General features: G+C 42.8%; 392 protein-coding genes, 7 tRNA genes, 1 other RNA gene and 7 pseudogenes (2 of these 407 cut by a window edge). 182 read left to right on the top strand and 225 right to left on the bottom strand.

Translation table 11 applies throughout. The features are described 5' to 3' along the window. The 3 genes in view from ACS8FA_RS24290 to ACS8FA_RS24300 are tightly spaced (at most 10 nt apart) and all read right to left on the bottom strand, a layout consistent with a single transcriptional unit that may run on beyond the window. Positions 1-627 carry the 5' portion of a TRAP transporter permease gene (locus ACS8FA_RS24290; RefSeq protein ID WP_238050775.1) on the bottom strand. Its footprint begins 1,377 nt before the window's first position, so the window shows 627 of its 2,004 coding nt (coding positions 1-627); the start codon lies at positions 625-627; the stop codon falls past the left edge of the window. Positions 628-637: 10 nt separating this feature from the next. Beyond that, positions 638-1,201 (bottom strand): DUF1850 domain-containing protein, encoded by a 564-nt coding sequence (locus ACS8FA_RS24295; protein WP_420229271.1) that lies wholly within the window; start codon positions 1,199-1,201, stop codon positions 638-640. Continuing rightward, entirely contained in the window at positions 1,179-2,198 is a 1,020-nt protein-coding gene (locus ACS8FA_RS24300) for a TAXI family TRAP transporter solute-binding subunit (protein WP_057760864.1), read from the bottom strand. Before ACS8FA_RS24300 ends, ACS8FA_RS24295 begins: the two co-directional genes overlap by 23 nt. 483 nt (positions 2,199-2,681) lie before the next feature. On the opposite strand from ACS8FA_RS24300, the gene mtnP reads away from it, so the two are divergent. Continuing rightward, entirely contained in the window at positions 2,682-3,575 is an 894-nt protein-coding gene (gene mtnP / locus ACS8FA_RS24305; protein WP_439264785.1) for an S-methyl-5'-thioadenosine phosphorylase, read from the top strand. A gap of 161 nt (positions 3,576-3,736) precedes the next feature. Here the strand turns inward: mtnP and ACS8FA_RS24310 are convergent, their stop codons facing one another. From ACS8FA_RS24310 to ACS8FA_RS24335, 6 genes are all read right to left on the bottom strand, one after another. Further along, on the bottom strand, positions 3,737-4,780 hold the full coding sequence (locus tag ACS8FA_RS24310; protein ID WP_439264783.1) for a methyltransferase domain-containing protein: 1,044 nt from the start codon (positions 4,778-4,780) through the stop codon (positions 3,737-3,739). Between the two features lie 108 nt (positions 4,781-4,888). Further along, positions 4,889-5,551 (bottom strand): TIGR04282 family arsenosugar biosynthesis glycosyltransferase, encoded by a 663-nt coding sequence (locus tag ACS8FA_RS24315; protein WP_439264781.1) that lies wholly within the window; start codon positions 5,549-5,551, stop codon positions 4,889-4,891. Positions 5,552-5,635: 84 nt separating this feature from the next. Then, positions 5,636-6,340 (bottom strand): TIGR04283 family arsenosugar biosynthesis glycosyltransferase, encoded by a 705-nt coding sequence (locus tag ACS8FA_RS24320; protein WP_439264779.1) that lies wholly within the window; start codon positions 6,338-6,340, stop codon positions 5,636-5,638. Between the two features lie 45 nt (positions 6,341-6,385). Continuing rightward, positions 6,386-7,207, bottom strand: coding sequence for a DUF547 domain-containing protein (locus tag ACS8FA_RS24325; RefSeq protein ID WP_439264777.1), 822 nt, complete (start codon positions 7,205-7,207; stop codon positions 6,386-6,388). 105 nt (positions 7,208-7,312) lie between these two features. After that, on the bottom strand, positions 7,313-8,305 hold the full coding sequence (gene arsS, locus ACS8FA_RS24330) for an arsenosugar biosynthesis radical SAM (seleno)protein ArsS (protein WP_439264775.1): 993 nt from the start codon (positions 8,303-8,305) through the stop codon (positions 7,313-7,315). A 231-nt stretch (positions 8,306-8,536) separates the two neighbouring features. Next, complete coding sequence (locus tag ACS8FA_RS24335) at positions 8,537-9,739, bottom strand: FAD-dependent oxidoreductase (RefSeq protein WP_439264773.1); 1,203 nt, start codon at positions 9,737-9,739, stop codon at positions 8,537-8,539. A 375-nt stretch (positions 9,740-10,114) separates the two neighbouring features. On the opposite strand from ACS8FA_RS24335, the gene ACS8FA_RS24340 reads away from it, so the two are divergent. The 6 genes from ACS8FA_RS24340 to ACS8FA_RS24365 all read left to right on the top strand — a co-directional run bounded on the left by ACS8FA_RS24340 (position 10,115) and on the right by ACS8FA_RS24365 (position 15,766). Further along, complete coding sequence (locus ACS8FA_RS24340) at positions 10,115-11,071, top strand: alpha/beta fold hydrolase (protein ID WP_439264771.1); 957 nt, start codon at positions 10,115-10,117, stop codon at positions 11,069-11,071. Positions 11,072-11,295: 224 nt separating this feature from the next. Further along, positions 11,296-12,117 (top strand): 2,3,4,5-tetrahydropyridine-2,6-dicarboxylate N-succinyltransferase, encoded by an 822-nt coding sequence (gene dapD / locus ACS8FA_RS24345; RefSeq protein ID WP_057760881.1) that lies wholly within the window; start codon positions 11,296-11,298, stop codon positions 12,115-12,117. Positions 12,118-12,342: 225 nt separating this feature from the next. Continuing rightward, the gene (gene queE / locus ACS8FA_RS24350) at positions 12,343-13,074 is read left to right on the top strand and encodes a 7-carboxy-7-deazaguanine synthase QueE (protein ID WP_439264769.1); all 732 of its coding nucleotides are present in this window, start codon (positions 12,343-12,345) and stop codon (positions 13,072-13,074) included. A 61-nt stretch (positions 13,075-13,135) separates the two neighbouring features. Then, positions 13,136-14,293, top strand: coding sequence for a multidrug resistance efflux transporter family protein (locus tag ACS8FA_RS24355; protein ID WP_439264767.1), 1,158 nt, complete (start codon positions 13,136-13,138; stop codon positions 14,291-14,293). A gap of 100 nt (positions 14,294-14,393) precedes the next feature. Continuing rightward, positions 14,394-15,029 (top strand): trimeric intracellular cation channel family protein, encoded by a 636-nt coding sequence (locus tag ACS8FA_RS24360; protein ID WP_439264765.1) that lies wholly within the window; start codon positions 14,394-14,396, stop codon positions 15,027-15,029. 71 nt (positions 15,030-15,100) lie between these two features. Continuing rightward, positions 15,101-15,766 carry a trimeric intracellular cation channel family protein gene (locus ACS8FA_RS24365; protein ID WP_057760888.1) on the top strand — a complete coding sequence of 222 codons (666 nt, stop codon included), beginning with the start codon at positions 15,101-15,103 and terminating at the stop codon, positions 15,764-15,766. Between the two features lie 82 nt (positions 15,767-15,848). Here ACS8FA_RS24365 and recJ read toward each other — a convergent pair whose 3' ends face one another. Further along, the gene (gene recJ / locus ACS8FA_RS24370; RefSeq protein WP_439264763.1) at positions 15,849-17,723 is read right to left on the bottom strand and encodes a single-stranded-DNA-specific exonuclease RecJ; all 1,875 of its coding nucleotides are present in this window, start codon (positions 17,721-17,723) and stop codon (positions 15,849-15,851) included. A 317-nt stretch (positions 17,724-18,040) separates the two neighbouring features. On the opposite strand from recJ, the gene ACS8FA_RS24375 reads away from it, so the two are divergent. From ACS8FA_RS24375 to ACS8FA_RS24385, 3 genes are all read left to right on the top strand, one after another. Beyond that, positions 18,041-18,556 carry a hypothetical protein gene (locus ACS8FA_RS24375; protein ID WP_057760892.1) on the top strand — a complete coding sequence of 172 codons (516 nt, stop codon included), beginning with the start codon at positions 18,041-18,043 and terminating at the stop codon, positions 18,554-18,556. Between the two features lie 184 nt (positions 18,557-18,740). Beyond that, positions 18,741-19,130, top strand: coding sequence for a hypothetical protein (locus tag ACS8FA_RS24380; protein WP_201569851.1), 390 nt, complete (start codon positions 18,741-18,743; stop codon positions 19,128-19,130). Between the two features lie 172 nt (positions 19,131-19,302). Next, positions 19,303-20,868 (top strand): alkaline phosphatase D family protein, encoded by a 1,566-nt coding sequence (locus tag ACS8FA_RS24385; RefSeq protein ID WP_439264760.1) that lies wholly within the window; start codon positions 19,303-19,305, stop codon positions 20,866-20,868. Between the two features lie 62 nt (positions 20,869-20,930). On the opposite strand, the gene ACS8FA_RS24390 is transcribed toward ACS8FA_RS24385, so the two are convergent. The 3 genes from ACS8FA_RS24390 to uvrB all read right to left on the bottom strand — a co-directional run bounded on the left by ACS8FA_RS24390 (position 20,931) and on the right by uvrB (position 25,084). After that, entirely contained in the window at positions 20,931-21,308 is a 378-nt protein-coding gene (locus ACS8FA_RS24390) for a hypothetical protein (RefSeq protein WP_057760896.1), read from the bottom strand. Positions 21,309-21,608: 300 nt separating this feature from the next. Beyond that, entirely contained in the window at positions 21,609-22,661 is a 1,053-nt protein-coding gene (locus ACS8FA_RS24395) for a pyridoxal phosphate-dependent aminotransferase (RefSeq protein ID WP_439264758.1), read from the bottom strand. A 311-nt stretch (positions 22,662-22,972) separates the two neighbouring features. Further along, positions 22,973-25,084, bottom strand: a complete 2,112-nt coding sequence (gene uvrB / locus ACS8FA_RS24400; RefSeq protein ID WP_101206411.1) for an excinuclease ABC subunit UvrB — start codon at positions 25,082-25,084, stop codon at positions 22,973-22,975. A gap of 482 nt (positions 25,085-25,566) precedes the next feature. On the opposite strand from uvrB, the gene dps reads away from it, so the two are divergent. Beyond that, positions 25,567-26,049, top strand: coding sequence for a DNA starvation/stationary phase protection protein Dps (gene dps, locus ACS8FA_RS24405; RefSeq protein WP_114700342.1), 483 nt, complete (start codon positions 25,567-25,569; stop codon positions 26,047-26,049). Positions 26,050-26,208: 159 nt separating this feature from the next. Here dps and ACS8FA_RS24410 read toward each other — a convergent pair whose 3' ends face one another. The 4 genes from ACS8FA_RS24410 to ACS8FA_RS24425 all read right to left on the bottom strand — a co-directional run bounded on the left by ACS8FA_RS24410 (position 26,209) and on the right by ACS8FA_RS24425 (position 29,572). Further along, entirely contained in the window at positions 26,209-27,297 is a 1,089-nt protein-coding gene (locus ACS8FA_RS24410) for a cation diffusion facilitator family transporter (protein WP_439264755.1), read from the bottom strand. A 207-nt stretch (positions 27,298-27,504) separates the two neighbouring features. Continuing rightward, positions 27,505-28,065 carry an acyl-CoA thioesterase gene (locus ACS8FA_RS24415; protein WP_439264753.1) on the bottom strand — a complete coding sequence of 187 codons (561 nt, stop codon included), beginning with the start codon at positions 28,063-28,065 and terminating at the stop codon, positions 27,505-27,507. A 151-nt stretch (positions 28,066-28,216) separates the two neighbouring features. After that, the gene (locus ACS8FA_RS24420) at positions 28,217-28,627 is read right to left on the bottom strand and encodes a DUF2177 family protein (RefSeq protein WP_057760908.1); all 411 of its coding nucleotides are present in this window, start codon (positions 28,625-28,627) and stop codon (positions 28,217-28,219) included. Positions 28,628-28,666: 39 nt separating this feature from the next. Beyond that, entirely contained in the window at positions 28,667-29,572 is a 906-nt protein-coding gene (locus ACS8FA_RS24425; RefSeq protein ID WP_520925331.1) for a LysR substrate-binding domain-containing protein, read from the bottom strand. A 105-nt stretch (positions 29,573-29,677) separates the two neighbouring features. Between ACS8FA_RS24425 and ACS8FA_RS24430 the strand changes: the two genes are divergently transcribed. Beyond that, entirely contained in the window at positions 29,678-30,850 is a 1,173-nt protein-coding gene (locus tag ACS8FA_RS24430; RefSeq protein WP_439264748.1) for an MFS transporter, read from the top strand. 116 nt (positions 30,851-30,966) lie between these two features. Here ACS8FA_RS24430 and ACS8FA_RS24435 read toward each other — a convergent pair whose 3' ends face one another. From ACS8FA_RS24435 to ACS8FA_RS24450, 4 genes are all read right to left on the bottom strand, one after another. Further along, a complete protein-coding gene (locus ACS8FA_RS24435) occupies positions 30,967-32,418 on the bottom strand; it encodes a class I SAM-dependent methyltransferase (protein WP_439264746.1) in 1,452 nt (483 codons plus the stop codon). A 130-nt stretch (positions 32,419-32,548) separates the two neighbouring features. After that, positions 32,549-33,559, bottom strand: a complete 1,011-nt coding sequence (locus ACS8FA_RS24440) for a DUF1365 domain-containing protein (RefSeq protein ID WP_439264744.1) — start codon at positions 33,557-33,559, stop codon at positions 32,549-32,551. An 84-nt stretch (positions 33,560-33,643) separates the two neighbouring features. Next, complete coding sequence (locus tag ACS8FA_RS24445) at positions 33,644-35,380, bottom strand: NAD(P)/FAD-dependent oxidoreductase (protein WP_439264742.1); 1,737 nt, start codon at positions 35,378-35,380, stop codon at positions 33,644-33,646. Between the two features lie 62 nt (positions 35,381-35,442). Beyond that, on the bottom strand, positions 35,443-36,180 hold the full coding sequence (locus tag ACS8FA_RS24450; protein ID WP_439264740.1) for an SDR family NAD(P)-dependent oxidoreductase: 738 nt from the start codon (positions 36,178-36,180) through the stop codon (positions 35,443-35,445). 542 nt (positions 36,181-36,722) lie between these two features. Between ACS8FA_RS24450 and ACS8FA_RS24455 the strand changes: the two genes are divergently transcribed. Further along, positions 36,723-37,925, top strand: coding sequence for a pyridoxal phosphate-dependent aminotransferase (locus ACS8FA_RS24455; protein WP_165596844.1), 1,203 nt, complete (start codon positions 36,723-36,725; stop codon positions 37,923-37,925). A 256-nt stretch (positions 37,926-38,181) separates the two neighbouring features. After that, positions 38,182-38,257: transfer RNA gene (locus ACS8FA_RS24460), tRNA-Asn, on the top strand. Between the two features lie 236 nt (positions 38,258-38,493). On the opposite strand, the gene arsB is transcribed toward ACS8FA_RS24460, so the two are convergent. The 7 genes and pseudogenes from arsB to ACS8FA_RS24495 all read right to left on the bottom strand — a co-directional run bounded on the left by arsB (position 38,494) and on the right by ACS8FA_RS24495 (position 42,882). Further along, positions 38,494-39,810 (bottom strand): arsenic transporter, encoded by a 1,317-nt coding sequence (arsB, locus tag ACS8FA_RS24465; RefSeq protein ID WP_439264738.1) that lies wholly within the window; start codon positions 39,808-39,810, stop codon positions 38,494-38,496. Between the two features lie 84 nt (positions 39,811-39,894). Then, positions 39,895-40,668, bottom strand: a complete 774-nt coding sequence (gene arsH / locus ACS8FA_RS24470; RefSeq protein ID WP_439264736.1) for an arsenical resistance protein ArsH — start codon at positions 40,666-40,668, stop codon at positions 39,895-39,897. Beyond that, the gene (arsC, locus tag ACS8FA_RS24475) at positions 40,655-41,062 is read right to left on the bottom strand and encodes an arsenate reductase (glutaredoxin) (RefSeq protein WP_101206398.1); all 408 of its coding nucleotides are present in this window, start codon (positions 41,060-41,062) and stop codon (positions 40,655-40,657) included. Before arsC ends, arsH begins: the two co-directional genes overlap by 14 nt. Positions 41,063-41,106: 44 nt before the next feature. Then, on the bottom strand, positions 41,107-41,469 hold the full coding sequence (locus ACS8FA_RS24480) for an ArsR/SmtB family transcription factor (RefSeq protein ID WP_439264733.1): 363 nt from the start codon (positions 41,467-41,469) through the stop codon (positions 41,107-41,109). A 201-nt stretch (positions 41,470-41,670) separates the two neighbouring features. Continuing rightward, positions 41,671-42,054, bottom strand: a pseudogene (locus ACS8FA_RS24485) (transposase family protein); the annotation flags it as partial. A gap of 8 nt (positions 42,055-42,062) precedes the next feature. After that, on the bottom strand, positions 42,063-42,503 hold the full coding sequence (locus ACS8FA_RS24490; RefSeq protein ID WP_522901981.1) for a transposase family protein: 441 nt from the start codon (positions 42,501-42,503) through the stop codon (positions 42,063-42,065). Positions 42,504-42,618: 115 nt separating this feature from the next. Next, on the bottom strand, positions 42,619-42,882 hold the full coding sequence (locus ACS8FA_RS24495; RefSeq protein WP_439268289.1) for a YrhK family protein: 264 nt from the start codon (positions 42,880-42,882) through the stop codon (positions 42,619-42,621). A gap of 78 nt (positions 42,883-42,960) precedes the next feature. On the opposite strand from ACS8FA_RS24495, the gene ACS8FA_RS24500 reads away from it, so the two are divergent. From ACS8FA_RS24500 to ACS8FA_RS24520, 5 genes are all read left to right on the top strand, one after another. After that, complete coding sequence (locus tag ACS8FA_RS24500) at positions 42,961-43,617, top strand: IS1595 family transposase (RefSeq protein WP_045455674.1); 657 nt, start codon at positions 42,961-42,963, stop codon at positions 43,615-43,617. A 1,136-nt stretch (positions 43,618-44,753) separates the two neighbouring features. Continuing rightward, the gene (locus ACS8FA_RS24505; RefSeq protein WP_439267463.1) at positions 44,754-45,917 is read left to right on the top strand and encodes an MBL fold metallo-hydrolase; all 1,164 of its coding nucleotides are present in this window, start codon (positions 44,754-44,756) and stop codon (positions 45,915-45,917) included. Between the two features lie 44 nt (positions 45,918-45,961). Beyond that, positions 45,962-46,300 carry an IS630 transposase-related protein gene (locus ACS8FA_RS24510; RefSeq protein WP_227673357.1) on the top strand — a complete coding sequence of 113 codons (339 nt, stop codon included), beginning with the start codon at positions 45,962-45,964 and terminating at the stop codon, positions 46,298-46,300. Further along, on the top strand, positions 46,284-46,805 hold the full coding sequence (locus tag ACS8FA_RS24515; RefSeq protein WP_227673356.1) for an IS630 family transposase: 522 nt from the start codon (positions 46,284-46,286) through the stop codon (positions 46,803-46,805). The genes ACS8FA_RS24510 and ACS8FA_RS24515 overlap by 17 nt, the downstream gene beginning before the upstream one ends. Further along, complete coding sequence (locus ACS8FA_RS24520) at positions 46,795-47,013, top strand: rhodanese-like domain-containing protein (protein WP_439267466.1); 219 nt, start codon at positions 46,795-46,797, stop codon at positions 47,011-47,013. Before ACS8FA_RS24515 ends, ACS8FA_RS24520 begins: the two co-directional genes overlap by 11 nt. Positions 47,014-47,373: 360 nt before the next feature. On the opposite strand, the gene ACS8FA_RS24525 is transcribed toward ACS8FA_RS24520, so the two are convergent. From ACS8FA_RS24525 to msrB, 4 genes are all read right to left on the bottom strand, one after another. Continuing rightward, positions 47,374-47,450: transfer RNA gene (locus ACS8FA_RS24525), tRNA-Asp, on the bottom strand. A 37-nt stretch (positions 47,451-47,487) separates the two neighbouring features. Then, positions 47,488-47,563, bottom strand: a tRNA-Val gene (locus ACS8FA_RS24530). 224 nt (positions 47,564-47,787) lie between these two features. Then, positions 47,788-48,273, bottom strand: coding sequence for a glutathione peroxidase (locus tag ACS8FA_RS24535; RefSeq protein WP_439267468.1), 486 nt, complete (start codon positions 48,271-48,273; stop codon positions 47,788-47,790). Between the two features lie 137 nt (positions 48,274-48,410). Beyond that, positions 48,411-48,836, bottom strand: coding sequence for a peptide-methionine (R)-S-oxide reductase MsrB (msrB, locus tag ACS8FA_RS24540; RefSeq protein WP_057760931.1), 426 nt, complete (start codon positions 48,834-48,836; stop codon positions 48,411-48,413). A gap of 330 nt (positions 48,837-49,166) precedes the next feature. Here msrB and ACS8FA_RS24545 point away from each other — a divergent pair, with 330 nt between their 5' ends. Both ACS8FA_RS24545 and ACS8FA_RS24550 read left to right on the top strand, forming a co-directional pair. Further along, positions 49,167-50,381, top strand: a complete 1,215-nt coding sequence (locus tag ACS8FA_RS24545; protein WP_522902000.1) for an IS256 family transposase — start codon at positions 49,167-49,169, stop codon at positions 50,379-50,381. Positions 50,382-50,590: 209 nt separating this feature from the next. Next, positions 50,591-52,243 (top strand): aminotransferase class I/II-fold pyridoxal phosphate-dependent enzyme, encoded by a 1,653-nt coding sequence (locus ACS8FA_RS24550; RefSeq protein ID WP_439265278.1) that lies wholly within the window; start codon positions 50,591-50,593, stop codon positions 52,241-52,243. 116 nt (positions 52,244-52,359) lie between these two features. Here the strand turns inward: ACS8FA_RS24550 and ACS8FA_RS24555 are convergent, their stop codons facing one another. Next, entirely contained in the window at positions 52,360-53,967 is a 1,608-nt protein-coding gene (locus ACS8FA_RS24555; protein WP_101206393.1) for an inorganic phosphate transporter, read from the bottom strand. Between the two features lie 569 nt (positions 53,968-54,536). Next, positions 54,537-56,240 carry an ATPase gene (locus ACS8FA_RS24560; protein ID WP_439265279.1) on the bottom strand — a complete coding sequence of 568 codons (1,704 nt, stop codon included), beginning with the start codon at positions 56,238-56,240 and terminating at the stop codon, positions 54,537-54,539. 318 nt (positions 56,241-56,558) lie between these two features. On the opposite strand from ACS8FA_RS24560, the gene ACS8FA_RS24565 reads away from it, so the two are divergent. From ACS8FA_RS24565 to ACS8FA_RS24580, 4 genes are all read left to right on the top strand, one after another. Then, entirely contained in the window at positions 56,559-57,272 is a 714-nt protein-coding gene (locus ACS8FA_RS24565) for an FFLEELY motif protein (RefSeq protein WP_439265281.1), read from the top strand. An 87-nt stretch (positions 57,273-57,359) separates the two neighbouring features. Beyond that, entirely contained in the window at positions 57,360-58,463 is a 1,104-nt protein-coding gene (ubiE, locus tag ACS8FA_RS24570; RefSeq protein WP_522902001.1) for a bifunctional demethylmenaquinone methyltransferase/2-methoxy-6-polyprenyl-1,4-benzoquinol methylase UbiE, read from the top strand. Positions 58,464-58,581: 118 nt separating this feature from the next. Further along, positions 58,582-59,286 (top strand): ubiquinone biosynthesis accessory factor UbiJ, encoded by a 705-nt coding sequence (locus ACS8FA_RS24575; RefSeq protein WP_439265285.1) that lies wholly within the window; start codon positions 58,582-58,584, stop codon positions 59,284-59,286. A gap of 102 nt (positions 59,287-59,388) precedes the next feature. After that, positions 59,389-61,050: an ABC1 kinase family protein gene (locus tag ACS8FA_RS24580; protein ID WP_439265287.1), complete on the top strand. Its 1,662-nt coding sequence runs from the start codon at positions 59,389-59,391 to the stop codon at positions 61,048-61,050. A gap of 120 nt (positions 61,051-61,170) precedes the next feature. Here the strand turns inward: ACS8FA_RS24580 and ruvB are convergent, their stop codons facing one another. From ruvB to ACS8FA_RS24605, 5 genes are all read right to left on the bottom strand, one after another. Next, the gene (gene ruvB, locus ACS8FA_RS24585) at positions 61,171-62,154 is read right to left on the bottom strand and encodes a Holliday junction branch migration DNA helicase RuvB (protein WP_439265289.1); all 984 of its coding nucleotides are present in this window, start codon (positions 62,152-62,154) and stop codon (positions 61,171-61,173) included. A 175-nt stretch (positions 62,155-62,329) separates the two neighbouring features. After that, positions 62,330-62,953 (bottom strand): Holliday junction branch migration protein RuvA, encoded by a 624-nt coding sequence (ruvA, locus tag ACS8FA_RS24590; protein ID WP_439265291.1) that lies wholly within the window; start codon positions 62,951-62,953, stop codon positions 62,330-62,332. Between the two features lie 78 nt (positions 62,954-63,031). Further along, positions 63,032-64,069, bottom strand: a complete 1,038-nt coding sequence (gene fba, locus ACS8FA_RS24595) for a class II fructose-bisphosphate aldolase (RefSeq protein ID WP_057760953.1) — start codon at positions 64,067-64,069, stop codon at positions 63,032-63,034. Between the two features lie 427 nt (positions 64,070-64,496). Then, positions 64,497-64,883, bottom strand: coding sequence for a hypothetical protein (locus ACS8FA_RS24600; RefSeq protein ID WP_439265293.1), 387 nt, complete (start codon positions 64,881-64,883; stop codon positions 64,497-64,499). A 257-nt stretch (positions 64,884-65,140) separates the two neighbouring features. Then, positions 65,141-66,355: a phosphoglycerate kinase gene (locus ACS8FA_RS24605; protein ID WP_439265295.1), complete on the bottom strand. Its 1,215-nt coding sequence runs from the start codon at positions 66,353-66,355 to the stop codon at positions 65,141-65,143. Between the two features lie 524 nt (positions 66,356-66,879). On the opposite strand from ACS8FA_RS24605, the gene ACS8FA_RS24610 reads away from it, so the two are divergent. Further along, positions 66,880-67,209 (top strand): TraR/DksA family transcriptional regulator, encoded by a 330-nt coding sequence (locus ACS8FA_RS24610; RefSeq protein ID WP_439265297.1) that lies wholly within the window; start codon positions 66,880-66,882, stop codon positions 67,207-67,209. Between the two features lie 65 nt (positions 67,210-67,274). Here ACS8FA_RS24610 and ACS8FA_RS24615 read toward each other — a convergent pair whose 3' ends face one another. Both ACS8FA_RS24615 and ACS8FA_RS24620 read right to left on the bottom strand, forming a co-directional pair. Continuing rightward, positions 67,275-67,943: a thiamine phosphate synthase gene (locus ACS8FA_RS24615; protein WP_439265299.1), complete on the bottom strand. Its 669-nt coding sequence runs from the start codon at positions 67,941-67,943 to the stop codon at positions 67,275-67,277. A gap of 87 nt (positions 67,944-68,030) precedes the next feature. Further along, on the bottom strand, positions 68,031-69,113 hold the full coding sequence (locus ACS8FA_RS24620) for a serine hydrolase (RefSeq protein ID WP_439265301.1): 1,083 nt from the start codon (positions 69,111-69,113) through the stop codon (positions 68,031-68,033). A gap of 417 nt (positions 69,114-69,530) precedes the next feature. Here ACS8FA_RS24620 and ACS8FA_RS24625 point away from each other — a divergent pair, with 417 nt between their 5' ends. The 3 genes from ACS8FA_RS24625 to ACS8FA_RS24635 all read left to right on the top strand — a co-directional run bounded on the left by ACS8FA_RS24625 (position 69,531) and on the right by ACS8FA_RS24635 (position 73,713). Continuing rightward, positions 69,531-70,166, top strand: coding sequence for a response regulator (locus ACS8FA_RS24625; protein WP_101206382.1), 636 nt, complete (start codon positions 69,531-69,533; stop codon positions 70,164-70,166). Positions 70,167-70,203: 37 nt separating this feature from the next. After that, on the top strand, positions 70,204-71,961 hold the full coding sequence (locus tag ACS8FA_RS24630; RefSeq protein ID WP_439265303.1) for a sensor histidine kinase: 1,758 nt from the start codon (positions 70,204-70,206) through the stop codon (positions 71,959-71,961). Positions 71,962-72,039: 78 nt separating this feature from the next. Next, entirely contained in the window at positions 72,040-73,713 is a 1,674-nt protein-coding gene (locus ACS8FA_RS24635; RefSeq protein ID WP_439265305.1) for a sigma-54-dependent transcriptional regulator, read from the top strand. Between the two features lie 74 nt (positions 73,714-73,787). On the opposite strand, the gene ACS8FA_RS24640 is transcribed toward ACS8FA_RS24635, so the two are convergent. Together ACS8FA_RS24640 and gpmI are read right to left on the bottom strand one after the other, a co-directional pair. Then, on the bottom strand, positions 73,788-75,257 hold the full coding sequence (locus ACS8FA_RS24640; protein WP_439265306.1) for a S41 family peptidase: 1,470 nt from the start codon (positions 75,255-75,257) through the stop codon (positions 73,788-73,790). Positions 75,258-75,491: 234 nt separating this feature from the next. Then, on the bottom strand, positions 75,492-77,150 hold the full coding sequence (gene gpmI / locus ACS8FA_RS24645; protein ID WP_165597015.1) for a 2,3-bisphosphoglycerate-independent phosphoglycerate mutase: 1,659 nt from the start codon (positions 77,148-77,150) through the stop codon (positions 75,492-75,494). Positions 77,151-77,397: 247 nt separating this feature from the next. Here gpmI and ssrS point away from each other — a divergent pair. Then, positions 77,398-77,593, top strand: a non-coding RNA gene (gene ssrS / locus ACS8FA_RS24650) — 6S RNA. A gap of 106 nt (positions 77,594-77,699) precedes the next feature. Here the strand turns inward: ssrS and ACS8FA_RS24655 are convergent. Then, positions 77,700-78,332 carry an FxsA family protein gene (locus ACS8FA_RS24655; RefSeq protein ID WP_057760971.1) on the bottom strand — a complete coding sequence of 211 codons (633 nt, stop codon included), beginning with the start codon at positions 78,330-78,332 and terminating at the stop codon, positions 77,700-77,702. 259 nt (positions 78,333-78,591) lie between these two features. Here ACS8FA_RS24655 and ruvC point away from each other — a divergent pair, with 259 nt between their 5' ends. Beyond that, a complete protein-coding gene (gene ruvC, locus ACS8FA_RS24660) occupies positions 78,592-79,176 on the top strand; it encodes a crossover junction endodeoxyribonuclease RuvC (protein ID WP_057760973.1) in 585 nt (194 codons plus the stop codon). A 146-nt stretch (positions 79,177-79,322) separates the two neighbouring features. Here ruvC and ACS8FA_RS24665 read toward each other — a convergent pair whose 3' ends face one another. From ACS8FA_RS24665 to ACS8FA_RS24685, 5 genes are all read right to left on the bottom strand, one after another. Then, positions 79,323-80,273 carry an META domain-containing protein gene (locus tag ACS8FA_RS24665; protein WP_439265308.1) on the bottom strand — a complete coding sequence of 317 codons (951 nt, stop codon included), beginning with the start codon at positions 80,271-80,273 and terminating at the stop codon, positions 79,323-79,325. A gap of 314 nt (positions 80,274-80,587) precedes the next feature. After that, positions 80,588-81,250: a glutathione S-transferase family protein gene (locus ACS8FA_RS24670; protein WP_439265310.1), complete on the bottom strand. Its 663-nt coding sequence runs from the start codon at positions 81,248-81,250 to the stop codon at positions 80,588-80,590. A gap of 257 nt (positions 81,251-81,507) precedes the next feature. After that, positions 81,508-82,146: a peroxiredoxin gene (locus ACS8FA_RS24675; protein ID WP_075107566.1), complete on the bottom strand. Its 639-nt coding sequence runs from the start codon at positions 82,144-82,146 to the stop codon at positions 81,508-81,510. Positions 82,147-82,350: 204 nt separating this feature from the next. Further along, complete coding sequence (locus tag ACS8FA_RS24680; protein WP_439265312.1) at positions 82,351-83,094, bottom strand: phospholipase D family protein; 744 nt, start codon at positions 83,092-83,094, stop codon at positions 82,351-82,353. 163 nt (positions 83,095-83,257) lie between these two features. Further along, complete coding sequence (locus tag ACS8FA_RS24685; RefSeq protein WP_439265314.1) at positions 83,258-84,997, bottom strand: glutamine--tRNA ligase/YqeY domain fusion protein; 1,740 nt, start codon at positions 84,995-84,997, stop codon at positions 83,258-83,260. A 312-nt stretch (positions 84,998-85,309) separates the two neighbouring features. Between ACS8FA_RS24685 and ACS8FA_RS24690 the strand changes: the two genes are divergently transcribed. Continuing rightward, entirely contained in the window at positions 85,310-85,825 is a 516-nt protein-coding gene (locus tag ACS8FA_RS24690; RefSeq protein ID WP_057760980.1) for a peptidylprolyl isomerase, read from the top strand. 123 nt (positions 85,826-85,948) lie between these two features. Next, positions 85,949-86,836, top strand: coding sequence for a UDP-2,3-diacylglucosamine diphosphatase (locus ACS8FA_RS24695; RefSeq protein ID WP_439265316.1), 888 nt, complete (start codon positions 85,949-85,951; stop codon positions 86,834-86,836). 145 nt (positions 86,837-86,981) lie between these two features. On the opposite strand, the gene orn is transcribed toward ACS8FA_RS24695, so the two are convergent. Next, the gene (orn, locus tag ACS8FA_RS24700) at positions 86,982-87,569 is read right to left on the bottom strand and encodes an oligoribonuclease (protein ID WP_201548866.1); all 588 of its coding nucleotides are present in this window, start codon (positions 87,567-87,569) and stop codon (positions 86,982-86,984) included. A gap of 230 nt (positions 87,570-87,799) precedes the next feature. Here orn and rsgA point away from each other — a divergent pair, with 230 nt between their 5' ends. The 4 genes from rsgA (at position 87,800) to secB (ending at position 90,848) form a co-directional block, all read left to right on the top strand. Further along, on the top strand, positions 87,800-88,903 hold the full coding sequence (gene rsgA, locus ACS8FA_RS24705) for a ribosome small subunit-dependent GTPase A (protein WP_261869670.1): 1,104 nt from the start codon (positions 87,800-87,802) through the stop codon (positions 88,901-88,903). Positions 88,904-89,124: 221 nt separating this feature from the next. Beyond that, the gene (locus ACS8FA_RS24710; protein ID WP_057760987.1) at positions 89,125-89,580 is read left to right on the top strand and encodes a rhodanese-like domain-containing protein; all 456 of its coding nucleotides are present in this window, start codon (positions 89,125-89,127) and stop codon (positions 89,578-89,580) included. Between the two features lie 359 nt (positions 89,581-89,939). Then, complete coding sequence (gene grxC / locus ACS8FA_RS24715; RefSeq protein WP_021813631.1) at positions 89,940-90,203, top strand: glutaredoxin 3; 264 nt, start codon at positions 89,940-89,942, stop codon at positions 90,201-90,203. A gap of 192 nt (positions 90,204-90,395) precedes the next feature. After that, entirely contained in the window at positions 90,396-90,848 is a 453-nt protein-coding gene (secB, locus tag ACS8FA_RS24720; RefSeq protein ID WP_057760989.1) for a protein-export chaperone SecB, read from the top strand. A gap of 192 nt (positions 90,849-91,040) precedes the next feature. Here secB and adk read toward each other — a convergent pair whose 3' ends face one another. The 6 genes from adk to ACS8FA_RS24750 form a co-directional block, all read right to left on the bottom strand. Continuing rightward, complete coding sequence (adk, locus tag ACS8FA_RS24725) at positions 91,041-91,694, bottom strand: adenylate kinase (RefSeq protein WP_179798483.1); 654 nt, start codon at positions 91,692-91,694, stop codon at positions 91,041-91,043. A 340-nt stretch (positions 91,695-92,034) separates the two neighbouring features. Beyond that, a complete protein-coding gene (gene ccmI / locus ACS8FA_RS24730; protein WP_439265320.1) occupies positions 92,035-93,315 on the bottom strand; it encodes a c-type cytochrome biogenesis protein CcmI in 1,281 nt (426 codons plus the stop codon). Beyond that, a complete protein-coding gene (locus tag ACS8FA_RS24735) occupies positions 93,312-93,869 on the bottom strand; it encodes a cytochrome c-type biogenesis protein (RefSeq protein ID WP_439265322.1) in 558 nt (185 codons plus the stop codon). The genes ccmI and ACS8FA_RS24735 overlap by 4 nt, the downstream gene beginning before the upstream one ends. Beyond that, positions 93,866-94,543: a DsbE family thiol:disulfide interchange protein gene (locus tag ACS8FA_RS24740; protein WP_439265324.1), complete on the bottom strand. Its 678-nt coding sequence runs from the start codon at positions 94,541-94,543 to the stop codon at positions 93,866-93,868. Before ACS8FA_RS24740 ends, ACS8FA_RS24735 begins: the two co-directional genes overlap by 4 nt. A gap of 1 nt (position 94,544) precedes the next feature. Next, positions 94,545-96,575: a heme lyase CcmF/NrfE family subunit gene (locus tag ACS8FA_RS24745; protein ID WP_439265326.1), complete on the bottom strand. Its 2,031-nt coding sequence runs from the start codon at positions 96,573-96,575 to the stop codon at positions 94,545-94,547. 280 nt (positions 96,576-96,855) lie between these two features. After that, on the bottom strand, positions 96,856-98,190 hold the full coding sequence (locus tag ACS8FA_RS24750) for a DUF445 domain-containing protein (RefSeq protein WP_101206367.1): 1,335 nt from the start codon (positions 98,188-98,190) through the stop codon (positions 96,856-96,858). A gap of 492 nt (positions 98,191-98,682) precedes the next feature. On the opposite strand from ACS8FA_RS24750, the gene mrdA reads away from it, so the two are divergent. From mrdA to scpB, 8 genes are all read left to right on the top strand, one after another. After that, positions 98,683-100,668 carry a penicillin-binding protein 2 gene (gene mrdA, locus ACS8FA_RS24755; RefSeq protein WP_439265328.1) on the top strand — a complete coding sequence of 662 codons (1,986 nt, stop codon included), beginning with the start codon at positions 98,683-98,685 and terminating at the stop codon, positions 100,666-100,668. Positions 100,669-100,767: 99 nt separating this feature from the next. Then, the gene (gene rsmD, locus ACS8FA_RS24760) at positions 100,768-101,454 is read left to right on the top strand and encodes a 16S rRNA (guanine(966)-N(2))-methyltransferase RsmD (protein WP_439265330.1); all 687 of its coding nucleotides are present in this window, start codon (positions 100,768-100,770) and stop codon (positions 101,452-101,454) included. Positions 101,455-101,664: 210 nt separating this feature from the next. Then, positions 101,665-102,093, top strand: coding sequence for a 50S ribosomal protein L13 (gene rplM, locus ACS8FA_RS24765; protein WP_057761004.1), 429 nt, complete (start codon positions 101,665-101,667; stop codon positions 102,091-102,093). A 10-nt stretch (positions 102,094-102,103) separates the two neighbouring features. Beyond that, complete coding sequence (gene rpsI, locus ACS8FA_RS24770; protein WP_021813618.1) at positions 102,104-102,490, top strand: 30S ribosomal protein S9; 387 nt, start codon at positions 102,104-102,106, stop codon at positions 102,488-102,490. Positions 102,491-102,822: 332 nt separating this feature from the next. Continuing rightward, positions 102,823-103,911: an LpxL/LpxP family acyltransferase gene (locus ACS8FA_RS24775; RefSeq protein WP_439265333.1), complete on the top strand. Its 1,089-nt coding sequence runs from the start codon at positions 102,823-102,825 to the stop codon at positions 103,909-103,911. A 108-nt stretch (positions 103,912-104,019) separates the two neighbouring features. Beyond that, positions 104,020-105,105: a tryptophan--tRNA ligase gene (locus ACS8FA_RS24780; protein WP_439265335.1), complete on the top strand. Its 1,086-nt coding sequence runs from the start codon at positions 104,020-104,022 to the stop codon at positions 105,103-105,105. Between the two features lie 138 nt (positions 105,106-105,243). Continuing rightward, on the top strand, positions 105,244-106,107 hold the full coding sequence (locus ACS8FA_RS24785) for a segregation and condensation protein A (protein ID WP_439265383.1): 864 nt from the start codon (positions 105,244-105,246) through the stop codon (positions 106,105-106,107). Positions 106,108-106,231: 124 nt separating this feature from the next. Continuing rightward, positions 106,232-106,792 (top strand): SMC-Scp complex subunit ScpB, encoded by a 561-nt coding sequence (gene scpB, locus ACS8FA_RS24790; RefSeq protein WP_439265385.1) that lies wholly within the window; start codon positions 106,232-106,234, stop codon positions 106,790-106,792. Between the two features lie 119 nt (positions 106,793-106,911). On the opposite strand, the gene lolA is transcribed toward scpB, so the two are convergent. From lolA to rplU, 3 genes are all read right to left on the bottom strand, one after another. Continuing rightward, the gene (gene lolA / locus ACS8FA_RS24795; RefSeq protein ID WP_185156619.1) at positions 106,912-107,595 is read right to left on the bottom strand and encodes an outer membrane lipoprotein periplasmic chaperone LolA; all 684 of its coding nucleotides are present in this window, start codon (positions 107,593-107,595) and stop codon (positions 106,912-106,914) included. A gap of 414 nt (positions 107,596-108,009) precedes the next feature. Then, complete coding sequence (rpmA, locus tag ACS8FA_RS24800; protein ID WP_021813611.1) at positions 108,010-108,267, bottom strand: 50S ribosomal protein L27; 258 nt, start codon at positions 108,265-108,267, stop codon at positions 108,010-108,012. A 91-nt stretch (positions 108,268-108,358) separates the two neighbouring features. Then, positions 108,359-108,670, bottom strand: coding sequence for a 50S ribosomal protein L21 (gene rplU, locus ACS8FA_RS24805; RefSeq protein ID WP_057761012.1), 312 nt, complete (start codon positions 108,668-108,670; stop codon positions 108,359-108,361). Between the two features lie 569 nt (positions 108,671-109,239). On the opposite strand from rplU, the gene ACS8FA_RS24810 reads away from it, so the two are divergent. The 5 genes from ACS8FA_RS24810 to hemB all read left to right on the top strand — a co-directional run bounded on the left by ACS8FA_RS24810 (position 109,240) and on the right by hemB (position 118,849). Beyond that, the gene (locus tag ACS8FA_RS24810) at positions 109,240-110,265 is read left to right on the top strand and encodes a polyprenyl synthetase family protein (RefSeq protein WP_439265338.1); all 1,026 of its coding nucleotides are present in this window, start codon (positions 109,240-109,242) and stop codon (positions 110,263-110,265) included. An 828-nt stretch (positions 110,266-111,093) separates the two neighbouring features. Continuing rightward, positions 111,094-112,497 carry an efflux RND transporter periplasmic adaptor subunit gene (locus tag ACS8FA_RS24815; protein WP_439265340.1) on the top strand — a complete coding sequence of 468 codons (1,404 nt, stop codon included), beginning with the start codon at positions 111,094-111,096 and terminating at the stop codon, positions 112,495-112,497. A gap of 34 nt (positions 112,498-112,531) precedes the next feature. Then, complete coding sequence (locus ACS8FA_RS24820; RefSeq protein ID WP_439265342.1) at positions 112,532-115,762, top strand: efflux RND transporter permease subunit; 3,231 nt, start codon at positions 112,532-112,534, stop codon at positions 115,760-115,762. After that, on the top strand, positions 115,759-117,573 hold the full coding sequence (locus ACS8FA_RS24825; protein WP_439265344.1) for an efflux transporter outer membrane subunit: 1,815 nt from the start codon (positions 115,759-115,761) through the stop codon (positions 117,571-117,573). Before ACS8FA_RS24820 ends, ACS8FA_RS24825 begins: the two co-directional genes overlap by 4 nt. A gap of 268 nt (positions 117,574-117,841) precedes the next feature. Beyond that, a complete protein-coding gene (hemB, locus tag ACS8FA_RS24830; protein ID WP_101206356.1) occupies positions 117,842-118,849 on the top strand; it encodes a porphobilinogen synthase in 1,008 nt (335 codons plus the stop codon). Between the two features lie 90 nt (positions 118,850-118,939). Here the strand turns inward: hemB and ACS8FA_RS24835 are convergent, their stop codons facing one another. Next, on the bottom strand, positions 118,940-119,917 hold the full coding sequence (locus ACS8FA_RS24835) for a glutathione S-transferase family protein (protein ID WP_439265346.1): 978 nt from the start codon (positions 119,915-119,917) through the stop codon (positions 118,940-118,942). A 310-nt stretch (positions 119,918-120,227) separates the two neighbouring features. On the opposite strand from ACS8FA_RS24835, the gene ACS8FA_RS24840 reads away from it, so the two are divergent. Beyond that, a tRNA-Val gene (locus ACS8FA_RS24840) sits at positions 120,228-120,304 on the top strand. 241 nt (positions 120,305-120,545) lie between these two features. On the opposite strand, the gene ACS8FA_RS24845 is transcribed toward ACS8FA_RS24840, so the two are convergent. Further along, positions 120,546-120,770: a helix-turn-helix domain-containing protein gene (locus ACS8FA_RS24845; protein ID WP_060491549.1), complete on the bottom strand. Its 225-nt coding sequence runs from the start codon at positions 120,768-120,770 to the stop codon at positions 120,546-120,548. Between the two features lie 150 nt (positions 120,771-120,920). On the opposite strand from ACS8FA_RS24845, the gene ACS8FA_RS24850 reads away from it, so the two are divergent. From ACS8FA_RS24850 to ACS8FA_RS24860, 3 genes and pseudogenes are all read left to right on the top strand, one after another. Continuing rightward, the gene (locus tag ACS8FA_RS24850; protein WP_439265348.1) at positions 120,921-121,136 is read left to right on the top strand and encodes a hypothetical protein; all 216 of its coding nucleotides are present in this window, start codon (positions 120,921-120,923) and stop codon (positions 121,134-121,136) included. 11 nt (positions 121,137-121,147) lie between these two features. After that, positions 121,148-121,429 carry an Arm DNA-binding domain-containing protein gene (locus ACS8FA_RS24855; RefSeq protein ID WP_439265350.1) on the top strand — a complete coding sequence of 94 codons (282 nt, stop codon included), beginning with the start codon at positions 121,148-121,150 and terminating at the stop codon, positions 121,427-121,429. A 62-nt stretch (positions 121,430-121,491) separates the two neighbouring features. After that, a pseudogene (locus ACS8FA_RS24860) lies at positions 121,492-121,792 on the top strand (transposase); the annotation flags it as partial. A 495-nt stretch (positions 121,793-122,287) separates the two neighbouring features. On the opposite strand, the gene ACS8FA_RS24865 reads toward ACS8FA_RS24860, so the two are convergent. From ACS8FA_RS24865 to ACS8FA_RS24880, 4 genes are all read right to left on the bottom strand, one after another. Next, complete coding sequence (locus ACS8FA_RS24865) at positions 122,288-123,130, bottom strand: ABC transporter ATP-binding protein (protein WP_439265352.1); 843 nt, start codon at positions 123,128-123,130, stop codon at positions 122,288-122,290. Positions 123,131-123,145: 15 nt separating this feature from the next. Further along, positions 123,146-124,132 carry a FecCD family ABC transporter permease gene (locus tag ACS8FA_RS24870; protein WP_439265354.1) on the bottom strand — a complete coding sequence of 329 codons (987 nt, stop codon included), beginning with the start codon at positions 124,130-124,132 and terminating at the stop codon, positions 123,146-123,148. A 53-nt stretch (positions 124,133-124,185) separates the two neighbouring features. Continuing rightward, a complete protein-coding gene (locus tag ACS8FA_RS24875; RefSeq protein ID WP_439265356.1) occupies positions 124,186-125,043 on the bottom strand; it encodes a heme/hemin ABC transporter substrate-binding protein in 858 nt (285 codons plus the stop codon). Positions 125,044-125,193: 150 nt separating this feature from the next. Then, entirely contained in the window at positions 125,194-126,327 is a 1,134-nt protein-coding gene (locus ACS8FA_RS24880; RefSeq protein ID WP_439265358.1) for a ChuX/HutX family heme-like substrate-binding protein, read from the bottom strand. A 480-nt stretch (positions 126,328-126,807) separates the two neighbouring features. On the opposite strand from ACS8FA_RS24880, the gene ACS8FA_RS24885 reads away from it, so the two are divergent. Together ACS8FA_RS24885 and ACS8FA_RS24890 are read left to right on the top strand one after the other, a co-directional pair. Beyond that, the gene (locus tag ACS8FA_RS24885) at positions 126,808-128,988 is read left to right on the top strand and encodes a TonB-dependent receptor plug domain-containing protein (protein WP_439265359.1); all 2,181 of its coding nucleotides are present in this window, start codon (positions 126,808-126,810) and stop codon (positions 128,986-128,988) included. A gap of 90 nt (positions 128,989-129,078) precedes the next feature. Beyond that, positions 129,079-130,344 (top strand): HmuY family protein, encoded by a 1,266-nt coding sequence (locus tag ACS8FA_RS24890; protein WP_439265361.1) that lies wholly within the window; start codon positions 129,079-129,081, stop codon positions 130,342-130,344. 458 nt (positions 130,345-130,802) lie between these two features. Here the strand turns inward: ACS8FA_RS24890 and ACS8FA_RS24895 are convergent. Further along, a pseudogene (locus tag ACS8FA_RS24895) lies at positions 130,803-131,192 on the bottom strand (NAD(P)H-dependent oxidoreductase); the annotation flags it as partial. Between the two features lie 66 nt (positions 131,193-131,258). Between ACS8FA_RS24895 and ACS8FA_RS24900 the strand changes: the two are divergent. Continuing rightward, positions 131,259-132,551: pseudogene (locus tag ACS8FA_RS24900) on the top strand (IS3 family transposase). A gap of 371 nt (positions 132,552-132,922) precedes the next feature. On the opposite strand, the gene ACS8FA_RS24905 reads toward ACS8FA_RS24900, so the two are convergent. The 3 genes from ACS8FA_RS24905 to ACS8FA_RS24915 form a co-directional block, all read right to left on the bottom strand. Beyond that, a complete protein-coding gene (locus tag ACS8FA_RS24905) occupies positions 132,923-133,876 on the bottom strand; it encodes a DMT family transporter (RefSeq protein WP_227522988.1) in 954 nt (317 codons plus the stop codon). Between the two features lie 223 nt (positions 133,877-134,099). After that, positions 134,100-135,563: a sodium:solute symporter family protein gene (locus tag ACS8FA_RS24910; RefSeq protein WP_102078426.1), complete on the bottom strand. Its 1,464-nt coding sequence runs from the start codon at positions 135,561-135,563 to the stop codon at positions 134,100-134,102. Between the two features lie 280 nt (positions 135,564-135,843). Beyond that, positions 135,844-137,100 (bottom strand): M24 family metallopeptidase, encoded by a 1,257-nt coding sequence (locus ACS8FA_RS24915; RefSeq protein WP_439265387.1) that lies wholly within the window; start codon positions 137,098-137,100, stop codon positions 135,844-135,846. Between the two features lie 226 nt (positions 137,101-137,326). Here ACS8FA_RS24915 and ACS8FA_RS24920 point away from each other — a divergent pair, with 226 nt between their 5' ends. Next, positions 137,327-138,307, top strand: coding sequence for a GlxA family transcriptional regulator (locus tag ACS8FA_RS24920; protein WP_179798464.1), 981 nt, complete (start codon positions 137,327-137,329; stop codon positions 138,305-138,307). A 227-nt stretch (positions 138,308-138,534) separates the two neighbouring features. Here ACS8FA_RS24920 and ACS8FA_RS24925 read toward each other — a convergent pair whose 3' ends face one another. Both ACS8FA_RS24925 and ACS8FA_RS24930 read right to left on the bottom strand, forming a co-directional pair. Next, positions 138,535-138,957 (bottom strand): DUF4172 domain-containing protein, encoded by a 423-nt coding sequence (locus ACS8FA_RS24925; protein WP_227522987.1) that lies wholly within the window; start codon positions 138,955-138,957, stop codon positions 138,535-138,537. Positions 138,958-139,582: 625 nt separating this feature from the next. Beyond that, the gene (locus ACS8FA_RS24930; RefSeq protein WP_439265364.1) at positions 139,583-141,775 is read right to left on the bottom strand and encodes a heavy metal translocating P-type ATPase; all 2,193 of its coding nucleotides are present in this window, start codon (positions 141,773-141,775) and stop codon (positions 139,583-139,585) included. Positions 141,776-141,963: 188 nt separating this feature from the next. Between ACS8FA_RS24930 and cadR the strand changes: the two genes are divergently transcribed. Beyond that, positions 141,964-142,395 (top strand): Cd(II)/Pb(II)-responsive transcriptional regulator, encoded by a 432-nt coding sequence (gene cadR, locus ACS8FA_RS24935; RefSeq protein ID WP_439265366.1) that lies wholly within the window; start codon positions 141,964-141,966, stop codon positions 142,393-142,395. A 124-nt stretch (positions 142,396-142,519) separates the two neighbouring features. On the opposite strand, the gene ACS8FA_RS24940 is transcribed toward cadR, so the two are convergent. Then, positions 142,520-143,323: a PaaX family transcriptional regulator gene (locus ACS8FA_RS24940; protein ID WP_439265368.1), complete on the bottom strand. Its 804-nt coding sequence runs from the start codon at positions 143,321-143,323 to the stop codon at positions 142,520-142,522. Positions 143,324-143,494: 171 nt separating this feature from the next. Here ACS8FA_RS24940 and ACS8FA_RS24945 point away from each other — a divergent pair, with 171 nt between their 5' ends. After that, complete coding sequence (locus ACS8FA_RS24945; RefSeq protein ID WP_439265370.1) at positions 143,495-145,153, top strand: isovaleryl-CoA dehydrogenase; 1,659 nt, start codon at positions 143,495-143,497, stop codon at positions 145,151-145,153. A gap of 188 nt (positions 145,154-145,341) precedes the next feature. On the opposite strand, the gene map is transcribed toward ACS8FA_RS24945, so the two are convergent. The 5 genes from map to ocd all read right to left on the bottom strand — a co-directional run bounded on the left by map (position 145,342) and on the right by ocd (position 150,172). Then, the gene (map, locus tag ACS8FA_RS24950; RefSeq protein WP_439265372.1) at positions 145,342-146,115 is read right to left on the bottom strand and encodes a type I methionyl aminopeptidase; all 774 of its coding nucleotides are present in this window, start codon (positions 146,113-146,115) and stop codon (positions 145,342-145,344) included. Beyond that, positions 146,108-146,314, bottom strand: a complete 207-nt coding sequence (locus ACS8FA_RS24955) for a ParD-like family protein (RefSeq protein WP_439265374.1) — start codon at positions 146,312-146,314, stop codon at positions 146,108-146,110. Before ACS8FA_RS24955 ends, map begins: the two co-directional genes overlap by 8 nt. Positions 146,315-146,530: 216 nt before the next feature. After that, entirely contained in the window at positions 146,531-147,934 is a 1,404-nt protein-coding gene (locus ACS8FA_RS24960; protein WP_439265376.1) for a YjiH family protein, read from the bottom strand. Between the two features lie 96 nt (positions 147,935-148,030). Continuing rightward, positions 148,031-149,047 carry an arginase gene (locus ACS8FA_RS24965; RefSeq protein ID WP_420229372.1) on the bottom strand — a complete coding sequence of 339 codons (1,017 nt, stop codon included), beginning with the start codon at positions 149,045-149,047 and terminating at the stop codon, positions 148,031-148,033. A 30-nt stretch (positions 149,048-149,077) separates the two neighbouring features. Next, a complete protein-coding gene (ocd, locus tag ACS8FA_RS24970; protein WP_439265378.1) occupies positions 149,078-150,172 on the bottom strand; it encodes an ornithine cyclodeaminase in 1,095 nt (364 codons plus the stop codon). Positions 150,173-150,340: 168 nt separating this feature from the next. On the opposite strand from ocd, the gene ACS8FA_RS24975 reads away from it, so the two are divergent. Continuing rightward, the gene (locus tag ACS8FA_RS24975) at positions 150,341-150,772 is read left to right on the top strand and encodes an Lrp/AsnC family transcriptional regulator (protein WP_057761040.1); all 432 of its coding nucleotides are present in this window, start codon (positions 150,341-150,343) and stop codon (positions 150,770-150,772) included. Between the two features lie 271 nt (positions 150,773-151,043). On the opposite strand, the gene ACS8FA_RS24980 is transcribed toward ACS8FA_RS24975, so the two are convergent. Continuing rightward, positions 151,044-151,769: a GntR family transcriptional regulator gene (locus tag ACS8FA_RS24980; protein WP_191113992.1), complete on the bottom strand. Its 726-nt coding sequence runs from the start codon at positions 151,767-151,769 to the stop codon at positions 151,044-151,046. A gap of 337 nt (positions 151,770-152,106) precedes the next feature. Between ACS8FA_RS24980 and ACS8FA_RS24985 the strand changes: the two genes are divergently transcribed. The 7 genes from ACS8FA_RS24985 (at position 152,107) to ACS8FA_RS25015 (ending at position 159,265) form a co-directional block, all read left to right on the top strand. Next, on the top strand, positions 152,107-153,396 hold the full coding sequence (locus tag ACS8FA_RS24985) for an SLC13 family permease (RefSeq protein WP_439265380.1): 1,290 nt from the start codon (positions 152,107-152,109) through the stop codon (positions 153,394-153,396). Between the two features lie 578 nt (positions 153,397-153,974). Beyond that, the gene (locus ACS8FA_RS24990) at positions 153,975-154,988 is read left to right on the top strand and encodes a Bug family tripartite tricarboxylate transporter substrate binding protein (protein WP_296211377.1); all 1,014 of its coding nucleotides are present in this window, start codon (positions 153,975-153,977) and stop codon (positions 154,986-154,988) included. Positions 154,989-155,104: 116 nt separating this feature from the next. Then, the gene (locus tag ACS8FA_RS24995) at positions 155,105-155,560 is read left to right on the top strand and encodes a tripartite tricarboxylate transporter TctB family protein (protein WP_102092303.1); all 456 of its coding nucleotides are present in this window, start codon (positions 155,105-155,107) and stop codon (positions 155,558-155,560) included. A gap of 5 nt (positions 155,561-155,565) precedes the next feature. Beyond that, entirely contained in the window at positions 155,566-157,071 is a 1,506-nt protein-coding gene (locus ACS8FA_RS25000) for a tripartite tricarboxylate transporter permease (protein WP_102092302.1), read from the top strand. Between the two features lie 186 nt (positions 157,072-157,257). Beyond that, positions 157,258-158,031, top strand: coding sequence for a sulfite exporter TauE/SafE family protein (locus tag ACS8FA_RS25005; protein ID WP_439265017.1), 774 nt, complete (start codon positions 157,258-157,260; stop codon positions 158,029-158,031). Positions 158,032-158,311: 280 nt separating this feature from the next. After that, positions 158,312-158,731: a TetR family transcriptional regulator C-terminal domain-containing protein gene (locus ACS8FA_RS25010; RefSeq protein ID WP_261871192.1), complete on the top strand. Its 420-nt coding sequence runs from the start codon at positions 158,312-158,314 to the stop codon at positions 158,729-158,731. Between the two features lie 255 nt (positions 158,732-158,986). Beyond that, positions 158,987-159,265 (top strand): peptidylprolyl isomerase, encoded by a 279-nt coding sequence (locus ACS8FA_RS25015; RefSeq protein ID WP_102078430.1) that lies wholly within the window; start codon positions 158,987-158,989, stop codon positions 159,263-159,265. Positions 159,266-159,489: 224 nt separating this feature from the next. On the opposite strand, the gene ACS8FA_RS25020 is transcribed toward ACS8FA_RS25015, so the two are convergent. Next, positions 159,490-159,999 carry a pirin-like C-terminal cupin domain-containing protein gene (locus tag ACS8FA_RS25020; protein ID WP_439265020.1) on the bottom strand — a complete coding sequence of 170 codons (510 nt, stop codon included), beginning with the start codon at positions 159,997-159,999 and terminating at the stop codon, positions 159,490-159,492. Between ACS8FA_RS25020 and truC the strand changes: the two genes are divergently transcribed. After that, entirely contained in the window at positions 159,889-160,662 is a 774-nt protein-coding gene (gene truC / locus ACS8FA_RS25025; protein WP_439265021.1) for a tRNA pseudouridine(65) synthase TruC, read from the top strand. The genes ACS8FA_RS25020 and truC overlap by 111 nt on opposite strands. A gap of 289 nt (positions 160,663-160,951) precedes the next feature. Next, the gene (locus ACS8FA_RS25030) at positions 160,952-161,770 is read left to right on the top strand and encodes a hypothetical protein (protein WP_439265023.1); all 819 of its coding nucleotides are present in this window, start codon (positions 160,952-160,954) and stop codon (positions 161,768-161,770) included. 527 nt (positions 161,771-162,297) lie between these two features. Here ACS8FA_RS25030 and ACS8FA_RS25035 read toward each other — a convergent pair. Then, complete coding sequence (locus tag ACS8FA_RS25035) at positions 162,298-163,170, bottom strand: alpha/beta fold hydrolase (protein ID WP_439265024.1); 873 nt, start codon at positions 163,168-163,170, stop codon at positions 162,298-162,300. A 7-nt stretch (positions 163,171-163,177) separates the two neighbouring features. Continuing rightward, positions 163,178-163,969 carry a class II aldolase/adducin family protein gene (locus tag ACS8FA_RS25040; protein WP_227673240.1) on the bottom strand — a complete coding sequence of 264 codons (792 nt, stop codon included), beginning with the start codon at positions 163,967-163,969 and terminating at the stop codon, positions 163,178-163,180. A gap of 85 nt (positions 163,970-164,054) precedes the next feature. On the opposite strand from ACS8FA_RS25040, the gene ACS8FA_RS25045 reads away from it, so the two are divergent. The 10 genes from ACS8FA_RS25045 (at position 164,055) to ACS8FA_RS25090 (ending at position 175,312) form a co-directional block, all read left to right on the top strand. After that, positions 164,055-164,744 (top strand): Crp/Fnr family transcriptional regulator, encoded by a 690-nt coding sequence (locus tag ACS8FA_RS25045; RefSeq protein ID WP_439265026.1) that lies wholly within the window; start codon positions 164,055-164,057, stop codon positions 164,742-164,744. 141 nt (positions 164,745-164,885) lie between these two features. Beyond that, complete coding sequence (locus ACS8FA_RS25050) at positions 164,886-166,604, top strand: phosphoethanolamine transferase (RefSeq protein WP_439265028.1); 1,719 nt, start codon at positions 164,886-164,888, stop codon at positions 166,602-166,604. A gap of 106 nt (positions 166,605-166,710) precedes the next feature. Then, positions 166,711-167,406 (top strand): response regulator transcription factor, encoded by a 696-nt coding sequence (locus tag ACS8FA_RS25055; RefSeq protein WP_439265030.1) that lies wholly within the window; start codon positions 166,711-166,713, stop codon positions 167,404-167,406. Between the two features lie 127 nt (positions 167,407-167,533). Then, on the top strand, positions 167,534-168,874 hold the full coding sequence (locus ACS8FA_RS25060) for a sensor histidine kinase (RefSeq protein ID WP_439265032.1): 1,341 nt from the start codon (positions 167,534-167,536) through the stop codon (positions 168,872-168,874). A 178-nt stretch (positions 168,875-169,052) separates the two neighbouring features. Next, complete coding sequence (locus tag ACS8FA_RS25065) at positions 169,053-169,526, top strand: diacylglycerol kinase (RefSeq protein WP_439265034.1); 474 nt, start codon at positions 169,053-169,055, stop codon at positions 169,524-169,526. Between the two features lie 138 nt (positions 169,527-169,664). Next, a complete protein-coding gene (locus ACS8FA_RS25070; RefSeq protein ID WP_439265036.1) occupies positions 169,665-170,459 on the top strand; it encodes a PAP2 family lipid A phosphatase in 795 nt (264 codons plus the stop codon). Between the two features lie 258 nt (positions 170,460-170,717). Then, positions 170,718-171,332: a YceI family protein gene (locus ACS8FA_RS25075; RefSeq protein WP_439265037.1), complete on the top strand. Its 615-nt coding sequence runs from the start codon at positions 170,718-170,720 to the stop codon at positions 171,330-171,332. A gap of 190 nt (positions 171,333-171,522) precedes the next feature. Then, a complete protein-coding gene (locus tag ACS8FA_RS25080; protein WP_439265118.1) occupies positions 171,523-172,839 on the top strand; it encodes a c-type cytochrome in 1,317 nt (438 codons plus the stop codon). Between the two features lie 94 nt (positions 172,840-172,933). Next, positions 172,934-174,535 (top strand): flavin monoamine oxidase family protein, encoded by a 1,602-nt coding sequence (locus ACS8FA_RS25085; RefSeq protein WP_439265039.1) that lies wholly within the window; start codon positions 172,934-172,936, stop codon positions 174,533-174,535. Between the two features lie 87 nt (positions 174,536-174,622). Next, positions 174,623-175,312, top strand: coding sequence for a c-type cytochrome (locus ACS8FA_RS25090; RefSeq protein WP_439265041.1), 690 nt, complete (start codon positions 174,623-174,625; stop codon positions 175,310-175,312). A 57-nt stretch (positions 175,313-175,369) separates the two neighbouring features. Here the strand turns inward: ACS8FA_RS25090 and ACS8FA_RS25095 are convergent, their stop codons facing one another. The 13 genes and pseudogenes from ACS8FA_RS25095 to ACS8FA_RS25155 form a co-directional block, all read right to left on the bottom strand. Next, positions 175,370-175,783 carry a PaaI family thioesterase gene (locus tag ACS8FA_RS25095; protein WP_101206341.1) on the bottom strand — a complete coding sequence of 138 codons (414 nt, stop codon included), beginning with the start codon at positions 175,781-175,783 and terminating at the stop codon, positions 175,370-175,372. 142 nt (positions 175,784-175,925) lie between these two features. Further along, positions 175,926-176,468 (bottom strand): DUF3124 domain-containing protein, encoded by a 543-nt coding sequence (locus ACS8FA_RS25100; RefSeq protein ID WP_439265043.1) that lies wholly within the window; start codon positions 176,466-176,468, stop codon positions 175,926-175,928. Between the two features lie 44 nt (positions 176,469-176,512). Next, a complete protein-coding gene (locus ACS8FA_RS25105) occupies positions 176,513-177,214 on the bottom strand; it encodes a potassium channel family protein (RefSeq protein ID WP_427621503.1) in 702 nt (233 codons plus the stop codon). A gap of 67 nt (positions 177,215-177,281) precedes the next feature. Next, positions 177,282-179,042, bottom strand: coding sequence for a TrkH family potassium uptake protein (locus ACS8FA_RS25110; RefSeq protein WP_101206340.1), 1,761 nt, complete (start codon positions 179,040-179,042; stop codon positions 177,282-177,284). 212 nt (positions 179,043-179,254) lie between these two features. Then, entirely contained in the window at positions 179,255-180,193 is a 939-nt protein-coding gene (locus ACS8FA_RS25115; RefSeq protein WP_439265045.1) for a DMT family transporter, read from the bottom strand. A gap of 76 nt (positions 180,194-180,269) precedes the next feature. Continuing rightward, complete coding sequence (locus ACS8FA_RS25120; protein WP_439265047.1) at positions 180,270-181,424, bottom strand: flavin monoamine oxidase family protein; 1,155 nt, start codon at positions 181,422-181,424, stop codon at positions 180,270-180,272. A gap of 131 nt (positions 181,425-181,555) precedes the next feature. After that, the gene (locus ACS8FA_RS25125; RefSeq protein ID WP_057761099.1) at positions 181,556-181,978 is read right to left on the bottom strand and encodes a hypothetical protein; all 423 of its coding nucleotides are present in this window, start codon (positions 181,976-181,978) and stop codon (positions 181,556-181,558) included. A 432-nt stretch (positions 181,979-182,410) separates the two neighbouring features. Then, positions 182,411-182,899 (bottom strand): M48 metallopeptidase family protein, encoded by a 489-nt coding sequence (locus ACS8FA_RS25130; protein ID WP_114700452.1) that lies wholly within the window; start codon positions 182,897-182,899, stop codon positions 182,411-182,413. A gap of 220 nt (positions 182,900-183,119) precedes the next feature. Beyond that, positions 183,120-185,165, bottom strand: a complete 2,046-nt coding sequence (locus tag ACS8FA_RS25135) for a choline BCCT transporter BetT (RefSeq protein ID WP_296208303.1) — start codon at positions 185,163-185,165, stop codon at positions 183,120-183,122. A 292-nt stretch (positions 185,166-185,457) separates the two neighbouring features. Then, positions 185,458-187,158, bottom strand: coding sequence for a choline dehydrogenase (betA, locus tag ACS8FA_RS25140; RefSeq protein ID WP_439265051.1), 1,701 nt, complete (start codon positions 187,156-187,158; stop codon positions 185,458-185,460). 118 nt (positions 187,159-187,276) lie between these two features. Next, complete coding sequence (gene betB, locus ACS8FA_RS25145; RefSeq protein WP_439265053.1) at positions 187,277-188,809, bottom strand: betaine-aldehyde dehydrogenase; 1,533 nt, start codon at positions 188,807-188,809, stop codon at positions 187,277-187,279. 141 nt (positions 188,810-188,950) lie between these two features. Further along, positions 188,951-189,517 carry a TetR/AcrR family transcriptional regulator gene (locus ACS8FA_RS25150; protein ID WP_227526607.1) on the bottom strand — a complete coding sequence of 189 codons (567 nt, stop codon included), beginning with the start codon at positions 189,515-189,517 and terminating at the stop codon, positions 188,951-188,953. A 1-nt stretch (position 189,518) separates the two neighbouring features. Then, positions 189,519-189,869: pseudogene (locus tag ACS8FA_RS25155) on the bottom strand (DMT family transporter); the annotation flags it as partial. A 480-nt stretch (positions 189,870-190,349) separates the two neighbouring features. Here ACS8FA_RS25155 and ACS8FA_RS25160 point away from each other — a divergent pair. The 3 genes from ACS8FA_RS25160 to ACS8FA_RS25170 all read left to right on the top strand — a co-directional run bounded on the left by ACS8FA_RS25160 (position 190,350) and on the right by ACS8FA_RS25170 (position 191,981). Further along, positions 190,350-190,425: transfer RNA gene (locus ACS8FA_RS25160), tRNA-Asn, on the top strand. A 190-nt stretch (positions 190,426-190,615) separates the two neighbouring features. After that, the gene (locus tag ACS8FA_RS25165) at positions 190,616-190,945 is read left to right on the top strand and encodes a hypothetical protein (RefSeq protein WP_057761113.1); all 330 of its coding nucleotides are present in this window, start codon (positions 190,616-190,618) and stop codon (positions 190,943-190,945) included. Positions 190,946-191,249: 304 nt separating this feature from the next. Beyond that, positions 191,250-191,981, top strand: a complete 732-nt coding sequence (locus tag ACS8FA_RS25170) for a hypothetical protein (RefSeq protein WP_439265056.1) — start codon at positions 191,250-191,252, stop codon at positions 191,979-191,981. A gap of 105 nt (positions 191,982-192,086) precedes the next feature. Here ACS8FA_RS25170 and ACS8FA_RS25175 read toward each other — a convergent pair. The 3 genes from ACS8FA_RS25175 to ACS8FA_RS25185 form a co-directional block, all read right to left on the bottom strand. Beyond that, a tRNA-Ser gene (locus ACS8FA_RS25175) sits at positions 192,087-192,177 on the bottom strand. A gap of 92 nt (positions 192,178-192,269) precedes the next feature. After that, positions 192,270-193,418, bottom strand: coding sequence for a type I glyceraldehyde-3-phosphate dehydrogenase (locus ACS8FA_RS25180; RefSeq protein WP_439265119.1), 1,149 nt, complete (start codon positions 193,416-193,418; stop codon positions 192,270-192,272). 164 nt (positions 193,419-193,582) lie between these two features. Further along, positions 193,583-195,520 carry a DEAD/DEAH box helicase gene (locus ACS8FA_RS25185; RefSeq protein WP_439265058.1) on the bottom strand — a complete coding sequence of 646 codons (1,938 nt, stop codon included), beginning with the start codon at positions 195,518-195,520 and terminating at the stop codon, positions 193,583-193,585. Positions 195,521-196,027: 507 nt separating this feature from the next. On the opposite strand from ACS8FA_RS25185, the gene exaC reads away from it, so the two are divergent. The 9 genes from exaC to ACS8FA_RS25230 all read left to right on the top strand — a co-directional run bounded on the left by exaC (position 196,028) and on the right by ACS8FA_RS25230 (position 207,563). Further along, complete coding sequence (gene exaC / locus ACS8FA_RS25190; RefSeq protein WP_102093685.1) at positions 196,028-197,554, top strand: acetaldehyde dehydrogenase ExaC; 1,527 nt, start codon at positions 196,028-196,030, stop codon at positions 197,552-197,554. 237 nt (positions 197,555-197,791) lie between these two features. Next, entirely contained in the window at positions 197,792-198,820 is a 1,029-nt protein-coding gene (gene adhP / locus ACS8FA_RS25195; protein WP_178379299.1) for an alcohol dehydrogenase AdhP, read from the top strand. Positions 198,821-199,020: 200 nt separating this feature from the next. Continuing rightward, positions 199,021-199,347 (top strand): DUF779 domain-containing protein, encoded by a 327-nt coding sequence (locus ACS8FA_RS25200; protein WP_439265060.1) that lies wholly within the window; start codon positions 199,021-199,023, stop codon positions 199,345-199,347. Positions 199,348-199,537: 190 nt separating this feature from the next. Further along, positions 199,538-201,166: a GMC family oxidoreductase gene (locus tag ACS8FA_RS25205; protein WP_439265062.1), complete on the top strand. Its 1,629-nt coding sequence runs from the start codon at positions 199,538-199,540 to the stop codon at positions 201,164-201,166. Positions 201,167-201,625: 459 nt separating this feature from the next. Continuing rightward, positions 201,626-203,266 carry an ABC transporter substrate-binding protein gene (locus ACS8FA_RS25210; RefSeq protein WP_201548897.1) on the top strand — a complete coding sequence of 547 codons (1,641 nt, stop codon included), beginning with the start codon at positions 201,626-201,628 and terminating at the stop codon, positions 203,264-203,266. A 195-nt stretch (positions 203,267-203,461) separates the two neighbouring features. Continuing rightward, complete coding sequence (locus ACS8FA_RS25215; RefSeq protein WP_057761126.1) at positions 203,462-204,478, top strand: ABC transporter permease; 1,017 nt, start codon at positions 203,462-203,464, stop codon at positions 204,476-204,478. A gap of 133 nt (positions 204,479-204,611) precedes the next feature. Further along, the gene (locus ACS8FA_RS25220) at positions 204,612-205,526 is read left to right on the top strand and encodes an ABC transporter permease (RefSeq protein ID WP_057761128.1); all 915 of its coding nucleotides are present in this window, start codon (positions 204,612-204,614) and stop codon (positions 205,524-205,526) included. Position 205,527: 1 nt separating this feature from the next. Then, the gene (locus ACS8FA_RS25225) at positions 205,528-206,595 is read left to right on the top strand and encodes an ABC transporter ATP-binding protein (protein ID WP_439265065.1); all 1,068 of its coding nucleotides are present in this window, start codon (positions 205,528-205,530) and stop codon (positions 206,593-206,595) included. Next, the gene (locus ACS8FA_RS25230) at positions 206,592-207,563 is read left to right on the top strand and encodes a peptide ABC transporter ATP-binding protein (protein ID WP_439265067.1); all 972 of its coding nucleotides are present in this window, start codon (positions 206,592-206,594) and stop codon (positions 207,561-207,563) included. The genes ACS8FA_RS25225 and ACS8FA_RS25230 overlap by 4 nt, the downstream gene beginning before the upstream one ends. Positions 207,564-207,590: 27 nt before the next feature. On the opposite strand, the gene ACS8FA_RS25235 is transcribed toward ACS8FA_RS25230, so the two are convergent. The 4 genes from ACS8FA_RS25235 to serS all read right to left on the bottom strand — a co-directional run bounded on the left by ACS8FA_RS25235 (position 207,591) and on the right by serS (position 213,090). Next, entirely contained in the window at positions 207,591-208,637 is a 1,047-nt protein-coding gene (locus ACS8FA_RS25235; protein ID WP_160022245.1) for an NERD domain-containing protein, read from the bottom strand. A 60-nt stretch (positions 208,638-208,697) separates the two neighbouring features. After that, positions 208,698-209,240 carry a hypothetical protein gene (locus ACS8FA_RS25240; RefSeq protein WP_427567451.1) on the bottom strand — a complete coding sequence of 181 codons (543 nt, stop codon included), beginning with the start codon at positions 209,238-209,240 and terminating at the stop codon, positions 208,698-208,700. Positions 209,241-209,510: 270 nt separating this feature from the next. Next, positions 209,511-211,508, bottom strand: a complete 1,998-nt coding sequence (gene tkt, locus ACS8FA_RS25245; RefSeq protein WP_439265070.1) for a transketolase — start codon at positions 211,506-211,508, stop codon at positions 209,511-209,513. Positions 211,509-211,803: 295 nt separating this feature from the next. Next, positions 211,804-213,090: a serine--tRNA ligase gene (serS, locus tag ACS8FA_RS25250; RefSeq protein WP_439265072.1), complete on the bottom strand. Its 1,287-nt coding sequence runs from the start codon at positions 213,088-213,090 to the stop codon at positions 211,804-211,806. A gap of 498 nt (positions 213,091-213,588) precedes the next feature. Here serS and ACS8FA_RS25255 point away from each other — a divergent pair, with 498 nt between their 5' ends. Together ACS8FA_RS25255 and ACS8FA_RS25260 are read left to right on the top strand one after the other, a co-directional pair. Continuing rightward, positions 213,589-214,248, top strand: a complete 660-nt coding sequence (locus ACS8FA_RS25255) for a YcxB family protein (protein WP_101206317.1) — start codon at positions 213,589-213,591, stop codon at positions 214,246-214,248. Positions 214,249-214,514: 266 nt separating this feature from the next. Next, entirely contained in the window at positions 214,515-215,000 is a 486-nt protein-coding gene (locus tag ACS8FA_RS25260; RefSeq protein ID WP_101206316.1) for a Dps family protein, read from the top strand. 118 nt (positions 215,001-215,118) lie between these two features. Here the strand turns inward: ACS8FA_RS25260 and ACS8FA_RS25265 are convergent, their stop codons facing one another. The 3 genes from ACS8FA_RS25265 to ACS8FA_RS25275 form a co-directional block, all read right to left on the bottom strand. Continuing rightward, positions 215,119-215,823 (bottom strand): DUF2057 family protein, encoded by a 705-nt coding sequence (locus tag ACS8FA_RS25265; protein WP_102093671.1) that lies wholly within the window; start codon positions 215,821-215,823, stop codon positions 215,119-215,121. 87 nt (positions 215,824-215,910) lie between these two features. Continuing rightward, entirely contained in the window at positions 215,911-216,714 is an 804-nt protein-coding gene (gene hda, locus ACS8FA_RS25270; RefSeq protein ID WP_101206314.1) for a DnaA regulatory inactivator Hda, read from the bottom strand. 328 nt (positions 216,715-217,042) lie between these two features. Then, positions 217,043-218,149, bottom strand: coding sequence for an AI-2E family transporter (locus ACS8FA_RS25275; RefSeq protein WP_057761151.1), 1,107 nt, complete (start codon positions 218,147-218,149; stop codon positions 217,043-217,045). 512 nt (positions 218,150-218,661) lie between these two features. Between ACS8FA_RS25275 and purM the strand changes: the two genes are divergently transcribed. After that, on the top strand, positions 218,662-219,723 hold the full coding sequence (purM, locus tag ACS8FA_RS25280) for a phosphoribosylformylglycinamidine cyclo-ligase (protein WP_439265076.1): 1,062 nt from the start codon (positions 218,662-218,664) through the stop codon (positions 219,721-219,723). Next, on the top strand, positions 219,723-220,415 hold the full coding sequence (gene purN / locus ACS8FA_RS25285) for a phosphoribosylglycinamide formyltransferase (protein WP_439265078.1): 693 nt from the start codon (positions 219,723-219,725) through the stop codon (positions 220,413-220,415). Before purM ends, purN begins: the two co-directional genes overlap by 1 nt. A gap of 171 nt (positions 220,416-220,586) precedes the next feature. Here the strand turns inward: purN and ACS8FA_RS25290 are convergent, their stop codons facing one another. Both ACS8FA_RS25290 and ACS8FA_RS25295 read right to left on the bottom strand, forming a co-directional pair. Continuing rightward, on the bottom strand, positions 220,587-221,960 hold the full coding sequence (locus ACS8FA_RS25290) for an NAD-dependent succinate-semialdehyde dehydrogenase (protein WP_114700474.1): 1,374 nt from the start codon (positions 221,958-221,960) through the stop codon (positions 220,587-220,589). A gap of 402 nt (positions 221,961-222,362) precedes the next feature. Then, on the bottom strand, positions 222,363-223,352 hold the full coding sequence (locus tag ACS8FA_RS25295) for a LysR family transcriptional regulator (protein WP_057761159.1): 990 nt from the start codon (positions 223,350-223,352) through the stop codon (positions 222,363-222,365). A 698-nt stretch (positions 223,353-224,050) separates the two neighbouring features. On the opposite strand from ACS8FA_RS25295, the gene ACS8FA_RS25300 reads away from it, so the two are divergent. After that, positions 224,051-225,637 carry an isocitrate lyase gene (locus tag ACS8FA_RS25300; protein WP_101206309.1) on the top strand — a complete coding sequence of 529 codons (1,587 nt, stop codon included), beginning with the start codon at positions 224,051-224,053 and terminating at the stop codon, positions 225,635-225,637. A gap of 153 nt (positions 225,638-225,790) precedes the next feature. Next, positions 225,791-227,389, top strand: coding sequence for a CYTH and CHAD domain-containing protein (locus tag ACS8FA_RS25305; protein ID WP_439265081.1), 1,599 nt, complete (start codon positions 225,791-225,793; stop codon positions 227,387-227,389). Between the two features lie 147 nt (positions 227,390-227,536). Here the strand turns inward: ACS8FA_RS25305 and ACS8FA_RS25310 are convergent, their stop codons facing one another. Next, positions 227,537-228,052: a L,D-transpeptidase gene (locus ACS8FA_RS25310; RefSeq protein WP_179799649.1), complete on the bottom strand. Its 516-nt coding sequence runs from the start codon at positions 228,050-228,052 to the stop codon at positions 227,537-227,539. Between the two features lie 140 nt (positions 228,053-228,192). On the opposite strand from ACS8FA_RS25310, the gene ACS8FA_RS25315 reads away from it, so the two are divergent. After that, entirely contained in the window at positions 228,193-229,461 is a 1,269-nt protein-coding gene (locus ACS8FA_RS25315; protein WP_439265083.1) for a hypothetical protein, read from the top strand. A 145-nt stretch (positions 229,462-229,606) separates the two neighbouring features. On the opposite strand, the gene ACS8FA_RS25320 is transcribed toward ACS8FA_RS25315, so the two are convergent. Continuing rightward, positions 229,607-230,845, bottom strand: a complete 1,239-nt coding sequence (locus tag ACS8FA_RS25320; RefSeq protein ID WP_057761167.1) for an argininosuccinate synthase — start codon at positions 230,843-230,845, stop codon at positions 229,607-229,609. 335 nt (positions 230,846-231,180) lie between these two features. On the opposite strand from ACS8FA_RS25320, the gene pyrC reads away from it, so the two are divergent. The 4 genes from pyrC to ACS8FA_RS25340 all read left to right on the top strand — a co-directional run bounded on the left by pyrC (position 231,181) and on the right by ACS8FA_RS25340 (position 233,808). Continuing rightward, positions 231,181-232,251, top strand: coding sequence for a dihydroorotase (pyrC, locus tag ACS8FA_RS25325; protein ID WP_439265085.1), 1,071 nt, complete (start codon positions 231,181-231,183; stop codon positions 232,249-232,251). A 291-nt stretch (positions 232,252-232,542) separates the two neighbouring features. Next, on the top strand, positions 232,543-233,202 hold the full coding sequence (gene rnt / locus ACS8FA_RS25330; RefSeq protein ID WP_102093081.1) for a ribonuclease T: 660 nt from the start codon (positions 232,543-232,545) through the stop codon (positions 233,200-233,202). A 280-nt stretch (positions 233,203-233,482) separates the two neighbouring features. Further along, positions 233,483-233,680 carry a hypothetical protein gene (locus ACS8FA_RS25335; protein WP_134292217.1) on the top strand — a complete coding sequence of 66 codons (198 nt, stop codon included), beginning with the start codon at positions 233,483-233,485 and terminating at the stop codon, positions 233,678-233,680. A gap of 52 nt (positions 233,681-233,732) precedes the next feature. Further along, positions 233,733-233,808 (top strand) — tRNA-Glu (locus ACS8FA_RS25340). 240 nt (positions 233,809-234,048) lie between these two features. On the opposite strand, the gene ACS8FA_RS25345 is transcribed toward ACS8FA_RS25340, so the two are convergent. Beyond that, on the bottom strand, positions 234,049-234,657 hold the full coding sequence (locus tag ACS8FA_RS25345) for a BLUF domain-containing protein (RefSeq protein ID WP_439265087.1): 609 nt from the start codon (positions 234,655-234,657) through the stop codon (positions 234,049-234,051). 380 nt (positions 234,658-235,037) lie between these two features. On the opposite strand from ACS8FA_RS25345, the gene ACS8FA_RS25350 reads away from it, so the two are divergent. Together ACS8FA_RS25350 and ACS8FA_RS25355 are read left to right on the top strand one after the other, a co-directional pair. Further along, the gene (locus ACS8FA_RS25350) at positions 235,038-235,385 is read left to right on the top strand and encodes an IS630 transposase-related protein (RefSeq protein ID WP_101204407.1); all 348 of its coding nucleotides are present in this window, start codon (positions 235,038-235,040) and stop codon (positions 235,383-235,385) included. Further along, positions 235,366-235,878 (top strand): IS630 family transposase, encoded by a 513-nt coding sequence (locus tag ACS8FA_RS25355; protein ID WP_240990771.1) that lies wholly within the window; start codon positions 235,366-235,368, stop codon positions 235,876-235,878. Before ACS8FA_RS25350 ends, ACS8FA_RS25355 begins: the two co-directional genes overlap by 20 nt. A 117-nt stretch (positions 235,879-235,995) precedes the next feature. On the opposite strand, the gene ispD is transcribed toward ACS8FA_RS25355, so the two are convergent. The 10 genes from ispD to ACS8FA_RS25405 all read right to left on the bottom strand — a co-directional run bounded on the left by ispD (position 235,996) and on the right by ACS8FA_RS25405 (position 249,144). Continuing rightward, positions 235,996-236,724, bottom strand: coding sequence for a 2-C-methyl-D-erythritol 4-phosphate cytidylyltransferase (gene ispD, locus ACS8FA_RS25360; RefSeq protein ID WP_240990998.1), 729 nt, complete (start codon positions 236,722-236,724; stop codon positions 235,996-235,998). 149 nt (positions 236,725-236,873) lie between these two features. Next, entirely contained in the window at positions 236,874-237,182 is a 309-nt protein-coding gene (locus ACS8FA_RS25365) for an FtsB family cell division protein (protein WP_057761172.1), read from the bottom strand. Between the two features lie 166 nt (positions 237,183-237,348). Continuing rightward, a complete protein-coding gene (gene eno, locus ACS8FA_RS25370) occupies positions 237,349-238,665 on the bottom strand; it encodes a phosphopyruvate hydratase (RefSeq protein WP_057761174.1) in 1,317 nt (438 codons plus the stop codon). A gap of 323 nt (positions 238,666-238,988) precedes the next feature. Further along, a complete protein-coding gene (locus ACS8FA_RS25375) occupies positions 238,989-241,349 on the bottom strand; it encodes a heavy metal translocating P-type ATPase (RefSeq protein ID WP_439265091.1) in 2,361 nt (786 codons plus the stop codon). A 236-nt stretch (positions 241,350-241,585) separates the two neighbouring features. Beyond that, entirely contained in the window at positions 241,586-241,810 is a 225-nt protein-coding gene (locus tag ACS8FA_RS25380) for a heavy-metal-associated domain-containing protein (RefSeq protein ID WP_057761178.1), read from the bottom strand. A 254-nt stretch (positions 241,811-242,064) separates the two neighbouring features. Next, positions 242,065-242,322, bottom strand: coding sequence for a heavy-metal-associated domain-containing protein (locus ACS8FA_RS25385; protein ID WP_165598099.1), 258 nt, complete (start codon positions 242,320-242,322; stop codon positions 242,065-242,067). A gap of 27 nt (positions 242,323-242,349) precedes the next feature. Beyond that, on the bottom strand, positions 242,350-243,225 hold the full coding sequence (kdsA, locus tag ACS8FA_RS25390; protein ID WP_439265094.1) for a 3-deoxy-8-phosphooctulonate synthase: 876 nt from the start codon (positions 243,223-243,225) through the stop codon (positions 242,350-242,352). Positions 243,226-243,438: 213 nt separating this feature from the next. Next, positions 243,439-245,073: a CTP synthase gene (gene pyrG, locus ACS8FA_RS25395; RefSeq protein WP_201568858.1), complete on the bottom strand. Its 1,635-nt coding sequence runs from the start codon at positions 245,071-245,073 to the stop codon at positions 243,439-243,441. Between the two features lie 197 nt (positions 245,074-245,270). Next, positions 245,271-246,335, bottom strand: coding sequence for a porin (locus ACS8FA_RS25400; RefSeq protein ID WP_439265096.1), 1,065 nt, complete (start codon positions 246,333-246,335; stop codon positions 245,271-245,273). A 610-nt stretch (positions 246,336-246,945) separates the two neighbouring features. After that, positions 246,946-249,144, bottom strand: coding sequence for a malate synthase G (locus ACS8FA_RS25405; protein ID WP_439265098.1), 2,199 nt, complete (start codon positions 249,142-249,144; stop codon positions 246,946-246,948). A 552-nt stretch (positions 249,145-249,696) separates the two neighbouring features. Between ACS8FA_RS25405 and ACS8FA_RS25410 the strand changes: the two genes are divergently transcribed. Beyond that, positions 249,697-250,494 carry a MiaE family protein gene (locus tag ACS8FA_RS25410; protein ID WP_439265100.1) on the top strand — a complete coding sequence of 266 codons (798 nt, stop codon included), beginning with the start codon at positions 249,697-249,699 and terminating at the stop codon, positions 250,492-250,494. A gap of 177 nt (positions 250,495-250,671) precedes the next feature. Here the strand turns inward: ACS8FA_RS25410 and ACS8FA_RS25415 are convergent, their stop codons facing one another. The 6 genes from ACS8FA_RS25415 to mtgA form a co-directional block, all read right to left on the bottom strand. Beyond that, positions 250,672-250,872 (bottom strand): hypothetical protein, encoded by a 201-nt coding sequence (locus tag ACS8FA_RS25415; RefSeq protein ID WP_427567238.1) that lies wholly within the window; start codon positions 250,870-250,872, stop codon positions 250,672-250,674. Positions 250,873-250,944: 72 nt separating this feature from the next. Beyond that, positions 250,945-251,271 carry a hypothetical protein gene (locus tag ACS8FA_RS25420; RefSeq protein WP_102092250.1) on the bottom strand — a complete coding sequence of 109 codons (327 nt, stop codon included), beginning with the start codon at positions 251,269-251,271 and terminating at the stop codon, positions 250,945-250,947. Positions 251,272-251,337: 66 nt separating this feature from the next. Next, on the bottom strand, positions 251,338-251,595 hold the full coding sequence (locus ACS8FA_RS25425; RefSeq protein ID WP_439265103.1) for a hypothetical protein: 258 nt from the start codon (positions 251,593-251,595) through the stop codon (positions 251,338-251,340). 53 nt (positions 251,596-251,648) lie between these two features. Beyond that, a complete protein-coding gene (locus tag ACS8FA_RS25430) occupies positions 251,649-251,819 on the bottom strand; it encodes a hypothetical protein (RefSeq protein WP_185156594.1) in 171 nt (56 codons plus the stop codon). A gap of 315 nt (positions 251,820-252,134) precedes the next feature. Further along, positions 252,135-254,333, bottom strand: coding sequence for a polyphosphate kinase 1 (ppk1, locus tag ACS8FA_RS25435; protein ID WP_439265121.1), 2,199 nt, complete (start codon positions 254,331-254,333; stop codon positions 252,135-252,137). A gap of 357 nt (positions 254,334-254,690) precedes the next feature. Then, positions 254,691-255,380, bottom strand: coding sequence for a monofunctional biosynthetic peptidoglycan transglycosylase (gene mtgA / locus ACS8FA_RS25440; protein ID WP_102093061.1), 690 nt, complete (start codon positions 255,378-255,380; stop codon positions 254,691-254,693). 298 nt (positions 255,381-255,678) lie between these two features. On the opposite strand from mtgA, the gene ACS8FA_RS25445 reads away from it, so the two are divergent. The 5 genes from ACS8FA_RS25445 (at position 255,679) to ACS8FA_RS25465 (ending at position 261,685) form a co-directional block, all read left to right on the top strand. Continuing rightward, positions 255,679-255,993 (top strand): glutaredoxin family protein, encoded by a 315-nt coding sequence (locus tag ACS8FA_RS25445; RefSeq protein WP_102093060.1) that lies wholly within the window; start codon positions 255,679-255,681, stop codon positions 255,991-255,993. A 488-nt stretch (positions 255,994-256,481) separates the two neighbouring features. Further along, complete coding sequence (locus ACS8FA_RS25450) at positions 256,482-258,254, top strand: L-lactate permease (RefSeq protein ID WP_093071257.1); 1,773 nt, start codon at positions 256,482-256,484, stop codon at positions 258,252-258,254. A 91-nt stretch (positions 258,255-258,345) separates the two neighbouring features. Further along, the gene (locus ACS8FA_RS25455) at positions 258,346-259,533 is read left to right on the top strand and encodes an alpha-hydroxy acid oxidase (RefSeq protein WP_414559237.1); all 1,188 of its coding nucleotides are present in this window, start codon (positions 258,346-258,348) and stop codon (positions 259,531-259,533) included. A gap of 106 nt (positions 259,534-259,639) precedes the next feature. Continuing rightward, the gene (locus ACS8FA_RS25460) at positions 259,640-260,725 is read left to right on the top strand and encodes a rhomboid family intramembrane serine protease (RefSeq protein WP_439265106.1); all 1,086 of its coding nucleotides are present in this window, start codon (positions 259,640-259,642) and stop codon (positions 260,723-260,725) included. 147 nt (positions 260,726-260,872) lie between these two features. Next, positions 260,873-261,685: a MipA/OmpV family protein gene (locus tag ACS8FA_RS25465; RefSeq protein WP_439265107.1), complete on the top strand. Its 813-nt coding sequence runs from the start codon at positions 260,873-260,875 to the stop codon at positions 261,683-261,685. A 112-nt stretch (positions 261,686-261,797) separates the two neighbouring features. Here the strand turns inward: ACS8FA_RS25465 and ACS8FA_RS25470 are convergent, their stop codons facing one another. Both ACS8FA_RS25470 and fumC read right to left on the bottom strand, forming a co-directional pair. Next, on the bottom strand, positions 261,798-262,325 hold the full coding sequence (locus ACS8FA_RS25470; RefSeq protein ID WP_439265109.1) for a peroxiredoxin: 528 nt from the start codon (positions 262,323-262,325) through the stop codon (positions 261,798-261,800). A gap of 312 nt (positions 262,326-262,637) precedes the next feature. Continuing rightward, on the bottom strand, positions 262,638-264,041 hold the full coding sequence (gene fumC / locus ACS8FA_RS25475) for a class II fumarate hydratase (RefSeq protein WP_439265111.1): 1,404 nt from the start codon (positions 264,039-264,041) through the stop codon (positions 262,638-262,640). Positions 264,042-264,251: 210 nt separating this feature from the next. Between fumC and ACS8FA_RS25480 the strand changes: the two genes are divergently transcribed. Then, the gene (locus tag ACS8FA_RS25480) at positions 264,252-264,917 is read left to right on the top strand and encodes a 5-formyltetrahydrofolate cyclo-ligase (protein ID WP_439265112.1); all 666 of its coding nucleotides are present in this window, start codon (positions 264,252-264,254) and stop codon (positions 264,915-264,917) included. Then, the gene (locus tag ACS8FA_RS25485; RefSeq protein WP_439265114.1) at positions 264,917-265,180 is read left to right on the top strand and encodes a hypothetical protein; all 264 of its coding nucleotides are present in this window, start codon (positions 264,917-264,919) and stop codon (positions 265,178-265,180) included. Before ACS8FA_RS25480 ends, ACS8FA_RS25485 begins: the two co-directional genes overlap by 1 nt. On the opposite strand, the gene ACS8FA_RS25490 is transcribed toward ACS8FA_RS25485, so the two are convergent. Further along, a complete protein-coding gene (locus tag ACS8FA_RS25490) occupies positions 265,177-265,833 on the bottom strand; it encodes an IS1595 family transposase (protein ID WP_522901982.1) in 657 nt (218 codons plus the stop codon). The two genes, ACS8FA_RS25485 and ACS8FA_RS25490, sit on opposite strands and share 4 nt — an antisense overlap. 160 nt (positions 265,834-265,993) lie before the next feature. Then, entirely contained in the window at positions 265,994-267,355 is a 1,362-nt protein-coding gene (locus ACS8FA_RS25495; protein WP_439266187.1) for a Na+/H+ antiporter family protein, read from the bottom strand. Positions 267,356-267,789: 434 nt separating this feature from the next. On the opposite strand from ACS8FA_RS25495, the gene lon reads away from it, so the two are divergent. Further along, the gene (gene lon / locus ACS8FA_RS25500) at positions 267,790-270,393 is read left to right on the top strand and encodes an endopeptidase La (RefSeq protein ID WP_439266189.1); all 2,604 of its coding nucleotides are present in this window, start codon (positions 267,790-267,792) and stop codon (positions 270,391-270,393) included. Positions 270,394-270,752: 359 nt separating this feature from the next. Continuing rightward, on the top strand, positions 270,753-271,310 hold the full coding sequence (locus tag ACS8FA_RS25505) for a superoxide dismutase family protein (RefSeq protein ID WP_102093052.1): 558 nt from the start codon (positions 270,753-270,755) through the stop codon (positions 271,308-271,310). Positions 271,311-271,535: 225 nt separating this feature from the next. On the opposite strand, the gene topA is transcribed toward ACS8FA_RS25505, so the two are convergent. Beyond that, entirely contained in the window at positions 271,536-274,202 is a 2,667-nt protein-coding gene (gene topA / locus ACS8FA_RS25510) for a type I DNA topoisomerase (RefSeq protein ID WP_439266191.1), read from the bottom strand. 283 nt (positions 274,203-274,485) lie between these two features. Then, positions 274,486-275,082: a hypothetical protein gene (locus ACS8FA_RS25515; RefSeq protein WP_165598520.1), complete on the bottom strand. Its 597-nt coding sequence runs from the start codon at positions 275,080-275,082 to the stop codon at positions 274,486-274,488. A gap of 356 nt (positions 275,083-275,438) precedes the next feature. On the opposite strand from ACS8FA_RS25515, the gene ACS8FA_RS25520 reads away from it, so the two are divergent. Beyond that, a complete protein-coding gene (locus ACS8FA_RS25520) occupies positions 275,439-275,978 on the top strand; it encodes a DUF2799 domain-containing protein (RefSeq protein WP_439266193.1) in 540 nt (179 codons plus the stop codon). Positions 275,979-276,203: 225 nt separating this feature from the next. Here ACS8FA_RS25520 and ACS8FA_RS25525 read toward each other — a convergent pair whose 3' ends face one another. The 3 genes from ACS8FA_RS25525 to ACS8FA_RS25535 all read right to left on the bottom strand — a co-directional run bounded on the left by ACS8FA_RS25525 (position 276,204) and on the right by ACS8FA_RS25535 (position 278,471). Continuing rightward, positions 276,204-276,602 (bottom strand): ExbD/TolR family protein, encoded by a 399-nt coding sequence (locus ACS8FA_RS25525; protein ID WP_439266194.1) that lies wholly within the window; start codon positions 276,600-276,602, stop codon positions 276,204-276,206. 111 nt (positions 276,603-276,713) lie between these two features. Next, positions 276,714-277,403 carry a MotA/TolQ/ExbB proton channel family protein gene (locus ACS8FA_RS25530; protein WP_439266196.1) on the bottom strand — a complete coding sequence of 230 codons (690 nt, stop codon included), beginning with the start codon at positions 277,401-277,403 and terminating at the stop codon, positions 276,714-276,716. A 108-nt stretch (positions 277,404-277,511) separates the two neighbouring features. Continuing rightward, positions 277,512-278,471, bottom strand: coding sequence for an energy transducer TonB (locus tag ACS8FA_RS25535; protein ID WP_439266198.1), 960 nt, complete (start codon positions 278,469-278,471; stop codon positions 277,512-277,514). A gap of 486 nt (positions 278,472-278,957) precedes the next feature. Between ACS8FA_RS25535 and ACS8FA_RS25540 the strand changes: the two genes are divergently transcribed. The 4 genes from ACS8FA_RS25540 (at position 278,958) to ACS8FA_RS25555 (ending at position 283,206) form a co-directional block, all read left to right on the top strand. After that, positions 278,958-280,010, top strand: a complete 1,053-nt coding sequence (locus tag ACS8FA_RS25540) for a siderophore ABC transporter substrate-binding protein (protein ID WP_439266200.1) — start codon at positions 278,958-278,960, stop codon at positions 280,008-280,010. 81 nt (positions 280,011-280,091) lie between these two features. Continuing rightward, positions 280,092-281,177 (top strand): ABC transporter permease, encoded by a 1,086-nt coding sequence (locus ACS8FA_RS25545; protein ID WP_413772503.1) that lies wholly within the window; start codon positions 280,092-280,094, stop codon positions 281,175-281,177. 95 nt (positions 281,178-281,272) lie between these two features. Then, positions 281,273-282,358: an iron chelate uptake ABC transporter family permease subunit gene (locus tag ACS8FA_RS25550; RefSeq protein ID WP_439266202.1), complete on the top strand. Its 1,086-nt coding sequence runs from the start codon at positions 281,273-281,275 to the stop codon at positions 282,356-282,358. A gap of 77 nt (positions 282,359-282,435) precedes the next feature. Continuing rightward, a complete protein-coding gene (locus tag ACS8FA_RS25555) occupies positions 282,436-283,206 on the top strand; it encodes an iron ABC transporter ATP-binding protein (RefSeq protein ID WP_057761234.1) in 771 nt (256 codons plus the stop codon). Between the two features lie 429 nt (positions 283,207-283,635). Here ACS8FA_RS25555 and ACS8FA_RS25560 read toward each other — a convergent pair whose 3' ends face one another. The 3 genes from ACS8FA_RS25560 to ACS8FA_RS25570 form a co-directional block, all read right to left on the bottom strand. Next, on the bottom strand, positions 283,636-284,910 hold the full coding sequence (locus ACS8FA_RS25560) for a PepSY-associated TM helix domain-containing protein (protein ID WP_439266205.1): 1,275 nt from the start codon (positions 284,908-284,910) through the stop codon (positions 283,636-283,638). Positions 284,911-285,130: 220 nt separating this feature from the next. Further along, the gene (locus ACS8FA_RS25565; protein ID WP_439266207.1) at positions 285,131-287,452 is read right to left on the bottom strand and encodes a FepA family TonB-dependent siderophore receptor; all 2,322 of its coding nucleotides are present in this window, start codon (positions 287,450-287,452) and stop codon (positions 285,131-285,133) included. Between the two features lie 888 nt (positions 287,453-288,340). Continuing rightward, positions 288,341-290,443, bottom strand: a complete 2,103-nt coding sequence (locus tag ACS8FA_RS25570) for a TonB-dependent receptor, heme/hemoglobin family (RefSeq protein ID WP_414559253.1) — start codon at positions 290,441-290,443, stop codon at positions 288,341-288,343. Positions 290,444-290,884: 441 nt separating this feature from the next. On the opposite strand from ACS8FA_RS25570, the gene ACS8FA_RS25575 reads away from it, so the two are divergent. The 5 genes from ACS8FA_RS25575 to ACS8FA_RS25595 all read left to right on the top strand — a co-directional run bounded on the left by ACS8FA_RS25575 (position 290,885) and on the right by ACS8FA_RS25595 (position 295,418). Beyond that, positions 290,885-291,160, top strand: a complete 276-nt coding sequence (locus tag ACS8FA_RS25575; protein ID WP_114700514.1) for a Trp family transcriptional regulator — start codon at positions 290,885-290,887, stop codon at positions 291,158-291,160. 114 nt (positions 291,161-291,274) lie between these two features. Next, on the top strand, positions 291,275-292,693 hold the full coding sequence (locus ACS8FA_RS25580; RefSeq protein ID WP_439266209.1) for an anthranilate synthase component I family protein: 1,419 nt from the start codon (positions 291,275-291,277) through the stop codon (positions 292,691-292,693). A 72-nt stretch (positions 292,694-292,765) separates the two neighbouring features. Further along, positions 292,766-293,413, top strand: coding sequence for an anthranilate synthase component II (locus ACS8FA_RS25585; RefSeq protein WP_179797784.1), 648 nt, complete (start codon positions 292,766-292,768; stop codon positions 293,411-293,413). 18 nt (positions 293,414-293,431) lie between these two features. Further along, entirely contained in the window at positions 293,432-294,166 is a 735-nt protein-coding gene (locus ACS8FA_RS25590; RefSeq protein WP_439266211.1) for a lysozyme inhibitor LprI family protein, read from the top strand. A 298-nt stretch (positions 294,167-294,464) separates the two neighbouring features. Further along, positions 294,465-295,418, top strand: a complete 954-nt coding sequence (locus ACS8FA_RS25595) for a DMT family transporter (RefSeq protein WP_439266213.1) — start codon at positions 294,465-294,467, stop codon at positions 295,416-295,418. Between the two features lie 112 nt (positions 295,419-295,530). Here the strand turns inward: ACS8FA_RS25595 and ACS8FA_RS25600 are convergent, their stop codons facing one another. The 4 genes from ACS8FA_RS25600 to ACS8FA_RS25615 all read right to left on the bottom strand — a co-directional run bounded on the left by ACS8FA_RS25600 (position 295,531) and on the right by ACS8FA_RS25615 (position 299,131). Beyond that, positions 295,531-296,274: an amino acid ABC transporter ATP-binding protein gene (locus ACS8FA_RS25600; protein WP_057761251.1), complete on the bottom strand. Its 744-nt coding sequence runs from the start codon at positions 296,272-296,274 to the stop codon at positions 295,531-295,533. 59 nt (positions 296,275-296,333) lie between these two features. After that, complete coding sequence (locus tag ACS8FA_RS25605; RefSeq protein ID WP_057762590.1) at positions 296,334-297,077, bottom strand: amino acid ABC transporter permease; 744 nt, start codon at positions 297,075-297,077, stop codon at positions 296,334-296,336. Between the two features lie 14 nt (positions 297,078-297,091). After that, complete coding sequence (locus ACS8FA_RS25610) at positions 297,092-297,928, bottom strand: amino acid ABC transporter substrate-binding protein (protein ID WP_439266215.1); 837 nt, start codon at positions 297,926-297,928, stop codon at positions 297,092-297,094. Positions 297,929-298,357: 429 nt separating this feature from the next. Next, a complete protein-coding gene (locus ACS8FA_RS25615) occupies positions 298,358-299,131 on the bottom strand; it encodes a UTRA domain-containing protein (RefSeq protein WP_439266217.1) in 774 nt (257 codons plus the stop codon). A 347-nt stretch (positions 299,132-299,478) separates the two neighbouring features. Here ACS8FA_RS25615 and hutU point away from each other — a divergent pair, with 347 nt between their 5' ends. The 5 genes from hutU to hutI all read left to right on the top strand — a co-directional run bounded on the left by hutU (position 299,479) and on the right by hutI (position 306,888). Continuing rightward, the gene (gene hutU / locus ACS8FA_RS25620; RefSeq protein ID WP_439266219.1) at positions 299,479-301,197 is read left to right on the top strand and encodes a urocanate hydratase; all 1,719 of its coding nucleotides are present in this window, start codon (positions 299,479-299,481) and stop codon (positions 301,195-301,197) included. Positions 301,198-301,267: 70 nt separating this feature from the next. Then, positions 301,268-302,632, top strand: a complete 1,365-nt coding sequence (locus ACS8FA_RS25625; protein ID WP_439266221.1) for a YjiH family protein — start codon at positions 301,268-301,270, stop codon at positions 302,630-302,632. 226 nt (positions 302,633-302,858) lie between these two features. Then, entirely contained in the window at positions 302,859-304,421 is a 1,563-nt protein-coding gene (hutH, locus tag ACS8FA_RS25630; protein ID WP_439266223.1) for a histidine ammonia-lyase, read from the top strand. Between the two features lie 23 nt (positions 304,422-304,444). Next, the gene (gene hutG, locus ACS8FA_RS25635; RefSeq protein WP_439266225.1) at positions 304,445-305,500 is read left to right on the top strand and encodes a formimidoylglutamase; all 1,056 of its coding nucleotides are present in this window, start codon (positions 304,445-304,447) and stop codon (positions 305,498-305,500) included. Between the two features lie 47 nt (positions 305,501-305,547). Further along, entirely contained in the window at positions 305,548-306,888 is a 1,341-nt protein-coding gene (gene hutI, locus ACS8FA_RS25640) for an imidazolonepropionase (protein WP_439266227.1), read from the top strand. Positions 306,889-307,174: 286 nt separating this feature from the next. On the opposite strand, the gene gdhA is transcribed toward hutI, so the two are convergent. Next, positions 307,175-308,521: an NADP-specific glutamate dehydrogenase gene (gdhA, locus tag ACS8FA_RS25645; protein ID WP_439266229.1), complete on the bottom strand. Its 1,347-nt coding sequence runs from the start codon at positions 308,519-308,521 to the stop codon at positions 307,175-307,177. A 622-nt stretch (positions 308,522-309,143) separates the two neighbouring features. Between gdhA and ACS8FA_RS25650 the strand changes: the two genes are divergently transcribed. The 6 genes from ACS8FA_RS25650 (at position 309,144) to ACS8FA_RS25675 (ending at position 313,533) form a co-directional block, all read left to right on the top strand. Beyond that, positions 309,144-309,506 carry a roadblock/LC7 domain-containing protein gene (locus ACS8FA_RS25650; RefSeq protein ID WP_010201036.1) on the top strand — a complete coding sequence of 121 codons (363 nt, stop codon included), beginning with the start codon at positions 309,144-309,146 and terminating at the stop codon, positions 309,504-309,506. 177 nt (positions 309,507-309,683) lie between these two features. Further along, positions 309,684-310,178 carry a PAS domain-containing protein gene (locus ACS8FA_RS25655; RefSeq protein WP_394124917.1) on the top strand — a complete coding sequence of 165 codons (495 nt, stop codon included), beginning with the start codon at positions 309,684-309,686 and terminating at the stop codon, positions 310,176-310,178. Positions 310,179-310,181: 3 nt separating this feature from the next. Next, entirely contained in the window at positions 310,182-310,931 is a 750-nt protein-coding gene (locus ACS8FA_RS25660; RefSeq protein WP_439266232.1) for a PhnD/SsuA/transferrin family substrate-binding protein, read from the top strand. A gap of 124 nt (positions 310,932-311,055) precedes the next feature. Beyond that, the gene (locus ACS8FA_RS25665) at positions 311,056-311,679 is read left to right on the top strand and encodes a hypothetical protein (RefSeq protein WP_102090408.1); all 624 of its coding nucleotides are present in this window, start codon (positions 311,056-311,058) and stop codon (positions 311,677-311,679) included. A 140-nt stretch (positions 311,680-311,819) separates the two neighbouring features. After that, on the top strand, positions 311,820-312,434 hold the full coding sequence (locus ACS8FA_RS25670) for a hypothetical protein (RefSeq protein WP_057761270.1): 615 nt from the start codon (positions 311,820-311,822) through the stop codon (positions 312,432-312,434). 418 nt (positions 312,435-312,852) lie between these two features. Next, positions 312,853-313,533, top strand: coding sequence for a class I SAM-dependent methyltransferase (locus ACS8FA_RS25675; protein ID WP_201607575.1), 681 nt, complete (start codon positions 312,853-312,855; stop codon positions 313,531-313,533). A gap of 19 nt (positions 313,534-313,552) precedes the next feature. On the opposite strand, the gene ACS8FA_RS25680 is transcribed toward ACS8FA_RS25675, so the two are convergent. From ACS8FA_RS25680 to nfsB, 7 genes are all read right to left on the bottom strand, one after another. Next, positions 313,553-314,128, bottom strand: coding sequence for a GNAT family N-acetyltransferase (locus tag ACS8FA_RS25680; RefSeq protein ID WP_414559263.1), 576 nt, complete (start codon positions 314,126-314,128; stop codon positions 313,553-313,555). A gap of 43 nt (positions 314,129-314,171) precedes the next feature. Further along, positions 314,172-314,894: a nucleotidyltransferase family protein gene (locus ACS8FA_RS25685; protein ID WP_414559264.1), complete on the bottom strand. Its 723-nt coding sequence runs from the start codon at positions 314,892-314,894 to the stop codon at positions 314,172-314,174. Further along, the gene (locus ACS8FA_RS25690; RefSeq protein WP_439266235.1) at positions 314,891-316,240 is read right to left on the bottom strand and encodes an XdhC family protein; all 1,350 of its coding nucleotides are present in this window, start codon (positions 316,238-316,240) and stop codon (positions 314,891-314,893) included. The genes ACS8FA_RS25685 and ACS8FA_RS25690 overlap by 4 nt, the downstream gene beginning before the upstream one ends. A 111-nt stretch (positions 316,241-316,351) precedes the next feature. Continuing rightward, positions 316,352-318,790 carry a molybdopterin cofactor-binding domain-containing protein gene (locus tag ACS8FA_RS25695; protein WP_439266236.1) on the bottom strand — a complete coding sequence of 813 codons (2,439 nt, stop codon included), beginning with the start codon at positions 318,788-318,790 and terminating at the stop codon, positions 316,352-316,354. A 2-nt stretch (positions 318,791-318,792) separates the two neighbouring features. Next, the gene (locus tag ACS8FA_RS25700) at positions 318,793-319,785 is read right to left on the bottom strand and encodes an FAD binding domain-containing protein (RefSeq protein ID WP_439266238.1); all 993 of its coding nucleotides are present in this window, start codon (positions 319,783-319,785) and stop codon (positions 318,793-318,795) included. Further along, the gene (locus ACS8FA_RS25705) at positions 319,782-320,453 is read right to left on the bottom strand and encodes a 2Fe-2S iron-sulfur cluster-binding protein (protein ID WP_439266240.1); all 672 of its coding nucleotides are present in this window, start codon (positions 320,451-320,453) and stop codon (positions 319,782-319,784) included. Before ACS8FA_RS25705 ends, ACS8FA_RS25700 begins: the two co-directional genes overlap by 4 nt. 335 nt (positions 320,454-320,788) lie before the next feature. After that, positions 320,789-321,445: an oxygen-insensitive NAD(P)H nitroreductase gene (gene nfsB / locus ACS8FA_RS25710; RefSeq protein WP_290178934.1), complete on the bottom strand. Its 657-nt coding sequence runs from the start codon at positions 321,443-321,445 to the stop codon at positions 320,789-320,791. Positions 321,446-321,856: 411 nt separating this feature from the next. On the opposite strand from nfsB, the gene ACS8FA_RS25715 reads away from it, so the two are divergent. Together ACS8FA_RS25715 and ACS8FA_RS25720 are read left to right on the top strand one after the other, a co-directional pair. Beyond that, positions 321,857-322,510 (top strand): DsbA family oxidoreductase, encoded by a 654-nt coding sequence (locus tag ACS8FA_RS25715; RefSeq protein ID WP_439266243.1) that lies wholly within the window; start codon positions 321,857-321,859, stop codon positions 322,508-322,510. Between the two features lie 44 nt (positions 322,511-322,554). Then, positions 322,555-323,250 (top strand): haloacid dehalogenase type II, encoded by a 696-nt coding sequence (locus ACS8FA_RS25720; RefSeq protein WP_439266245.1) that lies wholly within the window; start codon positions 322,555-322,557, stop codon positions 323,248-323,250. 375 nt (positions 323,251-323,625) lie between these two features. On the opposite strand, the gene ACS8FA_RS25725 is transcribed toward ACS8FA_RS25720, so the two are convergent. Continuing rightward, positions 323,626-324,756 (bottom strand): S-(hydroxymethyl)glutathione dehydrogenase/class III alcohol dehydrogenase, encoded by a 1,131-nt coding sequence (locus ACS8FA_RS25725; protein WP_102093853.1) that lies wholly within the window; start codon positions 324,754-324,756, stop codon positions 323,626-323,628. A gap of 464 nt (positions 324,757-325,220) precedes the next feature. On the opposite strand from ACS8FA_RS25725, the gene ACS8FA_RS25730 reads away from it, so the two are divergent. The 3 genes from ACS8FA_RS25730 to ACS8FA_RS25740 all read left to right on the top strand — a co-directional run bounded on the left by ACS8FA_RS25730 (position 325,221) and on the right by ACS8FA_RS25740 (position 327,589). After that, the gene (locus ACS8FA_RS25730) at positions 325,221-326,141 is read left to right on the top strand and encodes a LysR family transcriptional regulator (RefSeq protein WP_439266247.1); all 921 of its coding nucleotides are present in this window, start codon (positions 325,221-325,223) and stop codon (positions 326,139-326,141) included. A gap of 111 nt (positions 326,142-326,252) precedes the next feature. Continuing rightward, a complete protein-coding gene (locus ACS8FA_RS25735; RefSeq protein ID WP_439266249.1) occupies positions 326,253-326,771 on the top strand; it encodes a DUF302 domain-containing protein in 519 nt (172 codons plus the stop codon). Between the two features lie 116 nt (positions 326,772-326,887). Then, positions 326,888-327,589, top strand: coding sequence for an IS1 family transposase (locus tag ACS8FA_RS25740; RefSeq protein WP_439266251.1), 702 nt, complete (start codon positions 326,888-326,890; stop codon positions 327,587-327,589). Between the two features lie 54 nt (positions 327,590-327,643). On the opposite strand, the gene ACS8FA_RS25745 is transcribed toward ACS8FA_RS25740, so the two are convergent. From ACS8FA_RS25745 to epmB, 8 genes are all read right to left on the bottom strand, one after another. Beyond that, positions 327,644-327,931, bottom strand: coding sequence for a DUF4031 domain-containing protein (locus ACS8FA_RS25745; protein ID WP_057761296.1), 288 nt, complete (start codon positions 327,929-327,931; stop codon positions 327,644-327,646). A gap of 105 nt (positions 327,932-328,036) precedes the next feature. Then, positions 328,037-330,301, bottom strand: coding sequence for a transglutaminase TgpA family protein (locus tag ACS8FA_RS25750; protein ID WP_439266252.1), 2,265 nt, complete (start codon positions 330,299-330,301; stop codon positions 328,037-328,039). Next, positions 330,298-331,314, bottom strand: coding sequence for a hypothetical protein (locus ACS8FA_RS25755; RefSeq protein WP_439266254.1), 1,017 nt, complete (start codon positions 331,312-331,314; stop codon positions 330,298-330,300). The genes ACS8FA_RS25750 and ACS8FA_RS25755 overlap by 4 nt, the downstream gene beginning before the upstream one ends. Positions 331,315-331,567: 253 nt before the next feature. Continuing rightward, positions 331,568-332,572, bottom strand: a complete 1,005-nt coding sequence (locus ACS8FA_RS25760; RefSeq protein WP_439266278.1) for an AAA family ATPase — start codon at positions 332,570-332,572, stop codon at positions 331,568-331,570. 63 nt (positions 332,573-332,635) lie between these two features. After that, positions 332,636-333,094, bottom strand: a complete 459-nt coding sequence (locus tag ACS8FA_RS25765) for a c-type cytochrome (protein ID WP_102090425.1) — start codon at positions 333,092-333,094, stop codon at positions 332,636-332,638. Positions 333,095-333,158: 64 nt separating this feature from the next. Further along, positions 333,159-335,246 carry an EAL domain-containing protein gene (locus ACS8FA_RS25770; protein WP_439266257.1) on the bottom strand — a complete coding sequence of 696 codons (2,088 nt, stop codon included), beginning with the start codon at positions 335,244-335,246 and terminating at the stop codon, positions 333,159-333,161. Between the two features lie 322 nt (positions 335,247-335,568). Then, complete coding sequence (locus ACS8FA_RS25775; protein WP_439266259.1) at positions 335,569-337,326, bottom strand: cyclic-di-GMP receptor FimW-related protein; 1,758 nt, start codon at positions 337,324-337,326, stop codon at positions 335,569-335,571. Between the two features lie 368 nt (positions 337,327-337,694). Beyond that, on the bottom strand, positions 337,695-338,702 hold the full coding sequence (epmB, locus tag ACS8FA_RS25780; protein WP_439266261.1) for an EF-P beta-lysylation protein EpmB: 1,008 nt from the start codon (positions 338,700-338,702) through the stop codon (positions 337,695-337,697). Between the two features lie 160 nt (positions 338,703-338,862). Between epmB and efp the strand changes: the two genes are divergently transcribed. After that, entirely contained in the window at positions 338,863-339,435 is a 573-nt protein-coding gene (efp, locus tag ACS8FA_RS25785) for an elongation factor P (protein ID WP_057761310.1), read from the top strand. Between the two features lie 152 nt (positions 339,436-339,587). Here the strand turns inward: efp and ACS8FA_RS25790 are convergent. The 8 genes and pseudogenes from ACS8FA_RS25790 to ACS8FA_RS25825 form a co-directional block, all read right to left on the bottom strand. Continuing rightward, positions 339,588-340,289: pseudogene (locus ACS8FA_RS25790) on the bottom strand (IS1 family transposase). A 108-nt stretch (positions 340,290-340,397) separates the two neighbouring features. Then, the gene (locus tag ACS8FA_RS25795; protein WP_439266263.1) at positions 340,398-342,200 is read right to left on the bottom strand and encodes a GAF domain-containing hybrid sensor histidine kinase/response regulator; all 1,803 of its coding nucleotides are present in this window, start codon (positions 342,198-342,200) and stop codon (positions 340,398-340,400) included. Between the two features lie 30 nt (positions 342,201-342,230). Then, the gene (locus ACS8FA_RS25800) at positions 342,231-343,091 is read right to left on the bottom strand and encodes a tRNA threonylcarbamoyladenosine dehydratase (protein WP_439266265.1); all 861 of its coding nucleotides are present in this window, start codon (positions 343,089-343,091) and stop codon (positions 342,231-342,233) included. 100 nt (positions 343,092-343,191) lie between these two features. Further along, positions 343,192-344,124: a TatD family hydrolase gene (locus ACS8FA_RS25805; RefSeq protein ID WP_439266267.1), complete on the bottom strand. Its 933-nt coding sequence runs from the start codon at positions 344,122-344,124 to the stop codon at positions 343,192-343,194. A gap of 542 nt (positions 344,125-344,666) precedes the next feature. Further along, positions 344,667-346,913: a type II secretion system secretin GspD gene (gspD, locus tag ACS8FA_RS25810; RefSeq protein WP_439266269.1), complete on the bottom strand. Its 2,247-nt coding sequence runs from the start codon at positions 346,911-346,913 to the stop codon at positions 344,667-344,669. 77 nt (positions 346,914-346,990) lie between these two features. Continuing rightward, positions 346,991-347,896 carry a type II secretion system protein N gene (locus tag ACS8FA_RS25815; RefSeq protein WP_439266271.1) on the bottom strand — a complete coding sequence of 302 codons (906 nt, stop codon included), beginning with the start codon at positions 347,894-347,896 and terminating at the stop codon, positions 346,991-346,993. Beyond that, positions 347,897-348,724, bottom strand: a complete 828-nt coding sequence (gene gspN / locus ACS8FA_RS25820; protein ID WP_439266273.1) for a type II secretion system protein N — start codon at positions 348,722-348,724, stop codon at positions 347,897-347,899. A gap of 229 nt (positions 348,725-348,953) precedes the next feature. Then, positions 348,954-349,277, bottom strand: a complete 324-nt coding sequence (locus tag ACS8FA_RS25825; protein ID WP_101204384.1) for an H-NS histone family protein — start codon at positions 349,275-349,277, stop codon at positions 348,954-348,956. A 192-nt stretch (positions 349,278-349,469) separates the two neighbouring features. On the opposite strand from ACS8FA_RS25825, the gene ACS8FA_RS25830 reads away from it, so the two are divergent. The 4 genes and pseudogenes from ACS8FA_RS25830 (at position 349,470) to ACS8FA_RS25845 (ending at position 351,607) form a co-directional block, all read left to right on the top strand. Continuing rightward, a complete protein-coding gene (locus ACS8FA_RS25830) occupies positions 349,470-349,910 on the top strand; it encodes a helix-turn-helix domain-containing protein (protein ID WP_439266276.1) in 441 nt (146 codons plus the stop codon). Between the two features lie 8 nt (positions 349,911-349,918). Further along, positions 349,919-350,302, top strand: a pseudogene (locus ACS8FA_RS25835) (transposase family protein); the annotation flags it as partial. A gap of 461 nt (positions 350,303-350,763) precedes the next feature. Next, complete coding sequence (locus tag ACS8FA_RS25840; RefSeq protein ID WP_075103765.1) at positions 350,764-351,069, top strand: IS630 transposase-related protein; 306 nt, start codon at positions 350,764-350,766, stop codon at positions 351,067-351,069. Next, complete coding sequence (locus tag ACS8FA_RS25845) at positions 351,044-351,607, top strand: transposase (RefSeq protein ID WP_520934442.1); 564 nt, start codon at positions 351,044-351,046, stop codon at positions 351,605-351,607. The genes ACS8FA_RS25840 and ACS8FA_RS25845 overlap by 26 nt, the downstream gene beginning before the upstream one ends. Before the next feature lie 536 nt (positions 351,608-352,143). On the opposite strand, the gene ACS8FA_RS25850 is transcribed toward ACS8FA_RS25845, so the two are convergent. From ACS8FA_RS25850 to ACS8FA_RS25860, 3 genes are all read right to left on the bottom strand, one after another. Continuing rightward, positions 352,144-352,755, bottom strand: a complete 612-nt coding sequence (locus ACS8FA_RS25850; protein ID WP_439267434.1) for a single-stranded DNA-binding protein — start codon at positions 352,753-352,755, stop codon at positions 352,144-352,146. Positions 352,756-353,072: 317 nt separating this feature from the next. After that, complete coding sequence (locus ACS8FA_RS25855) at positions 353,073-353,684, bottom strand: DUF3833 domain-containing protein (protein WP_439267436.1); 612 nt, start codon at positions 353,682-353,684, stop codon at positions 353,073-353,075. A 128-nt stretch (positions 353,685-353,812) separates the two neighbouring features. Continuing rightward, a complete protein-coding gene (locus ACS8FA_RS25860; protein ID WP_439267438.1) occupies positions 353,813-355,177 on the bottom strand; it encodes an MFS transporter in 1,365 nt (454 codons plus the stop codon). 701 nt (positions 355,178-355,878) lie between these two features. Here ACS8FA_RS25860 and uvrA point away from each other — a divergent pair. Further along, positions 355,879-358,785 carry an excinuclease ABC subunit UvrA gene (gene uvrA, locus ACS8FA_RS25865; protein ID WP_439267440.1) on the top strand — a complete coding sequence of 969 codons (2,907 nt, stop codon included), beginning with the start codon at positions 355,879-355,881 and terminating at the stop codon, positions 358,783-358,785. Positions 358,786-359,097: 312 nt separating this feature from the next. Beyond that, complete coding sequence (locus tag ACS8FA_RS25870) at positions 359,098-359,373, top strand: hypothetical protein (RefSeq protein ID WP_439267442.1); 276 nt, start codon at positions 359,098-359,100, stop codon at positions 359,371-359,373. 92 nt (positions 359,374-359,465) lie between these two features. Here the strand turns inward: ACS8FA_RS25870 and ACS8FA_RS25875 are convergent, their stop codons facing one another. Beyond that, positions 359,466-359,984: a hypothetical protein gene (locus ACS8FA_RS25875; protein WP_439267444.1), complete on the bottom strand. Its 519-nt coding sequence runs from the start codon at positions 359,982-359,984 to the stop codon at positions 359,466-359,468. Positions 359,985-360,050: 66 nt separating this feature from the next. Between ACS8FA_RS25875 and ACS8FA_RS25880 the strand changes: the two genes are divergently transcribed. Beyond that, the gene (locus ACS8FA_RS25880) at positions 360,051-361,265 is read left to right on the top strand and encodes an IS256 family transposase (RefSeq protein WP_522902002.1); all 1,215 of its coding nucleotides are present in this window, start codon (positions 360,051-360,053) and stop codon (positions 361,263-361,265) included. Here ACS8FA_RS25880 and ACS8FA_RS25885 read toward each other — a convergent pair. Further along, the gene (locus tag ACS8FA_RS25885) at positions 361,262-362,515 is read right to left on the bottom strand and encodes an NACHT domain-containing protein (RefSeq protein ID WP_439266995.1); all 1,254 of its coding nucleotides are present in this window, start codon (positions 362,513-362,515) and stop codon (positions 361,262-361,264) included. The two genes, ACS8FA_RS25880 and ACS8FA_RS25885, sit on opposite strands and share 4 nt — an antisense overlap. A gap of 114 nt (positions 362,516-362,629) precedes the next feature. After that, the gene (locus ACS8FA_RS25890; protein ID WP_439266993.1) at positions 362,630-362,911 is read right to left on the bottom strand and encodes a DUF503 domain-containing protein; all 282 of its coding nucleotides are present in this window, start codon (positions 362,909-362,911) and stop codon (positions 362,630-362,632) included. 129 nt (positions 362,912-363,040) lie between these two features. On the opposite strand from ACS8FA_RS25890, the gene ACS8FA_RS25895 reads away from it, so the two are divergent. The 3 genes from ACS8FA_RS25895 to gorA all read left to right on the top strand — a co-directional run bounded on the left by ACS8FA_RS25895 (position 363,041) and on the right by gorA (position 365,822). Then, positions 363,041-363,829: a threonine/serine exporter family protein gene (locus tag ACS8FA_RS25895; RefSeq protein ID WP_102090334.1), complete on the top strand. Its 789-nt coding sequence runs from the start codon at positions 363,041-363,043 to the stop codon at positions 363,827-363,829. A gap of 1 nt (position 363,830) precedes the next feature. Beyond that, positions 363,831-364,283, top strand: coding sequence for a threonine/serine exporter family protein (locus ACS8FA_RS25900; protein ID WP_101205820.1), 453 nt, complete (start codon positions 363,831-363,833; stop codon positions 364,281-364,283). A 174-nt stretch (positions 364,284-364,457) separates the two neighbouring features. Continuing rightward, positions 364,458-365,822: a glutathione-disulfide reductase gene (gene gorA / locus ACS8FA_RS25905; RefSeq protein ID WP_439266991.1), complete on the top strand. Its 1,365-nt coding sequence runs from the start codon at positions 364,458-364,460 to the stop codon at positions 365,820-365,822. A 129-nt stretch (positions 365,823-365,951) separates the two neighbouring features. Here the strand turns inward: gorA and ACS8FA_RS25910 are convergent, their stop codons facing one another. Continuing rightward, positions 365,952-367,031, bottom strand: a complete 1,080-nt coding sequence (locus ACS8FA_RS25910; RefSeq protein ID WP_165596869.1) for an XAC2610-related protein — start codon at positions 367,029-367,031, stop codon at positions 365,952-365,954. A gap of 142 nt (positions 367,032-367,173) precedes the next feature. Next, positions 367,174-367,542, bottom strand: a complete 369-nt coding sequence (locus ACS8FA_RS25915) for a hypothetical protein (protein WP_439266988.1) — start codon at positions 367,540-367,542, stop codon at positions 367,174-367,176. A 215-nt stretch (positions 367,543-367,757) separates the two neighbouring features. Here ACS8FA_RS25915 and ACS8FA_RS25920 point away from each other — a divergent pair, with 215 nt between their 5' ends. After that, positions 367,758-367,967 carry a hypothetical protein gene (locus ACS8FA_RS25920; protein WP_025644536.1) on the top strand — a complete coding sequence of 70 codons (210 nt, stop codon included), beginning with the start codon at positions 367,758-367,760 and terminating at the stop codon, positions 367,965-367,967. 14 nt (positions 367,968-367,981) lie between these two features. Here ACS8FA_RS25920 and ACS8FA_RS25925 read toward each other — a convergent pair whose 3' ends face one another. After that, on the bottom strand, positions 367,982-368,608 hold the full coding sequence (locus ACS8FA_RS25925; RefSeq protein WP_420229487.1) for a GNAT family N-acetyltransferase: 627 nt from the start codon (positions 368,606-368,608) through the stop codon (positions 367,982-367,984). Positions 368,609-368,696: 88 nt separating this feature from the next. Then, positions 368,697-370,346 carry an FAD-dependent oxidoreductase gene (locus ACS8FA_RS25930; protein ID WP_439266986.1) on the bottom strand — a complete coding sequence of 550 codons (1,650 nt, stop codon included), beginning with the start codon at positions 370,344-370,346 and terminating at the stop codon, positions 368,697-368,699. Between the two features lie 243 nt (positions 370,347-370,589). On the opposite strand from ACS8FA_RS25930, the gene truD reads away from it, so the two are divergent. Beyond that, positions 370,590-371,912, top strand: coding sequence for a tRNA pseudouridine(13) synthase TruD (gene truD, locus ACS8FA_RS25935; protein ID WP_439266984.1), 1,323 nt, complete (start codon positions 370,590-370,592; stop codon positions 371,910-371,912). Between the two features lie 112 nt (positions 371,913-372,024). Here the strand turns inward: truD and ACS8FA_RS25940 are convergent, their stop codons facing one another. Both ACS8FA_RS25940 and ACS8FA_RS25945 read right to left on the bottom strand, forming a co-directional pair. Continuing rightward, positions 372,025-373,482: a GGDEF domain-containing protein gene (locus ACS8FA_RS25940; RefSeq protein WP_439266982.1), complete on the bottom strand. Its 1,458-nt coding sequence runs from the start codon at positions 373,480-373,482 to the stop codon at positions 372,025-372,027. A gap of 309 nt (positions 373,483-373,791) precedes the next feature. Beyond that, entirely contained in the window at positions 373,792-374,673 is an 882-nt protein-coding gene (locus ACS8FA_RS25945) for a PHP domain-containing protein (protein WP_439266981.1), read from the bottom strand. Positions 374,674-374,964: 291 nt separating this feature from the next. Between ACS8FA_RS25945 and ispZ the strand changes: the two genes are divergently transcribed. From ispZ to ACS8FA_RS25975, 6 genes are all read left to right on the top strand, one after another. Next, entirely contained in the window at positions 374,965-375,516 is a 552-nt protein-coding gene (gene ispZ, locus ACS8FA_RS25950) for a septation protein IspZ (protein ID WP_439266979.1), read from the top strand. A 107-nt stretch (positions 375,517-375,623) separates the two neighbouring features. After that, positions 375,624-375,950 carry a YciI family protein gene (locus ACS8FA_RS25955; protein WP_439266977.1) on the top strand — a complete coding sequence of 109 codons (327 nt, stop codon included), beginning with the start codon at positions 375,624-375,626 and terminating at the stop codon, positions 375,948-375,950. A 62-nt stretch (positions 375,951-376,012) separates the two neighbouring features. Then, complete coding sequence (locus ACS8FA_RS25960; RefSeq protein ID WP_439266975.1) at positions 376,013-376,396, top strand: SH3 domain-containing protein; 384 nt, start codon at positions 376,013-376,015, stop codon at positions 376,394-376,396. 124 nt (positions 376,397-376,520) lie between these two features. Then, positions 376,521-378,587, top strand: a complete 2,067-nt coding sequence (gene mnmC1, locus ACS8FA_RS25965) for an FAD-dependent 5-carboxymethylaminomethyl-2-thiouridine(34) oxidoreductase MnmC1 (protein ID WP_439266973.1) — start codon at positions 376,521-376,523, stop codon at positions 378,585-378,587. A gap of 101 nt (positions 378,588-378,688) precedes the next feature. Further along, the gene (locus ACS8FA_RS25970; RefSeq protein ID WP_439266971.1) at positions 378,689-379,123 is read left to right on the top strand and encodes a secondary thiamine-phosphate synthase enzyme YjbQ; all 435 of its coding nucleotides are present in this window, start codon (positions 378,689-378,691) and stop codon (positions 379,121-379,123) included. An 82-nt stretch (positions 379,124-379,205) separates the two neighbouring features. Further along, the gene (locus ACS8FA_RS25975; RefSeq protein ID WP_439266969.1) at positions 379,206-379,850 is read left to right on the top strand and encodes a hypothetical protein; all 645 of its coding nucleotides are present in this window, start codon (positions 379,206-379,208) and stop codon (positions 379,848-379,850) included. Between the two features lie 143 nt (positions 379,851-379,993). Here the strand turns inward: ACS8FA_RS25975 and ACS8FA_RS25980 are convergent, their stop codons facing one another. The 7 genes from ACS8FA_RS25980 to ffh form a co-directional block, all read right to left on the bottom strand. Beyond that, positions 379,994-380,671 (bottom strand): DUF4112 domain-containing protein, encoded by a 678-nt coding sequence (locus ACS8FA_RS25980; protein WP_439266967.1) that lies wholly within the window; start codon positions 380,669-380,671, stop codon positions 379,994-379,996. After that, a complete protein-coding gene (gene ubiA / locus ACS8FA_RS25985) occupies positions 380,664-381,581 on the bottom strand; it encodes a 4-hydroxybenzoate octaprenyltransferase (protein WP_102092797.1) in 918 nt (305 codons plus the stop codon). The genes ACS8FA_RS25980 and ubiA overlap by 8 nt, the downstream gene beginning before the upstream one ends. Positions 381,582-381,710: 129 nt before the next feature. After that, positions 381,711-381,953, bottom strand: a complete 243-nt coding sequence (locus ACS8FA_RS25990) for a hypothetical protein (protein ID WP_439266965.1) — start codon at positions 381,951-381,953, stop codon at positions 381,711-381,713. 91 nt (positions 381,954-382,044) lie between these two features. Next, positions 382,045-382,944 carry a class I SAM-dependent methyltransferase gene (locus ACS8FA_RS25995; RefSeq protein WP_439266963.1) on the bottom strand — a complete coding sequence of 300 codons (900 nt, stop codon included), beginning with the start codon at positions 382,942-382,944 and terminating at the stop codon, positions 382,045-382,047. 66 nt (positions 382,945-383,010) lie between these two features. Then, positions 383,011-383,853, bottom strand: a complete 843-nt coding sequence (locus tag ACS8FA_RS26000; RefSeq protein WP_439266961.1) for an undecaprenyl-diphosphate phosphatase — start codon at positions 383,851-383,853, stop codon at positions 383,011-383,013. A gap of 117 nt (positions 383,854-383,970) precedes the next feature. After that, a complete protein-coding gene (gene tsaB, locus ACS8FA_RS26005) occupies positions 383,971-384,684 on the bottom strand; it encodes a tRNA (adenosine(37)-N6)-threonylcarbamoyltransferase complex dimerization subunit type 1 TsaB (RefSeq protein ID WP_439266997.1) in 714 nt (237 codons plus the stop codon). 270 nt (positions 384,685-384,954) lie between these two features. Beyond that, positions 384,955-386,502 carry a signal recognition particle protein gene (ffh, locus tag ACS8FA_RS26010; RefSeq protein WP_439266959.1) on the bottom strand — a complete coding sequence of 516 codons (1,548 nt, stop codon included), beginning with the start codon at positions 386,500-386,502 and terminating at the stop codon, positions 384,955-384,957. Positions 386,503-386,954: 452 nt separating this feature from the next. Here ffh and ACS8FA_RS26015 point away from each other — a divergent pair, with 452 nt between their 5' ends. Further along, complete coding sequence (locus ACS8FA_RS26015) at positions 386,955-387,719, top strand: cytochrome C assembly family protein (RefSeq protein ID WP_102091933.1); 765 nt, start codon at positions 386,955-386,957, stop codon at positions 387,717-387,719. A gap of 85 nt (positions 387,720-387,804) precedes the next feature. Here ACS8FA_RS26015 and purU read toward each other — a convergent pair whose 3' ends face one another. Together purU and ACS8FA_RS26025 are read right to left on the bottom strand one after the other, a co-directional pair. Next, on the bottom strand, positions 387,805-388,725 hold the full coding sequence (purU, locus tag ACS8FA_RS26020) for a formyltetrahydrofolate deformylase (protein ID WP_227670811.1): 921 nt from the start codon (positions 388,723-388,725) through the stop codon (positions 387,805-387,807). Positions 388,726-388,946: 221 nt separating this feature from the next. Further along, positions 388,947-394,661 carry a beta strand repeat-containing protein gene (locus ACS8FA_RS26025; protein ID WP_439266957.1) on the bottom strand — a complete coding sequence of 1,905 codons (5,715 nt, stop codon included), beginning with the start codon at positions 394,659-394,661 and terminating at the stop codon, positions 388,947-388,949. Positions 394,662-395,145: 484 nt separating this feature from the next. Here ACS8FA_RS26025 and rpmB point away from each other — a divergent pair, with 484 nt between their 5' ends. Together rpmB and rpmG are read left to right on the top strand one after the other, a co-directional pair. Further along, positions 395,146-395,382 (top strand): 50S ribosomal protein L28, encoded by a 237-nt coding sequence (gene rpmB, locus ACS8FA_RS26030; protein WP_057761372.1) that lies wholly within the window; start codon positions 395,146-395,148, stop codon positions 395,380-395,382. A gap of 128 nt (positions 395,383-395,510) precedes the next feature. Then, complete coding sequence (gene rpmG, locus ACS8FA_RS26035) at positions 395,511-395,666, top strand: 50S ribosomal protein L33 (RefSeq protein ID WP_010201403.1); 156 nt, start codon at positions 395,511-395,513, stop codon at positions 395,664-395,666. A 157-nt stretch (positions 395,667-395,823) separates the two neighbouring features. On the opposite strand, the gene ACS8FA_RS26040 is transcribed toward rpmG, so the two are convergent. The 11 genes from ACS8FA_RS26040 to ispH form a co-directional block, all read right to left on the bottom strand. Then, entirely contained in the window at positions 395,824-396,141 is a 318-nt protein-coding gene (locus ACS8FA_RS26040; RefSeq protein ID WP_439266955.1) for a hypothetical protein, read from the bottom strand. Positions 396,142-396,362: 221 nt separating this feature from the next. Beyond that, the gene (locus ACS8FA_RS26045) at positions 396,363-396,674 is read right to left on the bottom strand and encodes a hypothetical protein (RefSeq protein ID WP_057761376.1); all 312 of its coding nucleotides are present in this window, start codon (positions 396,672-396,674) and stop codon (positions 396,363-396,365) included. A 143-nt stretch (positions 396,675-396,817) separates the two neighbouring features. Beyond that, a complete protein-coding gene (locus tag ACS8FA_RS26050) occupies positions 396,818-397,216 on the bottom strand; it encodes a hypothetical protein (RefSeq protein WP_439266953.1) in 399 nt (132 codons plus the stop codon). 106 nt (positions 397,217-397,322) lie between these two features. Beyond that, positions 397,323-398,012 carry a ribulose-phosphate 3-epimerase gene (gene rpe / locus ACS8FA_RS26055; RefSeq protein ID WP_101205795.1) on the bottom strand — a complete coding sequence of 230 codons (690 nt, stop codon included), beginning with the start codon at positions 398,010-398,012 and terminating at the stop codon, positions 397,323-397,325. A gap of 113 nt (positions 398,013-398,125) precedes the next feature. Next, on the bottom strand, positions 398,126-398,407 hold the full coding sequence (locus ACS8FA_RS26060; RefSeq protein ID WP_371547594.1) for a TIGR03643 family protein: 282 nt from the start codon (positions 398,405-398,407) through the stop codon (positions 398,126-398,128). 229 nt (positions 398,408-398,636) lie between these two features. Beyond that, on the bottom strand, positions 398,637-399,527 hold the full coding sequence (fghA, locus tag ACS8FA_RS26065) for an S-formylglutathione hydrolase (RefSeq protein WP_439266950.1): 891 nt from the start codon (positions 399,525-399,527) through the stop codon (positions 398,637-398,639). Positions 399,528-399,647: 120 nt separating this feature from the next. Beyond that, positions 399,648-401,129 (bottom strand): C13 family peptidase, encoded by a 1,482-nt coding sequence (locus ACS8FA_RS26070; protein WP_439266948.1) that lies wholly within the window; start codon positions 401,127-401,129, stop codon positions 399,648-399,650. A gap of 320 nt (positions 401,130-401,449) precedes the next feature. After that, positions 401,450-403,423, bottom strand: coding sequence for a molecular chaperone HtpG (htpG, locus tag ACS8FA_RS26075; RefSeq protein ID WP_439266946.1), 1,974 nt, complete (start codon positions 403,421-403,423; stop codon positions 401,450-401,452). A 534-nt stretch (positions 403,424-403,957) separates the two neighbouring features. Continuing rightward, on the bottom strand, positions 403,958-404,773 hold the full coding sequence (locus tag ACS8FA_RS26080; protein WP_165597648.1) for a thioesterase family protein: 816 nt from the start codon (positions 404,771-404,773) through the stop codon (positions 403,958-403,960). A gap of 54 nt (positions 404,774-404,827) precedes the next feature. Then, entirely contained in the window at positions 404,828-405,076 is a 249-nt protein-coding gene (locus ACS8FA_RS26085; protein WP_102092783.1) for a hypothetical protein, read from the bottom strand. 53 nt (positions 405,077-405,129) lie between these two features. Continuing rightward, positions 405,130-406,086 (bottom strand): 4-hydroxy-3-methylbut-2-enyl diphosphate reductase, encoded by a 957-nt coding sequence (ispH, locus tag ACS8FA_RS26090; RefSeq protein ID WP_160022292.1) that lies wholly within the window; start codon positions 406,084-406,086, stop codon positions 405,130-405,132. Between the two features lie 372 nt (positions 406,087-406,458). On the opposite strand from ispH, the gene gmk reads away from it, so the two are divergent. The 6 genes from gmk (at position 406,459) to ACS8FA_RS26120 (ending at position 414,388) form a co-directional block, all read left to right on the top strand. Continuing rightward, a complete protein-coding gene (gene gmk / locus ACS8FA_RS26095) occupies positions 406,459-407,085 on the top strand; it encodes a guanylate kinase (RefSeq protein WP_290176363.1) in 627 nt (208 codons plus the stop codon). A 164-nt stretch (positions 407,086-407,249) separates the two neighbouring features. Further along, positions 407,250-407,510 (top strand): DNA-directed RNA polymerase subunit omega, encoded by a 261-nt coding sequence (gene rpoZ, locus ACS8FA_RS26100; protein WP_057761396.1) that lies wholly within the window; start codon positions 407,250-407,252, stop codon positions 407,508-407,510. A gap of 339 nt (positions 407,511-407,849) precedes the next feature. Beyond that, on the top strand, positions 407,850-410,048 hold the full coding sequence (locus ACS8FA_RS26105) for a RelA/SpoT family protein (protein WP_057761397.1): 2,199 nt from the start codon (positions 407,850-407,852) through the stop codon (positions 410,046-410,048). Between the two features lie 113 nt (positions 410,049-410,161). Further along, the gene (locus ACS8FA_RS26110; protein ID WP_057761400.1) at positions 410,162-410,542 is read left to right on the top strand and encodes a RidA family protein; all 381 of its coding nucleotides are present in this window, start codon (positions 410,162-410,164) and stop codon (positions 410,540-410,542) included. A 147-nt stretch (positions 410,543-410,689) separates the two neighbouring features. After that, positions 410,690-412,978 carry a primosomal protein N' gene (locus ACS8FA_RS26115; protein ID WP_439266942.1) on the top strand — a complete coding sequence of 763 codons (2,289 nt, stop codon included), beginning with the start codon at positions 410,690-410,692 and terminating at the stop codon, positions 412,976-412,978. A gap of 216 nt (positions 412,979-413,194) precedes the next feature. Further along, a complete protein-coding gene (locus tag ACS8FA_RS26120) occupies positions 413,195-414,388 on the top strand; it encodes a cation diffusion facilitator family transporter (RefSeq protein ID WP_439266940.1) in 1,194 nt (397 codons plus the stop codon). Positions 414,389-414,594: 206 nt separating this feature from the next. Here ACS8FA_RS26120 and ACS8FA_RS26125 read toward each other — a convergent pair whose 3' ends face one another. Further along, a complete protein-coding gene (locus ACS8FA_RS26125) occupies positions 414,595-415,251 on the bottom strand; it encodes an IS1595 family transposase (RefSeq protein WP_045455674.1) in 657 nt (218 codons plus the stop codon). Between the two features lie 167 nt (positions 415,252-415,418). Here ACS8FA_RS26125 and ACS8FA_RS26130 point away from each other — a divergent pair, with 167 nt between their 5' ends. Continuing rightward, the gene (locus ACS8FA_RS26130) at positions 415,419-416,123 is read left to right on the top strand and encodes a hypothetical protein (protein WP_439266864.1); all 705 of its coding nucleotides are present in this window, start codon (positions 415,419-415,421) and stop codon (positions 416,121-416,123) included. Between the two features lie 91 nt (positions 416,124-416,214). Further along, positions 416,215-418,101: a monovalent cation:proton antiporter-2 (CPA2) family protein gene (locus ACS8FA_RS26135; RefSeq protein ID WP_114700593.1), complete on the top strand. Its 1,887-nt coding sequence runs from the start codon at positions 416,215-416,217 to the stop codon at positions 418,099-418,101. A gap of 58 nt (positions 418,102-418,159) precedes the next feature. Here ACS8FA_RS26135 and ACS8FA_RS26140 read toward each other — a convergent pair whose 3' ends face one another. Beyond that, a complete protein-coding gene (locus ACS8FA_RS26140; RefSeq protein WP_165597654.1) occupies positions 418,160-419,089 on the bottom strand; it encodes a DUF2628 domain-containing protein in 930 nt (309 codons plus the stop codon). Between the two features lie 201 nt (positions 419,090-419,290). Between ACS8FA_RS26140 and trmB the strand changes: the two genes are divergently transcribed. From trmB to ACS8FA_RS26155, 3 genes are all read left to right on the top strand, one after another. Beyond that, a complete protein-coding gene (trmB, locus tag ACS8FA_RS26145; RefSeq protein WP_101205783.1) occupies positions 419,291-420,130 on the top strand; it encodes a tRNA (guanosine(46)-N7)-methyltransferase TrmB in 840 nt (279 codons plus the stop codon). Between the two features lie 1,058 nt (positions 420,131-421,188). Beyond that, entirely contained in the window at positions 421,189-422,241 is a 1,053-nt protein-coding gene (gene recA, locus ACS8FA_RS26150) for a recombinase RecA (RefSeq protein WP_201605696.1), read from the top strand. Between the two features lie 40 nt (positions 422,242-422,281). Then, positions 422,282-423,373, top strand: coding sequence for a regulatory protein RecX (locus tag ACS8FA_RS26155; RefSeq protein WP_439266860.1), 1,092 nt, complete (start codon positions 422,282-422,284; stop codon positions 423,371-423,373). A gap of 157 nt (positions 423,374-423,530) precedes the next feature. On the opposite strand, the gene ACS8FA_RS26160 is transcribed toward ACS8FA_RS26155, so the two are convergent. The 7 genes from ACS8FA_RS26160 to ACS8FA_RS26190 form a co-directional block, all read right to left on the bottom strand. Next, complete coding sequence (locus ACS8FA_RS26160) at positions 423,531-424,988, bottom strand: anion permease (protein ID WP_439266858.1); 1,458 nt, start codon at positions 424,986-424,988, stop codon at positions 423,531-423,533. Positions 424,989-425,259: 271 nt separating this feature from the next. Beyond that, positions 425,260-425,973: a YidB family protein gene (locus tag ACS8FA_RS26165; RefSeq protein WP_102092773.1), complete on the bottom strand. Its 714-nt coding sequence runs from the start codon at positions 425,971-425,973 to the stop codon at positions 425,260-425,262. Between the two features lie 241 nt (positions 425,974-426,214). Further along, entirely contained in the window at positions 426,215-426,673 is a 459-nt protein-coding gene (locus ACS8FA_RS26170; protein WP_439266856.1) for a hypothetical protein, read from the bottom strand. A 52-nt stretch (positions 426,674-426,725) separates the two neighbouring features. Next, positions 426,726-427,007 carry an FAD assembly factor SdhE gene (locus tag ACS8FA_RS26175; RefSeq protein WP_057761419.1) on the bottom strand — a complete coding sequence of 94 codons (282 nt, stop codon included), beginning with the start codon at positions 427,005-427,007 and terminating at the stop codon, positions 426,726-426,728. 126 nt (positions 427,008-427,133) lie between these two features. Then, complete coding sequence (gene folP / locus ACS8FA_RS26180; protein WP_439266854.1) at positions 427,134-428,027, bottom strand: dihydropteroate synthase; 894 nt, start codon at positions 428,025-428,027, stop codon at positions 427,134-427,136. A 456-nt stretch (positions 428,028-428,483) separates the two neighbouring features. Then, complete coding sequence (ftsH, locus tag ACS8FA_RS26185; RefSeq protein ID WP_057761422.1) at positions 428,484-430,379, bottom strand: ATP-dependent zinc metalloprotease FtsH; 1,896 nt, start codon at positions 430,377-430,379, stop codon at positions 428,484-428,486. 401 nt (positions 430,380-430,780) lie between these two features. Then, the gene (locus tag ACS8FA_RS26190; RefSeq protein ID WP_057761424.1) at positions 430,781-431,413 is read right to left on the bottom strand and encodes an RlmE family RNA methyltransferase; all 633 of its coding nucleotides are present in this window, start codon (positions 431,411-431,413) and stop codon (positions 430,781-430,783) included. 334 nt (positions 431,414-431,747) lie between these two features. Here ACS8FA_RS26190 and ACS8FA_RS26195 point away from each other — a divergent pair, with 334 nt between their 5' ends. Then, a complete protein-coding gene (locus ACS8FA_RS26195) occupies positions 431,748-432,059 on the top strand; it encodes a YhbY family RNA-binding protein (RefSeq protein ID WP_057761426.1) in 312 nt (103 codons plus the stop codon). A 219-nt stretch (positions 432,060-432,278) separates the two neighbouring features. Then, positions 432,279-433,052 (top strand): DOMON domain-containing protein, encoded by a 774-nt coding sequence (locus ACS8FA_RS26200; protein WP_439266851.1) that lies wholly within the window; start codon positions 432,279-432,281, stop codon positions 433,050-433,052. 154 nt (positions 433,053-433,206) lie between these two features. On the opposite strand, the gene ACS8FA_RS26205 is transcribed toward ACS8FA_RS26200, so the two are convergent. After that, the gene (locus ACS8FA_RS26205) at positions 433,207-433,935 is read right to left on the bottom strand and encodes a CHAP domain-containing protein (RefSeq protein WP_261869011.1); all 729 of its coding nucleotides are present in this window, start codon (positions 433,933-433,935) and stop codon (positions 433,207-433,209) included. A gap of 249 nt (positions 433,936-434,184) precedes the next feature. On the opposite strand from ACS8FA_RS26205, the gene ACS8FA_RS26210 reads away from it, so the two are divergent. After that, on the top strand, positions 434,185-434,700 hold the full coding sequence (locus ACS8FA_RS26210) for a hypothetical protein (protein WP_439266848.1): 516 nt from the start codon (positions 434,185-434,187) through the stop codon (positions 434,698-434,700). A gap of 297 nt (positions 434,701-434,997) precedes the next feature. Here ACS8FA_RS26210 and lpxC read toward each other — a convergent pair whose 3' ends face one another. From lpxC to ACS8FA_RS26270, 12 genes are all read right to left on the bottom strand, one after another. Then, positions 434,998-435,915, bottom strand: a complete 918-nt coding sequence (gene lpxC / locus ACS8FA_RS26215) for a UDP-3-O-acyl-N-acetylglucosamine deacetylase (protein WP_439266847.1) — start codon at positions 435,913-435,915, stop codon at positions 434,998-435,000. A gap of 324 nt (positions 435,916-436,239) precedes the next feature. Then, positions 436,240-437,445: a cell division protein FtsZ gene (gene ftsZ, locus ACS8FA_RS26220; protein ID WP_439266846.1), complete on the bottom strand. Its 1,206-nt coding sequence runs from the start codon at positions 437,443-437,445 to the stop codon at positions 436,240-436,242. 266 nt (positions 437,446-437,711) lie between these two features. Further along, positions 437,712-439,004, bottom strand: coding sequence for a cell division protein FtsA (gene ftsA, locus ACS8FA_RS26225; protein ID WP_439266844.1), 1,293 nt, complete (start codon positions 439,002-439,004; stop codon positions 437,712-437,714). A gap of 164 nt (positions 439,005-439,168) precedes the next feature. Next, the gene (locus ACS8FA_RS26230; protein WP_439266842.1) at positions 439,169-439,957 is read right to left on the bottom strand and encodes a cell division protein FtsQ/DivIB; all 789 of its coding nucleotides are present in this window, start codon (positions 439,955-439,957) and stop codon (positions 439,169-439,171) included. A 377-nt stretch (positions 439,958-440,334) separates the two neighbouring features. Continuing rightward, positions 440,335-441,327, bottom strand: a complete 993-nt coding sequence (locus tag ACS8FA_RS26235) for a D-alanine--D-alanine ligase (RefSeq protein ID WP_218870011.1) — start codon at positions 441,325-441,327, stop codon at positions 440,335-440,337. A 23-nt stretch (positions 441,328-441,350) separates the two neighbouring features. Beyond that, positions 441,351-442,790, bottom strand: a complete 1,440-nt coding sequence (murC, locus tag ACS8FA_RS26240; protein ID WP_439266840.1) for a UDP-N-acetylmuramate--L-alanine ligase — start codon at positions 442,788-442,790, stop codon at positions 441,351-441,353. 65 nt (positions 442,791-442,855) lie between these two features. Continuing rightward, positions 442,856-443,941 (bottom strand): undecaprenyldiphospho-muramoylpentapeptide beta-N-acetylglucosaminyltransferase, encoded by a 1,086-nt coding sequence (murG, locus tag ACS8FA_RS26245; protein WP_439266838.1) that lies wholly within the window; start codon positions 443,939-443,941, stop codon positions 442,856-442,858. Between the two features lie 296 nt (positions 443,942-444,237). Continuing rightward, positions 444,238-445,209, bottom strand: coding sequence for a glutathione synthase (gene gshB, locus ACS8FA_RS26250; protein ID WP_439266837.1), 972 nt, complete (start codon positions 445,207-445,209; stop codon positions 444,238-444,240). 65 nt (positions 445,210-445,274) lie between these two features. Then, positions 445,275-445,988 carry an orotate phosphoribosyltransferase gene (gene pyrE / locus ACS8FA_RS26255; RefSeq protein ID WP_201568750.1) on the bottom strand — a complete coding sequence of 238 codons (714 nt, stop codon included), beginning with the start codon at positions 445,986-445,988 and terminating at the stop codon, positions 445,275-445,277. A gap of 62 nt (positions 445,989-446,050) precedes the next feature. Beyond that, positions 446,051-447,085 carry a hypothetical protein gene (locus tag ACS8FA_RS26260; RefSeq protein WP_439266835.1) on the bottom strand — a complete coding sequence of 345 codons (1,035 nt, stop codon included), beginning with the start codon at positions 447,083-447,085 and terminating at the stop codon, positions 446,051-446,053. A gap of 80 nt (positions 447,086-447,165) precedes the next feature. Next, positions 447,166-448,005: an SDR family oxidoreductase gene (locus ACS8FA_RS26265; protein WP_439266834.1), complete on the bottom strand. Its 840-nt coding sequence runs from the start codon at positions 448,003-448,005 to the stop codon at positions 447,166-447,168. Positions 448,006-448,118: 113 nt separating this feature from the next. Continuing rightward, positions 448,119-450,281 carry an Lnb N-terminal periplasmic domain-containing protein gene (locus tag ACS8FA_RS26270; protein ID WP_439266832.1) on the bottom strand — a complete coding sequence of 721 codons (2,163 nt, stop codon included), beginning with the start codon at positions 450,279-450,281 and terminating at the stop codon, positions 448,119-448,121. A gap of 151 nt (positions 450,282-450,432) precedes the next feature. Between ACS8FA_RS26270 and ampD the strand changes: the two genes are divergently transcribed. From ampD to ACS8FA_RS26285, 3 genes are all read left to right on the top strand, one after another. Next, entirely contained in the window at positions 450,433-451,062 is a 630-nt protein-coding gene (gene ampD, locus ACS8FA_RS26275) for a 1,6-anhydro-N-acetylmuramyl-L-alanine amidase AmpD (protein ID WP_439266830.1), read from the top strand. A gap of 112 nt (positions 451,063-451,174) precedes the next feature. Further along, on the top strand, positions 451,175-452,725 hold the full coding sequence (gene murJ / locus ACS8FA_RS26280) for a murein biosynthesis integral membrane protein MurJ (protein ID WP_160022351.1): 1,551 nt from the start codon (positions 451,175-451,177) through the stop codon (positions 452,723-452,725). A 129-nt stretch (positions 452,726-452,854) separates the two neighbouring features. Next, complete coding sequence (locus ACS8FA_RS26285; RefSeq protein WP_439266828.1) at positions 452,855-453,478, top strand: nuclear transport factor 2 family protein; 624 nt, start codon at positions 452,855-452,857, stop codon at positions 453,476-453,478. An 11-nt stretch (positions 453,479-453,489) separates the two neighbouring features. On the opposite strand, the gene ACS8FA_RS26290 is transcribed toward ACS8FA_RS26285, so the two are convergent. Continuing rightward, complete coding sequence (locus tag ACS8FA_RS26290) at positions 453,490-454,110, bottom strand: GNAT family N-acetyltransferase (RefSeq protein WP_439266826.1); 621 nt, start codon at positions 454,108-454,110, stop codon at positions 453,490-453,492. 215 nt (positions 454,111-454,325) lie between these two features. Between ACS8FA_RS26290 and ribF the strand changes: the two genes are divergently transcribed. Then, positions 454,326-455,393 (top strand): riboflavin biosynthesis protein RibF, encoded by a 1,068-nt coding sequence (ribF, locus tag ACS8FA_RS26295; protein ID WP_439266824.1) that lies wholly within the window; start codon positions 454,326-454,328, stop codon positions 455,391-455,393. A 75-nt stretch (positions 455,394-455,468) separates the two neighbouring features. Here ribF and ACS8FA_RS26300 read toward each other — a convergent pair whose 3' ends face one another. From ACS8FA_RS26300 to ACS8FA_RS26315, 4 genes are all read right to left on the bottom strand, one after another. Continuing rightward, positions 455,469-455,708: a DUF2789 domain-containing protein gene (locus ACS8FA_RS26300; RefSeq protein WP_238052848.1), complete on the bottom strand. Its 240-nt coding sequence runs from the start codon at positions 455,706-455,708 to the stop codon at positions 455,469-455,471. A gap of 294 nt (positions 455,709-456,002) precedes the next feature. Next, positions 456,003-456,992: a malate dehydrogenase gene (locus tag ACS8FA_RS26305; RefSeq protein ID WP_179797575.1), complete on the bottom strand. Its 990-nt coding sequence runs from the start codon at positions 456,990-456,992 to the stop codon at positions 456,003-456,005. 370 nt (positions 456,993-457,362) lie between these two features. Then, on the bottom strand, positions 457,363-458,043 hold the full coding sequence (locus ACS8FA_RS26310) for a T2 family ribonuclease (protein ID WP_439266822.1): 681 nt from the start codon (positions 458,041-458,043) through the stop codon (positions 457,363-457,365). 488 nt (positions 458,044-458,531) lie between these two features. Further along, positions 458,532-460,664 carry a lytic transglycosylase domain-containing protein gene (locus ACS8FA_RS26315; RefSeq protein WP_439266820.1) on the bottom strand — a complete coding sequence of 711 codons (2,133 nt, stop codon included), beginning with the start codon at positions 460,662-460,664 and terminating at the stop codon, positions 458,532-458,534. Positions 460,665-461,011: 347 nt separating this feature from the next. On the opposite strand from ACS8FA_RS26315, the gene miaB reads away from it, so the two are divergent. Beyond that, positions 461,012-461,373 carry the 5' portion of a tRNA (N6-isopentenyl adenosine(37)-C2)-methylthiotransferase MiaB gene (gene miaB / locus ACS8FA_RS26320; RefSeq protein ID WP_439266818.1) on the top strand. It continues 1,132 nt past the right edge of the window, so 362 of the gene's 1,494 nt are visible here — the first part of the coding sequence; the start codon lies at positions 461,012-461,014; the stop codon falls past the right edge of the window.

The raw sequence follows: 461,373 nt of genomic DNA on the forward strand, positions 1-461,373 counted from the left end.
GAAGATAAAGGTGACCGATGCACCAATCGCAACAGAGTATAGGCCTTCAGTTTTTAGGAATAATTGACCAAAGATATCACCCATGTCATAAGGGCGAGTCAGCAGCCTATCGGGCATAAAATCCAAATGACTGACAAATGGATAAGCCAAGAATATCCCTGCCAATATTGGTAAAATCCAACCAGTGATACGGCGACTGCCTTCTAGTACACAGACCACCGTAATCAGTGAAAATATCACATCGACCTGATTGGCCATACCGCCACGCGAGGTCACGATATCTTGATATTCATAGATGAGATAGCCCATACCGGATAGAGACAAGGCAAACCAAATCCAGTCATACCATGCCACTCGCTTGCGGCTACTTTTTTTACTAGCAGGAAAAATTAGGAATATCAATGCAAAACCAACACCTACGTGTACAGAGCGCTGTAACAGTGCTGGCATTGGATTAAAAGTGATATATAAATGAAACAGTGAATAGAGTATACAAATGCCAGCAATAAAATATTTCACTGGTCCTTGAGTGATATGACGCGTGATTGACTCTCGGTCATATTTTTCCAATACTGCTCGGTTGACCGCATCCGCCTCAGCATCGTTATCAACTTGAGCATCTGGCATGGTAGTCACACTACCTTGATCCGTCACTTGGGAGTTCATGACAAAAGTCCTTTTTAAATCTATCAATTAAATCATACGTCTTAGGCATGATCACCACTTCAGAATAGTCTGGCACCCACTGGTGAATCAAGAAACGATGACCACCATAATCCATTTCACCTTTGGTCAGTCTAGATACGACCCAATTAAGGCGAGGCAGTTTTTCGTTGATTTGATAACCCAGATAGCCAGGCTTTTGTATAGGAGCGAGCATTTCGGTGGAGGGTGTCCCCGCACCGAACGCTTCAAAATAGGTCGTGGTCAGTAACAGCTCCGCACCTTCTGTACTGCTGCCGTCTATGCGTTGATACTGCTCTTCCCACCACTGTTTTTCTACAGAATGTATCCAACGTAGCTGAAAGTCAGGCTCAGTGAAATAACAAACCTTATCATCAGCACCGTTTACGCCTGCGACTCGCACTTCAACGACAGACTGAAGCGTAGAGCCTAACCATAGCGTAAAAAAAACCAGCGCTGCAATAAATGCCGCGCCAGTTGATAACCACAATGAATTACTTGGCTGCTTGTTCGTCATAGTACTTTTTAGCTCCAGGATGGATTGGGGCTACCATGCCATCACGAGCGGTTTCTAGACTGATATCATTGGCCGCTTGGTGAGCTGTTTTTAGACCATCTAAATTATCGAACAATGCTTTGGTTAGTTTATAACCATCCGCTTCAGATAGATCAGAGCTAACCAATAATGCATTCATGATTGCTGCAGTTGGTACGGCTGTTTCGTTGCCATAAGTGCCAGCAGGAATCTCAAAGGTTTTGAAGTAAGGCTTGGTCGCGATGATTTCTTTTAGCTTGTCTTGGTTGATAGTGACAATCTGTAAATCTAAACCTTGCTCTAACTCCATCAAAGATGAGTTTGGTAGGCCACTACTAAAGAATGCCGCTTCAATCTTACCTGCTTTCATACCATCAGCGGCTTCAGCAAAGCCTAGATAATCAACGGTGACATCATCATATGTGATACCAAACCCTTCCAGTAAAGTACGAGCATTGACTTCTGTACCAGAACCTTGATCGCCTACAGCAATGCGCTTGCCTCGTAAATCTTCAATGTTTTTGATACCAGATTTTTTTGAGGTCACAATTTGCACCACGTTAGGGTACAAAACAGCAATCTGTTGAATGTTAGTGATTGGCTGCTCAAAGTTGTTTTTACCTTCGACAGCATCCGTAACCACATCACTCAATGCCAAGACCATGTCGACCTTGCCTTGGGTCAATAGATTGACGTTTTCGACTGATGCGCCAGTGGTTTGAGTTTTTGAGTTTACGCCAAAGGTTTTGACGTAGACTTCAGACAATGAAGTACCAATGATGTTGTAAGGGCCAGACGCGCCGCCAGTAGCGATGGTCAAAAATTTAGTATCAAGCTTATCTGCTGCAGTATCTGTTGCCGCACTATCTGCAGATGCAGTATCACTGCCCTCTGAGCTTGGAGATGAGCATGCGGTTAGACCTAGCGCAGCACTCAACATAGCTGACAAAAGTAATGGGGATTTTAAAGAATTAAGCATTGAATTCATCCTTGAAGTAATCGGTTTTATACGTTTAACAATATCCGTATTTATACATAAATACGTTACAGACGAGTAATAATATAGTAATTCTGTCAATAAATAAACCTTAGCTTACTTTCTCTTTTTCTTTCAATACCTTATATTTACAGCTATTAGAGAAAATATAGGCCATTCATTAATTGAGCTAATATATACGTATGTTTTGCTATGCGAAACAAAGTTCCATTTAATAAACATTAAAACAAAAATTGTCGCTATTGTAAACCTTTATCGATATCTAGCAAATATCGCCATATCGCATTATTTCTTAGGAATTTTTAGATATAGCAAATTAATGAGAATTCTCGATTTATAACTATCTCGATTTATAACTATAAGGGCAAAAGTTCTGCTATATTTTATCTGAGCTATTTTTTGGTTCAGGATATTACATGGCACTAGCCTGTGTCTCTCTTTTATTAACCCATTCGGATAGTCCTTATGACAATACCCCACACGGAAGTACTGGCAACGTTATCTGCTGATATTGCTATCATCGGTGGCAGCGGTCTCTACCAAATGTCATCACTGACCAACAAACGCAGTATAACGATACAGACGCCTTATGGTAGTCCATCTGATGATATTGTCTTAGGTGAGCTTGAGGGAGTGACCGTCGCATTTCTAACACGGCATGGTCAGGGCCACAGACTGACCCCGTCCGAAGTGCCTTATCGTGCCAATATCTATGCGCTAAAAACGCTTGGGGTACGCTATATCGTATCCGTATCAGCAGTTGGCTCTCTACGAGAATCGCTTAAGCCACTAGATATGGTCGTGCCTGATCAAATGATTGATATGACCAAGCAGCGAGCAAGTACTTTCTTTGGCGAGGGTGCCGTCGCTCATGTATCGATGGCTGACCCACTATGCCCTGCCCTAGCAGACATCTTGACGCGCGCTTATGACCAAGCAGATATTGCAGAAGGTAGCAGTCATTCTAAAGCAACTTATGTCTGTATCGAAGGGCCTCAATTCTCAACTCGGGCAGAGTCAGAATGGTATCGTCAGATGCAGGCAGATATTATTGGCATGACCAATATGCCAGAAGCCAAATTGGCACGTGAAGCCAGTATTGCTTATGCCACGTTAGCTCTGGTGACAGACTTCGACTGTTGGCATCCAACGGAAGAAGCCGTCAGTGCCGACTATGCTATACAGAACCTAATGAAAAATGCGGACAATGCTCAAAAAGTGATTAAAGAAGCCGTTGCTTTAATTGCCGCTGAACTGCCTGACTCAATCGCCCACAATGCCCTTGCGCAAGCATTGGTCACACCTATAGATGCGATGGACGAGCATACCAAGATTAGACTGGCCGCCTTGCTAGCGTAATCTTGATATTTACTCTCCATCTTAAACTGACTACTGCTAATCGGTCTAATTTTAATCGTGCTGTTTCCCATTGAATCAAAAAAGGCCATTATCTAAAATAATGGCCTTTTTTATAATTGAGCATGTATATTTAAATTTATGCTAAATACATTACTTTAATGTTAGCAACAACCACCTGCACCAGATGCCAGCATCATAGGTTGATTAAATGGTAGTAGCTCACCGCATCCTGCAAAAATACCGTAATGGCGACTGTCATCGCCGATAAACTCAAAGTGCGGTGCAAAGCGCGATTCTTTCAGCATGCGAAACGTATTGCCACATACTGGGAATACCCGACCAGCTTCGATAGCATGATGTTTATCTAAATCAAACCGATGCGGTGACTGCTCGATGGTTCCTTTATATATCACCGCTTGTCCGTGATCTTCGCAAGCATCCTCAAGCGATGCTATCTTAAACAAACGGTAAGTCGCAGAGAAAAACTGAATATCACCAATTTTAGCTGATAAAGCAGGATCTGTAATCTCAAGTGGACGATCTTCAACCAAACGTACGTCTAAGAAACCTGCATCTCGTGACAAACGGTTAAAATCCTTCCAATACAACGCGCCGCTCAAGCACTCTCCATATAAGACTGGGTCGTCAATTAAGTGTTGCGGGATACGGCGATCGGCATAGACATCAGAAAAATAAAACTCTCCACCAGGTTTCAGCAAACGCTGCACACTGGCCATAACCGCAGCTTTATCTGGTGATAAATTGATAACGCAGTTTGAGACGATAATATCGAAGCTATTAGCCTCAAGGTCTAGTTCATCTAGTTTCTCGATATAGCCGTGCAAAAATGTCACATTATCATAGCCAAACTTATCGACATGATAGGCTTGATGCTGTTTGGCAACGGCTAACTGCTCATCGGTCATATCAACACCGACTACGTGCCCACTCTCGCCAACCAATTGTGCTAGTGCATAGACATCTCGGCCTGAGCCACTGCCCAAATCTAAAATTCGGCAGCCTTCGAGCAGCGCTGGACATACCAAACCGCAACCGTAATACCGACTCAATACTTCATCGTGAATATTCGCGAGTAATGGCTTGAGCCACTCAGGCATATTGCTGATATCACAACAAGCCGAGGTCTTTAGATCATTGGTACTCTGTAACTCTTTGCCATAGTAATTTTGCACGACGTCATGCATAACAATATCCTTATTGAATGTGCCATCCAGTTAAAAATCTTAGTAAATCATCTTAGAACATACAACTATGTTGGTGAATTTATTGACCTAGTTATCAATTATCCGTTATCAGTCGTTATCGACTTTGATATTGATTTGAGAATATAGCCAGCCTGACGGCAAATGCTTTAGATCTTTAGGCTCATCGATATCGTGCAAAGGATCAAATAGTGAAAGTGTCCAGTCTAATGCCGCCATGCGCTGCTTGGTGACAGCGGCTACACTAGCCGTACTCCAAACAATGTCCGAAAACATGCTGTCATTAACTTGTTTAAATCCTAACAACACATACCCACCATCAGTTGCTGGAATCATGACCGCATCATGTTGATTTAGCTGCTGTACCGCTGTCTGAATACATGCTGACGTAAGACTAGGACAGTCCGTACCAATTAACACAACCTTTTTAAAACGTTGCAATGCTTGCTGACTGGCTATCAACATACGCAAACCCAAATCACCATCGGCCTGAGCAGACCAGCGCAACGAGTTGGGCAAATCAAGCACCTGCCAGCATGGATCTGTTGGTGCTGGACTCACACATAACTCAACGGAAAACCCCGTATCAACGGCCTGCTCAATACTATGCAGTAATAGCTGCCTTGCCATACGTGCAGCACCATCTACCCCTAGCGCTGGCTGCAAACGGGTCTTCGCCTTATTAGGCGCGGGATATTTTGCAAAAAGAAGGATGCAGGTATCTTGCTGTCTTGCAGCTGAATCAGCTGTCACTATAACGGTCTCTCAATTGGTCAAATGTACAAGGACGAGCTCTTTCTTATCTTGTCTATCATGTTTATAAATCAAACAACTTCACTAATTATAGTAGCGTTGCTTTAAGACATCAGGCGATACGCCGCGCCAATAATCAAAGCGCAACTGCCACATCAAAAAAATCGTCCGCCATGTACCATGCTGCTGCCAACGCCGCGCTGAGGTCGTGACTTTACTTTTTAGACAAGCTGGTCGAGCAATTTTCTTTAGCCGTTTACAGAGCTCAATATCTTCCATCAGTGGCTGATCAGGATAGCCACCAATCTGCTCGAACAAAGACTTTTTGATAAATATTGCTTGATCACCAGTGGCGATACCCATTAAGCGCGAGCGCTTATTTATCATGAACCCGACGATTTTTAACAATGGCTCACGGCTGTCTAAACGGACATCAAAACGTCCCCAATCGTACTGAGCTATTGCCTGCTGAACATTATCTATCGCGTCAGCAGGCAGCTCGGTATCAGCATGTAAAAATAGCAACACATCACCTGTTGCCAACATAGCGCCCGCATTCATCTGCTGTGCACGCCCTACCGTAGATTCGATAATACGCCAGTTGATAGCTGATTGAGCAGTCTCTGTACTTTTGAGCACATTGTTAGTAATAGCAACCGAACCATCCACTGAACCACCATCGACCAATATCACTTGCTGCGGTGCTGGATCGAGACGGACAATATGAGCCATAAGCTCAGGCAAGTTGTCCGCTTCATTTAATAATGGAACAATAATTGATAGGTTCAATGGATATACCGTCACGTTAATCAGCGAGCAAGATTAAAAACTGGCTTATTTTTTATTCAAATTCCAGTTGTAATCGTTATAGCTTATTTTTATCTTGCCTTGTTTGAGATCCGCTGTCTGAGCTTTACTCAATCCTAGTGACGAGCTATAACGACCTAGAAACCCTGCTAAATCTTTTGTGCCGCGCCAGTTGGTTGCAAAATCCTCTTTATACCATTTAAAAATTGGTGATACTTTAAGCGTATCGCCTTTGAGACTGTTGCGGCTACTGTCTGCTAAAAACTTAGACGTTGCCTGCTCTAACTGACTGTCTAAACGCTTGCCAGTAAAGGCATCATCTTGCAATGCAGGGCAACCGATACTGGCACAATTGACCGCAAAGTGAATGCGCGGATCGTTGTAACGTTTAGAACCACGGATAAGATTGTGCTCGATATCATCAAGTGAGCGCGTCTTACCAAGTAGCGAAACAAACTCTTGCTTCCATGGTGACCCAAATAGTCCGCCGATATCTTTGATAGATTTGACGTTTGGATATTTCGTCAATACCAAATCAACCGTACCAGCGTTATAAACGTTGATTAAAAATGCCAACTGCTCGTTTTTACTCCAACGATTGAACTCTGATTGAGATACCTTGCTTATCGCTTCCAGATAGCTTATCAGCTTACTTTGATCTGCTTTCATGCCAGCATAATTGACCACTGAAGCTTTGCCACCATTGGTCATGGTCACATGCTTATTTAGTAAGCTATCCCAGCTCTGATGGTTAAAGTCAGCATGAGCAGCCACGCTTGCTAATAAAATAGTCGTGGCAATCACTGGTTGGGCGAAAAACTTCTTCGCAGAAAAGTTAGATACTGACATAAGGCTTACTCCGTTTACACTGATTGTTTTTTATCTAAATTTTTATGTATGCTAAAAGCACCTATGTTTAAAGTGCTTATATTCAAAGCACTTACATTAGAACGGCTAAGGCGTGTCTGCTAGCACTGGCTCTACTGCCTCTTCTTCTAACGCGCCGCCACAACTACTGCCCTGTCCTGCTGTACAACCATAGCAGTGGTCAGCAATGGCAATGTCATCACCAGAGGGGTTTTGCGTTAACAAATCACTTAGGTGTCGCCGTGTTTTATTTGGTACAGGTATCTCTAACTGCTGATTGAAATCACAATCAAACAGCTCACCCAACCAATTGACACTAATGGTCGAACGGCACATGACCTCGGCCAAATTGGCAGCCATATAATTAGCTTTGAGCAAATCCATATACGGGTGGAACTGGTTTTTTGCCAACAGCACCGCCCCAAAACGCTGAATCGGCATATTGGTTAGGGCAAATAGATGATTAAAATCAATATCAAAGTGCGCTTTTAACTCACGCTTATAGTCGGCTTCAAGCTGCTGTTGATTGGGCGGCAGCGTCGCGCCTTGCGGGTTGTAGACCAAGTTTAATGTTAAATTTGAGTCAGGCTTGCCATAGCCCAACTGATTGAGTTTTTGCAACCCCAATATACTGTCGTCAAACGCACCTTTGCCGCGCTGTTTGTCTACGTTTTCTAAGGAATAACAAGGCAAAGATGCCACCACTTCCACTTGGTTATCTGCTAAAAACTGCGCCATATCCTCATAACCCTCTTCCATCAGAATAGTCAGGTTACAGCGGTCTATTACTTTGACACCTAATGCCCGAGCGGCCTTGACCAAATACTTAAAATCCTCATGCATTTCAGGCGCACCGCCCGTCAAATCAAGCGTATCGATGTTTTTTGCTTGTAATACCTCTGGTATCAGCTCAACCAACTCACGTGACATCATTTCAGTACGATAAGGGCTGGCAGCCACATGACAATGTACGCAAGACATATTGCATAAGTAGCCCATATTGACTTGCAATATCGTCAATTGACGTCGTTTTATCGCTGGAAAATCCGTATGCTCAAGTAGCTCGATAGTTGATTTCATGGTGGTCTAAAATCCTGTTAGCAGTACAACTAAAAAAGGATAGCAACGTGACATTAAAGATTAGAAAACACAGATAGCGCATTGCTTTTACTGTTTATTTATAAGATTTACAACGTAAAACCTGATTGCTCACTTTACGGTTTATCTAATCAATCATACCTGATTATCAATAAGCATTGACAACTAATCATATGGATTTTATGGTTTATTCCAAATGAGCATTAACCTTCGTTAGTTCTTATCAGCTTCGATGAATTGCTTATCGATATACTTCTTGAGACGCCATACCCAGCGACCTTGTAGGTTTACATTACCCCAACTACCAATGGCGTATTTATCACCGCAAGACAGCAGATATAGCGTGCGCGACTTTGGCTGATAGCTCTTCATTACGTTGTTACCCAGATAGGCCAATAAGTTATCAGCTTCGACAGCACCACCATGCACCGAGTGAACCCCCGAGTGCGCCACGTATTTATCGATTCGTGTCGCCACATCACCAACCGCAAACACATTAGGATGAGAGACGCTCTGTTGCTTATCGTTTACCGCGACAAACCCATCACCTTCTATATCCAAATCCGTAGAAGCTGTCCATGCCGACCCTATGACGCCAGTCGCAGCGATGACAGCATTTATGGGCAATGATTTATGGGTGGTCGATAATTTACCATCACGATAATCGGTCGCTCGTTCTCGAATTATCGTAATGTCATGACGATGTAACTGCTTAATGACCCGCTGTCGAAAGCCTGAGTTAAACCCTGACAATAGGTTCTCACCGCATACTAATGTCACTTGATGATTACGATTGATATTCCGTAGCGCGACTTGAGCTGCCATCACCAATTCTATTGCCGCAGCACCTGCCCCAATAATAGCCAATTGATACTTTTCAGACTGCTGAGCGGCCTTTAGAATCTGCTGCCATTGAATGATAAATGTTGATAACGGTCGTATGGCAATCACGTCAGTATTAGCATAGGTATTAACAGCGCCAACATTTCTATCATCACTATCGCTTTTATGCTCGTTGCAGCCATTGTGGCCACATAGCCAACGCATGTCTGTATCTGCCCCCGTATTTAAAGACAACACATCGTAATCAAAATTCGTTTGTTCATCACCAGTCGTAACCACCTTGTTTGACGCTGCGTTTACTTGTACAAGCGACTGCTGGATAAAGTGCACGCCTGCTCGCACACAAAGCGATTTGACATCGATACTGATATTATGCAATTGATAATGCCCTGCCATCCAACCCGGTAACATGCCAGAATAGATGGTTTGCGGTTGCTCACTAATTAAGTGAATGTTCGCCTCTATAGTATCAGCGTCTTTTAAACGCGCTGCGCTAAGTTGGCGCAACATGCCAATATGAGCATGACCTGCGCCTGCCAATAGTAGTGTCTTTTTCGGTAAAAATTTTGTCATAGATGATTTTATCAAAGCGGTTGGCGGTTAGTTGCTGTTAATATTTGATGGAATGTTGATTGATATAAATGACTTTAAAAACTCATTTAAAAGTATCATATAAATAAGACCAGTCTGTTGCGGGCGAACAGTAAGAGCGTAAATGGCTCATGTAGCTTATACAGACTCAGCGATAGTCACTGCATCAACCGTTATTGTTAGAGCGATATTTTGTATAACTGAATTAAAATCATAAAATAAGGTGAAATTATTTATCATCGCCCAGTACAATAGGACAGTATAAGAGCCGCATGATAAATTGCGTTGCTTGACCCATTATTTGAGAAACATCGTCAAAACCGTTAATGAAAATTATAAGTAATCAAGGAACATTACATGAGTACCAGTATCGATACCAGTAACGATCACATTTTGTCTTCTGACAATATTCACTACTTGCACCATGACTTTTTTGAACCAAGTAGCAAAGACGTCGAGATTAGCGCAACTTTACTGATTGTGCATGGCATGGCAGAGCACAGCGGTCGCTATAGCGATTTTGCACAGTTTTTGGCAGACAATGGTATCGCTGTGGCGACTTACGATCATTTGGGTCATGGACAGACGATCAAGACTGAGGCCGATCTTGGGTTTTTCGGTGAAGAGCATCCGGTACAGTCACTTTTGAAAGACGTGATAGTCATGGCCGATAGCCTAAAAGACCGTCATCCAGACGTCCCGCATTTTGTGATGGGTCACTCGATGGGGTCGTTTATCGTGCGCAATGTACTCAAGCATCATGCGCATAATTTCACAGGTGCTATCCTAATGGGTTCCGCAGACGCCAACCCACTGGCCAAGGTTTTACTACCTATTAACAAGCTACTGGCCAGAGTCGCCCCAAGACAACCGAATACAGTTTTTGCCAAGGTAATGAATAAAGTCCTGAACAGCCAACTATCTGATCGCAATTCGTCCTCACAGTTTGCGTGGCTCAGTGAAAATACTGCAAACATTGAAGCCTATGAAGCCGATCCTAAGACTGGTTTTGACTTTACCAATAATGGTTTTATGACATTGTTTACGCTTATGGATACTGGGCTGAATAAAAACTGGGCTACCACTATTGCCAAAAACTTCCCGATGCTGTTTATTAGCGGTGAAGATGATCCGATTGGTGAAATGGGTCGCGGTATACGTAGGGTTGTCACGCGTTTGGACAAGCGTCATTTCAGTCATGTTGATATTCAGCTGTATCCTAATATGCGCCATGAAGTGCTACACGAAAAAGATAAACAGACCGTTTATCAAGATATTTTAGAGTGGATAGAGACCAACACGACAGACGATTAAATCATGATGAATGAGTTGTTTTGAGAAGATATCTGAAAACAACTCCTTCAATATTGTCACAATAAGACCCTCAACGCGTTTGCTAAAAGTGGTCAAATTAGCGACAATACGGCAAGCAAGTTTTTGGACCAAGCCATACCTTGAATTTTCTTTAGGCTGGGTCATATAAGTCTTTAACCATAACATTAAGATCACCCTCCCTTTCATTCATTTTAGGAACCTTTATGTCATTACAACAAACCATCGAACAAGCCTTTGAAAACCGTAACGAATACAGCCCAGCTAATATGCCACAAGACGTGCGCGATGCTATCAATCAAGTACTTGAGCAACTAGATAACGGTAGCCTGCGCGTAGCAGAAAAGAAAGATGGCGAATGGGTTGTCAATCAGTGGGCCAAAAAAGCCGTACTATTGTCTTTCCGTCTAAACGACAACTACGTCCAAGCCGCTGGCGAACACGTACAGTTCTATGACAAAGTACCGACTAAATTTGCTAACTGGACCGAAGCACAGTTTAAAGAAGCAGGCGTACGCGTTGTACCACCAGCTGTCGCGCGTAGAGGTTCATTCATCGCAGCAGGTGCAGTATTGATGCCGTCATACGTCAACATCGGTGCCTATGTCGATCAAGGCGCGATGGTTGATACATGGGCGACTGTTGGTTCATGTGCTCAAATCGGTAAAAACGTGCATCTGTCAGGCGGCGTTGGTATCGGTGGCGTATTAGAGCCTTTGCAAGCCAACCCTACTATCATCGAAGACAACTGCTTCATCGGTGCGCGCTCTGAAATCGTTGAAGGCGTTATCGTTGAAGAAGGCGCTGTCATCTCTATGGGTGTCTATATCGGTCAATCAACGCGCATCTATGATCGCGAGACTGGCGAGATTCATCGTGGCCGTGTACCAGCAGGTTCTGTTGTCGTACCAGGTAGCTTACCGTCAGAAGATGGCACGCACAGCTTGTACGCTGCCATCATCGTGAAAAAAGTTGACGCGCAAACTCGTGCAAAAACATCAGTAAACGAGCTATTACGCCTAGCCTAAATATTTGGCACGTACCATTATTTGGTACATAATATTGTTTTATATGAAGATGCTGGGGGATGACTCCAGCATCTTTTTTGCAGCTTAATATAACGCGTTACGTTATAATCCTCTTTTAGTTTGTCTCTATACAAACACAAAATCATTCGTACCATCCCCTGCCTTTTTATTACGATTGATAAGCGCTTCATCGCCTTATCGACCTTTAACTGTATTTGAAATATTATGAGTGAATCATCATTACGCACCGCCGCTATCCCTGTCACTGACCCTGAAGCAGGGTTGCGTCTGACTGAGATTTTTTATTCCTTACAAGGTGAGGCAATCACTTCAGGCTTGCCGACGATATTTGTACGTCTAACAGGCTGTCCGCTGCGCTGCGTCTATTGTGATACCGAATATGCTTTTACTGGCGGCGAACGTCAATCATTAGAAACCATCATAGAAACCATCAAAGGTTATCCGTGCAAGCGCATCTGTCTGACTGGTGGTGAACCATTAGCACAGCCAAATGCCATTGAATTGATGAAACGTTTGTTGAGCGATGGGTATGAGATATCCCTTGAGACCGCAGGCGCGCTCACGGTAGAAAATGTGCCAACAGCAGTCAGTAAGGTAATGGATCTCAAAACACCAAGCTCAGGTGAGGTCGATAAAAATCTATGGTCAAACCTCGACCATCTCACTCAGCACGATCAAATCAAGTTTGTCATTATGAATCGTACAGATTACGACTGGGCAAAAGCTAAATTGACCGAGTATAAGCTAAACGAACTGGTCGGCACGGTGTGGTTCTCTCCAATGTTTAACGTCGCAGATGATGTCGATGAACAACTCAGCCCTGAAGTACCTATATTGGCGCGCGAGCTGGCAGAATGGATGTTGGCTGATGCCTTGCCAGTTCGCTTTCAGCTGCAATTGCACAAAATCATTTGGGCAGATGCCAAAGGCAAGTAACTATCAGCAAGTAACAAACAGAAAGTGTGAACACGTTGAGTGCCATGGATAAGGTAGCGGTATGATCAAACTCATTTTATTGGGCTTGCTAGCAGGTGCGTTTTTTAGCTCGACATTTATCTTAAATGAGCTTATGAGTAGCGCAGGTGGACATTGGTTTTGGTCAGCGAGTCTACGCTATGTCTTTATGCTGTTAATTATTACCGTCATTATTGCGATACAACATGGCTTTGGTCGTGTTAAAGCGCTAATGAGAATTTTTCTTCAGCATTGGGGCTTTTGGTGCATTACTGGCAGTATTGGGTTTGGACTGTTTTATACTGGTATTTGCTATGCCGCAGATCATGTTGCGGGATGGGTAGTAGCAGCTACCTTTATGTTTACCGTCGTCACCAGTTTGCTTGTGCTATTGGCATTTGGTCAACGTTTTGACAAAAAATTCATCGTATATGCTGTCATTGTCTTTATCGGTGTGGCGCTCGTCAATATCAGTGAAGGTCTGCATGCTGCTTCTATAACCGACACCGTCCCCATGTCTGACATGCTGCTTTACGGTGCGCTACCTGCTCTTATCGCTGCTTTTAGCTACCCAATTGGCAACCAGCTGGTTTGGCAGGCTTCTCATAATGCCCGCCAGCGCAATACTGAATTACAGAAGGCAGCAGATTTAAACGTTCAACGAGCTAGCATCAGTGTTGGTATTGATATCAGTGAGCAGAGTGAACCGCTCATATCCGAAGCTTATGATTTGCCCGCTACGACATATGATGCCACCGATATTGATAGCGTACTTCAAAGTAACAACACTGCGGCAACCTCATCCCTACAAAATCTAATTGCTCGTATTCCTTCTATCGAAACCACGCTACTGCAAAATGCCTTTAACAAAGTGTGGCTAATGACTCTTGGGTGTTTGCCATTTTGGCTGTTTTTGGGCATTATAGTGCGCCCTGACCAGCCCCACGCCTCACAAATAATCAATACGTTGCTCGTTGCTCTATTAGCAGGCGTGGCAGCGACCACTATATTTTTGTATGCGCGCGAGCAAGCTGTTACTTCAAGCGAGGTTGCAGGCGTTGACTCAACCCAAGCCAGTGAAGTTATCTTTGCTTTGATTGGGGGTATATTATTGTTAGATAACGCCATACCTTCGGCGATGGGACTGGTCGGTATAGGGCTGATTATTGTAGGGCTGATATTCTTTGCAAAAGACGGTTAAATGGCACTACAACACTACGCCTATTTCGTTAAAGTCATGCATTGAATAATCGCCTAAAAAACACCTATCACTTTGATGATCTCGATTTGGCACTATAACCATGGGTAATGCTTTGATTTTTCCTGATATTCTATTATATTTATTGGACATGGTTGGCATTGTTGCCTGCGCGATTGCAGGGACTTTACTTGCGCAGCATAAAGGCTTTGATATTGCTGGTTGTATCTTGGTAGCGATGGTCAATGCCATCGGCGGTGGTACATTACGTGATATGGCTCTCGACCGTCATCCTCTATTTTGGATGACTGATCTTAATTACGTGATCGTTATCACGGTGACCTCCCTTATTTTACAAATATTCTTTCACCTTTATCATAAGATTGATAATGCGTTAAAGCTCTTTGATGCCATTGGTTTGGCCGCTTTTAGTGTCATTGGTTTTAAGGTAGCCTTGACCCTAGACATGTCTCCCCTTATTGCTATTATGATGGGCGTCTGGACCGCCATTATTGGTGGTTTGCTACGTGATATCATTTGTAATGAGATTCCGCTGGTACTACAGCGTGAGATTTATATTACTGCCAGTATCGCAGGGTCTGTGACTTATTTATGCTTACAGTATTTCGAAGTCGGTGCCAGTCTCAACGAATTTATTATGCTGTTTGTGATCTTTGCAGTACGTATGCTCGCGCTCAGATTCGACTGGCATCTGCCTTCTATTCGGCTCGTAAACTGATTAATTGAGCAAGACTCTGCTGAGATAGCCTTTGTTTGACTGACAATAATTGAAAATAGTGAGAACTGCCCATGTTGGCTATCGTATTGGACCCTACCGTACTGATCACTACTTTTGACCCGCGCTCTTTGATATATTTCTTCGATATGATTGGCATCATCGCCTGTAGCGTCTCAGGAACGATACTTGCTAAGCACAAAAACTTCGATGTCTTCGGCTGTCTGCTCGTATCTATTGTCACTGCTATCGGCGGCGGCACGGTACGTGATGTCATTCTCGATCGCCATCCGTTATTTTGGATGGTAGATATGAGCTATCTGACCCTTATTACGATTTCATCCTTAGCGATGCAGATATTTTTTCATCCAAACTCCAGACGAGTGGATAAATTCCTCAAACTATCTGACACCATTGGTCTATCAGCATTTACGCTGATCGGTATCAAAGTCGCTGATAGTATGGGTGCCAATGTACCTGTAGCGCTATTGTTAGGTGTGATTACCATCGTAGTTGGTGGCATCATTCGCGATATGATTTGCAATGAGATTCCATTGGTACTGCAGCAAGAGATTTATATTACGGCAGCGTTGACGGGTGGGGTTCTGTACTTTGCTCTAAAGAATTTAGGCGTGACAGATTGGGTAGCTGACATCTCTACGATGAGTACGATTTTTACTTTGCGTATGCTGGCCATTCGTTACGATTGGCAGTTCCCTACACTAGAGTGGAAATACTGATACTAGAGCGTGTCTTCATTTCAAAAATACCAACGCGCCCATATTTGAGCGCGTTTAGTATTATCGGTTTGACATTGTCGCTTTACCCTTGCTCTACCACAGCCAAATCCTTGACCATCAGCTGTAAGCTTTGTTTGCCATTCCATTCATTGATGTCTAGCTGAAATAACAAATGGACTTGCTTAGCACGGTAATCCCACGCCTCATTATCGAAGTTAAAGCAAATTGCCTCTATCGGATATTGAACGTCTGGATAACGCAGCGATAACTTAAGATGTTTGTCTTTTAAAATCTTAAAGCTCAATACCTCAAACACACCGTCAAATATCGGTGGCGCAAACCCATGACCCCAGATACTGGCATCGGCTAAATGCTCAGCAAACCATAAGCTAAAGTCACTCGCTTGCAAAGGTCCATCGGTGAATTTTTGCTCTGCAAATACCTCATCATCCATCTGAGCCATCACTTCATTAAAAGCGGTGACAAATGCCTCAAAGTTACGGCGCTTGAGGGTCAGGCCTGCTGCCATCGCATGCCCGCCGAAATGACTGATTAAGTCTGGATAACGCTCAGCAACTTGTTCAATCGCATCACGGATATGTACGCCAGCGATAGAACGTGCAGAGCCTTTAATGGCACTATCTTCATCGGTTTGTTCAGTATCTGCTGGTGCAAATACGATACTGGGTAAATAATGGCTTTCTTTTAAGCGACCAGCGACAATGCCAATGACTCCTTGATGCCAGTCATCTTGATACAGGATAATACTACGCGCGCCTGCATTGCTGGCTTTAGCAGTAGAGACAGCTTGAGTAGCCACATTCTGAGTAACAAGCGCTTGAGTAATTGTGTCATCGTTACTAGTATTATCATTATCCTTGATATCGCCACTCACACTCTCGTCGCTATCATCTTTATTAGCCAATGCTTGTACGATACTATCGGCTTGCGTACGCATCTCGCCCTCTACACGACGACGCGTACGATTCAGCTGCTCAAGCTCTTGTGCCAAACGTTGTGCAGTACTCCAGTCTTCAGTCAATAAGCACTCGATACCAATTCGCATATTATCCATACGCCCAGCAGCATTGATACGTGGGCCTAATACAAAACCGAAATCCTGTGCATGAAGCTGCTTGGGATCACGGCCCGCTTGCTCAAGCAATGCCAATATCCCCATACAGCAGCGGCCTTGACGAATAGCTGATAATCCATGATGTACCAAGATACGGTTGTTTTTATCCAGTACCCCAACGTCTGCAATCGTCCCAAGTGCGACCAAATCTAAATATTGGCTCACCTGTACCGTAGACTTGCCAGCTTCGCGGCGTAGCTTTGCTAATCGTCCGAGCACATAAAACGCGACTCCAACTCCGACCAATGCCTTACTAGCAAAGTCACAACCTAGCTGATTGGGATTGACTACCGCTTCGGCAGGTGGCGTCTCTTTGGTCGTGAGATGGTGGTCAGTGATAATCACTGTGATGCCATCAGCTTGGGCACGCGCTACACCCTCATGACTTGAGATACCATTATCAACCGTCACTATCACGTCTGGCTGAAAAGTCTCAATACCTAACTCGACAATCTCTGGCGTCAGGCCATAACCGTACTTAAAACGATCTGGTACTAGGAAATCAACGACCGCACCCATCTTTGTGAGCGCGCGCATCATTAAGGCTGTACTGGTGGCACCATCACAGTCAAAGTCACCAACGATCAAGATACGCTGATGCTCATCAATGGCCATATCTAATAAGCGCACGGCTTCTGTGACACCGTGTAGGGCCTCAGCAGGCAATAGACCTGATAGGCTAGTCTCCAGCTCATCAGGCGCAGTGATACCTCGCCCTGCATACAGACGGGCAAGCGTGAATGATTGAGCGGCAAATGGTTGCAGCGCGGCGGGCAACTCGTCGATGCGAGTGCTAGTATAACGGGGGGTTAAATTTAGCATGAGGGTATTCTACTGGCTTTAGTAGAGGCTCACAATGACAATTTATACTACCTTTGTATATCATTAGGCATTGTGCAACCTGATGAATGATGCCCATATATTAGTGATAATTCAGACTGCCATTTTTATAGCTTATACAAACCACCTTCATTTAATCACTTACAAAAAAGGTGCACAGTGTGAGTAATTTCATTCATTTTGCTACAAAGCAATGATTGTAAGCCACGCATAAATCCATAAAATAGTAAGCAACTGAAGGATTTGTTATCTATTGAACTTTTTATCATTTATATTTTAATTATTTATAAGGACACTTTATGAAAACCACGCCACTTGCTGAAAAACTTCCAAATACTATCGACCCTAACCTAGACCTTGATAAAGTTAAAAAAGAATGTCAGGGAATGGTAAAAAGACGCGCTAGAGTTTCTGCTGGTGTAGCGGTTGTGCCAGTACCATTTTTTGATGTGGCAGTTGACGCGGGGATGTTGACGCAGTTGATTCCAGAAATTAGTGAGCGTTTCGGTCTCATTGAAGACCGTCAATCAGCCATTAACTTGGAATCTCGCGAAGTGCACTGGAGCGCAGTAAAAGATCGTACGGTAGATTTCGCTGGTCTAATGGCAACACGTGGCATTGTCAAAAAAACCATTCAAGGTTTCGGTGGTCGTATCGCTGCCAAACAAGTGACCAAGTTTATCCCACTTGGCGGTCAATTGGTTGCTGCAACGATGGGCTATACGATTTTTAAGAAAATTGCTAATGATCATATCAATGAATGCTATAAATTGGCAAAAGATATTCAGCAAAAAGAACATGGCAAAAATGTGTAAATAAGCCGAATAGCCTAGTCTATATCAAGCCAGTTAAGTGATTACTTAGCTGGCTTTTTTGTGGTTTATACAGATAGGTTATAGAGCTGCAAAATAAAATGCGCTTGTGGTTAATGATGTCATTGCTAGGTTTTACTGATAATATACAGCTTTATTTATGACAGACACCTTAAAGGAATAACTTATGAAAAAAATCTTGGCTTCAACGATTATGCTAGCGACTTTTGCCTTGGCGGGATGTACCACAACAGGTGCGACAAACAACGGTACAGGTACAGCAATCGGTACCGCAAATGAGATCGGTATGAATGTTTTCAGAGCTGCGATCGACAACCAATGCCGTAGCCAAATTGAAAAACAAAACGCGTGGCGTGTTGCAAGCGTCGCCATGACAGAAGCACAGCAAGAATCTGTTAAAACCAATGTTTGTGGCTGTGTCAGTGAGCAAGCACCACAGCAAGTGACGATTGTTGAGCTGGGCAATGCCGCGATTGACTCTCAGTACCGTACTCAGTTAGTCGCACAAGTCGTCGCCAAATCTCTACAGAGCTGCTATACAAGCTTTGTTCAATAAATCGAAGGTTAAGATGATATATCTTATATAACGCATAGGTTGAACTATTTCTGATAGTATAGCTAGGCCATATAATCAAGATATGAATACACCTGACTGACTTATTTATTTATTCGATTAAGGACCAATGATGAGAAGGCGCGAGTTTATAAAAATTAGTGGCCAATTAACCATGGCTGGTACACTATTAACCCAGCTCAAAGCTTCCAAATCAAGTTTTACTGATTCAAATCATCAAAGTACATCTATTTTTGTACATGGTGTCGCAAGCGGTGATCCTCTAGCAGATAGAGTTATATTGTGGACACGGGTTACTCATGAAAGCAATACTAATAACACCAGTATTTTCGTTGAATATATTGTTGCGACAGACCAAAATTTCGAAAATATTGTTGCCAAAGGAAAAGCATTAGCTACTTCAGAGTCAGATTTTACAATTAAAGTTGATCCGCACCTTCCTAAACCTAATAGGACATATTACTATAAATTTCAAGCATTAGGTTACATTTCCCCTGTTGGCCGTACACGTACATTGCCGCATTCAGAATTGTCATCAAGTCAGGTAGGACGTGTACGTTTAGCCGTAGTTTCTTGCTCTAATTACGGTTTCGGTTATTTCAACGGCTATGCTAATATTGCTAAACAAGCAGATATATCAGCGGTCTTACATTTAGGCGATTATATTTATGAGCACGCAGAAGGTGTCTATCGTGATCAATCATTAACAGAAGAGCGTCCTATATACCCTAAAAACGAAATTTTTAGTTTAAAAGATTATCGCCAACGTTATGCTTGTTACCGTACTGATACCGATCTTCAGGAATGTCATCGCCAACGCCCTTTTATAACCGTTTGGGACGATCACGAAATAGCAGACAATGTATGGAAAAACGGTGATAAAAATAGTAAATCTATTTCAAAAAATTACCTAGAACGTAAAATGGCTGCGGTTCAGGCTTATCATGAATGGATGCCTATTCGAGACGATAATACTAACTCACTTGATAGTCAGCTACGAATCTATAGAAATTTCGAATTTGGCAAATTATTTGATTTGAGTATGTTAGATACGCGTATATTTGGTCGTCAGAAACAAAACCTGACTCATACTAACAAGCCTAAACGACAATTACTTGGAATAGAGCAAGAAAATTGGTTATATCAAAAACTAATGAAAGGTAAGAGCCGTAGTGCTACTTGGCATATACTTGGTCAACAAGTAATTGTAGCACCATTTAAGAGAAAGTCGGGAAAGTTTTCAAGTGATTCATGGGATGGTTATTCTAGTGCACGAAACCGTTTACTGGACTTTATCGAAGATAACATTCTAGATAACATTATATTCTTGAGCGGTGATATCCATGCTTCACTTGCTTTCGATATTTGTAAAAATCCTTTCGATATTTCAAGTTATGATCCAGACAGTGGCAATGGATCGATAGCCGTAGAATTTGTTTGCCCATCTATGACCTCTTTTAGATCTAATGAACTTGCTGGACAAGATATAAATCCTCACCAAAAGTTCAATAATCATACTGAACATGGTTACATGTTATTAGACATTACTGAAAAGGCTTTCCAGTGTGAGTGGCATTATACAAACACTCTAAAGAAACGTAATGCTAGTATATATTTTGCCAAAGGATTAGTAACTCGAAATAAGGCAAATCATTTAGTTGAGGCAAGTCAATCCCGACCTATTAATAACGTCAAAGTACCGGCTACCTCAGATAGTTAGACGAAATATAAGAACCATAAGCTTAGATTAGTAAAGATTGAATTTTATTTCAATTAATTAGCCTAAAATTTATTTGTGTCAGATGGTTGAGACGTTATAGAAGCAGTAAAAGGCAACGATTGGCTACGACGAAAATACTTCGAGGTGCTATCAATAATTTTATCTACTTCCTTAATTAAATCATTAATCACGTCATCATAAATACCATGATATAGCTCTTTTTCAAATGCTGTAAATGGGTGCTTACGCGACGCCGAACCCACCTCAGTGACACCGTCTTTACTATAAAAAATATCTACGCGACCATCACTATTCAACACACAATTTAAAAGTCCACCTTCAATTTCCATCTCTACGCGTTCTGGCATAAAAATATAGTCATCTACATTGATAAGCTTTTTTTCTACTTCTCGTTTAAAAAATGATTTGATATCGAACATAGGTACATCCCTAACTTTATAATTATAAGATACGTGAGCATGCCGAGCGCTGTGACTGTTACCCAGTATTCATCTGCGTGATTAACGGGTCATGCTTTACTCAGTTATCCTATAAGATAGCGTTAGATTAGTTAAGGTGCGATATGTAAAACTGCGTTTGATGTTGGTAAAAATGTGCGATTGATTTTGAATGGGATATAGATCCAACGAAACAGAACCAGAAAAATAGATTCAGCAAAAAAGGAAGCTGCCAATAAGCAACTTCCTTTTTATATTATTGAACTACATTAACTAATTTAGCTAGACCCAACCCTTTTCACGAAATGATTTGAGTACCCCTACAAATACCGCCATCTCATCAGGTCTGCCAAGTGTTAAGCGATTAAAGCCAGTGATTGGCGCAAATTCACGCCCGACCGCAATACCATGCTCACGCATTCTATCGATATAGGCTTGCACATCGCCTTGTATCTCATGAAATATAAAGCTTGCCTGTGATGGCAAATAGCGTAAACCAAGCTCATCTAATGTTTGCTCAACCAGTTGACGTGATTGATTGGCTGTACGTAAGCTCAATGCTAGAAAATCTTCATCATCTAGAGTTGCTAATGCAGCTACAGCGCCTGATAAGTTAGTATTATCAATCGAGATGAATGCTTCTAATCTAGCAATCATTTGCGGGCTAGCAACTGCATAGCCGACACGCATGCCCGCAAGTGCGCATAGTTTTGAGAAAGTACGCACCACAATGACATTTTCTGAGTACTCCTTTCGTATCCATGCAACACCACTCTCAAAACTTGGATCAGTCACATACTCTGAATAAGCTTCATCTAATAAAAAGTAATGGTTACTTGTTGCATTTCCTACCCATTCTTTGAGCTTTACTGTGTCAGTAATAGTCGACGTTGGGTTGTTTGGATTGCACAGATAAAACAAGCTAATACCGTCAAAGTCATCAGCGACTTTTTGCATACTTTGCAAGTCAAAGGCGTAATTTTCAGTGGTCAGCGGTACTTTTACCACAGGCACATCGATGGACGTCGCATATAATTCAGCATAGGCAAAGGTTGGATGCGGCACGATAACTTGGAATTTTTTTCCTGCTACTAATGCTTGATTTTGTAGCATTTGGACGACAGTACGAATATTTTCACTAGAGCCACTGCCTAGAGAAATTTGACTCTCTGTCACATCATTTATCTCAGCAACTTTGGTAATCAGCGCCGCACGTTGGTCATCGGGATAGCGAAAGCTGATGTCTAAAGAGTCGATAACGGCTTGTTTGGCAGCATCTGACATGCCGAGTGAATTTTCGTTAGAGTTTAATTCTATTAAGTTGTTGGTAAGCACAGTGAATAATACGCCTAGATTATGTCCATTCCAAAAATTCAGTCTATGTTTATAATGTGATCTATAAAAACAGTAAGCCTAGCCTACCAAGAACATTACACGTACTCGGCTTATTCGCTTATGACCTAAATTTTTGAAATGTTATATGGATGGTGAGATTTATGCGGATATGGTAAGTGGCAATGCGTTGTATTACAAGTATTCTGTACGTTCCGATATTGAATAAACCATAAAAAAGTGAGGTACTTAAAAAGCACCTCACCTTCGCTATTGTTTAGCCTCTTTTTAGCTTCAATATTCGACCCAAGTTATCAGATTAAATGTGCTTTTAGCTCCAGCACTTTATCACGCGTTTTTGCTGCTTCTTCAAACTTCAAATCACGCGACATTTGCTGCATTTGCTTCTCTAGACGTTTGATTTCTTTGGCAAGCAGATCGGGGCTACGCAAGATATTGATATCGACATCTGGCAAGTTACTCTTAACTGGGATAGCTTGATTGTCATTGGCATCCAAGCTTTCGCCCGTATCAATCTTGTCCGTGATACTACGGCGAGCACCTTTTGGCGTGATGTTATGCTCAAGGTTAAAGGCAATCTGCTTATCACGGCGACGATCCGTCTCATCTATCGCCTTTTGCATACTTGGTGTAATACGATCAGCATAGAGAATGGCTTTACCGTTTAAGTGACGCGCTGCACGACCAATCGTCTGAATAAGCGAACGCTCTGAACGCAAGAAGCCTTCTTTATCAGCATCAAATATCGCTACCAAAGATACCTCAGGCATGTCCAAGCCCTCGCGTAATAAGTTGATACCGACCAGCACATCATGCACGCCAGTACGGAGCTCATGGATAATCTGCATACGCTCGACAGTATCAATGTCCGAATGTAGATAAGCGACCTTTACGTCGTACTCTTTAAGGTAACTGGTCAGATCTTCCGACATGCGCTTGGTCAACGTGGTAATCAGTACACGCTCGTCCTTTTCACGGCGTTTGGTAATCTCGGATAGTACATCATCAACTTGCGTCAAGACAGGACGTATCTCAATCTCAGGATCAATCAGACCCGTCGGACGGACAACTTGCTCTACGACTTGCTCGCTATGCTCGAGCTCATACAATGCTGGCGTGGCACTGACATAAATGGTTTTGGGCTTGATACGTTCCCATTCTTCAAACTTCATCGGGCGGTTATTCATCGCACTTGGCAATCTAAAACCATAATTGACCAAGTTTTCTTTGCGTGATCTATCGCCTTTATACATCGCGCCAATCTGCGAAACCGTCACATGCGACTCATCAAGGAATAGTAAGGCATCTTCTGGAATATAATCAAACAACGTCGGCGGCGCTTCCCCTGATGGACGGCCAGAGAGATGCTGTGAGTAGTTTTCGATACCATTACAGTAACCAAGCTGCTGAATCATCTCCAAGTCATACTGTGTACGCTCTTTGAGACGCTGTGCTTCAATCAGCTTGTTGTTGTCACGGAAATACTCTAAACGCGGCTCTAGCTCAGCACGAATCGTATGGCTAGCAGCTTCTAACTTATTGCGCGGCGTCACATAGTGCGACTTTGGATAAATGGTAATACGTGGCACGCTGCGCACCGTCTTACCCGTTAAAGGATCAAACCACGTGATTTTCTCGACTTCGTTGTCAAATAAATGCACGCGTACGGCTAGCTGCTCAGACTCAGCAGGATAGATATCTAACAGCTCTCCACGCAAGCGATACGTACCACGACCAAAATCTAGCTCATTACGCGTGTACTGCATCTCAACCAAACGCTTGATGGTTGCCGTACGGTCAATGTTATCGCCCACAACGACATGCAGTAGCATTTTTAGATAGCTTTCTGGATCACCCAAACCATAGATACAAGATACCGAAGCGACAATAATCGCATCACGACGCTCTAATAAAGCACGCGTGGCTGACAGGCGCATCTGATCAATATGATCATTGATGGCGCTGTCTTTTTCGATAAAGGTATCACTAGCAGCGACATACGCTTCTGGCTGATAATAATCATAATAGCTGACAAAATATTCGACCGCATTATTAGGAAAGAACGATTTGAACTCGCCATATAGTTGAGCGGCTAGCGTTTTGTTGTGCGCCATAATAATGGTTGGACGCTGAGTTTCAGCGATGACCTTTGCCATGGTATAGGTCTTACCAGAACCAGTCACACCTAGTAGCAACTGTTCGTCCATGTCCGAATTGATACCGTTGACTAACTTTTTGATAGCTTGTGGCTGGTCACCTGCTGGCTCAAAATCAGTAACCATCTCAAAGGCACGACTTGATATTTGCGTCCCTGACGCATTAACACCACTAATTTCAGCTTCGCCTTGGAGCTGAGTGGCCAATTGATTTAACTGACGCGATGAGCGCGGTTCAGGCATTCGCATAATGGCTTTCTTCTTCTTAAGGTTTATAACAATATGGGGTCTGAGCAGCGGTTTTTAAAGGAAAATAAGAAGTCTTATCCTATAGTCGAAACGCTCTCTCGCTGACCAAAAAGTGAGTATATAAATGTACGATTTATCAAAAGTTAATGCTTAATATTAGCGGATAAAACTTACATCGTTATAAAAAACGCACACAGTATTCGATAAATTTACAAAGCTTTTCATGGTTAACAAACTCGTTACACGACCACTCAACAAAGCCTAACACTCAAGGGTTCCAACACTGAGTTAAGCTGTTATTATCATTCTTGAATTAACAAGTTGATGACTTTCAAGTACTAGTGATCAGTACTAATGAATGGATAGCTTTATAGCAATTCATATTGTTAGCTTTAACTTAATTGTCATCGAATAGAAAACCAATAAAAATACATTGAACTTTCATTCAATATAATAATTTTAAATAAATGACGGAGTAAAATATGAGAGAACGTTACGCAAGTGGTATTTCAGACGAAACTGCGAAAAAAATGATTGATTTGCTAAACGCTAACCTAGCAAATGTTATCGACTTAACCTTAGATGGCAAACAGTGCCATTGGAATCTACAAGGCACTGGCTTTATCGGTGTGCATCAATTACTAGATGAGACATCAGATCGTATCCTTGAAGTATCAGATACTATCGCAGAGCGTATTGTGATCCTGGGCGGCCAACCAAACGGTTTGGCAAGTCGCGTAGTCAAAGAGTCTATCCTAGATGACTACCCAACCGACATCACTGAAGTAGATCAGCATGTTCGTGAGCTAACAAGCCGCTACAAGAAAGTAGCCGAGACATTGCGTGAAGCGATTGCTACTGCTGGCGATGCAGGTGATGAAGACACCGCTGACTTATTTACAGAAGCTAGCCGTATCATCGATAAAGATGCATGGTTCATCGGCGCAAACGCGCCGAAAAAATAGTATCGTTTAAGTTAAATAATTACTAAGTACTAGAGTCATAAAAAAAAGCCGTCATGATTGACGGCTTTTTTTTGTTTGGTGTTTTGTTAATTTAAAAAGAATACTTAGAAGCATTCGATAAAACATACATATTACATATTCAATTCATCAAACCCCAGATTAAATATTCTTTAAACTTAGTAGCTCAGCGTTAGGTTCTGACAGCGTCAAGATAGCCTCTTGAAAGACTGGGTTACCTCTGAATAAATTTTCAATCTCTTCAAACTTCTGAGCGATATGTTCTTCTTTTTGATTCCCTGCGATATCTACTGCCGCCACCATAAATATCTTTTTTGGGCCGACCCATTCTAGGTGTAGATAGGACACACTATCGATATCTGGATGATTTAGCAGTTCGCTCAAAACGTATTCGTGCATACGGTCAGTGACTCTATGCCCGACTAAGAAATCTCGGTTGCGACTGATTAAGAATATGGCGACGACGCCCAATAGTAGACCAACAATGATAGACCCTAATGCATCCCAATACGGTTCGCCCGTATAAGCGTGCATACCCATAGCAGCAGCGGCAATCACCAAACCGATAACCGCTGCTAAATCTTCAAAGAATACACCGCGCAACGTTGGGTTAGATGTATCTACGACATAGCCAAGTGCACTGATATCGAGCGCTTCACCATGTTTTTTACTTTGTCTGTAAGCCTGAACCAATGAGATTCCTTCGAGCACAAACGCCACTGCCAATACGATAAAGCCAATCGTATAGTTAGCTTCAGACTCAGTAGCGTTCCATTCTTTGATACCGGTATAGATAGAGACAATCGAGCCTGCCGTAAATACACCAAAAGCAGCAATCATAGACCAAACATAAGACTCTTTGCCATAGCCTAACGGATGGCTTTTGTCAGCAGGTTTGATAGATTTTTTTTCTGCGACGATGAGCAAAGTACCATTACCAGCATCTGCCCATGAGTGAGCTGCCTCTGCAATCATGGAGGCTGAGCCTGTCATAAAGGCGGCAACGGTTTTTGCGATTGCAATAACTAGATTGGCCCCGACTGCAATTAACACAGTGATCAGTGAGCCTGAATGCTCATCATTGGTTTCAGGGCTTTGATTAAGGGTATATTTTAATTCAGGGTCATTTAGAATTTTAGGATTACCTGCCCCACGCGCGCGAGGTGTTTGCGCTTTAGGAGAGGCTGGTAAATGGCGCTGCGGATTAGCAATAGATGGCTTTAGACTCATGCTAGACTCACTGAAATAACGTATTGATAGTAGAATTTTTGCCATGGATGAATGGCTTGAAACATACATCAGCTTAAAATAAGCGCTCTACAATATCAGTGTCTTTTTAGTGAGTCGTTGTATGAATTATTAATTCAATAAAACTAGATACCCTTGGATGATTTCAGATAGTTTTAAATACCTTTAGATAGTTCTAAATACCTTGGGCTACTTTTCCACCTCGGCATTTTCTTCGTTCTCGCCAAACTGCTTATTAACCTCTTCGAAGTCACAACTAGGACGATGTGAGCTTTCCATACGCAGTTTCTTTCGTTCTTTAGCCGCATCCGCTCGACACTGTTGCATCTTGTTTTTGATATCAAGTGGCGGTGCAGAGGTTGGTTTACCATTGTCATCGATAGCCACCATCGTAAAGTAACAACTATTGGTATGACGGACAGTACGGCCACGCACATCTTCTGCTTCGACGCGGATACCTACTTCCATTGAGGTGTTACCAACATAGTTGACACTGGCTGCAAAAGTAACCAACTCACCCACATATATCGGCTCACGGAACATCACCTGATCGACAGACAGTGTCACCACATAATTACCACTATAGCGACTGGCACAAGCATAGGCGACCTGATCAAGCATCTTGAGCAAATCCCCACCATGCACATTGCCAATGAAATTCGCCATATCAGGCGTCATAAGTACTGACATGTATAGCTCATGGTTTAATGGGGCTTTTTTAGCAGTGGAGCTAGTATTGTATTGCGGCATAATATTCCTTAATGGTTTGACACTTATTTATTATGCCTACCATTTATACAGCAGGTCACCGTATAGCACAAACAGCCCTCTGTCATTAGACAGTCTAAATTGTGTAAATTAGGGCTATTTAAACAGCATTATATAGGCCAAGACATAAGCGCTAGCTCAACCAGTGAAAGCGATACGCAAGCCACGCTACTATGGCGCTAACCGAACCGGTCAAAATACCACCCCATACAAAGTCTACCAACGCTGTATCTAGCGTAAAGCCCTTATACAGTGCTAAATTGGTAAAGTCGTATGTTCCATAAGCCATCAAGCCAATCAGCCCGCCGAGTAAGAAGATATGACCCACGGATGCGCCAGCTTTGATTTGCGGATATAGAACCAAAATACAAAGCGCCAATATATAAAACATATAAAACACGCCAGCCGCCATCATGTTCGGTTCATCAGCCAATAGATGCCCAATACGCGACTCATAAAAGGCGCCTTTCATAGTCGTCAGCCATACAGCATCGACACCCAAAAAGATAACCACAGCAGCGAGATAAATGAAAACGTAACCCATGATATTACCTCTTATAAAATGAATGAAAACGGATAAAATTTATAGTGTTAGTCTTGGTTGGATAAAGTCTAAAAATGCCAGAATACGCGAAGATACGGCACTATTTTTGTAATATACCGCCTGTATGGCTTCACGGTTATTTGGTCTGGCTATCGCCTCAGGCAACACCTCAACCAGTCGTCCAGACTCCAAATCCTCACCAATCATAAAATGTGACAATAAAGCAATACCTTGATGATTTAAACATAGCTGACGTAGAGTCTCGCCGCTACTACCAGTCATATGAAAATTCAGTTTCACTGGAGTTTTTAGTGGCCAACTATTTAGTTTTGATGCATCATTAAAGCCAATTAATTTATGAGTGCTTAAATCATCAATATTCAAATCATCAATATGAGCTACTTCATTATGCTGATATAAATATTCAGGACTGGCTACTAGCCGCAGCTTACTTTTACCTAATAGACGTGCATGCAAATTTGAGTCTTTTAAGTCGCCAATTCTGATAGCCAGATCCGTCTTGTGCTCAAGCAAATCAATAATATTGTCATGCGAGGTAAGGTCGAGAGTGATGTGTGGATATTGCGCCACAAAATCACCAACCAAAGGCGTCAGTTGATGAAAGACAAACGGGCTCGCGGCGTCAATTCTTAGATGCCCACTTGGTGCTTGTTTTAACAGCTTAATCGCCTCTTCACCAGTATATAACGTATTTAAACTCTCACGCGCATATCTTATAAAGACATGCCCCTCCTCCGTCAGCTCCAAGCGCCGTGTCGTTCTATTTAGCAGCGTGCATTGCAGCGTATCTTCGAGTCTGGACACCGCACGAGATACCTTAGCTACTTGCTGATTCAGTAAGTTGGCAGCGCCAGTAAAGCTACCCGTGTCTACTACCGTCAAAAATATCTCTATGTCTTCTGTTTTAGCATGTCCCATCATCATGATTACCTTTACAAAATTGACAAAGGTATTTTGTCATTTGTGCTGTTTTTTGCAAACTATAAATCGGTCAAACTACGCGCATCATTTAATTATTAGGATGTCGTTATGCCACTCGCTTTATGGGCGCTTACTCTAAGCGCATTTGCAATTGGGACAACCGAATTTGTCATCGTTGGATTGGTACCAACTATTGCCGCCGATCTGGGCGTGAGCTTACCTTCAGCAGGTTTGCTCGTTAGTCTATATGCCGTCGGTGTTGCCATCGGTGCCCCTATACTTACCGCACTCTCTGGCCGCTGGAATCGTAAAATAGTACTGATGAGCCTAATGGGTCTGTTTGTCATGGGTAACTTGCTGGCTTGGCAAGCACCCAGTTATGAAACCTTAATACTTGCCCGTATCTTGACTGGTCTGGCACATGGTGTGTTTTTCTCTATTGGTTCCATGATTGCTACTAGCCTTGTCAGTAAAGAAAAAGAAGCCAGTGCAATTGCCATTATGTTTACCGGACTCACTGTGGCGCTCGTCACTGGCGTCCCCCTTGGTACATGGATTGGACAGCATTTCGGTTGGCGCGCTACGTTTTTGGTCGTCTCAGCACTGGGCTTAATCGCTTTAATTGGTAGCGCGATATTAGTACCAAAAAACCTAAAAAAATCTATCCCTGCAACGTTCAAAGAGCAATTACAAGTCATTGTAAAACCACAGTTACTGCTGGTTTATCTCATGACGATCCTTGGTTATGGCGGTACGTTTACGGCATTTACCTATCTAGCACCTATCTTAGAGCAGCAAACCAAATTTGCACCATCAGCCATTGGGCTCATCATGCTCGTATATGGCGTGTCCGTTGCTATTGGTAATATCTGGGGCGGAAAACTTGCAGATAAACGTGGCCCTATTAGTGCGCTTAGCATTATATTTAGTGCCCTAAGTGTCATTCTTTTACTGTTCACCTTTACTATGCAGTCCAAGATTGCCGCAGTGCTAACTATTCTAGTATGGGGTGCTTTCGCCTTTGGTAATGTACCAGGTCTACAAATCTACGTGGTTAAGCAAGCTGAAAAATATACGCCAAATGCCGTCGATGTCGCTTCTGGATTGAACATTGCTGCATTCAATATCGGTATTGCACTGGGCTCAATCATCGGTGGTAGCGTGGTTGAAAATATGTCACTGCAAGACACGGCTTGGATCGGTGCTATCATCTCTTTAATGGCACTGGCGGTAACACGCTATTCAGGTCTGCGTGATAAGCGTGCCCTGCAAGCATCATAGAACCATTCAAGGTATAACCTTTCAATGTACAACCTCTCAACACATGGGTCCCAAACTGTTTGTGCAGTATGAGACCCTATTAATGTCATAAGCAAACCATATCTATATGATTAGACTTATACTGATGCGGTGTCTGTTCTATCTTCTTCACTAAATGTCTCATCGTTCAAAACCGTTTTATGATTTAAGACGGCAGATGGCAAATCAGAAAAATGTAGCGTATCGATATTGTTAGGCTTCACCGCAGTAACTTGTACCACACCGATCGTGCGCTCCAAAAACCCACCTTCGCAATAGCAAAAGTAAAACTGCCATAGGCGGATAAAAGCATCGTCATAGCCAAGCGCTTGAATCTCTGCACGCTGCGCCATAAACGCAGCACGCCAGTCACGTAGCGTATACGCATAATCAAAGCCATAATCATGCAATTGTTTGACGACCATATCGGTTTGTTCAGTAAATTGGGTCGTCAGCTCTTGGTTTGAAAGCAGACAACCACCTGGGAAAATATGCGTTTGGATAAAATCAACCGAGTCGATATAATCTTGATAATTCTGATCATTAAAAGTGATTGCCTGCAAGACCATGAGACCCGTCGGCTTGAGCAAGCTATTACACTTGACAAAGAAAGTCGGTAGATACTCATGCCCAACCGCTTCAATCATCTCGATACTGACTAGCTTGTCATATTGACCTGTCAGCTCGCGGTAATCTTGTTTGAGCAATGTGATTTTGTCAGACAGACCTGCCGCCTCGACTCGTCGCTGTGCTTCATCATACTGGGCATCAGAGATAGTCGTGGTGGTCACATGGCAGCCGTAATGCTTGGCCGCAAAGATAGCAAAACCGCCCCACCCTGTACCAATTTCGATCACATGATCATCAGCGCTAAGCTGTAAACGTTGGCATATAAGCGACAGTTTGTGCTGTTGCGCATCGCTAATCGTCACATTAGGCGTTGTATAGACTGCTGATGAGTACATCATGGTATCGTCCAAAAACCGCTCATACATGTCATTGCCCAAATCATAATGCGCTAGGATATTGGATTTGGAGCCAGATTTGTCATTGCTACGCAGCTGATGCTTCGCTTTTTCAAATGCTTTACTAATACCTGCAAAACGATTCTCTAGTTTATTGAGCACTGCTAAGTTACGAGCCGCCAAGCGAATCAAACCTGTTAGATCATCCGTATCCCACTCACCATCGATATAACTGTCTGCTAGCGCGATAGAGCCGCCAAGTAATAGCTGACGATAGACAGCGCTATCATGAATCTGTAGCGTCACATGTAGCGAATGGCGACCAACCGCCGAGCTACTAGCGTCGTTAGTAGCTACTTTGCCAAAGCTACTTGTCTTAGGTTCCTGCTCATCGAATGTCTCAATCAGCGTGAGGCTACCAAACTGAACGTGTTGTAACGCACGAAAGATAAGCTTTCTAGCTAAATGATTCACACTATTGCTGACTGGCTGTAGTACAGCGCTTTCATTAACTACTTTGCTCACACGAGCAGTTAATTTTTCTAGTTTTGTGACTGGTACTCGATCGGTCGGTCGTGCTGGCATCGTGTATTTATCCTTGTTTAAATGCTTTATTTTTTAGTGGTTCATTTTTAGTATTACATTGACGAGATTTTTGGACTGTTGATATTTAAAAATTGCTGGAACTATAAGACATCTTTTGCGCTCGATACTGCTAGCCGCTTTTCTGTTGACTGTCGGCCAATTTTTCATCGTAGTTGATATACGGCACTTTTTTAATCGCATAGAGCTTAAACGCGTGCCAATAAATACGTGTTAATGATGTTATATTCATCAGAGGGTTTTTTCGCAAGCTATGACGAACGGCATCTTCTGTCATTGGCACCCCTGATATCTTTATACCAGTTTTTAGCACTTCACCGCGCTCATCACTGATATTGATAGCGATACGCACTTGTAATCCAGTATTAGATTGCTCATCCGTTTTAGTAGGTTTTACCGTAACTTGCCAGCGGTACAGCTGATCGATAGGGTTAAAAGGTGACACATGAAAGTCCTTGTCATGACAAAACTCAGTGTTCTCTCCTTCTAACAAAAACCCGTAGTAATGGCGCTTGTCCCATGGCGTATTAGACACTTCAGCCAATAGATGAGTTGGCGTTTGCTGCGCATCAAACCCTAAGTAAAAATTAACTGGGCTAAAGTACATGCCCGCATTACGGCAGATAAGCAGTCCCAACATATCGCCTTCAGGTGCGCTCCCCGCATATTTCTCGAATGCTCGGCTTAGGCGTTTTTCTAGTGCTTGAACAGACTGTCCATTACTATCAGGTTTTCTATCATCGCTTAGGCTATTATTACTCTGTAGATCAATATGCTGTAGATAGTCATCAGCACAGAAACGTTGTAGCGCCTTTTTCTTTGCTGAAAATAGAGGTAGACCTTTTGCTAGTAGCTTTTTTGGTAACACTGTGCGTAATGGTAATTTTTCTAAAAACTTACTCTCATCAAATGCTGCCGTGTTAATTTCAGGAAGTTCCTTTCCTTTCGCAAGCGCACTAATATTGACGCCCCAATAGCGATAAGGGTAAACGAATTTATTCACACTAGGTAGCAGCCGACTGTGCCATGTCGTGCCCTCAAGCAATTGATGCGGTAAAGCAGTGGTATCATAAGAAGACTCATGACTTGGCATAGCATTGGTATCTTGAGCGGACATGGTCATAAATAGTCTCTTGTGTAACGGCGTACTTTTTATATGGCAAATCTTTCAAAACACTTAGAATACATAACAGAATTAGTCGTCATATTATTTGGTTTTACGGCGACCGAATAAGCCACGTTTCTTATATTGGCTCGTATCAGTAGTTTCATTCTGCAAACGATCAGCATACTCAACCAGCTCCTGGTTGGTTGTCGCTATGGTGATTTCGCGCTTATTCAACCTACGTAACTTGGTATCCGCTTTTATAGGTAAGTCTTTATAACGAAACGGCGTATGTGCGCTATCAGCGTCAGGTAAATGGGCTGGGTCAACCTCGTCTTTTATATCAATATCAAGACCGAGCGCCTGACAGACACGTAGGCCACTGCGTACGCCATCTTCATGAAAGCCATTAAACCAATAAGCCCCGCAGAAATGTGTGTGCGAACCGTTACCCGAGATACTCGACCATTTAGTCTGCGCCTCAATCATCGCAAGATCGAACACTGGATGACTGTAATCGATGCTCTTAATTATCTGCTTATCATCGACGCTTTTGTTGTCTACAGCTGGATTTAATGTGACCAAATAATTGTGTTTTTTGGTCAAGCGTTGCAGGATATTCATGTGATAAGTCAGCACTGGCTTTGCAGGTATCTGTGCGTTTCCAGCCGCTTGCTCATCCTTAGCATTACCTGAAGTTGTTTCATCTATTAAGTAATTCCAGCTTGCCCATGCCAGTGGTTTCTTAGGTAAAACACTAGTATCGGTGTGCAGTACAGCCGTGTTTTTGGTAAAGCGGAAATGACCTAATACTTCAGATTCATCGGTGCTGGCATCCTTTAAAATCTTTAGCGCAGTATCTGCATGACAAGCAAAAACAACTTCATCGAATACAAGATTTTCGCTACGGTTGTTAGCATTACCTTTATCCTGCACTGTCAAAGCACTCTTCACCGTCAAAATCACTTGCTCACCATCACGAACTACAGACTGTACTGGACTATTGACCCGTATCTTGCCACCCGCTTTGATAAAGCGTGGAATCAGTTTATTGACGTACTGCTTTGAGCCGCCTTTTATCGTAAACCACTGCGGACGATTGACCACATCAAGCAACCCGTGGTTGTCAAAGAACTGTGCAAAAAACACCAAAGGAAATTCTTGCACTTCATCTAGGCTGGTTGACCAAATAGCCGATACCATTGGCAATAGATAGTTATCGGTAAACAGCTGACCGTATTTCTTTTGTGCCAAGTAACCACCGAGCGTTTGCTCTGCAAAGCTACTAACGTCTTGTCCTTGAGAGCGCGCACTATCGTAATCTTGGCGTAGCTGTTTGATATGCTTATTAAACTGTAAGATATCTTTGATAAACTGCCAGAATTTTGGATTAAGTACATTTTTACGTTGTGATAATAAAGTGTTGAGTGTGTGACCATTGTATTCAAAATGACGTGCAGTATTTTTAACAGAAAAGCTCATATCCGTTGCTTGAAACGGCACCTGCAACTCATGAAGCAAGCGGAAAAAGTTCGGGTATGTGCGCTCATTAAAAACAATAAATCCTGTATCTATCGCACTACTCTCTACATTGCTACTCTTTGCTTTTCTACCGTCTTGTAGCACCACATCAATCGTGTTTACATGCCCGCCGATATAATCATTGGCTTCAAATACCGTCACATCATGTTGCGTGCCTAGATAATGGGCGCATGTCAGTCCTGATACACCTGAGCCGATGATAGCAATACGTTTTTGGGCAGTCTGATGGTCAGAATCTGTGGCAGCATCGGTAGCATTTTTTTGGTTACTTGCACGCTTGAAACGAGTAAACGGCATAAAAGCATTCTCTTCTGTATTTTTCTGTCGATATGATGGCTAAGAGTTCTATTGATAGTAGATTACTTTTTATTAAGTTTTTCGCTAACTTGCTGCCAGACCAAATCAGGCAACGTGCCCAATGCTTTTAAAGGCATGGTTAGTTTTTTTGGAAATTCAATCACCTCATGCCCACTTTCGATACCGTCGCGTATGGCTTGACTGGCCTGCGCTGGCGTCTGGATAAACGGCATCGGAAAGTCATTCTGTTTGGTCATCGGTGTTTCGACAAAACCAGGCACGACTAAGCTAACTGACACATCATGCGGAGCAAGGCTAATCTGTAGGGTCTTCATTAGATAATGGATAGCAGCTTTTGAGCTACCATAGGCCTCAGCGCGCGCAAAAGGCACATAAGCAGACGCTGAACCGATACCGACCAAGCGACCTTTTGAAGCGATTAGCTTTGGCAATACCCCTTCGATCGCATGGGACAAGGTACCCATGTTGACCGACATTACTTTCATAAAGACACTGCTATCAAAGTTCGGCATATCTAAGTACTCGCACATGCCAGCGCCGCAAATAGCTAGATCGACATTGTCGATTTTTTCAAAAGCTTCGATAACCTTTTTTCGATCCATGAGGTCTAAATCAATCGTTTCTGCGCCTAACGCCTTAAGCTCGGCCAACGCTTCGTCGTCACGGCCAACTGCATATACATGATGATCTGCTAGCAGATAGTCTTTTGCCAACTGCTTACCAATGCCTGACGTCGCCCCAGTAATGAGAATATGTAATTTTTCAGTAGAATCTGTCATCGTAAATATCCTTTTTGAGTATTCTTATCTTTTTAAGTATTTTCATAATATGAAATTAATGCTCTTAAACTGATTGCTCAATGAAAATTTAAACCTTTGATAACAGCTAGCTATTATCATTATTCTTCGCAGATATCATTGGTCGCATTTCATTAAGCTATAAGCCATTTTATTTAACAAATCTAAATAATTATAGTGGTCGGCTACAGGTTTATTGTTGTGTCTTCGCAATCATATGGGCTTAAGCTTAAGCTCAGCGTGTTATTTGTCATTTCCACAAGTACCCTGCTATCACAAGCAACAACACAATATTCTGTTACTAGCGTCATAAGACAGCTCAATATCAGCATGCTACAATGCAAAAATTAGCAATCGCGTCGTTTGCCGAAGCATCATCTATAATCGAATGAGCACCGTATCACGGTAAGATGACGCTATCTTTTTTCAAACTGCATGACATCTTGTCCTGATAGCAATGAAAACGTTATATAATTAATATCAGATTTTCACCAACCCCACCCTCATATAAAAAAGGATCTCTCATGAGCGAGTTGCAACTGTCTGACCGCGTCAACAACATCCAACCATCACCTACGCTAGCGATTACCAATAAAGCCAAAGAGCTAAAAGCAGCTGGTAAAGATATTATCGGTTTGGGCGCTGGTGAACCTGATTTTGATACCCCTGAACACATCAAAAAAGCAGCGATCGATGCAATCAATGATGGCTTTACTAAATATACGGCTGTCGATGGTACGCCAGAGCTAAAAACAGCCATCATCGAGAAATTCAAGCGTGACAACGACATCAGCTATGAGCCAAACGAAATCCTAGTATCGGTCGGTGGTAAGCAGTCATTCTTTAACCTTGCCCAGGCATTTATCAATCCTGGCGACGAAGTCATCATCCCAGCACCATATTGGGTCAGCTATCCTGACATGGTTATCATCGCAGAAGGCGTGCCAGTCATCGTCAAATGTCCAGCTGAGCAAGACTTCAAAATCACCCCTGAGCAGCTAGAAGAAGCGATTACTGATAAAACTAAATTGTTAGTATTAAATAGCCCATCTAACCCAACGGGTATGATTTATACATTAGATGAGCTAAAGGCCATCGCTGAAATATTGAAAAAGCATCCACAAGTTTATGTAGCTTCAGACGATATGTACGAGCACATTCGCTGGACAGGCGATAAGTTCTACAATATCTTAAACGCGGCACCTGAGCTAAAAGATCGCGCAATCATCTTGAACGGCGTGTCTAAAGCGTATGCGATGACAGGCTGGCGTATCGGCTATGCGGGTGGCCCTGCTAAGCTAATCGGCGCGATGAAAAAGGTACAGTCACAGTCTACTTCATGCCCAACATCAATCAGTCAAGTGGCTGCCGAAGTTGCTATCAGTGGTGATCAGAGCGTACTAGAGCCGATGGTAGCCGCCTTTGAGAAACGCTGTGACCTAGTCGTAGATGGTCTAAATGCCATTAAAGGTATTACTTGCTTGCGCCCTGATGGCGCATTCTATGTATACCCAAATATCGTACCGCTAATCAAAGCGGCTGGCCTGTCATCATGTACTGAATTCTCAGCATGGTTATTGGACAAAGTAGGCGTAGCAGTTGTACCTGGCGATGCATTCGGTCTTGGCGGCTATATGCGTATCTCGTACGCTACTGATGAGGCAACATTGAAAGACGCCCTATCGCGTATCGAAAAAGCAGTGGCTGACTTAGACGTTGCTGAATAAATCGTAAAGAGCAATCAGTCTTACCGCTGTTCATAAAAAAGACGCCCTATACATTCTATAGGGCGTCTTTTTTTACGCGAGTCTTGGGCATAACTAGGAAAAACACGCTATCTCATCATTAAACTGACAATTTTTACTAATTATGCAAAAAAAGGCTTGACGTATTTTTTAACTTTGCTAGAATACGCCCCACTTAGCAAGAACTCGTTAGAGACTTCTAAGGCTCGTTGTAAGCGATTAAACACTTACAGCCTATTCTCCAATAGCTCAGTTGGTAGAGCAACGGACTGTTAATCCGTGTGTCCCTGGTTCGAGCCCAGGTTGGAGAGCCACATTTTAGTAGTAAATTTCTTGAGTCAACTTTGATTCAATTATGGCATTTGCCAAAACCCTCATCAATTTGATGAGGGTTTTTTTATGTGTCTCATTTAATATGCTTTATTACCGTTGCCATTTTGATAAACGCTAATAACTACTTTATTTCATACTTGATTATGACCATGATATTTAAAAATGAATATCATGGTCACGATAAAACATTACTGTAGCAAGTTCTCTATTGGGTAGCTTAGCTTAGCAACATTGTTAGCATTGGCAACCAAAATACCAATGCTAACAATGTCACTAACAACACAGGCGGCGTGATCAGTAGACCAATCTTTATGTACTGTCCCCAGCTAATTTTGTAGTCCTTCTCTGCCAATACGTGTAACCATAGTAAAGTAGCCAGACTACCAATTGGCGTAAATTTAGGTCCCAAATCATTACCGATGACATTGGCATAAATCATTAGCTCTCGCGTTGCGGCAGGTACTTGTGCTTGATCAATCGCAAGCGCGCCGACTAAAGTGGCTGGCATATTATTCATAACAGAAGCAACTATCGCTGATAAAAAACCAGTTCCAACGGTAGCAATGACTGCACCTTGTTGACCCAACCAGTTAAGTACCTGCACACCATAGGCAGTAAGTCCTGCATTACCCAGACCATATACCACCAAATACATGCCGATTGAAAATAGTACGATTTGCCAAGGCGCTTTACGTACTACATCGCTCACAGAGACCACCGCACCACGCCCGCCTTGCCATATACGGCCAGCGATTGCCATTAACGCAACAGCAGCGATGCCCGTGACCAGTGAAATAGGTAGCCCCAACGACTCTGTCGCAAAATAGGCGACCAGTAGCAAACCTAATAACGGAAAAGCGGCTCGAAAGACTAATGGATCTGTAATGGCAGACTCTGGTGCGCTGAGTTCGCTAGTCGAGTAGGTTTTTGGAATATGACGTGCATATACAACCCACAACACCAGTAGCGTCGCTAATACAGACACTATATTGACCGGTACCATCACCGCCGCATAACGACCGAAACCAATATCAAAATAATTGGCACTGACAATGTTGACTAAATTTGAGGTGACCAATGGCAGACTTGCCGTATCAGCGATAAAACCAGTCGCTATAATAAATGCCAGAGCTGATGGTGGCGAAAATTTGAGACGTAGCAAGATAGCGATGACAATCGGGGTCAGTAGTAGCGCAGCACCATCATTAGCAAAAAAGGCAGAAATAAAGGCGCCGAGCACGACAATCATCGGAAACAATAAACGCCCTTGCCCATTACCAAGGCGTGCCACGTGCAATGCGGCCCAGCCAAAAAACCCTGCCCTATCTAAGATAAGCGAGATGATAATCAGCGCTACAAAAGTAAAGGTCGCATCCCAGACAATATCCCAGACGATACCCGCATCTGATAACTGCACGACGCCAAGCGCTAACGCGACTAAAGCACCACCCATGGCGCTCCAGCCGATGCCCAATCCTTTAGGTTGCCAAATAACTAAGACTAAAGTTACCACAAAAATAGCAAATGCAAGCATTGTACAACCTTACTTAAGCTGATTTTATTCAGCCGATTTAATATAGGGAATTAGGTCGATTAGGAAATTAGATCGATTAGGAGGCTAGATCGATTTTTGATTGACGCGGCTCGATAGTTCTTCAGCACTCTCAACGCGTTCTGAATAACGATCAGTAAGATAATCTGAACGTCCGCGTGTGAGCCAAGTAAACTTCACTAGCTCCTCACAAACATCGACAAGACGCAGATATAACGGAGACATATCCATGCGATTATCGTTGTTGAACTCCAAAAACGCTTTGGGTATCGAAGATTGGTTGGGGATAGTAATCATCCGCATCCAGCGCCCGAGAATACGCATTTGATTAACTGTATTAAAGCTCTGACTACCGCCGCTGACTTGCATCAGTGCTAGGGTTTTACCTTGAGTTGGACGCACGCCACCTAGTGACAGCGGTATCCAGTCGATTTGCGCTTTCATGATACTGGTAATACTGCCGTGACGCTCTGGACTCACCCACAGCATGCCTTCTGACCACTGCGCCAGCTCCCGCAATTCTTGCACTTTGGGATGGTCTGAGTCTACATCGTCAGGCAACGGCAAGCCGGATGGATCAAACATTTTTACTTCACAACCGTACCAACGTAGCAACCGGCTTGACTCTTCAGCGGCCAATCTAGAAAACGAGCGTGCACGGACAGAACCGTATAGCACTAATATTTTCGGCGGATGACGTGAGTCATTCGGTGCAACCAAAGACTCAATGTCGATAGGTTGAAGATTATCTATATCAATATTGGGCAAATCGTCTAAGCTAAATTTTGGCGAAACAGTAGATTCGGCTTCCAATGCTTGGTCAACCTCAGTGTTTATCATGAGTAATAACCTCGCCGTCTTCTTTTGTAAAGCTACTTACTGGATTGGCTAGCAATTCAAACACGCGCTCTGAAGGACGACATAGAGCAGCGCCTTTATCAGTCACTACGATAGGACGGTTGATTAAAATAGGATGCGCAATCATGGCATCGATAATTTGATCGTCAGACAACTCAGGATTATCCAGACCAAGCTCATCATTGATAGCTTCTTTGCTTCTTAATAGCTCTCTAGGCGAAATCTGCATTTGTGCCAACAGCTCCACTAAACGGTCGCGGGTTGGTGTATTTTTCAGATATTCCACCACTTCTGGCTCTTCACCTGACGCTTTAATAATGGCAAGCGTATTACGAGAGGTTCCGCATTTAGGATTATGAAAGATTAATGGCTTCATAGTGTTTACACCTATTTTATGTATTTATTGAATTGATAATTGGTTTAATTATTACCTTGCTCAGCAGACTCACTTACTCTGCAGCCACTCAGGCTATCCATGAGTGACGCACACAATTCTGGATGTCCCGCACAGCAATCTTGCAACAGGAACTGAATGACGTTATCCATATGTGATAGCGAAGCACGATAGATAATCTGTCGGCTATGACGCTGTGAGACCACCCATCCTGCCCGTGCTAGCACCGATAAGTGGGCTGACATTGTGTTATGAGGGACAGAGAGCTGACGGGCTATTTCGCCCGCAGGTAGGCCTTCAGGCTCGTGGCTGACTAGCAGCTTAAAAGCCTTTAAACGAGTATCTTGAGAGAGCGCAGCAAAGCTTGCGATAGCATTAGTTATTTCCATATGTCCAATAATACAGACATATTAAAATAATTCAATGTTTTTTGAATGAGGTTATCATTCCTTAGAGACATCAGGCATTACTCATCAAGGTACGATGAGTCAAACCAACGTAACTTCCGTAATTCACCTTAAGTATTAGAAACTATCAGTTTCGGAAGTAAGACTGGACAGGGATAGTATTAAATAGACCTCTTGCAAAAGTCATAGTCTAAGCTCGGAATTAATGATACCAGCAAATAGCTTCATTCTAAGATCGTAGCGCTGACGACGGTTGCGATATTTATGAGCCACGATTTTAAACAACTTGATTAAGCCTATTTTGTGCTCAACCACAATACGGAACTTTGCCAGATATTGATTGGCCTGTTTGCATATCTCCAATAACTGACCACCACGAGGTTTCTTAAATGGTGTGAAAGTTTGGTTATGTAGCTTTGCTAACCCTTGATAACCACTGTCTGCTAGATAGTTAGTATTCTCAGGTAACCAATCAGGACAAGTATCTTTATACAGCTTAAAATCGTGGATTGACCCTTTACAGGTTTGCACATCAAGTATCAAACCGGTTTGCCAATGAACGATAACCTGCGCTTTTAAGGTATGTTGTTTCTTCTTGCCACTATAGTAGTCTCTCTGGTTTTTTTTGGACGCTCAATAGGGGTTTCGGTGGCATCGACAATGACGACTGACCAATTGATGTCCTCATCGACACGACTAGGCAGCTTTTTGGGCAATTCAAACTTACCAAAGTCAATCAGTGTGTCTTCTACTTTACGAATGATACGGCTAGCAGAAGACTCATGAATACCAAAGTCCATACTGATATGATAAAGCGTGCGGTATTCACGCCAATAAGTCAGGGCTAGTAGTATCTGCTCCTTAAGACTGAGCACACTTGGTCTACCTGATTTGGTCTTAGATGCTTCATGCTTTTGCATGGCCTCAAGCATGTCATAAAAGGTGGCTTTATGAATGCCAGTGTAGCGTTTAAAACCAGCGTCACTTTGTTTGAGTAGCTTATCTATGTTTGGCATATCTATTAAGTAAGTAGAGTTCAATAATATACGTTGTGTCTTACAACTACTTTTGCAAGAGGTCTAATAATTTGATGCTATGGCTTGATATAATATTACCTGCCCCGGCAACTTATTATTTTTTTGCGCGTTTAAATACCCTACCAACATGAATCAAGCTGATTAGTTTAATCAATGGTTTGATAAGTAGTTGTGCGCTGCCAAGGATAAATAGCCATGTGCCGTCCGTCGTTAACGACTCTTTCAAAAAGAAAAAGCTACCAATCAAAAACCAAACAGCGATAAGTAAATCATTCACTGCGCCCAAAGCATCATATCGTCGCTGTATGGCAATATGCTCTTGCCCAATATCAACATCTAACGCTTTGCAGTCGCTCAAAATTTATCCTTTGCTTGCATGTATTTGAACAATAGATATAGGGGCTGTAGTAGATAAGCACTATGCTAGACTACTTTTATGAAGATAACCCGTTGTAAACTAAGTAAAAAAGCACAGCGAAGGCTGTTAGAGTTTTTTACGGCTGAAGTGACTGCTAGAACAGCCGCAGATTTGCTTGATATTCAGCCTAATACTGCTGCACTTTTTTATCATAAAATAAGACTTGTGATAGATTACCATCTCTCATTAGAAGCTGATGAGCTTTTTGATGGTGAGGTCGAATTAGATGAAAGTTACTTTGGCGGTGTACGCAAAGGCAAAAGAGGTCGCGGGGCAGCTGGTAAAACCGCTGTATTTGGTATTCTAAAACGAAACGGTAAGGTTTATACCATTGTCGTAGCAGACACCAAACAGACTACCCTAATGCCTGTTATTAAGCGTAAAATCAAGCCTGACAGCTTTGTTTATACGGATAGCTATCGAAGTTACAATGCACTGGATGTGAGCGAGTTTAAACATTTCAGAGTCAATCACTCTATAGAGTTCATTTGCGGTAAGAACAATCACATCAATGGCATTGAGAACTTCTGGAATCAGTCCAAACGAACACTCAGAAAGTATAATGGGATTAATAAGAAGAACTTCCATTTGTTTTTAAAAGAGTGCGAGTTTAGATTCAACTATGGCTCACCATCTAATCAGCTGAAAACCTTGAGAAAATGGTGTGATATTTAATCCTTATCTACTACAGCCCCTAGATATATCAATTGGCTAGCACGGCTGTCAATGAGCTATTGTAGAATAGCTTATCAAATAAGACATCTGTTTTTAACCTCACTAACGACAGTTCAATAACTTTATTACACTTATAGAATTTTGAGACCTGAAAATATCATACATGAGACGCTAAAGATCAATCCTAAATAGTATCTAAGATCTTGGTTAAAAGGCATTATCATCGATATTTTAGGAAATGATTTAACAACGTAAACTTTACTTTCATTCAGACACTTTGACAGTCTCGCATTAGCACTTTCATAGCTAAGCTTCATCACAGAATTCGTAGAATTGAGTAAATTACTACTATAGTTCTCTTCTGATACCTCATATTCGTAGACTATATTTATAGAGTGCCAATGTCCTAAGCAAAACTCTCTACCAACAGGAGATATGTTATATGAAACGGTCTTGAAGTTGATTTTCTCTCCAAATAAATAGACAAATGCATCTACTAAAAAAGTACCCACTATAATAATAGTGATAAGCGAAGAAAATAAGAACATGGTATATAGAAGAAATATTTCGTACATCAGCTGAATCGCTATAATTTTTTTATAATCATTCTTACAAGAAAAGGAAATATTATAAGAATATAAGTAATTTAGAACTATTTTTGTAAACAACAAAGCAAAACCTACAATGCCAAATACAAAGAACCGTATTAGAGCAGTTATAGCCTTCAGAATACTAGAATAGTGAACTTAAATGAATAGTGACTTACTTATAGTTGTCACGTTGGATTAATATATACCTTATGGCTTCAATATAAATGACATCATATGATAATGGTTACTTTTCACAAGTCTCGTATTTCCACATAAACTCCTTCTTTACCTATTGCACTTACTCAAACTCACGATCGTAATTCCAAAAGATCATTATATTTATATTCTTTTATTTCATCCATCTATCCAAAAGAGCACTGTTTATTGGACGAATACCTATATAAATATAAAGTCAATATATGTTATTGTATATTGATAGCTATTAAAGAATTTCCCCGAATAATAATTCGATCAGACAAATCAACGTGGCTAGTAATATGCTACTGGCAAAAAGCTCATTTGACATAACTATAATAAGGACAAGACATGCTACTAGAGAAAATTAAGACACCTGGACTTTCGCACCTATCCTACTTGGTAGGCTCTGGCGGTCAAGCAGCGGTAATTGACCCACGTCGTGACTGTGCGATATATGTAGAAAAGGCGCGCGCAGCTGGACTTAAGATTACTCATATTTTTGAGACACATCGCAATGAGGATTTGGTTTCTGGAGCACCTATCTTGGCCGCAATGACAGGAGCAACAGTTTTGCATGGACCCAATCCAGAACAACCTGTTGTCTACGCTGAGACAGTACGTAATGGTGACTGCTTTTCAATTGGCCAATTAGAAATCCGTGTCTTAGAAACGCCTGGTCATACTGATGATCATCTTGCTTATACGCTGTTTGACACGGTGTACCCAGATAAGGCGGTTGGCGTTTTTACTGGCGATGCGCTCTTTGTAGGTGATGTCGGTCGTACTGACTTTTATCCTGAGCGTCGTAGAGAAGTTGCAGGTTTACTTTATGACTCGTTACAAGACATTTTAGCGCTCGGTGATCAGGCGATTATTTATCCAGCTCATGGTGCTGGTTCCGTCTGCGGTTCAGGCATGGCGGAACGTGAGTTTTCTACCGTCGGTCACGAAAGAATGAACAATCCACGTTTACAGATTACCAATCGTGAGGCGTTTATTGACTTCAAGACTAGCGAAAACCATTATCAGCCGCCCTACTTCAGATTGATGGAGCGCCTTAATATGGAAGGTGGTGAAGCGCCTCCAGTCGTTATGCGTCCGCGTAACTTTTCACTTAAACAGCTAAAGGATTGCAATGCTGATCATCTCATCGATATTCGTGAACCAATGGCGTATGCGTCAGGACACCTGCCCGGTTCTATGAGCTTACCTGTCAACATGCTACCTGCGTTTGCTGGATGGTTTATCGAGGAAGGACAAAGCTTGGCACTGATTGCTTCTGATGAAGATCAACTGACGACTGCGATGGAGCACCTGGTGCGTATTGCTTTTGATAACATCATAGGTGGCTATGCAGGTGTCGTCCCTGCTGCTGCCAAAGGGGAACAGATGCAGCAAACCCCTATGATCGATACAACCGAGGTAGAAAGTCGTCTTAATAATGCTCAGAACTGGACATTGCTCGATGTACGCGATATCGATGAGAGAAATACTATAGTCAATCTTAGATAAAACCGATACAATATTTATAACCAATTCATTTAGTGAAATAAACGATGACCTATTCAATCGACTTTCGCAAACAAGTGTTACGAAGCATTAAAGACGGCATGACCATTAGAGAAGCAGCTAACTTTTATCAGCTTAGCACAAGCTCGATTCACAGCTGGCAGCAGAGCTTAGTTCCTAAAACCACCAGAAATAAAGCACCGACTAAAATATTAAATGAAGCCTTATTGAAAGATGTTGAGCAGCATCCAGACGATTATATGTACGAGCGAGCACGGCGTTTAGGCTGTAGTAAATCAGGTATAGAAGCCGCATTAAAACGGCTAGGTATCAGTCAAAAAAAAGACCTTAGAACATCCAAAAGCCTGTTTGATAAAAAGAGCTAAGTATCTCAATCATTTAAATGATTATATGACTCAAGGCTATCCCATCGTTTATATGGATGAAAGCGGTTTTGAGGCTGAAACCATTCGTTCTCATGGCTATGCACCGATAGGTAAACCCTGTATCGACAGCTACAACTGGCAAGCAAAAAAGCGTACGAATGTCATCGGAGCTCTCTATAAAAAGATGCTATTTGCGCTTGATTACTTTGAGACAAATATCAATAGCAATATATTTTATGACTGGTGTAAGTTCACACTTATTCCAAGTCTTAAAACCAAGAGCGTGATTGTCATGGATAACGCTCGGTTTCATAAAAGCACGCGTATTCAAAAACTACTGAACAGGCACGGCCATCGTATTTTATGGCTGCCACCCTACAGTCCTGATCTGAACCCTATTGAAAAGAAATGGGCGCAAGCAAAGTTTCTACGACAAGGGTGGATGGAGAATAATCTGCCTAAACTGTTTCAGGATATGGGCTGTTCCAGTTTTATTGTGGATTGACTATAATGCGATCGAAGGGTCACAGCATATATATGTTGGTCACCTGAACGAGCGTTGGCATGAGCTTGACCAAAGTCGCCACTATACCTTGATGTGTGCCAGTGGTGCTCGGGCAACAATAGCAGCAGGGTGGCTCGCTAGTCGAGGTTTTGAGAACATTGATATCTATCTAGGGTCAATGGGCGCATGGCAAGCAACGCATGAGTAACCCTTTATCCGTAGCTAAAATTTACAATGAGCTAAACGCGTCATAACTACTGGATAATGATTTCTAAGCAAAGGCATTTTAAAGTGCTGTAACTAAGATAAATACGATGACCCTTCTTCTATTCAATATAAGACTAATATAAAAGAAGGGTTGTCGTTTTAGCTAATCTTTAAGTGATATGACTTAAGTGAATATAAGTCATAGTACTAGAGCATAGTTCTAGATTCTAACTCTTACTGTACTTCCTTATATAACTCATAAAACATAGATACATAAAATTCAGGCACAAAAAAACCTCAAACAATCTAATGCTTGAGGCGAAACTTGCTTAAACTCGTAAGTTTAAATTCGTTTTAAATATGGCGCAGCGGACGGGACTCGAACCCGCGACCCCCGGCGTGACAGGCCGGTATTCTAACCAACTGAACTACCGCTGCTTAGGTCTCTTAGCTTGTTTAGCCACTTGCTAAGAAGTGGTGGGTGATGACGGATTCGAACCGCCGACATTCTGCGTGTAAGGCAGACGCTCTACCAACTGAGCTAATCACCCTTCGAACAATTGCTAGGCAATTTATTCAACATCAACTGAGCTCTTAAGTTTGTCACCAAGCTCCGTTGCTGTGGGTGTGTATTATATAGATTTACTGTTGGGTGTCAAACAGTATTTACGACTTTTTTAGATATTTTTTCAATTTTTATTAGAATATCTAGCAAGCATTTGTTTTTATTGATTTTATATTTTCATATAAAATCAATATTTTTTAGATTTAATGCTTATTTATTAGCCAGTGCTTGCTCAATGTCGTTTTTGATGGCTTCTGGCTTAGTCGTTGGTGCATAACGGTCAATCACCTGACCTTTACTATCGACTAGGAACTTGGTGAAATTCCACTTGATACCATCTGTCAGTACGCCACCCTTTTGTTCTTTGAGCCATTCATAGATAGGATGAGCATCTGCGCCATTAACATCAGTCTTTGCCATCATTGGAAAGCTGACACCATAGTTCTTTTGGCAAAACGCACCAATCTCATCGTTGCTACCTGGATCTTGGCTACCAAATTGATTACAAGGAAAACCGACGACCACTAGTCCTTGATCCTTATATTGTTGATATAGCGACTCTAAGCCTTCGAACTGCGGCGTAAATCCACATTTGCTTGCGGTATTGACGATTAGTAATACTTTATCTTGGTAATCTGAAAACGCTTGCAAGCTACCATCCATGCGCTCAGCCGTAAAATCATAAATTGTACTCATCATTTATCCTTAAATTGAGGTTTTTATTGTTTTGGGTGTCTATGCACTACTTCTTTTTCTATCATACACATAATAAAACTATTGAAAAGGAAGCACCCTGTACTTCCCTTTCACACTTCTAATACTACTTAGACTACTTACTTCTCAGACTTATCTAAATCAATAGATACCGAGTTGATGCAATAGCGCATGCCTGTTGTCTCAGTAGGACCATCAGGGAATACATGGCCTAAATGTGCGCCGCAGTTGCTACAAGTGACTTCAGTACGAGTCATACCTAGCGAGTTATCGACGTGCTCTTCAATCGCGCTGTTATCGATACCTTGATCAAAACTTGGCCAGCCACAGCTCGCATCAAATTTATTGCTTGAGTCAAATAAGCTTGCACCGCAGCCTTTACAACGGTAAACGCCATCATCAGTCGCATCATTATATACACCTGTAAATGGGCGTTCCGTGCCCTTCTCACGCATAATATGATACTCATCAGCGGTTAAACGCTCTTTCCAGTCAGCTTCAGTCAACTGGCTGATCTCTTCTTTACTTAGTTGATTGTCTTGCATAATTTATCCTTATTCGAGTATTTATTATCTAATCTCGGTAACTATTTTATCGCCATATGATTATGAGAACGACGTGCTCTATCTGTTGGTTATCGACACACTATTCAAGGCATATATAAGAAAAGCATTCTTTATATTGGGAGATAGACAGCATGATTGAAAAGATTAACTGAGTTAAATATAGCAAACTAATTTTAGATAATGATGGGTAAAGATGTAATTTTGATATCTAGACATTTTATAGTCTATATAAGAGATTTAGAGCCATATAAATGGGAGTTTCCTAAAAACTGTGTAACTGCTTATAATCCATTAACAGGAGAATAAGCAATGACTACTCAATCTGACATTAAAAAACTGGCCGAGCAAATGGCTGGTAGCATGAAAAGCTTTGATAACATCAAAGACTTCCAAAAGCAGCTCATGCAATCCTTTATCGATACTGCCTTAGAGGCTGAGATGGAAGACCATCTCGGCTACCCCAAGCATGAGAAAGCAGATAAACCAAACAAGCGCAACGGACACACTAAAAAGACCGTCCGCAGTGACACAGGCGATCTTGAAATCTCTACCCCAAGAGACCGTGATAGCAGCTTTGAGCCTGTACTCGTTAGTAAGCATCAAACCCGTATCTCAGGTCTCGATGATAAAATCATATTCCTTTACGCCAAGGGTCAAACCACCACCGAGATTGTAGAGAGCATTAAAGAGCTCTATGACGTCGACATCTCAAGCTCTCTTGTCTCAAGAGTCACTGACAATATATTAGAGGACATCACCGCTTGGCAGAACCGGCCGCTGAGCAGTGTTTATCCTATCGTCTATTTGGACTGCATCGTCGTGAAGATACGTCAAGACAAGCAGATCATCAACAAAGCCATTTACCTAGCCCTAGACATCAATCTTAGCGGTAAGAAAGAGCTGCTTGGTATGTGGCTCTCAGAGAATGAAGGCGCTAAGTTCTGGCTAGGTGTTCTTACCGAGCTTCAAAACCGTGGCGTACAAGACATCTTAATCGCTTGTGTTGACGGTCTAAAGGGCTTCCCTGATGCCATTAACACCGTCTATCCAAAGGCACAGGTTCAGCTGTGTATCGTACACATGGTGCGCTATTCAATGAAGTTTGTGCCGTGGACGGATAAAAAGGCCGTAGCGGCTGATTTAAAGGCCATCTACGGCGCTGATACGCTTGAGATAGCTGAGGCTAATCTTGAGCACTTTGATGAGGTGTGGGGTGATAAGTATCCGCATGTGGTTAAGTCTTGGCGCAATAACTGGGAGGGCTTAACGGTGTTCTTTAATTACCCTAAAGACATCAGAAAAGCCATCTATACCACCAATGCTATTGAGTCATTGAACAGCGTGATTCGGACAGCGGTGAATAAGCGTAAGGTGTTCCCATCTGATCACGCAGCTTTCAAGGTAGTCTATCTAGCAACCCAGCAGGCATCCAAAAAGTGGTCGATGCCAATCCGTAACTGGACGTCTGCTCTTAATCGCTTTATGATTATGTTTGATGATCGCATCAGCAGGCATTTAATCTAAATGGCAGTTACACAGAATCTGAGATGGGCTCCTATAAATATAAGCCAAATGTCAATTGCAAGATATACTTGCAATTACTAATAGAGCTGATTGTAAAATCATTTGCAAATTAACCAACTATGCAATAATATCTTGCATTAGTGTTTAACTAAAATGTTCAATATATTTCTACACTGAATAATTACTGATTAATAAAGGCTCAAACGACAATGTCTGACGACAATAGCAAAAGTACGCAAGCGGAACGACTGGTACAGTTGCGCCGTGACAAAGGATTTACTGCTGAGCAGCTAGCACAAGCCATGACAGGCGCTGGTGCAAAAGTGAGCCGTGGTGCTATCTCAAACTGGGAGCGCGGTACCAACGGTATTGTCTCATCCAAGCTGCCTACACTCGCACGTATTTTGGGCTGTAGTGAGGGATATCTGTTGCGCGGCGACCTCAATAATGAGGCTATTGATGCAGACGAGTCGACATCATCTGTAGAGCGCAATGAATATCAAAAGCTAGATACGAGTTCCCACACCCGGTCAGATATTAAAGCGACTATCGCTCAATCGACGACAACTTCTACTGCTGGTAAAGACTCAAAAACCAATTCGACAACCAATCCGAAAAACGGTCATGCTATGAACACCATAAAAAAATCTGATAAATTACAAAACGTTTGCTATGACATTCGTGGTCCTCTATTGCAGACTGCCAATAAAATGGAGGCAGAAGGCAAACGGATATTAAAACTAAACGTGGGTAATCCTGCGCCTTTTGGTTTAGAAGCCCCGCATGAGATTTTACGCGATGTCGCTATGAACCTATCTGAGGCGACTGGTTATTCAGACTCGCAGGGGATTTTCTCAGCGCGTAAAGCCATTTTGCAATATTACCAGTCTAAAGGATTGTTATCGGCCGTTGACGTACGTGATGTGTATTTGGGCAATGGGGTTTCTGAGCTTATTGTCATGACCATGCAGGCATTGATGAACGATGGTGATGAAGTCCTAATTCCTATGCCAGACTACCCGCTTTGGACAGCAGCAGCCAATCTCGCTGGCGGTACTGCTGTGCACTATCGCTGTAATGAAGAAGACAACTGGCACCCTGATATTGAAGACATTAAGTCTAAAATTACAAGCAAAACGAAAGGTATCGTGGTTATTAACCCAAATAACCCAACAGGCTCCCTTTATAGCGATGAGTTATTAAAGCAAATTATTGAAGTCGCTAAAGAGCATGATTTAATCATAATGGCTGATGAGATTTACGATCGTATTCTTTATGATGACAATGTACATACCCCAATGAGCACCTTAACTGACGACGTGCTCGTACTCTCTTACAATGGTTTGTCGAAGTCGCATCGTATTGCAGGATTTCGCTCAGGTTGGATGATGGTATCAGGCCGCAAACAGCACGCAGCTGACTTTATTGAAGGCTTAGATATGCTCGCATCTATGCGCCTTTGCTCTAACGTGCAAGGACAATATGCTATTCAAACCGCGATGGGTGGGCATCAGAGCATGCAAGACCTAACCTCTGAAAAGGGTCGCCTATATAAGCAACGTGAAATGGCAGTCTCACGTCTTAATGCTATCAAAGGTATTTCTTGTACCATGCCTCAAGGCGCATTTTACTGTTTCCCAAAAATGGATCCAGAGGTTTACCCTATCACCGATGATATGGATTTTATGATGGACTTGCTCGTTGAAGAAAACGTATTAATGGTTCAAGGTACTGGGTTTAACTGGGATAGACCCGACCATTTCCGTCTGGTGTTCTTACCTAACTTGCTTGACCTAGAAAATGCGATGGATAGATTGGACAGATTTTTTGCCAAAAAACGTAAGCAGTTTGGTACCGAGTAAATCGTTATACATCATTAAAAAAACGCTTATCGGCATGATGCTGATAAGCGTTTTTTATTGCGTTGAACCTAGTTATTCAAACTCAATTATGATAATTCACTGGTAAAAACAGCGCATTAAAAAATGTTGCTCAATACGAGATAACTAATAGCAGACATAGTAGCCGCTGCAGGCAGCGTTACAATCCAAGCCAATCCAATCGGCTTCATAAGCTTCCAGTTAGTATCTCTGTTGACGATACCGATACCCAATACTGCGCCTACTAGCGTGTGAGTACTTGATACAGGCAGACCCATTGTCGATGCGCCCATCACAACAGCAGCAGCAGCCAATTCAGCTGAGAAGCCTGAAGCTGGATGCATTTTCGCTAGATTGGTACCAACGGTTTGAATTACTTCTTTACCAATGAACCAAAGACCAACAATGAGTGCCACACCAAAGGTCAGCATGACCGCAGGTGGTACAGCAGCTTCCGTAGCGATACTATTAGTACGAATCACATCCATAATGGCGGCAAAAGGACCAACCGCGTTGGCGATATCGTTTGAGCCATGACTAAAGGCAAAAGCTGACGCGGTAAAGACTTGCATCCAGCTAAACATAATGAACGTCGCTTTGGTCAAATCTTCTTTATGCTTACCGCGGATACTCTTGGTATAAATATAGGTCGCTAACCATACTAGCGCCGCTATCATACCCATAATCAAGAAGCCCTGTAGTGTGGTCAGGCCGCTATTGACATTTTTCAGACCTTTAAAGACGACTAGAGAAGTCATCACCGCACCACCTGCGGCAGCAATGATAGGTACCCATTGCTTAAGTGCTTTTAGAGTATCAAGGCTACTGCGCTCATTCTCAATATCATAAAGCTTTTTGTAGTAATCAGTTTCTAAATCTTCAACGATACAATCATCATCTTTATAGATTTCCTGATCGCGTAACATCGCTGACGTATAGGCCAATTGCTCAGACTCTGTCAAACCATCCAAAAACTCTTTATGATTTTGCTTTAAGACTTTTTTATTGCCTTTTAGCGTCGCAATATAGGCTTCGGTTTTATCATTATATTCAATGATATTTTTCTTGATTTGTCCATATAAAAGATAAGACAACACGCCACCTAGTAGCGGTGACAGCACCCAAGAAATAGCGATAGTTCCAACCGTTCCCCAGTCTACCGTTGATAGTGCCATGTCCGTACCACCTAACGTGATACCTAAAACAATGGAGCTACCAATCACACCGCCAATAATGGAGTGCGTGGTCGAAACAGGCAGACCTTTTTTGGTCGCAAATAACAGCCAAAATGCTGCTGCAACCAATGCGGAGAGCATGACATAAATGAACTGATTGGGCGTCACTGATAGACCATCCAGATCGACGATACCGCTTCGAATCGTATCAGTCACCTCCCCGCCTGCAAGGACTGCCCCCGATACTTCAAATATCGCGGCAATACCCAATGCTTGCGGGATAGTCAACGTCCCTGCACCCACCGAAGTACCAAAGGAGTTGGCGACATCGTTACCACCGATATTGAATGCCATAAAGACACCAAAAGCGGTCGCCACGATGAATAGCGTCGTTTGCTGACGCATGGTGTAATCTAAACCCCACCACAAAAAGTAGGAAGTCATCGCAATCAGTAAAATGGCAAAAAATAGATTGATTCTCATAGAGCCAACTGGCTTGACTGACTCTGTAGAACTGCTGCTAATACCCATACGTTAGTACGTCCTGCGTAAGCTGATTAAAATTATATGAGGTTGATAATATTGCGCTGCTACTCACAGTGCTTATTGCAGCATCTAATGAAGTAGCATATATAAAATATACAACATGCGATGAGAAGGTCTTAAACTGACTAGAGCGAAAGTAAATAATATATCCTTCAACATGTCACAAAGCCGCAAGTGATATTGCCAAATCGTCTGATTACAGCATCTTGCGGCTTATATATTTCTTAGCGATATTTGTGGTACTACTAACAGCTATTGTAACAATTTTTGTCGTAATTATTAAGTTATCTATGCTAAATAACTAAAACACGTTGATTGCTAAATTAAAACTATTATTTAGCAGAAGCTGTTTTGCGCTCTATTATATTAAATATGAGCACATAGTGCATGATGATATTGCGAGATTTGTAACTGCTAGTGTATACGGACAAGACCACACTCTGTAAAAGACAGGATAACTCGAATATGTTTCGAGCCATCCTACTTAGGAAATACTTGAAAAATACAGCTATATAAACCTATAAGAGCCCTTAAACTTTAGGCATTTCTAACAACTACTTGCTTTTGGTGATTGCCGACAACTGCTCAACAGCATGATCTAACACATCTAAACGCGCTTGACGTTTTTCATTGGTCGCAATAACACACCATGGCGCTGTCGTTGTATCCGTGCGTGCCAACATATCTGCTGCAGACTGCACATAGTCTGACCATTTATCACGGTTACGCCAGTCATCATCTGTCAGTTTAAATTGCTTATGCGGTGTTTCTTGACGATCTTCAAACCGTTTAAGCTGCTCTTTTTTATCAATCGCTAACCAATATTTGATAACCAACGTTCCTGCTGCTGCCAAATCTGCCTCGAAACGATTAATTTCATCATATGCTCGTTGCCATTCATTAGGAGACGCAAATCCTTCGATACGTTCAACCAACACGCGCCCATACCAAGTACGATCGAAAATAGCGATACGGCTAATACGATTGGTTTGCTCGTCAGGCAATCTCGTCCAGAATCGCCACAAGTAAGGATGCTGAGTCTCATACAGCATCGGCGCGCCAATATTATAGATTTGATACTCGCGGGGATCTAGCGGTGCGACCAACCTTTTGATCGCACCGCCCTTTCCCGCAGCGTCCATCCCTTCAAAGGCAAACACAACATGCCGACCTTGGCGTGCGCGTAACAATTCAGCGAGCCTTGCTTGCTTCTCCGCCAACGCCTCACGATAGTCGGACTTACTGATTTTTTTATCTTTAATAGACGTCAGTTGCTTAGGTATCGGTGCAGGTTCAAACTGTTTTTGTTTAGTATCTGAGTTAAGTTTCAGTGTCTTGGACTGGGAATCGTTTTCTGACGTTTCCTTGTCATTGTCGTTGCCATTATCATTGGTATCTGTCTGACTACTCGCCAGCGCGGTTTGCATAGCGTGTAGCACCAAGTGACAAAAGTTATCAGCGGCCTCTAACTTATCATCACCATCAATGATGACCCAATCATCCTGTTGACGCAGCAAGGTCGCAGCCACCTCATTAAACTTCTCGATGACTTGCTTGTTGTTCCAGTCAATTTGATACAAAAACTGCGGATCTGCTTCATCATCCTTTAAGCGACTGTGCAACGTTTCGATATCAACATGAAACCAACATTTTAATAATTTGGTTTGATTGGCAATGAGATCGTTTTCAAATGCTTTTAGCGTGTCTAACTGCTGCTGTAGATAGTCTTGCCACTGAGCAATAGGAAGCGAATTTTTATCTGTTTGACCTTTATCATTTGATAATGCTTCAAGGTTCTCACTATCTGATGTCGCCAGTCGCATGACGTTGTATAATAAATCAGCATACCAATTGCCGAAATATACCATGACGTCACCATGACGCGGCATGGCGCTAGTATGTGCTTGCCAAATAGGTTGATAGTTCAATGGCGAATGACCAATAGTGGCCTCAACTTTAAGCAGCCTTGGATCTACCCATTGCCGTAACTGCTTAACGGCTGTACCTTTACCTGCCTGCTCCATCCCATTAACTAGTACTAACAGACCTGTTGGCTTATTGAGGGTCGGCGGCGTTTGCTGGCGAGTAGCTTTTAAAGCATACTGAGCTGTTACCAATGCCAATCTAAGCGAATCCTCATCCAGTGAAAACTGACTTAAAGGATTGGGCTTTAGACGCTGCTCCACAACTTGCTCACTAAATTGTGTACTTACCGCTTGTGGTGCTTTTGGTTCAGTAGTATCATTTTTTTTAGACATGATTACACTCGCTATTATTGTTATTGGTCTGCTTTACCGTTGAGTGACTTATGGGATAGCTATTAATAGGACAACTCTTAATATTTCTGACTCATCGCTCATTTTTATCTCATTTAATCATAGCACTGCGCCAATCGAGTAAATAATATTGCTGTGTAACAGATTGATATTTGTATTCTTAATTATTTTCTTTTAAGGTGAACACAATTTTGGGTATAGGATAGAACAGTTGTTGAAAATTTTATAACCCTGAACCACTATATTTAAAACAACCATACTCAAATTTAATTACCCTTTACTTCTACAGGATCTACTGCCATGACCGCTTTAGCTGATTTACAACAGCATTTGACACGATTTTGGGCGATGCCTCATCACCAAAATGATGAATTAAATGCTAAGCTCAAAGAAGTACAATCATGGCAACAAGCACGTCTCCAGCAGACGCATCGCGAGCTATTTGAACAACCTAAAAACCAACTAATGGCCGATTACTTCCTCACCCAACTGTATGGTGGCGAAGAGTTCAAGTTATTAGCAGAGCAATTGGCACGTATCCTGCCAAAAGCGAAAAAGCTAGAACGTCTTGCCAAAGAGTCAGCTCTAGAGGCTGGTAGCATGGGTATCCAAGCAGCAATTTTTGCCATTGAGCTAGATCTGCATTTAGCCCAGTGGTTACTCGCTCAAGATTTGCCAGTGAACGAAGAGAACATGCTAACCGCCTATCGAACTGTCGATGAAGAAAACGAGCGCCGAGTTCAGATTGCCAATTTAAAAGACGTCTGTTATCGCACAGACAAACATCTAAATTCGTTTATGCTCAAAAAAGCCTTTGCACTAGCAAAAAGTACAGCCTATCGTCATGGCTACCAGCCGCTTTATGATTTTATTGATACAGGATTTAAGGCCATGAAACCTCTGAGCAGCGTCAGCGATTTTATTGAGCCGTTCTGCAAGCGTGAGCTGTCCATTATTGATCAGGTTCATGATACGGATAATGGCAGTAAGCCAGTAGCGTTTGGTGTATCATAAGGTCAATATGTTGAATAGCCAATTGACGCTTACTATTTAACGATTTCCTCCGATAAAGACAATCATAAAAATAAATTCTAGGACAACATGATGACTGATAATTCAAAAGATAGCAGCACTCCTTCTAATCAAGCCACAACAACGAATGGTCATTTGCAAGACAAACTGGTAAAAGACAGTATTGCTCATAATCAACAGATTAGCGCGCAGATATTACGCAACCAAACAACCAATGTCGTACCGAGCAAGAATAATAGCGTTGCTAGTGATGACAATAGCGACTTTACTAAAGTTCAAGATTTACCAACTGGGACGCCGCAAGGCCAACAAACCACTATGCCAAACAACGACAAAACGACTCGCACAAATACTTCAGAGCAAACAATAAAACAAACGCTATTCAATCAGCGTGATGATATCAATAATCCGCACACGCCTGAAACAGATGGTAATGAGCAGACCCATTTTGGCTATAAAACCGTCAATAAAGCAGAAAAACAAGCACGTGTGGCTGACGTATTCACTTCTGTTGCCAAAAAATACGACATCATGAATGACTTGATGTCATTCGGTATTCATCGTCTGTGGAAACGGTATGCGACTAGTCTATCAGGCGTGCGTGCTGGTCAGCATGTCCTTGATATTGCTGGCGGTACGGGCGATTTGGCCAAAGTATTTAGCCGTGAAGTCGGTAGAAATGGCCACGTGGTACTATCTGATATCAATGCTGCGATGTTAGAAGTGGGCCGTGAGCGCCTAATCAATGCAGGCTGTAATAACGTCGATTTTGTATTAGCTAACGCTGAAACGTTAGCCCCTTTTGATGACGAAAGCTTTGATTTGGTCACTATTAGCTTTGGTTTGCGTAACGTTACTGACAAAGATGCCGCGCTAAAGTCTATGTATCGCGTCCTAAAGCCAGGTGGTCGTCTATTGATTCTGGAATTCTCCAAGCCAGTATTTGAGCCACTATCTAAAGCCTATGATTTGTATTCATTTACTGCATTGCCAGTGATGGGTAAGCTGATTGCTAATGATGCTGAAAGTTATCAATACTTAGCTGAGTCAATTCGTATGCATCCTGATCAGCAGACACTCAAGCAGATGATGCAACAGGCTGGTTTTGAAAACTGTGATTATCATAACTTGACTGCTGGTATCGTGGCTGTCCATCGCGGCTTTAAAGCGTAACGATAGAGTACGATTGGCAAGACTATTACGTTTAATAGACCATATTGAACTTAACACGAACACACGATGCGCTGATGCAGCTAATGCAAAGGCGCTCACTTACCGATGCGAGAGCCTTATGCTGACTGTCCTTCTATTAGCTGGAGCCGAAAAGCTAATTAACATTGCCATTGCCAGTGATGAGATTACCAAGGCAGGTTTAACTCCGCTTGCAGGTAAAGTGTTACGTCTTAATATGAGACTGCCTGAGATTCATTTAGACATCTTGTTCACTCATGAGCGTTTACGCTTTGAGCCGGTCACGACAGAGAGCATATTTGAACCAAGTGGCCAGATGAATGAGCGCCAAAAAGCCAGCATGGAGCGCGCACGTTTTGGTCATAGTCGTCCAGACTGTACCATCACCGTAGACAATGCCGCTCAACTGCTCAATCTGATGCGCGGCGCTGAAGGTAACCTTCCAATTGCTGGTGATTACAAGGTGCTAATGCAGCTCAAACAACTGGTTGCAGGGTTTGATCCTGACCTAGCTGGACAGCTTGAACCATTTATTGGTAAACCAATGGCTAGCCAGTTACATCTCCTTATCTCTCAGCTTAAAGGTAGCTGGCGTCATAGTGCCAAACGTGCTTTTGATGACGTTAGTGATTGGGCCAATGAAGTGGCTGGCAATAGCACACCTGACCCTATCGAGGTGACTGAAGTAAATGATCTTAAGCAGCAACTGTTAAAATTACGTGCTGACGTCGAACGAGAAGAAGCCAAACTTGCTGCTATTAAAGAAGAGCAAGCGCAGTTTCTTAATAACTCGTTTCATCAATAGCCGATTGTCTCAATCATAAATGAACGCTATTACCGATGGCACTATTTATGATTAAGCACAACGCCTACCCCATTTTCGTCTTTGTTTAGAGTACCTAACCTCATGCTATTATCGCACCGCGCTCGTCTACTTGAGCTTTGGCGTATCGCCGCAATGTATCGCCTTGATACCCATTTTTCTATCGAAGAAGCACCGCAACTGCAACCTTTGGCGCGATTAATTCGCATGCATCCAGCAGCATGGGGTAAAAAGCACCAACCAAATGCGATTAAGTATGCGCTTGAAGATATGGGTACGCTGTTTTTGAAACTTGGCCAGTTACTCTCAACGCGTCGCGACTTGGTACCGCCTGAGATTATCGCTCAATTGATTCAGTTGCAAGACAAAGTGAAGCCTTTTGACGCTGATATTGCTGTCGCCCAAATTCAACATCCTAAACATGGTCTTGGCCAGTATATTGAGACCTTGTTTGCACGATTCGATATCAAACCGTTAGCGGCCGCCTCTATCGCCCAAGTACATACGGCTGCCTTACATGATGGACGTGAAGTCGTGGTAAAAGTGGTTCGCCCCGATATTCGCACTGTGATTGTTTCTGACTTTGAGCTACTGCGAGAATTGGCAAGTTGGGCATCTGCGCGTATTGAAGCAGCACGTGCTGTTCATATCATCGATATTGTCGAAGACTATCGGCAAGTCATGCTCAATGAGCTAGATTTGACGCTTGAGGCTGACAATACTACTCAGATGCGTAATAACTTCTTGGGTTCAGCATTGATGTATGTGCCTGAAGTTTATGACGCTGCCAAAAACGTGATGGTCATGGAGCGTATCCAAGGCGTCCCTATCTCACAAGTTGAGATGTTTGATCAGTTAGGCTATGACCGTGCGACGCTTGCAGAAAAAGGCTTAACGATATTTTTTACACAAGTTTTCCGTGATAACTTTTTCCATGCTGATATGCATCCAGGCAATGTGTTCGTAGAGACACCACCTGTGCAAACCTTACATACGGGTATGGCAGCAGTTGATTTAGGTCATGAGCCTCGTTATATTGGGCTTGATTGCGCCATCATGGGCACCTTATCAAAAGACGATCAGCTCATCGTGGCGCGAATGTTACTTGCCGTGATGAACAATAACTTTACCGCTGTGGTAGATATTGTTAGTCGTGCAGGTTGGATACCGCCAAATGCCGATAAACATGCCCTGATGCGTGATATGAAACGCACCGTCGGCCCTATGCTACAAAAATCAATCGATGATATCGACTTTGCTGGCGTACTAATGCAGATTTTGGACATCGCGCGTAGACACCATATGAGTATCCCGCCGCAGCTAATGCTCTTGCTAAAAACCTTGGTCCATGTAGAAGGACTCGGCCGTGATTTATATCCTGACCTTGATATTTGGTCACTTGCTAAACCGATTCTAAGCAGTTGGATCAAAGAGCAGTTAGATCCTATGCGTAATCTACAGCAACTGCGTCAACAACTGCCTGAAATGCTCCTGTCTACCACCGATATTCCTAAACTATTAGACCAAGGGCTACAAAGCCTTGCTTCACAAGGCTCTCGACAAGACAGTCAGCTACGTGAAATACAGCAGATTCGTGCTGACATGCTAAACGACCGTCGTCGTGATTGGTTAGCACTTGCAGGGTTTGCTATTTTTATTGCTATCGCTACGCAAGTCATCGGCTGGCTATCACCTATATTTTATATACTGGCTGTCTTGGTAGTTGTTTGGCGAATTTTAGCTTAGAAAGCAGATTTATTTTTAATCAATCAGTTCAGAAAAATTTTTATAATTTTAAAGTTAAACAAAAAAATACGCCTGCTTTTAATGAAAAGCAGGCGTATTTTTTGTGCTGAATACTGATTACTATAACATCTGATCGACTGCCATCTGTGTCAGTACTCGACCACGAGCCGTACGTAGAACATAACCTTGTTGAATCAGATACGGCTCGATCACATCCTCAAGGGTTCCACGATCTTCGGCCATCGCTGCTGCCACTGCTTCAACACCAGCAGGGCCACCATCGAAGCGCTCGTACAATATTTCAATATAACGCCTATCCAAATGATCAAGACCGCGTCTATCTACTGCCAACATATCCAGCGCACTACCCGCAATCGCGCCATTAATACTACCATCGCCTCTTACCTCAGCATAATCACGCACGCGGCGTAATAGGCGGTTAGCAATCCTTGGTGTACCACGTGCACGGCGCGCAATCTCTACTGCCCCGTCTTCACTCATTGGTACACGCATTAGACGTGCTGCGCGACTGACAATCGTCGTTAGATCAGCGATATTGTAAAACTCAAGGCGCTGTACAATACCAAAACGGTCACGTAGTGGTGAGGTTAGCAGCCCTGCTCTAGTCGTTGCTGCTACCAAGGTAAACGGTGGTAAATCAAGCTTGATAGAACGCGCAGCAGGCCCTTCACCAATCATAATGTCCAACTGAAAATCTTCCATCGCTGGATAAAGTATCTCTTCAATAACCGAGCTTAGACGGTGAATTTCATCAATAAACAGTACGTCACCCGCTTCTAGATTGGTCAGCATGGCTGCCAAATCTCCTGGGCGCTCAAGCACAGGCCCTGAAGTAGAACGCAAATTACCACCCATCTCACGAGCGATAATATTGGCGAGGGTCGTCTTGCCTAGACCTGGTGGACCAAATATAAGTGTGTGATCTAGCGCTTCGTCACGGCCACGAGCAGCACCGATGAACACTTCCATCTGCTCACGTACCACCGGCTGACCAATATACTCAGCCAACAACGCTGGTCGGATATTGGCATCAGGAGCATCACTTGCGCCTTCTAGCGGATTAATTAAACGATCTTGCGTCATAGAATTTATCATTATATTAAAAAATTAGTTAACAAATAGCATAACTAAACGTTGACTATAAGTCATGCAAAACCTCATTAAACAAGCACTAAAACGAAAATAAGCGACATTTAATGTCGCTTATTAACTTAATACATTATGTGGTTGTCGTCGATAGACGGCTAGTTAAAGTGAATTAAAAGCCAGACAGCTGCTGTAAAGTAGCTTTTAATAAGCCTTGAGTATCAGTAAAAGTATCTCCTTTACTCTTAGCAGCTTTGATCGCTAGCTGAGCTTCCTTCTCTTTGTAACCCAAGCTAATTAATGCACCTTCTACTTCAGCGATGATACTACCTTCATGAGAAATCGTAGTTTCCTGAGGCGTCAATTCGAACGAACCACTACTATCAACTTCGATATTCTTTAGCTTATCTTTTAGCTCAATCAACAAACGCTGTGCCGTCTTTTTACCAATACCTGGGATACGAGTCAATGCCGTCTCCGACTCTTGCTCGACGTGCATCTTTAGCTCAGCTGCTGACATTGCAGACAACATTGCCAAGGCCATTTTTGCTCCAACACCATTAATTTTAATTAACTGGCGAAAGACATCACGCTCTTTTCGATCGATAAAGCCATAGAGCAACTGGGCATCTTCGCGAACATGAAAATGTGTCCAAATGCTAGCCTGTTCATTAAGCTGTAACTGACAAAACGAAGGTAATGGTAGTTCGATATCATAACCCACACCAGAGGTCGTCATGATACAAGCCGTCGGTGCCATCAAGTACTGCACCTGTCCGGTAATCAATCCAATCATTATTTACGACCTCTTATGCAAAATATTATAAAATCAGCTGCTACTTCATGATTAACAACTACGTTCTACAACACAGTCTTATTGGTAAAAATTTACCATACCTTCAAGACTGGTTGGGCGAATTTTGTGTGCTTGACCTGCAGAGCCGAACGCTTCAAAACGGTTGGTACAGATATCTGACATCGCTACCATAGACGCTTTGAAGTATTTGCGTGGATCAAATTCACTTGGATTTTTTGCAAGGAATTCACGGATAGCACCAGTTGATGCCAGACGTAAATCCGTATCGATGTTTACTTTACGTACGCCATGTTTGATCGCTTCAACGATTTGCTCAACTGGCACACCATAAGTTTCGCCGATATCACCGCCATTTTCATTAATAACTTTTAGCCATTCTTGTGGCACTGATGAAGAACCATGCATGACCAAATGCGTATTAGGAATACGGGCATGAATCTCTTTTACGCGTTCAATAGACAAAATATCGCCTGTCGGTGGACGTGTGAACTTATAGGCACCATGACTAGTACCGATAGCAATCGCTAACGCATCGACATTGGTGTCTTTTACAAACTGCTCAGCTTCATCAGCACTGGTCAAAAGCTGCTCATGATCCAATACGCCTTCAGCGCCAGAGCCATCTTCTTCACCAGCCATACCAGTTTCAAGACTACCTAGGCAACCGATTTCGCCCTCTACAGAGACACCGCAAGCGTGGGCCATTTTGACGACTTCGCGCGTGACGCTAGCGTTGTAATCATAGTCCATTGGCGTTTTGCCATCTTCACCAAGTGAGCCATCCATCATCACTGATGAGAAACCTAATTGAATTGAGCGTTGGCAGATAGCTGGTGACATACCGTGATCTTGATGCATCACTACTGGAATATGTGGCCATTCTTCGATAGCAGCGATAATCAAATGACGCAAAAATGCTGACCCTGCATAGTTACGTGCGCCTGCGCTGGCTTGGACAATGACAGGTGAATCACAAGCATCCGCAGCCATCATGATTGCACGCATTTGCTCTAAGTTATTGACGTTAAAGGCAGGAACACCATAGCTGTGTTCAGCGGCATGATCTAGAAGTTGACGTAAGGATATTAGGGCCATAAGACGCTCTCTGATTAGATTTTGAATAGTATTTTAAAAAACAGCTTGATAGCAATCATTTCACTGTATATTCGACCATACTGACCGTACACAGGCTAGTAAAAGTTTGAATGGTGTTGGATATGATTACCACGCGGTGATTATAGCAAAAATTGTTCTGTCTTCGTAGCAGTTGACCGACTATTTATCAGTCTATACCGTCTCTTGATACCAGTTTAATTTTTATAAACTGTCACTTTATAAACTACCACAATGGCATACAACGCAAAAAGCCTTGGCAATCACCAAGGCTTTTCTAGTATTTTGAGGCTTATAAAGCAATGACTTTTTTTAGAAATTATTTACCAATGAGTATCTACCAATCGATAGCGTCCCAATAAATCAGTCATTATAGTGCTTAGTTAATAGTGCTTAGTTATCGCGTAGCTTAGTACTGTTGCTCTGCATCAACTGCAACATCATTTGCGCCATCAGCAACAGCGTTAGCGCCATCAGCAACAGCTTCAGCAGTATTTTCAACCGCTGTGTTAGTGCCTTCAGCGATAGCATCGCCAGTGTTTTCTAGAGCGTCTGTCGCAGCTGCACCAGCAGTATCAGCGCCTTCGGCAACTTCAGCACCAGCGTCTTGAGCAGCAGCTTCAGCTTCAGCAGCAGCAGCGTCTGTTTCAGCGGCAGCAGCATCAGCGTTTGCAGCAGCATCATCGCCAGCAGATTCAACAGCAGCTTCTGTGTTTTCTTCTGTTTGTTGGCTACATGCAGTGATTGCAAAGGTACCAGCAAGTACGCTAGCAAGTAATAAATGACGTTTTAACATAATAAACCTCTCGTAAATAATGCATGTCAAAATACATGGTCGCGCTATTTTATAGAGTGCGAATCAGACATGCAATAATAATTTTCAGTATATAAATAAATAATGACTGCTTAATAATAATCGATGGCTATTGCGCTTACTTATATCAATAAAAACAAGCAAATCAACAGCCAAAATATTATTTTTACAGACTACCTTAGTTATTTAAAGTTAGTTGTACGTCTAATGTTACTAAGCTACAGAGTATCGTTAACTAGTTAGGCATCTATTTGCAGCGCAGCGACTGCCGGAAGTACTTTACCTTCAACAAACTCCAAAAACGCACCGCCACCTGTTGACATATAGCTCACACCATCAGCAACTTGATATTTATCGATAGCCGCTAACGTATCACCGCCGCCCGCGATAGAGAAACCATCGCTGTCTCTTACAGCAGTAGCTAATATCTGTGTGCCTTGCCCGAAAGCATCGACCTCAAATACACCCACTGGACCATTCCACAAGATGGTTTTTGCATTAATAATGGCATCAGCAAGTCGCTTTGCGCTTTCTGGTGCGATATCCAATATCATGTCATTGTCACCAATCGCATCAACTGATTTGATCGTTGCGGTGGCTTTTTGCAATGAGCCAGTAAAGTCAGCAAAATCGATGTCGTTTTTATCAGCGACTACGACGTACTCAGGCAGTAGAATTTCAGTCTTGGTCATAATGTCACGTGCAGTATCAAGCAAGTCTGCTTCGTACAATGAGGCGCCAACACTGTGACCTTGTGCTGCTAAGAAAGTATTAGCAATACCGCCACCAACAATAATTTGCGTGCATACTTCGGCCAAGCTGTGTAGCACTTCTAATTTGGTAGACACTTTTGACCCACCAACGATAGCGAGCATTGGCTGTGCTGGCGTTTCAAGCGCTAGGCTCAAAGCATCAAGCTCAGCAGCTAACAATGGCCCTGCACACACAGTTTTATCTGCTTGACGCATCGCTTGCGTAACGCCTTCTGTTGATGCCTGTGCACGGTGCGCTGTACCAAAAGCATCCATCACAAACACATCGCACAAATCAGCGTACTTTTTCGCTAGCGTGGCATCGTTTTTCTTTTCACCGTCATTGAAGCGTACATTTTCTAATAGAACCACTTCGCCAGATTTTACATTGGCACCTTGGGTAAGATAATTACTATTAAGACGTACAGGTGTCGATAGTTGCGAGCTTAATTTGTCCGTCAAATAGTCAGCAACTGGTGTCAATGAATATACAGCTTCAGGACTGCCTTCTGTTGGGCGGCCTAAATGTGAGCAAACAATTACCGCGGCGCCTTTTTCAAGCGCCATCTTGATGGTAGGAAGACTGGCTTGCAAGCGCGCATCGCTCGTGACCTTACCATCTTTAATAGGCACATTTAAATCTTCTCGGATCAATACCACTTTATCCGTTAAGTTCAACTCACTCATACGCAAAAAATTCATCACCTGCTCCTATGCATCAATATATCTGTTAATTTGCGATTACTGTCATTACTGATATGACTATTATAGTCAGCTCTATATAAATCAGATTCAGTGCTAAGCTCGATCAATCTACTATTTTGTAGAGCTCTCGCTCGCCTGCTTTATAACTACGCTATCTTATATCTAAGCTATATAGTCACTATCAGCTTTATTGCTTTTTTCAGCTTTATTGCTTTTTAATGTCTTTTTAACGCTTGGCTCTGACACCTATCAAACCACTCTGATGAGTCACTCAAGTAATCAGAATTCAGCGGCGATGTATTCTACCAGTTTTCTAGCGCAGTCTCACAAGCAACCTGTCACAAATTTCAGCACGTTTAAGATATTCAGTCTAAATTCTCAGACCATTATTCGATGACAACAATTGCCGTTGCTAGCTTTGAGCATAGTCAATAAACCGTAACATTTCGTGGTGGTACTCAGCAGTCAAGCTCTTTATGATAGAAACATTGACAATAAAAATAATCCATTAGGAGAAAATAATGAACATCAACTTAGACACTGCGAAACAAAACCTATTAAAATTAAAAGATGAGTACGAATCTCGAATTGATAAGATAGAAGATCACATTCAAAACCCACAAGATGATCTCAATGAACATTGGGAAGATCAGGCCATATCCTATCGTCAAAATGACATGCGCAAAAATTTGATGAGCGAGGCGCGTCAAAGCTTAATCTATGTCGAAAATGCATTGAGTCGAATTGAAAGTGGTACTTATGGCGAGTGCGAAGTCTGCGGTGAACAGATCGAAGAGCAACGCTTAGAAGCGCTACCCTATGCTACCTTATGTATGGAACACGCTGAGTAGCTCTGTCATATTAATATTCTATTGTAAGACTACTACTACTCTAAAACTTCTCTAAAAAGCATGTTTCAAGTAGGTATTTTCCATTCGGAAAATGCCTGCTGCCATTCATGACAACGCTGCGCTATGTCCGCTACTGGTAGATCCATGATATCCCCGACTACTGCTACAAGCGCAATGGGCAAATCTACTAACTCTGATACATTTTCTGCGGTTAACCCCCCTATCACACATATTGGTATACCTTGCTGACACCCTTCCAAAAGCTGTTGACGCGAAATGATATTAGCATTTGGCTTAGTTGTAGAAGTAAATACAGCACCCATCGCAGCATAGCTTGCACCATCATTTTTTGCTTCTTTAATCAGTGCTATATCACCATGACAGGTACGACCAATTATTTGATGCGGTGAAAGGGACTGTAGAGCATCACCGATACTGCCGTCTGTTTGACCAAGATGTACCCCAACGCCAAGTTTTTCGGCTAACTTCACGTCATCATTAATAACAACTGGCACTTTGTACGTTTTAGCTAACTCAACAATTTTTTGCGCCTCATCAAAAAGCTTCAAAGCTCCATCAGGCAGATTAAGAATTTGCTTACGACGAATTTGTAATAGCGCAATCAATCCTGTCGACAAGGCTGCTTCTAGCTTTTGATATAACAGCTCGAACTCATCATCGTTGGTCAATAGATATAGCTTAGGTGTAGGAGAAGAGAATGGTGAATGACCCATAGCATGTATCCTTAATTCTTAAATTCAACACAATAAAAAAGCTGTTATATGATATAACAGCTTTTTTATACATTTAGAACCGATAGCTTATACTGTACGGCGTGTAGCCAAACTATTTAAGATATTTTTAGCATCGCCCCAACGTGTTGCTGAGCTGTTTGCCCCTAGAATAACAATAATTGCAGGGCGATTATTGACTCGCGTTTCCATCACAACGCAACGCCCAGCTTCATTGATAAAACCTGTTTTTGAGATACCGATTGGGTAATCACCTGCACGAACCAAACTACTAGTGTTGTTGGCTTTATAAGTGCGGTTACCACTTGAGTAGTTTGAGACAAAAAAGTCATAGCTCTTGGTGGTAGAGAAGCGACGAATCACATCGTAGTTGCCAGCAGCACGAACCATCTTAACCAGATCTTTTGAAGAAGCTACGTTGCGCTTATCAAGTCCAGTTGGATCACCAAAAAATGCCGTATTCATGCCCAAATCTTGCGCTTTACGATTCATTGCACGCATAAAGGCATCATAGCCACCTGGGTAATTACGCGCTAGACTCTTTGCTGCTGGATTTTCAGACTTCATCAACGCCATCAATAGCATCTCAGCGCGGTTTAAACGATCACCTGATTTCAAACGCGAGCTTGCACGCTTAGGACCAACAAAATCCTCTGGATCAAGCGTGATTTCTTCACGCATATCAAGGCCTGCATCCAATACAACCATCGCCGTCATAACTTTAGTGATACTGGCCATGGGACGCGCGATATCAGCATCTTTTTCGTAGATAGATTCGCCAGTTTCAGCATCAATCACCGCAACACTACGTGAATCCGTACTAATCGGAATCATGTCGCTACTACCAAACGCCCCACGATAGGTTGTGTTATAGCGAGCACTATTGGTGTTATTACTACTAGCAAAACTATTAGTATTCGTGATGTTGGTAGTTCCGTAGCCACTATCAACTTTCTTAATAGCAGAGCCATTAGACTTGTACATAATGTTGCGAGCTTCAGACAAGCTATCAGCGCCGCCCCAACTCAGGCGTGCACTAGAGGCAGTGTCAGTGCTACCATTAATTGTAAGTGCGGCTTGTGCAACACTGCCCAAACTCAATGAAATCATAGCAGCGATCAGTTGCTGTTTGGTTAATGGTAGTTGCTTCATTATGCCTCCTGCTGTCGCTATTACGCCAGTTACATATTGTCTGACGCCAAAAACGTACGTAGCGTTTATAAATGTGTTTGTAAGTACTCACATAGAGCTTTTGTATTTTTAGTGTATCATGGTTTACATTTAAGTTTAATCTATCAAACTGATTTAGTAGTTTTTTTTGGCTTCGTTCAAACTTTACTACAACCAATTTATATTCTAGAAACATCAATTCACACTGCAGCAATATAATTTAACTTCGAATGTTATGATTACTCGTATTTTGTTATATTAATCAGCGGTATTTTGAAGATACAAAGATACAAAGATACAAAGATACAAAGATACAAACAATGGTTGAAATATATTCGTTTTTTATACTATTTGAACCTAATAAAGCGTTCATTCTGACAATCAATAAAGAGTATGGTTATGATTAAAGTATTAGTGGTAGATGATCATGATTTGGTACGGATGGGCATTAGCCGTATGTTGTCAGACAGCCCCGATATTGAAGTGGTAGGTGAAGCAGACAGCGGTGATATGGCTATCAAACAAGCCAAACAATTACATCCTGATGTGATTTTGCTAGACGTCAACATGCCGAATATTGGCGGGCTTGAAGCAACCAAACGTCTGATACAACTTGATATGGGTATCAAGATTTTGGCGGTCAGTAGTATGTCTGCACAGCCCTATCCCTCAATGCTGATCAAAGCAGGTGTCAATGGTTACATTACCAAAGGCACGCCGCTTGATGAAATGATACGTGCGGTCAAAAAGATTTATCAAGGAGGTCGTTACTTCAGTCAGGATGTGGCTGAACAGTTAGCAGATGTTTTATTGTCTGATAATGCAAACTCACCTTTTGACTTATTAAGTGACAGAGAAAAACAAGTGGCCATGATGGTTGTTAATTGTCAAAGCCCTCAGCAAATAGCTGATCAATTGTTTGTTAGCGTCAAGACCATTAATACGTATCGCTATCGTATTTATGAAAAAGTTGGGGTTGATAGTGATGTTAAATTGACTCATTTGGCCATTCGTCATGGTCTGATTCAACCATAAACCACCATTTTAGCCTTTATTTTATTACGGCCAGTTTATGAACCCTGCTACCAATCTTAGCTCTGCCATTACTCGTTATGTACATCATGACGATACGCTTCCTCTGCCGCAGTTGCGTAAGTTGGGGCTGATCTATAGCAGCTATCGCTTCGTTGTTAGCCTGTTCTCTATGCTCATGCTATACATTAGTGCTCGTACAGGTGATGGCACTTCTTTACCGAGTTTTTTACAACAAACGACTCTAAGCTTCTATGTACTGTTAAGTTTGATACTGCTTGGATTATTTTATGTCGTTACAAAACATATGCGCCGCCAACTGGCATTCGGACTGGCCTTAGACGTTATTATATTAAGTCTACTGCTCTACACGACAGGCAACCCTGATTTGCAGTTAACCATGCTATACATGGTGGTCGTCGCGGCTAGCTTTATGCTACTACATGGCTCACAAGCGTTGGTTATTACTTTACTTGCCATCATTCTCGTTATTTATCAGCAGTTTTTTTACGCTATTGCTAACAGCATGAGTCTAGCCAATCTAGGTGATGCGCTACTGATGTCAGCGAGTTTTTTAGCAGTGGGCGGTTTAAGCTGGTCTATCTCTCAACGATTGGTACAGCTTGAGAAAGTCGCGGCAAACCATGCTAAGGAAGTCGAGCGACTAAACGTGATTAATCAAGAGGTCATCACACAGATGGTGAATGGTGTTATCGTTATCGATAAGCAACATATTGTCTTAGCAAACCTTGCCGCACATCAATTGCTGAGCCTTTCTCTTGTCACGCCTGTCACAGCACAGAATACCCTTGACGATACAAAAGAGACTCATAACAAAGCACTTCTCTCCAATTTTGAGCAGCAACTCAATAAGCAGCATACACAGTTATTTAATGCCTGCTTGTCGGTAGCATCTGGGCAGTCACGCGCTTTTACCTACGATGTGCCAGCTGTGGCAAATGCCTCAATATTTGGCAAATTACGCGTACAGATTATTCCACTAAAAGACGATAGCAAACTTGTCATATTAGAAGATTTACGCCGTGAGCAAGCCAGTGCTCAACAGTTGAAACTGGCTTCTTTAGGGCAATTGACTGCCAGCATTGCTCATGAAATCAGAAACCCATTAGCAGCGATATCGCAAGCCAGCCAGCTATTAATGGAAGATGTTGCAGAACAAATGGAAGATGATAGTGCATTAACAAATGAATCGAATGCTGCCATGACCGGCAACCATGAGCTTTATGAAATGATATTTTCACAGACAAAACGTGTAAACCGTATCATCGAAGATATTTTAAAGCTGTCTCGTCAGCAGACGGCTACCCAGCAGGTGCTCGAATTGGCTGAATGGATGCCATCGTTTTTGGAGAATTACTTTCAAGGACACGACATTTTTCTACGAATAAAAACCAAACCCATCATATCATTTGATACTCATCAGTTAGAGCAGATATTGATCAACCTAATCAATAATGGCCTGCGTTATAGCAGCTATGCTCATCCTCATGCTTATGTAGAAATCGACATTTACTGCGCAGACAACGATGTTATAATCGATATATTAGATAATGGTAATGGTGTTAGTTCTGGAAATTTAGAACTTTTGTTCGATCCATTTTTTACAACAGATAAAGCTGGTACAGGACTGGGGCTCTATTTATCACAAGCATTTTGTGAAGCCAATCAAGCGCGTTTACTCTACATTCCTGAACATGAGAAAACATGTTTTCGATTAATTGTACCTTCTATTAAATCTGATAATAAATTTCAAACTATCGAAGAAAAACTTTCCTAAATTTATTCTTCAAAAGCTATTACGCCCATTTAGACCCAGCTATTGACTTTATAGCTATTGAATACGATGAGATGATGTATGACAACAACCGCGCTAGTCGTCGATGATGAAGTAGACTTATGTCGATTAATGCAAATTACCTTGACTAAAATGGGTATTAAAAGTGATGTGGCTTATACATTGTCGCAAGCAAGAACATTTTGGCAAGACAATGACTACGATTTCTGTCTGACGGATTTAAAACTGCCAGATGGCTCGGGACTTGAGCTGGTAAAAGAAATTAGCAATAGCTCTAATATTCCAATAGCGGTGATTACAGCTCATGGCAGCATGGATTTAGCTATTGAGGCATTAAAGCTTGGTGCCTTTGATTTTGTCAATAAACCGCTAGAACTACCACGTTTGCGCCAACTGGTAGAGAATGCCATAAAAGTTATTCATCAAGATAACGAAGTACAGGCCGCACCGGAATGCTCTCCTGAACAGAAAATGCTAGATAGTAGATTGATTGGTAATTCTGCTGTCATGCATCCCCTCAAAAATACCATTTTAAAGCTAGCACGCTCACAGGCACCTGTGTTTTTATCGGGCGCTTCTGGCACAGGTAAAGAAGTGGTCGCCAGATTGATCCACGATTTAAGTCCACGGCGTGATGGCAGCTTTGTGCCAGTGAACTGCGGTGCGATACCATCGGAGTTAATGGAGTCGGAGTTTTTTGGTCATAAAAAAGGCAGCTTTACAGGGGCTGTCGCTGATAAACAAGGGTTATTCCAGCAAGCCAATGGCGGCACGTTATTTTTAGATGAAGTAGCAGATTTACCTTTAGCCATGCAGGTTAAATTGTTACGTGCCATTCAAGAAAAAACAGTAAGGGCAATTGGTGATACAAAAGAAGTTCCAGTAGACATCCGCATTTTGTCTGCCACTCACAAGGACCTGAGCCAATTGGTACAAGATGGTGCATTTCGACAAGATTTGTATTATCGCATCAATGTCATTGAGCTAAAGCTTCCAACGCTTAATGCACGCCGTGATGACATCCCTGTGTTGGCAGACCACTTTTTGGCGATGATTTCTAATGATTGGCAATTAGAGTCGCCGCCGTCATTGACAATGGAAGCTTGCGAACGCTTACAACGCCACGATTTTGCAGGTAATGTCCGTGAACTACGCAACTTATTGGAGCGTGCAGTTACGTTAGCTGAAACCTCATACATTGACGTTAGTCATTTAGGTCTTCCTGACATTGAAACTGAGCTTGTAAATACACAAGAGCAAAATCATAGCTCAGCTATCGATAACTCTGAGCTACTTGCCCGTAACTTAGAAAATCAAATAGACGTTCAATCTAGCAATAATACAACGGCGCAGGTTGAGCAAAGGGCAACCAATTTACATCCTTATCGTACTAACACCAACCACTACCCTTCAATGGTACAGCATTCGTCAACTAGTAATGATAGTTTGTCAACTAACGTAGCAAGTACTCATGCCAAAGAGTCGCTCCTTGACTCCACCGCCCAACAAGAAACTTCTAAAGACACATCAGGTTTACAAGAATTGTTCGACGGTCAATTACCGCCTCAAGGGTTAGAGCATTATTTACAGGAACAAGAAAAGCAGCTGATTATCACGGCACTCAAACAAACTGGCTGGAACAAAACCCAAGCAGCTGAATTATTAGGAACCACCTTTCGTTCTTTACGCTACCGTATGAAAAAGCTCGAAATTTCTGAAGATGCGTTCGACTAGTTTCTTTTGAACGTCATCATCAAATATTTTTAAGCGTTGAATGGTATGTACTGTTAATTGAATGCTACGAAATTCTATTCTTTCGTAGCATTTTTTCTAACAAAGCGAATGCCAGAATCAAGTGCTCGCGCCTTTACTAATTCTAAAGCTTGCTGCTCCCACGTGTTCTCGCTGCCAGATAAGGTCACATCAGGCTCTACACCGATCTCATCTATTTGTTTGCCTGCTGCTGTCATATAGTTGGCCACCGTTAATTTGACGGCTTGCTCATCGTTTAACGGTATGACCGATTGTACTGAACCCTTACCATAGCTGACCTCACCGATAATAGTAGCGCGTTTTTGTGCTTGTAAACTACTGGCAAGCACCTCTGCCGCTGATGCTGAATAGCGGTTTTGTAATACCACTAAAGGCAAAGGTTTAAGTATCGCATCACCTTGGGTCGATAGTACGCGTGATTTATTTTGACGTGCTTGCACCTGCACCACATCGGTATCATCCATAAATAAACTGGCCACGCTCACTGCTGATGTCAGTACGCCACCTGGATTATCACGCATATCTAGTAAAATTCCTGATATCGGAGCGTTTAAGTTAATTAAACCTTCTAGTAACTTCTCACGGCTGTTGTTTTGAAACGCCGGTAATTTGACAATGGCAATACCATCGACCAGTTTGGTCTCGACAATCTGCGGATGACTATTATTACGCTGCAACGTCGTTGTGTGCTTACGGCGGCCAGCTTTAGAAGTGATGATATCTACCTGCGTACCAGCAATACCCGTCAAAAGCTGCTCAACATCATTAACCTGTCGCCCTTCGTCTAGCTTAAACTCATCAATTTGATGCAAATAATCACCAACTGCGATGCCTTTTTTGTCTGCAGGTGAATCATCGATAACCTCTGTCACAACCCAATAACCTGCCTCTGGCTGGTAATTAACCTTAATACCAATATCACCAACGTCGCCCTCAGTGAAAGCACGCAGATTCTCATAAGCTTCTGCGTCCAAAAACTCAGCATGGCTATCAAGTTTGGTCAGCATACCGCTCATCGCATTGCTAAATAACTCTTCATCATTGACCGCATCGACGTATTGACGACGTATTAAATCTACAACAGCCACAAATGTCTTTAGCGTCTCAGGAGAGATAGCATTTAGCGATACTTGTGCAACTTCTGCTGGAATCTCCGTATCAATATCATCAGCATCATCCGTTAGCGCGCTTTCATCTGGCACACTATCTATCGAGTCATCTGGCTCATCAGCGACATCTAGCATATCAGCAATGTTAGATAAATTATCAGCGTCGTTTTCATCCGCTATCTCATCTGCATTCAAACTGATGAGCTGTAGACCATTCGTAGGATTATCATTATTTGTAGAAGCTCCCACTGCTGCTTGTGCATTTACGCTAATCGCACAACCAAGCACAACTATTAAAATTGCAGGCTGCAAAATCTTGGACGCGACTGATGCCTTCCCTACTGATTTACTTAACTCTTTGGATAAAAAAGAACGTGCAAAAGAAATAGGCTGCATAAAAGAACTCATTTGAATAATAGAGAATACGAATTTATCGTTATATAGCGATTTATAAGATAGCACCAAACGCATATTTCGAACTAGCATAGTATTGCAAGTAAATTAAGTAAAATGTATCACAAAAAAAGGAAAGGATAATAGGTTATCCTTTCCTTTTCGATATCTTCTGGTACAGCTAACGAATTGATATAAACCACAGTCATTCAAGTACTGTGGTTTAACTCGACTGGCTTAGACTGCTGGAACCAATAAGCTCTCACCTGTCATCTCAGCAGGGGCGTCAACGTTCATCAATGATAAAATAGTCGGTGCCACATCACTAAGTTTACCGCCACGGCGTACTTGCAGCTTTTGCTCACCTACGTAAATTAATGGTACATGTTCTGTCGTATGCTGTGTATGTACTTGACCACTTTCATAGTCTTGCATCTGCTCGCAGTTACCATGATCGGCTGTGATAAGCATATCACCACCAGCAGCACGCACCGCTGACTCGATACGGCCAACACATACATCCAAAGCTTCTACCGCTTTTACCGCTGCATCAAAGATACCTGTGTGTCCAACCATATCACCATTGGCATAATTGACCACCAATACATCATACTTACCAGACTCAATCGCTTCTACTAATTTATCAGTGACTTCAGGCGCACTCATCTCAGGCTGTAAATCATAAGTTGCAACGTCTGGAGATGGCACTAAAATGCGGGTCTCACCCTGATATTCTTCTTCGCGGCCACCACTAAAGAAAAACGTCACATGCGCATATTTTTCAGTTTCAGCGATACGTAGTTGAGTTTTTCCTTGGTCCTGCAAGTACTCTCCCAATGTATTGGCCAAAGACGTTGGGTAGTAAGCAATGCTGGTTTTTGGATTGTCAGCTAGGACATCTGAATACTTAGTTAACATCACAAATGCCGCCAGCTTTGGCTGTTTTTGACGCGCAAATCCAGAAAACTCATGATCTGGCAGAACAAACGCTTGGGCAAGCTCACGAGCACGGTCAGCACGGAAATTCATAAAAATAAGTGCGTCGTTATCATTGACAGTATATGGCACTTCATCACGTCCAATCACAGTCGTTGGACTGACAAACTCATCAGTCTCACGCGCTTTATAAGCAGCTTGAACAGCGCCATCTGCCCGTGTCGATAGACGATCAGCTTTACCTTCAGTAATCAGCTCATAGGCTTTTTGCACTCTATCCCAACGATTGTCACGATCCATTGCATAGTAGCGACCGATGATACTTGCAATCTGTACGCGGCCACCTTCGTAATGAGCATTCAATTTATCAATATAGTCGCGCAGACGATTGATGTACTTATCAGCAGATTTAGGCGGGGTATCACGGCCATCTAAGAAACAATGAATAAAGACATTCTTGGCACCATGGACCAATGCTGAATGACACATGCCTTCGATATGGTCTTGATGTGAGTGGACGCCGCCATCAGAGAGCAAGCCCATAATATGGACGTTACCGCCACGCTCATTAGCCGCTTTTACGGCATTGACCAATGCTTCATTTTTATAGAATTCACGATTGGCAAGTTCACTTGAGATACGTGTTGAGTCCTGATAAAGAACACGCCCTGCGCCTAAGTTCATGTGACCGACTTCTGAATTACCAAACTGACCATCTGGCAAACCAACATCTTCCCCTGAAGCTGAAATAAGCCCATGAGGATATTGCTGATAAATCTTGTCTAAATTTGGCATATTGGCAGCAGCGATGGCGTTATCTTTATCTTCTTCACGATGACCAAAGCCGTCCAATATCATCAAGACATGCGGTATTTTTTTATTCTGTGCACCGTCTTGGTTATTGCTAAGCTGTGTTTTGTTATTATCAATAGAGTCTGATGCTTGTTGGGTACTGGTCATATATTACCGCTCCTCGAGTGAATGAACGCCTATAATGCTGTGTAAGGGAATATAAAGCCCTCTATATTAACACACATCTTGAAATAGCTGAAAAACTGAGCATTTTTCGTGAGTTTATGAATAATTTTATAGGGTTATCTTGTGATGCTTTTTCTATGCAAGACAATATAAATGCGGCCAACTAACCAAGCTACGTATCAATCTGTAATTCAGACTTGCAATCACTCTTTTCATTGGTTAAGATAAAACTATTCTGAAGTGTTGGCTAGTAGATGTTTATTCCCTGAGCCGATAATGCTTTACCAGGATGTGGTACCTATTGTCTCATTGTGTATGCCTGCACCGCTTGCGGTGTATCAGGAAACCTGCAGAGATGATGACGCATCCGCCCTGAACTTCACGGTTCATGGGTCACCATCTTACAGCGGCACTTCGGTTGTTTCATTCGGTTAGTAAATATATTTCTTATAATTTATTTACTACCACTAAAAAGCCCCTTTTATCATTGATGAAAGGGGCTTTTTTTATGCTTATGATTTAACTGAATGGTTATTCGTCATTAGCAGACTTGGTGATTTTCTTTACATCTTTAGGGATGTTTTTGGCAGTACCATCAACCGTAGTATGTTGTTTAAACACGTCACCAAATGGGTTTTGCTGCTGTTGACCAAACGGATTCTGGCCATTCATGCCACCTGCGCCACCGAACGGGTTTTGACCGCCCATACCACCAGCACCGCCAAATGGATTTTGACCACCACCCATTTGACCACCCATCTGCTTCGCCATCATTTCCATCATTTTTTGCTGATTATTCATGACATAATTATTGGCCAAGTCTTTTAGCTTTTTCTGCACAGGTGGCAATACCACCAACAGCGCCATCAAATCACTAAGTACCCCAGGAATAAGCAATAAAATACCTGCAGCTGCCATCGCGATACTCTTAATCATCGTGGTCTCTGGCGGACGCATCGCAGGGTTCATCATGCCACCAGCTTTCATTTGCTGTGCCATTGGATTAAGAGCAGCCATACCTTTGCGCATCAAAGAGATACCGATAACCGCGGCGATAATAAACCACATAAACACCCACCAGCCGCTCATAAACTGAGCAAGCAAATACCACAGTAGCATCTCGATAATAAACCAAACGATGGCTATACCAACTATCTGACCCATAAAGTGTCGTCCTATAAAATAAAAACCAATAAATTGAGCGCCATGAAAATTAAAATGGCTAACATATGATGTATATGGGGATTGGTTGCTATACTATCAAACTTAAGGCTAATTTTTAAGCCATATAGTCGGTACAATATAATTTGGATACAAGGAAGACAAACGTCAGTGCTACTAGCAGTAGGCTAAGCGAGTCTGACTCCATATCCGATTTCTATAGGACTGAATATAAAATGACAGGTAAGCAAGACGGAATATTATGGCAATTATTATAGGCATTGACCCAGGGTCACGCATGACCGGTTATGGGATAGTACAGCAGACAGGTGACAAGCTGACCTATATCGATGCAGGGACGATTCGTACAGATACCAAAGAGATGCCTGAACGCCTCAAGCGTATCTTTAATGGACTAACCCGTATCACACAGCATCATTTAAAATACGCAGACGAGCCTATCTATACGGCGATTGAGCAAGTATTTATGGCGGAAAACCCTGATTCTGCACTTAAGCTTGGGCAAGCACGAGGTGCAGCGATTGCAGCGATGGTTGCACTAGATTTAGAAGTATCAGAATATACGGCTCGGCAAATCAAACAAGCCGTCTGTGGCTATGGAGCAGCGGCCAAAGAACAAGTACAGGAGATGGTGTGCCGGATATTAGCGTTAGAAGTCGTACCGCAACAAGATGCTGCAGATGGTCTTGCCTGCGCCATCTGTCATGCTCACTCAAGCCATTCAATGAACAAACTGATATTGAATAGCGCTATGCGTGGTCGCGGTGCTTCCAAGAAAAAAGGCCGTTGGCGCTTGACTGAAGAAGATTTGGGTAACTTACGTTAAAGATCAGCGTTAAAATAGCTAGGTGTTAGAGCAAACAATCGTCAAAATAGATAAACAACAAAGTAGACATCCCATAAAAAAACACGCGCTATTAGACGCGTGTTTTTTTATGACTATGAGCATTTCAAAGCTCAAACTATAATAGGCTACTCTACAACTGCACTTTTAATCACAGCATCTAATATATAAGCATACTTTTCATAAGCAGTATCATCTTTAGTTGGCTCATTAGTCTCTGATAATTCATCGATATGTAGCGGATAGCGTTGTAAGCGTAACACCTCTTCGTGTTTGCTGTCATGCTGATAGCCATCGATCTCACCAACGAATACTCGCCACTGTCCTTCATGAGTTTTAATACCTTGATCATTATAAGTAATAGGCTTAACTTGTAAACACTGCTCAGGTTTGCTTGCTTCGCAAGGTACAGTTTCGGAGTTTACTGCCCAAAACACCGTTTCACCCTTACTGTTATATTTCGCTTGTGCAGTAAGCCTACCATTCCAAACCAGAGTTACATCATCGTCGGTAAACTGGGTTAATACTGGATTATCGCCTTGATCAATTTTGAACTCACTACTGCCCTGCATCAAAGTGTTTAAGGTGTTTTCAGCCACGTCTAAATCGCCACAAGACATCTTCGTACTCATACCCTCTTCAGTAGTTAAGGTATGCCCTTTTAACTGATAGCCAGCACTAATCGTATTACAGCCTACGCTATAGCTTAGCGTGTCTTGCCCTTGATATTGGTTGAATGCAAGCGTTACCTGACTGTTGATATTCGCAAATTCAACCATAGGTTGTTCATTGGCGTCGACTGCATTTACTAACGTCCAGCGATGATGAGATAAGGTGGTCGTCAGCTTGTCTTGAGCGGTTAATTCAACAGGTTCAGATTCGTCTGATGTAGGGCTCATACTAGATACCAGACCTTCACTTACGGCTGAGTCTGTCATCTCGCCAGCTTCAGCACCCTGCGATGTATCATTTTCGCTAGACGCCGCTTCTTTTTGACACGCACTTAGCATCAGACTAACTGCCATCATACTGGGTAATAGCAGTAATTTTAACGTTGGCTTGTTTCGGCTACCTACCATATTACATACCTCTTAGTAAGCTTGTACAACTTATCTCGCGTACCATCTATATTTTAAAAAACCTATTCAAAAGAAGTCATAATTTAAAAACAGTCCTCTTTAATAAATAATTTAGAAACATAATTGATATAACTAAGCTAGACTAACCACTATAACCTTGGCACTATTAACCTATGTAACGAAATGTTGATTTTTATTATATTTCATAAAAAAACAGCTAACGATTGAGGTTAGCTGTTTTGCTTTATAGCGATCAATTTACCAAATGGGTTAATAGATAAATTTTATGATTTAAACTATTTTTCTAGAACCTTTTAGTCATTCACACTTGCAGGTTTGGCTTTAGCCATATTTTTAATACTAAAGCGTTCATTCATCTTTTGATAAAAACGAGCTAGGTTTTCGCCTTGCTCATTAGGATTGATCTTCAATACTTTACCAAAATCCAAGCTTAGATATAGCACGATATCCGCAAAACTTAATTGCTCACCTACTAGGTATTCACGACCTTCTAATATCGTCTCAAAATACGCCATGGCTTTGACCGCACGAGCAATTGATGGTGCGACGAACTCGGGCACTTGCTCAATACGTTGTGCTTTAGATGGATGACTGTGCTGAAACGCCAGCATAAAGTTATACAGCACTTCAAATTCAGCAATACGGCGCATAGAGCACACTTGCGCACGCTGCACCACATCATTGCCCATCACCGAGCGCTCGCCATACACGCGGTCAAGATACTCACATACCGCTTGTGAGTCATTGAGCACCGTACCATCATCTAGCGTTAGTACCGGCACTGTCTGCATTGGATTCATTTTAGTAAATTCATCTGACATCTGCTCATCAGCCGCAAAGTCAATGTCTACTAAGTCGATATCATCTATATCATCGACATCGATACCTTTCGATGCTAATAGAATAAGTGCTTTACGTGGATTGGGGGCAGTACGAGTGACGTATAGTTTTTTCATGGCAAACTCCTTGTAAGTTGGACTCAAAGCGACTTAGCGCTGATAGGCTTTATTATGGTTATTGCATATAGCGTATAGCTCAGAATATCAACACGCTATATAACAGTTATAGCCTACTCTGCTCATCATAGCAAAACCTTATTGAGCTCGCTGTTCTGATGAGAGTTTGAATAACAAAAAGCCCCATAACATTCCGTTATAGGGCTTTTAATTTTTGAGCAATTCTTAATCACTTATCAATACCACATGCATTTAACTTATTTGTTAGGCGCAGGTGTGGTACGTAAATAAGGCTTAATTTCGGTATGACCTTTAGGATAATTAGCAGCGATATCTTCGTTTTTCACGCTTGGAGGAATGATAACGTCGTCGCCATCTTTCCAATCAACAGGCGTTGCTACGTTATATTCATCAGACAATTGCATCGCATCAATCACACGAATAATCTCATCAAAGTTACGGCCACAGCTGGCTGGATAAGTCAGTGTTAAGCGTACTTTTTTCTTAGGATCAATAATAAACACACTTCTGACCGTCGCTGTATTGTCAGCATTTGGATGAATCATGTCATAAAGATCTGCAACCTTGCGCTCAGGGTCTGCAATGATAGGGAAATTGACAGCAGTACCTTGGGTTTCTTCAATGTCACTTACCCAACCTTTATGATCTTCTAAACCATCAACCGATAGCGCAATTGGTTTAACATTGCGCTTCTGGAACTCACCGCCTAGTGCTGCGGTACGACCAAGCTCAGTGGTACATACTGGCGTATAATCTGAAGGATGTGAGAAAAAAACCACCCAATGATCGCCTGCCCACTCGTGGAAATTAATATCGCCTTCTGTGGTCGCAGCGTCAAAGTTTGGTGCGGTATCGCCTAAACGTAAATGTGCCATGCTTTATTCCTTAGCTATGTTGATGAACGCTTGTATCGACCCGTTGGCCGCGCGCTATATTATTATCATCGATGTGCTCGCCATAAAAATGCAAAGCACATCCGTAAAAACTGACTTTATAGTAACAAACTGGTTATGAATGTCTTGTGACGGATTGTAATGCGGTTATTCCATTTAACCCTAAGTAGATATATCAATTATTTATTAAACCACCATCCCTGCATCCCATAAGCAAAACTCACCAAACTTGCCTTTTTTACTCACGCCACCAGCCACACGCCCAGCATCAGTCAATACCAATTCACCATCTTGCGCTTCTAAGTAACCCGCTGCAAGCAGCTTTTCATTCAACTCTTGAGTTTTAAAGCCCAACTCTTTAGCAAGCTTGGCGGTGGTCAGTTTAGAATAATTAGGTGTGGTTTCTGTCGTAGCATTGACAGTTGCGTTGGTAGTAGCGCTTATTATTTTGGGACTAGGCTCAGACTTACTTTCAGTTTCGGTCACTTTTTCAAGAGACATTCTCACTTCATCACTGATACGAATAATGCGCTGCGCTTCCTCATAAGTATCGGCATAGAGTTTGGCATCATCATTACGATAAATCAGTACACCCATCTCATTGTTATTAACTTGGCTAAACTCATAAAGATTTAAACTGGTAATAATGCATTCATTTTCATTCAGGTAGCATTTCGCATGTAAATTTTTGCAAAAGCTAGTACGAATAAAGGTCAGGTTTTTGAGCCAGTTTATTTCTTCAGGGTGCAAATCATTCTTGCCATAAACAATTCGAATGTCGATCTTGAGACGGTTGCGGTCTTCCAATAATTCTTTGATACGTTCATTAAGCTTCAAATATGGGCTAATAATAATCAACCTATCAGAAGCGTTTTTAATCAACTCTTCTAAATGATACGTTGTACCACTGCTGTTTAGAAACTTTGCCATTCTTATTTCCTCAAATCTTACTATGCTCAACTTTGTAAATGCGCACAAAAAAGCCCATCCCTAGCGTACTAGAAATGGGCTAACTTGCAAACTACTATTGTTCAGTATTATTTCAAAATGTCTATTTGGATAAGGATACTTTTAAATACTAAGCCAACATAAGTTAAGCTGGTTTATAACTATCACGTAAGCTAACGATTTGGTTAAATACTGGCTTATCAGTGCTGTGATCTTCGCTGTCAGAGATGAAGTAACCTTCACGCTCAAACTGGAAGCGCGTGCCAGCATCTGCATTGACCAAAGATGGTTCAACCACTGCATTTAGCTCAGTGAGCGAGTTCGGGTTTAGCGCTTGATGAACATCAGCGACGCCACTTGGGTCCTCAGCACTGAATAGCTGCTCATACATACGTACCGTCGCTGGCACACCTTGACTGGCTGATACCCAATGAATCACGCCTTTGACCTTACGCCCTTCAGGGTTGTTGCCCAAAGTAGCAGGATCAATCGTCGCTTTTATCTCAACGACATTGCCATTTTCATCAGTGATATGTTCAGTGACGGCTAACACATAGGTGTTACGCAGACGAATCTCTGGCTTTTCTGGAGAGAGGCGCTTATAGCCTGCTGGCGGTTCAATCTCGTAATCACCTTGATCAATGTATAGCGTCTCGGTAAATGGAATCTCACGCTCACCCATATCCACGTTAGGATGGTTGGGCTGAGTCAACCAAAGCGTCTGAGTCGCATCGTCAAAACGTGCATTAACGCTATCGGCTTTTTGCGACTCCCAGCTGCTGACCGCTTCGCTAAAGTTAGTGATCGTCACTTTTAATGGCTTTAGCACCGCCATACCGCGACCAGTAGTCGTCTCTAACGATTGACGAACACTAAATTCTAGTAAACGGAAATCAACCACACTATCCGCTTTGGTCACACCCACACGCTCACAAAAATCGCGCAAGCCCTCTGGCGTATAACCACGGCGACGCATGCCAGCGACAGTCGGCATACGAGGATCATTCCAACCACTGACGATACCTTCATCTACTAGCTGCTTTAGCTTACGCTTACTGGTCAATGTATGATCAACGTTTAAGCGGCTAAACTCGTACTGATGCGGCGGTACGTCAAAGCCGATTTTTTCGATGACCCAATCATAGAATGGACGATGATCTTCAAACTCAAGCGTACATAACGAATGGGTAATCCCTTCTAACGCATCGGAGAGTGGATGAGCAAAGTCATACATCGGATAGATGCACCATTTATCACCAGTCTGATGATGCTCTTGATGCATCACGCGATAGATAACAGGATCACGTAGGTTCATATTTGGGCTGGCCATATCAATCTTCGCACGCAAAATAGCCTTCCCTTCAGCGTATTTACCGTCTTTCATATCATTGAACAGCGCTAGGTTTTCTTCAACACTGGCATCACGATATGGCGAAGGCGTTCCCGCTTCATTGAATGAACCACGGTTTTCTTTGATTTGCTCAGGGGTTTGCAAATCAACATAAGCGTCGCCTTGCTCAATCAACTGAACTGCCCATGCATGCAACTGATCGAAATAACCTGAGGCATGATGCGCCTCGCCTGCCCACTCAAAACCTAACCACTGCACATCGTTCTTAATATTGTCGATGTAATCTTGCTTTTCAGCGGTTGGGTTGGTGTCATCAAAACGTAGGTTGCACACACCGCCAAACTCTTTGGCCACACCAAAGTTTAAGCAGATAGATTTTACGTGGCCTAAATGTAGGTAGCCATTTGGCTCAGGCGGAAAGCGCGTTACAATTTGCTGATATTTTTGCGCATTGACATCGTCACGAATGATATTACGAATAAAATCGTTTTTTGCTTCATCTTTTTGTGCATTGTTGCTTGAGTGATCACTCATCGGGCATTGCTCCTAACGCAAATTGTCAGTTCATGGTGCGTGCCATCACGCATCACGAAACGTTTAAACTAAAGTGTTAAAATAAAACGAGAATATTAAAATAAAGCGAGAATATTAAAACTTAGATAGTGCGACCGCATTATCAAAATTTGTCAAAAATGGGTAAAGTTGCGTTATTCTATCAGGTTTCGCAAACGCATTAACAGCCTGATACATGACACGGGATAAAAAAGCCGTTAGACTACCCGTAACTTTTTAACCACCACTCACAATAGTGCTATTTAAGGCGCTGCAATCAAAAAGGAATATCTCATGGTAGACATGCCACCAGTAGTAGAACTTGAAACCAATATGGGTGCGATCGTTATCGAACTCAACGAAGAAAAAGCACCGAAAACCGTAGAAAACTTTTTAAACTACGTAAAATCTGGTCAGTATGACGGTACAATTTTCCATCGCATCATTGATGGTTTCATGATTCAAGGCGGCGGAATGGACGCTGAGATGAATGAAAAACCAACCAATGCGCCTATCGAAAACGAAGCGGACAATGGTCTAAAAAATGACAAAGGTACTATCGCAATGGCGCGTACCCAAGATCCGCATTCAGCGACTAGCCAGTTCTTCATCAACGTAAAAGACAACGACTTCCTAAACCACTCTGGCAAAAACATGCAAGGTTGGGGTTACACCGTATTTGGTAAAGTAACAAGCGGTATGGACGTTATCGAAAAAATGCGCAGCGTACCAACTGGTCGTTTCGGTATGCATGCTGATGTGCCAAAAGAGCCAGTTGTTATCAACTCAGCAACCATCATTACTCAGTAATAGTCATTCAATAGCAGCTATTCAGTAATAGTTACTTAGCGATAGCTGTGAATGAGCGAGCATTTTCTAGTAGAGTTTATTAAATCATGCTCGCCATACGATAAGTCACAAGGACCAAGATAAATGCAAAGTTTTAATCACTTAATCACGACCCGCCCTCATCAAGTGCGGCAAGTATTGATTAGCGATTTGCATTTATCGCCTCAGGAGCCTGCCTTAGTGCAGGCTTTTTTGGCGCTATTAGATGACTGTCTCGCTCTGCCTGCGCTCAAACGCCTCTTTATATTGGGTGATTGGTTTGAGGTGTGGCTGGGTGATGATACCTACTTGTCCCTATTAAAAGAGAAAAGGTCAGAGGATGAACAAATAACGCATTGGCTAACCCCATTGATTGCAAAGCTAAAGCAGCTACGTATCAATGGCTGTGAGATATTGGTCATGCACGGTAATCGTGATTTTTTATTGGGTCAGCCGTTTTGTAATCTGTTCGGTGGTGAGCTTATCAACGAGCCGTATACTTTGCCTATTGGTCAGCAGAATTACCGCTTAGAGCACGGTGACGCACTCTGTACTGATGATAAGAAATATCAGTTCTTTCGCAAAATTATGCGCAACCGTTTAACTCAGTGGTATTTGCTTAATAAGTCATTAGAAAAACGCTTAGCCATCGCAGACAACATGCGCAAAAAAAGCCAACAGAACAATGCGAACAAAGCGGCTTATATCATGGACGTGAATGATAAAGCCGTACGTCAAGCCATCACTACTAGCGATGCATTATTACACGGACATACTCATCGTCCAGACATTCATCAGGCAACTAATGAGAAAAAGCGCTACGTGCTTGGCGACTGGCGATTGTTAGATAAAGATACGCGCCAGCCTAAAGTAAGCGCTGTGATTGGGGTAGTGACAGATAATGAGCATTCAAATGACCGTTTGAATAGTAACAATTTAAGCAGTAATGATACTGAGTTTGAGTTATATGAGTTTGAATGTCTTATTCGCTAAAATGCGTTTAATGGCGCTTTAAACTTAATGGCGTTTTAAACAATGCATCTTAAAAAATATCTCTTCAGTTCAAAAAGGGTCTGTTGATAGTTCAACAGACCCTTTTTACGTTTACTACAATCTTGAACTGCTTATCGCTCACTATCTAATCCATCAATTTAAAGAAATGCTGACGGTAATGCTTTAGCTCACGGATAGAGTCACGAATATCATCTAGGGCTAAATGACTGCCACCTTTTTCGAAGTTCTTTAAGATATCAGGACGCCAGCGGAAACAAAGCTCTTTAATTGACGACACATCAAGATTACGATAATGGAAGAATCGCTCAAGCTCTGGCATTTGACGCGCCATAAATCGACGATCTTGGCAAATAGAGTTACCGCACATTGGCGATTTACCACTATCGACCCATTTGTTTAGGAACTTGATGGTTTCAGCTTCCGCTTCGGCCAATGTCACCGTACTACGACGTACACGATCGACCAATCCTGATTGACCATGCTGCTTGGTATTCCAGTCATCCATCTTATTTAAGACTTGATCCGATACTTTGATAGCAAACACAGGCCCTTCAGCAAGTACATTCAAATCTTCGTCAGTAACGACAGTAGCAATCTCGATAATCTCATCGTTTAAGGTATCAAGTCCGGTCATTTCTAAATCAATCCACACCAGCCCTTTTTTGCCTTGATTTTTGATTTTAATCTTATTGGGATGGTCACCGGTAGTCATACAATATCCTATGGTCATTAAATTTTGGGACAGTTTTAAACATAATTTAAAAAACGTATTACGGTTGAATACTCATATTCAGACAGCATTGCAATGCACTGATTGATTCAAAAAATTTAGCAAGCAGCCAAAATATTACAAAACCACTGTCTGCCGCAGACGCTTTAGGCTGTATGTTAGCAAATTTTCACGCTACACTTAGCAATATTTTTATAATAGGTCAAAAACCCATGGCATTAATCCGGCAACGCAAGCTGACTAAACAACAGATTCGTCGCATCGACAAGCAGCAACTGTCCAACCAAGATAGTATTGATGACAGTTTGATGGATGGCGTGGTCATGGCGCATTACGGTAAACAACTAGAAGTGCAAGTCACTAGCCTGCCAGCTGTCATACCTGAGCAGCCAGAGATTGCCCCTGATGATCCTGAGCCGTTCTGGCAAACGCTTGAATTGAATGATATTTGGCGCTGTCATGTGCGTACCAATCTACCGATGCTAGCTGCTGGCGATCAAGTGCGCTGGAATGCTGACTCTAATACTGGTTTTGGACGTATCGAAGCGGTCAAACCGCGTACATCACTGGTTTCTCGTCCTGACCGCTATCATAAGCTCAAACCTGTTGCCGCCAACGTCGATATTTTGGCGATTGTTTTTGCGCCACTGCCTGCCGCCGCGCCAACGCTGATCGATCGCTATCTCGTGGTATGCCATCATGCAGGTGTCAAACCACTACTGGTACTCAACAAAGCCGATTTATTAGCAGAAGAAAATGGTGTGGATACCAATGAGTTATTGGCGCAGTATGCCGCGCTTGGCTATGAAAGTGTTCTAACTTCGGTCGACTGCCCTGAAAATATCGCTGAGAGCGATGAGCAAGAAGGCCTTGATGAACTAAAACGCTATATAGATAAAAAGTTGGTCATCTTTGCGGGTCAATCTGGCGTCGGAAAAAGCAGTTTAATCAATGCCCTTCTGCCTGACTCTGGACAGAGCGTCAATATCATCTCACAAAACTCTAAGCTCGGTCAGCACACCACGACAACTAGCCGACTGTTGCCATTCAATCCAGAAGATCTCACCCAAGGCGGTATCGTTGATACACCAGGAATTCGTGAATATGGTATTTGGCACCTTACCCCTGACGATATTATTTCAGGCTTCGTCGAGCTAGCACCATTGGCTGGTGACTGCCAATTCCGTGACTGTCGCCATACTCACAACAGCAAAGGCTGCGCATTATGGCAAGCAGTAGCTGATGGTGAGGTATTGCAGCGCCGCGTTGAAAACCTTGTTACGCTACGAGAAGAGGCAGATACGAAGCCTTATTAATGTTTGGCTTGTTAGTGTCCGTCTTAATTCAAAGCGGTCATGTAAATAGATATTTTTATTAGGCTGAGAAGATCCATAGATAGGTGCAATAACCGCCCAATTATTGCCTATGTCATCGCCCGTTTACTATAGATGGCCTTATCGGTATAATAGCGCCTTGTTCATTATCATTGGGCTGTCTTCTCAGCTTAATAGAACACTTATTTTTTTGGAGGTATGGTTTGGATCGTGCGCTGGAATTTGTGGGCAACCACCCGTTTTTATTTGGTATATTAGCCGTACTTGCTATACTGTTTTTTACGATTGAAAACAAACGTAGCGGTAGAAAAATATCGCCTAACACGCTTGGCATGATGGTCAATTCTCAAAACGCGCAGCTTATCGATATTCGCGCTAAGAAGAAGTTTGAATCAGGCTATATTCAAGGCAGCCGCAACATACCATTCACTGACCTCAAAGACCGCTTAGAAGAGATTCGCGCGATTGAGCAGCCGGTGATTATCATCTGCGACATGGGCGTCCAAGCAGGCGCTGCGATTCAGATGATTGGTAAAGATAGTGTCTATCGCTTAGAGGGCGGTATTGGCGGCTGGCAAGGCGCTGGCATGCCATTGGTTGGTGTAAAAGATGCCAAAGCAAAGGCTAAAGGTAAAACAAAACCAAGTCTAAGCAAGTAATAGACCTGTATAGGCGCTTAAGTGAAGCGATTATACACCTCACTTAGCTGATGTTTAAGCGACCTGATTAACGTTATCAGCGCTACCAATGCTATCAAGAAGACACCTTTTTATCAGGTGTCTTTTTTTGTGGCTTATTTTTTACGACCTATTTACCACGTTTTATAGCACTAAAATACGTTTTGAGTCAAAACGGCTTGAATTTGTTATGCCCATCCCCACTTTAGTTATGAGCATCACCGAATGCATTTGTACTTTACTCATTGATAACAGACTATACCAAGGCTTAGACTATGATAATTTATCATGCTCTCTATAATACGTTTGTTATTCCATACATTTATAAATAAGGATTTACCATGACTGTATCTGTAAAAGTTTACACTACCCCTATCTGCCCATACTGCTCAAACGCCAAACAACTACTAAAAACCAAAGGCGTTGATTATGAAGAAATCGGCATGCACGATATGAGCAGCGAAGAGCGTCAAGCGCTGATGAAAAAAACCAATAACTACCGCACTGTGCCGCAAATCTTCGTTGGCGAAACTTTCGTCGGTGGTTTTGATGAGCTCAACCAAATGAACCAGCAAGGCAAACTTGACGAGCTATTGGCAGGTTAATCTGCTACCTTTCTTTACTGTCTGTCTTTATTTATGTAAAGATAGACAGTGGCACGTTTTAATAGAGTAGTAAGAAGTAATGATAAAAAATATCGAGACAATACCAAAAAATAGTCTCGATTTATATTACAATGAACTTTTATTAAAATGACGATTTGCCCAATCATTTGATTTAATTTTAGAGGATTTACCATGGCTGAAGAACAAGCACAACCACAATTGGCACTAGAACGCATTTACGTAAAAGACATGTCACTTGAAGTCCCAGGCGCTAGCGTATTCACCAAAGAGTGGAACCCAGAGCTTGATATCAATTTGTCTAGCAACGCTGAAAAACTAGATGACGATCATTATCAAATCATCCTAACTGTGAGCGTTACTGCCAAAAATGCGGAAGAAGCCGCATTTATCGCTGAAGTGCATCAAGCAGGTATCTTCTTACTAAAAGACATTCCAGAAGATCAAATCGGTCAAATCCTAGGCGCATACTGCCCTAATGTGTTGTTCCCATATGCTCGTGAAGTCATCAGCGACATCGTGACACGTGGTAGCTTCCCACAATTGCTACTAGCACCTGTGAACTTTGATCAAGCGTATGCACAAAGCCAGCAGCAAGCACAAGTTGATGCTCAAGGTAATGCATAAGTATTAATTAAAATATATGAGCTCTACCAGTCGTATATTTGATAAAAGGCCGTTTACTTATAATGAGTAAGCGGTTTTTTTGTGGGTATGTTTTATGAGGCATAAAATTATCAGCCATAAAAAAACCCTGCTATTAAACAGGGTCTTCAACGACTACATCGACTGGCTAAATCAATTAGCTAACCTCGATAGTTAGCCTTTTAGTGCAGACAAAATTTGCTGCTTAACGTCATCGATACCTTGCGTACCATCAAACTTGTCATAGTTAGGCGCATCACCACCTTCTTTAGCTTTGTCTTGGTAAAAACCAACCAATGCTGATGTTTGCTCATGATAAGTAGATAGACGGTCACGAATAGTCGCTTCTTGGTCATCTTCACGCTGGATGAGCGCTTCACCAGTGACGTCATCGATGCCTTCAACCTTTGGTGGATTGTGATCGACATGATAAACACGACCTGAACCTGGATGCTGACGACGGCCAGACAAACGGCTCACGATTTCGTCATCAGGTACGCTGATTTCGATAACATGGTCGATAGCAACATCAGCGTCTGCAAGTGCTTGCGCTTGAGGAATAGTGCGCGGGAAACCATCTAGGATACAACCATTCACACAATCAGGCTTAGCGATACGCTCTTTCACTAGGTTGATAATGAGGTCATCAGAAACCAAACCACCAGCATTCATGATATCTTTGGCTTTTTTGCCAAGCTCGCTACCTTCTTTAATTGCTGCACGTAGCATGTCGCCAGTTGAGATCTGTGGAATATCATATTCTTTAGAAATAAACTGGGCTTGGGTACCTTTACCGGCGCCTGGTGGTCCTAGTAAAATAATACGCATCATTACACGACTCTCCTTAATAGATAGGATTTTGGGATTAATAAAACTCTGGGATTAGTTGTTTGCAAAGCTACCTTACCTTGTAGCCCTGCAAAGCTCAAGTATTTTCATTATTGATGTGATAAGTTGGCATGACTTATCTGTTCATACATGGTCAATTCAAGATAAAAAGTAGCAGCATTGACTGCGTTTAAAATGCCCATTTATATATCTGGGTTACCTTCACTTCATATCTCTTTCAAATTAGAACAATCATAACACTGCTGCTCGCGTCCGTACTGAGCAACAGCGTCTGTATAATAAATACCATTAGCGTCCGGTATTTATCATACTACTATAACTATGGAACTTGCTGATTGATTTCCACGTTGACCTGATTTTGTTCTGCGCTGATAACCACTGGATTGCCCGAGAGGTCGCCTGACTCTGCGGTAGCATTGCCACTATGACTGATACGAGCGATGACCGCTAGCTGTACTTTATCAGAACGAGCCGATCCTAGGGTACGTTCTGGCATCATAGCATCAAGATCACTTAGGCTAATAACTGCTTCGCCTTGTTTGATATTGCTAATTGGTAGACGCTTAGCCGCAAATGGTGGACCACCTTTCACGTCACGTATCGCTACGAATAGCGTATCGTCAGCTTTTACCAAGGGTAACAGACTAGCATTTATTTTGACTGTTACTTCGACGCCTTCAGAGGCTTGCTGCTGCTGCATCACCACATTAGCACTAAGCTCATCTAGACTTGATAGCGCTTGCGTATGATCGCCTGGTTTGGCCGCAATACTGTCACGCAGACGTTTAATCCAGCCTTGCGCTTGATCGAAGTTACTAGCACGAGCCTCACCCATCGCCATAAGCATTTGTGCGCCCTCATGCTCTGGGTTTGTGGCCAGTATGTTTTCTAACACTCGGCGGCTATTGGCATCTAACTGACCCTTATTAGCAAAGAAACTAATCTGCGCATAAGTGGTCGCAATCTCTTCGTTATCAGGTGATAGACGATAAGCGCGCGACAAAGCCTCTAATGCCGAATCAGTCGCCTCTAATGACAAGAACAGCTCCGACAGGCGCATCCAGCGATTGTAGTCACTGGCATGACGATAGACGTTAGTCTGCATGGCACTAATCAGCTGATTACCATCTTCAATTGCCCAAGCCGGTGGCTGATCGATTCTACCTGTCAGTAAGTCATCTGCCACTTGGCCGACTTTGTCCTCAGCAGCCCACAGCTCAAATACAGGTGTGCGATCACCGACCATCAGATACGCCATAGCAGTCAATACAGGCACCCAAACCATAATAATCAATCGGTTTTTGATACCTGGCGTAACCATCGGTGACACTTCACGCTGAGCATCCAAAAGCTGACGTTCAAGCTCAAGCTTCTGGTTTTGATAGTGATGGTCATCAATGATACCACTGTCTTTGTCTGTTTTCAGCTCTGCTAGTCGCTCACGAAACACAGCAACGTTGATATCCAGCAGTTGATTGTCCACAGGCATGCTATGCGAACGCGGTGCTCTTAACCACGGCTTAATGGTGATAACACCCAATAAAAGAGCGACAAGTAAACTTAGCGCAATAAATAAGCCAACAGTAGAAAATATGGTCATTTTTTGCCCCCAAGGCTCGTAGTGTCGTCTTTGTCATCGTTATTGGCTCGTGACAATAAGCGATCAAGTTCTGCTTTTTCAGCGGCAGACAACGCTTTGACGTGGTTGTCTACTGCCACACCACTCTCGCCGCTGGCGACAAGCTGACGGCGTTTACTTTGCCAAAACCAGCCGACCAATAAAATAATCAATAATAACGGTGGGAAAAACCATAAAATCCATGTTGAAGGACGTACTGGCGGCTTATAACTGATAAAGTCGCCATAGCGCTCTTGCATATAGGCTCGAATCTCGCCATCACTACGTCCATCTTTTATCAAATCATAGGTTTTTTGCTTTAAGTCTTGAGCAATGGGTGCATCAGACCCTGCCAAGTTTTGGTTTTGACATTTCGGGCAGCGTAGCTCTTCAATGAGACCCCGATACTGGGCTTCTTGTTGCACAGAATCAAAATCGTAGACATCAATGGCAGCAAAGCTTGCCATACTCAATAGACAAGCGATAAACAAGCTTGCTAACTTTATGGTCGCCTTTCTTATTTGGTAGGCTATCATTTGCACGCCTCCGCAACTTGGCTCGAATCTGGACTGACACCATTATTACTAGCGTCATTGAGTACCATCAAGCAAGGCGTAATACGACTTTGCCAATTGCTCTCATTAATCTCACCGATGATATGCTGACGAATAATCCCATCACCATCGACGATGAAAGTCTCAGGCGCACCAGTCAGACCCAAATCTAGAGCAAACTGTCCTGACAAGTCTTGAATAGACATAGAGAACGGGTCACCACCGCGATTCAGATACCCTAACGCATCCCCAATATCATCTTTGTAGTTTACGCCCACCAAGTTAACACCGCGCTCTTCTAGCTTCATCAAAAAAGGATGCTCAATGATACAAGTTGGACACCAAGAGCCCCAGATATTCATGAGGAATGGCTTATCTGGCAAGTTGTCATTGGTCATGATACGACTGGTATCTGATAACAATGGCAACTCAAAGGCAGGTACTGGACGCTCAAGCGCCGTATTGGTCACGATATCAGTCGGTTTGCCCAGACGCATATAGAGCATAGCGACCAAACCAATAAAGATAACCAGCGGAATCAAAAACCCAATTTTCAGTTTTTTCTTAGTTTTTACTTTATTGCTGCTTGGCGTTTTAATCTTGTTTACAGATTTTTGCTGAGCTTTTTTATCAGGTTCATTGTTTGAGGTAGTCATACTAACGCTCCCCTATCTTTGTAGCTGACGTATCCAAATCTGCAACCGTCGCAAAGCCTGATTTTTTGGCCGCGATTTGCGCAGGTGTTTTGGTTTTTTTGATACGGTAACGATTGTCTAGCATACTGAGCAATGCGCCAAACGCCATGATAAGCGCGCCCAACCATATCCAGCGGATAAGCGGTTTGACATAGATACGGAAAGCCCATTCATTGCTATCTTCAGCAATCGGCTCACCAAGTGCTACGTACACATCACGCATCAGATTGGCATCAATCGCAGCCTCCGTCATCGGCATCATACTGATAATATAGTTACGTTTTTCAGGATATAACGTGGTCACTTCTTGACCGTCTTTACTGACTGTTACTTCTGCTTGCGTAGCGTCAAAGTTACTGCCTTTTACTTCACTAAAGCCTTTCACCGTAAAGTCATAGCCTTGTACATTGACACTGTCATTGGGCCCTAATGCTACGTCGCGCTCAATGCTCAACGTACTGGTAAATGCCACACCGATCACTGCAATGATAACGCCAATATGAGCGGTCTGTTGACCCCAATAACTTAGACGCAACTGACGTAAGCCGTTTAAGCGACTTGGTGCATTTTTAGTCTTGTCTTTGAAATCAACAACCATCCATAACAACACCCAAAAGCTCACAGCCAATGTGACACCGATATTTAACATCGCTGATGGACTGGTGAAATAGGTGATAATAGCGGCTAATACCAAACTGCTCACCGCGATAACCATGCCAGCACCCAATAACGGGCGGCTGTCTTGTTTCCAGCGGATATTAGAGCCCATACCCATCGCCACCAGTAGTAGCCATGTCAACGGCACAAATAGAGCGTTAAAGTATGGAGGGCCAACAGATACCTGACCTAAATTAAAGGCATCAGCAATAATAGGATATAGCGTACCAAGTAGTACGACTAAGGTTGAAATTAGAATAATGACGTTGTTAATTACCAAAAATGATTCACGTGAGATAAGTCGATACTGACTCTCGACCGTCAAACGCCAGCCACGTACCGCAAACATCAACAGACCACCGCCGACGATAATACCGAGGATGACTAGAATCACTAGACCACGCGTTGGATCAGCGGCAAATGAATGCACTGACGTGATGACACCTGAACGTACTAAGAACGTACCAAGCAAGCTAAGCGCAAAAGCAAAGATTGCGAGCATAATCGTCCATGCTTTAAATACACCGCGTTTTTCGGTGACAGCAAGCGAATGCAGTAGCGCCGTTCCTGCCAACCACGGCATTAATGATGCGTTCTCTACTGGATCCCAGAACCACCAACCGCCCCAGCCAAGCTCATAATAAGCCCACCATGAGCCAAGCGCGATACCGACTGTTAAGAACCCCCAAGCAGCCAATGCCCATGGACGCGACCAACGTGTCCATACCGCATCCAAACGCCCTTCCCACAGTGCTGCCATACAAAACGCAAATGGCACAACCATACCCACATAGCCCATATAAAGCATCGGCGGGTGAATAATCAAACCAAAATCTTGCAATACAGGATTTAGATCCGCGCCATCAACAGGTAGATTGGGTAACGTACGATCAAATGGCGATGAGGTAAAGATAAGCATCGCCAGCATCATCATCTGCACGCCTGCTAGTATCACCAGCACTCGCGCACGCATAGACAACGGCAACCCACGACTGAAGTAAGAGACCAACGCACACCAAGTGGCCATGATGGTCATCCAAAGCAGCAGCGAGCCTTCATGCCCGCCCCATGTCGCCGACAGCTTGTAGTACCAAGGCAGCAATGTATTGGAGTGCTGAGTGACGTAGACGAGACTAAAGTCGTTATAATAAAAGCCTGCCATCAGCGCAGCAAATGAGGTAATCATTGCCGCAAATTGTGCCCATGCCAGACTTGGCGCCAAACGCTGCCAAGCGACGTGGTCACGCATGACGCCAATGGTTGGTAGTACCACCTGCAAAATCGCCAATATAAAAGCGGCCAGCAAGACAAAATAACCCAATTCTGTGATTAACATACGGTCTAACCTTGTTTACCTTGGATACAATTAAGGGTTCACCGATGGCATTGCTAGCCACTGGCAAACGCTAATAGTCCTTTATGCGGTCATAGTTTACGGTTAAAAACTGAGGTTTCAATTGCTGTAGAAGCACATAAAACCCGCTACTATCATTGTGACGTATCAATATGAATGATTGATACAAAATGCTTATCTGTTGTTAATTTTACATTTTTTAGTTATTCAAAGCTTATTCAATACAGCCGTTCATGACTAATTAAAAATACTTATTGATGCATTACTGCATCGAGGGGAAAAATACTAACACTAAATGCAACCAACCTGCTAGAAAACCGGTCAAACCGCCCAAAACAATCAACGTCATCTCATCCTCACGGAAAGCTGGACGCAATAGATTCTGAAACTCATTTGGCGTAAGCGCACGTATTCTATCGCGAAACAGACCAAATATCTTACTGGCTCGACTTTCATTTAGCTCAGGATCTCGCAGTGGTACCATTGTTGCGACAATAGACTTGTCGATAATGGTATTTTTGAGTTGTCCATAATCACGGCGACCCAATCCCACACGTAATGTCGTACTAATCACTGGTGACTCTAGCACCGTATATAGATGCGATTTCATCAAATCACGGGTTTGCGCTGAGCGATCGCCATACATCATTTCATTCATGATGTTTTCTAAAGTGACCAAATCCTTTACCACAATTTCAGCAAAAACCTCAGAAACTTCCTCTTGGCGCTTCATGAAGCCGCCTTGCAAACGATACTTTGCGATATGCGGTATGACGGGTTTGATAAATGGAAAGCGACTCTGCACCGTAAACAACTTCAAATAAGGTATAAAGTGCGGCTCTACTGGATTAAATACCATCCAAATGGCAATCCAATTGGTGAGAAAACCCCAAATCGCGGCAAAGAACGGTACGGTCCAATGCTGCGGCACTACCAAAAATATAAACATCTGGATAATACCAAATACCAGACCAATCAAAGCACTGATGTGCCAGATAAAGTCGATCTCTTTTTGTCCGACCTTTAGAAACATATTGACCATCAAACGACGATCATTTTCCATGGTATTGACAATCATTTTACGCATATCGACCAAGTCTTCGACATGATAAGTCAAATCTGTCACAAGCGACTGCATAATACTAGGCAGCTCTTTATGGGCTTGCGCATAGACACGGCGCTTTAGGGCGTAAGGTAGATTGCCCCACAATGCTGGCGAGTGATCCAGCATAATCTCATCAATCAATGGCTCAAGGTTTTTGTCTACCGTATCAGTGACAAATATCGCCATTTGCTCAGGTTCCATCGCCTTAAAAAACTCATCAAGCGAACCGAGTTTTGAGAGCGTCTGGTCAACGATAACCCCTGATATCTTGCCCGCTTTGCGCGGAACAATACCTTGCCAACCGATACCTGGCAGCCCAAAAAATGGGAAGTTAGGAATACGAATACCCCAAAACTTGACCGGATAAAACAGCATCTTGAGCGCCATCCACACATGTACCCAAGTGACGAATGCCGTCACTGGTGGGATGGTCAGCATGGCAAAAAACTCTGGGTGTTCAGCTATCGTCTGCCATAATGAATTTACGTCCATGACTTATCTAGTCCCTGACAGGTTGATTGTCGTTGCTAATATCGTCGCTACTGATAACGAGACTTTAGCAAAATGAGAACGTTTCAAAAGACGCTCCGCCCATAATAACTACTATAAAATAAATCGCCTGATTTTAGCATACTTGCCATTTATTAGCACATATCGACCAGCGGCAAGTTGTGACTAAAGATGACATGGTTCATATCGTCTGTTAACCAACAAAACCTGAATATAAGCCAGTTCTTGGCTATCAGATAACCAGAACAAAATATATGACTGAGTACTGCGCCTGCTCATTTGTTCTGTTATAATTTGTAGTGAAATAACAAAGACTACCTGCGTATAAATGACTGCATGACGATTTCACACCATACCCTTCTATGTAATTGAAACCATTTGCATTATCTTTTAGACTCACCGCACTTTGGTTAACCAACCTGCCCTCTTATTTTTCTTTTATTGACTCACTGACCGTTTGGGCTCTGATCTTCTATGAATAAACCGATAACTCCCAATACTGAACAGGCCAACAGCACCTTTACCAATCGTATTATCATCTTTGGGATTATAATATTGATTGGCTTGGGCGGTTTGATAACACGCTATGGGTATTTGCAAGTCTACGCTCATGATCAGTACACAACGCAAGCCGATAACAACCGTATCAAACTGATATCTGCGCCGCCTAGTCGTGGGTATATCTATGATCGTAACGGGGTAATACTGGCAGACAATCAGCCAGTCTTTACAGCGATGCTCAGCCCCGATGAGGTGGAAAATCCTGAGCGTACGTTGCATCTGCTTGCGCCGATTTTTGATTTAACCGATACAGATATTACTGATATCTTGGCGCGTCTAAGTAAAAATAAAAACGACCCTGTAACCATCAAGATTGATTTAACAGAAGCACAGTTGGCTCAGTTTAGCGAGCGTAAGCCATTCTTCCGCGGGGTTTCTATCCAAAGCAAGCTTACGCGCTCTTATCCTTATGACGAGCTGTTTGCCCATGTCATCGGCTATGTCGGGCGTATCAACGACAAAGAGTCAAAGCGTATTGATAAAGACCGTTACGCTGGTACTGACTTGATTGGTAAGATTGGTATTGAAGACTACTACGAAGATATTTTGCTTGGGCAACCGGGTTATCAATCGGTAGAAACAGACGCACATGGCAATATTTTGCGTCAACTGGATACCAAGCCGCCGATAGCGGGTAACGATATTACGTTGAGCTTGGATTATGGTCTGCAAACCATCGCCCAGCAGCAACTCGATGGACGCCGCGGTGCAATCGTTGCGATAGACCCAAAAAACGGTGACGTCTTGGCATTTGTTAGTAATCCAAGCTACGACCCTAACCCTTTTATATCAGGTATTTCTTTTAAAGATTACGACGATCTGCGCGAAGATTTAGATCAGCCCTTGTATAACCGTGCACTCCAAGGTACCTACCCACCTGGCTCTACTATCAAGCCATTTGAAGGGTTGGGCGGTATTCATTATGGTCTACGCGATTGGAACAGCACTATCTATGACCCTGGTTATTTTAGCTTACCTGGTGATACGCATCGATTCCGCGACTGGAAACGTGGCGGTCATGGCACGGTAGATCTAAAAAAATCTATCGCGATGTCGGTCGATACTTACTATTATAAATTGGCTTATGAGATGGGCATCCAACGTCTGCACGATTGGATGGTGCGTTTTGGTTTTGGTGAAGATACTGGTATTGATTTGCCTAATGAAAAATCAGGTATTATGCCATCACCAAAATGGAAAAAAGACACTTACGATAAAGATTGGCTACCGGGCGAAACGATCTCGGTCAGTATTGGACAAGGGTATTTCTTGGCAACGCCATTACAGATTGCGAATGCTACAGCCATGACTGCCAGTAAAGGACAGCACATTACCCCGCATTTATTAAAGAGCAGTGACGGTGCCGCGGACGTCAAAATCATCACTAAGCCAGATGGCAAAATAGACTACAACGGTAAGCCGTCTGACTGGTTGCGTATGCATGATGCGATGGAAAGCGTGGTAGAAAACGGTACGGGACGCGGCATTTATACCCCGCGCTATCGTATCGCTGGTAAAACAGGTACTGCACAGGTGAAATCTATCGCGCAGGGCAAACGCTATGACAAGTCAGCAATCGATAAGCGCCACTGGGATCATGCTTGGTTTAATGGTTTTGCGCCAGTAGAAGATCCGCAGATTGCCCTTGCGGTATTGGTCGAGAATGGCGGCGGTGGTAGTGCTGTTGCCGCACCTATTGGCCGTGCTCTATTTGATTACTGGGTATTACAACGTAAAACAGATCCTGTGCTGCCACCTTCTGCTGATGAGCTAAAAGTTATTAAACGCCAAAAGGCTTTTGAAAAAGCGATGCGTGATGCCATTCGAGATAAAGAAGCAAAAGCACTGGAAGAGAAAGAAGCCGCGGAAGCTGAAGCGGCAGCAGCGACATCTGAGTAACTAGACGTTTAAGTACTTAATAGTATAAAAAGCAAAACCTAGCAAAGAAAAGCCTAGTAAAGTAAAACCTAGCAAAGAATTGGTAAGCGAGACACAATAATGAAAAAAGCCTCAAATGGACGCGCACCAAAGAATAACCGTAAGGCGAAAAATGCGGCAGCGGGTGATGTGCGCATCATTGGCGGTCAGTTTAAGCGCCGTATTGTAAGTTTCATCGATGCAGATGGCCTGCGCCCGACCCCAGATCGCTTGCGGGAGACTTTATTTAACTGGCTACTCGCTGACATTCATGACGCCCATGTACTCGATAGCTGTGCTGGCAGTGGCGTACTGGGGTTTGAAGCGCTATCTCGCGGTGCGGCCCATACGACATTTATAGAAATCAACCCAGTACAAAGCAACATGCTACGTCAGAGTGCTGAGCAATTACGTCTTGGGGCTGCTGCTTATCAAATCATTACTGGTACTGCTGAGCAAGTACTGCGTCAAGAGCATCTGACGGCGCGGCCCTTTGACATTGTATTTATCGATCCACCTTATGCTCAGGATTTATGGCAGCCTATTTTGACTGCGCTTATTACCAATGCCTTAATAAATACTGAAACATTAATTTATTTAGAAGCTGATAAAGATTTGTCAGCACAGCTTAAGCAGTTGGAAGCGTCGCTAAATGAGAATTTAGACCCTCAATCAAGCATCACTCAGCAACCAATTGCTTTTGAATGCTTAAAACAAACCAAAGTCGGACAAGTTGTCGCTGGACTTTATCGTCTATCATCGTCATAATTGTCGGGTTAATGAAAGCCGTTAACGTATTTTACAAATGTTTAGAACCGCTAAAAACTGGCCGACGCTGCAGTTTAATGTATATAAGGCGAAAATAAACCCCAATGCAGCTTGCAAGCGTAGGCGCTACTGCTTATAATGTGCAGTCTGTTTTTTGAGAGCCCCGTTCCCAGCTAAACTCTCAACGAATTCTAATTTTAAGGTTTTATCATGAAAACACTTAGTGCAAAACCAGCTGAAGTGACCCATGACTGGTATGTCGTAGATGCTGACGGCAAAACCCTTGGTCGCTTAGCCACTCAAATCGCAACTCGCTTACGTGGCAAGCACAAGCCTTCTTTTACTCCGCACGTTGATACTGGTGACTTTATTGTTGTCATCAATGCTGACAAAATCACGGTAACGGGTAAAAAAGCACAAGACAAAAAGTACTATCGTCACAGTGGCTACCCAGGTGGTATTAAAGAAACCAACTTCAATAAGTTGCTTGCACATAAGCCTGAAGATGTTCTACACAAAGCAGTTAAGGGTATGCTTCCAAAGGGCCCTCTTGGCTATGCGATGATCAAGAAGCTGAAACTTTATGCGGGTACTGATCATCCACATACTGCACAGCAACCTAAAGAACTAGACATCTAAGGATATACTTATGGAACGCAATTACGGAACTGGTCGCCGCAAGACGTCTACTGCTCGTGTATTTTTATCAAAAGGTACTGGTAGTATCGTTGTTAACGGTAAGCCACTTGATGAATACTTCAGCCGTGAAACTTCACGCATGGTTGTACGTCAGCCATTAGAACTACTAGACTCTGCTAACGCATATGACTTATATGTAACTGTTGCAGGCGGTGGTATTAGTGGTCAAGCTGGCGCAATCCGCCACGGCATCACACGTGCATTAATCGAAGCTGACGAAACTTTGAAACCTGCCCTAAAAGCAGCTGGTTTTGTTACTCGTGATTCACGTCAAGTTGAACGTAAGAAACTGGGTCTACGTAAAGCACGTAAACGTCCACAGTTCTCAAAACGTTAATCAAAACTCTCTCTTATCTTTTTGCTGCTGTTGTCTTTTTCTCAGAGCTTCAGTGGCAAAGTTAAATAAGAGTCTGGTTTTGCAAAACCTTATAAGCTGGTCACAGCTTATAAGGTTTTTTTATGCCTACTGATAGCGTGTTGGTTATCTGACTGACTTAATCAAACCAGCTTTATTTTATGGTGATAATCAACACGAGCACCTTGTTTCGACACTACAAAGTAGAGCGTCTGTAGAAATTCTAACTTGCAAAGCATTACACGCTACCCCATCATATCAGTAACTTTTTATTATTTGCCATGATGCCTCAAACCGTGCTGCAGAAGGATATTATGAAAGCGCCAGAACAATTTGACCCTAGCAAACCATCTGCCAATAGCAGCGTGTCGCCTAGCATGAAACAGTCGGCTAAGTCGCCTGCGATACCGGCTGGCACACCGACAATTACTCAAAATCATAAGCGTACAGCGCAAGCAGATAACAAGCCATTTCAGTGGCAGTTTTTATCACCCAAGAATTGGGGCATCTGGCTGTTATTTTTGATAATACTACCAATGATATATCTGCCGTTACGCTGGCAATTTTGGCTAGGACGTAAGCTCGGTATATTGATTTTTAAAGTTGCTGGCTCACGTAGACGCGATACATTAATCAACTTGAAGTTGGCATTTCCAGAAAAGCCTGAAGCTGAACGTGAATTAATGGCCAAGCAAGTCTTTGTCAATCAAGGCATTGGTGTGTTTGAAACGTTATGCGCTTGGTTCAGGCCAAATATATTTACTAGAACTGTTTCCATTTCGGGGTTACAGCATATTGTTAATGCGCAAAATGAGCAGCGACCAGTTATCCTGCTAGGTGCACATTATACGATGCTAGATTTGGGTGGCCTATTATGTGCGCAGTTTTTCCCTGTAGATTGTATGTACCGTACGCAAAACAACCCATTATTAGACTGGTTTATTTATAATGGTCGTACCAATATTTTTGGTAAGCAAATCTCTAGTCGTGATATGCGTAGTTTAGTTACCTCTATCAAAGCGGGACACGTCATTTGGTATTCTCCTGATCAAGACTATGGTCTCAAGCAAGGTGTTATGGCGCCATTCTTCGGTGTACCTGCTGCGACGATTACTGCATCGCGTCGCATGGCAAAACTGGGTAGCAAAGCAAAGCCGCCAGCTGTCATGGCACTGCATACTTATCGACAAACGCCTGACAATTTGCCGCGTGGTAAACGCCCACACTATCATTTAACAATTACACCAGAATTAGACAACTACCCAAGTAAAGATGAAGTCGCTGATGCCACTCGGGTCAATAAAGTCTTAGAAGGACTCATTCGTATTGATCCCACTCAGTGGATGTGGTTCCATCGCCGCTTCAAACATGGGCCAAACGGTCGTACTGATATCTATAAGTAAGCCTTTATTCCCAAAAATACTGGTGAAGTTTGCTATACTTCGCGGCTAATATTTTGCATTTTAGCTATGCACTGATAATAATTTGATAAACAAAATAACGGATTTTCCATGAGCAATAACAGTACTCCTGACAACCAAGCTTCTGATACTTCAACCGAAGCCAAGCGCATCTTGACTGGTATCAAACCAACTGGTATTCCACACTTGGGTAACTATGTTGGTGCGATTCGTCCAGCGATTGAGTCTATTCAAAATAGTGACCATGAAGCGTTTTTCTTTTTGGCAGACTACCATGGGATTATCGGTTGCTATGACCCTGCTATCATTCACGAATCGACTAGAGCCATTGCAGCCACGTGGATTGCTTGTGGTCTAGACCCAGAGCGTGTGACATTCTACCGTCAGTCAGACGTACCTGAAATTCCAGAGCTTGCTTGGATTTTGAACTGCTCATGTGCCAAAGGTTTGATGAACCGCGCCCATGCCTATAAAGCAGCCGTTGATATCAATACAGAGAAAGCCGATGTCGATCCTGATCAAGGTGTCACCATGGGTCTGTTTGGTTATCCAGTGCTAATGGCGGCTGATATTTTGATGTTTAATGCGACCCACGTGCCTGTTGGTCGTGACCAAGTGCAGCATATCGAGATGGCGCGTGATATCGCAGGTACTTTTAATCATCGTTATAAATCGCTTTTTACGCTACCGTCCGCAGTCGTTGATAACGATATACCGCTGCTTACTGGGCTTGATGGCCGCAAAATGAGTAAGAGCTATAGCAATACGATTCCCCTCTTCGGTGAGCCAAATCCACAAGTCAGTCCTGAAAAACAAATGCATAAAGCCATCATGAAGATCGTGACTAACTCACAGTTACCTGATGAGCCAAAAGATCCAGATGACTCAGCTATCTTTGAGATTTATAAAGCATTTGCGACCCCTGAAGAGATTGCTGATATGCGTGCGCGTTATGCCGCTGGTATTGGCTGGGGTGACGCTAAGCAAGCTCTGTTTGATAAGATTAATGACGAAATCGCGCCATTCCGTGCACGTTATGAAGAGCTGATGGCCAATCCAAAAGAGCTAGAAGAAATCTTGCAGATGGGTGCAAATAAAGCCCGTCGTCATAGTCGTAAGCAACTAGATAAGGCTCGCCGTGCTATCGGTATCCGCCCGCTTGCTAAGCTTAAATAATCGTTGCTGGAATAGTCGTTTCACTGGCGCAATTTATTATTAAAGCGGGTGCTAAACGTGCAAACTGAACCGAACACCAAACAGGCGGCTTTATCTAAAGTCGCCTTATCTGCTATGGCTGCTTCAACCTCCGAGCCTATGGACAATCAGAGCGATCATAATGAATCAGTCAACCATGATATGTCGCTACGCATCTATCAAACGCCTGTGCAGCATTTGCCAGAAGACCTGTATGTACCACCGCAAGCATTTGCTATTTGGTTAGAGCAATTTGCTGGTCCATTGGATTTCCTGTTGTATTTGGTCAAAAAAAACAACGTCGATCTGACCCAAATGCCTATTCTGCCCATCACTGAGCAGTACTTAGCTTATATCGGTGAATTGGATACCGAGCACTTTGAGCTAGCGGGTGATTATCTGCTTATGGCATCAACGCTCATCGCTATCAAAACCGAACTGCTATTACCTGCCCCTGATACCGCAACCGATGAGCGTGACCCAAAAGCAGAACTGATCGAACGCCTCGAAGAATACGCGCAAATCAAAGTGGTCAGTCAGCGCCTAGACAATCTAGTACGCTTGGAGCGCGATGTGTTTTTGGCCATGGTTAGTATGCCTGGTCAAGACGTTATGAATGCGGAACTGCCAAGCTACTCACCTAACTTGCTGATTGATAGTTTATTTAAAATGCAACTACAGCCCGACTATCAAATGCATACGATCAAAGTTGATGCAGTACCACTTGCCGATCGTATTGCCAGTATTAGCAGGCAATTAAGTACGGATGGCGCGCGCTCTTTTTATGAGCTACTGGATAAAGCACAAGGTAAAATAGGCGTGGTCGTGAGTTTCGTCGCCGTACTTGAGCTTATAAAGCGGCAGTTAGTTGGTGTGGTTAACATTGAGACAGATAGCGATAACGTCAATTCTGTTTCCAATAGTTCTGATCAGACTAATATGAATAATGAATCCACAAATCTCACATTACAGTGGTTAGCCTAGTAGGCTCTAAGACTGTCTCATAGCCCATTCTCTATCAAAATCACAATATTGAAATAAGAGCATACTTTAGATGGTAGATATTGAAGACCCAAAGCAACATGACGAAACCCAAGAATCAACAACTATGACTACATCACCATCAGCTGAAGCGCAGCATGATTCTTTGGAAGAGATGAGTAAACGTATTGAGGTGCTGCTGCATGCCTCAGAGGCACCACTGACCGCTCACGCGTTAAAAAAACATTTGTCATTATCTACTAAAGAATTAAAGCAAACCTTGGAAGTGCTGCAACAACGCTTAGATACAGGTGTGCTTAGGCTACATGAGACCGCCAGCGGTTATCGTTTACAGATATCTGATGACTATAGCAGTCTAATTCAGCGTATTTTTCCGCAGCGTCAAGAACGCCTGAGCCAAGCCCTACTTGAAACCCTAAGTGTCATTGCATACAAGCAACCTGTGACGCGTAGTGATATCGAGCATGTGCGCGGAGTAACATTATCGAGCAATATACTGCGCCAGCTGTTTGATAAAGGATGGATTGTGGAGAAAGGCTTTAAAGATACTCTAGGCCGTCCTGCGTTACTCCATACTACTGCGCAGTTTTTAGATGCGTTTGGATTAAGCCATCTGGATGAACTACCACCTATGCCAGATATGGAAGCCATACGAGCCATGTCTTAAATTTTCTGCTGAACAAACTATAGTTACTCACATAAAAAGGACAGACCGCATAGGATCTGTCCTTTTTATTACGTTGCTAATTTTGAACTGATATCAAAACCTAGCAACACATCATTTAATTACTGATTAATCACATCAACACCTTTTGGTGGTGTAAATTTAAACTGACTGCTACCAATACTTGGGTTCATCTTAATACCGCTAAACTTGATAGAGGTTGTCTGTCCCAAGGTATCATTCAATACCATCATGACAGGTTTGCCACCACTAAAGCTTATTGAAAGACTTTTGAAACTTGCACTGTCTGACTTAGGATAGAGTACATAGTAGTTCTTGTTGTCATATGGCTGAGTGATCTTGAAGTTTTGATCAATCTTGCTTGGATCACCTGACAGTAGCAAGGCTGGTGTATTACCTACTTGACTGTCAACATTCTGCTTAGTCGCTTGCTCTAAATCCTTGTCATAAACCCACATAGAGTTACCATTAGCAACGATCAGTTGCTCTGATGGTGACTTGGTTTCCCAGCGGAAGTTATTTGGACGTTGGACACTCATAGAGCCTTTAAACGTACCACTGCTCGCACCTTTGGTCGTTTGACTAAAATTAGCCGTCATACTCTTGGTATTGGTCAGCAATTTGTTCAAACGTTTAGCAGCTGTTAGGTTGTCAGCAGGAGCTGCGGTAGCCGTTTGAGTCAATGCCATCATTGGCGCTGCGATACCTAGCGATGTCATTAATACACCTGCTAAAGCCCCACTCATCATTTTTTGTTTGGTTGATTTTTTCGTAGATAAGTTCATCATAAATCCTCTCTAAAAAAGCATAATCGCTTTAAAGTTGTCGCTAAAAATAAAATGTTCTATTGAAATTTTTGTTTTCTATAAGTACTGATTTTACCAAGCTAAAGCTGGTAACCATCAGCAATGGCAACAGTGTGCCAGTTTTTTTATTACGCGCCTAGTCATGATTTGCAATCTTTACTACGGCTGCCATACACGCTTGTAACCAATACAGTTACACGGTAAAAGTTTGCATTTAGAATTTTTAGCTACAGTCATTACGCTAATAGTGGCTTTAAAGATATCGCTTAGAAGAATTATCATTGTCTTACGGTACCCTGCAAACATAAAAAGCCCCTACTACCATAAGGCAGTAAGGGCTTTTTTAATTATCTTATCATTTTATTCAACGAATAAAACGATCTAAATAGATAATTATGCGTTTTCAACCGTAACATAACGACGGTTAAATTTACCTTTGGTCGCAAACTTTACAACACCGTCATTCAGTGCAAATAAAGTATGGTCACGACCCATGCCAACGCCTTCGCCTGCGTGGAATTCTGTACCACGTTGACGAACGATGATGTTACCAGCTGTGATAGCTTGGCCACCAAAGATTTTTACGCCTAGCATTTTTGGGTTTGAATCACGACCGTTACGGCTCGAACCGGCAGCTTTTTTATGTGCCATGAGAAAATCTCCTTGTTAATTTGACTTATCGCTGATGCGATAACTCTTAAGCATTTAGTGCGCTATTTAGCAATAATTGCTAAATGAATAATTAGGCATTAATCGCTTTGATTTTTAACAAGGTGTACCATTGGCGGTGACCTTGTTCTTTATGATAATGCTTACGACGGTTGTGCTTGATGATACGGATTTTTTCGCCGCGACCATGCTCAACAACTTCAACTTCTACGCTAGCGCCGTCAACAACAGGCTGACCGATTTTGACGTTATCGCCGTCAACAACCATCAACACGTCTTCAAATTTGATTGTTTCGCCTTTTTCTGCTTTTAGTAGTTCAACTTTAAGCAACTCATCGACGACTACACGGTGTTGTTTACCACCAGTTTTGATTACTGCGTACATTGTATGACTCCGTTTAACCCGTGTGCCGTGGCTGATGTTATACCAACGCTTTTACGACGAACACGACAGGGAAAAATTAAAGGCAAGATTTTACGGCTTTTTGCTCATAAAAGCAAGCCGCGCCTCTTGTTTTTGCAAGGTGGTTACACTAATGACCATCTCTCGTTTTGCTATAACTGCTGCTCATCAAGGAAAGTCAATAAATGACAATACGAATATAAACATGAGGAATAGTAATAATAAGTGATAGATTAAGCCCAACAGCGGCCATTATAACTTATGCAATCAGTTACTTACAGCCTTTTATGAATCATTTATGTGACCAATAAGCTTAAAACGCGCTAGAAAATATATCTGTACAACATAAGACATTTCTTATCGTTTTTATTCTATTCAATAGGCATAGTAAGCCCTGTATATCATATGCTTGACCTACTTGTGCTATATACTTTAACCAACAATTTAAGCAGATAGCTATGCTATCATAAGCGAAATAATACCTTACCTATAGATAGATAAAGTCAAGGTTATACCAACTCTCTTTACTCTTATTAATATGACTATTTATTATGACTATTACCTCTTTAAATAATACCGTGCCTGCCTCTCAATCGACGCCTAGCTATGCTGATATTCAAAGTATTGTAGCCAATGACTTTGAGGTGATGGACAAGCAAGTATTTGGTAGTCTCAACTCAAAAGTACAGCTCGTTATGAGCGTCTCTCAGCATGTGATCAATGCTGGTGGTAAGCGTATGCGCCCGCTAATTACGCTATTGTGTGCCCGTATGTTCGATGACAATCCATCAGAAAAAGCGATGCACCTAGCAGCTATCACGGAAATGCTACATACCGCTACTCTAGTCCATGACGATGTGATCGACGAATCAGGGCAACGCCGTGGTAAGCCGACGGCAAACGCTACATGGGACAATGCCACTGCCGTGTTGGTCGGTGACTATCTGATTGCTCGTGCCTTTAATCTCTTGGTTGGTTTTCAGAGCTTGCCATTATTACAAGTATTCTCCGACGGGACTTGTGATATTGCTGAAGGCGAGGTGTTACAGCTACAACATCAGCATAACCCTGCCGCAACAGAAGAAGACTACTTACGCATTATCGATGGCAAAACCTCTCGCCTGTTTATGATGGCGACTCAAGGCGCTGCTATTTTGCAAGACAAAACAGAATATATGGCCGCATTAGGCGATTTCGGACAGCATTTTGGTAATGCGTTCCAGATTATCGATGATGTACTCGACTATAGTGGTGATAGCGAGCTAATGGGTAAAAATCTGGGCGATGATTTGGCAGAAGGCAAGCCAACTCTGCCAACTATTAAAGCCCTTGAACTATTAAAAGAGAGCGACCCGGCAGGCTATGAGCAGTTACGCGTTGCCGTACAAACGGGTAAAACACCAAATGCTGAGCAGCTTATCGAGCTAGTACGCCGCTCAGGGTCATTAGATTACTGTAAGCAACGAGCTTTAGAAGAAACCAAACTGGCGCAAGACGCACTGAGCACGCTACCAGACAACCGTTATCGTACAGGCTTATATCAATTGACTGAACTTGCTAGCGCTCGACTAGTATAATGAAAGCTGAGTCGTCTATGTTATTAACTGATTAAGACGACTCTTTTTTCGATAGAATTTTTTAGCATGACTTTTTAGCAAATTTCTTTAGCAATTGATAAATAAAAAGCCCATAAATTGAAAACTACCCTCTTAAAAACTAGCATGTCAGCCAAATCGTTACCTTTCTTTAAGTTTCATATATCCTTGCAGTACTATAATCGTATAAGGCTTTTTGACAGTCGGTCAAATTTTGAAGACGTTTGTTAGAGAGATACTGATAGTTATTTTTTATGACTGTAATTAGGGGTTGCTAAAATTGTCATTTTGTTGACAAAGTCGATTTTCTATCGTTTAAAAACCTTAGTTACTATAGGGTTTTAGATTTATAACAAAAGTTTACAATATATTTTGATACTAGGTTGTGCATGGTTCTGCTAGCTGTTAATAGAGACGACGCTTACTATGACGGTAAACTATTAATTCGTAAACTGTAATATTACCGCTTTTCGGTCCAGCTCGTATCGCAAACTACTTGACTGTGGGGTTACCCCAATAGTTTATAATGACTCATTAAATTTATTAATCCATTCTGTGGTTTGCTTAAACAATGAATGCTAAATAATCCTTTCGATACTTAATCCCTATCGATGTCAGATTTTCTATTAGTCATATTTCGCTAACGGAATAATCTGAAATTGGAATAAATAATGCTAGCTTAGGCTATTTATTCTCTTTATTCAGCATTAGCAAGTTATTTAGTATTAGCAAGACCCTTATATTCAGTACGCCAAACTTATTGATCGATTTTTATACTGTCACTATTTATATATATTGCCGAGGACATTGATGAAGCACTCTTATCTTGCGCTTGTAATAGCATCTGTACTATCTGGAGCTGTACTGGTTGGCTGTGACAACAACGAGGACGCCGCTGGTGAGCAAGCCGCACAGCAGCAAATGCCGCCTGCGGTTGTCAACGTTCAGACAGTCACTCTCGATACCGTCCCTCAAGTACAAACTTTTTCTGGTCGTACTGCAGCTTATCAAACTGCTGACGTCCGCCCACAGGTCAACGGTGTGATTGACGAAGTACTATTCCGTGAAGGAAGCAACGTCAAGAAAGGTCAGCCACTGTATCGCATCAACACCGACAACTATGCCTCATCTGTAACGAGTGGCCAAGCTGCCGTACAGCAATCACAGGCTAACTATCAGACAGCTTTGGCAAACAATGCAAACGCAAAAGCTGAGTTAGTCAGCCGACAAGCGTCATTGGCTCAAGCGCAAAATGACTTGCAGCGTCTACAAGGCTTGGTCAGTATCAACGCCATCTCACAGCAGCAATATGAGCAAGCACAGACGGCTGTACGTACCGCACAGGCCGCGGTACAAAGCGCCGCTGCTGCTGTTGGTCAGACACAAGCCGGTATCGAAAGCGCAAAAGCAGGCATTCAAACTGCAAAAGCTGGTCTTGATGCTAGCACATTGGATCTGAACCGTACTATCGTGCGTGCGCCTCTCACCGGTCGTACGGATCGCTCAAGCGTAACTGCTGGTACGCTGGTTAGCGCCGGTCAGGCGGATCCTTTGGTTACCATTTCGCGCTTAGACCCTATCTACGTTGATATCAGTCAGTCATCATCTGAGCTGCTCAAGCTACGTCAGCAAATAGCAGACGGCTCAGCTCAGCCAGGCATGAACTCAGTCGAATTGGTGCTAGAAGATGGTTCTGTTTACCCAGTACGCGGTAAGCTTGCACTGTCGGAAGCCAAAGTTGACGAGTCAACAGGCGCTGTCACTTTGCGTGCTATTTTCCCAAACAGCAATAACATCCTGCTACCAGGTATGTATGTCACGGCACGTTTGACACAGAGTGTTATTACCAATGCAGCTCTTGTTCCGCAAAGTGCGGTCACTCGTACGCCTAAGAGTGAGACGCAAGTCTATATCGTTGACGAAAATAACAAAATCCAAGTACGTCCGGTCACCATTAATGGTACTTACGATGGACAATGGGTCGTCACTGAAGGCTTGAAAGCAGGTGACAAAGTGGTTGTGATTGGTGGTGCTAAGGTCAAGCCTGACCAAGAAGTGGTCGCTAAACCATTAGAAAGTGCAAATCCAGCACCAGCTGCTGCAAAGAATGCGCCTAATACCAAAACGCCGCAGCAAGCCGCAAAAACGATGGATAAAAAGCCAGCTGGCGATGAGACTTCTACCAAAAAACCAACAGAAGCCGCTGCCAACTAATTCCATTCAAGACAGGAAGACTTAGGGATATACTATGTCACGTTTTTTTATTAATCGCCCTATTTTTGCATGGGTGCTGGCTGTTTTGGTCATGCTCATCGGGGTAATATCCGTTATCAATCTACCGATTGAACAATATCCACGTATTGCACCGCCGACTATTTCGGTCAGTGCAAGCTATCCTGGTGCTAATGCGCAAACCGTAGAAAACTCAGTAGTACAGATCATTGAGCAGCGTATGAAAGGCCTCGATGGTCTGATGTATATGTCGTCATCGAGCTCGTCAAATGGTAGTGCTTCAGTGACGCTTACCTTTGAAAACGGCACAGATCCTGACACAGCTCAAGTACAAGTACAGAACAAACTGCAAGCAGCGATGAGCTCCTTGCCTGAGTCTGTTCAGCGTCAAGGTGTCAACGTCAATAAATCGTCTAGCAGCTTTTTGATGGTGCAAGCATTTATTTCTGAAGATGGCACCATGGATCGGGCAGATATTGCCGATTATATTAACTCTAATGTCGTCGATTCGATCAGTCGTGTAGAGGGTGTGGGTGAAGTTCAGGTCTTTGGTTCTACTTATGCGATGCGTGTTTGGTTAGACCCATCACGCCTACGTAGCTACAACATGATACCTTCAGATGTCGTCAATGCGATACGAGCACAGAATGCTCAGGTATCTGCTGGTCAATTGGGTCAAGCACCTGCCGACACAGACAAACAAGTTATCAACGCCACTGTTACTGTACAAAGTTATCTACAAACGCCTGAAGAATTTAAAAACATTCTACTAAAAACAGATACCTCAGGCGCACAAGTGCGCTTAGGCGATGTGGCAGATGTCGAGATTGGCAGTGAAAACTATAGCGTTGTGTCTTTATACAATGGTCAAGAAGCCGCCGGTCTTGGTATTTCGCTTGCGGGCGGTGCTAACGCGCTTGAAACTCGCGAAGCTGTTGGCGCACGTATGGCTGAGCTGGAGCAAAACTTCCCAATTGGTCTAGCCTCAGTCGTTCCGTATGACACCACACCCTTTGTACGCTTGTCTATCGAACAAGTCGTTATGACCCTCATTGAAGCGATTGTATTAGTATTTATCGTCATGTTTATTTTTTTACAGAACTGGCGTGCCACCATTATCCCGACCCTTGCCGTACCTGTCGTACTCTTGGGTACCTTTGCAGTGTTGTATATTGCAGGCTTTAGTATCAACGTCTTGACTATGTTTGCCATGGTACTCTCCATCGGTCTACTGGTCGATGATGCGATCGTCGTCGTAGAAAACGTCGAGCGAATATTAGAAGAAGATCCACATATTTCTATCAAAGACGCGACTACCCAATCTATGGGTGAAATTAGTAAGATCGTTATTGGTATTGCGCTTATCTTGTCCGCCGTATTCGTACCAATGGCCTTCTTTGGTGGCTCAACAGGTGTGATTTATCGTCAGTTCTCTATCACGCTGATTACCAGCATGGTGCTCTCTGCCATGGTCGCGCTTGTCTTCACCCCTGCCCTATGTGTGACTTTGCTAAAACGTGGCAAAAGTCATGAAAAAGGCAGTACCGAAAAGCAAAAAGGCTTCTTTGGTTGGTTCAATCGTGGCTTCTTTAAACTTAGCCGTTCGTACGAAAAATTTGTCGGCAAAAGCATTCGTTTTAAATGGTTATACATGATTGGCTACGCAGCCATCATCGGTATCATGGCGGTCGTATTCTTACGTATTCCCGGCTCGTTTTTACCAGAAGAAGATCAAGGCATTATGTTTACCTTGGTTCAGCTTCCGGCTGGTTCGACGTTAGATGAGACGCAAGACGTATTGGATAAAGTCAGAAACTATTACGATACCCAAGAAACTGATAATATCGCTTCGGTCTTTACCATTGCAGGCTTTAGTTTTGCAGGTCAAGGTCAGAATATGGGTCTAGCGTTTGTGCGCTTATCAGACTGGGAGGAACGCTCGGGCGATGAAAATACCGCTCAGGCTGTCGCTGGTCGAGCGATGGGGTACTTCTTTACTCAGCTAAACGAAGCACAAGTATTTGCCATCGTACCACCAGCAATTACCGAGCTTGGTAATGCCAGTGGTTTTGACTTAATGATTCAGGACAGTGGCAACCTCGGACATGATGGGCTACTTGAAGCTCGAAATATGCTCTTAGGTATGGCGGCACAGAACGACCAAGTAGCTGGTGTACGTCCTAATGGTCAAGAAGATTCGCCACAACTTAAAGTAAACATCAATCAAGAACAAGCGGCGGCTTATGGCCTGTCACTAAGCAATATCAATAGTGTCATTTCAACAGCGTGGGGCTCAAGCTACGTTAACGACTTTATCGATCGTGGCCGTATCAAACGCGTCTATGTACAAGGTGAAGCCAGCAGCCGTACCAACCCTGATGATATTGGTAAATGGTATGTAAGAAATGACATGAACGATATGATTTCGTTCGATGCATTTTCTAGTAGCGAATGGCAATCAGGCTCACCGCGTCTTACTCGTTACAACAGCCTACCGTCCATGAACATCCAAGGTAGCGCCGCGCCCGGTCTAAGTACTGGTGAAGCGATGAGCTCGATGGAAGCGATGATAGAAAATCTGCCTGAAGGCATCAGTTATGAGTGGACGGGTATGTCACTAGAGGAGCAAAAGTCAGGGGCACAAGCACCCATGCTTTATGCCCTTTCAATACTAGTGGTATTCTTGTGTTTAGCGGCCTTATATGAAAGCTGGTCTATACCTGTATCGGTTCTACTGGTAATTCCACTTGGGGTATTGGGTGCGGTGATATTTACATGGCTACGTGGTTTTGCCAATGATATTTACTTACAGGTCGGTCTACTGACGGTCGTAGGTCTATCCGCTAAAAACGCCATCTTGATTATCGAGTTTGCTAAAGACCATCAAGAGGAAGGCTATAGTCTAAAAGATGCGGTCATGACGGCGGCACGCCAACGTCTGCGTCCAATTATCATGACCTCACTTGCCTTTGGTCTGGGTGTTGTGCCATTATTCTTGGCGACTGGTCCAGGTTCAGGCAGTCAAAACGCCATCGGTACCAGTGTGGTTGGCGGTGTCGTAACGGCAACCTTGTTAGGCATCTTCTTTATCCCGATGTTCTACATTTGGGTACGCAGTGCGTTCCCGCATAAATATGAGAACAACACACCCAATGATAAAGATGGTGGCAATGGTACGCCTAACTCGCATAACCCAACACCTTCTGAGAGTTATCAGCCTGCAAGTCTTGGAGACAATACACAATGAGTGCTCAAAAAACATCTATCATCAACTCGTCATCGGTAGCTATTACAGCTATCGATGCGCAGCCAGCACTATCTCGTTTGCGCAAAAACAGTGGCCGCCTGCTAGGGCTGACTGCGCTAGCAATCAGCATGGCCGCTTGTAACACCATTCCAAAAGCAGATATGCGTCCTGTGCTAGCAGAGCCTAATATTCCTATGCAGCAATCTTATGGTGCATTTGATAAAGAGACTGTCAGTAGTGCTGACCAATCAAGCATTGCCAGTCAACGCTGGCAGAATTTTTATAGCGATGAGCGTCTAAAAGGTCTGATTGCTCTCGGTCTTGAAAACAACAAAGACTTTGAAAGTGCGCGCCTAGCCATTGAAAAAGCACGTGCACAGTATCAGATTACCGATATTAACGACTTGCCAGCTATCAACGGCAGTGCTGGTTATACTCGCTCAGCACAGAATCGTACTGATCGAAATGCGAGTAGTAGCTACAGTGTTAACTTGGGTCTTGCCAATTATGAGCTCGACTTTTGGGGTAAAATCTCAAGCTTAAAAGATCAGGCATTGCAGAATTTCTTGGCGACTACAGCAGCCAAAGATGCGACCCAAATCAGCTTGATTAGTAATATTGCCCAAAGCTACGCTAACCTAAGCTATACCTTAGCGCAATTAAAACTGGCTGAGGCTACAGTCGAGAGTCGTGAGCGTTCGTTATTTATCGCGGATAAACGTTTTGAAGCAGGTATCGATCCTAAGCTACCTTCATTGCAGTCTTCTGCCTCATTAGAGAATGCCAAGCTTGCCGTATTACGTGCACAGACCAGCGTTCTTCAATCACGCAATGCATTGCAGTACTTAGTTGGTGGCGCTATTCCAAATGAGCTGATCCCAACACCTGCTGTCAGTAATATCACTAGCCAACAGATATTCAATGCCGGTCTGCCAAGTGAATTACTGCGCTATCGCCCTGATGTACTACAGGCAGAATACAACCTAAAAGCGGCTGGTGCGAATATCGAAGTGGCCCGTGCCTCTTACTTCCCATCTATTAGCTTGACCAGTAGTGTGGGCGTCAGTAGCGGCAGCTTAAATGACTTGTTCAAAAATGGTGCCGTTGGCTGGTCGTTTGGACCTAGCGTGAGCGTCCCTATCTTTGATGCAGGCCGTCTAGATGCCAACTATGATGTGGCTCAAATCGAACGTGAGCAAACGCTTGCTAGTTATGAGAGCTCTATTCAAACGGCATTCCGCGAAGTGTCAGATGTACTTGCCACGCGTGCAACTCTTGGTGAGCAGTTAGAGGCGCAATATCGTCTGCAAGATAATTTTGAACAGACATATCAGATAGCAGATGCGCGCTTTAAAGCAGGTATCTCGAACTATCTGGACGTACTTGACGCGCAGCGTTCACTGTTCTCTACTCAGCAAGGTATCCTAGATTTAGAGCTACAGAAAATCGTTAGCCAGATTGAGTTGTACCAAGCGCTTGGTGGCGGTGCGAACCTTGATGTACCGACCGTCATTCCGGTACCGCAGCATACTAACTTGGCACAGATTGTCACTGGAACTGCGACTAGTGCAAAAACCAAAGCGACAAATGCCATCGAAGCCGCTGGTTCAGCGCGTGTTACTACGCCGCAAGAAGCGGTCGCCATTAAGCAGTCGCAAGCGGTAGAAACGACTACTTTTGAGCCTACTGCTATCGTCGATGTGAATGATGATGGTCAGAAGGATGCCGCTGTCGGCGTGGTCACTGAAGAGACTCGCTTCAATAACAATAGTGTTGAGCAAGTTCCTGTGACCCAGATTGTTGAGCCTTAAATGACCCAACCTTAATCTGATGACGCAGCTCTATCATCCTATTGACAGTCGATAAGTACTATCAGCCCTACCGACTTAACGTGGTGGGGCTTTTTGCTTTTATGGACGTCTTTTAGTTATAGTAGGCTCACTTCATATAAGCTCTCTTTATCTATAGCCACTTATAATGCACAGATTTTGATAAGCTAATTCTATAAAATACCGCTTATAGCGATATTATTTTAACCATGTAACATGATAACTATTAAAACAATCATAAGGAATTATTATGAGCTATACCTTTAACCGTCAATATCCTGCTACTCGCTTACGTCGCCTACGCTACAATGACAATGTACGTTCAATGATTCGCGAAGTGGAGCTACACCCTAAGCATTTTATTGCCCCTGTATTTGTATTAGAAGGCGAAAACCAGCGCGAAACCATCGCTAGTATGCCGGGCGTTGAACGCTTATCGATTGATTTGCTAATCAACTATGCCAAAGAGTTATTAGCAGAAGGTGTCACAACCATCGACCTTTTCCCTGTGATCGATAACGCTTTGAAAACACCGGACGGTAGCGCCGCTTATGACGAAAACGCCCTGACTGCACGTACGATAAAAGCAGTCAAAGATGCTGTGCCAGAAATGGTCGTCATGACTGATGTAGCATTAGACCCTTACACCTCACATGGTCAAGATGGTCTGCTTGATGACAGCGGTTACGTCATCAATGATGCAACCATCGAAGTACTGGTCAAGCAAGCGCTGGTACATGCGCGTGCCGGTGCAGATATCATCTCTCCTAGTGACATGATGGACGGCCGTATCAAGGCCATGCGTGACGCGTTTGAAGCAGAAGGTTTTGTGAATACGGCTATTATGGCCTACTCAGCCAAATATGCTTCTGCCTACTACGGTCCATTCCGTGATGCCGTTGGCAGTGCTGGCAACCTAAAAGGTGGCCATAAGAAACAGTATCAGATGGACTTTGGCAATCGTGCTGAGGCGCTACATGAAGTGGCTATGGATATCAACGAAGGCGCAGATATGGTCATGATCAAACCAGGCCAGCCTTATCTTGATTTGATTCGTGAAGTCAAAGATACCTTTGGCGTACCCACCTTTGCATATCAAGTATCTGGCGAATATGCCATGCATATGGCAGCCATTCAGAACGGATGGTTAAGTGATGCAGTGATTTTAGAGTCGCTGATTGGTTTCCGCCGTGCTGGCGCTGATGGCATCTTGACCTACTTTGCTCTAGAAGCGGCCCGCCAGCTGAACAATGCCTAATAGTCATTGTACTACCTTTTATAATGTAAAAGCCCCAGCTACCTATTAGTAGCTGGGGCTTTTTTATGCGGTTACTCTATTAAAATAAAACTATAGACGTGCACGGTCATGTGGTTCATTAAAATCAAGCACTGGGCCAGCAGGAACAATACGAGTAGGATTAATATTGGCATGACTGGTGTAATAATGCTGCTTGATATGATTCATATTTACCGTCTCTGCAATACCAGGTACTTGATATAAATCACGTAGATAGCCCCAAAGGTTTGGATAGTCAACGATACGGCGCAGATTGCATTTAAAGTGCCCAACATAGACAGCATCAAAACGAACCAACGTCGTAAACAGTCGCCAATCGGCCTCAGTTATAGTGCTACCTGTTAGATAACGCTGATGTGCTAAGCGCGTCTCAAGTGTATCTAATGCCGCAAACAGCTCAATCACGGCCTCTTCGTAAGCCTCTTGTGTGGTAGAAAATCCTGTCTTATACACGCCATTGTTGATAGTAGAATAGACAAAGGTATTGATATCATCAATTTCTTGCAATAACTCTGAAGGCACAAAATTACCTGCTAGTGCCCCAACCTCATCAAAGGCAGAGTTAAACATACGAATAATCTCAGATGACTCATTACTCACGATTTTGTTTGTTTTTTTATCCCACAAGATAGGTACGGTGACACGGCCTGTATAGTCTGGCTTGGCCTTGGTATACAGCTCATAGGCATAGTCTGCATTGATAACTGGGTCAGCAACGACGCCTGCACCTTTTGCAAACGTCCAACCATACTCACCCATATATGGATGTACTACAGATAGCGGAATGATGTCTTCTAAGCCTTTAAGCTTGCGATAGATAAGGGTACGGTGTGCCCAAGGACAAGCTAGCGACACGTATAAATGATAGCGGTCAGGTTCCGCTTTAAAGCCCTCAATACCTGTGGGCCCTGCGCTACCATCTACCGTTACCCAGTTCCTAAAACCAGCATCTTCACGCTGAAAGCGGCCACCACTCTCTTTTGTCTCATACCACTTGTCTTGCCACTGCCCGTCTACCAAGAGACCCATGTTATTCTCCAACTGTTTTTAATATTTGTTTAACGCTTACTCAGCATGACTGACTTTAAGTCATTATTATCATGACGATTACGTTGTTTAGAGAGATATCATACCAGTTATAAGAGTTTAATCATTAGCGTCACCAACTTATTAACAATAAAAACTAAACCACTTAAAGTTAATGTTTAGTAAATATACACAAAAATATATCTAAATAACTAATATAAGCCTGAATAGCAGATATTATGATAATAAAAGAGGTTTATGCTAAAAAAGACTTGCAAAGTCTGGAAAACTTGCTAAAATGCTCAACCTAAATAGGCGTATAGCTCAGTTGGTTAGAGCGCTACCTTGACATGGTAGAGGTCGTTGGTTCGAATCCGATTACGCCTACCAGATTCGAAAAGCCCCAATCTTAAGATTGGGGCTTTTTTTTGTCCGTGAAATATAGGCTGTAGCGGAAAAGGAAACTATACGTCGATGCAAATTTCCTCTTTTCTCACTTTCCGTAAACGTCATCGAAAAACGTGTGTGCCTAAATTGTGCCTAAGTTGCGCCTGCTCTCTATTTTGCCTTTCTTTCAGAGTAGCATTTTCGACCTCTACCCTAAATTATCTAAAACACTCTCAATATTTATTTACTTCTCTTTATCTAGCGAGTCGTTAGGTACATAAGTAAATAAATCACCTACTTCAATATCTAGTGCCTCACAAATTTTATCCATAGTGTCAAAATCTATTCTTGAAGTCTGTTCGTTATAGATCTTGTGCACTGTTGACTTGCTAATTCCTGTCATTCTTATTAGATCTGCCACCTTCATACGTCGTTCAGCTAGTAGCACTGGTAAATTACATAAAATCATTAATAATTCCTTAATAGACTAAAAAAGTACTTGCATCGACTAATGATAGCTAGTAAAGTACTTCTATCGAACAACAAAATACTTTCATAGAATTATTTGTTATCTCGATAAAACAACCTAGTTATTTAATTGGCTTACAAGGAATTTATTATGTCACATACTTACCTAACTACCCAAGAGCTTTCTGAGCTCATCAAATACAACCCTCGTACTATCCGCAATGGACTCAAGGATAGTGTACTTATTGAGGGCATTCATTATATACGCCCGTTCGGTGGTCGTAAGATTTTGTACATTTGGGAGGAGATTGAAAAAGATATGCGCACTGGTATCGCCGGTAGCGTCAACGCCATGGCACTACAATAAGGAGAAATAGGATGGCTAGTATCAGAAGGCGCAAAGGGAGCAATATGCTATTTGTCGATTTTTATTATATGGGTATACGCTGTCGGGAGACGACAAACCTTACAGACACGCCGGCGAATTGCAAGAAACTTGATAAGGTGATTGAGAAAATGGAAGCAGAAATCACCCTAGGTCTGTTCAATTACGCTAAGTACTTTCCAAAAAGTGACAGAGCGGCAGAAATGGTAGCGTTAAACGATCGCAAGGAATGCATTAATACCGATACGCCCTCTTTTGAACAGTTTGCAAAATGAGCTATGCTGAAAAAACTGTAGAACCAAACTTGGTAAACTAACGACTCAATGAGGAGTTTATCATGACTAAGAAAATCAGAACTGACAGGGCAACCTTCAAAGCTAAAGCCTTTCATAAGGTAGGGTACGATAACGAATGGCAATATCTCAGCTACCGCAAAGCAGCTTTGTATCGCCATGCAGACCTTATCTAACTGGCACAAGAAAACCAACCAAGGCAAACTTGAGGGAACAGAACAATATGATTCTGAGCTTATGGCGGCGCTTCAGTAAATGAGGCAGCTCAAGCGACAACTTAAAATAGCTGAAGAGGAAAGAGATATGCTAAAAAAGTCCACCGCATACTTTACTAAACACAGCCTGTGAAGTGAGCCTATATTGAAGCCAATCAACAGTTTTTGAACAACTAAATATTGCATCCTCTAGCTAATACAACTAGACGAAACGTAATATCAGTCATCAACAAACCTGCCGCAATCAGCGTGAGCTACTGTGAGCGAGGAATAATCTTAGAAAAATGATAAGGTATTGATTTAGTTAGAGTGTAGAATCGTTAAAAATAATAAAGCACCATCCTGCGTTTTGCTAAATAATTCTAGATAGGTAAAGACATTAGTCTTTTCGACTGATACGAATATCAGACGTATATCTCAATTAAGTTGTCTGATTAAAATATCCCAAGTTAATTTCTACGAGATTAGCGGCAGGGGTCAAAACTGCTTTCATTTTAATAGAAAAAAGTCCTACACGTGATTAATCGTATAGTATAAATACTTGAGTTTTAAACCTTCCTCTTCTTAGGTTAAAACAGTCTCTTGAACTCTCATAAAAAACAAAAGAATAGTTTTACTGGAGAGTTTACACAAACACCAAGCCATCTTCAGTCTGATGCATCTTAATATCGACATCATAAACATCGCTTAATTGTGGACGTGTCATCACCTCACTAGGCGTTCCTTGTGCAACAACTTGTCCACCGCTTAATAGCACCACTTCATCAGTATAGCGATGCGCATGGGTCAAATCATGCAACACAACCAAGATACTTTTGCGATGCTGTCGCACCAAATTATGCAAATAATGAAGTAAAAAACGCTGATGACGAATATCGAGATGATTGGTCGGTTCATCAAACATCATGATTTTGGTATCTTGCATCAGCGCCCGTACAATAGCTAGGCGCTGCTTCTCACCACCTGATAAGGTTTGCACGCGAGTACTAGCTAAACTTAATAATTCAAAATCATGTAGTAAATTTTGCGCGCGCTCAACATGATGGCTATTTGGGCGCTGATACCATGCAAGATTTGGTGAAACGCCTAATAGCACATAATCCAATACCGTTAGTGGCAGCTCAAAACGCTCATGTTGTCCAACCCAAGCGATATGACCATTATTCATGACCTCGTTGATAGGCTGACCGTAAATCGTAATCTGACCATCCGTTTTGAGCGCGGTTCCTGTGTGTTGACCCAAAACCGTGTGCAGTAACGTGCTTTTACCCGCGCCATTTGGTCCGATAAAGGCGACCAGCTTTTGACTTGGCACGGTTAGCTTGTCTATCTTTAACAATGTTTTATGACCATGCGAAATATGAATATCTTGCATCGACAACAGCTCGCCTGCATTACTACTATTTATACGACTATCTTGATTCGCTAGCGATGTCTTTGATGTAGCCGTAAAAAATGAATGAAACATAAACACTCTCTCCAATTAACGGCGGCTACTACGCACAAACAGCCAAATAAAGAATGGACCGCCAAGCAACGCTAAAACGATACCAACGGGAACATCCACTGGATAAGCAACATGTCGCGCCGCGCCATCAATGACGAGTAATAATATCGCCCCAAGCCAGCCAGACCAAATCATGAGGCGCATACGTCCGCCACCAAACAGAATAGCCAGCAGGTTTGGCACCATCATGCCAATAAAGCCGATGACGCCTGCTAAAGACACCGCCGCCCCTGTCAATAATGCCGAAGCAATCACCACCAAACAACGAACCACACCCACCTTGATACCCAAGGATTTAGCGGCTGCCTCACCTAACATCAACCCGTCCAACTGCCGACCTAATGGTAATAAAATTGCCAGCCCTAAAATCATAGAGACAATCGAATAACGCAGCGGCACAAAGCCCGCTTCCGCCATACTACCTGACAGCCAAATGGTCGCCGAGCGCAGCACCATGTCATCAGACATAAATAAAATCAGGCTAACCACCGCCGCACAAAAAGCGCTGATGACAAATCCCAATATCAGCAAGCCCATCTGCCCACCACCCAAAAACCGATGACAAGCGAGAATAAACAAGCACACCAATACGCTTCCGGTAAACGCTGCAAGCGGTATCCCAATGCCCCCAAACCCCAATGCCAGAACCAAAACAACACCAAGCGCTGCGCCACCTGACGTACCGATTAAACTTGGATCCGCTAAAGGATTTTCAAATAAAGCCTGTAATGCTGCACCACTAACTGACAACGCCATCCCAACCAACAATGCCGTCACTACGCGCGGATAGCGTAGCTGCCAGATAGTATCGTCAAGATGGCTAGGGCTTGACCATTCGCCAAAGCCAATACCAAGCGCCAACCAAATTAGCAGCACAGATGCGACAGTGGCAGCAACATAATAGATGCTATGTTTGTATTTTCCAGTTTGTATAGGGATAGAAGCGGAAATCGTATTTGCCATGTGAGATATCGTTTTATTGAATATAAAAGAGATTATGCTATATATTGCTTAAGCTATTTTGCTACAGCGTTCAGCTTTTTTAAGACTTGCGGTGAATTCAGACCATAACGTAAAAAGTCATCTGCTGGCCAAAAGTGGACGCCAGCATTTTTACCAGCCGCACTTGCCGCAACCTCAGGACGTTTACTAAATTGACTGACACCGCCAACCACTGCCTGATTATGATCGGCAATAATAATCACATCGGGCTTGGCGGCCAGCCAGCCTTCACGTGACATAGGCTTTAAACCCGATACGTTTGCGGCATTAATTCCACCAGCTCGGCGAATCAACTCATCGCCTACCGTACCCTTACCTGCAACGATACGACCATCGTAACTTAATAAATAACGCTTACCCGTCTTTGCCATTGGACTCATCCCTGCATTCCAACGCTTCGCAAGCTGCGATCCTTCAGCTTTTTTATCAACGTAACTGCCGATGGTTTTAATACTGCTAGCAAAGGTATTTACTTCTTCTTTAGGCGCGACATTCACGGCTTTGACCTTTAAACCGGTCAAGCGCTGATAGACGCTAGCGGGCTGCACCATATAGCTACCCAACACTAAATCAGGCTTAACTGCCAACACAGATTCAGCAGTGATGTTGCGGTGCATACCAACCGCTGGCACATTTTTTAAGGCGGGATTGGTGTTGGTAGCATCTTTACCAACCAACTTATTGGTCGCTCCTAGTGCCACCACGACGTCTGCAACATCGGGACTCATCGCGACAATACGCTCATAAGCTTGGGCAGAAAGTGAGGGCACGGCAAATGCGCCAATAATAGCCGCAGTGCTGATAGCACGACTCATCAATTTTTTATTTATCACTAAGTGAGTGATTACTGTTTTTGATAATTCAGAAGACATAAGCATTCTTAATTTGCTAACGTAAAAAATGACACTATTAACAGAACCATTAACGTGTATTAAGCATCCCAAATAACTCACACAACAGCTATGACTTATCCGTTATGTGAGTGTCAATATCGCAAAATTTGCTGATTTTTTATGACGGGTTTACACGCTCTCTGCTTCAGCCATTGCAACTGCTGCTAAGGATTCTGCATACGAATGCGTTTCGATGATCGTCGAGACAACTTGCTGCCATGCTTCAAGCTCAGGCGTGCCTTCAATTCTCTGACCGAACACGCTAAAAATACTGACGCCGTGACCATCAAAACCTTCGATACAAGTCACGATACCGTCTTTGGTTGGGCGCTTAACGCTCCACAGTTGCGCCAATGCCTTGTCTTTTAAATGCAGCGTAAAGTCATTATGGTCTTTATCTAAAATATTAAACCAATCGCCCATGCGCTTGAGTGTCTGCACGGTGCCAGTCTGAATCTGCACCAGACCACTATTACCGACAAATATCATAATCGGGCATTTGGCATCACGCGCTTGCTCGAATACCGCTTCGACCGCGCTAATATCAAGCTGCTGCGTCATCTGCTCTGGTGCTTGACGGTAGCTACTAGCACGATCGATATCGAGATTTTTTAATAATGAGTGGAATTGATGCACGTCTGTCATCGCTTGCCAGCCTTGTTGTAGCTGCGCACTCTCCGCCTCGCCCAGCGCCTTATAAGACCATTCACTGACTGACTCTTGTGCTTCTAACGTTAGCGTCTCCTTACTTACCGCTTGCTGTTGTTCCTGAATCATCGCTTGCCAGCGCGCAATAGTCTCAGCGCTTAACTCTCGTAGATACACTTTATCAATCGCGCCGCCTTGCGCGTTATAGAACTGAATACTATAAGAGGGTTTATCCGCGCGGCTGGTATCCGTTACCGCCAGCATATGCTGCCATTGCCACATAAAGAATCGCAAATCTAGACCACCCACATTGAGTGCCAATCCCATCTTTTCGCCAAGCTTAAGATTGTGATATGGCGCGGTTTTTTCATGCACTGCCAACTCGTTTCTGACAATGCTTTCCATTTCACCAAAGTTTTCAAATTGCTTTAATACAGCTTTGCACTGATCACCCATATACTGGCTATAAGGCGAGGCTAACATCAGTTCAAACTCGCTGATGCCTAGCGCAGCCGCTCCTTCTGTGGGAAATAGCATCGGTGTTTTTGCTTTTAATGCTTGGTATTGTTGCCACAGCTCAGTATTTTTTTTGGTTAACGATAGCGGTTGACTCATGATGGTCTCCATAAAATGAATAGCAGTAAAAAAGCCAATGATCTTGGCTATGTAGTATTGAGATATGAATATCTTCAGAAAATAGCAGAGACGATGACTATGATTGATATTTGATAAAACCAATGCCTGCTGTACTACAATGCTTGCAATGATGCAGCAAGGATGTATTTATCAAGCAGGCTGTTAGCAATTATCGCTGCTAGTTCATCATTTATAATTTTGTCTCTAGGCTTCGGACGAAATCATTATGGCAACATTTTTTCACTTTGTAAACGATAATATTTATCATTTACATCTTGATAATTATTATCGTTTGAAATACTATGTCTGGGCTTTGTTGCTTAATCTAGTGAATCAAGTAACCAAACCTTTAATAATTCATACTATGAAATGGTCGCTTTAAATCGCTCTTTTTGTAGAAAAAGGTCTTTAAGTAACACGACTTTCTTACTCTCTCTTTTTACGATGGCTGTTTTATTTATGTCAATTTTAGCGTTTGATTTATCGTTGACTCATACGGGACTAAACACCCATCCCTCACCACTGCGTCATAGCCCATTAGCCATCAGTGTGGCATTAGCATTGTTTGCATTCACGTCAGTTTCAGTCCAAGCAGCGCCGCTTCTCGCAGAGACTAATGTTGATATGACCGACGATGCAGCCATGCCGAGCACACGTTTAGATCCTATCGTGGTAACGGCCACACGCTCTGAGCGTGCATTAAGCGATGCGCCAGTTGCCCTGCAAGTACTCAGCCGCCAGCAGCTAGATGACAACCATGCTCATACTTTAAAAGAAGCGCTGGCCTTGTTGCCCAATGTCTACTTACGTGAAGTCCACGGCAAGACAGGTTACGAAGTCAGCATGCAAGGCTTCACAGGTGATCAAGTATTGGTGTTGATTGACGGTTTACCGATCACAGCCAGCACTGGCTCGACAGTAAATTTGAATCAATATATGAATATGGATATTGAACAAATAGAAGTGGTTCAGGGAGCGGCGTCAGCGCAGTTTGGCAGCGCGGCGATGGGCGGCGTTATCAATATCATCACTAAACCCATTGGCGCGGCAACAGGACATATCACCACCGAGATTGCCAGCAATGGTCGGCAAAATCCATCTGGTAAAAAGTTAGATGCTAACAAACGCTATGTAGAAGCCAGCGTGGAAGGGGCATTAGATAAAAATCAGCGCTTTCATGCGCGTCTATCAGGCTCGTATCTGGATAATAATGGTTTGAGCTTAGACCATGAAGCATGGTCCAGATTAAAAGATGCCAGCGAGCAATCACAAGTCAGTGCCCGATTTAGCTACCGCCCGGACGGTAAAGGCATATCAGACAATGACGATAGTAGCAACGATAGCCGAATGGTCAAAAATGCTCAGTATTGGCTAGAGGCCAGCCACTATAAAGAAGACGATGTTAGCCGTTTTAATTATTATGTGGCACCGCGCTATTTGGCGCAGCAACGAGATGAGCACATTACTAAGCAGCGCTTTAGTGTTGGTGCGCGCGCTGATATCACGCCCCATGCGGATAATCGCAGCAAAACGTATCGATTGTCCGCACAAGCGCTGTCTGAGGAATATCAAAGCGAATCCAATACTAAAACGCAGCAAACCATCACTAGCGCCCGTGATACAGACATCAGTACCACGCTGGCGCAAGCGCAGCTCGACCTACCTGAGCTATTGCTATCCGATAAGCACATTCACCTTATTCAAGTTGGCGGTCAGGTTCAGCAAGACAAGTTAAGCCAAACGAAAAATAAATTCAGCGAGCTTATCAGCGATAACGTTAGCCGTGATGTCGGTGAGCTGTATCTACAAGATGATTGGCTGATCGGCGATAACTGGGAAGTATTGAGCGGTATTCGCTATCAAAACGATGAAGACTTTGGTGGTCATACGGCGCCAAAAATATCACTTAAATACAACCATTTGGATGCCAGCGGTCGTGACCATGTCTTTCGTAGCAGTATTGGCGGTGGTTATCGCGTGCCCAATCTAAAAGAACGCTACTACGTCTTTGACCATAGCAATTTAGGTTATAAAGTCATGGGCAATCCTGACTTGCAGCCTGAAACCTCAACCAGTTACCAGATCGGCTATCAAGGTCAACTGAGCGACACCGTGAATTTGACGGTCAATGGTTTTTATAACGAGATAGATGACCTGATCCAAACCGATGAAGACAACGCTACCTTCGACGGTAACATCGCCATTTATAAATATATGAACGTTGATAGCGCCAAAACCTATGGCGGCGATATTGGCATTGATTGGCAAGTGGACGAGCGCGCCAAACTACAAGCCAGCTACGCTTACCTCAAGACGCATAACAATGTGACGGATACTGAGCTGACCTATAAGCCCAATCACAAAGCGATGCTGGCACTAGATTATCAAATCAATGACAAATTACAGCTGATCCCGCGCCTCAATTATGAATCCAAACAGCTGATTAGTACCAGCGAGCAGGCGTATTCACCGTCTTGGTGGACGCTCGATAGCAAACTCAATTATGACGCCACCGCAAACTTGAGCTTGTACGCGGCGATTAATAATATCTTTGATGTGCAGCGTGATGTCACTGATAGCAGTGACTATCGTCCCATTGATAATCGTGAGTGGTTACTTGGCGCCAGTTACCATTGGTAAGCTTTTGATTCACAACCATTCTAAAGCAGTTGTATTTGTAGCGCTGTTTTTCATTTTTTATATAAAACAACAACCATCAAGGAAGCTGATATGACCCCCATTCTCCCAGCAATTCACACCAAGCCGACCAAATTGGCATTACTGTTTAGTGGCAGTATTTTAGCACTCAGCATGACTGGCTGCGGTGGTGGCGGTGATGGCACCAGTAGTGACAGTAACGGTAATGGCGGCACTACCCCGCCTGTGAGCAGTGCCAGCTTTAGCGAAACGGCTACTTGGCAAGTCACCAATCTAGCGCCTAATACTGCGACCTGTTATGACTTTGATACCAAAGCTGAAAGCTCGTGTGCTGAAGATAAATGGGATATCAAGTTTGATAATCAAGCGCGTTCGGTCAAGCTTTGGTCAAATAGCGGTGATTCTGGCACTGGCAAAGGCGGCGTTTTTGGTTTAATCGATTGGTCAGATTTGAGCCGTTATAGCAATGCAACTCAAGATCCTGATACCAGTCGTGATATTACCATGCACTACAATGAAGACCATAGTGGCGGTATTTTTGATGCGCAGCCTTGGTTTGAATACAATTTAAAAGACAACCATCAGCTCTACCCGAACAATCGTGTCTACCTTGTCACCACAGATAATAGCAGTGCCATGACAGACAGCAGCGTACAGCAGCCTATTTATGCCATGCAGATTACCAACTACTATAATAATGCTGGAACCTCCGGCTACCCTACTCTGCGCTGGATTGATACTGCGCTACCGAACAAGGTGCAGACGCAAACCATCGATGCCTCAAACAATGATAACTGGGTCTATTTTGATCTAACCACGGGACAAAGTAGCGCCGATAAAAACAGCACTTGGCATATTGGCTTTAAGCGTAATAGCGTCATTTTAAATGGTGGCGATTCTGCTATCGGCACTAATAAAGGCAAAGTTGGTGGCTTCTTATCAAAAACACCAATAGGGTATTATGATGATAAAGGTGAGCCCATTGTCAGCAAGTTTATGACCGATGGTAGTGCAGCGACTTTAACCGACCTTACCAACACCGCTGTGTACGATAAACCGATGAGTGCCAGAAGCTGGGTCATTGATAGTAAAGGCTCGGATCTCAATCCTGCTTATACAGGTAATTTCCCGAACCTAGACTTTGGCTGGTATACCTACAATGGCATGACCCATCAACTAAATGCCAAAGCGGTTGACAGCGCTCAAGGCGCGCTCATTAGATCCGCTGAAGGCAATAGCTATGCCCGCGTGCGTTTGGATAAAATCAATTACCCTGATAGCTCAGCGACGACTGCGACCTCATGGGAATTTAAAATAGACATTCAACCTGCTCCTTAGTTTTTTTTACCTTTTGAGTTTCGCTCAGCTAAGTTTAACTTATACATAGCGCATTATTTCAGAAAATAAACACATCATTTTAACTGCCCTTCGCAAGCTATCATACTTTACGAAGGGCAATTAAATTGGACAGCTACTAAGCTTAGATCAAAACCCACTTATATTGTCTCTGAAATATCTTCAGAGTTTCGGCTCTCCTTCACTAATTCGACACCATCAGGATCACCATACGCTGACGTACATTCAGAATTCTTAGTCTGACTGTTAATTGCTTATGCAGCTTTAATTGGCATAATAGGAGCATTAGTGTTCTGGAATAAACAGCTACTTAACAATAAGGCTGTAGGTAAAAAAGTATCGCTACTATTTTTGGACTTCATAAGGGCATACTGGCTATACCACAGCATTTTCAGATAGGCGATCAACTCATTATTCATAAGCAATAAAGCTTGCCCTATTTACGCTGCAAACAAGGCACTCAGGTGTTCCTGATACTGCACAATATCGTTATCAATGGTCGGATTCTTAATGGCATCATTCACCATGAATGTTGGCATTGGCTCCATTCCTAGAAACTGATATGCCTTATGAGTAGCGATATATACGCCATCAACGCCAACACCTTCAAAAAACTGCTCGGGATCAGTGAATGCTTCTGTAGGTGCATTCCAAGTTACTGAAAGCATATACTGTTTACCTTGCAGTAGACCACCAGAACCATATTTATCTTCTGAGTTTTGACGAGAACGTCCATCACTTTGATAGAGACTGCCATGACCAATGGTGAAAATCTCATCGATATATTTTTTAACAGTCCATGGCACACCCATCCACCAAGCAGGAGCTTGTTGAGCTATGCTGAAAAAACTGTAGAACCAAACTTGGTAAACTAACGACTCAATGAGGAGTTTATCATGACTAAGAAAATCAGAACCTATAGTGCAGCATTCAAAGCTGAAGCCGTTAAAAAGATAGCAGATAATAAGGGCAATGTTTCAGCGACTGCAAAGCAGCTTGGCATCGCCATGCAGACATTATCTAACTGGCAAAACAAAGCTGATAAAGGCCAGCTTATTGGTACTAAAGAATATGATCCTGAGCTCATGGCTATACTAGAAGAGAATAAACGTCTTAAACGTGATCTCAAAGTTGCTCAGGAAGAGAGAGATATTCTAAATGAGGAAGGATAAAGCGAAGCACTGCTTCGCCCGGACGCAAGATGAGAGCTATGCTCGAATGAGGCCACGGCGTACTTCGCCAATGAGGAACGTTAAGAAACAGTCTGGGAGACTGTTTTAGTGACGCAAGACGAAGGGCTATGCCCGCAGTGACAGTTGATGAGGTACGTCTTTATCAAGGATAACCAGAAAATATTTAGCATCACTTGTATGTGTCACGTATTAGATGTCAAGCCATCAAGCTATTATAACTGGATAAATCGTGGTGTTAGTAATCAGCAGATCCACCGCAACCAGTGTGAGCTGCTGGTTCGCGTGGCTCATGATGAAACTAAGCAGCGCTATGGCTGTGAGCGATTGCATGCTCATCTTGCAGAGCAAGGCCATCATATCAGTCAATACATGGTAAGACGCATTAAAGAAGAATACGGCATTGTTTGCCGTCGTCACAAGCGTTTTAAAGTTACCACCAACTCAAACCATAACAAGTTTATTTATCCAAACCTGCTCGATCAAAAATTTGATACCAGTCGTCCTAACGAAGCTTGGGTTAGTGACATCACTTACATATGGACAGATGAGGGTTGGCTATACTTAGCAGGTGTTAAAGACCTCTACACTAAAGAGCTGGTCGGCTATGCTATCCACAAGCGTATGACAGCAGATTTAGTTTGCCGTGCACTCAATATGGCCATCAAGAACAAACGACCCAACCAACGGCTGATTGTGCATTCTGATAGAGGCAGTCAGTACTGTAGTTATGACTATCATAAGATCATTAAGAAGTATAAATTTAAGGGTTCAATGTCCAGACGTGGTAATTGCTTTGATAATGCTCCGATAGAGAGTTTCTGGGGCATATTGAAAAATGAGTTAGTGTATCATCAGGATTATAAAATGAGATTCGAAGCTATCAATGACATCATTAAATATATTGAGCTTGAGTATAACCAGACTAGAATCCAAAAGGGTTTGGGCTATAAAACGCCAAGACAGGTGTGGTTTGATTTTTATCGTCAAGCTGCGTAACTAAAATCTCCCAAGTCAATGTCTACAGATTTGACAGCATAGGTCAGCCTTTGAAACGTTGGCTATAGTCAATCCAGAATAAAAGAGATACAGCCCATATCATGAAACAGTTTTATTTTGAACTGACTATATATCCAAATGAGCCATTTATTTAATTCACCTTATATTGACTGATGCGCTTCACAAGCCCGAAAATAGTATGAAATCGTGATCGATGCGCTATACAGGAATCGAGCTCTAAGCTGTATACTCAATATTTAGAGTGCTTTCAATAACTGTCTATTAACTCGTAGCGCAACTCAATATTTTTGAGAGCTCAGCAACTGATTTGAGATAGTTGTATTATAAATAATAATGTCTATAAAACTAAATTACGATAATTTTTGTCTTCTAAACCATCTCGGCAGTTGTACATTGGTTGAATTTGTTAGCCCATTTAATAGAGCAACGAGCAAAATCAAAAAAACACCTATATATTGAACACCTGATAACATTTGATGCAGGAGCAACACTGCCAAAAATATTGCGGTCAAAGGTTCAAAGATAGTAAATACTGACGCGCGTGTGGCTGGTAGTTTTTCTAATGCTTTCATATATAATGCAAAAGGTGCAATCGTACCCACCAAAGATAAGCCCAGTACATATATCCAGCTAATAACGGGAAGCTGTATCAGCTTATAATAAGTTGTATACGTGGTAGGAATGAACAATAATACAATGCCACTGAACAAAATTGACGTAAAAAAGACAAGCGGTGCAGAGTGTTTATGATGCATGGCGCGTTTACCAAGCACACCATACAAAGAGTAACAAACGCCAGAGAGCAGCCCAACGGCAATACCCAACTTCCCTTCAGTAGTGCCACCCATCGTAGTCATACCAACGCCAATCACTGCTACAACTGCTAATAATGCAGCTTTATAAGTAATTCGCTCATCTAATAATAGGTGCGAGAATATCAAGCTAAAGACCGGCGCCGTATAGAGTAATGCGACTGCCGTGCCTGCACCCACATGAAGCACTGCAAATAAGTAGCAAACCGTCATACCCAGTACGCCAATTAGGGATTGTAGACCAAGCCCAAACCATTGACCGAGTGTTAGCCTACTTAATGGTTTCCAGATCTTAGGCAACATCGCTATAGCAATAATAGCTGCCGTTATGATACGCAATATCGTAATTTGCCAACTACTAAAACCTAATTGACTAAGATAAGTCGAAAATATACCAAGTGTGCCCCAACATATGGCCGCCATGACAATTTGTATGGTGCCAATCCATGGCTTGACATCAACCGCTATAGGTCTGATTTTCAATACTTCCACGACTAGTCACCTCTATTATTGAACATAAAATGTTCGTAATATCATTGAGTAAATATAAAACTGGTACAAAATAACTGAGTGTTAATCAGCATTAGCTTATCTATACAACTCATACTTGCCAGCCTTACTGAATACGTCAACCGCTGAATTTATGACTATCAGTCAATAAACTCAGCGGTTAACTTAGGCTCTGTTAAGTATTAATAAATATAAGTATCTATATCTAAGCGCTGACAGCTTCTTCTGATATGACTTTGACTCTATTAGGAACCAACACACTAACGACCAAGTAAGTAATGGCTGATGCAGCTGATCCGATAAGAGGTCCCTCTACCCAGCCGACAATACCTGATGTTAAGAGATAACTACTACAAACAGCACCGATGATAATAGAGGCAATAGCAGCCATCGTTGAGCCTTTATAAAAGATAGTCACTAAAAGCACGCCAGATAAAGCTGCCATTAAGGTACCGCTAGAGAATATTCCTAGATAGCTAAGCATCGCTTCAGGTAAGAAGAAGGTAGAAATGAAGGCGATAGCAGCCACAATAGCGACCCACAATCTATTCAGTTTCAATAGCTCAGCCTCAGTGCGAGGTTTATTGTCAAATACTGCCAAACGCAAATCATGTGAGGCAGCAGTTGATAAGGTATGCAAGATAGAGTTTGCCGTAGATTTCATAGCAAAAAGAATAAACAAAGTGATCACGCTGCCCACTACACTTGGAATAGCATTGGCTAAATACCAAGGCATTGCTTCATCGGGATTGATCAGACCTGGGTTTTTGATACGAACATATAAGCCAACGATAGGCACCAAACTCAAAATACACCCTAGAATGGCCGTATAAAAGCCTGTTTTGGCAATACTAATATTAGATTTCATCGCCAAAAAACGTACTGACATATAGGGCAATGCAGTACTAAAGATAAGTGCATAGACAAATACTAGAAAAACAGAAGCTTTGGCATTGCCATATGGGTTAGAATTTTCTGGATTGACAAGGTTTGGATCTATCGCATTCAGCTGCGTCATCATATCTGCTAACGGAATGTCAGTGAACACCTGAACCACTATATAAATGGCAGCAGTGGCCATCCCAATCACCATAAAAGTATCAGTCCAAGCAACGGCGAGCAATCCGCCTGCCATGGTATAAATAGTAATAATTACCAATAAAAGCGCAGAAGCCAGAAGAGGTGAAATACCTAGCCAGCTACTACCCAACATACCAAGCGCTCTAATCTGAGCCGTCAAAAATACGGTCAAAAATATAATCATGCCTAAAGACGTGACAATACGCAAAGTGCGAGCAGATACTGAATTTCGATCATTACAGTGCAAATTGACGATAAATTCAGGAATGGTACTACTACCCATCTTCATGGCTCTATTACGCAAATAGACCGCAAAAAATAATACGGCGACGACCATGGCTGGTGCAAAAAAGAAATTACCTAAAAGCTCAATCGTCCCATATTGGTATGCGGCACCAGGTGAACCCATAAAGCCCCAACCACTAAACCCAGTAGCCACGACAGTACCTGCCATAACAAAAGGCCCTAATGAGCGACCGGCTACTAAAAAACCACTTTCCTCATCTGCTGACATGACTTTTGACGCTTTACTAGCCAATACAATGAGAAGCGCAATTGCTGCTAACAATATCATCCAATTAATAAACATGTCGATTCCTCGTATCGTTTACTACATTAGTTGTTATGACGCTCTACGAAGAAATAACTCACTGCCAGTAATAGCGTCAGTACATTAATGGTCAAGAACCAAAATAACGTCCAGCTGTTAAGAAACAGGTCCATAATGTTATTTCCTTAATAAGTAAAATGTGAAAATAATTGCATCGTGCGAGGCGCATCATCATCTATGTTGGTGAGCTTAAAATAAGAAAATTATTCATGGTAGCCCACTCGATATAGACAGTATTTATTGATGACACCCCCCTACATTAACGACCGATAATATTATGCTCAGGGCCGTACTTAAAGCCTGTGATATTATCAGCGCCCGTCTCATTGATGACTAAAATGTCATGCTCTCGATAACCGCCAGCACCCGGCATGCCCTCTGGAATCATAATCATCGGCTCCATAGAGATGACCATACCTGGCTCAAGCACTGTTTCAATATCTTCACGTAGCTCAAGTCCTGCCTCGCGTCCATAATAATGGCTGAGCACACCAAAAGAATGACCATAACCAAAGCTGCGTTTTTCTAATAAGTCGTATTTTGCATAAATTTTATTCAGCTCATGTGCGATATCGCAGCAGCGCACGCCAGGTTTGATAAGCTCAAGACCTGCTTCATGTACTTCACAATTTATCTGCCAGTAGCGTAGTGAATCTGCATCACATTTATCCAAGAACAATGTGCGTTCAAGCGCGGTATAGTAGCCTGCTATCATAGAAAAACAGTTAAGACTCAATATATCACCCGATTGGACAAGACGATTGGTCACTGGATTGTGGGCACCATCCGTATTAATACCTGACTGAAACCATGTCCATGTATCCATGAGTTCCACTTGAGCAAACTGCTCACCAATAGCCTTCACCATCGCTTGTGTAGATGCCAAGGCAACTTCGTATTCGGGCACGCCATCATAAACAGCTTGTACCAATGCCGCCCCACCAATATCACAGACCTGAGCACCCTTTGTTATTAGCGCTATCTCTTCAGAGGACTTAACCATTCTCATGGTCATACATGCTAGGCTAATATCAACAAACTCTACATTGGGTAAGATAGCTTTGAGCTTAGCAAAGCGATCCATTGGTAAATGATCAAACTCAATACCTACACGTCCGTGATGAGGAATTTGTTGAGCAATGGCTTTGAAATAGTTATCACGCTGCCAATCAGTGTAAACAATATTATTGTCGCCCACAGTACGCCGCCAAGGCTGTCCACCATCGATATTGGCAGAGATTGACACAACTTCTTTTGAAGTAACGACTAGTCCATAAGGTCGCCCAAAAGAGCAATATATAAAGTCAGAGTAGTAATTGATGTTATGTATCGAGGTGAAAAGCGCCGCCACAATGCCATGATTATCTAAATACTCACGAAGTTTCTCATGACGATTTGCATATTCTTGATGACTAAAAGTCGGTTGCACTTTCTGGCCGTTTTTAATTTCGATTAGACTTGGGAGATGCAGATTATCTAATGAGCCATCTAAAGAGGTTAGGTTTAATGAATTCATCGATTTTCGAGAAAAATCTGTAGAAGATAACGTGCTAGTAAGGTCTTTTAGTGCTGACATGGAACGTCTCCAAAGTAGTAATAATTAACTGAGAACACGTTCGATAATAGAGGTAAAATTAATAAGGTATTTTTTCATAAGCGACATTTTATGTTTATAATCGGACATATAGACAAACAACTTAACATTAGCCAGAATTTTAGGTATGTTCTGAAGGCGACAAAAAATGACTCAGATAACGGAAAAGATGATAGACAAGCCTAGGCGTATTGGGTTTCTACTGATCAATGGCTTTACCATGCTCGCGTTCAGCAATATCATTGAGCCACTTCGAATGGCGAATTATGTGAGCGAGCAACTCTTATACTCGTGGGTGGTGGCAGGGTTCGATGACAATAAAACCAGTAGTAGTAACGGTATTAAGTTAAGTCATACTGCACCACTCGACTACTTATTAACCTGCGACTTGGTATTTGTATGCGGAGGACACCAAACAGATTACTTGGAATCTAGTAAGCTCATTACCTTAATTCAGCGATTGGCAGTACGGGATATTGCACTTGGCGGTTTGTGTACAGGAGCGCTAGCATTGGCTGCTGCGGGCTTACTTGAGCAGCAAGCAGCCTCATTGCATTGGGAGAACATCAGCGTAGCCCAAGAAAGCTATCCAGATGTTATTTTCAATGACCAAATATTTACAATAGCACCGCAGCTATATTCTTGTTCAGGTGGAGCTTGCGCATTGGATATGACTTTACATATCATCAATAAGCATCATGGTCATCATATCGTTTCCAAGATACAAGACATGTTTATTATCACCTCTATACGTGAGCCTACTTACGTACAGCATATGCCCAAGCCAAAAATACTGAGCAGTAGCTATACCAATGTAATAGATGCTATTGCATTGATGAAAACCAATCTTGAAGAGCCTTTAAGCGTTAAGGATATTGCCCGTCATCTTGGATTATCAAGTAGACAATTACAGCGCATATTTAACAAAAATTTTAGTTGTTCACCGCAACAGTATTACGTGCGATTGCGCCTTGAACACGCCAAATACATTCTTAAACATACTACGCTGCCTATTAGCCAAATCGTACTAGCAAGCGGCTTTATCGATAACAGTGCATTCTCTAGCACCTTCAAAAAAAACTATGGCATGACGCCAAGCCATTACAGACAAGAGAATCAGCTGGTATAGCCTATTTAATCTTGACGCAGCAACTATAAGAATGGTCTCTCCAAAATTAAAAAAAGCCATAAAAGTCATTACTTTTATGGCTTTACTGCTCTGTTGTATATTTTGAAGCTTAAACCTAGCTTTGAGTTAAATAAGCGCTTTTAATTCAGTCAGCTTGCTTAACACTGTATCAGGTTCATATTTCACCAGCTGCTGCTCATTTTGTGCACCAGATAGCACACCTAAAACTAGCCCACATAAAGCCCACTATATCCATCTGGAAATAATGCTCGATGCCATCCGAGTAGATCATCTAATAATAACGGCTGTTGATAATGATAGGTAGCACTTAGCATCATCTCTACCACTGCATCGATCTCACGAGTATTGGTTGGCATACTGGCATTATTCAGCCCTAAATGCCGCGCAACTGAAGAACGAACCTGCTCATCATTTAGTGTCTCACCTTCTATCTCAGAAGTTTTGATAATCTCTAAGGTCACCGCATCTAATTGTGCCTCAACATTCAGATCGAACCCTAGTGTTAGCAGCTTTCCTAGTAAATGGCCTTGTAATATCCGCACACGACTAACAAGTGGTAATAGCTTTTTGTCCGACCATTGCCATTCAGTCCAGTTTAGATGTTCATGAATATAAGTAACATGCTTCATATGTTCCTCAGAAATATGCAGAGATTAGGACAGTAATCTCCTTATAATATGCAGAGAATAAGTAGTAGAAACAATACGTAGAAACTCAAAAATGACAATAGTAGATGCAATAAGAATAGATTTTCAACGAACACACATATTTTTTATTCTAATAAGGACTTGAGTAGAGGTAAAAATACTATAAAAACACAGTGCCTAAATACGAGTTAAATTTTAGGTGGTGTTCTAAAAAGTATGCTGGTGATAAAAGTCAATAAGAAATCTATGCTAAGTTCTCTGATTCTATAGGGCTTTCAAGGCTTCAAAAATTGTTCAAATTTTAATCAGCATACTTTTTGACACACCACCAAATTTTATTCTATTACAATTTACATTGTAATTATTCAGTCGTACAATATATACAGGCTATATATATCAATACATGTAAGACATTGTCACAACATGTACTTTAGTCGACCTACTTTGACATGGTAGAGGGTGGTCGCTATGAGATTGCTATCATCTTATCAATAGTTGGTTTTTTGATCCTACAATTCTCAAAACCTTTTAAACCAAAATCTTAACGATGCCACTCTTAGTCATTAGAATAGAGAATCAAACCGCCATTTTAACAAGAACTTCATACTTACTTTGCTTTGGACAAAGTTATTAGTGGTTGAGCTCCTTTGAACCTTAGCAAGCGTAAAGCATTGAGAGTCACTAGTACCGTTGCACCAGTGTCCGCTATCACAGCAATCCATAGTCCGGTAATACCCAGTACAGTAGTGATTAGAAATATGAATTTTAGACCAAGCGCAAACATCACATTTTGATGAATGTTGGACATGGTGGCACGTGATAGGGCAATGAGATGAGCGACGTCCGTGACGCGACTTTTTAATAATGCGATATCGGCCGTTTCGATGGCGACATCCGTGCCGCCACCCATGGCGATGCCCACATCTGCGGTTGCTAGTGCTGGCGCATCGTTAATACCATCCCCAATCATCGCTACTTTACTATTACCTTTCATTTCATTCAACAAGCGCAGCTTATCTTCGGGCAATAGCTCAGCTTCCCATTCTATATTTAAGTGACTAGCAAGTGCCTGAGCGGTCAGACGGTTGTCACCTGTAAGCATCACAGAGCGCACACCCATCGCTTTGAGCTGTGCCACTCCTGCCTGAGCATCCTCTCGCAATTCGTCTCGTAGCGCAACCAACCCAAGCACTTCGCAGCTCTGCTCATCGAACAAAACTGAGACCGTCTTACCCTCGTTTTGTAGTGCTTCAATTTGTGCATTTTGTTCTAGTGATATCGATGTTTCAGTGGCAGCATAAACTGGTGATCCGATGGCTAGAGTCCGATCAACTACCGTTGCATGTACTGCTTTGCCCGCAGTAACATAGGCATTTGAAGCTATCGGTATAGAGATGTTAGCGGCTTTGGTATGATCAATAATCGCTTTTGCCAGTGGATGACTAGAAGCAAACTCAACACTAGCAAACAGCGCCAGTATCTCATTCTGACCTTCAGGCCCTATATACTCTTGTACTGATTGCTTCTGTGTAAAGGCTATCACATCGGCCACCTGTGGCTTACCTTCAGTCAACGTACCTGTCTTATCAAAAGCCACGACATTTACGCGACCCATGGTTTCTAAAGCGCTGCCCCCTTTTATAAGTAAACCGCGGCGTGTACCGACAGCCAATCCTGATGCAATGGCAGCCGGAGTAGATAGTACAAGCGCGCAAGGACAGGCGATTAGCAACAGTGCAAAACCCCGATATAACCAAGTCGCCCATTCTCCTCCCATCGCTAGCGGCGGCACAACAATAACCAGTGCAGCGATAGCCATCACCGCTGGGGTATAATAACGACTGAATTTTTCAATAAAACGAGCCGTAGGGGCTTTAGAGGTTTGCGCTTGCTCTACCAAATTGATAATGCGTGCAATGGTGTTGTCAGCAGCTGTCTTTTGTACACGGATTTGCAGCGCTCCATCCATATTGATTGATCCTGCAAATACCGTATCACCTATCGCCTTGGCAACGGGAATTGATTCGCCAGTAACAGGTGAGTCGTCAAGACTAGAGCTACCTTGAACAATGACACCATCAGCGGATACTTTATCGCCAGGACGTACCATTACCAGATCATCGACCTGCAATGAAGCTGCAGGAACGTCACGTTGTCCGCCTTGTGCATCCAGTAAAATCGCAGTTTTTGGCACTAATGATGCCAATGCCCTGATACCAGCACGGGCACGATCTGCTGCCACACCCTCTAACAATTCACCGACGGAGAACAAAAAGACAACCGCCGCCGCCTCTTCAGCCTCACCAATGATAAGCGCGCCAATTGCCGCGATAGACATCAACATTTCAATTGAAAACGGGGTGCCTGTCATTGCCAAGGTCATAGACTTTCGGGCAAAAGGGAAAACACCCACAACGACGGCAATAGCAAATGCCCACATGCCATAATCAGGAAAAAGTAATGCCAACGCGTAGGCGACGCTCATCAAGACGCCGAGACCAACCACTTGCTTACCTTTTCTGGTTTGCCACCAACGCTGTTGCTGCGTATCTAATAGATTATCACTAATGCTGTCTGCTGCGTTTGCTTGATCAGTAGTGGCAGATATGCCAAAACCCAGACGCTTGATGGTCTTTTCAATATCGCTGCACTGAGTATCTGAATCAGGGGCAAGCGATAGCTCTAACTTTTCAGTCGCAAAATTGAGCCGTATGTCAGAAACACCAGGCATACGTGCTAATGCAGTTTCGATCTTTCTGACACAACTGGCACAATCCATCCCTTCAATACGATGTTGCATAATAAACTGCCTCATTATAAGAATTCATTTGATAACGCTATTGTGAACCCTCTAGTGGCTTCAGAGTCAAGGCCGTTTATATGCAATGGTATAAACTTGATTTACTTAGGGCTAAACCTTATAGTTACTTTAATGTTTTCAATTTTGAAATGACTTTGAAATAACTTCAAGAGAACTGTGAGATAACGATGCTAATAAAAATCGGAGAGCTTGCTAAGCGTACAGGCGCTACAGTAGAAACCATTCGCTATTATGAAAAAGAAAAGCTATTACCAGAGCCTTCGCGTAGTGAAGGGAACTATCGCTTATATCGCGAAAGTCATATCGAGCGTCTACAGTTCGTTCTGCACTGTCGTACACTCGATATGACATTGGATGAAGTACGGACTTTACTTAAGTACTGGGAAGAGCCTAGCAGAGATTGCGCTGATGTCGATACCTTGTTGGATGAACATATCTGCGCTGTAGAAACACGTATAGAAGAGCTAAAACAGTTAAAAAAACACTTAAGTGTTTTGCGACAGAAATGCGTCAGTAGCGCACCAGCGAAGTCATGTGGCATATTAAATGCACTTGCTGATCATTCTTGTCATGAAAATTCGCCATATGGCTCACAGTAAATACTATCCGAGTAGATGCAAATAATTAATGCTTATTCATCGCTATAGATAACACCTCTGCTGTCTGATAATTACTATACCACCATTTCACTTTATTCTATTTAAGCGCATTCTAATGACTTGATTAACTAGACTCTAACGATTTAGCCTCTTCAAAAAATGCGAACCATAGACGCCTACCCTCCTCATTAATACGCCGCACCATCTCAAAATACTTTTGCCTTGCTTCCTCATCTACTAAGGGAGCAGGAAGCAGAGGGTCAAAAACAACACTGCGAATACCTGCATCTCCAAGCATGAATATTTCTCGAAGCGCCATGTGATACGGCAAGTCGTCCAAACCACCTAACCAGTTGGTGAGCTGCTGCGACTTCTCCTTATAATGCTTTTCAAGATGCATGTCCGACCAGAGTGCTCGTGCTTTTTTTTGTCTAACCTCATCGAAATCATTGGCTTTAAAAACTGCTGCGTCCTCTTCTAATCCTAAGTCCAATAGACGCTTACGGACGACATCAATACCGCCTAATAAATTATTGGGGCGCAGATAAAGCCCCTTATCAAGCTCACGAAACCCCAATAATGATAAAGCACGAGCACGGGCACGCAGCGCTTTACGATCACTGCGAGGTAACCCACCGGTAGCTACCGCTATCCATGAGCCATCGAATTTTATCGTTCTTTTATCTGCTGTCTGCCATAAGGCCACATCGGCGCCCAATTTTTGAGCTTTGGGTCCAAGTTTGTAGGTAGCAGGACCAATCGACTCAGCAAGATCCGCTTGGATCAAACGAGCCAGCGTCACACGTATACTATTTTCTGTCATACCAAAAATAGAACCTGCTAGCACCGCTTCGGAAGCACTAAGGGTGTTTGCTTCTGCCACCATAAGTAAGCGTAAAAGCAATAAACGAGGCGTTGGTTTGTTCATATTACACCTATTGACGAAATTATTTTTTATATGTAATACTGATCGTGGGAACTACTGAACTAATGAACTACTGAACTAATGAACTACTGAACTAATGAACTAATGAACTAATGAACTACTGAACTACTGAAACTTAGTAAATGACATTCAAAATCAGGGAAGATAATCATCATGTCAATTGTAAATCAATTTAAGACCCATGAGGTGCAGAATCAACCCTTTGCCTTAGCCAATTATAATGCATGGGAAACAGATACAGCGCTCAAAGAAGCTGTCGCACGAGAGGGTGCTGCTTGGGCAGCAAGTCACTTGAAAGAGTTTGGCGCACTGACTGGTGGAGATCTGATCACTAGCGGATTCTTAGCCAATGAAAACAAGCCTAAATTGCGCAACTTTGATAGCTATGGTCGGCGCATAGATGAAGTAGAGTTTCATCCGGCTTACCATGATCTGATGCATGCAGGGATGAAATATGGCATGAGCAACTTTGCTTGGCGCAATGAAGAGCGTGATAGTGCTCATGTGGCTCGGGCGGCAGTCATGTATCTCGGCTCACAGCCTGAGGCTGGCTTTGGTTGTCCCATGTCTATGAGCTATGCCGCTATCCCTGCCCTACGTCATTCGCCTGTACTGGCCGAAAAATGGCTACCCAAGCTATTATCCGAACACTATGATCCGCGCAGCTTGCCCATGGAAGAAAAGCTAGGCTGTACGATGGGCATGGGCATGACAGAAAAACAAGGTGGTTCAGACTTACGCCGCAATACGACTCGAGCCACACGACAAGAAGATGGCTATTATGAAATCATCGGGCATAAATGGTTTTTCTCAGCGCCAATGTGTGATGCTCATCTCGTCTTGGCCCAATCTGATAGTGGTCCTAGTTGCTTTTTAGTACCACGCTTTCGGCCTGATGGGACACGCAATGCCGTACAAGTTCAACGCTTAAAAGACAAATTAGGAGATTGGGCAAACGCTTCCTCCGAGGTAGAGTTTCAAGGTGCATTCGGTGAGCTAGTGGGCGTTGAAGGTCGCGGTATCCCTACCATTATTGAGATGGTTGCGTTAACCCGGCTTGACTGTATGATCGGCTCCTCAGCCCAAATGCGCCAAGCGATCGTTCAAGCGATTCATCACACCAGTCAGCGCGAAGCCTTTGGTAAATTATTAGTCAACCAACCTATTATGCGTAATGTGTTGGCAGACTTAGCCTTAGAGTTAGAAGCGGCTTTGGCCCTAACAATGCGAATTGCGCGCGCTGTTGATAAGATAGAAACAGACCCTCATGAAGCCGCACTTGCTCGTATCGCGACAGCAATTGGGAAGTATTGGATATGCAAACGCGCGCCGGTTCTTATCAATGAGGCACAAGAGTGTTTGGGCGGTAACGGTTATGTCGAAGAGACTATTATGCCGCGTCTGTACAGGCAAGCGCCGCTAAACTCAATCTGGGAAGGCAGTGGCAATGTGCAGTGTCTAGACGTGCTGCGTGCCTTAAACAAGGAACCAGAAACTCAGCAAGCTTTATTTAAGGAACTGCAGCAGGCAGCAGGGAAAAATGCTGATTATGATGCAGAATTAAACCTACTAATAGAGCGATTTGAGGATACGCAAACCTTGGAGTTCCGTAGTCGCTACGTGATTGAGCGCCTAGCATTGATGCTACAGGCTTCGATACTACTACAGACTGATCATACGGAGATCGCTCAAGCATTCTGTCGTTCTAGGATTGGGAATGAGCATGGACTGGCCTTTGGTACATTAAGTCCTGATGCTCCCGTGGATTTATTAATCGAACGGGCGGCTGGCGCCACCAAAGCAGTTCTATAAGTATCTTTATATGTGTTAAATAGTCGCCTGCTATTGATTGTTATCATAGCAGAGGCTTTTGCCCTTGAGGTCAGCCACTTTATTCTCCTCCCTAACTGGCTTAAATAACAGTCACATGACATCCTAAGAAAAGGCGCTTCTGGATTATAGAAACGCCTTACCAAATAGCCGTTCAAATATTAAATCGTTTAAATAAGCTCATCGTTTCGCAGAGTAAGAACCTCATAGCCGTCAGAAGTAACCGCAATCGTATGCTCCCACTGAGCAGATAATTTTTTATCATTGGTGATTACGGTCCAGCCATCTTTTTTGAATTTAACTTTGGCTTTACCTTGATTGACCATCGGTTCAATGGTAAATGTCATACCTTCTTGTAGGACTAGACCTTTTCCTTGATGTCCGTAATGTAGAACTTGCGGTCCCTCATGCATTTCGCGTCCAATACCGTGACCGCAATACTCTCGCACTACAGAATAGCCCTGCTGCTCAGCGTAACTTTGGATGGCATGACCAACATCACCTAACGTTGCTCCAGGTTTCACCACTCGTATTCCTTCCCACATGGCTTCATAGGTCTGATCAACTAAGCGTTTTGCAAGGGGCAACACCTCACCTATCAAATACATTTTGCTAGAATCAGCGATAAAACCCCCTTGTTCTAGGGTAATATCCACATTCACAATATCACCTGATTTGAGTATTTGCTGACCTGAAGGAACGCCATGACATACCACGTTATTCACTGAGGTATTCAATGCATATTGGTAACCATACTGACCTTTACTGGCTGGACGTGCACCTAACTGATTGACAATATAGTGCTCAGCAAGGTTATTGATGTCCATCGTAGAAGTACCAACTGTAATTTTCTCATCAAGATAATCAAAGACAGAGGCTAGAAGTCGCCCAGACTCGCGCATGATTTCCAATTCCGCTGCGCTTTTAAGTATGACCTTATCCATCTATAAGGTTCCTTACATTGACATCAGCTTGTCTCATTTGCTCATTGATAATTTGGTTGTAAGACATATTCGGGTTGACTTCAGCGAGCATGCCTATCTTCATCCAATATTCAGCTTGAGCGTTGATGGAGCGCACCATGACGGCACTTGCTTTTCGAATATCTTCATGCAGCTCATCATCAATTTTAACAATACCCATAAAAACACCTTAATATACGAAACGTATATGAATCGTATATCTATTTTTGTATGGTTGCAAGGTATAATATATCGCTTGAACTCGATTGCCTTATATCAAAATTATTTGAATTGAACTATAGCTTGATACTGATAGCAAAAAACCACCTATCAAGGTGGTTTTTTGCTGCTGACTCTCTGTTCAAACGTGGTGTAGCCAGCTTTTAGAAAGTTCTATTTAAAAAATCATATGAGCACACACCGCAATGATCGGTAATGAGATGATTGTTCTCAATAGAAAAATGACTAATAATTGAAAAAAGCTCACTGGAATTTTTGTCCCTAAAATCAATCCGCCGACTTCTGACATATAGATCAATTGAGACACTGACAAGCAAGCGATGACAAATCGAGTTAACTCTGACTCTATTGAAGAACCGATAATAGCCGGCAAGAACATATCGGCAAAACCTACCATAATCGTTTTTGACATTTCTGCGGCAAAAGGTATGTTCAATAACTCTAAGAATGGAATAAAAGGCATACCTAAATAATCAAATACAGGTGTTTCTTCTGCGACGATTAAACCCATCGTGCCGATTGCCATAACGACAGGTAGTATCCCAATCCACATATCCAAAATATTTTTTAGCCCATCTCTTAAAAAAGTAAGAAAACTTGGACTCTTATCTGCTTTTTGGACGGCTTTATGTAAACTATGGGTAAATAATGTTTTCCCTTCGGGAATGGTTTCATGATCTCTATCACTGTTTTCGATAGTATAAGTATCTTCAATTCTAGATAAAGGTAATAACCTTGGTACTATTAGCGCACAAACAATCCCGCATAGAGCAACGACGCCAATCATATTGATAAAGTAGCTCTCGAGCTTAACCTGAGAGATGACAACCAAACAGAATGTAATCGACACTGCTGAAAAACTTGTAGCAATAATTGCCGCTTCTTTTTTGGTATAGAACCCGCCTTCCAATTGTTTATCAGTCAATAATACGCCGATAGTGCCATCACCCAACCATGATGTTAAACAATCTACAGATGACCTACCTGGTAAGCCAAACAAAGGTCTCATTACTTTGCTTAGTAGAACCCCAAAAAATTCTAATAAGCCAAAATCAAGCAATAACGGTAGCAGCAATCCAGCCAAGAAAAATACGATAAAAAGTATGGGCATTAGTTCATATAATATTAAGCCGCCAATATTGTCTGAATATATTGCCTCAAACCCAAATTTAAAATAGGTCACGACAACGAAGAACGCACCAAGCATCCTAATAATAAGCCAAGGCGTTGTAACGTTTAATAAATTATTTAGAAACGCATTCTTCAGAATAAATGCAGGTTTCATGATTTTAGTATATAAGGTACAACACAAGGTAATCATGATTGAGGTGACAACCAATAACGGCAAAAGGTCACCGATATAACCCTGTATATAATCCTTCAATACAGATATAGGAATGGTAAATCCTTCTGCATAGGTGACAAACTTACCGTCAACATAAGGAATTGGAAATACGAAAAGCATCAAACCTATGATAGATGGGATAAAGAACTTTAAAAATTGTCTGATATTGATACCGCTAACATCTCGACTTGCAGCGCTGGCTTTAATAATGTCCATATTATTTTTACTCGCAGTCCCTTTTTAACCAACCTAAAGAAGGTTTTAACAAACCCCTTTAGGCTAGATTCTTTTACTCATTTTGAATATTCAGTACTAGTAATTGCTCAAAAGTGTGTGGGTCACTTTCTCTAAAATTTTAAATATTCTGGTCGAGTCATCTTTTGAGTTGTTGTACAAAGGATTTATCTCTGCCATCTCCCAGCAGCATACTTTCTTGTTCTTAATTAACTCTATATTAAGTTGCATCGCTTGCTCGTATGACAAACCATTCATTGCAGGCGTACCGGTGCCTGGCACATATAAAGGGTCGACACTATCAACATCAAATGACACGTAGATATGATCGCAATATTCTAGTTTTTTGAAGATTTCCTCTACGGTAGAACTGATGCCTTTTTGGGTTATCTCAGCCACGCTATATAAAGGGATTTTATGTCTTCTAATTAGATCCATCTCTTCTTCTTGATAATCTCTAACCGCACAAAACACCACATTTTCTGGCTTAATTGATGGCTCGCTTGATGCCATAAACTTCAATTTTTCCCAATACTCTTTTTCTTTTTCAGAAAGCTCGTTACGCTGACATTCCAAATTATCAATGGCACAAGCCATTGCCAAAGGCATGCCATGCATATTTCCTGATCCGCTGGTATATGGTGAATGGAAATCAGCGTGTGCGTCTATATAAACCACACCGATTTCAGCATCAGGATGCGCCATTTTTAGACCATGCATCGTACCTGCACAGCTAGAATGATCGCCTGCAATAACAATCGGAAATTGATTCTCATTTCTTATATCTTTGATTTTATGCGCCAATTTAGAAATGACAGGCTCAATTACATCGGCGTATTTTGCATGCTTAAATGACGACTCTTCTGCATGTATATATTCATTTTTTATACTATCAAGTTGCAATTTTTCATAGTAGTCTGCATTCATCTCTTTTGATGACGCGCGCAATGCATCGATTCCTAGTGACGCGCCTTTTTTATGCCCTGCGACGTCTGAATAAACTTCTACTATTCGCACGTTTTTCATTAAATCATTCATTATTTTGTCTCTATTAAATAAAACAATTTTTTCATCATTTGAGTCCACATCTGGCATTGAACTCCTATTTTTCTATATTCAAATGACTTATGATGCGGCCATCGCTTCATCTGTCTCTAGGCTACGATTTTTGCTATGAGCTTTGACGACCGAATAGAGGTTTTTAGGGTCTTGTTGCTGAGGAATCAAGTCAAGCAGCTCATATGCATCCTGCTTTTTGATCAAATCACGCAAAAATACCAAAGCCGTAAAATCTTCTGAGGCAAAACCAACACCATCAAATACAACCAAGTTATCTTCATTGGTGCGTACTGCTTTTTCACCATTTACGATGCGGTGGAACTCTGTCACAGGGAAATCCTGAGAGAGCTGTTGAATATCGCCTTCAATACGGGTTTGCGGTTCAAACTCCACAATGACATGATCGGCTCTTAACAAGATGTTGGCATCCAACTCTGTTTTGCCAGGGCAGTCACCGCCAATGGCGTTAACATAGACGCCTTTTTTGACCATATCATCACGGAGAATGGTGGCGTTTTTCTTATCTGCGGTACAGGTAGTGATGATATCTGCACCTTCAACCGCCTCTTCTACCGTTTTGCAAATAGTAATCTCTAGGCCTGAATCAGCAAGGTTGCGCGCTACTTTTTCAGATGCGGCTGGGTCGACATCATATAAACGCACTTTTGAGATACCCACGACTGCCTTCATACCCATTGCTTGGAACTCACCCTGAGCACCATTACCGATGAGCGCTAAAGTCTGAGCGGTTTTGGGTGCACAATGCTTGGCAACCAGTGCAGAAGTCGCTGCCGTACGCAAGGCGGTTAAGATACACATCTCTGTCAGCAGAATGGGATAGCCTGTATCGACATCAGACAACAAGCCAAAAGCGGCTACCGTCTGCAAATCGCGCTTGGTGTTGATCGGATGACCATTGACATATTTACACGCAAACATTTCACCATCGCTGACAGGCATCAACTCTATGACGCCGTCTTTGGAATGAGAAGCAAAACGACTGGATTTTTCAAAACTATCCCAACGAGAAAAATCTTGTTCTAAAGCATCTACCAATTCTTTTATGGTCTGTTCTACACCATAATTACTAATGATTTCAGCCATCGCCTGTACGCTAACAAATGGTACACCCTGCTTCTGTGATACGATAAATTTAGACATTAATTTTGCTCCATTCCATGAATATTATTTATTTAACCGACAATTAATATGCTACCAATTATAATTGTCAGTTAAAATGTCAATAATTTACTAAATATGGACATTTTTTTGACACATTGTTAGGTATTACTTAGCAGAATGTCAAAATCCAATGAAGGAAGCACTTTTATGGCGTATTACACTTATGACTCTTTAGATAGCGAACTGATATCTGAACTTCGACAAGACGGTCGAGCAACCATCTCCAACCTTGCTAAAAAACTCAAAGTCTCTCGTGCCACTGTCCAAAACAGATTGGATAGACTGATTCACAACGGTGCTATTTTAGGATTTACGATTCGAGTGCATGAAGCACTAGATAAAGAAACGGTCAAAGCGATGATGATGATTGAAGTAACAGGAAAGTCTACTTCACAAGTGATTAGGAAACTGCGGGGTATTCCGCAATTGATTAAGCTACATACGACCAACGGGGCATGGGACTTGGTAGGAGAGATACATACGACGAGTTTGAGAGAATTTGATGAAGTGCTGCGTCAAGTCAGAGAGATTGATGGCATTTTGAATAGCGAAACAAGCGTTCTGCTTTCGAGTTTGTAGTGTAACTGAACTCATAATCACATAAGCGATGCTGTTTATCTGATAGATATTGACTTAGGATGTTGTGACTAGGCCGCCTGAAGGTAAACGTAAAAAGAATATATTGGCGTTTTATAACCTAGATTTTTTAGTTTTTATTTGACTGGTACAATAAAACTAAAGAACGTATCTTTTACTACGTTCTTTAGTTTGAAAACACGATGATACCTTTAACTCAGACGATAGCTTACCTGAGCTTGAGACAAGAAATCTACTAACGGCTTACTATTTATTAAATAATATTAACTTCATAGCTGAACTTCTCTGCCATTCCATATGACTCTCTATATTCGATAGGATCACCTTCTAGACTCTTAGCAATACGGCATACCTTCACTAGGTTTTCTTGCTCATTATTATCTAAATAAGGGTCTACGTGATTGGCTACAAAAAATAAAGTCTCTACGGCAGATGAGACAAACTGGCCACACTTAGTATAGTAGAACGGATATAGCAGATTCTCAAAATCTTCAGGCTCTAGATTTACAAAGGCTTGATAACGACTCTTAGGTAACCAGATTTTTTCACTCAGCGAAACTTTGCCCTCAATGATACGTACACGTTCTATATAAATAAGCGCTTTATTCTTACCAATATCTAGCTTTTCATTAATCTCTTCAATACCCTCTATTACCATGACCTTTTTGACCACGCCTGTCGGTGTCGCATAGCAGGCATCTTTATCACGAAATTTGAAAAACCGTAATAATGAGCTTTCAAAATCTGGACGCTTTAGAAAGGTACCTCTGCCTTGATACTTGGTTAACACACCATCGTCGACCAGCTTTTCAACCGCTTTTCGAACGGTTCCGACTGATACTTGATACTTGTCTGCAAACTCCTGCTCAGTCGGTAAAGGTGTGTTTTCATCCCATTTGCTTTCTGTTAATAAAGTCAAAATGTGCCATCGTACTTGCTCATACCGTGGTATTTTAAATTTTTCTAAATTTTTTAGCATTATTTCACCACAATTTAAGGGGGTTATGAATTGTTTTACTGTTTTTAAGCATTGTTATCATTCTAGAGATTGGAATATAACGGAGTACTCTATCTTAAGCGCTAAGAAAACCTTATATATCATTGCAATACTAACGACTGTCTGGCACTTTGTGGGCAATCTTATCTAATTCATATTACTTTTTTTGCTATTATTCCACTTATTTATACGTGCATTTCAGGCTTATACGATTCTGTAATCTAGAAAGTTGTTTGTCAATATTCTCGTAATGCTCTTTACCTATAGAAGTCAATACAGCTCTCTATAAAATTCATGTAGTTAAGCTCAAAGGACAGTAATGACTCTTTATATTCTAGCCGCAATAGTAATATGTATTATTTTGGGCTATACCACCAAGATCAATATTGGTCTATTTGCTATTGCATTTTCATACCTCATCGGCTGTTTCGGGATGGGAATGAGCGCTTATGAAATTGTTGAGCTGTGGCCTCTCAAAATTTTCTTTGTTATTTTTGCCGTTACTCTCTTCTATAATTTTCCTTTAGCGAATGGCGCTTTAGAAAAACTATCAAATCATTTGATCTATAGATGCCGTCATTTCCCCGAGTTTTTACCCTTGGTTATTTTCTTTGCTGCTACCATCGTTGCTGGCTTAGGGGCTGGTTATTACACCGTCTTAGCCACGATGGCACCTATGATTTTGTTATTGTCTAAACGTACTAATTTGAATCTTGTCATTGCTACCTTATCTGTTAACTATGGTGCATTGGCTGGTGCTAACTTTATCACCTCACAAAGCGGGGTTATCTTTCGAGAGCTGATGCGCGGGGCCGGCGTTGCAAATGATAATACCTTTACTTATGTTTTAGGTGTCTTCGCAGTTACCTTTCTCATGCCAGTGATCGTCCTAGGTATTTATTGCTTTTTTAATGCCAAAAATAGCAAAATTGCGATTCAAACGATAGTACCAGAGCCTTTCGATAATAAGCAAAAACAATCTATTATGCTGATTTTTATAATGATGGCTATCGTGCTTATTGTACCCATCTTAAATCTACTAATGCCTAACATAGAAGCAATTCAGTTTTTGAACGCTCGGATTGACATTGGTTTTATCGCCATTATTTTTGCCTTAATCAGTTTATTATTAAAATTAGGGGACGAAAAAACAGTAATTGGCTTAATCCCCTGGAATACACTTATTATGATTTGTGGGGTCGGTATGCTGATCGGCCTTGGCGTCGAGATCGGTGTTATTTACGAGCTAACAGAGTGGCTAAGTACCAACGTCCCTATCTGGATGATACCAATTTTGGTATTTGTTATTAGCGCAATCATGTCAATCTTTGCTAGTACACTTGGCGTGGTCGCTCCTACTCTATTTCCTATGGTACTGCCTTTAGCCGTCGCCTCTGGACTTAACCCTCTATTGTTATTTACTTGTATTGTGGTGGGAGCACAAAGCTCATCCCTTTCTCCTTTCTCATCAGGAGGTAGTCTAATGTTGGGCGCTTCTCAAGTAGTTATAGAAAAAAACAAGCTATTCAATGCGCTACTATTCAAAGCGGTACCCTTAGATATTGGTATTGGCATATTAGCAATTTTCATTATCCAGCTGCTGTTTTAACTAACATGTATTCTTATGTTGAGAATGGGAACACGCTCTACCCTTAAGCAAACCCCTCCCAAAAGACAGTTTTGAAACAGCTGTCTTTTGACTAACATATACGACCAAATTTCTTAAATACCTAATAAAGTGCCCGTCATGGCGCTTAGTCTCATCTCACTGAATTCATCTACCGAGTTAGCTCTTTTCCTTATCCAAAAAAACATGCCCTAGCACATTTTTAACATCGCTCTCATGGTTGTCAATACCTATAAGGCATTGTATTCATTAGTTTTTATCGACATCATCATCTTGTATTCGGAAGGTTTTTCTGTCTTTTCTTTCCCTTGATACTAAGGCGATAAGTAATTTTGTATCAGTCATTGTGATAGTACCTTAAAATAAAATTCATGTATACATACATATGTTTCTTGTTATTTCTATAATATTCTGTTACTTTTGCAAAACGCTAAAAACTCTACTTTTATGAAGTTTAGTAGTTATTGTCAGGATGATCTGAACTTCATCTGTCATCACTTAATTATTTTGCTCAGAATTCTATTGAGCTATTCATTAAAAATACACACAAGGAGTGTCGTGTGAACAAACTATCCTATTTGGCTCTTGGCCTTTCTGTACTCACCCTTACCGCATGTAATAAATCTGATACGACAGCATCTGATGCCAGTTATGACGCCCCTTCACGTCCAGAATGTATCGCCCCAGCAAAACCAGGCGGTGGCTTTGACTTGACTTGTAAACTTGCTCAAGCTGGCCTAAGAGATACCGGCCTATTAGAAGATCCAATGCGAGTCACTTATATGCCAGGCGGCGTAGGTGCTGTTGCTTATAACAAAATCGTTGCCAATGATCGTGCTAATAACGATGCAATCATTGCTTTTTCTACTGGCTCTATCCTAAATTTATCGCAAGGTAAATTTGGTAAATTCACCGAAAAAGACGTGAAATGGCTAGCAGCCGTTGGTACTGATTATGGTGCTATCGCTGTCAATGCAGACTCACCTATCAAAGATTTGGCAGGATTGGTTGCTGAGCTTAAGTCAAATCCAAAAGCAATCAGTTTTGCCGCTGGTGGTAGTGTTGGTGGTCAGGACTGGATGCAGACAGCTATTTTAGCTAAAGCGGTTGGTGTTAATCCTAGCGATATGACTTATGTTGCAATGGAAGGTGGCGGCGAGGCTATTACAGCGGTCATGGGTAACCATGTGACTGTCGTAAGTGCTGGTATCGCTGAGATCATGCCACAAGCTACTGCTGGCAAATTGCGTGTATTGGCCGTATTCGCAGATGAAAGATTGGGCGGCACTATGGCAGATATTCCTACTGCTGTAGAGCAAGGCTATGACGTTACTTGGCCTGTCATGCGTGGTTATTACATGGGTCCAGATGTCAGCCCTGCCGCCTATGACTGGTGGAAAGCAAGCTTTGATAATATGCTTGCGGATCCAAAATTCGCTGAATTACGCGAGCAGCAAGAGCTACTACCATTCTCTATGACTGGTGATGAGCTAGAAGCATACGTTTATAAACGTACCGGTGAGCTACGTGAATTGTCTGCTGAGTACGGTCTTGTTGATGCTGCAGCTAAGTAGCATTACCCAGATCATATCCCCTTAATGATTGAATACTGATTTTTATAGTATTTATCGAAGGTTGACAGATGAGACATCTCTCAACCTTCTTATTTTGGAATTTAAGGAAAACTTCTATGACAATGGAACGTGCGTTTTCTGGATTAATGGGGCTGTTTAGCTTATTTTTGGTCTATTTAGCTATTGGTTACGTTGCTCCTATTGCCTATGATCCTATCGGCCCTAGACCCTATCCTATTTTGATTTTCTCACTTACGGCGCTTTTGACCTTGGTTATTGCCTTTCGTCCAGCACGATTTACGAAAGTCATCGATTTGGGCTATAACAACGTCGTGCTTAGAAATCTTGTGCTGTGTGTCAGCGCATTATTGATTTATAGCTTAATTTTTGAGCCTTTAGGTTTTGTGATTGCTACCACACTGATGTGTTTTGCGGTTGGTTTACTATTTGCCGGAAATCCTATTAAAAGCCTTATCTTTTCAGTTGTGATCAGTATCGCCCTGTATGTCTTATTTGACATGGCTTTGGATGTGATTCTGCCACTTGGAATATTATCAGGAATAATGGGATAGCTATTATGGAAACTTTTGACTTTTTAATGCAAGGTTTTGGCGTAGCGATGTTGCCCAAAAACTTACTGATTGCACTCATTGGCGCTTTTATTGGTACAGTTGTAGGCATGTTGCCTGGCCTTGGCCCTATTAATGGTGTGGCAATTCTATTGCCTTTTGCCTTTGCCCTTGGTCTACCACCCGAGAGTGCACTTATCTTACTGGCGGCTGTTTATCTTGGTTGCGAATATGGCGGTCGTATTTCTGCCATTCTACTTAACGTGCCTGGATCTGCCGCGGCGGTTATGACCTCATTAGATGGTAACCCGCTAGCGGTTCAAGGCAAGGCCGGCATCGCCTTATCCATCTCTGCAGTTGCCTCGTTTATTGGTTCTACGATTGCGACCATTGGTGTGGTGTTGTTTGCCCCTCTATTGGCTAAATGGGCAGTGTCTTTTGGACCTGCTGAATACTTCGTATTAATGGTATTCGCGATTTGTTGTTTGAGTGGATTGGTTGGTGATCAGCCTATCAAAACAGCAGTGTCAGCGTTAATTGGCTTGGGTCTGGCTACTGTTGGTGTCGATGCGGTCACAGGTATCTATCGCTATACCTTTGATTCAGTCAATTTATCTGATGGTATTCAGTTCACAACGATCGTTATTGGCTTTTTCAGTGTCAGTGAAATCTTAATTTTGCTCGAAAGAACCAGTACCGGTGGGAAAATTATCGCGCAAGGTAAGCGTAGCTTATTCAACATAAAAGAATTTCTCTTCACCATTGGCGCCATGGTGCGTAGTGGCATAATGGGCTTTTTCGTTGGTATTTTGCCTGGTGCAGGTGCGACTATCGCGAGTGCGATGACCTATGCTAGTGAACGCAAAATTGCTGGAGACAATGGCAAATTTGGTGAAGGCGATCTTCGTGGCTTAGCATCTCCAGAGGCGGCTAACAACGCATCAGCATGTGGTTCATTTGTACCGATGTTGACCTTGGGTGTGCCAGGTTCTGGTACAACAGCGGTCATGATGGGTGCGTTGACTTTATATAATATCACGCCAGGTCCGCAGCTATTTACCGAACAGCCAGACATCGTTTGGGGTCTGATTGCCTCATTATTCATCTGTAACGTTATCTTGTTAGTAATGAATATTCCTTTGGTTGGCGTATTTTCTAAGCTACTTAATGTACCAAACTATATCTTGATACCATCTATTGCTGCTATCAGTTTCGTTGGTGTTTACTCTATCAACAGCACGACCTTTGATATGGTATTCATGGTAGGACTTGGGATATTTGGTTACTTCTTACGCAAGCTACATTTCCCTCTATCAGCCCTTATTCTAGGTTATGTACTAGGAGAGCTAATGGAGTCTAACCTCAGACGTGCCTTGTCTATTTCTCAAGGTGAGATGTCTATTCTATGGAGTAGCCCAATCACCGTATCACTATGGGGTCTGGTAGTTGTCATGATATTCATGCCAATCATTCGTAAAATGTATCGTAAGCGCTTTAAAAAGACTGCTGCATAAGTTCTTGCTAGTTCGTCTCTAAATCTCTCTCCGGCGGTGGTTATACTCTATGTATGGCCACCGTTTTTTTAGAGATAATTTCACCCTACTTGCAATAGTTGTTTAATACTCCTAGCTCTTTTTGTCAGCTGTCCAAAATTAGCAAAACATCACTACTTGATGTCACTTATGAAATAGGATTTTATAGTGCTCTTTGTTTTAGATTTATTGCAAACCATTCCAACTTGGCACTTAGTAGGTTTGTTTGTCGCTGGCATGGTTGCTTTTATTATCTCCACTATATCCGGCGGTGGCGGCGCTATGTTGCTGATACCAGTTACCTCTTCGATGGTAGGGACAGCGATTGCACCACCTGTGATCAACGTGGCTACCTTTCTGAGTAATGCCTCACGACTTTATCTATTTTGGCATGATATTGATTGGTCATTGACCAAGTATTATGTCCCAAGCGCTATCGTAGGTGCATGGCTAGCCGCATTGGTGTTTAGTCGTTTGGACGCAGGCTGGATTCAGTTATTGGTTGGCGCATTTTTAGTCTCGACTATTTTCCAATACAAGTTTGGTAAGGTAAGCAAGACATTTGATATGCCAAAAGTAGGTTTTGTACCTGTGGGCTTTGCCATTGCTTTTATGAGCACCTTGGTAGGTGGCCTCGGCCCTATTCTTAACCCTTTTTATATGAATGCTGGACTAGAAAAAGAAAGTCTTATTGCGACCAAAACAGCTAATTCTTTCTTTGTAGGTATTGTACAAATCATCAGCTACACCTTTTTTGGGATACTCACCGTCAAGATATGGGCGTATGGTCTTGTATTAGGACTGGGCGCCGTGATTGGCAATATCATTGGCAAACGCTTTTTAGCAGGCATTAGTATTAGCCAGTTTAGAATCATGCTACTGATACTAATGGTTATCAGTGGCCTAATAATGATAATAAGAAATATTGATGTGCTGTTCTAGAGAACCTTCCATTCTATGCCATAACTATTCATAGTACATTTGCACAAACAATGACAGTACTTTCACCGCATATATTTTTACCGATTGAATATCTGCGTACAGTATTTTGATTAATTGCATTACAACTTACATTGTTATTGTTCAATCATATAATACCTATAATTCGATAGAATCAATACATGTAAGATATTGTCACTCCATAGCATTTAGTTGATCTACTTTAAAATAGTAGAGGTTGTTCCAAAGTAAAGAAGTTCTGTATGTTGCTGTTTTAGAAAAGGTGCTGAGTAAGTGGTTATCGCCTTTGAGTAAGATTAACGCCAACCAAGATCCAAGGGTTACCCTTAAGACCTATATTGAAGAAAAGTATAAAATCTCAAAAAAATCACCGGCAGCATCAAGACTGTATGCGTTAGAGATTATACAAGGGGCACCTCATTTGATGGCCGTATTAAAAGGCCCTTTGAAGTTTTTGGTTCGTGAAAAGGTGGCAGTGATTGATGGCTGGATTGCAGATAACAAGACTAAGTCCGTGTCTGCCATCCATTTGATTTTCCATATTTGGGCAGTCACTCAGCACTATTCTGATTTTTCTATTCAAACTGAAGCGGTGTGTAATCATAGTTTGAGAAATAAGAAGTTCGCTAATGAGGCATTAAATACTAGCATTCAACTTCTGGTAGAGAGTTTGATTCCGTGATTTGATATGAGTAAAGTACGGCCACCCAACTAGGAAAGCCCCAATCTAAAGATTGAGGTTTTTTTTATGTCCGTCATTTAAGGACTGTAGTTTAAATAAAACACTACATGACTAAAACTTCTTTACTCCAACCCCTATAGTCACGATTGTATAAGGATGACTTGGGAGAACTCAGCACCTACAAGTGAGGTTAGCAACCAATGTAAGTAGTGATATAATATCCTGATAATTGATATTTTATAAAAGGGTTACATTATGGCTCGTACCGCTAGCGCATTGCACATTTTAGTAAAACATAAAGAACAGGCTGAGGACATTATTGCCAAGCTTAAAAAAGGTGCTAAGTTTGATGTACTGGCCAAGCGATACTCAACCTGCCCATCAGGTAAAAAAGGTGGCAGCTTAGGCGAGTTTGGCAAAGGTGATATGGTAGGGCCATTCGATAAGGTTTGCTTTACCGGCGAACTATTTACCCCGCATTTAGTAAAGACCAAATTTGGCTGGCATGTCGTAAAAGTCCTTTATAGAACTTAAGCATAGAACTTAAGCGTTGAAGCTCTGATTGTAAGCCACCTGAGCTATATCTCAAATATTGTCCTGATTCATATATGCTTTAATATCGTGGTAATTATGTGCGAATCAGGATTTGATTTTTGGTCGACCTACCCTTTCTAATCCTTACGTCAAACTCCCCTTATTTTACTTAAGCAGTTTTCTACGAGCTAAGGTGAAATAGTGAGGGGCGAGATAAGTTGTAATCAGCCTTTAAAACCTTTCAGTAGTTCAGGTGCAGGCAAGCGCTTCATATCAGAGTCAACATTACCGAAACGCTCATGACCATTATTCCAATCAACAATAGACTGTTCAATCTCAGCTTTGTTATCAGCTACAAAGTTCCACCACATTAGTACTTGGTTATTCAGCGGTTCGCCGCCAATGAACATGATACGTGTGCCCTTTTTGGCAGCCAGCTTAATACTTTTGTTATTGGCGACATCACTATCATGAAAACGGAATAACTGGTCTTGCTGACAAACCTTGCCTTCGGACTCTACTTCACCTTCTGAAACCAAGATACCGTACTCAAAGCTTGGCTCTAAATTTATTATGCCACTACAGGCACAATAAAAAGGATATATAATTGACGCATCTAAAATATGAGCAATAAAAACATGGATATCGAAGGCAATACTGCTGATCAAATAGAGATTATCTATGAAGATGAGTATATAGTAGCGATTAATAAAGAAGCTGGTCTGTTGGTGCATCGCAGTTGGCTGGACAAAGGTGAGACACGCTTTGCCATGCAGCTTACTCGTGATGCGGTAGGCTGCCATGTGTTTCCAGTACATAGGTTAGACAAACCCACATCAGGTGTATTGTTGTTTGCCAAGAGTTCAGCCGTGGCACGTAGCCTTACCGAAGCGTTTACTGAACGCAAAGTGACCAAGCAATATTTGGCCGTGGTGCGTGGCTTTATGTCTGAACAAGGTACTGTTGATTATGCGCTTAGCTTTAAACCTGATGCCATTGCCGATAAATTTGCGAACTTAGATAAACCTGCTCAAGAAGCGATCACCCACTGGCAAAGTTTGGCACAAATTGAGCTGCCATTTGCAGTATCAAAGAAGCATACCACTAGCCGCTATAGTCTGGTGAGCTTAACGCCTGAAACTGGACGCAAACATCAGCTGCGTCGGCATATGAGACATGTATTCCATCACATCGTAGGTGATACCAGTCACGGTGATATACGTCATACACGATTTTTTCGTACTCACTATGATTGCACGCGTATGTTGCTGCATGCTCAGACTTTGGCGCTCAGCCATCCCGTCACTGGTGAGCCACTAGTACTAAAAGCAGGATTAGACAAACAATGGGTGCGTATCTTAGAAGAGTTCTCTTGGGTAGACAACGCTAAAGCCTAAACTTATCTAAAATAGTCAGTGAAAAAAGCCAAAATACGGCTGCTAAAGGTTCGGTTCCCTAGTGAGGACTTGAATCTTTGGCTGTAGGCTAATGGTATCGGTATATTGAGTTATTTAGGTAGTCGCGGTGTACTTCGTTGTGTACATACCGTGAGCTTTTGGATCATTATTTTTATTTACCATAAGCGCTGTTATGGAAACGATAGATATTATAAGTGTACGGCATTGATGGCAAGGGTCATCTTTAAGCTGGCTGATTAGACCCACTATAAGAATTAGGATAATAAAAGTGAATAAAATAATATTTTTAGCATTGACGAGTTTAATTTTAAATGGATGTAGTCAAGCTGTTACTACACAGCCACCAATTCCTAAAGTCGTCGAATTACCAAAAGTCAATTCAAAGCCAGTTACGACCAAAGCCATTGATTGGTCAAAAATCGATAAGCCAAATAATCTTATCGTTGATAATTTTCCTAAGAAAGTGACCCAACGCTATCAAATTGATGACGTCATTATGCAAGCTGTTATGTCAGACTCTAAAGTAAGTAAAGAACAAGCGATGAGGATTTTGGCAATCCAAGGCGGGGTTCAAGACGAGGGTGTATTGCAAGGTTTATTTGATGAACTGGGTGAAGATCTGGTGGCAGCAAGCTGGGGATTTGCAACACCTGACCAAAAAGGCATTAGAAAAGCTGATAAACCCGTCAGTGATGAAGAAGCTGTTAGAGACTATCGTTTGTTTATTATGACAAAACCCAATGTGAAGGCAGAAATTCATCATTATGTATTTACCAGCAGTGATGCTAAAGATTTTAGCCTTCCGATTCAAATCTTACCGACAAATAACCGCTCAGCGGATGAATCAGTGGCTATTTATGGTGATCAAAAAGTGTCTGAAGAAATTACCATCTTGATTAGAAATAAGTACCGTGGTGAATTGCAATCAATTGGCTATAAACCTAACAACCAAACGACAAATGTGACGATTTTCTTTCCAGAGGGCAACCCTAGCCAAGCTACTTTAGATAAACTAGAGGCTGAATTAGAATCATTAACTAGCTTAGATATATCGATTGAAACAACTCCTAGTAGAAACACTCAATAATTGCCACTGAAGAAATATTGACCCCTGCCGTCAATGCCATACACTCAATCTTGGGATATTTTAGTCAGACAACTAGCGGAAATTTTTTAGGTATACCCCAGCGGAACCAGCTATTTCACCCCAAAAACCTATTAACAGACTACTTAAAACAGACTGGTATAATGGAACCACTTATAACAGCTTTTAAGGATAGTTATATCTGTTAGGCTTTACTCGAGTACTTTATATTCTCATAATACACTTAAAAGATAGTCTCTTAGACTACGCTCCAAAACCTCAAGTTTTTCAAAATATCTTTTTATCAAGTCATCAATATCTTGTAGCACTGCGCATATAGGCCACTTAATGATAATTAGCCATTTGTTAGTGATCATTTTATCAAAAACCTTTTGCACAGCTTTGTGACTACGCTTACAGATATTAGTCTCATTTAGAATGATGCATTTTTTTGAGCGTTAAAGGATGATAAGAGAATAACAAACGCAGAGCACCATTTAATGCCCTGCGTTTGTTAGATTGAACTTTATTTACAGAATACTGCGTCTAAATTGTAAATAGGCCGCTGTGATTGCCACTGCATCTTCTACCTGCGGATAATGGCCTAACATAGGCATATTGGTTATATCAGCATTGGGTATCAGCTGACGATAACGATCAATCATATGCTGACCTGAGATAGGATCTTTGGCACCTGCGATCAATTTCACCGGTACAGTACTGTTGATAATCGCGCCTACCCATCGCTCGCGGTATTGCTGACGCTGTGGCATATAGTTAATCAGCTTATGCATCACACCCAACCCATCATTGTGATTTAACAGCTGCCATAGCGTGTCTATCACCTCTGACGTAGGCGGCGTGTTTGGGCCAAATATCCGCTGTAGACTGCCCGCAAATTTCTGCTTATTAATCAGCTTTGATACCAGAGGACCTAATGGCGATAGCAGTAGTTTCTGCACCAAGATAGGTTTGTGCGTCTCTGGAAACAGGCCACCGTTTAAGAAGCATACGCTAGCAATGTGTCGCTCAGCGCTACCCTCAACTTGTCTTGCTAGCAACTCCTGAGCCACTGTATCACCATAGTCATGCGCTAATATATGATAATCACTGACGCCCAGTTTTTGCAAAACAGCTTGATAAATATCAGCCTGCTCACTGATTAGATAGCGCGCGTTTTTGGGTTTATCTGATAACCCAAACCCTAGCATATCGAGAGTAATAACATAATAGTGCTCGGTAAGCGCATCCCACATACCCTCCCAGTCCCAGCTAGCACTAGGATAACCATGAATCAATAGCAATACAGGCGCACTTTTATCCCCTGCATACCGAGTAAAGACTTGATGCCCATGAATGGATTCATACTGCCCCTGCCGTTGCCATTCATCAAGAGTTATCATTAGCGACTTACTCCTCAAATGATGGGTCAGTACGGCGCAATTTTCTTAACAGTGCAGGCCATGCGATATCACCATTTGCGCCTCGGGTCACTTGCTCTGAGGCAGCTTGGATACCGGCCAATATTTGTGCTGGTATCGGCGTCAATGCACCGCCCCCGCTCTGCGCTTTTATCTGAATCTCACAAGCTCTTTGCATGATATACATGTACAAGAACGCATTGGCAACCGTATCGGCACAGGTGAGCAGACCATGGTTACGCAAAATCATAAAGTGAGCATCACCCAAATCGGCAACCAAGCGTACTTTTTCTTCAGGGTTTAATGCGACACCTTCGTAGTCGTGGTATGCCAAATTGGATAGCGGAAATAATGATTGTTGCGAGATAGGTAGTAGGCCTTTTTCTTGCGCTGAGACGGCAACCCCATCATTTGTGTGCAAATGAATGACGCAATGCGCATCATCACGAGCCTCGTGCACAGCACTATGAATAATAAATCCAGCTGGATTGACATCAAACTCTGATGGCGCTACTTTCTCGCCTGCTTTATTGACCTTGACCAGACTAGAAGCGGTAATCTCTTCAAATAACATCCCGTACGGATTGATTAAAAACTCATCCTCAGTACCTGGTACGCGCGCAGAGATATGAGTGAATACCAGATCATCCCAGCCATAAGAAGCAATCATTCGATAACAGGCGGCAAGATTTACGCGCATCTGCCATTCTTGTTCGCTCATGTTATGGTGTACACTCGAGGTTGAATCCGTTGATGTCGCGGTTTGCATAGTTGTTTGCATGGTGTATTCCTTTACTGTGTTAGATATCCTGAATGATTACTTTACACCATTTCATAAAACCAAATCTGTCAAAAACATTACACTTATGAATATCAATCATTATTTAAATAACGACCCATGGTTTAGTCAATTACCAGCCATTGTGCAGCCGCTACTGGCAGGCGATGCGGTGCTAAAGGTATACCAAAAAGGCCAAATGATTCATGCCATCGGTGACAACGATGATGCAGCGCTACACTTTGTCGTGTCGGGTACGATTAGAGTCTGTAACGTGAGCGCTAGTGGCCATGCCATGACGTTGGCGCATCTATCTAGTGGTGAGTGGTTTGGTGAAATATCTATCATAGATGACAATCCTCGCACCCATGATGCGTGGACGATTAACAAAGTAACGCTCATCTCAATCCCAAGAAATCTAGTCATTCAGACAGCGCAGTTGCATCCGATTTTATACAAGCACCTCGCGCTTATAACCTGCGAGCGCATCCGCCGAGCATTTGATTGGATTGATGATGCTACCTCACTCAATACCTCAGCGCGATTGGCTAGCATGCTGATTGGACTGATCGACACTTATGGTAAGCAAGTAGGAGACAATATCAAAATAGATCTGCGCTTATCGCAAGAAGAGCTGGGCTTTATGCTTGGCACTACTAGACAAACCATCAATAAAATCATTCAATCGTGGCAAAAGCAGCACCTTATCGATATGCACTATGGTTTTATCACCATAAAGGACAAACCCCAGTTAATGGCAATGATGAACTCTTCCTAGTTTGAATGTATAAAATCGTTTCAACAATCCACACAACATCTAACTTATGATAGTTAGCATCAATCGCCTTAACATCTTCTTAACAGACCACTTGCTATGGTAAGGAATGACGTTTCCTACCATCTGTTGAGAAGTATCTGTATGTCCATACCTCAAGTCATCAAGACCAATGTGCTAAAAATCAACGCGTCCAATGCCAACGCAAAAACCAGCTACCTTAGTAAGCTCTATGATCGTGAGATAAGTCTCAGTTATCTTATTATTATCGTGGCTTTATATTTGGTAGCGACTGCAAATATTGGGTTCTTTGAGCAGGTGCTGGCTGTCTATCCATTTAGCAAAAACGTCGGATTCATCCTGTCTATTACTGGCTTGTTGTTTGGACTGATGTGGCTAGTATTACAGCTGCTGTGCTATCGCCCAATTGCCAAACCCGTACTAGCTACGTTACTGATTATCGCTGCCATCTGTGGGTATTTTACCGATGCTTATGGGACGATATTTGACACCAACATGCTGATCAACAGTCTGGAGACCGATCAAGCAGAGGCGATGGGATTGTTTGCCCCTAGCATGGTCATTCGGGTGCTGATATTAGGCGTGTTGCCAGCATTTATCATTAGCAAAATTCGTCTAAAACGCTCTACTTGGCAACGCAGTATTCTACAAAAAACGGCAACCTTGCTCCTATCTGTTGCGCTAATCGCCGTTTGCATTTTGCCGTTTGGTGATCAGTACGCCAGCTTCTTTCGTCAACATAAACAAGTTCGCTCTTATGCCAATCCGATCACGCCTATTTACTCTACGATCAAACTTGGCGAAAACTATGTCGATGAGCTACGCCGTCCTGATACTTTCACGCTACATGCGACAGATGCAAAGCGCGTGGCACCTGCTAATAATGTGAATGGCGGCGGCAAACCAAAACTAATGGTATTTGTGGTTGGCGAAACGGCTCGCGCCGATCACTTCGGCTTGAACGGCTATACACGCAATACCACACCACTGCTCTCAAAGCAGTCAGACCTTTATAGCTTTCAGAATGCTGTCTCTTGTGGAACCTCTACGGCCTACTCCGTACCTTGCATGTTCAGCTATGCAAATCGAACAGACTACGATATCGATACCGCTAAGTATAATGAAAACGTATTAGATACGCTCAGCAAGCAAGGGGTCAATGTCGTTTGGCGCGACAATAACTCTAGCTCAAAAGGCGTGGCTGATCGCGTTACTTTTGAAGACTATAAAACAGCTGACACAAACCCCAACTGCGATGTTGAATGCCGAGATATCGGTATGCTTGACGGGTTTGATGAACTGGTTAAATCAGGCAGCTCACAGAAAGAAGTGCCGAAAGACACGCTTATTCTACTGCATCAAATGGGCAATCATGGCCCCGCCTATTATCAGCGCTATCCGAAAGAATTTGAAGCGTATAACCCTGTCTGCATGACCAATGAGCTGTCTAAATGTGATGCTCAGTCTGTGATAAATGGCTACGATAATGCGATTCGTTATACCGATTACTTTTTGAATAATGTGATTGATACGTTAAAACCTTATGAGCAAGATTATGATGTGGTAATGGTATATATTAGTGATCACGGGGAGAGTTTGGGTGAAAATAATATCTACCTGCACGGCTTACCCTATAAGTTCGCACCAGATACCCAAAAACACGTGCCTACGATAATTTGGTCGCCTAATAGCAATAGTATCGATACGGATAGTCTCTCTAGTATGAGCAGTCAGCCCGTATCACACGATTTTATTACGCCGACGTTGCTTAGCTTTTTCGGTATTACGACCGATGAAGTCAAAGGTGAAGCAACTTTTTTCAAACTGGCCAATTCTAATTGAGTGGTTAAAAGTGAGTTATTCCAAATAATTTATTAAAACAGCTCTCTACATTCGTTTTTATATTACTCAGTCCTTTTAGGTAATTACTATTTTTTAGGTCAGCATCATGTACAAGATACTCGTCATTGAAGACAACCCCGATATCGTGGCCAATATTTACGCGTTTTTTGAGCCAAGAGGGTTTGAGTTGGACAACGCGCACAACGGCTATAGCGGGCTAACACTCGCCTCAAACAATCGTTATGATGTGATACTACTCGATGTGATGCTGCCAGGTATGGATGGCACGCAGCTGTGCAAAAAACTCAGAGAAGAGCTGCATGACAAAACGCCTGTGCTAATGCTCACGGCTCGCGATACAATCTTGGATAAAGTCGCTGGTTTTGATAGCGGTGCTGACGATTATTTGGTCAAGCCGTTTTCGTTGGTTGAGTTGGAGTGCCGTATCAAAGCGCTCATACGTCGCACCGAGGACGATCATTTTGCCCACAGTATTGCGGTCGGAGCGTTGTCCTTAAACAATAGTGAGCATACCATTATGCGTGAGGGACAATCACTGAAGCTTACCCCAACTGGCTTTAAAATACTGCATATCCTCATGAGTGCAGCGCCTCGCGTCGTCAGTAAAACTGAGATTGAAGAAAAAGTGTGGGGGCTAGACATACCGAGTAGTGATGCACTGCGCACCCATATGCACAGCGTGCGTGCACAGGTTGATAAGCCATTTGACACACCCATGATAGTCACAGTACCTGGCGTAGGTTACCAAATTGTTGACCCTAACAAATCAGCAAGCGCGTAGTCGTGATTGCAGCATGAATTAAATAAACCTCATGTGACTTACTAATCGACTGACCGTATCGTATTGGTCGCTCTATTATATATAGCCCTGTTATATATCGCCTTTTTCTATTAGGTTGTCTCATGCCATGCTCAATATAGACTCGATAGCCAATAAGTTCAGACTGTCTTACTTCATATTCGCGTTATTACTGTGCGCAGCTTTTGTCAGTATTTTCTTGTACGCAGAGAGCCGAATAGAGCAAGATTTGGTCAAGGCTCGCCTGTTGCAGCAGCTAGAACTCAGTCAAGAAAAGTATGGTGACCAGCCTATCTATGTCACCGAACCAGGTATCAAGATTTATCGCTATGACAAAGCACCTGCCAGTTTGCAAGCGATAGCCAATGACACGGTGCAAGAGACTTCTGTCACTGTTAATAAAGCCTCTAGAGCAGGTCATGCCAATTTGCATCTTTTTTCCTATACTCAAGATGGTCAAACCTATATTTTGACTTACCTAGAAAACACCGAAATGGTGATGGGAAATTATCCAGTCTTGGCGATATTTGAGCACCTAGAAGACATATTTGCAGATACGTTAAAAGTAGCCGTGATTCTAAGCTTACTTATCGCCGCTATTTTTTCCCAATTGTCCTCTAAACAAATCATCAAGCCTTTATTGGATTTGAAGCGAGCCGTCGAGACTGACCATCATAACTTAAGCGATTTGACACACTTACCATCTGAAGTTGGTGTCTTGGCACGGGCTATCGATGAGAAAAACCACAAGTTAGAGCAATATCTCAAGCGCGAGCAACTGTTTACTGGTGATGTCAGCCACGAGCTGCGCACGCCATTGACTATTATCATGGGGGCTTCTGAAGTGTTGGCCTCGCAATTAGACGCTGACAGCCACTTAAATGAATTTACCAATCGCATCAGCACTACTGCCAAAGAAACTTCTGAGATTATCACCGCCCTGCTTCTACTATCGCGCGCGCCTGAAAAGTTAGACGCACCGCAAACCTCTATCAACAATATCGCCTTAGCGGAAATGCAACGCCTAAAGTACTTACTGCGGTATAAATCTGTCACTTGTCAGGTAATTGCTGAGCAAGAATACAGCGCTTACGTACGGCCCGAACTCCTAAAAATGGCATTGGGCAACCTCATTAAAAATGCGTTTCAATATACCGATGATGGCGAGGTAACCATTACTATCGATGACGAAAAAATCACGGTGACTGATACTGGCTTAGGTATTCCTGAAGCGATGATGCCTTTACTCTATGAACGGTTTGAGCGATTAGAGTCTTATTATAAAGACGAGCAAACAATCCTGTTGTCAGAGCATGAAACAAAACATAAGGTTGAAGGCTCAGGTCTAGGACTCAGTATCGTCCAGCGTATCATGTCACATATGGGCTGGCAGCTCACTCACCAAGCCAATCGCTCAGGTGGCAGTACCTTTAGTATTTATTATAAATAACCTCGTGATAGCTCAAAGACATATTCATTTCCTAATCATAATTACTGATTGGGAAACGACAAATTTAAACACCCATTATGCTTTATTCTCATCCCTCTATATCCTCTTAACGTTTTCTTAACCTCTCCCATCTTATACTCAGGCTATCTTAATTTTAATAGACCATTAAGAATGCCCTATGAAGCAAATCACTCATACCAACCTTGTAGCCCCATCAGCCGAGCATAGTTCTGTCAACCAAACAGCACATGATAGTGCACTTGCAGCTGACAGCTTTGCAGGTCATGCCAAAGGTAAAACAGGGTTTTACCGCATCGTAAAAGCCACTGGCTACTCTATAGATGGCTTTAAAGCCGCATACAAATTGGAAGCGGCTTTCAGACAAGTTGTGTGGCTCAACCTTGTACTGCTGGCTGCTGTCATCGTTATGCCTTTTGCGCTTGGTATAAAAATGATGCTAGTCGTCGCTTCTTTTTTGTCATTGATTGTTGAGCTGCTCAATACAGGAATTGAAGCCTGTGTCGACCATACTTCCACTGCCAAACACCCGCTCGCAAAAATCGCAAAAGATGTCGGCTCTGCGGCACAGTTTTTATCTTTATGTTTGTTAATGGTTTTATGGGTAATGGCGTTGTCTGTTCTATTTTATTAGAGTCTGCTCTATTTTATTAAAGCATAGCGAGCACTCGCCTAACAGCACAATGCGCTGCTAGCACTATCTTAGATAAACAATAAAACGAAGGTCGTATTAAGAACTATCAACATCGCATATACGTTATCAGGTGTAGTCATGACTTTAGAAAACAACGCAGTGACTTGGGACTGGCTAAAACTACTGTGCGTGACCATCATGGCCACCTTAGTTTTTGAGCATAGCCAATTAGATGTACGCATCAGTGAGCTTTTTTACAACAATGGTCACTGGCTTCTTGAAAAAGGCGCGCAGCCTTATGCATTTATCTTTTATAATTTGCCCAAAGTATTATTGATTCTATTGGCTGTCTATCTCATAGCGGTTTTAATCATCAAGTATAGACAGTCAAGGCTTAATGCTACTACCTTAAACCGTAATAAGCTTGATAAATTCCTGCTTCCTTTACCTATGCGCGAGATTAGCTACCTACTGATTATATTGGCGATTGTGCCTGCTACTATTGCCACGCTCAAAGGCGTCACCCATGTTAGTTGCCCAAATGATCTGGTTATTTTTAATGGGGATTTGCCCTACCTCAATCTTTGGCAAAACATCGTAGCAGCAACGCCTGCCAGATGCTTCCCAGCGGCTCACGCCAGCGCAGGATTTTCTTTATATGGACTGGTTTTTTTACCGACATTGAGAAAATACCGCTATCAGATAGTCATATCAGTAACTGTTTTGGGCTGGACAATGGGACTGTATAAAATGCTGTTTGGTGATCATTTCTTTAGCCATACATTGGTCTCAATGCTGCTGTCATTAACCATAGCCTGTGCGCTCGCAGCCCTGTTTTTTAAACAATCGATTAAGAATAAAACACACAGCACCAACGACGATAAAAGACACACTGGTATTAACTTGTCTAGCATTGAGCACTCTAACATTTAAATTCAGCACTTAGGTTCAGTACTTATGCATCAGTACTTAGCTTCAATAATTAGGTATCAATACTTATGCATTAATAGTTGGAATTGACGTTCGAATATAACAGAGCCGTTCGTTATCTCTTTACGAAAATAGCACTACTAAGTATTTGAAAAACCCTGTATAAATAATTAACAATCACTGGCTTATTGTTAAGCAAACGCACGGATAGCGCTTGTGAATAAGCTCTTCTATATCAATAGCCTGCACAGGAATGTAGCTATGCGCTTGTTGTCTATTAGGCCAAAACCTTCGCATATCTATTCTTTTTTGACCATTCCATTGCTGCTTGTAGGCGCTACAAATAGCAGTCAAGCGGCCAACTACACTATTAATCCTGCCAGCACTCACATCCGATTTGCCATCGAACACTTTAAAAGCTCGGCCACGACTGGTGGCTTTTATAATATCAAAGGTCATTTGCAATACGATCCAAACCTAAGTATTGGCGATATCTCATTAATCATACCCATAAACTCCTTAAATACGGGCAACCCTTCTTTTAATAATAGTTTAACGGGACCTAAGTTTTTTGATATGAAGAGATTTCCTTCAGCGCATTTTGAATCGACAAAATGGCACTTCAATCAAAATAAAAAAAGCCCGCAGGTCACTCGGGTAGATGGACAACTGACTCTGCATGGCGAGAGACACCCAATTAGCCTAACCGCGACTAAGTTTGATTGTTATCTAAACACAAGTATCAGAAAAGATGTTTGCGGTGGCGAGTTCACTGCTACGATTAATCGTACAAAATGGAATATCAATAAGTTTGCTTGGTTCGGACTGACCAAAAACCTTGACTTAAGTATCAAGATCGAAGCTGCCAGACTATAGTATTTTTAATGTTTCGCCACTGTCTTAATAGATACGGGTAGTGATTTGCAGAAAGCTTAAAAAGGAATTAGACATGATTCATCGGTATTATAAGAGCATTGCGAAGCTACTTTCTGCCGTCGTGCCAGCATTGTCATTTTCTTCGATAATAACACTGACATTGGGATTCAGCTTAGTGTCTACCGTCGTGATGGCAGACACGGTCAGCCTGCCAATAGACACTTTGCCCAGTCGAATAACCCTACCAAATGTCAGCCCTGCTAATAGTGCGCTTGCCAATCGCGGGGCTTATGTAGCACGCAGCGCCGACTGTATGGCTTGCCACCGTGATGACTATAGTGGCGGCGTACCGATTGAGACGCCCATTGGCAATATCTACTCGACCAATATTACACCGTCAACGCGCTATGGTATTGGCAACTATACTGAAGCCGATTTTAAAAAGGCTTTGCAAAAAGGTCGTGCACCTAATCATCAGCTTTATCCTGCGATGCCTTACCCGTCTTATCATGGCATGACAGATGAGGATATCAGCGCCTTGTTCGCGTACTTTCAGACCGTTCCTATCGTGGACAAACCACCTGAGAAAACCACTCATTTGCCTTTCCCATTAAATATTCGTAGCTTAATGCTGGCATGGAATGTCATCAATGTGCCCTCTACTGAAAATCGCTCAGGACTGACGAAAACCCAGCAGCGCGGTGAGTATTTGGTCAATAACTTAGAGCACTGCGGCACTTGTCATACACCGCGCAACTTAACTCAAGGCCTCGATAAAGACCGCTATTTATCCGGCGCACCACTCGGTAAATGGTTTGCACCGAATATCACGTCTGACAACGATACGGGTATCGGCCTTTGGAGCGAAATGGATATCGTGACTTACCTGCGTACAGGAACGCTTGATAAGCGCGCTTATGCGGGCGGCCCGATGGCAGAAGCCGTGGCGCACAGTACGCGTTATCTCACCGACGAAGATCTGATAGCGATGGCTGACTACTTAAAAGTCGTCCCAGCCATTAAGACCGATGATTATCTGATACCAGTCAATGTGTCTCGCCTGCCACAGCCAGTTAGCAACTCGATTACTTATGACTTGCTAGAGCAGAAAGACTATCTGGCACAGGCTAAAACGAATACTATCAGCAGTGCCAACAATAGCGGCAGCAATAATAACTTGGGCAGCAACTCGCCAAAAGACTTATATCTAGCACATTGCGCCAGCTGTCATGGCGTTGACGGTTACGCCCAGCCCGATGCGCGTTATGCATCCATCGTTGGTTTGAGTAGTATTCGCCGCGTAAAACCTGATGCACTGATTGGCGTCATTGCATTTGGGGCAAAAGGTGCCTTTAACACAGCACCAAAAATGCCTGGTTTTTCAGAAGACTTAAGTCCTGCGCAGATTGCTAATATTACTAACTACGTACGAGTCACCTTTGGTGGTCTATCTAACAGCAATGTCAGCGCGGCGGATGTCACGCGTGTGATAAAAGAAAAAAGCTAGCCATAAGAATTGGCATTAGAACTAACTATAAAAAATGCGCTCTAATCTTCGCCTTTTATCATATGGCAAATACTAGCACGATAAGGATAATTCTATGAATGACCTGCTCCAATCTCCCACGCGACGACAACTGCTCTCAATGATAGGCAAGACGGCAGGCGCGACCGCGATGTATCAAGCGATGACTACGTTAGGGTTTGCTTCTGAGTCGAGCTTCAAAGAAGAGATGAATCTTAAAGGCGCACCGGCTGACGCTAGTATCGTGATATTGGGTGCAGGGTTGGGCGGTCTGACTGCCGCCTATGAGCTACGCAAAGCAGGCTACAAAGTGACGGTGCTTGAGTACCAAAACCGTGGCGGTGGCCGCAGCTGGACACTCAACAGCGGTGACAAATATACTGAGCTTGGCGGTGCTGAGGTCACTTGCGACTTTGAAAAAGGCAATTACTTCAATGGCGGACCATGGCGACTGCCCATCCACCACTACGCGGTCTTTCATTACTGCAAAAAGTTCGGTGTGGCATTGCAGCCTTTTATCCAGACCAATGATCGCGCTTATCTGCATCGTACCAATCACTTCGATGGTGCGCCGCAGCGCTTGGGCGAAGTACAAAGCGATATTCGCGGTTATGTATCAGAGTTATTGTCCAAAGCCGTCAATACAGGCAACCTCGATAGTACGGTCAATAAAGAGGACAAAGAAAAACTCCTCGAAGGACTAAAAGGCTGGGGCGTGCTAGATAACAACTATCGCTATGTCAAAAGCCATGAGACGGGTAAGCATCGCGGCTATAGCGTATACCCTGGTGGTGGTTTGATGCCGGATGCAAAGCCATCAGCGCCTATACCGATGGATAAGTTATTAGAATCTGGCATGTGGTCGGATATTTATAGCAACTATACCGTGCATGTGCATCAACCAACGATGTTTCAGCCTGTCGGCGGTATGGGGAAAATCGGTGATGCGTTCACACGTGAATGTCGAGATATGATTACCTTCAATGCCAAAGTCACCAAAATCAATCAAGACGAAACTGGGGTTACCGTTGACTATGTCGATAGTAATAGCCCTGACGGTACAGCCAAAACAATGCGCGCAGATTGGTGCATTTGTACGATTCCTTTGTCCATATTGACGCAGATTGATATCAATGTCTCCGCGCCAATGAAACAAGCGATGGCAGCCGTTCCTTATGACAGCTCGTACAAAGTAGGTTTGGAGTTTAAACGGCGGTTTTGGGAAGAAGATGAATGGATCTATGGCGGCATCACTTATACCGATATGCCTATCTCACAAATCTCCTACCCTTCACAAGATATGTTTAGCTCAGGCTCAGGTGTGTTGCTTGGTGCTTATGGATTTGGGGAAGCCTCATACAAATTTAACTCATTAACCCCCAAAGAACGTATCAATGCCGCGCTCGCCTATGGCAAACAGATTCATCCGCAATATACCAAAGAGTTCCGTTCGGGCACATCCGTAGCATGGCACCGTATCCCTTGGTCGCTTGGCTGTTATGGTATCTGGAGCGAGACCAGTCGTGAGCAGTATTACGATACGCTTTGCGAGATTGATCATCGTATTGTACTAGCAGGAGAGCACTGTTCGCACATTCCTGCGTGGCAAGAGGGCGCGATATTATCCGGTATGGATGCTGCCAAACGCTTACATCAAAAGGCTAAAAAGCTTGGATAGCTAGTTTTTGAGTAATGAGCTTTGAATAACAACTCTGCCGTTCAAGCAAGGATGATAACAATGAGACTAGGCACATTAGGAATAATTATGAACGTAGTGACAGCAAACTCAATCAAATTATCTAGCTCGCTCAGCTCGAGCAAGGCAATAATGATGCTCATGGTCGGCGGATCGATAGTGTTAACAACGTTGTCAGGCTGTAGTCAGAATAGAACACAAAACGCAGCCACCATCGCTAACCCGCAGACAGCACCAATGATATTCGACAACAGTTTTGATAATCAGGCCAGTCGCAATCAGGGCGCATGGGGCGGCGTATATATGTCCAAAGCAGAATTGGCTAAACCTACTACCAATATCGTCGATGTAGGCTCAATACTAAAAATGAACGATGATGCCAGCATGCAGAGATGGCTCACTAAATTTGAAGGCAGCATACAAGGTAAAACTGGGTTCTTTACGATCAATGGCAAAAAGCTCTACGATGACTCTTGTGCAGGTTGTCATATGCAAAAAGGTGAAGGCGCGCAAGGCACAGGCTACTATCCACCACTGGCAAATAATAGCAAGATGCAATCGAAGTACTATATTATTAGTGTCGTTATCAATGGCCTGCGCGGTATGCCATCGTTCCACCGTATGATGAATGACGAGCAAATAGCAGCTGTCACACAATACGTGCATAGCGATCTAAATAGCTTCACTGATACAGTAACTACTGCTAATGTCGCACAGCTACGCCATGACTTCCCACCAGGATCAGACCCTAGTGAGTAAGTAAAATACACTATAAGCTAGCTACCTTACAAAGTATTCGAACTCTTATGCCTAGCTTTAACTACGCTTAGGCGGCACTGAATATGTGCCGACTACATGAGCCACCACATCATCAGACCCTTCCGAATAAAGAGATACCTCACCTACTATCAACGTACGTCCCACTTTCAATAAAGTACACTCGGCGATAATACGAGAGTCCGCTGATGGCTTACGCAAAAAATTGATGGTCAAACTCGTCGTCACCGTTAATGGGACTATACCGATTCTTCCGAGTATCGCGACATAAATAGCCACATCAGCGACGGCCATCATGACAGGGCCCGAGACTGTGCCACCGGGACGCAACTCATTTATGCCAATCTCGTGCGATAAGGTCGCACCATTTTCATTGACCGCCTCAACGACGCATTTGGTTTGTGGAAACTCCAATGCCATAAAGGCGCTGATTTCTTCTTTGGTTGCAGACATAACTCTTCCTTGAATTGAACTGTCCATGTTGATTCGATTAATACATTTATACGATCATTACTAGTTGGCAAAATCGAAACTATTTTTACCTATGTTACGATGCTCTTTTAATACTCTGAACTACGTACCGACTATACATATATCAATGTATCACGGGCGTGCCTTCTGTACTAAAGGCAAATCCCTTATTGCTAAAGTTACCGATCATGACCGCTTCTATCACTGGTCTGACTGTCTCATCTACACCTTCGACTTCGATGATAAAGTTGGCACCAGAACCGCCTTTATCCTCTTCTTTTTCGACGATATAGTTAAGCGTCGCCATCGCTGGTAGCTCGATAGGCTTATCTAGATATGATTTGACCAATGCTCCATCTGTATCATAATAATCAATTTTATTAATATACAGTGACTTTTTGAGCGTGGTGTTACGTACACTCAGCGTCGCCGATAGCAGCACTTTGCGAGCGTCTCTATCGGTATAGATATCAGAGTAAATCGGCACATAAAAGGTTTGCTTGTAACCAAACTGACTGTGATCCACGTCTGAGGTAATCGCCAACTCTTTAATTGGGTCTTTTTGATGCTCGGACAGAAGAACGTTCGGATCTTGCGCGGACTGATCACAACCTGACAGTAGTGCCATTATGGCAACCAGTAGGACAGATATACTTCGCTTATTCATAATCATTTCCCTATACCTTCTGGTATCACTGCGACGACAAGCTGCTATTTTATTTTCACACCCACACTACGTAAGAACTGATTGATGTGTTTGTTGGCACCATAAATCACTAGTACATCGCGCTCTTGCAATACTTGCTCAGGCGTTGCCAAACCTTGAATGCTAGGCTTGCTCTGCGTACGACCAAAGCTGTCTTCATAATACTCATAGCGCAACGTACTAAGCAATCGGATATTGAACTTTTGCTCTAACTGTAAGTCGTCAACAGTCTTACCAACCAACACATTTGGAATCTTAATCTCTACCATGCTGAAATTATCGCTCAACTCAAACGAATCGACAAAATAGCGTAGTGACAGACGCTTGGCCCAGCGATTGGCCGCTTCTTTTTCAGGGTGAATCAAATCATCCACGCCGATGGCTTGTAGGACTTTTTCGTGTAGCGGATTGATACTACGGCTAATCAAACGCTTGGCTTTTAACGTCTTAAATAACGCCGTTGCCATGACATTGGCACCTTGATCTTCGCCAATCGCCACGATGACAATATCAGTATCAACGATTGGTAATCCGCTAACCGTATACTCGTCCGTGGCATCCATACACAGCGTATGAGAGATCACTTCTTTGTAAGCTTCAACCCGTTGCATACTACTATCAATAGCAATCACTTCATGCCCTTGACTGGTCAATGCTGACCCCAATGATGCCCCAAAATTCCCTAGTCCTACGATGATGTACTTCATAACTTAAACAACCTTTTTTAATATTTTTTGCTATTTATTAAGACCGACATAGTGTGTTTACGACGGATTAGTTAATCGTAATCTCTTCCGTAGGATAGCGATAATTACGTTGACGCATATTTTTAAGCAGTGCAATAAAGATTGTCAGCATACTGACGCGGCCAACGAACATAATGACCGAAACCACTATTTTACTAAAATCTGATAGGTCTGCTGTCAGATTTAAACTTAAGCCCACCGTGCTATACGCTGAAAAGCACTCAAACACCACTTTAATCAAATCAAGTTCTGGCTGATCATAACTGATGAGTGTCACACCCGTACCAATGACCAGTAGCGACAGCCACATAATAGAAAATGCGCGTCGAACGGAAATCTCAGCAATCTCCCGTTTAAACACTTCTATCTTGGTCTGTCCACGAGCTAGGCTCAATGTATTCAATAACGCAATCGCAAAGGTACTGGTCTTAATACCACCACCTGTCGAGTTTGGCGAAGCACCAATCCACATCAAAAATATCGTCAGCATCACCGTTGGAAAAGTCAGCTCACCCATATCAATGACATTAAATCCTGCCGTACGCGGGGTAGCCGCAGTAAAGAACCCTGTTACGAGCTTGCCAAGGAAGCTCGTGTGATCAGCGAGCACATTATTGTATTCAAATATCATCACCCCAATCAGACCGACCAGCAATAATGCGCCTGTGGTAATCAAAGTAATACGGCTATTAATATTAAGTAACCAAGGCTGATAAATATAGCGTTGGTCATGGCGATTTATCAGCCGCTGAGCACGATAACGTAAATACCTAAGCACATTGACCACGATGGTAAAACCCATACCACCGAAGATAAATGTCATCGCCAGAATCAGCTGTAGCGAATAATTAAAACGTAGCGAATCATCGTACAAGCCAGCACTAAAGGTAGAAAACCCAGCATTACAAAAAGCAGAAATCGCATGAAAGACTGAAAAAAATAACTGCTCAGACCAATCCATATTGGGTATGTCATAAATACTGATATAAATCAGCGCAGCCGCTACCGCCTCGACAGCAAATGTGACGTATAAGATAGACTTGAGTGTCGACACCACATCACCCATACCGCGCATGTAAGACATCTCGCTGATGCTGGCTTGTGTCTCATAGCTGACACCACCCTTAAAAAAATAACTAAAATAGGTCACAAAGGTCAAAATACCTAAGCCGCCAATTTGTATCAGACCCATAATAATGACTTGGCCAAAAGTCGTAAAATAGGTGGCAGTATCCACAACGATAAGCCCCGTCACACAAACCGCACTGGTCGCAGTAAATAGCGCATCCACAAAAGATAGTGGCTGCGTCGTCGCATTGGGCATCATCAATAGCAAGGCACCAACCAGCACCACGACTAAAAAGCTTAGAATAAAAAACTGGGCAGGATGTAGAAAGGTACGATTGAGATTGAAATTGTGATCGGAGAGTTCGCGGACGAAGGTGACAAACACCGCTATCTTTATCGCGACAAAGCCATCAACGGCAGCAGATAGGCCCGAACGTACTAAGTCCGTAAAATGCGCGGTCAATAAAATGATAATGGCAATGCTAGTCAGTGCGTCAAAGACGGCGACTTTATTAAGCGTTAATGGCTTTTTGGTATAGATGTAACGCCCAGCGGTCACCATAAAACTAAGAAAGATAATGACCAAATAGAAAATATGGAATACTTGTTGGAGCCACGTTGGTAGTGTAAAACCACTATCTAACAAGGCAATTGCTACCCCGATGACACTAATGAGAATCGTAAAATTATTTAATAATCGATAACGCGTGGCTGCATTCATAGCCTGAGTCCATGACAACGATAACCACGATACTTATACTCCTTTTTTGTCGTCTCCACAAAAAGTGATTTAAGTTAATCGTAACCAATTATTGAGTCATAGTAGCTATTGATAAGTTAGATACTGATAACCAGAGCGAGATAAGAAGTGCGCATTAGGAAGTAACGGTTTTAATAACTCTATAGTTTAATGCTATCGCCTATACACACTTATTAAACCTCTTCTTTTACTCTTGCTATTTTTACGCCGCCCCATGTCACCAATGCCACGCCAATCGCAATTAAGGTGGCGCCTAAAAATAAACCTTCTGGTGGACTTTCCCCTTGCAAAAAAATAGCGACGGGCACGCCGACAATGGCTCCTACTGCACCTAACAAACTTAGCAACACAGGTCCACCTGTCTTTTGCAATAGAAATAATAGTAAAAACTGTCCAGCAAATACGCCTGCTTGTATAGCTATCATGCTTAGCGGCAACCAGTTCTCTAAAGATACAGCGATAGAGAAGTCTGACATCGCACTAAATAAACCTAGCAGCAGCGCTGCCGCAATCAACATACCTGGAGCGAGTGCGCCAGAAGACGCATTATCAGGCCAGCGTAATGTCCGATATATATTGCCAATAGCGAGTAGCACTGGCCCACAAAGCGCGATTAGAATCCAAAACACACTAGAATCTGGCGCAGAGAATTTATGTATGGCTAATGCTCCTGCCCCGATGAGTGCTGCGATGACCCCAAGTGCACGGACAATATAAAATTGCTCTATACGTAGTATCAGCGCACCAAGATAAGTTAGCAGTGGCGGCAATGAGAGGATTAAGGCGACAAAACCTGCGCCCACATGAGGAATGGCAGAAAATAACAGTAAGTTGGCGGCCGCGACACTGACAAGCGCCGCGACAAAGTAATACTCTAAGCTGCGCGCATTAAGAGGAGGGAGTTCTTTTCTGATGAGCGCTATCATAAATAAAATAATAGCAGCGCTAGTAATCGACCAAAACAAAAACCCTAATGGGGTCAGACCGACATCGATAGCGTACTTTGCCACATTGGTCGAGATACCAGTGAGTGCCCCACCTACCAGCAGACAAATGAAGGGCACTAGCCAAGTAGTTTTGTGAATACTGGTTTGTTTGAGCGAATCATTCATCGACTATCCTATTGGATGATGAATTTTTGAGTCATGTTGGATGGCTTTTGTATAGCTTACAACAGCACCCTAATAATTACTGGCACAAAATGTCAGCAGGTAGGCTTTGTACAGCGACGGTTGCTGCATCAATTGCTCCAGCGACATAGCCAGGGAAATGCGCTGACCACTCACTACCACAACCTGTTAGACAGTCTTGCCACGCGCCTGTCTTTGGCTTGGATGGCGGGGCTACTGCATGCTGACCATTGCCGCTAGCATCAGCAGGCATCGCTGTTAATGGATCTTGTGCCCAGTCTTTGAGATATTCAGCTTTTGGAGTACTTGCCTGCTCACCAAATAGTCGCACTAACTGCGCACGGCAATGTTCTTTTAGCACCGTATCAGAGACGCTCTGACGTACTTGAGCAGGAACACCAAAGAAACCAAACAATGCCCCATCGCCCTCTAGTGTAGAGGCATCATGTATCTCAGTAAGCGGCCCTATCGCACTGCGCGCGGCACCCGAAAGACCAGTATTACGCCAAAATGGTGACTCATAAACAGCGACATATTTGGCATGGGGAGCCATCCAAGTGGCTGTCTCGCGCCACTGTTCACTTAAGTCTTGCGGTAGTGCTGGCTGAAATACTATCCGACCTTCTACCAATCGAGGCGGTAACGCAAGTAGCACATGCTGCGCTCGGAACGTCGTCACATGTCCGGTCACATGTCCAGAAGTATCTTCACTCTGTACTTCAATATATTGAGACGTCTTATTTAATTGCTGTACAGTTTGACCGGTCATGATACAACTGGCATCTAAGCGAGCATATAGCGCATCAATCAAAGCGGCCATACCACCGACTAGCCGCACAGAAGGTGGTGCGCTTTTATAACCTTGCATACGTACAGGTGGTTGATTAGCAGCGCGCTCAACCATCATATCGCCTTCTTCAAACTGCGCAAAACGTGACAAATTCAACGACTCAATCAGACTACTTAACTGCGTTTGATAATCCGGCCAAAACCAAGACGGTCCCAAGTCAAACGCCGCGCTTGATTCTGCTTGATCGACATCAGCACTGTTATTAGTAGCATGCGCATCTGAATACTTAGCAACTGCAATGCGACCACCCAAGGTATCACGCGCCTCTAGCAGTCTATACGCTATATCCTTTTTCTCTAATAAAAGGGCGGCATATAATCCACTTAACCCACCACCAACGATTACCACAGGTATGTCTTGCATATCGGATTGCTCTATTTATAGTCGGTTCAATATAACTTGGATACAAGGAAGCCTAGTGAAAGTACGACAAGTAGTAAGCTAAGCGAGACTGACACCGTACCCAATTTTTGGAGGACTAACTATAATCAAAACTACTCTGCCAATAGCTTCGTAAGCATCTCATCAATCTCAACCTTGAACTCTTTATCTTCGATTTTATTGGCTGTAACTTTGGCGTTTTGTAGGCTTTGGATAGCGGCTTCTTTTTCGCCTGTCTCAAGCTGTAGCACCGCCATAGAAAAAGCAATCGATGACATATGGTCTTTTGAGTTAATGGCAGTAGCCTTGGCCAGTGCTTTGTCATAAATCACCAGTGCTGCGTCTAAATCTTCAGTAAAGTCAGCAAGCGTTTCCCATTGTTCTGGGTGGTCTTTGTCAGTGCCTTCATTGTCGGTACAAATGGCGTTTAGTTCAGCATATAGCGAATCAAATTTTTCTTGATTGCCTCTGCGATCTGCTTCTAATAATTCTTCGGCTAAGGTGTAAATAGCTTTATATATTTTGGTATTGATCATTGTTTACAACCTTTTATGGACTATATCGTGTGTGGTTAGGATTATAACGTAATTCTAGGGCGTGTCCTCATTTTAAAAATGGTGATAAAAATGAGATAAATTGCAGTCAGACAAGGAAAATAGCGCAGATCATATCGGGATATTAACCAGCTATTTAACGATGTTTGGCAAAATTTAGCCATTTTTAGCCCGTTTAGATATGATCAATTGAATTGAGGACACGCCCTAGCGGCTCAGATGATTGCTACAGAGAAGAACACGATATTTATGTGGCTGTTATTAACATTACTACGAACGTTATTAAGGTTGCTATTCATACTATAGTCGATTCAATTTAAAAGCAGCACAAGGAAACCGAGTGCAAGTTATATATTAGTATGCTTAGCGAGGATGACGATGTAGCGGATGTATATAGACTTGACTATATTAGGGCTACAACTCTCGCCAGTGTAACCACAGTCGCGTATCCAGCTCAAATTGATGATACTCAGGCTCCATATGGCAGCATAATTGATAAAAAGCTTTGTTATGCTCATGCTCTTTGAAATGGGCAAGCTCGTGCACCACTATCATGCGCAAAAACTCTGGCGGCGCGTCTTTAAATAGGCTGGCTACCGTGATGCTATTGTGCGATTTGAGCTTACTGCCCTGTACACGCGATTGCGTCGTATGGATACCTAGGGCATGTTTTAAAACCTTGAGCTTACTGCTATAGCTGACATTTGATAGCTGACCAATCTTACGCATGTATTGAGTTTTTATCTCATTTATATACTGATAGAGCGCTTTGTCGCTTTGGATTTGATGCTGAGTTGGGTACTTTTTTTCCAGATACTCGCCCAACCTATCCTCAGTTATAAGCTGAGCAGCTTGCGTTTGAATCTGTTCTGAGTAATGCGCTATGTACTTTAATTTGGTCACAAATGTATCCTTTGCTAATACGTTGCAGCGTATTAGTCGATCAATTTAATCTTAATGAATTTTACCTTATATCTGCGGTGCTTGTTTGCCACTTATTGGGGATATATCCTCAACTTAAACGACAGTGATTTATAAATAGTTATTCATAAAAAAACCCATAAGCTGCGTGCAACTTATGGGGACATTCTTACTGATAGTTTCACTTAAAAGGTGTACCGGATTAACGCTCTAAATGCAGATACTGCAAGTGACGCTCGTACTGATTTAAGATATCAACCAATACCTGCTCTTTTGAGTAGCCAACCAAGTCATACTCTTGCGAGCCTTCGCTCAAGAACACTTCCGCACGGTAGTAGTACTCTGCGTGCTTGGTAGATGTGCTCAATGTAAAGTTAGGACGGTGAGCTTTAATCAGATTGACTTCATAAATAAAGTCATCTTCATCGCCATGACCAACACGTAGTTTTAGACCGTCTACCTGACCACTATCTTGGTCCATGCCTGCATCGATACCTTCGCCGATACTAGCAAGGTTTTTGGTATCTAACGAGGTTTTGAGACCACCTGCTTTAAACTCTTTTTCGACCTCAGACATCGCTGGCATAACGACCGTATGCAAGAATTTTTCAACCTGTGCATGGCCTGGGAAGCTCACAATACGTTGCAAACGCGCTTTCCAGCTCTTCCCACTGTCCAACACATTTGCCGTGCCGATTGTACTGGCTTTACGCTTGTTGCCTTCTTCTTTTAGCGACTTCCACATAGACATCATGTAGAGCACAAGAATGATAGAGAATGGCAAACCTGCAATGACAGAGACAGACTGTAGTGAAGAAAAACCACCTGCAAACAATAATCCTAACGTAATAAGACCAGTGGCTGCTGCCCAAAACAGACGTAACCAAACAGGAGCATCGGTATCATTGGTCATACCTCTTGAGCTCAAGTTCGCTAATACTAAAGCGCCTGAGTCAGCAGAAGTCACAAAGAAAATAAGACCAATAACCACACCAGCAAATGACAATACTTCACTGTAAGGGAAGTATTCAAACAGCGCAAACATACCCATTGCCGCATCATTAACCGCGATTTCACCCAGCTCTGTTGCGCCATTAGCAACCAAGTCTATCGCTGAATTACCAAAGATAGAGAACCATGCAAAAATAAACCCAAGCGGAATAAACATCACGCCAAATACAAACTCGCGTAACGTACGGCCACGACTAATACGTGCAATAAATAGACCTACAAATGGTGCCCAAGCTACCCACCATGCCCAGAAGAATATCGTCCACCAAGATTTCCACTCGGCACCAGCAGCACCGTCATAAGCATAAACGTCAAAGGTTTTATAAATGATGGTTTGAAAATATTGACCAATATTTTGAGTAAAGGTATTTAATAGATACACCGTATTGCCCATTACCAATATGGCAAGCAACAAGAGTATTGACGACAGCATGTTGAATTCAGATAAACGACGAACGCCTTTTTCGACACCTGTCATCGCAGAGATAGCAGCAGCCGCGACAACACCCACAATGATGAGCGCCTGAACCGTTTTGCTAGATTCGATACCAAACACATGGGTCAAGCCAGCATTTGCCTGCAATACCCCAATACCCAAACTGGTCGCAATACCCATCAATGTACAGACGACGCCAAAAGTATCAATACCATCGCCTAGCCAGCCCTTGATTAAACGTTCACCAAATATCGGTGTCAGCGGCGAGCGTAGCGCGAGTGGCATATTTTTGCGATAAGCAAAGTAAGCCAGCGCCATACCGATTAGTGCATAAATACCCCAACCATGCAGACCCCAATGTAAAAAGGTTTGCGCAAGTGCTTCGCGCATGGCCTCAGCACTCGCAGGCTCTAGGCCTGTATGCGGGGTCAAATAATGCATCAAAGGCTCAGAGGCGCCAAAGAACAACAGGTCAATACCAATACCCGCTGAGAACAGCATGGCCGCCCACGCTAAAAACGGAAATTGTGCTTTTTCGTGGTCTTGACCAAGCTTGATATCGCCGTATTTAGAAAAACCAACAAACAACGCAAAGATACTATAAGCGGCAACCACCAACATATAATACCAGCCAAACTTGTCTGATACCCAAGTCATGCTCGCGCTTAACAAGGCCTCACTATAATCTGGAAAAGCGATGGTCCAGATTATCAATAAAATAGAAATAATAGCTGAGCCCATAAACACGGTTTTGTTTAGGGTCAGAGGTTTCGTCACATCTTGTGATGGCGAACTGTACATAAAAGACCTCAATAGGTAAATTAAACAGGGTCCGATATTGCTTTGTCCGGCATCATCTAATAGTAGACTGATGATCTATAACCGTATAACGTGGAACCAACCGCATGACGGACAAAGCAGTACCAATAAATAAAAAGCTAATAAAATTATAAACAAATTCAACCTGAACGGTATTCATTATTCTAATACGTTAGCGCTGATAGAAAAGGCCTCTACTTGGAAAGGCCTTTTGGTTAAAATTTTCTCATATCGTTATTTATTCAGTATCCTGTATGCAGGCTTATATTGCAGCCTACACCGTCGAGAGATAATCGCGCATTGGCTCTGAGCGTAGTGGTGCACCATTAGCCACATAGTAATCTGCCGTTGAACGTGGCAACTGTACGCCTCTCATCTTGTCGACGATTTTTTCTGCCAACATGATAGTTGTAGCATTGAGATTACCACTAATAATGTTTGGCATGATAGACGCATCGACGACTCGCAAGCCATCAATACCATGTACCAGACCTTCGCCGTTTACTACCGAATCGTTATCTTCACCCATCGCACAGGTACAAGATGGATGATAAGCCGTCTCACTATGATTGCGTACGTATTCATCTAACTGGGCGTCGGTGACCAGATCATCGGTCGGTGCAATTGCGCGACCACGATAAGGATCAAGCGCTGGCTGATGCATGATCTCACGCGTGATACGCATCGCAGCACGGAACTCTTGCCAGTCTTGATCATGCGACATATAGTTAAACAAGATACTTGGATGTGCTTTCGGATCACGTGATTTTAGCTTGACGCGGCCACGGCTCGGTGAGCGCAGTGAGCCGACGTGTGCTTGGAAGCTGTGTGATTTCACAGCACTGCGGCCATCGTAGCGTACGGCTAGTGGCAAGAAATGATACTGAATATTTGGATGGGTAAACTTCTCATCCGTACGGATGAAACCGCCACCTTCGAATTGGTTAGACGCACCAAGACCTGTGCCATTGAACAACCATTCTGCACCAATCGCAGGCTTATTCCACCATTTATTGGCAGGCGCGATCGACACTGGCAGTTTGCATTCATACTGCATATATAGCTCTAAATGGTCTTGTAAATTGTTACCAACACCTGGCAGATCCAATATTTCAGTCACGCCAGCATCTTTTAGCCATTGACCAGGACCGATACCTGAACGCTGCAGTAGTTGCGGTGAGGCAATCGCACCAGATGAGACAATCACTTCGCGAGCGGCATGGAAGTTTTTGGTCTGGCCTTCGTGCTCGACTTTGACACCGACGGCGCGTTTGCCGTCAAATAAAATTACATCAGTTAATGCACCCGTCAAAATCGTAATATTGCTACGTGGTTTGGCACCATCAAGATAGCCGCGAGCCGTTGATGCACGGCGACCATTAGGCGTCACGAATCGATCCATCGGACCAAAACCTTCTTGCTGATAGCCGTTTAGATCTTCGGTACGTGGATAGCCCGCTTGTACGCCCGCTTCAATCATAGCTTGGAACAGTGGATTGACCCCTGGTTTTGAGGTAGTCATTTCAACAGGACCGCCCACGCCATGATAGTCATTTTCGCCAGCGTCACAGTTTTCTAGCTTTTTGAAGTACGGTAAGCAATCCGAATACGTCCAGTCTGACAGGCCTTTTATTTTAGACCAATCATCAAAATCTAGCGCATTACCACGGATGTAGCACATACCGTTAATCAATGATGAGCCACCTAGCCCTTTGCCGCGGCCACAGTCCATGACACGTTTATTCATGTATGGCTCAGGATCTGTCTTATAACCCCAGTTATAAGTCATCCCTTGTAGCGGCATAGCAAGCGCAGCTGGCATTTGGGTACGGAAGTCAAAACGATAATCTGGACGACCTGCTTCTAACAGCAGTACTTTAATACTGGCATCTTCGGTCAGACGCGTGGCCAGCACATTTCCTGCTGAGCCTGCTCCAACAATAATATAGTCATACTCAGGTGTGGTTGATGTCATAACATACTCCATAATATTGAAAAAACATAAATCGTTTAGGGTCAGTAAGGTGTCCTAAAAAGGCTAAATAAAAGCTAATAAGCAACCTTTCTGGCTTCATTTTTCTCAATAAGATTGATTAAAAGACAGATTCAAACGCACCCAACTCTACTTGGATAGATTTGGTCTGAGTATAGTGTTCGAGTGCTTCGATACCGTTTTCGCGGCCGATACCAGAATGCTTGTAACCACCTACTGGCATTTGTGCTGCCGACTCGCCCCATGTATTCAACCAGCAGATACCAGCTTCGATCTGAGCGATGACTCGATGTGCGCGTTTTAGGTCTGCAGTAACAACCCCAGCTGCCAAGCCATAATCGGTATCATTAGCGCGGCGAATAACTTCTTCTTCGGTCTCGTAAGTCAATATCGACATCACTGGGCCAAAGATTTCTTCGCGTACGATAGTCATATCATCCGTGCAATCAGTGAATACTGTCGGTGCGACAAATGCACCGTTTGCAAGCTCGTTTGTTGTAACGCGCTCGCCACCTGTTAGCAGACGTGCGCCGCCTTTTTTACCTTGCTCGATATAACCAAGCACGCGCTCCATGTGCGGGAAGCTCACCAGTGGACCCATATTGATGTTCTCATCCATAGGGTCGCCTAGCTTAATACGCTCAACACGAGTTAAGATCGCTTGCTCAAACTTAGCTTGTAGCGCTTTAGGGACGAATACGCGCGTACCGTTGGTACATACCTGACCAGTACTGTAGAAGTTGGCCATCATAGCGATGTCAGCAGCGGTATCGATATCTGCGTCATCAAATATGATCAATGGTGATTTGCCGCCAAGCTCTAAAGTTACGTCTTTTAGAGATGAGCTTGCTGCGCTCGACATGACTTTTTTGCCAGTCGGTACGCCACCCGTGAACGATACTTTTGCGATATCTGGGTGATCGGTTAGCGCCTGACCCACTTCATAGTTGCCTTGTACCACGTTAAACACACCGTCTGGCAATCCAGCTTCGGTCAATATTTCTGCCAGTTTTAAGGCAGTCAAAGGGGTGACTTCTGACGGCTTAAAAATCATCGCATTACCAGCAGCTAGTGCAGGTGCTGCTTTCCACATCGCGATCTGAATAGGATAATTCCATGCGCCGATACCGGCGACTACGCCAAGCGGCTCTTGACGAGTATAAACAAAGCTGCTATCACGCAGCGGAATTTGACGACCTTCAATCATCGGTGCAAGCCCTGCATAATACTCAACGACATCGGCACCAGTGACGATATCGACATACTTGGTCTCAGAGTAAGCTTTACCCGTGTCTTTGGTCTCAAGTAATGCCAGTACATCATTGCGTTCGCGTAGTATGGCTACTGCGTTTAGTAGAATGCGACTACGTTCAACTGGTGTCATCGCTGCCCAAACTTTTTGACCTTTTTGCGCCGCAATAACGGCTTCATTAATCTGCTCATCGGTCGTTTGCTGAATAGTGGCGAGCACTTCACCGGTCGCTGGATTAATATCTTCAAAAGTAGTCAGCGTTTCATCAACAGCCAGATAGCGACCGTTAATATAAGCGGTTTGTACTTGTTCTAAATCGATAATGTCTGTTAAGTTACTTAGATTTGGGTTCGGATTTGGGTTTGTCTTTGGATCTGTCATGAGTTCTCCTGTCGACGACTGGCAAAAGCTTTATAAAAAGCGCTTATACCAAATAATTTCGTCATTGTTTAAGTTTTAAAAAATAAAATTTACGTGGTTCTTTCTTAAGGTTTTTTTAATGAGTTATTTGAGAGCTATGTTTTAATCATTCTCAGGTTGCGTCATCTTTATCAAACGCGCGCGTAATGATTTTTTGTCCGATATATTAATTCCTGAAAAATCAGAAAGCCAAATACCATCAGCGACCAAACGCACCATACATAGCGTTTCAGTATTATCGGTTGCTTTATGCTTTTCCAATTGCTCATTCGACCACGCAGCCCACAACTCACGCAGCTCGCTATCACCCAGCATCAATACATACAAAGTGGCTTGATTATCAAACTCTTCCTGCCCTTTTTCGCCCAAGCTAATCGTGGCATCGATATAAGCGCGGGTGAAAGAACCATAACGCACAGGGTCGTCAGCCATTGCTGCGTTTACTTCTGCCTCAAACTTAGCCATTGCATCATTAAACACTTCTAGCACGAGTGCATTTTTGGTAGAAAAATGATGCATCACCCCACCCTTTGTCACCCCAACCGCATCAGCGACTGCCTGAAACGTCACTTTAGATAGCCCTTGCTCAAGCGTGATACGTGCTGCTTGATCTAACAACGCACGACGAATGACTTCTGGCTGTTTTTTACGCTTATAAGCATTTTCCATATCAATGCACCACAGAATTAGACAATAAGTTCATCACAACAACACCGCCGACAATCATCGCGATACCGACCACTGCTGCTGTATCAAGATTTTGCTTGAATAGCACCACACCAACGAGTGATGTCAGTACGATTCCGAGTCCGCCCCACAGCGCGTACGCAATACCTAGCGGTATGGTCTTAAGCGTCTGAGCCATTAGATAAAATGAAACCGCATAGAGCGCGCCCATCATCAAAGTTGGCACCAAACGGGTGAACTGCTCTGACTTCATCAAAAAAGTCGTACCCACCACTTCGCATATAATGGCAATAGTCAGATAACCGTAGGCAATCGTAGTAGGACTCATTTTTAGAACACCCGCTTTTGTTCAACGCATGCTATGAAAAAACATAGCAAAGAAACCACATGGTCGGTATTTTATAGAACTCTACTGCCAATGTGAAGGGCTGTCTTGCAACTTTATTGTGTCAAACGGTATCGCACCACCCTTGTATTCAAAAACACAAAGCCTTAAATCCAGTTTTACTTTGCCGAATCTACGTCTGGTTCTATATTCTTATCGTTTGTCCAGGTGCCGTATAAAATTTTCTGAAAATATTTTTTATTTCTAAAGCACATTTATCGTCATTTTCTATTGAGTTCTGCCTTGAAATAGCCTATCTGATAAGGGATTGGCGTTAATTTTCAATAATTGCGATAATATTTATAATTAAACGCATAATAAGGTTGACAGCCTGTAGTGACTTGGCTAAAATGTGCCCCACATAACGCAAACAAGCTAATTAACTGCTTTAATATAAAGCGTCAATAACTTGCTGTTATGACCAGCTATTCTCCAATAGCTCAGTTGGTAGAGCAACGGACTGTTAATCCGTGTGTCCCTGGTTCGAGCCCAGGTTGGAGAGCCATATACTAAAAACCTTCATCATAATTTGATGGAGGTTTTTTTATTGCTGTTTCTTTTATATTTACTTCTAATAATATTAGCACGGCTGTGGTGTTCTTTTAGACATTTTTGTTGTATGGTAAGATTAGTTTTGATTGGGTTCGTTTTTGTTTGAGTGCTTCGCTCTTACTCACTAAAAGTAATGGTTTATTATGATACCTGTACGTATAAAAAATAAGTTTTCTGATCATCCGCAAAAAATCATGCGCCCGATTAGTATTCGTTTGTCTGAAGAAATGATTGGTCTATTAGAAACGACGTCATCAGACTTAGGCTTTAAGCGCATTCAAGGGCTTATTCGTCTTTATATTCGTCAGGGCTTGGATCGTGACCATCAGGATTATACGCTCGCCCATGATGAAGTATTCATCGAAACGCTACGTAAGCGCGGCGTTAGCCAACATATTATTGATGAAGCGATTGTAGTGACGCATAATAACAACATCACTCACCCGCTATCTGAGTTGCAAGACAACGATTAAACAATTAATAGTATCGCTGCTAGATAATATTAAAATAAAACAGACCAAGTTTGCTAACGCGAGCTTGGTCTTTTTTGTGGCTGCTATAAAAGTTAAAGCATTACTGATTCTTCTCTAACTCTCTTCTTGTTATGTCCTTCTTGCACCTGATTCATAGTACATATGTTTTTAAGTACTCTGCGATATTTGCGATTTTAGTTAGCCATAATTAAACACAACAGATGTTTAAACAAGGTATATTAAGCATATAGTCGCGACTATTTATAAGGTTTCAACATAATAAAGATCTGTAAGGAGGGGTACGATGACGGGCTTACATCAGCATTTCAACAAAACTTTGTTTTCAACCATGACGGTAGCAATGCTAGTGATTGCGACTGGCTGCTCATCGCCGCAAACTGATCCAAGTAAAATAACCATACCGACAGATTCTAACCAATGGCAAAAAAAGCTAGGGCAAACTTTTGAGCAGTTGTCTGAGGCCGATCAACAGGTACTCAGTCGATATATGCTGCGCATGAAATTGAGCGATGCTTATGAATCAGGAGCCATGCCGCGCACCACTATCAAGCAAGCGCTAATACAACAGCGTGAATACGAGCGGCTGCATCCAAACAACCCAACGGGTAAGAAAAGCCCAATTGTCAAAGGTCAGGCGACTAATGCTACCGCACAGATGTATCCTGTCGCCCTGCTCCCTGTGAAAACCAGTGATAGCGATAGCTTAAATCAAGTCAAAATGCAGTTTATGCTATCCAATCATGGCAAAGGCGCGATAAAAAGCTTTAAGGGGACGCTGACCATGAAGGATGCCAACCTAACAAAGGGCAAAAACTTTAATGTGCCTTTGACAACGTTTGATCCACCTATCGCACCAGAACAGTCTGGCAAGATCATTATTGAAAGCAGCATTGAAGATATCAATGTCATGCGCGCTATCAAAAATGCTAGTGGCATCACTATCGAGATTAATAAAGGTACGCTTACCTTAATAGATGATCAGACAATCGAATTTGAAAATTCGTTAGTGAAGTAGCTGTATAACCTACTATTGAGGATTTTATAGAAGGTACTAATTAATACTTTTATCAATACCATAAAAAAAAGCCCCAATCATTGCTGATTGGGGCTTTTTCGAATTTGGCGGAGACGGAGAGATTCGAACTCTCGAAGGGCTATTAACCCTTGTCGGTTTTCAAGACCGGTGCATTCAACCGCTCTGCCACGTCTCCATTGGTGCATCATTATATAGATATCATTTTATAATGCAAGCCCCTAAACTAAAAAAACTCAATTAATTTTCGAATACTTGTAAATTGGTGCATTAACGCTTGCTTGAGGCCAGATGTAAGCACATATCGAGCAGCCTATTTGCATAGCCCCATTCATTATCATACCATGCAAAAACCTTATATTGACCGCCCACTTGCATAAGCTGCTGACCATCAATGATAAGCGACTCAGTCTGATGGATAAAATCACTAGATACCAACGGCTCATCGGTATAGGCCATGATGTCATGCAAATGCGCCTGACTGGCAGATTTGAGTACTTCTCGTACTGTCTCGATATCGACATTTGGCGTATCAAATACAAAGGTGACATCAATCGCAGCCACGTCGATAGTTGGCACCCGTATCGAGTGTCCATTTATCTTGCCAACCATGGCTGGTAGCACCCGCTCTGTGGCAGCGATACTACTGGACGTCGTTGGGATAATATTATAGCCAGAAGCGCGCGCCCGTCTTGGGTCTCGATGTGCTTGATCGAGCACCGTCTGATCAGCAGTGACTGCATGAATCTCTGTCATCATGGCGGACTGCACACCAAACGCTTTATCAAGCGTATCAATCAACGGTACCAATGCCTGCGTGGTACAAGAAACACTAGAAATAATCGGTAGCTCAAGCGTGAGCGCATCGGTATTTACACCCATGACGATACAGGCATCCACATCATCAAATGGCGCGGCACCGATAATTACTTGCTGCGCGCCAGCATCGATATGTAGCGTCGCCTGCTCATACGAGCGAAAATGCCCCGTACATTCTAAAACCACATCGACACCCAGCGCCTGCCAAGGTAAATTTTGAGGATTAGGCTCTGATAGCATATTGATGCAGTAAGTTAGGTTGTTTTTGGTCAGACAAAGCTCAGTCTTGCTCGTATCACCTGACTTACTCTCTACAATCTCAGCATTTACGCCTAATCGACTGAGACGACCATGGGTGCTATCAAACTTGAGTAAATGCAGCAAGATATCCGCTGGGGCCAAATCATTAATTGCCACTACATGAATCGCACGGCCCAACACTTCAAAGCGCTCTAGCAAAGCACGAAGTACATTGCGCCCTATCCGACCAAAGCCATTGATAGCGACTCTCAGTGGCTGTGTATGCTCACCAGTAGTACGGAACGTCGCCGCTGTCGGGTCAGAGGTCAATTGATAAGTAGCGCTCGAAAAATCAGGCATAACATCGGACATAAAGGGTATCGCTATAAATGGGAGTAAAAACTGAGCGTTATCACGTTGAGTACGCTAATGATTGCTGAATGCTGAATGCTGAAAATAGCAAAAATAAAGCCTATAAAACTAATGGTAAAAAGTTATAGGCAATAAAATTATAAGCAGCAAAACTATGGGGTGATAAAAATCAATGCGAGGCGAATGGTATTGTAGTCAATGCTTTGCTTAAGATGATCAAATATCGGACGCAGCTTGATGCTACCGTCATCATTGAAGTCATTTGGATTATTAGCGACTTTAATAACGACATAGGCATTGCCAACGGCTGTCATTACCTCATTATCTGGACGCAAATGATCGCAGGCAAGACTTGGATCTTGTGATTTTAGGTCAGCAATATGACGCATGATGGTCGACTGTGACAACTGACGGGCTTGTGATATCTCCGCAATGGTCAAACTCTCTTCTAACAACACTCTTGTCGCAAGTAGAGTACTGTCTGATTTGTCAGAGACCTGATTGCCTAACTTCTGTTTTTTATCGATTTTCGCTTGCTGTTGTTCGCGGCGTTTCTTTTGTAGCGTAGCATAAGCATCGATTACCGACTTGCTCAATGTTCCACCTGACTTCAGGACGAATTTTTCATGTGCCTGCTGCATGCTTTCTTCATCTAGCATCGCATAGTTGGCATCCGCTTCTTCAGACAGTACTAGAAACCGCTTGTCTGCGCCGCGAGCCAATGGATCGAGTTGCAAGCTCATATCGTTCATACCCAGCAGCTGTAGACCTGATAGCGATTTGAGGCGTGATAATGCTACATAGCCTTGTCCCAGCTCAAAAGTACGCGACAAATCGATTTCAGCCGCATCGAGGGTCATGCCCTGCGATTTATGAATGGTAATCGCCCATGCCAGACAAAGCGGCACTTGTAAGTAACTTGCCAGCACGTCACCCGTTTCATCTTCGATAATCCACTCTTCAGGCTCAGCGATAACTTCTCGTCCTGAATTAAGCCGCACGACAGGCATTTTTTGGGTTGTTGGTTTCTTTGACTTTGGTTTTTCCTTGTCTTTTTTAGCAGCGGGCTTTTTACCTTTTGTCGTTTTTTCGCCAGCAGCATCCTCATCAGCGTCATCGCTGCTATCGTCTTCGATTAACGCGTCACTACTGTCTTTATCATCTATTTTGACAGCAGCAAAACCAATCAACTCGCCCATCGTCCCATTAGAGACACCAAGCTCGGCATTGTTTTTGATAAACATCACCTTGGCGCCGACTTTAAGAATCAGCTCGTCTTGGGTACGTACGGTCTTTTTTAGCGTCTCAACCAGCTTACTATCGCCTGTTGCCGTCGCCTCAAAACGCATCATCTCGCCATCGAGAGACGCCAATTCTTTGTCATTGATTTTATTAACGTTGAGATTATGGGTATAAAGACGCGTACGCTTGATATCGACACTCTGGTCATACGTCGCTTCTAAAGCGGCAATCGCTTCAAAGGTCACTTCCTGACGGCGGATTTGGTTAAGAATATCGTCTAAATCGAGACCGCCATTGGCTGCATCGCTGACTTGACGATGCTGTTCAGACAAGTAGCAAATGTGGAATTTGGCGTCGAGCCACGCCTCAGACATAAAGGCAAATTTTTCACGATTCGTCTCACCTTTACTGCCAATCGGTGGTAACTGAAAAAAGTCTCCTGCGACAACGACTTGTATACCACCAAAGGCTTTGTTATTTTTGCGGACATGCTTGAGGACTTGGCTAACCAAGTTAAGCTGCTTGGCATGTAGCATTGATATCTCATCGATAACCAATACCGCTGTATCTTTTAGTCTGTCTGCTAAGAACTGCTTGCGTGATAAATTTGTCAAATCTCGATCAGACAGCTCATCCTTGATACCGATACCTGACCAACTATGAATCGTTGTGCCGTTCATGTGCGTGGCAGCAATACCGGTACTGGCAGTCACCGCAACAGGCACACGGCGAGCGCGTAGATAATCAATATATTGATTGAGCGTATAGGTCTTACCTGAGCCTGCTGAGCCCGTTAAAAAGACATTTTGACCTGTTTTTAAGATATCGAGAGCAGAAGATTGACGCATAGATTCAAACCAGCCAGTAATGTGAAAAAAGAGAATAATAAAACCATCATCATAATGGAAAAAAACGCAACATTTGCCTAAAATCACCTAAAATTTGCGGGCTGTGCAACCTTGAGGTATCGACAATAAAATAAACAATTGTCAATAGAATATAGATAAAAAATGCTTTATTTTTTATAAATGCAAAAAATCAATAGCTTATCTTTTAATTTTGTCCGTAAAGTATCTGCTTTGATCATAAATACCAAGCCTATGCATTCTAGGCTTTACAGCAATAAAATCATGGCCATTAAAGCAAACTTCCTGTTATGTGTTAACTCATCAGTCATTATAAAATTTTAGTATGATTATCAGCAGAAGCCGAGTAGTATGGAACGCGTACAGAGAGCAATTGATGTTAATCAATCACAACATCAACTGATATTGTTTTGCGATAACAGATATTAGGATAGATAAAATTGCGCTTGTATTATCCGATAAAACAAACAACACAACAAGGAGTGTTTCATGCTGTATGCAAATCCCAATACGGAAGGTAGCCCTGTTCAGTTCCGCGAAAAATACGATAACTTTATTAATGGTGAGTGGACCGCTCCTATCGATGGAGAGTATTTTGATAACACAAGCCCCATCGATGGTAAAACTATTTGCCAAGTCGCCCGCTCAAAAGAAGCCGATATCGAAAAAGCCCTAGACGCGGCGCATGCTGCCAAAGACGCATGGGGCAAAACCAGTGTTACTGAACGTGCCAACTTGTTACTCAAAATAGCTGACAGCATGGAAGCCAATCTAGAAGCGATTGCGATTGCCGAATGTTACGAAAATGGCAAGCCTGTTCGTGAGACACTCGCAGCCGACATCCCTCTAGCCATTGATCACTTCCGTTATTTTGCCAGCGCCATTCGCGCACAAGAAGGCGGTATCAGTCAGATTGACGAAGACACTGTGGCTTATCATTTTCATGAGCCACTTGGTGTCGTCGGTCAAATCATTCCTTGGAACTTTCCTATCCTAATGGCCGTTTGGAAGCTAGCACCTGCCCTTGCTGCTGGTAACTGTGTCGTTCTAAAGCCAGCCGAACAAACGCCAGTTTCTATTCTGTTCATGTTAGAGACCATCGGTATCGCTGACATTTTGCCAAAGGGCGTGCTAAACGTCGTCAATGGCTTTGGTGTCGAAGCGGGTAAACCACTTGCCTCAAACCCTCGTATCAATAAAGTTGCCTTTACAGGTGAGACCACGACTGGCCGCCTCATTATGCAGTACGCGAGCGAAAACATCATTCCAGTGACGTTAGAGCTTGGTGGCAAAAGCCCTAACATCTTCTTTGCCGATGTTATGGATGAGGACGATGACTTCTTGGACAAAGCGGTCGAAGGTCTAGTGATGTTTGCACTGAACCAAGGTGAAATCTGCACCTGTCCATCGCGGGCACTCGTTCATGAGAGCATCTATGATGAGTTTATCAAACGCTGTATCGCCCGTGTCGAGGCCATCAAAATGGGCAACCCACTCGATACCGACACCATGATTGGCGCGCAAGCCAGCTCAGACCAACTAGAGAAAATTTTATCTTATCTCGACATCGGTAAAAAAGAAGGCGCAAAAGTGCTCGTCGGCGGAGAGCAAGCTAAGCACGATGGCGACTTGACAGACGGTTACTACGTCAAGCCAACGATCTTTGAGGGCACCAACGACATGCGCGTGTTCCAAGAAGAGATCTTTGGACCTGTCCTTGCCGTGACTACTTTTAAAGACGATGACGAAGCCATGCAGATTGCCAATGACACCTTGTATGGTTTAGGCGCTGGTGTATGGACCCGTAGTGTACACAAGGCATATCGCTTCGGACGTGGTATCCAAGCAGGCCGCGTATGGACCAACTGCTATCATATTTATCCATCACATTCGGCGTTCGGTGGTTACAAACAATCTGGTATCGGACGTGAAAACCATTTAATGATGCTCGACCACTATCAGCAAACCAAAAACATGCTGGTGTCGTACAGTCAGAAAAAAATGGGCTTCTTCTAAACCATCATTGCTAATCATGGAGCGGGTTATCACAAGTGTTACATAGCCCGCTCGCTACAACGATCTAAATAAAAAAACTGAGACGAATTTTTATATCCTCTAATGCGCTTAGGCGCACAGCAGGAAAAATTTGTAGCAGTCTTGCGTTCAAAATAAGGTGTTTGCATATTTTGAATGCAATATCGCAACAACTTTTTATATCAACATTTATCAATCACCCATAAAAGAGAGCTTATTATGACTAACAAAATGAAAGCCGCTGTATTACATGAGTTCGGTCAAGACTTAAAAATCGAAGAAGTCGACATTCCAACCGCAGGTGCTGGGCAAATAGTTGTCAAAATGCACGCCTCAGGCGTCTGTCATACTGATTTGCATGCGGTTGAGGGGGACTGGCCTGTTAAGCCAAGCCCACCATTTATCCCAGGCCATGAAGGTGTTGGCGTGATCACGGCGGTCGGTGACGGCGTAACTCATGTCAAAGCAGGTGACCGCGTTGGTGTGCCATGGCTATACTCTGCTTGTGGTCACTGTACGCATTGCTTGGGTGGCTGGGAAACCTTATGTAAAAAGCAAGAAAACTCTGGTTACTCAGTGAACGGTAGCTTTGCAGAATACGTCCTTGCAGATGCCAACTATGTTGGCATTATTCCTGAGAGTGTCGACTCCATTGAGATTGCCCCTGTTTTATGTGCGGGCGTCACGGTATATAAAGGTCTTAAAATGACCGACACCAAGCCAGGCGACTGGGTTGTTATTTCAGGTATCGGCGGCCTTGGTCACATGGCTGTACAATATGCCATTGCCATGGGGCTCAATGTTGCTGCTGTTGATATTGATGACGAAAAACTTGAATTCGCCAAAAAGCTGGGGGCAACAGTGACGGTAAATGCCAAAAATACAGACCCAGGCGAGTTGCTACAAGAAAAAATCGGTGGCGCTCATGGCGTGTTAGTCACTGCAGTATCATCAAAAGCTTTTGATCAAGCCTTAAGCATGTTACGTCGCGGTGGTACTTTAGTATGTAACGGGCTCCCCACTGGCGACTTCCCGGTGTCAATCTTTGATACTGTACTCAATGGTATCACCATACGCGGCTCTATCGTTGGCACACGTCTTGACTTACAAGAGTCGCTAGATATGGCAGCGGCTGGCAAAGTCAAAGCGACCGTCAAAGCTGAGCCGTTAGAGAACATCAATGATATTTTTGAGCGGATGCGTAATGGCAAAATCGAAGGTCGTATCGTCATCGACTATAATCAATAACGGATAGTAAAATGACAGTGTTATAAGCTTATTACATAGTTATTCCAACTGTCAATTATCAGCCGAAGGTCGTATCTTTTTAGTCATATGCCAGTTGTGATGTGTCTGAAGATGATGCGACCTTTTTGATTTGACTGTGGCATACTGATACTAGAGAGCAATTATATAAACCATGGATGGGCCATAAGAAGGAGTACGATATGAAACTGGCAGCAACAGAATCTTGTAAAGCGTTAATTGAGCTATTGAAATCTAAGCACGGTGAGCTGATGTTTCATCAATCAGGTGGCTGCTGTGACGGTAGCTCGCCCATGTGCTATCCATTAGGAGAGTTCAAAGTGGGTGGTCAGGATGTGTTGGTTGGTGAGCTTGCTGGCTGTCCATTTTATATGGGTAAGGCACAGTACAAGCTATGGCAACATACGGATCTCACCATTGATGTCGTCAATGGGCGCGGTGCGAGTTTTTCGTTAGAAATCCCTGAAGGCAAACGCTTTATCGTACGCTCAGAAATCTGTGCGATATAAGGACGTTTGACGCAACATTAAGTAGCATTAATTCCAGACGATGTACCGAATATAACAGTCTTAGCTTGTCCTACGATATTGACGCAAACAGATACCGCAGAGTCATTTTTATTTTATTATTTCAGCAGAATAATAGTTACTGTAAAGCGTACCCTATTTTAATTAGCATGGATGCTATAAGGAATATAAAATGGAATTTGACACAACATTTGACTATGTCATCGTCGGAGGAGGTTCGGCGGGTTGCGTGCTCGCTAGCCGTCTCACTGAAAACCCAGATATCAGTGTTTGTTTATTAGAATACGGCAGTGAGGGCAAAGATCTAGCAGTACGCGTACCTGCTGGACTGATTCTTATGGTTCCTGGTAAACCGCTGAAATTAAACAATTGGTGCTTTCACACCACCCCGCAAGAGCACCTTAATAACCGTAAAGGTTTTCAGCCGCGTGGACAATGTCTGGGCGGCTCATCAGCTATCAATGCCATGATCTATACACGTGGTAGTAAGCTAGATTATGAACGTTGGGTAGAGCAAGGCTGTACTGGCTGGGGATTTGACGATGTATTGCCTTACTTTATCAAAGCTGAAAATAATATTCGTGGTAGCGATGATCTACATGGTGATAGCGGGCCGCTGCATGTTAGCGACCTACTCAGTCCACGAGACATCTCCAAAGCATTCGTAGAAGCTGCGATTGCCAATGGTCTAGATCACAACCCTGACTTTAATAGCGAAAAGCAAGACGGTACAGGGTTGTATCAAGTCACTCATTTCCATGGTGAAAAACAAGGCCAACGCTGCTCTGCCGCGGCCGCCTATCTACATCCTGTCCAAAACCGCTCCAACCTAACTGTCATCACTCATGCGCAGGCTAACCGCGTCATTATCGAAGACAATCAAGCGACAGGCGTCGTCTACGAAAAAGACGGTGTCGAACATACTGTCACGGCGCGTCATGAAGTCCTACTATCAGGTGGCGCATTTGGTTCGCCCAAAGTCCTGATGCTCTCAGGTATTGGCCCTGCAGAGCATTTGCAGTCTCATGGTATCGATGTGGTAGTAGATGCACCTGAAGTCGGTGGTAATTTGCAGGATCACTTAGACGTCGTCTTTGATTACGAGGTCAATACTACTGACGTCATCGGTATTGGCATGGCATCGATTTCGACATTGACCAAAAGCATTCGGCAGTGGAGAAAAGACGGCACAGGGCTGCTGTCTACCAACTATGCAGAAGCAGGTGCATTCTTTAGCGTCGGTGATGACCCAAAGGAGTGGCCAAATACACAGCTGCACTTTGTCATCTCGCGCGTGATAGAGCACGGTCGCGATCTCAGACGCGGATTTGCTGTCTCTTGTCACAGTTGCTACTTACGGCCTGAAAGTCGAGGCACTGTACGACTGGACTCAGCCGACCCCTCCGATGCTGTCTTGATCGATCCAAACTATCTGTCGCATCCAAAAGATGTAGAGTATATGGTTGCCGGTGCCGAGCGTACTCGCGCCATCATGCAAGAGTCTGCACTCGCTAAGTACATTACTGAAGACTACCCTGCCCCTTACCTCGAAAAAGACGGCATGCTCGGCTATATCAGAAATAAGTCAGATACCATCTATCACCCAGTAGGCACTTGCCGCATGGGCTCAGATGACAGCTCTGTGGTTGATTTGGAATTAAAGGTACGAGGTGTGAGCGGATTGCGAGTCATCGATGCATCAGTGATGCCAACGCTTATTAGCGCCAATACCAATGCGCCAACTATTATGATTGCCGAAAAAATAGCCGATCTCATTAAGGCGAATCATAACCCTGTTTAATGCTGTATTGGGTAAACGGCTTATATTTGGGCACGTCAAAGGGACATAACTTTATTATTTCTAACTGTTTACACTTAGTAACATTGTAACTCATTAGCAATCTAAAAATGTGTCTCTTTGCTACTTAGAATAAATAAACATAAAGCCATAGAATTTAGTATTCAATATCCTGTTGATGCTAAATATAGCAAAACTGTGCTTTTTTTATCAAAATTAGTCGATTTATTGCTTGCATTATCACAGATTAAGAGAGTATATTCGAACGACTTATTTATATTTTTAGTTTCAATCTATATAATTTAAAGTTATAACAACCCTTAATATGTTTTATTTTGTATATATGAAACATTTTATAGATAGATGCTTTAGAGGTCACTAAACGCTTTCTCATCGTATTCATAATCGAGTACGAACATATGGATACATGAGTACCTACCTACCATTACATAGGATGTAATAATGCAAAAATCACTCTTCAAACTTACGATGTTGGCGACGTTTGTCTTAGGTATCAGCGCCTGTAGTGGAGACAACAAAACTACGGATGATTCTGCCGCTAGCTCAGATGCCAAAGCCGCCAAAACATTGCTCTATTGCTCAGAAGGTAGCCCTGCCGGATTTGATCCAGCGCAATATACTTCAGGTACGGATTTTGATGCGAGTGCCTTCCCTATTTATAATGGCTTGGTAGAATTTAAAAGAGCAGAAACTGAGATTCAACCAGGACTTGCTGAAAGCTGGGATATTAGCGAAGACGGCAAGACTTATACCTTTAATCTACGCAAAGGGGTTAAATTCGGTACAACTGACTACTTTACTCCGACTCGCGATTTCAACGCGGATGACATTGTCTTTACACTAGAACGTATCACTGACCCAGACTTTGAATTTAATAAAGCTTATCCTGCTGAATTCCCATATTCGGTCGGCATGGGACTACCTGATATTATCTCTAATATCGAAAAGGTCGACGACTATACGGTAAAAATCACCCTTAGCGAAACCAATGCGCCGTTCCTACAGAACCTAGCGATGCCTTTTGCTTATATTGGTTCTGCTGAGTACGCAGATCAATTGCTAGCCTCTGGCAATGCTGCTGATATCAATACTAAGCCCGTCGGTACTGGACCTTTCGTCTTTACTTCTTATCAAAAAGACGCACAAATTCGTTATACCAAGAATCCAGACTATTGGAATAAAGACGACATCTATATCGACAACTTAGTGTTTGTCATCACTAAAGACTCAGCTGTTCGTGCTCAAAAAGTGCAAGCTGGCGAATGTCACGTGTCCGCTTATCCAAAACCTGCCGAAATCGAATCTGTTAAAAAATCAGGTAAAGCCACCGTTCTGGATCAGCCTGGCTTCAACGTCGGCTATGTCGGTTATAACGTAGAAAAACCTCAACTGAGCGATCTTAAAGTGCGTCAAGCATTAGATATGGCGATCAACAAAGACGCTATTATCAATGCGGTTTATCAGAGCGAAGGCCTCAAGGCAACCAACCCAATGCCGCCAACGCAGTGGGGCTATGATGAGTCACTTAAAGATGCGCCTTACGACGTCGAAAAGGCAAAAGCACTAATCAAAGAAGCTGGCGCGGATAATCTTTCTATCAATCTGTGGTATATGCCAGTTCAGCGTCCGTACAACCCAAATGCCAAGCTAATGGCTGAAATGCTACAAGCCGATTGGGCGAAGATTGGCGTCGATACCAAACTTGTGACTTATGAGTGGGGCGAGTACCTAAAACGCGCTGCTAAAGGCGAGCCTGATGTCATTCTAGCAGGTTGGACTGGCGATAATGGTGATCCAGACAACTGGCTTGGTTCGTTATTGTCTTGTGACGCGGTCGGTGGTAACAACTACTCGCGCTGGTGTAACAAAGACTTCGATAATTTGGTGACCAATGCCCGTCAGATTAACAATCAAGATGAGCGTGTCAGTGAATATGAGCAAGCTCAGCAGATATTCAAAGAGCAGCTTCCTTGGACAACAATGGCACACTCGGTAGTGACCGTATTCACCGCACCAAACGTTGTCGATTATAAAATCAGCCCACTTGGCTCAATACGCTTCGATGGTGTAAAAGTTGAATAACCTTGACTGATTAATTCCGTTACGACGTAAGCAATTTATTCATTTTATTCATTCATATAAGTGCGGCTGGGTCAGATACTCTGCTCCAGCCGAATTTATATAAATGATATGAATAATATGAATTAAGCGCTTTGTCGCGGATCTCTTCATCATCGCTAATACTCTAATCATTGAAACACAACTATTGAGCAGCCCATGCTACTTTATATTCTGCGTCGTATTGCCATTTTAATACCCGTCTATCTTGGTCTAACTCTATCGACTTTTACTCTGATTCGTCTCGTACCTGGAGATGCGGTCGAGATTATGATGGGTGAGCGTATGGTCGATCCAGAGCTACATGCTCGTGCTCTTGAACGACTAGGATTAGACAAACCGCTCGTCGCCCAGTATTGGGATTATTTGACTGGTATCTTAACGGGTGATTTTGGTCAGTCTTTTCGTACTCGTACGCCCGTATTGCAAGACTTCTTTGCCCATTTTGTTCCTACTTTAGAGTTAGCATTATGCGCTATTGTCATCGCTAGTGTCATTGGTGTCAGCTTAGGCATCTTTGCTGCCCTGCGCCGTGGTACATGGATTGATTACACCCTCATGTCAGGCGCGTTGGCAGGTTACTCTATGCCCATCTATTTATTGGGCCCTATCCTGACTGGTATCTTCGCTCATTATTTAGGTCTACTGCCCGTCGCTGGGGTGATATCTGTCGCACAGTTTTTAGATGTGCAACCACTGTATGGGTCATGGTTACTCGGCTCACTAAGCTCAGGAGAGCCTGGCGCGTTTTGGAACGTGGTCAAACACTTTATATTGCCCTCTATAGCCTTATCGACCATTCCGTTAGCGATGATTGCGCGGATGACACGCTCTGCAATGCTAGAGGTATTAGATGAAGACTATGTGCGTACAGCACGAGCCAAAGGCTTATCTCCACGCCGAGTAATACTGGTTCATGTCATGCGTAACGCCTTGATTACTGTGGTTACCGTCGTTGGCCTACAGATGGCGACATTACTTGCAGGTGCCATTATTACCGAGACTATCTTTAGTTGGCCAGGCGTTGGTAATTGGCTACTCGATGGGTTTTTCACTCGTGACTACCCTATTGTACAAAATGGTATTTTATTGGTCGCCACCGCTCTGATTTTGGTTAGTTTATTTATTGATATTTTGTATGGTCTGATCAATCCACGTATTCGCCATACTTCTTAATTTAACATTAATAAATACTCACATTATAAATAGTGATGATTAGCGCTCAAGTGAAGTTTTAGCAATGCTTAGTACTTTTTTATGAATAAGATTCTAAAAAATGTCACTGCGCTAGCCACTATAGGAAATGCTCATGAAGCCTTCTGTTCTCCCCTCTGATGTCAATCTGATGGCAGCCACACCGCCGTCATCTTGGCAGCTATTTTTATCGACGTTCTGCCGAAACAAAGGCGCCGTGATTGGTTTTATCGTACTGGCATTGATGGTTCTAGTTGCCATACTTGCGCCTGCTATTGCGCCTCACGATCCTTACGAGCTGTTCACCGGTCAAGAGCAATTGCCACCTGCCTTTTTAGATGGCGGCAATGCGATGTTTTGGCTAGGCACTGATGATGCAGGCCGAGATACATTGTCTCGAGTGATGTATGGCGCGCGTTATTCATTGTTTATCGGTCTAAGCGCGACAACTCTGGCGATGTTGGTTGGTATTTCTTTAGGTCTGAGTGCCGCATTTTGGCCAAAGGTCTGGGGCAAAGCGGTCATGTTGGTCAATGATATCCTGATGTCATATCCGAGCTTGCTATTGGCCATTATCATTGCTGCTATCTTAGGGCCATCTATGACCAATACGATTATTACAATCGCACTGGTCTGTACGCCGCCTTTTATTCGGTTAACTCGTGCGACTGCGATGGTGGAGCTACAACGTGAGTACTTTATTGCTTCACAAGTGATGGGTGCTGGCGTACTGCGTTTATTGTTTATCACCATTTTACCCAACTGTATGGCACCGCTTATCGTACAGGCGACGATGATTTTCTCGTCTGCTATTTTAGAAGCGGGTGCGATTGGTTTCTTAGGCTTTGGCGTACAGCCACCTGATGCCGAATGGGGCGCGATGCTAGGTACGGCACGTCAATATATTCAAAGTAATGTTTGGCTAGCAATCTGGCCGGGTGTCGCTATCTTCTTAGCTGCACTATCGATTAACCTGACTGGTGATGGCTTACGCGATGCGCTAGATCCTAAATTAAAGCAGGTGACTTAAGATGACTGAACCATTAATTAATACTCCTATCACTCATACGTCTATGAATGGTGCATCAACAAAAGACTCTCCGTTATTGCTAGATATTGAGAACCTGTCTGTCACTTTTGGACAAGGAGTGCGTGCCTTTCGCGCAGTCGATGATGTATCGTTAAAGATAACCCAAGGTGAGGTCATCGCTGTCGTGGGTGAATCTGGCTCAGGTAAGTCAGTCACTATGATGGCGCTGATGGGGCTGTTGCCACCTTCTGCGACCGTTCGCGCACAGCGAGTGGTCTTTGACAATAAAGACATGCTCAGTATGTCAGCCAAAGAGAGACGTGGCATCATTGGTAAAGACATCTCTATGATTTTTCAGAATGCGATGTCTTGCCTAAATCCAAGCTTTACTGTTGAGATGCAGTTAGGTGAAGTGTTACGCAAGCACCTTGGTTTACGAGGCGCCGCCGTACAGACGCGCATATTAGAACTGCTAGAATTGGTTGAGATGCCCGATGCAAAGAATCGTCTCAAGGTCTATCCGCATCAGCTATCAGGCGGTATGAGTCAACGAGTCATGATAGCGATGGCGATTGCTTGCGAGCCAAAACTACTTATCGCAGATGAACCGACTACGGCTCTGGATGTCACCGTACAAGCGCAAATCATGGATTTGCTCAGCCGATTGCAACGCGAAAAACAAATGGCCATGGTATTAATTACCCACGATTTGGGACTGGTCGCACAGAACTCACGTGATGTCGCGGTCATGTATGCGGGACAAGTGGTGGAAACCAGTACCGTGCCAGAGATTTTTCAAAATCCTGCACATCCTTATACCGAGGCATTGCTACAAGCCATCCCTGAACTGGCTATCGGTCAAGACCGTCTAAACAGCTTGCCCGGTGTCGTACCCAGTCAATACGATCGACCAGCTGGCTGCTTACTGTCTCCTCGTTGCCCGTATAAAGAACCTGCTTGCGAAGTACCGCCACCTATATTAGATACACCTACTGGCAAGGTACGTTGTATTGATTCTAATATTACCTCTCGCCCCTCTCACGCTGCTACTTTGGAGTCCCAAGTATGAGTAATAAAGTGGTCCTAAAAGCAGACAATCTACACAAGCACTACCCAGTATCACAAGGTCTGGGCAAAGCAAAGGCCTACGTAAAAGCGCTCAATGGTGTCTCTTTCGAGCTTGAAGCTGGCAAGACATTGGCCGTCGTTGGTGAATCAGGCTGCGGCAAATCCACCCTTGCCCGCCAGTTGACACTGATCGAAGCACCTACACATGGTGAGCTATTTATCAACGATGAAGGCACCACTGGCTATAGCAGAAAGGCACTAAAAGAGCTGCGTACTGAAATTCAAATGGTATTCCAAAACCCTTATGGCAGCTTGAACCCACGCCATACTATCGTCTATCAGTTGACTGAGCCATTGGATATCCATACCAAATTGTCTAAAGAAGAAAAGCGTGACAAAATCAACGAGATGATGAGAAACGTTGGTCTACGTCCCGAACATGCTGGTCGTTATCCGCATATGTTTTCGGGTGGTCAGCGCCAACGGATTGCTCTCGCCCGCGCGATGATGCTCAACCCTAAAATCGTCGTCGCTGATGAGCCAACTTCCGCACTCGATGTCTCCATTCAGGCGCAAGTCTTAAATCTATTTATGGATTTGCAGGATGAATATCGCACCGCTTACGTCTTTATCTCGCACAATCTATCCGTCGTGCGCCACGTCGCTGATGATGTGATGGTGATGTATTTGGGTCAAGCTGTTGAGCACGGCCCCAAAGAAGCGATTTATAATGCGCCAAAACATCCTTACACCATCGCGTTACTAGCTGCTGCCCCAACGGTAAATGGTCATAAAAATGATTTGACCCTACAAGGTGAGCTGCCAAGTCCGCTTAATCCACCAAGTGGCTGCGCCCTACATAAACGCTGCCCCTATGCCAAGCAGCAATGCAGCGAAGTAGAGCCACAACTGCGCGAATGGGACGGTCGATTGGTAGCTTGTTTACGTTTAGAAGAGATATATGGTTAAGGTGACTAAGGTTAAGATGATTAACGACTAATCAATATTAACCACACCGCGGCACTTAGGAAAGTTGCTACAACCAAAAAAGGTCTGACCTTGATTCAGGCCTTTTTTTGCCACACGCTTGATCATCTCACCGTTACACCTTGGACAGATTGGTATTTGAATCACATCAGCTGTATGGTCTATCACCTCAATTGTCGCAGAAGAACTCGCTGCTAGTTCAGGCTCTACAACCTCAAACGGCGTAAGAAAAACCTTATCAGCGATATTGTGCGATGTAACTGTATACTGAGTGATTGCCTGCTGAGTGTCCATACTATCAATTGGTAACTCGCTAGATTCAATTTCAGTCTGACCAGACCATCGATGCACTTCTCTACTTTTTAGAATAGCTCGTTTAGCGGTCTCTTTTACTATCGGCTCTAGTATAGGCCTATTAGCCACTTTAACAATTGGTTTATCATTAGCGTTACCGCTAGGCTGTTTATTTGTATTCTGGCTTGGATTACTATGCTTGTCTTTTAGATAGGCTTTATGCTCTCTGTTGGTGCGCCAAGACTTGCTAAATCTATTGCTATTAATCTGCTCAACGATAGATGCGACCTCATCTTCAGTGAGTATCTTATCTTGCTTCTTCTTTACATACGAGACCATACCACCTGTCAATACATGTTCAGGCAACTCGTCACGCGTTTTCAGCTCACACTCACCGATGAAGGCAATCATCGAATGAAAGTAGCTCAGCTCTAATCCTAATAAATCTGAGAGCGTCTTAATGTGCAAGTAGTTTTGACGCAATGGATTTTGGAATTTGAATTTACTTCCATTTTGGAAAACTTGTGTCCACTGTCTTTGGTTCTCGCTACCATATATCCAGCCTTTATAGTTTTTGGTCTCAATCACAAAGATGCCGTACACAGAGACGATGATATGATCGATTTGGGTACTGCCACCATTGGCTCGTGGCAAGGTAATACCGTTTAATCGGTGGTAGACGTCTTTTTCAAGCTTTAGCCACATGGCAACATTGATGACGGTTTCACCTAGGAAACCTTTAAAGGAGGATTTTAGAGACATAATAGCGATCTTTAGAATGGTTATAGAGTGTGCTAAGCGTAATACCAAAACTCTTTAAATTTAATTAATCAACACTCTCTTACGATGCTTTAAAGGCTTGGCATAAGCAGAAGAACATGATTTGATATGTTTATAAAAACTCTTATAAACCCGATCATACTCTTCATCAAGCTGTTTAAGTACATCTAAAGTACTATCGTTAGGATTAGTTTCATGTTCATGCTGTGCATTTATCAAGTTTCCCCCTGCATTTAAAAACAACTCATATTTTTTCTTAAGCTCTGGAAAATATAAAGCTATTAATATTTCTATCTTGCCACCTTCTCTGTAAAATTCATCAACATCTAAAGCTTCATCGCAATTGCCTGAAAAACTTTTGGATTGAACTTCCTGAATAATGGCTGCAAAATCAACCAGTCTAAAAACTACTTCCTCAAACTTTATTCTCAAAAAGGCTTCATACTCCTTTTTGCGTTCAGATCTCTGAGTAATGAGAATACCGCATAGTCCAAACATTCCGATTATGCAGGCTGCTATCAAGCCTTCACTTAGTTCAATCTGTTTTAGCCATGTAATAGCATTTGTCAGTTCGATACTATCCATCTAATTTTTCCAGTTCTATAGTCATATGATTTATTTTTATATGAGAGCTGCACAAGAAATAAAACTTAACTTTGTGAGCAATCAATCTATTCTAATTTACCATTAAATCATTATGGTGAGGCACAGAATTTAGTACTGATTGCAGCAGTTATTTTACCAATAACCATATTGATGAAAGCAGACCAAAAGAAAAGCCAAAGATTAAACCATAAAAAAAGCCACCAGATTTCTCTGATGGCTTTTCCTTCGATACTAACTCAGTTAGGTTTATTACACCAAGCTATTTACCGCTTCAATCACAGCGTCAGTTGTAATACCAAACTCTTTATACAAGTCGCTTGCAGGCGCAGATTCGCCATAAGTCGTCATACCGATGACTTTACCATCTAGACCAACGAACTTATACCAGTAATCCACATGCGCGGCTTCTACTGCGACGCGAGCACGAATATTGGCAGGCAATACCGCTTCACGATAGCTAGTATCTTGCTCAACGAAAATCTCAGCACATGGCATAGACACCACACGGACGCCAACACCATTTGCGCTCAACGCCTCATACGCTTCCATCGCTAGGCCAACTTCTGAACCAGTGGCGATGATGATAGCTTGTAGCTCGCTCTGCTCTTTTGCCAGTACATAACCACCTTTGGTGATGTTGCCTACTTGCTCGCTGTCACGTGCTTGATGTGGCAAGCTTTGACGGCTAAAGATCAATGCTGATGGGTTGTTTTCAGACTTGATTGCTTCTACCCAAGCGCTTGCAGATTCAGTCGCATCACACGGACGCCATGTGCGTAGATTTGGCGTGGTACGTAGGCTAGTCAATTGCTCAACTGGCTGATGCGTTGGGCCATCTTCACCCAGACCGATAGAGTCATGCGTATAGACATGGATGACGCGCTGCTTCATGAGTGCGCCCATGCGTACTGCGTTACGTGCATATTCCATAAACATCAGGAACGTTGCTACGTAAGGGATAAAGCCGCCATGCAATGCGATACCATTGGCAATCGCAGTCATACCAAACTCACGTACGCCGTAATAGATATAGTTGCCATCAGCGTCTGCCTCTAAGCCTTTAGCGCCTTTAAATAGCGTCAGGTTCGAGCCAGCTAGATCTGCTGAACCGCCTAGCAATTCTGGTAATAATGGCTGTAAGGTATTGATAGCATTTTGACTGGCTTTACGACTGGCGACATCGCCGCCCGCTTCTTGCGTTTGCTGAATATAGGCTTGTGCTTGGCTATCAAAGTCAGCAGGCAAATCTCCATTTAGACGGCGTAACAACTCAGCTGCCAGTTCAGGATAGGCTTTTTTATACGCTTCAAAGTCCGCATCCCAGTTCTTCTGTTGGACGTCACCTTTGGCTTTGGCATCCCATGCTTCATAGATTTCATCATCTAATTCAAATGGCGCATGCTTCCAAGACAATGCTTCACGAGTCAAAGCGATCTCGTCATCACCAAGTGGTGCACCATGACTGGCGGCTAGACCTTGTTTGTTCGGGCTACCAGCACCGATTATGGTTTTGCAAATAATTAGACTTGGCTTAGCAGTCTCTGCAATGGCTTGCTCAGTCGCTTGCGTGATTGCATCAGTATCATGGCCATCGACTTTGATAACTTGCCAGCCGTAAGACTCAAAACGCGCTTCAGTATCATCAGTGAACCAGCCTTCGACATTACCGTCGATTGAGATACCATTATCATCGTAGAAGAATACCAATTTGCCAAGCGCCAACGTGCCAGCCAGCGAGCACACTTCATGACTGATACCTTCCATTAAGCAACCATCACCTAAAAATGCATAGGTATGATGATCGACGACGTTATGACCGTCACGGTTGAACTGTGCGGCTAGTGTTTTTTCTGCGATTGCAAAACCAACGGCATTAGCAATACCTTGTCCTAGTGGACCAGTCGTCGTTTCTACACCAGGCGTATAACCAAGTTCAGGATGCCCTGGGGTTTTTGAATGCAGCTGACGGAAACCTTTAAGGTCATCAACGCTCACATCGTAACCTGATAAATGTAGCAATGAATAAATAAGCATCGAGCCATGACCATTTGACAGTACAAAGCGATCACGGTTGTGCCAATTAGGATCAGCTGGATTGTGCTTCAAAAATTTGCGCCACAAAACTTCGGCAATATCAGCCATGCCCATTGGCGCACCCGGATGTCCAGAGTTGGCTTTTTGAACCGCGTCAAACGACAGTACACGGATGGCATTGGCTAGTTTACGTTCGCTAATTGGAGCTGGCATAGAGTGTCCTAATATTCGAATGAGTCGTATAAAGATAAGAGGAGAGTTTACTCAGAGGATAATCCACCAAAAACGCGACAGGCGTCCTCAATGGATAGGCTATAAAATAAAAATGCAATATTAACATATTTGCTATGAGCCTAGCCAAAAATGCGGTGACAAGACCGTTTATATTTAGCAATGACTCACATCAGTTTTGTTAAACGATAAGTAATGACGGACTTTAATTTAAGTTATAAATAACAAGCTGCGAGTGACCTAAGTGATTTGCAGCTCATTACTTATAGTCAATCTATTAAACTGAAATAGTCTCAGCACCGCCCATAAACGGACGCAATACTTCTGGAATCGTGATGCTACCATCAGCGTTTTGATGGTTTTCCATCACTGCTAGTAGCGTACGACCCACGGCCAAACCTGAACCGTTTAAAGTATGAGCTAAGCTGGTTTGTTTGCCATCTTTAACACGCGTACCCATACGGCGCGCTTGGAAATCACCACAGTTAGAGCAGCTAGAGATTTCACGATAGGTGTCTTGGCTTGGCAACCATACTTCGATGTCATAAGTTTTTTGTGCGGCAAAACCCATATCGCCCGTACATAGCTGTACAGTACGGTATGGCAACTCAAGCTGCTGCAAGATATACTCAGCCTGTCCTGTCATCGCTTCTAATAGGTCATCAGACTGCTCAGCCGTGGCAATATTGACCATCTCAACCTTTTCAAACTGATGCTGACGAATCAAGCCACGGGTATCACGCCCGTGCGAACCAGCTTCACTACGGAAACATGGCGTATGGGCGGTGAATTTTAGCGGTAGCTCTTTAATATCCAAACGTTCGCCGCGTACCAAGTTGGTCATTGGCACTTCAGCAGTTGGAATAAGGTAAAAATCCATTTCATCATTATTGGTGTGATTGCTTAGCTTAAACAAATCATCTTCAAACTTAGGCAGCTGACCCGTACCTTTTAAGCTATCGCTATTAACGATATAAGGCACATAGGTCTCAAGATAGCCGTACTTCATAGTATGCGTGTTCAACATAAATTGAATCAACGCACGATGCAATTGCGCCAATTGTCCTTTAAGCACGTTAAAACGGCTACCAGTCAACTTAGTCGCTGCCTCAAAGTCCAACATACCAAGCGTCTCACCAATATGAGTATGATCTTGAATCTCAAAGTCAAACTCACGCGGCGTGCCCCATTTACGCACTTCTACGTTATCGTCTTCTGACGTACCGACTGGTACATCCGCCGCCGGAATATTCGGAATTTGCAAAGCCGCTTGAGTGATACGCTCTTGTAGCGTACGTAACTCGTCTTCCGCAGCTTTAATCTCACCGCTAACGCTTTGCATCTCAGCCAATAGCTCACTGGCATCTTCACCTGATTTTTTTAGGGCACCTACTTGCTTAGCACCAGCATTACGGCGCGATTGCAACTCTTCGGTTTTGACTTGTAGAGACTTACGTTCGTTTTCAATCGTCTGCCAGAACTCCATATCAAGCTCATAACCACGGGTGGCTAGCTGCTGTTGTAGGTCGCTTAAATCGCCGCGTAAGAGTTTCGGATCAATCATAGTAGTTGCCTGTAACACTAAAGGTGAGTAAAAGGTTTAAAAGTATTATTTATAGAGTAATTGCCTAGCGCATCGCTATCACGGTCTTTGTGATAACTGGCTATGACGTTATGTTTTATATCAACATATCTTGTAGACGCTATAATACCAAGACACGGCAGATTTGACCATGTTTTGGATATCTTTGACTGCTTTTCCCTGTTTTTGGCTGACTTTCTTTAGGTTTTGTTCATTATGCTAATCGCTTATAGCAAGCTATTCTGTTTTTAATTGCTCACTTTTGCTTTCGTCTAGTCTGAATAAACTGAGTATAGAGCTTGAACTACGTCATTAATATAACATCTATCAGTGAACAGTCTTGCTTATATGTTTCATTTAGGAGTACTTTTCGGTAAGATAAGCGCATACCTTTATTCACTTCTAGCCAAGTACAGCATTGCTGCTTCGCTTTGGCAGTTTTAATCCAACGCTTTTAATATAAGTATTTGAGAAACCTTTATGGCCTTGTACCCCTACACGCTCCAACCTGTCGCCTTAAACCTAACTGAGGCTGAATTCCACCAAGCACAGTATGAACTGTTTGCCAGTGCCAGCCCGTCTTTTGGTTTATCAAGCTTTAAGACCAAAGAGTGGATCATCATGGCAGTGGTTGTGGTACTTGCTATTGCAGGACTTATCTTTGTAACAGGCTATTCAACCATTATCTTTTGGTTAATGCTGGTTGGTGTGGTGATATATCTATTGGCGCGTACTTTAGGTTTTAAATGGTACGTAAAAAGAGAGTTTGACAAACAAGTGGCCGACCAAGAGATGCCAGATGAAATGCGCCAAATGAAGTTAGGTGTACAAAAGCATGGTCTAGTCATGGCGATGCCAAGCAACCAGCCTGATATGATGAAAAACTCGCAAATGCGCGGTATGCAAATGCGTGCAGGCGCAACTCAGCAAGCGGTTATTCCTTGGACCTCTATCAAGAGCTGGGATGAGACTGACGACTATATCTTTATGATGTTTGAGCTAAAAGGTCAGCAAGGTAGCCAAATCGTACCGAAACGCTTGCAAGCACAGAAGTTTCCTATCGATACGATACGTCAACATTTACAAGAAGTGGTTCCCGTTAAAGGCTTAAATCCTGAAAACTTGCAGCCACCAGCGTAAATGTAATGAGGTCTCTCTATCGTTTAGAAAAACAGTAAAGAGACTTGGTTTTAGTTTTATAAAACCAATCGTAAAATTGTATTTATTAAATTTAACTTATTAATAATAGTTTGCTATTATTATAAGCATCAAAGGAAGCAATAGAGTCTATATTGATAGATACAGATGAAAAATAAAGTATTTTTCGCTGTATCTTAATTCATGAGAGCCTTTATTTTTCTTTATTTATTATCATATAACTACATTCACACTATAAGGACAATACTATGAGTAATTCTAATAATGCTACTAACCAGATCGGTCTAGAAAAGGCAGACATGAGCGAAGTCATCGCCAAGTTAAACAATCTACTATCGACGTATCACGTGTTTTATTTAAACGTACGTGGCTATCATTGGAATGTAAAGGGTGAGCATTTCTTTACTTTGCATCCACAATTTGAAGAGCTGTATACATCACTACAACTTCAAATCGATGAAATCGCTGAGCGTATCTTGACTTTGGGTGGTACACCACTTCACGCTTATAGCGATTTTACGCAGCATACTAGTATTAGTGAAGACAAAAACGTCAAAGATGGCACAAGCTGTGTCAAAGGCGTAGTCACTGGCTTACAAGCGTTAATTGCAGAGCAACGCCAAGTATCAGCGTTAGCAGAAGAGAGCGAAGACCAAGGTTCAGCTGACCTAATCGATGCTTACGTACAAGAGCAAGAAAAACTGGTATGGATGTATAACGCGTTTTTGGGTTAAGAATCGTTAGATTTTACTAGGCTAAATTTTAATAAGCCTAATGATCATCAAATACTAAATAATAAAAAAGCACCTAATTAGGTGCTTTTTTATTGTCTATCTTTTAGAAAAGACTGTTTTATTTTTCGATCCATTGACGCATTTTTTCACGTTCAGCAGGCGTGGCTTGTAGCCATACTTGCATAAACGTATCTAACGTACTAGTAGAAGTATTTACGCTAGATGTTTGCTTAACAGTGGTCGTGCCAGTGTTGACGTTGCTAGTAGAATTTACTACTGGTTGATCTAAAGAGGCGATAGCACGTTGGTTCTGTAACTCTGCATCACCTGCACCGCCGAACACGCCGCCTAGCGCTTTACCAAGGCCTGAAAATAGACCACCTTGGTTACCGGCCATACTTTGCTGGCTAGCAATGACAGTATTGTTTTGTTGCACAGCGAGCGTAGGCTGCTTGGCATATTCTCTAGCAGCTTCATAATCTTCTGGTTGATTAGGCATAGTCAAACGATATGTTTGATTGTCGGCCAATTGTGCCGTCACACTGACATTACCTGAACGCAAATAATCATGCTCATCACGACGCAAGTTATATAAACGGTCATACTTAGCAGTAATAGCATGTTGTCCAGGCTGTAACGTAAATGTTTTCTGCAGCGGCTGAAAAGCGCTCTGCTGAATTTCCTGTCCATTAATAGCGGTTACTTTGATATGGTCATCAACCTGTAGGGTCACTGCTGCCTGTGACAACATAGAGACCGAGGCAGCACCTACCAATAACGTACCTATCGTTAATTTTTTTAGCAAAGAAGCATTCGATTTCATAAGTTATTCCATTAATAGTAAAAGCGAGTTGGACAAAAGATTCGTATTCTTACGGTTATTCATTTTTTGCTGCTAAAAGTCTTACTGCTAAAAATCAAGTGGCATCGTATGTTGGTCTTGATCAGGCGTGTCGTTATCTAATTGCGTCTCTTGAGCGATATCCGCCAGCTCCGCGGCAAGCGTCTGCTCATCAATGGTACGCAGAGCATCACTTATGACTGCTTTTGAGATATTACTGCGACCAAGGTTAGAAAACATTGGTTGAATATAATTAAGTACTTCCATCATCGCACCGATACGATGCGGTCCATCAGTTAGTAAGTGATCAATAATTCGATCGTCAAACTGCCATCCGCGCCGACGCAAAATAGACTGTAATAATGCTTGCCTGTCTGCCAAATCATGACCAGTAGGCACCTTGAAAGTAGGTGCTTGTGCCAAACGCGTCATTAAATCTCTTAACTGGAATGGTAAGTCGTCGGCTGGTTTATTGGCGGCAAACAACAACTGGCGTTGCCCTTCTCGGCTACGATTAATCAGGTGAAATAAAGCTTCTTGCCACTGGCTGCTCTGCTCAAGCACTTCCAAATCATCGATAGCAATCAAATCAAAGTTTTCTAAAGATGATAGTACGTGGACATCTGTATGAATCAGCTCATTAAGAGACAAACAGATAGCCGATTTGTCCATTTCGATAAATGACTCGCAAATAGCAGACAGCAAATGGGATTTACCTGTAGCAGGGCTACCAAACAGATATAGTTGACCGATCAGGCCGACATGTAACTGCCGTACTGCATCGATAATCGACATCCAACCGGGACCGGCAAAGTCGCTGAGACTTGCATCATGCTTAATGTCCAGATTGAGACTTAGCTGTGCTTCTGCCATGAATCATCAACTCGTGTTGCGTAGTGCAATGGAAAAATATAATAAAAAAGATAGGTTGCTTTGAGCTGCATTCATTACTATCAATACTAGCCGATACAACTGTAAGTAATGGCCCTATAGCCTTTGCAAAAATCGGTCAGTCGCTTTATCGAAAACAAATTTAGGAAAGCTGGTACCAAAACGGTTGATACTATCAACACTGCGCCTATATATAACATATTTACAAAATGACTGACAAGTCTTTTACCCATTAAGCCTTATCAATCATTGCGTTCCTATCTTGATATTACATATCAATCTTTATCTAGTGTATTCAATAATAAGATAATTATCTTTTTTCAAACAGTGCCAGTTGTTTGCGGCCTTTATAAAAGTCAGTAGTTCGATAGTAGTTGTATAAATGGCGGAACAGGACGTTTAAGACAGCGGATACTGGTAAGGCGATCAACATACCGACAAAACCTAATAGACTGGCACCTGCCAATACGGCGAATATGACCCATAATGGCGATAAACCAATCTTATCACCTAACAGCAATGGTTGTAGGATATAACCTTCTGCAGCTTGTCCAATCAAGAACGCACCTACGACCAATGACAAATACGTCCAGTCCAATCCGAACTGAAATAAGCAGGCGATAATAGCCGCGATAAAACCAATACCAAACCCTAAGTACGGCACAAAACTGGCAATGCCTGCTACCATACCAATGATAAGCCCAAGCTCTAAACCAATGAGCTGTAACTGTACAGCATAAATAGCGCCTAGCAACACCATCACTAGCAATTGACCTTTGATAAATGCCATCAATGCCAGATCACACTCTTTAGCTATTTCAGTCACTTTTTGACAATAAGCACCTGGTATCGCCATCTTCCAGTTATGCAAACGCTGATCCCAATTAAATAGGAAATAGAAGGTCAAAATAGGTACCAATACAATGAGACCTGCATTATTGATGAAGTTCATACTCGAGGTCAATATTTGGCTCATCATGGTGCTAGCATCAGCGAACTTATAGTTCGTTTGCATATAATCGACGAGAGTATCGGAAAATTCTTTCGACTCTAATTGAGGCAGTTTGATACGAGTATTACTATTGAACCACTCTCGTACGACTTGATTGTACCAATTAAATATCTTTGGCAAATAATCCCACGCCGCTTGCAGCTGATGCCATAGTGTCGGTACCAACCACCATAATAATAACGCCATCCCTAAAGTAATCGTCGAGTAGACGATAATAATCGCGACCCAGCGCTTGATATATTTTGATAGGCGCTTGACTAAAGGATTAAATAGATAAGCCAACATAAAGGCAAAAACAAAAGGCACGATGACGGGCATCATCAAATACAAGAGAAACACAGCCACCACTAACGCCACGACAATAAATAAACGCCGAAAAAACGGATCTATTGGTTGGTTCATCATGGCAAATAATCCTATAGTTGGAAAGGTTTAAAAAAGTGACAGTGAGTCAGTCAGTCAGTCAGTCAGTAATAGTATTTTCTAAAAAAATAAATGCAGTCATTACAATGTATCACTAGGCGAATTGCTTTTTCTCATTAGTTTTAGCTAGCTAAACTGAGACGTATCAACGTTCCTAAAGAACCTAATTTTTGATAAATTTATGTTTAGTCGTTTTTATTCTGTCAATCACATTTGGACTTGTATTAAGGCCATTATTGACAATAAATTTAGCGTTCTATTATCGCAGAGTACAACAAAAAATCAGTCATTTTTTGTTTCTTAACGGCTTATTTGCCACTTAATGCAAATCTTAGTCAAATATTGGCAAGTTGCTTTGCGAGTACGGTCTGTTTTTGGGTATAATGCGCGCACTGTCTTTAAACTTTGCTTTTGAACTTTATAACGCTGATTTTTGCGTGCTCAATTACTTTACCTTCTAATCCCAATTATCTATCCCCAACTGTGAGATGACTATGAGTGATAAGCCTTCTTTAAGCTACAAAGATGCCGGTGTTGATATCGATGCAGGCGATGCTTTGGTTCAGCGAATCAAGTCCGTTGCAAAAGCCACTACTCGTCCTGAAGTCGTGGGTGGACTTGGCGGTTTTGGTGCGTTATGCCGTATCCCAACAGGTTATACCTCACCATTATTGGTTTCTGGCACTGATGGCGTCGGCACCAAACTAAAACTGGCGCTACAGCTGAACCGTCATGACACGATTGGTATTGATTTGGTCGCGATGTGCGTCAATGATCTATTGGTTTGCGGCGCAGAGCCACTATTCTTCTTAGATTATTATGCAACTGGTAAGCTCGATGTCGATGTAGCGGCGACTGTCGTGACTGGTATTGGTGATGGTTGTAAACTTGCTAACTGTGCGCTTATCGGCGGTGAAACTGCTGAAATGCCAGGCATGTATCAAGACGACGATTACGATCTAGCTGGATTCTGTGTAGGCGTGGTTGAAGAAGCAGAAGTCGTCACTGGTGAAAATGTCGCAGAAGGCGATGTACTGATTGCACTTGCCTCAAGTGGCGCGCACTCAAACGGCTACTCATTGGTTCGTAAAGTCATCGAAGTTAGCGGTGTGGATGTTACGAGTAGCGACGAGCAACTAGACGGTCAGCCTATTCAAGACGCTTTAATGGCTCCTACCCGTATCTATGTAAAAGCAATCAAAGCATTACAAGACTCGCTTGGCAGCTCAGTCTTACATGCGATGTCACACATCACAGGTGGTGGTCTAACGGATAACTTACCACGTGTACTACCTGATAACCTAGCGGCTAGCATCGATACCAATAGCTGGCAGTTCTCAGAGCTATTCACTTGGCTACAGACCCAAGGTAATATCGCGCAGAGCGAGATGTACCGTACCTTTAACTGCGGCGTTGGTTTTGTCATCGTTATGCCAAAAGACAAAGCAGAAGCTGCTATCCAAACCTTGACTGATGCAGGCGAGACAGCTTGGCAACTAGGTGAAATGGTCAAACGCAGCACTGATGGCCAGGCGGATGCAGTGGTGTACCGTTAATGTCAATTGATAACGCAAGCCAGCCTATCAAACCATTACGCATTGCTGTTCTAGTCTCAGGAAGTGGTAGCAACCTGCAAGTGTTAATCAATGCAATGCAAGTAGGTGCGCTACCGATTGAAATCGTTGGTGTTATCAGTAACCGTGAAGACGCTTATGCATTAACACGTGCTAAAGATGCCAATATTCCAGTTGCGGTATTGTCACACGTTGCTAGTGGTAAACGTATGGGTATCAAGACGTTTGAAACCCATGCCAACGAGCAGCTAATAGCATGGCAACCTGACTTGATCGTCTTGGCTGGGTTTATGCGTGTACTAAGTGGCTCATTTATAGATAATGTACCAGCGCCCATGATTAACCTTCACCCTTCTCTACTTCCGGTTTATAAGGGTTTAGATACTCATAAACGAGTCATACAAGCGGGTGAACGTCGTCACGGCTGTAGTATTCATAAAGTGACAGCGGAGCTTGATGCAGGTCAGGTATTGACTCAAGCCGTATTGAATATCGATATCAACGACACCGTAGAGAGCTTACAGTCACGGGTACAGAAGCTTGAACATCAGCTACTACCTTGGACGATTTTACTCCTAGCAAAAAATGTATTATCACTTGAAGTAAATAATACATCATCGCAAACACAAACTTATTTACCTAAGTTGCCTTTGCAATTGCTGATAGACGGATAGAAACCTCAGCTTATTAAGTTGATTTTAATATCACTTTATATAGCTCAATAAAAAGCCCAGCTACTCGTGATGAGTAACTGGGCTTTTTTATTTGATAACTATTTATTATTTACTATTACTTAAAATCGTGAATAGTTATCTATTTAGCTAATTTGTCTAATTAGTTCATTCTTAAAATACGTGAACCGCTTTAATGTTGACAAACTCTTTGATACCGAAGCCGCCATGCTCACGACCATAACCTGAGTTTTTCACGCCACCAAACGGCAGTGCAGGATTAGCTAGACCATAACCATTGATATAGACCATACCTGTATCGAATTGCTCACGTGCTAAACGAACGGCTTTCTCTTCATCTTTCGAGAAAATCGCGCCACCTAAACCATAACGACTGTCATTAGCGATGCGCATTGCATCGTCTTCATCTTTTGCACGAATTAGTGAAGCGACAGGACCAAATAGTTCGTCATCGTATGCAGGCTGACCTTTTTCAACATTTTCCAAGATAGTTGCTGGATAGAAGCTACCTTTACCTTCAGGTACTTTACCGCCAACAGCGATCGTTGCACCTTTAGCCACACTTTGCTCTACTTGCTCATGTAGCTGCTCACGTAGATCTGCACGTGCTAATGGACCGATATCTGAGCTGTCATCCATGGGGTCACCCGCTTTGGTACCTTCAAACTTTTCAACGATACGTTTACGGAATTCGTCATATACGCTGTCGACTACGATAAAGCGTTTGGCTGCTACACAAGTTTCGCCGTTATTGATTAGACGTGCTTGCGTACAAGTTTCTACTGCTGTTTCAATGTCAGCATCTTCTAGTACGATAAATGCATCGTTTGAACCTAGCTCTAATACCGCTTTCTTGATCGCTTTAGCTGCTTGCTGGCCAACGATTACACCTGCTTTGTCACTACCTGTTAGTGTCACGCCGCGTACTTTGTCATTGCCAATCAATGCTTCTGACTGGTCATGATCAATGATAATCGTACGGAACAAATCACTTGGTAATTCAGACTCGTGAAGAATTTTTTCGATTAGTAGACCAGAACCCGTGACGTTAGACGCGTGTTTTAGTAAGACACTGTTACCTGCCATCAAGTTTGCAATGGTGTAACGGAATACTTGATACGCTGGGAAGTTCCAAGGCTGCATGCCATAGATGATACCGATAGGTTGATACGTCACTAACCCTTTTTTCATGCTTTCGATATCGCGTACATCATCAGCCAAAGAAGCAACACCGTTTTCAGCAGTGTAATCACAGATGGCTTTACAGAGATCAATTTCTTGCATGCTCTGGCTGTGTAACTTGCCGCGCTCTTCAGTCATCAGTTTAGCCAGCTCTTCTTTGTATTCCATCAGCTTATCACCGATAGACTTGATGACGCGACCACGTTCTTCGTGGCTCACTGTACGCCACTCTAAAAATGCGTTATGTGAAGCATCGACAATCTTGTTGACTTCGTCATTGCTCATATAATTGTAGTTACTGATTTCTTCGCCCGTGGTTGGGTTAATAGTAGTAATGTCTGACATAGTTACTGTCCTTATTATTCGAATTTACATTTGGGATTTATAATCGGGTTTACTGTCACTTATAATTATTTTGCTGTGACAGTTTTAATTATTAAATTTACGTCGATAGCACAATCTATTGGTAGCTCGTTTTCTATCTGCCGTTATCTTAACAAGCTATTTGATGAAGAGTTTTACAATATATTGTGAAGTGTGTTGAAGATGTTAATAGTGTGACTGACTTATTAAGTATAACTGAATATTACATACTAACTATTAAACGCTAGAACACAAAAAACCAGCCTAGTGGCTGGTCTAATAACTATATAGAGTGGGATCTAAAGAGAAATACTTTTATAAAAAATTCAGATAATCAAAAATATTCTGCTCTAATAAAAAATAGATTCAACTCACACAAACCAATCAAAACAAATGATTAATAACCGGTATCTCTTGTGGTGGATTTTCTTCTTCAGCAACGACTTGTCGTGCCACATGCATAATTAGCTGACGTAACCAGCGATGGGCTGGGTGATGCTGCAACAAAGGAGACCATGCCATCGTAAGCTCAAACTCAGGAATAAAAAACGGCGGATCTTCCATCATAATGCTGTCGTTATTTGCCTGCATTCTTGCCACACGTGTTGGCAAGGTCGCTATCAAATCTTTATTTGCTGCAAGCATGGCAGGCATTTGATAATGTCGAGTAAAGACACTGATTTGGCGTTTTTGACCAAGGCGCTGCAAGGCCTGATCGATAGAGCCAAGTCCACCAGATTTCTCTGGATTAACCCCAAAACCCACACCCATCCCTGTTTTAGATACCCAAACGTGCTGTGCTTTAAGGTAGTTTTTCAAATTAAAACGATTGGCATAAGGACTGTCAGAAGATAATAAGCAACTAAAAGTATCACGCCACACTAGAACCTGATGGAAGCTTTGAGGTATTTCATTAAAACGGTTAATCGCTAAATCAACTCGTCCCTGCTCCATATCTCGATAAGAGACGTCTGATGGAGTCAAAAAGTCCAAAATCACATTAGGCGCTTCAGAACGTAGTGCTTTTACCAGCTTAGGTACTAGGGTCGCTTCGGCATAATCCGATGTCATGATACGGAACACACGAGAGGTACTATAAGGGCGGAATTCGGTACGTGGCTCCAACACTTGAGTCAAGTCAGCGAGTATCTCACGGATACGTGGCTGTAGCTCAAGAGCGCGTTCAGTCGGCGTCATACCCTCAGATGAGCGTACCAATAATGGATCATTAAACAGCTTACGCAAACGGCGCAAGATATTACTCATAGCAGGCTGAGTAATCCCAAGCTGCTCGGCTGCGCGAGTGACGTTTTTTTCTCGTAGCAACACATCTAGATGGACTAATAAATTTAAATCAACCCGCTGCAAATTCATATTTGGTTCTCTTGGCTTTTGAGTAAACGCCATATTAAGGCTGGCATTTGTAGTGCTGCTACAATGATTTGTGCGTTATAACAGCATAATTTCATTATTTTTTACTAATTTGGTTCTAGTTTTTTCTGATAGAGCTGCACTATAACTCATTCAACCTATCGTAAGGCCCTGTTATATAAACATTATATCATACAGAAATACCAAAGATAACTATCATAAATTAGATAAATCTTGGTAAGGTAGTTATAGTGAGTTCTATAAAGGATTCGCAGCATAGACGACGAACTTTAGGTTCATAAGCTGTTTTCATCCAATTAAATATTGTCGCTAAGTAATATATTAATGGTTTTTATCAGTCGTTAAATACGGTTAATTGACCTCATTATTGTAACATCTCTTGCTACCAATTATGACATCACTGCCTATTAAGTACTCAGATACCTTTTAGATATATAGTGAAAATTAATAAATGTTTATAAAACAGCAATTATTTTCAACTGTTGAGTTCAGCAAATTTCTTGTAATAGCCTAGCGGTTTGTTTAGGGTAAATAGAGCTTCAATAGATAAATGATAGACCAAATTTTGAATATTACTTTTTAGTACAAAGGTTTTAGTAAAGCGGATTTTAGTAAAACGACAGACCCATTATTTTAACAATTAATTTATTTGTTTTTACACCCCACCAAGGAGACTATAGATGTCAACTGCATATAAATCAGCGATCGACTTAGTACGTGAATTAAAGCAAAAGCACGGCAACTGGCAGAATATTAGCGAAGTTGATGCTGCACGTATGATGTCACAAAACCGTTTCAAGACGGGTTTGGATATCGCAAAATATACTGCAAAAATCATGCGTCAAGACATGGAAGATTATGACAATGATACGTCTCAGTACACGCAGTCTTTAGGTGCATGGCATGGTTTTGTTGCACAGCAAACTATGTACGCTAAGAAAAAATATTTCGGTACGACCTCTAAAACTTATATCTATCTTTCAGGTTGGATGGTAGCTGCTCTACGCTCTGAGTTTGGTCCACTACCTGACCAATCTATGCACGAAAAGACGTCAGTACCTAAGCTAATCGAAGAAATCTACACCTTCTTACGTCAAGCAGATGCTAAAGTATTGAACGACTACTTCCGTGAGCTAAACGCTGCTGAAGAAGCTGGCCAAGATACTTCTGCTATCCTAGAAAAAATCGAAAACTTTGATTCACATGTTGTGCCAATCATCGCTGATATCGATGCAGGTTTCGGTAACGAAGAAGCTACTTACCTATTGACTAAGCAAATGATCGAAGCTGGTGCTTGTGCCATTCAGGTTGAAAACCAAGTATCTGATGCTAAGCAATGTGGTCACCAGGCTGGTAAAGTAACTGTACCGCATGAAGACTTCATCTCTAAGCTAAACGCTATCCGTTATGCATTCCTAGAGCTTGGTGTTGAAGACGGCGTTATCGTTGCTCGTACTGACTCTGAAGGCGCCTCACTAACGCAAAAAATTCCAGTATCAAATGAGCCAGGCGATCTTGCTTCTAAATACATCGATTTCATCGAAATGGAAGAAGTAACGCTAGAGAACGCTCAAGAAAATGACAGCCTACTTAAGCACAACGGCAAACTAGTACGCCCGGTTCGTCTACCTAACGGTCTATATCAGTTCCGTGAAGAGACTAACATTGACCGTGTTGTACTTGACTGTGTAACTGCTCTAGAAAACGGCGCTGACCTACTATGGATCGAAACACCGACTCCAGACGTAGAGCACATCAAAATGATGGTTGACCGTATTAAAGAGCAACAGCCTAAAGCGAAGCTTGTATACAACAACAGCCCATCATTCAACTGGACACTTAACTTCCGTAAGCAAGTTATCGCTCAGTGGGAAGAAGAAGGCAAAGACATCTCTGCATACAATAAAGATGACTTGATGAGTGCTGATTACGACGGTACTGAACTTGATGCAGCCGCTGACGTAGCCGCTAAGAACTTCCAACGTGATGCGTCACGTGAAGCTGGTGTATTCCATCACTTAATCACGCTACCGACTTACCACACGACTGCTCTTAGCGTTCATGAACTTGCTAAAGGCTACTTCGGTGAAGAAGGCATGCTTGCTTATGCAGCTGGCGTACAGCGTAAAGAAATCCGCGAAGGCATCTCTTGTGTTAAGCACCAAGCAATGGCTGGTTCTGACCTTGGCGATGACCACAAAGAAATCTTCTCAGGCGATAACGCTCTGAAAGCTGGCGGCGGCAAGAACACGATGAACCAGTTCTAATAACCGACAGACTAGCAGTATTTATCAAAAAACCGTCCTACATCATGTAGGGCGGTTTTTTATTGCGGTTTAAATAATCAGAGAATGGTAGACTAATAATAGTTTATCAAAACCATCGATCAGAGCCATCAGTCAGAATTATTAGGAGCTAATATGCAAGAGATAGAGCTGAAGTTTTTGGTACCAGAGTCACGACTGAAGGGATTAATGCGTCAAACGCACGTTAAATCCTCACAAGTGACGCAACTGGCTGCACATTATTACGATACGTCTGACCAACAGCTTGCACAGGCAGGTATCGGTCTGCGTATTCGCAAAGAAGGCGATACATGGGTACAAACCATTAAAGCTAGTGGTGATGGTATCGCGGCACGCTTGGAGCACAATGCCGTACTCGATAATGAGCAAGTACAAGCGATGCTCGATAATAATGAGCTGATGCCTAATTTAGCGATATATCAAGACACTCCAATCACTGCAGCATTGGCTGACTTTAAACTCAAAAAGTTAGCGAAAAATCTAACACGACTTTATGTTACTGACGTCGAGCGCACTACGCGGTTGCTAACAGAAAGTAATGAGGATGAAACCAATAACTGTATCGAAATGGCTTACGATCAGGGAGAGATTATTCATGGTACTGATGACTCGCTACGCAAAGCTATTCAAGAGATAGAATTTGAATTGGTGTCAGGAGATTTAGATTTTCTATTTACGACTGCCAAAACATGGTGCAAGCGCTATAAGCTGTGTCTATCTACCGTTACCAAAGCTGAAAACGGTAGCTTACTTATTAACGGACAAAATCACAGTCCAGCGGTCAATGCAAATCTAAGTCAATTGCAAATAGACAAAGACAGTAGTGCGCCTGCCTTTATACGTGCGGTCGTACACAATTGCTTATTACAGATACTACCAAATAGCAGTGCTATCGTCGCTGGCAGCATAGATGACGATCATATTCTACAGTTGCGAATTGGTATTGATCGATTGCGTACTGCGTTGAAAGCATTTGCTGACTTCTCTGATGAAATTAATCCTGAATGGTTGCCAATACTAAAGCAAACTGCAACCTTACTTAGCGACTACTATCAACTTGCTTATATCAATACACAGATTGAACCTGAGCTACAAGCATGTGGCGCGCCTGCCGTTGACTGGACAACAGATATTGAAAATATCAAAATCACACCTATCAATACGCTGCAAGCCAATGACTTTCAGATAACGCTGTTAGAGTTGATTGCCTTTACTATGAGCGACCCAAGCATTGAACCTCAGACTGATCAGCTTGCCCGCGATAAGCTAACGAAAGTCCTCTCTAAGCAATATAAAAAATGTCTTAAGACCAATAAAAAATCTGACGAAGTAAGTGACGAAGTAAGTGATACCGAGCTTGTGAGCGATGACGTGGATCTAAACACAGACATTGTTGATAATGACCAACCTGAAAGCGATCTGCTCAATCAGTTAAGAGATTTGCGTTACATCAGTGAGTTCTCTGCGCCTTTGTTAAGCAAGAAAAAAGCCAAGAAGAAAACCAAGCGTTGGCTAAAACGGCTGATAAAAGCGCAAAAAGCGTTAGAACAACTGAACGATGATAATCAACATCAGCAGTTCTATGAATTGAAATCAACAACAGATACTAATGCTTTATATGGTACAGGTTGGTTTACGGCCATACTGACTGTTGACCAGAGTCATATTGATGCACGTTTAGCAAAATTTGCGGACAGCTCAACGTTTTGGTAGAAGTAGGAATATTACGTTTATGACGGATACTGCTTTCATAAAGTAAAACCACTCCATAAAAAAGACAGCTTGTTATATAACAGGCTGTCTTTTTTTATTGTGTTGAAATAATTTCTGTCAGCGCCATGGCTAAATGGGCAACACGTCCTAATTAGCCACAATCGTAACAGGCATACCCTCTTCTACTTGCTCAAATAATTCTACAATATCTTCATTACGCATACGGATACAGCCATGTGATAGCGGAATACTCATTGGTTCAGTATCTGGTGTACCGTGAATATAGATATAGCGCTCATAAGTATCACAACCACCTTGGCCATTGCTACCTTTGTTTAACCCTTCTTCAAGACCGCTTAACCAAAGAATACGGCTCAATATCCAGTCACGCTTGGGATGTAGCTCACCAAGATTTGCATCGTATATCTCACTTGTCGGCACACGCCCGACAAATACCGCATTCATAGGCTCACTACCACCTATTTTCTGTTCAATGACATGCCTACCGAGCGGCGTGCAACCACTATCCTGCTGACTACCAATACCATTCTTTGCAGTGGAGACTACGTATCTCGCAACCTCAGTCTGCTGCTGGTACATCGTCAATGTTTGCTCAGCGATATTAATCATGAGTTGTTTATCAAGCGTCTTATTATTGGTCATAAATGCTTCCGACTATCAGTCATTCATCAGATTACTATCAAGGTTATTAGTAAAATGATTGAAAATTTCTATTATCAAGGGATTGTATCAAGACATTTGGCACCGTAATATAGGGGCACACTTTTTGATGCTAGCAGATTATGACGACTATTTCACCGACACGTGTGTCGATGTATGATTTTTTATATCATGATACCCAGCCTATGCTGTCACTTTTGGCCGATGCGGCACAGCTCTCTCTACCGCAAGCTCGCTTAGGGATGGATGCCAGTCTACAAGCCATCGTAAGTGCATTGCTGGCCTATCAGCAGCGTCATCAGGGACAAGCAGTCAGCAAAAAGCTGTTTGGTCGTAGTGCTGTCAAAGAGTTACGACAGTATAACTCAATGAACTTTGCCACCATTAGCGCCACACTCTACCATCGTCACGATGCGGCAGATGCTGTATTTAGTGATAATGCCCGTGTCATAAAGGCAAGCGAACATATCGCTGAAAAGATCGATGCAACGACGCAGCAGGCTCAAACTCTACTTACCTCTTTATGCGTGATTGTGCTGCGTGAATTGGCTATCCTGACAGAATACAGTCAACTAGACAGTGATGAGATCAATAAATGGTTTGCGCTACAACCACAGTTTTTATCAGCAGCCCGATTTAGCCCAGAGCACACGCATACCTCATCTGCTGAGACAGAAAGCAACAGTGACCTACCCGAATCAACTACTGAAGCTGCTGAAGCGATAGAGAACAACTCAGAAAGTAACGCGGAGCGTACATTACTAAATACTGAGCAGTTATCAAGCACTCCACCTCCTTTTGATCCTTACTGGTATGAGCTGACTGGATTCAAACCTGAAAACTATGAACCTGTGCAAGATATGCAAATGGCGACAGGCAATTATCTAAAAGCCATTGGACGCTCACCTGACAATCTACAGCAGGGTCGTCACAATGATATGCTAGTATTTACGGAAATGCATGCCGTTGCCTTACCACATCAACGCTGGCTGCTACAATTAGCCAAAATATCAGATATCTATCTCAGTCGAAATCGACTACGTGTTAACTCTGAACCAGCCAATCCGCCCAAACCGCCTTTGGTAAGTTTGGGGTTAATCGGCGGCAATAACGACAATACACCGACCACCACTAGTGAAAAGCCCATCGAGTATGAGGCTTCTACACCACTATGGAAAAATCCTGTCATTCTTATCATCATACTTGTCGTTGGTGTCCTTGGTGCACTCGCTACCTTGAAATACCAATCGCAAAAATCTGATGGTGCGATCCTGGCAACTGAAGAAGTATTAGAACAAGATGCTATTGATGAGCGCCAACAGCAAGATGTCGCCATCGTAATGGTAGACGAAGATGAATCTGACGTTGTAGAGAAAGAAAAAACTGAGTAAAGCGTTTTACTTTTGAAATAGCTACCCTCAAAGCAACCGTTTTAGCAACCATTTACTAGCCATAAAAAAAGAGACCCTATCAACATAGAGTCTCTTTTTTGTTGTGCGATCTAAGTTACGAATTGACTATAAGCAGCCCAAAAACTTACTTAGATAAATCGCGACCACGGCTAGCTTCGATAGCTAAACGTAGGCCATTTAGACGGATAAAGCCTTCTGCGTCTTTTTGATCATAAGCGCCCGCATCATCTTCGAAAGTGGCGATTTTTTCATCAAATAATGAATCGTCAGATTTACGGCCGACGACGCTCACGCTACCTTTATAGAGTTTTACGCGTACCGTACCGTTGACGTATTCTTGTGATTTGTCAATCAATGCTTGTAGCATCATACGCTCAGGGCTGAACCAATAGCCATTGTAGATAATTTTTGCGTAGCGTGGCATTAGCTCATCTTTTAGATGGGCAGCTTCACGATCAAGCGTTAGTGACTCAATACCGCGATGCGCTTTTAGCATAATAGTACCCGCTGGCGTCTCGTAGCAACCACGTGATTTCATACCGACGTAACGGTTTTCAACGATATCTAAACGGCCGATGCCATGTTTGCCGCCGATTTCATTCAGCTTAATCATGACTTCATAAGGCTTAAGCGCTTCGCCATCGATAGCAACGATGTCGCCTTTTTCGTATTCTAGTTCTAGATACTGTGCTTCATCAGGTGCTTCTTCTGGGCTGACAGACCAGCGCCACATGTCATCTTCTGCTTCAGTATACGGTTCTTCTAGAACACCGCCTTCATAAGAGATATGTAGTAAGTTAGCATCCATGGAGTAAGGAGATTTTTTCTTATTGCCCGCATAATCAATGGCGATATCATGCTCTTCAGCATATTTCATTAGGCTTTCACGGCTTGATAGATCCCACTCGCGCCAAGGAGCAATGGTTACTACGTCTGGTGACAAAGCGACAGCACCTAGCTCAAAACGAACTTGGTCATTGCCTTTACCAGTCGCACCATGGCTGATAGCATCGGCATTATGCTCTTTAGCAATCTCAACCAAGCGCTTGGCAATCAACGGACGGGCAATAGACGTACCTAATAAGTACTCACCTTCGTAAATGGCGTTAGCACGGAACATAGGGAATACATAATCACGAGCGAACTCTTCGCGCAAGTCTTCGATATGAATATGCTTGATACCCATTGCTTGAGCTTTGGCTCGTGCTGGCTCAACTTCTTCGCCTTGACCGATATCAGCGGTAAAGGTAATTACTTCCGCATCATAAGTTTCTTGTAGCCATTTAGCGATGATTGAGGTATCAAGACCACCTGAATAAGCCAAGACGATTTTATTGATATTTTTTGGATCAAGTTGAGCCATGAAGAACTCCCATTATGAAATATAGTTTTAAAAAAGGCGACGATCAAATCGAAAGCAAGTCGAACGATAATTACCTGCTCAGTGTACATCATATTTACTATGGGCAAAAGTCTAACTGCCATAAGGCGTGCGCTTTTGACTTAAATTCTAGTCAACCTCATTTTTGCCACCAGCATTTAAACATCATTTAACGACAAGATATTCATCTCAGCCCGATGAATTATGTACAGATATCTAGCCTTATATTTAGTCAAGTGGGCAAATCTGTTATGATAGACCCACAGTAACACTCCCTTTTGTTTCCTTTATTTGACGATATAGAGCGCTTTGACACTATGACTGATTCGATTAGAGAATTGACCATCCTTCAGCCAGATGACTGGCATATTCATTTGCGTGACGATCTAGCCTTGAGCACGACCGTACCTCATGCAGCAAGCAGCTTTAACCGTGTCATCTGTATGCCAAACCTTGTGCCTCCAGTCAAAAATGCGCAGGATGCTATTGCTTACCGCGCACGTATCATGGAGCAATTAGCAGCAAGTGATTTAAGTCTTGAGCGCAAGTCAGCTTTTGATCCACGTATGACTCTATACTTAACGGATAACACCACTGCCCAAGATATCGAGTTGGCAGCGCAGTCAGGTATCGTACAAGCTGTCAAACTCTACCCTGCTGGAGCGACTACCAACTCTGCAGACGGCGTCACCAACATCAATGCCTGCGTCGATATCTTTGAAGCGTTAGAGAAGTACAACTTGCCACTACTGATACATGGCGAAGTGACACAAGACCATATAGATATATTTGATCGCGAAAAGCGTTTCTTAGATGAAGTGTTGGCACAAATTATCGTGAAATTCCCTACGTTGAAAATAGTAGTAGAGCACATCACTACCAGCGATGCAGCAGATTTTGTATTGTCACAAGGTAACCATGTTGCTGCCACTATTACGCCGCAGCATTTGATGTTTAACCGCAATCATCTATTGGTTGGTGGTATCAAACCGCATTTTTATTGCCTACCTATTTTGAAGCGTGAAAGCCACCAAAAAGTGCTATTAGATGTAGCTACTAGTGGTAATCCAAAGTTCTTCTTGGGTACCGACTCTGCGCCACATGCGACAGACAAAAAAGAAGCCGCTTGTGGCTGTGCAGGTTGCTATAGCGCAGCCACGGCGCTGCCTTTGTATGCGACTGCCTTTGATAGTGTTGGAAAAATAGATAAGTTAGAGGGTTTTGCCAGTCGTTTTGGCGCTCAGTTCTACGGCTTACCTCTAAATGAAAGCACAATCACACTTGTCAACACGCCTATGCAAGTACCGACTGACTATCCTTATTTTGATGGTGCATCATTGACGCCCTTGATGGCAGGTGAGACGCTACCTTGGTCAATTAAGGCTTAATGCTCACAAAGCTTAGCATTCAATAAATGACCTATTATTTTATCCTATGATACTAATGATACCTTTGTAGTAGATTTCTTTGTACTAAAGGTGCAGTTAATATCATAGGATGCTTATTTCTTATTCAATATATTAGTACGACTGATAAAAGTGATTTAACTTTATATGACCAATCAAAACATAGCGACCTTGCCTGACGAAGACTTATCAAACCCTAAATCGGCCAGTCTTAATGCTACTCTAAATACTTCTCCGAAAGATGCAGCCTCAGCGACAGATGAGCAAGCGCCTATGGCCTTAAAAGACCGCTTTCGCAAGTTCTTGCCTGTCGTCGTCGATGTGGAAACAGCAGGCTTTAACGCCCAGACTGATGCCCTGTTAGAGATTGCCTGTATCCCTGTCTTACTGAATGAGCAAGGTGTATTCTATCCAGGTGAAGCTTTCAACGCTCATATCGAGCCTTTTGAAGGCGCAAACTTAGAGCCAAGTGCGCTTGCCTTTACCGGCATTGACCCTAAGAATCCAATGCGCAAAGCCATTGCTGAAGATGAAAAAACAGCATTGCGCCGCATCTTTAAAGGGTTAAAAGACGTACGCCGTGATGAAGAATGCCGTCAATGTGTCTTAATTGGACACAATGCCCATTTTGACTTGGCTTTTTTGAATGCAGCTGTGCTACGAACCAATAGCAAAAATCACAATCCATTTCATAACTTTTCAGTATTCGATACCGTTACCTTATCAGCATTAGCCTTTGGTCAAACGGTCCTAGCACGCGCTTGTAAGGCAGCAGGGTTAGAGTTCGATGGTAAGAATGCTCACTCAGCTCTGTATGACACTCAAAAGACTGCTGAGCTATTCTGTCATATACTGAATAGCTATCCCATGTTGGCCAATGCGCTACACAATGAAGACGCGAAAGAAGAGTCAACTGATAGCGACAGTCAATAAGTCACATATCCTATATTGCCAATCATACATAATAGTGCTATTTGTAATACTTGATGACTTTGACATCTTGATTTGGCAATCAATAGGGATATGATTGATATCATAATAAATAGACGGAACTATTTATTGATTACAGACATAGTTGTTCTATTCGATATGAATAACGGTCTGATGATAAAATATCACTCTTAAGCGATGTAGTTATATCCTATAGATGGTTCAAGTTGCTCACACTGTCTTGATAGCAAGCACTATCAAGATTAATAGGAGGGACTTTATTATGGATCCACAGCTCAAGTTATGGGGCACCATTCTCGGTTATATGCTGCTTGCATTGACGATTAGCGCCTGTACTTCTTTATGGATTCGCTATCATTTAAAGCGAAATGACCTACATCCTCGTCGCGCAATTAAAAAAAGATATTTAATTTTAAAAAGACGTAGAAAAAGGCTTGACAGGAAGCGCCGACGCTATTAAAATACGCACCACTTCAGCATAAATGGTGAAAGCAGTTGAAGTGTTGTTACTAGTCCCCATCGTCTAGAGGCCTAGGACACCGCCCTTTCACGGCGGTAACGGGGGTTCGAATCCCCCTGGGGACGCCACTATTTGGCGTCACTTGTTAGCATTATTGCTTAGCATTATATTAGACTAACAAGCGTACCACCAAAACCCAGTTCATAATTTATTATGAATTGGGTTTTTTTACGTCTCTCATTAAGAGCCAACTTATTTTTTTAAATAAAAAAGGCCAGCATCAATTGAATGCTGGCTTTTTCTATTTGGTTGTCTTATTAATTATAAATATAGCTTGGCTCAATGGGAACTTTATTCATATCTATCGATTACAGCAGTAACCATAGCAACGTAGCCACTATCATCAATCCCAATATCGTCTGGATTAAAAAGAACGCCTGATGCTGCCCTACAACCTTACTTAAAGTGACCCCTAGCGTACTATATTTGACAGGTGGCGTATCGACGTTACCTGTTCTCGTTTGCTCTTCATAGTAGCCCTGCAATATGTCTAAGAACTTCTGCCACTCATTAGAACCCCACTCATACGGCTTAAATGGCATTAACTTTTTAAGCTCAGGCTCTTTAGTCATCCAACGTTCAAGGGTAATCGAACGTAATGACCAACCGGCAAAACGACGTTTGGTAATTTCAGAAAAATCTAAAATCTTCAATTCTTTATGTCGATCATCTACCAACAAACGATTTTTTAGATTGGTTAGTGCCTGCTCTGATCCCTCGACACACTGTAAAAAGTAGCCATTGCCATAGCAAAGAATACCCGTGACATTATCTATTTGATTGCGTTCAACCGCGGTCTCTGAGATATCATTAAGCGTGCTAGGACTTGAAAGACCAGTAGAGGTAATCCGGCTTATATATACAAGCTGGCAGAGATCTGTCGTTACTGGATTTGTTGAATCGTTGATTGTTGACAATCAGCTTCTCCCTATTATCAGGTAAATGTCGCTAAAACAATCATACTAACTTCAGAAAAAATATAGAGACAACATAACTAAGCGTAATGAATTGGTCTGATATATTATTGATTTTATAAGTTTTTATATTAATTGTATTAAGTTAGTTACATCATAGGTTAGTTTAGTCATTAAAGCAACCTATTACTGGACATAGGCCCGCTCAGACACAAAAAACATATGTAATAACCATATTATATTCCAAAGTAGATTATATGTATTCTCGGTATAGGTTTTAGTAATAGATTATTTTTGAATTCATTGATTTTTAAGAATAGTATAGTCAGTCCAAAATAGAAAAGATACAATGCTTTTAAACCAAGCAAAGAGAAATATAAAAGATGACCTACTCAGCAGATTTTCGAGCACAAGTTATCAAAAACATTGAGCAAAAAGACATGAGCATCCGTCAGGCCTGTATTTTTTATAATATCAGCAAGAGTACACTACAGCGCTGGCTTATAGACCCAAGCATCCAAACGACCAGAGTCAAAACGCCAAGCAGTATACCCAATGAAGCTCTTCTACAAGACGTTAATCAATACCCAGATGACTATCTATATGAGCGAGCTCGTCGTTTAAACTGTAGTAAATCAGGTATTGGCTATGCCTTAAAAAGATTAAATATCAGCCAAAAAAAAGACCTTAGCACATCCAAAAGCGTGTTCAATAAAAAGAGCGGTATATAAGAATAAGCTTGATCATTTTAAGCAGCAAGGCTATCCCGTTGTCTATATGGATGAGAGTGGCTTTGAGGCTGAAACTATTCGTCCTTATGGCTATGCACCGATAGGTAAACCTTGTATTGATAGCTACAATTGGCAAGCTAAAAAACGTACCAATGTCATCGGTGCTCTGTATGAAAAGATGCTTTTTGCGCTTGATTACTTTGAGAAAAACATCAATGGCGATATATTCTATGACTGGTGCAAATACACGCTCATTCCAAGCCTTAAAACTAAATGCGTAATCGTCATGGATAATGCCAGCTTTCATAAACGAGTGAAAAGTCTTCTGAATAGGCATGGTCACAGGCTTTTATTTCTACCATCCTATAGTCCTGACTTAAATCCTATTGAAAAGAAATGGGCACAAGCTAAGTTTCTACGACAAGGTTGGATGGAGAATAATCTACCTAAACTATTTCATAATATGGGTTGTACTTCTTTTATTTTGGATTAACTATATAGAAAATTTTAACGAGGATATAGTGATTACTGAAGCCATAATGCTTATCATGGCCACCATTAAGTATAAAAGGAGTAAAACTGATGCTCGTTAGCGGAAGCAGAGTTGAAACTAAGACTGAAGTGCCATAATCGCTGTTAACAGTACCGCATCATCAGGATAGGTCAATTTGATATTTTGGCGACTACCAGAGACTAAGCGTATTGGAAAACCTAGTTGTTCAAAAGCACTGGCTTCATCTGTGATACTTAGCTGATGCTCAAACACATAATTTAGGACTTTTTTCAATTGACCTAAGCGAAAAACTTGCGGGGTTTGTGCTTGCCACATGTTGCTACGATCCATGGTAGATTTGGTATAAGAATGTGGACGACTCTCTTCTGCGGAGATAGCTGGCTGATAGGAAGCTTTTAACGTATCGGCCACTGGTGTCGCTAAGATAGCGCCGTAAGGCTCCAGCATCGCTGCTTCAATCACTTGATCGATATCTACATTCGGTACAGCGGGACGTGCCGCATCGTGAATAAGCACCAAATCTGAATCATCAGCACCTGTCTGACTAATTGCTTCAACGCCTGCTTGTACTGACTGCCAACGCTCTGCTCCGCCGACTGCATAGTGTACACGAAGGGCAAACTCTAATTGTTGAGCCGTGCTGTCATCGGCTGATATGACCAATAGACACCTATCGATGTAATCACTACAAGCAAGTCGTGCCACGCTATGCTGCAACAGCGTCTGACCTTCTAGCATTGTATATTGTTTGGCGATAGACGCACCAAAACGGCTGCCGCGACCAGCTGCAACGATCATGGCATGTATATTAGGGATTGTATTCATAGTAGTGTACTCATGGTTTAAGCCCATGACAGTATATGTAGAGAGGATCAAAGCAGGCATTAAGTATGACGAATGGTGTCAGATAACAACATTATGATGCTGCATCATGAAAATTAATTCATGTCGTAAAAATTAGTGTATATACAAAGCTAATAGTTGCTGTGCGTGGTTGGTGCGGTGGATACTTGGACAAAAGTCTCATTGGGTTTGATTAAACCTAAATCTAAGCGAGCATGCTCTTCTACGGCCTCAAGTCCTGTTTTTAAATCTTGAACATCGGTGCGTAGTAAGTTGTTTGCTGCAACTTGATTGTCATTCAAACGTTGTTGCTCTTCGATTTGAGCTGTCAACTTATTATGCTCAAAGCGGCCATTTTCACCCAACCAATACTGATATTGCAATCCTAAAAGCACTGCAACGGCTAAAGCAAGTAGTATAAATTGGCTAAAATATTTCATAAGGTGATAACGCCAAACGGTATAAAAGAGGATAGTAAAATTTAAGCTGATTAGGCGATATACAAATGATTATATATCGCCCAAATATTGACTTCAGCTGATGAGTTTAGGCTTTTTAGCGTATATTACTTAACGTATATTATACGCCAAAGATCCAGTCAGAAGTTTAGCCACGTAGACCGATAAATTCTTCACGGCCACGATAGCTTGCACGTACTTGCTGCTCGATACGTAGCAATTGGTTGTACTTCGCTACGCGGTCTGAACGACAGAGTGAGCCAGTTTTGATCTGGCCTGCCGCTGTACCAACTGCCAAGTCTGCGATGGTGCTGTCTTCCGTTTCACCTGAACGATGTGAAATGATGGTTGCATAGCCATTTTTCTTAGCCATATAAATCGCATCTAGCGTTTCTGACAAGGTGCCAATTTGGTTAAATTTAATCAAAATAGCATTGGCAATATGCTTATCAATACCTTCTTGCAAGATCGCAGGATTGGTTACAAACAAATCATCACCAACCAATTGGACTTTATCACCAATCTGCTCGGTCAAATACTTCCAGCCATCCCAATCTGACTCGTCAAGACCATCTTCGATAGAGATAATCGGATACTGACGTGCCAGCCCAACTAGATAGTCTGAGAACCCTTGGCTATCAAAGGCTTTATTACCTTCGCCTGCCAAAACGTATTGACCGTTTTTGTAAAACTCACTAGCCGCACAATCTAGCGCAAGATGGATATCTTCACCAGCTTTGTAGCCAACTTGCTCAATCGCCTGCATGATAACCGTAATGGCTTCTTCGTTGCTACGTAGGTTAGGTGCAAAACCACCTTCATCACCAACGGCAGTATTTAAGCCTTGCGATTTTAATACAGACTTTAAGCTATGGAAAATCTCTGTACCAGCACGTAGCGCTTCTGAGAAGCTTGTGAAGCCTACAGGCTCAATCATAAACTCTTGGATATCAACCGTGTTATCCGCGTGCTCACCACCGTTCAAGATGTTCATCATTGGTACAGGCATGGTCAACGACGTTTGATTACGTAGATTGGCAATATATTGATGTAATGGCAGATTCTGTGACTTGGCTGCCGCTTTTGCAGTCGCAAGTGACACAGCTAGCATGGCGTTAGCACCCAAGCTTTCTTTGTTTTCTGTACCATCTAGCGCAATCATGGCATCATCAATCGCCTGTTGCTCAGTCACATCTTTGTCAATCAAGGCACTGCGGATTTGACTGTTGACATTAGAAACGGCTTTTTTGACGCCTTTACCCATAAAGCGGGTCTTGTCGCCATCACGTAGCTCAAGCGCTTCACGTGAGCCTGTTGATGCGCCACTTGGAGCAGCAGCACGGCCGACAGTACCGTCAGCTAAGATAACATCAGCTTCGATAGTTGGGTTGCCGCGCGAGTCTAAAATTTCACGAGCGCGAATGTCTTTAATTGCGGTGACGTTGTTGGTTTCTTCAGCGTACATAATGTCTGTTAATTCCTTTGGTCATGCCAAGTTTGTGAGATAAATAACGGCAGCTAGCATACAAAAAAGATAAAGCAAAATATCATATAGCGCGTAGTCCTAAAAACCCTTTATACCTTTCTATTTTTTGGCTATCGTTACTTAGCAATTAGAGGGATATAAAGCAGATTAATAGTCGGCTATAGTGCTTGGCATCATAGCATATATTTTACCAAACTTCCCTTATCTTACACCGACTTGCCGTCATAAAAGCAATCTTAGAGATACAGATATGCGATGGCTATCTGTTTTATATTTATAAAATACCTAAGCAAATATGATAGCTATCCTTTTGCTAAACGCTCTTTATCCGTATGAGAGGTGGATACCGTATTATCTAGCTCAACCTCTGTCTTAAACCGTGTCAATCGTAGTGCATTCATGAGTACTGAGATGGAGCTAAGAGCCATAGCAGTGGCAGCAATCATCGGATTCAAAAACCCAAACGCAGCAAGCGGAATACCGAGACAGTTATAAATGAAGGCAAAAAACAGATTTTGTTTAATATTGCGTAGCGTCGCTTGAGCGATTTTTTGTGCCGCATCGATATGCATTAGCGACTCACCCATTAGACGTGCAGAGGCACTATGCTGAGCGACATCAGTCCCCTCAAACATCGCAAAACTGGCATCAGCAGTAGCCATCGCTGGCGCATCGTTGACGCCGTCTCCTGCCATCGCTACTTTATGACCAGCAGTCTGCAATAGTGCAATTTGACTGGCCTTGTCACGCGGGCTCATCTTGCCATAAGCCTTATCAATACCCAACTGCCCTGCTACATGATCGACGACGGACTGCTTATCACCACTCATCAGAATGACATTAATACCCGCATCTTGTAGTGCAGTAATTGCTTGCGGTGTATCTGCCTTTAAGTCATCAGCTAGGGCAAACGCGCCTAATGGCTCATCATTAATACTAATCGCAACGGTACTGGCAATTTGCCATACTTTTGGCATAAATCTTGGCAACGTCAAGTTCGCAAACTCTGCCGTACCTACTTTTATCAGCCCAAGCCCTTCGATATTTGCTTGTATACCAGCGCCTTTTATCACACTAATATCAGTCACATTAAATAGATTTAATTGGCGGTCTTTAGCTGTGTTTACCAGAGCAGTTGCTAATGGATGACTGGCATGCGCCTCGACACTGGCCGCAATCTGCAATACATCATCCACAGCAAGCGATTTATCCACCATGACATGATCGACGATAGTAGGTTTACCAATCGTCAATGTGCCTGTTTTATCGAGTACTACTGTATCAATATTACCTGCTGCTTCAAGACTTTGTGCATCCTTGAACCAAACACCATGACGCGCGGCAACGCCCATACCAGCCATGATCGCCGCTGGCGTGGCCAAACCAAGTGCACAAGGACAAGCAATGACCAATACCGATACTGCGTGCATTAAAGCAGTATCAACCATACCTGTTAGCCACCATGTGACCCCAAAAGTAACCAACGCAATCGTTACCACTACAGGGACAAAAATAGCCGTTACTCGATCAGCGAGACGCGCTAGATTGGCTTTTGAGCCTTGTGCATCACTTAACGCTTGTACCATATCGCCGAGTTTCGTGTCGCTGCCCTTCGCACTGACACGGTATAGGAGACTGCCATTCTCTACCAAAGCGCCTGCCAGCAATCCATCACCTTGTTCTTTTTTGAGAGCTACCGACTCGCCAGTTAAATGACTCTCCACGCACCAACCGCTGCCTTCTATGACGGTACCATCTGTAGCGACGCGGCTGCCTTGCTTTGCACGTAGGACGTCATCTACTTGCACATCAGATAATGTAATACGATGAAATTCACCATTTGGCTGCTGCTGCTCTACTTCATCAGGTGTCAATGACAATAATAAATCAATACTGTTTAGGCTGTGCTTCTTGGTACGTTCCTCAAGATATTTACCCGTACGTACAAAGGCAATGACCATCACCCCTGCTTCAAAATATACGGCTGGGCTGTTACTAGCACCATGTCCACCCAAATGCCCACTTTGCAATAGGCTGTTTAAAGTACCATCGCCGTGCGTGAGCCAAAGGTAAGTCGAATATGCCCATATCGTCACTGTACCAATGACCACCAACACATCCATATTGGCAAGGCCACCTTTTATAGATGCCCATGCGCTCTTATAAAACGGTAGCGCTAAACCAAACTGTACTACAGTCGCTAAAATAAATTGCATCCAGACTGGCGGCATCCACGCCATACCAAAACCTATCAACATACCTGCCATACCCACTAAAAATGGCACCAAACAAACCCATAACCAGATCAAACGCCATGGATATTGAGTGGCGGTGTCTTCGTCAGTCTGAGCAAATAAGCTATCGGCTGCCTGCACATTAGCGACAAAGCCTGTTTTATTCACCCACTCCGTCACCTGTTCGGGCGTCGTCTGGGTTGGATCATAATCGACATTGGCAGTCTCGCCAGCAAAACTTACACTTACCTCGTACACCGAAGGCTTTTTGTTAAGCACCTTCTCGATTCTTGAGGCGCAGGCCTGACAAGTCATGCCATCAATCGCCAATTGCAAATGCGCGCGTTGCGGGGTCAGTGGCGTGTTGGACTCAACATCAGTTTCGACATCATAAGACTCATCTTTGGTAGTACGGGTGGTATCGTTCATAAATAAAACTCGTCATGGTGCCTATAAATTTGTAGGAACCACGATAAAATATCCGTGGGTGGGCAAACAATTCAAATAAAGCAATTGGGTTATATTGTATTCAGTATGAGTATTTTAGACAAAGTAGCAATGTATCAAAGTATTGAGACTGAATGCTCATAATCGTTAATCATTAAAAAACCAGCTATCATGCTTGTAATAACATGTTAGCTGGTTCTGTAAATAAGTGATGAGATTTATGAGTTAGCAACTGTCGCCTCAAATCCGGCATCATCAATAGCTGAAGCAATAGCCTCTGCACTGGTTTTGCTATCATCAAAGGTTATCGTCGCTAGGTTATCAGCTAGGTCAACAGTAATAGTCTCTAATCCATCAATATCTGCTGTTGCTGTATGTACGCTCGCTACGCACCCGCCACAAGTCATACCGTCAATTTTAATAATACGTGTTTGATCTGCCATATTAGGCTCCTTATTTTTATTAGTAACAAGCAACTCTAATAGTGATTCTGTTAATACTTACTTTGACACCTTTTAAGTTATCAAAGTAAGAGCAACTATCAAAGCTACATTAAATAAGCATAAGCCCTATTATCCTCGACAACAAGACTGTTTGGTTGTTGCTTTATTAACGAGATGCTATTAACGAGACAGTAACTTATTAATAAAAACGTAAAAGAGCGCATCAACAAATTTATAGCAATAGCTATTTGTAATTATAAATCGTTATGGTGCGGGTTCTGTGGTGAATCAATCGGAAATGGCTGAGTCACATAGTCCACCATACTAATCGCTGCTGTTAAGGCATGGATACTAGTATCTGTATCATCATAGCTTACCGTTGCGACATTATGCTTAGGATCCAAATTAATAGCCGTCACGCCTGAGATGTTTTTAAGCACAGTCATTACGCTATCTAAGCCTTCTTCATCATCGATATTTTCGATGCTTACTTGCGCCATCTGAATTGCCATTGTATAGCCCTCTTATTACGTACCGTATCAATGAGTATCCAATACCTCAAAACCTTTGACCAAATCATCAATTTGCTTAAGCTGACGTAAGAACGGCTCTAGTTGACTCATACGCAGCGCACATGGACCATCACATTTTGCAGTTTCTGGGTTTGGATGCGCTTCTAAAAATAACCCTGCCAACCCTGTGGCCATACCTGCACGGGCAAGCGTTGTAATCTGCTCACGACGTCCACCAGCACTATCACTACGTGCACCTGGTTGTTGTAAGCTATGCGTCACGTCAAAGAATACCGGGATATCCATCTGCTTCATGGTATCAAAACCAAGCATATCCACGACCAGATTATTATAGCCAAAAGCACTACCACGCTCACAAAGTATCAATTTATCATTACCACCCTCTAGGCACTTATTGACGATATGACGCATCTCATGAGGGGCCAAAAACTGCGCCTTTTTGATATTAATAATGGCATCTGTTTTTGCCATCGCATGCACTAAATCTGTCTGACGCGACAAAAATGCAGGTAACTGAATAATATCAGCCACTTCAGCAACTGGTGCTGCTTGATGTGGCTCATGCACATCAGTGATAATCGGTACTTGGAACTTTTCTTTGATCTGACCTAACCAATCAATACCTTGCTCTAAACCAGGCCCACGATACGAATGCAGACTTGAGCGATTGGCTTTATCAAAGCTTGCTTTAAAAACATAGCCGATACCCAAGCGCTGGCAGATATCAACATACTGTTCAGCAATCTCAAATGCCAATTCTTTAGACTCTAAAACATTCATACCACCGAACAATACAAAAGGCTGGTCGTTACCAATGTTAATCGTATCGTTATTAGGAGTGTTGAGCGTGATATTTGATTGTGCAGTCAATAAGTTTTCCATGAAGCCCTTACCTCTTATTTTGTTATTAATATCTCTATCCCATATTGTAACCGATAGGCTGATTAAAAAAAGTATGCAAGCGTAATTAGACATTATTAATGAGGATTGACTTGTTAATAACTACTAACAGTTTAGAGTAAGCAAAAAAAAGACCAATCCGAAGATCAGTCTTTTTTATAATAAACGCTTTCAATATACATTACATTTTGAGAGCTATTTTGCTTCGCTATGGTTCTTCGCGGCTTTTACAAAGCTATTAAACAATGGATGACCACCACGTGGTGAGCTAGTAAATTCAGGATGGAACTGTACAGCGACAAACCATGGATGCTCAGAAATCTCAACCGATTCTACCAAATGCTGCTTGGCAGAATAACCAGAAATGGTCATACCTGCTTGCTCTAACGGCTCGATATAACGGTTATTCATCTCATAGCGATGGCGATGACGCTCAGTGATATTGCTCGCACCGTAAATTTGGCTTAGCTTACTACCAGAAACCAGCTCTGCTTGCTGTGCGCCTAGACGCATCGTGCCACCAAGGTCTGAATCGTCGCTACGAATCTGTAGCTCGCCGCGCTCATCTAACCACTCAGTGATCAGACCAATGATAGGCTCAGCTGTCTTACGATCAAACTCAGAAGAGTTGGCATTAATGTTAAGTACGTTACGTGCGTACTCAATCACAGCCAACTGCATACCAAGGCAAATACCTAAATATGGAACGTTATTTTCACGAGCATAAGTGATGGCTTTTATCTTGCCCATCGTACCGCGCTCACCGAAACCGCCTGGTACTAAGATAGCATCAGCATCGTTTAGCTGCGCAAGTAAAGTGTCGTCATCTTCTAGACGTTCAGCGTCGATATAGTCAATCTTCACGTCTACTTTATGAGTGATACCTGCATGTAGCAATGCTTCGTTGATAGACTTATAAGCATCTGGAAGCTCGACATATTTGCCGACCATCGCAACAGTCACTGTTCCTTCTGGATTCAACTGAGCTTCAACAACTTTGTCCCAATCACTCAAATCAGCTTCAGGCACATCAAGACCGAAACGCTCACAGATTAAATCATCAAGATCCTGCTCGTGTAATGTACGCGGTATCTGATAGATACTTTGTGCATCTTCACACATAATGACCGCACGCTCTTCAACGTTAGTAAATAGCGCAATTTTGCGACGGTTGTCTTGTGAGATATGATGGTCAGAGCGGCAGATTAAGATATCAGGCTGTAGGCCAATAGATCGCAGCTCTTTTACGGAATGCTGCGTTGGCTTGGTTTTGGTCTCACCAGCACTAGCAATATACGGCACCAAAGTAAGATGCATTAGCATGGCTCTATTACGGCCAAGCTCTACTTGCATCTGACGTACGGCTTCCATAAACGGAAGTGATTCGATATCACCAACGGTACCGCCAATTTCGATAATAGCGATGTCATACCCTTCGCCACTGGCAAGGATTTTGTTTTTAATTTCATCAGTAATATGCGGAATAACCTGTACCGTACCGCCAAGGTATTCACCACGGCGTTCTTTATTTAAAACATTTTGATAAATACGGCCACTGGTAAAGTTATTACTTTTACTCATTTTTGAGTGACGCAAGAAGCGCTCGTAATAACCCAAATCTAGATCGGTCTCTGCACCATCTTCGGTGACGAACACCTCACCATGCTGAAACGGACTCATCGTACCTGGATCGACGTTAATATACGGATCCATTTTGGTCATCGTGACAGTCACGCCACGTGCTTCTAAGACCGCTGCAAGAGAGGCTGCGGTGATACCTTTTCCTAGTGAGGACACTACCCCACCGGTCACAAATATAAACTTGGTCATAGTACTCTGTCGGTAATTGGTAAAGAAGGATTTTACTAAAAATACGTCAAAAAATATAGGGCAAAAGCACAAACTCTTTGAAACATTCAATTTTTAGTACTTAGCTATTATAACGTACTACCCACTCAAAAAGGATATAACAAAAAAAACTCACCCCGAAGGATGAGTTTTTTAATTGAACTTGATAGCGAGTGAGATTAGAATTTATATTCTAGACCACCACCAATTACCAACACTTCAGCATCACCAACAACACTAGTATCCATAGCCATAACATTATCAGCTTTGTTCATACCTGCATAAGCATGAGCAATGATATTGTCTTGATAGTAGTATTTACCACCGACAACAATTTGATCTGAGTCAGCGTTATTGAAGCCTCTTAAGTTATCAGTTTTATTATACTGAGTATAAATGGTTGCTGGGCGAGCGAAATTAGACAGACCCATTGCTGCACTAAGAACTAAACCTTTCTCATCTTTAGAACCAGTCGCATCACCATCTGCATCAGCACCATCATAATCAGCGACTTGATATAGCGCACCAAGTGTTACAGGAGCTGTTATATATTTACCCAAATCTACAGTAGCCGTGCCACGGATGATATCACCATTGATGTTTTGGTCTTTATCATACGCTACACCAGCAGTGAAGCCAGTACCTTGGTCAAACATTAGCGCAGCACCGAAACCATCGTCTTTGTTACCGTTATCTTCATCAGAGCTATACATAACAGAAAGTTGCAATGGTAGGTTATCGTACTTTGGAGTCATCCAAACGATTGAGCTAGCGATACGGCCACTGTCTGCCATATTCAAACCACCTTGCTCTTCATTTGACTCAAGCTTGTTGCCACCTAGGTTATCCCAATAACCATCGTTAACGATTACGTTGTTTACATAATCCAAAGTAGATTGGTTTTTACCAGCACGGATCTCACCAAAGTTTTTGTTCACTACACCGAGATATGTATCACGGTTAGTAAAACCATCACTATCACCATCAACACGTGTGCCATATTCTAATTGATAAATAACGTCAGTACTAGCAGTTACAGCTTCTGAGCCTCTGATACCGATACGTGAAGAGTTAGAGTTAATTTCTACAGTATCTTCATCGCGGTCATTCGCGCTACCAGCTGCATCAAATTCAGCATTTACATAATCAGCAGTAACGAAAGCTTTACCGTATAGAGTTGGGGCTGCATTGGCTGCAGATACAGATAGGGCTGCGATTGCTGTAGCTAAAAGTAGTTTTTTCATGGGGTATCTCCACTTTACAATTGTAGTAATGAGCAAGCTATTATTAGCTGGCGCCCAAAATGGTATCGTCACAAATCCTCAAAGATATAATGTGTAACTGGCTACCGAGATTAGTCAGAAACAAGTGTGGCGAAGTTCTATTACAGTAAGATGAAAAAAACCATGATTTACATAACTGGGATTAAAAAAGTAACTGCCATGTAATCTTTAGTTTTTATCCTTCCATTGCGTAACATCCGTTACCAAACTCATACTTCGAGTACAAGCATAACAACTTTGACATAATTTGCAACATATTTTTTTGCCTTTTCGATACATCTATTATCAAATAACAGATACTTTATTTTATTTGAACGATTGTGAAAAAACTTCTACTTACTCAATTAGATACAAATAATATTGGTTAATATGATTACTAATATTCTTAAATTTTTATAATAAACATCGAATAATAGTCCAAAATAAAGCGCTATTTACTAAAAAATAAATAGCGCTAATTAAGGAGTTAATAATCTATATGAGTAAATTTATCAGTTACAAATGAGCAAGACTGACTGGCATACTTGCTCATCAAGTATGCTCAAATGCCTGTCATATTTGGTCTATTGTTCTAAGCGTTTGCTTTAAGATCCAAACGTGCTTGATGCAATAATGGCTCAGTATAACCACTAGGCTGCTCACGTCCTTTAAAGACTAAATCACAGGCGGCTTTGAATGCATAAGAGCTATCGAAGTTATCTGCCATTGATTGATAGTCATCATCGCCTGCATTTTGCTCATCAACGACCTTGGCCATGCGTTTCATCGTATCCATCACTTGCTGCTCACTAACCACGCCATGATGCAACCAGTTGGCAATATGTTGGCTTGAGATACGCAAAGTAGCACGATCTTCCATGAGACCGACATCATTGATATCAGGCACCTTGGAGCAACCAACGCCTTGATTTACCCAGCGTACGACATAACCCAAGATACCTTGAGCATTGTTTTCAAGCTCTTGCTGCTTTTCTTCATCAGTCCAATCGGTATTTTTTGCTAATGGGATGGTCAAGATGTCATCCAAGCTAGCACGCTCGCGTGATTTTAGCGTGTCTTGTACATCAGCTACGCTTACTTGATGATAGTGTATGCTATGCAAGGTAGCGCCCGTTGGTGATGGTACCCACGCAGTGCTAGCACCAGACTTAGGATGAGCAGCCTTAGTATCCATCATCTCTTTCATTTCATCAGGCTTCGCCCACATGCCTTTACCAATCTGCGCGCGACCTTGTAGGCCTGTCTCTAGACCGATATCGACGTTCCACTGCTCGTAAGCAGGCTGCCATGCTTGCGATTTCATCTCGCCTTTTGGTACAAATGGACCTGCATTCATGCTGGTATGCATCTCATCACCAGTACGATCTAAGAAACCTGTGTTAATAAAGATAACGCGCTCTTTAGCTTGGCGGATTGCTTCTTTTAAGTTAACCGTCATACGGCGCTCTTCGTCCATGATGCCGATTTTAAGCGTATTGCGCTCTAGACCTAATAGATCCTCTGATGCATTAAATAAGTCATTGGCCATTTTAACTTCTTCAGGGCCATGCATTTTTGGCTTCACGATATACATTGAGCCTTGACGCGAGTTTGATAGCTCGTTTTTGCCTTTGATATCATTAAGTGATAATAGTGGCGTGATTAAACCATCCATTAAGCCTTCAAATATCTGCTCTTGACCATCGCCTAGATCGACTAAGATGGCAGGGTTCTGCATTAAGTGACCGACGTTACGAATTAATAATAGTGAACGACCTGGCAAGATCAGCTTACCACCATCTGGCGTATTATATTCACGATCTGGATTTTGCTTACGCGTACGCGTTTTGCCACCCTTTTCAAAGGTTTCTTGTAGGTCGCTATTCATCAAGCCAAGCCAATTACGATAGACTTCGACTTTTTCTTCTGCATCTACCGCAGCGACTGAGTCTTCACAATCCTGAATGGCTGTCATAGCCGACTCAAGCAATACGTCCTTGATGTTTGCTGGATCATCTTTACCCACTGGATGGTTGCTGTCGATTTGAATCTCAGCATGCAAGCCGTTGTTCTTTAATAGTACACCTGTAGGAGCTTCAGCGTCACCGACAAAACCGACAAACTTAGCCGTATCTTTTAGCTCGGTACTGCTATCACCTTGTACGACCTCAAGCTTGCCATCGACTACTTTAAAGCCAGTCACATCATTGTAAGAGCCGGATGCTAGTGTAAAGTGCTCATCTAAGAACGCTTTAGCGTAAGCGACAACAGCAGCGCCGCGAGTAGGATTATAGCTGCCACCCGCTTCTTGGCCATTGTCACTACTGATAACATCGGTGCCATACAACGCATCGTATAAGCTACCCCAACGCGCATTGGTCGCGTTGAGCGCATAACGAGCATTACGAACTGGTACAACTAGCTGCGGCCCTGCGATGTGTGCAATTTCATCATCGACGTTTTTGGTATCAACCGTAAACGCTTCGCCTTCAGGTAGCAAATAACCAATTTCTTGTAGGAATGTCTTATAAGCTGGATAATCGATTTCGCCATTTTTTGCAGGATTATCTAGGTGCCACTGGTCAATCTGCGCTTGAATTTTGTCACGAGTTTCCAATAGTGCTTTATTGCGCGGGGTAAACTCTTTAATAACCTTTTCGAAACCTGACCAATAATCGTCTGAATCCACACCGACTTTCGGTAGTACTTCGTTTTCAATAAAGTCATATAACTGCTGATCGATGGCAAGACTGCCTTTTTGAATACGATTGGTGTTAGAAGACTGGCTCATATTGTTATCCTTATCTGTTCGTGAGGGGTGCTAATACTGAGTTGTAACAGTAACTGTTTAAGATTTTTTTAATTTTGTGAGGTTTTAAACGTTCATATCTCATTCGTTGTGGAATCTTTGATTCTCTAATTTTTCTACGAGAATATATCTACAAATTTGATGTTCTAGTAAAAGGTAATCTATTGATATAAGGTTTACTCTTTACTAAGAGCGAATCATAAAAGTAAGACGAAACGCTTAAATAGCGAAATCTCATCCTACTATCAAATAATAAAATTAACAAGGAAACACCATTCACTAAGTAAATACTTAGGCTGTTTAATAATGATAATGTATAAGCGGCCTACTGTAGGAGCTATAATCATCATCTGGGAAATAGATGCAGCAACGTTAATATAAACAGTAAGTAATCATTGATACCTTTAATTATGCTTAACCGTTATCTATTAATAAATACCTATTAATGACTGTCAGTTATTTAGCATCGTATCTAGGCCAGACTAACGATATAATTACTCGTATTACCATTCATAAATAAAGCTTCCTTAGACTATGACTATCAATCAACAAGACCTCACGACACTACAATCAACAGCAAATACGATAGATAACGATAATATCAAGAAAAAATCTGTCGAAGAAAATGTTTCTCAAACTGTAAATAATAGTGCCGAAACAGATGTAATCGAAAAAGAGCTGCCTGAAGAAGATAGCATCGATATTACGCATCTACGTACTCCTATAAAGGTAGACTTATCTCCTGTTTATAACTTTTTAGGTGCGCGAACCACGCAAGCTTGGATAGATGCTGCGATTGAAAACCTACCTGTAATTATTCAAGACCATGCTAACTGCGAAAAAAAGGCCGCTGGTACTGCGATGAATTTAATTTTTCGTTATGAGTTCTCTTATGACTTGCAACGTAAACTCGCACAGCTAATACGTGAAGAGATGCTGCACTACGAGCAAGTGTTGGGCATCATGAATGAGCGTGGGCAGGAATGGAAATATCTAAGTGCTGGACGCTATGCTAAAGGTATGTTGAAGCATAAGCGCACTTACGAGCCAGCAGCGATGGTTGATGTATTGATAATTGGGGCATTTATTGAGGCACGCTCTTGTGAGCGTTTTGCCGCGTTGGCCGAAGTTATCGATGATGAGCGTTTAGCAAAATATTATCGTTATCTACTCAAGTCAGAGAGCCGTCATTTCGAAGATTATCTTGCACTCGCTCAATCATTGTCAGATGAGAATATCGATGAGCGAGTTGCTTTCTTTAAGGAAATAGAGGCTGAATTAATAAGTAGCCCAGATGCTGAGCTACGTTTTCATAGTGGTACACCTGCTTAAAGCCCACTCTTTACCTAAACCTACTATCTATATAATGTAGAAAGTAAAAATATAGTAAGCAAAAAAGGCACTGTGTTTGGTAAGAGTATATAACTCGTATCAAACACAGTGCCTTTTTATCTATGTGCAAATGCCTATTTATGTACAAATACTAATAGCTATTGATGTAGTGAGTTCTTACTTTTTATCTTCCATCAATGGACTGTCATACTGTTTGTTGCTCTTGGCGACATTATGCGGATCATGATCTTCCGTAGCTTTTTCTGCTGCGGCTGGATTTGCTTTTTGTAATGCATCATCAGGGACAATACCATTATTGTCATCTGCATCTTTTAAATTATGATCATTGTTGATGCTTTCATTATGTGAGTTATTCATTGGTACTCCCTACTATGATAATTACTTGTCTAACCCAAGGAACACTATATACCTTTCGAAATTTACTCCTGTTTAATCTTTCTCATCAGGATTTAAAATACGAGTCTGTGCGTTATCGATATTGGCATAACGATTTAGATCATTAATACCTTCACTCTTTGGTGCTGCACTACCGACAGTATCTTCATTGATATTGTCATCAAATGCGGTACTACCTTCTTGATCACGACGATCTGGTTGGCGCGCTGGATTGTCATTATCATTTACGTGTTCTGAGTCGACAACAGACTCATCAAAAGTATCAGTTCCTTTGTTCTCGGTAGTATTTCTTTCAATTGCACTATGATCATCAGATCCTAGTACCTTTGTCTTGTCTATTGCTGAGTCTTTGGCTTGCATTATCATATCCTCTTTTTATATTTATAATTTTGTCGATTTGGTTAGCCCGCTGTTAGCTATACTCCTTTACTCATTACCTTTTTGGCTCAAGTCGTAAGCACTTAGTTCTGCTGCGTTCTTGCCACCAGCTGGAAGATTCTCTTCTTTACGTGGATCAGCATAAACTTCGTCGGTCTCTTGTGAGTCTTGCTCAGGGCCATCGATTTCAGGCTTGTGCTTGCGCCCTGCATAGCTATCTTTAGGGTTTTCTAACTCATTAGCAGCAGGGTCATCCACGATTACCTTTTCCTCTGTGTCTGTTGTTACTGGTTCTTGCATAGTCATGGCGCGTCCCTCGCTTTATTATTGATTATTAGGTCCATGTTTGATGTCGTAGATTACTTATCAGTACGTAGATCATCATCGATAAAAGGCGTTTGCTCTTCTTCGCTTAATGATTCAGGAGCATCAACCTTTTTATTCTCTGCTAAGTTCTTCTCAACTTCCTGACCATTTACCTGTTCTGCAGCTTGCTTGATATCTGAATTGTCATCGTTAGTAGTACTCATGATTTATTTCCTATTCTTATGATTTGATTACATGGTTTTAAAACATTAAATCGATATATGTTTCAAGACTGTACCAACGCCCAAATGAGTAACCAATACTTATCAAGTAGCGTCAGAATTGATATTAATTATAGGTATGACCTTGGGTAATGCACCAGTGTACTGCCGTATCAATATGTGAATAATTGTGAGGTTGCAAGTCAGTTTGTAACTTTTGCAATTGGTGAGCAAAAAAAACCAAGCACCAGTATTTACCAGTGCTTGGTTAGATATATAATCGAATAGCTGATTATCGCCTAAAGGTATCTTTGCAAATTAGCTAGACTCTTCGACACGATTAATCGTTTTTAATAAATGCTCTTGTGCGACGTGTGGCTCCTCACCTGCTGCTGGCTGTGACTGCTGCCAAACGCCAGTGCCATCAAGTGTCCACGCTTGCGTATTATCCTGTAAGTAGTTAATTAAGCCATCCTGATAAATCTGCTTAAATAGCTTCTTGTTCTCAATCGGGAACGCCACTTCTACGCGATGGAACAGGTTACGATCCATCCAGTCTGCACTACCGCAGTATAGACGCTCATCGCCATCATTATAGAAATAATAAACGCGCGTATGCTCCAAAAACCGACCGATAACAGAGCGTACCGTGATGTTTTCAGACAGTCCTTTTACTTGTGGACGTAAACAACACATAGACCGCAAAATAAGCTCAATCTTAACGCCTGCCTGCGAGGCATCATATAACTTATCAATGAGGCGGCGCTCAGTTAGCGCGTTGGCCTTGATAATGATATGAGAACGTTTACCCGCTTTGGCATGAGCGATTTCATCATCGATAAAGCTCATCAATTTCTCATGCAAAGTAAACGGTGCATGTAATAGTTTTTTGAGGTTGGCAGGCTTACCCATGCCGGTTAACTCTTGGAATATTTTATGAACGTCCTCTGAGATATCAGGATCGGCGCTAAACAGACCATAGTCCGTATAGACTTTGGCATTGGCCGCGTGATAGTTACCAGTGCCTAAATGAACATAACGACGGATTCGATCGTCCTCGCGGCGTACGATTAGCATGAGCTTGGCATGGGTCTTGTAACCTACGATACCGTAGACCACGACCGCGCCTGCTTCTTGTAGATAGTTAGCAACTGCGATATTAGACGCTTCATCAAAACGCGCACGCAGCTCAATAACAGCCGTGACTTCTTTGCCATTACGAGCGGCGGCGGCAAGTGCTTTGACGATTTCTGAATTGGTGCCTGAGCGATATAGCGTTTGTTTAATTGCCAATACTTTGGGATCGCTGGCTGCTTGCCAAAGTAAATTAATAATCGGCGAGAACGCATGAAAAGGATGATGAACCAACACATCGCTTTTACGCATGGCGGCGAACATACTGGTCGATTTATCTGATTTATCCATTTCTCGGCGAAATGCCTTTGGCACGACATGAGTAAATGGCTGGTAGCGCAGCGCAGGAATATTAAAGTCAAACAGCAAACGCGTTAGATTGACAGGACCATTGACACGGTATAGCTGATTGTCATGCAACTCAAACTCATTGAGCAGATACTCACTGATATGCGTTGGGCAATCGGTTGTGACCTCAAGGCGCACTTTATCACCGAAGCGGCGGTTTTCAAGCTCGCCTTCTAGTGCTTTGGCAATATCTTCGACATCATCAGCCAAATCTAAATCGGCATTACGTGTCAGCCTAAATTGGTGACAGCCTGTCACACTCATGCCAGGGAATAGCTCACCGATATGCTCATGAATGATAGCGGATAGCATCACATGATGCTCTTTGCCACCAGTTAGCTCATCTGGCAGGCGTATCACACGCGGTAGACTGCGCGGCGCAGGTACAATCGCTAAGTTGATATCGCGTCCAAAGGCGTCTTTGCCTTCCAATGTGGCGATAAAGTTTAAGCTTTTATTTACAAGACGCGGGAATGGATGCGCCGGATCAATGCTAATCGGTGTCAATACAGGTACGACTTGCTCCGTAAAATAACGCTTCATCCATGCAGACTGCTCAGCATTTAACTCATCACGTTTGAGATAGCGAATATCTTCAAGCGCAAGTGCTGGCAGGATATCCTCATTGAGAATACGGTACTGCTCACTGATTGCGGCATGAGTAATGATAGATATCTCGTTTAGCACTTCGCTAGGACGCATGCCATGAGCACTGGTCGATACATCACCGATGTTGAGCTTTTGCATGATGCCAGCGACACGAATCTCAAAAAACTCATCAAGGTTGGATGAAAAAATAATCAAGAAAAATAAGCGTTCAAGCAGTGGGTGACGCGAACTAGATGCCTGCGCCAATACTCGCAGATGAAACTGTAATAAAGACAAATCACGATTGATATAACTGCTCGGTGAATAGCTGCCATCTGCTGAGCGTTGCCATTCGATTTCTGCTAAATTATTTGGGCTATTATCTATATTGATGTCTTTATTAACATTGTCATTAGCGCCGTCTTCAACATTATTAACGTCAATCATATTGTTAACATCACCGCCGCCCTGATTACTAGTCATCTCTACCACGTCACTACTCCTTTTGCGTTATCGATACGCCATCATCTTTTATCGTTCTGTCTTTTCTAGGGCATGTCCTAGTTTTATTCGAAATAGCCAAGCCTACAACATTCGATCCTATAATCTAGGGCGTGTCCTCAATTCAAACGAGTGTCCTCTAAATGGGCTAAAAACAGCTAAATTTTGCCAAACATCGTCAAATAGTTGGTCAATATCTCGATATTATCTGCACTATTTTCCTTGTTTGACGGCAATTTATCTCATTTTTATCACCATTTTTAAAATGAGGACACGTCCTAGCCCAGCCCTAATGATTTATATTTATGAAGCTGCTTGCGGTAATACAGCGTTTTTCATACGTTTTTTGATAATACGTTGCTTATTACGCAAACGCTTATCACCTTGATTGTCTTCGTAATACTTTGGATTGGTAAGCATTGCAATCAGAAGCGCTGACTCATCTCGGTTTAGATTGGCCGCAGACTTATCGAAATAATGATGCGCTGCTGCATCAATACCATAGATACCATTACCAAACTCCGCCACATTTAGGTAAGCGGTCATGATGCGCTGCTTGTCCCATAGCGTTTCAATCATCACAGTAATGACAGCCTCTTCAGCTTTACGCACATAAGAGCGATGCGAGGTGAGGAACAAGTTCTTTGCCAATTGCTGAGTAATCGTTGAGCCACCGGCAGACATCTTCCCTGTCTCTTCGTTTTTCTTTTGCGCCGCTTTGATACCTTTAAAGTCAAAACCGCTATGCTGACTAAACGTCGAGTCTTCACTCACAATCGCCGCTTGCTTGGCAGATTTGGCAATTGCATCATATTCAGCCCATGTCTGAGTGACCGTACCGCCCGTTAGTCGATGCGTCAACATAAACATACTGTTGTTAATTGGCTGCGTTTTCCAAATTAATAATAGCCCGACGACCAATATATGGAATGCGACAACCAATAGCATAATTGCCAATAACAGACGTTTGATAAATGTGCCAAAACTTGCCATGCGCGATATCCGAGTGGTTAAAAAAGTAATAAGATAAGATAGATACTCTATTAATGACTATGAGACATCAACTAAGAATCAATGATTGTAAACGGGCTATGTATAGCCAATTATTAACTATTGAGCATTGGTCATTAATAACGATCAATAGCAGGTCATCTTACCTAATCTCACAATCGCTGTCATTATTTACACCACTTCTTTATGATGTAATAATAAACCAACTATTTTTTACTTTTTATCAAAATAGCCTAATAGTCAGCATTTTTTGGCATACTTTAAGCTCAGAGATCTCACCATGCATAATAATAGTATAGAAGTATTACGAGCGCGTGTTATCGCCGCAAGTCCACACCTTAGTGTCACTGAAGATAATCCTCAATGGTGGCTACTGGGCACCTCAGGCTGTCATTTATGTGATATCGCTGAGCAAATACTTGCACAGTTTCAGTCGGTACAGCCAATCACTTACCAAAATGTCGATATTGCAGAATTTGATGAGGCGCTTATGATGGATTTTGCCACGTCTATCCCTGTGATTTTGACTCCATCAAAAAGATTAGACTATCCATTTTCAGTCATGGATTTACAGCAACTGTTAGCTCACAACTAACGGCACTTTGTTTTGATGTTATAGAGCTTTTAAATTTCTTATATTAGAATATCTACCGCTAATTTTAGCTAGTATGGTATTTCAATATTTGCTAGACTACTTTTATATTCTGTTTGGTAAATTGATTATACTAATGCTAATGATTTACTGATCAATAATCTCAACTCTCTAACCTTGCACTCTGTTAAATCATATACATACAATTCTCAGCGAAAGCACCTAAGAGCAACTATTAGGGCGTGTTTAACACGCCTTAATAAATATAGTTAGCTGAATGTAAAACTGTTATGGATTTAAACGCGCTACTGGTATAAATTTTACTTGCGTGCTGCGTTCCCAGAGGCTGCGCAAAATTCATCCCAGTAGCGCTATGACATTTTTAGAGTGTATCGACTATAGTAATAACTTAGTATGACTTTAAAACCAGTAAAAAATAAGCTGGTATACACAACAATAAGGACTGTTAATAACAATAAGGACTGTTAATTATGTACACTTTCTTAGCCTTAGCGCCAATTCTCGTTGTATTCATACTACTCATAGTTATGCGCCTGCCAGCTAAGATATCTATGAGTATTGCCTATTTGGTGACAGCTCTGCTAGCCTTTTTCATTTGGCACGCTAGTGGTGCTCAGGTAGCGGCTGCTACTGTTAATGGGATTATTGTGGCACTTACTATTTTATTCATTGTATTCGCAGCTATTTTACTGCTGAATACGCTGAAAGAAAGCGGCGCTCTTGTCGCCATACGTAAGGGCTTTATGGATATTTCACCTGATAGGCGCGTCCAAGCGATCATTGTGGCATGGTTGTTCTGCTCTTTAGTAGAAGGTTCATCAGGATTCGGAACACCATCTGCAGTGGGTGCTCCGCTGTTGTTGGCTTTAGGCTTTCCAGCGATGGCATCGGTCATGGTTATTCTTATCATTCAATCTACACCCGTATCATTCGGTGCAGTTGGTACGCCTCTACTACTTGGCGTTTGGTCTGGTATTACTGATAAACAAGATTTAGCACAGTCCATTGCCCCTACTACTGCCGAAAATTATTTATTACAGATTACAGCTAACGTAGGCCTTGTACATGCTCTTATTGGGTTTTTGATACCTTTAATTTTAAGTGCTTTTTTGACAAGGTTCTTTGGTGAAAAACGCTCCTTCATAGAAGGGCTTAAAGTATGGCCATTTGCCATTTTTGCAGGTCTTTGCTTTACTATTCCTTATTTTTTGGTTGCTAAATTTCTAGGGCCTGAGTTCCCTTCACTCATTGGCGGTTTCATTGGGTTGTTAATTGTACTTCCCGCTGCTAAGCGTGGTTTTTTGATGCCTAAAGATACTTTTGATTTTGCCCCTCGCGCAAAATGGGATAAAGACTGGCTGGGTACTTTAGACGAGGTAAAATATGATGATTCAGCAACCCCAAAGTTCTCTTTAATTCGTGCATTTTCGCCCTATTTCATTGTGATTGCCTTATTGGTCATAACTCGAGTGATTGCACCACTCAAAGCTTTTCTGGTAGGGGATTTAACAACCATTAGCCTTACTAATCTTTTTGGTACAACAATCTCTAGTAAGATACAGCTCGCCTATTCTCCTGGTAGCATTTTAATTATTACTTCTTTATTATGTATTTTACTGTTCAAAATGAATAGCCAAGCGGTAAAGCGCAGTTGGAGTAACTCGGCAAAGACCATGGTTGCTGCCGCACCAGCTTTGCTATTCTCGGTGCCTATGGTACAAGTATTCATTAATTCAGGCTCAGCCGCTGAAGTCGCTACTGCGCTACCGGCTATGCCAATATTACTGGCTGAAAGTGCTGCCGATGCTTTTCAAAATGCGTGGCCGCTAGTGTCTCCATGGATTGGGGCAATGGGTGCTTTCATCGCCGGTTCAAATACTATTAGCAATATGATGTTTTCATATTTTCAATGGTCAACAGCCAATCAGATCGGACTCAATAGCGACCTTGCAGCACAAGTAATAGCCTTGCAAGCTGTGGGTGGTGCGGCTGGTAACATGATTTCGGTGCATAATGTGGTAGCTGCTTGCGCAGTAGTCGGCTTGGTGGATAAAGAAGGCTATGTGATTCGCAAAACACTGCTAGCGATGATTTATTATGTCGTGCAAGCAGGTTTGATCGGTATGGCTATCATCTTCGGTCAAATATGGTGGTGGGCTTTAGCCGTTCTCTGGCCCATAACATTCTTTGGACTGATGTCTTTTTGTGGCAAATTTTCCCGTAGAAAACTGAATGGACGATAATCAGGCAAGCTGACGCTATTAAACTAGATCTAGTAGCGTTAGGTTAAGGTTGCCTTCTAGTTAAAACATAACAGCAATAAGAGATAAACCTATGAAAGACTTAACTAAAATCACCGAAATCGAAGATCTGCGCCGCGTTGCTGAGCGTAAAGTGCCGCGTATGTTCTATGACTATGTCGATTCAGGCTCGTGGACTGAGACCACCTATCGTAATAACGAGACTGACTTTGACCGTATCAAGCTGCGCCAGCGCGTATTGGTCGATATGGATAACCGCAGTCTGGCAACGAGTATGATCGGTGAGCCAGTCAAGATGCCTGTAGCCATCGCCCCAACGGGTTTTACCGGCATGATGTGGGCAGATGGTGAGATACATGCCGCACGCGCCGCTGAAAAATTCGGCGTGCCCTTTTCACTATCGACCATGAGTATCTGCTCTATCGAAGACGTCGCTGAAAATACCAGTGCGCCGTTTTGGTTTCAGCTTTATGTCATGCGTGATCAGGACTTTATGGCCAATTTGATTCGCCGTGCCAAAGCAGCAAACTGTTCTGCGTTGATTTTGACTGCGGACTTACAGGTGCTGGGACAACGTCATAAAGACATCAAAAACGGTCTATCCGCACCGCCTAAGCCAACACTAACCAATATCATAAACCTCATGACCAAGCCGCAATGGTGTATGAATATGCTGGGCACCAAACGTCGCACGTTTGGTAATATCGTCGGTCATGCACAAAATGTTGAGGATCTGTCATCACTCTCTGCTTGGACGGCAGAGCAATTCGATCCGCGTCTGAGCTGGGACGATGTGGCGCGTATCAAAGACATGTGGGGCGGTAAACTTATCATCAAAGGTATCATGGAGCCTGAAGATGCTATTATGGCAGCTCGCAGTGGCGCGGATGCACTGGTCGTCTCAAACCATGGTGGCCGTCAGTTAGATGGCGCACTGTCTTCTATTTCTGCGCTGTCTGACATCGTACAAGCTGTCCATGCTGAGAATAGCGACATTGAAGTGTGGTTAGACAGTGGCATTCGCTCTGGTCAAGATGTGCTAAAAGCCATCTCATTGGGTGCAAAGGGCACAATGATTGGTCGCGCTTTTCTCTACGGATTGGGAGCGTATGGTGAAGACGGGGTGCGCCGCGCGCTTGAGATTATCTATAAAGAGTGTGATATATCTATGGCATTCTGTGGTCATACCGATATCAATACTGTCACGGATAATATCTTGGTAAAAGGCACGTATGAAAACCTCAAAGTGGGTCGTTTTTAGAGCGGCTGATTGTAGAACAATCAACGTTTAAAACCGGCTACACATAACATAATTTGCTCATACCCTTTATACTGTCTCTATAACTTTTTGATGACAGTTAGCCTTTATGACCATTCAACAATTATTAAAAACAGCGCCCGTCACTACCCTGCTATTAGCCAGCTTTATCGGGCTATTTGTCATGCAGCTAGTCACGGGCGTCGATGCCAATAACCCGTCAACTGAAGCGTTAGTTAAATGGGGTGCCAACGCCTTACCCTTAACGATGATGGATGACCCATGGCGCTTGGCCAGTAGTGCGTTTTTGCACATTGGTCTCATGCATCTACTATTTAATGGCTTTGCCATGTATTTCTTTGGGCAGATTGCCGAGCCGATGTTTGGTTCAGCCAAGTTTTTGGCGTTATTTTTGCTGGCGGCAATCGGTGGTAACTTGCTCAACAGCTATGTGACATGGCAAAGTATTTTGGATGGCACAGGACAGCCTGGACTATCAGCTGGGGCGTCTGGCGGTATCATGGGTATTGGCGCGGCACTATTAATCGCAGCACTGTTTAAAATATCGGTCAATGGCATGGTGCTTAATCTAAAAAGCCTGATATTTATTATGGGCATCAACCTCGTCTATGGGTTTGCCGTACCGGGAATTGATAATGCTGGTCATATCGGTGGCGCAATCACAGGACTAGTGATTGCGTTGGCTTTTGCCATTGGCTACCGTCAGCGTCTAGCCGTTGCTATACAGAATGCAGCGATTCAGCAGCAGCGCACGTTTAACCCTTATCAAACCAACTACTCATACAGTACTTATGACAACACACCCTATGATAGTCAGTATAGTAGCCAATATCGTGAACAACACGATAATCAAAGTCCGTATAATGCCACTTCTATCGAACAATCGCCTCACATTGATGCTAATTCAACCGAGCAAGATACTGTGCTTGCTAACAATGAAACGAATGTGTCTGATATAAATGCTAACAATAGTGCTGAAAGCGTTACTGCTAACAATCCACCGTTAAGTAATGAAGCTGTTCATAATAGTATTGAACCCGAAATACTTAAAAAGCCTTCTATTATTTGGCAGCTATTACCATGGCTTGCGATGCTATTTATTAGCATTGGTTTTGTCTGGTGGTGGCAAGATATTCATCAGCAATTACTGCAAGTACTAAAAGCCATTGAGTAAATGCTCATACTTATCTATCATTGCTATATAGACTCCAAAAACAGCATACTGACCTATATTACTGATTCGTTTTATTGTTTGTCCTTTTGAACACGTTTTGCTTAATCGCACCACTCAGTTATTTATACCCACTTACGAGATCCAATTATGTTAAAACTTGCCGCGCTACCTAATATCTCTACACGTACTATGTTTAGCGCGTTCACCGCTACGGCACTACTTAGTGTGGCTAGCCTGTCTAACGCCGCACTTTTTAATGACAACTTGCCGACTGACAAAGATGCTGAGCTTAGCGTTGGGGTCAATGTGATGGCGGTCAAATCAGCCTATGATCTCGAAGACAGTACTGAAGTGCGCGTGCTACCAGGTGCATTTTATGACAACAACAAAGTCTATGTACGCGGTGCCCAAGCTGGTGCGTATCTGATCAATGACGGTGTCAATCAGCTATCTGCCTATGCCAAGCTTGCAGGTTCTGAGTTTGAACCTGATGATGCCAATGGCGCACTGCAAGGCTTGGATGAGCGTAAATCATCAGCAGAAGCAGGTCTTAGCTATCAGCGTCGTACGGCTATTGGTGGCATCCGCGCGCAGATAGGTGCTGATGTATTAGATCGTAGTGGCGGCAACACGGCTCGCTTGACCTATCTTTCTAGAATCACTAAAGGCAAGCTCACGGTCTATCCAAGTATTGGCTTTGAATATCATGATGCTGACTACAATGAATACTACTATGGTGTCAGTGAAAAAGAGTCAGCAGAGACAGGCGTTGACGCTTATAAATCTAACTCAAGCCTGAATCCGTATATCAATATCAGTGCTAACTATGACTTTAATGAGCGTTGGGCAGGGTTTGCCAATCAAAGCGTGAGCTATGTACCAAATGAGCAGTATGATAGCCCAATGGTCGACTCACGTACTGAAGCAGCAACCACACTTGGTTTGCTTTATAAGTTTTAATTAAGCCTAAATTGTCATAAAAAAGACCTTGTCATATAACGTGACAAGGTTTTTTTATTCAATAAATTTATAGATTTGCGGGTTACCACCCACACTACAAACTCAATGGAATCTAAGCATTACTTTTTAAATACTCAAGCATAGTGTCTGCATCTGATACTTCAAACGGATCTATTGGGCAATTGTCGCCAAAATCAGGTTCCTTGAACACTTTTTTGATAGCTTTATTGTCGACAAGCATCGAATAACGCCATGAGCGCATACCAAAGCCAAGGTTACTCTTATCAACGAGCATGCCCATTTTACGAGTGAACTCACCATTACCATCAGGAAGCAAGAAAACGTTTTCGCGGTTTTGCTTGAGACCCCATTGGTACATGACGAACGCGTCATTGACAGAAACGCAAACCACTTCATCTATCCCTAACGCCTTAAACTCATCATATAGCTCTTCGTAACGAGGCAGATGGCTGGTCGAACACGTGGGCGTAAAAGCGCCTGGTAGTGAGAATACCACTACTTTTTTATTGGCAAACAACTCATCTGTGGTTAAGTCGTACCATGTGAATGGGTTGTCTCCTCCGATAGATTCATCACGAACACGAGTTTTAAAAGTCATATCAGGAACATGGGTGATCATTATTTACTCCGATTTAGGTTATTGTCTTTTTTTCTAAAATCCTGCAGGTATATGATAATGGTTATACTGGTCCACAAGCAATCTTTGAGATTGCGTTCCTTATATAAAATATAGCGCTAGCTTAAAAAGTATAGACTAAAAAAGACCTTGCCACATTCTCATATAACTCTTATAAGAAGTGACAAGGTCTTTTTATTTCTAAATTCTCAGTGGAACAAGTATAACACTGCTACCAGAAAGACGAGTGAAAATGGCACTTATCGTACATTAAGCGAGCCTAACGCCGTAGCAGGTCACTACTTGGTATACTGCTTACTTAGGATGTACCATATCAGCAGGAATTACCCACTCATCGAACTGAGCTTCAGTTAGTAGCTCTAGCTCAACCGCAACTTGCTTCAAAGTTTTGTTTTCTTTATAAGCAGTCTTAGCGATTTTAGCTGCGTTTTCATAGCCAACATGACGGTTCAATGACGTTACTAGCATCAGTGAATTGTGTAAGAAATCATCGATTTTGTCTTTTACTGGCTCGATACCCACGGCACAGTTCTCGTTGAAGCTGTTGCAAGCATCGCCAAGCAGTTTGATAGACTGTAACAAGTTAAAGGCGATAACTGGCTTATACACGTTTAGCTCAAAGTTACCTGACGCGCCAGCCATGCTGATAGTTGTGTCGTTACCCATGACCTGAGCGACAACCATGGTCATTGCTTCTGACTGCGTTGGGTTTACTTTGCCTGGCATGATAGAAGAGCCTGGCTCATTTTCAGGAATCGTCAACTCGCCAAGACCACAACGAGGACCTGAAGCCAACCAACGTACGTCGTTAGCGATTTTGTTTAAGCTGCCCGCTAGCGTTTTTAGTGCGCCTGACGCAAATACTTCTGCATCACGAGCCGCTAGTGCTTCAAATTTATTTGGGGATGTGACAAATGGCAAGCCAGTCAAAGTCGCTAGTTGCTCAGCTGCTTTTACTGCATAGTCAGGATGGGCGTTTAGACCAGTACCAACCGCGGTACCACCTAGTGGCAATTCATATAGACCTTGTAGCGCGTTGTCGATACGAGTCAATGAATGATCAAGTTGGCTTACATAGCCGCTGAACTCTTGGCCTAGGGTCAAAGGCGTAGCGTCTTGTAGATGCGTACGACCGATTTTTACGATACTATCAAATTCTTTTGCTTTTGCAGCCAATGTATCGCGTAGTGCTTGTACCGCTGGGATCAATAAGCTGTTGATCTGACGAGCAGCCGCCACACGAATCGCCGTTGGGAAGCTGTCGTTGGTAGACTGTGCATGGTTGACATGGTCATTTGGATGAATTGGCGTGTAGCTGCCACGCTCAGAACCAGCGATTTCGTTGGCACGGTTGGCAAGCACTTCATTCATGTTCATGTTTGACTGTGTGCCAGAACCTGTCTGCCATACGACCAATGGGAACTGATCAACCAGACCACCATTGATGATTTCGTCAGCGGCTTGTACGATAAGATCACGCTTGTCGTCTTCGATACGCTCTAGGCTTGCATTAGTAATCGCAGCGGCTTTTTTGACCAGTGCCATCGCTTCAATCATCGGACGCGGCAATGTCTCGCCACCGATTTTGAAGTTTTCGCGGCTACGCTGTGTTTGCGCGCCCCAATAGGCATCAGCTGGGACTTCTACGTTACCCATGGTGTCTTTTTCGGTACGAGTTGCCTGATTCTGTGTCGACATAACTACCCTCTTTGATGGTTTGTTGTTTTATGACTGCTCTAAAAAATGCAACATCTGCTGCACATAAAGGAGAATACGATATAAAGTGGCGTTATGATAGCATGACTAGGACGTGTTGAATATTCACAAATAGCCTTGAGCGATGCCTAAAAACGAATGTCTAAAAACGCCTGTCACCACCAATCTGATACTTCATTGGATAAGATACCTATGCACTCTAAAACTATGCCCACTGAGCCAAAAACTTTTAACTCACAAGAGCCCACACTAAGTAACCCGCCTAGACGACACTTTACTCGCCAACGCCGTCAGTTGAGCGATGGAGAACGTAGACAACTTGCTCAGTCTGCAAGCTTACATTTGACCAAACTACAGCAGCGATTGCCTACACATGTACGCATTGGGCTTTATTATGATGGATTTGGTGAGCTACCTACTCAGCCACTATTGAGTTGGTGTCAACGCTTAGGCTATTCACCTTATTTACCAGTTGTTGGTTCTCTTGGTCGTACTAGCAATGGCAATGATGATAAACATCTACGCTTTGTGCCTGTCTATCATTCAAAACTGGTCAACGTCCCCACTCGCATTCATCAATTAGGCATGAAACAAAATCACAGCCGCGCTTTGTTATGGGCGGCAGAACTAGACGTGATTATTTGCCCGTTAGTCGCGGTAGATAAGCATGGCAACCGCATGGGCATGGGTGGCGGCTTTTATGATACGACGCTGGGTAACAGCTATCGATCAGGGGCTTCAAGGCCGTTAAAGATAGGCTGGTGCTATGATTTTCAAGTGGTTGAGCAATTAGCGCGTCAACCGTGGGATGTGCCATTAGATGGTTTAATTACGCCAAGCGGCATAAGGTGGTTTTGATGAAAGACGATAAACAATTTGAAAAAGACTCTAGCGCTGCTGATTCCAGTGCAGACAGTGTGGATGAATATTTGCAAACATTAGGCAATGAGGACGCTAGGGAGCAACGTTACTACAGTCAAGAGCAACCCTTTAGCGCTGATGAAATGACACGGCTCGTCAATGAAGAACGCTTAAATGAATTGCTAGCGCAAAGCGATGCGTTTTTGAGTAGTTTAAATGGTGAGATAAAAGATTTTGGGGCTGTAGTAGATAAGGATTAAATATCACACCATTTTCTCAAGGTTTTCAGCTGATTAGATGGTGAGCCATAGTTGAATCTAAACTCGCACTCTTTTAAAAACAAATGGAAGTTCTTCTTATTAATCCCATTATACTTTCTGAGTGTTCGTTTGGACTGATTCCAGAAGTTCTCAATGCCATTGATGTGATTGTTCTTACCGCAAATGAACTCTATAGAGTGATTGACTCTGAAATGTTTAAACTCACTCACATCTAATGCATTGTAACTTCGATAGCTATCCGTATAAACAAAGCTGTCAGGCTTGATTTTACGCTTAATAACAGGCATTAGGGTAGTCTGTTTGGTGTCTGCTACGACAATGGTATAAACCTTACCGTTTCGTTTTAGAATACCAAATACAGCGGTTTTACCAGCAGCCCCGCGACCTCTTTTGCCTTTGCGTACACCGCCAAAGTAACTTTCATCTAATTCGACCTCACCATCAAAAAGCTCATCAGCTTCTAATGAGAGATGGCAATCTATCACAAGTCTTATTTTATGATAAAAAAGTGCAGCAGTATTAGGCTGAATATCAAGCAAATCTGCGGCTGTTCTAGCAGTCACTTCAGCCGTAAAAAACTCTAACAGCCTTCGCTGTGCTTTTTTACTTAGTTTACAACGGGTTATCTTCATAAAAGTAGTCTAGCATAGTGCTTATCTACTACAGCCCCAAGATTTTTATGATGAGTATTAAAAAACATATTAATTAAGCAATAAAGAGAAATAAAAAAGGCGAGCATAGCTTATAGCTATACTCGCCCTTTATATCAGACCCAGTCGTTCAAATCACTTACTACAGCACCATCGCTGCAATCCAACCAAATGCCAGTAGCGGAATGTTGTAATGCAAGAATGTCGGTATCACACTGTCTTTGATATGGTCATGCTGTCCATCGATGTTTAGACCAGAGGTTGGCCCCAATGTCGAATCTGACGCAGGCGAACCCGCATCACCCAGCGCGCCAGCCGTACCGATAATCGCCACAGTAGCCAACGGCGAAAACCCTAAAGAGATACACAGCGGCACATAAATCGCAGCCAAAATAGGAATGGTCGAAAATGAAGAACCAATGCCCATGGTCACAATCAAACCGATTAATAGCATAATAAAGGCAGCCATCGCTTTGTTACCAGCGAACAGTGATGCTGCCCCATCGACCAATGGCTGAATCTGCTCAGTCGCTTTCATTACTTCAGCAAAGCCCTGCGCGGTAATCATAATAAAGCCAATCATCGCCATCAGTTTGATACCATCATTAAAGACGCCATCAGCATCACGCCACTTCACTACGCCAGTCGCCATAAATACACCGAAGCCAAACATCGAGCCGAGAAGTAGCGAGTCAGTATATAACTGCACCACAAAAGCAGTCACGATAGCAGCCAGTGCAACCAGTGTCTTTAGCTTGCTTTGCGACTGTGCGCCAGCAGCAGTTTTGCTTAATGCATCACCTTCTACTACGGCATCATGCGCTTGCTGATCTATCGAAATCTGCTGATATGCGCGTGGCTTACGGTAGCTGATAAATACGGCAACCAGCAAACCAATTAGCATACCCAACGCAGGAATCGCCATGGCTTGTACCACAGAAATATTGGTAACATCAATGCCCGCTTCACCCACGTTTTTTAGCATAATCTGATTGAGATAGATATCACCAAAACCATAAGGAATAAACATATAGGTGGTGACCAGTCCAAACGTAATCAGACAAGCAATCAGGCGTCTATCAATCTGCATGCGATTGAATGCTAACAATAGTGGCGGTACCAGTAGCGGAATAAAGGCAATATGAATAGGGATTAAGTTTTGGCTAAAGCAGCTCATGGTAATGAGGCCTGAAAACAGCATGTACTTAATCATGCCACTCGTGCCAGCCGCATCGATACGCTTGATGACCGCGCCTGCCAATGACTGCGGCAAGCCCGAATGAGCAATCGCTACCGCAAACGCCCCAAGCAGTGCATACGACAGCGCAATTTCTGCGCCATTACGGATGCCTTCTTGAAAAGCATTGAGCGTATCAGTAATACCAAGCCCTGCTAGCAGTCCACCTGCCAGCGCGCCGATTAATAAACTGAGCACCACGTGCACTCGCGAAAGTGACAGTCCTAGCATGATAATAACTGCTAGCAATACTGCATTGATGGCCATGTGTTGCCCCTTGTTCTTTATACTTTGGTCTTAATGAGACCTATGAATATTGAAACTAATGAATATCGCCCTGTTGTCTAAAAAGTCTCAATATGAGAGCCTATTTTAGACGCGCGCCAGTTTACCTTATTTTGGGTATAAAGCCTACGCATAGAACCGATTAGACATCATCATAAGCAGCCAAATATCATTTACACATCTAAACCCTCTTCTATAATTTCTGACTGTTTTTATCACTCATAGACCAGTCATACTATTGACGACACATCGTTACCCACATTAATTGCACTAATAACTGGACGCTCAAACAACTATTTAACAAAGATAAGCAAACGACTTCACCAATCAGCCTTGCAATTTTTTTCGTGAGCACCATTTATCTAAACATGAACCACGAACTTGACTTTACAAGTCTGGGGAACGAGGAAAAACATATGAGTGAACATAATATTGATAAAGACAACATCGACATCGATGTATCATCTGCCCTGAACACTGACACGACGTCTGATGCAAATACTGACACTGACGCTAACATCAGTGCTGATGCGAACAATGAGACAGAAAGCGCATCTACGGATGCGTTAAACGCCTTATCCAACACTGTCAAAGACAATGAAGATGAAAGCTATTTGCCACTGCTAGCATTACGCGACGTCGTCGTCTATCCACACATGCAAATTGCATTGTTTGTGGGACGTGCGCCATCGGTGAAAGCAGTTGAGCTGGCACAAGCTGAGTATGGCAATAAAGTATTGGTAGTCGCGCAAAAAGACTCACTGACCGAAGATATTGATCAAGACAACTTGTATCAGTACGGTACAGTGTGTCGCATCGTCAGCACCATGCCACATGACAGCGACGAGAACTGCATTAAAGTATTGATCGAAGGTCAATACCGCGCTCGTGTTGACAATATAGAAGGTCATGATGATTTATTAATGGCGAGATTTGAACGTGCCGACCTCGATGTCAGCATGGATGAGAGCCAACAGAAAAATACCATTCAAGCGTTAACCACATTATTCGAAAGCTATGCAGATGCGCGACTTCGCAATGCACGTGAGCTGACTCGTGTGGCTAAGCGTATCGACGACTTGCTTGAGTTGGTTTATTTCATCTCAACTCGTGTGTCGATGGATCTTGATATCAAGCAGTCTTTCCTAGAAGAAGACGATATCAAAACGCATATCAATACTTTGACTGAATATCTAGTCAAGCAAAGTGCTGAGCAAAATATCGAACAAGATATCCAAGATGCTGTCCGTCAGCAAATGGAAGACAATCAGCGCGAATACTTCTTGAATGAAAAGATGAAAGCCATCAAAAATGAGCTGTCAGATATGAATGACGGCGCGTTCGATGGTGAAGATGATGTGGCTGAGCTAGAGCAGCGTTTAGAAGATGCTGACCTGCCAGAAGATGTGCGCAAAAAAGCGGAGCAAGAATTCAAAAAGCTCAAAATGATGCCACCTGCATCAAGTGAATCGTCAGTCGTACGCAACTATATTGAATGGATTTTGGATACGCCGTGGAATGCGACGACCAAAGTATCTATCAATTTAGATAAAGCTAAGACGGTATTAGACGAAGATCATTATGGTCTACAAGATGTAAAAGACCGCATCTTAGAGTACCTCGCCGTGCAATCACGCGTGAAGAAACTTCGTGGTCCGATTCTATGTCTCGTCGGTCCTCCAGGTGTCGGTAAAACCTCGTTGGGTGAATCTATCGCCCGTGCCACGGGTCGTAAGTTTGTACGTATGGCGCTTGGCGGCGTACGTGATGAAGCAGAGATTCGTGGTCATCGCCGTACCTATATCGGTGCAATGCCAGGTAAAATCGTTCAGTCACTTGCAAAAGTAGAAGTCAAAAACCCGCTGTTTTTATTAGATGAAATCGATAAGATGGCGCAAGACTTCCGCGGTGATCCAGCATCAGCGTTGCTTGAAGTATTGGATCCATCACAGAACGATACGTTTAACGACCATTATTTAGATATGGACTTAGATTTGTCGCAAGTGATGTTCATCTGTACTGCCAACAGCATGGATATTCCGCCTGCGCTGCTTGACCGTATGGAAGTTATTCGTCTGCCGGGTTATACCGAAGAAGAAAAGGTCAATATCGCACAGAAATACCTAGTGCCAAAAGCGATTAAGCAAAACGGTCTCAAAGAAGGCGAAATTGAGATTGTTGAAGCGGCATTGCACAGCATCGTGCGTAGCTATACGCGTGAAGCAGGTGTGCGTAACCTTGAGCGTGAAGTGAACAAAATCTGCCGCAAAGTGGTTCGCGGTTCGGTTGAAACTCATGGCGCGCGTGCTCCGAAAAAAGCAGAACGTCAGCTAGTGACAGTCGATGACAAGAACATCGATGATTATCTAGGTGTACATCAGTATGACTACGGTCTGGCTGAAGAAGAGCCTGAGATTGGTCGTATTACTGGTCTTGCATGGACTCAGGTCGGCGGTGAGCTATTGACCATCGAAGCGGTCGGCATGAAAGGTAAAGGCGAGCTTAGCTTTACTGGTTCACTAGGCGATGTAATGAAAGAGTCGATTCGTGCAGCCATGAGCGTGGTTCGTGCTCGCGGTGACAGCTTAGGTATCGACTACGAGACGTTTAAAACAACAGACGTCCATGTACATATGCCAGAAGGTGCCACGCCAAAAGACGGCCCATCTGCTGGTGGTGCACTGACGACAGCGCTAGTCTCTGCGTTGACAGGTATCGCTATCCGTCCAGATATTGCGATGACAGGTGAGATTACTTTACGCGGTAAGATCCTGCGTATCGGTGGTCTCAAAGAGAAGTTGCTGGCGGCACATCGCGGTGGTATCAAGCACGTCTTGATCCCAGCGACCAATGAACGTGATCTGGCGGATATCCCTGATAACGTAAAAGAAGGCTTAACCATTCAGCCAGTTGCGACGATTGAAGAAATTTTAAAGATTGCTTTGGTCAGTATGCCAACGCCAATTAAGCCTGCCAAAGTGACCGTTGATAAAACCTCTGGCAAAGCACTGCACAATTAATTGATTATTCGTTAGCCAATTCTTAAAAAATAAGAGCCGCTTATCACAATGATGGGCGGCTTTTTTACGCTTGTTTATTATTCATTTGCTTGCAGTTCGTAGCTTTCTTAGTAGGTTTCTCACGCATTTAAAGCCATTTAATTTCAAGGGTTATTTATATTGTCTCGTTTTTCAAACCCATACGATACTTACATTTATTAACTGATTGTTGCGCATTTGATGAATAACTATAGAGTTAGCTTGGCTATACTGACTCCGATGTTAACGAATATTGACACCGATTTTATAGAATGATAACGATAGATATTCGTGACTTTAATGAAGATTAAAAATAACAACTCAAACAATTGGAGATAATAATGAATAAGACATTACTTGTAAGTACCCTATTATGCGGTTCAGCGTTAGCAATGACTGGTTGCCAAACCGTAGAAAGTCAAATGCAAACGGGTAATCCTTTAGCACAACCGACATTAAAATCAACCATACAAACAGTAGATGGCAAGAAGAAAGAAGTTGGTCAAGTTTTCTTACGTCCAGTCGACGGCGGCGTCCAAGTTTACGGTAAACTCACTAACCTACAGCCAGGCAGAACTGTCTCATTACATATCCACGAAACAGGTAGCTGTGACGTTATGGGTAAAGCAGCAGGCGGGCACTTCAACCCAGACAACAAGCCACACTCTAATCCAGATGATATGAATGGTCATGCTGGTGACCTGCCAAACTTAACTGCTAATGAAGATGGTGTTGCTACTATTAACTATGTGAATAAGAAAATCGCGGCAACTGAAGCAGGTAAATACAGCGTAAATCGTTTGGCCTTTATCGTACATGCTGGCGTTGACGACTATACCAGTCAGCCTTCAGGTAATGCAGGCGATCGTATTGGTTGTGGTATCATTGTAAAAAACTAATACTGTCCAAATCTATTAATTTAGGTTAATTCTAAAAATATAGAAATAGCTTAGAAGAAATATTACAAGCATAAAAAAACCCTCTTAAATTATAAGAGGGTTTTTTATTGGAAGTAACTATTAGGTTTGTTGAAGCCAATACAAGAAAGACAAATGTAAATTGTACCTATAGTACATTAAATGAGTCTGACGCTATAAAAGCACTATATTAGTTTTAACTAATAGTTACTCCTCTACCCATTCACCATTACGCCAGTAAACACCCCAACGTGTGGCCTTGCCGTTTTTCTCAGAGCCGATATACTGCTCTTTTTTCTTACGTGACCAGCGCAAGATGGTTGGGTTGCCTTCAGGATCTTCATCTGGTCCTGCAAACAGATACTGGAACTTGTCCTCCATCTTGTCTTTAATTTCTCGTAGCTCAGCCAGCTTTGGCGGACGTGTCTCACGCACTTTCGGGAACTTAGACGCTGCTAAGAACATCCCAGCCGCCCCTTCACGCAAAATGAAATAATCATCATGCTTGGTCGACTTTAGCTCTGGCAGATGGATTGGATCCATACGAGGCGGCGCTGCTTCACCAGTTTTTAGTACCTTGCGCGTATTATCACAGTTTTGACAAGCAAAATACGGACCAAAGCGTCCTGTTTTAAGCTCCATCTGCCCATCGCACTTATTACAGTCAATAGTTGGTGCATCTGAGCCAGGAACTTCAAACTTGCCTTCTTCTAGGATATAACCATCGCAATCAGGGTTGTTACCGCAAATGTGTAGTTTGAGGCCACCATCTACGATGTAGCCATTCATCGCCGTGCCACATTTCGGACAGCGTTTTTTCTCCATCAAATCTTTAACTTCTGCCGCTTCGTCATCGCCTTCCGCATCATCTAGATTGGCGAATGCTTCGACTGGCATTAGATTTTTGGTGCCTTTACAGCGCTCTTTTGGCGGTAGATTGTAGCCAGTACAGCCTAAGAATACGCCTGTTGACCCTGTGCGCAACTGCATCGGACGATCACAGATATCACAATGGACATCTGGCACGTCAGTCGGATCGTTTGGACGCATGCCGTCTTTTTCTTTGGCACGCTCTAGAGTGGTTTTAAACTCACCATAGAAATTATCAAGCACATCTTTCCAATCTTGATTACCTTCTGCCACATGATCGAGCTTATCTTCAAGCGCAGCAGTAAAGGTATAATCCATTAAGTCTGGGAAGCTAGCCGTCAATCTATCAGTAACGATATCACCCATTTTTTCAGCAAACAGACGCTTGTTTTCAAGCTTCACATAACCGCGATCTTGAATGGTCGAGATAATTGAGGCATACGTCGATGGACGACCGATGCCTTTTTTCTCAAGCTCTTTTACTAGACTGGCTTCAGTATAGCGAGGCGCAGGCTTAGTGAAGTGCTGACTTGGATCTAGCTTATCTAGGTTTAGCTTATCGCCTTTTTTGACATCAGGCAGTAAGGTATCGTCAGTCTTAGCTGGTGGCATCACTCTCGTGTAACCATCAAATACCATGGTACGGCCACGGGCTTTTAACTCGATATCGTCTGCGCCGACAAACAGGTTCACTGATAGATATTTGGCAGGCAGCATTTGGCACGCCACAAACTGACGCCAGATCAGCTCGTATAGACGTATCGCATCACGCTCAACGCCTTTGAGCTGTGTTGACTTCATATTGACATTAGAAGGACGAATCGCTTCATGCGCCTCTTGTGCGCCCTGCTTGTTACCATAGAAATTTGGTTTTTCTGGTACGTATTTTGCGCCATAGCTGTCTTCGATATGACCACGGACAGCAGCAAGCGCGTCGCCTGATAAGAACGTCGAATCAGTACGCATATAAGTAATATGACCCGCTTCATACAGACGCTGCGCCAAAATCATGGTTTTCTTAACAGAGAATCCTAAGCGCGTGCTAGCAGCCTGTTGCAAGGTTGAAGTAATAAATGGCGCGCTTGGACGTGATTGCGTTGGTTTTTCTTCACGCTCTTTGACGATAAAATCGCTTGCTTTGAGTATCTCTAGGACTTTATCGGTTTGCTCTTTATTACCAAGCTTTAGAGTTTTGCCACCTTGTTTGGTCGCCTCTAATCGAATGCCGATTTGCTCAGCGTCTGAGGTATTTTTGGCTTTACCATTAGCAATGTGCGTGTCCGCATGGATTTGCCAGTACTCTTCTGGAATGAACGCGCGAATTTCATGCTCACGCTCGACGACCAAGCGCATAGCGACTGACTGTACACGACCTGCAGACAGTCCGCGAGCAATCTTTTGCCATAATAGTGGCGATACCATAAAACCAACAACACGGTCCAAGAACCGACGGGCTTGCTGCGCGTTCACGCGGTCAATGTCTAATTTCGAAGGCTGTTTAAACGCACTTTGGATAGCTGACTTGGTAATCTCGTTAAAAACTACACGTTGATACTTGCTATCAGGGCCACCGATGACTTCTTTTAGATGCCAAGCAATCGCTTCCCCTTCTCTATCCATATCCGTTGCTAGATAGATTTTGTCAGCGTCTTTGGCTAATGCTTTAAGCTCTTTGATGACTTTGGTTTTGTTTGGTAGTACTTCATAGACTGCTGCCCAATCATGCTCTGGATCTATACCCATGCGGCGCACCAGTGCTTGTTGCGCTTTTTCTTCTTTGGTCAGACTGTCATCTTTTTTAGCGGTCGATGCTTTCTTTGCGCTTTTGCTCGCACTGACCGGCAAATCACGGACGTGACCGATACTTGAGCGTACGATAAAGTCATCACCAAGGTATTTATTAATCGTTTTTGCCTTGGCTGGTGATTCTACGATCACCAAAGACTTACCCTTTGGGCTGTCAACAGCTGGTGCTGGACTTTTTTTGGTTGTGGTTTTTGCCATGTTTGACGACACCATAATATAAGTAAATTAAAAGTAAGGTTAAATTCAGCAGCACGGCAATTTATGGAAGCGGATACTCATGGTTTGACCATGGCTCAGCTATTTATAGTAATAATCGCTGCTGATAAAAAAGGTTATAAAACAAATAATAACCATAAAATAAAGATATAGTTATAAAGACGTTACACTGCTAAGCGTTAAACTGTCAACTTTAAATAATTTGAATATAACAAACCGCTTGCATATTGCCCTTTAATGGAGACGAAAAAACGCTTTACTAGGTTTATGCTTGTTTTTGCATCTGTAGCGCCCATTTCTCAAGGTTTTCTTTGAGCACTAATAAGTCCGCTTCGATCCGTTTTTGATGATACGTTGGGTTAGATGCTGGACGTACGTAGGCAATATCTTCCCAATAAATAATAATGCTATTGGCCTTGGTCAATAGACCTTTAACAAACGGTTCAATACTTACCGGCAAATCTAACGGCACTTGATCCAAGCTAAAATCAGTTTTTTTGACCGTCGGATTATTGCTGATTTGACTAGAACGAATCGCGCTGGGAATAGTAAGCGTCTTATCATCTGTACTGGTATCAACAAAACTGCTGTCTGGTCGCCACTGTCCATCGATCACTTGATAACGGGTATGCGGCAGTTTAGTGTCTTCAAATATTAAGCAGTACTGTCCAAGCATACCGCGGCCATACTCATTGTCACGGCCTTTGATCCAATCAGGGCACGAAACGAGCTTTGGATTGAGCTGTAAACGACGTGCGGTCATACGCAGCTTATCCAAACGCTGATCGATACCGTTCGGTTTGAGCGCCATCATACTCCCTAATACGAATAGTACAATGATAACGCCAATCAATGTTCCCATGATGGTCTGGCCTTTTGACTAAATGAAAAAGATACTAAGAGATATAGTGGTAAATATCGCTAATGAACCGCTACTTATAAATAGTACATGCAGATTGCGGTTAGCACGATAATAAACAACGATATATAAGGGCTTATAATGAGCACGAACCATTAAAAATCAAGCGTTGTCGTCCAATTGCGGTACAGCAAGTGCTTTTAAAGCATATGATAATTTAGCAAGTTATACTATTAAATCAGCTATTTAGCGTATACAAACTTACCGAGCACAGTACGCGATAAAAACCAGATACGAAAAGTGGTCAGCTCAAAAAAGTGCTATGATAAACCATAATTTTAAACGCGCGCAGGTTTATTATGAATTATCTTATTGAGTCAAACTCATCGGGCGCTTATCACGCTCGCAAGCTGATGAATAAAGTCATGAGCAAAACAGGCATGAGCCTATCGCTACTTGGCGCGGTCGTACTGACATTAGCAAGCTGTGCCACGACTCAGAGCCTAACACCGCAGCAGTGTCAAAGCAGTAACTGGCAAGAAGTCGGCTACGCTGATGGCTCGCAAGGACGTTCAGGTGCCTACTTCGGTCACTATACCAATAGCTGCGCTAGTATAGGTGGCGCCAGCCCTAACCGCATCCAATGGGAGCAAGGCCGTCAACAAGGTCTCAAAAACTACTGTACCGAGCTGAATGCTTATAAGCTCGGTCGCGAAGGCTATGACTGGCAACCTGTCTGTCCGTTAGAAGGTATTGAGAAGTTAGAAGAAGCCTACTCCCAAGGGCGCTACTATTATATTCGTCAGCGCGATCTCGACTACTTACGCTCACCTTACCCATTTGGCTACAGACATGCAGGTTTTGGTTACGGCTATCGTCCGTTTGGCTATGGCTGGTAAAAAAAGAAAACCTCACTAACGACTTAATTTGAGGTTTAAGTAGTTAATGAGGTTGGAGAAAATTTTATTATTTTAATTGTTTTTATTATAATGGTGCTAATTGTCTTGCTGGTTGGGCTATTGATTTATCTAGCCAGTTTTCTAATATAAAGTCAAAGCTACTAGCAATGACTCACAGTGCTTAAACTATTCAATGCTTAAGTTATTCAGTATTTATCTACTAAGCTATTCATTCACAAAGGCGATTTTGGTCAGTCCAGCGTTACTTGCCGCTGCCAAGACTTGAGCGACCGTATCGTACCTGCCTTCTTTATCTGCACGTAACTGTACCGCTGGGTTCTTACCAGTCGCGCCTTGTTGCTGCAAGCGTGTCTCTAATTCTTCCATGCTAATTGGATCACTATCCCAGAATATCCCTGCGTCTTTATCAATGCTGACTTGAATCGCTTCTGGCGGCGTTTCATTAAGCGCTGCACTAGTCTCGGGCAAATCTAAAGGCACCGTCGGATTCAGCACGGTCGCTGTCAATAAAAATATAATCATCAATACCAGCATGATATCGATAAGCGGAATGAGGTTCATCTCATCCATGCTTCGTACGTCATCACCCAATTGAAATGCCATAGTTACTCTCAATGCTTTTGGTTATTTTCACACAGCCAAGCCGTTTTTTGACGGTTTTTCGACTTGTCGTTTGAGCCTTTACAGAATCAGTATCTGTAGAATTAGTACTATCTACAGCTGCTTTGGCACAGAATTACTGTAGTTATTGGTATGCTGAGTCTCACTCGTCGTTGAAAGACTGCTTGGTGCAGCGTGCACTTGTGAGGCGCTCGCAGTATGGCTCGCAGTTACCTTGGTCGTATCCACAAGACCCGTTGATTGCGCCAATAAATCATGTGCTCTGTCGTTGGCTTGATACATTATGCGGCGATTGATACGTACTGCAAGGTTGTAAAACACCACGGCTGGAATCGCTACTGCAATACCAAGACCTGTCATAATCAGTGCTTCACCGACTGGCCCTGCAACCTGCCCTAATCCTGCCTGACCACTCATACCGATGTTGTGTAAGGCATGGAAAATACCCCATACCGTACCAAATAAGCCAATGAATGGTGCAATCGCTGCCGTCGTACCAAGAATCGGCAGACCGCGCTCACTAGCAAAACGATAGCGACCGATATGCTTGAGCAAAGTCTGCTCAGTCACCAAGCGGCGAGTAGCAGCATCAGTACCAGCCAAATCAGACTGCCTGGCTTGTAATTGCTGACTCAAATCATCTGCTACATTGGTCGCCAGTTTACGGCTTTGCAATACGCGGACGATACCTGTCACCCAAGAGAGAATAGATAACGCAAGCAACAAAAAGAACAACGTTTTTGTCACCATGTCGCTGATCTGCCAGTATTGCATAAAGTCCATGTCAGACTCCTTAATGTGTAATGCCATTACATGATACTGAGGTAAATATCATGTTTAGTTTTATAATGAAAGATTATTAATAAATACGTTGTTATAAAATGTGAGTTATCAAGGAATCGCGTAACTGATCGGTAGGGTCACATTACCTACCACGGGTACGCCATTCTTAGTAAAGGGTTTGAACTTGCCCGATCGCACTTGACGTCTGGCTTCTTTGTCTACTAGCGGATTACCTGATGATTGAGCAACTCGCACGTTATCGATGCCGCCTTGCTTGTTGACTCGTAATACCAAGACAACGTTGAGCGTATCACCAGAACGGGCTCTACGTGCGGCGCGCTCAGGAAAACTAAAGTTTGGCGCAGATGCCCAGTTGGCTGAGCTAGCAGTAAAGCTCACAGGCTCATTACTCTGTGCTAAAGCAGCCGCTGCTTCTGCCTCAGCTCTTGCTTGTGCAGCGGCGGCCTCTGCGGCAGCCTTCGCTTGAGCGGCAGCTTTGGCATCAGCGACTCTTTTGGCTTCTTGCTCTGCCCTAGCTTGCGCCTCTTGCTCAGCTTTTCTGGCTTGACGCTCTGATTCAGCGTGGGCAGCTGCTTGACGTTGTGCTTCAGCTGCTGAGTTATCAACCTTTGGTTTCGGTAGCGGCTCTTTTGGGGCTACTTTCTGACTGGTATCAGGACGAGGCTTTTCTGACGCTATCACAGGCGTCACTTTCGGCTCTACATTTTTTACAACAGGCTCTTTTGGTTTTACTGGTGTCTCTGTTGGTTGTCTAACCGGCTCTTTAGGCTTTGGTTCAGGTTGCGGCACTGGCTGAACTTGTACCTCAGGCTGTACTTCTTTTTTGGCTGTGACTGTTTGTTTTTCTACTTCAGTTGAGACCGTTTTTGCCGGTAATGACACAAACTTTATCTCAAGCGGTGACATCTCTTTTTTTAGCTCAGGTTTGAGTTCAGGCGTTTTTATTGCCACTAGTGCAATTGCGGCAAGCACATGGAGTCCTAGTACTGCAACAATAGCTAGCAATAACGACTTAAGTGGTGGCGCGTCTAAATCCGTTGAACTCATAACAGCCTAATGTTTATTACTCAGAGTAGAATGGCGTAGATAATAATGCAAACGATAATTATTATCAATAATAATTTACAATATTTTCGCTATTCAATACATCTCTGACACGTAATATTGCTTAATAGTTTTACCTATCGCAACACTCATTTTCATGAACGTTGCCTACCTTTATACCTCACTACTATGAAACTTATCTTTTTATCAAATGATACGTTGCGTTTAATATAGCAAGTACTGTTAATAAAAACCATTATCATTTATATTGATAATGAGTCTCAACTACTTTATTATAACCGCTGTCTTGTCTACCCATACTATTTTTATAAAAATTATTCGTATGAAAAATTAGTAATTGGTACTAAGTAGACTATTTATTTTATGATTTTTATCTCAAGCATCGTTCAGACTTAATATTTTTAGCGTTATTCATTTGCAATTATTTTAGACAATTGCTTAAACATTTTTTGATAGACCGAGTTCATTATGCCGACACCTTTATTATCTAGCAGACCTACCGCCTCTTTTTTCAAACGTCCATTACTGACTGCTGCCATGACAGCGTTGTTAGCTACGGTAGTGGCAGGATGTAGCTCGCCTGAATCTAATGATTCTGAGCCAGCAGACGCCAAAACCGAAAACCCAATGGCTGATGAATCACAGAACGTTGCTAATAACGACGCTGTATCTGCTGAGAAAATCATGGTCAATACTGTAAAAGGTGATGTTGAGCTGGCTATGAACCCATCGCCACTTGTCGTTTATGACATGACATTGATGCAAGACTTGGCGGCGCTAGATGTGGCGGTCGATGGTATGCCTGGTGGTCTACTACTAAAGAACCTACACTCAGAAACACAGCCTGATCCAAAATCGGTAGGTACTGTGTTTGAGCCAGATCTTGAAGCGTTGAATGCAATGCAGCCGCAAGCTATTTTGGTCGGTTCACGCATGGCAGAAAAATACGACGAGCTATCAAGTATCGCGCCGACATTGGACATGAGTATTGATACAGCCAATATCTATGAGTCAAGCAAGCAGCGCCTGCATGATCTAGGTGCGCTGTTTGGTAAAAGCGATCAAGCTGCTAAGCTACAACAGAACATCGATGGACTCATCACTGAGACCAAGAGTCTAACAAAAGAAAATAAAGGCACTGGCCTAGTCGTCATGGTCAATGGCAATAAAATGTCAGCCTATGGCGACAAGTCTCGCTATGGTTTTATCCATACTGTATTAGGGGTATCAATGGCAGATGACAAAATTGCCGATGCGCCTCATGGTCAGCCGATATCGTTTGAATATATCCAAAAAGCCAATCCTGATTGGTTATTTGTCATCGACCGTAGTGCCGCAATTGGTGAAGACGGTATTGGTGCCAAGGCCGTATTAGACAATCCATTGGTTGCTCAGAGCAATGCATGGAGCAAGCAGCAAGTGGTTTATCTGAGCCCAGATTCTTACTTAGCATTTGGCGGCTACTACCAGTGGATGCAGGATCTAACGACAATCAAAGATGCTTTTACTAACGCTAAGTAACGTTGTTCTCTATACGAACGACTGTTGCACAAGTAAGTATTATTACCGTTAACCCTGCTCATTTTTAAGCCAGTAGAGATTATGTCGTTATTTTCACACCGTACTCATGCTAGGCTCAAATCCAGTACTGCTCCATCAGCATCAAGTTGGCAGAGCGGTACTGGCAATGCGTTACATCGACGTACTGTCATACCACCGTGGTTCATCAATACAGCAAGCCTCATTCTTATGGGGCTTTTGGTGTTATTGAGCTTATCTATTGGGGTGGCTGACTTTTCGTGGTCAGGTATCTTGCAGAGCCTTCTGACTCAGAGTGCCAACTCCGATAGCTCGCTGCTATTGGTTAGTCGTATACCGCGTACCATCGCCATTATTTTGACTGGTATTGCAATGGCTGTGGCTGGGATGATTATCCAAGTAGTGCTAAAAAATCGCTTTGTAGAGCCATCTATGGTTGGTGCGACTCAGAGCGCTGCACTTGGTTTACTGGTGGTCAGTTTACTGTTCCCTGCCAGTGCGCTCATTGTCAAAATGGGCGTGGCAACCATCGCTGCCGTTTTTGGCATGATGCTATTTATGCTGCTCATTCACCGCATTCCGCCCACTGATTTTTTGATGATTCCACTGATTGGCATTGTCTTTGGCGGCATTATTGAAGCAGTCACTACCTTTATCGCCTATCAAACCGAATCACTACAGATGCTGAGTGTTTGGCAGTTTGGGGATTTCTCAGGCGTATTGGCAGGGCGCTATGAGCTGCTATGGCTCACAGGTGGACTGTGTGTGCTAGCTTATATTATTGCCGACAAGCTGACTATCGTTGGTTTGGGTGACAATATCGCCTTAAACTTAGGCATTAGTAAGCGTCAAGTCACTTGGATTGGCGTGGGTATGGTAGCCATGATGAGCGCTGTCGTGGTCGTGACTGTAGGCATGATTCCTTTTATTGGGCTGGTCGTACCAAACATTGTGAGCCGTCTAATGGGAGATAAGTTGCGTCGCAGCTTGCCAGCAGTGGCCCTACTTGGTGCTTCAGCCGTGCTGCTATGCGATATTATCGGGCGCTCTATTCGCTATCCATTTGAAGTGCCGGTCGCCACTATTTTTGGTGTGGTTGGTACAGTGCTGTTTTTATGGCTGTTATTACGTGCGCCAGCTGAGCAATAGCATTATGTTTACTAACTATGTATTAATTTACAGCACTCATTTACCGTCGTTCATTTTTGCCTTATTAGATAAGCTTGGCACCATAGGATTTTTGTATGTTCTCATCAACTAAGCTTACTTCTACCAAGACTGGTACTACCAATACTAGCACAGCGATAGATAACTCATCTTCAGCAGACGGTCAGTATTCAGCCGCTGCCCAAGGTCAGTTGGCAAAGCTTTGGGCATGGATAGCTGCCCATCCAAAATCCATAGCAGCTATTATTCTACTTATCTCAATGACCTTGTTTATGACGCTCAATGTCAATGGCTATTGGGACTTTGCGCTACCATTACGCGGCAAAAAACTGCTGGCACTGATGGTGGTTGGCTATGCGATTGGCGTGTCGACGTTACTATTTCAGACGTTGACTCACAATCCAATTCTAACGCCCTCCCTACTCGGATTTGATTCACTCTATGTTCTGTTGCAGAGCTTGCTGGTTTTCTTTTTAGGTGCGATTAGCTTTACCAGTCTCGATCCTATTGCCAAGTTCACGCTAGAGATTGTCCTGATGTTTGGGGCATCTTTATTATTATTTAAGCTATTATTTTCTAAAAGCAGTCAGGATCTGACACGGCTAATATTGGTAGGCGTTATCTTTGGTGTATTATTTCGCAGTTTATCAGCACTCATTGCACGACTGATTAACCCTGATGATTTTGTGGTCGTACAGTCTGCCAGCTACGCGCAGTTCAATACGGTCAACCCTCAGCTACTAGGTATCAGCTTATTTATCTGTGTCATCACCGCGATATTTGTATGGCGCTGGCGTTATCAGTGCGATGTATTGATGCTTGGACAAGCACAAGCCGTCAATCTTGGTATCAACTATCAACGTTTAGCATTTGGTCTATTAACTGTCATCGCTGTACTGGTTGCCACGGCTACTGCACTGGTCGGTCCAGTGACTTTCTTTGGTCTATTGGTTTGCGCATTGACCAATCGTATCGCACGACATATGTATCACACCGAGCGGCTGATATTGGTCAGTTTGGTCGCTATGATTTGCTTAGTGCTGGGTCAGACACTTTTTGAGCAAGTACTAGATATGGCAGGCGTATTGTCAGTAGTGATAGAGCTAGCGGGCGGATTGATGTTCTTAGCATTGATATTTATGTCCCAGCGTCGTTCGTTATAACTACTTAGCTTACATTGTTTGTTTAGCCAATGCTGTTCATCAAGAAAAACCTAAGACTTTTTTAAATAAGACTGACTATGATTAAACTGAATAATATCTCTCACCATATTGGCAAACAACAAATCTTGCATGACATTACGTTGTCCCTACCAACGGCGCAGGTAATTGCTTTGATTGGTCCTAATGGCGCTGGGAAGTCTACGTTGTTTTCTGTCATGGCCCGTTTGCAGCCGCTACAATCTGGGCAGGTGAGCTTCGCTGTAGATAATGAGGAACGTGATATTGTCAGCTGTCAGGCGCGGACACTGGCCAAGACGGTTGCTATGCTTGGGCAAGACAACCATGTGCAAGGGCGCCTACGCGTACATGAGCTACTGATGTTTGGTCGTTATCCTTATCATCAAGGGCAACCGACCGCTGACGATCAACAAAAAGTGCAAGAAATCCTCGAACGCTTTGAGCTTGAGCCACTTGCCGAGCGTTTCTTGTCAACGCTATCAGGTGGACAGCGTCAGCGCGTGCTGATCGCCATGATTGTCTGCCAAGATACGCCCTATCTATTGCTCGATGAGCCACTGAACAACCTAGATATGTATCATGCTGGTCGGCTGATGCGTGAGCTACGTCAGCTTAGCCACAATCAGCAAAAAACCGTAGTAATCGTCCTGCATGATATCAACCAAGCGGCACAGTTTGCAGATACTGTGGTTACGATGAAAGCAGGAGAAGTGACGGCTGTTGGTCGCCCTGCTGACGTTATTACTAAAGAGACGATGAAAGATTTATACAACGTCGATGTCACTGTCCTAAGTCATCAGGGTCGTCCAGTGATTGTTGATACGGTTTAAATAAAAAACTTCGCAAATAATAAAAGAAAGTATAGATGCATAGAGCGCTATTAAATAATCGATGGATAAACTACAAAAACCTATCTCTACTAGTTTTAGTGATTAGCCTTTGCCTGTTCATTTATTATGCTCTAAATAAGGAGATATCAAATACCTTTTTTTGGTTAGGAATGACTTTATATGGTCTAAGATTAGTGGTTATTCCTATGGATTTTACTCAAGACATCTCGTCAGTAGATTACACAAAGAACTATGATGAAAATAATAGTTGGCATAGATGGGTCATGATAGGTGAGACGTTTGCTTTCTTCATTTTTACTGTCTCGATAGCATACACAATATTTTTGCAATTAAACTTATAACTAGGGCATGCTTTCGATTCAACAGATAGCTAACTAAATAAAAACATACCCTAGAAATATCACTATATTACCTACCCTTTTGCAACGCCTTCAATCGACTTTGTCGACCTTTCCACCACAGATAGACGCCAGTAACTGACAACACTGTCACAGCCGAACCTACCAGTGCTAAAAATATTTGATACAGTAAGTGACCGATGCCATGGCTAATATGACCCATATGTAAGGTCAATAACCAATTGTTGGTTTTGCTACCAAATGATGAGTTTTGGTAGCCAAAGTTCACCTGTTCAACGCTACCCGTTTTTGCATTGACTGTGATGGATGATGCACCGCCTTTTTTACCAATGTCTTTATCTGTCTTAAAGCGCAACTGCCATTGGCCCTCGTCCTCAATCCAACGTATGCCTAAAAACTCTCGTACTAGCATACCCTTGCTTTGGGCAGCGGTGTTTGCCTGCTCACTTAAATAAGCAATGCTATTGGCTTTGTTGACCACATCAACAGCCTCGTCATCGACAACTTCATTGTTTACAGCTTCAACTCTAGTCGCTGTTTCTGCACCAGACACCTGCTCTGCTTTTTCTGATGGTTTTCTTGAGTTCTCCTGTCTTTCACCTCTTCCCTCAAGTCCTACGACAGCGTGCATCACAGGTTGATAGACCTCTCTTAGGTTAAAACCAACACTCGACCACGCGATGACAAACAAGATCCCCCAAAGCCATAACCCAAAGGCATGGTGTAGATCATAATTCAACTTAAACATATTACTTTTGGTACGAATTTTCCACGCTGGTAACCAACGTTTAAAAAAGGAGGCACGTTTTTTAGGCGAGGTTTGGTTCTGTGCTTTTTTCTTGATCGCTCTAGGAAACGTTAAGTAAAAGCCAATAAAGCAATTAATCGTCCACACGAGCGCGACAATCCCTAATAGCAATTTCCCAATATCACCCAGTAATAAATCGCGATGCAGCCAAAACACTTTCCACATAGTGTTGTGCCATGCCCACTCATCTCTATCACGAGTACCAATAATATCGCCAGTATAAGGGTGGACATAAACTTGTTGAAACGGTGCTTTTGGTTGGTTTTGGGCGGCTTTTCCTCGCGCTCTATCTACCGAAAATACAGCCGACCTCTCTGCTGCTATCGAGGTTGGCATGCTAGAAAAAGCATATTGAGGGTACGCACTGATGACCTTATCATGAAGCTCTGCAATAGGCAGATGTGATGCGTTTTGTTTCTCAACCTGAGCCAGTTTATGGTTGAAGACATCGTCTAGCTCGTCATGAAATGCCAATAACGTGCCAGTAATACCAGTGATAATTAAAAAAGCTGCCATGGCAAGCCCAGTATAACGGTGAATCCAAAGACAGCTATAGCGAAAATTAAATGACATAAATAAATCTGCTGTTATATTGTGATAGTAAGTTATTGAATTATTAAAAATATTGACGGGGGCAGGTTCTTATTTTGAAAGTGAGAACCTGCCCTAACAACACAAAAGGTCTAAGCAAATAGCTCAGACCTTTTTCTAATTTAACAAGCTCTGTGTCTACCTCCTAAAAATCAACGCTAACGTCGAACACATAAGTACGACCAGGTTCATTGAATGTACGTGCACCTGCGTTCGTAGCGGTACCCTCACGATAAACACCCTCATCAAATAAGTTTTTGATACCAGCACCAACAGTAATCGCTTTTGTCAAATCATAGCGAGTGCTCACGTTGGCAATGGCATACGGTTCGCGATCAAGCAACGGGTCACCACTATCTTCTCCAGTCGTAACTGAAATCGTAGGGGCTTCAATCGTGCCGTAGTAGCTCACATCAAAGTCGGCATTCCAGCGAGGCGTAATATCCCAATCCACACCCGTGTTCACAGTGAACTTAGGAATGAGTGATAATGGCTCGCCATTGTCTTTTCGCTCTGAGCGGATGTTACTGGTGATATTGGTAGACCACGAAACATTGTCAGTAACTGGTACTTGTACAAAACCTTCTAAACCTTCGACAATTGCTTCACCTTGATTGTCCCATTGAAAAATAGAACGATTTGTCGCTGTATCTACCGCCACACGATCCGTACCAGCACCAATGCGGTTATCATAGGCATTGTGGTAATAAGTCAAGCCTGCATTCAGTCTAGTGCCATCATCATAAGTAAAGGTAATCTCTTTATTCCAAGATGTCTCATTTTCTAGCTCAGGGTTCCCTAATACATGGCAACCTCTTTCATCAAGAGGTACCCAAGATGGACAACCATTGCCACCAGTATAGTAAATATAGTTTGGATCAAGCTGATATAATGAAGGGGCTTTAAACGCACGACTAACGCCGCCTTTCACTGACCAATCAGGACTAAAGTACCAAGTAGTATTGATACTAGGCGACCAATTACTACCAGCCTCGCTATGATAGTCAAAGCGTAGACCTGGAGTTACATACCAGTCAGGTGTGATCTCGTAATTATCTTCTAAATAAGCACCTATGAGGTAAGCGTCTGATGTTGGATCACGCTGTTCAGGATCGGTCTCTACATCACCAAAATCAAAACCCTCTGCAAATGCCAAATCAGATACCACTGGGTTATCCAGCTTTTCACCGCGGAACTCTGCACCAGCAGTCAAGGTATGACGATCAAAGTAAATATCCCATTCTGATTTAGCATTCAGCGTATCGTAAGTCGCCTCTGTCCATTCAAAATCCTCGCCGTCCTCAGGTAGGACAATCTGTCCTTCGCCACCACCCGCACTACCTTCACCCAAGCGCTCATTAATTGTCCGAGTATACTCTACAAAACTGTTACTACTAGCGTCATCATACTCACCTCGGTGCGTGATCGCCGCGCCATAGCGTTGCATTTTACTCGTTGTTTCGCCGTCTAATTCGTCTATCAACGTTTCATTCACTGATTGGAACAGCGAGTCACCCGCCCAGCGGTTTTCTTGACGGCTATAGTTCACTTCAAAACCGACAGTATTTATCGCATCCATCGCGTATTCGAACAATTGGCGTACATCGATATTTTCGACACCTTCAGTACCTGCCGCTACCGAGGCAGCCGGACCACTGCGCCCGTCAACAATCTGTGCATCTTTGGCATTGATATAAGGATCATCGCCTTCACTATCGTGATATCCAAGGGTCGTACGAGAGGACAGTTTATCTGTCAATGCACCTGCCATATTGATATTGGTACGCCAGCTACTGCCTTCTAGATCGCTCTCTGGTGCCTCATAGTGACCACTGATAGAAAACTCTGGCTCAGTCGGGCTCTTAGTAATGATATTTACCACGCCGCCCATACTACCAGAGCCATAACGGGCTGCTGCTGGACCACGCAATACTTCGATGCTTTCGATAGCACCTGGTGGTACCCACTGCGAGTCACCACGCGTGTCTTGCTCACTCCCACGACTAGGTCGTGAGGAATTGCGAGAAGTGACAGGACGACCGTCAATTAAGATAAGTGTGTTGTTTGGCCCCATACCGCGCAAATCAATTTGACGTTGGTTACCACGCTGACCTGACGTTGATGAACCCGACAAATTCACACCTGGCATCTTACGTACAATTTCCGAGATATCATTAGAAACTGATGCTTTTTCGATGGCTTCTTCACTAATAATAGACAGCCCTGCTGCTTGTTCTAGCTCGTCCCTTGCTGCCCGCACCACAATTGTATCCAATGTAGCTGTAGGCACAGCTTCTTGGTCGGTCGCCCCTTGCACAGCTACCTCATCACCCTCGGCAGCAAAAGCGGTACTACTAAGAATAGAAGTCACAGCGATACTTAGTAAAAGCTTACCAGTCACGACGCGTTGAAGTTTTTTTGGAGAAGTGATGACTGAGAAATCAGAGCAACCTGATTGGTTTGACATAAGTAATATTCCTTGAAGCGCACAATTTCGTTAATACCTGTTTATCTCATCGTCAGTGAATGGTTTTAGCCACTTTTTATGCAATGCTTCGGATGCATTCTCGGTGCAAGTACACATAAATAAACGTCTAAAATTGACATACGATTGTCGGATAGACGTGTCCGTAAATATATGTGTTATAAAAACATGACTAAAATATCGCCAAGAGGCTTAGCTATTGAGAGTAAACGAATAAGGGTATCTACTGAGTAGGGTTAAAAGTTTGATGACGCTGTAACTGTCATTAGTCAACGAATTAAATATTTAGCGTAAAAAAGTCTCTATAAATAGAATAGAGCAAAGAGCTATTAACTGTTCTGTAATGAACGAAACACACTTTAGCAAGATACATATAAGAATGCAAACATTAATGATAATTATTATCATTAATGTTTGCATTCTTATATGTGGTTCAGTTAACGGTTTAATGGATGCTCAATATATTTATAGAAATGCCTGTTAGTTTCAGTTGTATAAGCGCTACACTGTCAAACCTTGTCGATATTTCCAATATGATAATTCGGCCAGTTAAAAACATTATGCGTCAGCTTCAAAATTTCGACGTTTGATTACTCTATGCCCGTATTCATTCACAATCATTTCCTGATAATTTGAAAGATATAAATGAGCTTCGATGATAGCTCGCTGTTGTTTAGAGTATTGGCATAGTGCTCGCATACGATTTAACTCATATGCTATTTATACGGTAGCTTCACCTTCTACCAAACGAGCAACTTAACATCTACTCTTAGATAAATCGCACTCTCAAAAATCTCGTAAAAAAAGCCAGCTCCCGTATAAGACAGCTGACTTTATAAGTACGATTAGACTTAAATTCGATAAGCTAGATTAGAACTGATAAGTTAAAGACGTTTTGATATTACGTCCCATTTCAAAATCAGTATAGGCATCATCGATAGAGTTACGTGACGCATGGCTTGCATAAGTCTCATCAAAGATGTTGTATACACCTAGCGTGGCCTTCAAACCTTCGATTTGAGTTGGCGTGTAAGTCATGAAGATATCGTGCACATCATAGCCTGGTTTTTCGTTGTCATCACCAGCGGTATTCGGTGTCACATCGGCGACATAAGTACTGCGCCAGCCAAGCTCAGTAGTATTGGTTGGAGCGTAACCCAAGTTGACCATGTACTTATCGCCAGACTCAGAGCCACTGCCACTGACAGAAGAGATATTGTAACCTGTATCTTCGCCTTTGCTACGTGCACGAGCATAGCTTAGACCCATGTTGAAGTTATCTGCGCGATAATCGGCTGATAGCTCTACACCTTTGATTTTGAAATCTTCATCATTATTGATGACACCTTGGCAGGCTTCAGGGGCAGCACTTGTACCTAGTTGCCCAGTTGTGCAATTCATGCCAGTTCTACTACCACCTGCACGTACAAACTCAATATAGTTTTCGATATTGGTTTCAAAGTACTTAGCACTTAATTTTAAAGAGTCATCAGCCATAGTCAGACCACGCAGCGTTGTAGCAATACCGACTTCTGCATTGTCACCTTCTTCTGCTTTTAGGTCATTGTTCACATACGTATCAGCGCCATCAGTGTTAAAAATCGTTTGGCTAAGATCTGGACCATTAAATAACTGAGTATAGCTTGCAAATAGCTGGGTGCGCGGTGCAATCTCATAGCTAGCAGCTAATGCGCCAACGACATTGTCATAAGTCTTGCCAGCTGATACATACTCTGGAGACTCATAACGGTCATAACGGATGCCTGGCGTTAAGCTAAGCTTACCCATTTGCCATTGGTCTTCTAGATACACAGAAGTATTGGTTGCTTCATCTGTACCAGCAACTGGTATAGTTGTACCTCGTTGAACACTGCTATAGTCAGATTCTTTTTTGTAATGCTCAACTCCAGCGATTAACTTATGAACCCCTGGTACACCGTTAATGATACTGCTATCGATAATACTGGTGTTTTGTACTTTTGCGCCTGTGGTTTTGACTTCTGCATCAAACTCAAACCCAGGTACGCCATCAGAGTTACGCAAAATCTGCGTGCTGGTCTGATATACATTGGCGTCTACATTGACCAATTGGTTGGCAGGACTGTAAGCGTAGTCAAGCGCATAGGTATCGCGTTTGACTTCCTGCGGGATGATTGGGTTCCAGCCACCAGCAGGAAAATCTGGACGTAATGGGAACTTGCCTTTGTTTTCGGTACGGCTAAAGCTAGCGCCTACATGATGGTCACTACCGACATAAGCACCGGCTTTTAATAGAATGTTTTCGCCTTCGCTATCTTCCGTTTGGATTTTACGGCCTTTACCGTCTTCACCAGCGTCCGCATTGCGTTTGCCATAATAAGCCAGTAAATCAATATTTTCTGTTGGCGCACCATACACAGTAGCTGAAGTTAGCAGTTCATCATTGTTGCTAGCATAACCTGTATGCAGCTTAGCACCTACCTTTTGACCTGGCTTGAGTAAATCTGCCGCGTCGACTGTCTCAAAAGCAACCGCACCGCCGATAGCATCATTGCCTAGCGTCACTGAGTTATTGCCCACTGATACTTCTGCTTGTTTTAGCAGATCTGGATCAATAGTGACATCACCCATATGGTAGAACAACGCGCCTTCTTGACGTGCGCCATCAATCGTAACTTTTAGGTTGGTATCATCAAGACCACGTACACGAATACGTTGGTTGACCGATGAGGTACCGCCCACGCTTACCCCTGGCACAACGTCCAGAAAATCGCTCAAATGGCTGGCTTGTGCAGCTGGGGTGTAGTCATCTATGTAGACAGAGTCTTCTTGTACAGCGTCACGTACTGAGCTATTCGCTGTTACAGTGATAGTCTGTAATGTCGTGTTTGGCATATCTGCCGCCGTTGCAGCACTGGCAGCTTGCGTCCACAATACAGCGGCGACACCGATAGACAATACTGTCAATTGACTAGATAACTTTACTTCGCGCATAACACATTTACTCACTTTGTTTACTGTCAGAAATTAGAAGTTTTAGAATTATTTTTAAAAATTGTCGTCAAACAACCCTTAACATAGTGCCTACCAGAAGACGGAATATCTTGAAACACTTAACTCATCATGCGAATAACATGATTAATGCTAATGATAATGATTTGCAATAATGAGAGGCATAATAACGAAGTATTAACACTTTGGCAATAATTAATGTAATGAATTCTCTGTTTTAGATCTTAATATACTGAGAGAGCTTAAAAAGACTATATGTAGTCAGGCACAGAGACTCATCGCGTCCATAGCAGTCTGTTATTAACTTAGCTCATCACTTGTTTTTTTTGTACTACTGTACTAGAATACTGAAACAAGATAGCTCTCAGCGAAAAATTGCTTAATAAACGACCTATCTATTTTCTTTAGCTAAGATTACCTATTATGACTACCGATCCTTATCAAAGTTTAGTGAAACATTTGACCAACTGTACTGATAGCGCAGATATCGAAAAGCTGCTCAGTGCCCTGCTGACCGATAAAGAACAGCATGACATTGCCAATCGTATTCGCATTTTTGACTTACTAGATCGTGGCATCACCCAGCGTGATATCTCAGAGCAATTAGGTGTTGGTATCGCCACTGTCTCTCGCGGTGCCAAGGCCAAGCAAAGCCATGATGTCAGCGCGTTATTGGCCACTCATAGAGACTGCTCTTAGCCTCTAACGACGATACTATCTAGCTTTTTACTGACGAAACTTATACTTATTAATCAACACTTATTAGTCGACACTCATTAATCAACACATATTTGAACCATTTCGGACTTTGTTATGACCTCTAGCACTCGCACACAGACCAAACCTGCTCCTATCGATATCCCGAGCAAACCACAACGCATCAAACTGACGCAAGATATCGATTTTTTTGCATTATTCAAACGTATTGAAAGCGCGTTTGATACCTGCTATTTGCTCGAATCATTAGGTGAAGACAGCCATATCTCGCGCCATCATGCGATTGGCTTTGACCCTGTGACGACTATCGCAGCATTAGACCGCAACACGCTTGCGATTACCGACAATAAAACTGCTGAAACAAGCTGCTATCAAACCGACAACCCTTATCAATTGCTGCGTGAGATAACACCGCAGCATGTCATCGCTCGCGATCAAAGCGGTGGTCTGGTTGGCTATTTGGGTTATGACTGCGTGAACTTCTTTGAACCTAGCCTCAATGCAAAAGCCAGCGAAGATTTTGAACCATTTAAGTTTGGCGTGTATCTAGATGGATTGACCCTAGATAAGATGACTGGGGAAATCTTTTACTTTTATTACCCAACTGCTCAACAAGAAAACCGCATCGAGCAAATCAAAGCCCTACTCGATGAGCCAACGCCTAGCTATGAAGCGCCTAAAGTTGAATTTTTAGGTGATGGTATGAGCCAAGAAGAGCATGCCAATGTCGTTATGCAAGTCAAAGAAGACATCATCGCTGGGCGTATTTTTCAGTGCGAGGTAGGCTTTAAATCTAAATATCGTATTGCCGGTGACAAAATGCCGATTTATGAAAAACTGCGCGCTGTCAATCCATCACCGCACATGTACTTTATGAAATTTGCCCAGCAATGCATCATTGGTGCCTCGCCTGAGCTGTTATTCCGCTTGCGTCAGGGTGAAATGGAAACCTATCCGCTAGCAGGGACTGCCAAGCGCGGCGCCGATGTAATCGAGGACCGTAAGCTTGCCCGCGCCTTGCTCAACGATGACAAAGAAATTGCCGAGCACAATATGCTAGTCGACCTACATCGTAATGATATTGGCCGTGTGGCTCGATTTGGTACGGTAAAAGTACGTAGCTTAATGGATATCAAACGCTTCTCTCACGTGCAGCATATCTCTTCTGAAATCGTTGGTATCTTGCATCCTAACGAAGATATGTTTAGTGCCCTTGCCAGTAACTTCCCTGCTGGGACACTATCAGGCGCGCCCAAGGTAGAAGCCATCAAAGTCATCAACGAGCTAGAGCCTGATGGTCGCGGTGCTTATGGCGGTGCATTAGGCTCGTTCAATTTTAATGGTGATTGTATCTTTGCCATTCCTATTCGCAGTCTGTTTATCAATGGCGAGTCTGCCTACGCTCAAACTTGCGGTGGTAACGTTTACGACTCAAACCCAGCCGATGAATACTTAGAGATTCAGCGTAAACTGTCAGCGATGAAAGTCGTGTTAGACAGCTTTATGCAATCATAATTGCTACCAGAAGTACTGTGTACATTGACCATATTTTACCTAGCACTATTTTTACAAAAGAGTTTATGACCCATGAATGTTTTAATTATCGATAACTACGACTCGTTTACCTTTAATCTCTACCAATATGTGGGCGAGATTTTGCAAACCTTAGACAGTGATAAAGAAGCCAGCGTCATTGTTAAACGCAATAACGAAATCACCCTAGCAGATGTGCAAGCGATGAATCTTGATAGAATTATCATTTCACCTGGCCCTGGCTCCCCTGACGATCCCGCGTACTTTGGTATCTGTAGCGAGGTCATTGAAACACTAGGCAAAACTGTGCCGCTACTAGGCGTTTGCTTGGGTATGCAAGGTATTGCTCATGTATTTGGCGGTGATGTGGTACGCGCTAGTGTGCCGATGCATGGCAAAGTCTCATCGATTCGCCATGATAATTCAGGTATCTATCAAGGCTTACCACAAGAGCTTGAGATCATGCGCTATCACTCACTGGTGGTAAAAGCCGACACCATCCCAAGCTGTCTGACGATTACCTCAGTAGTCGCCAATGATAGCTGTGCTGAATTGAGCTTTGCTGAGTCAGCATTGACTGGTGATGAGATTATGGGACTGGCGCACAAAGAGTACCCAATCCAAGGCGTACAGTTTCATCCTGAGTCGTTTGCCACTGAAGGCGCTAAGCGATTGCTAGGTAACTTTTTGCTACAGGTATAAACCTATATGGCCGTCTCCATGTCTAGCTCAAGCCTAAATATCTCCAGCTTACTCAGACGTACTGCGTTGCTCTTGAGCTTAACGCTAGTGACATCTGTCAGTTCGGCTGTAGCTCCTGTACAGGCAAACTTTACCATGGGCATGGACATCCAAGGCCAACGTCTTAACCTTTATGAGAGATGTGCAGAAGGAAGCGTTACTTGCAACAATATGCTACTGGTCGCTCCCGATTTAGGACGACTATTGCAGACAACACCAGAATCTAGTAAGTCGCCCTACGCTGTCAAATACTACTCTGCGGAAACCAAGCATAGCTTATGTAAAGATGGCGTGACCCCGTGTCGATTTCAGGGTTATACCTTTGAGGGCGAAGATTTTGATGGGTTTATAGATACCTCGAACCATGAGATATCTATAAGAAGTAAATGGACAGTCGATACCTATAGTGCCACCTACAAAGAAAACGAGACTTATCTGCCATTAGCATCACAAGCTGATTTGGTTGATCAGATATATAACACGTCTGATAAAGCATTGAATGAAAGCTACAGAGTAACGCGAAATGAAGTCAGACGCCTGTACGGTGAGGATATGGCGGCTAATCTTAAAAAAGAGCAGACTCAGTGGATAAAACAGCGCTCAAAAAACTGCGGGGCTGATACGGATCATTTACCAAGAACCCAATTGGAAAAAGTGTGCTTTATTCAGCGAAATGCTCTCCGAGAGCAAACATTCTTTTTATGGATTGATTAACAGAGACTGTAGAAAGAAAAAATGACGCGAACACGAATATGATATGAGTTAATAATTCGATATTACTTAGGTTATTTAGCAAACGCTAGCCATTTTTTAGCCATTTGAATAACTATTGATTGAATTTATCATACGACCTAGTAGCCATTTATTATCTTTTAGTGATAGACTCAAAAGAACAAACAAAAGACAGCCTTTAATCAGGTTGTCTTTTCTTATTTCAGTATTGCTTGGAGAGATTGTATCAATAGCAATCTTACAACATCTTGTGTCACTTAGATCGTAAGAAGAAAACAGTATGGCAAACATCGACAACGGAATGACGAACCATTCGCATCAATCATGGCTAGGCACCATTCAAATCATCACGGCTGCTATTTGCTGGGGCACGTTGGGTATATTCTCGACTTACCTAAACCAAATTGGATTTAGTGGTTGGCAGGTAACGATATTACGCATCGTCACGGCAGCCTTTATCATCTTAGCCATGCTACCAAAACTATGGCCACACCTTATCAAATTACAGCCAAAACAGTGGCTTGGACTGGCGATGCAGTCGTTGATAGGTGTCCTTGGCATGTCGGTCTGCTATTTTTTTGCGGTCAGCTATGTTGGTGCTGGCCCTGCCGTTGCCCTGCTCTATACCGCGCCCGTATTTAGCTTATTGTTCTCAAAATTCTTACTGAGTGAGTCCATTACTCGCAAATCAGTTTTGCTAGCACTAATGGCGGTGTTTGGTGTTGGCTTGACGATGTTAGGTGAGCAAGCGAAAGTTAACTGGGGGATTTTACTCGGTCTATCAGCAGGGATGTGTTATTCGTTATATGGCGTATTGGGCAAGCGCGCGATGCATTACGCTCACCCTGCCCCTCTGGTATTTTTCACTTCCATTATCATTAGTGCTGGCGTACTACTGCTCTTGCCTGAGACCTATAACACTTATGATCAGCTATTAGACCTCCCCTTAATGACTTGGGGCTATGTTTTAGGATTGTCACTGCTGGGTACCGTCGTGCCATTTGGGCTATATATGAAGGCATTAGAGAAGCTGCCTGCCACTCGTGCATCGGTATTTACGATTTTTGAGCCATTGACTGCGATTGCGCTCGCAATGCTGTTACTGCATCAATCTTTGTCTTGGATTCAATATCTGGGTGTGACGCTTATTTTGCTGGCGGCTTTGTTAAATGCTGTATTAAATGGTACTGCTACTCGCGTACCTCGCTGGTTAAAGCAACGACAAAAAATATAGTTTACTGTCTATTATTTGAAATACGTCCTATTTATTGCGATAAAAAAAGCCCCAACCATTGCATCATGATTGGGGCCTTTTTGTTTTATTACTTACGCAAAAACGAACGTTTTTACTGCTCAATACGTTGCAAAAATGCCTGCGTACGAGGATGCTTTGAGTCTTCAAACAGCTGCTTGGCACTGCCTTCTTCAACCACATGACCGTCTTCAATCAGTACAACATGATCGGCAACATCGCGGGCAAAGTTGATTTCGTGAGTCACTACGACCATCGTCCAACCTTCAGAGGCGAGCTGTTTCATCGTCTCAAGCACATCCTGTACCAACTCTGGATCAAGCGCAGAGGTTGGCTCATCAAACAGTAATAATGACGGCTCAATAGCAAGCGCACGAGCAATACCAATACGCTGCTGCTGACCACCAGATAGCTGAAACGGATAGAGGTCCGCTTTGTCCGACAATCCAACTTTCTCAAGTAGTACCAATGCCTGCTCACGGGCTTGTGCTTTGCTCTGCCCTTGTACGACCGTAGGCCCAAGCATCAAGTTTTCAATGGCTGTCTTATGTGGAAACAAGTTATAAGACTGAAACACCATACCTGACTTACGCTGTAAGGCTAGTAGCGTTTTTTTGCTTGGCTTAGTTGCAAAGTCGACACTTAAGCTATCGTCATCAAAAGCAATCACACCTTGATCAGGAATCTCTAGCGCATTTAAGCAACGCAAAAAGGTGGTTTTACCCGATCCTGAAGGTCCTAATATTACGACCACTTTGCCTTTATTAATGGTCAAGTCGATGCCTTTTAGCACCTGATTGCCACCAAAGGCTTTATGAATATTAGTGACTTTGATCATAAAAATTCCTGTTGTACTAGGGCGTGTCTATTGAGCCATAATTTATTTTACTACGTAGCTTATTTTGCCACATAACGGTCTAGCCGAGTTTCAAGCTTGCCTTGGATAAAGGTCAAGAACAGACAGATACCCCAGTAGATAATCGCCGCTTCTGTATAGACCAGCATAAACTCATAGTTACGAGCTGTGATAATCTGCGCTTGTTTGAATAGCTCAGTGACCAGTACCAGTGAAGCAAGTGAGGTATCTTTTACCAGACTGATAAAGGTATTAGACAACGGCGGCACCGACACTCGAAGCGCCTGCGGTAAAATCACATGACGAAAAGTCTGTAGATACGTCAAGCCGACCGTTGAGCCTGCTTCCCACTGCCCTTTTGGTATTGATAAAATCGAAGCACGCACTGTCTCCGATGCATACGCACCGATGTTCAATGAGAATGCAATAATCGCTGAGGGAAAGGGATCCAGCTTCACCCCGACACTTGGCAGACCATAAAAAATAATAAACAGCTGAACCAACATCGGTGTACCGCGAATGGCGGACACGTAGACGCGAGCGAGCCGATAGATGATTTCATGGAACCAAGTGGCACGCGGAATGATACGAATCAATGCCACTGTCAGTGCAATGGCCATACCGATCGCAAATGAGATCAATGCCAGCGGTATCGAATAATAGATACCGCCTTTGAGCATTGGCCAAAACGACGAGATGACAATCTGCGCTCGATCAGGACTCATAAATGGCAATACGGCCAATAAGTCTGCGAACCATGATGTAGACATTACAGAAGCTGACATGATAGAAACTGACATTATTTTTGTTGACTTATATCAGCACCAAAGAACTGTTCGCTAAGCTTAGTTAGCGTACCTTCAGCCGCCAATTCGGCCATTGCTTCATCCAATTTTGCTACGACTTCATCATCACCTTTGATAAGTACTAGGCCTGAACCACGTAACTCACTAGCAGGTGCAGTTAGTTTAATCTCAAGATCAGAATCTGGGAATTTCTTTAGATAATCCAATACTGCTAGATTGTCATTCATCGTAAAGTCAGCGCGGTCTTGCTTGACCAATTGAATCGCTTGCGCCATACCATCGACAGGAACGATCTCTGCACCATAACGCTCTGCAAGCTCACCGTAGTTACTGCTAAGTGATTGCGCCGTACGTAGACCTTTTAGACCTTCCCACGAGCTATAACGGTTGTCATCAGTAGGTGCCAATACAACCGCACCTGACCAGCTATAAGCCATTGCTTTGTCATACTTTGCTTGACGCTCAGGCGTGGTCAAACTGACTTGGTTAGCCACCATATCAAAGCGTTTTGAATCCAATCCAGCCAACATCGCATCCCATTGGGTTTCTTTAAACTCAACGTCTACGCCTAGTTTATCAGCCACTGCACGCGTTACTTCAACATCATAACCCGTTAGTTTGCCGCTCTCATCATGATACGTGAACGGAGGATAAGTACCCTCTGTACCGACGTTGATGGTGCCGCCGTTATTGATACGTTGTAGCAAATCAGAACCGCCTGTTGCAGCGCTGTCAGTTGCACTGGTATCGGCTTCGTTGGTAGTAGATTGACCACAAGCGGCAAGGAACATGGTGCTGGCGGCAAGGGCTAAAAGAGTACGACGTTTCATAAGACGTCCTTATATGAGTGAATGAATAAAGTAAAAACGCATAATGCTAATGAAATATACAATGCTAATAAATAGGACAAGCCGACACAGAAGAACAATATAAGCTCCTCTATGATATTCGGCTTTGGTTGCCCGATTTGAGGCTATTTGGGCTATTTTTCAATACTGTTTCTATATTATATTTTAATTTTTAACGATTGTTCAAATATCCTGACGAGTTTAATTAGCGCCAATGGCTATCTCATTAAATAGCAGCTTATGGATATAGTAACTCACTTTAGACAGACAAACGTACAAAATCAGTGAGCATACGTAAGCTATAGTCAGTTCAATATAATTTCGATACAAGGAAACCGAGTGCAAGTTATGCATTAGTATGGTTAGCGAGGATGACGATGTAGCGGATTTATATAGGCTTGACTATATCTGCTATAACTCGCCAGAAAACTGGTAGCGATCACCCGCATGCCACATCTTTACAAAGGTCACGACCTGACCAGCCGAATAGGTCTGCCGACGCAGCACAAGCGTTGGTGACTGCGGCGCAATTTGCAAAAATTCAGCAATCTCGTCAGGAGCTGCCAATGCTCGGATGGTATAGCTGCCACTCTCTAGAGGGCTTTTGGCAATCAAGTAATCACTGGTATTGACCACACTAAAATCCTGGTCGATAAACTTCGGCACTTTTTTCGCATCGACCCAACGTTCTTCAAACTGTATAGGCTGACCATCGGCAAAGTGAATAATTTTTACTTCATACAGGATAGCTTCATCACTAGCATCTGTCTGAGCAACCGCGTTTACAGACGTAGCCTCTTCATCAATTATAGACCCTTCATCAATACCGAACTTACGACGCAGCTCATTATCGAGCATATCAGCCGTAATAGCACGCTTACTCACGACCTGTGCCTCATAATCACGATTGGCAGACTTTAAGTCCTCAGCGATGTTGCGTACCTCAACAAACGTATGATTGAACTGCTGCTGCGCGACAAACGTGCCCGACCCTTGTCGACGCTCTAGTACCCGCTCCTCGCTCAGCTCTTTTAGCGCACGGTTGACCGTCATTCGTGACACACCAAATTCTTCAGCCAGTGCCATTTCTGTCGAAATCGCATTGCCTGCCTGCCACTTACCAGAATGAATATTGTCTAGTATGGCGTTTTTTATGCGTTGATACGCCGGAATTGTCTTTGTCATATCCGCCTTTAACCGTCAGTTTTGCTAATAGGAATGACCACATAATATCACGAGACCACCGTGCAAGCCTTAGTCAAAATGTCTGAGCGTTTAGTCTCGACCGAGTGAATAACAAAAATAATGCGTCCATAAATAAAAAAACCTTGCATGAAAAAAGTATCTTTGATAATTTGTATATACAAATATACAGCAGTGCTAGAAAATTTGCTTTATCGATTCGATATTTTTATGAATTTAGATGAATACTTAGTAGTAGATAAATACTTAGTAAATGAATATCTAGACTGACTGTAAGACACTTACTCTGATGACTTTATCGCCCTATTCGCTATCACAAGGATATGATCATGACTACTGACAACGGAACCAACAAAGAGACTAAACTGACTCGCCGCGATGAGAGCCGTAATATTGCTGCGCCTACCGGTAGCACGCTACATTGCAAAAGCTGGCTGACCGAAGCCCCTTATCGCATGCTGCAAAACAACCTGCATCCTGATGTAGCAGAAAACCCAAAAAGCCTAGTCGTGTATGGTGGTATCGGACGCGCAGCCCGTAACTGGGAAAGCTACGATCAAATCTTAGAGTCATTAAAAGAATTAGAAGATGATGAGACGTTGCTAGTACAGTCTGGTAAGCCAGTCGGCGTGTTTCAAACACATGAAAACGCACCACGCGTATTGATTGCCAACTCCAACCTTGTACCGCGTTGGGCAACGTGGGAGCACTTCAACGAGCTCGATCGCAAAGACCTGTTTATGTACGGTCAAATGACTGCTGGTAGCTGGATTTATATCGGCACGCAAGGCATCGTCCAAGGTACGTATGAGACTTTTGTGGAAGCGGGTCGTCAGCATTATGACGGTAGCTGGGCGGGTCGTTGGATTTTAACCGCTGGTCTGGGCGGTATGGGCGGCGCGCAGCCACTAGCCGCAACTTTTGCGGGTGCAACGTCATTGAACATCGAATGTCAGCAGTCTAGTATCGATTTCCGTTTGCGCACGGGTTATGTCGACAAGCAAGCAGACGATCTTGACCATGCTTATGAGTTAATCAAAAAACATACGGACGCGGGCGAAGCCGTCTCTATTGCTCTACTTGGTAATGCCGCAGATATCTTGCCTGAGATGGTCAAGCGTGCTAATGCTGGCGGTATGAAGCCTGACTTGGTCACCGATCAAACCTCAGCGCATGACTTGATCAATGGCTATCTACCAAGCGGTTGGACAGTAGAGGAATGGAAAGCCGCCCAAGAAGATCCAGAGCAACATGCAGCATTGACCAAAGCCGCTGCTCAGTCTTGTGCCGTACACGTCCAAGCGATTTTAGACTTGCAAGCGATGGACATTCCAGCGACTGATTACGGTAATAACATCCGTCAGGTCGCTTTTGATGAAGGTGTCAAAGATGCCTTTAATTTCCCAGGCTTTGTCCCTGCGTATATTCGTCCGCTATTTTGCCAAGGTAAAGGTCCATTCCGCTGGGTAGCGTTATCAGGCGATCCAGAAGATATCTATAAGACTGATCAAAAAATTAAAGAGCTATTCCCTGAAAATAAACATATCCATCGCTGGTTAGATATGGCAAAAGAGCGTATTCAATTCCAAGGTTTGCCTGCCCGTATCTGCTGGTTAGGGCTTGGTGAACGTGACAAAGCAGGTTTGGCATTTAATGAAATGGTCAAAAACGGCGAGCTAAAAGGCCCGATCGTTATTGGTCGTGATCACTTAGACACGGGTTCTGTTGCCAGTCCAAACCGCGAAACAGAAAGCATGAAAGACGGCTCAGATGCGGTATCTGATTGGGCACTATTGAACGGTATGCTCAATGTCGCTGGTGGCGCGACGTGGGTATCACTGCATCATGGCGGCGGTGTCGGCATGGGCTACTCGCAGCACTCAGGCATGGTCATCGTCGCGGATGGTACTGACGCCGCAGCCAAAAGACTGTCACGCGTGCTTGTCAATGATTGCGGCTCAGGCGTCATGCGTCATGCCGATGCAGGTTATGAGTTGGCGATTAAAACAGCGAAAGACTATGGTCTAAATTTGCCAATGATTAAATAGTTTGTCCCTTGTTCTTATACGCTGTAGCTGGGTATAAGGACATAATCGGCGTCTTATCAAGGAGGATAATATGATTGAGCAAAATACGACATCTAGTCTGAACGATGAAAGTACAACGACATCATCGAAAAAACTACTATCAACCCCTATTGCTTTAATACAGCTTATCGTATTCAGTGCGATCGGTTTGGTGATGTTTTTTGTGCCGTTTACCATTGGCGAGAAAAGCACGATTTTGTTCGATCATGGCGCAACCTATCTAGTCACTCAACAGCATACCTTGTCCGTGACGCTATTATTTTTACTCATGCTCTATGGCGTGAGTAAGCCATTTATCGATGGCTCATGGCGCAAAAATATCACCCATATGATTATGACGACTTTCAAGATCATCGGTCTGATGTTGGCAGTGATGTATGTGGCTGACATAGCGCCTACCTTTATGATGGAAAAGGACATGCTGCCGTTTCTGTTTGAAAAACTGGCCTTACCAGTCGGCATGATTGTACCGCTTGGGGCACTAATATTGGCCTTCTTGGTTGGCTTTGGCTTACTAGAAATGGTTGGTGTGCTCATGCAGCCAATTATGAAACCTATTTGGAAAACACCAGGTTCATCAGCGATTGATGCCGTTGCTTCCTTTGTCGGTAGCTACTCTATTGGCTTGCTCATCACCAATCGAGTGTACTTGCAAAAGCAATACTCAGCGCGTGAAGCTATTATCATTGCGACTGGGTTTTCGACTGTATCAGCGGCGTTTATGGTGATTGTTGCCAAAACGCTTGGTCTAATGGAATTTTGGAACGTGTTCTTTTGGTCTACGCTAGTAATTACCTTTATTGTCACTGCGATTACAGCTCGTATTCCACCTATCAGTCTCTTTGATGATCATGTCGAACGTCCCGCTTTAGATCATAAAGGTGGTACACGGTTAGCAGCAGCATTTGATTTAGGCTTGTCTACTTCGCGCCGTGCCACTGACCTCAAACAAATCTTATGGTCTAACTTTCGCGACGGTCTAACGATGGCAGCCGCCATTGTGCCATCTATCATCGCGGTCGGCTTAACTGGATTGCTATTGGCAAAATATACGCCCGTATTTGATGCGTTGGGCTTGCTTCTTTATCCCTTTACATGGCTTGGCGGCTTACCAGAGCCGCTCGTCGCTGCCAAAGGTATGTCAGCCGGATTGGCTGAAATGTTCTTGCCAGCGCTGTTATTGAGTGAAGCAGATATTCTGACACGCTATGTCGCAGGGGTCATTTCCATTAGCAGTGTGCTGTTCTTTTCAGCCATGATTCCATGCGTGCTTGCCACCGAGATTCCTATCTCTGTTGGCAAAATGGTCGTCATTTGGTTCGAGCGCGTGGTACTCAGTATTTTATTGGCTGCAGCCTTTGGACAGCTAGCTATGCACCTCAATTGGATTGGCTAAAAAACTCAAACTCAATAATAGATATTTTGCTGATTAAAAACCTTTCAACAACTTCATTTTAATAAAGATACGCATTAAAAATAATATAACCCATATAGTCGATGCAATTTAAAAGTAGTACAAGGCAACCGAGTGTAGATGTATATGTACTACTACAAGTGAGGTTAACGCTATAATACCTTTATAGTGGAATGACTATATGACTTACAATACTAGGATTACCCCTATGAACAATATCAAACAACTAACCCTACATCCTCGCCAGCTTAGCTTTGAGATGCTACGTGATATCTACGAGCAGCCTGTCATATTGACACTACCTGAGAGCGCTTATGAGGCGATAGATGCCTCGCACGAAGATGTACGTACCATCATTGCGCGAGACAAAAGCGCTTATGGTATCAACACTGGTTTTGGCCTACTTGCTAAGACACGTATCAGTGATGATCAGCTTGAGCTACTTCAGCGTAACCTGATCGTTTCTCACTCAGTGGGCACGGGTGAAGCTCTCCCTGCAGGCGTGGTACGACTGATTATGGTGATGAAAATTGCCAGTCTGGCGCAAGGCGTCTCTGGTGTACGCCGCGAGGTAGTTGATAGTTTACTTGCCTTAATCAATAATCAAATCACACCCAATATCCCAGCCAAAGGTTCAGTTGGCGCATCTGGTGACTTAGCGCCATTATCACATATGACGCTTGCGATGATGGGTGAAGGTGATGTGTTTGTCGCTGGTAAAAAAGTGCCTGCAGCAAACGCGCTAGCCCAGCATGGACTTGAGCCAATTACTCTTGCAGCTAAAGAAGGCCTTGCACTGATCAACGGTACGCAAGTATCAACCGCATTGGCATTACGTGGTTATTTCTTGGCGCGTGATTTGCTTGAGACTGCGACCATTGTCGGCTCACTATCAATTGATGCGGCAAAAGGCTCGGACTCACCATTTGATGCCCGTATTCACGAAGTACGTGGCCATCATGGTCAAATCGAAATCGCCAAAGCACACCGTCAGCTAATCAAAGGCAGTGCTATTCGTGCCTCACATGACGGTGAGCAAGACGATAGAGTTCAAGACCCTTACTGCCTACGCTGTCAGCCGCAGGTCATGGGTGCCTGCCTTGATATCATCAACCAAGCAGGTAAAACCTTATTAATTGAATCCAATGCAGTAACTGACAATCCACTTATCTTTAATAACGAAGATGGTCCTGTCGCCATATCAGGTGGTAACTTCCATGCTGAGCCTGTCGCCTTTGCCGCGGATATTTTAGCGTTGGCTATCGCTGAGATTGGCTCGATGTCTGAGCGTCGTGTGGCCCTGCTGATCGATGCAACTCTGTCTGGTGGCTTACCGCCATTCTTAGTGGATAATGCTGGGGTGAACTCAGGCTTCATGATTGCTCATGTGACCGCCGCAGCACTGGCGTCAGAAAACAAATCTATCGCCCACCCTGGTAGCGTCGATAGTATCCCGACCTCTGCCAACCAAGAAGACCATGTCTCAATGGCGACCTATTGCGCACGCCGCCTATACGAGATGGCGCAAAATACTGCTACCATTATTGGTATTGAACTTCTGGCTGCTGGTCAAGGCATCGACTTCCATCGCGGACTAGATACGTCAGAGCCACTGACTGTAGCACATCAGAAACTACGTGAAAAAGTGACTTTCTATGATAAAGATCGCTACCTCGCTCCTGATATCGAAGCAGCTAAGCAATTGGTATTAAACGGTACGCTTGCTGAACATTGGCAGTCACTACGCAGCGATTGGTACGAGTCTAAATAAATATTAATGTGCGGAGAGCAGCGATGACAATAGCGAGAACAGCAGCAACGACTACAAGCATTAGCCATACACCTGCTGATATGACCAAGTGGACAGGACGTGCAGAGCTATTCGAGACTGCACGTGCCCGCTATTGGTATCAGCTTGCTCAGCCCTACGAGGATCAAAATATTGGGCTAATTGGCTTTGCATGTGACCAAGGGGTCAGACGCAATCAAGGTCGCGTAGGTGCTAGAGCTGCCCCACCATTGATTCGTCGAGCTTTTGCTACGCTGCCAGTCATCGCTGACTTACAACAACGTTTTGATGGTCAATTACCAACCTTGTTGGGTGATGCTGGCGACATTCATTGTGATGATAATGATGGCTTTGCCGAGAGCTTACTTGAGCAGGCTCAGATTAAATATGCTGATACAGTGTGTACAATCGTCAAGCAAGGTGGCCTACCCATCGGGCTTGGCGGTGGTCATGCCATTGCTTATGGAAGTTTTTTAGGATTATGGCAGGCCTTAGAAAATACCAACGAAACAAATGCCAGCACAAACACAGCGCTTACTATCGGAATTATTAATTTCGATGCCCACCTTGATATTCGTCAGTCGGATGTCGCAACTTCTGGGACACCGTTTCGCCAAATTGCCGAGCACCTTGATGCACATAGCCAGCCCTTTCATTATTGCTGTATTGGCGTCAGTCGCTTTTCTAACACGGCGGCGCTTTTCGATCGTGCCGAGCAATTGGGCGTACAGGTCATTAGTGATGAAGACTGTCATTATCAGCCTTGGGATACACTTGCTGAGCGGGTCAAAAGCTTTGTGAATCAAGTCGATATCGTGTATTTAACCATCGATATGGACTGCTTACCTGCCAGTGTCGTTCCAGGTGTGAGCGCACCTGCCGCCTTTGGTATTGAGCTGGGTTTCGTTGAGCGTATGGTCAAAACCATCATGGCATCAGGCAAAGTAAAAATGGCAGACATTGCTGAGATTAACCCTGCTTTTGACGTTGATAGTCGTAGCTGCAAAGTTGCTGCGCGCTTACTAGCCACTATTATAGAGCAGCACTTACTTAGCGCTTAGATCTTGCCAACAAAGATCACCGACTTCACAAAAATCAGGAGCATATTATGAATGAATCAAAGAATTCTGTATTGAAAAGCCCTACAGAACAGACGCTCGACAAATCTACTACGACATCTTTTGATCACGTTATTATTAATGCCAATATCGCCACCTTTTCAGCGCAATACGGATTTGATATTGAGACAAGTGATGATGGAGATGAACACGCTGATAGCATCCCATACGGACAGCTACTAAACGCGGCTATCGGTATTAAAAGTGGCAAAGTCGCTTGGGTTGGTACACAGGATCAAATCACTGCTCACTTGCCTAAATATCAAGCTAGCCAAATCACAGATGTAGATGGTAAATGGATAACCCCAGGGCTTATCGACTGTCATACGCATATTGTCTATGGCGGCAACCGCAGCAATGAGTTCGAAGCGCGATTGCAGGGCGTTAGTTATCAAGATATTGCTGCACAAGGCGGCGGTATTGTCGCGACGGTCAGTGCTACCCGCGCCGCCAGTATTGAATCGCTATTTGCCCAAAGTGAAAAACGCTTAATCGCACTTATGAAAGAAGGTGTCACCAGTATCGAAATCAAGTCAGGTTATGGCTTGGACTTGGACACTGAACGCAAAATGCTCACGGTCGCTCGTCAACTGGGAAACAAATACGACATCCATGTAAGTACCACTTACCTAGCAGCGCATGCCCTACCCACTGAGTACAAAGACCATGCGGACGACTATATTGAGCAAGTTTGCGAATGGCTACCTATTCTACACTCAGAAGGTTTAGTCGATGCGGTCGACGGTTTCTGTGAAAACATCGCCTTTAGCACAGAGCAAATCAGACGAGTCTTTGAAGTGGCTCGCTCATTAAATCTACCAGTCAAACTGCACTCTGAGCAGCTGTCTGATATAGGTGGTAGTGCCTTAGTTGCTGAATATAAAGGACTATCGAGCGATCATCTAGAGCATTTGTCAGAAGCAGACATCAAAAAAATGGCCGTGAGCAATACGGTTGCCGTGATATTACCAGGGGCGTTTTATACGTTACGTGACACTAAGTTGCCACCGACTGAAGCTTTGCGCAAGCATCACGTCCCTATGGCAATTTCAACTGATTGTAACCCCGGCACCTCACCGTTGACGTCGCTGTTATTGACGATGAATATGGGCTGTACGCTATTTTACTTAACCACTGAAGAGGTTTTGGCAGGAGTTACTGTTCACGCAGCACAAGCATTGGATCTACCTAATAAAGGAAAAATAGAAGTCGGCTGTGATGCCGATTTAGCGCTATGGAATATCGCTCGTCCTGCTGACTTGGCCTATCAGATGGGGCTAAATCCCATCCAAGGCATCATGGTTCAAGGACAATGGCGCGACACAATATAATCAATCTACCTTTGTTTATCTCAATTAAAAAGCCCCAACCATTCAATGATTGGGGCTTTGCTATTTGTCCATATTAACAAGCTACTAGGGCGTGTCTTCAATTCACTCGATAGTCATCTAAATGGGCTAAAAATGGCTAAATCTTGCCAAACATCGTCAAATAGCTGGTTAATATCCCGATATTATCTGCGCTATTTTTCTTGTTTGACGGCAATTTATCTCATTTTTATCACCATTTTTGAAATGAAGACACGCCCTAGAGCATGTTTAACCCTTAGAAGTAAGACTAGTTCAAAATACCAAAAGCGACCAACGCATCAGCCACACGTTTGAAGCCAACCATATTGGCACCAGCCATATAATCGACATAACCATTGTCAGTTTGACCATATTGTTCTGAAGCATTCGCAGCACTGTCGTGGATATCTTTCATAATACCTTTTAGACGCTCATCGACTTGCTCAAAGGTTTGATATTGACGGACAGAGTTTTGCGACATTTCAAGCGCAGATACCGCAACCCCGCCCGCATTAGCAGCTTTACCAGGTGCATAATGAACACGGTGCAAACGGATATAATCAATTGCTTCCGCAGTGAGTGGCATATTAGCGCCTTCCACCACATACTTCACGCCATTTTCGACCAACAATTTGGCATCAGCTTCATTGACTTCATTTTGAGTAGCGCATGGAATCGCAATATCAGCTTCAAACTGCCACGGTTTCTGTTTGGCAAGCCACTCGCCACCATAAACATCAACATACTCTGCTAAAGGCTTGTTTTGCTGCTTTTGTTTTTTGAGCCAATCAATTTTTTCTTGATTGAGACCATTTTCATCATGCAACGTCCCTTGTGAATCAGAGACAGTTATTGCCATACCACCTAGCGCATTCACTTTTTCGGCAGCATGTAATGAGACATTACCTGCTCCTGATATCAGCACCTTTTTGCCTTGAAGCTTATCGTTCTGAGCGATGAGCATATTTTCTAAGAAGTAGACTGCACCGTAGCCAGTCGCCTCTGTACGCATCAAGCTGCCACCAAAGCCCACGCCTTTGCCAGTGATAACCCCTGTTGATTCACGCGTTAAATTCTTATACATCGCAAACATATAGCTAACTTCTCGACCACCGACGCCGATGTCACCAGCAGGCACATCCATGTCTTTGCTCACGTAATGATGTAGCTCACGCATAAAGGCATAGCAAAAACGACGTATCTCGCTGTCTGTTTTACCTTTAGGATCAAAATCTGACCCACCTTTACCGCCACCAATAGGCAAGCCAGTTAAGGCATTTTTAAAGATTTGCTCAAAGCCTAAGAACTTCAATACGGATTGATTGACGGTAGGATGGAATCTAAGACCGCCTTTGTAAGGGCCTAGAGCATTGCAAAACTGCACACGCCAACCACGATTGACTTGTACCACGCCTTGATCATCTTCCCAATTGATACGAAAGCCAAATACCCGATCAGGCTCTACCAAACGCTCGAATACCTTTAACGTACTATATTCAGGATGCGCATCGTATAAAGGTTGAATCGTAATTGCCACCTCTTTTACTGCTTGAATAAACTCTGGCTGATGGGCATAACGTGCTTCGACTTTTTGGATGGCTTCACTGATGCTCATGTATTTCTTCCTTAGGATAAAACTGGTGATAGTAATTATTTACATCGACGCTACAATATATTGAGTAAACGAAAGGATTATAAACGTTGATGTAAAACTGAAATCGCCCCTATACAAGATTATGTATAGAGACTGATAGGATCAAAAAAGCTGACTCAATTTGTATTTTTATAACGCATTTAGAAGTATCAACATTTATCCCCTCATGACTGTATATCATTTTTGAGACTTATAAGTCTAGTAAATATCTTCATCATAAGAATCTATAAGCGATTTTTGTTAGCTAAATTTCAGCGGCTCCGTTTGATAGCAATGGCGGACATTAATCTATAGTTACAAAGAATACCTCTATTCAAAAAAATACCAAGGATCTTGCTAGGTCTTCAACCGCTCATCGACTAGACATAATAAAAAACTACCATTTTCCTCGAAAAAATAAAGATAAAGGGTAATGATTTGATGACAAAAGGCATAAAAGTCCAAAAAATTTACTTTTAATTGGGCAAATGTATATCAATATTATTAGTAAGGATTTATAATACCTTTCTTTAAACAAGGATATTTTTGACTAACTTCATTAGTTCATAAATAAAAAACCAATCACCAGTACAGAGAAAGCGATATGCGTACAGATTCATTTCAGCAGATATTGGAAGACTTAAACAGTTCATCAGCAGATGTTGAAGCATCTGCGCTAATCTCTAACGATGGTCTTATGATTGCTTCAGCTCTACCAACCGGCGTGGATGAAGATCGTGTGGGTGCTATGTCAGCAGCATTATTATCATTAGGTGACCGTGCAGGCCGCGAGTTGGCACGCGGTAGTATCGATCGTATTATGATTCAAGGCGAGAAAGGCTATGTCATCATGACCTCATCAGGCGATGAAGCCGTACTTACCATCATGGCAAAACCCAACGCCAAGCTTGGCTTGATATTCCTAGATATTAAGCGTGCTTCAGAAGCATTGGCAAAGCTCATTTGATTGGCGACTGCTTATCGAACTTATTAGCTTTTTAATCACTATAAACATAGTCGGTTCAATATAATTTTAATACAAGAAAGCCGAGTGAGAGTACTACAAGTAGTAGACTAAGCAAGGCTGACACCGTGTTCAATTTATAGAGGATTGACGATATAACGATCAACGAAGGAGATGACCATGGGTTCTCCAATCCCTGATGCACACAAACCCGATATGCCTGCTGAGCAAATCACGATGACTTATCATGATGGCACGTCACGGACTGTCTATGATACTGGTATAGAGCGCCCCTACCCAGATGGCAAACTGATTGTCTCGCGTACCAATCTCGACGGTATCATCACTCACGTCAACGACGCCTTTGTCGAAATCAGTGGCTATCATGTAGATGAATTGATTGGCCAACAGCACTATATTTTGCGTCATCCTGATATGCCAAAAGCTGCCTATAAAGACTTATGGAATACTGCTGAGTCTGGACAAAAATGGCATGGCTATGTCAAAAACTTATGCAAAGACGGCAGTCATTATTGGGTCTATGCCACTGTGGTGCCTAACGTGCGTCGCGGCGAAACCGTCGGCTACACCTCGGTACGACGCAAACCATCACGCAGCAAAATTGAAGCGGCGATGACTCAATATGCCCAAATGAAACAAGATGAGGAAGGCTAAGTCATGACGACACACAATATGTTAATCGCCCCTGATTTTTCGCCTGATCGCTTTGCAGGCTGGCACATGTTCAACACTTTGATACAAAAGCGTGCCAACCTAAACATGCACCTCAATATCCCAGCCTCACATGCTGAGCAAGAGACCTTGATTGAGGCAGGTGATATTCAAATTATCTACGCCAACCCTTTTGATGCCGCTGCCCTCATCCGTGAGCAAGGCTACCGTGCAGTTGCACGTCCCATTGGCAAATCTGATGAGATGGTCATTGCCGCGGCGGCCAATAGCGACATCAATCACTTAGAAGATATCCATAAAGGCGCAACCGTTGCGATGGCAGACAATCGAGACGTCAAGCTGATCGGTTTGCGTTTGCTCGAAGCTGTCGATATAGAAGAATCTGACCTCAACTGGGATATCACTGAGACCTATCAAGCAGCTGCCCGAAAAGTCATCAAAGGTGAGGCCCAAGTCGCATTTTTTTTGGCAGAGATATTTCATAGCTTTTCACGCTTGACCAAGACTCAGCTGTCAGTACTTATCGAAAGTGACTTGGCTGATATCAGTCATGTGTTACTAGTCAAAGAAGACTTTCCCGATGCACAAATCTTCCTAGAAGCCATCCTGAATTTGCACAACGATGCAGATGGTAAAGAGGCCTTGGCTGAGCTTGGCATGCCTCAAGGGTTTGAGCCAATGAGCGAAGAAGATGCCGAATTTATGATTGATTTGATGCAGACATTATTGGATTAGTCGCTCAATCATTATATTGATATCAAGCGCTATTTTGCGAGATGAAGTCATCGTTTGTTTTACAACATCATTATCATTGAAACAAGCACCGTCGTAATAATAGCGATGACAGGAGGGTATTATTATGTCTGATTCAGACCTTATCAAAGAAAATGAAAGAGTCGCGCATCGAGTATTTCGGTTTTACTCTCGTAAAGTATTTTTAGCTCCTAACAACCGTCACTTTCATGAGCAGCGTATCAATGCAGCGTTACTGTTGACGGAGAAAGAGCCGTTACAAGGCGCTGTAGCGGACTTTTTTTATGGGTGCTGGTTTGATATCCCATATGATGTAAACAACCTATTTACTCGTATCAAAGATCGTTTGTATCCTCATGTCCAGCAAGGCTTTCGCGATTGCATTGATAAGAAAAGATACATCCAGCGCAATAGTATGTTGGCCACTCGTTGGAGTGTGCTGATATCCCCTTCTCTCAATGAGCAAAAGCAACGGCTGCGTATCAGCAGCGACGATGCCCGAGAAATCGCTAAAGATATCACCACTGAGCTGATGCAAGCGCGTGAGGACGAAGACTGGGGTACGATTGAGCAAATCGAAAATGAGTTTTTTGCCCATTGTACTGCGCGCAATGATCGTCTCGCATTTTCGCTGGTATGGTTTCGCTTGGGTAGAAGTGATTGGCAGTTCGATGCACGTTGGGACAACTGCCAACAACATCTCGATCAAACTATAGTCAAATCCATATAAATCCGCTACATCGTCATCCTCGCTAAGCATATTAATGTATAACTTACGCTCGGTTTCCTTGTATCGAAATTATTTGAACTCAACGATATGAAAGCCTAATTTGTCACCTATTAATCACTTTTATCATAATGGTAGTTACTATGTCCTCTTACTTAAATGCTGATAAAACCTATCTTACCCTGACGCCAGCTGGTATTTTTGAGGCGTTTTCACAGAACGAACCGACTGATGAGCAGCTAGCATTACAGAATTTACTGTCTTATGATCAGACACTGCTCGCTGCTGACTGGCTTCAGCGTTATTCTGATGACTGGCTACAGAGTTTTATAGAACAAGGCTGGATTGAAAAACTGTCACTATTTTTACCAGCGCCTAACTTGCCATTGGACCAGTTTTTGCCTTATGTCGTAGCGAGCTTATCTGGTAAACGCCGAGCCGCGATCGGCTCTGATGAAGGGTTTTGTTTGGCACGAGTTGGCTATAGTCAAGAAGAAGCGGACATGCTCAGTGTCGCCGCCGCTGATTTTTCAGGCTTTATGCTCCGCCAAAAGCAACGTGGTTGGGCGGTAGAAAGCCAAGCCATCTCGTTTTTTCAGCAGGTCGACCTACTCATTCCTGAGACCAGCTTTGTATTTTTATGGATAGATAACGCAGGCTACGTCCTCATCATCGATGGTGAACCTCTGACCAACAGTCGTGCTTTTGTAGAGCTGGTATGGGCCCTTAAAACGTCTGGATTGAGATTTCTTAACTAAGGAGGTTGCTTAACTGATTTAACTCACTTAGTTGATTCCACTGTATCGACTGATTTGATGCTCAAGCTCAATCTTTTACGCAAGCATAAGCAGTGCGCTTAGCTCAAATTAAGCGCAATACTTATGCTTATATGAAACTTTTCGTACCATTTTTATCTATATCACTCCCTGATATCAGCCAATTCTACGCAGCAATAACAATACTTTCAGAATTAACAATAACTTGTCAGAATTTAGGTCATACTCTCCTCACATACTTAAGTATTTTCTTGCCACGACTTAAGTTGCCACAAATCTCTAACCGTTCATACGTCTATACAGCTTCCAATACTTTAATTATCTTTTCCAACGTTGTACCCTACCGAAATCGGCAACCCCTGCCAAACCTTGCATTCTTGCTTATTTTTTAGGACAGTTTATGACTTCGCTGACCACTGTGCGCGTGCGTTATCAAACGATTGAAATTGGCAATACCGACATTCATATTTGTACTTTGCGTGACAATCAACAATTTAGTGACCCTGATGACGAAGCGTTAAAACTTGGCATTTGCTCCGCTTCTTGGCCGATGTTTGGGGTGATATGGCCGTCAAGCTTGGTGCTGGCCAATCATATGCTCGATTACGATATTGCAGGCAAACGTATCTTGGAAGTTGGCTGCGGTATGGCGCTCTCTAGTCTGCTACTGAATCATAGACATGCGGACATCACAGCGACTGACTATCATCCAACGGTTGAGTATTTCCTTGATAGAAATACCACGCTGAATAATAATAAAGAGATTAATTTTGAGCGTTTAGATTGGGCAGAAGACAATAGCCATCTTGGTAAATTTGATATGATTATCGGCAGTGACTTGCTATATGAAGACCAACACATTGATATATTGGCTGAGTTCATTGACCGTCATGCTATGCCGACTTGCGAGGTCATCGTGGTCGATCCTGGTCGCGGTCGCAAAAACAAGTTAACCAACAAGATGACTGAGTTTGGCTTTAGTAGTAAGCATGTCAAACCTGAAAATACGACTTATCTAGACTTACCGTTTAAGGGACATATTCTGACGTTTTCGCGTGATAATAGTAGCCAAACAGAGTAAAAGACAGCCATCAATGCAGCTAAGTGAGCACCGTATCCTGCCACTGCTGCCGAGTGATTTTGTACAGCACATGCTCAGCGAGCCGATGATTAGACTCAAGCATAGGGTGAAAAAAATCCTCCTGTGTATTGGTCATACCAAGGCGCTCCATAACCAATTGTGAGCGCTTATTGATAACCGCAGTAAAGGCAACCACGTCGCTAAGTTCTAAAATATCAAAAGCAAAACGTAAAGCAGCTTGCGCGGCCTCAGTCGCATACCCTAATCCCCAATAATCGTTATGCAGTCGCCAAGCAATCTCGACAGCTGGAGAAATCGGCATATCGGCATGTGCATGATTTAACCCAACCATACCGATAAAAGCATCTGTCTCTTTTAGACTCACCGCCCAAAAACCCCACCCATTATCATCAATTAGCGACTGGCATTTTTTGGCGATAGTATTACTCATGGAAGTAGTCAATAACTTAGGAAAGTATGCCATTACTTTAGGGTTAGCGTTCATCTCAGCGAATGGCGCAAAGTCGCTCGCTTGCCACTGTCTGAGATACAGTCGTTCGGTTTCTATCGTATTTATAATTTTATTCTCTCGCATTTCGTTGTTCAAAATGAATACTGTTCAAAATAAATTAATCAGGTTAGCTATCAAGCCAATCCTGTCTTCTAGCAAATGCTAGCTGCTCGGGCGTATCAATATCGTAGCTAAGTTGGTCATTATCGACCTCACCTATTTGATCAGCGGGCAACCCTCTAATTAGGTGACGAAGCCCTTTATCGCCTGTCAATTCTGACTGCCACTGTCTAAGCAGTTTATAATTAATTGCTAAAGGTAGACCTATGATATCAGATACCTTTTGATCTCGATTTTGATGTTTTTCTAAACGTTGCCAACTGTGATAATGACTGGCCACTACCGTCTGCTTGTCCGCTAGCAAAGCGGTTAAATGTGGCTCATCTAATAATACTTGATCTACTCCCATGATTAGCACTCGATCGATCGAAGTCGATTCAAGAGCAGCAATTTTTCCAATGCCCAGACTCAAACTGTGCGCCATACCAGTATCAGCTTGTGAGTTCACCACTATTTGAACCGTTAGATATTGATTGGCCAACTCTGTCATCATACTAGTAATCAAATGATGATTATCAGGAATGACAATGGCAATAATTTGCGGATTGGTAATTATTGCCAGTCGAGTCATATAAGTAATTAACGGCTCGCCATTCTTAACGAGTAGCTGCTTGGGTTGACCGAGACGCTGACTGAGGCCACTTGCCAAGATGATGACCGCATGGTTTTGGCTCTGCTGTTCAGTACTTTTTGTATGTTCAGCACCTTCTGTAAATGCACGCTTGCTCATACGCCACTCTGGACAGTATTGGCATCTGTATTACTACTCACCGCTGTGATATTTGAGAGATTACTATGTGAACCATTTACTGGAGCGTTTTGATCGTGCATGACCGCATTAATCTCTGCCATGATACCGAGCGCAAGTGCCTCAGGGCCATCTCCGCCCAGCTTATAACCAATCGGATAATGTAATTTATGAATGCCCGCTTCTAACATAGCAGGATTGCTAAGGTTCACTCTAATCTCATTAATCAAGCGTTCGGTACGATAGCGCGGCCCTAATTGTCCTAAGTATTTATAATTATTTGAATGCTTTAGTAATGTCGCTAAGCGAGCGCGATCTTGACTCAAGCTGTGTGACATCAGAGCAACTGCTGCGTTGTTACTGAGCTTAAGCAAAGTCTCACTGTCATCTAAAGATAGCGACATCACAGCGTCTGCTTGAGGAAACCGCATACGCGTCGCATATTGCGCGCGGCTATCTATAACTGTCACATACCAATCTTGTAGTTTAGCCATGGTCACCAGTGGCATCACGTCATTACCTGCCCCGCAAATCAATAGACGCAATTGTGGTTGCAGGCGTTGTACAAGCCACTCTGTTGTGACCTCGCCGTTTTCCACCGTCACATATTCGGCATTTTTATCAGACAGCTTATATTCTGCTAATTCTTCTACAGTATTGGCAAGTATGCTTGAAAGAGCTGTTTTCCCTAGTGCAGAAACGCTTCCCAAACTGCGATGTTCATCTAAATTAATCCTCATCCCAGTTCGCAAACTGTCACTGTTCTGCGATATGGAATCTTGATGCTGATAGTCGTTAGCACGAATTAAAGTCGCTACAGTAATCGGCTGCTGAGTACGTCGAACATTACGGATTGTCTCTAGCAATGGCGTTGCTGTCGTTAGTCGCTCAAATAATACATGCACTCGCCCATTACAGCCCAATCCAAAATTTAGCTCATCAAAGTCTGCTTCATCTAAACCGCCATCTAAGCCGCTATTTAAATTGCTATCTAAACCGTCATCCGACCCATCATATATATCAGAGTTAGTTCGCTTCACGCCTGCTTGCGCTTGGCCATCGTCAGCATATTGAATGTCATCACCCGTTTGATAGACTTGCACATTGGCACCGTTACGAGTAAGCCAAAAGGCACGTTTGATAATATGCGGCTCCAAGCAGCCACCACTAATCATCCCAACTGAGCGACCATCCTCACAGATAAGCATCATCGCGCCAGCACGGCGATATGCTGAGCCTTCAGTACGTACAACCGTTGCCAATACAGCATCAATACCTTGTTGCTTAGCTTTGATTGCCAGCTTAAGAATGTCAGCGACCTGATTCATAACGCCTCTTATTTGGTAGTTATTTTCTTGATAATGACGAAATATACTGCTGATTGAGTTATAAAAACCCGCTCATTAAGCGGGTTCCTGTCGTACATATGGCTCAAAAAATTACTCTGGCATCTCGTAAAGCAATTTATCAAGCGTAATCGGAAAATCATAAACACGCACACCAACGGCATTGTATACAGCGTTAGCAATCGCGGCAGCAGCACCGGCAATAGCCGTCTCACCAATACCTTTAATATGCATCGGGTTGGTATAAGGGTCATCCTCTTCGACCAATATCACATCTAACTGTGGTACATCAGCATTAACTGGCACATGGTACTCAGCGAGGTCATGGTTACACAGGCGTCCGTCACGTTTATCATGGATGACCTCTTCCATCAACGCTGAACCAATACCAAATACCATACCGCCATAGCATTGCGAAGTCGCTGTTTTATGATTAAGAATACGACCTGCGGCAAATGCACCCGTCATACGTTTTACTCGAATTTCACCAGTGACTTTATGTACGGCTACTTCAGCGAAGTTTGCACCGAAAGAAGATTGACGATACTTTTTACCATTTTTACCTGGCTTTATCTGTCCTTTAGCACTGACTTTTTGCTCCTCATAGCCTGCGATCACGTCAGCAAGCGCATATGATTCTGTATTGTCAAAATCATATTTTTCCGATTCTAACTGTTCTTCTAATACATTCTCTGAAAACGAAACTCCTGTATTTTCAGATATTTTATCAATAGTGCTCTCAGCGAACGCTTGACCGTTCTCTTTGGCTGCCTCTACCGCAGTCAGATCGTGCTTGCCTGCTTGCTTAATTTGACCATTATCTAGCTGAATCATATCAGGGTATAGACCGACTTTTTCTGCTAGCATCTCACGCAACTGCTCACAAGCAAGGTATACACCACTACCTGCACTCGCTGCGCCCCAACTACCACCAGAACCAGATGCAGGTGGTAAGGCACTATCGCCTAACTTCATCTCGATATGGTCAATAGGTAGTCCTAATAAATCTGCAGCTACCTGAGAAAACACTGTATAAGACCCTGTACCAATATCTGTCATATCTGTCTCAATAACCGCTTTGACACCGAGCGCTTTTGACTTATCGATTTGCAAAGTTGCGCGCGCTTCAGAAGACTGTAACTGGTTACCACGTGCGGCCGCAGCCATGCCTGTGCCTATCCACCAATCGCCTTCTAATTGACTAGCAGGCTTTGTGTTACGCTGACTCCAACCAAACTGCTCAGCACCTTGCTCCATACAGGCAATTAGCTGGCGCGTCGAAAATGGAATGTCTTTGCTAGGGTCTTTGTCGGGTTCATTACGGCGGCGCAGCTCTATAGGATCAAGGTCTAACTGCGCAGCCAATTCATCCATTGCACATTCAACGGCAATCATACCGACCGCTTCGCCAGGTGCACGCATCGAGCCTGATAACACTTGGTTCATATCGACCATTTCATAATTTACACGGCGGTTTTTACCACTGTATAGATAGTGCGTAGACAAGGCAGTTGGCTCAAAGAACGCCTCGTCTGGCAAATTGCTAGAAATAGTATCGTGAATCAACGTATCGATAACGCCATCCTTGTCGCAGCCAATTGCAATACGCTGACGCGTGTTTGAGCGTCTGACCGTTGCTTCCATCACTTGTGAACGCGTCATAGTGATTAGCACAGGACGACCCAGATCTTTCGCAGCAATCGCCGCTGCAATAGATTCAGGAGCAATACCGAGCTTACTACCGAACCCACCACCCACATAGTGTGCGATCAGTTGTACTTGATCTTTATTTAGGTCCAGAGCATCCATGACTTGCTGTTTGCAAGAAGCGATCATCTGATTGGAAGTATACAGAACGAGCTTATCGCCTTCCCAATGAGCCAACGTTGTATGGGGCTCCATCGGAGAGTTGCTTTGACTTGGGGTATGATAAAAGCGATCAACGGTCACTGCCGCATCAGCTAAGCCTTGGTCTGGATCGCCTTGGACATTATTTTTATCAGAGCCTTTTTCTTCATCTACCGCATGTGCGTTAGAGAGCTCTTGAGTAAAGTTTAATGCCGCTTGGTCAGTCTCATCCTTATAAGTCACTTTCAGCGCTTTAGCGCCTTCTCTTGCCGCCTCAAAAGTCTCAGCAACCACGACAGCAATAGGCTGACCATGATAAAAAATCTCGCTAACCCCTTGCTTGGGTGCTTTAGTTTTTGTCCCTTGTTGAGAGTTACGCAAAAAGTGCTCAGGATCGGTCACTACTTTAATAATATTAGGAATGCCTTTTAGAGAGTCACTATCGATACTCTCAACTTGACCTTTAGCAATGGTCGCGCCTACCAATACACCATAGGCTTGATTGTCCAAGTGTATTTCGGCACTGTATTTCGCTTGACCACTAACCTTTAGCGAGCCGTCAACACGGTTAATTGGCTTACCAACCAGTTTGCTCGCTGTTGTGTTAAACAAAGACTCAACAGGTTCATCCATGGTCATTTTTTTGGTCGGTTCTGACTGAGTAATTGATTCAAATAATGACATGATTATGCTCCTTCGCCCGCTAGTGCGCGCTGAATGACTTGTTTTAGTAGGCGACGCGTCAACGGTATCTTAAAGTCGTTTTGACCATTACCTTTGGCATCATTCAATAATAGATCGGCAGCTTGCGCGATAACGTCTTTATTGCCATTGGTATCCGTCAATAGTGCCTCAACCGCTTCATTACGCCATGGCTCAGTACCGATACCACCAAATGCTAATCGTACCGTTTTTAGATTACTGTTATCATCAGCGTCTATCACTGCAGCACAGGACACGAGCGCAAACGCATATGAGGCGCGATCGCGCACTTTGTCATAGGTGTGCATACCCTTGATAGGTGCAGGTAATACAACATGAGTAATTAACTCGCCTGCCTCTAATACGTTTTCGATATGCGGCGTATCTTTTGGTAAGCAATAAAAATCCTTCACATTGATAGAACGAGTCGATCCATCCGCTTTAACTGTCTCGATAGTGGCATCAAGCAAGCGCATTGCTACCGCCATATCAGATGGATGCTGAGCAATACAGGCATCGCTCGTGCCCAAAATAGCTAGCGTACGGTTCTCGCCATTGATAGCAGGACAACCTGTGCCCGGTTCACGCTTGTTGCAGGCACTGTCTGTCTGGTAAAAATAATAACAACGGGTGCGCTGTAAGAAATTACCGCCAGTCGTTGCTTTATTGCGCAGCTGTCCAGTCGCCCCTGCCAAAATTGCTCGGGACAATACTGGATAATTGGCAATAACGTCAGGATGAGCTGCCAAATCACTATTGGTCACAAGCGTACCGATACGCAAACCTCCGTCGGCAGTGGTTTCAACTTGCTCTAATTCTAAACGGGTAATATCGACCAATTTAATTGGCGTCTCAATCTCTAGCTTCATTAAATCTAATAAGTTGGTACCACCTGCGATAAAAGACGCCTCTTCAGTACTGGCAGATATTGCCGCTTGCTCTGGTGCATCAGCACGACTGTATTCAAAGCGTTTCATGAGCGGCCTCCTGTTGTAGCAGTTACTGTCTTATTATTCGCTGAGGTCTTGCCAAGTTGCGCTTCGCTCGGTGGCGGTGACCAGATACCTGTCACGCTTGAGTTTTGCACTGTATTGTCTATTTTTTGAGTACTAAGCTCTTGTGTTTGACTCTCTGAAACCTGACTCTCAAGCACTTGTGAAATGGCTTTGATAATATTTGGATAAGCTGAGCAGCGGCAGATGTTACCGCTCATGCGCTCAGCAATTTCTTGTACAAGGCGACCATCAGGATTTTTTAAGTCGGTGCTCACATGGCTTGGCCAATTTTGCTTTACTTCTTCTATCAATGCGGTCGCTGAGCAAATCTGACCTGGCGTGCAGTACCCGCACTGAAATGCATCATTGTCTTTGAACGCTTGCTGCAATGCCGATAGTGACTCTGGCATTCCAATGCCTTCAATCGTTGTGATATCATCACCATCATGCATAACGGCGAGTGTCAGACAGGAATTGACCCGTCGTCCATTGATGAGCATGGTACATGCTCCGCATTGACCATGGTCGCAGCCTTTTTTGGGTCCAGTAATTTGTAGGTGCTGACGACAGACGTCGAGCAGTGTCGTACGAGCGTCAAGATTTTCAAGCTGATAATCTTGCTTATTGATTGTTAAGGTCAAAGTAGACATGCTGGCTTCTCGCTGGCAGGTGAATATAATAGAGTGGTGAAATACGCTTCAAAATGACAGCGTCAATAAATTTATTATGACGTATGAAAAAAGTTGTTTTGTTTTTACTTTGTAGGGATTCCAGTGTAGTTTCTAATCTGCGAGAGTATCGAAATGTTAGCGCTGCTAATAGGTGGTATGTGGTTTATCATCAGTTTTTAACGTTATTTCAAAGTAAATCTCGATAAAAAAAGCCCCGTAAACAGTTAGTTTACGAGGCTCTTAAATAGACTTTTTACGTGTAGTATTTAGTAGATCTGTCTATCAAAAATGTCGTTTGCTTAGCTGATGACTGGCTATGCCTTCGTGATAATAGTTTCTTCATCAAAACGTGATTTTGGCAGCTCAGCGTTAAAGTCATCTTTACTACGGTAACCAAGCGACACGACCGCCACAGCAGTATAGCCCTTGCTACGTAAATCAAACTCTTCATCAAGTGCTTTCAAATCCGCCCCTTCCATCGGAACCGCGTCAATACCTAAGGTTGCAGCCCCTAGTAGTAGAGCGCCCATATTAAGATACAATTGCTCTATCAACCAATGTGGCTCGTCCTTTTGCTCATAACGACGAATGTCCAAAAACATTTTACGCGTCTGATGCATTTGCTCTTTAAATTTTGGCTCTGCGAAACGACCATCTGCATCTTCTTTTTCTAAGATGTCATCTAGAAACTCATCATCGGCATAGACACGGCTACAGAATACAATGACGTGCGAGGCACCTTTTACTTTGGCATCGTTGAACTCGTACATGCCCTCCGTGCCTTTTGCGATTCGGGCTTTACCAGCTTCATCATCAGCAATGACAAAATGCCAAGGCTGAATATTGGTACTCGAAGGACTGAGGCGCAAAATATCCTTTAGACTTTGGAAGTCTTCTGTTGATATTTTCTTATCGGTATCAAACTCTTTTGTGCTATAGCGCCAGTTCATTGCTTCAGTGATATTTTTCATCTATGACTCCATTATTGATATTAATTTTTTATTCTTTATTAGAATTTTTATTCTTTATTAGAATCTTTCTTCTTCAATTATCATTTCAACGAAGCCACTTTAAATAAAAAGCTATTTTGTGACCATGCCTGCTTGGTTAAGTATTCGTAGGTTTTGTTATGACTGAGTCAGCGTATTGCAAAAACGCCTACTTTCTTATTAGTAATGGTTACAATTACGCTACCGAATTGGCGACGCCGACTGCGCAGACTACATTGTAATCACTTAGTCATTCTCTTAGTATGAACTGACTTGATACATGGTAACTAGTTATAGTTGTCTGATAACTAGGTATATCTGCTTGATTCCAACTGATATGCCTCTATCCATACATCCCAAACAAAACATAAATAATAATACCCGCGAGGAAATATGAGCACATCAGAAAAACCACTCCGAATAGATATCGTCTCAGATGTCGTCTGCCCTTGGTGCGTCATCGGTTATCGCCAATTAGCAGTAGCACTTGAGCAAACCAATACTGCCCACACTATCCACTGGCATCCGTTTGAGCTCAACCCAAACATGCCAAGCGAAGGTCAAAATCTACGTGAGCACATCATCGAAAAGTACGGTTCTACCAAGCAAGAGTCAGATGCTAGCCGAGTTAGAATGACTGAAGCTGGCCAGGAAGTTGGCTTTGAATTTAATTTCAATGATGATACACGTATGCATAACACCTTTAATTTGCATCAGCTGCTACATTTCGCTGATCAACAAGGCCGCATGCATGAGCTAAAGCAATCCTTATTTGCCGCGCATTTCACCAATAACAGAGATATCTCCGATATCAATGTGCTTGCCGATATTGCAGCAGATACTGGGCTTGATCGTAGTGAATCATTGGCAGTGTTAGAAGGTCAATTCTTTGCAAAAGAAGTGCGAACAGAAGAGCAGCATTGGCAACAGCAAGGCATTCAAAGTGTTCCGGCCATTATCTTTAATGAGCGTCATTTGGTCAGCGGTGCCCAAGGGGTCGAAAACTACATCAGTATTTTAGAGCAATTGGCCAACATGACTGAGTAAACCACCTGACGTTATAAAAATGTCACTCTATAAAAGGATACTTTATGGCTTCTGAACACTTTCCCTCGATTATTGTGTTCGACGTCAATGAAACATTGCTCGATATCGACACGCTAACGCCTTTATTCACCCGTGTATTTGGCAAGCAAAGAGTGCTGCGAGAATGGTTCGCTCAGCTGGTGCTGTACTCGCAAACTATGACGTTGTCCGGCCTCTATACACCTTTTGGCGAGCTCGGGGTTGGTGCTCTGCGAATGGTTGCTGATATCAGACAAGTGACTTTGACAGACGACGATATCAATGAGTTCAAAGAAAGAATGAGTGCGTTACCTGCGCATCCTGACGCTGCGCCAGCACTGACTCGTTTGCGTGAGGCAGGATTTCGATTGGTCACACTGACTAACTCAGCAAGCAGTGCGTCTCCAACGCCATTAGAAAAAGCTGGTCTCAGTCAATTCTTTGAGCAGCACTTTAGCATTGAGACTGTTGGCAAATTCAAGCCAGCACCTGATACTTACCAATTGGTGGCTGATACGCTAGCCGTTGATACGTCAGATTTATGCCTTGTCGCCTGTCATCTCTGGGATACCATAGGTGCGCAGGCAGCAGGTTGTCGCGGTGCATTTTTGACCCGTCCTTATAATGCGATGCTGAACGCGCCCAACGTACCAGTTCCAGATTTGACCGCATCAGATTTATCGACACTAACGGATCAAATCATTAGCAAAAAGAGTGCTTGATACATTTAGGGTCTGTTGAACATTCAAATATTAGGGCTGCTGATTGCTAAAATTGCACCAAATTAGGCGCAAACCGACGATAATGTCGAGACCTTAACTAGGATTGCAACAACATTTGGGGTGATTTTAGCATCAGCCTTTCAGGGTAGTACTATTTTCTGCCAATATATGGCGAAATTGTTTAACCTAGAATGACTAGGCGTCAAAAATTTCACTGTATATTGCCTAAAAAATAGTGACTGCCAGCACCACATTTGAATGTTCAACAGACCCTAACCTTTAAGCTATGTTTGCAAATAACATTAAAAAAGGCTGCCTCAATATCGAAGCAGCCTTTTTAATAAAGTATTTCTAAGACAATAATGTCTTTGTTGATTACTCTGAGAAGTGTACAACCGTACGAATACTTTCGCCTTTGTGCATCAAGTCAAATGCTTCGTTGACGTCTTCTATTGGCATCGTATGAGTGATGAAATCCTGTAAAGGAATCTCGCCTGCTAGATAGCGCTCGACATAACCTGGTAGTTCTGTACGTCCTTTTACACCACCAAACGCGGAACCTTTCCAGACTCGACCAGTCACTAACTGGAATGGACGGGTTGAGATTTCTTGTCCAGCGCCAGCCACACCGATAATGACCGACTCGCCCCAACCTTTATGGCAGCACTCTAGCGCTGAACGCATAACATCGACGTTACCGATACATTCAAACGAATAATCCACACCGCCATCGGTTAGCTCAACAATAACTTCTTGAATCGGTTTGTCATAATCTTTCGGATTGATGCAATCGGTTGCGCCTAGTTTTTTAGCTAACTCAAACTTGCTCTCGTTAATATCAATCACAATGATACGGCTGGCTTTTGCCATAGCAGCACCGATGACTGCGGATAGTCCAATGCCGCCTAGACCAAAGATAGCAACGGTAGCGCCCTCTTCAACTTTAGCCGTATTCATGACCGCGCCCATGCCCGTGGTCACACCGCAACCAAGCAAGCAAACTTCTTCTAATGGCGCTTCTTTATTGACTTTAGCCAAAGAAATCTCTGGTAAAACCGTGTACTCAGAGAAAGTTGAGCAACCCATATAATGGTAGATAGGTTCGCCATCTTTATAGAAACGTGTGGTGCCATCTGGCATCAAGCCTTTGCCTTGAGTCTCGCGTACTGCCGAGCAAAGATTGGTTTTGCCTGAGCGGCACATTTTACAGACGCCGCACTCTGCCGTATATAACGGAATGACATGATCACCGACCTGAACGCTGGTCACGCCTTCGCCAACTTGCTCAACGATACCGCCGCCTTCATGACCTAGAATCGCAGGGAACACGCCTTCTGGGTCTTCACCAGATAAGGTAAAAGCATCTGTGTGACAAACACCACTGGCAACGATTTTTACCAATACTTCACCTTTGCGTGGCAGCATGACGTCCACTTCTTCGATAGATAGTGGCTGCTTTGGACCCCACGCGATGGCGGCTTTTGATTTAATAAATTTATCGGACATAAGAATCTCTCTTTTTAATTGATTGTTATTTATGGGTGATAACATGACAGTTTCGCTATAAGCACAAACAATTCTAGGGCGTGTCTTCATTTCAAAAATGGTGATAAAAATGAGATAAATTGCCGTCAAACGAGGAAAATAGTGCCGATAATATCGGGATATTAACCAGCGATTTGACGATGTTTGGCAAAATTTAGCTATTTTTAGCCCATTTAGATAACTATCGAGTGAATTGAAGACACGCCCTAATAACTTGCTAACACACTTTATGGATTTTGGCGTTCACTATATCCACAGTTAAAACAAATAAAGATAGACTGAGCTTATCTTGCCTGCCCTCTATAGGCAAGCATCGATGACAGTAAAACACCATCTGTTTACATTGATACTAACCATTATATTTATTTCTGAGCGGATAACAATATGCTATATTTGCAAATATCTTTTACATATTGGTAATAATCATGCGCTGGGAAGGAATTAGTGAGTTTGTCTATGTCGCAGAATATGAGAGCTTTACACGTGGTGCAAAAGAGCTGGGGATCTCGACGGCACAAGTCAGCCGTCAGATCAGCGCGTTAGAGAAACGCTTAAATATAAAACTGCTATATCGAACCACACGCAAGGTCTCACTGACCGAAGAAGGCCGCGTATTCTATCAGCATTGCAGCAGTGTACTTGATGGCTTGGATGCCGCTGAGCAAGCCGTAACCAACTTACAATCAAAGCCTCAAGGCAGGATAAAACTAACAGCGCCCGTTACTTATGGTGAGCAGCAGTTATTACCACTGATCAATGATTTTATGATGCAGTATCACGATATCGAGGTGACTGCTTTTTTGAGTAATCAGAAAATTGACTTGATTGAAGGGGGTTATGATTTGGCGATTCGTATTGGTAAATTGCATGACTCGACGATGATGGCAAAGAAACTTAGCCTGCGTACTAACTTTGTCTGCGCGGCGCCCTCTTATCTAAAAAAACACGGCATACCACACCAACTGAGTGATTTAAGTCAACATAACTGCCTACTAGGTACTCGTGACTACTGGCACTTTATAGATACTGCTAAAGCAAAAGAGAACAGTAATACTTATGCTAAGACGGACAACCAACAAGCAAGTGTAGAAAGGAACCTGCGTGTCTCTGGTACGGTGCAATATAACAGCGGCTATAGTCTGGTCGATGCTGCGCTAAAAGGCTTGGGCATCGTCCAGCTGCCAGATTATTATGTGCAAAAATACCTAGCGTCTGGGGAGTTGGTCAGTTTACTTGACGACTATAGAGAGCCCGAAGAAAGCATTTGGGCCATTTATCCACATAACCGTCATTTATCACCAAAGATTAGGCTGCTCGTAGATTATTTGGCAGAACATTTGGTTTAACGTTCTGTTAAGACGTATTGCAATCACAAACCTGATTACGCACAATGAATATTCGATGTTGCTCATTATAGTTAGGACTGACCATACTACAGATAACTTATAGGTGTCATTATGATTAAAATCGTCTCTATCGCTGCGCTAGCAGTGGCCGTTTCCGCTTGTGCCAGTATCGATACGCTGCTAGATAAAACCAAGAGCACTGGTGCTATGACAGACACAACAACCTCTATCAATGCTGAAAAAGGCTTGGTAACTTTACAGAGCAATCACTCCGTACAAGATACCGCAGACAAACTGGTCTCAGTGATCGAAAGTAAGGGTATGAAAGTATTTGCGCGAGTCGATCATCAAAAAAATGCACAGAGTGCTGACTTATCATTGAGACCAACGCAAGTCGTTATGTTTGGTAACCCTAAAGCAGGTACGCCATTAATGAACTGTGAGCAAACCGTTGCCATTGATTTGCCGCAAAAAATCTTAATTAGCGAAGATGCCGATAAAAAAGTATGGCTATCGTATAACAACCCTGACTACCTCAAGACACGCCACAATATCAAAGGTTGCGATACCGAGATTGCTAATATTTCAAAAGCACTCAACGCGATCAGTACTGCAGCCACGGCAAAATAATGCGCTCGGTATAGTTGAATAAATATACATTCGAGCAGATAAGTGAACAGGCAATTGAAACATTACTTATTGGTGGTGGTTCAAAAAGTAGGCTGAGAAATTGATAAAATAGTGAAATGCACATCACACTATACATCAAATGCCCAGCCTGTCTAAGTGACAATATAAAGAAAAATGGCTTCAAAAGCTATGGTAAACAAAACTATAAATGCAAAGACTGCAAACGGCAGTTTATTGGCGACCATGCCTTAACGTACCCAGGCTGTCACTCCCAAAAAGATAGCAAAATACGACATCTTATGGTTCGAGGCAGTGGCATAAAAGACATCGCTTGCGTTGAGAGAATCAGCAAAGGCAAAGTACTAGCCACCCTAAAAAAGTGTCACTACCAAATAACCCCCAAGCAAAGGCAATATGACTGTCTTGAAATTGATGAGATTTGGACATTCGTAGGCAAGAAGACCAACAAACAATGGCTAATTTATGCCTATCACCGTGACACAGGTGAAATTGTTGCCTATGTATGGGGAAAACGAGACCTTAACACTGTCAAAAAGCTTAAAGCTAAACTGCAAGCGCTAGGCGTAAGTTATGCTAAAATCGCTAGTGATACCTGGGACAGCTTTGTTACTGGTTTTAAGGGCTTTACCCAAGTCATTGGCAAATTTTTCACGGTCGGCATTGAAGGTAATAATTGCACTATCAGACATCGAGTAAGGCGAGCATTTAGGCGAAGTTGTAACTTTTCTAAAAAACTGGAAAATCACTTTAAAGCCTTTGATTTAGCTTTCTTTTACATCAATCATGGGTATGTCTAATGTTAGCCTACTTTTTGAACCACCACCTACTTATTTATTTGAGAAATTCTTCTATTAGGAATGACTAGATTGCTCTATCTGGTCATTCAACTCTACTTTTAATTTCTTTGCACACTCGATAATCTTTTTTCTATCGGCAGGAATAGCACCTTGTGCAATAGCGATTTCGCGCATTTGAACCGTGATATCATAATGAGGATAGCTAGCGTTGCGATGAAATAGTCGCGCATCCACATCAATAAATGCCGCAAAATCATGCAGCTCTTGCAAGCTATCCGCCAACATATGGCACCACTTATGGCCTTTAAATTTTATCTGCACAAAATCTACATATATCGCCATACAACCGCCTCTCTTACTAATTCGCTTATCTAACTTATCGTCAGTTCAAAATACCTCAACAGCACTATCATCAAAGTAACTTAATAAAACTGTCATCAAAAACCTCTATAACAATGCGCGCACATCTTTTTTAAGTTGTTTGAGTCGTTCTTGATACTCGCTATGACTGCTATCAAATGTACTCAGTCGTCCATAGCGTAACTGACGGTAGTTTTGTCTAATTTCAATAAGCTTTGTCTGAATAACGATTGGATCACTACTATCTGTGAGCTGACTCATAGCAGAGTGAACACCGTTATTCTGACGGCTATCAATGGCCGAGGCCAAACGTTCCAACCAAGCCAGCTGCCCTTCATTATCCTTACGGGCTAATAATTTATCACGTTTGGCAATACGTTTTGAGAGCTGAGCAAGTGGCAGATCTGCTGAGTGCCAGCGTTTACGACGACGCTGCCAAATAATAAACACTAAAATGGCCATGACGGAGACAGCACTGGCTGCCAACCAAGTAATCTGCTGCATGATTGAGCTGATATTGAACCATTTGAGTAGCGAGTCGGCCTGTTTGTCTTGGTCATAGCCGACTACGTCTTTTTGCCAGTAGTAGCTCGCTTGGTCTGATAGTCGGCGTAGCGTTTGTAACATTTGATACTGCTGATAGCTGATCTGTGCACTGGTACCATTGCCAAACATAGCCGCCCCTTGCTGCTGGGTCATCGTATTCATGCCTTGCTCTACTCGCTCAGGCGCCACAAAGGCTGTCGGATCCACACGTACCCAACCTTGACCTTCAAGCCAAACCTCAGTCCATGCGTGTGCATCCATTTGCCGCACTTCCCACACGTTACCATTGCGACTTGGCTCACCGCCTTGATAGCCCGCTACTACTCGTGCAGGAATACCAGCAGCGCGTAGCATAAAGGTAAAGCTTGACGAATAATGCTCACAAAACCCTGCTTTGGTTTCAAATAAAAACTCGTCAATACGATTGGTATTGAGCCGTGGTGGCGACAACGTATAGCGAAAATCTGTTCGATTGATCCATTGCTCAATAGCAGCTATGTAGCGCACAGGGTCTGAACCTGACTGCTCAAATAATTGCTTAGCAAGCGCGCGTGCTTGTGGATTACCTTCGTTAGGCAAGGCAAGATTCTCACGTTTTGATGCCTCTGTTAGAACCGGATCAATACGCATCTGTGCGAACTGCAACACATCATAGCGAAGTTGCTGCGTAACAGGTTGGTCTTTTGATAAGGTAAATTCAGAGGTAGTATTGATATCTGGCTGTTCAGAAAACGGATAATCAAGACCAAATAGCCAGTTTTGCTGAGTGGGTTCTAAGATAACCTTGTAATTGACAGGTGCCGCCCTTGATTCATCAGGTACAGTAGCAAAGGCATTCTGAATCCATGCAGGTGCTTGCAATCTCGATGACCATTGATCCTTTTGGGAAGCCAGACGCCATGTGACACCATCGAAATCACTAAATACCAAACCGCGCCAATACAGCTGCTGTTGCGGCGGACGCTCAGCAGCAAACTCTACGCGAAAGGCTAGCTCAGTTGACTGCCCTAAATTGGCAAAATCACCAGGAGACATACTATCAGAGACACCTGTAGTAGCTTGCTGACCTGAGAGCTGTACTGACCACAGTGGGGGCAGTCTCGGAAAAAACAAAAATAGCACCACCAATAATGGTAACGCGCCAACCCCTAACACGCCCAATGTACGCAAGCGTCCATCACCGCTAGCATTGCTATCATCATTAAGCGCAATAAATGCTAGCAACACAATGACTGCACCAACGATCACTTCTAAAGTAGTCAGTAAACCTTGGTCCATCAAAAATAATGCCGCAAGCACGAACAATGATAGATTTAACACTACATAGGCATCGCGGCGCTTATATAGCTCCCATAGCTTACTAACTAGGCATAGCACTAGAAATGCCACACCCATATCGAGCCCAAACGCTGTACTGTAGGTCAGCCATAGACCTAATAACCCCAACAAAAATCCTAGCATTTGCATACTTTGATAAATACGCTTTAGGTGCGATAGTTTTTTGAATTTAGCTTTGATATGAGGCAATTGAGCGGCGATACTGATGGCGGCAAATCCTATCAGCCATAATGGTAAATGTGCGGCATGCGGTAATACAACGACGACTTGAGCAATTAATACCCAATAATAAGCCGGCAGTGCAAATAACTTACGATACCATTTAGCGTCATTTCGCTCAGGTTGAAACGAGACTTTTTGACCTAAAGCCAACTGCTCGAAGCTAGCTCTTTTTGTAGCATCGAGCGCAGAATACTCTGCGGACAGTGTATCAACATCAGTGGAAGATAAGCGTTTAGAATTGGTCATGGTGCTTTCGCAAGCCTTAGCAAGCATGCTTGCGCAAAGGATTCCCCGTTACCCATCTCCGCAGTAGCAGGAGTATCACTAGGTAAACGCATTTGAAACGGCACGCCTAGCTGACCTAGCGTCAATGCGCCATAAGCCAATTGTGCAAGTTTGTGCTCGTGATGTGCAGCTGGCATATCTGCATAATCAAGCATTTGCTCATGACCAACCGGATCAGCGAAGTGCTTGGTCAGCATACCTTGTCCCCGCGCCACATGCCCCCAAGAGACTCGGGCCAATGATTCACCCTCGACATAATTATCTAATCGCTCAAAGTCGTCCTGACCCTGTCTATACTGCCCACCTGTTGGTAAATCTTCTAAGCTTGCGATTGCATATTTTGCTTGCCAGTCAAAGACTTCAGGCTTTGGATATACCCACGCTGTACGCGCAAAGTAGACATAAGACCATGCACGCATGATACCTAAAGGATAAACTGTTTTTATTTTTAACCGTGGCAGTTCAAGCTGACCACGGTTGTAAGTCTGGACAGGCAGTCGAATGACTTGCTCACCTTGTAACCGTGTGATGAGTATTGAACTTTGCGCATTTATGCCATTTTTGGTTTTCTTATTGGCTAACTGCTCAAATTCAAATAGCAACTGGCGCCTTGGTTGGCGACTATCACTATTCAACTGTAGTGTAACCCAAACAGGCAAGCTAGCTTCTGTCATAGTGACTTCTAGCAGACGCACTTGCAGACCAGATATATGAGCAAAAGTAACATGAAAACTAATCAGCCAAATACTGACCAGATAAAAGCACAAACCAAGCACTAAGTTGTTGCCATAGTTGATACCCGCGATAAAGGTAATTACTAACAATACGGCGAATAGCATTCCTTCACGACTAAAGAAAATATAGACATTACGCAAATTAAGCGTAGCACTGTCACTCTTAGGTGCGCGCGCGGCAAACCAGCGGCTCAGAGCTGATTTTATTGGTGCGGTTAAAGCCTTTGGCAATAAGCTCATGACTACCCTATTATTACCATCTGATTGACAATGCTGTCGGTATTTATATTTATATCTGACTGATAAACAAACTCACGAATAGAACGATATAGTTGATTAAGGACAATTCGAATACGAGGAGATCGGGTGAAAATACCGTAAATAGTGAACTGAGTGACTTTGATATTTTTTCTAAGTTATATAGCGTTGACTATGTGTAGAACTATGGTTCACAGATGCAGTTAATCAATACGGTCAAACAGTCTGTCAGCTGCTAAGCGACGACTGACACTTCTGCTAGAATGCGTTGGGCGATGGTTTTTGTTGCTTGCCCACCAGTCACATGCGCGGGTACGAAACGCTGACCGAGACGATGATCAGTGACCGCAGCAAACACTGCTTGTATATCTTCAGGGGTCACTTCCATATATCCCGATACATAGGCATGCGCTTGGGCAGCACGTTGTAGCGACAACACGCCGCGAGGGGATAAGCCATGATACTCTTGGCTTGCACGGGTTTTTGCAACCAGTCTCTGCAAATAATCCAATACTGTATCTGCTACATAAATTTGCCTAACACCCTGCTGAGCCACTAGTATAGCCTCAGTATCAAGTACCGTATCCAAATCCTTGAGTAGCTCGCGACGGTCTTTACCTTTTAGCAGCTCACGCTCTGCGACAGGCGATGGATAACCCAATGATAAGCATAATAAAAATCTGTCTAACTGCGACTCTGGGAGCGGATAGACACCTGCTTGTTGCAATGGATTTTGGGTGGCAATGACAAAGAATGGCTGTGGCAAAGGATAAGTCTGGCCATCTTGCGTGACTTGACGCTCTTCCATCGCTTCAAGTAGCGCACTCTGTGTTTTAGGACTGGAACGGTTGATTTCATCAGCAAGTAATAACTGAGTAAAGACAGGGCCCGGACGAAACTCAAATTGCTGTTTACTTTGGTCGTAGATGCTCATACCTAAAATATCAGCAGGCAACATATCATTGGTAAATTGCACTCGGCTAAAGCTTAAACCTAATAACTGTGCCAAGCCCTGTGCCAAAGTCGTCTTACCCATACCAGGCAAGTCCTGTAACAGCAAATGACCGCCTGCTAATATACAACTGAGCGCTAGCCTGACTGCTTGCGGCTTATCCAATACAATCTGATTTAATTGCGCTAACAGCTGTGCAATTTGCTGCTGATTGCGTTGAAAATCAGTTGTACTAGGTATGGGTTGGCTGAGCGGATTCTCTGTTATATGAGAGGTAGATAATGATATATCGTTAGCTGCATGGTTCATGGTAGGTTATTGGCTCATTTTTTAGGTCATAACGATGATAAGTCAGTTCACATCATCTGTAACGGTTGGTGCAGCGGCACGGAGCGTAGATAAATAAGCAATAATATCAGCACGTTCTTTCGCATCTGGCATCGGGTCAGACAGCATTTTGGAGTCCGGCATGGCTTTTTGGGCATCTGCAATATATGGATCGAGTGTCTCTGCATCCCATACCCAACCTGAATCTTCTAGCCCTTTGCTGTAGGTATAGTCTTTTAACTCGGCAGCTGGCGCACCATATATATTCATTAATTGTGGGCCTTTTTTATTCAGACCCGCATTACGTTGGTGACATTGACCACAGGCATCTTTATAAATTATCGAACCGTTGTCTGCATCGCCGTCAGTATATAAGGGCAGAGTCACAGGAGCACGGTGGTCAGGTGGTGTTTTCTCACAAGCTGCGAGCAACAGAACAGCAGCCAAAAGGCTACTCATTTGATATTTATTAATAAGTGTCATTTTTAGCAATCTTTAGTTGAAGAATATTATCGCTATGACATAAACGATATGACATATTGGCCTTTTAACTCGCTACCTTTATTGTGCTACTAGGCTCTTCTAAATAATACCCTTGCAAATAGCGCGCACCCACACTCCAAGCTACTGACATCGTTGCTGCATCTTCAATATAAGGCATGAGCACATCGACTTTAATGTCATTAGTACGCGCAATAAGAGATTTAACCGTTTCTAGATTTTCTGCTGAACCAATATCTTGGATATAACTGCGCGCCAAGCGTACCATATCAGGCTGGACAAAATTGGCAATTTCAATAGATTTGACAGAAGAGCCAAAATTATTAATACCTAGTTGACAGCTAACATCGCTGAGTGCGGAAAATTGAGATTTGGCGACGGTTAAGTGATCAGAGATATCTATTTCATTGAACTGTAGTGTCAATACACCAGCTGCGCCGCCTACCGCTTTTATCAATTGACTGGCGACAATCGGCAGTTTTTTATCAACCAGTGAAGCATTAGTTAATTGTACTAACAATTTGGCTTCAGGATGAACTTTACGGACGTCATTGATTTTCTTACAGGCATTGATAAGCACCCATCGATCAATCTTTTCTAACAGTTGATGTTTTTTAGCCACCGCCATAAATTGATCAGGGGTTAATACCGTATTGTCAGCATCTGACAAAGGTAACCGTAGATACACTTCAAAGAAGTCGCTACGATCGTTATTGATGTCGTATATTGGCTGAAATGATAGATCAAAACGGTTATTAGTAATGGCATCCACTAATGACTCAGCAAGCGCATGATCATCGCTATTGGCATGTTCGCTTGGGTCATATATACGGTAAGATCCACCACTGTTAGAAGTCTCTACCATGATTTGGCTGATAGCATCCATGGCGCGTTCTAATATGATGACAGGCTCTACAGGATTTTTTTCAATTTTGACAACAGCAATGCTGACTGTTGTATTGGTTGTACGCTTATCAACTTCAATAAACATACCCTTGATTGACGAACCGATATGTTTAGCAATCTCTTCAAGATCACTCGTCATCTTGTTTTTTACTAAAATCGTAAATGCTGTATCGCTAAAACGGCTCACATGCCCATCAGGTACTAGCTCAGTTAATGTGTGGGCAACTTGTTTGACCGTTGCATCTATTCCTTGTAGACCTAAACTACTTCTTATTTTTCCTACATTATCAACCTGCACATATAGCAGGGCTGCGGTCATTAGTCCTTGGGACGCCTGCTGATGTATTGCTATCATCTGCTCTTCAAAACCACGACGATTATCTAAGCCAGTTAAATTATCTTTACGTTCAGCTTCAGCTAAACGCTTAGCAACCTCCGCACTATTATTACTATTCTGCTGAATAATAATCTGAATGACTGGCTCGCCCTCTAACGTGGCTGATGCTAATTGTAGTTTCGCTTCAAAAGTGCTGCCATCTGTCCGCACACTTTCAAAATTAAACTCAACGTCTTGGCGACTGCCTTTGTCAAACTGACGTAAAAACTGTTTAAATCCTTTGACACTATCACCACCCGAAATCAGATCAATAATAGGCACGCCTACCGCTTCATTCATTGATTTGAAACCGAATAATTGGAGATAGGGATCATTAGCAAAGATATGAATCCCTTCATCAATATAAGCAACCGCGCTCTTGGAGTTCTTAATCAGCACATTAGCACGTTGTTCTGCTTCAGAAAGCACTTGACGTAAAGTTTTTAGCTCACGACGACTGCGCAAACTACTATGCTGTAGACAAATGGCCATTACGACTGGCATCTCTTGATCCATTTCAAGCGCTTTGATCATCGTGCCACTAATCACAGTCGGTAGCTCATACTCATTGTAGGCCGTCGACGCTATCTCTTCATTCATTAAACAGATCATTGGCAGATCGATATTTTGCTCTTGTACGATGCTCACCACATCTGTAAAGCTCATATTATAAGCTTTGCCAAATACCAGTACATCCCACGGTTGGCGCAGAAGTTTTAATAGCTCTTCTTTATCGTCCAAAAACCCCAAATTCACACTATCATAATAAGGACTCAATAACTGAACAAGACGTTCAGCATAGAGCTGATCATCATTGATCACCAACAAATTTAAAAGAGATTGAGAGCGCATAAGGAGCCTTTTAGTCGTACGTATTGTTATCTTTTATTTTGTTACTTTACATCTTTGCCTAAAACTAACCTAGCACATAAAACACGCTAGCGTTAATATTCTATGAATCCTATCAGTATAGACTGAGCTTTCACCATGATAATTACTTTATTGTTAGAGATATCATAAAAATCAGAGTAACAATATTTATCATTATAGACAATAATTAGACCAACTGCAGATTAACTTATGCCCTTTGTCGCCTACTATATTACTGACGAAAATCTGTATAAACTCTCCGTTATGGCCTGAAATACTTGTCGCATCTAAGTACCTCTAAGCGCTATAACTGCGCCACCTCATATTGACTAAACTTATCAGTCATCATTAGCCTGCGTCCTAATCGTAGAGTAGTTTGTTTATTACCAATACGCATGACGACTCTATCATCAGCTTGAAAGTAAAAAGGCGGTACGATTAGCGTGCCAGTCGTCTGTAGCTGTTCATCTTTACCGAGAATAAATACCGGTACAAAATGATGACTTCGCGTTTTACTGCCTTCCAAACGTAATCCACATGCCACAATTTTATGCCCGAGTATTTGCCATTCCACTTCTGGATTTTTAGTATCTACATTGAACCAGCGTACCACCCCTATTGACCAATCAGGTTGTTCTGTATTTTCAGAGCCATAGACCAAAATCAGACTCATTATGTGTAAGGGCTGCGGTGCCGTTAGAGAAAGGTCAGAGTCATGTTTTTCTACAATAAGCCTCTCTTTATTGAAAATATTTTTGTCTGCAACCTTCTCATTAGGCTTACCATTTTTTGGCAACAAATGCAGTTTGCGATATGCTGAAGAACTTTCATAGTCGTCAAATATCTCAATATTTATAACGCTACTGCGACTACGCTCGCTGTCAAATGTATCGTATAAAGGCCTGTCCTCTTCTCGTAAATTTTTGATAGCGATCAAATTGGCAAAAATTTTTGAATGACCTACTTGGTAGTGTATATCATTAAAATTGGTGATTAACTTTGCCTGCTGCTTGCTAGTATATTTGGTTGGTAAGGTAGGTGGCGGCTGCAAATAGCGATAGCTAATGGTCATCGAAATAGCATTAAGCAGACTATATTCTGCTGTGCCACCTTCTTCGATAAAGGCTTCTTTACGTGACTCAAAATATTCAACTATCGGTGTCAGTTCTATAAATAGACAGTCATGACCATCTTCATATGGGTTGATATGAGAGTTGACTGTTAGATAGCTTGGTGGATTATTACTCTTAAGATCAACAAAAACCTTTGTCTCGGTGGCGGGCTCCATTGTCGCAACCATGTGCTTAGCCCATTCAGGCAATAGACGCTGTACGAGTAAGATATTCGGGCGCCTCATAGCACGCAAATTTAACAAGTGATGCAAACAAATTTGGCAATATAACTGATGAATACTGTTTGTTTGGTTCGTAACAGTATGTAGACTTAAATCAATATCAGCTACTTTTTTCTGATGAGCCAAATAATATAACCGATTGACTTTAGACCACAGGTAGTCTGATGGCTTTCGATAGCACAGTGCCTCTTCTGCTAATAGTTTTTGGTATCTTAATAGTGATTGATAAATCGCAATAGCAAGCGTGCTATCAGGTTTAGTCTCAGCACCAAAAAAACGCTGCCAACCTTTACCAGAAGGTTGGTTTAAGGAGGCTTCTGACAACTGAGTCTCACGACGGATGACTTTGTCGTAAACCATGATAATTAAATAATGCAGCGATTGCATTTGAGCGATATAAGACATCTGATCCTGACTAAGCGCGCCTGTCTCATAGATATAGTGCTGCCTAAAAGCTGCAATCAATCGGTCTGAGGCATCAATGACTTTTGTCATTAATTTGAGACGCTGTTGTTCATCCATATTGGACTCACGTAATACTGTCAGTAGGCTCTCTAAATGCTCTGTTTGCTGCTCTTGGGTAAGCGTAGGTAGCGTTGCCAACATCTTTAACAAGTAACGTTCTTGACCATTTACTGAGCGATTAGATAGCGGAGGTAGTGGCTCTGTAGAATCTAAATGCTCTTGAAACATTAATAACGTTATCATCAGTATCTTTACTCTCTATTAGTCACTCTGAAGCAATCAGTAATATGCAGCAGTACAAATACATGTATGGCATAAAAAATGTTTGTGAAGCTCGACTATAGAAAAGTGATGATATCTATTTATTGTGAGCCTGAAACTAGCAGTACGCTCTGACAATACCTACATACTGTCAAAATCTTATATCTAAAGTTGTATACTTTTTAATTAGCTTACATACTGACAGTCTATATTCTGTTCCAATCATATATCTATTTATACTTATAAAAAAGCATAAATCCTAGATTTTAGTTTTGAAAGATACTATCCGCATCTTTTTTAAAAGCCACTCTTTGTTTACTAATTATCCTAAATTGAGATAGTGCCCTATATTAGCCATTGCTGTAAATATCAATCGGCACTTTAAAAGGTTTATTAGGTAACTCTCTGACCAACTTAGGGACGAGATAGCCTGGCAATGACGCTAGCAATGACCAATAAAGCTCAATCGCTGCTTGCTCACGACTATCGAAATGCGCCGCACCAGCCACCTTGTCCAACACATGTAAATAATATGGTAGCACGCCAGAAGCAAACAAACGCTGACTAAGCTGTACTTGCGCGTCAAGAGTATCGTTGACACCTTTTAGCAACACGGCTTGGTTTAATAGTGTAATTCCAGCTGCTCTCGCACGTTGCAAGTATTCAGCGGTTGGTGCATCTAGCTCATTGGCATGATTACAGTGAATGACCATGACAATATGGCAGCGGCTTTGAGACAGCCTTTCTAGCAATGCAGCGTCCAAGCGTGCAGGTATCACCAATGGCAAGCGCGTATGCAGCCGAATGGTAGTAATCTGCGGAAGAGACTCCAAAGTATCTAACCATGAAAACAAACGTCTATTAGTCACATTCAGTGGATCACCACCACTCAAAATTACCTCATTGACCTCAGGATTTGCATTAATATAGTTGATAATATTTTCTTTAGCATCGGCAGTTGGCATATTGGCACTATAGTCAAAATGCTGGCGAAAGCAGTAACGGCAGTGAATAGCACACGCACCCGTAATCGTTAACAACACTCTCGACTGATACTTATGCAGCAAACCTTTCACAGGGTTTTGAGTGTTTTCGCTTAGCGGATCTGCTACGTAGCCTATGACATTGATTTGCTCTTGCTGGTCTGGCAACACTTGTTTAAGCAAGGGATCATTGCGGTCACCAATAGCCATTTTTGCCACAAAGCCACGCGGCACACGCAGTTCAAAATGCTTAGGTACGTAAACTTCTGCACGCATTGATTCAAGCTGTAAGATACTCAATAGCTCATCAACAGATGTAATAGCTTCCGATAATTGCGTTTGCCAGTTTTTTTGTGTGATTAAATGGTTTATCATGACAGCCTATTACCTGTGCCCAAAATCCGATATTATACGCCCTTAGTGTCTAGCCTATCAAAGTATCCTCGTTGATCCGTAAATACTTGGCATAACAGAAAATTTTGGTACAGTCAGCCCTATGTCTTACTATTATATTTACAACCCCTAGGAGTTTATTGTGGCAAGTTTTTCTACTAATGAATTTAAAGCTGGTCTAAAAGTGATGCTTGATGGCAACCCTTGTGCCATTCTTGAAAACGAGTTTGTCAAACCTGGTAAAGGTCAAGCCTTTAACCGTGTTAAGTTGCGCAATCTTCGTAGTGGCAAAGTACTGGAACAAACTTTCAAATCAGGTGACAGCTTAGAAGCTGCTGATGTGATGGATACTGAAATGAACTATCTATATAACGATGGCGAGTTTTGGCATTTTATGCATCCTGAGAGCTTTGAGCAGATTCAAGCGGACAAAAACGCAATGAGTGACTCAATCAAGTGGTTAAAAGAAAACAGCAATGCTCTATGTACCATTACGTTATTTAATGGTGCTCCTCTGTCAGTCACGCCGCCTAACTTCGTTGAGTTAGAGATCACAGAAACAGATCCTGGCGTACGCGGCGATACTTCAGGCGGTGGTGGCAAACCTGCTAAATTAGAGACAGGTGCCGTTGTACGTGTACCATTATTTGTGCAACAAGGTGAAGTGGTACGTGTTGATACGCGTACTGGCGACTACCAAACTCGCGTGAACTAATATCGCTCTAAACATAACTGGTAGTTGATATTTACTGATATCTTTATCATCAATAAAAAAGCTTAACCACCATATAGGCGGTTAAGCTTTTTTTATATTTATCAATCATGGTTACATTAAAATGCGGTGGTGTTCTAAAAAGTATGCTGACATCAGACATAGCCATAATTGATATAAAAGAATACCAAATCAAACACTTTTAAGTGATTATCGAGCTTCTTCGAGAAACAACAGGTTCTTCTAACGGCTCGTTTTAGTCGGTGTCTAAGACGGCAGTTATTACCTTCAATACCTATCGTATGCTGTTTGCCAACTTGTTTGTTATCTGGTTTAAAGGCCGTTATGAAACTGTCCCAGTTGTCCATGCTAATAGAGTCATAGCTCACTTTAAGTTGCTTAAGACGGGCTCTTAGTTTCTGAGCCGTTTTTAAGTCGCGTTTGCCCCAAACATAAGCGACAATCTCATTAGTAGCCCGGTCATAAGCGTAGATGAGCTAGACTTTACGCTTCTTGCGATATACGTAAGTCCAAAACTCATCAACTTCTAAGCGTTCATAGTAGCGCTTATTAGGCACGATCTTATAAACGGATGAGCCTATGGTGCTGAGCACTTTACCAATACTCACCGAGGTAATGATGGCTATGTCTCTAACACCGCAGCCTCGAGCAGTCATCAGCCGTATTATGTCTTCTATTTGAGAGTGACAGCCTTGGTAGCTTAAGGCATGGTCGCCAATGAATTGTCGTTTGCAGTCCTTACATTGGTAGTTCTGCTTACCATAGCTTTTTATACCATTTTTCTTTAGACTAAGACTGTGACAGTCGGGGCAATTGATCTGTATTTGTGTCTTCATAACCTCAAATATATCATCTTGCTTTGACTGTCACCTTCCTTTATTACCCCAGCATACTTTTTGATACACCACCTAAAATGCTAATCACTACCACTAATATCTAGCAAATCACTCTTCTTCCAATGATTGCTTTTGTATCAGCCAATACTGTACCAAGGCATTTAACTGCTCTTGCTTAAAAGGTTTGGTGCAATAATCCTGCATACCAACTTTCAGATATTTCTCACGCTCGCCGTCCATTGCATTGGCAGTCAAAGCGATAATGGGCGGTAGTACTTGGGGGTCATATAATTCATGCAATTTAATAGTCGCCTGTACTCCATCCATAATCGGCATATGATGATCCATCAATATCACATCATAACGATCAGGGAATAAAGCAAAAGCCTCAATTGCTTGCTGACCATCTGTAACATGGGTGACGGTATGTCCGCTGCTGGTTAGGGATTTTTTGGCTATAATCGCGTTGACAGCATCATCCTCGACCAACAAGATATGCCCAGACCGCTCATGCGTAGGTTCAATTATGGTCGTATCGTTAGAGTCTTGCCATGTCTCATACTTGTCTTCATCAATAGTAGTTAACGGTAATAAAACACTAAATGTCGTACCGACTCCTACTTCACTATTTACATGAATGTAACCACCCATCAAATCGACTAGAGACTTACAAACAGATAGTCCAAGTCCGGTACCACCGTAAATACGATGAGTAAATTTATTCGCTTGGTCATAAGCGTCAAATATCGCCTCTAACGACTCTTCTTTGATACCAACACCCGTATCTTTCACTTCTATACACAAAGTTATATTCTGACCAGTTTCATCGCATTCTATTTTGCTTGCTTCTTTTTCTTGACTCGTACTCACGAATTTTTCGTTAATGTTATTTGGACAGTAGCAATTGTCCATATGTTTAACATCGATACTTACTTGACCACCTTCACGCGTGAATTTAATCGCGTTATTGACCAAGTTTGCAATAATCTGTTTTAGACGTACAGGATCACCGTTTACATAAGGTGATAGTGTTTCAGTATAATGATAATCTAAGGTCAGGCCTCTTTGACGTGCCTTTATTGCAAATAAACTGACGACCTCATTGCATAAACTAGATAAATTCAATGGAATAGAATCAATCGTCATTTTTCCAGACTCAACTTTTGATAAGTCCAAAATACCATTAATGATGACCATCAAATGCTCATTGGAGACTTTAATGTTATCAACGTATTCTCGCTGTTCATTACTGAGTTGGGTATCGCCTAACATCTCTACCATACCGATAATACCGTTCATCGGTGTGCGAATCTCATGACTCATATTGGCCAAAAAGCTCGATTTCATCTCATTAGCACGCTTAGCATCACGCTGCTTATCTTGCAACTGCAAAGCATCAGCTGCCATTTTTGCAAACTCTGCCAAGATCTCTGATTGTTGCTCACTAAAACTATGATTAGGTTTCGTATCCATAAGGCATAAAGTACCTAGACGATACCTTTTATTGTCTTCATATAAGATAATAGGAGCACCAACATAAAATCGTAAATATGGAGAACCTGAGACCATGGGATTCTGGCTAAAGCGATCGTCGTTCCAAGTATCTGGCACTATAAAAACGTCATCGGACAATATCGTATAGTTACAAAAAGCAATGTCACGTGATGTCGTGCATACACTTTCAGGTTCACTATCAAATTTACAAGCTGGTTTTAAATACTGTGTTTCCTCATCCATAAAAGTGATCATAACGACTGGCACATCAAAAAACAGCTTTACGAGTTCAACAAGCCGCTCAAACGCAGGCTCCTCATCTTCATTGAGTACCTGATACTTTCTTAGCTTATTGATACGCTCTATTTCATCTACCGCGACAGGGTAGCTCTGCTGAGGTGAGTTAGATATAGACAAGGTAAACTCCATTAAATAATATCAGACGTATTAGTTACGACCCGTCTGTCTTATTAATAATTGTAATGCTTCACTCACCATAATCATCGCCACCACTGACGTAACGACTACTGCTGAGCCATAACCACCGCATTGCAAACCGCCTGTTTGACAGCTTTTATCTACAATTGGCGGCTCTGTCGAATAGACACATTTGATACCAAATTTTTCTTTTAAAGCACTATTAATGCCTTTCTCGTGGCGTAACTTGTTGCGTAACTTTGCTAATAGTGGGTCTTGATAACAGTCACGCAAATCACTTACTCTAATCTGACTTGGATCTATCTTACCACCTGCACCGCCCGCACAGACCAACTTTAGTTTATTAAAACGACAGTGTAAAGCGATTGCTAGTTTCGCATTCATATCGTCTACGCAATCTAAAATAACAATCGGTTTCCCCTGAGCATTGGCAGATTTAACTGCTTCACGACTTGGTAAGAGTGTAGCGACATTATCTACTGTCAAAAAATCATCGACTAAATTTAAGGTTACTGTGGGATTAATCTCTCTAATACGAGTTGCCATTGCTTCAATTTTACTTTGTCCAAACGTGCTGTCTAGTGCAGGCAGTTGGCGATTGACATTAGACGCAACCAATACATCCAAATCAATCAGCGTAATCGTTCCCACTGCTGTCCGAGCCAGCGCCTCTGCTGCCCAAGAGCCCACTCCTCCTACACCAATAATGTAGACATGAGCTGCCGAAAAAGTATCAACCGCTGAGGTACCATAGAGTGTCCGTGTACCTTGGAAACGACGATCGTACTGCTCATCTTGTTGGCGCGATTCGTTTTGTGCAAGACTGTCTTCGACGGATTCTGGTTGTTCAAATTGTCGCGTGTCACTCATAACAGATCAAATTCTCTTTTCAAATATTTTGGTTATCATTTATACGGCTAGTACTTTTTAGCTTCTAATTACCGCTATGCTTTTCTTATCAATAGCATAGTTACATTGAATAAGCCCAGTCTACTTTCAGAGCATCACAGCTATTTTGCCACAATTGCTTAGCAAGTTTATCATGTGGTATTTCTAATAGCTCACTCAAGCTTGCTAATACCCATGGCAGATTGGCTGGTACATTTCTATTATGTGAATCAGTATCATCCGCTGTCTGACACATAATAGGTGTCATATCTGGACAATCCGTCTCAATGACCAAGCACTCGATGCCATGACTTTCAACTGCTACTTGAATAGCACGGCGCAGTTTCTTAGCATTCGGGTTGGTAATCTGACCCGTAACACCAAGCTTCAACCCCAATTTTACAAAAGCCTTAGCCTCTTGTTCGCCACCGCTAAAGCTATGGGCAATACCACCTAATTTATGCGCATCGTATTTATGCGCTTTTAATATTGCGAGTGCTTCAGCATGCGCTTTACGAATATGCAGCATCACTGGTAGATTATGAGTTACTGCTATATCCAACTGCGCCGCAAAGAACCTTTTTTGTTTAGCAAACATATCAGGCTGCTTCATTGCATCGGTAAAGGTGTCTAATCCAATCTCACCAATAGCTAATGGACGACGCTCTATCACCATTTGCTCAAGTTGTATTACATGGTCGTCGGTATGCTGCTCAATATAAAATGGATGTAAGCCGAGTGCGATATGGGCTGCAACATCGCACTTATCTTTACTATTCACCTTTGTCGCAGACGATTGCGATATGTTATTGATGAAACCTTGAGTATCGTACATTCGATCAAAATACTGATATAGATAACCTACTAGCACTAAGTGACAGACACCTTGACTATAAGCCTGCTCTACCTGCTGTCTTCGGTCAGTATCGAATACTGGAGCATCAAAATGTGTATGCGTATCTATAAGAGGATAGACATTTTTTAAAACTTCTCTAGCGTTTGTTCGCTCAGCCATAGTCGCTGATTTGTTGCCACACATTAATAGACTCCAAAACTGACTTTCCAAAACATAGAATTGAGTAATAAACACTAAGCAGTTTTTCATATATAAGTATTTTTATACAAGAATATTGCTATAGACGCATTACTGAGCTTTTATTTTCTAATTACTAACTTCTATTTACTAACTACATTCTCGTGAGCATCGTCAATATCACTACCCTCAGATACGGTATTATGATTATTTACTGTCTTCGTATTGTCCTTTCGACTACTGCGCCTAGGGATGAGTAATAGCGCAGTTGCAGCCATACTTAGTAAAAGCCATTTTTTCGTATTTTTATAATCTGTCATCTTAGTTTCTGATTTACTATAGCGGAAAACATGATACGTAACTCATTATTTTATTAGTAACTAATATACCCAAATATAAAAGCGTCTATGTTTATCTGTGTTATGAATACGCAAGCTAATGTACGATGTAACTATCATCTATCACATCGTACATTAATTTATGTTAGTTGAATCATATTAACCGTTATATATACGGCCAATATTTTAACGATTAAGAGGATAGGTCGTGATACCGCTATTAGGACTATCTACTCTCGTAAAACCTTGCGAGGTAGATTTTGGCGCTTGATCACGTTTAGGGATAAGGGGATTGAGCGGCATAAGCTCGTAATCTGCACTGACATTACCATTCCAACCTTCAGTGCCGCTCAATGGTAACTGCTTAATCGTACCGTTTTTATCAATGACCAACTGCAACACTCGCATTTGATTAAATTTGCGTTCAGTCACACTCGCTACCGCGCCGCCATCACGTAAGATAGTCGGCTGTAAAAAGATAATCAAATTGCTCTTTTGGGTGCTGTCGTTGTCAGAACGAAAGAGTCTACCGATAACAGGAACATTGCCCAGTCCAGGAACCTTCTGTTGACGTGTGGTGGTGTTGTCACGCATCAGGCCGCCCAAGGCAATCGTCTGCTGATCATCCGCTAGAATGGTCGTATTAATAAGGCTTTTATTGGTAATTAGCCCACTGGCATTACCCGTACTACCTGGTACGACTGACGAGACTTCTTGCGAGACCTCTAATCGTACTGTGCCATTGTCACCAATATGGGGAATGACATTCAGATTAATACCAATGTCTTGGCGATCAATTGTCTGAAATGGGTTGTTTGAATTATTGCCACTGGTGGTAAAAGAACCCGTAACAAAAGGTACGTTTTGACCAACTAAGATACTGGCTTTTTCATTATCCAATGTCAAAATCGATGGCATGGATAGCAAGTTGGCACTGGTAGATGAGTCAAGCGCCTGTAAAATAGCACCATAAAACTCTGTATTGCCCTGACTGTCTTTACGACTGTCTCCAATTCCTATCAATGCACCTGCGATAGAGCTGGCCGCAGCGCTAATGCCTGCCGTACTTGTCCCTGCTAAAGCAGCCGCCGCAAGCGTCGTTGCGCTCGCCCCCACATTGTTAAAGTTGACCACTCCATAGCCACTATTGGCGTTACCTAGCGCCCACTGAACACCTAGCTGGGTGGCATCATCGCCTGACACTTCAACAATGGCAGCTTGAATTAATACTTGTGCGCGGCGACTGTCTAATTGGTTGACTGCATCTTCAATCTCGAACATGAGCTCAGGTGCGGCGTTAACGATAACGGCATTTTGAGTTTCATCAGCGATAATACTAAACGGACGACCGCCCACCCCTGTGCTTGTTCCGCTTGTGCTGTTAGTCGAGACAGCGGCCGCACTGCTACTACCAAGGCTATCGCTAGCTGCATTATTAATTGCAGCGCCTGTGCTGCTTACATCATTTAGTGAGGCTGATTCTAGTGTCGAGGTCGCGCCAGCACTATTGATAGATTGGTTAGCGAGTAAACCGCGTAACATATCGGCGATATGACCAGCACTAGCATACTTTAATCGAAAGACACGTAGACCACTTAAACGTCTGGTCGGCGTGGTATCCAACTGATTGACCATTTCTTGGACTTTAGCAATCATTTCAGGACTGCCTTTGACTAGCAGTCTATCGCTTGACGTATCAGCAATCACCTTTAGCTGATTGTTGCCACCTTGAGCTTGCCCGCTACCCGCACTTGAGACTAAGGCGCTAATCAACTCCATCATACGTTCGGCATCGACGTGGCGTAGTGGTATCACTTGCAAACTGTCATTTACATTACTGTCTAAGTCACGGATAAGAGCTGTCAGCTGATTAAGACTGTCTGCTCGATCGGACAATACTAGCGCATTGACACCAGGTACAGCGGCCGCGTGAGCTGACTGCGGCATCAATGGGCGAATAACACCTAATACTTCTGCAGCTTGGGTATTGGTCAAATAAATAACTCGAGTGGCGAGCGATTCGCCAACACTATCACCGCGTAAATCAACCGCCACACCAGATTGCTTAGCAATATTATCTGGCACCAGTTTTGTCGTCGTTCCCGATTCAATCGCAGCGATACCATTCACTTGCATCACGCTCAGAAATAGCTGATAAATCTCATCACGGGACAGGGCTTTATTGGAGATGACCGTGACGTTGCCATTGATACGCGGATCAAGTACAAAGTTTTGATCCGTGATGGTCGCGACCTCATTGATAAAGGCTTTGATATCAGCATCTTGTAGATTAACTTTCCAGCTCTCAGCATTGGCAAGACCAACACCAGCAGCCCATAATGGCACTGCCAGACAAAGTGGACGGCACAGGCGCATCAAACGCTGCAGGCTACGGTACAAAGGCGTGGCTGAAAAATTCTGAAAACTTACCATATTGATGATTACCTACAGTGATATTGCTTACTATGTGCTGAGTGTTTAAGGAGCAATTTTGCTAAAAACCTACCTTGCTAGAACTGCTGGCGAATCGTAATAACTTGCTCACCACGTTGAACCTCTATCTGCGCTTCACCTGCTTGCTGTACTTGCTGAAGTACACCAGCATCTTGCGCTGGGTTATTACCTACGCTCTGTCCGTTGACAGTTAGTACCTTATCACCTGGCTCAAGCCCTAAACGATTACGTAGGCCAGCAGGCATCGCCGCTGTGACTTGGTAGCTCTCGCCCGATGCCATCACCCCCATTCTACTTAGATAACTGGCAGGGTTTTCTTGCAAGGCCGTAACCGCTTCTTCGATAGCCGACTGTGGACTTTTTGAAGTGTCTGCGCCAGTTGTCCCTTCTGCCTCAGGAACAGCGTTTTGTACTGGCTGGGGCCCTGTCGGCAACATGCTATTGTTTGGCAAACGCTGATTGCTTATTCCGCTTGCTAGCATATCACTTTGGTCTAATGGCATCGCCTCTGGCATTTTGATAACGGTTTCTTTATCGTTAGCATCAGCGATAATGACTGAATTCCAATCAACAGCCACGAGCGTATAATCGCTGTCCTTTAGTCCATCACCGATGCGGTAATTTTTGACTTCGCCACTAACATTCAATAAGGCGGAAGACATGCTCTCAGGTATGGCTAGTAGTACGCCTTTGAGCTCAATGTTGGGAGGTGGTTGCACGACTGCGGTAACAGGATCGGGATCAGCAAAGATTGCAAACAAGCCACTATAATCGTTGGTGGATTTGTCATTACTCTGTAGAGGCGCTAAAGGCAATGCAGGTGCTAAAGGCGCTGCTAGCAGTAGCCATAAAAGACGGGCGGCTGTCCAGCATAGCCAAGCAATGGCTAACAATAGTAGCCAAGCTGAAAAGCGATTGAGAATATTGATAACAGGTTTTAGGCTTGCGGCGATATTAAGCATTTAGTTCGCCCCCAAACCAGCTAGCAATGGCTGGCGCACACTGACAACTGGCGTATCTTGAGGAGCTTGTCCTTTATACTCAGGCATGTTCTCTAGCAAGCGCTGTGTCAGACTGACATCAAGCATATTATCGCTATCGAGATACAGATCTCCCAAACGCTTATCTTGATTGTTTAATAAATTAATATGGAGCAAATCTCTATTGTTTTTTTGCTCTGTACTAAGCTCGGCTCTTAGAGCCGGCATCGTAATATAAAAAACTTTGCCACCACTAGGATAGCCTACCTCGCCGCCAACCCAAGTCAATTGACCATCCGCTGCACTAAATCCGCCAGCGTCTTTAGCAGGCTCACTACTAGATGCCTCACTTTTATCAGACTGGCGCGTTAGCGATACATTATTTACCTGAATAGGGGTATTTGGCAGCTGCCAGTTGACCACACTCGCTAGCGTCTCAGGTGCAATTTTCCCACTCATCTCGTCAACTTGCCATGAGTTCAGACCAAGTTTAACTTGCCCATTCAGACGTGTCTGTGATGAGTGAATATTAACATCCGCACCTAGCTTACCTATGAGTAACTGCCAAGGCTGCCATGACCATTCTGCCATACCTGTGAGCGACGTCGATGACATAGGCAACTGCCAAATAGCAGCACCTTGCCATACATTGCCAGATACATGCTGGACATAAGGCGTATCTGGCGCGTATTTCTCAAGTAACCATGCTGCTGGCATTTGCAAAACAGCAAATAGCGCAAACAACACAAACCCCACTAGCCACCAGAGCTTACGGGGACGTTTATGTGAAAACTCAGATACTTGGGCCACAGTCGTACAACTCTTATATAAGACAAAAACGTCATTATCATAACAAAAAATGGCATATAGATGACAGAAAAAAAGCCAGTATCTTTTTGCCAAAATACTGGCAGTAAAGATACTGGCTTTTATTTTCTCGAAAGCAGCTATGTCTGTCGCTAAATGGTTGTAAATACACCATTATCAATAGCAACTTCAAACTGGTTCACAGAAAGTAACTCTATAAGAAAACAGCTAATTAAATAGCGAAATCTTCGATATCACGACCTGCTGCTAGCGCTTCGACTAACCACGTTGGCTTACGGCCACGGCCAGTCCAAGTTTCACTATGGTCATCAGTATTACGATATTTAATGCTGCGTTTTTTCTCTAACTTTTCACCAGCTTTCAGTATCTCTTCGATCGTTGCATTGCTATCTTCTGCAATCTGCTCGAACTGCATATAGGCATCATACAAACGTTGATGCTGTTTTTTGGCGATAAGTTGTTGAGCGTTTTCAGTGATAGCACGTAACTCATCTACGTTCAAATTTTCTAAATCAATTGCGTTATTTTTGCTCATAATAAATCCAACTATAAAATAAGAGTGTGGCCTCTATTGAGGTATTGTTTTTCGTGAAATAATGCAGTGAACAAATCGTTCATTGGCCATTAATTCTATTTATAAAATATAATTAATTCTAAAGAGTAGACCTCTTGCAAAAGTAGTTGTAAGACACAACGTATATTATTGAACTCTACTTACTTAATAGATATGCCAAACATAGATAAGCTACTCAAACAAAGTGACGCTGGTTTTAAACGCTACACTGGCATTCATAAAGCCACCTTTTATGACATGCTTGAGGCCATGCAAAAGCATGAAGCATCTAAGACCAAATCAGGTAGACCAAGTGTGCTCAGTCTTAAGGAGCAGATACTACTAGCCCTGACTTATTGGCGTGAATACCGCACGCTTTATCATATCAGTATGGACTTTGGTATTCATGAGTCTTCTGCTAGCCGTATCATTCGTAAAGTAGAAGACGTACTTATCGATTCAGGTAAGTTTGAATTACCTAAAAAGCTGCCTAGTCGTGTCGATGAGGACATCAATTGGTCAGTCGTCATTGTTGAGACGACCGAAACTCCTCTTGAGCGTCCAAAAAAAACCAAAGAGACTACTACAGCGGTAAGAAAAAACAACACACCTTAAAAGCGCAGGTTATCGTTCATTGGCAAACTGGTTTGATACTTGATGTGCAAACCTGTAAAGGGTCAATCCACGATTTTAAGCTGTATAAAGATACTTGTCCTGATTGGTTGCCTGAGAATACTAACTATCTAGCAGACAGTGGTTATCAGGGCATAGCAAATCTACATAAGCAAACCTTCACACCATTTAAGAAACCTCGTGGTGGTCAGTTATTGGAGATATGCAAACAGGCCAATCACTATCTGGCAAAGTTCCGTATTGTGGTTGAACACAAAATAGGCTTAATAAAGTTGTTTAAAATCGTGGCTCATAAATATCGCAACCGTCGTCAGCGCTATGATCTTAGAATGAAGCTGTTTGCTGGTATCATTAATTCCGAGCTTAACCTATGACTTTTGCAAGAGGTCTAGTATTCAATTTCTAATGGCATCTCGAACAATCCATTATAAATAGAAGATACATAGCAACAGATGCTCATTGTATCCATTTTAAATAAAATTAGTTTTAGATAAATCTAAACACACAAGTCATCATTCTTTATATATTGCTATTATAGCTTTGAAAGCATTTTCTAATAATAAAACAAAATTCTAGTACTTTGACTAGTGCTAGAATTTCACAACAATATTTGGACAAGAGTCTACTGTTAAAATAATAGAGTAATAAGCCAATGCACTATACTCTCAAATACTGCTAATCTTGAGGGATAGTTTTGCATTAGCTCTGTAACTTGCTATGTCGTTCCTATGGTGTTTTCTAAAGAAGTTAACCATTTCATATAAAGATCTATAGTCACCTGACCACAAAAATGTTATAAAATAAATCAACTAAACGATTACCACAATAAATAACCATGACTTACTCCCTAGATTATCGCAAACAAGTCTTAAAAAGCTTAGATGAGGGCATGACCTTTGCTGAAGCTGCTGTTTTCTATGATATCAGTCCAACGACTATCCAGAAGTGGAAAAAGCGTCTTCATAGTAAAACCACTCGATATATTAAGCCCTACAAAATAGAGGATGAAGCCTTAGCTCAAGATGTCAAAGACCACCCTGACGATTATCACTATGAGCGAGCACAGCGTTTTGATTGTAGCCCAACAGGCATCAGTAAAGCCTTAAAGCGTATTGGTGTTAGCAAAAAAAAAGACACTTGAGCATCCCAAAGCCTGTCCTGTGAAAAGAGCGACTTATCTAGCCAAGCTTAACCACTACATTGCTCAAGGCTTTGCTATTGTCTATATGGACGAAAGTGGGTTTGAGAGTGAAACGATGCGTCCTTGTGGTTATGCACCCATTGGTAGCCCCTGCATTGGCAGTTACAATTGGCAAGCCAAAGATCGAACCAACGTCATTGGTGCACTATATGGCAAAATGCTGTTTGCACTCAATTGCTTAAAGACCAACATTAATAAAAAGATTTTCTATCACTGGTGCAAGTTCACGCTGATACCAAAGCTTAAGAGAAAATGTGTAATCGTTATGGATAATGCAGCCTTTCATAAGCGCGTTCAAAAGCTGCTTAACAGGCATGGTCACAGGCTATTATTCTTACCTCCTTATAGTCCTGACTTAAATCCCATCGAGAAAAAGTGGGCTCAAGTGAAGTTTTTACGCCAAGGTTGGATGGAAAATGACTTATCTAAATTGTTTTATGATATTCATCCAAAACATAACTCTTTTGTAGTGCAGTGACTATATTATCCAAATAGCTTTCGATTTATTAATAAGAAACAAGTAAAACCTTGGCTATTATTATCGAAATTTATTTTATTTATGGGCAATCAACATATATTAACCATATGCCATATAAAGTTAGTATAGCAATTTTTAAAACCAAACGTCACTAATCATAATTATTTTTTGGTATAAACGGTCAATATAGAGTATAGAAGGTAGTAGGCATACTAGATAATGTGAAAACCAATAGTATTAAACCAATACTAAATAAACTTAAGTTTAATCGTTTACAGATTAAGAGCATAATAAATAAATTAAAAACATTTTTAATAAAATTTTAGTTTAGCTATGTTAAAAAGCATCAACTGAATTATATTTCTGGATATAGTTAATCCTCTATAAAAGAGCTACAGCGTTAACCTCGCTTGAAGTATGACATATACACTGCACTCAGTTGCCTTGTATCTCTTTTAAAATGAATCAACTATAGCAAGCATTAAAAAAACCCTGCAGTTGCAGGGCTTTTTTAACATTACTTAATCATGTATTCCTCAAAAAGGAATATCATCATCTACAGGGCCATCTGGCATTGCTGTAGGCTTAGATTGTGCAGGTTTCTGTGCTGGCTGATTGAACTGGTTTTGCTGAGCAGGCGCTTGATTGTTAAAACTGTTCTGACCACCACTCGGTTGATTGTTGTAACCACCTTGTTGTGCGGGCTGATTATTTGCTTGCTGACCAAAGTTGTTTTGACCATTTTGATTGTCATAACCCTGATTTGAGCCACCTTGATAACCACCGTTATTGCCTTGTCCCTGACCACCGCCAGTTTGGCCATCGAGCATTTGCATTTGCTCAGCGCGAATCTCAGTGATATAACGGTCTTGACCACTTTGGTCTTGGTATTTACGTGTACGCAAACTACCTTCGATATAGACTTTGCTGCCTTTACGCAGGTATTGCGCTGCGATTTCACCTAGACGGTTAAAAAGTGCGATACGATGCCACTCTGTCGCTTCTCTTTTTTCGCCGCTTTGTTTGTCTGTCCACTGCTCTGATGTCGCAACCGAGATATTGGTTACGCTACCGCCATTGCTGAATTGGCGTGCCTCAGGATCTGCTCCGAGGTTACCGATGATGATAACTTTATTGACTCCGCGCATGATACTGTCCTTTTACTTATGAATAATTTAATAAACTGTTTTAATCGTTATCTGATAGCATCATTTGACACTATCAATTATATAATTTTACTTTAACCAATTTTTATCGAAATATCTATAGGCTACCTATGGTGCACGTCAGTCTATGTCGCTTAGATACTCTATCTTGATATACTAGTCGATATTATAGAGTCCAATAAATAACAGGTAATAGATAAATATGCTGCTATTTTGCCATTTTAAGACGCTAAAGAACACCGTCTACCTTTATCGATATTGAATAGCACCTTACTTATTATCAAGTGATTTAGAGATTTCTAGTTATCATCAGAAGGCTTGCGGTGCATGCTCAACGTCACGCTACCCAGCTCTACGCCAAATTTTTTCATCACTGAGCGATTGAGCATGACATCCTCATTGATAAGATACATCCAATCATCGAACGTTACTTTGTAGGTTTTGTCCTCGACAGGTAACTCTAATAAGTAATTCCAGTGCAACGTATTGCCAACCACTTGCCCTGTTGCCTCGCCAATAATATCACCTGCCACACCTCTCCAGCTGCCATCTGTCTGCTCAGTCAGACGCCATATACGCTGCGATTTCGTGCCATCTGCCCACGAGAACTTCTCGTTTAGGACAATGACATCATCTCCCTCATGGGTTGCATCAATGTCGACATAAAAGCGTTTTTTGACCTCACCATTTCGACCTTGGAACATACCCCAACCATCAATTTGACCCGAAAAAAACTCATGCATGTCGAGCGTTGGTGTGGTGTTCTGATACGCCTGAATATTTTGCGTAGCGCAACCAGAGGTCAGCAGTATGGCTGATAAACCAAGACCTACTGTTAACTTAGCTATTGAGCGATGCGTTTTCTTTCTACCTTCGATGACACTACCAGACAGCATCTTAAATTTACTCATATTAATTCCTTTTAAATAGAGATAAGTAGTTAGTTTCCACTGATTGATACTGATGGTTTATGAGATTGCTGTCTGTGCAATTTTTGCTATTTGGCTTTATTTCATATACAACTACTAGTACAAAACTATTATATATCTAGCGGACTCTGCGCCAAACTCGATAGCTGCTGACGTGAATCATCCGTCAACTGTGTCTTATCTAACTTTAAATAGGCGACTTGCTCTTTTGCCATGACGACCAACTCATCAACGCCATCTACTGCCAGCATTTGTCGTGACCAGTCTTGAATATTGATGTCTCTGGGAATAGTAACCGTCGTGCTCGATAGATAAGGTGGCTGAGAAATGGGAATGATGATAAGCAATGCGGCACCCATAATAATAGCCAATATGCCCCACGCCAACAAATTAGGCTGGCTTAATAACAGACCACCCATTGCCCCGCCTACAAATGCACCAAAGAACTGACTAGAAGAGTTAAGCCCCATCGCGGTCGCTTTATTGGCGACTGGTGCACGCTTAGATATCCACGAAGGAATCGTCGCCTCAAGCAAATTAAAGCCCATAAAGTACAGCAGCAAGCCCAATATAATACCAATACCGACCTGACTACCAAGCGCGAGTATGGCTAAAGCGGCGGTCATCAATGCAATTGCACCCAAAAACACCTGACGCATTTTACGTTTTTTTTCGGCGATGATAATAAACGGTATCGCAATGGCGAAACCAATAAACAATAGTGGCAAATACACCATGCCTTGCTGACGTACTGACAAGCCAAGTACGTCACTGAGCTGGTGCGGCAATATCACAAATATCGCCGTCATCGTCAGATGTAGCGCAAAGATACCGATATGTAAGCGGTTAAGATCGCCAATCTTAAGGACAGTAGCCAACTGTTGACCGATGGTCTTATTATCCAGATTGTGCTTGAGCACGCGCATAGGCGTCGGTACTACCACCAATAGCAGCATCGCCAATATAGCAAATCCTGAAGTTAGCCAAAACAGCCCAGAGATGCCGAGCGATCCGACTAATAGCGGACCAAAGGCAAACGCAAGCATAATAGAGGTCGCAATCGTCAGCCCCATCGTGGCCATCGCTTTGGTACGCATTTCCTCACGAGTCACATCAGCCAGTAACGCCATAAGCACAGCAGAGACCGCTCCACTACCCGCCAGCGCCCGACCAATGATCACTTCATAAATATCCGTCGCATTTGCGGCAATCATGCCGCCGACCGCGAATAGTATCAATCCCAGAAAGATAATAGGCTTACGCGGGAACTTATCAGCAGCCAAACTCATCGGTATCTGAAAAATAGCCTGCCCTAAGCCATAAATACCAACGGCCAAACCAATCAAAAACGGCGTCGCGTGTGCATAATTGTCACCATAAACAGAAAATACCGGCACAATCATAAACAAGCCAATCATACGTAAGGCAAAGATGCCACCGACTCCGAGGATTGCCCGTTTCTCTACGCTATTCATACTTGCCTCACTGGTTGATCATTGCTGGTTGCTCATTGCTATCTTTCACGACTAACACTGCGCCATACCATGATTTATCACTACTGGTTTATCAAGGCATTGGCCTATAAATCAAGCCCCCTAGTATAAGACATTCGCCGTTTGGTTGCCGAGACTTTTGTCTTACTGGTGCAGTAACGTATGCGCTCTCAACCCAAGCCATTCATATTACGAGATTATTTTGTTACCAAGTGCATCAGATGCACAGTGACACCTTGAATAATGCTGTCACCATGACAATAAAGTAAAACGTTGTCAGCATAATTAACGGCTAACTCACCATATCTACGTAACGACGAACGCTTCTATAAAATGACATTTTTGGTCAAAACCATAACAAACGATGCCTGTTACTTAACACTGATTTGATTTAGATTTGCTTAGTCCTATAACAAATAGTGGTAGGAGCGACAAGCAACATAAAGCCAAACAATAATAGAAAATGAATAACTAGGCTGGCTTAACTTTTACTTTATCAATGTATGTACCCCTTATAACGGCACTCTTAATAACGACATTATTTATAACGATACCTTTTATAACAACACTACTTATAACAACATCGAAAATTTAGAATTATTCACCTTTTAACTGATCTGTATTTACTTTTTAGCTTGAGATATCTCCCAATCCCCTTTTAGCAAATAGGAAACCTGTAACCGATGGCACATGACCATATCGCAATACGCGGCGCACGTACTCATAATTTAAAAAACATCGATTTAGACATTCCACGAGATAAATTCGTGGTAATCACTGGCCTATCTGGCTCTGGTAAATCTTCATTGGCATTTGACACGCTATATGCCGAAGGGCAACGTCGTTATGTCGAAAGCTTATCGGCATACGCGCGTCAGTTCCTCTCGCAAATGGAGAAACCTGATGTCGATAGCATCGAGGGTCTATCCCCTGCGATTGCTATCGAGCAAAAATCAACCAACCATAACCCACGCTCGACCGTCGGTACGATTACCGAAATTTATGACTATCTGCGCCTGCTATATGCACGCATCGGTACGCCATATTGCCCTGAGCACGGTGAGCCAATGGTCGCGCAGTCGGTCACTGAGATGGTCGATCAGGTCATGGCCTTGCCAGATGATACTAAGATTATGATTTTGGCACCAGTCATTCGTGAGCGTAAAGGTGAGCACACTGTATTGCTCGAGCAGCTCATCGGTCAAGGCTTTGTTCGTGTGCGTGTCGATGGCGATGTCTATGACACTGATGAGCTACCGACACTGGATAAGAAGAAAAAACATACCATCGAAGTTGTAGTCGATCGTTTCAAAGTCCGTGACGACTTGGGCAACCGTGTCGCTGAGAGCTTAGAGACGGCGTTACGTTTGGGTCAAGGACTGGTCACGCTGCACTTTATGGATGGTAATCCAAAAGAAGGCGGTGACCAAAACCAAGTGATGTCAGCCAAGCATTCATGCCCTGTTTGTGATCGTGCAGTGCCTGAGCTTGAACCACGTATGTTCAGTTTTAACAATCCCTATGGTGCATGCCCAAGCTGTGATGGTCTTGGTAAACGTCAATATTTCGCCGCTGAAAAATTGATTACCCATCATGAGAAGTCACTTAACCAAGGCGCAATCAATGGTTGGGACAAGCGTCATGCGTACTATTTTGGCTTGCTTAGCACGGTCTGTAAGCATTTCAAAATTGACATGGATGCACCGTGGCAGGACCTGTCAAAAGAGCAGCAAGACCTAATCATGCATGGTTCTGGTAAAGAAAAGCTGACCTTTAACTTTACCGATGAGCGCGGTCGCAAAACGAATAAGACTGTACCATTTGAAGGCGTGCTTCCCTACCTAGAGCGTCGTTATGCCAAGACGCAAAGTAACCTTGTCCGTGACGAGTTAGCTAAATATCTGGCTGATACCACTTGTAACGTTTGTGATGGTGCACGTCTGAATGAAATCTCACGCAATGTCCGTGTTGATGATCAGACCATTGCAGAAATCGTTAAGCTATCTATCGGTGATGCGGCTGACTATTATAAAACGCTAAAGATTGGCGGTCATAAAGGTGAAGTCGCAGAAAAAATCTTTAAAGAGATTAATGAGCGCTTAAACTTCCTCGTCAGCGTTGGACTGGACTATCTAACACTTGCTCGCTCTGCTGAGACATTATCGGGCGGTGAAGCACAGCGTATTCGTCTAGCCAGCCAAATCGGTGCAGGTCTGATGGGTGTCATGTACGTACTTGATGAGCCGTCAATCGGTCTGCATCAGCGTGACAATGATCGTCTGCTAAAAACCCTAACGCGCTTGCGTGACTTGGGTAATACGGTACTGGTCGTTGAGCATGATGAAGATGCGATTCGCCAAGCAGATCACGTCATCGATATCGGCATCGGTGCAGGCGTACATGGCGGTCATATTATCGCCCAAGGTACGGTCGATGATATCATGGCAAACAAGGAATCGCTGACTGGACAATATATGTCTGGTAAGAAGAAAATCGAGATTCCGACTGTTCGTCATAAAGCCAAAACTATCGATGTGGAAGTCAAAGGTAAAGCTAAAGCCAAAAAAGTACCGATGACCATCGAGCTAAAAGGCGCGTCAGGCAATAACCTGCACGATGTGGATTTGACCATTCCTGTTGGCATCATGACTTGTGTGACGGGTGTCTCAGGTTCGGGTAAATCAACCTTGATTAACCGTACCCTTATGCCATTGGCAGCGACTCAGTTGAATAATGCCTCAACGCTGATTGCCGATAAGTTTGAAAGCATTAGCGGTCTTGAGCATTTAGACAAAATGGTCGACATCGATCAAAGCCCAATCGGTCGTACGCCGCGCTCCAACCCAGCGACTTATACTGGCGTGTTTACCCCTGTGCGTGAGATGTTTGCCCAGACCCAAGAAGCGCGTGCTCGTGGCTATAAGCCTGGTCGCTTTAGTTTCAACGTGAAAGGCGGACGCTGTGAGATGTGCCAAGGTGATGGTCTTATCAAAGTTGAGATGCATTTCTTACCAGATATGTATGTGCCATGTGATACCTGTGAAGGCAAACGCTACAACCGCGAGACGCTAGAGATTCACTATAAAGGCAAAACCATCGCTGATGTGCTCGATATGACTGTTGAAGATGCCGTTGAGTTCTTCTCAGCGATACCAGCCATCTATCGTCGCCTGCAAGCATTGATGGATGTTGGTCTGAGCTATATTCGCTTGGGTCAGTCTGCGCCAACACTATCAGGTGGTGAGGCGCAGCGTGTCAAACTGGCTCGTGAGCTTGCCAAACGTGATACGGGACAGACGCTCTATATCTTGGATGAGCCAACCACTGGTTTGCATTTCCATGATATCGATAAGCTGCTCAATATCCTGCATGCCCTACGCGATAAAGGTAACACCATTGTCGTCATCGAGCATAACTTAGATGTTATCAAAACGGCGGATTGGGTGATTGATCTAGGCCCTGAAGGCGGTAAAGGTGGTGGTGTGATCATCGCTGAAGGTACACCTGAGGAAGTGGCTGAAGTCAAAGAATCCTACACGGGTATATTCTTAAAGCCGATGCTTGAGCAAGGTATGAAAGAAGTCAGCTAATACCGTTAGTCATGATTGATAAAAGGTCACTCTTTATAGGGTGGCCTTTTTTATTGGTTGGTATAAGGCAAAGCGCAAACTATAAGCTATGAATGAAAATTGATATATAAACTAAGACTTAAGTTACTTCACTACGTTACCTTTCTTAATATTTATTAAAGATACTTAAAAGTTAAATGTATTAATATTTAAATGATTAGATATGACGCGTAAACGCATACGATATAGAAACAACTGGTTAATAACGATATAGCCAACACAAATTGACGCTACCCACTCTTGTACGACCCCTAAAACTCTTAAGGACTTCTTATGAAAAAATTACTATTTATTGTCTTAGCATCTACTGTTGGCGTTAGCGCCTGTGCATCAAGCGGCACATCAAATGGCGTAAGCGATCGTAACCATCAAAGACCTGCGATGTCAGCGGATATGAAGCAAGCTATGGATGATTGTGCTCAACGAGCTGGCGTGAAAATGACTAAAGAAAGTCGTCCAAGTAAAAGTGATATGAAGAAGCTAGAAGCCTGTATGACTGCAAAAGGGTATAAAAAACCTGAAGGACATGGTCAAGGCCGTCCGCAATAACTAGCATTTTTTAGATGACTGATGATGAAAGGCTACTCTTTAGGGAGTGGCCTTTTTTGTTGGGTGAAATTTTAGCTTCGAATTGTCGTATTTTATCTACTTAGATATTTCCTGTACTTTTTGGAATCTTTTTTATCAATAAAGCTTAGAATCTCTCCTCTACGCTCTAATACTTTTCGTTCAAACAAGTGTAGCGTAGTCCGTAGTTCGCTATACTTTTCTGGAGTAAAAAGTGATTGAATGGATTTACCGTTCTCTGGTTCAATATTCGTAGTACTTAGCATACCAGCGCCAAATTCAGATGCTGCGTTGAGGACTGTAGGAAGTAGTTTCACTATTAAGATATCAAAATAGTTGAAAGGATATTCATAATAAATCTCAAAGTAGAATTGAATGTGAATACCGTGTTCCTCAGTTGAGTTATGGAAAAAATACTTTATAAGTTGATTTTCAGACTCATCAAAAGAAAAATAGTTGATATATAAGTCGAATACCGGTAAAGCTAAATACTTATAGAAATAGTAGGTATCCATACTTTCAAGAAATTTCAATATATTACGTTTACCATCTACAAATTCATAGCTACAATCATTATAGAATTCAATTTTCATTTCAGGCTGGGGGAGTTTCCTAAAAACTGTGTAACTGCTTATAATCCATTAACAGGAGAATAAGCAATGACTACTCAATCTGACATTAAAAAACTGGCCGAGCAAATGGCTGGTAGCATGAAAAGCTTTGATGACATCAAAGACTTCCAAAAGCAGCTCATGCAATCCTTTATCGATACTGCCTTAGAGGCTGAGATGGAAGACCATCTCGGCTACCCCAAGCATGAGAAAGCAGATAAACCAAACAAGCGCAACGGACACACTAAAAAGACCGTCCGCAGTGACACAGGCGATCTTGAAATCTCTACCCCAAGAGACCGTGATAGCAGCTTTGAGCCTGTACTCGTTAGTAAGCATCAAACCCGTATCTCAGGTCTCGATGATAAAATCATATTCCTTTACGCCAAGGGTCAAACCACCACCGAGATTGTAGAGAGCATTAAAGAGCTCTATGACGTCGACATCTCAAGCTCTCTTGTCTCAAGAGTCACTGACAATATATTAGAGGACATCACCGCTTGGCAGAACCGGCCGCTGAGCAGTGTTTATCCTATCGTCTATTTGGACTGCATCGTCGTGAAGATACGTCAAGACAAGCAGATCATCAACAAAGCCATTTACCTAGCCCTAGACATCAATCTTAGCGGTAAGAAAGAGCTGCTTGGTATGTGGCTCTCAGAGAATGAAGGCGCTAAGTTCTGGCTAGGTGTTCTTACCGAGCTTCAAAACCGTGGCGTACAAGACATCTTAATCGCTTGTGTTGACGGTCTAAAGGGCTTCCCTGATGCCATTAACACCGTTTATCCCAACGCTCAGGTCCAGCTGTGTATCGTACATATGGTGCGCTATTCAATGAAGTTTGTGCCGTGGACGGATAAAAAGGCCGTAGCGGCTGATTTAAAGGCCATCTACGGCGCTGATACGCTTGAGATAGCTGAGGCTAATCTTGAGCACTTTGATGAGGTGTGGGGTGATAAGTATCCGCATGTGGTTAAGTCTTGGCGCAATAACTGGGAGGGCCTAACAGTGTTCTTTGAGTACCCTAAAGACATCAGAAAAGTCATATACACTACCAATGCTATTGAGTCACTGAACAGTGTGATTCGGACAGCGGTGAATAAGCGTAAGGTGTTCCCATCTGATCACGCAGCTTTCAAGGTAGTCTATCTAGCAACCCAGCAGGCATCCAAAAAGTGGTCGATGCCAATCCGTAACTGGACGTCTGCTCTTAATCGCTTTATGATTATGTTTGATGATCGCATCAGCAGGCATTTAATCTAAATGGCAGTTACACAGAATCTGGGATGGTCTCCAGGCTGGTTGTGTATAAATGAGGCATAGTAAAATTCTTGAATACTTTTGTGTATGAAGGTGTAATCAAGACCATCTTTCAAAATCAAACAAACATTTTTAGATAGGTCGTATAAAACCATCCTAGGATTCTCGCGAATGTTTTGGTTGTTAAGACATTCTTTTATTACTTCAATAGCTTTACTATCATCGAATACTAGGATATCCATACTAAAAGTGATAAAACAAAATTCCTCAAAAACTTCCTGTAATTCTAATTCATTCAATCCGCTATTCGATTCTCGTTTAAACCCTGGCTTTGTTTTATCATGACGAGATATCAAAATTGTGAATAAATTTTTGTAGAATTCATGCTGATTAGTTGGTATTTCTAGACTTCCTCTATAATTCATTACAAAGAGTGTAACCATTAAAGGAGTCTGTAATAACTCCTGGATTTCCATATTGCTATCTTTAATAGCTTGTTTTAGCAATGAATTACTTTCACGTTCTTCAACTAACTTATCGATTAGTAGGCTTTGCTCGTAAAATCGGTATTCAGATAATTTAAATACCTTTAAGTAGTTGGAATGCTGTATATCTGCTTCGGGTCTTGAGCTAATGATAAGTTGCATTTTTGGATAACGCTCACACCACCCTTCAATTTCATTAAGTAGCTTTCTTACTTTGTTATGAGGTACTTCATCAAAACCATCTAAAAATAGTACCAAACTACCTGTCTTAGCAGCCCTGTCAAAATCTGTTATTTCAAACTCAGTTATCCAGTTATTAATTTGCTTACTTAAGGCATTAGTTAAAGTATCATTTTCATCCAAACGACGAAGCTCATAAAACAGTGGAATACGTTGCCCTTGATTCGCCTCTTGGACTGTCAAATAACGCATAAAAATAGATTTGCCTTGTCCTACCGTTCCTTCGAGAACAATAGATTTATCGCTTATATCAGTTACAAAATTGACAGAAGTATTTATACCTTCAACTCTAGTAGGTACGTAAAATCCTTGCAAATCAATACTATCGTCGCCTTTATAGATAGTTTTGACTTTAGTAACCTTGATAATTTTATCTGACAGATTATTAAGTGCTTTATCTAATTTATGTTCATCGTATTTATTTTTGCCTTTTTCAAATAGCCAACCGAACGCTTTCTTTGCTGGTTCCTTTAGTTCATCTGCTAACTTCATTCCAGCTATACCTGCAACCGCTCCAGTTAACAACATAAGTTAAATCCTATTACGTTCATTTGCTTCAATATAGATATAAAATTATAGCATGTAGGTTGTTTGAAGCTTACAACACTTATTTAAATATCAAGCAAATGTTAGCTTTAAGCCCTAAATAAACTCCCTCTCAACATTCATTACCCTTGCATCCACCGTACGTTCTAGCTTTTCCTCAATTTGACTGCACTGCGACTCGACCTCTCGTTTGGACAGTCCAACGATCACAAACGTCCACTCGCTGGCGTCATGCCGATCACGCTCCCCGCTTTCACATACTGCGACACTTGGCGTATTGCCAAAGCGCGCGTGCAAGCCGCCCATACGGTGGCGTTTTTCTTTTAGCGAGCCACAACCGGGCAATGCAAACGTCAAAGTCAAAATAGCGATATGCATTTTATACTCCTTGCCAAAAATTATTATAATAGCAGCCAACATAATATTCGATAATGGCTGATATTGTCTGCGCGTCAGCACCTATACCCTTTATAATAGTGTATCAATACCAACCTGCGTATCTCACCCATGACCTCTATCAGCTACGTAAAGCAGCAGCGCATTACCCGACTATGTGTGCGCTGCGGATTACTCCTTATGCAGTATGGCGCTGAGTCTGCCGTGGTGGTGGATTTATCCAAACGCTTGGGGCTTGCCTTGGGAATGAACAGCGTCGAATGTTCGCTGAACTTTAATGCCATTACCTTGACGACTATCTGTGACGAGCGCTGTATCACTACCACTAGAGATACGATCAATCAGAGCATCAACGTCAATCTGTTGGTACAAATCCAGCAAATCGTCAATAAAACCGAAGCCACTGTCGATCATAATGACTTGATTGACCGCACTACCCTTGCCTTTGATGAGTTGGATAAGACCGTATACCCAACCTGGCTAGTCAGTCTGTTTGTTGGTGCCTCATGTGCGGCGTTTGCTTATCTGAATGGCGGTAGTTGGTCGATTACGGCAGTGACATTCATCGCTGGCATGGTGGCGATGTTTACTCGTATCTATTTGTCCAAGCACCACTTTAACCCTTTTATCACCGTCATTGTGACGGCTTTTATTGCATCCTTAATTGGCGCGACGACCTATTATTTTGATATTGGTAACAATGCGGATATCGCTGTTGCCTCTAGCGTACTGCTATTGGTGCCAAGCTTTCCTTTGATTAATTCTTTATCCGATATCTTAAAAGGCTATGTCAATATTGGCGTTGGGCGTGCGGTCTTTACCTATATGCTGACCTTATCTGCGTGCGTCGGTATCGTGATGGCGCTGGTTTTACTTCGCATACAGCATTGGGGGTTTTAAAATGTGGTTTATTAAAACCGTCATACTGTCTTGTATCATCACCCTTGGTTGGACGCTAATGTTTAGCGTACCCAAACGCTATATCTTGCCGTGTTTACTGATGACCGCATTTGGCTTTGGACTAAAGACAGCACTCGTTTATCAGCACATTCATATCGTGGTTGCCAGCTTTTTTGGCGCGATGCTTGCCAGCTTTTTGGGTGTGTACTTTTCTAAGAAATATACTCTGCCGCCCAAAGCGCTTATCTCGCCCAGTGTCATCTGTATGATGCCCGGTATCGCCGCTTATAAGGCGATGGTCAGTATGGTGCAGATTGGTTACTTTGGCTTTTCAGATGAGTTATTTAGCCAAATGATGGTGTATTTGTTTGAGGCACTATTTGTCACTTCAGGATTGGTACTTGGCTTGTCTATTCCGGGACTGTTATTTTATAGACGTCGTCCTATTGTATAAGTGGGTTTGAGCGGATTTAAATATCTAGATGTTGGGCTTTTCTTAACCAACCACCGTTTATAGTCAAGCGATTCAACATACGCTAACCATAAAAAACTTGCAAGATGGATGATAAGACCCATTACAGTAGAGTCGGAAACAGCACCAATAGCAACTTAATAAAGAGACCGTATTATGACCAAACATTATGACTATATCGCCATTGGCGGCGGTAGCGGCGGCATCGCCTCACTCAACCGTGCAGCCAACTATGGCAAAAAATGCGCCATTATCGAAGCCAACCAATTGGGCGGCACGTGTGTAAATTTGGGCTGTGTTCCCAAAAAAGTGATGTGGTATGGCGCGCAAGTGGCTGAAGCCATCCATAAATATGCGCCAGACTATGGTTTCGATGTTGAGTCAAAAGGTTTTGACTTTCAAAAACTGGTACAGAGCCGCCAACAATATATCGAAAACATTCACCGCGCTTACGACAATAACTTGGCAAAAAACGGCGTCGAAGTGATCAAAGGCTTTGCCAAATTTGTCGATACCAATACCGTAGAAGTAAATGGCGAGCTGATTACCGCTGATCACATTTTGATTGCTACGGGCGGTCATCCTATTCAGCCAGACCTTAAAGGTGCAGAATACGGCATCGACTCTGACGGCTTTTTTGCGTTGAATCACTTGCCAAAACGCGTGGCGATTGTAGGTGCTGGCTATATCGCTGTCGAGATCGCAGGCGTGTTAAACAGTCTGGGTGCCGATGTGCATTTGTATGTGCGCAAACACTCGCCACTACGTACGTTTGACCATACTATCGTAGAGACTTTGCTGATAGAAATGGAACAAGCTGGCATTAAATTACACACCAATACGGTGATCAGTGAAGTCAATAAAAATGACGATGACAGCCTGGATTTGACCACCAACGATGGCGGTGAAGACTGTATCGATACTGTCGATTGCTTGATATGGGCGATTGGTCGCGCGCCATCGACAGACGGTATCAATCTGCAAGTGACAGGGGTTGAGACGACTGAGACAGGTAAAATCAAAGTCGATAAATTCCAAAACACCAATGTCGATGGTATTTATGCAGTCGGTGATATCATCGAAAACAGCGTAGATTTAACGCCTGTAGCGATTGCCGCTGGTCGCCGCTTATCTGAGCGTTTGTTTAACAATAAGCCCAATGAGCACTTAGACTATACATTGATACCGACCGTAATTTTTACTCATCCGGCTATCGGTACGATTGGCCTGTCTGAAATCGACGCGGTGGAACGCTATGGTAAAGAAAATATCAAGTGTTATACCTCAAGCTTTACCGATATGTATAGCGCGGTCACTCAACATCGTCAAAAATGCACCATGAAGCTAGTATGCTTGGGCGATGACGAAAAAGTCATTGGCCTGCATGGCATTGGTTTTGGCGTCGATGAGATGATTCAGGGCTTTGCAGTCGCTATCAAAATGGGCGCGACTAAAGCAGACTTTGACAATACGGTTGCCATTCATCCAACTGGTTCAGAAGAGTTTGTGACGATGCGTTAATATGTGCGTTGATTTGATAATTTGATAGTCGTACTAAGCAATTTATTATAAAGGCTACTCTTGAAGGAGTCGCCTTTTTTGCTAGGTTTGAGGACTATATCTCGCTTTAACGAATTACTTCAATATTCTTTATTTTACTCTGACATTCTTAAACTGAACGACATTATCTAAACTGCCAAGCACGCTTTTAGGTTGCGGTTTTAACTGAACCGTATTATTAGGTAGTTTTACCGTGATGCCTTGATTATTAATTTTATAAAGTACAGGTCTGTTGGTGAAGCTCAGTGTTTTCTTTGTTTTATCATAGTCAAACTGTCCTTCATAAAGCAGCTCAATTCGGCCCTCCTCATCTGCAAAAGCATAATATAATTGCTCGCTGCCATCTTTATACTGACTATCGAGCACCATTTTTTTATCATTATCTACTGTCAGCATATAGATATAGGGAAATGGGTTTTCTGCTTGTTCGACATAAGGTGGTAGCATTTCATAGTTCTCGACCTTCATTTTGCCCTTGATCTTTTTGCTTTCAGTAATAGATAGCAGGCTTCTGTTATTCCACTCCTCCTCAATGATACGGACAACGACTGGTTCATCGTTGATCACCTTATACTCTGAAAACTGATGCCACGCAGCACCGCTTTTGGTCATAGTGTTCAAGGTTTCACTGTCTTTATCGATGCCAAAAAAACCACAGTATCCCTGTGCCAGATCCGTAAATCCATCACTATGAATGAAAGTATTATCCTTTTTTAGATAGACTTGGTAAGAAGGTCCACCATAACAGCCATTGCGTCCATCTCTTAGTGCTAAGTCCTTTTGATTATCAAAATTAAAGTCATCGTATATCAGTACGCTATGCTCGCCATAATACCTATTGGCAATATTAGCGCTAATTTTGTCGCTTAGTTGACGCTCTTTACTGTTGTCCAACTCATATTCAATATCGAGACTAGCAGGCTGACTAATCATGGTTTGCCCAGTTTTTGCATTGATAACCTTAATAATACTATTTGACTCGCCATCTTCATCCTCTGTTGGGATAATGATGGCAGAGTAATCGTCAGAAAACTCTTCAATTTGATAGTGCTGATTTGAAGCTTGAGCCGTAGCTGACAATGTTGACGTAAACACGAGGAAGCCACTTGCTATTGTCGTTGCTCTGAATGCTCTTTTAAACAAGACCTTAGATAGAATATTGCTAGACATTGCGTACTCCTTATTCGCTTATTTTTTATTATCATAGGCCTTCTAGAACAATATAGACCACTGATTAGCTCTTGTTAAGCAAAAAAAAGGCGCTACTTAAGCGCCCTGTTTATATCATTAATTTAAGCAGTTTTATAAACCACTATGGCGTCAATACCCATTCGCCATTGACATCACTGACCTTAAAAGCGCCGCTATCAGTACGACTATTGCCACCGATGGTTTGCGTGACATCAGCGGTACACAGATAAGTGTTGTCACCCTCAGTCGTATCACAGCTGACATTGTCTACGCTCTCAAGCGTTGGCATCATACCTGCCATCATGCCGCTCACAGCTTTTGCCATCTCATCATCACCCGCTTGCACCATTGCATCGTCCATGATGCTATTGGCCTTGTCATACTGCGTCTGAATCAGCTCTTCTACATCACTATCAGAGGGGCCGCTCGAGCAAGCGGCAAAGAGCGGTGTCAATACAGCGATAATTGCTAATTTTTTTATACTTCTCATCATATTCTCGTTTCGATTAGGTAGTGCTCAAAGTATACCTAAACACCCTTTAAAACCCAACATAATTTCTTTGTCAATAGCACTGCTTTTTATAGCCTTTTATCTTTGCTAGTATCTTGCTCTTTTTATGCCTTAGCCTCAAGTGACTTGCAGACAGTTCAATATCCTTGCTGTTATTATGCCAGTATTCTAATAAACGATAAGAGAGTTGCAAGATGGTAGCCGTCTACCTTTATATTTTACCTGTTGGCTTAGGCATTATGACTTTAGCAGCAAGTTTATTGTTCTTGTTTGCATTTTTGATGTCTGACGACCCAGCAACGCGCTTGCCTGCTTTTAACTGGTTCAAGCGCTTAATCATTGTGGCGTTTATCTTGCTCAGCATTGGGCTGTTTATGACTTTTGGTCACTTTTGGGGCGCATAAAGCAAAGTCCGCTGTTATGCGTTAACGATTTTCTCAAGCTCCAATAGCACTAAGTCATCGCGCTTAGGCTCGCCATTATTGCCATCGACAGGAAACGGCATACTATTACCATTTAGCTGATAACCGCGGCGCTGATAATAAGCCAAAAGCTCAGGACGATGACTTAGTATAGACATAGTCAGACGGCTAGGCTGATTAAGTGACTGTAAATGGCGATCTGCAAAGGTCTCAGCCGCTTGTAAAATCACGTTCCCAACACCCTTCCCTTGTAGCACAGGATGTACCGCAAACATGCCGATATAGGCTTTTTTATTTGAGTCAGCATCGGTTTTAATATCGACAGCGATACAGCCAAGTATCTCACCCGTCTCATCTCCATCACGGTCGCCTGTTGTGGTTTTCGGATAAACAAAATAATAGTGATTAGGGTCATTGATAACAGCAGCGAGCTCCGCTGATGTGGTCCTGATACCGCCGATTAAGTCGGCCTCATTGGTCCAGCCCGCTGTCTCGCGATAGCAGCAGTTCAATAACTGCTCAAGTGCGCCAATATCCTCTAATGTCGCTTCACGCAAAAATACCGACTCTTTATCAAAATGGTCTGTTTTCATATTGCTGTTATTTATATTGTTTTCGCTCATATTATAATTTTTCCTTTTTCACTCATATAAAAAAACTGACTTAGATCGCTAAGTCAGCTTAAATACTAATACTTATTGTTTGATAGTACTAGGGCGATAATGCATGCGCCTGCTCAATAATATCAAACCCTGCATTAAGCTGCGCGCGCGTCGGTGCGTGACCACGGCGTAATAGCTCAGAGAAGGCAACCAGCTCTTTGTCACGTCCAAGCGTACTTGCTGCACTAGCCCGTGTATCCTCGCCTTTACCATCGAAGTAGTATTCGATATAATCATGCGTATCTGGCGTACCAAATAGGATATTGTGATCTGGTGTCGCGGCATGACCGCTATAGCGTAGGCTCTTGCCATATTGCATGGTCCAAAAGAAAGGAATACGCGCCTCTAATGAGTCAACACTGTCGTCATTTAATATCGCAGCTGCTGTGACCATGCCATGCTGCAATGCCACGCGCCAATGCTCGATACGCATGCGACCCATTTGATTGGTGGCTTTTGCAATATCACCTAGCGCATAGACGCCATCGCGCAGCTGTAGATGAGCGTCGACTTGTACACCATCTGGTTCGTTAACTGCGCTCAATATCTCTGTACGTGGAGACACGCCAGTACCCAATATCACGATATCAGCATCAATATGCTCACCATTCGCCAGCGTGACACCGCCTACATTTGAAAAAGCTTGGTTATTGTTATCTCCATCCTTATCTACTTGACGGTCAACCTTAGTAATTTCATTGACGGTTGCGTCAAACACAAAATTGATGCCCTTCTCTTCATGTAACTTAATTAAGGCGTTACTCACCGTTTCAGAGATAATATTGCCCATCACACGGCTACCTTGCCCAATCACTGTGATAGAAGCTGTCGTGCCTGCTTGCGCTAATGCCGAAGCGGTCTCCATACCGATAAAACCTGTACCAATGATCACCACACGCTGATCATGACTGGCCGCTTTAATTAATTTGGCATCATTCATGCTGCGTAGCGTATATACTCCATCTATGTCAGCACCTTTGATAGGTGGCAAGTTTGGTCTAGCGCCAGTGGCGACGACCAAGAAGTCTGCAGTTTGTCGCTCGCTGTTGCCATCATTATCTTCTATAACGATGGTTGCTTCATTGGGTAGCACTTCGCTAACCGTTTGGTTGAGGCGTAACTCAATATTATTGTTATCCGCCCAATCAGCACCGCCCAATAGCAGCTTCTCCTCGTCCATCTTGCCTGCCAAAAACGCTTTGGATAATAAAGGACGATTGTAAGGTGCCTTATCCTCTTTACTAATCAATGTAATCTTGCCGCCATAGCCACCCTGACGCAACTGGTCGGCCGTCATAAATCCTGCACCGCCACCACCAACGATAATAGTATGGGTGTCAGTTAATTTACCATTTTTGACTTGCCCCGTTACCTGAGCTGAGGTATCGACTGTCAAATTATCACCATCATGAGTCAGCTCATACTGGGTCAAACTTTTTGTCGCTATCGGCTCTAATAGGGTGCCATCGCGACTATCAAAAGTCGCATGATGCCAAGGACAAACTACCCGATTGCCACAACGTAATCCGTTACCCAAATCTGCACCCGCATGTGGGCATTTACCATCGAATGCACGGAACTCATCATCATCGCGAGTGATTAAAATGATACTATCGTCTTCTTGCTTATATGATTTCATACCACCGCTTGGAATATCCGTTTTACTGATGGTGACTGTGTTGATCGTTGCGTCGGTCATAATGCTTCCTTAACAGTTATAATGATGTCTAATGACAGCAGGTTGAAAATGACCGTAACCAACCAGACAAATTCAACTTATCCTATTATTTTTAATATGCTATGCATTGATAGTAGCAAGAGCGCCGTGCACACGATGTTTTTTTGTATGTTTGCTGCGTTGCAAAACGTAATTATGCGACTTTGCTTTCCGCACTCCTTTTACTTCTAATCATTATTAATAAACAAAATAAAAGACGACCTTATGACTTCTCAAGACAACCAAAACGAAATAACTACTTCTCAAGATAGTTTAGATAGCCAAGCTGCTACTCTTGATCGAACAACTGTTGCTCAAAACACTAATGAACGAACAGCCAGTGAGAAAACAGCCAGTGAGCAAATTGACCTAGCTCATATTAATATTGCCACTATTACAGATACTGCAAATTTACCTCAGCCAAGCTTGCAGCCAATACAGCAAGCGACTTACAAGGCTAATGCGACTGATTTTATCGTTAATGAGCTATTACCGCTAGACTTCACTGGTGAAGGTGAGCATTTATGGTTACACATCGAAAAATCAGGCATGAATACTGCTTATCTGGCGAAACTACTGTCAGAGTGGGCAGACATTCCGTTACGTGATGTCGGCTACTCAGGGTTGAAAGACCGTCACGCATTGACGACTCAGTGGTTCAGTTTGCGCATACCAAAGAAGCAATTACCGCCTGTTGAGTTTGCACCGGTAGATATCGGTGAAAATGAGTCTGTCACTATCCTTGCGCAGCATTGGCACAATAAAAAACTTAATCGCGGTACGCACCGTGCCAATCAGTTTGTTATTACCTTGCGTGATATTCAGTTTGTGAGCGCTAGTGACGAAAATATTGATGACGGAAGTAACGCATCACCCGAGCAACTACTATCTGCAAAAGAGGCCGTCGAGCAGCATTTAACACGCATTGGCAAAAACGGCGTACCCAATTATTTTGGTCCACAGCGTTTTGGTCGTCAGGGTAATAACGTCAGAGAGGCTTTATCACTGTTTGCTCGTCCGCCGCGAGAGCCTCGCCCGCAGCCAAAAAAGAGCAAACGTAAGCGTGCCCCGCGCGAGCAAAATACGATGGAATTGTCTGCTGCACGTAGCTTGATATTTAATGAGATATTGGCAGCACGGGTACGTGATGGTAGCTGGAACACTGGCCTAGCAGGTGAAGTGTTTAATTTGGATGGTTCAGGATCAATATTCACTAGTGAGACACTAGATGATACGTTGCATGCTCGTCTTGACAGTGGCGATATTCATCCAACTGCCGTGCTATGGGGCACGGGTAACGATAAAGTCACCGGTAGCGCTGCAGATTTAGAGACCGAGGTAGTACAACACAGCCCCCTACTCATGCAACTGGCAACTGGATTAGAGCAGCGCGATATTAAGGCGCAAAGACGAGCGCTACGTCTACCGATTGAGGCGTTAAGCTGGGAATGGTCGGACGATCAGACGCTGGTATTAAACTTTACTTTGACGACGGGTAGCTTTGCCACAAGTGTGCTCGCAAGCTTGGTACAGCAATTAGCTTCTTGATTGGAGGGATTAATGAAACTGGCATCTAAATTGGACTAATCAATAGAATATCAGCCATACCGATAATACTTACACAATCTTAGCGGCATGGCTGATCGCTAATAATTAATGGCTAACGACTTTTGTAAAGCAATTGCTTACCGCCTTCTTTTTCAGCCCACATCTCATTTGCACTGACAACTTGATTGCGACCACGGTGCTTGGCTTCATATAAGGCCTTATCCGCTGTACTAATCAGACGTTGGCAGATATCACTAGGCAGCTTTTGCATTGAGGCTATTTGGCTTTCCGCGCGCTGAGTAGCAATTGGCTTGATAAGAGGTGACGTTCGAGCGACAGTCTTTTGCTGTGTGATCGTTTTATAGCCTTGCGCGATACAATCTCGCTCCTCATGAGTTAAGGTATATAGCCCAAAGCTTGCTGTCACATTAAAATCAGCCAGACCTTCAATCTTCATGACATGTTCAGCAATATTTAGCCGTAATTGCTCGGCAATCATCATAGCGCTATCATGCTTCGTGTCTGGTAGGACAATTAAAAACTCTTCGCCGCCATAGCGACTGATAATAGTCTTATCTGTTAACGACTGCGATAGCGTCTGCGAGATTTCAATCAGAACCTGATCACCTACATCGTGTCCATAATTATCGTTAATCTGTTTGAACCAGTCCAAATCTAACAGCATGACGCTTAAGTCTTGATATTCTCGCACAGTAGCCAAGGCATACTTCATCTTTTTCAGACCGTAGCGACGATTTTTAAGCTGAGTAAGCTCGTCCTGATTGGCGTGTCGTAAGGTCTCAAATCGACTATCATCTAATACCAACAGTAAGGCACGGAACATATAGACTATAAAAATCGCTTTTGGCAGCGCTAAATATAAGTGCGTCGACCGCCAAAAAAATGCGGATGATCGCTGTAGCTCGCTGATACTATCCCAATTTAAGACGTTGTTTTCAAAAGCTAACGCAGCCACCGCATTTTCAGCAGCCATAATCTCGTTGTAAGTTAGATAGTTATGACTTTCAAGCATGGGATGAATGACGGTCAATTGGCGTAAATTAGGTAGACTGATACCAAAGTAAGGCGACATGATCGCTAATAGCATCAAGATAATATGCAGCCAAAACATACGCCAAGCATAGCGCCGCTTAATCAGCATCATGCCAAGCATAGCGCCGCCGACGAGCGACACGCCTGCAAACAGACTACTGTACCCTATCATCACAATAACAGTAGAAATGTAGGCGGTGTAAACCAAAACCAAAGCTATCTGCCATCGACTTAAAACAATTTCATTGTCATTGCTCGAATGAAATAAGCCTTTTACCATGCACAAAAAAAACAGTCCAACAAAGCTAATCCCAAGCCATAATGGATATAAATAATGTATGTTCACATAGGTGTTTAACGCATCTTGCTGCCACCAGACATACAAGCACCAGAACCAATGCAATGACACTTCTAACACGATAAATAAGGCCATCAGCGATGTTCGGTCAGCAGCCTGCCACTCAAAAATCATTTGAGAGATTTTGTTGTAACCTAGATGGGATATCGATACAGCCATAGAAGGGCTACCGCAGAGAGTATAAATGCATTAAAGGTGTAAATGCATTAAAGGTGTAAATGCGTTGAATATATAAGCGCTAAAATCAGAGTGAAAGCATATTATCCGCTCTGAAATTTTCATATCAAGTGTTACAAGTTCTTGCCTTATTATCAATCTATTTTACGCATTTATTTCCCAATAATTTCTCTATGAATGCAATTTTGTTTACTTACCCATTATTAGCCTTATTCATCATGATAAATAAGGCCCTATTGCTATTGAAAACAACCTTATTAGAAGTAACTGTAACAAGGTAAATCCTACTCACTAAGCAAGCGTTGCAAAAGACTCCCAAACCCCTTGCTGATCATCATTCAAAATAGGAACGTCGCCCAAACGTCGCCAAGGCATGTTACTACCATGAAAGTCACTACCAATAGATGCCGCAAGACCATGCTCAGCAAGGCTACGGTCGACCATTCTGCGGGTACTAATCGGCTCGCTAGTGGCTGGCAGTTCACAAGCATCGCCACCAAGCTGCGCAAACTCTTCGATCAGTTTACGCACGCGTGTCGCTGATAGTTGATATCGCGTGGGGTGTGCGAGCACCGCTTTGCCGCCGCAAGCATGAATCAGCTCGATACCATGCTGCATCGTCAACGCCTCGATTGCTACATAAGCAGGTTTGTTATCTGCTAGGTACTTATCAAAGGCTTTTTGAACGGTTTTGACCTCACCGCGCTCAAACAATACCTGTCCAATATGGGCGCGCCCGACTGCTTGAGGGTTACCGCCTGCTTTATCGAGCACTGCTTGCCATAGCTCATCATCATTAATATCTAATAGCTCACTCAATTTTTCAGCGATACGTTGACCACGAGTGGCTCGACTGTCTTGCAGTTGCTGCAACGTTGCATGCATTTTTTCGCGATCAGTAAAGTCCAGTCCAAGTACGTGAATAATTTTATTGGTGGATTTATTCTTTCCGTAACCACCGCTTAATGTATGTTCACAACTGATTTCAACGCCATTAATAATCTGCATATCGCAGGCACTGGCAGCGTCTCTTGCCTCGTCAATCCCTGCCAGTGTGTCATGGTCAGTCAATGCCAATACGTTGATGCCCGCTGAATGAGCACGTTGTATGACCTCGGTCGGTGCATAGGTGCCATCTGAACAAGTACTGTGGCAATGTAAATCGATTTTCATAAGCTGAGCCTTAAAGTGTTAAATAAAATAGAAGTAGAATAAAAGCTAGTGAGCAGATAGTCATTGTTACGATTATGGGCGTTGTAGTTTGTCTTGATGATTCTGTAGATTTAGCAGTTATCGTTACTGTATTCGTGTTTATATTTGGCCAGTGGCATGGTCATCAGCCGCAATAAGAAAGTATTACTCTGTAGGTTGCGTATATCGCATGATTATCGTGTTGATTGCTTTTTTTTGGTGCGGTAGACGTGTAAACTACCCCATACGTTTTTGTTGGACATACCCTTTGCTATGAAAGCATTATTAGACTTTATTCCCTTAATTGCCTTTTTTATCGCGGCGCGTTATAACGGTATTTTAGCAGCGGCAGGGGCTTTGCTCGTCGCCACTATTATCGTTTACGCCATTCATTTTATTCGTCAAAAAGGTAAGTTTGATAAGCAGCAATGGGTTGTCTTATTATTAACGATTTTATTCTGCGGCGGCACATTACTGCTGCGTGATGATATTTATCTGCGCTGGAAGTCGCCCATTATCAATGGTATTTTTGCATTGACGCTATTCGTCAGTGCCGCTATTAATAAGCCATTGATGCAGCTTGCTATGAAAGAGGTATTTACCCTGACGCTTAGCGGCTGGAAAAAGCTGACCGTTGCTTGGGCGCTGTTTTTTGCCCTAATGGCTGTACTACATTATATCACAGCGTTCACAATGTCAGATGAAGCATGGATCAACTTTAAGACCTATGGCTGGATTCCGATTATGCTGGTGTTTGTCGTGGCTCAATTTGCCGTGTTGAAAAAGCATCTCAACCCTGCCCTAGCAGACAAAGCCACTAAATAGTTTCTGTTGCCTTGTCATAGTAGAAATAACAATTTTATTGCTATGACGTTTATACTAAGCCCACATAAGCTCATCATTACTTTTTTATTATTCACTAAGGAAGTCTCATGTCTTTATTTGCAATCATTGGTCATGACGTGGCTAATAGCAGTGCACAACGTCTGATTACTCGTACTGAACATATTGAACGCTTAAAAGCATTGCATCAACAAGGCCGTCTTGTTATCGCAGGGCCAACGCCTATCGAGGATGGCAAGAGTGATATGTCAGGCAGCTTAATCATTGCAGATTTTGATTCTATCGAAGCGGCTCAGGCTTGGGCAAACGATGAGCCTTACTTACGTGATGGCGTGTATAGTCATGTCGATATCAAACCATTTGTTCAAGCATTGCCAGCGCCAACTGACAGTAATAATCAAGTAGCTGCATCGTGATTCAGAAAGTCTCTTTTTCACCTACCTGCTTCTACAAAAGTGCCCTGATTGGTCTCATGTTAATGACAGCCGTTTCGGTGCAGGCTGCACCTACTGCGCCCATAACACCTGCTGTCGATGCAACCGATCCGACAGCTGTGCTGCCGTTGACTGGGCCAGTAGCGGCGCGCGCTTTGCCAACGAAAAACTCAGCGCTAGATATTAATGATACCTTGGCGGCACAGTTGCAACCATCTACTAAAGCATTGTCAGCTGCCAATCAAGAATTGCTCAGCCGTAATGCACAACTACAGCGTCAAGTGAACGATTTACAGACTCAAGTAAATGTCTTGGTTTACGAAAGTAAAGGACAGTTATTTCTATACGGTGCGTTTACCGTTTTGATCAGTCTATTAGTCGGTATTTTTGTCTCGTGGTTAGTATTTGTCCGTCGTGAACGCTGGTAGCATATGCTTTGCTAGTACTGATATACATGACCCTACTTCGTTGTATCTAACCAAATGTCGATATCATTGATCCGTCACTACTCATCGTTTAGCTACCGTTCCTGATATTCCTAAGAAGTGTCTCATGTCTACCGCTAATCATCAAAACCCTGAACATTTAAACGTTATCACGCCTGCCAAGATTGACTGGCAAACGGATGATACTGGCAATATGGTGCCAGTGTCAGGTGAGTTTGGGGATGTTTATTTTTCTCATGCGGATGGTTTGGCAGAGACGCGTCACGTGTTTCTAGAGCATAATCAGTTGCCAGAGCGTTTGGCACACCTTGCACCAAAGCAATGCTTTACGATTGCTGAGCTAGGCTTTGGAACTGGGCTTAATCTACTAGCAACGTGGCAATTGTGGCGACAACTACGTGAAACCAATCCTCAATTAGCAACGGCTCGGCTGCACTTTATTACTACTGAAAAATTCCCCATACCACTAGCAGATTTGACGCAGATACTTGCGCTATGGGGTGAGCGCGCGCCTGAGCTAATGGCATTTATTAAGCCACTTTTGGCTGCATATCCGCCGCTGATTTCAGGCTGTCATCGTTTAAGTTTTTCTCATGATAACTTAACTGTCGATATGTGGCTTGGTGATGCAGCAGAAAGTCTAAGCAAACTGGCATTAGACCACTCTAACCAGCATACGCCTTATATTGATGCTTGGTTTTTAGATGGTTTTGCGCCTTCTTGCAACAGTACGTTGTGGGCTGACAGTATCTTTGGACAAATGCAGCGTCTATCACGCCCTCATACGACTGCCGCTACTTATAGCTGTGCAGGTATCGTCAAGCGCGGACTAAGAGAGCATGGCTTTCAAATTAAAAAAGTCAGAGGTTTTGGTCGAAAGCGAGAAATGCTAACGGCCATCATGATTGATACGGACAGTAGTGACATTACTAGCGATAATAAAAGTTGTGATAATAAAAGCCACGAGGCGAAGCAGCAAACGACTTATAGCACATTCGATCACACTGTCGTCATTGGTGCAGGTGTCTCAGGGTTGCTCACAGCTTGGTCGCTTGCCAATCGTGGTATTACCGTCACCTTATTAGATAAATCAGCGCCCTTAGCAGGTGCATCAGGCAATCCTAGAGCGTTACTTGCGCCCAAAATGACGCCACTTCACCATGTTGACGAGCATCTGCATACCATAGGCTATCTCCATAGCAGCAGGCTATATCGAAAGTTAAATCAAACAGCCGTACAGCTTAATACAGTACCAGTACTTGAACTGACTGGCGCCCTTGATTTGCTTATAAAAGCCAATATCAGTACAGAACAAATTGCCGACTATCCTGATGAGATGGCGACCACCCTATCGCATGAGCAAGCACAGATTACTAGTGGCTTAAAAGAGCAGAACTTATCAGAGAACTTGTACTTATCTCAGTCTGGTCTGGTCAACCCGCAAGCATTAAAAGACATCATACTGACTCATCCGCTCATTCACTTCCAGCAGTTAGAAGTGACTAAAATCAACGAGACTGATCAGCAGGTTCGTATCGAAGGTATTGATGAAAACCTTAACACTGTCACTATGACTGCTGATAATATCGTCATTTGCGCGGCTTTTGAAAGTCATCAATTGGATCAGCGTATTTTTGATTGCCGTAAAATTCGTGGGCAGCTGTCTTGGTTTACGCCAACCCCTGAGCAGTACGCTAAGCTGCCTAAAATACCACTCAAATATAGTGGTTACTGTACGCCATTCACTGCCCAAACAGATGACGGACAATTAAACGATGTTACAGAGTACAGCCCTCAGTTTCTACTAGGGGCAAGCTTTATACGTAATGATACGGACACGGATATCCGTGAGGAAGAGCATCAAATTAGCCGAGACAAGCTCATCAATGCTATTCCTGAAATGGCATCTATCATTCCGGCAGATACGAGTCTATGGCAGGGCCGAGCTGGCATTCGCACCCAAACACCTGATTACCACCCTATCGTTGGACAATTGGCAAACAGTCAGCGGATATGGACAATGAGTGCGATGGGCGCAAAAGGTTATGCATTGGCACCTATTTGTGCTGAAGCATTAGCAGATATGATGCTAGGGTCATTCGCACCACTGTCAGAGACGATGCTCGCACGCTTATCACCCAATCGTACACGTTTACAGACGCCGCTTGTTTAAGAATAAATGGCTCTTGTGTAAATAACAGCAACGATTTCCATAGTTCATACTGTCTTATGATATCTTAATTTGATGTCGACTCTAATAATGAGATATACCCCATGAGCTATCACCAAACCACTCTTACGTTACCTACTTATGCGCGCGGCATTCATATCATCACTCCGAGGATTGAAGAAGCTATTTCTCTGCTGTTACCTCACTCTGCCAAGGTAGGGTTGGTTCATCTGTTTTTGCTGCACACGTCAGCCAGTCTTGCGATCAATGAAAATGCCGATCCAGATGTCAGACTAGATACAGAGGATTGGCTTAATAAAATCGCACCAGAAGATCAGCCAGAGTATCGCCATACCTTAGAAGGATCAGACGACCTGCCAGCGCATCTAAAAAGCATGATGCTTGGAGTAAGCTTGACTATACCGCTTGTCGATGGTGGGTTAGGTCTGGGCATGTGGCAAGGGATTTATTTATGTGAGCATAGAAGCCTGCAAGAATATGGCGGACAGCGTAAGCTGGTGATTACGGTAAATACGTAATAATATACTGTTAATAACTAGCAGGTTGACCCTTGCCAATTACCACATTTACGTAGAGCGCCATTAACGGATAAAGCTGATTATGAATACTTCTCTCTCAAAAGCACTAAACTTACGAAAATCTAAACTGCTTTATCGTACGGCTCCTGCTACTTTCTTGAGCCTGTTGCTACTGACTGCTTGTCAAAAAGATCCAGAACCTGAAGCAATTGATACAACTACAGCTGAGACCTCAACGCAAACTACGCCAGTAACGACCAATATCAATGTAGATGCAGCTGAAGATAGCAATGCAGATGACGCTAAAAATGTAGCGCAGACCGATACTGATTCAGAACGTGATATGAGCTTAACGGAGTTAGATAAAGATCTTGGTGTTACTACATCTACGGCAAATGATAGCGCTGAAAAACCTAATCCAGAACAAGCTATCAAAGGCGCACAAATCACTGATGTCCGTTATAAAAGTGCAGCAGGTGAGAGTCTATCTGTGGTCTTTGAGACGTCGGCAGCTGGTATGCTTAACGCTATCATTACTCGTCCCAATCAACCAAAAATGACATTGAGCGCACCAGAAGGCCAAGGCAATAACCCTACCTATCAATCAGCTGATGGTAGCATCCAACTCGTCAGTCATGCTGGTGGCGGCACTATCGACCTTATCCGAAACAATAAAGTCACTAGCTTTGATGCCGTTAGTGCTGAAGCAGAAGTAATCACTGAATAAAACCCAATCCGCCATCTGTTTTAATACTCTATTTAAAACCATAAGAAAGGCGGCAAACGTTATTATCGTTGCCGCCTTTTTCGTTTCTGTGTATTGCTCTGTACTGACTTGTCTCTACTGAGCTGTCTAATGAGTGATTGTATTTAACCAAACCCAGTCGATTGCCCACACATCCCGACCAACCAACTTATCACTGTCCACAGCCCCCAACCGACAAATACAATGACCAGCAGGCCAAGAAAATCAGGGATGTGCAGATATAACCAAGCAACGATTGGATTACGCCAAAAAAACCCAAAGCGGCTTTGCTGCTGCTTGTCTTCTAGTGACTGGTGCAAAAACGGTCGATCCATATGCATGGTTTCGGTAATACCATACTCATGGTGTAGATGCTCGTGCACGATAGCCAGTGTCTTACGGCTAGGACGAATAAAAATATCTAATAGCGTACCAATGCCAGGTACGATACCAACGACCATATCAATAAGTGCCAATCTAACCGCTGGCGTCATTTTATGAGCAGGCACACCTAACTGACGTCCTAATATAAATGCATAACTGGTCAATGCCAATCCTGCCAAATCTCCTGCTAGTGGAATGGTCGAAAGCGCCGCATCCGCACCCATTCCTTGCTTGGTAAAAGGCACTCTTACTAGTGAATCCATGGTATTGGCAAATTTTGCCAGTTTACGCTCAGTTGCGATAACTTGCTCGCGAGTCAGACCATGTTCGGCAAGTTTAGATTGATAGTCCGTAACTGACACAGTTGTATCAGACGGTTTCTTTGATTTAAACCTCGGCAACTTATCGAACTTATCCATTTAGCGTCGTCCATATGCAAGTAACTGCGATAAGCGCAAAGACATAGCGCCCTACCCAGATATTGGCCAAGAACGCCTGAAAGCAAGCCAAAGGGTTACGACTGGCACAAGCGCTGTTTTGTTTGGCAAACATCATCGCAACAAGCGCCAATCCAAATACTGGGGTTACGCCTAATGTGGTCGGAGCAAAGTAATGCCACATAACCACGCCCATCATTAGCAAAAATAGCATCTGTAATATTGAGATGATAATTACATCATAACGACCGAATAGTATCGCTGTTGATTTCACGCCAATCTTTAAATCATCCTCACGGTCAGCCATGGCGTACTGGGTATCGTAGGCTACTGTCCAGCACATATAAGCTAAGAATAGCAGCCAACACCAAACATCGGGAGCGCCTTGCACCGCCACATAAGACATCGGTATCGCCCACCCAAAAGCAGCTGCTAAAAATACTTGCGGCAAATGCGTATAGCGTTTCATAAATGGATAAATAAACGCCAATATAACGGCACCAAGCGACCAGTAGAATACAGCTATAGGTAAGAAAAATAGCAGACTGGCACTTAACAGCACCAGTACTAAAAATGCAGCAACAGCTTCTTTGCCAGATAAGCGTCCATCTGCTAATGGGCGACCTTTAGTGCGAGTCACATGACCATCTACTTTGCGATCGGCAAAATCATTGATCGCACAACCCGCCGCTCGCATAAATATTGCACCAAGGGCAAATATCGCAAATACTTTGATACTTGGTAACGCTGCCGTCATTCCTTGCTGCTGCGCTTGACCCATTGCAGCGAGTAGTACGCCCCAAAGCGTTGGCCATAAGAGCAGCTCAATGCCGACTGGCTTATCAAAACGGGTTAGCTGGATGTAGGCTTGTAGCTTGTCTTTAAATGTCATGGCTTTTTATTATCATTGTTTGAATACTTTTTATGTGCGCTTATATACTTAGCTCAGAACAACTAAATTAATTTTTGAAGGGGCTGGTTACTGAGTTTTAATAGACTAATTACTAAGTTAATGGCCTGGCTACTGAATTTGTTGCCATAATTTATTCGCTTCGATCAGTGATAGCTCAGGATATTGCTTGCGCAAAGCTTTCAGCGCTGGGACTTTGTCTTTCTGTGCTGCTTGTTGACGTAAAAATGTCAGTTGCTCTTGTGGATTACTCAGTTCTTTTAACCGTGCCTCAAGCCGAAGAATTCGAGTACGCAGCATGATATTAATCAACAATAGAATTGCACCCATAACCCAAATGATTAACGCTGACATTCCTTGCTCCTAAATCCATTAACTTTGAACATATAAGCTGATAACTTGCGTACATTTATACTCGTACATTCGTTATCGCAAACAGCAGCTGTCAGACAAAATACCCATCAAAGCGTACGGCTTCATTATGCCAGCTTTCACTAGCTGGCTCATCAGCAAGCAGCGGTGCAAACTGTGGACGCTTTACGATCACGCGACCTTGGCCTTGCATATTTCGTCTGACAACGGCCTGCGCCCTACTTAGCAGCTGTCGCTCTTCATCTGAAGTTGGTGGACGAGCCAATTGATGCAGTGCTTGCATATGCTTACCGACTTTTGCCCCTTTACCTGTTTTGCTATCTTGATAGCTATCCTCTGGAAACATCGGATCCAGATAGATGACATCAATTGCGGTAGCGTTATCTATTGCAGTACCAGCCTCTAGATTTGCAAAATAACTGAGTGCATCAGCATTAATAATCTGTAGACGGCTCATGAGCTTTTGCCAATTGGGTAGCGCACTCATACGCTGCTGCTCTACAAGTAACAGCAATGCCATCAAAGGCTGCTGCTCAAGCATCGTGACTTGGGCACCAGTACTGGCCAATATCAAACTATCATGCCCAAAGCCAGCGGTTGCATCAATAACGTGACTATCTGATGTGATTTTGGACGCTTGTAATAGCAGCTCAGACTTACGACCAGCACTCACTATACGGCGCTGCAACTTGTCCCATTCAGGTGCCACACTAAGCCCATCACTTAGCCATGATAGCTTGTCTTTATCATCTAATAATAAAATAAGCTGAGTAGATGCTTGGCTCAACTGCTGACGGCGCTTTTGAGTTAATTTCTCTGTAGCAACTTTAATATCTAAGATAATTGGTAATGTATGCTCAGCTATCAATGACTGTAGGCTCTCAACCTGTGCTTGCTGGCTGTCATTGACGTAGAATAGCTGACAATGTACAACAGCACCTGTCTCGTCATACGTTTGGGGCACATCGGTCATAACCATCATCCTATTTGCTGCTTATTTTCACTATAAATTACTGGCGTGTTAAATCATAACGCAAATCTAGCCAGCCATTTGGTAACCAAAGCCCCAAGCGGCGACCAACACGATAACACCCGTGATAATGCGTAACCAAGCAAAAATAGTAAAGTCACGGCGACTTACCCATGCCACAAGTAAGCGGATACAAAGTAGCGCCACCACAAATGATACGATGGTTCCAATACCTAGCACCAGCCAGTCTTCACTGTTGGTCAGTACGTCACCATGTTTGACTAAATCCAACAGTGCTGCCCCTACAATAACCGGAATACCCAAAAAGAAAGAAAACTCAGCAGAAGCCTTACGTGAGACACCTAACCACAGCGCACCAATAATCGTGGCACCTGAGCGTGATGTCCCTGGTATTAGAGCTAAACATTGGAATAGCCCAATCATTAACGCAGTTTTTATACTGACATCTTCCGCTTCTTTTGCAATGACCGTTTTAGGACGCTTTTCCACGTAAAATATCAGTAGACCGCCGATGATGAGCATAATGGCAACGACAATAGGATTAAACAAATAAGCTTTGATTTCATCGGCAAAGGTAAAGCCAACAATCATCACAGGGATAGTAGAGACAATCAGACTCAGTCCCAGCTGTCTAGGATTGGTCATGCCCTCTGCTTTGCCAGTCAGCAAGCCCATCAGCGCTTGCCATAATCTACCCCAATAGTCATAAATCACTGCCAAAATAGCACCAAGCTGTACCACCACGACAAATAAATCAACTTTTTCTTTAGTCCAGAAACCCATCACATCTGCTGATAAGATCAAATATCCCGTGCTGGAGATGGGCAAAAACTCTGTGATACCTTCCACGATACCCATGATGACAGCTTGAACGAATAACAGTATATCCACAGTAACTTTCCTAAAAACAGACTGGCCCAAAAACAGGCTGAGCTCAGAACAGACCGATTGGCTGTCCTATGTTGACGTTGGTTTTATATTGATTCATGCTTACAAAATATGCAATAGTTATGACTTACCTTGCTCTTTGAGGGTTTTCCAAGCTTGATTGCGCAGATATTTTGGTAGCGCTTGCGCCGCCTCCGTACCGCCAACGTTTGCAAACTGTGCAATGCCAAGCTGCCCGATGACGACAGCATCTGGCCAAATATCGTCATGACACATTTGCTGATCCTGTAACGCTAATAGCATCGCGCCATTCCCCGCGATAGGGATATTCAGTGCTGTTTGGCTATCATAATCTAATAGCTGCTCAGTGCTATCGCTATCGCTATCGCTATCATTATCCAAGACTGGCTGCATAATGCTATGACCTAATTGGTCGTCAGTTACCAATTCATACTGCCCAAAGTAGACTTGCTGCATACGAGCATCAAGGGCGCTGTATAGGTGTGTCAGCCCGTACTGCTGATACGCAGATTGTGCAATCGCTTGTAGGCTAGATACACCAACACAAGGCAAGTCATGCGCGACAGACAACGCTTGCACCACTGCCGTGTTGATACGAATACCGCTAAACGCACCCGGTCCGCGATTAAATATTAAAGCCTGTATATCAGCAAGACGTAACTGCACCTCAGATAGTGCAGCATCAATCATCGGTAAGATCTGCTGAGTTTGCTGACGCTTGCCTGTTTCGGTATGGTTCGACAGTACCTGTCCGCTCGAATCTAAAATCGCGATCGAACACTGATCGAACACGGTATCCATTGCTAAAAACATCACAACCTCGGCTTTTACTTTTGGCGTTCTAAATTGATTTGTCAGATTTCACTAATTTTTAATAACGATCTATCATTCATGCGCTATCAGAATACTGACAGAATGAAGCAGCGCCTATCATAGCATTTAGGGTACACGAATTTTATTAATTTCTATATTTTTCACACTTTATCCATCAGTGTTTATCTGCAACTGCTAACGATAAAAAGCCCCAAAGCTTCATTGGCTTCGGGGCTTTGATCAAACATTTTAAAAATAACTAACCGTTATCTAAAAGCGGGTTTTGAACTTCTTTGGTGCTTGGTTTTGCATTTCTTGCATTTGCTTTTGCATCTCTTCAGTGCTTGGCATATTGTTTGGATCCAGTCCCATCTGCTTGGCCATTTGTTCTGGATTCACGTCCTTAGCGCCACCTTGCTGACCGCCACCGCCAAATAATGGACCGCCACCGCCGCCAGCACTACCGCCACCCATAAGGCCTTGCATAGACTTCATCATTTTACTGATGCCTTCAGGCTTTGAGATCATTTTCATCATTTTTGCCATTTGCTTGTGCTGCTTAAGCAAACGATTAACGTCTTGAATCTCACGCCCTGAACCTGTAGCGATACGGCGCTTACGACTTGGGTTAATCTTATCAGGGTTTTTACGCTCAAATGGCGTCATTGAATTGATCAATGCTTCCATTTCGCGTACTTTTTCTTCTGGCTTGGCATCTTCGACGGCTTTTTGCATGTCTGAGCCGCCCATACCAGGCATCTTATCCAAGAAGCCTGCCATACCGCCCATGCTCTTCATCTGCTGGAACTGAGTCAATAGATCCTCAAGGTCGAAGTCACCGCCCTTTTGCATCTTTTTCGCCATTTTTTCGGCTTTATCACGGTCAATCTTTTGCTCAACTTCTTCGACCAGACTCAGTACGTCACCCATACCAAGGATACGCTGCGCGATACGCTCAGGGTGGAACAGCTCTAGCTCGTCTAGTTTTTCACCGCGACCCAAGAATTTGATTGGCTTACCGGTGATAGCGCGTACAGAAAGCGCCGCACCGCCGCGAGCATCACCGTCAGTCTTAGTTAAGATAACACCCGTCAATGGCAATGCATCATTAAAGGCTTTTGCGGTATTGGCGGCATCTTGACCCGTCATTGCATCAACGACAAACAATGTCTCAGACGGATTAACCGCAGCAGTTAGCGCTTTAATCTCATCCATCATGGTATCGTCGATATGTAGACGACCAGCGGTATCAATGATCAGAATATCTTGATATTGGATTTTGGCTTCTTCTATCGCACGCTTTGCGATATCAATTGGATTCTCATCTGTGCTTGAGTTCACAAACTTAGCATTCACTTGACCGGCTACTTGCTCCAGCTGTTTGATAGCCGCTGGACGATAAACGTCAGCAGAGACTAGCATCACTTTTTTCTTTTGGCGCTCTTGTAGATATTTGGCCAATTTACCAGCTGTGGTCGTTTTACCCGCACCTTGCAAACCTGCTAGCAAATAGACAACGGGCGGTTTGCCTGTCATCTCTAACTGTTGGTTGGCACTGCCCATCATTTCGGTCAGCTCGTCGTGTACGATTTTGACAAAGGCTTGACCTGGCGCTAACTCTTTTAGCACCTCAGCACCAAGCGCTTGTTCTTTGACGCGTTTGACAAAATCACGAGTAACAGGTAGTGCTACATCGGCTTCTAACAACGCCATACGCACTTCACGTAGCGTGTCTTTGATATTGTCTTCGGTCAACTGTCCGGTACCGACGATGTTACGTAGGCTCGACGATAAGCGTTCTGTTAAGGTATCAAACATAAATAACTCTCAATTAAAATGGTTTTCAATTAAATAATACGCAATTAAAATAACTCTAAATCAAACCATTAAAATGGTTCATAAATAATATTAGGATACGCTATAAGATATTAGGATATTGCATGACAAGGGACATGATAAAAGAATTATATTATCAATACTATAGCATTAACATGGCTCAAAACTTATAGTCGTTTCGCAAAGGACACAGCGATTATAATTGTAGTCAACTTTTTATAGATTACATATTTTATGTTTTGCGCTATGCAGCACTTCTGATCATTTATAAGTTATAAGCAAGATGGTGCTCAATTGGCACCCATTTTATGATAAATTGGACGATTATTCTAATCATTCTGATAATACCACTTTAGCGACACATTGAGCGGCAGTTTATGCTCAGTATAAGATGAGGCTTTTTATCTGTGCACTTTGCATTCTTACTTGCTAGCATGGCTTATATCTTAGTCAGCATCCATATTGGTTGGGCGCTGGTTCAGGACAAACCTATCCACAAAAGCCTCAGTTTGGGCTTATTGCTGGTTGGCATGGCGGCACATGCGGCACTGCTATATCCATACGTTGTGACGCTGTATGGTTTGAATTTCAACTTATTCAATATAATCAGTCTGACCAGTTTATTTTTCTTATTCTTTTACCTGTTGTTCTGTTTATACCGTCCTATTCTTAGTCTTGGTATTTTGGCTGCACCCACTGCGCTAATAGGTATGACGGTCGGTTATGTCGGCCGCGCCCCTTATCAACCACTAACGGATGTCAGTATCGGACTTGAAATCCATATCATATTATCATTAGCTGCCTATTGTGTGCTGTTGATGGCTGCGGTACAAGCGCTATTTTTACGGCTACAAATACGTGAGCTCAAGCATCATACCATTCATCGCTTTTGGGTCAATAAACTACCCTCCTTGCAAAGTATGGAGAGTTTATTATTCGATATGCTATTGGTTGGCTTTGTATTGCTAAGTATCGCACTGGGGATTGGGTTTATCTATGTACAAGACTTGATGGCGCAGCATATTGTGCATAAGACTGTTTTTAGTCTACTGTCGTGGTTATTATTTGGTGTGCTACTATTCGGTAACTGGCGTGCAGGCTGGCGAGGCAAACGTGCGGCTAATATCACTATTTATGCTTTTATCCTATTAGCCATTGGCTTTGTTGGTAGCAAGTTCGTCTTAGAAATGCTCCTATAAAATATATGTTCAAAAAAAGGCGGTCAGTAACTGTTGCTACTGACCGCCTTTTTTACATTTTTAGCCGACTCACTACTAATTCTTCTTAGTTAAATACCACTGTCTTATTACCCGCCACAATCACACGGTTTTGCACATGCCAGTTTACAGCACGTGCTAATACGTTGCGTTCGATATCACGGCCGATAGCACGCAACTCTGTCACCCCTTGGCGATGCGTCACACGGTGTACATCTTGCTCAATGATAGGCCCTTGATCAAGCTCAGCTGTGACATAATGCGCAGTTGCTCCAATAAGCTTAACGCCTTTATCGTAAGCTTGACGATAAGGATCTGCACCCACAAACGCAGGTAAGAATGAATGATGAATATTGATAATCTGCATCGGCCAACGTTTGACGAAATCTGATGACAATATCTGCATATAGCGCGCCAATACTAACAAGTCGTTACCTGCCATCAACTTATGAATCTGCTCTTCTGCCTCTGCCTTATTGTCTTTGGTCACTGGCACATGATGAAAAGTAATGCCAAAGTTTTGTACTGCTTGCTTTAAATCAGGATGGTTGCTGACCACGCAAGTAATCTCGCAATCGAGCAATCCACGCTGATGTCGCCATAATAAATCTAACAACGCATGATCAAATTTAGATACCAAAATACCGACTTTGGTCTTCGTTGCATTATTATGTAGACGCCAATCCATATCGTGGCGCTTAGCAACCGTATGCGCAAAGCTGGCTTCAAAATTCTCGATAATATCGCTCAATCCTGCCAAAGCAAACTCTAAACGCATAAAATATTGACCGCCTTCATGTGCCGTTGAATACTGATCGAGCGTAATGATATTAGCGCCATAACGATGAATAAATTCAGAGACTGCCTGTACGATACCTGCCTGATCTTTGCATTTGATGAGCAACGTGGCTGTATCAATAGCACTAGGTGTCTGTTTGCTCTGAGAAGCTATGGTCGATAATGAAACCGTTTTAGTGTTGTCTGACATAATTCGCCCAATATAAAAAATGATGACTTATCGCTGAAAAATTGCTGACAGCATAGTAAACCGGTTATTTTAATCTTTTTTGCAATATTTTGCTGAGCGAGTTGGTTTTTTTTGGTTATTTAAGGTGATTTGGTTTTTTGAAAGGACAAACTAAAAACCCCCAACGTAGGGTTGGGGGTTCTAGTACTGCTATCATTTAGACTATTAGCTCGTTGCTAATATTATTCAACTTTAATTACTTTATTAAATCCAATTCCATTATTACGAACATTAATCACAGAACCTAAATCAAATGCTTGATTGAAATTGACAATATAAATCGTATCATTGCTACTTGAATTTGGTAATGAATTAACCCCATCGATTGAAACAGAGTAGTTTGGCTGATAAGGTGATAGTCTTACTGTTGTACTACCCAGTGGATAAGCACTTGTAGAGTTCGCATTAACACTAACACTCATATTATTTACACAAGTAGCTCCACCCGTACCGAATGGGCTCGCATTATCTATCCAAGGCGTGACCAAGCTGGTTCCGCTTATTGATAAATCGTTTACCTCGCTAGGTAGTTGATAGTTAATACTTTGTGTATTCTCACTACCATTTAAGAATGTAGTAGCGTCAAACTGCACTTCCACCCAGTTGGAATAGCGCAATGGGTAACGAATTTGAAAATCAGCACGCCCTTCATCATTAGTAATAAACGTATAACCATCTTCTGAAACCGTACCACCAATAATTGCAACTGGATTAATTGAGTCTAGCTGTTTGTTACCAATGACAATATTACCATTAGTATCAACATTTCTGTCAATATCTTCGTCTTGATCTAATGTATAGTTATAGTTTAGATCTTCCGTGGTAATCCATTCAGACTGCAAGAAAATAGGCAGTTTTTCAGAGAAAACTTGAGGATCTGGTGTTATGGTAACCGAATTACCATTCTCATCCTTTTCTTTGGTATCAGCTGCTTGATAGGTAACTGTACTGTCTAACAAACAGACTCTACCTTGAGCATATTTTGTGGCATAAGACTTAATTGATACCTCTGTGTTTGGGACAGCACGCCCGGAACCATCCATCACAGAGATTGAACCGCGAACCGTGTAGTAAATGTCATCAGAAGATAACGTATTGGCAAACGCCAAAGTCGTATAAACCGCTTCTTTCGATACCGTAATCTTAGTCGTTTTGGTACCAATACCTGCATTGTCGTTTAATAATCGAGCATTAATTTCTACACCACCGATAGGTGAGCTGGCATTGGCTTGATAGACAACTCGCGCCTCACCTCTAATATTTGTCACTGCGGTAGCAGCAGATAATCGGCCTGCTGATGAGTCTGCAGCACGACTAAAGACGACTGTCTGCCCTTCTACTGGTACATCGTTTTTGTCTTTAACTGTGGCCACAACTTCTGTACTGCTACCTGGTGTAATAACTGATCTTACTGCTTGGAACAGTACCTTAGCTGGCGTGGTGGCTCTAAAACGCGTGTCTACGGTTGTTTGGTATTTGAGTTGACCGTTACTCATCTCACCAAGTACTGTCGCCTGTAATACAGCTATACCAGCAAGTGGAGAGTTTAGTACGACTGGAACTGTAATAATATTATCTTGAATATTGGCAGCCGTTATCGCTTGAGTCGAGATGACATCATTGTTCGCAAACGTTCCGATCGTTGTTTGTACTTCTAAAAGCTTACCAATAAGGGCATTCGCTTCAGCTGCAGAGTTAGTGCGAATCTGGATATTAATATTCTGAGCAACATTGACATCGTAAGAGTCTTCAATATCGATGAAACTAATACCCGCTTGCGATACCTTAACCAAATCAATGCTACTGGTACTACGCTGCGTGGTCAGTTCTCGCTCACCTACCGCTCTTACAAAGACACGTAAGTTACCATTGCTATCAAAGCTCAAATTACTTTCGTTCACTGAAAAGCTAGCTTTACCTTCTGAATCGGTGGTCGCGGTTGCATCACTAGCAATAAGGTTGCCGTCAGTATCAATGAGTTCTACTTTAGCATTTGCAATCGAAAGTCCCGTCCCATCAGTTAAAGTAGAAGACAGGGTGGTTGTACTGTTATCTTTGAGATTTTTTTCAGATGCTGTAAGGGTGAGTGTTGTGCCAATTGCTGATAAGCTCAAGGCCTTCTCTTCGCGCACTTGCATACTGACATTACCATCTACGTCATATTGTGGCGTGACGATTTTGGCATTGATTACAACACTATGATTGAGGCGTGCATTTGTAGAATTGGCAGCTAGGATGATACCAACATCTATCTGACCACTAGCGTCAGTCGTTACCATGCTTGGCGTGGTCAAGGCTGCACCACTTGCTTCTAAGTTTGCAATACTCAGCTGTACTGGCACTCCTGATAAAACACCACCATTACTATCTGTCACTCGGAAGGTCGCATTAGTCTGATCGCCGCCGGTATTCAAAGTAGACTTATCAGAAGACGCTATTAACTGATAGCTATCGATCGTAGCGGTATCTACTGCAACGATATAGTTTTGTACTAATGAAGTGTTTTCGGCAGTGGTTGTGGTCGCTGTTAATCGAATACCAGCTTCTAACGTTGCTTGGTTAACGTTCGCCCCATCTTCAAGAGTTAGGTTAAAGGTAGCTACGCCATCACTGTTGGTAGTAGCAGTACCGTTCGAGATACTGACACCCGTTTTTATAGGGTCATCAACGTTTAAAGTAACTTGACGATTGGCAATAGCACCGTCTGTATTTTCTAAACGAACAAACACTTTGAAGGTATCACCTTTGGTATTGACGACTTTATTTGCACCAATAGTAAGACTTTCAGTCGTACCAGTTGGCACAGTAGTACGGACAGTACTCGTCTGCGTCACAATATTTCCGCTACTATCAGCTGCTGATAATGCCACAACAAAGCTTGTACCTAATGCGGCCTTTTGAACATCAGTTAAGCTATTCGGTACTGCCAAAGTAAACACAGCCTTGCCTGAATCATCAGTAGTTTGATTACCACCTGATACTAAGGTAACTCCTTGACTTGCAATAGAGGCTGGCAGTGCAAGGAATACTTTTTGTCCAGCCACAATATTACCTTTACTGTCTCTTGCTGTTACCTCAACCTGTGTTTCGCCGCCATTCAAGTTTAAGGCATTTACTGGATTAGCAATTAGAGAAATGGCCGATGTCATCGATTGGACTTTAATTTTGACTTGCTGTTGCTTGCTAGTTAATGTTTCTGTCAGAGTAGCTGTCAATACTTGTTTGCTGAGTGCTTCTTTTTGCTCATCACTTAGGTTGTCTGGAACTACAACGTTAAAGCTAACCAAACCATTAGTATCTGTACTAGCAGTGATATTTGATGACCCAAGCTGACCATTTACTATTAACAAGCTTGCTAGTTCAGGGTTATTAAATACAAGTTTCACTGTTTGATTGGCGACTTGCTCACCAGATGACTGATTATTTAACTGTGCTTGGATAGTAGCAGTACTACCCACATTGCTTAAGATATATCCTGCTTGATTATCAATATTATTAGTGGCATTCAAGATACTTAAACTAACGCTAGGCGTAGTGATTTTTACTTTCTGTATTTCTGACTTATAAGAAACATTGTTTTCAGCATAAGTTAGCTGATAATTGATACCAGTGTTCTTTAAATCTGCTCGTTGTATCGCTGTCAAACCTTCAGGTACATTAATAGCAAAAATCGCCTCACCATTAAAATCTGTAGTCGCTGTAGTTTGAGTAGCTGTGACACCGTACTCTAATGCTTTTGCACCTAGCTGGATAGTAACCGCTTTGTCTCTGACTGGCTGAGCACTACTCGCTCTAGTAGTTAATTTCACACCGATGTTGCCACTACCGCCCAACTCACCAATCTCTGGAGTTGTGATAGAAGCAAACTGAATGCTGGTTACTGGCTGTTCAACTTTTACTGTCTGAATAATTTTGGATTGAGTACCATCTTCATCGGTCAGTACTGCCGTATAGGCAATACCTGCTTTTATTAGTTGATCACGCTGTGCTTGTGTTAGGTTTTGACTGATACGAACTGTAAACTCTGCCACACCACTGCTGTTTGTGGTTTGTTCGTTACCTTGAATAGTAATACCTGTAGCAAATCCTTCATTAATGACAAGCTTGACTGTACGACCAACAGCAGCACTACCATCTTTACGCTTACCTAAGATTTGTAATTTGAACTCTTCATCTAAGACACTCGCGACTACAGGTACACTTTGCGCAGTTAATGTGATATCGCTTTGTCCGATATCTGAACCAATGCGAATACTCTCACTACTGACAGTACTTTTTACTCCTGACGCTTCTGTTATATTTGCATTCAATGCAAAACTACCTGCATTTTCGATCTGTGCTTTTTGTGACACAGTCAAGTTATTAGGCACTCGTACTGTATAGCTAACTTCACCTTTAGCATTAGTGGTTTGTTCTGAGTTATTTTCCAAGGTCAGTAGACCTGCACCAGCTAGGATTTTTGGTAAACTTGCTATTACTTTTTGTCCTTCCACTACACCACCGCGGCTATCATTAACGCGGAAGCTAATGACGGCACTGCCACCTGAGCTTGACAGCTCTTTTTTATTGCTTTCATTGAAGTTAATTTTGTATTCTGCAGTAGGTAGATAAACTGTGCTAGAGGCTGTCTTTGAGGTCAATGAACGACTAGGCTCAGTTAGCACAACCGTATAACTAATGCCATCTTTGATAAGAGTGTTACGGTCAGCCTCGCTCACAGTAGCATCAACATTCAAAGTTACTTTGGCTTGGCCTTGAGCATCTAAAGTCACTTTATTAGCGCTTAGGCTCACTCCAGTCAATTCATTATTAAGTTTGATGGTGGCTGTCGATCCATTGATAACTGTTGGTACTTTGGAATTTTTGGCAGCAGCCGTAATAGTGATAGTTTGGCTGTCGCCATAAGCACTAAGACGACTAGAGTGACCTGTCACTGTCAAAGCATAATCAGAAATAGGCAGCGCTGCTTTAAACTCACCTTTCGTTTCTTTGGTAGCGCCATTTTCTTCTGCAATGTTGATAGCATAAGCTATGGTTTTACCTACTAGCGCTGTACGATCAGCGACTGATAATTTGTCATCAACTTGAATCGTAAAAGTAGCTAAACCGTTAGTATCAGTCACTGCAGTACTACCACCAACGATAGCAACTCCTTTAACGTTGGCTATACCCAAACCAACCGCTACGTCTTTGACGCGAGCACCCTTACTATTTTTGGCAATCACACTAAGGGTTGCTGTATCACCATATACATTTAAGACATTATTGGAAACCGAACTAGTAGTCAATGAAGTACTTATATCAAGCTCGCTCTCAATGACTTGAGTGCCATCTCCACTACCTTCTCTACTAACGGAGACTTTCAGCTCTTGCGGTGCAACAGCTGTACCATCTGCTTTATTAGCAGTGGCTATTAAGGTAAAGCCGTTTGCGATTAATGCCTCTTTGTCTGCGACTGCCTGTGGGTTTAGCTTTAGTGTATATATTGCATTACCATCACTATCAGTCACTTGAGTGCTCTGACCTTCGATAGTGATACCGTTGGTTTCGGAGCTCACTACCTTTAATGTCACTGCTTTGCCAACCATCGCACCACCTGAGCCTACTTCGGCAGCTTTGACTGTAACATTAAAGATAGCCTGCTCATCAGATAACTCGATGATAGTAGGTGATGTACTGAGTTTCTGTAAGAAAAAATCAGGTTCAACATCTGGTACTTGTTCACCGCCGTCACTACCATCCGTTCCAGGCTGCGTAACTCCCAAATCAGGTGCCGGTGCAACAGAGTCTACGGTGTCACCATCACCGCCTCCACCACAACCTGCTAATGCTAATGCGCAAGTCAAAGAAGTGAGCTGAAACAACTTAGAAGTAAGGGGTAGAGAGCTGTATGACATGTTTTGACTCCGCATGAGCAGTAATTTATTCGAGCAAAAAGGCAGAAAACCATTACACAGAATTAAAGAAGATTGGTAATGATACTTAGATTTACAGTGATACCGATGTATTAACAGATTGTATTAAATATATAACAGCAACTTTACTGACTTTTGTTATAACTTACAACTAAAAATTAATCTTTACTATTAAACAATCAACAACATAGCACGCTCATTTCAGGGTATAATAGCCCTCCTTTAATCCAACAGTTATTGTAAAAATATTTGAGTATTCATCTGTTTTATGGTATAAATGTCGGCTTTAAAATTTTCTGAATTGGTCAGCCTGTTATTTGCCTTTAGATAGCAGCAAAACCAGCTCAACCTTCATATAGTTTTGTTTGGTGCAAAGCTGCCGCTTGCTGTGTCCATGCCGCAAAAACGTGCAACTTGCCCAGACTGGTATGAGAAAAACTCATACCTCATAGATTAGGAGTTCGCCATGTCTCGAGTTTGCCAAGTGACTGGAAAGCGCCCTATGGTGGGTAATAATGTTTCGCATGCAAACAACAAAACCCGTCGTCGCTTTCTACCAAACCTTCACAACCATCGTTTTTGGGTAGAGTCTGAAAACCGCTTTGTACGTCTACGTGTGTCTACCAAAGGTATGCGCATCATTGACAAACTTGGTATCGATAAAGTGTTAGCGGATCTACGCGCACAAGGTCAAAAAGTTTAAGTTAAAAATAGCAGCTGGGTGATGACTCTCATCATTTAGGCTGCTGTTTTGCTACATTAATTGTGGCAACTCACTCTTTGAGACACGTACCTATCGTTTGAAGACCCCTCATTTACAGGAAAGCTATCATGAGAGATAAAATTAAATTAGTATCAACAGCTGGTACTGGATATTACTACACCACTACTAAAAACAAGCGCACTATGCCTGGCAAAATGGAAATCAAAAAGTTTGATCCAAAAGTACGCCAGCATGTGATCTTCAAAGAAGCTAAAATCAAATAATTTCCATTTTATAAGTGGTACTATTTGAACAAAAAAAGGGTTTATCAATTGATAAACCCTTTTTTTCATGGCTGTAGTTTCATATTGCTAAGCTACGTCTTCAATTATTCGCTTTGACTGGTATTTGTTTTAGCTAATGCTCAAAAACAACCAAAGATTAGCTGTAGTGTGTTGGTTCTTTATCATATACATGGGCGTGCCACTTACTCATTTGCTTTTGCATAATGACCTGAATCGCAGCATGAATCATGTGTTGACCAATCGCTTGAGTATCGCTACCAAGTAGCTCTTTTAGCTTGTCAGAAAAATCAATAGTCATCAGCGGCGCTTCGTCTTGTTCAGCATCACGCAATAACAACCTACCATCATCTGCTTCCACCAGCTCTAACGTGGTTTCTTTGGCAAATCCTGCAAACTGATCGCTACTCTCGTTATCTACTTCTATATCATTATCGATATCGATATCGTATGGCATTAATGTGTTCCTTATTATCCCGTTTAGTACTGGTAGAGAAACTAGTCATTGCAAAGCAGTTATTTTCTAAAAATAAACTCATCCGGCAAATCTATCGTCTTACAGTAACGCGGGTAAATCTGTCTTACTCATACAATGGACGCTTTAACACTGGAATTCAAGGGCTGTCACATAAGTCTTCGCTATAAAAGCAAACTTACATGCCATGTCATTTGTATATATTAGTGCCAATAACGCAACTTTCCTAATGTAAATAAGAAGGCCACAAACATTCCAAGGTAATAAACCAGCTTTAGCTCAAGGCTAGGATCACGATATTTAAATGGCAGTGCAACGGTAGCCGTCGCAGTAGGCAATATCAGCAGCATAAGCAGCCAATTCTCAATGACATTTAACCAACCTTGTAAGTCGGTTCCGTGACGTAATGACGCCAATCCCATTAATAAACAAGCGATAATTAAGCTGGTAAATAAGCCATTTGGTAAGTCTTTAGGATAGATAATTTTAGCAATACTGGCTGGTACGATTCTCATATAAAATTCCAGTCATGCTTGTAGGACATGGTTTAATGATTAAAAATATAAAATATTACGATACTGTATAGGCGTGAATAAACAATATAGATGCGAATAAACGATACAGGCGCGAAAAAGACTTATATTTACAGCGAAACAACTTAACTATAAGTACCCATCAGCCATAGCATCGATATACAAGAGGTCAAATAACCCAAACTAATCGCATTCCAACTCTCGATATGCAGGCCTTTAACTTTATTAAGTATGCGAGAGCCTACCCAAAAAAACAGCGGAATGCCTAGCATAAATGCAGGCACAATGACCGCTGCATGACGCAGCACGGTTTCAACATCATCACCCACCATCAGGCGAAAGCCATAACCTGCCAAGCTAAGTACCAGTGCAAACATCGCTAAGCCAATGGTAATACCTCTAGGCACCAAGCTGCGCTGCGGTGTTTCACTTTCAAGTGATTGCTTAGCCTGCTGGTTCAACGCTTCATGAGAGCTTGCTTGCTCAGAAGGTTCTGTTGAACGGCTAGAATTGTTTGTGTCCATATTTCACCTTTACGTGACTGACCGTTATATAGAGTCATAAGTTATACAGCACATTCTAATATTATTATGGCATGGCTAATAGCGTTTATTAACCATACAACACTCGCTAGCTGTTGTTGGCTAATAACAACTCTGCGCGCATCTCATCGATAGCCGTTTTATAATCTTCTTGATTAAAAATCGCAGAACCCGCAACGAACATATCAGCACCTGCTTCAGCAATCGCACGTATATTACTGGCTTTGATACCGCCATCAACTTCCAATCGAATATCTCGACCACTAGTAATGATACGCTGACGTACCTGACGGACTTTATCTAAAGTACTATCGATAAACGACTGTCCACCATAGCCCGGGTTCACACTCATTAATAAAATCTGATCTACTTTATCCATAACATAATCAAGATAATGTAATGGCGTCGCTGGATTCAATACCAAACCACACTCTGCACCGCCATCTTTGATCAGTTGAAGTGAGCGATCGATATGAGCGCTGGCTTCTGGATGGAAGGTAATGATACTAGCACCCGCTTCCAAAAACTGCTCAATCATACTATCGACAGGTGAAACCATCAGATGCACATCAATTGGCGCTTCAACACCATAGTCACGCAATGCCTTACAAATCATACTACCAAACGTCAAATTGGGTACGTAGTGGTTGTCCATTACATCAAAATGAATCACATCGGCACCCGACTCTAGTACCTTCTCCACTTCTTCGCCCAACCGCGCGAAATCAGCTGAGAGTATCGACGGTGCAATAAGATAAGGTTTAGCAGGACTGTTCATAATTGAGCTACCTAATTCATGTTTATATAAGATATTGATAAATTAAAAAGAAAGTTCTAAGCGGCTCACATATGCTGAGAGCCTTTATATAATGATGTTAAATACTTAATGGTTTAGCGCTGCTTATATTGGGTTTTACAATAAGCACGGCCAACTTCGAAAGAGCGCTTTGCCTCATGTTTGGTAGCACGATTGCTCACTCTCTGACGCCATAAGCGAAAAGATGACGGCTTTAGCTCTTGGCGCATGAGTTTGATAACCCCAGTCTCATCGAGACCGTAGCTATGCTCTATAGCACCAAATGGCGTTCTATCTTCCCATGCCATCTCTATCACGCGAGATATTTGCACATCATCAAGTACTCTATCACCAGCGTCGTTGACGGTTTTTGCAATCAGCTCGTCTGACTTAACTTGAGACACTTCATCACTATAATCAATGTTACGTTGTTTCTTTTGTAGAGCAGCATCCATATCAGCTTGCATAGTCGCTTTTGTAGAGCTCGTATCTGCTGACTTATTCTTTGAATTAGAAGCTGTCAAATCTTGATAACTTGCCATAAAAATTACCTGTTGAGCATGAATGGAATAGCGAAAAATGTATCACGGTCATCTAAAAGACATCTTAGCTCATTTGAGCCATATGCCAATGATGTTCGATATGATCATTAATCACTGTTTGGATAAAATAATAGCTGTGGTCATGCCCCGCTTGATAGCGTAATGTTAAGGGCTGTTTGGCTTTTGCACAAGCATCTTGTAGTTTAGAAGTCTGTAGCTGACCTTCTGCTAAGAAATTATCAGCAGCGCCTTGATCAACCAAAATGCTCGAATACTGCTGACCGACTTTTTCAATCATCTGTGAGACGTCCGCTTGCGCCCATAGAGACTTATCATCACCGAAGTACTCTGTGTAAGCAGCTTGCCCCCATGCAGACTCACTAGCTGCGCATACTGGCGATAAAGCTGATACGCTGACAAACTTACTTGGGAACTTAAACCCTAGCAATAACGCGCCATGACCTCCCATTGAGTGTCCTGTAACACCAATACTGTGGATGGGAAACTCTGAACGTAATAAGTCATATAGCTCATCAACGATGTAGCTTTGCATATTAAAATTGTCTGACCAAGGCGCTTGGGTCGCGTCAACATAATAGCTTGCACCTTGACCGACAAAATAGCGATCGTCGTTTGGTACATCGCTGTCGTCACTACTTCTAGGTGAAGTATCAGGTGCGATAAGTATCATACCAAGCTCACTGCATTTTTGCTGAAAATGCGCTTTATGAGTGACGTTATCAGCATTACACGTCAGACCTGATAGGTACAATATCGCAGGACAACGTCGTCCAGCCAAGGCTTCATCAGGTAGATAAATACTAAACGTCATAGAGGTTTTGGTAGATGTCGACTCGTGACTATAATAATGCTGCTCACCGTTGAAACAGCGATTCACGCTTTTTTGGGTAAGCTGCTTATTGGTAGATAAACTATGACTATAGGAATTTTGCATGAGTGATATCCTTTTATTCAAAATAGAACCAATGACAATGTTTAATAAATATTCATCATCTAATAGTAAATCTGATATTGGCATTTATTAAATGCCAAATCATACTTTATATTTATTTAGCTATTCAGCAGCTATCTCTACTTCGTCTACCGACAGATTAGTAGCGCTGTCAGGTAGAATATTAACTGTTGTAGAAGTAGCATTATTTGTAATACTAGCAACGGATGGGCGCGCCTTATCAAACAATACTTGCTCAAACGCAGGCAATGCCGTCTCCATTAAACTACCGATTACCATCTGCGGCTCTGATGGCTCAAAGCCCATTGCGCTCTCACGCTCATTGACCCGTATACTGGCATCCTTAAAAGCCGACTCAAAACTGGTATTCCCTCGTAGACTTTCAGCAAAAAACGCTTGACCAAAATACGTCATCTCAGCTGTATTCGTGCAGCCAAATGATGCTTTGTCAGCGGCTGATGCAGTAATCACTACCGTGGTTGGCGATGCCAATTCGTCAATAAACGAACCTGAGTAGCAGGCAGACACCACGATCACACGCCAGCGAATACCCGATGCGTCTAGCGCGTCACGCAACCATGTAGCATCTAAATTATCCATCGCAAGCGGCGGATTTGCCAACTGAACGATATCTTGGTTACCATGTGAAGACAACGTCAGGAACAACACATCTTCATCAGCGTTCATCTGCTGACCAATTTTCTTTAGACCGCGCAAAATGCTGGTCTTAGTAGCGATTGGTTCATCTAGCCAACTATAAGTATTATTAATCAGCGATAGTGAATGCCCGCTGGTACCAAAGCGTACATCAAACAACTCGCGCACCTTGTTAATCTCAGAGCGAAAGACGTTTTGATCAGAAAATCCTGCCACTCCCATGAAGTACCAGTCGGTTTTGCCATCGATACTTGGGTCTATACTATCCAATGCTTGCTGTAATAGACGTGGCTGCTGATACAGTGCCGCCTCTTCTAGTACAGGCTCTACAGGTATTTGCTTAAAGATCGGCTGGTCAGCGACATTACGCTGCCAGATGGTCAGCAACGCTACCGCGCCAACCAATACAATGATTCGCTCCCACCATGGTATACGCAGACGACGGGAGAAAATCCACAATAGAGCTAGCGTTTGCCATAAGAACAATACTAAAAAAAGTACTGGTAAGAACGAATAACTCCAATTTGGCAACCAACCATAGCTACCAAAAAACTGCACCAAGCTCTGTAATAAGGCTGACAATGTATCGGCGACCAACCACAGCACTACTGGTACAAATACCAATGCTTGATTGCTCGCTCGCCGAGCCAAAATGATACCACCAAGCAAAATAATCATCGGCCAGATCAAATAACTGACCAATCCTTGCTCATTAAATATGCTGCCACTTTCAGCAGCTAACCATGAAAATAAGACATTACTACCAAGCGCCAATAGTGCAAATACGGCAAACTGTACAAAAGTGGGTTTAACCCAAGAAAAAGCCCGTGTTGAGCCCACTAGCATCCACAAAGTTGCAATAATATTGGCAGCGAAATTGAGCGAAAAACGCTGAAGCGAGACGGTTTTTAACGACGTAAGTGACAAAGACTTAGACCTCTAGCCAGTCGAGAAAAATAAAATGACTCAATGATAATTATCTTAATGTAACAGCCACGCGGTGCAATCAATTGACGATTTTTTGTACAGCATGCAGACATCGATTTATATTGAATTCACGATGGAGTGATTATAGAAGATGACCAGCACTGCTTAATATTTTAGCTCGCTAATCTATCGCGATTGTAACGGATTGTCGGTTAAGAGGATAAGGCTGATTTGTAAAATTCACTCAAATTCGGCTAAAAATTCAAATAAAAAAGGAGGCCTCTTATATAAAGCCTCCCTTTTTTACTAATTACTAAACATTATCTCATCAATAGCTCATTGACGCGTTTTAGGTAAGCGGCTGGATCGTCTAGCTGACCGCCATCTGCCAATAATGCTTGATCAAAGATCACCTGTGCCAGATTATCAAAGCTGTCATCAAACTGCTCACTGCTCTCAAGCTTCTTGATGAGTGGATGATCAGGATTTACTTCTAGCGTTGGCTTACTTGCTGGTACGTCCTGACCCATTTGCTGTAGCATCTGAATCATTTGTGGGGATAACTCACCTTCACCTACAACCAAGCAAGCTGGACTATCAACCAAACGAGTAGACACTTTGACGTCTTTAGCACGCTCGCCCAATGCAGCCTTTAATTTATCAACAACAGGCTTTAGCGTTTCTTGGGCTTTTTCTGCTTCCGCTTTTTCTGCTTCATCTTGCAAGTCGCCTAAATCTACTGCGCCTTTGGCGATGTTTTGCAGCGGTGTCTCATCGAATGAGGTCAAGAAGTTCATTGCCCATTCATCAACACGGCTAGTCATCAAGATAACCTCGATGCCTTTTTTCTTGAATAATTCAAGTTGCGGGCTGTTTTTCGCAGCGGCTAGGTTATCAGCTGTGAGGTAGTAGATGGCTTTTTGGCCATCTTTCATACGGCCTTTATAGTCTTCAAAGCTTGTTACCAAACCGTCTTGGGTGCTAGTTGCATAACGCAATAGCTTAGCAATACGTTCTTGATTGCCTACGTCTTCGCCTAAACCTTCTTTGATGACATCACCGAACTCTGCATAGAACTGTGCAAATTTTTCTTGCTTGTCACTGTCTTCGCTATTAGCAAGACTTGCGAGCAAGGTTAAGATACGGCGAGCGTTACCATCACGAATAGATTTTACATCACGTGACTCTTGTAGTAGCTCACGGCTCACGTTCAATGGCAAGTCGGCTGAATCGATGACCCCTTTCACAAAACGCAAATACATCGGTAGCAATTGCTCAGCTTCGTCCATGATAAAGACGCGCTTCACATAAAGCTTTAGACCATGCTGCTGCTCACGAGTGTATAGATCAACTGGTGCTTTTTTAGGAATATATAATAGCTGCGTATACTGTACGCGACCCTCTACACGGTTATGCGTCCAAGTAAGCGGCGCATCCATGTCATAAGAGATATTCTTATAAAAATCGACATACTCATCATCTTCAATTTCAGAGCTTGAGCGAGTCCATAGTGCACTGGCTTTATTGATTGTTTCCCACTCATCGGTGAGTACCATCTGGCCACCAACAGGCGTGTCATCGTTCTCGTCTTCTTTTACATCTTCTTGCCAGATCTCTTTACGCATTTGAATCGGCAAGCTGATATGGTCAGAGTACTTATTAACCAAGCGCTTGATTTTGCTGCGATCTAAGTAGCTATCTTCGCCTTCGCTATATTCTTCTTTCAGATGCAAAGTAATCGCCGTACCGCGCGTGTCTTTGGTAATAGGCTCAACAGTAAAGCTACCAGTACCATCTGATACCCAGCGCACACCTTTATCAGCAGGCTCGCCCGCTTTGCGTGATTCGACACTGATGGTATCAGCCACGATAAAACCTGAATAAAAACCAACACCGAACTGACCAATCAATTGACCGTCTTGTTTCTGTGATTCAGACAATTTGTCCAAAAATGCTTTGGTGCCTGATTTAGCAATCGTACCTAAGTTTTCGATTGCATCGGCTTCGTTCATACCAATACCATTGTCGGTAAAGGTAATAGTTTTGGCAGCTTCATCAACAGCGATGCGGATTTTTAATTCGCCATCATCTTCATAAAGGCTATCATCATTTGTGCCTTCAAAGCGCAACTTATCACAAGCATCCGACGCATTAGATACCAACTCGCGGACAAAAATATCAGCGTTAGAATATAGTGAATGCGTTACCAAATGTAGTAACTGCGCCACTTCAGCTTCAAACGTATGTTTTTTTAATTCTGGATTCAGACCTTCAGCTTGAGTTGCTTCACTCATAAAAACTCCTTTAAATTCTATGAAAGACCTATTATCAGATAACGATATACTCACTAAAGCCGTTCTCATAATGTTAGATAACTTGCCGTATGTAATACCGTTAAACTGTCTATACTAATAGGGGCATTGAGAAAAAATTCAAGCTCAAAAGCCCTATTCAATAAAAAACACCGCGCTTGTTTACCAAGGCGGTGTTCTGGTATCAGTCATTTGTTTGCTTGGTTTTTACTTGCTTCGTCATTTATTTGCTCAGTCATTTTCTGATATAGCAATCAAAGTGCAAACAACAGCAACTACTCTGAATATGCTTCTATCAATATATCCCAGAGAGTCGTCAGCTTTTTTGAAAATTGAGTATGGGTTTTCATAGTAACCTCTATGTCGATTAACATCGGCTTGTTAGTAATATTATCTTTTTAGTAATATTGTCTTGTTAGCTACTATTAAAACTATTTCTCTATTATTTGTATAATTAATTGATTACAACGTATCATTTCATTTTTCAAAACTATAAAATGACTGACTCTTAGCCTTCTAACGTGGCATCGGACGAATAGTAAGAATTTGCTCACTACGACCAAAAGGCCCATGTATATCGTGCAATACCGCACTTGTCAATCCGATACCGTCGTCGCCATATTGTTGTACAGCCTCGATACCCAGCCAGCGACCTTTTGGCGAGCGATGCATATGGATTTGCAAATCAGTATTGGGGAACATCCATTCTAACTTAGACAAACCAAGACCCAATCTTGGTACAACACCATTGGCAGTATCGACCATACCTAACAGATGCACCAAATCATCAGTCGGCTCGCCTTCTATCATGTCGAGATCATTGGTAATCCATACCATACCGCGACCAGAACGGCGGTCTTCTGTCGCTACTAGACGTACGCTTTCAATAAAACCGCCCGGCCAGCCTTTCATGCCTTCCCAAACTGGCAACTCTTCAGGTTTGTATTCTGCTGGTTGATCTTCAAGTCCGGCAATCTCGCTGGTATTTTGAGTAATCAGTCGCCATGCTCTTGCAATGATGGCGTCACGGCCACGGCTACTCATGACCGCTTCTACCAGCTCAATAGTCTTGCCTGGTCGGATACAGCGAGTAGTGATAGTAAAATCGTCCAGCGGTATTAGCCCCAAGATATCGAGGCTCACACGTGCGATACGAGTATTGGGTTGTGGCGCGAAGCTGTTAATCTCGGCTGTTAATAGGCCTGTTGCTGGCGCCATGTGCTGCTCATGCTCATTCCAAGCACCTTGAGCATGCTTGGTTGGCTGATAATGCGCCACACTGACACCGTCTTCTTGTAATTCTCGTTTGATAAATTTGTAATAAGCAGTCATAGCTATCCTATATTTGGCACTTTCACTTGTATTTTTTATTTATGCTTGTACTTTCTATTTATGGATAAGCTCTTGTTTTCTTAGCGTGAGAATACGGCGAGCTTTTTGTAAGAAGAATAATAAACAGATCATAACTACTGCGAGCATCGCGTAGAAAAAGCTTTTTTCTGCCATAAACTTCATGATATTCATAAACAATACGAAAACCACTGCTGCCATCACTAGCATATTGAGTTTTAGTTGCTTGTTGACTTCAGCGAGCGTGGCCTCTGCCAATACAAATCTGGCTTTTGGTTCTTTCATGCGACCTTATCCATATCAATGATGGTTCATACAAATACAAACACGAATATTAGTTACTTACCAACCTGAGTAACAGGTATCCGCAACGCTTTTGGCAGACTAAACGTCACATTTTCTTCAATACCAGATAGCTCACTAGGCAGATCACCACCCCAGTCTTGAAGCTGTTGCAATACTTCTTGGATCAACACTTCGGGCGCAGATGCACCAGCGGTCACGCCTATACTCTGCACACCATCTAACCAACGCTTGTCCATCTCACTGGCATTATCGATTAAATACGCTCGGCAATTCATACGCTCAGCTAGCTCTCGCAAGCGATTGGAGTTTGATGAGTTTGGCGAACCAACTACCAAGACCACTTCACAGCGACTGGCCAAATCTTTTACCGCATCTTGGCGGTTTTGAGTAGCATAGCAAATGTCGTCTTTGCGAGGGCCTTGGATACTAGGGAATTTTTCACGCAGCGCATCGATAACGCGCGCAGTATCATCCATCGACAAGGTTGTCTGAGTCACAAATGCCAAGCGTTCGGCATCTTGTACGGTCAACGCGGCCACATCACTCTCATCTTCGACCAGATGAATTTGTCCACCATGGCGACGATTAAAGCGCCCCATAGTACCTTCGACTTCCGGATGTCCTGCATGTCCTATTAACACTGCATCCATCCCATCTTGCGCAAACTTGGCCACTTCGATATGCACTTTAGTTACCAGCGGGCATGTTGCATCAAACACAGTCAAATCTCGGCGCTCAGCCTCATCTTCAACTGCTTTGGAGACCCCATGAGCGGAGAAAATAACGATGGAGCCGTCTGGTACTTCGTGAAGCTCTTCAACAAATACCGCACCACGATTGGCCAAGTCTGACACCACAAACTTATTATGCACAACTTCATGACGGACATAAATAGGCGGCTCGAAACGTGTCAATGCTTCATTAACAATCGCAATTGCACGGTCCACACCAGCACAAAATCCACGGGGATTGGCAAGATAAATTTGCATAAAAAGGCCTATCATTGGATAATTTATAGTTAAAACGTATTTTTGAATTTTTTATTCAAAAGTTGCGGCGAAATCAATGCTCTACTTTAGCATAATTTGCTTTTATCACTCTCTAAAATAGCTGTCTACTCATAGCAATATTTTATAGGCAAATCTCAGCATGCTTATGACATATTGCAAAACCAGCTTTAACTTGTATAAAAGCAGTTTATAATAATGCATCTATTATAATTTCTATCGCCATACATGATGGCGTTTTTTATTTTTTCCAGTCTTTATTTTTGACTGAGGCACTGCTTAACTTTTATCAACACGCATTTATTACGATACATTTTACGAGTTACTAAGACACCTTCTATTAGGATAAATTGTATGACAGGTTCATTATTCATCGTTACTGCCGCTTCAGGTACTGGCAAGACCTCACTGGTCAAGCAGTTGCTTGCTACCACCAATGACTTAACGGTCAGTGTCTCACATACGACTCGCGCACCGCGTCCAGGCGAGATTGATGGTCAGCACTATCATTTCACGGATACCGATAGTTTTACCAATGGTATCAATGCGGGTCTATTTCTAGAGCATGCTGAAGTATTTGGTAATTATTATGGCACGTCAGAGGAAAGTGTCCGTACCCAGCTAGCGGCGGGTATCGACGTTATTTTGGAGATTGACTGGCAAGGCGCGACGCAAATCAGAAATATCTTTCCCGATGCCATTATGGTTTTTATTCTACCACCCAGCATTGCGACATTACGTCAACGTCTCTCAACCCGCGCGCAAGATTCTGTAGAAGTTATAGAGCGCCGTCTAGCTGGCGCGGTCACCGAAATGGCACAATATGTGAATGCTGACTATGTAGTGATCAATGATAATTTTGACGTAGCCTTAGCTGAGCTAAAAGCCATTATCGTGGCCGACAGGCAGACACTTAGTCGTCAGCAGCAGCGCTATCATCGCACGATTAGCAACTTGCTAAACACTCAGGTAGAAGAGTAAACTAAGCACAAGCAGCTAATCTCGTAAGTAGATATAAAAAGCAACTACGCCACTTGGCAAAAAATGCTATAATATTTAGCTATCCCCCTTTATATTTTTGATATTATTTTTATTGAGTGGCGGGCAAGGTCCGTTACTAATAAAAACAACCGAGGTAGCTATTTATGGCACGAGTGACGATTGAAGATTGTTTGGATAATGTTGATAATCGCTTTGAGCTAATTTTGGTCGCAAGCAAACGCGCCCGTCAATTGGCCAAAGGTATTGCCGAGCCGTTGGTTGACGTTGATAACGACAAGCCTACAGTATTGGCACTACGTGAAATTGCCGCTGGCAAAATCACACGCGATATCCTAAATCAGCCAGAGCATAATTTTGCTACTAGCTCATTAGATTTAGCATTGTCAGGCGACCACAGCTTCTAATAAGCTGTTTTGATAAGATGTATTTTATAAAGCCAATCGTGTTTTTATAAAATAAATACACATCTTGATCAACTATAGAGACCACAGCATAGGCTGTGGTTTTTTGGTTGTAATAATAATGTATTGGCTATTTTGGTCACCATTTATCCCCAAAATAGACCACTGAGTGAAATTTTTTCATCGCCCATACGCTTATCAGTTGACATTGAAAGCGATTTGCGATTAATTAGAGAATGGCGTACTCATCCTTAAGTTTTGTATGGTAGGTCATTATTTAGCCTCCATTTGCTTCGGTAAGTGGCCCAACAAGTAGGTCATGGAAAATAGGATCATCATTTTATGAGTCAAACCCTACCCAAACTCAGTCATCACCTCGTCGATGATGCTCAATATAATTTACTACGTTCGGTAGGTTATCTCACTGCTGCTGAGCGCCGTGATATTGTTGATGCTTGTGAGTTCGGAGATATTGCGCACATTAAAGACAAGCGCAAATCAGGGGAACCTTATATCACGCATCCAATCGCTGTCGCTGAGATACTAGCAGGCTTTCGCTTAGATCGAGATACTATTATTGCAGCAATTCTGCATGATACGGTCGAAGACACCGAAGTCAGTGATGAGCAAATCAAGCAGCGTTATGGCGAAATTGTATCAAGACTGGTCGATGGTGTGACCAAGCTAAAGTCATCTTCGCATAACAAGCAGCAGAATAAAGCGGCCACCTTTCATAAAATTCTGACCGCAACCCTCGCTGACCCGCGTGTACTCATTATCAAGCTTGCTGACCGTCTACATAATATGTCTACGCTTGACGCGGTACGTCCTGAAAAACAGCGTACTACAGCTCAAGAGACCTTAGATTTTTATGTGCCATTTGCCCGATTAATGGGTCTGAATGATATTGCTGACTATATCGAAGTATTGTGTTATCGCAATTTAGACTCCGATATGTACAACAAGCTGTCTGACAAACTGCTACAGCATGGGCTTGGACGTAACTTTCAAAGAGAGTCCATTCATCGTTATTTGAGTATCGTGCTAAACAACTTGGATCTCAATGGTCTGGTCAAAGTCTTAGACAATCGCGTGGTCATATATCGTCAGTTTTTTCGCAATCGCGGTGAGATTAATGCGCTACTGCGTCATTATGCGTTTGAAATCGTCCTCGACAATATCGAAGCCTGCGACAAGCTGGCCTATTATTTGATTAAAAAATATCAGATTGATGATACCCATATTGCGGATAATATTCGTCGTCCGCTGCCAGGTGGTAACCAGTCCCTCACCCTCATCTATGAGCGTGACAATGATGTGGTAAAAGTCACTATATTGACTAAGCAAATGCAAAGCGCTGCGAGACTTGGTGTCATCGGGGCAGAGCACGCGTCTGATGTTAGTCAGTCGGTTATCCAAGCGTCATTGCGCAACATGAAAGATTTGGTTGATGAAGACAATCTGAATGAAAACAGTCCTGATTTCTCAGCGGCAGTCTCTACCATTAATGAGCTGATGGATTATCTGCACTCTAGTAAAATCATTTGCTACAGTCCTCAAGGCCGTGCTTACGAGCTTCCGCAAGGTGCAACGGCGCTAGATTTTGCCTACGCGGTCGGGCCTATGATTGGTAACGTTGCCGTTGGTGCAAATATCGATGGTAAAGCTGCAAAGCTCGGCACTGTAGTAAAAAATGGACAGTCCGTTGAGATAGAAGTGAATAGCCACTCAGAACCAAAAGCTGAGTGGTTAGGATTTGTAGTGACTAACAAAGCCCGTGAAGAGATTTTACGTTGGTTTAAAGATTTATCTGTCGCTGATAAACAACACCATGGCAGACAAGCCTTAGATCGTGCGCTCAGAACGCATCAGAAAAGCTTTGATGATTTGACAGACGCTGACTGGAAAGACCTGACCGAATGGCGCGGTCTGACAGAAAAAGATGCGCTATTTGAACAAATAAGCTCAGGTACGCTACTTCCTCAGCTAGTAGTGACACGTTTATTTAGCGATGAGCTTAGCGATCTACAGGCGAAAGTACATAGCGATGATATGACTCAACCGCAACAGCTGATTGCAAATGCTGCTGGTGTCGAGCTTGATTTTGCCAATTGTTGTCATCCAATATATGGCGACCCTATCGTAGGGCATTTATCGCGTCATGGTTTGGTCGTTCATCGTCATAAGTGTTTCTCACTGGATGATATCCGCAAAGACAACCCTTATCAGGTGATCCAATTGCGTTGGCGCAATGACAATGCGGTCAAACAAGGCGACATCGGTGAGCACGATCTAAAAAACAGCGGTAAGATTCGTTTTCCTGCTTATTTAAAGCTCTCAATTGCGCTTAGTGACGAGCAAATCAGTGAAGTTATCTATCACTTACGCCAGCTCAATATGGGTGTGGAAACCGTTGATGTTCGCAATACTGATACCATCATTCATATTGTAGTACGTAGTCGCAACCACTTAGCACAGGGCATTCGTGAACTACGCTCCCTGCTAGGTTTCCCTAACATTATACGGTTATATCAATTATAATAAGCGCATTTGCTGATTTGCATCACTGATATAGTCGTGGTGCAAATAGCTAAAATAGAACTGCTATTCTAGTAGCAATGAATCACTCACATAAAATATAAAAGGGATATCCCATGACTCGTCAAACCATCCAAACTGATAAAGCACCTGCAGCGGTCGGCACCTATTCACAAGCCGTAAAAGTCGGCAATACTGTCTATATCTCAGGTCAGCTGGGTTTTGATCCTGACACGATGGAACTAAGAGAAGGTTTTAAAGCACAAGCTGAGCAAGTATTTGAAAACATCAAAGCTATCTGTGAAGCAGCTGGTGGCAGTCTAAATGACGTGGTCAAATTCAATGTGTCTTTAACTGACTTGAGTGATTTTGCTGTCTTGAACGAAGTGTTTGTTGCCAATCTAAGCGAGCCATATCCTGCCCGTGCTGCCGTCCAAGTAGCTGCTCTACCTAAAGGTGGTGTGGTAGAAATTGAGTCTATTCTTTATATCGAATAAGACAATATTAAATGCTTAGTATTCAGTGCTAATTTTAGCAACAGCCTATAAGTCATATCACAATAAGCTTAGCATCATGCTAAGCTTATTGGTCTCCGTTCTATTATTCTGATCTCATATTCACCTAATAAGACTGTGAAGCCGTTTATGTTGGTACAAGTTGCTCTGCCCGTTCCCCTTTATCGGGTGTTTGACTATAGCTTACCAGCTGATATGCTTGCTTTGCCAGACAGTGCGATACCGCAAATCGGTAGCCGTGTTGAGGTTTCGTTTGGTCGTCAGACTCTAATTGGCATTGTGATTGCTCATATTTCACAAGACGCTAGCAGCGTACCTGTTAACAAGATAAAACCCATCAATAAATGCCTAGATGCTGAGTCTATTTTGGACTCGGACATGCTCAAGCTGGCCTACTGGCTGGCGCGCTATTACCACTATCCACTTGGCGACGTGTTGGCAGTTATCTTGCCAAGCCTTGTCCGTCAAGGCAAACCATTAGACTTGCTGATTACCCATTGGCGCATTTTGCCTCATATCACTGATGATGATTTTCGAGCCAATGCCAAGAGACAAAAGCAGCAGTTCGACATGCTAAAGCTACATGGTCAGCATGGCGCAAGCGAAGATGTATTGCTACTAGAAGGTATGCAACGAGCATTTTTAAAGACGCTAGAAGATAAAGGGTTAGTCGAGCGCTATATTCAGCCAAAACAAGTACCTGTTCCAGTTAAACTGGCAAAAATGCCACTTGATCTCAATGATGAGCAGAAACTTGCTGTCGACGCTATTATTGCTGCACACGAATCCGATACTTATACTGGTTTTTTGCTCAACGGTATTACTGGTAGTGGTAAAACCGAAGTCTATCTGCAAGCGATGCAAGCCGTACTAAAGGCTGGTAAACAAGTCCTTATTTTGGTACCAGAGATTGGCCTCACACCGCAAACGCGGGCAAGATTTGCCAGTCGGTTTGCCGCCCATATTGTGCTATTACACTCTGGCATGACTAACACTCATCGCTTACAAGGTTGGCAAGACTGCCGCACGGGGCATGCACAAATCGTTATCGGCACACGTTCAGCTGTGCTATATCCTTTCGCAGACTTAGGCCTGATTGTCGTTGATGAGGCACATGATGGCTCGTATAAGCAACAAGACACGTTACGTTATCATGCCGCTGATGTCGCTCTCTATCGAGGTTTGCAATACAAAATCCCAGTGATACTTGGTACTGCCACACCTTCTCTTGAGCATTTAAAACTGGTCGATGATGGCAAACTAGCAGAATACCAACTGCTTACTCGTCCGGGCAATGCCAAACCTGCAACCATGCAACTGATCGATGCTCGCTTGCAAAGTACCCATCAACAAGCACAAGATGACGGTGCGCGCTATGATACAGGGCTGACAGATGCCATGATCGGGGCGATACGGCAAACGCTAGAGGCTGGTGATCAGGTATTGATATTTTTGAATCGTCGTGGCTATGCACCTGTTCTATTGTGCGAGGCTTGTGGCTGGCAAGCAGATTGTCCGCGCTGTGACGCGCACCTGACCGTTCACTATAATAGCCAATCCCAGCGAAACAGTTATTCAAGCAACTCTTATTTGAAATGCCATCATTGCGATTGGCAAGCCTATATCCCTACCGTATGCCCTGATTGTGGCAGTCAAAACCTAGATGCCAAAGGTATGGGAACGACAAGGCTTAGCGAAAATCTACACGCAATCTTTGCTAACCCTCAAACTAGCAAAGAGCTCTATCCGATTATTCAAATAGACCGTGATACCACAAGACGTAAAGACAGCTGGGAAAATATTTACGAGCAAATTAATAAAGGCAACCCTGCCATATTGGTCGGTACACAGATGGTTGCCAAAGGTCATCACTTCCCCAACGTTACATTGGTTTGCTTACCCAATGCCGATCGCGGATTTTTATCAGCAGACTTTCGCTCACCAGAGCATACCGCACAGCTCATGATTCAGGTGGCAGGCCGTGCTGGTCGAGGTGACAAAGCTGGCCGCGTATTGATTCAAACGTTGCAACCTGATAACGAGTTACTATTGAAACTGGTCAAAGACGGCTACTTGTCATTTGCACGCGAGCTACTGCAAGAACGTCAAATGATGGGCTTACCTCCTCATCGACATGCTGCATTGATACGCTGTGAAGGCAAAACGTTAGCAGCCACCACTCAAGCGCTCAAGGATGCTATTGCGCATTTGCCGAATGCTCATAACCTCGCTGTTCTCGGTCCTATTGATGCGCCCATGAGTAAAAAGAACAGTCGCTACCATGCTCAGCTTTTGCTATTGGCTAAAGACCGCCGTCAATTGCACCATGTGTTGGGACAGTGGTGGCAGCCAGTGCTTGCCCTACCAAGCGCTAAATACCTTAAGCTTACTTTGGACATTGATCCTGTCGGTTGGTAGTTCTCACTTAGTTCTCAACAAATAGGTGCGTATCTTTCTGCTCCTCCTCTCATCATGTTTACTTCGTCGTTACAGCTTCTCATGCTTGGTTATGTTAAATTTATAACCATCAATGATATGTGGCAAAGGCTCTACGCCTACTCTACCCATAGCAAGCATCACTTATCAGTAAGCACCATCTATCGAACGCAACTATCAGCGAATCTGAGTATTATTATGAATTCAAATAATCCAAACTCTGACGAGCACAATCATAGCCAACAGTATGATAATACGGATGTGCCTAAGTACGTTCGCGAAGATGAAGAAAATAACTACACTCAAGAAAACCAAGGCCATCATGATCATGATGAGCATCTAGAGCAAACAACCACAGCACGAGACACCAAAGGCTATCAGCGCACCTTGCTGTTCAGCTTTATTATCATTACTGGTTACATGTTTATCGAAGCCATTGGTGGCTGGTTCACTGGTAGTTTGGCTCTGCTATCTGATGCAGGGCATATGTTAAGCGATGCGATAGCGCTTGGTGCCACTTTAGTCGCATTTAAAATTGGCGAAAAAGCAGCTACCCATCAGAAAACTTTCGGTTACAAGCGCTTTGAGATATTAGTTGCTACGGTAAATGGCGCTACCCTTGTGATAATCGCTTTGATGATTTTTTATGAAGCGATTAAACGCTTTAACTCACCGCCAGAAATTGCGACCCAAGGCATGCTTATCGTGGCGACTATCGGTATGCTGATCAATATTTTGGTCGCTTGGCTAATGCATCGAGGTAGTCAAGGTGGCGAGTCACACGGCCATAATCCTAGTCATAGTCATGGTACGGATGATGCCAAGGTCGCAGAGCAGAAACCTAATAATGAAGAACCCGTTAACCTTAATATGCAAAGCGCCTATTTGCACGTATTGAGCGATTTATTAGGGTCAGTAGCTGCGATTATCGCTGCACTACTTATGATGGGTTTTGGTTGGGTATGGGCAGATGCAGTGGCATCAGTAATCGTTGCTGTGCTTATTTTAATCAGTGGCTACCGCGTTGTACGTGATTCTGTGCATATATTGATGGAAGGAACGCCTGCCAATATATCGCTAGTCGATGTGGAACAAAAATTACTCGAAGACTCTCAAGTACAAACAGTACATGACCTACATGTGTGGAGTATCACCAGTGGTCTCAATGCGCTCTCTTGTCACGTGGTGGTCGATGGTGAAATGAGTATCCATGAATCAAATATTCTAATTGCCAGTCTCGAGCAAAGACTGCTAGAGCTTGGTATTCACCATGCTACTATTCAGGTCGAAAGCTCGTCTCACCCGCAGAATATCGCACATAGCGATGCATTGGTTTGTGATATTTCGGGGCAGCTACCTGATGGTAATAGTCATATTGGTCATAACCATTGACGATACATTTTCAGCTAAGTGATTGAATAAAGAAGTCAGTAACTTGAAACACGACCTAGAAAATACAAGTATAGGCATCTGATACTGGCTCATACTAAAAGTTACGTGGAATTAGAACTAGAATCTAGATCACATTAAAGCAGTCGTGATTTGCGACAATCTTTTATTTTATTCAACTTAAAAAAAGGGGCTGTAGTAGATAAGGATTAAATATCACACCATTTTCTCAAGGTTTTCAGCTGATTAGATGGTGAGCCATAGTTGAATCTAAACTCGCACTCTTTTAAAAACAAATGGAAGTTCTTCTTATTAATCCCATTATACTTTCTGAGTGTTCGTTTGGACTGATTCCAGAAGTTCTCAATGCCATTGATGTGATTGTTCTTACCGCAAATGAACTCTATAGAGTGATTGACTCTGAAATGTTTAAACTCGCTCACATCCAGTGCATTGTAACTTCGATAGCTATCCGTATAAACAAAGCTGTCAGGCTTGATTTTACGCTTAATAACAGGCATTAGGGTAGTCTGTTTGGTGTCTGCTACGACAATGGTATAAACCTTACCGTTTCGTTTTAGAATACCAAATACAGCGGTTTTACCAGCAGCCCCGCGACCTCTTTTGCCTTTGCGTACACCGCCAAAGTAACTTTCATCTAATTCGACCTCACCATCAAAAAGCTCATCAGCTTCTAATGAGAGATGGTAATCTATCACAAGTCTTATTTTATGATAAAAAAGTGCAGCAGTATTAGGCTGAATATCAAGCAAATCTGCGGCTGTTCTAGCAGTCACTTCAGCCGTAAAAAACTCTAACAGCCTTCGCTGTGCTTTTTTACTTAGTTTACAACGGGTTATCTTCATAAAAGTAGTCTAGCATAGTGCTTATCTACTACAGCCCCTAAAAAAATTAAGTCCGTATCGGCTTATGTGGTTATAATAACTATTATAAAGTTTTGTTTAGCACCCCAGTTAATTTTTATAATCATACTTTTTGGTATTTTCACTCTATCTATTGATGATACAACACTATGTCTAGACGCTCAGCACCCTTTGTCGCCCCAGACTATATCGATGATCCTGCATCAAAAGATGGCAAAAAACACGCCAAAGTTTTGTTATCAACGCTGCAAGAAGACATTGCAAACTTTCGTAATGAACAGTTTCCACCTGATATTTTGCGACAAATCCGTGATATGCCTATTTACGAGGGCAATTTAGCGGAAGTCCAAACCTATCAGCAACGTTGGCAAAATCTGCTTGAACGTGCAAAAGATTTTTATCCAGCGGCCAATATGCCACCTGACTATCTACCGCTCCCTGCCAGCCTTGAAATACCACAATTCATCTATCATGTTCAGCGTCTACACTTGACTAAGACACGCGCCAAAGAATCTAAAAGCTTTGGATCAGTAGGCGCCCTGACTGATAAATGTGGTCAATATACGGATGATGAAATTGAGCGCATGACAGCGGTGCTAGAGAATGACGAGGAAGCGCGACTGGTAGCGCATCGTGAATTTATCGATCTGCGTGCTTATGTTTTTTGTCGTGATAGTAAGGGCGAAATGCTAGAGCCTGAGCGGGTACGCTTTTATCGTACTGGTCTTGTTGTACATGCCCTGCCTGACTTTAAGATTGTCGATAGCAGGCAAACACCGCGTAAACGCCGCAACGATGCTTATAATAATCCGCTTGCAGACAATGGTGTGTGGAAAATTTATCGCAAAAAATAATAGATACTAGCGCGATATCGTTTTATCCATACTGATTTTAGTCACGTTCATTTTATATTGTTTATTTTATTCAAATTTTTAAGGAGCCCAGATGTTTGCTGCCGCCGCCGGCTCACCAAATCTCATGTTGCAAGCCACTATATTTTTGGGAGCAGCATTGCTCTTTGTCCCTCTTGGTAAACGCTTCGGCATTGCAACGGTTTTAGGCTACCTCATCACTGGACTCATATTGGGCCCAAGTGGCTTGGATGTGGCAGGCGACGCTGAAAGTCTATTGCACTTTTCAGAGTTTGGCGTGGTCATGCTGCTGTTTATTATCGGGCTTGAGCTACAGCCTTCGCGGCTCTGGGCATTGCGCCGCTCTATATTTGTATTGGGCGGTTTGCAGGTCGGTTTAACTGGTACGCTACTGATGTGGCTCCTACATCAGTTTTTCTCCTTACAACTAGATACTGCCTTTATCGTTGGTTTTGGTTTAGCCCTGTCTTCTACCGCGTTTGTACTACAGATACTGACTGAAAAACAGCAGCTTTCGAGCACGCATGGTCGAGAAGCCTTCACTATCTTGTTATTCCAAGATATTGCGGTCATTCCATTGTTGGCAGTCATTCCGTTCTTATCAGGGGTGCGTGAGCAAAGCTACGATTTAATTTATTTTGGTAAGGTATTTGCTGTCTTTGCCGGTCTGATTTTTGCTAGCCGTTATGTGGTTCGACCCTTCTTCAAATTTGTGGCTTCCAGTGGTGCGTCAGAACTACTGACAGCGGTCGCGCTATTTATTGTCATGGGCGTGTCTATCTTGATGGGTCAAATCGGTCTATCAATGGCGTTAGGTGCATTTTTGACAGGTGTGTTGTTAGCAGATTCTGAGTATCGTCACGAATTAGAAGCTAGTATCGAACCTTTTAAAGGGTTGCTGTTAGGTCTATTCTTTATGTCGGTCGGTATGCTTACCGACGTCAAACTCATTTTGGCAGAGCCCATCTTTATTATTGGCTGTGCGCTCGCATTGATGTTTATCAAGTTTGCAGTGATTGCAGGTATTGCAAAGGTATCGGGCAATCGCTGGCCAACGAGTATCAGATTGGGCGTAACCCTAGCCCAAGGTGGTGAGTTTGCCTTTGTCCTATTCAGTGTCGCCACTGCTCAAAACGTCTTACGTCCCGAGCTTGCTAACACCCTTAACCTTGTCGTTACTATTTCAATGGCACTGACACCTTTAGCATTCTTGCTGTTAGAAAAAGTAGGTGAGCCGCTATTTGCCAAGAGCAAACCGAGCCGCGAATACGATACCATTCCTGATCATGAACATCAGGTAATTATTGCAGGCTTTGGCCGTGTCGGTCAGATTATTGGCCGTGTACTGCGCATGCATAATATCGAATTTACCGCCATTGAACGCTCGGCAAACCGAGTAGATTTTGTAAGAAAATTCGGTAACCAAGTCTATTATGGCGACCCGAAAAACCCTGAGATTTTGCGAGCTGCAGGCATTCAAAAAGCGCGTGTGTTTATTCTTGCCATCGATGACTTAGAGCGTTCTATCACCACCGCTCAGTATCTTCGTAAGAATTATCCTGAACTGATTGTATTGGCAAGAGCGCGCGATCGTCAGCACTATTATCGTTTGCGTGAGGTTGGCGTGCGACACATTTGGCGTGAGACTTATTTGTCGTCTTTGGACATGTCACGCGAATCACTACAGTTATTAGGCATCTCACCAGAAAAAGCGCGAGAAACAGTAAAAACATTCCGTGACTATGATGATGACTTGATAGAACGCCAACAAGCTATCTATGATGATGAAGCCAGCATGATTGAATCCGCGCAATCAGCAATGGCTGAGCTTGAAAGCTTGTTTGATGAAGATATTGGTAAAGCACGTAAAATGGATTTGACCGATTTTTATGAGGCGTTAAAGAGCCAAGCAACACCAGTTGAGGAAAAAGATGATACTGCAACGGACTCTAAGCATTAACCCTAAGCAGTAGCTCTCAGTACTAGCAACATTTACAAGTACTCGTGAAATACAGCCCCTAATCAGCTATGCAGTTTTTAGGGGCTTGTTTTTTATTCAGTGAGCTGATGCAATCCCAATTATCACTGTCTGGTATACGATAAAAGACCAGCGTCTGCTCGTTTAAATAGCGTATTGGAAACGTCACGTTCTGAATCGTTGCCACTACCGCACAGTCGGTTTTTGGCACACCAGCGGCCTGAGTATCGACATGCATGCGTAGTTGCTGCTGCTCGGTACTCAGGGGCAGATTTACTGGGCACTGCCCTGTCTGCTGATAAATCAACGCCACTCGGTTTTGAGCATTCTTTGCAATATCATAAGCATCAAACAACACTTCGTTTGCTTTTGGCTTGGCAATAATCGGTAAGAACTGCACCTTAATCACCAATAGCGAAAACGCAAAAAAACCAAACCCCAATGCCAGTCCGAATAAGCTAACACCGCCTTCTCTTTGCAGATGCGCCTTCTGTGCTGCCTCATCTCGCGGATGATCATTTATCGCATCAGCGATCTCTCGCCTTGCCATTCGGTAGTAATACGCATCCGTCCAACATGCCACCATAAACGACCAAAATAGCCAAATAACGGCAGCAATACCGATACGTGTTGCCATCTGATAAGCATCTGGTACATAGGACATCGCTATAAATTCAAAAGCGACTAGCACCAGCGCGACATTAAGCTGGATAAAAGACCACCCTGCGACACTATAGACAATCGCATCCATATAGCGCTTGCGATATAGCAGCCAAGGAAAAGTGATAAAAAATGCAGCCCAGTGCCATTTTGGCGACAAATAACCTTGCTGATCAAACTGCTCAAAACGTTTGAGATAATAACGCTGGGTACGATTACCGATGAACCACTTGTCTAACTGCTTACGTTTAGCAGGTGTTAACGACTCTTGATAAAATGGTGGCGGTGAATCTGTCTCGATAAATAACATGGCAACACGCTCTACTTACTGACTCTTAGAAAAAGCATTTAAAAAATACCATTATATGATAACGCCAAAACCCGTGTGTAACATAGAGAAACCACAGCACTGACCAGCAAATACGCGAAAATAGGATTGTCCGTTCACAGTTGTATGGATTTAACTTATAATAAGCAAACATCACCCACCTAATTAAGCCTTACGAATCCTATGAGTCAACATTCTGATATCAATGACAACGTCAATAGTACCGATACTACTGATGAGCAAACCCTTAATAGCACAAGCGAGCCTATCGATATCGATAACAGCACTAGCCAAGAGATAGAGCCGACCTCTGACAAGCATATCCGCATCGTCAATACGTTTATGAAGCGCCGTACGCACATGAACAAAAACGCTGAGCTTGCACTAACTGCTCCAGAATTTTCTGAGTATTTGGTCAATAACAGTTTTGGTGATGGTGATCTTACCGGTATTGACAACCTACGTACGTTATTCGCTGATAGCCCTAACGGTCCAGATGCACCGCTTACGGTAGAGATTGGTTTTGGCTTGGGTGATTCGTTTATTGAAATGGCGGCCGCTGACCCTACTCGTAACTTTGTCGGTGTAGAAGTGCATGAGCCTGGTATTGGTAAATGTGCGTATATGGCTGGCACCCAAAATTTGAGCAACGTGAAAATCATCAACGGTGATGCCATTCAATTGCTCAAGCAGCTACCAGAAAACCATATCGACCGTATTCAGCTATACTTCCCTGATCCATGGCAAAAGAAGCGTCACTATAAGCGTCGTTTCGTCAGTCCTGAACGTATGACCATCGTTACGCGCAGCTTAAAACAAGGTGGCTGGTTCCATACAGCAACTGACTGGGAGCATTATGCATTTTGGATGGTTGAAGTATTGGATGGTTTCGCTGGATTGACCAACAAAGCAGGTACAGGTAATTTCACTGAGCGTCCTGACTTTCGTCCAATGACTAAGTTTGAGCGTCGTGGCCTCGACCGTGGGCATGGTGTGTGGGATTTGATCTATATCAAAGACTGACCAATACAGCTCTACTTTTAAGTGTTTTAACAAAGCGGCTATCTGATGTAGCCGCTTTTTTTTGGCCTTCTATAGGCTGTAGAAAATATCTCTAAAAATACTAGACATCCTATGCACAACTATGTCTACTGACATCTTAGATGTATATCTTGAGTCATACTCCTGACTTTTAATGCCTATAGTATGATTATGCATAAAAAAAGATAAATTTATAATTTGTGAAACATAGCGCTCATAGGGTTGTTTATAGATAAAATAGAACCTGTAAAGTGATTAGAAACGAAATATAGAATCCATTCCTAATACTAATAATCTACGTAAACTTATGTATTATAAGGCTTTACAGAGTTCTCCCCATAAGCTGTGGATAACCCTGTGCATAAGTCACTACTTGACAACTTTATAGCTAAGCAACTTAAAGGATAAGGTAAAATCGTTCATTTTTTGTACAATTTATAAAACCTTTAAAATCAGTTACTTACATTAAATTTATACACATAAAAAATTATTTTAAATAATTTCTAAAATAATTTAATTATTCATAATGTTTCACAATTAGCGAAAATAAGCCTTTTATTTGTTGTGGACAACTCCCAAATCTATTGACAAGCATAGTCATTATCAGGTTCAAAACAACAGCGACCTATCGCATCATTTCTATAGATTTTTAGCGTCATACCATACGACAGATAGTGTCGTCTAGCATCCCTCAACGCTCATTATAGTGCTTTGCTTTTGTTATAATTACCTTATCAAATCAACAGCGTTAAGAAGTTGAGTCGAGTAATTAGCACGCCAAGTCTGACTTAAAAACAACGATAACGACAGTGTATTACGGACTTATTTTTACTTCTCTCGCTATTTAATTTTACTGTATAGTAGAACGATACATTCGATACTACTACCTATACCAGTCACGTGACAACCTATTTTTCGATAAAACAGCCAAAAAATAATTGCCGATTTCATAACAGTCAGTATGCGTTTGCCAAAAGTTTTAACAGTACCAATATTTTATTTATAGCATCAACTTAACTACCGAAAACAAGGAATCCAATATGGACGACAATAAAGCCAAAGCCCTCAAAGCGGCATTAGGTCAAATCGAAAAGCAATTTGGTAAAAACACCATCATGCATCTAGGCGATGACTCGGCCATTATGGATGTCGATGTGGTCTCTACAGGCTCTCTAGGATTAGACATTGCGCTTGGTATTGGTGGTCTACCAAAAGGCCGTATCGTTGAAATTTACGGTCCAGAAAGTTCAGGTAAGACGACGATGACCCTGCAAGCTATTGCAGAATGTCAAAAGCAAGGCGGTACCTGTGCCTTTATAGATGCCGAGCATGCGCTCGACCCTGTTTATGCACGCAAGCTTGGAGTAAACACTGATGACTTATTGCTCTCGCAGCCTGACAATGGCGAGCAAGCACTTGAAATTACCGACATGTTGGTACGCTCAGGCGCAATCGATATGATCGTGATTGACTCAGTAGCTGCGTTGACACCACGTGCCGAGATTGAAGGTGAAATGGGCGACTCACACATGGGTCTACAAGCGCGTCTGATGAGCCAAGCCCTACGTAAAATCACTGGTAACGCCAAACGCTCTAACTGTATGGTGGTGTTTATTAACCAAATCCGTATGAAAATCGGTGTTATGTTCGGTAGCCCCGAAACGACGACTGGTGGTAACGCGCTGAAATTCTACGCCTCTGTACGTATGGATATTCGCCGTATTGGTGCGGTCAAAAATGGTGATGAAATCATCGGTAACCAGACCCGTGTCAAAGTCATTAAAAACAAAATGGCACCACCTTTCCGCCAAGCTGAGTTCGAAATTACTTACGGTGAAGGTACTAACCATTTAGCCGAAGTTATCGACTTAGGCGTGGAGATTGGAGCCGTTGGCAAAGCAGGATCTTGGTACAGCTATGGCGACGAAAAAATCGGTCAAGGTAAAGCCAACTCTGTGCTTTTCTTAAAAGAGAATCCTGCCATTGCTCAAGAAATCGAAGACAAAATTCGTGACGAAAAGCTTGGTACAAAGAAAAAGAGCAAAGCCGACGAAACTGAAGAAGCAGAACAGGCTTCTGAACCTGTACAATAATGGTTTAACGATTAACCGTTGTCAGTTAATATGATTCATTATGAAAATTAAAACCTTAGCTGAAATCCTAGCTGAGTCGGGTGCCGACTCAGCTAGTTCTATTGATAGCAAACCAAAAAAACTGTCCAAAAACTCTCATACGAAAGAGCCTAAAAAACGAGAGAAACCTAGTAAACGGACTACCCGCTCAAATAAAGATGATTCAGTCAAGAATGACGCTACTATTGATACAGCGTTCTTTGAAGACTCCTCTCCTAAGTCAAAAAAGAACTCTAAATCTAAAAAACGTAAAAAGCGTTTTCACCCAGCGGCTAATTTTACCGCTGAGCCTAGTGATACCCCTATATATCAACCACCTGAAGCGCAAACCATCAAAGAGATGCTGGCAGAAGTCAAACTCGACATTCATAATGACGAAATTAGTGATGGTTTGACCACTGGTACTAGTGATAGCACTGAGCCACTATCCAAAAACTCAGAACATGAAGCTGAGCTTTTTGCTATCAATGGTAGTGAAGCAGACAGCCAAAACGATAACATACCAGCCGCGCTCAAAGCTTACTTACGAACCCCTGAACAAAAACAAGCAGAGATCGATGCGATTAAAGCAGAAAGTCGATTACGTTGGCTCGCATTTTATTATTTATCACGCCGCGAATACGGTAAGGCTGAGCTAAAGCAAAAGCTGATCGACAAAGAACAAGACCCAGAAAAAATTGACGCACTACTTGATGAGTTTGAAGAAAAAGGTTATCAAAGTGATTATCGCACTACCCTAATGTTGATAAGTGAGAACATTCGCAAAGGCCGCGGACGTGGTCGGATCAAACAAGAATTCTATCGCAAGAAGATTGCTATGCCAGGTAACATCGATGAGCTAATCGATATGGCGAATACTGAGTCTGATGAATTTAGTGAGTTTGTAGATGATAATGATGACAACTTGGTCGATGGGGTAGACTGGCTGAAATTGGCTGTCACAGCACGTATTAAGAAATATGGCGATAACATACCTGTTGAACAAAAAGACAAAGCCAAGCAGTTTCGGTTTCTACAATATAGAGGATTCAATACTGATATATGTTTTGCCGCGCTTAACTATACGCTAGACACGTTAGATGAGCGTTTTTAGCCAATACTCACCTATAAATTGACTAGGTAAAACAGTGTAGTCGATTCAATTTAAAAGTAGTACAAGGCAACTTAGTATAGATGTACATTAAATACTTCAAGCGAGGTTAGCGCGGTAATACTTTTATAGTGGAATGACTATAGATTTAGATGGCTTATTAATAATAACCAAGCACTTTCCACCAAATTAAACCAGCACCTATCCAAATGACTAAGTTAACTACGCTCATAATCGCACCAATACCCCACCACTCTTTCAACGTCACATAACCCGAGTTGAAAATTACAGGGGCCGTACCAGTCGCATAATGGGTCAACGTCATCATGATGTTACCCGCTGCAGCTAAGATTAAAGCATATAACATTGGCGGCGCGCCTAATGTCAGGCCAACCGCATAAAATGCTGCAAATAGTGCAGTAATATGGGCGGTAGTACTAGCGAAAAAATAGTGTATATATAAATAGACTAAGGTCAGAATTGTCACTGCACCTATCCAACCTACCCCAGTCGTTCCAATAAGAGACTCAATATTGCCCGCGAACCAGCTAATCAAACCAAGCTTGTTCAGATAGGCGGCCATCATAATCAGTGCACCGAACCAAACAATGGTGTCCCATGCAGACTTCTCTTTTAGAATGTCATCCCACGTCAATACACCAGTCAATATCAATGTCGTCAAGCCAATAAAGGCGGTTGTGGTGGCATCAACGCTATACTGCTCACCCAAAATTAACGCAGGAATATTAGCCCACAATACCAACATAAGACCAAATACACCGAGCATTATTTTTTCATGGGTGCTGATCTGACCCATTTCGGTCAGATTATCTTTTGCGAAGTTTTTTGCATCAGGTGTTGCTTTGACATCAGGTGGATAGATCATATAAATAATTAATGGCATGACGATTAGACAAAGCATCCCAGGTATAAACATTGCTACTGCCCACGTTGTCCATGACAGCTGAATATCGCCACCTGTTGCTTTATTGACCAGCTCTACGACTAAAGGATTGGGAGCCGTAGCAGTGATAAACATACCAGAAGTAATAGGATTGGCGTGGTAATTCACCATCGCTAAATAGCGACCAATTTTGTTTTGAGTACCTTCCTCTGGTGTCGAGTGAAAGCTCTGCGCAATGGATTTCATAATAGGGTGAATAATACCACCACCACGCGCCGTATTAGAAGGTGTGATGGGTGCAACCATCAGCTCAGCAGCGGCCAAGGAATAAGCCACGCCAATGGTTTTTTTACCAAAGATAGAAATGAAATAATAAGCGATACGGCGACCCAGTCCTGTCTTGATCAACCCACGTGATATCATCACCGCAATACCAATGAGCCAAATCAAAGGGCTTGAATAGCTAGATAATGCATCGCTAATGGCTTGCTTCGGACTATCACTAGTTACGCCTGTCAACGCGACTAAAGTAACTGCAATAATTGCAATCGCGCCAATAGGTAGTGCTTTTCCTATAATGGCAACGATAGTAGCGATGAATAGTGCCAGCATATGCCATGCTTCTGGTGTGACACCCGTTGGTACTGGGATGACAAACCAAATTATCAAACCAACTAAAATAGCAATAGCCGCTTGAACAGGCTTAAATGGCATAAATAAAAATCCTTATAGAATCATTAGACGAGTAAATAGACAGAACATTTACCTTAAGATTTTTTACCTTAAGATTTTGAAGATGACACATGTTACTGCCATAACTGAAGTGATTGTCCTAGTTATTCTATAAGATTTATAGAATCCTTACGCCATTGTTTACTATTTTTAACATATCCATTTAGATTAAAAGATAAATTCATAATGAGTTTTCTGTTAGATTTTCATCAAGATAACTGGTTTTGTGAATAGAAACCTAACTTATAAAAGACTACTTAAAATTACCAAGACGGCTAGATAGCTGGCTAATGATTTGATCTATCTCTTCATTGGCTTCAGACTCATTATCTAGATTACCATTAGGCGTTAGCTGATTCATTACCTCAGGCAACAGCTCAGCAAGTCCCTGTCTTACCTCAGTTTCATTAGCACCAGTATGAGCGGCTACTTGCTGAATTTCGTTTTCATCAAACAAACGATTAATTTCGTTTGGATCTAAATTATCATTTGCTTCGTTATTACTCATCCAAGAGCGTGCTTGACCTTCATAGCCCATACCAGTGATTTTCGACAATGCACCGCTCAAACCACCATTACGTTTGATCCAGCTAAGTACCATAGGCATCAATGCTGCAACGAGCATACCTTTACCACCAAACCCACTATTAGTACGCTGACCACCTAATACACTACCTAAAATATCACCGAGTCCACCAGCACCTGAACTCATACCACCGCGCTGACTACCGCCCGTGAGACCACCAATGATGTCATCTAAGCCAAAACCATTATCTGCTTGACGGCTATTTTGTTGAGGGCTATAACCACCTGCCTGACTGCCACCGCCCAGCACACTACCTAAAATATCACCTAGTCCGCCAGTCTGCCGTGTTTCAGTACGTTGGTTAACTGGATTGCGCTGAGCGTCGTCTGGATTCATTGCACTACGTGCCACTTGGCTCACTAAATTCCCTAATAAGCTCATTATCTATTCCTCTTTTTATCGTATTGTTTAGTACAAAAATACTGCTAAAATTTATGAAACCTCATATCTACCTATATGTTCTTTAATAACGGGATAGCAGAATTACGAGTTTTATTTTCTATTTTTAATAGAACAGATTTTAATATAACAAACCTCTTTGTCCTTTGAGATAGCTATTTTGTTATGACGTGTAGAGATTTTTCATCGTAAAAGGAGAAGTCTAAGACCAGTAGATAACCAGTTATCTAGCATTACCCTTACTGATATTGGTTAAAATATTTAATTGTCGCCATTGCTCAGAATTTACTTGGTCGCGGAATATAGTAGTCGAAAACGATCTTTGATAAGGCTCAACGATATTGAACTCGATACTCATCGCCCACTGGTAGCAATTTATATCGACTAACTCTGCTTGCCATAACTCATCGCCGCGGCCCGTTCGTATCAATAATTGCCATTCTTTATCAATCCGCTGACTGAGCGATGGCTGACTAATATGTAATAGGATTGGTCTCGATATAATCAGATAACTTGCGACCGCTGCCGAGACTATTAAGATCAGTAAATACTGCCATAAGGCCAAAGATGCAAACCATGCCAATATCATCATAACGCCAGTCAAAGCTACATATAGCAGCGCGCGTAAATAACTGGCATGCGTGATAACTGTATCAATACGTAGCGAGGTTACTAGCGTCATATAAGCGTACCATGGGAAACGTTAGATATTGTACTGACCCGTTCCTTAAGACCTAAACCAAGTCTTTGGTATGGCGCCATGTTTTTATCTTATTGACCAATGCCCAGATGTCATCCTCTTCTGGACGATTTTGATTGGTAAAATAGTCTAGCAAGTCTGGGTCTTCATGAGTGAGCATTTCTGCAAATGTTGCTTGTTCAGTAGCATCTGCTGTCAGGTACAGCTCTTTGACGTAAGGATCAATATAAAAATCCAATTCTTTTAATCCGCGGCGAGCTTGATAAATGATACGACGCTGTTCATTGGTCGGTTCTGGCTGAGTTGTACTTGTCATAGTTTTACTCTTATTAACTGAGATAGTTTTATTGGTTTAGATAGTTTAAAAATAGACGCTAAGCATAGCGTATAGAATATTTATAGTCTTGAAATCTCACTATGCATTCGGACATGTAGAATGAAATTAACAACGATATGCAGACAGTTGACTCCATAAGGCCACTGCTTGCTGCATCATCGCCACATTATGCGTACGAATGATACTTGCGCCTTGCTGTAAGGCCAATAGTCCAGCTGCGGTTCCTGCCGAATCACGTTCTACCGCTTGCGTCGTACTCACAGCTTCAGCACCACTTTTGGTCAATACTTCTGCTAAAAACCGCTTACGAGAAATGCCAAACATCATTGGCAGTCCTAATGTTTGCAAGCTGCTCAGCTGGCTTAACAATGCGCAGTGATGCTCATAGTTCTTAGCAAAACCAAAACCTGGATCGATAATGATATTGCTTTGTTTGACGCCGATGCTCACTACTTCGTTAATACGGTCGAGCAGCTCTGTACGCACTTCATCGATCACATTGTCATACTGTGCCAGATTATTCATTGTCGTTGGCTCACCGCGCATATGCATTAGCATGACTGGTATATCAAGCTTAGCCGCCAGCTCTGCCGCACCAGTACGTTTCAGTGCTCGTACATCGTTCCAAATGTCAGCACCTTCATTAAATGCTGCCTGCATGACTTCAGGACTGCTAGTATCAATCGATAACCAAATGGCATCACCACAGTGCTGACGAATGGCTCGGACCACTGGTACAACTCGTTGTATCTCATCATCAGTCGCCACAGTTTGCGCATTTGGACGAGTAGACTCACCACCGATATCGATAATAGTAGCGCCTTCATTTATCATCTGCTGACAATGAGCGACGGCTTTATCTACTGCGTTAAACTGCCCACCGTCTGAAAATGAATCTGGCGTTACGTTTAAGATGCCCATGACATGTGGCTGCGACAAATCTAAGGTTTTATCACGGCTAGACATTTGATATTTGGGTAAAGGTTGGAAAAATGACATGAATAATCCATCACAAGTAAAGTTTGTAATACAGTTTTAGGGCGTGTTGAACATTCGACCATGGCACTGACAGAGACTATTTTTTAGACAGTTCGACGTTAAAAATAGTAAGTTTAGTCATTCTAAGCGTGTATTTTTAACAATGAAATGGCAAAAAAGAGTCCTGTTTTCTTCTGTTAATATTAGAGCTGAGCCTAAAACTGCCCCCAGATCCATACAAGCAGTACGTTGCAAACCTATTTAAGGCTGGAGCATTACCGTCACTTTATGCCTTGTCTGGAAAGGTTTTAGCGATTAGCAGTGCCTATTTGTGAATGTTCAACACGCCCTATTTATTGTTATCTATGCTTATGATACCAGTAAATCTTATAGGGTTCTAAACCATTAATAAAATGATGACAATAAAAAAGCCCTTTATCATAAAGGGCTTTTCGTAAAACATGAATATGCTAGCACTTACATCGCTGGTAATGGTGGCGGTGTAGCACCAGTCGTTTTAACGTCATTTTTCGATAAGTTTACTTCGTTATGCTGATAAACTCTAGGTGGACGTGGTTCTTCACCTGCTAAGATATCTTGCAGCTGGTCACGATCAATAGTTTCCCAGTTCATCAGCGCATCAACCATTGCATGCATTTTGTCTTGGTTGGCTTCAATCAATTCACGAGCGATATCATATTGCTCTTCTAACATACGACGCACTTCTTCATCGACCTTCTGCTGCGTAGCTTCAGAGATGGTACGACCACCACCGCCGAAATATCCTTGCGAGTTATCGTCATCTTCGTACACCATAATACCAAGTGCATCAGACATACCGTACTTCGTGACCATCGCACGTGCCATTTTAGTAGCACGTTCAAAGTCATTCGAAGCACCCGTTGACATTTGATTGATAAACACTTCTTCAGCAATACGACCACCGAACAAAATAGCAATGTCGCTCAGCATTTTCGACTTATACATACTAGTCTGATCATGCTCAGGCAACTGCCAAGTGACACCAAGGGCAAAGCCACGCGGCATGATAGTAACCTTATGCACCGGATCTGTACCTGGCAATAGCTCAGCTACTAACGCATGACCCGCTTCATGATATGCAGTCGCACGGCGCTCTTCTTCGCGGATCACCATGGACTTGCGTTCAGGACCCATATATAGCTTGTCTTTTGCATCTTCAAAGTCATTCATATCGACGCTAGTCTTGTTGCGACGCGCGGCGAACAATGCAGCTTCGTTTACAAGGTTGGCAAGCTGTGCACCACTGAATCCAGGCGTACCACGAGCAAGAGAACTGGCATCTACACTAATTGTGTTTGGCAGTTTTTTCAAATGAACTTTTAGGATTTGTTCACGGCCTTTGATATCCGGCAAGCCTACTTGTACCTGACGGTCAAAACGACCTGGACGCAGTAATGCTTTATCAAGCACGTCAGCACGGTTAGTTGCAGCAATAACGATAACGCCTTCATTGCCCTCAAAACCATCCATTTCAACCAATAACTGGTTCAATGTCTGCTCGCGCTCATCATTACCGCCGCCCATACCGGAACCACGATGACGACCGACTGCATCAATCTCATCAATAAAAATGATACAAGGAGCGCTTTTCTTCGCTTGTTCGAACATATCGCGTACGCGTGATGCACCAACACCGACGAACATTTCAACAAAATCAGAACCTGAAATTGAGAAAAACGGCACTTTAGCTTCACCAGCAATAGCTCTCGCTAACAAGGTTTTACCTGTACCAGGAGGACCTACCATCAAGATACCACGAGGAATCGTTGCACCCAACTTGGTAAATTTGTCTGGATCACGTAAGAATTCAACTACTTCAACGACTTCTTCTTTAGCTTCTTCACAACCAGCCACATCTTCGAAGTTAACGTTGATTTGATCTTCGGTCAGCATTTTCGCTTTCGATTTACCAAAGCTCATTGGGCCGCCACCTTTACCGCCAGCACCGCCTTGCATATTACGCATAAAGAATAAGAACAGACCAATAATCAATAGAATTGGGAAGCTGGCTATCAGTAATTGCATCAATACACTTTGGCGCTTTGGTGCAGTTCCTTGAACTTCGACTTGGTTCTCACGTAGCATTGGCATGAGCTGGTCATCTGACACAGCTGGTCTAATGGTCTCAAAAGATGAGCCATTTTTCTTTTCGCCGGTGATCTGTTCGCCGTCGATCTCGACACTGGCTACTTGGTTTTCTGACACTGCGGTCACAAACTCAGAGTAGTTAAGGTTATCCGGCTCAGAGGATTGATCAAAGCCGCTAAACACCAGCACCAAAACGCCGATTACCACCAGCCACAATAAGGTATTTTTTACCATGTCGCTCACTAGTTATTCCCATCCCTTACTTATTGGTGTGTTTATTAAACACGTGACGTCTATAAACGTATTGCTCATTTTTAACGAATATCCCGATAATAAAAAACTGCTAAATTAAACTTATATGATTTATAGGTAGCCTAAAAATTGTTTTTATAAATAATCATTATGAGATAAACATAGATATACGATCACTGAGCTTGTAAAACGCTTATTATCAGACGACTTTGCCTAAAACGTATGCTAAAAACAAAGGTAATATACCATGATATGTGGTGCTAACCCGCATAATTCAAGCAGGTTTCACGATTATTCATTTAACAATTTACGCATCTTTTATATCGCGATAATAACACTTTATGGTGGTTTACCCTCACGCTTACAAGAGTAGCAACCTATTGATGTTAAAACTATTTAATCGCTATCCAAAACATCTCTTTTGAGCGTGGTCGTGACGCACCTGGCTTTATACTACGAATCTTACTAAAATCCTGCTGCATCTGCTTGCGTAATTCTTGTGTACCCTCACCTTGAAACACTTTCATAATAAGTGCGCCACCTTCTGGTAAGGTTGCGAGCGCGAAGTCTACTGCTAGCTCACATAAGTACATCATACGTGGCTGATCGATAGCGCTATTTCCCGCAGTATTGGGTGCCATGTCAGACAATACCACGTCGACTTGTCTATCACCCACTTCTGCCATAATGGCATCAAACACTTCAGCTTCACGAAAATCACCCTGAATAAAGGTCACATCAGGCAAGGTATCCATCGCCAAAATATCAGAGGCAATCAAGATACCATCATCACCTACCAATCGACCAGCGACTTGTGACCAGCTACCAGGCGCACTGCCCAAATCTACGACCGTCATGCCTTTTTTGATCAGGTTGGTTTTTTCATTAATCTCTAATAATTTATAAGCGGCACGGGCACGGTAGCCATCTTTTTGAGCTTTTTGCACATAATGATCGTCAATATGCTCTTTCATCCAAGCACTGCTGCTCTTTGATAGTTTTTTGTTTTCGATACGCGTGGCCAAAATACCTGCTCCTATTGCTTTACTAAATCTAGCTGCTTTAATTGCTCTATCACTTACAGACTGATATTAATCCGTTGCGGATTATTCTAAATACAGTGTTAATCAGATTTTTTATTCATGGTTGGTTGCAAACTGACCAAATTCTATTGGTTAAATAACTGTTTTATAAGGCAGTAGCGTTTATAATGTACCAAACATTCAGTTTAACATTTTCGTCACGTAAAATCGTGCAAAATCCTGCTGATCTCATGCAAGATGGTCACAGATTATCTATAATGATCAATAACTGTTTTTGACAGTACCATTTTTATTTTTACCAACACTTAGGAATTCTATGCAACTCGATAACGCTACCATCAAACGTCTAAAAGGCATCGGTCACGAGCTAAAGCCTATCGTTATGATCGGCAACAAGGGTATTACCCCAACCATTACTGAAGAAATCGATCGCGCGCTAACAGATCATGAGCTTATCAAAGTGAAATTGCCTGCTGGCACGAAAGAAGAGCGTGACATCGTTGGCGCTGAACTTGCTAAAGCGGCTAATGCGTCTTTGGTTCATTCTATTGGTCGTATGGCATTATTACTACGCAAAAACCCAAATGCCAATCCAAAACTGTCTAACCTAGCACGTCACGCACAGTAATATGTCATGCCCGACTAGACTTAAGTGACTGGGTTTTATACTCACTTATATCATAGCCAAACGATAATGAAATACAAAGGCCGCGACGCATCTTGCTCGCGGCTTTTATGTTTTCCGATAGTCTTGGTTATACTTACCCTATAGTATTAGTATCCTTAATCAGTACGATTTCTCTTGTCACTATCACCTCTTTATTATTACCATCGAGATGTACTTATAATGAACCAATCTTTTAACCTCTCTATAGCCACCGAGACGATAGCAAAAGACGCTCAGCAATTAGGCGTGTCTATAGAAGCGCTTGAGAATATCTCTATCAAAGTAAGTGCAGAGATCATCCAACAGCCAGCTTTGCAACTAGTGCTGACCTATGAAGTGACTCTGCCTAGCCAAATTCTAGCAAACCAACTCAATTGGTCAACATGGCAACAAACTCAAGTAAATTTCACTGATTACCTATGGGAAGAAACGTGCCTTGAATGTTTTATTGCTGGCAGTGAGGTTGATGGTAGTAAGACTGATGCTGAAGATATCGTGGCATCTGACCAGACAGAACTGCACAAGATACCATTTCAGCAAGCAACCGCTTATATAGAGATTAATGCTAACCCTGATGGTCGTTACGCACTTTATCAATTTGTGAGCTATCGTAACCCTGCGGTACTACCGCCTGCACCGTTGTACGAGACCGATGGAACCACGCGCGTATCTATTGGTTGGAATAACCATAAGGATTTGACATCCTTAACAGTAGCAAGCCTACTATCTAGCACTTTAACGGCAGTGCAGACACCTGCTCATTATGAGCGCAGCTTTAGCCTACCTATAACGCAGCTACCAAATCAACAATACGCTATTGCAAACATGAGGATCGAGCAAATACATCCTTGTGTCATCTTATGGTTTGGCAAAACTGACTTATACTTTGCCTCGGGCCATGCCTTCCCGCCTGATTTTCACAATCGCGACTATTGGCCAAAATTTGAGCTTTGATTTGTTTATATGAGCTGAACTCATTTAAATACAGCGATTCTTAGATATAATTATTCAAAGCACAAAAAAACCCAGTAATGTCATAAAGAGCATTACTGAGCTTGGAGAAAACCTTAGTTCTATTTAACTGATGCTTACTTCATTTAACCGATGTTTATTTGTCAGCCATCGCAAGGTAGATACCACGATCTGATGCATCATCAACATACTGCGAATCACGCCATGTCGTATAGCTGTATGTACCGCTATAAGGGCTAATGCTGTTTTGACGGAAATCAGATACCCAGTCATTGCCATCAAAAATCTGGATATGGCCATGTGGACGGCTTGACGTGCGGTTATAGACAACGACATCACCAACTTGTGGTGCCATGTCGTTACTGATCTTGGTAAAGCCGGCTTGGGCTAGCGTGCCACGAGAGGCGTACTGATAGGCTGAAGGGTTAGGCGTAAATTCGTAACCTGCTGACTGTAGTGCTTTTCGTACATAACGGGCACAATAACCAGAGCTTCTAGACAAAGCCACTCGTGATGCGCGTGCTGCAGCAATAGCAGGTGCAGAATTACTATCAGGGATACGACTTGCTTGCTGCTGACGCTGCTCGTATGATAAGCGGCTAGTAAGTGAGGCTAGCTGATATTCTTTTTGCTTCGCATGAGCACTTAGGTTGTCAATGGCTTGACTGATTTCATCATTGCTATATACATGTGCACCACTGTTAGTGCTATAGATGTTGCGACTAGAACCATAGTTGGCAGAAGTAGAGATATTTGTGATGGTATGACTCAAGGTATTATTTGGTTGAAAGGTTGTCTCGGCAGCACCACTTGTCTGTGCGATACCCATTCCCAATACTGACAAAATTAATAAAGCTTGTTTCATAAATTTACTACCTATTGTTAATACAAGTCTGCTCGTCATCCATAACGAAGCATCAATTAATTTAGAGGATATAATCATCAAATAGACGTGATAAAATCCCTATTACAACGGTTCATTCTTTTCAAATAGTGACTAGTGCCAGTAGTACCTCCCACCTAGTCAACTATCTTATAAGCCATCTGCTATATATTGCTTTTGGCATGTCTGTTATGAGTATCGAGTGTGTCACCTATTAGATGAGTACTTACGATGTCAAAAAAAAAACCTAATCGGCTTGCCCAGCTTATAGATCATCAAGCATTTGCTGGTAGCGCGCTACCTCAAACCCTTGCTAACAACATGCGACTATATATAGAAGCAACCAGCGAGATAAAAGAGCTATTAGTAGACTGTCTACCTGAAGAAATACTCAATACCTGTTGGGTTGTAGGCTTAACACCTGAGCAGTTGATATTAAGTGTTAGCTCAATGACAGCAGCAAATCACATTCGCTATTTACATAGCTCGTATTTGCAAATACTAACAGAGCAGTCAATTACATTTAAACAACTCAAGCAAATTCGCGTCGTTGTGACTAAAAACTCTACTGATAATTACTCATCTAAACAATCATCAGCATCGTTACTGCACTTACCAAATTCTCGTAAAGCCAATGAAAATCAGGCGCTTAGCCAGAACACAAAACGGACTATATCACAGGCTGCTGAGCATGTCACCACTGATGAAAGTCTCAAAAAAGCCCTTTTGCGTTTGATAAATCACTAAAAACAAGAAGACCGTATTGTAAACTTATGTAAACAGAACCCTAAAATAAGATTGAGAATACTAGCTTTTTGTAATTCAATAGACAAAAAAAATCATCCAGCGCCTCTATTCATTATAGAAAGAGAAACGTTGGATGACTTAAAAAATGTTTAAAGCTTTTATATGCTCTAGCCTAGAGCATAGTAACAAAAAAATATAGACTTTATATTCATAATATATAATATTATATAAATGTAACTATAACGTCTCTATGTAATATTGCGTAAATGTTTCGATACTTCGTGTATATTCCTGTATTTATCCTTCAACTACTAAGCCATTTAATGGTAAATACTCAATTGGACAAGTTACATTGTCATCAAAAGTTACAATTTCAAAGTTATCTTCGTCAGATAGTATTTCACGTACTAATAAATTATTTAGAGCATGACCAGACTTATAGGCATTAAAACGACCTAAAATTGGATAGCCAATCAGATGTAAATCTCCTAAGGCATCTAAAATTTTATGACGGACAAACTCATCATTAAAACGTAAGCCTTCGGCATTAAGTATGTTGGCATCATCGATAACGATGGCGTTTTCCATACTGCCACCTAATGCTAGGTTATTTTGACGTAGCGCTTCTATATCACGTAAAAATCCAAAAGTACGCGCAGTGCTTAATTGTTCGATGAAGTTCTGTGTAGAGAACTGCAACTGTGCATGCTGAAAGTTCTTATCAAACGCAGGATGATCAAAGTCAATCTCAAAGTTTAATTCATACCCTTCATAAGGACGTAGCTCTGCCCACTTATCTTCTAGCTTTACTCGTACTGGACGTACAATTTTAATGAATTTCTTGGCCGCTTCTTGCTCACAAAATCCTGCATCTAGTAAGAGCGCGACAAAAGGCGCAGCGCTACCATCCATAATTGGTATCTCTGAAGCAGAGACACGAACTAACAGATTGTCTACTCCTAGACCAGCAATGGCACTAAGCAGATGCTCAACCGTGCCCACTCGTGTACTGCCAAATACTAAGTTCGATGACATCATCGTGTCTTGTACTAAAAACGCACTCGCTGGAATTGGTTGACTACCTTCTATATCAGAGCGCTCGAAAACAATACCAGTGTCAATCGGCTGTGGATGAAACTCCAAGTCAACAGGCTGACCACTATGTAGACCAGTACCCGTAACGGCTATTGCTGTTTTTATGGTTCTTTGGTTCATGGTTGTCTTCTCACATATTTTGTTACAAATGACATAGTGTACCATTACCGACCCCTTATTCGCTATATATAAAAAGCGCTAATTTTCTTATCTCCTTGATTGATAACACTTATCGTCAATATTCTATTGCTGATTTTTACTTTATATGGCCTACCTAATGCTATAAAACAATGAGGCTCATATACGTTTCGACAATCATATACATATAGATTACATAGAAAATTGTCATAATTTTTCTTATACAAGACGTTTCATTTTTCCTTAACCACAAAAAAACCAGCGTTAAAACGCTGGCTTTTTCTTACTCACAGTAAATTAGAAGTACTATTTATTCTGTTGACGCTTTAAATAGTCTTGAATACTATTTGTTTTCGTCTTAGGCTGCTCTTGAGGTGCACTTGCGCTAGGACGTGCAACGGTATCTTGATGCTGCTGAGCTTGTAACTGCTTCTGACTATTTAAAGCGCTGGTATGCACGTTAGGATCAACAGGTTGCGTGCTATTAACAGAAGGTACTGGCTGCTCTACTACTTCTGGCTCTTGACCTGCGTTTTCATCTAACGTTAAGCCAGTTGCGATGACAGTTACATGTAAGTCGTCACCCATTTTTTCATCAATCACAGAACCGTAGAAAATATGAGCGTCGTCAATATCAGTAATTTCTTCGACTATTGCACTGATTTTGCTCATTTCATCTAGTGACAATGACTCTGAGGAAATAACGTTAACCAGTAGACCTTTTGCATTTTCTAAACGCAAATCATCAAGTAGTGGTGATCTGATGGCTTTTTCAGTCGCTTGACGCGCACGATCATCACCGCTGGCACGGCCAATACCCATCATCGCATGACCTTTCGCAGTCATTGCCGTACGGATATCGTTAAAGTCAATATTGATCATACCTTCGCTAGCGATGGTTTCCGCAATACCTTGAACGGCATGCAGCAATACATCATCCGCTTTTTTAAAAGCATCTTGCATAGAGATGTTGCCGTATACACTCATCAACTTATCATTTGGAATCGTGATAATTGAGTCGACAAAGTTAGTCAGCTGCTCAATACCTGCTTTAGCAGCTTTGATACGCTTACCACCTTCAAATTTGAATGGCGTGGTCACAACCGCAACGGTCAGCACTTCCATTTCCTTCGCAATACGAGCAACAACTGGCGCTGCGCCTGTACCAGTACCGCCGCCCATACCAGCAGTGATAAATACCATATCCGAGTGCTCAAGCAATGCGCGAATCGCTTCTTCTTCGCTCTCTGCTGCTTCACGACCGACTTCTGGATTTGCGCCTGCCCCTAGACCACGGTTCGTTTTTGCACCTAATTGCAGTTTGTGCGGTGCAGTAAGACGATCTAGTGCTTGTTTATCTGTATTGGCACAAACGAACGTTACACCTCTGATGCCTTGCTGTACCATATGTTCAACTGCATTACCGCCGCCGCCACCAACACCGAATACAGTGAAGCTTGCTTGGCCATTGTTTTGAAGCTGATTATCATCTGGCATGGTGTATTTTGACATAAAAAAGATTCTCCAGTTGCAGATAGCGTGTAAGTCGATACATAGTAACGCACTCATGTGGCGCGCTATCGACATACTATATATAAATGTATTTAAATAAAACAGGGTATGGCTAAAATCGATCAGTATAGACAATAATATGTCATTATCACTTAATACTTTATTTTTAAAACTAATTTATTCGCAATGTTACTTTATTTTCTTGTTTAACCAACTTAGAGATATTCCATAATGTATGAATGCTCTAGATATGAGGTTAAACAGATCTATAATATTTTCTTTAAAACGTTTGCAAACCGTTGACCTGCACTCCGAAACACGCCTGATACACGATTGTTTTGAATCGCTTCAGGTTCGCTTTTTTCGCTACGGCGGAATTGCTCACTCTGACTATATAACAATGTGCCAAAAGCAGTCTGATAAGCACGGTCATTCACTTGACTATTAAGTAGCTTAAATGACTCATCATTATCAAAATGATTATAAGCACTGATAGCAGGATGGGTATTGGTCAATACAACAGGCATTTTTAGTAGCTTTTTGGCAAAGGGTATCATACCTTTAATCGTACTACCGCCGCCAGTCAACACAATCCCTTTATCGATATAGCCTATCAAACCTGCTTCGTGTAATTGACGCGCTACTTCAGTGAATATCTGAACGTAACGAGCTTCAATAATACGTGCCAAGTTATAGATACCAATATTTATTTCGTCGCCCGATCCTTGAGGCTTGAACAAAAAGAAGGCGCTTGGATCGACACTATTGACATCAGCTGTACCATGAGACTTCTTCAGCTTTTCAGCTTCAATCATGGAAATACCAAAATCAGCTGAAATATCCATTGTCACTTCATGACTGCCTGTTGCTATACAATGTGTAAAAATCAACTTATTCTCTTTATACACACAAATGCTGGTCGTACTAGCACCAATATCTACTAAGCAAACGCCTTGCTGACGTTCCTCAGTCATCAAACTATACTCAGCGCTGGTCACTGCATCGAAAACAATATGATCAATGCCGACGTCACAACTTTGCAATAGCTTTTGGATATTCTGACGGCTGGCAACAGGCATCATCATCATGTGGTACATCACGGTGATATTGTGTGCCATCATCTCGATGACATCATCCACCATAAAGTCTTGCTCATCGACATAGATACCTTGCTGACAGCAATGCATCAAATAATAGTCAGATGATAAATCACGCGACTTTGCATTAGCCAATGCTTGTACCATATCTTGGGCACGTACAACTTCATCTTCTACTTTGACCTCTCCAGCACTGTTTTTGCTAGATAGCTCAGGGGTCGCAAGCGTTAACCAAACACTATGCACACGGCAGTTAGCGGTGTCTTCTGCTTCTTGAATGGCTTGCTTGATAGCACCTTGCAGACGTTCACGATGCTTTATTTGACCTTGATAAAAATCGCTGTTTTTAACTTGTCCTACGCCCAAAATACGAATGTCTTTTGCAGAGACAACATTGCCTATGACGACATATACTGCCGTGGCACTTAGATGGACAACAACCAGATTTTCATTATTTTTCATGGTACCAGACAAATTATCGCTAAATAGAAGAGCAAGTGATGCTCTTCTATTAAATCATTAAAAAAAGCGTTACTAATACGCTATGATGTTGTACATATTTTCTTCAAACTAAATAAACCGTATTAGCTCACATCGGTTATGTATAGATGTAGTGCTTACTTAGGCTATTCTGATTCAGCACTCTGTGTTACGTTCCAAGCGATGGTAAAGCCATTTTTGTATCGTAAATCTACAGACTGCATTTCATCTCGACGCGTACTTAACTGATTGCCAAGCAACTGGCTTAAATTCAGTAGTTTTTGCGCCGTATTTTCATTGTCTACAATCACACGTAATCCATTGTCAAAGCGGATTAGCCAAGTCATTCTCGGTGACAGAATGATATCGTCGACCTGCATACCAAGCGGTGCATACCAATCATTGACCTGCTGCATTTGTTGCATAATAACTGGCGCTTGAGACATCTCACCCTGTAAGGTCGCAAAACGTTCTTGTGTTAAATCTCTACTATCAGCAGGAACAAATACAGCGCCTTTTGCATCGACCAAACGTTCTGTACCAAAATTAGCAACTGCTTGCTTGGGTAATGCATTGATGACGATGCCGCGTTGCCAATCACGAGAAATACTCACTTGGTCTACCCAAGCTAAGCCCATCGTAATGTCGCGTAATGTTTGCAAATCAGAAGTAAAAAAGCTACTTACTTGCTGTTGCTCCATCACGTCTTGTAATGAGCGATATTGAGCAGCAGACAAACCTTGATTACTGACATAAATATTTGCTGGCGGTGCATCACGCAGCGCTTTGCCGCCCATCATTAATATTAGCACTAGCAAACCTAAGACCAGTACCATAAATAGATACTTTACCGTTGCCGGTACTTGGATTTTAGATTTTGGGCGACCGGCTGTATCACTCATCAAGTCAGTTACCTCGTTGACAGTTTGAGCCATAACGACCTTTGTCCCTATATTTGCATAAAACTGATCATGCTATTTATTGATATAAATCTGCGTATTTTTGGCAGAAGCTTATTAAGTTGATATGTTATCAAATTTTATTAAAAATATAGCTTATATACAGCGATTACGTTGATTTAAACGTAACATTTTTCTTAAATTATGAATAAGTTATCAGCTGTATTCATAAAACAACATAAATATCACCGAAATAGACCTATTCTTACAATATTAACGTATTTTATGTTCAAACAATAGCCAAACACCAACTAGTAGCAGCGAATTTACACAAGTTTACATGAAGCTGTGGTGTAGCAGCTCTAGTGACACAAAGAGCCGTCACTATCTGCTTAATTTAGTTGATTTAACAGTTATAGCGTTTGCGCCAAAATGTGCCAGCATAGTGCATCAAAATCTAATCCACGAGCTTTGGCCGCCATCGGAACCAAACTATGACTGGTCATACCTGGCACGGTATTGATTTCGAGCAACCAAAAATTGCCTGCTTCGTCTTGCATAGCATCAATACGCCCCCAGCCTTTTGCATCTACTGCACGAAATGCCGCAAGGCTTAAATCTTGCAAGTGCTTTTCATCAGCAGCGCTCAATCCACAGGGGATGTAGTAACTGGTATCGTTACGATTGTACTTGGCTTCAAAATCATAGAAATTAGTGATATCAGCTGGTTCGAGACGAATCACTGGATAGGCTTCGTCATCGATAATCACAATCGTAAATTCGCGACCTGTAATCCAGCGCTCAGCCATCACCGCATCACCACATTCCACTGCAGTTGCATAAGCAGCAGGCAGTTCGTCAAGGTGGTTGACCTTGGTCATGCCAATGCTCGAACCTTCATGAACTGGTTTAATGATAAGTGGCAGACCTAACATATTAACCACTTGCTGCCAGTCAGTATCAGCTGTCAATAATGAAAATGGTGCAGTTGATAAGCCGCAGCCTTGCCACAATTGCTTGGTACGTACTTTGTCCATACCTAGTGCAGAAGCTAGAATACCTGAGCCTGTTTGCGGTATGTCAAACCACTGTAATACGCCTTGCAACAAGCCATCTTCGCCGCCGCGACCATGCAACACATTAAACACGCGGTCGAATTTGCGTAGCTCAGTAATGTCTTGATGCTTTGGATCAAAGTGAGTGGCATCAACGCCTTGGTTTTGGAGCGCTTGTAATACTGCCGCACCACTGTCCAAAGACACGCTACGCTCATTGCTACTGCCACCATAAATAACGGCTACTTTGCCAAATTGACTGGCATCTTTTGCATGAGTCGTCGTGTCTAAAGATGTATCGTTGATAGCTGCATTTTGAGTGCTATTATTGTCTTTATTATCAGTTGTCATGAGGATTGTCCCTAAATTTTAGCTTACTTAATATAAAGGTTATTGGCAGCCAAATCGATAGCAATCTGCCCGACATTACCAGCGCCTTGGGTAATCAGCATATCGTTGGCTTTTAATAAACGCTGCATAACAGGAGCTAGATTGTCTTTATCAATAATAGTCGGTTCAACTTCACCGCGCAAACGGATACTACGAGCTAGTGATTTGGTATCAGCGCCCGTAATCGGGCTCTCACCTGCTGAATAAACATCTAATAATAATAGCTCATCAACGCTCGATAGCACTTCTACAAAATCATCGTAGCAATCACGGGTACGGCTATAACGATGCGGCTGAAATAGCATCACTAAACGACGATCAGGGAAGCTTTGACGAGCGGCTTTAATGGTCGCATCGACTTCTTTTGGATGATGACCATAATCATCAATCAATAAGACATTACCATCATCGATATCGACAGAGGCATGCTGCTCAAAACGACGGCCCACGCCTTCAAATTTCTGCAGGGCACGCTCAATCGCTGCATCATCAACGCCTTCATCAGTCGCCATCGTGATGGCAGCAAGCGCGTTATAAACGTTATGTGTACCAGGAATGTTCAACGTCAGGCGTAATGGCTCACGGTCACGGCGCAATACGGTAAAGTGGGTTTTAGTGCCTTCAGTCACTAAATCAACACCTTGCACATCATTAAAAGGCTCAAGACCAAAAGTCAGTACAGGGCGACCAATATCATCAATCATCGCATACAGCTCCGGATCATCACCGCAGACCACTGCCAAACCGTAAAATGGCATGTTTTGTAGAAACTGGATATAGGCGGCTTTTAATTTATCAAAGCTGTTTTCGTAGGTTTCCATATGGTCTTGGTCGATGTTAGTCACAATCGCGGCCATCGGATGCAATGACAAGAACGATGCATCAGACTCATCAGCCTCTGCTACCAAGAAACGGCTGCTACCCAATGCTGCATTTTTGCCTGACGCATTTAACTTACCGCCGATAACATAGGTAGGATCTAGCTGTCCTTCTGCCATCATTGTGGTGAGCAAACTCGTCGTTGTCGTTTTACCATGCGCGCCAGCAACTGCGATACCATGACGATAACGCATTAGTTCACCAAGCATATCGGCGCGGCGTACTACTGGCAGGCGAGCTTCAAGTGCCGCTTTCACCTCAGGATTGCTACGATCAATCGCTGATGAGACAACGATAACGTCAGCATTGGCAATGTTTTTGGAGTCATGGCCAATCGATATCTCAATACCGATTTGCTGTAGACGCTTAGTCACCAAGCTTTCTGCGATGTCAGAACCACTGACCTGATAGCCTTGATTGTTCATCACCTCAGCGATACCGCACATGCCTGAGCCACCAATACCGATAAAATGCAAATGCTGAATGCGGCGCATTTCTGGTATTTCAATCAAACGCTTAGGTAGAGCTTTCGCAGAGGTAGGCATAAGGATCTCTCTTTATTAAAGGTCAATAAAACTTAGTAAATTCAAATGAGGGTATAGATGACAGACTATAGCGCTTGCCAAATGATATCAGCAACTTGCTTACTCGCACTACGATTTGCCAATGCATGGCCTTTTTTCGCCATCGCTAAGCACTTCTCTCGATTGAGTGCGCCGAGCTCATCACTTAGACTTTTGGCAGTTAACTCTGACTGCGGCAATAAAATTGCAGCTTCATGTGAGGTCAGCGTGCGTGCATTAGCCGTCTGATGGTCATCCACTGCATGCGGTAGCGGTACAAAAATAGCGGCGATGCCGACGTTTTGAATTTCCGTCACGGTCAATGCACCTGCGCGGCAAACGATGATGTCTGCCCAGTTATAAGCTGCAGCCATATCATTGATAAAGGGCTGTACAGTAAACTGATGGTTGTTTAGGTCTTGTGCGCTATAAGCCGCTTGCGTGGCTGCTTCATTGTTGCGTCCGCACTGGTGTAAGACTTCAAACGGCTGATCTAGTAATGCTAATGCTTTTGGTACTGTATCATTTAATACCTGAGCGCCAAGTGAACCGCCTACTACCAACAGTTTAAGCGGTGAACTGTCATTTACATCGTAGCGTACCGTTGGCTCTGCGACACCAGTGATAGCATTACGCACAGGATTGCCCACTGTCTCAAGCTTGGCATCTTGCTGACTATTAGCAAAGGTGTTCTCGAACGCTTGTAATGTCTTGGTCGACAGCTTAGATAAGTAGCGGTTGCTCATGCCAGCGATGGCATTTTGCTCATGGATAATCAAAGGCGTATTAGTCATACGCGCAGCGATACCGCCAGGTGCAGTGACATAACCACCGAACCCAACAACCACGTCAATCTGATTACTGCGAATCACTTTTACAGCTGCCATCGTCGCGGACAACAGAGTCATTGGTAGCTTCAATAATCGACCAACGCCTTTGCCACGAAGCCCTTGCATATTAATAGCATGAAAGGGATAACCTGTTGGCTCAACCAAACCGTTTTCCATACCATTTGGCGTTCCCAACCAATGAATCACTGCACCGCGCTGGGTCAGCTCGTCGCTCACTGCAAGCGCTGGAAAAACATGCCCGCCCGTACCAGCTGCCATCATCAATATATGCGGTGTTTTCATGAACGCCTGCCTATCTTTACTTTATTTATATGAAGGGTTTATCTCACTGCGGCGGTAACAATTATGAAAAATAATGACCTAGCCAAAGCCCGCATAGTATAGAGGAAATCATTGTCTTATATACAGTACTTTATGCAGCAAAAATAACAAAAATCCAAGCCATGATCGGTCATAGCTTGGCGTCGTGTAATGCTAATAAACGGTAAGGAAAATTAATGACTAACAAACCCTCAAAATACGGGTTTTACGTAGTCAGAATACTCCTTAACTCAAAACTTTCCTGAACATAGCGAAAGCTACGCAGTAAATTTATTCTCAATAGCAATAATAAAGTCGGTCGCGATATCTGTACCGCATTGGTCATCAATCTCACGTACGCACGTTGGGCTAGTAACGTTAATCTCAGTGATACGTCCACCGATCAAGTCTAGACCAACGAACATTAGGCCTTTTTCTTTGACGATTGGTGCCACAACTTCTGCTACTTGACGTTCAATATCAGTCAATGGCATGGCAACACCACTACCACCAGCTGCTAGATTACCACGGGTCTCGCCTTTGGTTGGAATACGAGCCAAACTATAATCTACCACGACTCCATCGACGATTAATACGCGCTTGTCGCCCTCTTTGATTTCTGGCAAATAACGCTGCGCCATGATAGGCAAAGTCTCAAGCTCAGTCAGTACCTCTAACGTCACTCCAATGTTTGGGCTATCAGCAGTTAAACGGAAGATGCCAGTGCCGCCCATACCATCTAGTGGCTTGACGATGACGTCCTGCTGTTCAGCGATGAACTTACGAATATGTGCTTGTTTGCTAGTCACAATCGTTGGGCTCATATAATCGCTAAACCACGTCGCAAATAGCTTCTCATTACAGTCGCGAATCGCCTGTGGGTCATTGACCACGAGTACGCCTGCTGCTTTGGCATGGTCGAGCATATAAGTGGCATAAATAAAGCGCATATCAAACGGTGGATCTTTGCGCATCAAAATCACGTCATAGTCGGCGACTGGCCCTGTGCTTTTATCACCCAATGTATAGAAATCTGCAGGATCACGCTTTACTGTCAGTGGCTGCGTATCAACCATCAACTGACCACGGTCCAACCACAGGTCATGAATCTGACAATAACCGAGCTGATGGCCACGGTCTTGAGCGGCCCACATCATAGCGAGACTGGTGTCTTTTTTATAATTAACCCGCTCGATCGGATCCATAATAACGAGTATTTTTAGCGACTTTTCTTGTTTTTGTTGGCTCATGATAAGAATCACTTACGTTATATTGTTGATATGAAACAAACTGATTAAACAACATCAGTGCCCAACTATACGCCGTACTGCTCACGGTAGTGTTGCATTTTGGCTAACTGGGTCGCGTCTTTATGCTGGCCGTTTTGTGCACCATGGTCATCAGCTAAATAACTGATCAAATCATCGATATCGACCAATGCACGTACAGGCACTTCTAGTGTCGCGGCAAGCTCTTGGATAGCAGAGTGCTCGGCTTGACCTTTTTCTTTACGATCGAGTGCAACGATAATACCAGCAACGCTTGCGCCTGCTTGCTCTAAAATCTCGACCACTTCGCGCATGGCTGTACCCGCTGTGATGACATCGTCAAGCACCCAAACGGCCTTGCCGGTTACGTCAGCACCTACCAAATTTCCGCCTTCGCCGTGAGTTTTGGCTTCTTTACGGTTATAGCCCCATTTGGCATTAATGCCATGATGTAGCCATAACGCTTGCGCCGTCGCTGCGACAAAAGGAATACCTTTGTAAGCCGCACCAAAGATGACCAGCTCTTGCTCATTATCGCCATTATTTGCACTTATTTGTTCAGCTAAGGCATCTGCATAACCACGTGCTAGTAACGACAACATCTCACCAGTCGCAAGCAAGCCTGCATTAAAAAAGTACGGACTGATACGACCAGACTTTAGGACAAACTCACCGAACTTGAGCACTTGGTTGTCGAGAGCCAGTTGAATAAATTGATGAGATGAAAACGTAGGGTCTTGAGGGCGTGTTACATGAGACATTATGACATTCCTATCAGCAAAAAGAGGGGGCAAAAAATTTGCATTATTGTACGCATTATTGATCAGCTTGACCAACCATTGATCGCATAATCCTGCATATTGGCATAGCGAGTCAGCAAACCACTACGCGACGAGATATCAAAATAGCTTTGTCCATCTGCTCGGACTTGTATCTCCCAGCCCAAATGATAAGCGGCAACAATAATATGACCAGCAAATAGTCGAATCTGACGATATGCGTGGCGCTGCGATGGCTCACAAACGATTTGACTCAGCAAATAGCTACGCACATACTGACAAATTTCTGCGGCGCTATAACTATGATTGATACTCTTACGGGTACTACACTGCTTTAGCGCATGGACAGCCACGCTACATGCCATGATATCCGTGGCCAAACTGCCCTGGCCTGTTTCAAACTGCTGCGGTTGTAGTATCACTTGCCAATCGTCGGCATACAGACTGTTTAGTAGCTCATCCGGATTATAACGTTTGGTCAATGCGCGCATAGATAATACAAGCTTCTCAGCCTTTCTGTAATTATTTGAGTCATTATCTGAATCGTTGTTTGACTCAACTCCTGTAGCGCTATGAGTAGGCAAAAACCCGTAACGGTTCAGTTTTGGATAAGCGCGAATCGCCTGTTGAATATCTGACATATCTAATAATGTCATATCCGATAATGTCGATATTAGTGGCTGCTCACTATGATTCTGATAAAAGCTATCCGGCAATTCGATAAGCTGTGCCGCATTCAGCAATGATAAATGCTCAGCCAGCGCTTCTGAGGCAATCAGCGACCATTTCGATAAGCTGTTTGCATTGGGCTGATAGAACCGAGTCGAGTTACCATAAAGCCTACGCAGTTGACCATTCAGGCGACGAGCAGGCTCAGGAATATCACTTAATGGTCTGGCAGGATCAAGAGGAGATTGCTTGGGATCAAAGTTAGGATGTACGATCGCAGGCTGCTGTGAATCAGCTAGCATAGACGATTGCTCAGCCTTTTTCCGGACGTGACCTTCTGCCAGCTGCCCGCCCTCTGTTGCCAGATTAGCATGAGACAAACGGTCATCAGAAGTAGAAGGCTGGGACATGAAATCTCCATAGACTAGAAAATAAATAAGAACGATTATACCAAGGGCTATTTTACTCTTTAGGGCTTAACTCTAAAGGCTTACTTTTGATGATTTAAAATATCTCGGTAGCCTGTTTGCCAATCAGCATAATCAAGCCAAGCTAACGGAATGTTGCTGTGCAAGCGTTTTCCTGTCACTGAGGTTTTTGTATTATCGATAGTAGGAGGTGTCTCGCCAACCTGCTCACTAAGCCAAGCCCCTAGCTCAAACGTAGTAACAGGTCGATAGTCCGTCGCTAGATAGACAGGTTTTGGTGTCTCTATCGTCAACACTTTGGCGATAATATTGACCAAGTCGCGATCCATGATGCGGTTGCTCCAATGCTCAGCTGGCACTGGATCTTTATCTGACTCACGAGCCTTACGTAGTCGCATTAAGCGCTCGCGACCGTAGATACCACTGGGGCGAATAATAATGGCTTTATCACCGAAGCCTTGTTGCAGCGCTTGCTCTGCTTGCAATATAACTTTTGAGGCTTCACGCGCAGGCGTAACAGGTGCAGTATGCTCATCAATCCATTCGCCATTGTCCTGACCGTAGACACCAGTAGAAGAAATGAATACCACACGTTCAAGTTTAATAAGCTGTGGAGCAAGCGTTGCCAAATGCTGACTAATCGCTAGATAACTGTCGTGATAACCGCTGGTTGAATACTCGTCAGGGGTGACGATAATCGCAATATGAGTAAATGCTTGTAGCTGCTCAGCAGTCAAAGTCAACGCATTAGCCTGCAAAAAATCTGCACTATCTACCAAATCATAGTATTCGCGCTCACTACGAGCCAGCCCAGTCACACAATAGCCATCTTGGGCGAGTTTATTGGTCACTGGTAGGCCAATATCACCTTGCCCGATAATTAGTAAATTTTGCGTACTCATAAAGCATGTTTCCCTTTATACAACTTCCTTTATACAACGATTACAGCACTTAGAAGCCATTTTGTTTAAATTAATACCTAATTCAGTGTCTAATCCAATGTCTAAACCACTGCCTAAAAATACCGTCTGTACGATAGCTGTATATCATCATTGGCATCGATACGTTCTTGCCATTCGTAATTGGCATTGATACGTAGTGCTTGTCTTTTATCAATGTCGTATTGCAGCCCTAAGCTTGAGATTGGTTGCCAATAATGACCACGGACGTTGGTTTCATCGTTGTTGCCATGATACCAATATGGCAATTGCAATTCAGCTTGCGCGCGTAACTGATTGTTAATCTGATAACGGCAGCCTGCATTGATACCTGCGCCTAGACGAAAGCCTTTATTGATACCTCGTCCTACTTGCCCTATACCTGCCAAAAACGTATAGCACAGTTGCGGCGGCATCTCACCAGTACCTGCGGCTGGTGTACCAAATGCCCATGACCAGCCTTTTTCGTAACCCACGCTGCCGACCAAATGATCCGTACCTGCCTCTTGCGAGCCATCGTTTACTCGCGTCGCCTCGATACTGGCGCCCCAAGTATTGCCTTTTTTGGCAGCATTGACAGGGTTAAAAGAACGGCCTCGAATCAAAGTGACATTTTGCAAGACCACACTGTCTGGCTGATTGGGATTATTATCATCTGTGTCATACAGTCGTAATGTCGCAGCCAGCCCTTCTAAGTTAAAGAATTGTGGATATCCTGAGGTGTGGTCAAGCGTATCATGAAATCCTGCTCGAAACCCAATATCTATATAGTCATCGTCACCACGCTGCCCTATACCTATCGTGCCCAATTGTAGCGGATGCCTGTCTATTGGATTATTATCCGATACGTCGATTTGACGCTTGAGTAGTGTTTGCCCATCAGCTGACATGCTCGATACAGGATTGAGCTGCGCAGACTTGATCTCATTCACGGTTTGTTTAGCGCTATTATGATAGCCTAACTGCGCGCGCTGTTGTTTTTTCTCATTGAGCTGAGATTGACGTAAGGTATTATCAGCAGGCGTATAAATCGTACTTGCCAGCAACTGCTCATCATTTAATAGTTGAATCACATCAGAAGGCACGACTGCGTAAGACAATTGACTCAGTAGGTTTTGCTGCGGACGGACCACATCAATAAGACGCAGAATCTCAGAAGCACAATTGTCCGTGGTGAAGTAATACGGCATCTTCAATGCTTTGGTTTCCCAAACGTGGCGCATAATCTGCTGAACTTCCTTCGGCGTCAGACCCAACTGATATGTCCACGTATCCCGTTCATCGTCTTGCAGGTATTTCGCTAGCATCTCTGGATAAGGGTCAATTTCGATAGCGCTGTTGTAGCTACCAATCATTGACTTAGTAGCATATATCGGGAAACTGTCGTTTGGATCACCGTCTACCGTGTAGTTCAGCGCATAAGCCTTATCGATTTGGTTTGGATCGGCGATGCTCGCTTTTGAGTCAATGCGTAACAGCGTATGAGCAAATGCAGAGAGCGGATTGTCCAAATACTCCTGCGCAAACATGATAGATAGCTGCTCAGGTGCAATGGTCTGCATCCATTCATCCAGCTCTGGACAGTCAGCAGATAGACTTGCAGCATCGATCGCTAGCACCTCTGCTAACCACGCCACTCGCGCTGGAAAACGACATAAGACAGAATTATTATTGGTATTAGTTTTGGCTTGGTCGTTATCAGTCGCTGATGATGACACCAACTCTTGTGCAAGTGCCACAAGCATTGCATCTAACTCTGCACCTGAATCTCGTTGACCATTTTTGCTTAGAAAAAAGCTCGGATCATCAACCAAACTCTCGGTTTTCTTTTTACCCAATACGCTGTTTTTATTATCGTAAAAATACAACAAGCGTCGCCATGTTGTATGCTGTGCCAACTTGTCTGTTTTTACTTGCTGACGCCATGTTGATAGTAGCTGCTCTGTCGCTAAACTTGATTCAGATAAAGTACTATTTTGAATATTAGGTTCAGCACTATTAATATTATCCGGCTCGGATAATGCATCTGAATTAGAATAAGTAGGTGCTGTGCTAGTAGGTGCTATGCTAGATGCGTCAGGTGACAATGCATCTGATTCAAGGACAGACAGCGGCGTTGGTAGAAATGCCTGTGTTTGAGCTGAGAGTAGCAGCCCTGCTATAGCTAATGGTAGACGTGCTCGCAGGCCAATCGTCATTAGCGTACAATCGATAGGTATGGACGTCAGTTTTATAGACATGAGGTAAAATCTCGCACGTTATTATTCATACGCTATCAGCGTTATTAAAGTTTCTGAGTCAAAAAATCAAACACATCGCCTGCTATCGTTTAGCTACTTAGATAGATTGTCTATCACACCATTATCAATACTAGTATAAAAAGAGAGTATTATGCCCGTATTATCACCAAACTCAGCATCTGCGTCGCCAATGACCATCAAAGACGGACTACTATCAGCAGCCACTTGGCTAGCCTCACCCAATTACAATGTAAGGCCAAAAGATTTAAGTATTGACGCCATCGTCGTACACAATATCAGCCTACCACCGAATGAATTTGGTGCCTGCGACACTAATGGTACGCATTACGTGAAAGCATTATTTACCAATCAATTAGACTGGGATGCTCATACTTACTTTCAAACAATTAAAGGTGCAGAAGTATCAGCGCATTTATTTATCGAACGTGATGGCGCTATCACTCAGTTTGTTAATTTCAACGAACGGGCGTGGCATGCTGGGCGGTCTAGCTACTTGGGTCGACCTGAATGTAATGATTATAGCATTGGCATCGAGCTCGAAGGGTCGGATTTTGTGTCCTTCACCTCTGCTCAATATGAGCAGCTAGCCGAAGTAATTGCCGCCATCTATAAGGCCTATCCCAAAACACGTCGCCACTTGACGGGCCATAGCGATATCGCGCCTGGGCGTAAAACTGACCCTGGTAATTTTTTTGAATGGGCAAGGTTGCGCCAGTTAGTGGCTAATGCAACGAAAAACGATGCACCATCACATAAGTGATTTCCACACTCAATCCATTTATCTCAATGGTGAAAGTGATATAATTCGTCAGTTTTTCATCCATATCACATCGGCACATAACTCAATATACAACTTGGCAAGATAGGTTCTCATGGCAAAAAGTCGGTTATTTCGTTCAACCATGGTGGTCAGCAGTATGACCATGTTATCGCGTATTTTAGGTTTGGTACGTGATGTTGTATTGCTAGGGGTTTTTGGTGCAGGTGGTTTGATGGATGCCTTTTTGGTCGCCTTCAAAATTCCAAACTTCTTACGACGATTGTTTGCAGAAGGCGCGTTTAGCCAAGCTTTCGTGCCAGTACTGTCCGAATACAAAGAAAAGTACAGCTTGCAACAAGTACAGATTTTAGTCAGTCGAACCTCGGGTGCATTATTGCTAGTATTATCGATGCTGACAGTGGTGGTTATCTTAATCGCACCCTGGGTGGTAACGTTGTTTGCCCCTGGGTTTGCCGATCAGCCTGATAAGTTTGCCATCACTGCTGAATTATTGCGTCTTACCTTTCCGTATTTGCTATTTATCTCTATGACAGCTTTTGCGAGTGGCATTTTGCAAAGCTACGGTCGTTTTGCCGCACCCGCTTTTGCACCTGTACTGTTGAACCTGTGTATGATTGGTGGCGCACTGATTTTTGCGCCGATGTTTGATACGCCTATTATGGCCCTTGGCTATGCCGTTGCTATCGCAGGTTTGCTACAGTTTTTGATTCAACTGCCGCAGCTCTGGCAACAAAAGCTGCTTGTCGCACCAAAGATTGATTTTCAGCACGAAGGCGTTCGTCGAATTTTGAAACTGATGTTACCTGCTATCTTTGGTGTTTCTGTTACTCAGATTAATTTACTGTTGAACACCATTTTTGCCTCATTGATGATTGGCGGTTCCGTCTCTTGGCTCTATGCAGCTGAACGTATGAGCGAGCTGCCGTTGGGTCTGATTGGTGTGGCGATTGGTACCGTCATATTACCAAGCCTATCAAAAAGCGAAGCTCAAAAGGACGATGTCAGTTTCAAAAAGACCATCGACTGGGCAGCACGTCTTATCATCTTGGTCGGGGTCCCCGCCTCAGCTGCCCTATTTGTACTGGCAGATGTATTGATGCAAGCGCTGTTCTTACGCGGTGAGTTTACCTTACGTGACGCCCAGATGAGCTCACTGGCCCTACGTAGTATGGCGGGTGGTATCTTAGGGTTTATGCTTATTAAGATTTTTGCCCCTGCATTTTTTGCGCGTCAAGACACCAGAACCCCTGTAAAAATCGGTATCATTTCTGTCATCGCCAATATGATCTTTAGTGTTATTTTTATCGGGATATTTTACTTCTTAGAGATACCGCTACATGGTGGTCTGGCATTGGCTACGACTGGCGCGGCTTTTGTAAACGCAGGCTTGCTATATTACTTCTTACATAAGCGTGATATTTTCCGTTTCGGTCCGCATTGGAAAAAATTATTTACGCAGTTTGTTATCTCGACTGGCTCTATGATTGGCGTGCTTTATTTTATGCTACCTTATTTTCCTACCGATGAGGCTCAGTGGCAACGTATCGTCGCGCTGATTATTATGTGTGCCGTCGGAGCGCTGGTTTACGGTGTGGTATTGCTAGCGACTGGTTTCCGTCCGCGTCAGCTAAAGCACGGTTAGGATAAAGTATAAGCAAACTCATGACGGGCTTACGAAACCAAAACAAGCCTGTTATGAGAAATGACAATGCGTGCTGCTAATAATTGTCATAATAGATCATTAATGAATACATGACATTTGAGGTTTAATATGACAACGAAACAGCCAATCTTTCAGCGCTTACCAATTTTGCTAGCAACTGGTGTACTAAGCACTGGATTACTTATTAGCGGTTGTAGCAATAATGAGTCGGCTGAAACTGCTATCGATAATGAAGATGTGGCAGCGACCGTGGATACCTCAGAAGACGTCACATTAGACAATGATACGACTGACCAAGCGATGATCGATGACAGTGCTAGCGAAACAGGCGAAATGACAGATGGCACTGAAGATAAGACGGCGATTGATAGTGACAATATTAATCCAGTCACCGATGCGACCAAACAGAAAAGCCTAGTAACTAATCCAACTCAATCCGGTACGCCAGAGGATACTGTCAAGCAAGCACTAAACAGCTTATATTATGGTGACGTGAAAGATGCGGCGTCATATTACCAAGTCGATATGGCAAACTTTGAAGAAGAGCTTGCCAATACCCAGTCTGCGTTTCAGCAAACGGTGGATGGCGTTACGATTACTGATACCAAATACAATGATGACAAAACTCGTGCCACCATTACTGGCGAACTGATGCTAAAAGGACAGAGCGAACCTGCACCACTGACCTACCAGCTACAGAAGATAGAAGGTCAATGGAAGATTTTGGGTTAGAGCGTTTTAAATTAAATTGTTTCAGACGCTTTATCTGAGATATCGTCTGATGTCACTGATTTACCAAGCATCATGACATCAGCGATGAACCCTTCCATATCGCAAACTTCGGGCATATAACCCCATTGTTCAAAGCCAAGCTTACGAAATAATCCTAAGCTTGGATGGTTATGAGCAAAGACAAGGGCGATGATATTTCGAATACCTAGGCTTGGTGCTTGCGTCAACATCCAACGGGTCAGCAAACTGCCTAATCCTTTGCCTTGATAATCTTGATTTAGATAAATGCTAATCTCGGTACTGATGTGATAGGCCGTACGTGCGTACAAATCGCTGAAGTTGCCCCATGCGACTATCGGTGCCTTTGTTTGATCTACATCATCTGATGATAGTGCCTTGACCACATATATTGGTCTGGTTGCGCTCTCCAAATGCTCCTCAAACCAAGCGGCACGCTCCTCTAGCGTAACCAATGCAAGATTGGCTGTTGCTTGTTTGCCCGGTATGCTTTGATTATAAATGGCTAAAACTTCTGCTAAATCTTCTTTACTTGCACGCTGCACAACGAACTGATCGGTGAGCTGATATGTCGATAGTTCGGTTGGTATAGTATTTAAGGCAGCAGCAGACATAAGATCTCCATTGTTGTCGGGATTGTTGTTAGGATTACTATTAGCATCATTGGCAATAAAGAATAGCTACCTTACGTGCCATACTTGCATTACACCTAGACTATAGGATGTTAGTGTGGCTATTTTACTTTATAATGGCTGGTTTTAGACACATCAATTTTAAGCATAGATGTGTTTTTTCGTTTTTTATTTGGTCTCATCATAGCTGAAAATTTATGAAAACCTATTTTCTTGAGCAACTGATTTCGTCGCCACACGCTTCATCTACGGACACTGTCCCAGTAGATTTGGCATCTTGCGTGCTCACTATCGGTAATTTTGACGGTGTGCACCTTGGTCACCAAGCCATGCTAGCCCAAGTTCGTGAGATTGCGCATACCCAAGATTTGGGTGCAGCGGTCATGATATTTGAGCCGCAGCCACGCGAGTTTTTTGCACCTGCTAAAGCGCCTGCGCGCCTGACCAATCTGGCAGAGAAGCAAGCACTGCTGGCAGAATATGGTGTTGAAACATTGATCGTAGCAGGGTTTGATACAGAATTTCGCTCGCTATCAGCACAAGCGTTTGCCGATATATTAGCCAAGCGTTTGAACGTCAAAGCGTTGGTGTTGGGCGATGACTTTCGCTTCGGTCATGATCGTACTGGCGACAGTCAGTTTTTGCGTGATTATGGTTTGGATGTGACCAACCTGCATACGGTCACTGATAGTAATACTGATAGCGACAATGTTGATACTATCGATAACGACGCTGCCCGTATTAGCTCTACTCGTGTTCGTGATTTACTATTGGCAGGTGACCTTCAGGCGGCCAACAGGTTGCTTGGTCGTGACTATGCAATCACAGGAGTGGTTGTGCGTGGCGACCAGATAGGTCGAACAATAGACTTCCCTACCGCAAATATCGATTTACAGCGTATAAAGCCTGCCCTGCATGGTATTTTTGCAGTCGATGTGTTGAGCTTAGATGACAATGGTGATGTGATCGCTGATGGTTTGACTGCGCTTGCCACTGACGGTCATATAGGTGTTGCCGGATTGCGTCCGCATAGTTTGTTCGGCACGGCTAATATTGGTAAAAGACCTTCTGTTGATAAAGGTGATGACTGGCGACTAGAAGTCCACTTTCCACAGTTGCAAGCTGATTTATACGGACTGAACTTACACGTACGTTTCCTACACTTTTTGCATGGTGAGCGTCGCTATGATGGAATAGAAGCATTAAAATCTGGTATTCATCAAGACGTCGCAGATCTACTTGAGTGGCGCGAAAAGCAAATTTAAAGTTTAGTGTTATTCCAGACATAAAAAACCCCGCGATATTAAGACTATCGCGGGGTTTTTTATGTCTATAAATATCTATGCATTAGGATGCAAACGGACATTTAGCTCATCGATAGTTTCTACCCATGCGGCATCTTTTTGCCATTCTTCTTGCAAGAACATACGCTGATTATCCGTCCAAATACTAGCCTCTGTCAGTTTTTCTTCGCTAGCTAGTTGGTTTGCTGCGATAAAATTATCGATTGCTTCATCAGAGCTATCTAGACCTAACTGAGCAAATAACTCATTCATACTATATTCTGGTTCACCCAACATAATTTTCTCCTTAAATGATACGAATAGGATCGTACTTATAGTTTAATGTGCTTATTATTCAAATTGACATATTCATTGTAGCAAGCTTTATTTTAATAGCTGTTAATCAACGTTTATCTAACGTTATCAATTGTATTAACGGTAAACTGATTTTATTCGTTCAAAATGATGATTAAATTGCTCTGATTTGCCTATTTCTTATAGACATAAAAAAAGCCCTCATATTTCAGAGGGCTTTTTTGTACTACTTATCTTTACTACTTAAATCATAGCTTACTGGATAGCAGCTTAGATTTACGGTAGTAAATGTGCTACTGCATCACGCTCTTCACTAAGCTCTTGCTCAGTGGCAGCCATTTTCTCTTTCGAAAAATCTGATGATACATCAACGCCGTCTACGATAGACCAGTCGCCGTTAGTGCATGTGCATGGGAATGAGTATATCAAACCTTCAGCAATACCGTATTCGCCGTTTGAGTAAACGCCCATAGATACCCAATCGTTTTCATCAGTACCTAGCGCCCACGTACGCATGTGTGCGATAGCAGCGTTGGCAGCAGAAGCAGCAGATGATGCACCGCGAGCTTTAATGATTGCAGCACCGCGCTGTTGTACTTCTGGGATATAAGTTGCTTCGTACCATTCACGATCAACTAAATCTAGCGCAGGCTTACCGTTTACTGTACAAGCGGTTAGATCTGGATACTGAGTTGACGAATGGTTGCCCCAGATGATCATTTTTTTCACGTCATTTACAGTGCTGTCAGTCTTGCCAGCCAACTGTGCCATAGCACGGTTATGGTCTAGACGAGTCATTGCAGTGAAGTTGCGTGGATCAAGATCTGGCGCATTGCGCTGAGCGATAAGTGCGTTCGTGTTGGCAGGGTTACCGACTACCAATACTTTTACATCACGGCTAGCGACTTCGTTCAATGCTTTACCTTGTGCTGAGAAAATCGCAGCGTTGGCTTCTAGCAAATCTTTACGCTCCATACCTGGGCCACGAGGACGTGCACCGACCAGTAAAGCATAATCGATATCTTTGAATGCGACATTGGCATCGTCAGTTTGGACGATACCAGCCAACAATGGGAATGCACAGTCTTCTAGTTCCATGACCACACCCTTTAGGGCGTCAAGAGCTGGCGTAATTTCAAGTAATTGCAAAATAACTGGCTGATCTTTACCTAGCATCTCGCCAGATGCAATACGAAATAGCATCGCGTAGCTGATATTACCAGCGGCACCAGTGACGGCAACACGTAAAGGCTGTTTCATTGACATTGAATACTCCCTAATTAATTATTAGATAATTCTAATGAACGATTATCATTTTAGATATCGACTTGTTTGCTGCATAGCAGCATGTATAAACCGAGAGCTAGTGTAGCACTTCATCGCAGTGACCGTCTAGATACAGTCATAGACCCGTCAGGGATTATATTGTTACATTTTATACGAGAGGAGTTCTACAGAGGCTAAGCGCTTATAGATAAAGCGCTAGAGGGTTTTAGCACATGGTAATTAAAGCACACTTTCACTGTGTTATACGTAGATATAATGGTCAAAATAGGCAATATGCACCATCAAATTCGATTAAGTGAAATGAAAAACGGTATCGAAAAGGAAGTTTAAGCAGGTAACTAAGTAAAGACTATCGTCCACCTGAAATGATAAATTTACTGCCACAGCTGTCTACAACATCATGACAAGTACCAAAGTCACTACCTTCATAGCACACATGTATATCAGTAAGTATCGATTGGCGACGGCTGCCTTCTTGACAGATAAGATCTACACTATTTGAAGACATACCACTATTGAGCCGCGTCATTTGGCTGATGAATCGAGATTTGGAAACGGTATAACTGTTGCCAGTATTTAGCTCATTCGGTAAGTTTAAACCACCTGCATAGTTAGTAATCTGGCGAAAGTAACTGCTGGCGCTGAGTGGGCTACAGACTCCGTAACGTTGCCACGTTTGGCTACGTACCGTTGTGTCAGGCATAATGCGGTTGACGACTTTTAGTTGTAACGGTGTAAGGCGTGGCTCACTACCACGACCGCAGCGTTCGCCATATCCCATATCCAGACCAGATACGGTCAATGAATACCCTTCTAGACATTGGCGCATACGTGCTCGCGTTGGCTGCATATCACATAATGCTGGCGTCATCTCAATCATTAATACGCGCTGACCAGTTTTCACCGTATTAGCGGCTTGGACTGGCAACATTACGATACCCTGTATAAGTAACAAAGCGCCGAAGCTCATCGTTGCTTTGATACTACCTACGCTATGTTTGCTAGCCAACCCTGCACGCAATTGCACCATAGAATTAGCGACCTTATTGCTCAGGTCTGTATCCGTCTTTGTATTTGCCTTCGATAAAGAGCATATCCGATTAGATAACGAATATTTGGTTTTTGGCGACGTAGACAGACTAAAATATTTTTTGATCATAGGACTGAAGGCAGTTAGTTAGCAATGATAAGACATAGGCTATAACTTAAATCATTAGACGCGATACATAAAACACGCATTGACCTAAGAACAAGACTGAAAAATAGGGTTTCCCATTAAGGCAATGGTAACAAAACGTTTTTTTTAATCTATAGCAAAAACGTAAACGTTGACGACATCGTCAGGAATCTCGATAAATGTTTATAAAGTACTGAAGGATAAAAAATATGAAATTTATTTTCGCTAGATGAGTGCTGCTTGAGCAAATCAGAGTTGATCAATTGACAAAGCAAATCAGTAGATAAAAATAAACCACTAACAATAAATCATTAGTGGTTTATCAAATGCAAGTTCAGTGATTAAAAGCCAGCTGGCACCGTACCCATACGCTGAGTAATCGGCTGACCACGACCCAATAGACTGCTGTAGATAGTGGCGTTTTCCATCACGTGTTTGACATAATTACGTGTCTCAGGAAATGCAATCGACTCTACATACTGATCTGCGGCGAGCGAACCATAAACTGGCTGCCAGCGTTTGGCGTTATTAGGACCAGCGTTATAGCCTGCGGTTGCCAATACTGGCTGATAATTGAGCTTGCCCAAGATATCACCCATGTACCATGTACCATAGCGAATATTGGTATCACCGCTGTTAGCACGGCTCGCACTATACGTCTCGCCTAGATTACGAGCGATATATTTTGCGGTATCAGGCATAACTTGCATCAGTCCACTCGCGCCTACGTTTGAGCGCGCAGAGGATACAAAACGGCTTTCTTGACGCATAATACCGTACGCCCACGCTGGATCAATACCTGCTGACTCACTATAACGTACGACTGCACTTTGATGCGGCATCGGATGCGAGAGTGCTAAGCTATCCACCCTATCAGTATTATCAACCGCATAAATCGCTCGATCGAGCCAGCCCATATCATAGGCTTGACGAGCAGCGGCAATAATCAAATTGTCATCACGATTATCACGAGCTTGCTTCACCGCCCAGTTCCACTCGCGATTGGCATAAGCACGACTAGCCTCAGAGTTATACAACGCAAACGCACGAGCAAAGTTAGCATCTTGCATGACGCGCGCGCGGTCAGCAGTACTGACATTAGGCAAATTACTACCGCCTAAACGGCTAGCATCAAAACGCTGCCCTATTTTGTCTTTTGCCATCAGGCCATAGTAGTCATTACTTTTTGCTAAGTTCTGATACATTTTTTTAGACGTATTGCGCTTGCTACTATCGCTTGACTGCTCATACGCACGAGCTAGCCAATACTGCCACTGGGCTTCTTTTTGCGTTTCGCCATCCATTTTTGAGATAGCTTCTACCACATCATCCCAACGACCGAAGCGAATCGCTGCCATAGCGTAATCTTCTGCTTCTTCGAAATTAAAGTCATTGTCCAAACTATTGCGGAACCAATCCACTGCTTCAGAGTTAAACCCATCGTCAGTGTTGTGATTCATACGCTGTACGCCAAGCGTACGATAAGCATAGCGTCGGGTTTCATCATTCAACAATCTGACCGCGCGCTGATTGTCCTGCTTGATATCAAAATCTAACTGTAACGCCGCCTCACGATAAGACTTGTCAGCCATACGGCCGATTGCGTACATATATAGGTATTGATTGGTTTGGCTTGCAGGCTCACGACCAAAACGGCTGAAGAAAGAAGATGGGTTTAGCTGAATTTCACTGAGCGCCGAATAAGCAATTGGCGTACCAAGACGCGATGACAATGCCATAATATCGCCAGTCTTACCTTTACGTAGCATACGCTTGAGACGAGCCGCACGATCTTGGTTACTAATTAGCGCGTTGTTGTTCATCTCCATCGCTAGCTGATCGCACAATGCTGGTTGCTTTTTGGTGGTTAGCCACACATCAGATTTGGCTGCCATAGCACGCATGGTGTCACCGCCATTATTAAACCCAAGCGCAACCGCACAGCGCTCACTAGCATCCGCATTGGTAATCAAATTGGCTACCTGTCTAACCGAGGCATAATCATTCGATCCTGCTTTGGTCTCCGCAAAATCAGCCACTAATTTCTCAGCCATAACCGTATCTGGATACTGACGCACAAACTGCGAGACCGCTGCTGAACTCTGTGAATTAAGGTCTAAATTCATGCGCCAATAGGTCGGATACATCGCAAACAAGCCGCCACTCATGACTTGCTCATAGTTATAGAGCCCACTCACATCACCGCGGTCTGCGGCGATAGCAGCTGCCATAAATGAGTCGATACTACTGTCTTGCTGATAATCTTGTTGATAGTTACCTTCTTGTTGGTAGCTTTCCTCATCGCCCCACGTCAACTCGGCACAAGCGACTTGTGACACACCAAGTGCACTGACCGCTGTTGCCACGCTCAACGCGCTCAACCGTAGCGTACCTACTGTAATTCGCTTTGACGCGTGTTTTTGACTGATAGACTCTTCATCCTTGATGCTATGCGCAACACGCAACTTTGTCATACTGACTCTCTTTATGATATCTCTACAAATATGTGAATAACGGTTCGCTAAGTACCGCCAAGGGTATAGCAATCATCATACTATACTCATTGTGCTTTCAACTATCTCCTTTACCTTTTGTTAATAAATAGGACAGCACGGTGTAACATAGAAGTGATAACGAGCCGCAGTTTTTATGAATAGTAATATGAACGACAGTAAATAATTGATACTGCTATGAATTATTTATCATATTGAGGAGCTATCGCTCGTGCTAATTTTTCACATTGGCACAGGGTTGTGATAAAATACGCCACCTGTTAATCGGCTACTCCGCTATATTTTTGGTCAATCATGGACTTATCCTTATGAGTGTTACTGTATTCAATCCCCGCATCGATGACGATGCTGTTGCTGAGACGACTGTCACCGCACGTGCTGTCATTGCACTCAAAGAAGCAAGTTCAGCCCAAGCACCCGTCGAAAAAGCAGCGACAAAAAAAGTTTTTGTCACCACCCAAGGCTGTCAGATGAATGTCTATGACTCTGGCAAAATGCTAGACGTGCTAGGCGATTCGCATGGTATGGAAGTGACTCATGATATCGATGAGGCTGACGTACTACTGATGAACACCTGCTCTATCCGCGAAAAAGCGCAAGAAAAAGTCTTTTCAGAATTGGGTCGCTGGCGCAAACTAAAGGAAAAACGTCCTGACCTCGTCATTGGCGT

The organism is Psychrobacter sp. 1Y1 (assembly GCF_051847395.2).
Taxonomy (GTDB): domain Bacteria; phylum Pseudomonadota; class Gammaproteobacteria; order Pseudomonadales; family Moraxellaceae; genus Psychrobacter.

Coding starts and splice junctions, on each gene's coding strand:
- ACS8FA_RS24500 (WP_045455674.1), top strand. CDS start 42,961: ATGAAGATAACCCGTTGTAAACTAAGTAAAAAAGCACAGCGAAGGCTG.
- ACS8FA_RS25080 (WP_439265118.1), top strand. CDS start 171,523: ATGGCAGACACGGTCAGCCTGCCAATAGACACTTTGCCCAGTCGAATA.
- ACS8FA_RS26160 (WP_439266858.1), bottom strand. CDS start 424,988: ATGCCATTTAAGCCTGTTCAAGCGGCTATTGCTATTTTAGTTGGTTTG.
- ACS8FA_RS24740 (WP_439265324.1), bottom strand. CDS start 94,543: ATGACTACCTCAAACAATGAACCTGATAAAAAAGCTCAGCAAAAATCT.
- ACS8FA_RS26300 (WP_238052848.1), bottom strand. CDS start 455,708: ATGTTGGGTGAACCAGAATATAGTATGAATGAGTTATTTGCTCAGTTA.
- ACS8FA_RS26040 (WP_439266955.1), bottom strand. CDS start 396,141: ATGCCATACGATATCGATATCGATAATGATATAGAAGTAGATAACGAG.
- queE (WP_439264769.1), top strand. CDS start 12,343: ATGAGTGAATCATCATTACGCACCGCCGCTATCCCTGTCACTGACCCT.
- ACS8FA_RS25015 (WP_102078430.1), top strand. CDS start 158,987: ATGGCTCGTACCGCTAGCGCATTGCACATTTTAGTAAAACATAAAGAA.
- ACS8FA_RS24745 (WP_439265326.1), bottom strand. CDS start 96,575: ATGTTAATCACAGAATTGGGTTATTTTGTCTTGCTGGCCGCTTTTATA.
- ACS8FA_RS24445 (WP_439264742.1), bottom strand. CDS start 35,380: ATGCCGTTTACTCGTTTCAAGCGTGCAAGTAACCAAAAAAATGCTACC.
- ACS8FA_RS25980 (WP_439266967.1), bottom strand. CDS start 380,671: ATGGATAAGTTCGATAAGTTGCCGAGGTTTAAATCAAAGAAACCGTCT.
- ACS8FA_RS24450 (WP_439264740.1), bottom strand. CDS start 36,180: ATGACAGATTCTACTGAAAAATTACATATTCTCATTACTGGGGCGACG.
- ACS8FA_RS25110 (WP_101206340.1), bottom strand. CDS start 179,042: ATGAATGCAGCCACGCGTTATCGATTATTAAATAATTTTACGATTCTC.
- ACS8FA_RS25605 (WP_057762590.1), bottom strand. CDS start 297,077: ATGTCAGCTTCTGTAATGTCTACATCATGGTTCGCAGACTTATTGGCC.
- ACS8FA_RS24880 (WP_439265358.1), bottom strand. CDS start 126,327: ATGAGTCAACCGCTATCGTTAACCAAAAAAAATACTGAGCTGTGGCAA.
- ACS8FA_RS24670 (WP_439265310.1), bottom strand. CDS start 81,250: ATGAAAAAACTATACGTCACTCGTACTGCCCCCAATCCACGTAAAGCA.
- ACS8FA_RS25840 (WP_075103765.1), top strand. CDS start 350,764: ATGACTTACTCCCTAGATTATCGCAAACAAGTCTTAAAAAGCTTAGAT.
- gorA (WP_439266991.1), top strand. CDS start 364,458: ATGACCAAACATTATGACTATATCGCCATTGGCGGCGGTAGCGGCGGC.
- ACS8FA_RS24635 (WP_439265305.1), top strand. CDS start 72,040: ATGACAACAACCGCGCTAGTCGTCGATGATGAAGTAGACTTATGTCGA.
- ACS8FA_RS25875 (WP_439267444.1), bottom strand. CDS start 359,984: ATGAAAATTGAATTCTATAATGATTGTAGCTATGAATTTGTAGATGGT.
- ACS8FA_RS25470 (WP_439265109.1), bottom strand. CDS start 262,325: ATGATCACCCATGTTCCTGATATGACTTTTAAAACTCGTGTTCGTGAT.
- rpe (WP_101205795.1), bottom strand. CDS start 398,012: ATGAACAGTCCTGCTAAACCTTATCTTATTGCACCGTCGATACTCTCA.
- ACS8FA_RS25290 (WP_114700474.1), bottom strand. CDS start 221,960: ATGTCAGACATTACTACTATTAACCCAACCACGGGCGAAGAAATCAGT.
- arsS (WP_439264775.1), bottom strand. CDS start 8,305: ATGAAATCAACTATCGAGCTACTTGAGCATACGGATTTTCCAGCGATA.
- ACS8FA_RS24435 (WP_439264746.1), bottom strand. CDS start 32,418: ATGCCAGCACGACCGACCGATCGAGTACCAGTCACAAAACTAGAAAAA.
- ACS8FA_RS24640 (WP_439265306.1), bottom strand. CDS start 75,257: ATGCAGCCTATTTCTTTTGCACGTTCTTTTTTATCCAAAGAGTTAAGT.
- ACS8FA_RS25095 (WP_101206341.1), bottom strand. CDS start 175,783: ATGTCTGCAACCAAAGAAGAAATCAGCGCCTTTATGGCATTGGAGTTT.
- ACS8FA_RS24890 (WP_439265361.1), top strand. CDS start 129,079: ATGACCCCCATTCTCCCAGCAATTCACACCAAGCCGACCAAATTGGCA.
- ACS8FA_RS25770 (WP_439266257.1), bottom strand. CDS start 335,246: ATGCGCTCTCAATCTCTTTTAAATTTGTTGGTGATCAATGATGATCAG.
- ocd (WP_439265378.1), bottom strand. CDS start 150,172: ATGTCTAAATTTATCGTATCACAGAAGCAGGGTGTACCATTTGTTAGC.
- ACS8FA_RS24510 (WP_227673357.1), top strand. CDS start 45,962: ATGACCTATTCAATCGACTTTCGCAAACAAGTGTTACGAAGCATTAAA.
- ACS8FA_RS24385 (WP_439264760.1), top strand. CDS start 19,303: ATGGCTGGTACACTATTAACCCAGCTCAAAGCTTCCAAATCAAGTTTT.
- ACS8FA_RS25885 (WP_439266995.1), bottom strand. CDS start 362,515: ATGTTGTTAACTGGAGCGGTTGCAGGTATAGCTGGAATGAAGTTAGCA.
- ACS8FA_RS25310 (WP_179799649.1), bottom strand. CDS start 228,052: ATGACCAATAATAAGACGCTTGATAAACAACTCATGATTAATATCGCT.
- ACS8FA_RS24295 (WP_420229271.1), bottom strand. CDS start 1,201: ATGACGAACAAGCAGCCAAGTAATTCATTGTGGTTATCAACTGGCGCG.
- ACS8FA_RS26105 (WP_057761397.1), top strand. CDS start 407,850: ATGAGTCAAACCCTACCCAAACTCAGTCATCACCTCGTCGATGATGCT.
- ACS8FA_RS24490 (WP_522901981.1), bottom strand. CDS start 42,503: ATGCCAAACATAGATAAGCTACTCAAACAAAGTGACGCTGGTTTTAAA.
- ACS8FA_RS25350 (WP_101204407.1), top strand. CDS start 235,038: ATGACCTACTCAGCAGATTTTCGAGCACAAGTTATCAAAAACATTGAG.
- betB (WP_439265053.1), bottom strand. CDS start 188,809: ATGACAGATCCAAAGACAAACCCAAATCCGAACCCAAATCTAAGTAAC.
- ACS8FA_RS25215 (WP_057761126.1), top strand. CDS start 203,462: ATGCTACTTTATATTCTGCGTCGTATTGCCATTTTAATACCCGTCTAT.
- ACS8FA_RS24845 (WP_060491549.1), bottom strand. CDS start 120,770: ATGATTTTATGTAATTTACCAGTGCTACTAGCTGAACGACGTATGAAG.
- ACS8FA_RS26155 (WP_439266860.1), top strand. CDS start 422,282: ATGAAAATTAAAACCTTAGCTGAAATCCTAGCTGAGTCGGGTGCCGAC.
- ACS8FA_RS24750 (WP_101206367.1), bottom strand. CDS start 98,190: ATGGACGTAAATTCATTATGGCAGACGATAGCTGAACACCCAGAGTTT.
- fba (WP_057760953.1), bottom strand. CDS start 64,069: ATGGCCCTAATATCCTTACGTCAACTTCTAGATCATGCCGCTGAACAC.
- ACS8FA_RS25680 (WP_414559263.1), bottom strand. CDS start 314,128: ATGCGAGAGAATAAAATTATAAATACGATAGAAACCGAACGACTGTAT.
- ACS8FA_RS26260 (WP_439266835.1), bottom strand. CDS start 447,085: ATGTCCCAGCCTTCTACTTCTGATGACCGTTTGTCTCATGCTAATCTG.
- ACS8FA_RS24835 (WP_439265346.1), bottom strand. CDS start 119,917: ATGGGTCTCTTGGTAGACGGGCAGTGGCAAGACAAGTGGTATGAGACA.
- ACS8FA_RS25585 (WP_179797784.1), top strand. CDS start 292,766: ATGAATGTTTTAATTATCGATAACTACGACTCGTTTACCTTTAATCTC.
- ACS8FA_RS25185 (WP_439265058.1), bottom strand. CDS start 195,520: ATGCGTCAATCTTCTGCTCTCGATATCTTAAAAACAGGTCAAAATGTC.
- ACS8FA_RS25235 (WP_160022245.1), bottom strand. CDS start 208,637: ATGTCTCTAAAATCCTCCTTTAAAGGTTTCCTAGGTGAAACCGTCATC.
- ACS8FA_RS26230 (WP_439266842.1), bottom strand. CDS start 439,957: ATGGCTCAAACTGTCAACGAGGTAACTGACTTGATGAGTGATACAGCC.
- ACS8FA_RS24390 (WP_057760896.1), bottom strand. CDS start 21,308: ATGTTCGATATCAAATCATTTTTTAAACGAGAAGTAGAAAAAAAGCTT.
- ACS8FA_RS24960 (WP_439265376.1), bottom strand. CDS start 147,934: ATGGACATTATTAAAGCCAGCGCTGCAAGTCGAGATGTTAGCGGTATC.
- ACS8FA_RS26210 (WP_439266848.1), top strand. CDS start 434,185: ATGTCAAAAAAAAAACCTAATCGGCTTGCCCAGCTTATAGATCATCAA.
- tsaB (WP_439266997.1), bottom strand. CDS start 384,684: ATGTTTTTAGCAATGGATACCGTGTTCGATCAGTGTTCGATCGCGATT.
- ruvA (WP_439265291.1), bottom strand. CDS start 62,953: ATGATTGGATTGATTACCGGACAGGTGCAGTACTTGATGGCACCGACG.
- ruvC (WP_057760973.1), top strand. CDS start 78,592: ATGGCAATTATTATAGGCATTGACCCAGGGTCACGCATGACCGGTTAT.
- ACS8FA_RS25040 (WP_227673240.1), bottom strand. CDS start 163,969: ATGCAAACAACTATGCAAACCGCGACATCAACGGATTCAACCTCGAGT.
- ACS8FA_RS25210 (WP_201548897.1), top strand. CDS start 201,626: ATGCAAAAATCACTCTTCAAACTTACGATGTTGGCGACGTTTGTCTTA.
- ACS8FA_RS25085 (WP_439265039.1), top strand. CDS start 172,934: ATGAATGACCTGCTCCAATCTCCCACGCGACGACAACTGCTCTCAATG.
- ACS8FA_RS25255 (WP_101206317.1), top strand. CDS start 213,589: ATGGCCTTGTACCCCTACACGCTCCAACCTGTCGCCTTAAACCTAACT.
- murJ (WP_160022351.1), top strand. CDS start 451,175: ATGGCAAAAAGTCGGTTATTTCGTTCAACCATGGTGGTCAGCAGTATG.
- ACS8FA_RS25960 (WP_439266975.1), top strand. CDS start 376,013: ATGACAGCCGTTTCGGTGCAGGCTGCACCTACTGCGCCCATAACACCT.
- ACS8FA_RS24815 (WP_439265340.1), top strand. CDS start 111,094: ATGAAGCACTCTTATCTTGCGCTTGTAATAGCATCTGTACTATCTGGA.
- ACS8FA_RS25855 (WP_439267436.1), bottom strand. CDS start 353,684: ATGAGTAAATTTAAGATGCTGTCTGGTAGTGTCATCGAAGGTAGAAAG.
- hda (WP_101206314.1), bottom strand. CDS start 216,714: ATGGCAGAAGCACAGCTAAGTCTCAATCTGGACATTAAGCATGATGCA.
- trmB (WP_101205783.1), top strand. CDS start 419,291: ATGAGTCAACATTCTGATATCAATGACAACGTCAATAGTACCGATACT.
- ACS8FA_RS24810 (WP_439265338.1), top strand. CDS start 109,240: ATGACTATTACCTCTTTAAATAATACCGTGCCTGCCTCTCAATCGACG.
- ACS8FA_RS26270 (WP_439266832.1), bottom strand. CDS start 450,281: ATGTCTATAAAACTGACGTCCATACCTATCGATTGTACGCTAATGACG.
- ACS8FA_RS24425 (WP_520925331.1), bottom strand. CDS start 29,572: ATGATGATGGGACATGCTAAAACAGAAGACATAGAGATATTTTTGACG.
- ACS8FA_RS24380 (WP_201569851.1), top strand. CDS start 18,741: ATGAAAAAAATCTTGGCTTCAACGATTATGCTAGCGACTTTTGCCTTG.
- ACS8FA_RS25940 (WP_439266982.1), bottom strand. CDS start 373,482: ATGGCTGTATCGATATCCCATCTAGGTTACAACAAAATCTCTCAAATG.
- ACS8FA_RS25665 (WP_102090408.1), top strand. CDS start 311,056: ATGTCTGATTCAGACCTTATCAAAGAAAATGAAAGAGTCGCGCATCGA.
- ACS8FA_RS25740 (WP_439266251.1), top strand. CDS start 326,888: ATGCACATCACACTATACATCAAATGCCCAGCCTGTCTAAGTGACAAT.
- ACS8FA_RS25100 (WP_439265043.1), bottom strand. CDS start 176,468: ATGAATAAGCGAAGTATATCTGTCCTACTGGTTGCCATAATGGCACTA.
- purM (WP_439265076.1), top strand. CDS start 218,662: ATGAGTGATAAGCCTTCTTTAAGCTACAAAGATGCCGGTGTTGATATC.
- ACS8FA_RS26110 (WP_057761400.1), top strand. CDS start 410,162: ATGACTCGTCAAACCATCCAAACTGATAAAGCACCTGCAGCGGTCGGC.
- ACS8FA_RS24885 (WP_439265359.1), top strand. CDS start 126,808: ATGTCAATTTTAGCGTTTGATTTATCGTTGACTCATACGGGACTAAAC.
- adhP (WP_178379299.1), top strand. CDS start 197,792: ATGACTAACAAAATGAAAGCCGCTGTATTACATGAGTTCGGTCAAGAC.
- ACS8FA_RS25065 (WP_439265034.1), top strand. CDS start 169,053: ATGAAGCAAATCACTCATACCAACCTTGTAGCCCCATCAGCCGAGCAT.
- rpsI (WP_021813618.1), top strand. CDS start 102,104: ATGGAACGCAATTACGGAACTGGTCGCCGCAAGACGTCTACTGCTCGT.
- ACS8FA_RS25060 (WP_439265032.1), top strand. CDS start 167,534: ATGCTCAATATAGACTCGATAGCCAATAAGTTCAGACTGTCTTACTTC.
- ACS8FA_RS24440 (WP_439264744.1), bottom strand. CDS start 33,559: ATGACCATGTCCGCTCAAGATACCAATGCTATGCCAAGTCATGAGTCT.
- ACS8FA_RS26235 (WP_218870011.1), bottom strand. CDS start 441,327: ATGACAACTGATAATAAAGACAATAATAGCACTCAAAATGCAGCTATC.
- ACS8FA_RS25830 (WP_439266276.1), top strand. CDS start 349,470: ATGCCAAACATAGATAAGCTACTCAAACAAAGTGACGCTGGTTTTAAA.
- ACS8FA_RS25520 (WP_439266193.1), top strand. CDS start 275,439: ATGAATTATCTTATTGAGTCAAACTCATCGGGCGCTTATCACGCTCGC.
- ACS8FA_RS26310 (WP_439266822.1), bottom strand. CDS start 458,043: ATGGTGCAATTGCGTGCAGGGTTGGCTAGCAAACATAGCGTAGGTAGT.
- ACS8FA_RS24615 (WP_439265299.1), bottom strand. CDS start 67,943: ATGGGTCATTCACCATTCTCTTCTCCTACACCTAAGCTATATCTATTG.
- ACS8FA_RS26175 (WP_057761419.1), bottom strand. CDS start 427,007: ATGACAAGTACAACTCAGCCAGAACCGACCAATGAACAGCGTCGTATC.
- ACS8FA_RS24375 (WP_057760892.1), top strand. CDS start 18,041: ATGAAAACCACGCCACTTGCTGAAAAACTTCCAAATACTATCGACCCT.
- ACS8FA_RS26125 (WP_045455674.1), bottom strand. CDS start 415,251: ATGAAGATAACCCGTTGTAAACTAAGTAAAAAAGCACAGCGAAGGCTG.
- ACS8FA_RS25555 (WP_057761234.1), top strand. CDS start 282,436: ATGATTAAACTGAATAATATCTCTCACCATATTGGCAAACAACAAATC.
- fumC (WP_439265111.1), bottom strand. CDS start 264,041: ATGTCGACACAGAATCAGGCAACTCGTACCGAAAAAGACACCATGGGT.
- ACS8FA_RS25045 (WP_439265026.1), top strand. CDS start 164,055: ATGAATATCAATCATTATTTAAATAACGACCCATGGTTTAGTCAATTA.
- truC (WP_439265021.1), top strand. CDS start 159,889: ATGAGCAATAAAAACATGGATATCGAAGGCAATACTGCTGATCAAATA.
- ACS8FA_RS25265 (WP_102093671.1), bottom strand. CDS start 215,823: ATGAAATCGAATGCTTCTTTGCTAAAAAAATTAACGATAGGTACGTTA.
- ACS8FA_RS25515 (WP_165598520.1), bottom strand. CDS start 275,082: ATGGGAACATTGATTGGCGTTATCATTGTACTATTCGTATTAGGGAGT.
- ruvB (WP_439265289.1), bottom strand. CDS start 62,154: ATGACGCAAGATCGTTTAATTAATCCGCTAGAAGGCGCAAGTGATGCT.
- hutI (WP_439266227.1), top strand. CDS start 305,548: ATGAATGAATCAAAGAATTCTGTATTGAAAAGCCCTACAGAACAGACG.
- ACS8FA_RS25150 (WP_227526607.1), bottom strand. CDS start 189,517: ATGGAAAATGCTTATAAGCGTAAAAAACAGCCAGAAGTCATTCGTCGT.
- ACS8FA_RS25415 (WP_427567238.1), bottom strand. CDS start 250,872: ATGAATAACTCACATAATGAAAGCATCAACAATGATCATAATTTAAAA.
- ubiA (WP_102092797.1), bottom strand. CDS start 381,581: ATGACATTTAAAGACAAGCTACAAGCCTACATCCAGCTAACCCGTTTT.
- ACS8FA_RS24410 (WP_439264755.1), bottom strand. CDS start 27,297: ATGAGTCTAAAGCCATCTATTGCTAATCCGCAGCGCCATTTACCAGCC.
- ACS8FA_RS24825 (WP_439265344.1), top strand. CDS start 115,759: ATGAGTGCTCAAAAAACATCTATCATCAACTCGTCATCGGTAGCTATT.
- ACS8FA_RS24575 (WP_439265285.1), top strand. CDS start 58,582: ATGCTGACTGTCCTTCTATTAGCTGGAGCCGAAAAGCTAATTAACATT.
- ACS8FA_RS24965 (WP_420229372.1), bottom strand. CDS start 149,047: ATGCCAGATGTGGACTCAAATGATGAAAAAATTGTTTTATTTAATAGA.
- ACS8FA_RS25725 (WP_102093853.1), bottom strand. CDS start 324,756: ATGTCCGATAAATTTATTAAATCAAAAGCCGCCATCGCGTGGGGTCCA.
- grxC (WP_021813631.1), top strand. CDS start 89,940: ATGACTGTATCTGTAAAAGTTTACACTACCCCTATCTGCCCATACTGC.
- ffh (WP_439266959.1), bottom strand. CDS start 386,502: ATGTTTGATACCTTAACAGAACGCTTATCGTCGAGCCTACGTAACATC.
- ACS8FA_RS25750 (WP_439266252.1), bottom strand. CDS start 330,301: ATGACCAATTCTAAACGCTTATCTTCCACTGATGTTGATACACTGTCC.
- serS (WP_439265072.1), bottom strand. CDS start 213,090: ATGATTGATCCGAAACTCTTACGCGGCGATTTAAGCGACCTACAACAG.
- cadR (WP_439265366.1), top strand. CDS start 141,964: ATGCTAATAAAAATCGGAGAGCTTGCTAAGCGTACAGGCGCTACAGTA.
- ACS8FA_RS24665 (WP_439265308.1), bottom strand. CDS start 80,273: ATGGTAGGTAGCCGAAACAAGCCAACGTTAAAATTACTGCTATTACCC.
- dps (WP_114700342.1), top strand. CDS start 25,567: ATGAGAGAACGTTACGCAAGTGGTATTTCAGACGAAACTGCGAAAAAA.
- recA (WP_201605696.1), top strand. CDS start 421,189: ATGGACGACAATAAAGCCAAAGCCCTCAAAGCGGCATTAGGTCAAATC.
- ACS8FA_RS25995 (WP_439266963.1), bottom strand. CDS start 382,944: ATGACCGATGTGCCCCAAACGTATGACGAGACAGGTGCTGTTGTACAT.
- ACS8FA_RS24850 (WP_439265348.1), top strand. CDS start 120,921: ATGTCACATACTTACCTAACTACCCAAGAGCTTTCTGAGCTCATCAAA.
- gspD (WP_439266269.1), bottom strand. CDS start 346,913: ATGGTAAGTTTTCAGAATTTTTCAGCCACGCCTTTGTACCGTAGCCTG.
- arsC (WP_101206398.1), bottom strand. CDS start 41,062: ATGAAGCCATTAATCTTTCATAATCCTAAATGCGGAACCTCTCGTAAT.
- ACS8FA_RS26045 (WP_057761376.1), bottom strand. CDS start 396,674: ATGAGAATCGTACCAGCCAGTATTGCTAAAATTATCTATCCTAAAGAC.
- ACS8FA_RS25580 (WP_439266209.1), top strand. CDS start 291,275: ATGACCTCTAGCACTCGCACACAGACCAAACCTGCTCCTATCGATATC.
- ACS8FA_RS24985 (WP_439265380.1), top strand. CDS start 152,107: ATGACTCTTTATATTCTAGCCGCAATAGTAATATGTATTATTTTGGGC.
- ACS8FA_RS26265 (WP_439266834.1), bottom strand. CDS start 448,005: ATGAGTACGCAAAATTTACTAATTATCGGGCAAGGTGATATTGGCCTA.
- ACS8FA_RS25205 (WP_439265062.1), top strand. CDS start 199,538: ATGGAATTTGACACAACATTTGACTATGTCATCGTCGGAGGAGGTTCG.
- ACS8FA_RS24855 (WP_439265350.1), top strand. CDS start 121,148: ATGGCTAGTATCAGAAGGCGCAAAGGGAGCAATATGCTATTTGTCGAT.
- ACS8FA_RS25735 (WP_439266249.1), top strand. CDS start 326,253: ATGATTAAAATCGTCTCTATCGCTGCGCTAGCAGTGGCCGTTTCCGCT.
- ACS8FA_RS24480 (WP_439264733.1), bottom strand. CDS start 41,469: ATGGAAATAACTAATGCTATCGCAAGCTTTGCTGCGCTCTCTCAAGAT.
- ACS8FA_RS25715 (WP_439266243.1), top strand. CDS start 321,857: ATGAGCACATCAGAAAAACCACTCCGAATAGATATCGTCTCAGATGTC.
- ACS8FA_RS25705 (WP_439266240.1), bottom strand. CDS start 320,453: ATGTCTACTTTGACCTTAACAATCAATAAGCAAGATTATCAGCTTGAA.
- ACS8FA_RS24610 (WP_439265297.1), top strand. CDS start 66,880: ATGAACATCAACTTAGACACTGCGAAACAAAACCTATTAAAATTAAAA.
- ACS8FA_RS25260 (WP_101206316.1), top strand. CDS start 214,515: ATGAGTAATTCTAATAATGCTACTAACCAGATCGGTCTAGAAAAGGCA.
- ACS8FA_RS25920 (WP_025644536.1), top strand. CDS start 367,758: ATGGTAGCCGTCTACCTTTATATTTTACCTGTTGGCTTAGGCATTATG.
- ACS8FA_RS25570 (WP_414559253.1), bottom strand. CDS start 290,443: ATGCGCGAAGTAAAGTTATCTAGTCAATTGACAGTATTGTCTATCGGT.
- ACS8FA_RS25860 (WP_439267438.1), bottom strand. CDS start 355,177: ATGAATAGCGTAGAGAAACGGGCAATCCTCGGAGTCGGTGGCATCTTT.
- ACS8FA_RS24365 (WP_057760888.1), top strand. CDS start 15,101: ATGTTGGCTATCGTATTGGACCCTACCGTACTGATCACTACTTTTGAC.
- gshB (WP_439266837.1), bottom strand. CDS start 445,209: ATGAGCCAACAAAAACAAGAAAAGTCGCTAAAAATACTCGTTATTATG.
- dapD (WP_057760881.1), top strand. CDS start 11,296: ATGTCATTACAACAAACCATCGAACAAGCCTTTGAAAACCGTAACGAA.
- ACS8FA_RS25575 (WP_114700514.1), top strand. CDS start 290,885: ATGACTACCGATCCTTATCAAAGTTTAGTGAAACATTTGACCAACTGT.
- murG (WP_439266838.1), bottom strand. CDS start 443,941: ATGAAAACACCGCATATATTGATGATGGCAGCTGGTACGGGCGGGCAT.
- ACS8FA_RS25410 (WP_439265100.1), top strand. CDS start 249,697: ATGACTATCAATCAACAAGACCTCACGACACTACAATCAACAGCAAAT.
- ACS8FA_RS25425 (WP_439265103.1), bottom strand. CDS start 251,595: ATGACTATGCAAGAACCAGTAACAACAGACACAGAGGAAAAGGTAATC.
- ACS8FA_RS24455 (WP_165596844.1), top strand. CDS start 36,723: ATGAGCGAGTTGCAACTGTCTGACCGCGTCAACAACATCCAACCATCA.
- betA (WP_439265051.1), bottom strand. CDS start 187,158: ATGACATCAACCACACCTGAGTATGACTATATTATTGTTGGAGCAGGC.
- ACS8FA_RS25655 (WP_394124917.1), top strand. CDS start 309,684: ATGGGTTCTCCAATCCCTGATGCACACAAACCCGATATGCCTGCTGAG.
- ACS8FA_RS24580 (WP_439265287.1), top strand. CDS start 59,389: ATGCTATTATCGCACCGCGCTCGTCTACTTGAGCTTTGGCGTATCGCC.
- fghA (WP_439266950.1), bottom strand. CDS start 399,527: ATGCAAAATTCCTATAGTCATAGTTTATCTACCAATAAGCAGCTTACC.
- ACS8FA_RS25990 (WP_439266965.1), bottom strand. CDS start 381,953: ATGTCAGCGTTAATCATTTGGGTTATGGGTGCAATTCTATTGTTGATT.
- ACS8FA_RS25485 (WP_439265114.1), top strand. CDS start 264,917: ATGAAAGACGATAAACAATTTGAAAAAGACTCTAGCGCTGCTGATTCC.
- adk (WP_179798483.1), bottom strand. CDS start 91,694: ATGCGTATTATTTTACTAGGACCACCAGGCGCCGGTAAAGGTACCCAA.
- ACS8FA_RS25335 (WP_134292217.1), top strand. CDS start 233,483: ATGGATCCACAGCTCAAGTTATGGGGCACCATTCTCGGTTATATGCTG.
- ACS8FA_RS25910 (WP_165596869.1), bottom strand. CDS start 367,031: ATGTCTAGCAATATTCTATCTAAGGTCTTGTTTAAAAGAGCATTCAGA.
- ACS8FA_RS24550 (WP_439265278.1), top strand. CDS start 50,591: ATGTCTGACGACAATAGCAAAAGTACGCAAGCGGAACGACTGGTACAG.
- ACS8FA_RS24430 (WP_439264748.1), top strand. CDS start 29,678: ATGCCACTCGCTTTATGGGCGCTTACTCTAAGCGCATTTGCAATTGGG.
- ACS8FA_RS26080 (WP_165597648.1), bottom strand. CDS start 404,773: ATGACTGCTTATTACAAATTTATCAAACGAGAATTACAAGAAGACGGT.
- murC (WP_439266840.1), bottom strand. CDS start 442,790: ATGCCTACCTCTGCGAAAGCTCTACCTAAGCGTTTGATTGAAATACCA.
- ACS8FA_RS25560 (WP_439266205.1), bottom strand. CDS start 284,910: ATGGCAGCTTTTTTAATTATCACTGGTATTACTGGCACGTTATTGGCA.
- ACS8FA_RS25225 (WP_439265065.1), top strand. CDS start 205,528: ATGACTGAACCATTAATTAATACTCCTATCACTCATACGTCTATGAAT.
- ACS8FA_RS25480 (WP_439265112.1), top strand. CDS start 264,252: ATGCACTCTAAAACTATGCCCACTGAGCCAAAAACTTTTAACTCACAA.
- ACS8FA_RS25745 (WP_057761296.1), bottom strand. CDS start 327,931: ATGGCGATATATGTAGATTTTGTGCAGATAAAATTTAAAGGCCATAAG.
- ACS8FA_RS25020 (WP_439265020.1), bottom strand. CDS start 159,999: ATGCACCAACAGACCAGCTTCTTTATTAATCGCTACTATATACTCATC.
- ACS8FA_RS24920 (WP_179798464.1), top strand. CDS start 137,327: ATGACTCAGATAACGGAAAAGATGATAGACAAGCCTAGGCGTATTGGG.
- ACS8FA_RS26285 (WP_439266828.1), top strand. CDS start 452,855: ATGACAACGAAACAGCCAATCTTTCAGCGCTTACCAATTTTGCTAGCA.
- ACS8FA_RS24535 (WP_439267468.1), bottom strand. CDS start 48,273: ATGAGTACAATTTATGATTTTACGGCTGAGCGCATGGATGGTAGCTTG.
- tkt (WP_439265070.1), bottom strand. CDS start 211,508: ATGCCAGCTCCAATTAGCGAACGTAAACTAGCCAATGCCATCCGTGTA.
- ACS8FA_RS25825 (WP_101204384.1), bottom strand. CDS start 349,277: ATGAGCAAAAATAACGCAATTGATTTAGAAAATTTGAACGTAGATGAG.
- ACS8FA_RS25755 (WP_439266254.1), bottom strand. CDS start 331,314: ATGAGCTTATTGCCAAAGGCTTTAACCGCACCAATAAAATCAGCTCTG.
- ppk1 (WP_439265121.1), bottom strand. CDS start 254,333: ATGATTGACGTTAATAATGTTGAAGACGGCGCTAATGACAATGTTAAT.
- ACS8FA_RS24620 (WP_439265301.1), bottom strand. CDS start 69,113: ATGAAGCAACTACCATTAACCAAACAGCAACTGATCGCTGCTATGATT.
- ACS8FA_RS26290 (WP_439266826.1), bottom strand. CDS start 454,110: ATGTCTGCTGCTGCCTTAAATACTATACCAACCGAACTATCGACATAT.
- rsgA (WP_261869670.1), top strand. CDS start 87,800: ATGGCATTAATCCGGCAACGCAAGCTGACTAAACAACAGATTCGTCGC.
- folP (WP_439266854.1), bottom strand. CDS start 428,027: ATGTCATTTTTCCAACCTTTACCCAAATATCAAATGTCTAGCCGTGAT.
- eno (WP_057761174.1), bottom strand. CDS start 238,665: ATGTACGCTGAAGAAACCAACAACGTCACCGCAATTAAAGACATTCGC.
- ACS8FA_RS25460 (WP_439265106.1), top strand. CDS start 259,640: ATGACCATTCAACAATTATTAAAAACAGCGCCCGTCACTACCCTGCTA.
- ACS8FA_RS24600 (WP_439265293.1), bottom strand. CDS start 64,883: ATGTTAAAACGTCATTTATTACTTGCTAGCGTACTTGCTGGTACCTTT.
- ACS8FA_RS25035 (WP_439265024.1), bottom strand. CDS start 163,170: ATGATAACTCTTGATGAATGGCAACGGCAGGGGCAGTATGAATCCATT.
- ACS8FA_RS25115 (WP_439265045.1), bottom strand. CDS start 180,193: ATGAATGATTCGCTCAAACAAACCAGTATTCACAAAACTACTTGGCTA.
- ACS8FA_RS24605 (WP_439265295.1), bottom strand. CDS start 66,355: ATGAATTTTTTGCGTATGAGTGAGTTGAACTTAACGGATAAAGTGGTA.
- ACS8FA_RS24505 (WP_439267463.1), top strand. CDS start 44,754: ATGCTACTAGAGAAAATTAAGACACCTGGACTTTCGCACCTATCCTAC.
- ACS8FA_RS24820 (WP_439265342.1), top strand. CDS start 112,532: ATGTCACGTTTTTTTATTAATCGCCCTATTTTTGCATGGGTGCTGGCT.
- ACS8FA_RS25970 (WP_439266971.1), top strand. CDS start 378,689: ATGAGCTATCACCAAACCACTCTTACGTTACCTACTTATGCGCGCGGC.
- ACS8FA_RS25450 (WP_093071257.1), top strand. CDS start 256,482: ATGTACACTTTCTTAGCCTTAGCGCCAATTCTCGTTGTATTCATACTA.
- ACS8FA_RS25625 (WP_439266221.1), top strand. CDS start 301,268: ATGATTGAGCAAAATACGACATCTAGTCTGAACGATGAAAGTACAACG.
- ACS8FA_RS25000 (WP_102092302.1), top strand. CDS start 155,566: ATGGAAACTTTTGACTTTTTAATGCAAGGTTTTGGCGTAGCGATGTTG.
- ACS8FA_RS26200 (WP_439266851.1), top strand. CDS start 432,279: ATGAACCAATCTTTTAACCTCTCTATAGCCACCGAGACGATAGCAAAA.
- ACS8FA_RS25850 (WP_439267434.1), bottom strand. CDS start 352,755: ATGCGCGGAGTCAATAAAGTTATCATCATCGGTAACCTCGGAGCAGAT.
- ACS8FA_RS26315 (WP_439266820.1), bottom strand. CDS start 460,664: ATGACAAAGTTGCGTGTTGCGCATAGCATCAAGGATGAAGAGTCTATC.
- lon (WP_439266189.1), top strand. CDS start 267,790: ATGAGTGAACATAATATTGATAAAGACAACATCGACATCGATGTATCA.
- ACS8FA_RS25305 (WP_439265081.1), top strand. CDS start 225,791: ATGCAAGAGATAGAGCTGAAGTTTTTGGTACCAGAGTCACGACTGAAG.
- rplU (WP_057761012.1), bottom strand. CDS start 108,670: ATGTACGCAGTAATCAAAACTGGTGGTAAACAACACCGTGTAGTCGTC.
- ACS8FA_RS25720 (WP_439266245.1), top strand. CDS start 322,555: ATGGCTTCTGAACACTTTCCCTCGATTATTGTGTTCGACGTCAATGAA.
- gmk (WP_290176363.1), top strand. CDS start 406,459: ATGACAGGTTCATTATTCATCGTTACTGCCGCTTCAGGTACTGGCAAG.
- ACS8FA_RS24940 (WP_439265368.1), bottom strand. CDS start 143,323: ATGAACAAACCAACGCCTCGTTTATTGCTTTTACGCTTACTTATGGTG.
- ACS8FA_RS24675 (WP_075107566.1), bottom strand. CDS start 82,146: ATGGCACATTTACGTTTAGGCGATACCGCACCAAACTTTGACGCTGCG.
- ACS8FA_RS26115 (WP_439266942.1), top strand. CDS start 410,690: ATGTTGGTACAAGTTGCTCTGCCCGTTCCCCTTTATCGGGTGTTTGAC.
- ACS8FA_RS25455 (WP_414559237.1), top strand. CDS start 258,346: ATGAAAGACTTAACTAAAATCACCGAAATCGAAGATCTGCGCCGCGTT.
- htpG (WP_439266946.1), bottom strand. CDS start 403,423: ATGAGTGAAGCAACTCAAGCTGAAGGTCTGAATCCAGAATTAAAAAAA.
- ACS8FA_RS25675 (WP_201607575.1), top strand. CDS start 312,853: ATGACTTCGCTGACCACTGTGCGCGTGCGTTATCAAACGATTGAAATT.
- ACS8FA_RS26015 (WP_102091933.1), top strand. CDS start 386,955: ATGGCTTATATCTTAGTCAGCATCCATATTGGTTGGGCGCTGGTTCAG.
- ACS8FA_RS25090 (WP_439265041.1), top strand. CDS start 174,623: ATGAACGTAGTGACAGCAAACTCAATCAAATTATCTAGCTCGCTCAGC.
- ftsZ (WP_439266846.1), bottom strand. CDS start 437,445: ATGTCAAAATACACCATGCCAGATGATAATCAGCTTCAAAACAATGGC.
- scpB (WP_439265385.1), top strand. CDS start 106,232: ATGACTACATCACCATCAGCTGAAGCGCAGCATGATTCTTTGGAAGAG.
- rnt (WP_102093081.1), top strand. CDS start 232,543: ATGGCCTTAAAAGACCGCTTTCGCAAGTTCTTGCCTGTCGTCGTCGAT.
- ACS8FA_RS26140 (WP_165597654.1), bottom strand. CDS start 419,089: ATGTTATTTATCGAGACAGATTCACCGCCACCATTTTATCAAGAGTCG.
- ACS8FA_RS25700 (WP_439266238.1), bottom strand. CDS start 319,785: ATGAAACGCTTTGAATACAGTCGTGCTGATGCACCAGAGCAAGCGGCA.
- ACS8FA_RS25420 (WP_102092250.1), bottom strand. CDS start 251,271: ATGCAAGCCAAAGACTCAGCAATAGACAAGACAAAGGTACTAGGATCT.
- ACS8FA_RS25975 (WP_439266969.1), top strand. CDS start 379,206: ATGAATACTTCTCTCTCAAAAGCACTAAACTTACGAAAATCTAAACTG.
- ACS8FA_RS24355 (WP_439264767.1), top strand. CDS start 13,136: ATGATCAAACTCATTTTATTGGGCTTGCTAGCAGGTGCGTTTTTTAGC.
- rpmA (WP_021813611.1), bottom strand. CDS start 108,267: ATGGCACATAAAAAAGCTGCCGGTTCGAGCCGTAACGGTCGTGATTCA.
- ACS8FA_RS24865 (WP_439265352.1), bottom strand. CDS start 123,130: ATGTTTCATTCATTTTTTACGGCTACATCAAAGACATCGCTAGCGAAT.
- ACS8FA_RS25685 (WP_414559264.1), bottom strand. CDS start 314,894: ATGAGCAAGCGTGCATTTACAGAAGGTGCTGAACATACAAAAAGTACT.
- ACS8FA_RS25535 (WP_439266198.1), bottom strand. CDS start 278,471: ATGAGTTCAACGGATTTAGACGCGCCACCACTTAAGTCGTTATTGCTA.
- ACS8FA_RS24565 (WP_439265281.1), top strand. CDS start 56,559: ATGACCGCTTTAGCTGATTTACAACAGCATTTGACACGATTTTGGGCG.
- ACS8FA_RS24875 (WP_439265356.1), bottom strand. CDS start 125,043: ATGTCTTCTGAATTATCAAAAACAGTAATCACTCACTTAGTGATAAAT.
- ispD (WP_240990998.1), bottom strand. CDS start 236,724: ATGAATACAATCCCTAATATACATGCCATGATCGTTGCAGCTGGTCGC.
- rpmB (WP_057761372.1), top strand. CDS start 395,146: ATGTCTCGAGTTTGCCAAGTGACTGGAAAGCGCCCTATGGTGGGTAAT.
- ACS8FA_RS24930 (WP_439265364.1), bottom strand. CDS start 141,775: ATGCAACATCGTATTGAAGGGATGGATTGTGCCAGTTGTGTCAGAAAG.
- ACS8FA_RS25380 (WP_057761178.1), bottom strand. CDS start 241,810: ATGGCAGATCAAACACGTATTATTAAAATTGACGGTATGACTTGTGGC.
- uvrB (WP_101206411.1), bottom strand. CDS start 25,084: ATGCGAATGCCTGAACCGCGCTCATCGCGTCAGTTAAATCAATTGGCC.
- map (WP_439265372.1), bottom strand. CDS start 146,115: ATGGATAAGGTCATACTTAAAAGCGCAGCGGAATTGGAAATCATGCGC.
- purN (WP_439265078.1), top strand. CDS start 219,723: ATGTCAATTGATAACGCAAGCCAGCCTATCAAACCATTACGCATTGCT.
- ACS8FA_RS25295 (WP_057761159.1), bottom strand. CDS start 223,352: ATGAATTTGCAGCGGGTTGATTTAAATTTATTAGTCCATCTAGATGTG.
- arsH (WP_439264736.1), bottom strand. CDS start 40,668: ATGATAAACACTGAGGTTGACCAAGCATTGGAAGCCGAATCTACTGTT.
- ACS8FA_RS25445 (WP_102093060.1), top strand. CDS start 255,679: ATGCATAATAATAGTATAGAAGTATTACGAGCGCGTGTTATCGCCGCA.
- epmB (WP_439266261.1), bottom strand. CDS start 338,702: ATGATAAACCATTTAATCACACAAAAAAACTGGCAAACGCAATTATCG.
- ACS8FA_RS25180 (WP_439265119.1), bottom strand. CDS start 193,418: ATGCCTGATTTTTCGAGCGCTACTTATCAATTGACCTCTGACCCGACA.
- ACS8FA_RS26130 (WP_439266864.1), top strand. CDS start 415,419: ATGTCTAGACGCTCAGCACCCTTTGTCGCCCCAGACTATATCGATGAT.
- ACS8FA_RS25400 (WP_439265096.1), bottom strand. CDS start 246,335: ATGAAAAAACTACTTTTAGCTACAGCAATCGCAGCCCTATCTGTATCT.
- ACS8FA_RS25615 (WP_439266217.1), bottom strand. CDS start 299,131: ATGACAAAGACAATTCCGGCGTATCAACGCATAAAAAACGCCATACTA.
- ACS8FA_RS25165 (WP_057761113.1), top strand. CDS start 190,616: ATGATACCTGTACGTATAAAAAATAAGTTTTCTGATCATCCGCAAAAA.
- truD (WP_439266984.1), top strand. CDS start 370,590: ATGACTTCTCAAGACAACCAAAACGAAATAACTACTTCTCAAGATAGT.
- ACS8FA_RS25915 (WP_439266988.1), bottom strand. CDS start 367,542: ATGAGAAGTATAAAAAAATTAGCAATTATCGCTGTATTGACACCGCTC.
- ACS8FA_RS24995 (WP_102092303.1), top strand. CDS start 155,105: ATGACAATGGAACGTGCGTTTTCTGGATTAATGGGGCTGTTTAGCTTA.
- ACS8FA_RS24955 (WP_439265374.1), bottom strand. CDS start 146,314: ATGGGTATTGTTAAAATTGATGATGAGCTGCATGAAGATATTCGAAAA.
- ACS8FA_RS25220 (WP_057761128.1), top strand. CDS start 204,612: ATGAAGCCTTCTGTTCTCCCCTCTGATGTCAATCTGATGGCAGCCACA.
- ACS8FA_RS25275 (WP_057761151.1), bottom strand. CDS start 218,149: ATGATGAACCAACCAATAGATCCGTTTTTTCGGCGTTTATTTATTGTC.
- rsmD (WP_439265330.1), top strand. CDS start 100,768: ATGAAAAAAGCCTCAAATGGACGCGCACCAAAGAATAACCGTAAGGCG.
- rpoZ (WP_057761396.1), top strand. CDS start 407,250: ATGGCACGAGTGACGATTGAAGATTGTTTGGATAATGTTGATAATCGC.
- ACS8FA_RS24335 (WP_439264773.1), bottom strand. CDS start 9,739: ATGACAAAATTTTTACCGAAAAAGACACTACTATTGGCAGGCGCAGGT.
- ACS8FA_RS25815 (WP_439266271.1), bottom strand. CDS start 347,896: ATGCTTAATATCGCCGCAAGCCTAAAACCTGTTATCAATATTCTCAAT.
- ACS8FA_RS26305 (WP_179797575.1), bottom strand. CDS start 456,992: ATGTCAATGAAACAGCCTTTACGTGTTGCCGTCACTGGTGCCGCTGGT.
- ACS8FA_RS24630 (WP_439265303.1), top strand. CDS start 70,204: ATGAACCCTGCTACCAATCTTAGCTCTGCCATTACTCGTTATGTACAT.
- ACS8FA_RS25930 (WP_439266986.1), bottom strand. CDS start 370,346: ATGACCGACGCAACGATCAACACAGTCACCATCAGTAAAACGGATATT.
- ACS8FA_RS25800 (WP_439266265.1), bottom strand. CDS start 343,091: ATGAGTGACACGCGACAATTTGAACAACCAGAATCCGTCGAAGACAGT.
- ACS8FA_RS25610 (WP_439266215.1), bottom strand. CDS start 297,928: ATGAAACGTCGTACTCTTTTAGCCCTTGCCGCCAGCACCATGTTCCTT.
- ACS8FA_RS24555 (WP_101206393.1), bottom strand. CDS start 53,967: ATGGGTATTAGCAGCAGTTCTACAGAGTCAGTCAAGCCAGTTGGCTCT.
- ACS8FA_RS24975 (WP_057761040.1), top strand. CDS start 150,341: ATGGCGTATTACACTTATGACTCTTTAGATAGCGAACTGATATCTGAA.
- ACS8FA_RS24680 (WP_439265312.1), bottom strand. CDS start 83,094: ATGGCAAAGTTTCTAAACAGCAGTGGTACAACGTATCATTTAGAAGAG.
- ACS8FA_RS25595 (WP_439266213.1), top strand. CDS start 294,465: ATGGCAAACATCGACAACGGAATGACGAACCATTCGCATCAATCATGG.
- ACS8FA_RS25530 (WP_439266196.1), bottom strand. CDS start 277,403: ATGGACTTTATGCAATACTGGCAGATCAGCGACATGGTGACAAAAACG.
- purU (WP_227670811.1), bottom strand. CDS start 388,725: ATGTCAGACAACACTAAAACGGTTTCATTATCGACCATAGCTTCTCAG.
- lpxC (WP_439266847.1), bottom strand. CDS start 435,915: ATGAACCAAAGAACCATAAAAACAGCAATAGCCGTTACGGGTACTGGT.
- hutH (WP_439266223.1), top strand. CDS start 302,859: ATGAACAATATCAAACAACTAACCCTACATCCTCGCCAGCTTAGCTTT.
- ACS8FA_RS26025 (WP_439266957.1), bottom strand. CDS start 394,661: ATGTCATACAGCTCTCTACCCCTTACTTCTAAGTTGTTTCAGCTCACT.
- msrB (WP_057760931.1), bottom strand. CDS start 48,836: ATGCAAGACAATCAACTAAGTAAAGAAGAGATCAGCCAGTTGACTGAA.
- ACS8FA_RS24870 (WP_439265354.1), bottom strand. CDS start 124,132: ATGGCAAATACGATTTCCGCTTCTATCCCTATACAAACTGGAAAATAC.
- ACS8FA_RS25105 (WP_427621503.1), bottom strand. CDS start 177,214: ATGAAGTACATCATCGTAGGACTAGGGAATTTTGGGGCATCATTGGGG.
- ACS8FA_RS25405 (WP_439265098.1), bottom strand. CDS start 249,144: ATGAGCCAGTCTTCTAACACCAATCGTATTCAAAAAGGCAGTCTTGCC.
- mtnP (WP_439264785.1), top strand. CDS start 2,682: ATGACAATACCCCACACGGAAGTACTGGCAACGTTATCTGCTGATATT.
- ACS8FA_RS25590 (WP_439266211.1), top strand. CDS start 293,432: ATGTCTAGCTCAAGCCTAAATATCTCCAGCTTACTCAGACGTACTGCG.
- ACS8FA_RS24785 (WP_439265383.1), top strand. CDS start 105,244: ATGGACAATCAGAGCGATCATAATGAATCAGTCAACCATGATATGTCG.
- ACS8FA_RS25775 (WP_439266259.1), bottom strand. CDS start 337,326: ATGATAACGTTATTAATGTTTCAAGAGCATTTAGATTCTACAGAGCCA.
- ACS8FA_RS25125 (WP_057761099.1), bottom strand. CDS start 181,978: ATGATCAATACCAAAATATATAAAGCTATTTACACCTTAGCCGAAGAA.
- ACS8FA_RS25895 (WP_102090334.1), top strand. CDS start 363,041: ATGACCTCTATCAGCTACGTAAAGCAGCAGCGCATTACCCGACTATGT.
- ACS8FA_RS25690 (WP_439266235.1), bottom strand. CDS start 316,240: ATGAATCAGGTCGCTGACATTCTTAAGCTGGCAATCAAAGCTAAGCAA.
- ACS8FA_RS25320 (WP_057761167.1), bottom strand. CDS start 230,845: ATGGCTCAACTTGATCCAAAAAATATCAATAAAATCGTCTTGGCTTAT.
- hutU (WP_439266219.1), top strand. CDS start 299,479: ATGACTACTGACAACGGAACCAACAAAGAGACTAAACTGACTCGCCGC.
- ACS8FA_RS25465 (WP_439265107.1), top strand. CDS start 260,873: ATGTTAAAACTTGCCGCGCTACCTAATATCTCTACACGTACTATGTTT.
- ACS8FA_RS25765 (WP_102090425.1), bottom strand. CDS start 333,094: ATGACACTTATTAATAAATATCAAATGAGTAGCCTTTTGGCTGCTGTT.
- ACS8FA_RS25600 (WP_057761251.1), bottom strand. CDS start 296,274: ATGATCAAAGTCACTAATATTCATAAAGCCTTTGGTGGCAATCAGGTG.
- mnmC1 (WP_439266973.1), top strand. CDS start 376,521: ATGTCTACCGCTAATCATCAAAACCCTGAACATTTAAACGTTATCACG.
- ACS8FA_RS25365 (WP_057761172.1), bottom strand. CDS start 237,182: ATGAAATATTTTAGCCAATTTATACTACTTGCTTTAGCCGTTGCAGTG.
- ACS8FA_RS25670 (WP_057761270.1), top strand. CDS start 311,820: ATGTCCTCTTACTTAAATGCTGATAAAACCTATCTTACCCTGACGCCA.
- ACS8FA_RS24945 (WP_439265370.1), top strand. CDS start 143,495: ATGTCAATTGTAAATCAATTTAAGACCCATGAGGTGCAGAATCAACCC.
- ACS8FA_RS25550 (WP_439266202.1), top strand. CDS start 281,273: ATGTTCTCATCAACTAAGCTTACTTCTACCAAGACTGGTACTACCAAT.
- ACS8FA_RS25070 (WP_439265036.1), top strand. CDS start 169,665: ATGACTTTAGAAAACAACGCAGTGACTTGGGACTGGCTAAAACTACTG.
- ACS8FA_RS25135 (WP_296208303.1), bottom strand. CDS start 185,165: ATGTACAGTTCGCCATCACAAGATGTGACGAAACCTCTGACCCTAAAC.
- ACS8FA_RS26170 (WP_439266856.1), bottom strand. CDS start 426,673: ATGACGCTAGTAACCTCGCTACGTATTGATACAGTTATCACGCATGCC.
- ACS8FA_RS25240 (WP_427567451.1), bottom strand. CDS start 209,240: ATGGATAGTATCGAACTGACAAATGCTATTACATGGCTAAAACAGATT.
- ACS8FA_RS25695 (WP_439266236.1), bottom strand. CDS start 318,790: ATGTCATTATTTGAATCAATTACTCAGTCAGAACCGACCAAAAAAATG.
- ACS8FA_RS25120 (WP_439265047.1), bottom strand. CDS start 181,424: ATGCAAGACATACCTGTGGTAATCGTTGGTGGTGGGTTAAGTGGATTA.
- ACS8FA_RS25525 (WP_439266194.1), bottom strand. CDS start 276,602: ATGGCATTTCAATTGGGTGATGACGTACGAAGCATGGATGAGATGAAC.
- ACS8FA_RS24625 (WP_101206382.1), top strand. CDS start 69,531: ATGATTAAAGTATTAGTGGTAGATGATCATGATTTGGTACGGATGGGC.
- ACS8FA_RS25660 (WP_439266232.1), top strand. CDS start 310,182: ATGACGACACACAATATGTTAATCGCCCCTGATTTTTCGCCTGATCGC.
- ACS8FA_RS25075 (WP_439265037.1), top strand. CDS start 170,718: ATGCGCTTGTTGTCTATTAGGCCAAAACCTTCGCATATCTATTCTTTT.
- ACS8FA_RS25945 (WP_439266981.1), bottom strand. CDS start 374,673: ATGAAAATCGATTTACATTGCCACAGTACTTGTTCAGATGGCACCTAT.
- ACS8FA_RS25805 (WP_439266267.1), bottom strand. CDS start 344,124: ATGGCTGAGCGAACAAACGCTAGAGAAGTTTTAAAAAATGTCTATCCT.
- ACS8FA_RS24735 (WP_439265322.1), bottom strand. CDS start 93,869: ATGATAGCCTACCAAATAAGAAAGGCGACCATAAAGTTAGCAAGCTTG.
- ACS8FA_RS25870 (WP_439267442.1), top strand. CDS start 359,098: ATGAAAAAATTACTATTTATTGTCTTAGCATCTACTGTTGGCGTTAGC.
- ACS8FA_RS25650 (WP_010201036.1), top strand. CDS start 309,144: ATGCGTACAGATTCATTTCAGCAGATATTGGAAGACTTAAACAGTTCA.
- ACS8FA_RS24775 (WP_439265333.1), top strand. CDS start 102,823: ATGAAAGCGCCAGAACAATTTGACCCTAGCAAACCATCTGCCAATAGC.
- ACS8FA_RS25315 (WP_439265083.1), top strand. CDS start 228,193: ATGACGACTATTTCACCGACACGTGTGTCGATGTATGATTTTTTATAT.
- ampD (WP_439266830.1), top strand. CDS start 450,433: ATGCCCGTATTATCACCAAACTCAGCATCTGCGTCGCCAATGACCATC.
- ACS8FA_RS26195 (WP_057761426.1), top strand. CDS start 431,748: ATGCAACTCGATAACGCTACCATCAAACGTCTAAAAGGCATCGGTCAC.
- ACS8FA_RS25730 (WP_439266247.1), top strand. CDS start 325,221: ATGCGCTGGGAAGGAATTAGTGAGTTTGTCTATGTCGCAGAATATGAG.
- ACS8FA_RS24420 (WP_057760908.1), bottom strand. CDS start 28,627: ATGGGTTACGTTTTCATTTATCTCGCTGCTGTGGTTATCTTTTTGGGT.
- ACS8FA_RS25430 (WP_185156594.1), bottom strand. CDS start 251,819: ATGAGTACTACTAACGATGACAATTCAGATATCAAGCAAGCTGCAGAA.
- ACS8FA_RS26120 (WP_439266940.1), top strand. CDS start 413,195: ATGAATTCAAATAATCCAAACTCTGACGAGCACAATCATAGCCAACAG.
- ACS8FA_RS25300 (WP_101206309.1), top strand. CDS start 224,051: ATGTCAACTGCATATAAATCAGCGATCGACTTAGTACGTGAATTAAAG.
- secB (WP_057760989.1), top strand. CDS start 90,396: ATGGCTGAAGAACAAGCACAACCACAATTGGCACTAGAACGCATTTAC.
- ACS8FA_RS24915 (WP_439265387.1), bottom strand. CDS start 137,100: ATGAATTCATTAAACCTAACCTCTTTAGATGGCTCATTAGATAATCTG.
- hutG (WP_439266225.1), top strand. CDS start 304,445: ATGACAATAGCGAGAACAGCAGCAACGACTACAAGCATTAGCCATACA.
- hemB (WP_101206356.1), top strand. CDS start 117,842: ATGAGCTATACCTTTAACCGTCAATATCCTGCTACTCGCTTACGTCGC.
- mrdA (WP_439265328.1), top strand. CDS start 98,683: ATGAATAAACCGATAACTCCCAATACTGAACAGGCCAACAGCACCTTT.
- mtgA (WP_102093061.1), bottom strand. CDS start 255,380: ATGGCAAGTTTTGGCACATTTATCAAACGTCTGTTATTGGCAATTATG.
- topA (WP_439266191.1), bottom strand. CDS start 274,202: ATGGCAAAAACCACAACCAAAAAAAGTCCAGCACCAGCTGTTGACAGC.
- ACS8FA_RS25200 (WP_439265060.1), top strand. CDS start 199,021: ATGAAACTGGCAGCAACAGAATCTTGTAAAGCGTTAATTGAGCTATTG.
- ACS8FA_RS26050 (WP_439266953.1), bottom strand. CDS start 397,216: ATGGACACAAACAATTCTAGCCGTTCAACAGAACCTTCTGAGCAAGCA.
- ACS8FA_RS24910 (WP_102078426.1), bottom strand. CDS start 135,563: ATGTTTATTAATTGGATGATATTGTTAGCAGCAATTGCGCTTCTCATT.
- ACS8FA_RS24310 (WP_439264783.1), bottom strand. CDS start 4,780: ATGCATGACGTCGTGCAAAATTACTATGGCAAAGAGTTACAGAGTACC.
- rpmG (WP_010201403.1), top strand. CDS start 395,511: ATGAGAGATAAAATTAAATTAGTATCAACAGCTGGTACTGGATATTAC.
- ACS8FA_RS25505 (WP_102093052.1), top strand. CDS start 270,753: ATGAATAAGACATTACTTGTAAGTACCCTATTATGCGGTTCAGCGTTA.
- ACS8FA_RS24415 (WP_439264753.1), bottom strand. CDS start 28,065: ATGCCGCAATACAATACTAGCTCCACTGCTAAAAAAGCCCCATTAAAC.
- ACS8FA_RS25900 (WP_101205820.1), top strand. CDS start 363,831: ATGTGGTTTATTAAAACCGTCATACTGTCTTGTATCATCACCCTTGGT.
- ACS8FA_RS25050 (WP_439265028.1), top strand. CDS start 164,886: ATGTCCATACCTCAAGTCATCAAGACCAATGTGCTAAAAATCAACGCG.
- ACS8FA_RS25055 (WP_439265030.1), top strand. CDS start 166,711: ATGTACAAGATACTCGTCATTGAAGACAACCCCGATATCGTGGCCAAT.
- ispH (WP_160022292.1), bottom strand. CDS start 406,086: ATGCAAATTTATCTTGCCAATCCCCGTGGATTTTGTGCTGGTGTGGAC.
- rplM (WP_057761004.1), top strand. CDS start 101,665: ATGAAAACACTTAGTGCAAAACCAGCTGAAGTGACCCATGACTGGTAT.
- ubiE (WP_522902001.1), top strand. CDS start 57,360: ATGATGACTGATAATTCAAAAGATAGCAGCACTCCTTCTAATCAAGCC.
- ACS8FA_RS24695 (WP_439265316.1), top strand. CDS start 85,949: ATGCAAAGTTTTAATCACTTAATCACGACCCGCCCTCATCAAGTGCGG.
- exaC (WP_102093685.1), top strand. CDS start 196,028: ATGCTGTATGCAAATCCCAATACGGAAGGTAGCCCTGTTCAGTTCCGC.
- ACS8FA_RS24560 (WP_439265279.1), bottom strand. CDS start 56,240: ATGTCTAAAAAAAATGATACTACTGAACCAAAAGCACCACAAGCGGTA.
- ACS8FA_RS24360 (WP_439264765.1), top strand. CDS start 14,394: ATGGGTAATGCTTTGATTTTTCCTGATATTCTATTATATTTATTGGAC.
- pyrE (WP_201568750.1), bottom strand. CDS start 445,988: ATGTCTCATGTAACACGCCCTCAAGACCCTACGTTTTCATCTCATCAA.
- ACS8FA_RS25565 (WP_439266207.1), bottom strand. CDS start 287,452: ATGTCAAACCAATCAGGTTGCTCTGATTTCTCAGTCATCACTTCTCCA.
- ACS8FA_RS25230 (WP_439265067.1), top strand. CDS start 206,592: ATGAGTAATAAAGTGGTCCTAAAAGCAGACAATCTACACAAGCACTAC.
- ACS8FA_RS25890 (WP_439266993.1), bottom strand. CDS start 362,911: ATGCATATCGCTATTTTGACTTTGACGTTTGCATTGCCCGGTTGTGGC.
- ACS8FA_RS24325 (WP_439264777.1), bottom strand. CDS start 7,207: ATGTCAGTATCTAACTTTTCTGCGAAGAAGTTTTTCGCCCAACCAGTG.
- ccmI (WP_439265320.1), bottom strand. CDS start 93,315: ATGACCATATTTTCTACTGTTGGCTTATTTATTGCGCTAAGTTTACTT.
- recJ (WP_439264763.1), bottom strand. CDS start 17,723: ATGCTAAATTTAACCCCCCGTTATACTAGCACTCGCATCGACGAGTTG.
- ACS8FA_RS24685 (WP_439265314.1), bottom strand. CDS start 84,997: ATGAGTGATCACTCAAGCAACAATGCACAAAAAGATGAAGCAAAAAAC.
- ACS8FA_RS24300 (WP_057760864.1), bottom strand. CDS start 2,198: ATGCTTAATTCTTTAAAATCCCCATTACTTTTGTCAGCTATGTTGAGT.
- kdsA (WP_439265094.1), bottom strand. CDS start 243,225: ATGGAAAACTTATTGACTGCACAATCAAATATCACGCTCAACACTCCT.
- ACS8FA_RS24545 (WP_522902000.1), top strand. CDS start 49,167: ATGACTACTCAATCTGACATTAAAAAACTGGCCGAGCAAATGGCTGGT.
- uvrA (WP_439267440.1), top strand. CDS start 355,879: ATGGCACATGACCATATCGCAATACGCGGCGCACGTACTCATAATTTA.
- ribF (WP_439266824.1), top strand. CDS start 454,326: ATGAAAACCTATTTTCTTGAGCAACTGATTTCGTCGCCACACGCTTCA.
- ACS8FA_RS25495 (WP_439266187.1), bottom strand. CDS start 267,355: ATGGCCATCAATGCAGTATTGCTAGCAGTTATTATCATGCTAGGACTG.
- gdhA (WP_439266229.1), bottom strand. CDS start 308,521: ATGAGCATCAGTGAAGCCATCCAAAAAGTCGAAGCACGTTATGCCCAT.
- ACS8FA_RS25385 (WP_165598099.1), bottom strand. CDS start 242,322: ATGGCAATTCAGATGGCGCAAGTAAGCATCGAAAATATCGATGATGAA.
- ACS8FA_RS24780 (WP_439265335.1), top strand. CDS start 104,020: ATGAGCAATAACAGTACTCCTGACAACCAAGCTTCTGATACTTCAACC.
- nfsB (WP_290178934.1), bottom strand. CDS start 321,445: ATGAAAAATATCACTGAAGCAATGAACTGGCGCTATAGCACAAAAGAG.
- ACS8FA_RS26135 (WP_114700593.1), top strand. CDS start 416,215: ATGTTTGCTGCCGCCGCCGGCTCACCAAATCTCATGTTGCAAGCCACT.
- ACS8FA_RS25925 (WP_420229487.1), bottom strand. CDS start 368,608: ATGAGCGAAAACAATATAAATAACAGCAATATGAAAACAGACCATTTT.
- ACS8FA_RS25375 (WP_439265091.1), bottom strand. CDS start 241,349: ATGAACGATACCACCCGTACTACCAAAGATGAGTCTTATGATGTCGAA.
- lolA (WP_185156619.1), bottom strand. CDS start 107,595: ATGAACTTATCTACGAAAAAATCAACCAAACAAAAAATGATGAGTGGG.
- ACS8FA_RS24655 (WP_057760971.1), bottom strand. CDS start 78,332: ATGGGTCAGATAGTTGGTATAGCCATCGTTTGGTTTATTATCGAGATG.
- arsB (WP_439264738.1), bottom strand. CDS start 39,810: ATGCTTGCATTTGCTATTTTTGTGGTAACTTTAGTCTTAGTTATTTGG.
- orn (WP_201548866.1), bottom strand. CDS start 87,569: ATGACTACCGGTGACCATCCCAATAAGATTAAAATCAAAAATCAAGGC.
- ACS8FA_RS24925 (WP_227522987.1), bottom strand. CDS start 138,957: ATGAAGCATGTTACTTATATTCATGAACATCTAAACTGGACTGAATGG.
- pyrG (WP_201568858.1), bottom strand. CDS start 245,073: ATGACCAAGTTTATATTTGTGACCGGTGGGGTAGTGTCCTCACTAGGA.
- ACS8FA_RS25545 (WP_413772503.1), top strand. CDS start 280,092: ATGTCGTTATTTTCACACCGTACTCATGCTAGGCTCAAATCCAGTACT.
- pyrC (WP_439265085.1), top strand. CDS start 231,181: ATGACTGATTCGATTAGAGAATTGACCATCCTTCAGCCAGATGACTGG.
- ispZ (WP_439266979.1), top strand. CDS start 374,965: ATGAAAGCATTATTAGACTTTATTCCCTTAATTGCCTTTTTTATCGCG.
- gpmI (WP_165597015.1), bottom strand. CDS start 77,150: ATGACCAGTACCCAACAAGCATCAGACTCTATTGATAATAACAAAACA.
- ACS8FA_RS25955 (WP_439266977.1), top strand. CDS start 375,624: ATGTCTTTATTTGCAATCATTGGTCATGACGTGGCTAATAGCAGTGCA.
- ACS8FA_RS25170 (WP_439265056.1), top strand. CDS start 191,250: ATGACGGGCTTACATCAGCATTTCAACAAAACTTTGTTTTCAACCATG.
- ACS8FA_RS26205 (WP_261869011.1), bottom strand. CDS start 433,935: ATGAAACAAGCTTTATTAATTTTGTCAGTATTGGGAATGGGTATCGCA.
- ACS8FA_RS25540 (WP_439266200.1), top strand. CDS start 278,958: ATGCCGACACCTTTATTATCTAGCAGACCTACCGCCTCTTTTTTCAAA.
- ACS8FA_RS25490 (WP_522901982.1), bottom strand. CDS start 265,833: ATGAAGATAACCCGTTGTAAACTAAGTAAAAAAGCACAGCGAAGGCTG.
- ACS8FA_RS24690 (WP_057760980.1), top strand. CDS start 85,310: ATGGTAGACATGCCACCAGTAGTAGAACTTGAAACCAATATGGGTGCG.
- ACS8FA_RS26085 (WP_102092783.1), bottom strand. CDS start 405,076: ATGAAAGAACCAAAAGCCAGATTTGTATTGGCAGAGGCCACGCTCGCT.
- ACS8FA_RS24340 (WP_439264771.1), top strand. CDS start 10,115: ATGAGTACCAGTATCGATACCAGTAACGATCACATTTTGTCTTCTGAC.
- ACS8FA_RS26165 (WP_102092773.1), bottom strand. CDS start 425,973: ATGAGCTTATTAGGGAATTTAGTGAGCCAAGTGGCACGTAGTGCAATG.
- ACS8FA_RS25880 (WP_522902002.1), top strand. CDS start 360,051: ATGACTACTCAATCTGACATTAAAAAACTGGCCGAGCAAATGGCTGGT.
- ftsA (WP_439266844.1), bottom strand. CDS start 439,004: ATGAAAAATAATGAAAATCTGGTTGTTGTCCATCTAAGTGCCACGGCA.
- ACS8FA_RS24980 (WP_191113992.1), bottom strand. CDS start 151,769: ATGCTAAAAAATTTAGAAAAATTTAAAATACCACGGTATGAGCAAGTA.